Here is a 461,373-nt window from a genome sequence, read left to right as displayed (position 1 = left end):
CCACCTGAATCCAAACAGGCATCAAGGGAGTCGTAGGGTTGATAATTCTGGGTTCGCTCATACCAACTGCTTTGCGGTGGATGGCAAAGGCCACTGTTCGACTTTTTTATAACGGACGCATGGGCCGGAACACTGACGAAACCCACTACCAACGAAAAGAAGAGGGGCAGGATTCTTAAAACGCAAACCATGATGTGTAAATGTCCTCTGGGGTGTAAACTTGCCGTAGGGTGCCAACGTATCATCCCCCGCATCCTGACGCCCCATGGACGATGCTCCACTCCAAGGAAATGACAACGACTAACCAACGGTCGGTGTTACGAATTTGCAGCCCAAAAAGGCTGCGAAGTTTATTCACCAGTAACAGTCGCAGCAAGCTGGCATCAGCCTGAGAACAAAGCGAAGACGTTTGCTTGGCTGCCTAATATCTTTAACGTGAATTGAACGGGAAAGATCGACTATCCATGGCTATTAGCTTTTATGAAAAAGGGGAGCTGACCTCTGGCTTCCACGGCTGGCGAGTTGTTGCCACCATCCGAGGCAAACGCTATCAGAAGTATTTCTCTCTTAAGAGGCCGAACACCCGAATTACTCAAGAACTCTGGTACCAATATCAAGAGACCAGGGCCAAGTACTATGAGGCCCGTTACATGGCCCGCTCCGCAGCACTTCAATATTTGGATTTCATTGGGAAAGACCATCCCACAACCCTCCCCTGTCGCGGTGTTGGCTTCCAGGGCATCACGCTTGGCATCGGAAGTGGGAAAAGTGCTGCACAAGAAACCTGCTATTTCTCCGTAAACAAACGAGGCGCTGCCACCAAATTCTACATTGATGAGCGGGCATCTCTTTCTCAGGCATGGGAGCAGGCCGTAAAACATTGGGGAGAAGCGTTCGATATCCGACCCAAAGACATCGCTAAAAAGCTCGAACAGGTTCCCAGTCCTGATCAGTTCAAATCGCTTCGCAAACAACTGAACGATCACGAGGGCTGCGACTATCAAGCCAGCGTCCTCCATCACGTCTACGCCGAACAGCGAAGCCAGCTGGAAAAACATAGGGCTAAGAAAACCACTAGAGGAAAGCTCAACGAGGACGATCTTCTGGCAATGTACGCGAACCTGGAACGCCAGGTGTCAGAGTTCCAGAATTAGATCTATTCAGTGTCGTGGCCGAAGGACCGGCCCAGCGCGTCCGGTTTAGACGACAAAACCCTGACCATCGGCTGTCGTCCTTCCATGACGCCAACAACTCTGCCATCTCCAATGAAAGCCACTACAATGTAGACACCGGAGCCAAGCCGTTTGTAAGGTTCAAGAATCATCGTTCGCCAAGCTTCGATATCCAATAGAACCGACTTTAACCCCGGAACTAATCGTAGAATCCTTCGATCTGCCACGCCGAGCCAATGATAAAGCTCAATACCATCTTCTGTAACGATGCCTACGGTTTGCATTGAAGCAAACGCTTGAAGGGTGGCATATGCCATATTATGTCGGCGACGAAACTCCATCCCCAGCCCGCTAATCCCCGTGCGCCCAGAGTGGCAAACCAGTATGGTCAGATGGCAAATACCGTAACTTTTCCAAAAACAATGCGGACGGCAACCGATGCTAATGGAGAGTGATGGAATGCCTCCGACTCAATATTGTATAGGCAAGGCTATGTTGGCTTCGGCTGTTGGTACACTCTGATAGTACTGTATATACTACTGTATAAACAGTCCTTCGGTGGAGTGCAACATGAAAAAAGCTGACCTTAGTGCCCTCGAAAAGGCCTTGGCCCACCTCCCGGTTGATCTCAAACAACACCTTGCCCATCAGCTTCTTGGGCAGATCAACGCTCAGTCTCACACTTTGCTTGAAGCGGCCAGATCTCACCGCCGATGCCCTCGTTGTGGATATGAGCACGTCGTCAAATGGGGGCGTTCCAGTGGGTTGCAGCGATATCGATGCCAGAGCCTGACTTGTCACAAGACCTTTAATGCCGTCACAGGAACATCACTGGCCAGGCTGCATCACCGCAACAAGTGGTTTGATTACCTGAGATGTATGCGAGACAGCCTGACCCTGCGGGTATCGGCAGTTCGAGTAGGCATTGATTTAAAGACAGCTTTTAGGTGGCGTCACCGTTTTCTAACAGCCAGTGCAAATGCCAACGCGAATGCCCTCTCCGGCATTGTCGAAGTGGATGAAACCTTTTTTGCCGAGTCCTGCAAAGGCAAGCGCAACATCACGCATCGCAGTTCCAGGAAGCGTGGCGGGCAAAGTAACAGGAAGCATAAAGCGGATAAAATCCCGGTACTTATTGCACGGGATCGCAACGGTAACATCAGCGATCTGGTAGATCCTGCATTAAACAAACCGACGGTTCATGCTTTTCTGACGCCGATTATCAATCCTGACTCGATTCTATGTTCAGATGGCCACAGCTGGTATAAAACCTTTTCCAGAGAGCACGGCATTGCCCACCACCGACTGGTTACACTCGATAATCAGCGAGTGATCGGGAAGGAATACCACATACAGAACGTCAACAGTTATATGAGTCGATTGAAGGGCTGGATGGCGCGGTTTCATGGGGTTGGAACGGCATATCTGCCAAGCTATCTGGCATGGCGGAGGCTATTTGAGCGCGCTCAGCCCTCCGAAGAGGCCTGGCTCCGAATTGCGATCGGCGCAAACCAACAGCCAATGCCAACATAGCGATATGCAAACAGTATTCTGCTGTGCCTGATTCAATAGGTCAAGATTGGGTCGATCAAAGGGGAAAAATTGTGACAAGCGCGGGTGGTGCCAAGTCTCTCCCTGGCGCGTCACACCACTTGGCAGGTGTCGCGTTTGCCTGGCATCCGTGCCGGCGTTGAGTCCCGGTCGTCCTGACCAACTGACTCGGCCCCAACCCTATCATTGTCAATGCAGGATTCGTGTGAGATATACCTTAGAGCTGCGTAGGATCCTGAATTGGGCGTGGCGGCGACTGTCTGACCAGGGATGAGGAGGATTAACAATCAACCCGTTTCGCAAGATAGGCTCTACCGACCTTCCTTGTATCGAGTCTAATCTACCGACATACTCCTGAAGTCGTTAAGTGCGAAAGACTCAGAAACAACATTTAAACAATGGATCAGCCAACTGGTCATGCCGCTATAGCGTGGTCGGAAATTGACACAACAAATTATCCTGTAGGTCGCAAAGCGGACATTCAGATTGGAAGATCACCCTCGATGCTTAGCGGCCGGTTTGGAGGTCCGTTAGGGGCAGGGCCGAAATTTTCCAATTCTGGACGGATCTGAAACGGGGTCAGGGTCAGAATTCAAGAGCTGGCGGGCCAAAAACCTCGACGAGTGGCCGGTTTATAACCGTCCCCAGTAACGCGGTAGAACTCCATATTTGCACAGTGGCGATGTCACAATTCCGTGACGGCGAAACGTTTGTCGATTGCTGAAAAGTACTAAGAAGTGCGGGAGCAGATCCGGCTTTGATGGCTCTACATACTTCAATCAACAGTTATCCGGAAACGGCCGGTGAGATCACTCATCAAGTGCGCTTTCTGCTTCAAACCCAAACTTATCTCTCGGCTACCAGCCACATGTTGGCTGACTGTCGCCGCATGGGCATCAAGCGCCACAAACCGCTCACCCACACGTTCAATTGCCTCACGTTGCAGCGAGAGCGCCTCATTAATTGTGACACTCCGCCCCTCCAGATCCGAAAACCAGTGGTTCATCGAGACAAGATGACCTTTAAGATCGTCAAGAGTCTGCCGGTTATCATCACCGGCCTCCATCATTTCAGCTATCAAGTATTCAACACCCTGCACGCCCTTAACCAGATCAGCTACCCATTGCCGTGTTTCATGAGTGGAATCGGCAGTGCGTTTCGAAAGTGTTCGAACCTCATCAGCAACAACGGCAAACCCGCGTCCATATTCGCCCGCCCTTGCTGCCTCGATTGCTGCATTAAGGGCCAGCAAATTCGTTTGCTCAGCTATGTCAGCAATTACCCCGATCACCTTCTCGATTTTCGAGGCCGATTCCGTCAGCTCTTGTATCGCCCCGGAGACCCGACCAATGACCTCTACAGTGCGCTCTACCGCCGTATCACTTTTTATTAAGCTGGACTGAATGTCCGAATTTGCCGTCACGGCCGCCTGAACAGCTTCAGTGGATTCACGAGTCGATGCCTCAATGGTGGAAGCCTGATCTGCCATCGCCTTCATTGAGTCTGTCACATCTTGAATCTGATGCTGTGTCGTTTGAGATGCTGACTCCAGTTCTCCCGCCTGGATACCGAGGCGATCAGATCCCTCGTTGATACTTTTTGAAGCTTCCCTTATTTCTTTGATGAACCCTTCAAACCGACCGACCAGCCGAATCAGAGCTGCAGCAACTCCTGCGACTTCGTCAGACCCGGCCAGACCCGGCGGATTGGCCAAATCCGAACACTCATCCATTCTCTGGATATCCCGCTCGATCCGCTGCAGCCTCACAATGACTGTTTGCCTCAGCCAGAGCGTCATCAGAACAATGACCGCCAAAAAGGCAACAGATCCGATAATCAGCGAAACCTGTTGGCGGTCGAGATACCCCAGTAGCTCATCAGATTCCTCAGCGATATGAGTGCGACTTCCCTCCTTGCGATCGTTGATGCTCTCAAGCAATGGCGACAGAGCAGCAAATAGTGAAAAGTCCACCGTTTTACCTGCCTGATAGTAACTCTTCTCCTCGATTCCTTCCGCGAGTTCTTCTAGGTATACAACCACCGCTTCGTGGATACTTTGGTTATCTTTTGCCCAGGCACTCAGCTGTGCACTTCGCTGAATCGCGCTCCACTTAGCAGGAATAGACTCTGCAAGTGACTCGTATTCTTCGTTGATCTCACCCCACAGCAGTAACTGACCTTTGATTTTGAAAGAAAGGTCCTGCACAAGCCGCAGGTCCTGCTCCAGATCATCCAGTAACCAGGCTTCATGCATGCGATTCTGGATCAAATCTTTTGCGGCGTTTTCCGCCTTTCCAATAATTGACCAGGACAACAATGCAAGTGCCAAGAGCGCAAGGACCGAAAAAAATGAAAAGAACAGGATTCTACTTCGAACGGTTTTGAGCATGACGCCACCACATATTAATGATGGCTATAAGGCTGCAGATCGATTGTGACATTCTTGTTACTTGAGCCACATAACACTCTGATTTAATAAATTAATTTACAAAAAATAACATCGATTAGCACACGACTTCAGCATCACTGAAATATTTCGGTAATGTTTAGCGAGGAGTATGTGAATTGCATGAAGATACTTGGCACAACCGGATATGAGCCATTCGAATCAGTAGGTTTGGGATCTGCGACGGAGCGACAAAATTTGGTTTCCCGAAGCCGCACTCACATCCAGGAGTGACCTAATGCAGGACTGCCTCAGTCAAGAACTGAATCGCTTGTTGTTGACAGAAGACATTACGACACTTCTACAACCAATCGTAAACATTAATAGAAAATGTGTGTTTGGTTTTGAGGCACTGAGCCGCGGACCTTCGGACAGCCCCTTGCACACGGCCCCAATGCTGTTTGAAACAGCAGAACGCTGCGGCCAGACGCTAGAACTGGAAACGCTCTGTCTTCGCACCGCTGCACGCCATTGGTCCGGTCATGGCACTCCGCTGAAACTTTTCGTCAATATCAGTCCGGCCAAACTGATGCCTCCAGAATTCAACCCGACGCAACTGCAGGAGCTTTTGTTGGCGAACGGGCTGAAGGCATCAGACATCGTTATCGAACTCTCTGAACGCTACCCCACTGCCGATCCTTCAGAGCTTTTGAAGACACTGGTATGGCTGAAAGCAGAGGGCTTTCTCATTGCTATCGACGATCTTGGAAGTGGATATTCCGGATTAAAACTATGGTCCGAGCTGAAGCCGGACTTTGTGAAAATTGACCGGCACTTCATCCGTGATATTCAGGACGACCTCATCAAGCGCGAGTTTCTGCGGTCCGTTGTAGATTTGGCAGACCGATTGGGCTGCAAATTAATCGCAGAAGGGGTCGAAACGGAAGCAGAATTCCGGGTTGTCTCGGAGCTTGGCATTGCACTGGTTCAAGGTTTCCTTTTCGGTCGACCAAAACCGATAGCTACAGCCTACCTCGACTCGCTGAACGATCATGCGGCCCTTGCGTCCAAGCCACCCCGGAGAGAAAAGGAAATAGCAGGGCTCTTGTGTCGGTACATCGAACCCGTCACTTCGGAATCGACACTGCGAGATGCATGGGAGCGGCTCCAGAGTGAGCCTGACGTGTTCGCTTTGCCGGTGGTGGATAACGGCAGGCCGCTTGGCCTGATCCATAAGTGGAGGATTATGGAAACTTTCAGCACGCCTTACGGCCGGTCGCTTTATGAGCGGCTCCCAGTTTCCAATAGACACAGTGCAGATGCATTGGTTGTGGATTACGAGGTGCCACTAAACGAAGTGAGCGAAAGGCTGATTAATGACGATGCGCACTATCTCAAACAGCATTTCATTGTTGTCAAGAATGGAAAGTACGCCGGCCTGGGAGCCACGCGCTCGCTGCTCAAACACATCACCGAACAAAAGATCGAAAACGCACGCTACTCAAATCCACTGACCTTCCTGCCAGGCAATGTTCCCATACAACAGACTTTGGTTGCCCGAACGGAAGAAATGCGCGCCTTTTCACTAATTTATTTCGATATCAACATGTTCAAACCTTTGAACGATGTCCTCGGCTACCGGGTTGGTGACCAGGTAATAGTTTTGCTGGCTGAGCTTTTGAAAGAGGTATTCCATGCCAGTGATGACTTTGTCGGGCACATAGGTGGGGACGATTTTGTCGTCATCAGCTCTTCGTCCTCAGCTAATTATAATGCTGGTACCGTACAGTCACTATTCGCCGAACGAAGCCGGCGCTTTTACAGCGATTGCATACTGAAAAGCGGGTTTATTGAATCCGAAGACCGAAACGGCCAGCCCTGCCGTTTTCCACTGGTATCTCTGTCAGCGGGCACTGTAGAGGTAGGCCCCGACGAGAAGGTGACGGCCGATCAAATTTCAGAACTCGCCAGCTTCGCCAAGACAAGGGCCAAAGCCTCACCGAACTTCCGTTTTGTGGTTTTTTCAAGGGCCCGATCCGGTGAGCGATCGAAAGGATCGCAAGACTCAGATGGGTCGTGTGTGTCATGCGTATTGGGGGAAGTGCAGAATTAAGCGTAAACAAACCCTACCAACGCCGTCGCCGGTTTTCTCGGGAATTCAAAGCTCAGATTGTTGCCCAGTGCCAGGAACCCGGTGCTTCGGTTTCCCGGATCTCATTGGATAACGGTCTCTACGCCAACATGGTCCGGCGCTGGATGAAGGACGCGCAGCAAGCGGATAAAACACCAGCAACGCCAGGATTTGTTCCGGTTAATCTGCCTGTGGCAACTGCTTTATCGGGCAACCCATCGGTCTCGGACAAGCGTAGTACCATCCGCATCGAGTTGTTCACTGCGCCTGGCGTACTTGTGACGCTTGAGGATGGCTACTTCGTGGGTCAGCTTCTCGATGATGGCGTTGCTGCGCACCAACTCTCGCTCCTTCAGGCCCAAGACTTGATCCTTGGCGTCCAGAGAGTCCATCAGTTCCGTCGCCAGGGCACGGAGCTGATCGGCAGAGAGTTGGTTGATGTCGGGGCGCTGAGTCACGCCCCCTAGTATGCCAAGTCCCTGTGCGGCAAGCGATTCGCGGTTCTGGCTATAGCGGTACTGCGGCACTTGTGGTTACAGGATGGAGATGACGCCTTCCGCGCCAATGCGCTGCCAGGGCAGGCCCTGAACCCGCGCTGATAGCTGTTCCTCGGTCAAGCGCAGCTGGTCACCGCGCCAGGTTTCACCCCAGTGGAATTTGCCCCGGTTCAGCCGGCGGGCACACAGCCAGATACCCAGACCATCGTGGATCAGCACCTTCATCCGGTTGCCCAGTTTGTTGGCGAACAGGTAGGCGCAATGGGGTCTGGCTGAACCGAACACCTGAATAACCCGGGCCAGGGCCTTGTCGGGCCCCGCCCGCATATCCAGCGGCTCAGTAGCCAGCCAGATCTCGTCGATGCGAATCATCCCAGTAGATCCCGCAACAGGGCAGCACATTGATGCGCCTGCTCCGCAGGCCACTCAACCACAACCGCACCGCCGGTGCGGGGAATCTCGATGCGGATGGTGTTACGTTTATGGTTGGCCCGCGCTGAGGTTGCCGCTGGCAGATTAACAGGTACGAACCCAGGTGTTGTCGCTGGTGCTTTAGATCTTCGCCGTGCTTCGCTGATCCAGCGCCGGACCATGTTGGCGTTGAGACCGTTATCCAGGGAAATTCGGGAAACGGAGACGCCGGGCTCCAGGCACTGCGCGACAATTCCAGCTTTGAATTCCCGGGAAAACCGGCGACGGCGCTAGTAGGGTTTGGTTACGCTTAAGTCGTTCATGTTAAGTGATGAGATGGACGCCTCCCCTCCCGAATCGGCGTCAATTGCGCCAGACTTGAGTGTGTGAAGTCCAAGTCGAAGGATAAAGGAGGCGTCCACCATGGATATTAAGATTCTTGGGATTGATCTGGCAAAGAATGTCTTTCAGCTCTGCGCACTTAGTCCGCATGGCAAGGTGCTGTTCAACCGAGCGGTGAAGCGACCCCGGCTGCTCGACGAGATGCGGCAATTGCCGCCAACCCTCATCGCGATGGAGGTCTGTGGCGGTGCTCACTACTGGGGGCGGCTGTTCCAGGCCCTCGGGCATCAGGTCAGGCTGATCCCGCCGCAGCACGTGAAGCCCTTCGTCCGGGTGAACAAGAATGACGCCGGCGATGCGCTGGCGATCTGTGAAGCGGCGACCCGCCCCGGGATCCATTTTGTTCCTGTAAAGCCCCTGGCTCAGCAGGATCTGATGCTGCTGCATACGGAGCGCCAGCGCTATGTCCAGCAACGCACCGCCATCGGTAACCAGATCCGCGGGCTGGCCAGTGAGTATGGTGTCATTTTTCCGATTGGCCTGAGCGCTTTGCGTTCCGCCTTGCCCGGCGCCCTGGAAGACGCCGAGAATGGATTATCCCCTGTCGCGCGCCAGTGCCTCGCCAGGCTCTATGACGAACTCAAGCATTGGGACCATCTAATTCGTCAAGTGACCCGGGAGCTCAATGCCTTGGCAAGACAACAGCCGGCCTGGCTAGCACTGCAGGCGATCCCAGGTGTGGGTCCGCTGGTCGCCTCGGCCTTGATTGGGCGCATCGGCAACGGACACCAATTCCGCACCGGGCGCCAGTGCGAGGCCTGGATTGGCTTGGTACCGCGACAGCGTAGTAGCGGTGGGCACCAGCAGCTCTTGGGAATCACCAAGAATGGCGACCGCTACCTCCGCACCCAGCTTATCCACGGAGCGCGAGCGATCACTACCGGTTGCGGCCGTTGGGGCTGGGATCACCCATTGGCACGCTGGGTCAACCAGCTCCGGGAACGGCGCGGCTTTAACAAGGCTGTCGTGGCACTGGCAAACAAACTGGCCAGACTGGCTTGGGCGGTCTTGTCCAAAGGAGAGGCGTTCGATATGAGAAAGGCGTTTGCAACACCCTGAAATGCAGTGCTCACCCTGTGAGTTTGCAGTACCCGATGAAGCAACCGGTCATCCGTCCTTGCCAGAACCTGAAAGTGGACAAGCGTTGACTCAAACCGCTTAAGTGTCTAGGTGACAAGGCACGGAACTCATCGAGGCGCGGCGGCTAAAGCCGCCATCAAGACGCCGGATATATGTCCGCGAACCACCGCTTCATCACAAGCTACCCGTTGACTACGGGGAGACGTCCATAAATGTCCACTAGAAAATAAGTGGACACTATCCTGACGGCGGCAGCGCCTGGCTCAAGATGGGATTACCGGCCGCTTAGTACGCCAGGAAAAGCTGGCAAAAGATAGTGGGTGAAAGTCCCGCACGGGGTAAGGCCTAGCCAGCTGCCCCGGCCCCGAGTCATGCGCACCCGATCGCGAGGTCGCGTGTGAAGTGTTGACAGGGGAAACCATGGGCTCGGTATTGAGCTGCGAAACCCAATTCTGGAGAGCGGATGTTGTTAAGCGAAACAGAACGCAACAATCATCTCAGCGCGATGGCAAGCTGTGGTGGCACTCCACGCAGTCGTAGACCCGGTGCACGTGGCGACGTCTTTTGTACGGAACCTGGGAGGTCTCACCCACCCCGGCATAGCCGAGGCGACTTACCGAAGGGTAACACCGCAGGATGAGTATGAACGTGGGTGAGAAGTCGGATCCGGTCGTAGTACCTGAGAAGATCTCGAGCAACGGTGCGAAGGTACCTGCGGAGAGATTGGAGGAAAGGACCGGACCCAAGGGAAACGGTCAGCGAGCCGCCGCAGTCTGGACTCAGAGCCAGGTCGCTGCGTCGCCCGGTTTGCTGACCGTGCGCCAGGCGGCGCAACGGAAGAAAGAAACTCGCTTCTCTGCGTTGCTACATCATGTTGATATTCCGCTGTTACACCAAAGCTACTTTGCGCTCAAGCGCAGATCGGCCGCTGGTATAGACGGAGTGACATGGGAATCGTATGGGAGCGAGCTAGACGCGAGGTTAGAGAATCTCAACCGCCGTATCCACAAGGGGAGCTACCGAGCCAGACCCGCAAGGCGGGTTTACATTCCGAAGGCGGATGGTTCGACAAGGCCTCTTGGCATCCAGTGCCTGGAAGACAAAATTGTTCAACAGGCAGTGGTGTTCGTCCTGAATGCGATCTACGAGCCGGACTTTATGGGGTTCTCCTATGGTTTTCGGCCGGGTCGAGGACAACACGACGCACTGGATGCGGTACAGGCGGGACTTTATAGGAAGAAGATCAACTGGGTCCTGGACGCAGACATCCGTAAATTCTTCGACAGCATGTCGCATGAATGGATGATGCGATTCCTGGAGCACCGCATCGCGGACAAGCGCAATAGAGGGTTGGCAGACAAACGTGAAAAATAGCCCAAAAACACTCTCAACCTATTGAACTACTGGTTTTTTGGTCACCCAACCCCAGAGTTCATGCCATTCTGGCCGATAAGCGGAACTTGGCCTTGTTGTCAGCCCCGCAGACTCTACTAAACTGGGGACTGACCATAGCGAATGCGGATTGCTTGGAAGACGCCGCGCCGAAGACCCGGCTGGTGTCGAGTGAAGATGCTACGGCGTTGTGGAGCGCTTGGCGCCAGCTTTTTTAAGCCGGTTGCCGGTCACGCAGCAAGGGTGTCCACCAGGGCGACAATACGCTGAAGGCCTCCTGTCTCTGAAGAAGTGAGGAGTTACCTGTCTCACTGGAAGGAGAGGTTCCTTAGCTGGCCTCGGAATCCGCGTGATGTTGCATATTGATCTGGTGCAAACCTGGCTAATGTGTAACTGACGCTTGTCTATATGATTAGCTTGCGATTTACTGTTACTGAATCATCAATAGCAGGACAGTGACATGGCCCCGCACTCCCCTCGAGATCAGTTTCCTCTCACCAATGCCCGGTTAGCAAGGCGCCGGCCCAGTGAGCGTGATCGGCGCGCCAGGCTGCTTTATCTTACCAATGCCGGTGAGCGCTTTATGAGCGGGCGAATGTGTTGCGGGACGAGATGCTGAAAGGCCTCGAAGATGAGGACCTGGAAGTCGCCCTGCGTGTTTTTGAGCAGGTTATGGAAAACGCGACCAGGAGGTGAAGCATGCTACCTAAGGATATCGTTGTCTTTCTTGAAGAGGCTCGACCCTATGACCGACGACTGGCGATCGCCGCTGACATCGCCGCGTGCTGGAATGCCTGTCTGATAGCGGTGTTTGTGGCAACGCCACTGAGAGCGACGCCTCATGCGCACGCTGTGGCCGGCTCTGCCATGCGCGCCTTGCTCGAACAGCATCGCGTGCGTGTTCGGGACGCAGAGGCTCAGGTCAGGGAGCGCTTTGAGGCAATGGTTCGCGCAAGGGGCATTAGCGCAGAGTGGCGCTTGTCCGAGAGCGAGTTAGCGGAGGAATTAATGCTACACGCGCGCTATGCAGGGCTGGCGTTGGTCCCTCCCTTCGAAAGCTCCCCCGAACCTTCCATGACGGTCAGGATGGCCGAGCATGTTATCTTCGGCTCGGGACGCCCGACTATACTCATTCCTGACGACTGGGCGGCCGGACGGATTGGACGACGTGTCGTTGTCGGCTGGAACGCTAGCCGGGAGGCAACACGAGCGGTCGGCGATGCATTACCCTTTCTGGCCCAGGCCGAAGCAGTGAAGGTGGTTTGTGTCTGCGATGAACCGGATGGCGAGCTAGAGTGTAGAGAGGATTTCGGCGCGGACCTATGTCGCCACCTCGCGCGATATGGCGTACAGGTAACACTGGAACAAGTCGACGGTGGTAAGGTCGGCCCGATGCTACTCGAACAGGCGCGGGCGTTCAATGCCGACATGCTGGTGATGGGCGCCTATGGCCATACGCGGCTCACCCGACTGGTGCTCGGTAGCGCTACTCGAACAGTACTCTGTCAAGCGTCAATCCCTGTGCTGGTGTCGCGTTGACCATAAACGAACGCGCTGGCGGGCTATTGACGGAGCCCTTCGGATGCGCGATGACTGGAGGGCTTGATCGTGGCGGGCAATTGGCTCAGGCAGCCAGGACCCAGTGGCCCAGCTCCAGAGACCCTGACTGGTTCAGTTATCGTGGTCAGAACCGGTAGTTGATCAGTGCGCCACCGAAGGCCTGAGTGGCGCTGCCAATGTCCTCCACAATAGGGCTGTCTTTGGCATCGCCGGTGAGGTAGGTCATACCGACAATGCCGGTCAGCGACCATGAAGGGCTCATCCGACATCTGATTGAACTGACTCGAAGCAAGCCACTGGCTCGGGCGGTCAGGGCTACTTGTGTCAACGCCAGGGCCAGCATATTCGCTGCCCGCCCGGGACCCGATTTACCCCGCCAAGCACCCGCAAGTGCGCCTCGAGACCACAAAACAAGAGGTCGAGTCCGCGCATCGTCCGCTTCCCCGAGCCACGTCGTCAGGCGATGGCCCAGCCGGCGTCATCCATTGCCGCCCTGGCGGCCTCGGCTCCCGATAGCTCTCCCCTCCACCGGGAGGCGTCGAGGCGTCGTCCCGTCACCCCGTCCGACGCGTCCGAGGCAAGCCAGAGAAGCGGCGGGACAATGATCGCGGGATCGAGCAAGCCGGTTCGCACCTCTTGCGGGAGACCGTCCGGGATCATGCCTGTCGCCGTCGCGCCGCCGGGGAGAAGACCGTTCACCGTGACCCCGGTGCCGTCTAAGTCCTGCGCCCAGATGATCGTCTCGGATTCCAGCGCCGCCTTGGATGGGCCGTAGGGCGAGAAGCCGCGCCGCCGCATGGTGGCGTGATTCATCGTGATATTGACGATGCGTCCGCGACCGGCGGCGATCATCAGCTGGGCTGCCGCCCGCGCCATCAGGAACGGCCCGTTCACGTTCGTGTCGATCACCATGCGCCAGACGTCCGGGTCGGTCTCCCAGAACCGGGTCGGCTCGGTCAGGAAGCGATCGCTGACATACTTCATCCCGCGACCGGCGTTGTTCACAAGCATGTCGAGCCGCCCGAAGCGGTCACGCGCCATTGCGACGACGCGGGCGCAGTCTTCTTCGCGCGTGACATCGGCGAGTATCGGAACAACCCGGTCGTTCCCGACGTCGCGGGCCACGGCCTCGATTTCGGTCGCCTGGCGCGATGCAGTCGTGATGACCCGCGCCCCCGCCGCCACGAGGTCCAGCACCATCGCGCGGCCCAACCCGCGGCCACCGCCGGTGACGATCGCGACCTGGCCCTCGAGTCGCTCGCCGCTCATCGGTTCAGCGCCTGCATCTGGGGTGCGGCATAGCGCGCGCCTGCGGCCGCGCCGGACGGCAGAATGCTGTCGATCCGGGCAAGATCCTCGGCCGTGATCCGCAGGTCGAGCGCCCCCACATTCTCCTCCAGTCGGCTGCGCTTCTTGGTGCCGGGGATGGGCACGATGTCCTCGCCCTGCGCTAGCAGCCAAGCCAGCGCGAGCTGGGACGGCATGCAGCCCTTCTCCTGCGCCATCGCCTCGATCTCCTGCACCAGATCGAGGTTCTTCTGGAAGTTCTCGCCCTGGAAGCGCGGCGAGCTGCGGCGGTAGTCGTCCTCGGCGAGATCCTCAATGCGGCGGATCTGCCCGGTGAGGAAGCCGCGTCCGAGCGGGCTGTAGGGGACATAGCCGATGCCCAGCTCGCGTACCGTCGGCAGGATCTCGTCCTCCGGCTCGCGGCTCCAGAGCGAATATTCGGTCTGGAGCGCGGTGATCGGGTGGACGGCGTGCGCGCGCCGGATGGTTTCCGGCGCGGCCTCCGACAGGCCGAGGTAGCGGACCTTGCCGGCCTTGACGAGCTCGGCCATGGCGCCCACCGTTTCCTCGATCGGCGTGTTCGGGTCCACCCGGTGCTGGTAATAGAGATCGATATGGTCCACCCCGAGCCGCTTCAGCGATGCATCGCAAGCCTGGCGCACATATTCCGCGTCGCCGCGAATGCCGAGAAATTCGCCGTTCTTGCCGCGGACGTTCCCGAACTTGGTCGCCAGCACGACCTTGTCGCGGCGGTCGGCGATTGCCTTGCCGATCAGAACTTCGTTGGTGAATGGGCCATACATGTCGGCGGTATCGAGGAATGTGACGCCAAGATCAAGCGCGCGGTGGATGGTCGCGACCGCCTCGGCCTCGTCGCGACCGCTATAGAATTCCGACATTCCCATGCAGCCTAGGCCGAGGGCAGAAACCTCGAGCCCCTGCGAACCGAGCTTGCGCGTCTGCATCTGTGTCTCCTTTTCCTTTGTGTGTCGCGTACAATGACCGCTTGGCCAAAGATGTTCCTCTGCCGGGGCACGCTTATCAGACAGCGATTTGCGCCGGGCATGACGCCATTCTAACCCCCGTGGCGGCCTCGCTTTCAAGGGCTTTCTCCTCGGCCTAACCGGCGAAGACCTTGATGAAGGCCCTGCGACATATTCCTTGACAACTACCGGTCCGCGACGGCCACCAGCAGGCTGCATGGCGCGTGGGCGAGCAGCGAAGCACCGACGGAGCCGTGCCACCACCGGGCCAGCGCGCTCTGTTCGCGGTGACCGACCACGACCAGATCCGCGCCGACCTCGTGCGCCATTCGACCGATCTCCTCGGCGGGGTTGCCCGCGGCGAGGCGCGTGTCGACGGAAAGCCCCGCCCGCCGCAGCGATTCCGCGCCCTCCGTCAGCACCCGGCGCACTTCCTGATATTCTCGCTCCGGCAGGTCTGAGGGGGCCGCCGCTTCAGCGAGCGCGACACCCAGTTCATGGGCGACGACGGCGAGGAGATAGACACGAGCCTGGCAAAGCGAAGCCAGCTCGGCCCCCTGATCCAGCGCCTCACGGCCTTGCCGGCTGCCGTCATAGGCCAGGAGGATCGTCCGGTACATCGTGGTGCTCCTTTGTGTGATCGGGATGGATCGCCTTTCCCGGTCCTCTGCTCTAGACAGTGCAGCCTTCGGGTGCTACATCCCTCGCTATTTGATACATAGCTATCTATTGATTATAGTACAGCTACCTAATGATGCAGGCAATGAGATGACGAAGCCCCTCGACGATAAAGAACAATTCGGCCTTCGCCTCGGGCTGGTCGCCCGGCTGTGGCGCGCCGAAATCGACCGGCGGCTGGCCACCTTTGGCCTCACCGAGTCCCGCTGGTTGACCCTGTTACATCTCTCTCGCCTGCCCCAGGCGGCAACCCAGCGTGAATTGGCCGAGGCGGTCGGGGTGCGGGGGCCGACCCTGGTACGCACGCTGGACCGGCTGGAAGCCGAGGGGCTGATCGAACGCCGGACAGAAGCTAGCGACCGCCGCACCAAATCGGTTCACCTGCGCGCGGAGGCCGCCCCTGTTCTGGAACGCATCGAAGCAACCGCAGCGGCGGTGCGCGCGCAAATCTTCTCCGACCTATCCCAAGCCGAGGTAACGACTTGCCTGAAGGTCTTGGAGCAGATCGCCGGCAAGCTGGGCGGCACGCCAAGGGCGATGCGGCTTGCGGACGAAGACCGATGAGGGGTAGGCCGTGGACCAGCATGTGACCCATCTCGAACGCCAGGGCGACGATCCGGAAACCGATCTGCGCACAGTCCCCGACAAGGAGACGGAGGCTGGGTCAGAGGCGGTTTCACCTCCTGTCCGCACCCGGCCATGGCGACGGTATGGCGCGATTCTGGCGGCGCTGATCGTTCTCGGAGGAGGCGGCTGGTGGTTGTATCAGCAGTTCACCCATGTCTTTGTGACGGACGCCCGTGTCGCCGCGGACATTGTTGCCATGAGCAGCCGGGTTCCCGGTTGGGTGACGGCGCTCGAAGTGACCGAGGGGGATGCCGCGCAGAGAGGCAGGGTTTTGATGCGGATCGACGACCGGGAAAGCCGCCTCCGCGTCGAGGAGCTTGCCGCGCAACTCGCCGGGATTGCCCGCCGCCGCGAGGAAATCGAAGCGCGCATCGCTCTCACCGACCGTCAGACGCAAAGTCGTATTACCGCCAAACAGGCAGCGGTGAGGGCTGCGGAGGCCGCGTTGGCAGGAGCGACGGCGCAACGCGATCTTGCCAGGCAGGACAATGACCGGGCGGAGAAGCTGGCGCCGAGCGGCGCCATCAACCGTGCGCGCCTGGACCAGACGCGGGCGGCGCTGGAGACGGCAAAACAACAGGCGTTCAGTGCCCAGGCGGACTTGGAAAATGCCCGCGCCGCCCTTGCCGAGGCTGAAGCCGCGCGCGGGGAAGTCACGGTGCTCCACACCCAGCTCGCCGAACTCGGCCCGGAGGAACAGCGGCTGCATGCACAAAAGTCCCGGGCGGCGCTCGACCTCGAAGACCGCACCCTCGTCATGCCATTCGACGGCGTTGTGGACCGGGTCTTCGTGGACAAGGGCGAATACGTCACCCCCGGCCAGCGTTTGCTAATGGTGCATGACCCGCAGCGGGTGCGCGTCGAGGCGAACGTCAAAGAGACCGACATCCGATTCTTCCGGCCGGGAAAGACCGTGACGATCACTGTCGATGCCCTGCCAGGTCGGCGCTTCGAGGGCACGGTCACGCGCGTCGGGCAGGCCGCCACCAGCGAGTTCGCCCTGCTGCCCAACCCCAACCCGAGCGGCAATTTCACCAAGATCACCCAGCGCCTGCCAGTGCGCATCGCGGTGCAGCAGGACGGCGGCGAACTCAAGCCGGGTATGATGGTGGAGCTGGAGGCGAGAGCCGATGACTAGCGCGCCCCGGCCGGACAGTATCGAGGGGCTATTCGCCCGCTTCGGCCCGTCCTATCGCTGGCTGGTCACGGCGACGGTCATGATGGGCACGATCGCCACTATCCTGACCGCCACCATCGTCAATGTAGCCCTGCCGGATATCATGGGCGCTTTCGGCATGGGCCAGGACAAGGCGCAACTTCTCTCCACCGGCTTCCTCGCCGCAATGACCGGGACCATGCTGCTGAATGCCTGGATGGTCGAGACCCTCGGCCAGCGCGCGACCTTTATGCTGGCGCTAACAGTCTTTATCGCCGCCTCCGCCATGGGCGGGCTCGCCCCCGCCGAGGGCGTGCTGATCCTGGCCCGCGTCCTGCAAGGCGGCGCGGCCGGCATCCTCCAGCCGCTCGCCATGCAGACGATCTTCCTGGTCTTCCCGCCGGAGAAACGCGGGTCGGCCATGGGAATTTACGGCATTGGTGTGGTGCTGGCCCCGGCGCTCGGCCCTACGCTGGGCGGCATCATGGTCGACAGCTTTAGTTGGCGGTATGTGTTCTTCATGGCCGTGCCGTTCTGCCTCATCGGCCTGTTCCTGGCCACGATCTTCATGCCGGGGCGCGCAGCCTCCGGTCCGCCGCACCGGTTTGACTGGATCGGCTTCGGACTGATGACCGTGTTCCTCGTGACCTTGCTCAACGGCCTGTCGAATGGACAACGTGACGGATGGTTCTCCGATTCCATCCTGCGCGACTTCGCCGTCGCCCTTGTCTCGGGCATAGGCTTCATCGTCTGGGAGCTGCGCACACCCGCGCCCATGCTCAATCTCAAGCTCTTCACGAACCGGGTCTATGCCGGCGCGTCCGTGGTGGCCTTCATTTTCGGGGCGGGAATCTACGGTTCGACCTTCTTGATTCCGCTGTTCGTGCAGACGATCCAGGGCTACACGCCGACGCGCTCGGGCCTGCTGCTGATGCCGGCGGGTCTGATTCTGGCCCTGGTCTTCCCCATTGCGGGGCGGCTGACCGACAAGACGCCCGCCTATGCCACGGTCATGGTCGGTCTGGCGGTCTTCGCATTGTCATCGTTCCTGATGACCGGCGTGGATACCAATACCTCGTTCTGGCTGTTCGCCTGGTGGATCATGCTGGGGCGTATCGGCCTTGGTTTCATTATGCCGAGCCTGAACGCCGGCGCCCTCAAGGCGCTACCCATGACGCTACTCGGTCAGGGCTCCGGCGCAATCAACTTCGTGCGCCAACTCGGCGGGGCGTTTGGCGTCAACCTTCTTTCCATCGCTCTGGAACGGCGGTCTCAGCTCTACGTAGACAGCTTCACGGCCGCGCAGCATGCAGGCAACAGCGCGACGGCCGATATGCTGCGCGAAGTAACCGGCTTGCTTGCACAGGCTGGCGTGCCGGAAGCGATACGCCAGGCCGGGGCGATGAACTATCTTGGCCGCGTGATCTACAGCCAGGGCAACATGCTGGGGTACCGGGACAGCTTCTTTATCGTCGGCGCGATCTTCCTGGCCGCCCTTGTTCCGGCGCTGATGATGCGCCGGAGGTCCACGCCTCCGGCGCTGCAGGCAAGTGAGGCCATGCGTCACCCGCCATCGTCGCAGAACGCGATCCAGCAGAGTCGGTGACGCACGTGTCTAGGGCCACCTCACGAGACGGAAAATATCGCACGCTAAGCCTCTCGCGGCGTTCGGAGCGGCCACACCGGGCAATGACAGCCGGGAAGCGCTAGAGGGGTATGACCAGTGGCGGGAGGAAAGGGCCGCTTGAACTATATAGATGCCTAATGTTTATACTATAAGGCGTTTTAGCCCGATTCTGGCCAACCAACCATGAGATACGCCCATGAAAATCGTTAAAGTTCAGGACATCATTGGTACCGAGCGTGAAGTCAGCGACAAGCAGTGGACCAGCCGCCGTCTGCTGCTCAAGAAGGACGGAATGGGATTTTCCTTCCACGAAACCATCATCAAGGCAGGCTCCGAGCACACTTTCTGGTACAAGCACCACCTGGAAGCCGTTTACTGCGTTGCCGGTAACGGGCGCATCAAGGACCTCGCCACGGGTGAAGTTCACGAGATTACCGACGGTACCCTCTACGCCCTGGACAACCATGACAAGCACACTCTGTACGGTGGTACCGAGGACATGCGCCTGATCTGCGCCTTCAACCCGCCGGTGACCGGCCAGGAAGTCCATGACGAGGACGGCGCCTACCTGGCGGACACCAGCGATAACTGATCCGCCCTGATAGGGCGGCTGATCTGACCGCTGGCACACCGCCAGCGCGCCTGCTGCCGGTGGCGGTGTTGCTTTGGCTGGCACGCCCTTATCAGCGAGCCCCGATCTTGGTGGCGCCACCACTGGCACGTTTGTCCGGCCTGCGCCTGGGCACTGGTACATAATGAGATGGGCTATGACCACAGCATGGCTGCGGCTAGCATGTGAAGGCGCTAACGGAAGCACACAAGTACGTTAAACAGAGTTTCCACAGAGGTAGCCACCACCGCAATAGAGGAGGGGGTCCATACACGTCCAATAATTTCACATTGTGACATGGGCCCGTGCAAGCTTCTGTAAAGCGCGTTTTCAAAAATGAAGGGATCTCAACGGCGGAAGTAACCACCTGGAGATTAGTGGCAGACGATCAATAAGCCATTGGTTTACCGAGCGAACTAACCAAAGCGCTCAGTGCGTCTCTTCAAACTGACTTTCCGCTGTAGATCAGGGGCGTGGTTGTTGTATCGGGGCTTTCTTAACCTGCAATTTATGAACGCATTTCATCTCTGCGGCCAAAAGCGGGATATGATGACTTCAGGCTTTTTAGTGAGGTCAAAATGTACACTTTATTATGATCGGGTTGATCATCGGAGCAAATCCCTTGCTCCGACATACTGGTGTCCATCTTGCAATACTACAGCGAAAACTCCGTCAGTGATGACGTTGATATAACTCCCCACGTCACCGGCGAAACTTCAGAGTGTTTGGGGCGGCTGCTCATTGGTGACGATGAGCCGCGGTTGCTTAACAGTTTATGCTCGATATTGCGTGACAAGGGGTTCGAGGTTGACGGTGCCGAGGATGGCGACGCCGTCTGCCAGCGATTACGAGAGAATGCCTATGATCTGGTTTTGTTGGATATCCGCATGCCTGGAAAGAGCGGTTTAGAGATCATGGCCTGGTTGAAAGAAACGGGCGTTGACGCTCCGGTCATCATTATCAGCGGGCATTCCGACTATCGCATCGTCAGGCAAGCATTCAAGCTGGGTGCCTGCGATTATCTAAGAAAGCCCTACGATGTAGATGAATTAATTCGGGCTGTCGGCGGCACGGTTTTGGAACGAAGGCAGGCCCGTTCTAAGGCGACTACGGGTTGGTCTAACCCCCTAACGGGCGAGTTTTGCAAGCACACACTTGATCATCTTCCGGATCTGGTTTTTTCACTGGATGAGCGCAAGTGCATCAACTATCTGAATCATCACTCCGAGAGCCTCTTGGGATTATCGGCGGAGGAGCTGATTGGCCAACCGTTTTCTCAGCTCGTTCATGAGGGTGACATCGCTAAGCTTCCACTGTTATTTGGTAAGAACGAGGTGGGAGAGTCAGTAACCCAAGAGATCAAGCTTAAAACATACCATGGAGGGATCGGTTACCTGGACTGTGACATTACAGTTGTCTCTCCGCTTAAGGCTAACACCGCGCTAACTTATGCAAAGCCCCCTCCAGCGAGGCCCCCTTTTTTGGGCATTGTGCGGGACATCACGGAGCACAAACGGACATTGGCATTGATGGAGTTTCGTGCCTCTCACGATACACTGACCGGCCTGCCAAATACGAGCCTGTTTATGGACCGGCTTACCTTGGCTGTCAGTCAGGCGAGCCGAAATGCGCAGAAGCTTGCCGTGCTTTTTATCGACCTGAACGATTTCAAAGCGGTAAATGATACATACGGGCATGGGGTTGGCGATCAGCTGTTGCAAAAAGTCGCCGCCGGTCTGACACATTGTCTGCGAGAGGGGGATACCCTTGCCCGCTATGGTGGTGATGAATTTACGGTCCTGTTGCCCTCTCTTAACGAAAAAAAGGACGCCGCAACGGTCGCACGCAAACTTCTGAACTCACTCGAAACCCCTTTTCAGCTTGAGGGCACCGACCTTTGTGTCTCTATCGGAACCAGCATCGGGATTGCAATGTACCCTGAAGACGGGGCTGGGGCGGAAACGCTGGTAGAGCGGGCAGACATGGCCATGTATGCCGTGAAACAGAGGAAAAAAAACGACTTTTATTTTTACAGCTAGGCATGATGGACGACGAAAGACCGGGCAACACGTCGCCCTAAACCCGTCATCCAAACCACTCGGGCTCCCCCAATGAAAAACACCTGAGACGTGAGCCACAATAGCCTTTAAAACATAGTCTGGAGGAATTTCAAGAAACGGGACATCTTAATTTTGTGTCGGGATCACGAGTGATCTGCCCCTTTTCGTCAACAGGCCGTGTCTTTTCGAATGCATTAAGATGTCAATGGCCATTTATTTTGACCCACCTTTGGCCAATAAAATTGACCCACCTTTCATAGTCTAGCTTGTAGATTTCTGCTTCGGTCGATAGCTTTCCCCTCCCAGTATAAAGATGTGTGAATGGTGGATAACCCGGTCAATGATCGGCACCACCACGTTGTCGTCGTGGAAGAACTCGCCCCAACTGGTGAAGTCCTTGTTGGTGGTCAGGATGATGGACCGGTATTCGTAAAGGCTGTTGATCAGCTGGAACAGCCAGAAACAAATGATGACCGCGGCCTGCCACCAATCGTTTTCATACGAATGTAAACCCTTAAGTCTGAGGAAATGGAAATAGTCGTATCAGAGCACCGATACAGCTATTTGAAGCCAGTATCATCCTCAAGATGGAGGATCAATCAGCTGACCAATTGTGCCCATAGGTAAGTAGAGAGACTGTAGCTCTCCGAATTGCCTTCCCATTGGCAGGAAACCGTAACGCCTAAAAAAGCGGTCACTTTCCTGGGTAAGCGGATCCGTTACTACCGCTATTCCCATGCCACTGTACTGAACAATCCGGTACGCCTCTTCCAGAGCTTCAAGAAGAATCGTTTCACCGAGTCGGCGCTCTGAGCTGTGTAGCCTGCTATCAACACCTAACCACGCCAGCTTGATCACTGGAATGGGATAGGCAGGATACCGACTACGAGTCTCCTGATCTGGTAGCTCGTCACGCACCACGGTGGCGCTGGTCAGGGTGAAATAACCCAGAACCGGAGCCGGCAACACACTGGCGGGCTCATCGTCCACCAACACCCAGGTACGATTAATTTTCTTGGCCATCTGATTGCGTGCTTCGCGCCAAAGGAACTCATTTACCCGTTCCAGTCCACAATCAAACGATTTCCTGTCATGGGACTTCTTATCTAATGGTTCCAACCTCAAGGTCACCGTTTTCTATCCTTTTGTTACGGCGACGTTTCGCGCTCAGCAAAGCCTCGTTCGGCGCTGGAGCTGCCTCGCAGGCTGCTACAAAAGCATCAAACGACTGACTATTCAGCCGATACACTTCGGCTTCCTCGATCACGCGAGCCGACTTCTCTCGGATGGCTTGAATGACAAACTCCGACAGACTGTGACTCCCGGTCAGAGCTGAAGCGCGCGCCGCCAATTCTTTGATCGCTGGATCAATTCTTAAATCCAGCCGCGCGCTTGTCTTTGACATGCGGTATCCCTCTTTCAACGGGCCGGCCAATCGACCAAACCCTCTGTTTTAGTGTTTTCCGTTTTTACTGTTTTACTGGCTGGCAACTTAAAATGTCATACCGTACGGCAAATCACCGTACCTAAACTATCGGCTAATCAAAACCGGATGTCAATTGGAAGCTCGACCAAGCTTCACTCAAACCTTATTGCTCAATGACGTTGCAAAAACAGTTGTTTTCGCAACACTCAGAAAAAAGCCGGTTAAGTTGCCGGAAATTCACTATCAGATGTTGCGAAACCCTATTGCACAACATAGAAGCAAAAACCATGTTGCTAAAGGTGGACCAGCCCCAGAGGCTATGCCCGAGTCAGTACAACTGACCAGAATCCAGAACTTCAGGTTGAGGGTCTTGGGTATTGAGCGTTAACAGAAACGGCTTCGCCACTGGGTTACTCCAGAACTTGTTTTGCCCATTTGAGCTTTCCGCTGAACGTCGCCAGTAATTTCGCTTGCCCCTTGAGCGTCAGTTCACTGAAAGCTCTCACAAACGCTTGCTTTTCACGAGCCGCATGGCTCGCTCCGGCGTGCTCAAGCGCAACTCATAATTTTGCGGCGAACGTTTTTTTCATCAATGGACCGCCCCGTACAACTTGGCCGGGTCCTGAATCTTGTTTTGAGCCTTGGTGAAGATCTGCCCAAGCATTCCGGTCTGCCTGCCCAATTCACGCAATAGCTCAACATACAACACTTCGAGCTCAGCCCCCTTCTTACGGGTGAGCGACTGCCAGCTGTACTACTCCGGGACCGCCACATCGCGACTGTAGGGCGGCTTGCTGTACTCATCCGCCATTTTCAGGAAAATCAGGTAGCTAAGTGGCTCCAGGTAGTCCCCCTAGCCCACGCCATCGTCTCGGAGAGTTGTACAGAAACTCCCTAAGGCTGCCGGTCAAACCAAAACGAAAGTAGCCATCAGGGCTGTAGGTACTCAGGCCAGACCGGACACTTTCGCTCGGGGAAATACCAAACATGTCTTCGGTCCAGTCTTCACTGCTGTATGTCAGGCTTGGTCCGAAGGAAGCGGACCATTTCTCACTGAGTTGATCGCGCCATTGCGCCTTGAACGCCAATTGATAACCATTTACGTCGCCGGTAAAGGGTGTCTGTGCGGTGGCGCTGTAGGACCAGGCATTATCAGCGCAGGCAATGCGTAGACCGGCAATGGCGCCGCCATCAACCTTTTCCAGTAATTGAAGATCATTATCATTGTCACGCCCTGCTGTATAGCCAATGAAGGGTGAGACCCGCCAATTGCTTTGGCGAATAGCATTCCAGCCCATCGCGAACGTTAAATTAAAATAGAAACGATCGCCATAGCTCAGCCTCAGTATCGGCAAGGCCCGGGTTTCGTAGTCATCACTGCCCAGGTAATCAGAAGCATAGAGCGCACCGGCCCAGAGACTGGTTTCCCATTCTTCGCCTGCCACGCTTGGCGCTGCAACAGCCAGCAAATACAATGCAGCGATCAGTGGGCATGCGCTTCTGCGTTTTACAATATATTCATGCTCTCCTCCCCCGGTAGCCGCACCAGAGCGGCGCGGCTACCCGTGATATCAATTGGCGACATCATTCTCCCGGCTTTACCGGATCCCGGTACCCCGCCATCATCTTCATCATCCAGCCAGGGTACTCCTCGGGCAGGCGGCTGACTCCATCCAGGGCTACCAGTTCATCGTCGGACAAGCGGATTTGGGCCGCGCGGATATTGTCCCTGAGCTGCTCGGGCCGCTTGGCGCCAACGATGATGCTGGTCACAGGCTTCTGGTGTAGCAGCCATGACAGGGCAATCTGTGCCACATTGACCGGTTCGCCGTCGATCTGCTTGCCATCGGCAACCTCCCGCATAACCTTGATGACTTCGCTGCCCCGCTCGCGGTTGACGGGCGGAAAGTCAAACTTGGCGCGCCGGTTTTCTTCGGAAACGTCCGGCCCCTCGTATTTACCGGACAGGTAACCCCCGGCCAGTGGGCTCCACACCATCAGACCGACGTTCTCAGATTCCAGCATCGGAATAATATCCCGCTCCAGGTCGCGACCTACGAGGGTGTAGTAGGCTTGCATGGATATGATCGGGCACAGGTTGCGGGCCCGGGTGATGCCGATGGCTTTCATCACTTGCCAGGCGGCCCAGTTGGACAGGCCCACGTAACGCACATGGCCTTGCTGCACCAGGGTGTTCAGTGCCTCCAGGGTTTCCTCGATCGGCGTGGCCGGGTCAAAACCGTGGATCTGGTACAGGTCAATATAATCCGTTTGCAGGCGCGCCAGGCTCGCCTTGCATTCGCTCATTATATGGCCGCGGGAAGCACCACGGGCATTGGGGCCAGCCCCCATAGGGCCAAGCACCTTGGTCGCCAGCACCACATCTTCGCGGCGAACGCCGAGATTCTTCAGGGACTGGCCGACGATGCGCTCACTGGCGCCGAAACCATAGATGTTGGCGGTATCGATAAAGTTGATCCCCGCCTCCAGGGCGATCTTCACGAGTTCGTCGGCCTGTTCCTGCTGCAACTGGCCGATCAGGCCCCAGATGTCCTCATCGCCGCCGAAGGTCATGGTGCCCAGGCACAGTTCGGATACGAACAGTCCCGAGTTGCCCAGCGACTTATAGTCTGGACGATTGTCTCCATCGAACAGTGGTAAACTCTCAGTTGCCATGTTGCACCTCATCATGCTTTTCGGTTGGTGTTCCAGAATTCACTGTAAATACTGCCGGTTTCGGTTTGTTTGCACTCGCTTGTGTTACTGGGTGAAGATGGCCTTGTAGAAACGCATGGTGCCATCCCAGGAACGGCTGGCAGCCTCTTCGTCATAACCAACCGGCATACCAAACTTTTCGGCGATCTTGTCGGCGCCCGGGTTGGTGAATGAGTGCAGCACGCCGGGGAAGCTCACCAGTGTAAGGTCGACTTCGGCATCCTGCATCTCCTTGACCAGGCCCGCGACCTGATCCGAGGGGACCAGCTTGTCGGCACCGCCGGTGTACACCTGGATCCTGGCTTTCACGGACCCGGGTTCAGCCGTGAGGGGGCTGCCGAGCGCGCCGTGGAAGCTGACAACGCCGTCCAGATCGACGCCCATGCGCGCCATGTTGAGAACGACGGCACCGCCAAAGCAGTAACCCTGTGCAGCAATGCGGGACGCATCAACACTTTCGTGGTTCTTCAGGATGTCCATCGCCTTCATGAAGCGCGCCTTGACCTGGCTCATGTCCCGGGTGGCTTCCTGCATGAACTTCTGGGCGGTATCGGGATGGTCGGCTTGTTTGCCAGAGCCATACATATCCAGCGCAAACGCCGTATAGCCGGCTGAAGCAAGCCGTTCTGCCTGATTCCGGGCAAATTCATTGTGCCCCCACCATTCATGGACCACCAGAACGCCCGGACGCTTTTGCCCGAATTCATCATCCCAGGCCATGTAGCCGGTGAAGGTCTCGTCGCCGACTTGATACCCGATGGTTCTGGTTTGCGTTTCTGCCAGTACCTGCGTACTTGCAACAGTGAGTGACAGCGTGGCTGCTGCCAGTGCTGTTTTCAGGGTGCTCATCATCTGTTTGCTCCTTTTCGCTCGTTATGAGTCAATTTGCGTAGCGATTATGTACGGGTAGACATCGACCAAAGCTCACAGGAAATGTCGCCGGGTGAGCGAACACGAATTTAATCGCTCGCTCAAAGCGCGATTCCTGTCCCGTCGTTACTGGCAGCGGGCGCGCAGCAGTCGCGTTGCGGCATCAAACACGGCGAGGTCTTCTTCGGTGCGCGCGGCAAGGTGGGCCCCTTCCAGCATCGCCAGGGTCGCCTGCGCTTCATCGGCGGGACCCAGGATGGCCGAGACGGATCCATCCCTTTGTCCCAGTTCAAACGTTGCCGTAATCCACTGCAGAACCATTGCGCGAACGGCGCCGACTCTGGCAATGACGGTGTCGGACAGGCTTTCGCGGCAGGTCGAAAAGGCAACGCACAGACACACGGTCTGGCCATCATGCAACGCCCCGCGGTACAGGGCAATGAGTGCCTTGAGGCGCGCGCCGGCGCTGGCATGGGCTGCGTCTATCTCGGTCAGACCCTGCTGCAGACTGGTCTGATAGCGCTCGATCAAGGCTTCGGAGAGCTTCGCCTTGGTGGGGAAATGATAATGGATCGAGGCCTTTCGAATGCCGATGGCCTCGGCCAGATCCGCGTAGCTGAACCCGTCAAAGCCCCGTGACCGGACGGTGTGCTCGGCAAGATCCATCAGGGCTGTTCTGGTATCACGGTTCATGGTTATTCACCTGTCTGCCTTTTCAATCCCGCTATTGCCGGGCTTATACCCTCGGCGCCCCGGCAAATCGCAGGTGCCCCGTTTTCATCCAGATCTTGGCGCCGTCGTCCCCGGCCGTCACGGACAACCTGTGTCCTTCAGGGAGGCGCAGCCAGTCATGCCTGGCCAGCACCTCGCCATTCCTGATAGCCGAACCTTCGACCACCAGCAGTTCGATTCCGCCGGGCGCCTCAGAGGTCAGTGTCGCCCCCGCATCGAGCTGGCTGTAGGTCACGATCTCACGATCGTCCTCATGCAGCTTTGCGGTGGCAACGCCGCCCACTGGGGCGCCCAGCTCGGCCTCCATATTCTTGCTGAACTGGGTGCGGTCGGCCAGGTCGAACTGCCACAGTTTCACAAATATCGTGCAGCCCGTTTCAGAGCCCGGAATATGTGACGTGGTTGGGGGGTTGCGCACGTAGGTGCCAGCAGGGAAGTCACCGTGCTCGTCCTGGAACACGCCATCGAGTACGATGAATTCTTCTCCACCGGTATGGGTATGCGCCGAGAAATGACTGCCCGGCGCATAACGCACGATGGTCGTGGCGCGGGCAACTTCGTCCCCGATCCGGTCCAGCATGCGCCGCTCCACCCCTTTCATGGGCGAGGGCTGCCATTCAATCTGGTCGGAATGCATAACCACCGGTTTGGAGAAATCTGCATTGATCTCCATGTTATTCCTCCCTTTTGTGCCCTTCATGTTTTCAGCGCTTACATTAAATCCGAAGGTTTCGGATTACCCGGCAATTGAAGGACGGGCTGCGACTTTTGCGCGCCAGGCCTGGAGATTGGTCAGGGACTCGGGAATGTCCACCTTCGCGAAATCCGCAAACCCCAGGCCGGCAAAGGCGGTGATGTCTGCGACCGAGAAGCTGTCGCCTGCGAGAAACTCGTTGTCCGCCAGAACGCTGTCAAGATAGGCCATGGTTGCGCTGGCAATTTCTTTCTGTTTATTACCCCATTCAGCACACTGCCAGGTTTCCAGATCCGGACCAAGCCCGGGGGTCGCGTGATGGAAATAGGCACCCACGGCATTCATCAGACCGTTTTCTGCCCGCAGATTCATCATTGCGATACGGGCACGCTCCGCTGGGGTTGTACCCATAAGGGACGGACCATCAAAGACGCCGTCGATATATTCGGTGATGGCATTGCACTGGGCGATGCAGGTGCCGTCGTCAAGTTCCAGCATGGGCACGGTGGCATCCGGGTTTTTCGTCTTGAACGCCTCGGAACGGTGCTCGCCGCCCATGACATCGACCGGGACGAATTCCACCTGGTTTGTTGCGCCTTTTTCTGCCAGAGCGATGCGAACGCGGAGCGGGTTCGGAAAGCCTTCGATATCGTAGATTTTCATTGATTACCTCTGTTGGTCATTAAGCATACGACACTTAATTTACCTATCAGTAGGTAGGTTTGCAAGAGGCAAATTGACGAGCCTGCTTTGTTTTGAGCCGTTGACAAGACATTCCAAACGGTGAGAACGGTCCAGGCCCTCCTTGCAGTAACACCGACGGGGGTTGCTCTGACATAGCCAGCGTTTCATTCAGGCCCGGATGAAGCTCGAGCCTACTCCTTTGGTTTTATTTGGTTTTATTTTGTTTTATGACCTCGGACTTGAGATTTCAGTTGCTTCAGAAGGTCTTTGGAGCTCTCATAATACAGAGTGTAGAACTGATCGAGATCAGTCAGCTTGGCAAGCGTTTGTTCATTGGTAATGGTTGCCTTGGCTTCGGCAATCACCTCCTTTCTGGCCTCGAGCCGTTTTATCTGCCCTTCCACCAAGGCAGCATAAGGATGGGGACGAATTGCGAAAAAATCCTGGCGCTCACCCGGCATTGTTCGACGTTCAACAATACCGAGCCTTTCAAGAAAGCACGTATTCGTACTGACGCTCGCCTTACTGACGCGCAACGTATCCACAAGCTGCGATGAGCTGACGGGACCATCCGACACGATAAGTGTCGCCCAAAGTTGCCCAGCGATGCGGGAAAAGCCTTCAGATTGAGCCTGAAGACCGAGGCGCTCAATAAAACGCCTGTCTGAATCAGTCAGTGTTTGCATAATCAGAAGATTGTAGCGAACTCTGCCAACCCCCGCCCAGAGCTCGATACAAATTAACCGTTGACTGCAATTGATCACGCCGCGTTTCCACGAGATCAAGTTCGGTTGTAAACAGGCTTCGTTCAGCGTCCAGCACCTCCAGGTAACTGGACGCGCCCCCCTCAAATCGCAATCGCGCAAGTTTAGTTGTGCTTCGCAGTGCTGCTACCTGCCGGGCCTGCGCTTCCAAGCGATCTTCGGTACCACGCACCCCGGCCATAGCGTCGAGCACCTCCCGAAACGCCACTTGAATGGCCTGACGATACGCAATCAGGGCCTGGCGTTGACGCGCCTCCGCCTGATTGACCAGTGCCTCGGATCGCCCGAAGTCCAGCAACGGGCCGACTAACGAGCCGCCCAACTGCCAAGTGGATGCGGAGCCCTGGAACAAGTCGCCACCGGAGGCACTTCGCAGGCCCAGCAGCCCCTCAAACGAAATCCTGGGCAGGAACGCCGCCCGGGCAACACCGATTTCGGCATTGGTCGCTATCAATTCCTGTTCAGCTGCAGCAATATCAGGTCGCCGGACCACGAGGTCCGCGGGCCGTCCGGCAGGGATTCTGGCCGGAACATTCATCTCATCAATGGTATCTGCTACGGAAATATCACTCCGTACAATCTGTTGTGGATCTCGCCCCAGAAGCACTGCCAAGGCGTTTCTCTGAAGGGTGTGCTGCTGGCGAAGCCTCGGAAGTTCGGATTCAGCGGCTGCAAGCTCGGCTTCAGCCTGCCGCAGGATCAATTCGTTAACTTCGCCTCCTTCGGACCGGGCCCGTTGCAGGGCGACCGATTCGCGGCGGGATGACACGGTGCGTTCCGCGATGTCGATCTGACGATCAAGCGCACGCAAATTGAAGTAACCATTGGCCACCTCACCAATCACGGCTAGTCGGACGGCCTCGCGATTCGCTGCACTGGCCAGAAGCCGTGCCCGGGCTGCTTCGCTGGCATTCGCAAGTCGCCCCCAAAGATCCAGCTCGTACGATAGCACCCCACCGACCTGGATATCGTTAAAGGGTTGACCACCACCAGCACTGTTGACAACCTCCTCACTCGGCCCCTGGCGCACCGCAGAGCCCTCTACCTCCAGAAGCGGATATTGTTCCGCCTGCTGGCCGGTAAGGAGCGCCCGCGCCTCGGCGACCCGGGCAGCAGCAAGTTGCAGGTCGCTGTTGGCACCAAGCGCCTCTTCAACAAGGGTGACAAGCGCCGGATCGCCAAAGCCACGCCACCAATCCAGGGGGAGTTTCTCGTCCGCCGAAAGTCGTGCGGAAGACCAGTTTTCCGGCACCGACGGCTCGGGTTTCTCAACAGTCGGCGCGAGTGAGCAGCCACCAAGTGACAAAGCAATCACAGTGGCCAGCAATACCTTAACGATCATCAGCCACACCTCCGTCTGCACGTCCGGGAGCGGCCGCAGCCGAGGCATCCTGGTCTCTGGAGCCACTCAGAAAATCCGTGATACGGCGGACGACCACATAGAACAGTGGAATAAAGAACGTCGCCAGTATCGTTGCCGAAATCATGCCGCCGAGAACCGCCGTTCCTATCGCAATACGGGTGGTTGCACCGGCTCCACTGGCGAAAGCAAGCGGCAACACACCCATGCCGAAAGCAACCGATGTCATCAGAATCGGCCTCAAGCGCACTCGCGCCGCTTCCTTGGTTGCCTCAATCAGCTTCATTCCCTGCTCCTCGAGTGTTCGGGCGAACTCCACCAGAAGTATAGCGTTGCGCGCAGTCACACCAACGGTGGTCAGAATGCCAACCTGGAAGAAGACGTCGTTAGGAAGCCCGCGAACCATCGCTGCAAGTACCGCCCCGAGTACGCCCAATGGCACCGCCAGCATCACGGAAATGGGTATCGTCCAACTTTCGTAGAGCGCGGCGAGCGCCAGAAACACCACCAGTGCCGACAGCGCGTAAAGCAGGGATGCCTGGGCACCGGCCTGGCGCTCCTGATAGGACAGGCCGCTCCAGGCTCCGGCCACACCGTCCGGGAGTTGAGCGATCAAACGTTCGACCTCCGCCATGGCCTCACCGGTACTGTACCCCGGTGCCGGCTCACCCTGAATCTGGCGGGACGGAACACCGTTGAAACGCTCAAGGCGCGGTGAGCCATACTCCCAGCGTCCGTTCGTCACTTCGCTCAACGGGGTCATCTCTCCGTTACCGGCTCGCAGATACCACGCCTCAAAATCCTCAGGCAGCATCCGGAAAGGGGCATCACCCTGAACATAGACTCGCTTGACCCGCCCCTCATGGAGAAAATCGTTAACGTATTGCGAGCCCCAGGTCACCGACAGAAGTCGACTGATCTCGGACAACTCTATGCCAAGGGCCTGTGCCTTTTCGTGATCAATGTCCACTTTGTAGCGGGGATTGTCCGCCAAACCGTTGGGGCGCACACTCGTCAGCACGGGGCTTTCGGCCGCCAACTGCAACAATTGACCTTGCGCTGCCATGAGCGCTTCATGCCCGATGGCACCCCGATCCTGTAAACGCAACTCAAAGCCCAGGGCCCGCCCCAATGCCGGTATCGGTGGCAGGTTGAAAGCAAAAGCCCGCCCATCACGCACCAGCCCGGCAAGCGCCCGGTTCGCCCGCTGAATGATGGCGCCGGCGCTTTGCGTCTCGGGATCGCGCTCACTCCATGGCTTGAGATTGACGAACGCCAGTCCCGCGTTCTGCGCCCGGCCAGCGAAGCTGAAACCAGCGATTGTGAAGAGGCCCTGCACCTCATCCTGCTCCATAAAGTAATCTTCGATAACCTCAATGGTATCGATTGTGCGCTGCTGGGTCGCACCGGCGGGCAACTGATACTGCACCACGGCAAATCCCTGGTCCTCCGCGGGCAGGAACCCGCCGGGCAACCGCACAAAGAGAACGGCCACCAGGACGACGATGCCCAGGAACGCCAATGTGTAGAGCCAGGCGTGGCGCGCCGTATGGCCAACCAGCCGGACATAGCCCCGGGTCAGCCGCCCCAGGCCTGCTTCAAACCAGCCGAACAGCTTTTGCAGCAAGGTTCTTTCGTGCGTGGGCTTGAGTATCCGACCACACAGCATGGGGCTCAGAATCAGAGCCACCAGCACCGAAAGCACCATGGCACCGGCAATACTCAAAGAAAACTGTCGATAGATTGCCCCCGTGGAGCCCGGAAAGAAGGCCATCGGAATAAAAACAGCAGACAGCACCACACCGATGCCAATCAGCGCGCTGGCAATCTGCCCCATGGACTTACGCGTCGCCTCCATCGGGCCCAGGCCGTCCTCATGCATCACCCGCTCGACGTTCTCCACCACCACGATGGCGTCATCCACCAGAAGGCCGATCGCCAATACGAGACCGAAGAGAGTGAGCATGTTGATGGAAAAGCCGAAGGCCGCCATGATCGCAAAGGTGCCCAGCAGCACCACCGGGATTGCGATCGCTGGTATCAGGGTAGCCCGCCAACTCTGGAGAAATACGAGCATGACCAGGACCACCAGGGCGATTGCCTCAATGATGGTTGTGACCACCGCGTCGATGGAGGCCTCCACGAAAGGGGCCGTCTGGTAGGGATACCGAATTTCCACCCCTTCGGGAAAATAGGGCTCGAGCTCCTGGAGCCGCGCTTTAACAGCCTCTGTGACCGCAAGCGAGTTGGCACCCGGCGCCAGATTGATGCCAAGTCCGGCAGCCGGTTCGCCATCGTAGAAAGTGTCAATCTGGACTGCACCGCCGCCCAGCTCAACGCGGGCAACATCACCCAGGCGCACCCGGGACCCGTCGGGCATACTCTTGAGCAGGATGTTGCGGAACTCTTCGGTTGAGGTGAGCAAGGTCTGGGCGGTGACCGTGGCATTGAGCTGCTGGCCCTCGACCGCGGGCAGCCCGCCGAGCTGGCCGGCGGTGACCTGGGCGTTTTGCGCCTCGATGGCGGCGCTCACGTCGGCGACGGTCAGGCCGTAATTGGTCAACGCCGAAGGGTCCAGCCAAATCCGCATCGCATATTCAGAGCCGAAAACCTGCACGCTGCCGATACCTGTTACCCGTCCAATGGGTTCGGCTAACTCGGAGCTGATAAAATCGGCGATATCCAGCTTGCTGAGGCGACCGTCGGTAGAGACGAATGCCATTACCATCAGAAAGCTGGTGCTGGATTTCTCAACGCTGATCCCCTGCTGGCGCACCACTTCCGGGAGTCGCGGCTCCGCCAGTTTGAGCTTGTTCTGCACCTGGACCTGGGCAATGTCCGGATCGGTGCCCGCCGCAAAGGTGAGAGTAACCGTAGCGTGGCCTGAGGAATCCGCTGTCGACCCCATATAAAGCAGATTGTCGAGGCCGGTCATCTCTTGTTCAATGACCTGAACCACCGTATTGGACACTGTGTCCGCCGAGGCACCAGGATAATCGGCCTGAATTTCCACCGCCGGCGGCGCCACCGACGGGTATCGCTGGACCGGCAAAACGAAGATCGCCATGATACCCGCCAGCATGGCGACAATGGCCAGAACCCAGGAAAAAACGGGCCTGGAAATAAAGAAATTAATCATTGCGCGGTGCCCTCGTCGTCGGAGGCGTTCTTCTTCGGATTATTCGTGCCACTGGCTTGCTGGTTTTGGGGGGGATGTAATGGAATATCTGCGGCAACCGGCTTCACCTTGGCTCCAGGCCGAACCTTTTGCAGACCGGAGACGATGAGGCGATCCCCCGGTTCCAGCCCCTTTTCCACCAGCCAGAAAGCGCCAATGGCCCGCTCTGCCTCTAACTGGCGGGCGACAACTTCACCCTCCGGGTTGACCAGCAACGCGGTGGCCTCTCCTTGCGGGTTACGGCTCACGCCCTGCTGCGGCGCCAGAATGGCGTTCTCCCGAATTCCCTCACTCAGACGAACGCGCGCATACATACCTGGCAGGAGATCTTCGTCCGGATTGGGAAAAACGGCTCTCACCGTGACGGAACTCGTGCTTTGGTTGACGGTAACATCCGTAACGTCAACGCGACCTCTGTGGGGATAGACGGTACCGTCTTCGCGCAACAAAACAGTCTCGGCTTCATTTGGGCCGGCCTCAGAAGCAGCGCCCTCCTTCAGAGACGACCGAATTCGAGCCAGTTTTTCGACCGGTAGCTGAATATCGACATACATGGGATCAAGCTGCACCACGCGCGCCAGGATCTGGGGTTGATTGGCGGTCACCAGCGCACCCTCCGTGTACAGTGTCGGGCCAATGCGCCCTGCGATGGGAGCCTTGACCTCGGTATACTCCAGTTCGATACCCGCCGTTTCGACCATAGCCTGGGATCGGGAGACATTCGCCCGGGCTGTCTCCAATGCCGATAACGCTTCATCACGTTGACGCTTGCTGACCGCGTTCTTCTCAAACAAGTCTGACGTACGTGCCCACTCCCGCTGCGCCTGTCGCAATTCGGCCTGTGCGCGCTCCAGTTCTGCCTGGGCCCGTTGATGGGCAGCACGGTATCGGTTGGGGTCGATCTGGTAGAGGACCTCACCTGCTTTGACCTGGGCGCCTTGTTCAAACAAGCGCTCCTGCAAAATGCCCGTGACTTGCGGCCTCACCTCCGAGATACGGTAAGCGGCGGTTCTGCCCGGCAGTTCCATTGAAAGATTCACACGCTGCGACTGCATCTCAACAACTCCTACTTCCGGAGGCGGCGGTGCAGACTTCTCAGCCTTTGCCTGACCGGGGGAATTGTCGCAACCAGCCAGCAACAAAGCCGCCATCCACATTGGCAACATGCGGACCCCGAATAGACGCGCCATCAAACTCTTCTCTGTTTCCATATAGCTAACCTCTGAATGGGCCAAAGACTCAAAAACCGCTCGATCCATGCCTTTATTTATAACCAGGTAGACAGAACGATCGATCCAAACTGATCGACGCCGTCCTTTTCCTCGAATTCTTCGCTACGCCATAGGTAGGTGTAGGCGATCTGCCAGCGATCCCAGGTCAATGCCGCACCCACCTGGGCGTCGCCAACCCATTCGCGGCTATCAACCGAGTGGCTGCCCTCGAAACTGTTGCCGTCGAGCAGCAGGTTGTGCGCCATATAGCGCCCTTCAACGGCAGCGAAGACGTACCAGCTAAAGCCCTGATCCCGCCGAAAAGAGGATTGCCCGCCTTGTGCAGGAGCGACTGACGGAATGCCGAAACTACGATCAAGCCCCTCCCCCAAACGAAACCCAAGGCCGCCGGAAGCGTAGGTATACAGGTTGCCGAGCGCAAACCCGGCAGACGGCCCATATTCAATGGTCAGCCCAGAAAAGTTTTGCTTCATAAGCCAGGCACGTTCATAACCGAAATTGATGACTGGCTCGTTATCAAGCTGGTTATCCCAACCCTTCGGCTTGTCTGCCGCAATCAGTTCATGGAAATTTCGTTGGACTACTTCAGCACCAGAAGCCGGTCCTACGATGCCCACGTCGATATGCAGGCTGTCTGCCAAACGCAAACCACCGTGCTCCCTTTCGCTTAGTAGCGAAATCCCGCCAAACAAAAGGCCGGCATAGGGACGGTCATCTTTAATAAGCGCTTCAACCTTTATATCTTCCGGCGTATACATCTGTTGACCTAGCCGATATGTTGCGCCGGCAAGACTACTGCCAGACCAGCCCGGAATGACGTCCGCAAGACGGCGGGTCCAATGTCGATCAGGGGGCTCAAAGGCCCAGATCACCTCTGCGCCGTTGGTATATTGACCATCGCCGCCGGCGGAAAACGCATCATTTTCTACTTTCAGGGACAGCAGGCCTTCAGCGGAAGCTGATGTCACAAGAGAACCCAGCAACAGACCTGAGCACCAATTCCGATAACGCTTTCTGCAACATCCAGATTTCACTGAAGGTTCCTCTGCCAAAGCTGGGTTGAACCGGATGCAAAAGAACTTGCTCCAGGATGCTGACATACCTTCCGCTACGGCGACTTTTGGTCGCCGGCCAGAAATGATGAGACGGCTGCCCGCACAACTTGTTCAATCTGTTCAGTATAAACTGAACGTAACACAATTAATGATTGACAGCTAGCCGTGATGGAACTGTCCTGTCCCGGTGGAATATGCGGAACGCTCCCGTTCTAATCTTGTCGCTCGCGCCTGAAAAATGTCTCGGGTTCAGGAATTTTTGAGGTTGACGGAATTTTCCATAACCCGCTCAAAAACACGCAGGGCGACTTCCAGGTCGTTATTTTCAATGCCTTTCAGCATCTTCTCTCGCAAGACATTCGCCCGCTCATTCAGTTCGCTCATAAAGCGCTCACCGGCATTGGTAAGGTACAGCAGCCTGACGCGGCGATCACGCTTACAGTGCCGGCGTTCAATCAGACCCTGCTCCTCGAGGCTGTCAAGCAGGCGGACCAATGTCGGATTCTCGATGGTCATCAAATGGGCTAACTCTCGCTGGGTCAATCCTCCACCACCACGCTGCAGGCAGACCATGGTGAACCAGCGAGCTTGGGTAACCCCCAGGTCTTTCAGGCGCTCATCCAACAACTTACGCCAGCACCTTGCTACCCGGGCATTGGTGAATGGAAACTGATCTCGAGGGGTTTGTGGGTCCATGTCACTGTCCTGCTATTGATGATTCAGTAACAGTAAATCGTAAGCTAATCATATAGACAAGCGTCGGTTACACATTAGCCAGGTTTGCGCCAGATCAATATGCAACATCACGCGGATTCCGAGGCCAGCTAAGGAACTTCTCCTTCCAGTGAGACAGGTAACTCCTCACTTTTTCAGAGACAGGAGGCCTTCAGCGCATTGTCGCCCTGGTGGACACCCTTGCTGCCGTGACCGGCAACCGGCTTAAAAAAGCTGGCGCCGAGCGCTCCACAACGCTGTAACATCTTCACTCGAAACCAGCCCGGTCTTCGGCACGACGTCTTCCAGGCAATCCGCATTCGCTATGGTCAGTCCCCAGTCTAGTAGAGTCTGCGGGGTCGACAACAAGGCCAAGTTCCGCTTATCGCCCAGAATGGCATGAACTCGGGGGTTGGGTGACCAAAAAACCAGTAGTTCAATAGGTTGAGAGTGTTTTTGGGCTATTTTTCACGTTTGTCTGCCAACCCTCTGACAGCGGTAAAAGGGAAATTACAACAATCTTCAATACTGCACTTATCTAGGGTTTTGATTCCTCATGGATGCGAAATGGTTGAATTTGAGGAGCTGGGTCGCTCAGGCATGACCTGAATCATCATCAGTGGGGGCGCCCTCTGACTCCTCTTCCATCACTTCAGCAACGAGTTCTTCGGCTACAGGATCTGTCTCACCATCGTTCTCTCGAATTACTATATACCAGCCAAGAATCAACCCGACGACATTATCCCCTGGGCCTTCTTCTAGGTGTTCTAAAAGAAGTCCCTCACTGCTTTCACAGATCTGCTTGACCACGTTCCAGTCGAATTCGATCTTGCCTGTCTCAAGGCGTTTGAGCCCGAGATCTGCGAAAGATAGATGATCCGGAATGACCACACGCGCCTTACGTTGCTCCATTGAAGAGCTCCTTGTTTATTCGGATGCTCAAACCTTAATCGTCCGTAGCTTATCGATCAAATTCATGTATCGCTTCCCAAAGACGAACTCCGAGCCATCGAGCCAGGCGTTCTCAATCTCCGATAAGCGCCCTCCTGCCGGCGGAGGTCAAAGGCTGGCGTTGCGTGAATACTTCGCGCCTTGATTTGTCGCTCAAAACAGCGTTCAGCTGGTAAACAACGCCGGCTGATTTCGGATCGCCGTCCGAGTAAAAGAATGAGATCAGCTGGAGAGCATGAATGTCCGACAGCGGGATTCCCCCATTGTGACGAGATTGGCTCGATTCCTTCCCGAACTGCCCTGATTTGCGATCGAACACCGGCCGGCTTGCCGAGCGATAAAGAACGTAGACAATTGTGAGGTACCCGGGAATCAGGATGAACAGTGCGATAAACGCAAACTTGCGCCAGGTGTCGACGACCAGAATCATCGGCAGGGTAATCAGAACAAGCATCACAGCCATCAGGATCTTCAGCGAGGATGGCAATGCAAATGTCAGAGCAAGTGGCCCGAGGGAAACGAGCCTCCGGCGTAGAAGCACGCTTTGCGTGTCCAGCGGAGACCATGAGACCTTGCTGGCAAAGTGGTCCGCATACTGACTTGTATCAACGGGCCCAGGATTAAAGCGATGTTTCATTCGAGCCCGAAACTCAGCCCACCCCAGAAATTTCAGCACAGTTTTCTTCATGGCTTTGATTGCGACCAACGATGTTGATTACCGAGTGATGTTGCGTTAACCAGGGCATTCAGGATCCGTAGCAAGACGAAATAAAGCAACATCCAGGGAGCCGACAACAGAAGCATCAGTGGCCACAGGTTGCTAGCCAGAAGGAATGCGATGATTGTGTACGCGGTGATGAGGGCGCCTATGACCGCTGAAACGACTGCAGGGGACTTCCAATGACCGCGAAGAACTCTCAAGGTGACGAACTGGAGAATGACGTAGGCGGCAAAAGCCAGGAACAGCAGTTCAATCTTCAACGGCACTCCTGATCTTTCTGCCGACGTCTATCCAGTCTAGGAGAGACTCATGAGTTTCATCCAGCTGAGTTGGGTGGATGCTCACCGATCCGTAGCCACCATCAGGAGTGATTGCGTAGGCCGCCACTCTATATGCCTCTATCCCTGACGATAGAACGGCAATCACATCCGAATTAGATTCCGCAACAATGGCACAGTGACCTGTGTACCCGGCGGGCAGGTAACTGGTTGCCACCTCGCCGCCAATTTGATCTGCGACCTGTGCGATCACGATTCCACTAATTTGGGTCTTCAAAGTCAGGGTCTGCCTTTAAGTGGGCCAGTCAAATCACCAGCTATTTCTGTTTGAAAATAACTGCTGGAATTCTACTGTTAGGGACAATGCCCGGCGGAAAACAAAAGGTCATGCCTACCTGACCGTTTGAACCTTATTAATCGGTCCTGAGCCGATAGGATGGTGAAAATTTATTCCGGACCTTTTGTTATGCCCAAACTCTCGCAAGTAGCTGTCTTCGCGGCTCTTGGCGTTCTCTCGCTGAGCCACGCTCACCACTTTTCAGAGATTAAAGCGCTCAAACAAGGGCAATCTCAGGTCAAGCAGACGCTTACAAGCAATGAAGTCGTGTCCATCGTGGATCAGAGGTTGGGCCTTGCCGAACAAAGGCTGGCAAAGAACGCTTTTCAAGCTCTCATCGGAGAATATGAATTGGCCTCCCCTCAAACACCTGAAGACCGGCTCGTATACGGCAACCTGAACGCTCGCCTCACCATGCAGGAATTTAGCGATATTGAGTGCCCGTTTTGCCGCAAAATGCATAGTGGATTGAAGTCGGTCGTTGATAACTCCCGCGGCGTCGTCAACTGGGAATTCAAGCATTTCCCTTTAAGCGGTCATAACCCGGCGGCCGCCATGCAAGCCAAAGCCGTCGAGTGCGTGCGAGAGTCCTATGGCAACCAGGTTGCCTGGGCTGCCCTTGACCAATTTTTCGAGAAAACTCGAAGCAATGGTCAGGGGGTGGGTGATCTGCCGACGTTTGCCAGATCGATGGGCTTGAGTGGCAAAGCGATGGAGCTCTGCCTGGATTCAGAGGCCCACGAAGACCGAATCTCCGGGGATTATCGTGAGGGATCCAAGCTAGGTATTAGCGGAACACCCGCTCTGAGAATTCTTGATCACAAAACCGGTCGTGATTACCTCATCTGGCAAGCCCCCGATACAGTAGACGCCTGATAGCGTTACACTAAACGCAAATCTACAGGTGTTGGTAATGAGCGGAAAGCGCTACTCCGAAGAATTCAAAATCGAAGCGGTCAAACAAGTTACTGAGCGTGGCTACAAAGTGACTGATGTGTGTCGGAGGTTGGGGATTACCTCAGCCAGTCTGCACAAATGGATCAAGCTCTACGGTGATGCTGGCAGCCAACATCAACAAATTAGCGAACAGCAGGAAGAGCTGCGCAGGCTCAGAGCGGAACTGCGCCGGGTCAGCGAGGAGCGCGACATACTAAAAAAGGCCGCAGCGTTCTTTGCCAAGGAGTCCAAGTAAAGTATCGCTTCATCAGGACTCACCAGAGTGAATTTCGAGTCCGTGTCATGTGCCGGGTTCTGGGCGTCCATTTCAGTGGCTTCTATGCCTGGCTGCATAAACCGGAAAGCCCTCGCGCCAAGGCCAACCGTCGCTTGGTGGGGCTGATCAAACAGGCTTGGCTCGAAAGTGGTGGCGTGTACGGTTACCGAAATATCACCCTTGATCTTAAAGACCTCGGCGAGAGATGCAGTAAGAATCGGGTGTACCGATTAATGAAGGCCGAAGGTATCCGTGCTCAGCGCGGCTACAAGCGCCACAAAGGCTACTACGGCGGAGAGCCAGCGCATGTTGCGCCCAATCATCTGGATCGCGACTTTGCGGCTCAGAAGCTGCGTATTCCAGACCAAGGTTGCCACTGATTCCAGACGAAGCCTGCCACCCATTCCACGCGAAAGCTGCCACTGATTCCACGGCAAAGCTGCCACCCTGGCAGGCTGCCTGATTTCCCCATCAAAACGTCCGGCGCGGGATAACTAACGGTACTCTGCTCCTTTTCATCCGGAGAGGGCCAGATGCCAGCGATGAGGTTATCCATGCGTAAAATCAAAGAAGTCCTTCGCCTCAAGTGGGAGCGAGGGCTGAGTAACCGGCAGGTTGCCGCAGCCTGCGGCATCAGTCGCCCCACTGTGAGCGAGTATCTGCGGCGTGCTGCTGAGGCGGAGCTTGGCTGGCCGCTGCCAGAGGATCTGAGTGAAGCCCAGCTGGAGCAACGGCTGTTCCCGCCACCACCGGATCTGCCGGCACAGGCCCGAGGCATTCCGGATTGGAAGCGAATCCACGATGAACTCCGGGGCAAGAACGTCACCCTGTTCCTGCTCTGGCAGGAGTACCGGGAAGCCAATCCGGATGGCTACCAGTACAGCTGGTTCTGCGAGCACTACCGGGCCTGGCAGGGCAAGCTGGATCTGGTGATGCGTCAGGACCACCGAGCCGGTGAAAAGCTGTTCGTGGACTATGCTGGGCACACGGTGCCCGTCATTGATCGCACCACCGGTGAGATCCATGAGGCGCAAGTCTTTGTGGCGGTGATGGGTGCGTCCAATTACACCTACGCCGAGGCCACCTGGAGCCAGACCCTGCCGGACTGGATCGGCTCTCACATCCGAGCCTTCGAGTTCCTGGGCGGCGTGCCGGAACTGGTGGTTCCGGATAACCTCCGTTCCGGCGTCAGCAAGGCCCATCGCTACGAGCCGGATCTCAATCCGTATATGGTCTCCTCCCCGTTTGCAAGGTCTCAGCACTCAATGTCAGGGACAGGTTTGCGCCCGTATATCCGGCCTGTTTGATGAGGCGGCTTTGTCGCCTCTGGCCTTGATGGAAGATCCGCGCCTGCCGTCCTTATCGACCTAACGGCCTCTGGGGCCCTTGGATTAGTCAGGTTTTCGGCAGGCCGGTCTGACCTGTTATGCCATCGATTGCTGTGACCCTCGCAACCTGCGGGAAGGGTAACCGCTTTACTTTCCGACGTCGCGTCGGTGATTTAGCTCAGTCAATCCCTGACTTATTCATACCGCCAGCCGTTGCTCCGATGGCTGGTAGTGCTCGCCTCGGGCGATAATCACCCAGGCAATGCGAACCAACTTGTTGGCCAATGCGACGGTTGCCTTGTTGAACCCTCGCTCTGCCTTGAGTCGCTGGATCCATCGGCTGAGGCGGTCCATTTTCCCGTCCGCACGGGCAACCACCGCTCTCGCCCCGTGAACCAGTTGGGCGCGTACGTACGGGTCGCCTCGCTTGCTGATTCCCAGTAAGACGTCTTTGCCCCCGGTGCTGTTCTGACGGGGGATCAGGCCCAGCGCTGCGCCAGCGTCTCGGCCTCGCCGGAATTGGCGGCCATCACCCATCCAGCCCTTCAGCAGACTGGCGACGACTTCACCAACGCCCGGTATCGCTTGCAGGCGCCGACAGGTCTCATCCTGTCTCGATCTCTGCTTTACTTGTTGGTCGTACCAGGCCAGTTCCTGCTCTACTTCCAGAAAACGCTGATACTGGCGGTGCAACAACTGCCGGGCCCGCTCGCTCAACCCGTTGTCAGCGTCTTCCAGTGCCAGTGGCAGCTCCCGGCGCAGCGCCGCTATTCCCTGGGGCATGATCACACCGTACTCGGCCAGCAACCCTCGAAGCTGATTGCTGATTCGTACCCGATCCTTGCTCACGCCCTGGCGCAGCTTGTGCAGCATCTGATCATCCTGCTGCTCGACCTCTTTGATCGGCACCGGGCGAATTCGCCCATGTTCACTGGCCTCCGCAATGGCCCGAGCATCGTTGTAATCGTTTTTCTGACCTCGAAGATAGCCCTTCACATGTTGAGGCGGTAACAACTCAACCTGATGCCCTAACGCTCGTATCTGGCGAGCCCAATAGTGCGAGCTCCCACACGCCTCAAGAGCGACTGTGCAAGGCTCCAAACGCACCAGCTGCTCCAGCAACTGCTTGCGGCGAACTTTGCGCTTCCACCCGCTGTGACCTTTAGGGCCCAGCCCAAAAAGGACAAACGTGTTCTTTGCGAGATCAATGCCAACCGTTGTAACCTTACTCATGGTCTCCTCCCACTCGTTTCTGATAGGAAAATTCTCCTTCCCTATCCTGGCGCATTGCGACGCCGATTAGGAGGGGAGGAGACCATCTCATCGACCTATCAGGATATGGCTAGCCATTATGGCGTGGCCGTTGTCCCCACACGGGTTCGCAAGCCCCGTGACAAGGCCAAGGTGGAAGGTGGCGTATTGATCGTTGAGCGCTGGATCCTGGCGGCCCTGCGCCATCGTCAGCACTTCTCCCTGGGGCAGCTCAACGCCACCATCCGTGAGCTGTTGGAGAAGCTCAATAGCCGCCCCTTCCGCAAGTTGCCCGGGTGCCGGCTTGATCACTTCAAACAGCTGGACCAGCCGGTTCTACAACCGCTACCCGCCGAGCCGTATGTCTACGCCGAGTGGAAAAAAGCCCGGGTACACATCGACTACCACGTGGCCATCGATGGGCACTACTACTCGGTGCCCTACACCCTGATCAAGAAAGAGGTGGAGGTCCGGATCACCCACAACACCATCGAATGCTTCCACCGGGGCAACCGGATCGCCAGCCACCGGCGTTCGGATCAGAAGGGTCGGCATAGCACCATCGCCGCTCACATGCCGGAGTCCCATCGCCAAGCCGGCGAGTGGACCCCAGAGCGACTGACCGCCTGGGCAGCCAAGACTGGACCGGCAACTGAAAAGCTTATCCGTACCGCGCTGGGGGCAAGAAAGCATCCGCAACAGGCCTATCGGTCCTGTCTGGGCATTCTCCGGCTGGGCCAGAGCTACGGCGAGGCACGATTAGAACGTGCCTGCCAACGCGCCCTGATGCTGGGCAGTTGCCGATACAAGAGCATCGAATCCATCCTCAAGCACCGCCTGGATGAGCAGCCCCTGGAAGAGCAACAAGAACTGGCCTTACCCGACACACACGACAACATCCGTGGCCCCGCCTACTACCACTGAAGGAACCTGACATGCTGAAACATCCCACGCTGGATAAGCTCCACGCCCTCAAACTGACCGGCATGGCCGCCGCCCTGGCGGATCAATCGGCCACCCCCGACATTACCGACCTGAGCTTCGAGGAGCGCCTTGGCCTGCTGGTCGACCGGGAAATGACGGAACGGGACAACCGACGCATGAGCAGCCGCCTGCGCCGGGCCAAGCTGCGACACGCCGCCATCCTCGAAGACATTGATTACCGGAACTCACGGGGCCTGGATAAAGGGCTTGTCCAGAGTCTGGCCAGCTGCCAGTGGGTGAAGGAACACCTGAACGTGCTCATCACCGGCCCGACTGGCGTCGGGAAAACCTGGTTGGCCTGTGCTCTGGCACACAAGGCCTGCCGGGAGGGTTACACCGCCCAGTACGTCCGCCTGACCCGGCTGCTACGAGAGCTGACCATCGCCAAGGGCGATGGCCAATACTCAAAGCTCCTGACCAGCCTGGCCAAGGTCGACGTGCTGATCCTGGATGACTGGGGGCTGATGAAGCTGAGCGCGGAGAACCGGCGGGACTTGCTGGAGGTGCTGGAAGACCGACATGGCCGGCGCTCCACCATCGCCACTAGCCAATTACCCATCGAGGAATGGCACGGCATCATCGGTGACGCCACTCTGGCAGATGCCATCCTGGACCGGCTCGTACACAACGCCTACAAGATCAATCTGCGGGGCGAATCCATGCGAAAACAGCAGGCAAAGTTGACGGGCACTGAGACTTCGGAGTAAGAAGAGAAACCCCGCGTCGCTACGCTCCGATGGGTGGCAGCCTTGCTCCGGTCCGGGTGGCAGGCTTCACGTGGAATGGGTGGCAACCTTCAGCGGTTTACGCACAGAAGCCGAATGAGCGATGGGTGACTGACATTACCTACATTCGTACCCACGAGGGATTTTTGTATCTCGCCACCGTTCTAGACCTGTTCTCCCGGCAAATTGTGGGCTGGTCCATGAAGCCGCGTATGTCGACGGATCTAGTAATGGACGCCTTGCTCATGGCCTCCTGGAGGCGCAGACCGAAACACGAGGTTCTGATTCATTCAGATCAAGGTTCTCAGTACACCAGCCGTGAATGGAGAGACTTCCTGAAGGACCACCGTTTGAAGCCCAGTATGAGCCGTCGTGGAAACTGTCACGACAATGCGGTTGCTGAGAGCTTCTTCTCGCTGCTCAAGAGTGAGCGAGTGAAGCGGAAAATCTACAAGGATCGTGAAACCGCCCGGCAAGATATCTTCGATTACATCGAGATGTTTTATAACCCGATTCGCCGTCACGGCAATAATGGTGGATTGTCACCGGTGGACTTCGAAAAGCAGTATTTCACGAAGCTGTCAGGTGTCTAGGATATCGGGGGCTTGCCAATCAAAGGCTATAAAACGCCAGAGCAGCTGGCCCAAGCCCTTCAGCAGATTCTTGGGAGCTGATGTGGCAATTTACTTTATTGTCGGCCAAGGCCCCCTATGAGCCGGACATTCTCACCCCTGTTGCCCACCTTACGCTGACTGTCCTGGACGCAGATCGGAATCGTGTTTTTGAGATGCCGGCACCCGAACCCGGATGGTCACAATGGATGCTGGAATCTGTGACAGCGCATCTCACTTTGCCTGAGTTGGATGCTTTTCTCGGTGAAGAGTGGGTGGGGTCTACAGAGATCTAATAAAGCTCGTGCCTGCCTTTTGGCCATGGGCACGCTAAGCCCATTAGATTTTCCATAACCTCAGATTATGCGCAGCGGTACCGTTCGCCAAATTCAGCCAGTGGCAGTCTTCCCAACGGAATCAGTGGCAACCTTGGTCTGGAATACGCAGAAAGGAACTGATATTCCAAGACTGCAGTTGTGCTGCCGGCTCAGCAGGATTCGAACGGAGTTTCATCAGTCTGTCCGGAGGCGAAACTCAACTAGCACCTTCTTTGGGCTTCCAGATTTGATAGATAGTTTTACGGCGATCGAACGCTTCCGGTCCGCCTTCCATGATTCGGATTATCTTAGTCTGACAATCCTTGGAGTCGACACTACCCGTCACTACATCGAAGGCGTCGTCCTCAACGCTGCAGGCTGTCACAGTCTCGGCATCACCGAGTACCGGAAAATTGGCGTTGTGTGTGGCAAAGATGAATTGCTGCCTTGGTTTTATTGTGCGCAACAACTTTACGACTTCCTCATAGACAGTTTGGCTATCGAGGTCATCCTCTGGCTGATCTATAAGGAGAAGGTCATTGTCGTTTTGGCTGAGCAGGAACAGCATCATCGCAGAAGCTCGCTGTCCTAATGAATGCGATCTCAGTGGCTTCTCGTTATATGTAACTTCATAACTGTTCGGAATTTGGAATGATAAAAGAGAAAGCGCATTATCCGTAAATATTTCGGAAAACGTTTCCGCCTTGCTCCGCGCCTTTTTTGCAGCCTCAGAGAGATCTGAAGTGGACCCCGAAATTTGGACAGGTGCCTAAGCTCTGATTCATCATCTCCACAAGGAGGAGAATCATGAGCAAGAAACGCAAGCAATACAGCGCATCATTCAAATCCAAAGTCGCCCTGGCCGCCCTCAAGGGTGACCAGACCACATCTGAAATTGCTGCCCGGTTTCAGATCCATCCGACCATGGTCAGCACCTGGAAACGCGAGCTGCTGGAGAATGCCCCGGACCTCTTCGAAGGCAAAAAAAGGTCCGGCAATCAGTCCAACGAGCCCAGTTCTGACGAGCTTTACCGCGAGATCGGTCGACTGACGGTGGAACGCGATTTTTTGTCGCGCAAGCTCGATCAGTAAGCCGTCAACGCCGGTTGGCGATGATCGAGCATGGCCATCCCCAAGTCAGCATTGTGCGCCAGTGCGAGCTGCTCAAACTGAGCCGCTCGTCGGTGTACTACGTCCCTCGTGAACAGTGTCAGGAGGATCTGGATCTGATGTACCTGATTGACCAGCAGCATTTGGAAACGCCGTACTATGGCTCTCGTAAGATGCGTGTCCACCTGGAACGTAAAGGCCACCGGATAAACCGCAAGCGGGTTCAGCGCCTGATGCGCACCATGGGCATTCAGGCGGTGTATCCACGCCCCAGAACCAGCATTCCGGGCGACGGGCACAAGGTGTATCCGTACCTGCTCAAAGGGCTGAAAATCGACCGCGCCAACCAGGTGTGGGCAACAGATATCAGCTATATTCCGCTGGCTCGGGGCTTCATGTACCTGGTCGCCATCATCGACTGGTACAGCCGCAAAGTGTTGTCCTGGCGGGTCTCCAATACCATGGACACAGACTTCTGTATTGATGCCCTGGAGGAGGCCTTACAGCGCCATGGAACGCCGGAGATCTTCAACACCGATCAGGGTGTCCAGTTCACCAGTGAGGCCTTCACAAGCGCTCTCAAAGAGCATGGCATCCGGATCAGCATGGACGGCAAGGGCTGCTACCATGACAACATCTTCGTGGAACGGCTCTGGCGCAGCGTCAAACACGAGTGCGTCTACCTCACAGCCTTCGAGGATGGACACCACTTAAAGCAGGCGCTCCACCGGTACTTCCGGCATTACAATCAGACCCGGTACCATCAGACCCTTGATTACCAAACACCGGATGAGGTGTACTACCAACAACCCATGACCCTGGCAGCTTGAACCGGGAATAAAACTGGATCAGAGCTTAACCGCACCTTCAAGCTGTCCAACTGATGGGGTCCACCTCAATCTGTGTAAATTGCACCGAAGTCATTATATTCAGCTGCCAGCCCAGCAAAGGATTCCTTTCGGATGTTGCTGCCCCGGAATGTATCTTCCATCATCTTCTGAAAAGCGGTTTTATCGCCTTTGAAGTCACTGGCGATTTGAAGTGACGGCTGAGCCGAGTTGATTTTATCGAGTTCGGCGGCTATGAATTTAAATTCTGCGTGCCACGCCCCGTTGAGGTTGGCTATGGCCCGAAGTACGGCATCAAGCTTTGACGAGTGCTTTTCGGTTTTCTTCTCGAGCTCAGTTACTAAGGTCTTGAGTTCGGTCTTCCTTTCTGTGAGTTTTATATAATCGTCTGGCTGTATAGATGTAACACCGTTACTTTCGAGAGCCTTCACGAGTTCGCGTTCTATCTCAGCAAACTCTTCCTTGAGGCTATCCTTAGTTGTTTCAAGCTCGTTACGTAGCGCACCAAGATCAGTCGTCACGGTCATGATGGACGTTATCACTGTCTTTGCGCCGGTAATCGTTTCTTTTAGCTTTTCTAGCTGGGCGGTGTATTTCTCGAATAGTGACACATTGAACTTTGATTGGTGCGGCCCGATCTCTTCGAACCTTTCTTCGGCATCACTGACAACGCTTTCGAGGTTGTCCTTCCATTCAGCGACCGCTTCGTCCACGGTCTCACAAAATGCCAGGTCATTGCTGAACTCGACCTGCTTTTCTAGCTTGGCTTTTACGCCATGCTTGTCGAATTGCTCAAGACGGAACGTGACATTCTTTAGCTCGCCTTCAACCGAGGCTAGTTGATCAGCATCGCTGTGCAGCGATATGAGAGCCCCGACAGCCTGTTCAAGTTCGCCCCTCTTCTCTTCAATCGTTTTTCGGTAAGGTTGAAGCCCGTCACCAAGGAGCTTTTCGACAAGATCTCGACCAAACTCCTTGCCGGCAGCGGCGAGATCCTTTTGCCCGAAATAGAGCGGCCTGTTGATGACAGTTTCGCGAATCGAAACACCGGGCTGTAACTTGCCGGCGACATATACGTCTGGCGCGTGGCCGTAAATGCGCTGGACTTCGTAGCGAGTGCCATGACGATCGGTTGCTTCAACCACAACCTTGCCCCCACTCTTGAGCACGTAGGGGATCAGCCCGTCCTTATATTCTCTGTCCTGCGCCTTGTCTCCAAACTCTACATTGAGAGCATAGCGAAGGCACTCCAGTACCGAGGACTTGCCGCTACCTTGAATTCCGATGAGACAGTTCAGGTGCGGAGAGAACGTGACCCGTTTTCCATCGAACAAACCACCCTCGAAACGAATAGCGTCTACGTGAGAGTGTTTTACATCTGGTGCTTTGTTTTGGCTCGTTCGGAAGGGGTAGTCGGTCAGGGCGTATCGGACAGCATCGAAATTGAAGTCGCCGATCTGCAGAAAGCTCTCTTTTCCCCTCCCCACTTCATCCAGGACCTTAGGGTCACTTCCTTCAAGTTCTGCTGGGTAGTTAGAGCCCCACCACTGTTGCACCTTCCTCCGGCATTTCTTGTCAGGTTTGTCATGCGTGCGCACCTTTTGGAAGCCGAGACAGTATTTCTGGATCAGTGGATCATCGGCCAGCTCCTGCATGCGCCCGCCGTCGATCTCATTCCACAACCCGCTCGGCGCTTCAACGTGTGCAAAAATGATGAAGAAATCCTTGTTGTACTGCTCTAACTTGTTCAGCGTGGCAAGCAGGTTGTCGTTGGAACGTCCATTTTCCTGTTCGTACTGGTCAGGGGTCTTACCTGTAAAGGCGACATTAAGAAACTGGTTGATGTAATCGTTCCCATCCTTAAGCCAGTCGTCGGAAAAGACGACGAGCGTATGCACGCCGTTAGCACCGTCATTGACCGACAGCTCCACACCGGGAAGCAGTCCAATGCCGCGCTTTCGCGCGGCATTGCGCAAGGCTTTGAATTCGCCCATATCGAACTTGTTGTGATTGGTAATGACGCCAAGCCCGACACCGGCCGTTTCGAGTCTGTCTATGTACTCGCCGACGAATGCGTTATCGTCACCGTCGTACCTGAACTCCTTATCGGCCTTCGTGTGAAGGTGAAAATCACCTCGCACCCAGACGCTTCCGTGTTCAAACGGATTACTCTTTGACATGTTGTTCTCCGGACTGCGCTGTTGCTTCGAGTTCTCCTTATCAGTAGAGCAAAGAATCGACCTCATGCATCAATCGATGAGTTTCCATCAATGCTGCAATAATGCTTTGATAGTGACGTATGTCATTGAAGGAGAGCTCCATCCCGTGCCTATCTTTGAGCCATTTCTGCGCAGGTTGATAACCTCCTATATGGAATTCCCAAGCTATTAAAGGAACGTTCTCGAAATACTGGCTGTCGTTAATCCAAACCCTCCCTGTCTCACTATTGGTTTGTTCATAACCACGACTTGTCTTCGTCATTTTCCGTGTAACACGGTTATCGCCTTCAACTGGATAGGTCGAATTTGTCTCATCAAGTAGGGCGGAATCTAGCAGGTGAAGATCTCTCAAGCGGCCACCTAAATCTACTAGTGGCCAGAACGTTGAGGTGGACCCCATCAGTTGGACAGCTTGAAGGTGCGGTTAAGCTCTGATCCAGTTTTATTCCCGGTTCAAGCTGCCAGGGTCATGGGTTGTTGGTAGTACACCTCATCCGGTGTTTGGTAATCAAGGGTCTGATGGTACCGGGTCTGATTGTAATGCCGGAAGTACCGGTGGAGCGCCTGCTTTAAGTGGTGTCCATCCTCGAAGGCTGTGAGGTAGACGCACTCGTGTTTGACGCTGCGCCAGAGCCGTTCCACGAAGATGTTGTCATGGTAGCAGCCCTTGCCGTCCATGCTGATCCGGATGCCATGCTCTTTGAGAGCGCTTGTGAAGGCCTCACTGGTGAACTGGACACCCTGATCGGTGTTGAAGATCTCCGGCGTTCCATGGCGCTGTAAGGCCTCCTCCAGGGCATCAATACAGAAGTCTGTGTCCATGGTATTGGAGACCCGCCAGGACAACACTTTGCGGCTGTACCAGTCGATGATGGCGACCAGGTACATGAAGCCCCGAGCCAGCGGAATATAGCTGATATCTGTTGCCCACACCTGGTTGGCGCGGTCGATTTTCAGCCCTTTGAGCAGGTACGGATACACCTTGTGCCCGTCGCCCGGAATGCTGGTTCTGGGGCGTGGATACACCGCCTGAATGCCCATGGTGCGCATCAGGCGCTGAACCCGCTTGCGGTTTATCCGGTGGCCTTTACGTTCCAGGTGGACACGCATCTTACGAGAGCCATAGTACGGCGTTTCCAAATGCTGCTGGTCAATCAGGTACATCAGATCCAGATCCTCCTGACACTGTTCACGAGGGACGTAGTACACCGACGAGCGGCTCAGTTTGAGCAGCTCGCACTGGCGCACAATGCTGACTTGGGGATGGCCATGCTCGATCATCGCCAACCGGCGTTGACGGCTTACTGATCGAGCTTGCGCGACAAAAAATCGCGTTCCACCGTCAGTCGACCGATCTCGCGGTAAAGCTCGTCAGAACTGGGCTCGTTGGACTGATTGCCGGACCTTTTTTTGCCTTCGAAGAGGTCCGGGGCATTCTCCAGCAGCTCGCGTTTCCAGGTGCTGACCATGGTCGGATGGATCTGAAACCGGGCAGCAATTTCAGATGTGGTCTGGTCACCCTTGAGGGCGGCCAGGGCGACTTTGGATTTGAATGATGCGCTGTATTGCTTGCGTTTCTTGCTCATGATTCTCCTCCTTGTGGAGATGATGAATCAGAGCTTAGGCACCTGTCCAAATTTCGGGGTCCACTTCACGTATCTGGGTTTGGGTACGGGACTTTCGGATAATCTGTTTTCAGAAATTCATAGAAATTAGTTCTATAGGTTGGACTGTGAAGCACCGCGTAAACGTAATCAAAAACATCAAGCGCTGAGAATGAACTGCTCCTGGAGTACTCACCATCGCCAACAAAGGTTAGGCTGAGCCTGGATTCAAACTCTCTCACATGCTCCTCAACTAAGTTAGGGATTCGCCCCGCTCCTTCGCCCGGATACAAATAGAGCGGGGCAATGTTATTAACTTCTTTATTGGAGAGAGAGTGATGCTGAATTAAGCGATCGAACACAAAAACATCCGTAAATGGACGCCTTTGCTCGATATTCCTATTAAAACTGAGACCAAGATTTGGTCCAGCCAGAAAGTGACGCATTACCTCACTGCGAGGCATACAGTGAAAGCCTTTTGAGCGACCTGTGTAATAGGTAAACCTAAAATCAAAAGGTCGGTAACTAATGGGAACAATACAACTATCTCTGCTGCCAGAATCGTGCAAATCCCTCCGAGCTAAATGAACTTTCCAATCACGAACATCATCTCCAAGATTAAACTCATTCCGAGCGGTTTCGTCGTCAATTGAAAGGAATCTATCTACAGTATTTCTCACCTGGGCTGCCGACATGTGGATGGAAAAATTGTCTCTCGCGGTAGCAATTCCAACTGAGCGTACTCGGAAGAGATCTCTAACTGAAAAACCGTCATTATATTCTGTAGTTGCCCCCGCTAAACCGGACACCACCTCATTCGTTTGATGCCAGTTCTGCCCGATATTCCCAGGGCGATTTCATTTTCAGCCCCTTGTGCGGGTGGCTTCGGTTATAGTCCTCGATCCATCCCGGCAGCCTGGCCATCACCGTGGCGGCATCAGGGAGATCGTTCAGGTACACATAGTCCCGCTTAAACGTCTTCACGAAGGCCTCCGCCATGCCGTTACTCTGAGGGCTTCTCACCGGTGTGGTACACACCACAAAGCCCAGAGAGGACGCGAAGGTCCGCGTTTCTTTGGCAATGTAGCAGCTGCCATTGTCTGTCAGCCACTCCAGCGGATGAGGCACCCTCTCTGACTGGCCGAACCGGTATTCCAGGCTTTCCAGCAGTAGGTCCTGAATCATCTCACCGGTGATGCCACCAGTGGTCGCTACATAGCGCATCAGCTCGCGATCACAGCAGTCCAGGCTGAAGGCTACACGGACAACCTCCTTGTTCCAGCAGCGGATCTCAAAGCCATCCGAGCACCAGCGAAGGTCCGGCTTCAACGTAATAACCTGGCCATTGTGGCAGCGCTCTTGAGGTCGCCCTGTATACCGGGGTAACAGCAGCCCATCCTGCTTCATCAGTCGGTACACGCGCTTGTGGTTTACTCGCTCATCGTTGGCTGCGAGCAACCGATTCAGTCGAGCCGTGATCCTTCGATAGCCATTGGCCGCACGGGCCTCGCACAGCTCGCGGATAAACGGTAAATGCCGGTCATCGTCCTGTTTGCTGTATCTCGGGCTTCGGCCTTTCTGGCGACCATGAAGGCGATCCAGAAGATTGGAGCGCGACACCTTCAGCACTTCCGCAACCCGCTTCAGAGGGTATCGTCCGGTGGCAGCAACGGCATGCGCGAGATCAACTTTTTTGACTGAGCCACCTCCAGGGCTTCCCGGAGTATTTCAGCTTCCATCGTCTTGCGGCCCAACATCCGCTCCAGCTCCCGAACCTTCTTGTTCAGGGCTTTCACCTCGGATGCGCTTACAACCTCATCACCGGATTCAATCGCGGACATGCCACCGTCTTTCATCAGCTTCTTCCAACGGAACAACAGACTTGCTGATATACCATGACGCCGGGCGACAAGCGATACCGACATGCCTGGCTGCTCACACTCTGCAACCATGAATGCTTTCTCCTGCGCGGAATACCGGCGACGGCGCTGCACTCCGGTTATGACTTCGATTCTCTCCACCTTGGACACTCCTTTGCACTAGGTCTATGCCTAGGCCTTTGCTTCTACCAAGGTGTCCGGTTTAAATGGGGGCTACTACATATTCTGCTTGCGCATCGAGATTCCTTGGAATCATATAGAATTGAGGCGCAACCATTGTTAGCTCTTGAAAAGGAACGCTGGAAAAATTCGTGTTCGAAAGATAATCATATTTAGCGTTCCGGCTCCCGAATAAATCGTGATGAAAAACTTTCCCCAACTCTTTTTCTGACTTCTCCCCGGTCTTGATCAATATATTTATGCTGACACCCTGCTCTATATCAAAGACGTTCTCATCCTTTGATCCATCTGGAGCAACTTCTTTTTTCTTCGCATTACCGTGGAGATCAATCGTATAAATTTCGTCATAGGTTTTAAGAAGGTTCCAGCGCATCCCGCGGAAAGTAGGGTTGTCAAGAAACCCGTGCGGGTTGATAAAAGCAACAATCCCCTCACCATTTCGTTCGACAAAATGCTGAGCGAATCGCATAAACTTCACATAATCGTCATTAATCCACTTTGAGTTACGCTCTTGAAGCGGAATCTCTCCCCCAGGCTCTTTCTTGTAATCTTCCATCAACTGCATGATCCAGTCTCCCTTATTCCGGCTTTCTCCTGAGTATGGAGGATTCCCGAGGATCACCATGACGGGTGTATCTTTTTTCACCGCATTGGCTTCACGTGATTCATTGCTTAGCCATTGCGCGAAGAGCGAGTGCGTGTCTGGATGGTGTTCCTCCAAGGAATTGGTAAGGAAAACCCTCAAGCGTTGTTGTGGGTTCTTAGGCTTAAAACCGGTTTCTCCAAGTAGCATGTCGAGCTTTAGATGGGCCATAGCGTAACTGGCCATCAAGATCTCAAACCCATTCAGCCTGGGAACCAGATCATTCTCAACATAGCTCGACCATATTCCCTGGTTCTTTGCGAAATACTGTGTGTAGATAGAACGAACCACTTCAGAGATAAACGTTCCTGTACCTGTGGCCGGATCAAGCAATTGGACCCTATGAATATCTTTCTTATAGCGCCTGTAACCAGTGCTAGTTCGCTTATCACGAACCTGTGACTCTACTTCTATCGAGGTTTTCGAGTTATCAGCCAGACCGTTCGGCAAATTGAATCGTTGCTTCAGAACCTCATCAACCGCTTGGACAATAAAGCCCACAACCGGCTCCGGTGTGTACCAAACGCCTCGGGATTTTCTGAGCGCCGGATCGTACTTTGCCAAGAACGTCTCGTAAAAATGGACAATTGGATCATTCTGAGCAGTCGTTTTACCAAACCCATCTAGAATCTTGCGCACATCCGAATGGCGAAAAACCTCCGCCAAGTTATCAACTGTTGAGCGGATTCGGTCGTCGATGTTGTAACCGGCAACCGACTGAAAGAGATTTCGCAGCAAGGGGTTACTGTGGGGGATCAGTTGCGCCGCCTCATTACGGTCAAAAGTTTCCAGAGTCGGGTCATGGTAGCGTGCTGCAAACAGCCCATAAGCCAGTGTTTGGGCATATAGGTCCGCGAACTGCTTCGGCTGAAGATCATGAATCAGCATATCCTGAAAAGTTTCGAACTGACTCGTCAGCTCTGTTATTACCTCGTCCTTCAAGTCGCGGAGCAGCGCGCCCTCAAGAATTGTCTCCAACAGCCGAGCTTTACCTGCCATAAGTTCAGCCAGTTTGATCGGAGATTTGACCGTTTGTGCAATGAATGTCGCGAAATGCTCAAGCCACCGCTCCAACAAGGGGAAATTTTCTGGTATCGCCTTAACGCCGTTGGGACCGAGCTCTCCAATACTGATCTCTTGAACCTTTTCGCCGTGCTGAAAAAACTGAAAGGTCAGATAGTCAGTGATAATAAGATTATCAAGCGCCTTTCTGTACCGAGAAAATTGTTCCGCATAAGCCTTGGAATCTAAATCCTTCCCTACATCTTTTGCCTCAATATAACCAAGGGGTAAACCTTTTCGGGTTATAACGAAATCTGGGCTCCCGCAATCAGTGACATTTACGGGCTCATTAGTCACGTCGACGTCCGGCAGTATTTGGCGCAGCAGCTGTTCAAAGTCTGAACGATAAGCGTGCTCGCGTGAGATGTTCGAAGCAACCCGGTTTTTCACTGAGGCGATGTATTCGTCGAGTGTCATTAATAATCCGTTTTTTGGTTGGCTTTTCTGAATAATGTCCAGATTTCTTAATTGAGCAATTAGCTTTGTAATCAAACGGCCTTCTGAAATCGTGGATTCAACCAATAACCGCAGCACCGCTCATTTATAGTGCCCCGGAATATTCACCCCAGAACACCTCTGCCGGTGTCCGGTAACCCAGCCGTTTCCTGGGTCGGTTATTCAGCTGCTCAACCACTCGATTGATATGAGTTTGGGACAGCTTGGCGAAGTTCGTCCCTTTCGGGTAGTACTGGCGTAGCAAACCATTCGTGTTCTCATTGGTGCCTCGCTGACCCGAGCAATACGGATCACAAAAATAGGCGTCCAAGTTCAGCGCTTTGGCCATGTGTTCATGCTCTGAAAACTCACTGCCGTTATCCAAGGTCAAAGTTTGAGCCGCGCCCCGAATCGGCTGCAGAAGACGAATCACGGTTCGCGCTGTCTGTTTGGCCGTGAACTCGCGTAGACGACCTGCAAGCAAGTAGCCGCTCCGACGCTCAACCAGAGTTACTACACCAGATTGCTTGTGGCCCTGAAGAACTGTGTCGCCTTCCCAGTGCCCCAGCGCGCCGCGGCTTTCAACTTCTTCCGGGCGATGTTCAATGCCCGTGCGATTGGGTATTTTGCCTAAGCCTGCATCCTTGGCATTGCGCCTACGACCGCGGCTGTTTCTGTGCCGGCAATAGCGCCAGAGATTGCCGCCGCTGAGCCGGTCACGATGGATCAGATCATAGATCCACTGGTGACTGACACGAACCGGCGTCTTCATGCGATTCATGAAGCCGGCGATCTGTTCAGGGCTCCAGTGTTGCTTTAATCGTGTGCTGACCCACTCTGTCAGCCACTGCAATCTTTTGTGCCATTTAAAGGCTCGGCTGCGCCTGGCGTTCGACTGTTGCTGCGCGTGCTCGGGGTCATAGCCCGAGGTGCTGTTTCGCCTTAACTCACGGCTAACGGTGCTGCTGTGGCAACCGATTATTCCGGCGATCTGTCGTTGGCTTTTGCCGGTCACACGCAAGGCCGAAATCTGATATCGTTGTGTCTGGGTCAGTTGTCGGTACTTCATCACTGCTTCACTTTGGTCGGTAAAGTCCGTGAGGGTACCGGCAACGGCCCTCCCATCTCTACCTGGTTACACCAAAGTGCTGCAGTTATTATCTGAATTCACGATTCCCACCCTAACTAGAGCTAGGCCAGGCCGTCGCATTGGATTTCCATAGGCACTGTCTGATTGCTTGCCGTTCCAATGGGATTTCCACGAACACGAAGGGATGCCATAAACCGTTCAAGCCAATAAACGTGCTTGCTGGTGTAGCTCTCCCTCTCCTTTTTTTTAAGAATATTAGCCCTTTTCGTGTCGGTTAAGTGAAACGTTCAGAGTAGTTCTGGCAACGCCAAAGTGTTCAGCGACCTCTTTTTTGGTGATGTTTGGGTCTAACAGCATGGCTGACGCTTTCTTCACATCGTCATCTGACATGGACGGTTTACGACCACCTTTTCGCCCCCGAGCCCGGGCGGCCTGTAATCCAGCCATTGTCCGTTCCCGAATCAGGTCATGCTCAAATTCAGCAAGCGCCCCAAAAATATGGAATACGAGCCGGCCACCGGAACTGGTGGTGTCAATGGATTCCGTCAGTGACTTGAAGCCAATTTCCCGATCATGGAGATCCTGGACGATCTCAACCAGGTCTTTCAGTGACCGAGCCAGCCGGTCGAGTTTCCATACGACTAGAACATCGTCCTTACGCAGCATACGCAGACACTGTGAAAGCTCAGGTCGCTCTCGACGCATGCCGGTAAACTTTTCCTGGAAAACCTGGTCGCACCCGGCTTTCTCCAAAGCATCCACTTGGAGCTCTGCGTTCTGATCCTGAGTGCTGACACGTGCATAACCTATGATCATCAAACGTACCTTATCTGTTCATAGATTCTTGTACGTGATTATTGGACGCGAAACAAGGCAAAAACCCTTGTTTTCGGCAAGCACTCCGAAGCGTCCAGAAAACGACCGTTTCCTTGCTATCACGAAGTGCATGCTTGATTTGGATGTATTCACGATTTAGAGGAGTTTAGCACCGCTGAAGCGTGGTCCCCGTAACGGCCGGAAAATGCAATGCACTCGGCGCTTCAGCTTTCATTGGCCAACCGCCAAGAGATAAAGGGATTGAATGGGGCCACCTTCGCTGGAGATACAAGGGAGGGTTGTTGTTTCCGGCCGTGTCCGGCTCTATACTGTTATCATATGAAATTTTGGAGGCTATCAAATGATAACTATTGAGTCCGGCGGAAAAGATAAATCCCGCAGCCAAGTCAAGAGGGTGTTTAAGCCTCAGCTTGAAAAGCGGACGCTTAGCGATGATGAGGCACGCGCCCAAAAAGAGCTGGTTGTGAAGATCATCTTTAACAGAAATTCTACTTACCGAAAGGGAAATTCGGATATCGTTCATTCCATCACGGAAGGGTTTCCTGCGGCCGCAGTATCTCGGCTCGTTGAGTACCTCAACATCCGTCAGAATGAGATGCTAAAGCTTCTGCACATTACATCAGCAACTTTCAGTCGGCGCAGGAAAGACGGTAAGCTCGAGTCTGTCGAGTCGGATCGGGTCTATCGGTATACGCGTTTGGCTGCATTAGCAACGGATATGTTTCATGGGGATGGAGAGGCAGCCCGGCACTGGCTCAAGAGTCCTGCTTACGCCTTCAAAGGTGAAACGCCGCTGGAACATGCTCAAACTGAATATGGTGCTCGTGAGGTGGAGAATCTGATCGGACGGATTCGACATGGAATTCCTTCATGAGTGATTTGAAATTATTCAGGATATGCGACCCCCAATACGCCGAGACTCCTGATCAGATGCTTTCTGGAGAGGGCGCTTTTCGATATGGGGGGCGCTGGAATACTCCTGGGAGTCGAGTTGTCTATTTAGCGGAATCCCTGTCGCTGGCTGCCTATGAGTTGCTTGTGCATGTTCCTGACCAAGTTATTGCACCCTACAAACGGATCCAGGTTGAGGTTCCAGAGAAGCTAATCATGACGCTGGATGATTCTGTGCTTCCAGATGATTGGCAGGAACCCGGCCACCCTGACTTGGTAGCGATCGGTGATGACTGGATTGCCAGCGAACAGTCTCTGGGCCTGTCAGTACCTAGCGCCCTAATTCCTGGAGAACGAAACGTAATGCTGCTTCGGGATCACCCCGATTTTGACAAAGTGCGGGCTGGCGAGATTGAAGATTTTCGTTATGACGCTCGGCTTACGGGAATTGTGAAAAAGCGCTTATCGTCGATTGTCGATGATGAAGAAAACGACTGAGCTCAGCCATCCAAGTCAGCTTTTACGTACTCCTGAAGACTGTGTCAGATTCTCAAGAAGTTTGAAACTGGAAACCGGCGACTTTGAGCCCTTGATGGATACTGCCACCATCGTTATCCGACCATCCCATCTGGCTCTCAACCATCAAGGAGAATCGCTAGCGTTAGCTTCGGGTGCATCTCCTACTCGCCGAATTTCCTGAGATCCCCAGATCAGGACACAGGGCTTGCCCCAACGATCCCACACAGCAATAGCAGGGTCTACCGATTCTGCAGCAAGTGCCCTCGCCTTTTGTTCAGCCTCATGCAGTGACGCAAATCCGTGCTGATCCGTCCTATCAGCCGTAAAATAACCACAGTAAAATTCTGATTCTTTCATCTGCTACCTGCCTTGGTATTGCCGCCTCAGTTCACTAGGCGGCTTGCACTCCTGCTGTACTGGTCAATCAATTTCCTGTACTGATCGACCGTGTCAGAGTCTAAGCCAATCGCCCCACCACGCTCTGCCAACTCTTGAGCTGCAGCAACCAGAGCGCCATCCAGCTTGTCTTCATAACGGGTGTCTTTTAGATTTACATCAATGGCGGCCTGCAGGACCTTCAGTCCGTCCTGTAGGGTTTGCTGGGAGTTTGAAAGCCAGAAGCCGATCCGATATCGACAAGGTGCGAAACCAATTTCAGCACAGCGGTTAAAAGCGTCCATCGTGTCCTGGGCCAGCTGTTTGAGACCACTAGCCTCAATAGTTGGTGCCATAGGAATGGCAACCTCTGGCCCGCGAACCAGATGGTTCAGCAGATTGGTTTCGGCCACGAAGTAATCAGCAGGCCAGTATCCTTTGTCCGACGCCAATTTCATGAGATCGAAGGCGGCTTGCTCCCGGTTGGGAATATCCGCCTCGGCGAAAAGCAAGAGAAGAGCATTGTTAACCAGGACATCGACACTCATGTCTCCGCTGGTCAGCCGGTTGACCCAGTGATTCGGTCCGTAATGAACAATGAAAGGGATACCAACCTCTTCCTGAAAATGCGGTGACGTTGGCGTCGTGTGGTCCATGCCGATTGCCAGCAGCAGCGTTTGCAGGCGCTCTTCGCTGGTGTCCAGGTTGTGCCCGAAAATTTCGGAGACCCGGTCAAAGGTAACCTCTGGAAACGGCTTTCCAGAGGGAGCGTCAGTAGAGGCCCAGACCGGTGCAGCGGTCATCATGGCACCCACCAGACAGAGAGATCCGACTAACCGCTTCATTCCACGTGCTCCCGGTCCCTCACCTCATCGATCTGCCAACTGTCGATATCGGTTGAGTAGCGAAGCTCGATGGTGCGTGCAATTGTCGGAACGTAATCGACACAGGTATTGGTCACGAGGTAATGCAATTCAGATTGCCGGGACTGGGAGCCATAGGTTTTGGCGTCCTCGAACGTGAGGCTCTCGCACTTTGCATTCATTCGCTCGAGTTCGAGAACGCGATGCTGCTCAATGGCTGTACCCTGGCCGGTTGTCTGGGCCAATTGGGCGACCAATTCGCTCAGAAAGCGGCGGTATTTTCGACTGTAGAAGACATTCAAGTCTCGACCAGACAAGCCGACAGCAGCCTTTTCGTAATAGATTTCAACTAATTCTCGGGCGTTTGCTTCCGTTGCCAAACGCAAAGATTTTCGGTCGTACTCAGGGGGCTCGGCAAGCGCCAATGTGCTCAGGCTAGCCCAAAGCAGCAACAGGGTCAGTGTTTTCATCGCTAATCTCCAAAGTAGCCTTTGCGGTCCATTTTGAGCTTCCGCCAGATCGGCAAAATCTTCTGCACCAGCTCATCGCGATTTCGAATAGCTCGAATTCGAATGATCGGTTGATCCGCATCTTTTGTTTCAAGAACCAGCGTGGACAGACCGAACAACCCCATGAGCCCTGCTGGCGGACTCTTAATGTCTGACACCTCTGACATTTCGCAGAACAATTCCTGGCGGAAGATTGAGGTGATGCCCTTTGCTTCTTTGATCTTGTTGCGGGTGATAACGGTCCGCTCACACTTCACCGTGAGATAAGACATGAGAACATTCAGGACGCCAACGATGAGAAGCCCGTAGATTGAATACCGGACGACTTGATCGATCAGTGGTGTGTATTGCTCTTTCAGCCCTGCATTCCATAACACCAGGCCAACGCCGGCCGCCGCGAAAACGAGGCCCCAAAAGATAAAGCCACCAAGATTTACTATCTGCGATGGACTGCCCTCCCAAACAACTTCTTCGTTGTCGTAAGAGACGGGGGTGCTGGCGTCCAAAGGATCCGTTTTCGGATTTGCTTCAGCCTCGATTTTATTGGTCTCGCTCATGATTTCGTCCTATGCAGCTCGAACATGTTCCAGGCAAGCCAGTGCCGTCGAAATCGAAGCAGTTGCCGGAACGTCGGACTGGTGTTTGCTGAGCTTGTGGTGGAGGTGGTCTGATGAGCCCAGAACGAGGTGAACCACTGGTCTAAGTCCGGCGGAGGCCAAAAGCCAATTGTCTGGCTGATGGTCCACAACGATCAGAACATCCTGCGGGCGTGATTCGGTGATCACGCTTCCCAATATGGTTTCCGGGTCTCTTGCCAGGTCCAGATTGTTCAAAACAAGGACCGGGCATTCTGAGGGTATCTGAATCACGTTCTGCCGCCTGCACTCAATCAGACAAAACGTAGAAAAGTGTTCGAGCAAATGGAATATACGACGGTCGATGGCCGCGTCGGCAGAATGGAATTCGGTAACTCGCATGACGTTCATTGTTACCGCCCTCACCTTAAGGCCTGCTCAAACGCACCAAGCAACAGCATGAAGCTGATCGACATGCCCAGTGCAGTTATCGCTCGACTGATGCTGCGATAAACCCGCTCCTTTCCCTTGTAGAGCCCCGTCACAGAGAGTCCGATTTCTACACAGGCAAAGAGAATTCCCATTTTGGCGGAGATGAAGAGCAGCAGTGGAAACGTCATGCTGACGGGGTCACCCATCTGAATGATGACAAACATCGCAATCGCAGCAGCCACGACGACGAGGATCGGGTATGACCGGGGCGAGCGAAGCCAGCGAGAAAACATCTTTTACAACCCAGACGCGATTTTCGGACGTGACCACACTTTGATGGGCGGGTGATCAGCTTTCCTGTCTGCCAAAACCCCATCAAACATCGCCACCAGCCGAATCACTGAGATCCCCTCTTTTACTGCGAGAGCGATAATTCGGAAATAAGCCGCAGTGGCGGATTCGGCCGTTGCCTCAAACTGGTATTTGGTCCGGTTTTCCGTGTACACGTCGGCATTGAAAAATTGCCCATCACAAAGCCGGCCGCCGAAATTCGCGTGAACGATATTGGTCAAAAGGTCACCCCATTAGAAGAAAAGTGAAGCGAAGAGAACCAGCGCTGCGCCGGTGATGACCACATTGATCTGCCGATCCTGAGACAGAAGCTGGTCACGCTGTTGGCCGTCTATCTTCCCAGACTGAAAGAGCCGGTTAACGACCCATCGGATTAACGGTGTGGTGATGAACATGAAGGCGCCCTCCTGAGCTTCTGGCCAGTTTATTGAGGGCACTCGGCGAATTGGGGATCAAAAGGTCAGCGGAGTGTGACCTTTTAAAATTCGGGTCTCGGGTAGTCCCCGGCAGCCAGAGCCTGCTCAACAAGCGCGATCTGAAATACCAGGTGTGCCGCTGTATTGAGATTCTTCGTGTCATCCAACCACGACTGGAGTGTTCCAGCTTCCTGCTGCTTGAAGACTTCAAAGCTGTCAGCGCTCGCAACTGCGGGATTGATGTTGCTGTAGGGCAGGAAATTGGCAAAAGAATGCTGCCGGGCCAGTCTAAGGATCACTCTGCGTGCTCTACCCAGGATCTTGCGATCATTCCGGTACAAAACACCCACCGGTGTGCGCAGAGCCAACCAGATAGCAATATCCGCCAGCAAGAATCGCCCTGACAGTGAGTAGTGAACGAGGATGATTGAGACCGCTGCCAACCCGATTTGATCCGCGATGCCGGCCGCCTCGAATCGAAAGCTCAGTACAACTAGAAGAAGCACTGACAAGACCCAGATGACCAGTGACGCTCCAGCCGCGATCAGGCGAGCCGGTGTGCTGGACAGACCCTGAAAAGTAACTGTCTTGAGCAGCTCTGATGTAAAACCCATTTCCGTGATGTCCCTGTTTGTGTGTTGCTTTTACTTTCTCACGGAATTTTTCACGGGCAAGGTAGCTAGCAGGAAGAAAAAAACCCGCCGAAGCGGGTTTTGAGGGTCTAATTCGATTTTCGACAGTCTTGTTGATCCGCCAGGCGACAAATCTCTTGCCACTGAAGTCGGCGCTGATAGATCACAAAGCCGGTACCGACTGTGCCTACCAGGGTAAGGACGATTCCAAACATGAGAAAAACTGACATGGCATTGCCCATCATTGTTTACCTCTTGTCATTGGAGCGGAACGCTTACTGACAGTCAAGTTCAGGCGCTGACTGCGCAGCACCAGAAGATCCTGGATCAGCTCATGCCCTGCGAGATCGCGAGCCATCTCCACTTCTAACATTAGAATGATGGCGAGCAACCACGTCACCAGAACCATGGCGATTGCGTCAAAACTGGTAAGTTCCAGTCCATCAGCAAAGGTTTGGAACAGGTGTCCGGCCATTAAAGCGGAGGCGGCGTAGGTCATCGTTTTCAGACTGCCCACCAACCTGGTGCTTCGCCGGTAGCGCATTTTCTGAATGATCAGATCCTGCGTCCGTAGTTTGTTGAGTTTCTGGTACAGCAATTTCATACGTATGTTCTCTCCAGGCAAGACCTCGCTCAGAGAAAATAAGCCAGACCCCGGAGAGGGTTGGCTTGCTCTCCGAGGTCGGCATTTTGTGGTTTAAGCAGTCTGTCGTGGACGGTCCCTCAAGACGTTTCCGATCTGGCCAAAACCAGAGGGGTCACGCATCAACTGGTCCGCCCAGTCCACACCTTTTGAATCCGATTCGAGCATCGGAATTGATGGCAATATCAACTGAACATCCAGGCCCAGAAGGCTGAGCTTCTCGGCCAGCGTGTTTGCAGCGACTTCACCCGCTTGGTTACGGTCTTTGTCGACGAAAATCAGAACCTTTTCTACCCATTCGGGTGGCAGAAAGGATTGCATCATGGTCGTCGACAGCGTTGGCCACACTGGCAGCTGCGTCATAAGGGTTACCGCAAGAGCTGTCTCCAGTCCTTCTGCGACACCCATAACGGTTCCTTTCACCGGATTCACGCGAATCTGGCGACCCCGGCTTTCTCTGTTGACCGCGGGGGTAAGTTTTCGCGACTTGTTCTTGCTGTCGGAAAACTCCACCTTTAGGCCACTTTTGGTAATGAACGTCCGATGAATCGAGACTGGTTCACCCGCGTTATTGCGGACCAGACCAAGAATCGCGCCGTACTGGCCCAGCGTTTTACCGTCGGCACCAACGTAGTTGAGCGACGGATGGAACCGCAGGTCATCGGCGAGCATGGCCGCTGTTCTTAGCCTTCTGCGTTCGAAATAGGCTCTCGCCGGATACGATCGCAGGTCGTTCAGTGGCAGAGCATCCCCCCAGATCTGGTTAAGCCAAAGTCGAAGCTTTGAATCGTCCTGGATCTGAGTCTTGGGCGTCCTGATGGGTTTGGTGTCCACGATCCTTCCGCCCAAAAAGGCTTCAAGTTCGTCGTAGGTCTTGGTGAATGACCAATCGTTCACCCACATCAGCATATCGATGCCTTCAGGGATCACTCGCCAAGCCTGTTTGACGCCGCCACCGGTGGTGTTGGCGTCACGAAACAGCCGGAAGCCATCGGTACCACCGTCAATGGGACAAGGCACGTTTTTGCCAAGCTTATTGACCGCAGTTTCGAGGGCTGGCGCCAGTGCAAGAAAAGCACTGAGCCAACGTCCTTCCATGCGACGTTTCAGAGCAGTTGAGTTTCGTTTTTCCATGGTTCTCCTCCAGACAGTGAACTTTTCAAGGGACACTGCCGAGCAGTGAGTAAGAAAGGGCCGGAGCCCTTTCAGTCATCAGTGAAGCGTCAGAACGACTCTTTTGTATTGCACCCAGGTATTCCCGAACTGCTGGAAAAACAATTCGGTGGTTTTCCGGGGCTCATAGATCGTCATGAGTCGGATTGGCTTGCCGGCCCGAGTGGTCAGGCCGCGCTCAATCGAGAGTTGAGGTTGTTGAGACATGGTGCGTTTCCTTTTGAGTATTGAGGGAACACACCATCCCCAAGGGACAGAGTGTGTCCCTCAGAGGGTTGAGGTCTTTTATCAGCCGAGCATCTTCTTGCGGTAATACCGCAACCACTCGACCATTGTTTCCGGATCCACGCCCCACTCCCTGCAGCAAGCTGCGAAAGAGAAGGGCATTTCCCGGTTTTCGGACAGAATCCACTCCCAGGCTTCGTCACACGGTTTGCGAACACCACCGTGCTGACGGATGCCAAAGGCGCTTTTTACTGACTCGATTAGAAGCCGTTCACGAATATCCGCGAAGGCTGATTCGGGGATCTCCTGTTGTGGGCCCGAAGGCTCACAGAAGTCCGGTTTCCGAGAGGTTTCCATGTGTCCTCCTTGCGAAGAACACACCAACCCAACGGGAAGATGTGTTCCCGCCTGGGCTGTTGGAAGATTGTGGAGTCAGGGATCGAGATCGAGGACGTTGCCGGCGATGCGAAACAAAGCTGATTGCAGCTCCCTCACATCGTTGATGACTGTCCAATTCCCGAAATACGACTTCACAGCGTTTGAACCTATACCAATGGCATAGGTGTCGATCTGGTGTTTCATCAGATCTAGCAGGTAATTGACTGCATGACCGTTGTTCGGAGAACCGTCGGTAATCACAATCAGGACCTGACGTGGTTTATGACTGGCACTGAGTTCCCGTGCCGCGTAGAGCATTGCCTCAGCCAGAGGTGTGCCACCGCCGGAACTGACCAGGAAGCGCCCAAGATTGGGTCTCACCGGCTGTCCACGATGGATCATTGGACTGACATTTCCCCCACAACCCGGAAACATCGATACTGCGATGTCACATTTCGGGATGGTGGAAATAGCCAGCGCCAACGACACAGTGGCCTGATTGGCAATATCCTGTCTTTGGCTCATGGAACCACTCGTATCGAGCAGTACATGAACCGAGGTTTCCGGCCTCTTGTGTTCGTCTCGCTGGATGAACACTCGAGTGTCGCCCGCAGCCAAACGGCTTAGACGACGACCATCAACGCGGCGCCCGCGGTCATGCAACCACTGGCGCTGTCGGGATTCAGCCTGTAAAAGTCCCAGCAATCGGCTACGAATGCTTGAAGACGTCAAAATGCCCGCCTGCAGTTCACTCGTATCACCGTTACCATTCCTCATGTCCTGGCCCACACCGGTATCAATCTCAAAAGATTTACCTGATTGGTCTTCCCGGGCCTGTGAACACAAATCTTCTTTTAGCTGTTGACCGGGATTGGTCGGCATATCCTGCTCCGACATAACCCGTTCATAGGTGCCTCCTGCGCCGGCGTCACTGGAATCATCCGAAGACGAGTCCGATTCTGCCTGGTCACCCGCTGAGTCTTGATCAGACATAAATTGCTCACCGGAAGCATCCGATGGGCCATCCGTCTGATCAGCGGCTTCAGGAGAGGAATCTCCCTGAGTGTCGCCATTCTCAGATGAGGAATTTTCTGAGTTGGAGTTCGGGTCCGAAGAATCCCCCTGGCCGTCGGGTGACGGATCAGGCGGCTGTGACGAATCACTATCCGGGCCGGACTTTCGCTCCTGCTCTTCCTCTTTCTCGGCATCCTTTAACGCTTTCAAAATGGCCCGGGCCACCTTTAGAGCGTCATCACTGGTTGTCATGGACAACATGTATTTCGCCAGCAGCCCGTCCAAACGGACGAAGAAGCCTCTGGGAAACATCTGCTCCAAGACCTTCAAAGACTCTGGAATCAGCGGTTGGTAGACCTGCCGATCCAGAAACTCCCCATACAACCGGTGGTAGAGGTAACGAAACAGTTGAGATGCCTCGCTTTCTGCCGTGGTCGGTACGGGTGTCCAGCCTCGCTCATGGATGTAATTCTCCATGGCTTCCAGCGTGAACTGAGTCCCGGGAAAGGCGTGCTGGATAGCACGCTCAATCCGGATGTCCTCAATCAGGTTGGTCATACTCTTTTCGATCTCAGACCGGCACTTTTTTAAGGTGTCGAAACTGGATTCGCGAATATGAGCTGCTTCGTGAGAGAGATAGCCAAACAGCACATCTTTCATCTCACTCATATTGTCTAGCATGGGCAGCACAATGGTTTTGCCATCCGTCATGGCGTCTGAGCCCGAAAGCACGACGCGCACACCAAATTGCTCACCATAAGCCGCTGCCACGATTGGTAATGCCCGCTCGAGAGCGGATTGTCTTTGGTTCATAGTTCCGCTCCTAAAAGTAGGCGCCCATTGCTGATGCAGTGGTTGGACGGGTTGAGGAATGTGAAGCCTGGGACTGGGCGTTTCCGCTCTGGAGCCCGGCGATCAGTTTTGTCACCGAGAATTCTCCAGACACGATTCGCTCTAACTTTTTATCGTCAGAACACATCGTGAGGAACGTCAGTACCCTGCCGAACACGGGATGATCCTGGTCGATTCGTTCCGCCGGGATGGAGCTACGCAGCGCACGGAATTCGCCAAGAACCCTGAGAATCCGGCCGTTGCCGAAACTCAGTGTGTCCAGCTTGGTCAGCAATGGGTCGAGTTGTTTGCAAAGCGTCTTTCCGCCGATGGCGCGTTTCCGCTCCAGAAGACGATCAGACATCTCACGGCAGCTCAGTCCGACTTCGTGCAGGATTTGATCGGCAATTTCCGCCTCATCCGGTTCGAAGCCTTCCAGGGGCTGCATTTTGTAGAGCTTAAATTCGAACTTGAACGCGCTCGCCACGGTTTCACGGTCAGGAACCTGATCCCGCATGATGTGAGCGTATTCTTCGTTCTCCGCGATCCAGTCTTCCTTGTTGCGGTCAAAATCGTTGAGAAATTGCTGCAACGCGGATTCAAAGCCGGCCTTCACGGTTTCGAGTTTGGCGACAACGTCATCAATCGCTTCATCGCGTACAGCGAATCCGCCCATGAAACGTGTTCCTTCAGCCAGACATGCCCTTTCTGCCGATTTGCGCTTACTGAGCAACGGATCGAGAGCTTTGGGAGGAAAGATCTTCTTTCGCCCCAAATCCAGCAGTTTCTGTGGTGGCAACTTGCCGTCTATGCCCAATCGAATATCACTGTCGCGAGAGGCTTTTTTCTCACCGCTCCAGCACCGCATTTTCAGATGGACAAGGGTGGTCCCATGGATGAATTCCATGTGTTATCTCCTTAGCAATTATGAGAAGAGGGTGTACCGCCGGAGGCCGGCGGTGAGTTGTGGTTCAGAGAACCGAGGTCGAGGAAAGACTCAGAAAAAGGCGGCCTTTGTGTTTGACTCAATTACCGTCAAATCAATCGGTGCCTCAATTGCGCCCAGTGCGATGGCGTATTTCCTGAAGTCAGCAGTGGGACAGCTCTGACGCATGTCCGAAAACTCCTTGGACGTACCGTAAAGCTCTGCGAGCTCATCGAAACTGTCCGTCAGAAGAGTGTTGTCGTCGTCCACAATTTCTATGGGTGCAAATGAGAGCGAGGCTGAGGGGCCTTGCTCGGTCAGATGCCGACGAAGAGCAAACAGCAACAGAATTGCCAACGGACCTTCGGAAAGTTCCGCGCCACCGCTATGACTGCCACCTAAAAGGCTTTTAAACACCGGCAGTGATGCCAATGTGGTTGCCTCATCACGGAATTGCTCCGTGAACGTGTTGAGTACAGACGCCAAGAAGCCGGCGATCTGCGTTTCGGGAACCTGAGTCGAGATCCGAAACCAAAATTGGTTTGGAATGCTGCTCTCTGGATCACCTCTTGCTACCACCATATTGGTGTTGCGATCGATAGTTAGTCCTGAACAGCGCTCATAGCCTTTGCGAATTTTCGCATCGTGGAGGCGTGTCCAGTCTGACTTCTCCGTGGGTCTGAACGTCATGACCTTGCCGCGTCGCCCATACCAGACATCGTGACCACCATTGGCGTTCGGTTTTGGGTCAACCGCCCAAATCTTATCGGACGTTTCATCCGCATAGTGAAGGACTTTGATATCAAGGTTCATGCTCAAGCTCCTTTGGACCAGGAGGTACCAAAGATGTCCTGTGCGATGCGCTCGATTGCAATCCGTTGCTCCGGTTCCGCTTTAGCCAGGAAAGCTTGGTTCAGCGAATAGGACAGAGCATTTGGTGCATTTCGGAAGGCCAGTGCCAATTTTGCCCAGCGACACAATGTGCGCGTGGACATGGTGATGGTCAGCGGCGTCGCTGTTTCCTCACCCCCGATGAACAGCTTCCGAATCTGATTCGCAACGCGAACCATCTTCTTACGCAGCTCTTCGGGAAGGTCTGGTGCCTTCTTTTCAAGGATTATTAGTTCAACGTCCTCGGTTGGATAGTCCACGTGCACCATCCGGAATCGGTCAAGGAAGGCGATATCAAGCTGGTTTACACCCTGATACAGGCCGGTACTGTCGCCAGAACCAACGCTGTTGCCGTTCACAATGAACCGAAAGTTTTGATGAGCGTGAATCACTTCGCCTCCGTTTGTCGCAATGACCAACGGGTGTCCTTCGAGGACATCATGCAAAGCGGCAAGCTGACCGGGATCAGCTCGATCGACCTCGTTCAAAATGAACAGGTGACCATCACGCATGGCAACAGAAAGGGGTCCGTAAACGAACTCCATCGTGCCGTTAACCAATTTCCAGGTGCCTACCAGATCGTCGAACTCCATACGCGAGTGCGCGGTGAAGCTCTGCGTCGGCCAGTTAAGACGTGACGCAACTTGGTAAGGCAAGGTCGTCTTCCCTGCCCCGTAGTGGCCAGAGAAGTAGAGCCCATCGTCGTCGGGATCATCCAGAAAGTTCAGGATGTCCCGCAGAGTCTCCCGGCGGAAAACGTAGGAATCGTTTCGTTTGGGAATGTAGGGATTGGTGGAATCGGCGAAACCGGCTGTGATTACTTCAGCTGGAACGTCGAGGTTGAAGGTGTTGCGAATGGGCAGTGCCTTGTCGCGAACGGTCATAGAAAGCTCCTTTTCAGTGAGAGTTCACTTATTCCAGAGCGGCATCACACACCAGAAGGTGATGATGGCCTTCTGGCAAGTGAGATTTTTTGAGAGAGGAATTACAGCCGTGGCTGACGTGTCCGTTTCAAATTCCGGTGTGGACACTTATTTTGTCGTGCAAGCACGATCAAAATGCTCAAGGGATTACCCGGTGTAGTAACCGCCTTCCATAACACCCTGGTTGGCAGGGCCCTAGAGAAGGCAGACACGAAAAATGGAACTGTTCCGAGGATAAAATCCCCGGAACAGCCATTGCTGGTTTAGAAGTAAGCCGCTTTGACTGGCGTAATCACCTCACCCATGTCGCGGTTGACCAGTTCATCCTCAGAACGAGTGAACCGGACTTCCTCGCGAGAGGGCTTGCGGTAATTCTCGAGCTCGGTGCTCAAATCCAGGTCAGGAAAGTTATCCTGAAGGTATTTGAGGTAGTCGACAGATCCCGACTTCTCGAAGCGAGTGACCTTAACGCCGCCGACATCAGCATGGCGAAAAGGCCCCATCAGGTTGATCAAGGCCTTTTGGACATCTTTCTGGTCTTTTTCAAGAGCCTTAAGCTTGTCCTTCAGAGACTTGATCTGTTCCTGTTGCATTCGCCAGGCTTCCGCATGAGCTTCCCACTTGAATTTTTCCGTTCCGCTTTCCGGGATGAACCAGTCGCGATCAGGATCCAATTCAGGGGGTTGCTCAGTCTGGACCAGTTGCCAAAAGTGCTTGGCAGCCTCGATGATTTGGTTTTCCCGTTCGGGGGTTAACCGAATCTCGAAATCCTGGTCCGCACCATCTTCCCGGTAGAAAATGAGTCGTCCGATGCTCTGACCGGCCACAGTCAACTGAGCCTGAACCTGAGCCTCATACAGTTTGAAGGCCGTGGACTCGACTCCGTTTGCCTCAAGGTCATCCCAAACAGTTTTGGAAGGCGCCTTGAATTCGTAGGGTTGGTCCTGTGTGTCCACACCATCAAACGAGGCGCGCAGCACATCCCATTTGGCACACTCACCGCACATCGGAAGCAGAAACTCACCGTAGCGGGATTCGGCCAACTGACGTGCTTTATCCTCGAGGGCGACGCCTCGTTGGATGTTCGGGTTGCCTGAAAGGTCTGGCGGGTTAATCCGTCCGATCTTTTCAGCCCAAAGTTGCCAGGGGGTTTTATAGGGGCTCAGTCCGAGGATCACCGGAATGTCTGTTGCGGTGATCCCCAGGGCTCGCCATTTCAGCCATTCTTCAGAGCGTTGGTTCAGGTCAACTACAGTCATTTTCGGCATTACGAATCTCCATAAGAGGGGTAATGCCGCCCAAGGGGTGCATTACCCCATTGGGTTGAGAGAGTGAGTGTTTAGGCTGTCTGGCTCATGGCCGGAAAGTCTTTGATGTACTGTTCGCAGAGTTCTGCAAACATCCTCGCGTAGCTTTCGCATGGAAAGTCAGCGACCGGGAATTCCGGATATTGAAATTGAACACCGGGCCGGAGGTGGCCGATGACCGAATAGAAGTTCGGGCGGGTGTCGTTGCGCTGAGGTTCCGAGTGAGACAGATAAACGGCTTTGACTCGGAAGGAGTCGTAGTCGCGGATCTTCTCCAGGCTATCGAAGTAGAACATCGTCATCTTTGGTTGAGTTTGAGCGTTCATGATTATTCCTCTTGAGTAGAGATGAGAGGCATGAACACCCGTGTTGGGGTCCATGCCCCAAGTGGGTTTAGATTTTATTGATTTACCGCTGAGGACGGGACGGGTTGGGCTTTTGCCTTGTCCAATTCGTCCAGAGCGTAGGCCAGCTCAGAGGGATCTTTGATCCTCTCCACCATGACCTCTTTGCACGCTTCAAAAGCGTTTTGGTTTTTTGCCCGGTCCACCAGATTCTTCACGGTGTTGAGCAATTGGGCCGAGAGTTCTTCTCTTGGCGGTGGTGCAGGAAGCGCCGAAGGCGTAACCGGCTTGTGCTGGTTTGCCAGGATCGCCAAGCCTTCTCCGTTCTCCTCGTTGAGGATCCTGAGTGCCTGTGCCATGCGAGGGTTCGAGATTGGCCACCACTTGCTGGCTCGCTTCACGATGCTTTTCAACATCATCTGTTCAGCCCAGTCGACCCAGGGTCCAAAACCTTTTTTGAAGGCTTCAGAAACGTCCCGAATCTTGTCCATGTCAGCTTTCGACATGGCTTCGACGAGAACACCCCCGGAAGGTAGCTCTGCGATGCAGTAACCACCCCGAATGGAGCCACGATCCGTTGAGAAGGGATCACAGACGTGATCTGGCTTCTCGGCGGGGCCTTTGTAGGAAAACTGGTCTTTCTCGTACACCAGTTCAGCCTTAGCCCAACGAATCGCACCGGTTTCCACGCCAATCGCAATCAATCCCCGATACGAAATATCGAGCATGACCTTGGCGTCTTCATTGCGGCGTAGACGACGAGGGACCAGAAACGCTAAGCCCTGGTTGGGATTGAGCGTCAGTCCGACCGCGGCGACGTTGTACATCGCAAGCCGAAGTGATGAGAGGTTCTTCTTTGCCACATCTAGCAGATAGGAGTTGTTCATCAACTGCTGGGTGGCAAAGATCTGCTCCTGCTTGAAATCCAAACTGGAGCTGTTGAACTTATCTTTTGAGGATTCAATGATCTGATGCCATTGAGCGGGTTGTACTGCCTGAGGTGCCTGATTCATAAAAAGGTCCTTGCGCGTCAAGAATTCCGGGCGATAATTCCCGGAGAGGTGAGAGAGATGCAGACCAACCATTACATCGTCGATGACGAGGGCAATTTCAGGTTCACATCGGTGGGTCTTGAGGAAGAAGGACCGCTGCTGGCCAGAGCCGGCATTGATCCCACATCTATCAAGACGTATGAGGCATATATCCAGGCCAGGAAGACCGCAGGGCCTTACTTTATGGATTACCTCAGAGACGAAACTGACCGCATGCTGGAAGGTAAGCCGGACACCGTAGAGTGGCAGGCCATCAGATCCATAGCGTTTGGGTCAGACGAAGAGCAGAAAGCTCTGATTGAGAAGATGAAGCGGAAACGGTCGTTTAAGGCTGTTTAGCTTCTTTGCGGGCGTTGATTTCCTCAATGATGCGGCTGCGAAGCCACTTCAAAGATTTGATCTGTTCCCGATCGGTGAGAAGCACCAGCATTTCCTGAGAATTGCGAAGGTGCGCTTGAAGTTGTTCGTTACTTGCCGTTTCCAGCCAGTAGTAAACCTCTTTCCTTGAGAACCCCATAATGTCGTCTCCATGGAGAAGATGGGGCTCTCCCGTCAGGGGTAGAAGCCCCATTCGGGTTAAAGGTTAAAAAGCCGGTTACTAGAACGGGTAGTCGTCGTCAAAGCCATAGGCTTCAACTGGCGGCTGTTCCAGATGCCCAGGCTGACTCGGTGAAGCATGAGCCTGATGTTGGGGCTGTGGCGTGGGAGCGGCCTGCTGCGAACCATTTTTGGAAAAATACTTCGGCAGCTTGCGCGGGAAATCATTGACCACGATTTCTGTGGTGTAACGATCTTCGCCGCTCTGGGTTTGCCATTTCCTGGTTCTCAACTCGCCCTCAAGGAACAAGAGATCACCAGGTTCAACGTTCATGCCGATGTGCTCAGCAGTCTTGTTGAAACTGACGCAACGGTGCCATTCAGTGTTCTCTTTCCATTCGCCAGTTTCCCTGTCCTTGAGAGACTTGGTTGTTGCGATTGAATAAGAAACCACCTGCATGCCGTTTGGGGTGGAGCGAACATCTTTTTGACCGAGACGGCCAATGAGCTGTGCTTTGTTGAGCATGATTATTCCCTCTTGAGCTTAGGTTGAGAGTATTCAATCTCGACAGGCGCACGCTTGCCGGATTGAAGGAGGTGCTGATTTCTCATGTGCTGAAGTTCTGCAGGAGAATCGATGATTGACCGAATGGTCATTTGCTCGGGTTCAGGCTTGTAGAATCGATGGAAAACCCAGCGAATCGCGAAGACCATTCCTCGAAGCAAAGCTTTCGTATACAGCGTCAAACGACGTTCACACGCTGCGAGAAAACGGTCTCCAGTTTCGAAACCGAGGTCGACCAGGAAAAGCAGAATCCTGCCACCGAACATCAGGACCAGGATTGCAGATAGACCCAAAACGAGTTCCATCAAGCACTCCTTTTCTCAGGTGAGAAGACGTACCCGAACTCGGTGTCATAAACCCAAGTCAGATCCTGTCTCAGAGAGGCATTAAAGTGCGGCAGTAGCAGCACATTGCCGGCCTCAGAAGTGGCAACAACAAAACGTCCTTTGTCCGCCTTTTCGATTGCCTGTTGGATGATTTCATCAACGTGGTTGACGAAATGAGAGAGATGCCTGTTGGCATCGTGTTCACTTCGATTCATGTGAGTGATTCCTTTGGAGTGTTAAGCCAATTGCCGTAGCAACCGCGTCCGTTTCATGGCTAGGTGAGGACGCTGATCAAGTGCCGAGTTCAGTTGAACTGCAGCAACAAGATTCGAGGAATCACAGAAAAAGCATTCAAGTCTGGATCCGGATACGGGTCCAGGCCGCAATGCTCGTGAGGGAGTTGGGAAAGACAGACGCACGAAACCAAGCAGTTGAGTATCAACTGAGGATCATGCGGTCTGTCGGGGATGTGTTCGTAGAAACGAACAGAGTTAAGGCCGTAGGCCTAGAGGTTTTTCTCTTCGCGTTCGACTTCAGCAATCAATAGCTGCTCGTTCTTCGAGTCGATGTGGGCCGCTATCAAAACGCTGCTTACTACGACAGCTGCAAAGCACGTCATAAAAATAAGCATGGAAAGCTCCATAATTAACGTCTCCTTGTGAATGTTGGTGGATTTTTATCCGCTATTCAAGTCTTTCAGACCTGTTGGGCGGGTGATCCAGTCGCATTCGGATTCGCTCTACGGATTGCTTGTAGTGAGCAATTTTGCCAGCGCAAATGATATTCAGGCTCACAATAACTGTCGTGAGAACGAGATAGATTGCCAGTCGAAGGAGGTCGCCGTTAATCAGCAACTCCCAAAGAGCGACAGATGTTGGTGCCATCGAACTTGCGTTGACACTTAACATTGCTGCCCTCCATCGTGCATGAAGTTCAGAATTTCGAATGAAGAGTTTTTCTTTTGCAGTAAACATAATTTTCTCCGGTTTAGTGTTAAGCCAAATCGCCGTGGCGATCGCATCCGTTTCGTGGCTAGATTGAGGATGCTTATCAGGTGCCGTTGTTCAGAGAACAAACAGCAACAAGATCCGGAGAAACCAAAAGGCGGTCTGCCCTGCCCTGAGAAACTCACAGGCACGGCAAAACACCCTCAGGAAAGGGGTGGGACTATCAAAGAGGTCTGTTTAATCTGCTTTTGGGTAAAGGTGCGCGGAGGTGCGCGATCTGGAGAGATGGGTCCCGACGAGGCGGTGTGCCGAATGACCCGGTGAGGCACTATTTGAAAATTACACCAGCCTTGTGCGAGGTACAAGGCAAAATATTGTCTCGACGCTCACAATTCTTGCATTTCTGCGAAACGCAGGCTGAGGTCGCAAAGCGGACATTCCAGTAAAGCGGTCAATGCAAACGGAATTGCCTTCACTTTGAGGCTATGAGAGATAGGTCGTGCTTTATAAGTCCGAGCAGAGGCTTAAAGTATCTGGTGGGTCCGGGTAAGCCCAATCATAGGCCAGGAGTGTCTACTGCACCGGGGTAAGTCCAATCACCGTTTCAAACCGTCTATTGAAACGGGGCAGGCCCCCTCAGTACGAGAAGGTCACAACACGGTACTCTTTAAACATCATGAGCTGCCCGTTATCGTTGGATAGGCAGACTCTGGATTCCCAAAGAAAACATTCAAACTTACGTCTTACCAGTCATTGTAATAGGTCGTGCCACCGATCGACCGGCTGGTGCTGGAGCTACCATCATCGTAATTGTGGTAGGTGGTGTTGCCGATTGACCGGGAGTTGCCGGAAACGCCGTTGTCGAAGTTGTGGTAGGTGGTGTTGCCGATTGATCGGGAGTTTCCGGAAACGCCGTTGTTTAAGTTGTGGTAGGTGGTGTTCCCGATGGAGCGAGACGAACCGCTCGTGCCATCGTTGAAGTTGTGATAGGTCGTCCCGCCAATCGTGCGTGATGTCCCGGAGGTCCCATCCGAGCAGTTGTGGTAAGTGGTGCCACCGATATTCCGGGAATTACAGTTCGCATTCGCTATTAGGGAGGTGCTAAACAGCAGCACGGCAAAAGCGCTGAACAAGGTCATCTTGACTTTCATGCGGACTCTCCAATCCAGTATTCGAATCTGATTTCGATAATTGAGTTATTATTTCCTCTTCCAACCTAGCATGTGCGCTACTCAAACGAAACTTGGAGCCGAAAGGTGAACTAGCCGTGTCCGATGCTTGCGGTCGCAAAGCGGACATTCCGGGAGAACGATTAACGCCAATATTCAGCAGCGGCCTTTGCGCAGCGAAGCGGAGAGAAGGCCGTCCGGTGGAGGCCCTTCAGGGCCGTAACAAACTGGAATGAATGGTTGGGGCTGCAACAGTGAAGGCAGAACCTGATCATTGCTTTACCAGCAGCGCCACTATAGACACAATGACCCCAACGTATGAAATCCCGGCCCCAATAAGCAACGACAACCTGTCTATTCCCTGCTTGGCGATCTCCTCCAGAAAAGCCCGGTCAAAAATAAAGATGTGGCTAAAAGCGAGCGCGGATAGTGTAGCGAGGGCCAGGCTAGCCCATGGCGTCCAACTGTAAGCCGCGAAGAGAATCCCTGCCAAGATGGCATTAACAACAATATTCCCTACCATTCAGCTATCTCCCGTGAACGCTCATCCTCAGTGGCCCTAGACATGATGTTTTGACCTGCCCGCCCTCAACGATCGTGGGTTATTGTTGAGGGCGGGCAGGTCAAAACATCATGTCTAGGAGTCTGCGCGGCAGGAGCCACCTTCTGGCATAATACGTAAAAATTCTTCAGCACCGGAGAATCCGATGGGAACCACCTTCCGCCCCTATTCACCTGATCAGGAACTGCTTCTTCCCCCGAGCCTGAACGAGTGGCTGCCCGAAGGGCATCTGGCCTATTTCATCAGTGACGTGGTCGAGGAACTGGATCTGAGTGCCTTCTACGCCCGGTATGAAGGGAGCGGTCGGCGCAACTCGCCTTTCGATCCGCGGATGATGTTGAAGGTGTTGATCTATGCGTACGCGACCGGCGTGTTTTCATCACGAAAGATCGCCCGGAAGTTGGAAGAAGATGTCGCCCTTCGGGTCCTGGCGGCTGGCAATTTCCCCAGACACCGCACTATCTGCGATTTTCGCAAGCAACACCTGGCTGCGTTCAAGGCCGTATTTATTCAGGTGGTCCGGATCGCCCAGGAAGCGGAATTGGTTACTCTCGGTACGCTGGCGATTGATGGCACCAAGGTCCGGGCCAACGCCAGTAAGCACAAGGCCATGAGCTATGACCGCATGCGGGAGGAAGAAGCCCGTCTGTCAAAAGAGGTTGATGAGCTTTGTGGCCAGGCTCGCCGTGTGGATGAATCGGAAGACCAACAGTTTGGCCCGGATCAGCGGGGCGACGAGTTACCCGAAGAGCTTCAGCACCGTCAGGGGCGGCTGGACAAGATCCGGGCAGCGAAGGAGAAACTGGAAGCGGATCAAAAAACGCAAGATGAGGCCAAAGGCCGGCATCCAGACGATGATCGCCGCTCACCCAAGGGTGGCCGGAACTTCAAGAGAGATTATGGAGTTCCGGAGGACAAGGCTCAGAGTAACTTTACCGACCCCCAAAGCCGGATCATGAAAACGAATGATGGGTTCCAGCAATGCTATAACGGCCAACTGGCCGTGGATGGCGAGTTCCAGATCATCGTGGGCAACCGCCAGGGTAACAACCCCAGTGATAACGGCTGTCTGGTGCCGCTGCTGGGCGAGGTAAAAGAAACTCTGGGAAGTTACCCGGGCCAATGTCTGGCTGATGCGGGTTATCGCAAAGAGGAAGACTTGCAGGCATTGGAGACAAAAGGCATAGATGGCTACGTCTCGCTGCGCCGGGAAGGCAAAAAAACCGGAGATATAAACGCGAGCCGGTACCCGGCGACGGCCCGCATGGAGGAGAAGCTTACCACGGCGGAGGGGCGAGCAGTCTACGCTCAGCGCAAGCACATGGTTGAGGCGGTGAATGGCTGGATCAAGAATGTCCTGGGCTTCCGGCAGTTCGGCTTGCGGGGCCTTCAGGCGGTGCAGGGTGAATGGGATCTTGTCTGTCTGTCGCTCAATCTCAGGCGCATGAGTTCACTGATGAGGCTGGCATAAGTCGCTGAGGCAGCCTTTGGCTCACGGTAGGTACAGCTGGGGCCCTGCGATGCCCCTTTTAACCGGTTAACTGGCTGGATCGAAAGCGATGATGGAGCCGATCCGATATCGCGAACACTCCTTCCGGCCAGACAATGATCCGGTCTGGCGGAAACGAGGGCTCAAAACGTTTCTGCCGCGCAGACTCCTAGGTTTTCGTAATCCAGCCCGTAGCGCTTCAGCCCACCCACTTTGAAGTTCTCAAGGATGATATCCGACTCTGCCGCGAGCTCACGTATCAGGCGCTGACCCTCCGGCGTCGAAATATCGACCGCCAGCGATTTCTTGTTACGGTTGGCTGACAGATAGTACGCAGATAAATCCGTTTCGCCATCTCGACCCTTAAGATAGGGAGGCCCCATGTCCGTGTGTCATCTCCGCCGCCAGGCCTCTCAATCTTGATAACTTCAGCCCCGAGACCACCGAGAACCTGGCCAGCCCATGGGCCAGCCAACACACGGGAAAGATCCAGAACTCGAATATGCGAAAGTGAACCCGTCATGGCTCTCTCCTTAAACGGTACATGCTTGGAGACCGGTCTGGGTACGCCCCTGGCAATCCCGTAACAGCTCGCGGGACGACCACCCTCATGCTGCAGCGCCTGAAAATGCCGGCCAAAAAGCCCCGCCACGGGCTCTGTAGTATCAAGTTTCTCTGCGAGTCACCCCGGTGAATGTTCCGCATTGCGGATCAGGTGCTTGGCAATTACCAGTTGTTGGATCTGCGACGTTCCCTCATATAGGCGGAACAACCTGACATCTCTGAAAAAACGCTCAACGCAGTACTCGCTGATGTAACCAGCGCCACCGTGGACCTGAACTGCCCGGTCCGCAACACGCCCTACCATTTCTGTACAGAACAGCTTGCAGCTCGAGGCATTCATCGACACCGCCTCACCTGCATCGAAGGATTTAGCAGCCGCTTCAACCATGCACTTTCCGGCATAGTACTCAGCCTGGCTATCTGCCAGCATTGCCTGCACCAACTGAAAATTGGCAATTTCTGTTCCAAACTGTTTCCGGCCAGAGGCATATGAAACGCTCTCATCAATGAGTCGCTTGGCCGTACCCACGCTTAACGCACTGATATGCAAGCGCCCCCGATCAAGAACTTTCATGGCTGTTTTGAAACCCTGCCCTTCCTTTCCTCCAATCAAAGCATTTGCGGGTACGCGCACATCCTCGAAGATAACATCACAGGTATGAGCGCCTTTCTGCCCCATTTTCTGATCAGGTTTTCCAAGCGATATGCCCGGTAGTTTCGCATCGACCAGGAATGCCGACACACCGCGCGCACCTTCTTCACGGGTGCCGGTGCGAGCCATCACTGTGAAGATCCCCGCCCTGGGTGCATTGGTGATGTATCGTTTAGTTCCATTAATGATGAAATCATCACCATCTCTCCGGGCGCTTGTTCTCACTGACCCGGCATCTGATCCTGCGTCAGGCTCGGTCAATGCAAATGAGCCGATCAGTTCGCCGGTGGCAAGCTTGGGTAGATATTTTTCCTTCTGTTCCGGTGTACCGTCCATAACTATACCTTGCGAACCAATGCCAACATTGGTTCCAAACATTGAACGAAAAACCGGTGAGGTGTAGCCCATTTCCTGAATAATTGCGACTTCCTCTGACATGCTCAGACCCAGACCACCGAACTCGGAAGGTATCGAAATTCCGAAAAGCCCCATCTCTTTCATTTCGGCGATGACGTCTTCCGGAATCTGGTCTTCCTCCGCCACTTGCATTTCCAGGGGAATCAGGCGATCACGGACGTACCGACGCACACTTTCGACAAACTGGTTCAGCGTTTCTTCATCAAGTGCCATTGTGGCCTCCTTGTTCGAAAATAGGATGATGGTCAGACCCTCGAGTAGCTGACCTGAGTTATTCCGGACGCCGTGCTTCCCGTTATTGCTCCTGGGTCCCGACAGATCGATACCAGCGAACACCCTTGGCATCTGTCATAAAATGCACTTCGTTACGTTCAATGAGATAATTCAAGCAAGCGAGGGCCTCTCCGGTTGCCAAGTTGAAAACCATAAAGTCCTCTTCCGATATGTCACGACCAAACAGCACTGCGAATACGTCAATCACTCTCTTTGGCTCCCTTCCAAGATCCGCCCGCAAATTCGTGACGGCCCTTTCCTGGTCTGCAATCAGGGTTTCAATCCGATCATGCAATCCCGTAAAACACTGTTGATGAGCTGGTAGCACCAGCACATCATCGGGAATTTCAGCTTTCAGCTTACGAAGTGAGGCCAGCCAGTCAGCCATCGGGTTTGCAGTCGGCTCCAGGGGTGTCACTGAGACATTGGACGAAATGCCGGGCAACACCTGATCACCGGAGATCAGTAATTTGCTCTCTTCGCAGTACAGGCAGGCGTGCTCGGGAGAGTGCCCGTTACCAACAACAACCCGCCATCGGTGTCCACCGATAACATGGTGCTGCCCTTCCTCCAGCCGTTGGTAGCTGCGAGGCAACCGTGAAATCCGTCTGCCATAGTTGCGATAATGATCGTAGTATCCGTCGATGGCCGAATCAGGCCAGCCAACAGCGCGGTGAAAGGCAATGAAGTCCTCGGGTACGGTTTCGTCGTGGGACTGAGCCACCATTACCCGGCAGGTCAGATACTCCATACGAGTCATCCAGAACTCTTCTGCGTCCCGCTCCAGCAACCAGCCGGCCATACCCACATGATCCGGATGCAGATGGGTCACAAACACCCGCCGGACCGGCTTGCGCTCCGGCAGAGACTCCAATAGAGACTTCCAGGCGGCCTCAGCCGGGGGTGTACACATACCGGTGTCAACCACGGAAAAGCCGTCCTCGTCACGGATCAGCCAGACATTAATATGGTTCAGTTTTCCAGGCAGGGGAATACGGGACCAGTACACGTTATGCGCTACCTCAACCAACTCGGCAGCTTCTGGTACTCTATCTGCGGTCTTGGGATTCATGTCGGCATCAGGCACGATTTGCTCCCTCCATTCGGGCTTCTTCCTGCAACTGTCGCCACATGATCTTACCGGTGCCGGACTTCGGCAACTCATCGATAATCGAAACGGCTGTCGGCACCTTATAAGCCGCCATATGCTTTTTGCACCATTCGATAATGTCGTCCTCGGTGAGGTTTTCCGGTGCAGTGGGCTTCAGTACAACCATCGCCTTGGCCGTTTCGCCCCGTTTCGGATCTGGCACTGCAATGACGCAGGCTTCGTGAATCTCCGGGTGACCATACATGATACTTTCCACTTCTGCCGGCCAGACCTTGAATCCGGAGGCATTAATCATCCGCTTGAGCCGGTCGACCATGAAGAAGTAGCCCTCCTCATCCATGTATCCCAGGTCGCCAGTACGAAGGAAGCGTTTACCATCGCGTTCCAGAATACTCTTGGCGGTTGCTTGCGCATTGTTCCAGTATTCCAGCATTACCTGAGGGCCATGCAGGATGATTTCTCCAGTTTCGCCTTGGGGCAGATCCTCAAACGTGGCAGGGTCAACGATACGTGCATCTACACCAAAGCTGGCAATGCCCAGGCATTGCCGTTTGCCGCGCTCAATGGGGTTACCAAGAATGAAAGCGGCGGTTTCGGTCAGTCCGTAGGCTTCGTTGTATACGATGTTAAACTCCTCTGCCAGCTTGCGAGAGATGGCTTCAGGCATTGCAGCACCACCCCCCATCAGTTTACTGAGACTGGAGACGTCATGGTTGGCCAGATCCGGATTCGAGAAAAAATCGACAATCATCGACGGCGGAGCACTCCACAGGCTGACATGGTGACGCTCAATCAGCTTCACCGCCACATCCCGATCCCACCGCTGCATCAGCACTGAGGTTGCACCGTTGAAGATAGGCCCATTCATTCCACCTTGCATGCCCAAAAAATGGAACAGCGGGGCAATGGCCAGTGCCGAGAATGCCGGCGAGCCACCGCGCCAGACAGCCGAAGCCGCAACTGCTGCCATCACGGTGCTGTGGGAATGAACACAGCCCTTCGGATGTCCCGTGGTACCGGAGGTATAGCCAATAATAGCTAGGTCATCGTGCTCTCCGGTAAAAGCAGAAGGCGCCAGTTCGCGACTAAGCACGTCTCGCCAAAGGATAACGCCGGGGTCGGTATGTTCCTGCCTAGGTTCTGTTACAGCAGACGGAACGGCGAGGTCAGTCGCCGCTGTCAGGTAATCAGAATAGGCATGAACAATTACGTGATCTAGATCGCCCGAAGCCAATAGAGGTTGCGCATTGCCGTACAATTCCTGAGACACCAGAGCCGTGCGGGCACCACTGTCGGAGACACAGTATTTAAGCTCCTCGGACAGGTTCATCGGGTTGATGGGAACCACCACTCCCTGAGCACGAAGAATCGCGTAGTAACCGATGACGTACTGGGGAGAGTTCTGCGAATACAGAGCGACACGGTCACCGGGACAAACACCACATTCCAACTGCAGATACCCCGCCAGTGCCCTAACCTGCTGACGCAATTCGGAATAACTGAGCACCGAGTCATAGAATACTACCGCCGGCTTGTCCGGGTATCGGGTTGCCGCCACCTCCAGGTTGTAGTAGAGGCTCGTTTTGGGTAGTTCAAGTGTTCGTGGCAAACCCTTGGGCCAATAGGTGTTCCGTCCTGCTTTCATGTTTTCTCCTGGCTCTGCGGCTAAGATGTTGCTGAAACTGTTCTTGCTATGAACCTCCCGAAATTCTGGCGAGCAGTCTAACTGGCACGCTCAAGAATAGTTCTGGCCATAGCAATCACTGGAGCATCCACCATCTGGCCCTCCACCTTGAAAGCAGCACCACCTGACCTCGCCGCCTCCATGACTTTACGCGCCCAGGCCACCTGATCAGGATCCGGGGAAAAACCAGCCTGCACCTGTGGAATCTGTTTTGGATGAATGCAAAGCATGCCTGCAAAACCCATATTACGGGCCCGGCGGGCACGACTTAGTACCGCATCCTCGTCATCAAAAACAGGAAACACGGTATCAATAGGAGCCAGTAAACCAGCTGCTCGGGAGCTCACCAGAAGCTGATAGCGACACTGGTCCATGACCGTCTCCGCCCCTCCCGTATTGCCTTCAATGCCGAGGTCATCACTGAGGTCCAGGCCACCGTAGCTCAGTCTCTCAACTCCGGGCACCGAGGCAATTTCGTTAAGGGCAACCAGACCACGAGCTGATTCAATTAGCGGAATGACGGTCTTGCCAGAATTAGCCACAGCCTGGACGTCCTCCGCGGACTCGGCTTTCGACAACATGATGCCAACCACCTTTGAATGACGGGCACATAGCGCCATGTCCGCCTCAAATTCAGCAGTACCCCGGGCATTAATGCGCACGTAGATCGACTCACCATGATGGTCTGCCAAGAATGCATCCAATGCATCACGGGCAGGGTTCTTGGCATCCGCTGGCACCGCATCCTCTAGATCCACAATTACCGCTCCGGCACCGCTAGCAATCGCCTTGGGAATCCGCTCAGGCCGAGAGGCCGGCACGAAGAGCATGGTTTTCAAATCTTTACCTGTCATGGTCAGAATCCTGTTCTCTGAGTTGCGCCGGCGTTAGATCACACCTGCGCTTTTTAACTGATCAATCTTGTCCCGGCTGTAGCCAAGCTGTTCAAGAATTAGAGAGCTATGTTCGCCGAGGTATGGAACCGCCGAGACGGCTTCCGGAAACCATAGCCCGGGTGCCTTTAGTGCCGGCACTGGCCCGACAGGCGTCGCCACTTCCAGCCAGCGGTCACGGGCCGCCAGTTGAGGATGCTGCCACACCTGTGACATGTCGTTAACCGACGCATTGGCGATACCCGCCTCATCCAGGCGGGTTAGCACCTCATCCAGAGTCATCTCAGAAAAAATCGTACCGATAAGCGCGCCGAGCTGGTCCCTGTTCGCTGACCGACGGGCGTTATCAGAAAAACGCGCATCTCCCGCCAGCTCCGAACGCTCAAGAACTCTCTCACAAAAAACTCGCCATTCGCGGTCGTTCTGCAACCCAAGCATCACGGTTTTACCATCCCCGACGGGAAACGGTCCGTACGGATAGATCGTAGAGTGAGAAGCTCCTGCCCTCGGTGGTGGCTGCGCCCCATCAAAGCTGTAATACATCGGGTAGCCCATCCACTCCACCAGACTTTCGAGCAGAGAGACGTCAATATGGCTGCCCTCACCAGTTCGACCACGCAGCAACAGCGCCGACAGAATGGCATTGCTGGCGTACATTCCAGCAGCAATGTCCGCAACTGAACAGCCAGCCTTTGCCATACCACCGGTCCCGGGTGTTCCCGTCACCGACAGAAAACCGCTTTCACTTTGGATCAGCAGGTCATAAGCCTTCTTGTTCCTGTACGGCCCACCCTCGCCATAGCCGGACACATCACAGACAATTAGGCTCGTGTACTGTGCACTCAGCTCACTGAACGACAGCCCCATACGGGCCGTAGCGCCGGGCGCCAGGTTCTGCACGAACACGTCCGCATCCGCCAGCAATTGATGCAGAATTTCCTGCCCCTCGGCAGTTTTCAAATTTAACGCCAGGCTTTCCTTGGAGCGGTTAACCCATACAAAGTGGGAGGACAATCCTTTAACTCTGGTATCGTAGTCCCGGGCAAAGTCTCCGGTTCCAAGACGCTCAACCTTGACAACCCTCGCCCCCTGCTCCGCTAGTTGCCGGGTACACAGGGGCGCGGCAATCGCCTGCTCCAACGAAATCACTGTAACCCCCTCCAGGGGGAGGGGGGCTTTATTTGCTGCCACAAAAACGTTCTCGCAGTTATTGAGAGTTAAAACGACCGAGGTAATTCAAGAAGATGCTCTGCCACATAGGATAAAATGAGGTTGGTGGAAATCGGCGCCACCTGATACAGACGGGTTTCACGGAACTTACGCTCTACGTCATATTCATTGGCAAAGCCAAACCCGCCGTGGGTCTGCAAGCACACGTTAGCCGCTTCCCAGGATGACTCAGCCGCCAGGTACTTGGCCATGTTGGCACTGGCGCCAGCATTGCGACCGGTGTCATATTCTTCACAGGCGCGCCAGCGCATCAGGTCAGCTGCTTCCACATTGATGTGCGCCTTGGCAATGGGAAACTGGATACCTTGGTTCTTTCCAATCGGACGGCCAAACACTTCCCGTTCACTGGCATATTTGCGAGCCTTGTCGATAAACCAGCGGCCATCACCTATACACTCGGCCGCAATCAGTGCCCGCTCGGCATTCAGTCCGTCAAGAATATAGCGAAATCCCTTGCCTTCCTCGCCAATGAGGTTCTCGGCAGGAATCTCAAGGTTGTCGAAGAACAGTTCATTGGTTTCATGGTTCACCATGTTGGCGATGGGTTGAACGATCAGGCCATTGCCAATGGCATCGTGCAAATCAACGATGAAGATCGACATACCCTCGGATTTGCGCTTGACCTCTGCCAACGGAGTGGTCCGGGCCAGCAGGATCATCAGGTCTGAATGCTGGACCCGGGAAATCCAGACTTTCTGGCCGTTGACCACATACTTGTCGCCCTGACGCACCGCAGTGGTCTTGATCTTGGTGGTATCGGTTCCGGTGGTTGGCTCGGTCACCGCCATGGATTGCAAACGTAATTCACCTGCCGCGATTCTCGGCAGATATTTCTGCTTCTGTTCCTCACTGCCATGGCGCAGTAGGGTAAACATGTTGTACATCTGGCCATGCACAGTTCCGGAGTTACCGCCCGCAAGGTTGACCTCTTCCAGTATCACCGAGGCTTCCGATACGCCGAGACCTGAACCACCATATTCCTCCGGAATCATCGCCGCCAGCCAACCGGCACGGGTCATGGCTTCAACGAACTCCTCCGGGAAGGCCTTACGTTCGTCTACGCCGCGCCAGTAGGCGGCATCAAACTCCGCACATAAACCACGTACGCCTTCTCGGATATCCTCGTACTTTTCCAGGGATGGACTGGTCATCTATTTCTTCTCCTCAAATTGAAGTTCTGCTTCGTGAGCGGGGCCATCTTCATTGGCGGCCCAGAGCAATGCTGTACCATCCCCATCAATCCTACCTTCAACACGGAAGGGCTTATTGACGGTCAGCGGTCGTAAGCCTCGATACGACAGGCGCACCGGTTTCAGGTCTGGATTGGCATCAACGAACGCCTGCACCATCAGGGTAGCAATCAGTGGGCCTTGGACCACAAGGTCCGGATATCCCTCTTCCTTTGTGGTGTAGGGGTGGTCGTAATGAATGCGGTGGCCGTTGAACGTGACAGCAGAATACCGGAACAGCAACAGGGGGGACGGTGTCACCGACTGACTCCACTGGGGCTCCGACACCGGTTTATCGAGGGACAGACGCGGAGCTGACGGCGCCCTGTAAACAATGTCCTGCTCTTCGCTCAGGCACAGTTCACCGTTCTGGTGATACTCATGCGCCACGGTAACAAACAGCAACTTACCAGAACGTCCATTTTTTTCGTTCACTGCCTCGATACGCGACTGACGTTCCGCTGATTGACCGATTGCCAGCGGCTGGTGGAAGTTAACCCGCCCCCCCGCCCACATCCGGGTGTTGCCTTCGGATTTCGGCAAAAAACCGCCCGGCGCAATGTGGCCGTCCTGCCCGGTGGCGGCCGGCGGTACCGGAATCTGGAAAAACGCCCAGTGCCATAATGCCGCAAGAGCATCACCTTCCTGGGGGAAAGGGCGGTCCAGCATCGCCGCAATACGGCAGGCATGGGAAGGATCGAGGCGATCCTCGCAGGATTCCTGCTTACCGATCCAGTCTTCGGGGGAGCTTAACATCATGCATCCTCTATCAATCTTTATTCTGGGTTTTGAATAATGGTAAGAATGCCAACATACGACGCAGGAGAGAATTCGTTTTTCCACAAGGGTGCGTTTGGTTTCCATGAACACCCCGGTGGTTTAGACTGAGCGTCCCTTTGTTAGCCTGCTGACTATCTGAACCATGCACTTTGATATCCCTGACCTGCGCCTGTTTATCCATGTCGCCGAAGCCAACAGCCTGACCGGTGGCGCCCGCCGTGCCAGTCTTTCCACTGCGGCGGCCAGCATGCGGATCAAGTCGCTGGAAGGGCAACTCGGCAGCCGGCTGTTCTACCGTGACAGCCAGGGCGTGGAACTGACGCCCGCAGGCCATGACCTACTGGTCCATGCCCGTGCCATCATGCGCCAGGTGGATTATATCAAGGATGAGTTTTCCCAGTATGCAGAGGGGAAATCAGGCCATCTGCGCATCTTCGCCAACACCACGGCGGTGAGCGACTTCATGCCCGACGTGCTGGCACGTTTTCTGGTCAACCGCCCGGGAGTGACCATTGACCTGCAGGAACGGCTGACCCACGACATCATTCGCGGGGTGGTGGACGGCTCGACCGACCTTGGCGTGGTCGCCGGCCCGGTTAACGCGAATAAAAAGCTCGATATCATTCCGTTCAGTGTCGACCGACTGGTGGTGGTCGCCCCGAAAGGCCACGAGCTGGCCACACGCCAGACCCTCTCCTTCCGGGAAACCCTGGAATACCCCCATATCGGTTTGCGGGAAGGCAGCACCCTGTTCAATTTCCTCAAGGACCAGGCCAGCGAAACCGGCTCGATCCTGCAGATGCGGATCCAGGTGTTCGGCTTCGAGTCGGCCTGCCGGATGGTCAGCCGCGGTGTCGGAATCGGCATCCTGCCCCGCTCCATTGCCCGCCGCTATGCCGATTTTCTCGACATCGTCACCATCGACCTGGAAGACGACTGGGCCGAACGGGAGCGCAGCCTGATCGTCCGCGAACTGGATGCCTTGCCCAGGTGTGGTAAGGAGCTGGTAGAGGAAATACGCAGCCTGGCCTCGCTCTCCCTGACCGACTGAGTATGCGAGCCCTCAGGCTCGCTCAAAAATGGCCGCCACGCCCTGGCCACCACCGACACACATGGTCTCTAGGCCATAACGGCTTCCGCGACGCTGCATCTCGTGCAGCAGGCTGGTCATGATGCGCACTCCGGTGGCACCAATCGGGTGGCCGAGGGAAATCCCTGATCCGTTGACATTGAGACGGTCAAGGTCATCCCAACCCCACTCTTTCAGGATCGCAAGCACCTGACAGGCGAAGGCTTCGTTTACCTCAACCAGATCCATGTCCCCGGAGCCGAGCCCGGTCTTACGGAACAGTTTCTCAACTGCGGGCACCGGACCAATTCCCATGGTTGCCGGATGGCACCCCATCGCACTCCAGCCTACCATGAAGGCCATCGGCTCCAGGTTCAACTCGGCCAGTTTGTCCTCAGCAACAATAAGACAGGCAGCAGCGGCATCGCTTTGCTGGCTGGCGTTTCCCGCGGTAACGGTACCGCCCTTTATCAGCGGGCGCAGCGCTGCCCGTGAATCCATGGTGGTTTCAGGCCGGATACCTTCATCGCGGCTGAACACGATTGGATCACCTTTGCGCTGCGGAATACTGACCGCTCCAATCTCTTCATCAAAACCGCCTTCATCCCAGGCAGCGGCCGCACGCTGATGACTGCGAACCGAATATTCTTCAGCCGCCTCGCGGGAAATGCCATACTTGGTGGCCAGGTTCTCGGCGGTTTCGATCATTCCGGAAATGTAGCCGAATCGGTCTTTCAGTTGCGACCGCTCCCGACCACGATCCAGCCGGTCGTGCATGGTGAAGGACCCTGCCCGCTTGCCCCAACGCACATCCGTCGAGTAATACTCGATATTGCTCATGCTTTCAACACCACCGGCCAGCACAACGTCACCGGCGCCGGACTCGATCATCATCACACCATTGATGATCGCCTGAAGCCCGCCACCGCAACGACGGTGCAGCTGCATACCAGGCACATGCTCCGGCAACCCTGCCTGCAACGCCGCCCAACGACCAACACACGGCACCTCACTGTTGGCATAAGACTGGGCAACCACCACATCTTCAATGATGGCGGGATCCACGCCGGAGCGCTTGATGGTTTCATTGACGACCGCAGCAATCAGATCTTCAACGGAAACCGGCCGCAGGCTTTTCCCGAATGCCCCAACCCCGGTACGTACCGGTGCCACAATGGCAGCGCGTCTTTTTTGCATGTTCGCCCCTCTACACTACGCCAGCCGCACTGGACAAGCAGACTGTTTGATTCATCCCTCATAGTCTTCGATCAGACCCCGGGCTAGAATTCGAATCTGTTGAAGACACCTTTAAGCAGTACGGTGATTCACCCTGACCTCACTGCACCGCCGCATTCTCCCCTGGCTCACTATCTACGCATCACCCCTTACTCGTCCCCCTTCCTCACCCACCTGGTTAACACTCACTGAACCCCCCTTTAACCACTTCGAGATACCCAAACCACAAGGAGTTGTTCAATCTATGAGAGTTCGCTCGGGCGTTCCGGACCCACCGATTCGGCTCGCCACACTGACAAAACCAACAAGAACGGCGGTGGTTACAAGTTCATGAAATACCTAGAAACCCTGATAAACAAGATCAACAAGATAGTCACATTTCTCGGCGGGCTCGCCATAGCGTTCATGATGATTCATATCAGCCTGGACATCCTGGCCCGGTTTCTGTTCAACACCCCACTACCCGGCACCATCACCATCGTTGCCCACTACTACATGCTCATCGCGATCTTCCTGCCTCTGGCCTACGCCGAGCAGACCAACTCGTCGATCGCGGTGGAGATCCTGACTACAAAATTTTCCCACAAGACACAGCATCGCTTGAACGGCTGGACCTACCTTCTGATCAGTGCAACTGCGTTTGTAATGACCAGCGAGGCCTTCAAGGTGGCCATCAAAAATTACCACTCGAACACCTCGGTCATGCAGGGGGACTACACCATCATTACATGGCCCAGCTACTTTATTCTCTGTGCGGGGACGTTCCTCCTGGGCAGCTACTGTCTGCTTCGCTTCCTGTCGTTCCTGACCCGCTCCGAACGGGCTGTGGTAGCGGAGGCGGCCCATGTCTGACATTGCCATTGGTTTTACCGGTCTGTTCTCGCTGTTCTCACTGATTGCCTTGAGAGTCCCCATCGGAATCGCCCTGATCATGGTGTCATTCGCCGGGATCTGGGCGGTGATTGGCGTCGAAGTCGCCCTGTCCTCCCTGGGCATCATCCCCTACAACTTCGCGGCCAACTGGACCCTGAGTTCGGTTCCATTGTTTCTGTTTCTGGGCTTCATCTGTTATCACACCCAGCTGACCCAAGGCATGTTCAAGGCTGCGCGAGTCTGGTTGGCAGGGGTTCCCGGCGGGCTGGCGATCGCTTCAATTTTCGGATCGGCAGGTTTTGCCGCAGTATCCGGATCGTCAATCGCCTGTTCGGCCGCCATGGGTCGCATCGCGGTCCCAGAGATGATGCGCTACAAATACGATCCCGGCCTCGCCACCGGTACTGTAGCGGTAGCCGGCACAATCGGTGCGCTGATTCCACCGTCGATCATCATGATTCTCTATGGTGTAATCGCGCAGACGTCAGTCTCCCAGCTGTTTCTAGGCGGCATTGCTGCCGGCCTGATTACCATGGCGGGTTACGTTCTTGTGGTCTGGATCCGGGTCAAGCTGAACCCAGACCTTGCCCACGACGTGAAGGAAAAGATTCCGACCCAGGAGAAAATCCGATCTTTGCAGGACACCTGGCCGATTTTTCTCATCATGTCCGGCATCTTCGGCGGGCTCTTTGCGGGCATCTTCACCCCTAACGAAGCGGGGGCCGTAGGCGCCTCTCTGGCCTGTATTGTGGCACTGGTGAAAGGCCAGATGACCTGGAGCGCTTTCAAGTCTTCTGTTCTCGAGACTCTGGTGACCACCAGTGCGTTACTGATCATTGCGGTTGGCGCAAGCATGCTGACGCGGTTTCTGGTGTTCTCCGGGGCCGGCGACTATATCTCCGAGCTGATTCTGTCGTTCAACGCCAGCGATCTGCTCATCATTCTGGGCCTCGTCCTGATCTACCTGGCGCTCGGTATGTTTCTGGAACCGATCGGAGCCATGCTGCTCACTCTTCCCATCATTCTGCCGGTGATCGAAAGCACCCAATACAGCCTGATTTGGTTTGGGGTGATTCTCACCAAACTACTGGAGGTCGGCATGATTACACCGCCGGTTGGGATGAATGTCTTTGTCATCAAAAGCGTGGTTGGTAATCTGGTCACCACCTCAGCAATCTTCAAAGGTATTCTCTGGTTTCTGGCGATGGACCTGCTCATTGTGCTGCTCCTGATCGCGGTACCAGACATCATCATGTACCTGCCGAACTTGGTAGGTGGACGCTAAAACAACAACAGGAGATTTCATGAGCATTCCCGAACCGGTAGCAAAGCTGATCCGTCATCAGGCGTATGTGAATGGTCAGTGGGTTGACTCCCGAAGCGGAAAAACCTTTCCGGTCTTCAATCCCGCCACGAATGAACGGATCACTCAGGTGCCCGATCAAGGCCAGGAAGATACCAGAGAAGCCATTAGTGCCGCCCACACTGCATTTCCGGCCTGGAAGAGCCTCACGCCCAAGGAGCGCAGCGCTATCCTCAAGCGCTGGGCCATGTTGGTAAACGACAATCTGGAAAGCCTCGCCACCATATTGACCATGGAGCAGGGCAAGGCATTTGCGGAAGCGCGTGGCGAAGTTGCCTCGTCCGTTGCTTATATCGAATGGTTTGCCAACGAAGCCATGCGGGTAACCGGCGAAACCCTGCCCCGCAGTGCCAATGGCAACTTCGAATACATGCAAAAATTGCCGATTGGCGTGGTAGCGGCCATTACTCCCTGGAATTTCCCCAACTCGATGATTGCCCGCAAGGTCGCTCCGGCTCTTGCTGCCGGGTGCACCGTGGTAATCAAACCCGCTGAAGATACCCCACTGTCGGCACTGGCGCTGACTCAGCTGGCGACCGACGCAGGAGTTCCCGCAGGCGTCATCAATGTCATCACTGCCAGCAGCGGGGCCGAGGTAGGCCTTGAGCTCAGCAAAAACCCGACCGTCAAAAAGCTGTCCTTCACCGGGTCCACCGCAGTCGGCAAAATTCTGCTTGAACAATGTGCCAGCACGGTGAAGAAACTCAGCCTCGAGCTGGGCGGTAACGCACCGTTCATTGTGTTTGAAGATGCCGATCTCGATGCCGCTGTGCAGGGTGCGATTTCCATCAAGTTCTACAACAGTGGCCAGACCTGCGTTTGCGCCAACAGACTACTTATCCAGAATGGCATTCATGATGAATTCCTGAAAAAGTACAACGAGGCAATCGCCACCAAACTCGTTCAAGGTCACGGGCTTCAGGAGAATGTCAGCCATGGACCCCTGATCAATGAAAAAGCCATCACCAAGATCCAGAATCTGGTCGACTCAACCGTCAGCGAGGGGGCAACGGTCTATCGTGGCGGGAACAAGTTGCCACACCTCGGACCGAACTTTTTCGAGTTCACCGTGTTGACCAATGTTGAAAAGGACATGGAGATTTTCCGTTCTGAAATCTTCGGGCCCATTGCCGCAGTGTACAAATTTGCCACTGAAGAAGAAGCGGTCGCACTTGCCAACGATACACCTTACGGTTTGGCCAGCTACCTTTATACCAAGGATACCGGTCGTATTTTCAGGGTTTCCGAAGCTCTCGAATACGGCATGGTTGGTGTCAACACCCCGCGTTTTGTATCAGAAACGGTACCCTTTGGCGGAGTGAAAGAGTCGGGGATTGGGCGCGAGGGATCGTCCCACGGAATCGATGAGTTCCTCGAAATGCACTACGTCTGCATCAAAACCTGATAATCCGGCCAACACAGCCGGTCACGAGACGGTGGGGGCGAATGCCCCCCCGTTTCTATTCATCCGTTCTTCAGAATTATGCGGCCGGGGACCCTGCCTGCCGACAGGTCTTCAACTGCCGATTCCGCTTGCTCAAGTGGCCTGATTTCAACAGGGATGTTAACCAGATCGTGTTTGTTGGCGAATTCCACCAACTCCTTCATTTCACCAAGTGTTCCGGTGTAAGAGCCGATAATCGAAATGGCCTTGGTAACCAGGAATGGGATGGGATAGCGAATTTCACCACCATGCAGGCCAACGGCTACAAACTTGCCACCCTTTCTCAGAACACCCAGACCAAACTCCATGGTCTGATCGTTACCGACAAAATCCAGTACGGCAATGCAGTTCCCTTTACCGGCCTCGGTCACAACCTCCACGATCTTCTCATCCCGTGGATCGAATGCGGATTTTGCGCCTGAGCTCTTGGCAATCTCGCGTTTTTCCTCCGATACATCAACCGCTATCACATTCTCAATACCTGACAACACCAAAGTTTTGATCGCCAGTTGCCCAAGTCCGCCACAACCAATAACCACAACGAACTCCTCGTTATGGACCGGCTGTATTTTCTTGATGGCCGAAAACGTGGTCAATCCGGAGCATGCGAGCAAAGATGCGTTGGCCGGATTCAAACTGCCAAGACTTTCAAGATATCTCTGGTGCGGAACAAGAATGCATTCGGAATATCCACCCGGTTTAAAAACACCCAGTGATCCGGGCTTTGTACAAAGGTTCTCCTCACCACGCTGACATACCGAACATTCCCCACAGCCGATCCATGGATATATCAACTTTTGCTGACCCACTGAAACTTCTTTAACTTCCTCGCCCATGGAAACGACTGTACCCACTACTTCATGTCCCAAGGTAACTGGAAGCTTTATTCCCCGCTCACCAAGATCAAGCTTTCTTCCTTGGCCGAGGCCGTAATACCCTTCATGAACATGAACATCACTGTGACAAACGCCACAAAAGTCAACTTTAAGTAAAACTTCGCTTCCTGTCGGGATTGGCATATCGTAATTGACTGGAGTGAACTTTCCTCCAAACTCGGAAAACTCATAGCGAACATAGTTACCATTCAGCTGAAAATGCTTCGACATTGCAATCACTCCTGCTTTTTTGAGTTATCGTAATTTAAAAAGTCAAAACCAAAACCTTTTATACTATCAATTACTTTGACAATTAAAGGCTACTGAATATACTGTTTATGCGCAACAGAAATAATAATTCTTAACACATAAAACCAAAGAACAACAGAGCATAGGAAATTGTTATGGATTCCAGAAAACTTTTATATACCACAGCATTGGGAATTGTACTTTCCACAGCTGCTATTACCAGTTCGGTGCAAGCAGACACTCTCAGATTTGCCGTTGGTTTTCCATCTGGCGCCCCGATTGAAGCTGCCAAGAAATATGCTGAAGCAGTGAAGAAAAATACCAATAATGAGCACTCAGTTAAAATTTACGAGTTATCACTTCTAAATCACAGCGAAATGTCTTCTGGAATTAGTCAGGGAATGGCTGATCTTGGTTATCTACTTACAGCCTATTCGCCCTCAGATTACCCGCATTCAAATCTTGGGGCGGATATGTCTATGCAAACAGCGCTGCAGAATGAAGTGCTTGGAAAAGAGGGTTACGCTTATTCCGGCGCCATGCTTGAATATATAATGCTCAACTGTCCAGAGTGTCAAAACGAATTTGCATCGAACAATCAGGTCTATACATCGGTTGTATCTACTCCCGCCTATGTAATGTTCTGCAACGAACCTGTTAACACAGTTGAGGAAATAAACGGGAAACGTTTGCGGATATCGGGAGCCTCATGGGCTCGCTGGGCCAAAAACTTTGGAGGATCACCGGTCGCACTTCCGGTCACCGAAGTTTATGAAGCTCTCGAGCAAGGTGTGGTGGATTGCACCTTCCTTTCACCCACGGAATTAACCAACTTCAATCTTATTGATGTTGTCAAGAATATAACCACCGACGTACCCGGTGGATTATATGCCGCGGGTGGAGCAGCAACCCTTAATCGTGACACCTGGAATCGTTTCAATAACGAGGAGAAAGAGGGGCTGCTAAAGGCCGGTTCAGTTATGGCTGCCTATGTTACCTTCCTCTATCAGCAACAAGCTTATAGCGACATGGAAAAAGCTGAGAAGAAAGGTATCAACATTCTGAAGGCGGAAGGCGATCTTCTTGAAAAATCTAGAGAATTCATCAAATCAGACCTGGAATTCATCCCGAAATTCTATGCTGATGAATACAAAATCGATGGATCGAGAACCCGGGAACTGGCTGCCAACATGTCGAAGTTGATTGAAAAATGGAACAGACTGGTAGGAGATATCGAGACAGCAGATCAACTGGCTAAACTGTATTGGAATGAAGTTTATTCCAAACTTGATCCTGCTACTTACGGTAGATAACAAACAAATAAAAGCGGGCCTCTCAAGGCCCGCTTTTATTTAAACTTCGAGTTACCGTGGTCTTTATTCTGGCAAATACCAATCTATTCTTCTGAACCACTCCGAATCACCAATAATTTTTCCGGATTCCTATTCTTTACCCGCAGCTGTGGAGAAAGCCATGCAATACCGCCGCCTCGGAACAACCGGCATGAAAGTCTCCCGCCTTTGTCTGGGCACCATGACCTATGGCTCGCCCAAATGGCGCCAGTGGGTACTGGACGAGCAGGCCAGTCGCCCCTTCATCAAACAGTCACTGAACTCGGGAATAAACTTCTTTGATACCGCCAACATGTATTCGATCGGTGAATCCGAGCGGGTGGTGGGCAAGGCTTTGCTGGATTACGCGCCACGGGAAGACGTGGTCATTGCCACCAAAGTATTTAATCCCACGGGAGATGCACCGAACAACCGGGGCCTGTCCAGAAAACACATCATGGACGCTATCGACAGCTCATTGCGGCGTCTCGGCACCGATCACGTCGACCTTTACCAGATTCACCGCTGGGACTACCACACACCCATCGAGGAAACCATGGAAGCGCTCCACGATGTGGTGAAGGCTGGCAAAGTGCGTTACATAGGCGCATCTTCGATGTTTGCCTGGCAATTCGCCAAAGCCCAGTTCACGGCAGAAAAGCACGGCTGGACTCGCTTTGTAACCATGCAGCCGATGTACAACCTGATCTACCGGGAAGAAGAGCGGGAAATGATTCCACAGTGTGCTGACCAGGGCATTGGCGTGATTCCGTGGAGTCCGCTGGCCCGGGGTATCCTGGCCGGAAAAACCGTACAGGGGGAAGCCGGCGAGACAGCACGGGCGCGCACCGATGAAAATACCCGGAAATGGCGCCTCGGCAGCGATATCGACCAACCTGTTATCGCCGCCCTGAAGGAAGTGGCCGACAATCGTGGTACGTCTATGGCCCGTATTGCTCTGGCGTGGGTGCTCTCCAACCCTGTGGTCACCGCTCCTATCATCGGCGCCAGTAAACCCGGTCATATTGAGGAAGCACTGGCTGCACTGGAGCTGGAACTGAGCGAGAACGAAAAAGCGACTCTGGAGGCACACTATGTGCCCCACCAAGTAGCGGGTCACGCCTGAAATAATGGAAAATGGCGGGGAGCTCTGCTTTCCGTCATCTGGATTTTAGAACGGCAGTGTGAAAATTGCGCACACCACACTACAGACGACCAGTACCACTAGCGAAAGCTTCAGGCTCCAACCATAGGAGGCGGTGGCAGCACTATACCCCGTGCATCGTTCCAACAATATCGCGTTAGCGGAATATGGCGTACCTGCGATAGTAATTCCCCACCCCGCCACCATGCCCAACCCGAGCCCGAGCAGACCGTATTCCGGCCAGATCGGGCCAAGAATGCTACCCGACAGGGTGCCTGAGATAATCGGGTTAACTCCGACGGTGCCACCGGCAAAGAACAACCAGGGCACCACCATGGCGACCACCGGATAGGCCCAGACAGGCAAGCTGAACCCCATGCCCAGCCAATTCAATGCCAAGGTGCCAATAATACCGCCAAGAAACGACGACCCCCCCATAATGACCAACTCGTTATTCATCATAGCCAGTGATGGCATGTTCAAGACCCCGTCATGGAGGCGGCGGTATACCAACCCGATGACAACCGCCGTCAGGCAGCTCAGGGTCACTGCCTGGGAGTAGAGCAAACCGCCAACCACACTCAAGGTGAATGCACCCATACAAATCAATGCAACAACACCAATAAAGCGCAGCCAGGGCAGCACAGCTTCCCCGTCTTCATCTGCACTGATTGCCAACTCTTCACGTGGTGGCTCGTCTTCCCGCGACAAGGCACCGACAAAGAGGTAGAACAAAGCAAACGGCAGACCCAGTGCAATCAATTTCCAGCTCGACAGGGCCGGCAGGAAAGTCACCGTCAGAACCACAGCGACGGACAGCGGCGAGGCCATAGGCGAGGCCCCGAACCCCCGGACGACCGCCCTCGCCGCATTACGCGCCATCGGGCTGTCTCCCTGGTCCTTGACCTGCACGCCAATCATGGTGGCGATAACCCCCACCGACCCGAAATTAAGCGGCACAGCGAGCAACGCGGTGCCTGAAGTCATGCCAACGTAGCGATAAAGCGATTTGCCGGCAAACAGGCTGCGTGAAATCAGCTTCAAGTCGTTAGACTGCCCCAATACCGCCGATAACAGCATCACGGTAATAATCAGCGCCCCGATTCTAGCCATGTTGCCAGCGGCTTTCGGCACTGAAGAAGGCTCTACTATCAACCCGACAAAGGTCAGAACCACTATCAGGATCAGGATCGCACGGCCCACTGTACGCAAGTTGCCCCAGCCCAGCACAATGGCCAAGCAGGCTAGCACAGTGGCGAGGTAGGTATGACCGGGGACAACGTTCGCAATACCAGCGAAGAGCGCCAGATAGGTAAGCACCGAGCGAGTCCCGGATAAACAGTCCGGTCTCGAGAAAGCGTTAATCATATCCCATTCGCCTATAGTCGAAACGTCTCCGACATGTCTTGGAATGGGCTTCGCTGCATCATGAGGTCAACGGAGGCAATAACCGGGCCCCAGTCACCGCCTGGACCTCTTCAAAGGTGTTGGACCCGAACAACTCGATTATCTGCAGCCCCTCCGGAGTCACATCAAGTACAGCGAGATCCGTAAAAATCCGGCTGACAACCCCTGTGCCCGTCAAGGGAAAAGTGCAGCGCTGCAGTATTTTAGGGTCGTTGTCCCGAGTGCTATGACGCATTATGACGAAGAGCCTTTTCGCCCCCACCGCAAGGTCCATGGCGCCGCCGACTGCCGGCGGAAACTTGTCTTCATTGGTGGCCCAATTGGCCAGATCGCCGTTTTCAGCAACCTGAAATGCGCCCAGCACTGCGATGTCCAAGTGGCCTCCCCGCATCATTGCAAAGGACTCAGCATTGTCGAAATAACAACCGCCTGGCAATAAAGTGACGTATTGCTTGCCAGCATTAATCAGGTTGGTATTTTCTTCCCCAGGTTTCGGTGCCGGGCCAACACCCAGAATGCCATTTTCACTGTGGTAGATAACCTGTTTGTCACCTGCGACAAAATTCGCAACACGCGTCGGCATACCGATACCAAGGTTCACGTATGAGCCATCCGGAATATCTTCCGCGACGCGGCGGGCCAGATCTTCAGAACTAAGCCGAAACATGCATTGCCTCCTGTGACACCACCCGATCAATATAAATTCCCGGAGTGACAACCCGTTCCGGGTCAAGCTCGCCTAGCTGACCAATATGATTCACTTCGGCTATTGATAAAGTCGCCGCCATCGCCATCATCGGATTGAAATTTCGGCCAGCGGTGTCATAAATCAAATTGCCCCACGGATCAGCCGCCTCGGCCTTGATCAGTGCAAAGTCCGCATTCAGCGGCATCTCCAACACATAGCCTTTGCCGTCGATGACCCTCGTTTCCTTGCCCTCCGCCAGTTTGGTGCCATAGCCGGTGGGTGTTAGAAATCCTCCAATCCCGGCACCTGCTATGCGGATACGCTCGCTCAGGGTACCCTGCGGCACCAGCTCAAGTTCAACAGCCCCCTCCTCAAAGCGCTTTTCAAACCAGATGGAACCCGCAGAACGCGGGAAGGAACAGACTATTTTTTTAACCAGGCCATCGCGCAGCAGGCTCGCAATTCCTTCTTCTCCGACTCCGGCATTATTGGAGATAATCGTCAGATCCCCTGCACCCTGCTGCCGAAGTGCTTCAATCAGCCCGAGCGGAATACCAGAGCTTCCGAACCCGCCGATCATAACGCTTGCTCCATGCGGAATATCTCCTACGGAATCCCGCAAAGAAGCAACTCGCTTATCAATCATCCTCAATCATCCTTTCACGGCTTTCAGCCTCAGTTTCTGTAAACAGGAGCTTTAGAAGCTCCGAGAAAAAGCTTCCCAAAATAGATTACCGCGACTAAAACGAAACCAAGGACTTCGGTGAGTATGTCTGGATAAATCATCAGGCCACCCGCAAAAAGCGCCAGAACTCTCAGAGGCCATCCAATGATACCGATCCTGTATAGGTAGCCTTCCATCGAAGACGCAATTAACCAGATCGCCGCGATCGCAGTGCCGGCCGACAACAAAATTCGCTCAATATCGCCTTGCAGTATCAGGGAAGGATTCACAACGAACAGGAACGGCAGAATGAACAGAATGCCACCCAGCCGCATGGCATAGATCCCGGTTTTGGTTGCATTGGAACCTGCTACGCCGGCAGCCGTTATCGCGGCGAGGGACACTGGTGGAGTGATATACGACAGCATGCCCCAGTAAAGAATGAACAGATGGCTGGCAATCGGGTTAAGGCCCGCGTTGACCAGCGCCGGTGCCAGCAGGATTGACAGGAAGATATAACAGGCACTGACAGTCATTCCCATACCCAGAATAAAGCTGGTAATAGCACCGGCAATCAACATCAGCGGTATACTGCCATCAGCGTAAAGCAGCAGCTCCCGCGAGAATGCGCCAGCTACTCCAGTGTAGGAAAGCCCGCCAACAACCAGCCCGATACCCGACAAAATCGCCACGAGATTGGAGACATTGGTCGTCAAATCCGTAATAAAGGCCCTAGCACGGGCCCAGTTCAAGCGGTAGCTACGTTTGAACAAGGCTACGCCCAGTAAAACCAGCGAGGCATAGTAAGGCGCATAAGCCTCAAGACGCATCACCAGAAGCATATAAATTAGCATGAACAAGGCCAGCAGGTATGGCCAGCCATCCTTCAGCGTTTCCTTAAGAGAAGGAATCTCGGAGTCCGGTAAGCCCTTCAGACCCCTGCGCGCGGCATAGTTATCAACCTGGAACAATAACGCCAGATAAAACAGCAAAGCCGGGAGGAAAGCCGCGATCATAATTTCCGCATAGGGCACCCCAAGAAACGACGCCATGATAAAGGCAACAGCACCCATCACCGGCGGCATAAGCGTTCCACCGGTGGATGCACACGCCTCCACCGCACCGGCATAATACGCGGGGTAACCAGTTTTTTTCATAGTCGGAATCGTAATGGGACCGGTGGTGAGGATATTGGAAATAACGCTGCCGGAAAGACTACCCAGAATACCACTGGACAGCACCGACACCTTGGCCGGACCACCGCGACTACGACCCATCAGGGCGGTCGCAAATTTCATAAAAAAGTCACCGCCGCCGGTAATTGTGAGCGCGGCGCCAAAAACCACAAAGCCAATAACCAGCTGCGCAACTACCTGCATGGGAATCCCGATAATACTTTCCACGCCAATGACGTGTGCACGAAGAAGCTCCGGCAGCTCATATTGATTGCCCCAAAGAAATCCGGGCATACTGTCTGCATATAATGGATAGCTGCCAAAAAACAAAGACACTGCCAGCAATGGCCAGCCGCCACAACGGCGTACACCTTCAAGCACCAGCACCAGCAAAACACCCGAAAATATCGTGGCCTCTGACGGCGCAAAATACTCCCAACCCATGTTGATCATCGTCAGGCCGTGATAGCCCAGATAGCCACACGAGGCCAGTGCTGAAGCAGCAAGGACCCAGTCATACCAAGAGATTCGGTCACGGGCACCAGACCAGGCCGGAAAGCACAAAAAAGCTGCGGCCAGAAATATCCCGATAAGATAATACAGATAGGAGTTTCCCAACGGTTGGAAACCCAGAAGTTTGAGATTAAAGGTCTGATTGATTGCCATGAGCAGCCCCAGGGTACCGAGGGCCATGACTATCCAGTAGCCAATTCCACGCAGACGTCCTTTGTCAGAGCTCTGGAGTTCAGGATTAGTGGTCGGGGTGTCAGCACCCGGCGCAGATGTCATGTTGGAAAGTGCTCCGGAATTAGAGTCTTGGGCGGCAGCGCCCGTAGGCACCGCCACCCGATTCGTGTCAGCTAGTCAAACAATCAGAGTGACCCAAGTGCTTGCTGGCGATGCTTTTCCCAGATTTCGGCAAACTCTTCGTCGCTCTTGCCCTCGCCTTCGGCAACGGCCTCAGGCCAGGCTTCCAGCAACGCATTCAAGCGTGCGGTACGGGCGTCGTTCCAGGCCTGATGCTCGTCGGTCCAAATGCCTTTTTCCTTGAGATATCGAATTGCGCCTTCGTGGAAAGGCACGTCAATAGCCGGCACGCCAGATTGAGTGATTTCCCAACGGGGCATTGCAGCAGTAGCATCCTTGTACATCGGATAAGTCTGATCCACTGCTTTGAGCATGTTATACGCGGTGTCGGCATCCATTTCTGCTTTTACAGCCATTACCGGATAACGATAGGCCATGATATCAACGGGGTTTTCTTCACTGATGCCAGCACCAATGGTTTCCTCGAAGGGTGCAAAGAACGGGGCTACCTCATTCACTTTCTTCCAGGATTCGGTGTTGTCGGGATCCATGTTCAACCAGCGAATACCGCGAGGAGACTCTGCCAGCTCATAGACATGGCTCGGCGTAGTGGTCGTGCAAGATGCATCAGCCTCGCCTCTGGCCAATGAACTCATCGCACTGGCATACGTAGGAAAAACCACCGCTTCCAGATCATCCTCAGTCAGACCAGCGAATGCCAGGAAGGCGTTACATTTGACGTTGATGGACGGGTTGCCCGCCACGTAGGCAAACCGCTTGCCCTTGAGATCTTCCAACGTCTCGATCCCGGCATCCTTGGCTGTAAAAATACCAATGGAGGAAGGACGTCCCGCAAGCGCACGCAGATTCTGCGGCCCCCACTGGCGGGTCGAGAAGTCATAAACACCCTCTGCGGCAAAGAAGGTTTCGGTGGCCAGGAAACCAACAGTCGCCCTGTCACTGAGCAAAGGCTGCAGACGACCAATAGCAGAACCGGAGGGCTGGATACGGATACGGGTGCCGAATTCCTTGCCGAATGCGTCGGCGATGGCCGAGGCTTCGGCATAACCAGCGGAGCCAACGTCATAAGAGGACCAGGTCATGGTATCTGGCAGGTTGGGCTCTTTGTCCTGGGCAGCAGTATTGGTGGCCCCAATAATCAGGGCAGCAGAACAGACCGTAGCAGTCAGTGGCCGCATGAACTTTGAACAGTGGATGGTCATAGGATTCTCCCGAGGTTTTTGTTTTCTTTAATCAGGCCTGCCAATACGAACATGTATTGACTGACCCACTGCGATGAAAATACATGCAGCTCGCAAAAACTACCCCCTCTCTGCGACTTGGTCAATGAATCTTCCATTCCCCAGCAAACCGTTATTTTATCGACCCCATACCAAATTTATATAGCTTACCTTCAGGGCCGCATCTGGCCGTGTGCGATAGCCCCGCGCCGACGGCCGAACGCGACGGCAAAACCGACTCGTTAATACATTAATGAAGGAAGGAAAAGCGAGATCTCCGGGAAGAACATCAGCAATGCCAGCACGACAGCTTCCGCTGCCAAAAACCATAAGGTCCCCCGAACAATTGTCCCGAATGGAACCGAGTCCCCGACGCCGGCACTGACGACGAACAGATTGAGACCTATTGGCGGAGTAAGCAGGCCTATTTCTATAAATTTGACGACTAGCACGCCAAACCAGATGACATTGATATCAAAGGCGATGACGAACGGTGCCAAAACCGGAAGAGTTACCAGCATCAGCCCAATTGGATCAAGAAACATGCCCAGAACGATATAAAAAACGGTCACTATAATCAGGAAAATCCATAACGCCACCGCATAGTCTTCAACCCAGATACCAATATTCATCGGTATCTGGCTCAGCGTCAGCATCCTACTGAACAGCACTGCGCCAATGGCAATCAGGAAAATCGAGGCGGTGCTCTTCACGGTCTCGGAGACCGCCAGCCTGAGCCCTCCCCAGCTAAAGCTCCTTTGGAGCACGGCTGCCACAATGGCAATAAAGGCGCCGAAGGCACCTGCTTCGGTGGCCGTAACGGTGCCGGTATACAAGCCACCCACCACACCGGCCACAATAACCGGCAGTGGCCATGACTTTACCAACAGTATCCATTTCTCGGAACGGGTAATGCGGTCACTGGTCACCGGGGCCAGCCCGGGATTCATCTTTACCCGCACGATGATTAACAGCGAGTATGCCACCATCGTTAACAACCCCGGAATAATACCGGCCATCAGCAGCTGGCCCACCGATGCTTCCATGAACACGGCATAAAGCACGAACGGAATGCTGGGCGGAATAAACGCGCCGAGTGTACCCGATGCCGCTACCACACCGGTAGCCAGCCCAGGGTCATACTTTGCCCTGAGCATCTCCGGCACTGCGAGTCTCGACATTGCCCCAGCCATTGCCACGCTTGAGCCACTGGCAGCTGCGAAGCCCGCGCTGGAGACGTTGGTGGCAATCGCCAGCCCTCCGGGTAAAAAACTCAGCCAGGCCTTTCCTGCGTCAAACAGGGTTCGGGTCAGGCCTGTGTGAAAGGCTATTGCGCCCATCAGGATAAACATGGGAATGGCCGTCAGCGACCAGTGCGCAATGAACTGAAAGGTCGTCGACCCCATAAGCGCGAACGCTGCATCCATGCCACGTAAGGCAAAAATACCGGTAAAGGCTGTCATGCCCAGCGACACCCCAATAGGGATTCGCAGGGAGAGCAGGACCAGAAGCAGACCAATACATGTCAGGCCGATCTGTATATTGCTCATTGCCCTGCCCCCCGAGGCTCGTCAAGTCGACTACCCCACACCAGGCGGAACAGGTACAGAACAGAAACCACTGAAAGCATAATCCCCGCGACGGCAATCCATCGTGAGGGCCATACCGGCAGTTCCAGGAAAATCGCATCGACGGTTTCGCTACGGGTCCAGCTCTTCACAGCCTGCCTATAGAGACCGCAGGCAAATATTGCGAAATACACAGCCATCACCGCCAGGCCAAACAACTCGACAGCGAGGCGCACCCTGCCCTTCAGAAACTGTGCTAATACATCCACCCGGATATGGCCGTCTTCCGTAGTGCACGCAAAGATACCCATAAAGACCGCAGCGACCATATAATAGTAGGTAACTACCTCCATGGTGCCTGGAATATGCATGCCAAAGCCCACCCGCAATAACACCTCGGCGGTTACATGCAACATCATGAGGACGATAAGCACCCCTACCACCAGTGCCGTCCCATCACTGAATTGCTTTAAATACCTGCCCACGACACACCTCTTATTTTGTTGTTATGACGACTTTTCCGATTGATCGACGACCAATTACGCAGTCAATAGCCGCCCCAAAATCAGTCAGCGCATACACTTCCGGCTGCTTGATAGTGAGATTGTTGTCATCGGCTTCTTTGAATAGCCAGGCCATCATCTCTTTAATCTGAAGGGCAAACTCGTACCTTCGGTCACGCTTACCCCAGCCGATATATTCCGAAAAGTTCACCCCGAACAGGCTAATGTTTTTCACCAACAGCAGATTGACCGGAACTGAGGGGATATCGCCACTGGCAAAACCAAGAGAGAGCATGCTGCCCTCGATAGCAGTGCAGCGGATCAGCTGTTCAAACAGCTCACCGCCCACCGGATCGAAAACCAGATCCGCTCCCTTGCCCCCGGTGAGCGACTTCACGCTATCGATAAAATTGTCCGTCGAGTAATCAATAGCGTGCGTGGCGCCGGCTGCCAGTGCCGCCTCAAGTTTTGGCTGGGAACTTGCGGCGGCAATAACTGTTGCGCCCCTGAGGCGGGCAACCTGCACTGCCGCTAAACCAAGCGCACCAGCCGCCCCGGTCACCAGTACAGTCTTGCCGGGAGCCACCCCTCCCCGAGCCAACGCCGTTGCGGCGGTGCCAAACGACAAGGGGATCGCGACTGCTTGCACTAACGGCACCCCCTCAGGAACCCGATAGACTGTTGCCGGATCAACGACCACTTCCTCGCCGAAGGCACCGGAATCGAGTATCGCGGCTACGGGATCACCGGGCTGAAACTCCGACACCTCCTCACCACATTCCAGAACGTAGCCGGAAACCTCGGTGCCCGGGATGAACGGCAAGGCCATCTTGCGCTGGTATTTTCCTGCCACCATGAGCGATATGGCATAGCTGACACTGGCGAAGTGAACCTCAATCCGCACACAACCCGGTCTCAATTCGGGAGCGGCAACGTCCTCGAGTCTGAGATCCTTGTAAGAAGAAAATTTTTCACAGATTACTGCACGCATCGTAGAGTTCACCTTGCCTTCTCCCTTCCATTAAACTCCCTGAACTATCGGGCCTGCATGCAAACTTCCGACATCAGAAAGGTGTCAATTTCGCTTTGCCCGTATCCCGCTTCCCGCAGTAATTCACAGGTATGCTGGCCCAGATCCGGTGCCGGGCTGAGGTCTTCAGCCTTAAGGTCGGCGCCAGGGAACCGAGGCATGGGGATATTGCCGAACGCGCCGTGGGTCAACATCGGCATCAGATCAAGAAAACGCACCTGGGGATCCTGCTGTAATTCCTGGTAGCTATTCAGTGGCCCGCAAAGCACACCCGCCTCGTTCAGGCGCTCAATCCAGTCAGCGCGGGTTCGTTGCACAAATACCTCTGCCAGCATTCTGTGAACTTCCTCGGCGTTGATCTGGCGCGATTCGTTTTCGGCAAATCGAGGATCAGTAGCCCACTGAGGGCGCTCAACCGCCTGAGCGAGCGCAACAAACATTTCGTTGCGCAGGCACACCACCGAGATCATGCCGTCGCTGGTGGCAAAATTTCCCGACGGTACCGTGACATGTTTATTTCTGACACCACCTTGCAGATGGGACTCAATCAGTGGCATGGCCTGGAAAGCAGAGGCAGAGCCCAGCAATGAAAGATCCAGATGGCGCCCCTGGCCCGTCGCTCGCTGCTCATGAATTGCCGTAGAGAGGGCAAAGCCGGCATACAGCCCGGCGATCATATCCACGGCCAGCATACCCACTCGCTTCGGGACTCCGTCGTCGGTCTCATTCATCACCGCCATACCGGTGGAACCTTGCAAGATGCTGTCGGAGCCTGGGCGCTTGGCGTGGGGCCCGGCACTGCCGAAGCCGGAGATAGAGCCAAGAATGATGCCCGGGCGCACCGACTCCAAATCCGGATAGCTCATATCCATCTTGGCCAGTACACCGGGACGAAAGCTCTCAAGCACAACGTCGGAACCACGTGCCAATTGCTTGAGAATGGCTTTTCCTTCAGGTTTTCTGGCATCGAGGCAAATAGCCCGCTTGCCCCAGTTTGCCGATACACTGAGCGAACTATGCCCTTCGCGGGCAACGCCCATCACCCTACCCCAGTCTCCCTGAGGTGGCTCTACCTTCAGCACTTCCGCCCCCATCATCACCAGCATTTGGGCGGCGTAAGGTCCCGCCAGGCCCTGGCTCATATCCAATACACGCACCCCGTCAAAGGGCTTGAATTGCGTTAATCGCTCGCTCATTGATAAAACCATCCTGAAAAAATGGAAACGCCGGCCCTGGCGGGCCGGCATTCTTTCGACATTAAAACGCCTTGTCGTAGATTTCCGTCTTTAGAAGGTCTGCATACTCAGCCTCGGACAGGGATTTGCCTGCCAGCAGCTCTTCCCACTTTTCCAGGTTTCTGGTGAAGCTCTCCACGATTTGCTCCGCATTTTCGACTCCGCGACCTGTAGCGGTCTCTGCCGCCCGCTCCAGCTGGGACTGCATGAATTCTTCGCGTTGCCGTTTCATCTCACCGGATACTTCGACAAAGTTAACGCCTTCTTCTTTAGCCAGTTCCTTAACTTCGTTCTCCTCATCCTGATAGGCGTAAATAGTGCGGGCGAGACCAATCGAGGCGGCGTCGACAAGGGCCTGTTTTTCTTGGTCACTCATCTCCTGCCAGACAGATTCCCGGATGTTCAACAGTGAACCACCAAGAAACGCGCCCATGGGCAATTCAACCACACTGTTTGCCACTTCGATCAGGGACAGAGACTTGAGCCAGCTGGTCGCACCGATAACACAATCCAGCTGGCTGCGCTCCATGGCCTCGTAGGATTCACTGTTGGGTATATTTACCGGTACGCCACCGATACCGGATACCCATTTGCCGATTTCCTCACCGGCTACTCGCATTCTTTTGCCTTCAGGTTCGAATCCGGAGGCAAATTCGTCCTTGCACATGGCCTGATAAGGTGGCGTTGCGTAACTGGCGAGGAACCGCACGTTATTGTTTTCGTACTCTTCCAGACACTGTGGGCAGCCGTTCAGGATAGTGTCCACAGATGCCGCTGTCGCCACCAAGGAGTCTTGGTTCCAGAAAGACAGGTCGCTGATGGTGGTATTGGCGGGCACCGAAGTCGGGAAATAAACGGTGACCAGGAAGCCACCGTCAATCATTCCGTCGGTGACAGCGGACAGCATGCCTTTACCCGATGCAGCGGCCCCGGAAGGGAAAAATTTGAAATCGACGCTACCGTCAGATCGCTTACGGGCTTCGTCGATAAAGGTCGTGATCCCCTCACTGGTTGGGTGCTGCGGCGGCAGATAGCTCGCAAACGTCAGGTCACGAGCAGCGACGCCGGATGATATGGACAGGCCGGCGAGCAGCGCACAACCAGTTGCGGCAGGAAACAATCGGGATCTGTTGTTGTTAGGCATGTATAAGTCTCCGAATAGCTGGGTTGCACACAGGACGATGATAATTTATTGTTCGCTATGCGCACTTTTTGTTCTTTGTGAGAACGCGATTAAGATAAGTGCAATTTTTGAACAATGTCAAAGGATCTTTCCAGGTATAGAAAAAATGACTAACAGTCTTCAGAGTGATGACAACGCCGTAGTGACATCCTTTGCCCGTGGGCTTGACGTGATTCGGGCCTTTGGTGAAGGAGCTTCACGACTGACGCTTTCGGAGGTGGCAAGACGTTCGGAAATCTCCCGCGCAAGCGCCCGCAGACTTCTGCACACGCTGACGGCAATGGGTTATGCCAACTCCAACGGCAAACACTTTTGGCTCACGCCCAAGATTCTGGATCTGGGCTTTTCCTATCTCTCATCCATGGAGATATGGTCGTTCGCCCAGGGGCACATGGAAGAACTGGTACAGAAGGTGCAGGAGTCCTGTTCAATCGCAGTCCTTCAGGATTATGACATCTACTATGTAATGCGGGTGCCGACCCGTAAGCTACTCAAGAGCACTCTGAATGTGGGTAGCAGGTTACCCGCTCACGTGGTTTCCTTGGGGCGAATTCAACTGGCGGATCTGCCACCGGAAGAGCTTGATTATTATTTGGACACCCAGGAAATCATTGGCTATACACGATTTACCATTACCGACAAGGAAGAACTAAAACGGGTGATATTGAACGACGGCGCCAAAGGCTGGTCCATCGTTGACCGTGAACTCGAGGAAGGTATGTGCGGTATTTCTGTCCCCATCCGGAATCGAAACTACAAGGCCATTGCTGCTATCAACCTGACGATGCCTCCGAGTAAAGCCGCAGAACCAGGGGTGTTGGAGTATCTGCTGGAAGAGCTCCAGAAGACCGCCAGCAGAATCAATAGAGACCTCAGAACCACAGAGCCGCTGGGCACAAACTGAGCGTCTTAGACCGCTGATCGCACCGGCTATAAGAGCCATTCCTAAACGGCATGGCTTTTATAGAAAATATGCTTTTCTCCACTGACCTTAATCTTGTTAACGTGTCAATCTGAACAATCCATCTGATAATTCCGGGAATTCCATGACTACGCCAACGATGACACTGGTCGACGCCATCACAACACGCCGCTCAGTGAGAGGATTTCTTCCCGACCCAGTGAGCCACGATATTCTGACGTCGATTTTTGAGCTCGCCAGGACCTCGCCGTCCAACTGTAACACTCAGCCCTGGAAGGCGTTTGTGGCTTCTGGTGAAACGAAGGAAACCCTTCGTCGGAAGTTTTTGGAGCGTCATCGGGATGGCACCCCCGGCAACCCCGATTTCAGCTACGTTGCCCGTTTCGAAGGTGAATACCGCACCCGCCAGGTCGATTGCGCAGTTGCCTTGTACAACGAAATGGGTATCGCAAGGGATGATAAGGAGGGTCGGTTACGGGCCGTGAGACGGAACTTCGAGTTCTTTGACGCCCCCCACATAGTGTTTCTTGGTATGGATCGCCAGTTTGGTTCGACCATCGCCCTTGACGTAGGCATCTATGCCCAGACCCTGATGCTTTCAATGCAGGCGTTCGGGATCAGTTCTTGTGCCATGGGCAGCATGCGCGCCTACCCTGACCTGGTACGCGATGCGTTCGGCCTGGGTGACCAGACAGGCATCCTGCTGGGCATCAGCTTTGGATATGAGGACCCTGAAGTAGACGCGAACCGGACCCGGACGACACGGGAACTGCTGGAAAATACTGTCGCTTTTCGCGATTAATCCGGCAGGGGACCGTGAGTATCATCGCGCTGAGTCGCCCTCAGACTACCCACATGACCCTGGTGAGCCAGAATCTGGCAACGGTGTGCCTGGTCACCATCTCAGCGTGCGCGATCGCCAGGGAACTCTCTCCGAATCACTGGTCCAGCCCAGTAGCCGGCATCGCATTACTGTTGTTTGTGGTCCTGCAGTGGTCCCGCATCAGCCTGACCTATCGAATATTTGCCATTCTCGCCCCGACTCTCGCGATCAGCCTTTGGCTGGCGGATTTGATTGATGGCGCGACCGTGGGCGCGGGTCTCGATCGCGCGGCCTTTTTTACGTTCTTCCTGACCGCACTGGCCGTATTACGTGAATCAGCCAAGTCATCTTCCCTGGTTCGTCGCTGTGGCAAGGTGCTGGTCAACCAACCTCCAGGGCGTCGTTACCTGCTGATGTCCTTCGGGTCACACCTGTTCAGCGTGATGCTGAACATTGGTGCTCTCAATGTGCTGGGCACCATGATTCGTCGTGCGATACGGCCGTCATCCGATCCGGAAACCCAGAGGATCGGGGGCATTCGTCAACGGCGCATGCTGACAGCCACCCTCCGTGGGTTTTGCGGCGTTCCCCTATGGGCGCCAACGTCGGTCACCATGTTGCTGGTTTTGTCTGGCATTCCAGATCTAACCTGGGAGCAATACGCACCGCTGGGGCTCCTCTGGACCTTGTTGTTCATCCTGTGGGGAGCCATCCTTGACCGCTTTTCCTACCCCAAACCGAAGACCAACCGGGTCAGTGGCGGCGGCCTGGTCCAATTGATCCCTCTCGTGTTCCTGGTGGCGCTAATTCCCGGCCTGGCCTATGTGCTGGCACGGCTCACCGGCCTGCAGCTGTTCTCAGCTCTGCTGATGTGCGCGCCGGTCATCGGCATCATCTGGATCTGGGTCCAGTACCGGGGGCAGCGAACCAGGGTGAAGGGCGGGCTACTTCTGCGTCGGATCCGCCGCTCCTTCCCTGAAACCTTCACCAACCAGCGCAATGAGGTGGTTCTGTTCACCTCGTCCGGTTTTATCGGCGTGATTCTGATTCCGTTGATCGACCCACAGGCGGCTAGCGATTTCCTTATTCAGGCAAACATCAGCAACGCCACCCTGATGGTATGCATATCCCTGATCATGCTGACGTTTTCGTTCATCGGTATCAACGCAATCATTACCGTTACGCTGATGCTCGGGGCACTCCAGCAGATCCCCGATCTGGATATCTCACCCCTGGTGCAAGCCTCCGTAATCGCCATCACCTGGGCTATTTTTGCGGGGGCATCACCGTTTACCGCGTCACTGCGTTTTATTTCGAGCTTCTCGGGTGTCTCGCCATTGCGGTTTGGCATCGAATGGAATGGATGGTTCAGCACCAGTGCGCTGCTCATCATGTACATCACCCTCTACGCATTACTTTAACCTAGCGTAAACACAACCTTCAGGAGTACCTCCCATGGGCCTTCCAGACAACATCAAAGATCATCTGACACTGCCGGTCCTCTGCTCACCCATGTTCATCATCTCCAATCCCAAAATGGTGATCGAACAATGCAAGAGTGGCGTGATTGGCTCCTTCCCGGCTTTGAACGCACGCCCGGCGGAAAAACTGGACGAGTGGTTAACAGAAATTGGCGAGGAGCTGGCCGCGTACAAGGCCTCCAATCCCAATGCCAAAGTGGCGCCCTTCGCAGTCAACCAGATTGCTCATCCCACCAATGACCGCCTGGAGCACGATACGCGGGTATGCGTGAAGCACAGAGTGCCCATTATTATCACCAGCCTCCAGGCCAACCCGATGGTCATTGAGGCGGTTCACAGTTACGGCGGCCTGGTTTTCCACGATGTCACCAATATCCGCCACGCCAAAAAGGCCCTGAGCATGGGTGTGGATGGCCTGATTCTGGTGACAGCCGGGGCCGGCGGGCATGCCGGCACCCTCAGCCCGTTTGCCCTGCTTTCGGAAATCCGTTCTTTCTTCGATGGCCCGGTAATACTGGGCGGCGCCATCACCAAGGGCAATCACGTACTCAGCGCCGAAGTCATGGGAGCGGACATGGCCTACATGGGCACGCGTTTCATCGCGACCGAAGAAGCCAATGCCGAGCAGTCCTACAAGGACATGATCCTGCAATCGTCGGCGTCCGATATTGTCTACACCAACCTCTTTACCGGGGTGCATGGCAACTACCTTCGCGGCAGCATAGAGAAAGCGGGGCTGGACCCGGAAAACCTGCCCACATCGGACAAAAGCAAGATGAGCTTTGGCGGAGGCAGTAGCAAGAGCAAGGCCTGGAAGGATATCTGGGGCGCGGGCCAGGGCGTTGGTGGGATCACCCAGCTCACGTCGGTGGCGGACACCGTGACCAGATTGCATGATGAATACGTATCGGCCAAAGCGCGGGTGGCCGGGTAAGAGTAATCCGACACCCAAAATAAAAAAGAAGGGGGCCATCCACTGGCCCCCTTCTTTTTTATACTGCTTTAAACTCAAAACTTAGGACCGGGTGAAGTTGCCCTCACGGCGTTCCGTGACCGCCGCCATTCCCTCTTTATGATCGTCGGTTCTGGCCAGCCAGACCTGCTCGGCAAACTCGTGCTCCAGCCGGCTCCTGAGTTCCTCCACCATGCCGTGCCGAAGCGTCGCCCTGGTGGATTCGACCGCAAGTGGAGCACATTGGGCAATTTCCGTAGCCAGGGCAATGGCCTGCTCCCGCACCTGATCGGCAGGCACCAGCTGGTCCGCCAGGCCAAACTCCAGCGCCTCTTCGCCCTTGATGCGACACCCAGTCAACAGCATCAGGTTGGCCCGCTGCTGACCAATCAGTCTGGGCAACATCAGGCTGATACCAAAGCCCGGATGAATACCGAGTTTGACGAAGTTGGCAGCGAACCGTGTCTCCGGACAAACCACGCGAAAATCAGGCACTAGGGAAAGCCCAAGGCCACCACCGATCGCGGCGCCGTGAATGGCTCCGACCACCGGCTTTGCACAGGAATACAGACGCGCGGCGGCCTTATACAGGGTAATCGCACTGTTGTCCGATTCCGCCTCGAACAGGTCACTTCCGTTGGAGGAAAAGTCGGCGCCGGCGCAAAACGCCTTCCCCTGGGCGGCCAACACGATCGCACGACAGCGGTGATCCTGTTCCAGAGACTCAAAGCATTCGGCAATATGCTCTATGAGACGGACATCAAAGAAGTTCAGAGGCGGCCGGCGAATTTCTACCACGGCGACATGGTCATGCCACTCGATCGCCACATCATCAAACGGTTTCATGAATTCTCCCTGTTGCTACTAACGGGACACAATATCCCAGACCTGTCGCGTCCCAGCATCGACCTTGCATAGCTCGCCCGCAACATTCATGCCCAGGCGTTCAGACCAGTAGAATTCCGATCCGTATTCCTCGCGCCAGCACCAGATACGTCGGCTGAATTGCTGTAGCGGGTACTCAAAACTGAACCCCATGGCGCCGTGGGACTGATGCGCTAGCCGGGCCACTGTCGCGGCGCCTTCCGAGGTCACCACCTTGGCGGTCGCCACTGGCACAAAAACCGCCTGGTCGCCACTGAATGGTTCGGGATGTTTCGACAGCGCCCGGATGGCCTGTTCCACCGCCGCGATGGACAGGGCGCTTTCACCGACAATGTCCGCCACCTTGTGCTGGATTGCCTGAAATTTGCCCAAGGGGCGCCCAAACTGCTTCCGCTCTTTGACATAACCGACAGTCAAATCGGTTATTTTCTCGAAGGCACCGACAATCTGACAGGCTCTCACAAGGGCACAGAATTGCCGGAGGCCATCTTCGTTCATGCCATCCACCACCGGCGACAGCTTAACGGGAACCACACCCTCTAGGTTGACCCTGGCCCGGGGTTCGCCTGCCAGGCTCTCTTGTGGTTCGATGTTCAGGTTGTCCATGGCAAACGTTGCCACCCTAATCCGCTCCCCATCAACAACCGGCACGACCAGGAGTGGTTCGTTCACAACACCCGACGCATGGCTGATCACACCGTGGACTGCCCCGTTATCCACGGTCGGCAACGGGCCGCCATCGAACACCAGCGCCGCCCAGATGTCCGCAACTTCTAGCCCGCTTTTGGCCAGCACCAGGTTGGCCACCATGGTCTCTACGAGAGGTACCGGCGTGGCATAACGGGCGGCCAGACGGATCAGGTGAAACCCCAGGGCAAGGGAACCGCCCACTCCACCTGCCTCCTCGGACACCCAGGCCAGCGGAAGACCGGCGGAGATCACGGTATCGCTCAACGCCCCGGGGAATTGACCGGTTTCCGACCGGTTAACCACCTCGGCGCCACAATGATCAGAGAACAGCCGGTTGGCTGTATCGAGAATAAGCTGATCTGTTTCTTCCATATTGCATCCCCTGATGAATTCCGCGCCAGTCGGCATCTACCAGACGTGGCTTACCTCAGCCCCATACCTCTGGCGACAATGCCTTTGAGAACCTCATTGGTACCCCCGCGAAGCGTGAACGACGGTTGCCTCAAAAGGCTGTCGGACAGCAAGTTCTGCAATTCGTCCCCGGCATCCGGTTTCATCTGGATAGGCCAGAACTCACGCAAACGTTCAATGACATCCTGCTCCAGACGCGTTCCCAGATCCTTCACCAGGGCGGCCTCCACATCTGGTGACTGTCCCTGGCCAAGTAACGCCGCCACGCCCAACGACATGGCGCGCAACCCACGAATACGTGCCAGAATGCTGCCAACGACTACGGCCTGCCGCTTCTCCATCGATGCTGCCCCCCGCTGAATAGCCTTTTCCAGGGCAATAAAAGTACTCAGAAAACGTTCTGGGCCTGAACGTTCCAGGGCAAGTTCACTGGTGATCTGCTTCCAGCCTTCGCCCACCGCTCCAAGCACGGCATCGTCGGCAACAAACACTTTTTCAAAATGACTTTCATTGAAGTGCTCCACGCCGCTCATGTCACGGATACCCCGAACGGTGACCCCCGGCGAATCCAGCGGCACCAGAAACTGGGTCAGGCCGTCGTGGCGTTTCCGGTCGTCCCGCTCTCCGGTGCGTGCCAATACCGTCATGTACTGGCAGTGGTGGGCGCCGGAAGACCACAGCTTGGTGCCGGTAATTTCCCAGCCGCCCTCGACACGATGCGCACGCGTCCGCACCGAAGCGAGATCCGAACCCGATTCCGGCTCGCTGAGCCCCAGAGCGATGAAACATTCGCCGGCTGCAATACGAGGGAGAATAGTACGTTTCATCTCTTCCGTGCTCGTTGCCAGGATCAGCGGACCGCTCTGGCGATCGGCGATCCAGTGCGCATGTACAGGTGCACCTGCAACCAGCAGTTCCTCTGTGATGACGTAGCGATGCAGGGCACTGAGCTCCCGGCCGCCGTACTGTTTTGGCCACGTCACACCAATCCAGCCGCGCTGCCCCAGTTTGCGGCTGAATGCGGGATCGATACCGGCGCACCAGCAATCTGTCGTGGGGCGAAAGCTGCCATTGCGAATTTCGTCCTGCAGGAACGAACGGACGTCTTTACGGAGTTGATCGACACTGTCATCAATCTCGGGGGCGGGAAAATTAAAACGGATACTATCCATAATCACCACAACCTCAAAATATCACTCATTACCGTCGGAAATCATCTTCCTGAGCTCTGACTTAAGAATCTTGTTAACTGCCGATACCGGAAGCGGCTGCTCCATGAAGGTCACCCCCGTGGGGCACTTGTAATGGGCGATGCGCTCCCTGCAGTAACGGATAATATCGTCCTTACTTACCACCGCATCATCGGCCAGCCTTACCACGGCATGAACAGATTCGCCCCACTTTTTATGAGGCACACCAATAACCGCAGACTCTTTAATGTCAGGATGGCGCGATAGAATATTTTCAATTTCTATTGGATAGACATTTTCCCCGCCACTGACAATCATGTCTTTGATCCGTCCCACCAGGAACAGGTAGCCATCCTCGTCCAGGTAGCCGCTGTCCCCGGTGTAATACCAGCCATCCTGAAGCACTGCGGAGGTTAATTCCGGCGCGCGCCAGTAGCCCTTCATGATGCTTGCGCCCTTTACGGCAATTTCACCCACCTCACCGACACCCAACACTTGACGCTCTACGTTGACGATACGGACCTGGTTATGGAAGACCGCCCGCCCAACCGATTCGAGCCGTGGTAAACGGGCCGCCTCGAGAGAGTGATCCTCACCATCCAGCACCGTCACCACGGGGGACGCTTCTGTCATTCCGTATGACTGAGCAAAGGAGACTGTCGGCAAAAGTTTCAGCGCTCGCTCCATTAACGCCACCGGAATGGGCGATGCGCCATAGGTGATCATCCGCAGACTGGACAAATCAAACTCGGCAAATCGAGGGTGATCAAACATCAACTGCAGCATGGTTGGCACCACCTGCATGGTATTGATGAGATGACTTTCCACGGTCCGCATGGTGTCCAGCACATCAAACCTGGAAAGAATCACCGTGTGGGTGCCCATCATGGTGGCGGTATAGACCCGTGAACCGGCAGCGGTGTGGAACATGGGCCCCGCCAGCAAATGGGTTTCTCTCTCGATCAGCCGGTAAAATGGGATACCGCCAAGCGCATTGGTGAACAGGTTGATATGTGTCAGCATGACACCTTTGGAGCGTCCCGTTGTGCCGCCTGTGTAGAAAATAATCAGGGTATCATCGTTGCCGCTGGGCTGAAGCTCCGTTTCTACAGCACTCAACAACAGTTCCTCATGACTCAGGAAACCCTCCGGTACAGCTCCCTCCCCCGAATACACCAGAGTCTCCAGCCTGGGACATGCCCGGCTGATCGCCCCGGCGTGCTCAACGTGATGGCTGTCGACCAGCAACACCGTTGGTTCGGCATCCTCGACACACTCAATCATTTCGCCCTCGGACAGGCGGAAGTTTACCGGCACCGCAACAGCTCCTGCCATCGGTGCAGCGAAGAAGAGTTCAAAGCACCAGTGGGAGTTGTAGCCAAGGTAGGCTACCCGAGCCCCCGGTCCCACTCCCTGGTTCGCCAATGCCCGGGCCAGACGCTGGCAGCGCTCATACGTCTCAATCCAGGTGTACGAATATCCCTCGTAAGTCACCGAAGGACTATCGGGCCAGCGGCCCGCTGCCTTCTCCAGCAGGTTCACCACCGACACTGCATACGCACTCTCAGCTAACATCAATCCAGTTCCTTGCAGCCATTGAAAACGAACCCCTGACCTTTGTTACCCTTCATCATCCCATGCTGTGTGGAATCAGCAGGGAGATAATGGGGAACGAAACCAGCAGCGCCAGCACAATAAGATCCGCCACCAAGAACTTCATAACACCGAAGAAGATCGTGTGTACCTTGATCTCTTTCGTCACCACACTATTAATGACGAAGACATTCATGCCGAGGGGCGGCGTCACCAATCCAATTTCCAACAGCTTGACCACCACAACGCCAAACCAGATCAGATCCATACCCATGCCTTCCACCAGTGGAATCACAAAGGGCAGGGTCAGCAGCATGGTGCCGATGGAATCCAGGAACATGCCCAACACCACATAGAGCAACACAATGCTAAAAAGCACCATCCAGTTTTCCAGCCCGAGGCTAGCAACGAAGTCTACGAAGGCCCCCGTCACGCCGGTAAGGGATACAAAGGAAACGAATATCTTGGCGCCAATGGCGATGAAGAACAGGGATGCGGACTGGAACGCCGTCTCCTTCATGGAGCTCAGGAAATCCTCCCAGGTCAGGCGGCGGGACAGAACCCCAAATGTCAGCGCAAACACCAGGCAGATAGCGGCGGCCTCGGTGGCAGTGAAGAAACCGCCATAGATACCACCGATGATGATCGTCATCAGCATCAGCGCCGGCCAGCCCTTGATCGCGGCTTTCAGCCGGTCACGACCGGTAAAGTTCAGGTCTTTCGGAGCCGGGGCATCGCCCGGCTTCAGCATGGCCCAGATAACGACCACAATAATAAAGCCGGTAATCGTCAGAATGCCTGGCAAAACGCCTGCCAGAAACAGCTTGTTTACCGACTGCTCCGTAAACATGCCATACAGAATAAACAGGACACTCGGAGGAATCAGGGACCCCAGCGTGCCCCCCATGGCAACGGTGGAGGTCGCAAGCTGCTTGTTGTACCCAAAACGCAGCATTTCAGGCACACAGATACGCCCCATGGAGGATGCACAGGCCAGGCTGGAACCCGTGATCGCGGAGAACCCCCCGCAACCGAACAATGACGCGATCGCCAACCCACCCGGCATTTTTGCCAGCCACACCCGAACCGCCTCGTAGATGTCTGTGGTAATACGGGAATGATAGGCAATGTGCCCGGCCGCAATGAACAGCGGGATCATGCTCAGCGAATAGGAATGGATAAAATCAAAGGCATTGGACTCGATCAATGCCATGGCAGGGCGCAGACCGCGCTCAAACATGAACTCGCCACCCGGCCGCCACGCGTAGGCCAGCAGCGAGCACACCGACGCCACGCCAACCAGCACGTAGGCGATGGGTACCCGCAGAATCATCAACACCAGCGCGGCCCCAAAGCCCCAACTGCCAATAACGGACGGTTCCATTAGTGCTCGGCCTCATCTGCGGTTTCCGGCTGTTTGCGATTGATGACGCCCAGGGCCTCCAGGCCGTCATGGAGAGCCAGATCAATCAGCCGTACAAAAAACAGGAAATAACCCAGAAAGAACAGGGTGTGCCCCGGCCACTTGGGCAGCTCCAGTAGGCCAAAAAAATAGGAGCCGGACTCGAAAGCATCAACCACGGAAATAAACGCCGCGAAGGTAATCGGTGTCACCGCAATCAAACCCACAAACACGGTCAACACATTTAACAGCTGCTGTACCTTTGGCCCCAACAACTGGGTGAAGATTTCCACGGCAATAAAACCACGATCAGCGGCCACGAATGCCAGCGGTAATACGAGTGCACCAATCATCAGTTCGCCGACAATCACGACCTCATCCGGTATTCCGGAAGAAGCAAATGTCCGTAACAGAACGCTGCTGGCTATGACGACGCATAGACCTAGAATACACACCACAGCGATCAGCAAAAACACGTTCTCCAGCCAGGCCAGAGTGCCCCTTGCACACCTCATCACTCCCAGGGGAGCAGTCGATGAGCCTTCAGACTGCAGTCGTTCCGAACGCTCGGTGACGACCATATGCACCTCCATAAGAACCCGTCCGAACCCGGACGAGTCCCGATTACTGAAAAGTTGTTTATTGTTGTCAAATCAGTGTAGGTTACCCAGGATCTGCCGATGGCTTTGCCACCGGCCGTGGGCCTCACGACTTCAGTCAATCAGCTCCGGTTCCACGGGTAACCGTTTTCGTCCAGCTCCGCCTGATACTTGGTTAACAGGGACTGATACTCGTCCCAGATGGCCTGGCCATTTAGACCGGCCCTATTCATATCCGCAATCCATGCATTAATGTATTTTTCTGATTCGTCAAACAGTTCAGCGCGACTTTCGTCCGACCATTCAATAACTTCGACCTCATTACCCAGTTCACCAGTAGGCAGCTTTTCGATCACTTTCTGGTTGTCAGCAATCACCCTTTCGGCAAAGGAATCGACCATTTCGGAGCCCACCTGTCGCAAAAGTTTCTGCTGCTCACTTGTCAGGTCATCCCAGGCCCATTTGTTCATAACCATGGCGAAACCGGCGATCTGGCCCCAGTTAGTGAGTGCCACGCTGGTAGTAACCTCCGGGGTCTTGAATGCCCGCATGGCGTATAGGTAGCCACCAGAACAGTCCACCAGCCCGGTATCCAGGGCCTGATACACTTCGGAGTAGCTGAGGTTCACGATGTTTGCGCCAGCGTCGTCGAGAACATTGGCATAGATGGAGGTGGCCCGAATTCTCTTACCGGCAAAATCCTCCAGCTTCTCGATTCGCACGCCACCCCCACATTCGAACTCTATCGCGCTGGTAGTGTAGTTAGTGATGTATACTACTCCGGCCTCTTCAAACTCGTGCTGCAACTGCTCGTTGGTAGTCATCAGCTCATACATGGCCCGCATACCAACCCAGGAATCGGCCTGCGGCACCGGAATATCACCAACACTCAGAGCCCGCATTTTCTGTGGCTCATAGGCGGCCAGCACCGACCCCATATCGGCGGCTCCAGAACTGACGCCACCGAGAATCGCTCTATACTTTAGCAGCGCACCACTCCAGTGAATGTCCAGCTTCATGTTGCCACCGGACTGCGCCTCCAGTTGATCTGCAAAAAACTGAATTGCCTCTGCCCGAGCCCCGCGGTTTGGAATTGATGCGGCGAAACGAAATGTAGTCTCTGCCATTGCATGACCTAATGTAGCAAGCGAGAGTACGGAGCCAAGAGCCCAAAATTTCAACGTTTTTTTGGCAGTCATTGCTTTTAACCTCTTGTTATTCAAAGTACGGCGTGGTTGCCCACACCTCTCTCAATGGTCCATCCAAAGCCAAACAGCTTGAAGTCGAACGTGCTCTCTAAATGTCAGCTCTGCCAAGGGTAGCCATTAACCTCGAATTCGGACTGATACTGCTCGAGCAGTCCGATGTACCTGTCCCAGATCCGCTGTCCATCCATTCCACGACGATTTGCGTCCTGAATCCAGCTATCACGGAACGGGAGCGTGGCTTCGAGAATCTTCTGGCGCTCTTCGGGCGCCATCCGGATTACCGGAACCACCTTGCCAAAACCTCCGTTCGCAAGGGTTTTGGCCACCTCCTCTGCATGCCCGATCGTCAGACGGGCAAAGTGATCAATCATTTTTGATCCGGCTTGCAGCATAATGGCCTGCTGCTCGTCATTTAAATCGGACCATGCAAACTTGTTGATCACAATGGCAAAACCAAGCAGCTGCCCCCAGTCGACCCGGGTCACTGTCTCTACCACTTCATAAGTCTTGTAGGCTTCCATGCCGTAAAAGTAACTGGCCAGGCAGTCGACCAGGCCGGTATCCAGTGCCTGATAAACTTCACCATAAGTTATGCTAACAGTGTGAGCACCCAGTTCCGTCAGCACTTTGGCATAGGTGCCGGTGGCCCGAATACGCTTGCCCTTGATATCATCAACGGTGCGAATCTGATTATCCTCGGTGCACTCGAACTGGACGCCGGTTGTACTGAAGTTGCTGAGATAGACGAGCGACTGATCGGCGAGGGACTGTTGAAGTTGGGACGCTGAGGTCATCAAGTCGTACATGGCCCGCATACCAACCCAGGGATCAGCGTATTCAAGTGGAATATCGCCAATAGCCAGCGCCTTGAGCTCCTGAGGCTCCAATAGAGAAAGCACAGAGCCAAGATCGGCACTACCCGCAGAGACACCATTCATGACACTACTCCACTTGAGCAGCGCACCACCCCAATGGATATCAACCTTGATGTCGCCACCTGACAGGCGCTCAACTTCATCTGCATAAAACTGCACGGCTGCAGCGCGGGTACCGCGGTTAGGCCCTGGTTCTGCGTAACGCAGCACAACCTCAGCGGAGGCCTGGGCAGCCCCGGCCATCGCCAGGACAAACCCGAAGGTCAGCGACTTGAATTTTGTTATCATGATGTTGTTCCTCGTATGGGGTTTTGTTTTTGTTGGATGTGGCGGATGACACGCATCCACTTCACAGGATCAAGCTACCACCGCAAAGCAATATCAACAACGTCCCATATTTTATAAATTCCATGCCAGACAGGCATGACTTGACGGACGTCAATCTACGGGAACACCCTCCTCATTTTCGCCTCCCAGGACATAGCGAAAGGTGCCTTGGCCTGTCGCGATCAGAAGCTCTCCGCAAGTAATTCTTCCTTGGACGAAAAATATCTTCCTGCCGCGGCTGACCATCTCAGCTTCGATCCGCACCACCCCTGCTTGCAATGGATTCATGAAATGGGTGTTAAGCGATATCGTAATGCAACGCCTGACGTTGCCGGGCACCGAGCAGTATGTTCCGCAAAGCCCTGCGGCACTATCCAGCAAGGACACAAATACCCCACCGTGAACAAAACCATTACGATTGAGATGACGTTCAGTCATCTCTGCGGTAATGACAGCACGACCAGGCTCCCAGTCAGTTACGGAAAACCCTAGAACTTCCCGAAAACCGCTCATATTTGAATCTTCAAACTGTAAGTTTGCGTCACTCATATTACTCTCACAATCTGTTGGCCATGAATGATGTCGCTACGGTTATCCTTTTTGTAAAATCCGGATTGCAAGATCACCAGGAATGGGACTCAACGCTATCACTATGCCTGCATTGGCGCAGTTATAATTTATCTATATTTTCCATGCCGATCGGATATGCCAAAAGTCAGATTAAAGAGCAATTCCGGGTTACTTTTAAATACCGATAGATCAGTCGACAAATCGCCAAAAGACAATAACATCTGGAGTAATCATGGCCGATACAATACATGAGATAAACAACAACATTCTGACCATTACCTTGAATAGACCTGACCGCCTCAATGCGATGAGCAACGAGATGCGCACGGAGTTACTCCGGCTGCTTACAAAACAGGAGTCAGACCTGAATGTTCGCACCATTGTAATCCGCGCCAACGGCCGAGGATTCTGCAGCGGCGCCGATGTCCAGCCGGATGAAATCCTCACCCGGCGCACAACCATTGGTGACCAGGTGGAAAACGGAATCAATCAGATCATCAGGCGGCTGACCAGCCTGCCGGTGCCGGTCATAGCTGCCGTCAATGGCCCTGCTGCAGGCGCGGGCGTAAGCCTTGCCCTGGCCTCTGATCTTATGCTGGTGAACCGGGATGCAGCATTTCATATTTCCTTTGCCCGTATTGGCGCAGTCATGGACGGCGGCAACTCCTGGTTTATGACCCGCGCCCTCGGCCCACGACGTACAGCCGCGCTCGCACTGACCGGCGGTACCTTCGGGGCAGAGCAGGCACTTGCCTGGGGGCTGGCCCACAAAGTAGTGGACAATGATCAGCTCTGGATGGCAGCCGAGGAATTGGCCTGCGAACTGGCGTCCGGACCAACCACCGCTCTCGGCCTGATCAAGAAAGAAGTGGCGATGGCCGCGACACTGGATCTCTCCTCCGCACTTAGCCTGGAGGCCGAATGCCAGCAAATGGCCTTCAACACCGAGGATTTCGCCGAAGCAATCGATGCTCGTCATCGCAGGAGGCGGCCGGCATTCCGCGGATACTGAGCCCCGGAAAGCCCAGGAGGCCGTATGCATGCCAGCAGTATGGCAACCTCAGATCTTCCGGCCAGCCTGCTGCCAATACTTGTCACGCAGGCGACGCTTAAAAATCTTGCCCGAATCTTCCCGTGGCAGGTCTGATCCAATCTCGATGGTTTTTGGCACCTTGAAACCCGCGAGATGCTCACGGAGATAGGCTTTAACTTTGTCTACACAGATATCATTAGCGCCTTCCGCCTCAACCACCGCCATCACCGATTCGCCAAACTCTTCATCGGGAATCCCGAAGACCGCACAATCCTTGATACCCGGGTAGTTGTGCAACACCGACTCGATTTCCGCCGGATAGATGTTCACACCTCCGGAGATCACCATATCCTTGACCCGGTCTGCAATGAACAAAAAACCATCCTCATCCAGATAGCCCATGTCGCCCGAGGTGATGAAGCCATCCCGGTCAATTTCCGCCCTGGCTTCCGGTTTGCCGTGATAGGTGAAATCCAGCAACGGGAACCGGGAGTAGATTTCCCCGACGGTGTTAGGAGGCAGGCAGTTGCCCTGTTCATCCAGTATGCGGAGTTCCGCCTCCGGGACCGTCTTGCCCACGCTGCCCGGTTTCGCCAGCGCCTGCTCGGAATTGCAAGCAACCACCGCGCTGGATTCGGTAGAGCCATAGAACTCGTTGATCACCGGCCCGAACCATTCGATCATCTTGCGCTTCACATCCGCCGGACAGGGCGCCGCCGCGTGAATAATGAACTCCAGTGACGACAGGTCATACCGGTTGCGCACCGTTTCAGGCAGTTTCAGCATGCGAATGAACATGATGGGGACCATAATGCCCGCCGTCAGCTTGTAGTCCTCAATGAGCCGCAGTACTCCCTCGGCATCAAAGCGGGGGGCGATCACCAACAGATCACTGATCTTGGAAGCCTGCATGCTGTAGCCGTTCGGGGCGCTGTGATAGAGCGGACCGGGCACCATGCAGCGAGCCCCGGGCGCGCAGCCGTAGACCCTGGAGCGAAAATCACGCATCTGTGCCGCGCCTTCCTGATCCAGGGTAACGCGGCGCACACCCTTGGGATGTCCGGTTGTGCCCGAGGTATACAACATGGATGACGGTCCCGCCTGCGCCGGTTCCGCGATAGGCTCCTCGGCAGCCAGCCAGGTCTGCCAGTTGGTCTGTCCCTCCGGTACGGCGCAGGCGTCCGGATCCAGATCAAACGCCGCCCGGATGTCCTCCGGTGTTTCCACCACCAGGCACTGGACATCGCCAGGGATGGCCTGATGAATCCGGCGCCACAGGTCGGCATGGATCACCATGACCCTGGCACCGCAATCCTTGAGGATATATTCCAGCTCTTCCCCGGCCAGATGCCAGTTGATAGGAACGCCATAGGCCCCTACATAATTCGCCGCATGGTTGGCCGTCAGGAACGGAATATCATTGCGCATGAAGATGCCGACACAATCGCCCGGCTGCACGCCCATACGCTTGAAACCGTTGGCGGCCTGACGGATGTTGTGCTGGAATTCTTCATGGGTCAGGTGCCTGCTGCCACAGACAATGCCTTTGAACGACGCCTTATCGATTGTTGTATTTGTCACTGCGTGTCTCCTGTGAACTTCCTCGCTCCCCTTACCCGGCTCAGCGCCCGGTAAACTTCGGGGGTCTCTTTTCGTTGAATGCCCTGACACCCTCGACCCAGTCCTCGGCCATGGCGCTGTCACCGAAGGTTTCGGCCTCCGACTGCAGCTGTTCTTCCAGGGAGTTGTCCGACGACTCAAGGATCAGCTTTTTGATGTTGTCGTAGGCCTTGGTGGGCCCGCTGGCCAGTCGTTCTGCCAGAGTCCGGGTTTCGGATTGCAGCTCTTCAGTTGCCACCACCCGGTTGATCAGCCCCATGTCCAGAGCCTGCCCGGCGGTATACCGATCCCCGAGCAGTGCGATTTCCATCGCTCTCTTGGTGCCGACCAGGCGCGGCAGATAATAGGAGGCGCCACCGTCCGGGCTGCTGGCAATGTGGGAATAAGCCAGGGTGAAAAACGCGTCCTCGGCCGCGACCACGAGATCACAGCACAGCGCCAGGCTGACCCCAGCGCCGGCCGCCGCCCCGCGAACGCTGGCAATGATGGGTTTGCGCAGGCGCCGCATGGTGTACATGATCGTGTTGAGACCGTGGATGCGATTCACAAAGGTCAGTCGACGCTGTTGCGGTGTGAGCTCGGTGAACTCCATGAACGACTTCACATCGCCACCGGCCAGGAAGTGTTCACCCGCCCCCCGGAGAACCACACAACGGACATTGTCGTCCGCTTCCAGAGTCTGGAGCGTCTCAAGCAGTTTCTGCCGCATCTCGATCGAAAGCGCATTGCGGGCTTCCGGACGATTCATGGTCAGATAGGCAACGTTGTTTTCTACTTCGTAGAGTAAATGGGTCATTCTGTTATCGTCCTCCTGAACAGGCCTTGCCGGTGCGACGGATCGTCAACCACACGCCGACTGCGCCCGCATCTCGTCAAGTTGTTCAGCGCTATACCCCACTTCGGCCAGTACCGCATCGGTATCGGCGCCGTAAGGCCGGGCTTCATGCCGGACAGAAGGCTCCGTGCGACTGAACCTGGGTGCGGGTGCCGGCTGTTTGATACCGCCTACATCCACATAGGTCTGACGAGCCAGGTTGTGGGGGTGTTTCTGGGCTTCCTTCAGATCGAGGACCGGTGCAAAGCAGATATCGGTCCCTTCCATCAACTCACACCACTCATCCCGGGTTTTCTGCAGGAACACGTCCGCAATGGCCTGCTTGAGCTCGGGCCAGCGGGATCGGTCCATCTGTTGCCCGAAACGCTCGCGCGGCAGGTTGGCCACCTCAAGCAGCTGATTGTAGAACTGGGGTTCGATGGAGCCGATCGAGATGTATTTACCGTCGCGGGTTTCATAGGTGTCGTAGAAGTGGGCGCCGCCATCAAGCCGATTGGTGCCCCGCTCCAGGGAATGGCGCCCCATCTCATAGGCCGTGTTGAACATCGACATCAGTACGGCGGAACCATCGGTCATGGCGGCGTCGATGACCTGGCCCTTGCCTGATGTCCGTGCTTCAAGTATCCCCGACACGATGCCCAGAGCGAGGAACATGCCGCCACCACCAAAGTCGCCGACCAGATTCAGCGGCGGCACCGGCTTCTCTCCCGGACGGCCTATAGCATGAAGCGCCCCGGTAAGAGAGATATAGTTGATATCATGCCCGGCGGCCTGCGACATCGGGCCATACTGCCCCCATCCCGTCATGCGCCCGTAGATCAGTTTCGGGTTACGCTCAAGGCACTGCTCGGGGCCGATACCCAGTTTCTCGACCACCCCGGGGCGGAATCCTTCAAACAGGGCATCGGCACTTTCCACCAGCTTCAACAGGGCCTCGACACCGGCCTCGCTCTTGAGGTTGAGGGAAATGGATCGTTTGCCCCTGCGACTGCAGTCCAGTGCGGGCTTCTCTGCCTGAGCACCAATGCGCTCCACGCTGATCACTTCTGCGCCCAGGTCCGCCAGCACCATGCCGCAGAACGGCCCGGGGCCGATACCGGCCAACTCAATAATACGGACGCCATGTAGCGGTCCCATACCATGCCTCCCACGCCATCCCGCGGCAACCGTGCCGGCGAATGGTATTATTATGTTTAGTCAGCCCCGGCCACGACCTTCTGGTCAAACAGCCTGGCGATCTCTGGTGTGGACAGGCCGAGGGTGTCGGCAAGGATTTCCTCGGTATGCTCACCCAGTTTCGGAGCCCGCCGCACCGGCTCCCGTTCCAGTGAGGTGAAATTCAGCGGGTGATCCGGCATCAGATACTTCCCGATGCCAGGCTGCTTCACCATCTGGAACAAGGGATTGTCCGTCGAACAGTCAATATCCGACTCCACAGTTTCCTTGATGGTCTGGTACTTACCCCAGCACGCACCGGCATTGTCTAGTTCATTTGCCACCTGGCTGAATGGACGCTGCGCGAACCAGGGCTGGAATATCTCGGTAATCTGCTCCCGCCCCTGATAGCGGTCCCCTTCCTTGCGGAAATCGAGCCCCATGCGGGTTTGCAGTTCGTTGATTTCATTCGCGGTGCCGGTAACCTCAACCAGCGCCCGCCACTGGTTCGGGCTCACCCCGACCACCATCACCCGTTCGCCATCCTGGCAGGCAAAATCGTGACCATAGGTACCGTAGAGATCGTTGCCGATAGCGTCACGCTCGGTGCCGTTAATCATCGCTTCGGCGATATAACCGAGGTTACCCAGCGTTGCCAGGGCAACGTCCGCCAGGGCGATTGTCACCAACTGCCCCTCTCCGGTTTTCAGCCGATGACGTTCAGCCGTCAACAATCCCAGTGCAATCTGCTGTCCGGTGATCACATCCCAGGCCGGCAATGGATTGTTCAGCGGCGGAATCGACTTGCTCCGGCCCACACCGGTGATCGATGGAAAGCCCACCTTGCAGTTGACGGTATAGTCCAGTGCTCCTTTACCATGACGGTCGCCCTTCAGGTTCAGGTAGATCAGATCATCCCGATAAGCCTTCAGGCGGTCATAGGACAACCACCCCTTGGCCGGGAAGTTGGTCAGGAACATGCCGGCATCGTCACCGGGAGCGGTAATCAGCCGGGTCAGCAGTTCCTGGCCCTCCGGGCGCCGGAAGTCCACGGCAATGGAACGCTTGCCCTTGTTCAGGCTGTGCCAGTAAAGACTTTTCTGATCAGCGGTCACCGGCCAGCGGTTGTAATCAATGCCGCCGCCAATCGGGTCGAAGCGGATAACATCGGCCCCCAGTTGTGCCAATGTCATCCCACCCGATGGGGCCGCAACGAACGCGCTGCCTTCAACAACGCGGAATCCTGAAAGTATGCTCTGCATCAGCTGACCTCGGCATAGCCATTGTTGATCACCACCACATCGCGCTCGACAACACGACAGCGGAAGGCCACCTCATCACCATTGCGCCAGATTTCCGTGCGAATGGTCTCACCGGGATAGACCGGTGATGAAAAGCGCAGACGGATGCGATGGAACCTGGCCGGATCGTAATCGCACAAGGTCTTGAGAATGGCGTGTGTTGCTACACCGAAGGTACACAGGCCATGGAGTATGGGCGCCTTGAATCCGGCAGCCCTGGCCACTTCCGGTGAAGCGTGCAAGGGATTAAAGTCGCCGGACAAGCGATAGATCAGTGCAGCCTGGGCAAGCGTCGGCAGCTCACACATCTGGTCTGGCGCTCGCTCGGGAATCGGGTCCGGCTTGGGAGACGCAACCGCCGGGCCGCCAAAACCGCCATCGCCACGGGCCAGGGTCGTGCTGACCAGCGTGCAAAGGTCCTCTCCGGTGGCACTGTCACGCACCGTACGTTCGGAAATGATCAACGCGCCCTTGCCTTCACCCTTATCGATAATGTCGGTGATTTTGGTGGTTGCCTCAACCTGCCCGGAGGCGGGCAACGGCCTGTGCATGATCATTTCCTGACCCGCATGAAGAATCTTGACCCAGTCAATCCCGGTATCCGATTCCTTCGCCCAAAAGCCAGGATACGCCAGCACGTTTGCCAGGCTGGGCAGTGCCCTCAGGCCATCTTCGTAGACAAATTGGAGACAGTCTTCATCGAGTGGGTCGATACCCATGCCGACGCCCAGGGCATAGAGAATGGTGTCTTTCTCAGTGTAGGTGTGTTCGAGGCGCTCGAACTTGCGATTCATCAGCTTATCGTAATCGATGGCCACAATGGCGCTCCTTTGTTGTTACGTCCGTACCGAAGTATCCTTCCGGCCCCAGGGGCCGGAAGGATACTTCGGTGTCATGCAGGAATCAGAACGGATCCCAGCTGAATACATCAGCGGAACGGCTCAATGGATAGAAATCGGCTTCAAAGGCCGGCAGCACACGATCCAGAACGGTTTCCGGCGTCCACCCCTCGGAGGTGTGTGCGGAACGGAATGGGCGCGGCTGACTGAACAGGAAGATCTCGTTGTTGCGAACACCAAAGATCTGGCCCGTAACGTTCTTCGCCTGGTCGCTGCACAGGGACACTGCCAGGGTGGCAATCTTGTCCGGGGTCATTTGCTGAATCTTGGCCACCCGGGCTTTCTGCTCTTCGCTGTCGGTCGGGATACTGCCGATCAGACGGCTCCAGGCGAAGGGCGCGATGCAGTTGGAGGTCACACCAAAACGCTGCATGTCCAGCGCCATGGACTTGGACAGACCAACAACGCCCATCTTGGCAGCGGCATAGTTAGCCTGGCCGAAGTTACCGATCAGACCGGAGGTGGAGGTCATATTGACGAAGGTTCCACTACCCTGCTCACGGAAGATCGGCGCGGCTGCACGACTGACGTTGAAAGTACCCTTCAGGTGCACGGCCAGGACCGCATCGAAGTCTTCCTCGGTCATCTTGTGGAAGATCACATCGCGGAGGTTACCGGCGTTGTTGATCACCCCGTCGATGCGACCAAACGTATCAATGGCGGACTGGATGATCTTCTGACCACCTTCCCATTCGGTCACGCTGTCAAAGTTGGCAACCGCATCACCCCCAGCCGCCTTGATTTCGTCGACCACTTCCTGGGCCGGTGTGGCATCGTTACCGGAACCATCGGCGCTGCCGCCGATGTCGTTAACCACAACCTTCGCCCCGCTCTGCGCCAACATCAGCGATGTTGCACGCCCGATACCACGGCCCGCGCCGGTGACGACGATGACTTTTCCTTCAAGAAGTTTACTGTTGCTCATGACACCCTCCTACAGGTCTCTTGTTTGATTCATCAATGTTGTTCAATACAATTTGCCGGCGCTCAGGCGTTACCCACCAGGTTTCTCGCAATAACTTTCAGGGCCAGGGTTTCCTCCGCGCCCTCGAAAATCGACAGCACCCGGGCATCGACGAAATAGCGGCTGACGGCCGATTCTTCCGCGTACCCCATGCCACCGTGAATCTGCATGGCTTCCCGGGTTACCCATTCCGCAGCACGGCAGGTGAACAGCTTCACCAGGCTGGCCTCCATCTGGCCCGCCCCTTCATCCATCATCCGCGCTACCGAATAACTGAACTGGCGGGAGGCGGTAAGCGTGGCCATCATTCGCCCCAGTTTTACGCGGGTCAGTTGGTAGTCCCCCACCGCACTGCCAAACACCTTACGCTCCCGGGAGTATCCCAGCGCCTTTTCGAATGCGGCTTGCATGACCCCCGTAGCCCGGGCGGCGGTCTGGATGCGACCGCCAGCGAAACCGGCCATAGTGAAATAGAAGCCCTTGCCCCGGCCCGCTTCCTCACCAATCAGGTGGTCCGCTGGCACGAAGTAGTCCTCGAAGAACACATCGTAGGAATGCATGCCGCGGTAGCCGAGCGTGGCAATGGCTTTGCCGGAAATGGTGCCACCACCGGGCTGGCGATGGTCAAAGCGGTGGCCTGGTGTTGCCGGCTTCTCCACCAGGAACAGACTCAGCCCCTTGTGCCCCAATGCCGGGTCGGGCTCGGTGCGAGCCATGGTGACCAGCAGGCTGGCTTTGCCGGCGAAGGTGCACCAGGTCTTGCTACCATTGAGAACCCAGCCGCCCTCGACCGGCGTCGCTTTCAGACCCAGCGAGGCTACATCGGAGCCGTAGTTGGGCTCGGTAATGGCAATGGCGCACAGTGTTTCGCCGGAGGCAATACGGGGCAGCCAGGTTTCCTGCTGAGCCTGAGTGCCGCCCTGAAGCAGGGCCTTGGCGGCGATCTCCGGGCGGGTAATGAGGGAACCGGCGCCCCCCAGGGAAGCTTTGGACAACTCCTCCGTCACCACGATCATGCCGAGGCTGTCGTCCCGATCGTCCGGCTGCAGGCCGCCAAAACGCTCCGGAATACTGATTCCGAAACACCCCAGTTCAGCCGCCTGCTGAAGGATTTCGTCCGGAATATCCAAGTCTTCCCGATGGATTTGCTCGGCCAGGGGGGCCACCACGTCCGCACCGAAGCGTGCGAACATGTCCCGCACCATTTCTTTGTCTTCATTGAGCAGGGTCGGCAAGCGGGTGCTGCCACGCTCGCTGACCGTGGCGCCGACCGAGGCCAGGAACTCACCACTGCCGTACACGGAGCGCAGTTCACGGATGTCGCTGTCAGCGTAGAGCCCCGACAACTCCGCGATGTCCAGCCCCATATCGCCGGCACGGGCGATCAATCGCTGGATCACCGAACTGACCGCTTCGGAGGAAAACGCCAGCGCCGTACTGGCGGCAAGCTCGTCTTCAGTCACCGCGTCCGCTGCATAGCGGCATACGGCGTCGGAAGCGGCAAGCTCGGCGGCACAGAAAGCCAGCTCGTAGCAGCTCAACTGGTGCTTATCCAGCAGATCGGAATCCAGCTTGCCGTTCACCATGGAAAACGACTGGAGATTCTTCAGGGCCTGCTGAACATTCACTCGGACCTGACTGACACAGCGTCCCGCCTGCTCCAGAGCTGCGACCTGTTCACTGACACTCATCACGACACCTTCCCGAATCTGGTTGTTTAAGGGGCGTACCACTGTGGCCGGACGCCCGGCCACACACTGACCCGCCTTATTCGTAGCGACCTATAATGGAAATGCTGCAAATGTTCTGGTGAGGAAAACCACCCAGGTTATGGTTCAAGGCAAGCCGGGGATCCTTGAGCTGGCGCGCTCCAGCCCGCCCCTGAAACTGCAGGTAGTTCTCATAGATCATTCGCATGCCCGATGCGCCGATGGGGTGACCGAAGCATTTCAGGCCACCGTCAATCTGGCACGGAATCCGACCGTCGGCATCGAAGTCACCGTTAAGGACATCCCGAACCGCCTGTCCCTCATCGGACAATTGCAGATCTTCCATGGTAACCAGTTCGGTGATGGAGAAGCAGTCATGCACTTCGGTCATGCTGATTTCTTCCCGGGGCTTCGTGATACCTGCCTCATCGTAGGCGCGCTGGGCAGCAATGCGCGTGGTCTTGATGTGCGAACCGTCCCAGGTTTTGAAACCGGCTTCCTCGCCATTGGACACCGCCAATTGCAGGGCCTTGACCGACACCAGATCTGCCTTGCCCAGGCGTTTGGCAATCTCCGGCGTGGTCACGATGGCACAGGCGGCACCGTCACTGACGCCACAGCAATCGAACAGACCGATGGGCTCGGCAATATATGGCGCATTAATGGCCTGCTCTTCGGTGATCTCGCGCTGCAGGTGAGCCTTCGGGTTCTTGGCGCCATTGGCATGACTTTTCACGGAAACATGAGCCATGGCGCGCTTCAGGTCAGCCTTGTCGACACCGTGCTTGGCGCGGTAACCGCTGGCCAGTTGGGCGAATGCCCCTGGTGCGGACAGGTTCGGCCAATACATGTCATTCTCAACACCGCGAGTGCGCTGTGGCAGGCCGCCGTAACCCACGTCCTTGAGCTTCTCGACACCCAGTGCCAGCGCAATGTCGCAGGCTCCGGAAGCGACCGCATAAACCGCACCACGAAAGGCTTCGGTACCGGTCGCGCACATATTCTCCACTTTAGTAGCGGGGATATTCGGCAACCGCAGGGCTATCGACAGCGGCATGGCGCTGGAGCCAACGTTGAATGCATCAATACCGGCGCCAAACCAGGCCATCTGGATCTGGGTTTTATCGATGCCCGCATCTGCCAGACCTTCCTCAAATGCCTCAACCATCAGATCCGCAGGGCTTGCGTCCCAGCGCTCACCGAACTTGCTGCAGCCCATCCCGAGGATCGCTACTTTATCTTTGATTCCACTAGCCATTGTCATTCACCTGTCTTAGCTGCGTAAGTTATTGCTGGACCGGAGTGGCTTTCCAGAAGTACTTCCGGAAGCCCCGCTGGTTATCGAACTGACGGATACGGAAGTGCATCGACACCGGCACGCCGGTATCGATCGAGCCCGGCTCTACTTCGGTAAAGTCCATCATCAGACGGCCACCGCCCTCGAACTCAACCAGGCCGAAATACGCAGGTGGGTTCCAGTCAAAGGTCAGACGGTCAGCGGTCCAGGTCTTGACGCGGCCCTGTACGGCAGACATTGGATAATCGTCCTGACTGTCCAGTTCGCCGCACTCGGGGTTAACGCAATAATTTTCTTTTGGGATCTGAATGGTGCCGCAGCTACGACATTGGCCGCCCACGAAGCCGGTCAACAAATCCTTTCGGCGATACATGGCAGCGAGGTAACTTTGCTTGTCCATCTCACCACGCTTGCCAACCTCGCGCTCAACCAGGTTGTTGAAGCTCAGGAAACGGTTGTAGTTGGCGTCTTCACGTCGACGCGCCAGGGCGCCAGCAAAGCCGATTTTCGGCTGTCTGTCTTTGATCTTGTCGGTGGCACGGAACAGAACCGCGTCGGTGCCCTGACCAAACCCGGTCACCAGGATCAGATCACCTGCGGTCGCTTTTTCCAGCGCGGCGGCCAGTAACAGGATGGGGTGAGCCACACCGGATACACCCACGCTACCGATGTGGTTGTCCACCAGAGCCTCGGCAGGGATCCCCATCTCTTTTGAAACTGCCGCCGGTGTTCTGGCCTGATCCGATGCCAACACAAAGTGAGCAATGTCGACAGCTTTTACACCCGCCTTTTCGAGCAAGCGGGAAACAGCCTTGGGTACGCTCTTCATGTAACCTTCATCACGAATCCAGCGTTCTTCCCATTCATAATCGAGGGTCGAGTCCTCACCGCGGTAATGGTCGACGAAGTCAGTCACATAGGTTTCGCTGCCCAGGTATTCGGCAATAACTTCCTCAGCACCAACACCGAGTGCCGCGGCGCCATCACCCCAGAGCATTTCGGCACGCGAACCGCATTTGCTGCGCCGGTGCTCGGACGCCACCAACAGTGCGTTGCCGCTAACGCTGGCACCAGACTCCAGCATGGAGATCAAGGCCGATGTTCCCGCTCTCTGGGAGGCGGCAACATCCATCGTACGAAGCTGATCACCCAGATTCAGGGCCTGACTCACAACCACCGAGTTCTGGCGATCCAGGAACGGCAGTGTGGTAGACGCCAGGTACAGCGTATTGACGGATCCGGCATCGAGGACCGACAGGCAGTCCTGCCCAGCCTCGACAGCCATGGTGATGGTGTCCTCATCCCAGTTACAGACGCTGCGCTCACCCTTGGCAAGGCCGCGGAGACTGGGGTCAAACCAGTCGTTGGCATCAGCGATCGCCGCCTTGGACAAGCGGGTTCTGGGAATGTAGGCACCGTAGGCGGTTATACCAAACATGTGAATTCCTTCCTTTAGTTGTGCAATCTCAACAATCGTTAGTGGTGATTAAGAGCTCTGTGCGCCGTTAAAGCGAGCGCCCGATAACCAGCTTCATGATCTCGGAGGTGCCGCCATAGATCCGACGCACGCGGGCATCCACATACATGCGGGAAATAGGGTATTCGCGCATGTAGCCGTAGCCACCGAACAACTGCAGGCATTTATCGACGACCACCCCTTCGTTCTCGGTCGTCCAGAGCTTCGCCATGGCACCCTCTTCCGGGGTCAACACACCCTCATCACACTTCTTGATGCACTGATCGAGGTAGGCCCAGCCCACTTCCAGATTGGTTTTCATATCGGCAAGCGTGAACTGGGTGTTCTGGAACTCGAAAATCGCCTTTCCGAACGCTTTGCGCTCCTTGACATAATCCCTAGTGATGTCGAAAGCGCGCTGGGCCTCGGCCTGCGCACGACAGGCAATGGTGATTCGCTCGCGGGGCAACTCCCGCATCATGATTCTGAACCCCTCACCTTCCTCGCCGACCAGGTTGCTGATGGGAACACGCACATCCTGGAAGAACATTTCAGAGGTATCGGCCGCCTTCTGACCGATCTTGTCTAGGTTGCGACCGCGGGAGAAACCGGCGCGGTCGGTTTCGACGATAATCAGACTGATGCCACGGCCACCGGCACTGGGGTCCGTGGTACAGGCCACCAGGACAAAGTCACAGTTCTGACCGTTGGTGATGAAGGTCTTCTGGCCGTTGATAACGTATTCGTCGCCGTCCCTGACGGCCGTGGTACGGAGGTTCTTCAGGTCACTGCCGACGCCGGGTTCGGTCATGCCGATGGCGGCAATCTTTTCAGCGGTTACCATCTTTGGCAGCCAGTACTTTTTCTGCTCTTCGGTACCGGCGCTCAGCAGGTAGTAGGCAACAATGTCGGCCTGAACGGAGAAGCCGACACTGGCACCGCCAATGGCGTAGCCGGTTTCTTCGGAGAGCACCATGTTGTAGAGGAAGTCCGCCCCCGGACCGCCGTACTCCTCCGGCACACCGCAACACAGAAAGCCATTCTCCGCAGCTTTCTCCCAAAGACTGCGCGGCACCACGCTTTCCTCTTCCCATTGCTCGATATTGGGTTCGAGCTCGGCACGGAAAAAGCGGCGGACATTATCACGAAACAGCTCATGGTCACTGTTGTAGATTGACCGGTTCTGCATATTGTTATCCCCTTGAAGCGACAGAAAACCCTTGATTTGAGTAACCGTATCAGCAAGGCAAAACTACAGCAATTATATACTTTTTATATGTGCTATATTTTTTCAGCATATTATTATTAAAGAACAGACACCAAGACTAATGCATAAGTGTGGTATAGAATGCGAATAACAGATACTTAATTGTTATAGAAGAGGGATGGCATGCCTTTCAATCTGAACATCGACCTGCGCCAGCTGAACACCTTTCTGACGGTCGCCGACACCGGCAGTTTCAGTCGCGCATCCGAAAAGCTGTTTGTGGCGCAACCCGCACTGAGCCGACAGATCCGAATGCTGGAGGAAGCCCTGAACGTCGAGGTGTTTGTCCGACACGGCCGGGGGGTGGTGTTGACCGCAGCTGGCGAACTTCTTTATGAACGGGCCCACACACTGCTGCAGAGCCTGGAGCGCACCCAGGCCGATGTGACCGCCGTTGCTGGCGAGGTGACCGGCCAGGTGACATTGGGGCTCCTGCCTACCGTAGCCCATACATTCTCCGGAGCCACGATCGAGGAATATCGCAAACGCTTTCCTCAGGTCACCCTCTCGGTGAAATCCGCAATGAGCGGCACGCTACAACAGATGGTATTGCAACACCGGCTGAATCTTGCCATAACCTACAGCCACCACGGCAGCCAGAAAAATCTGCGCTACCGGCCATTGATCGAAGAGCGCTTTTACCTGATCTCGCCCCCCGGCACCAAGGTCTCCAAGCTCTCCGAGATTACCCTGGATGAAGTAATGGATCTGCCGCTCGTACTGCCGGAAGAAAAACATGGTTTGCGTGTACGAATGGAAAAAGAGGCGGCGGAGCGCAATAAAAGTCTGAACCTGGCACTGGAAGTCAGCGCCTGGCCGATGCTGACGGACATGGTAAGGCGGGGACTGGGTTACACCATCCTTTCATCAGCAGCGGTCCACGACATGGCCTCAAGATCCGAAGTCGTCGCCATCCCCATCACCTCTCCGGAGATCAGCAGAACCCTGGCGATTGTCACTCCGATGGACCTTCCCTCTTCCGTGGCCACCCTCAAGCTGGCGGAGATCATCATGCAGCAAGTGGCGATACAGGTGCAGGCCGGAATCTGGAATGGAAAATTGTTATTCGATCCAAAGGAGATTGGCGACACCCGTAAAAACCAAATATTGCATGAGGATGCATAGAAAAACCGGATAGATAGGGTCTGCCAATGTCGGAATCAGTAGCCAGCCATATAAACGGGGCATAGGTATTATCGAATATAGATAATTGTTGGAGTACATATCTACTGTTACTTTTCAGGCGCTACCTGACGTACAAGGATAATTTCATGAAGTCGTCAGTCAGGGTACGCCTGTGTAGATTTTCGATATTCCAACAATAATTTTGGAGATAACCCCCTATGCCCAATAATAAATTATTCACAGCCATCAAACTGACTACAGCCGCCATCGCACTGGGTGTCGCTGGACAGTCGGCCGCTATCGGATTTACCGCCGGCGATGCAACCGTTGATATTTATGGCTATGCACGACTCAACGCCTCCTACGATATTGATGAAGATATCAGTCGCTCCACCGGCACCCGCTCAGGCGACTTCAGTAAAGTGAACACCGGCGCAGCAGAAGACAATGAAGCTTCCGGTTATTTCGGTGCCGATGCTGTTCAATCAAGGCTCGGTGTTCGCACGACGCTCCCGAATGATGTAAAAATTACCATTGAAGGTGACTTTCGGACCAGCACCAGCACCGTCCGTCTTCGCCACGCTTTTGGTCAGTACAAAAACTGGCTTATGGGGCAGACTTGGTCAAACTACACTGCGTTCACTGGCGCCACCTCTGTCCTAGAATTCGACGGAGTAGCAGGCAACGCAGGCTTATACAGCCGAACTACTCAAGTACGTTAAACCACTGGCGGTTTGTCACTGGCTGCTGAAGATTCCAAAGCCAGCATCACTGATGGTAGTGCCTCAGTAGAGACCAAACAAAGCATCCCTACCTTTACTGCACGCTATACCGGAGAGTCAGGGCCGGTTGCGTTTTCCACAGCGGCACTTGTCCAGCAAGTTGGTTATGACACCGGCACCAAAGACGATGCGGCATTGGGCTTTGCTGTCTTCGGTTCGGCCAAGTTCAACGTAACCGATACGGTCAGCATTCAGGGCAACGTCAACTATACCGACGGCGCCAACGGCTACCTGTGGCGCTCAGGCACCAACTACTATGGTGAAGATGCCTATGTGGACGCCAACGGCGACGTAGAAACCATTACCGGCTACAGCGCTAACCTGGGCACCAGCATCAAGGCCGGCCCGGGTGCATTCAACATTGTTTATGGTTTCACCACTATGGATTGGGACGACGCTGTCGATGATGGCCTGGCCGTGGGTGACAAACACGAAACCAACACCAACGCTTTCGTTAACTACCAGTGGAGCCCAGTGAAAAGCGTAAATCTCGGCGTTCAGTATGGCTACTTCGAGGTGGAGAAAGTAAACGGTGACGATGGCGATGCAAGCCGAGTGATGTTCGCGGCCCAGTACAATTTCTGAGTCAGTCACTGAAAGGGAAAACACCCGGGCCCGACAGGCCCGGGTATTGTAGGGCTATACGGTTACCGGACCTCTCCGACTGACCCTCCGCAACCCGAACTCCCCTTGGCTTTACCTGACTCCGATTTATACCGTCAAGCGCAATGGCCGACTGCTTGCGTCTGCATCCGCACGGGATTTCACCTGACTTCTTGGAACCGAAACCGGCACCTGAAAACTGGAGAATTGGATGAAAGTTCTAGTCACCGTAAAACGAGTAATCGACTACAACGTAAAGGTGCGCGTCAAGCCGGACAACACCGGTGTTGATCTCGCCAACGTCAAGATGGCAATGAACCCGTTCTGCGAAATCGCTGTTGAAGAAGCGGTTCGCCTGAAAGAGAAGGGTGTTGCCAGTGAAATCGTGGTGGTGTCCATTGGCCCGAAAGCCTGTCAGGAGCAGCTCCGTACGGCTCTTGCATTGGGTGCGGACCGGGGCATCCATGTCGAAACCGACGAGGAGGTTCAGTCTCTCGAAGCGGCCAAGCTGCTGAAGGCTGTTGTTGAGAAAGAAGAGCCAAAGCTGGTCATTCTTGGCAAGCAGTCCATCGATTCCGATAACAACCAGACTGGCCAGATGCTGGCCGCGCTGACCGGCATGGGTCAGGGCACCTTCGCTTCCGAAGTGGTTGTGGAAGGCGACAAGGTTAACGTAACCCGTGAGGTAGATGGTGGTCTGATGACCCTTTCCCTGAACCTCCCTGCGGTTGTCACCACCGACCTGCGTCTGAACGAGCCGCGCTACGCTTCTCTGCCGAACATCATGAAGGCCAAGAAGAAGCCGCTGGACAACATGAGCCCGGCCGATCTGGGTGTCGACATCGCTCCGCGCCTTTCCACCCTGAAGGTTGAAGCGCCTGCTTCCCGTCAGGCGGGTGTGAAAGTGGCCGACGTTGCCGAGCTGGTCGATAAACTGAAGAATGAAGCGAAGGTGATCTAAATGAGCATCCTTGTAATTGCTGAACATGACAACAGCAGCCTGAAACAGGCTACCCTGAATGTTGTAGCGGCTGCCAAGGCCATCGGCGGAGACATCGACGTACTGGTTGCCGGTGAGAACTGTGGTGCGGTAGCTGAAGCAGCTGCCAAGGCCGAAGGCGTTAACAAGGTACTGGTTGCCGACAACGCCGCTTATGGTCACTTCCTGGCCGAAAACCTGGATGAGCTGGTTGCCGAAGTAGGCAAGGGCTACAGCCACATCCTGGCTGCTGCTGGCACCGTGGGCAAAGACTTTATGCCACGTGTTGCTGCACTGCTGGACGTTGCCCAGGTTTCCGACATCATGCGTGTGGAGTCCGAAGACACCTTCGTTCGTCCGATCTACGCTGGTAACGCCATTGCCACTGTAAAATCCAGTGACAGCATCAAGGTTGTTACTGTTCGTCCGACCGCGTTCGACCCGGTTGCTGGTGAAGGTGGCTCCGCTGCTGTTGAACAGCTAGACGTTGTAAAAGACGCTGGCCTGTCCCAGTTTGTAAGCGAAGAGCTGGCCAAGTCTGACCGTCCTGACCTGGCAAGCGCCGGTATCGTTGTTTCCGGTGGTCGCGGCATGCAGAGCGGCGACAACTTCAAGATGCTTGAGCAGGTTGCCGATCTGATGGGTGCCGCTGTTGGCGCATCCCGTGCTGCTGTTGACGCTGGTTTCGTACCGAACGACATGCAGGTTGGCCAGACCGGTAAGATTGTTGCTCCACAGCTGTACATCGCCGTGGGCATTTCCGGTGCCATCCAGCATCTGGCTGGTATGTCTGATTCCAAGGTGATCGTTGCGATCAACAAGGATGAAGAAGCGCCGATCTTCCAGGTTGCTGATTACGGCCTCGTTGCGGATCTCTTCGAAGCTGTACCCGAGTTAGAGACTGAACTCCGAAACGCGGTGTAGATACTCAGGGGGTTTTTGCGTCGTTGTTGTACCCCTCTTTTGCCCCCGCCATGGGGGCCTTTTTGGTGCGCCCGACACGGGCGCACTCCTGGAGGTGCAAGTCCTCCCGTGAGCTGGCCACAGCGAACGAAGTGAAGCGCAACTGCGGAAGGGTGACCGACCGTGGGGAGGAAGCGTGGAGCGTAAACCGTGAGCCGATGAACAAGAATCGGATATGAGGCACTGCCAAGCAGGGCGAGCGGGCCAAAAGCCGCGAAGCTCTTGTGGCCAAGGCGAAGTGGTGTAAATCCGGCGGTTGTGCGGCGAAGGAGTGTGTTCTTACCCGGGGAGATCTCGCCTCATGCCTGAAAGGGCGACGTGGCAACACGGAGCGAGAAGTCAGCAGAGGCCATAGTAACCGCTAACACAGGGCGAAGGGCCGAACGAGAAGGAGCGTCAAACGCCTTGTCGATGAGCACTGTACGGCATCAGATGCCCGCGCCAGCGGGGCGGATCGCGCAACGGACAGGTGAAGCCTTGCCGAAGGCGATGAGCGATGAAGCAGGACTCCCGCGACAAGAACCGGAAGGCGCAGGGCGAAGCCTGCTTGAGCAGGCGTTCGCACGAGAGAATATGCAGCGGGCATGGAAGCGCGTGAAGGCCAACAAGGGAGCGGCAGGTGTGGACGGGTTGGACATTGCCCAAACCGCGGAACACCTGCGATGGGCGTGGCCTGAGCTTCGCCAGCACCTGCTGAGCGGCGCCTACCAACCACAGCCCGTCCGTCGGGTAGGCATCCCGAAGCCGGACGGCAGTGAGCGGGAACTGGGCATCCCCACCGTCACTGATCGTCTGATTCAACAGGCACTGTTGCAAGTGCTGCAACCTCTGATTGATCCCACCTTCAGCGAGCACAGCTACGGCTTCCGCCCGGGCCGTCGGGCCCACGACGCCGTGTTGGCTGCGCAGCGTTACGCCCAACAGGGCCGCCATATCGTGGTGGACGTCGACCTGTCGAAGTTCTTCGACCGGGTCAACCACGACATCCTGATCGACCGCCTGAAGAAACGCATAAACGACCCCGGCGTTATCCGGCTGGTTCGTGCGTACCTGAACGCGGGCATCATGGACGGTGGTGTGGTCATGGATCGGCACGAGGGCACGCCGCAAGGCGGGCCATTGTCGCCGTTGTTGGCCAACGTTCTGCTGGACGAGGTGGATAAAGTGCTGGAACGCCGGGGGCACTGCTTCGCCCGTTACGCCGATGACTGCAACGTCTACGTTCGCAGCCACAAGGCGGGAGAACGGGTCATGCAGTTACTCCGCCGCTGTTATGGAAAGTTGCGTCTGGTGATTAACGAAGCCAAGAGCGCGGTGACCAGCGTGTTCGGGCGCAAGTTCCTCGGCTATGCCCTGTGGCAAGGGAGGAACGCTGAGGTTCGACGCGCGGTATCCACCAGGGCGTTACAGGCGTTCAAGCTCCGGATCCGGCAACTGACCCGGGGATCAGGGGGTCGCAGTATTGAACAGGTGGTAGAGCAACTCCGCCGATACCTGCTCGGCTGGAAAGGGTACTTCAGGCTGGCGCAAACGCCACGCATCTGGCGATCACTGGATGAGTGGATACGTCGTCGTCTGAGAATGCTCCACCTCCGGCAGTGGCGGCGGGGTAAGACGATCTACCGGGAGCTGGTCCGGTTGGGTGCCAGTTCCTGGGTGGCTGAATCTGTGGCGGCTCTGAGTCGCCGCTGGTGGCACAACAGTCGCTCTGCCATCCACAATGTCCTGACGATTGCCTACTTCGACCGGTTGGGAGTGCCGAGACTCTCGTGAACCCTCAACGTCTCGAACCGCCCGGTGCGGACCCGCATGCCGGGTGGTGTGGGAGGGGTGGAGCCTCATGGCTCCCCCCTATCCCGATTTTTTATATCCTGAGGAAACAATTATGGAACGCGAATCGATGGAATTTGATGTTCTGATCGTCGGCGGCGGCCCGGCGGGCCTGTCGGCAGCGTGCCGTGTCATGCAGTTGGCACAGGAAGCTGGCGAGGAACTCACCGTATGCGTGGTAGAAAAAGGGTCTGAGATCGGCGCTCACATTCTGGCCGGTACCGTATTCGAGCCCACTGCCCTCAACGAACTCTTCCCCGACTGGAAAGATAAAGGCGCTCCGCTCAACACGCCGGTTACCCGTGACGACATTTTCCTGCTGAAGAACCAGGAAAACGCCACCAGGATTCCCAATGCGTTTGTGCCCAAGAACATGCACAACCATGGCAACTACATTATCAGCCTGGGTAACCTCTGCCGCTGGCTCGCCGAACAGGCTGAGCAACTGGGCGTTGAAGTCTACCCCGGCTTTGCCGCCGCCGAGACCATTGTTGAGGATGGCCAGGTAAAAGGCATTATCACCGGCGATATGGGCGTTGCCCGCGACGGTTCCGAATCTGCGGGGTCGACAACAAGGCTAAGTTCCGCTTATCGCCCAGAATGGCATGAACTCGGGGGTTGGGTGACCAAAAAACCAGTAGTTCAATAGGTTGAGAGTGTTTTTGGGCTATTTTTCTCGTTTGTCTGCCAACCCTCAAAGTCCGACAGCGGGACTTTCCCTTTCTGACGGGATTGGCACGAACCCTTCCAGAACTGCCCTGATTTGCGATCGAACACAGGCCGGCTTGCCGAGCGATAAAGAACGTAGCCAATTGTGAGGTAGCCGGGAATCAAGAGGAACGGTGTGATAAACGCAAACTTGCCCCAGGTGTCGACGATAAGAATCATCGGCAGGGTGATCAGAACAGGCAGCAGGGCCATCAGGATCTCCAGCGAGGATGGCAATGAGAATGTCAGAGCAAGTGGCCCCAGGGAAACGAGCCTTCGCCGTAGAAGCACGCTTTGTGGTCATTCTGACAATTTTCGAATGTTCGCTTTTGTTTAAGAGCTAGATATCACACTTCGCCCAAATACCATCGTATCCCAGCTATGCGCGGCCAAATTAAGATTACAAAGCACGGCCATGTTATGGAGGGTTCTTTGAAAGCCCTTTGACCTCCCCCACCCGTTGACTCACTAAAAACGACGGGCAATTGCGTTTGACTGGATCGACTCACCATTTTCACCTCAATGTGCTTCTAACCTCACAGAGCATCTCCCCGTGAGCTGGGGCCCCAAAAGTCAGATACGATTGAGAAGCAGCAACCTCGGATACGCATGTGGCCCTATTCGACGCCCCAAGAAGTGTAGATTTTGAATGGATGGGTCCTGTGACCTGCGCCGAGATAAAATGATGAAACACGGGAAACTCTGGCTGAGCCGGAGTGCTACATAGGGATCTTTTAAGCAGATCACTACCTACCCCCTGCAAATCCGGCTTTAACCAGGGGCTAATTTCCCGGTTACGGGTTGGCAGATAACGGGTAAGCTGACACCCGAAAACAAGTCCCCTTACTAAGAAACTCTACACTAAGAAATTCTGAACAAATAAGTTAATCACTAACGGGCAACCAGGTTGTGTACAGTCTCGCCAAAAATGTCAGAATGATCTTTACGGAATTCACGTCGTTGCAAAATCAGGCGGAGGTGCAGACCAAATGACCATAGAAACCGGAGTTTTGACCGCCATGACCATCGGCATCGTCGGCGCAGCCATCCTCACCGGCTGGTGTCTCTACTCAAGATATCGGGAAAATCAAAACACCAAGTAAGCCCCACAGAGAAACTTCTTCTCATGGAACCAACCCAACGTATTTAGATGTGTTCTGCTCATAGTTGAACGGCGCCAGCGGATATACAACGGCTGCCCCAGCGTGGGAACCACTCCAGCATCCAGAGTGCTCCAATCCCAGCATATTTGGCTTTCCGACTGAGTGATACTGTATGTATGCGCGGTAGTCTTTCGCGACCTGAGAGGTTCGCTCCAGGCCAGCGAGCATTTTATCTATTTTGTAGGTCGTATCCTGTGGTGGAACATTGCCACTGCAGCGCATTGCGGCCACTTTCCCAGCTCTGGCATCGTAAGTGAGGACAGCCAGGTCTGGTCCAAACCCATTTTTTTGAATCAATTGCTCGCCGATTTGTTCCGCAGCTTGGTAGTAAAGCGCCGCCCTCCAGTACCTGCGATTCCATAGGGAGAACGTACCCTGTAGCGCATAAACCATCAGAGTGACCTTCGATGCGTGCTTTCTCGAAACATACATTAAATTGGAGTAGATGTGGTCATGATCAAGCCACTGAATATACAGCTGCTCCGGATCTTTTGATGGTGGCAACCGGAATTCATAATCATCGAAAATCGTATCGACCCGCTCATCCAGCGCCATTGCAACAAGCAGTCTGGCCGTAGCGTTTCCGTCATTTGCAGCACGGTCCATGATGTCCCGTGCTCGAGTCTTGTCAAAGTCCCATCCCGACGCTGGGAAAGATATCGCCAACAGCATTGCACCCATGAAGCCCAAAACACTCTTTGTCATACCAATACCCTCTTATTGCCACTCTGAAAATCCCATTTCGCTATCTCGCCGAGGTCTATTTGAGGTACCTCGACAGGAACTGCTTTAACATCTCATTTGCATCCGAATCATCTGCTGGATCGTCGTCTAGCAAATAGCAATCATGTTCGCAGACGTGATTTCCATACAGGCTGAGCTCAGCTTTTACACCACGCCGCATGATCTCTATCACCTCAGCTTCGTTTGCTGCCTCAAACGGAATTTTCACTGTGAAACGTTGCCCACAGTAAACTGCCGATGCGCCTTGCTCGACAGAGCCGCATTGCAGGTCGGATTTTCGTTTATCAAGTTCGGCGTCACCGCCGACGACATTACCCTTCGTCAGCGATATCTCTCCTCTGGTTGCCTGTGATTGCTGGTAGCCCGTCTGCGCGGAATCCTCGGTCATTGGTTGAGCGGATACCAACAGGGCGTTTTTATAGAGAATGAAGTTCGAGACGTTCCTGCCAACTGATAGGCGCACCGGTAGAGGGTGAGCGAGATCGTATCGCAGGCTTTTATCCACTCGGCGACTGGAAGAAAAATCAACGGCAGCAGTACCATTGAAAACTTTCAGAGGTCCTTCCGGTATTACCTGGTTGCCCTGAGGAGCAAGCGTGTGGACCAGCCGATAATATGTGTCCCACCAGGACTGATTCACGATGATATCCACATAAATACTGCCTTTGATCTGGTGAACGTCGACAGCCGAAACATCATAGGATCGGAGTACGATGGCATACCCCGCGTTCAGTTGATGACGCGGACCGATCAGAAACTCATCCAAGAGGCGACGATACTCGCCGACAAACTGCTGAGCCTGATCCCAACTCCGCACATCCTCAATTCGCTGATCCCACGTTTTTATCTCCTCCGGTACGATTCCGGCAATATCCTTTTCAGCCAGAGTCACCTGCAGACGCACGTGCACCCCATCAAAGATTTCACGTTCTTCTAAAAGGTCGTAGCTGTGGACCCGGCCACTGGTAACAGCTGTGGCCATTGAATGAAACTGGTCGTCATTCATTGTCGTCACGGAAAAAACCTGACTACCTAACGTCTCGACCAAGGCCTTACTCAAGGCCGCATCAATAGCGGAGTCCCGATCCGACCCTGTAGCACCCACGGTGACAACGGTGTTCGCAACGGCGAAAACCGGCAGGATGAGAGCAGCTGCCACGCTGATCAGAAATCTCAGCATCACATTCATGAATCAGCCCCCTTTTACCCAGCCGAGGAGGAAGCTCTCAGCAACTGCCTCGTCGCCTTCCCACCAAACTCGTTCAGCAACAACTTCCGACCGCACGAATCCTGTAGCGCTGGAGTGACTCATGTTGACTTGTTGACCGGACTGCACCGCAACGGCCCTTATGGACGCGCCTTTCAAACGATTAACGAGAGAAACTCTTCCCGTATGCCGAGCCTTGCGTCGCGCTTTGTATTCCGCAGAAATTCCCAGTTCGTTTGATCCGCGCAGGGCGGACGCTTGCTCCTGAACAACCGCGTAACGGTAACCGTTGACTCCATTGCGTCTAGACAGCCCTGCCAACCGGTAAGCCTCAATCTTCCGAAGAACCTCTGCCCTGTGCGCGCGAGCCACTTCATCACGCGCAGCCTCAACAGACTCGATCGGAAGGCTCAAACGAAAATACCCGTTCACAGCATTGCCGGAGGGGTGAGCAACAAACTCTGAATCACCGCCCTGAAAGAAACCCTGCGAGGCACTGTCGGTATAGCGTTCCCCCGACACTGAATATTGGGCGATGCCGTCTTCATCTGTCTGTGTGGATTCCACAAGCTTCTGACTAGTAATCACCACGCCGCCCACAGCCAATAGAAACTGTGCCTGGGCATCACTTCGTGCCCGGGTCTTTGCTTGCGCGACCGAGTCTCCCTGCCCGATTCCCACAAACACCATCCGCTTGCCACCAGGCTCCCGAAATTGAGTTTGTGAGGTCCACGATGGAAGCTCAGCGGACTTCAGGACCGGTGTATCGTTTGCGCTGGCCAAACCAGAGGCCATAAAGAGAAGACTGATCGTGATGAGAAGAACACCTCTGTTCATCATTCGTCCTCCTCGAACCGACGCATATCTTCCAATTCACCGGCACTTCCAACATGAAGCGAATTCATGGGCATGGCGGCCTGGACGAATGCGTTGAAAAAGGTTTTGCCGGTTCGGCTATCCAACCATTGCTCAAATCGAGAATTCTCTACTGTCATTGAGTTCACGGCGTGAAGAGAAAGTTGGTGCGTAATCCGGTTCAGCTCCTGCACCGGGTCTTGTACCCCACTCTGCGTATTAGCTCCGCTTTCAATTCGCTGGACCTTGTCCTCGACCTGGCTCGAAAAATAGTTAGCGATCTGGCGGCGTGCATCATCCATGGCAGCATCTCGTGCGCCTTTTTGCGTGCTGTGCCGATTACTCATCCCGACCACACGGACAGCCTGGTCTGCTGAATCCTGTCTTGCGGCCGGCATCAGTGTCCACGCTGGGCGAGCGCTCTCTCCGTCAGATGTCCAGATAAGCTTGTCGGCGACCACGGGAGGCTCGTAGGTAGTAGTGCAGGCGGTCATAAAAATGACCAGAGAGAGTGTCGCTGAGAGAGGAATAGTCAGTTTGAAATTTACCATTTTGCACCTGTGTCGCAATTGAGGGATCAGCTTCTATTTTCCTCATGAATTGCGATCTGCAACCCGGTAACTTTCAAACTGACAAAGAACTACTCATGTGTATTGGGTGGTCGGGGAGGTTCGCCGGCTCTGCCCATAATTTCCCATAAAAGTCGGATAGCGCTGTCATAATCTCTGGCCGTCGTCGGCGCGAAATCGTGAGCTCTATAAAACTCATGAATCTGCCTTCGGCCAATTTGTTCTGGCGCCCTGCCGCACCACTTAACAAACCGTTCTACACGTTGGAGCTGGCGTTTCCTTGCAACTTTCCCTCCTCGACGGGCATGCTGATGCAGCTTATAAAAGAGTTCTTGATTCATGGCCTGCCTCCAATATAAGAACTCACAACGTCAGTCCTGCCGTGTCCCAGTTCGACTGCAATCACTTTTCGCGCCGCCATGTCGTCCGCTTTCGATGCCTTGCCGCCATTAAGCGGCGGAAGTTCACCGGTAAGATTCTCGTAGCGATCGCATGCGTATCCAGCTCGAAGGTCGTGTAACCCGGTCATCCCATGGGTCTGGAGAATCTCCCGAATATCTCTCAAGTCTCCCTCATAGAACTGGGCCCAAGTTTGATCCTCTGGCACTAAAGAGCGAGCCTCACCTTGAATGAGAGAGGCAAGCTCCAGTGACGCCAACTGTTGTTCGTTATTGATCGGCACTTCCCGTTTTCGACCACCCTTGGTGCCGTGAACGATCGTGACTTTTTTACTTTTCTTCGCTTCCATAAAAGCGGCTTTTGCGTCGATCAGGCTGCTTTCTTTCGATCGCAAACCAAGGTCTCGGGCCAGACTCGTGATCGCGCGTCCTCGTTCACTCATGGCCGCCATTGCCCTGTCGACCAGACCACGGTCTGTCGATGCAGGGGTGTTTTCACGCACGTGGCAGCGCTGAGGTATTTTGCAGGTGTTGGTCGGGCTCACAGACCTCCAACTACCTCTTGTGGCCGCTTGCATAACGGTATTCACGGCAGATACAAGGTTCTGGGCATAGGCTGCAGACAAGTGACCTGCCTCAACCTGGCGAGCTAACGTCTGGCCATAGTCAGTGACAAGACCAACTGTAATTTCCTCAAGTCTTCTCAGCCCCTTGTCTTTAGCGAACTGAGAGAAACGGTTAAATCGATCCGCAATGGTGGCTGCCGTCGAAAAACTGGCATTGCCGTCGGCCACCTCCCGATTCATGGCAAAGCGCCCGGCTTTGGCCATGTCTCGAGTTTTCAAACCAAAATTGTTTCCTCTCATAACTGTTTCCCTGGCTGTTAAGTGATGCGCAGTGCTTCAGGTGCACGCAAACCCTCTGAGAGAAGACGCTTTCAAGGCCGGTGCGTCACGCCTGAATTCTGGTAAGCGGTGCTCTCCATTGCGGAATCGAGTGCTGTGGCGAGGTAAGTCGCGCGCGGTACCGACCCAGTCGTGATAGGACATTGGGTGGTACAGCCCCGGCGTAGGCATTTAGCCCCGCGCTCCAGGTGGCGCGGCTCGAGCAATGGAGAGGGTGGTTAAAACTGAGAAAATTTGGCCTGAAGCCACGTTTTCGTCCAGTTTCGTCCAACGTAGTTGGCGGCTAACCCCGCGCGTAGCGCGGCCTAGCATTACATCGCTCTAAACTGTCTCTGTGTGAAATGATTTTTTAAAAAAACAGTAGAGCTAGTGACAATGCCTCAGTGGCGGCCTTATAAATCAGCCAGAACTATTCCACGTACGGGCAAGTCGAGTCTAAAAATAAACGTCGAGGTTGGTTTGCAACAGCATTGCGACAAAACGCATGCATGCGGCAAAAAAACCGAACGGTAATTCTCCGAAGGGGTTATCAACTCCCTACTGAGAGGCTGAAACCGGGAGGTCCGGTACAGCGGTCTGAAGATGACCCATTGGTGTGAGTCTTTGCGGTACTGCCGATTGGCAGGCGGCTTACCATCTAGTTCGAAGGCATGGCCGCGGCTGATCAAGGCCCAGCTAGCTCTATTCCGCTATGCGTCGCGGACAGACGTGTTTATTGATTCTCAGATAATCGGAGCAACTTCGCAAGTCCTGAAAATGGCGGGGTGCCGCTGTTCTTTTCGGTCTAAACCAAATAAGGCCAGGCTAAGTACGCCAGTGAACCTGTGGGTTCACTGGCGGTATCCTGCTCATCAACTGCGCTGATCATGATTAATGCTGTGAACCTACAGGTTCACTCACGGTACACTCATCAATACATCCGAGTGACCTGCTTTTTGAACCAGTGAACCCACAGGTACACCAGCGGTACACCGTCTAAAAATCAGCTTCATGGTTATGAATCGGGAATGTACCCACAGGTTCACGAGCGGTTCACACGAAATAGGACCTTTACTTAATATCGCTCAAGGCTTCGTCAGACAGGGACTACAATCGGCACCAGGGGGAGGTATTTCGGCATCATGCAAATGCTATTTTCCGCTACGCCGTTTGAAGCAGTTTTTGCAATCGCTCAATTTCCTCTTGTAGTTCCTGCTTGGTCAGAGACTCGGTGTCTTTCGCATAATCGCCTGCATCAAGATCAAACCAATCATCATTAGCAATCAGAGCCTTGGCAACTTTCCTCTGCCCGGGTCTTTCTTCCCTGTTTCGCTCCATGATCTTTGCTCTGAACGTCTCTTTGCCACCAGGCTCTCCGTGATTGATGAAAACGATTGTCCCCTCCTGCCTGCCCTTATAGCCACCAAGTTCGAAAATGTTGTCTAAAAGTTTTTGCTGATCACCATGGCCCGAATAATGAGACGATAAATCGACAACTTCCGCACCTTGCTCAGAGCCTTCCAAGAGGGCCCGCCCGGCAGAACTCCTGGCCTGAAAGCCCGTCAATATAATTGTATTTCTCGGATCATCCCGGAGTATTTGCAGGTACTCGGACGACGGGCCTTGATCACACATTCCGGAACTCGCCAAGATCACATCATATTTCTCAAGATGTTGCCCGAACGATTCCGCTGCCTTCCCTTTTTTTGGGCCGACCGACGAGATCGTAATCGGGCCATACGATACTGTGCGACCATGGTTAAGTGAGGTGTATAACGCTGCAATTTCTGAGGCAGACCACCGAGCCCTGCCCGCCAGCTCCTTATTCAGATACTGATACTTGCCGTTGCCCAAAACCTTTACCAGCTGCTCTCCATATACTCCATTCAATCTGTTGCTGAGAGGGCTATGACATAAAATTCTCAGCTGTTTGCCACCTGCGAGCCTTCGTCTCAAGTTATTATCATCGTTACCGACCACGGTTCGGATGTCGGCAATCAGCTCCTGCATTCGGTGAAAAGCAAAGGTTGGAATCAGTACTTTTCCCCCTTTCTCTGTCACTGTACGAAGTATCGTATCCGAGAGCAGCGATGTGCGGGTCTTCCAGCATTTAGATCCCCGCAATCTATCCCCGTAGGTCGCTTCAGTAACAATGTATTCGGCATTCGGGTATGGCGAGTGATCCGGCTTGAGAAGCGGTAAATATGGGTTCTCGTCGGTTTGACATCCTAGATCGCCAGAGAAATGAATACTGGCAAAGTCCTCAGGTTTATCGCCTGTCGATTTGGCCCACGATACCGAGATCGAACACCCTCCGAGCACATGGGAGCCTCGATTAAACGTCGCAATAAGGTCGTCGCCGAGGGTTAACTTCCGGCCCCAACTGAACTGACCGTCATCAATCGTATGCCAATGGATACTGTCCACATCATCCTGGGAATATAACCCCGATATTTTTGCTGCATCAGCCAACAGTTCCTTGGCGACATCCCGCGTCGCCTGAGTGCAATAAACCCATCCCTTAAAGCCTTCGGCGACCAATTTGGGTATCAAGCCACAGTGGTCGAGATGGGCATGAGTCAGGAGCACATATTGAATCTCAGATGGATCAAATGGGAATGGCTTACGATTAGACCACTCAACATGGTGAGGCCCTCCCTGGTATATGCCGCAATCAACTAAAAATTGAGTATCTGATCCTGTATGCCAGAGCCAACTACAGGAACCGGTAACACCTCGGATTGCCCCGATGAATTTAATTTTCAGCATGACTTACCCCCTCTCAGAGAATTTCGGCGCCTGGGATATAGCCACCTGCGAGGGCTATATTCTCTTTAATGGACGTTTCAGGAAGCTCCTCCATGCCCAACCAATCTCTGAGATCGTTCAAGTGTTCGATAACGTGCCTACCCGAGATTTTCGGTATTAGTATTGTTCGTTCAGCGAGATGCAAGTCATTGGCAATAAATGGTCCGTGATCGGTGCCTAGCTCTATGACTAGGGCGTAGTTACAGTCCTGATTCAGAAACAACTCCACCCGATAGGTCGTCCAGTAATCAAGGTTCCAATTAACCCCCTTTACACTGCTGGGAACCTCCAGATTTCTTTGCCGCTCAAAGGTTGGGGATAAAACCTGGTGAGGATGTTTAAGCGGGATCCGGAAAACACCGGCTTCCGTGAATGGCTGACCAATCTTGGGGGAGTTAAATCGACCTTGCTCTTGCCATACACTATCTCCGGTAATAACAAATTCCTTATTTTCAACGAAAGCTTTACGTCTGGGAGGCTTCGCCAATGAAATTGGTTCCTTGAGGCCAGCGGCCCGATAGTGCTTTTCGTCCTGCAAGGAGAGAAAAGCGGCACCAAGGGCAGCAAGATCCAGCCCGTTAATGTCTTGGAATGCTAGACCATATTTGTCTGCGTGATCTTTTAATCCATGATCACTGGGGGGTTCCGGCCGCCCGATCGGAAAGGCAAGTTCAGCAACCTGATCGATATCGTAAAATGTTGATGCTCTGAAATAGTCTTGAAGGTGTTTAGCAGAAGCCTTCTCCCTACAGAGCCGTTGATGTCCAATGCGAATCGCCTCCAGCCATTCCGTGAACTCTGGGCTCAAGAGAAACTGCTCAACCTTTTCGAGCGTCTGGCTTGCTTGCCGTGGGGTCAGAACGGGCGGTATTCCTGAGAAGTCTTCCCGATCAGGCTTAATGATATGACCAGCTAATTCTTGGAGGAAGCCTGGGGCCGTGAGTGCAACCAAAATGGTTTCCAGGTGTCGTTTTCGGGAGATTTCCTGCTCACACTGGAGAAAATCGGAGATGGACTCAGAGGTTTCGGCCTCCACATATCGGCCTCGTTTACCTCTTGGCTGGCCATATCTTTTGATCAGCTTCTCCCGCTTGTCACCACCGAGTTTCCATTCTCCGCTGAGGCCTTCAGAAATCCTAGCTGGTGCAACTCCCAATTCAGTTGCCAGACGCCCCTTTGTCAGGCGGGTTGTCGAATCCAGTGCATGCCGCAGTAGCTGTTCGGTCTCAGTGGCCGTATATCGAACTTGCGATGTCATTTTGTGCTCCTTTCCGTTGCTCGTTTCAGTATTAGCAACTCTATCAGGAGCGAATTACGTTTTTTTCGTAATTTCGCGGAATTTTTTCCACAACGCGCCAATGTTGATGAAGAGTGGCAGCGTGACCACATTCGAACACTCTGCCGGGTTGCAAAACGAGGCGCAAAAACTGTCGTTTTGTTGCGAACAAGCGGATTTTTTATCGGATATCTTAGTTATGTAGGGCTCAGGGCCCTTCAACCATAAAGTGTTACTTTCCTTAGTAATCCGAGAAAGGATCAAGCAATGACCGATTCAATCGATGAAATCCAAAAAAAGCACCCGCCGACCGAGCAGGAAATCAAGGAAAACCCGGGAGTTTCCTTCATGGCGCTAGTAATCTGGACTGCGCTCCGCAAGTGGGACTTTGAAAACTTCATCACTCCCCGAAGCGTTCGGAAAAACCTTGGCCTTACGCCCAAAGTGCAGAAGGAGGCTTTTGAGGAACTTTCTCAGGCTGGGCTTTTGGTTCATCACCGGGTCCAGGTCTATGACAACCGGGTTGAGAACTGGGTGATGGTTTTCGACAAGCCGCTCGATCGCCTCTAATGTGAATAGCTAACCAGAGAAGAGGGCTGAATGCCGCCGATATTGACTGTCACGCGGCATCACCCCTCAATCCCATCTCAGATCTTCCCCTCAGTGCGTATCAGCATACCGAGCGCCCTAAATTTCTCAATTTTTCACTCGGGGCTATTTCAATATTCTAATGGCATGGGTATCCACTCGCAGCTCGGCAAACCGAACCTCTGCGAACATTTAGGATTTTGAAAATGCGGATTCCAATTCCTCAAAAAAGATTTTTGAAGCCATGTTCTGGCTCATTAGACGCCACGTTGATTTTGCCAAAGTAGCGGGACTGCCAGTGAGGAAACTCCTTTTCAAAATATTTCGAAACGTATTTCGAATCCACTTCCTTGATACTCACCATGAAATCCAACTTTTTATAAAAGTGCTCTATTTTGGAGATTTTTTGCCACTCCTCCGTCGGCAAACTTTTATGAAGATTGCTCCATGAGGGCACTTCGACCTCAGCCAAGGCTTTTCTCAGAGCTCGCCCGGCATCGTTACGGATTTGAATAAAGTCAGGTGACGTGTACTCCTGAATCAGATCCAATGCCCTGTTTTTCCTCTCACGATTGGTCTCATGAATTACAATCAGCGCAGCAGATAGTCCAGCACCAATTGCCGCACCCAGCAAGGCCGCACCGACATTTCCAGTCAACGCCCCAAGGATGGCACTGAAAACGCTGGTGATAGTTACAGCTTCCATAGTAAATACCTGATATACACACCGATTTAGAAGATTTCGCTTATTGCTATTCTTTGGGTTGTCGACTCAATGTCGCCATCACTTGTCGTCGCTTTCGCCTGAGAACCATTCACTCATCGGTCCGTAGCCAAAAATGAAAGCCAACTTGCGAGCCCTGGTAACACTCACATAGACCAAAGCCCTTTCCTCGTTCTCCCGCTGCCGCTGCGTTACCGCGTCCGCAGCTGAGTTGAGAACATAATCCAATGGCACAAGCCCCTTATTCGCTGAAGCCAGGAACACAGCATCAAACTCGAGACCTTTCACGCGGTGCATGGTTGCAAGATTCAGAGTGCCTTCCGGCGTAGCAACATAGCGGCCATCCAATACCTGACAAATCTGTTGCCGGCTTTCCAACGCGCTTCTCAGTTCATTCACTTCCTTTCGGGTGCGGGCAATCACGCAGCAGGCTTCGGGGGCAAGATCGTTGTCTCGAATGGCTGCCAATATAGTGTCGGCCTGCGCCGGCATTGAATCAAAGCACCGAATGTCTGGTGACGGGCCGTGCATCAGGGAGTGGTAGAAAGACTGCGTGTCTTCGCCGCCGTCGAGATCATCCACGGTCACGCCTTCCAGAATGCTGACCGCCAGCTTCCTGGTTTCATCTGTGGTCCGGTAGTTAACCTTCAGACGGGCGCTACGACCACGAATATCAATGCCGCACTGGCCCAACACGACTTTGTTCTTGCCATAAATTCTCTGATGGCCGTCACCAACAATGAACAGGTCATTAGGGCCTGGTGGTACAAGAGCTCGAATCAGCATGAAGGCCTGGGTGCCCATATCCTGAGCCTCATCCACAATGACTGCCGCCAGATCAGGGCGCAGCTCCGGTTTGCCATTAATCAGCATACGGGCATCGCGGTAGGCATCATCCGTCTCTTTCAGGTAGTTACTGGCCAAAAGATGACGATAGCGCTCGAATACCGGCCAGATTTCCACCCGTTGCTGGCGATTCAACCGTGTACCACGACCAATCCGCGAAGCCTTCTTATATTCATCTACGCTGCGCACTGATTGGGGCTGGACCAACCTCGCCCATTCTTCCTGGAAAAATGCCATACCCAGATCAATACTGGCGGGCTTCTCTGAGTAAGCCTCTTCCCATAGTTTCTTCTCTTCCCGGCTATCCAATAACAAACCGTAGTCGTAGCCCTGCTTTTTCAGGAAGTTCATCACCCAGGCATCAAGATTCTGCACCTCGATACGAGCCAGCGCCTCCTGGCTACAGATCTTGTTCAGGTTCTGCTGGATGTCAGCCGCCAGGTTCTTGGTGAAGGTCGTGAACAGTATCTTCCCATCGCTTTCTTCCAAATGGTTGGCAAGCCATTTAGCCCGATGCATAGCCACTACGGTTTTACCGGTACCCGCACCGCCAAGCACGCGAACCGGGCCGTTTTTCTTGCCCTCTGCCAGTCGGCGCTGGGCCGGGTGCAGGAACACCCGCCACTTCTCAATCGACTGGTTCAGCACCTCCTGCAGAGCTTGCTCGTTTTCGGCCACCGTAAAGACAGCCTGCGATTCGGGGCGTGTCAGCGCTGCTGTGAAGTTTTCAGTATCCACCGTCTCCGGGGCCGCCGGAACCACTTCGTTATAGGCTTCCTCATAACTGGCACCGGCCATTATCATGAACAGGCCGTCGTGAACGTCTTTCGGAATCTTCTCTTCAGTCAGCGCGGTTTCCAGGTCCGCCTCAATTTTCATAGTACGAACCAGGGGCAACGCCTCTTCTGGAACGCCCAGCTGCAACAGTTGCCGATCCCTGATGGCATCAAACAAGCCGGGCCGTGATGTCCCTCGCGGTTCTTCCCCTGCCGGCTCAAGAACACTCTCTTCAACCGTAAATACCTGAACGCTGCCAGTGTTTGGGTTGATCTCGATCTTACGCTTCTCTGCCCATTTATAAGCTGGTTCGTGGTGGTCCACATAGAGCATTAGATACAGATCTTCCTTCTCCGCCGCCGCCAGAATAATCCGTACATCCTGATTTGCCCGGATAGAGCGGACCTTATTGTCCTTGAAAGCGGGCAGCTTCTCGTAGTTGAGGCTGGTATGGTTGCGATCCTGCTGAAATAACATGACCGCTTTATTGGCCTGACTTTGCTCCTTCGGTGTCAACTTGAGGAGGCTTTCAAAATACTTGTCAGAAAACGCAACACTCGCCATCTCAGGCTCCTGATTCCAATTCATTCAAGGCATCAACCAACTCGTCCACCGAGGAGCAGATACGCCACCCATCCGCTTCAAGATAAGGCCTGGCAGCCACCTGGTCGTCCATATCATCCATCAACAAAGCCACTTTTGCGCTGGCAAACAACAGTTCGGCTTCGCCTACCACTTCGTCCAGTTCACCCGCAGTTACGGGCTCTGCAACCAACACCTCCGCCGGCCAGGCCACATCTTGCTCTTCAAACCTTTCCCGCAACTCATCCTCGAGCTGGTCAAACCAGGGCGGAACCTGGTCTGGCTTAACGTCGGGCTTCCCATATTGGCCCGTGTTTTTCGTCCAGAGCAGACCCGCCGCAATACCGCTGTTTTTCGAGTCTGGGGTCCACGCGTAGAACGCGGGCAGGAACTGCAGGAAGTTCACAGCTGTCCAGAACCGTTGCCATTGGTAACGGGCCTGGTCTTCACTGCCTTTTTGCAGGGTGTAGCTAGCAGAGATCAGAGCCTTGCCCAGATCAAAGGTTTTGAGTAATTCCGGTCCGGCCAGCAGGCTCAGGGTAATCTTCGCTGCGGCGTTGTCATCGGTTAGCTCAACCGATCCTGCCAATGCAGTAGGATGAGGCGCCAGGTCAGTGAAGCTTGCTGGCAGGCCGTTCAAGCTATCTAACACGGTAGTTTTAACGTCGGCGTCTGCCAAAGACCGGGCCGGCAGACATTGCAGCATGAAAAACAGCGCCTGCTGCTGCAGCAACGCATTATCCTGCTCGGTCAAGAAGTGCATCAGCAAGTCAAAGGTGGTTTTATTGAGGTGCTGAGCGGTGTTATTCAATCCAGCCACCTTGGAGAGACCCGCAATGGCCTGATGATTCTGTTCCGCAGAGGTCATGCCGAGCGGTAAGGGCACATCCATGGCCTTGTCGCCCATAACCTTGTTGACGTCGTACCAATTCAGCGCCCAAACCACAAAGCCGGCACGCATCAGAGCCTGGCGCTTGAGCAAGTCTTCGCTGGCTTTCTCGCCATGAAACTTATAGCCATCGAGGAAAACCGCCACAGGCAGCAAACCTTTACGTGCCGGCCAAAGCACAAAATCCGGTTTGCTGGCAAACTGCACGCCTTCCGCCATACCCAGATTCACCTGCGGTTCGATCTCATAGGCGAGATCGCCAATGGTCAGCCGGTAACCGCTTTTACCCCGGATAATGTCCTTGCCGACTCGCACCTTGTGGTTGCCCACACAGTCTTCACCAGAGAACCGTGCCAGCGCCTCCGGGAAGCGCGCTTCAAGCTCACTGTCTATCCAGGGGTTACCACCCAGCGCGCTCAAACCTTGTTTGTCTTGCACCCACTGATGGTTACCGTCGACAATATCTTTAAGCATTTCCAGCGCCAGCTCCTTACTGGTGCTTTCCATGCCATAGGCATTGCGATACTCCAACAGGCAGCGATAACAACCGTCCATAGTGTTGTCGTAACAGTCACAGGCATCCATTACGTCGTAGGCCATGCGGAACACCGACTGCATGTTCTCCGCCCGGCTCAGCAGCTCATGCAGGTAGCCGGTACCACCAGGCACGGAGTCGTACACCACAATAAAGTGCCTACGCTCATCGGTCTCGCCCACTGGCTCGCTCTGATAGGCTACCCGCAAGTGGTCTACCTTGCCGCCAAACCGTCTTTTCAAGCCCAGCTGCAAGGCCGCTACAAACGAATTCACCTGCTCTTCAGTACCGCCCGTAGACAGCCTCGGCAGCAGAATCCGCAGAGCTTCAGACGAAAACTGGCGGTACAGGTACAGGCAATTCTCCAGGCCCGTGTCTTCTTTGCCGTTCGACAGTTTCTTTGGGCCACGGGCGTAACTGCATGATTTGAGGTGAGCAGCCTCTTTCTTGCCATTGGCTGCAGCTTTGGATTGCACCGAGCCACACTCCCGGCAGATAGGGAAACCAGCTCGCTGGATGTGCTCTCCGGCCACATCGAAGTACATCTCCTCCCCTTCGCGGCGGCCAAAGTTCACTTCCAGAAACTTGGCGGAGCGGATGAACTCGAAGCCGAAGGGCTTTTCGTTATCGTCCAGCACCCAGGTAATCGGTACATCGGAAGGTTTGAAGTCAATCAGCATCTGCTTGTTGAAGAATACAGGCTCCCGGTCATCGGAGCGGTCGTCCAGAATCGCATCCCTGGCGTTGGTGAACGCGTAGACCTGCGTCATCTTCAGCATTTTGGTACGGGCGCTTTCATCGCCCCATTGGTTCGTATGGCAGCGAGGGCAGGTTTTATCGCTGAAGCCCGAAGTGGGGTCATCGGCGGGCGCGGAATAATGGCACCGGGGGCAAAATCGCCAGTCCTGAATGTTGCGGCCCTTCGAGGTTTCCACCCGGGTTATCTTCACTTTGCGGTTGCCTGCGTAGAACACCGACTCCGGTGCCAACTCCGTCAGCGCAGCCTGAGCGGGGCGCTGGTATTCGTATTCCCGCTTTACGAATTCATGCTCTGCGCCATCGCCTCCCGCACCTTTCTCAGAGCGGAAGATTACCGAATGCAGGGTCGCTCCTTCTTCCGGGAAGGCGTAGTTAGGCAGCAGCCCTTCGTCGGTAAAGAAATTCAGGGTTTCACGCTTATTCAGGCGAACGCGCATCCCACGGTAGCCCGCGGCTTCGCGCTCCAACTCCAGAATTTCAGCCTGGGTGTGTTCGTCCTGAGGTTGCTTGCGCAGTTTATCCAGCTGCTTGTCCAGGTCTTTGATGGTGATGGCCATGCGGTTGCGTTCATCGGCCACCAGCTTGAGCCGGCCGATGAGATACAGCTCCAACCGGTCCTCATCGTATTGCGGCCCACCAAACAAATATTGCCGCAGCAGCTCCAGATCTTCCCCACTTAGTTCAGTGGCCACATGGCTACTGAATCCGTCCCATATTTGCTGCATATTCTGTTTCAGGAAATTCAGCATGGTGTAGGGGAATCGATCTTCCTGGGCCTTTTCTACTGCATCCAATACCGGCTGCATGGTATGGGGCACCTGATTGTCCCCCTTTGCCCAACGGGTCCAGCAGTCCATGGAGTAAGCCAGCAACTGGCGTCGCAGCACATGGCGGGCCTTCAGGAACACCGCCGGCGGCTCAACCGGCGTATCCAGCATCCGGCCTGGATCGGCGTAAAACACCAGATCGTGTGGGCGACCATTGGCCACCGTCAAGACGAAGGAATTGCCATCCCGGCGCCCCCCCGGCCCACGCGCTGCAGGTAATTCGCCTGGGCCGGCGGTACGGAACACAGCAAAACGCTGGAAAGATCACCAATATCGATACCCATTTCCAGCGTAGGCGTTGCCGACAGTAGATTGTATTCCCAGGGCTTCTCACCCTTGATAAAGCTGTTCTCTACGCGAACCCGCTCGCTGGCCGCCAGCAAACCCGTATGTTCATGGGCGATTACCCGATGTATTTCACCATGGCGGTACAGGTTGCCATACAGGGTGTTACGCACAGGAACGACATTCTCATACAGCAGCTCGGGACCAGCGGCACTGATCATCGGCAACCCCAGCCAGTTGCGGGCCTTGTCGGCGGACACGTGCACAGGACGGTAGCCTTCGCACTCCACGGCCCGAACGTCGGTGACAATGGTCAACAGCTCTGGGTTCAGCGCCCAGAGTTTAACGCCACGTTCATTGGTTTCGGCCTGCACCATGCCCACATCCGCCAGCGCATCAAGAGCGGCAGCGAGAACCTGCTCCATTTGCTTGCGGTCCACGAGGGTGTCCGGGTTCAGGCAGATGAGCCAGTTTTCGTACCAGGACTTCGAGGCATTATTATGACTCAGCGGCTCATAGCCTTCAGCCTTGGCCGCAGCAGGGTACCGAGGCCGCGGGGAAGACGGGCCCAATGGCGGGGCGTAATCCAGAAATTTGAGCAGGTAGCTCTTGCCGGATTTGTCGCGGTAATACGCCAGGTCCTTCAGTCCGAACGCGCCCAGATTCACCAGATGCTGAACCAGCCCGGTCATCAGGCCCGCAGCCGCCTCGCTATCAATGCGATAGCCCAGCGTGTTGTCTACCGTTTCCCGCCAGGCCAGCGCTGCACGGGCAACCGACTCTGCCGGCCAGTCCAACGCCGCAATGCCCAGACGATTCAGTGAACGCCCAACCTGAGCTCGCCAGCCCAGGTCTTCCAGTGTCTGCCACAACATCCGCCCGCGAATCAGCTTGAGCATCCTGGCCGCATCGCGAACCTCGCCAGTCGTTTCGAAATACTCGAAATCCGCAGTGAAGCGCTTGTCCGGCGGCATGAATTCACGCAGGTAACGGGGCAACCCAAGACGACCCGATCCATCTCCCTGATTCAGCCAATACCGCTCAAACAGATCAGGTAACTGCAACAACGGTAACGGCTCGGACTGATTTTCCAGTAACTGGGTGAGCGCCATACGCACATTATTCTGCCAGGTACGGGCGGCAAAGAAACCCGCGCGATGGGTAGCATCCTGAACCGAATCACTGAAGGTCAGCAGCTTGCGGTCATCATTGTCGCGGCTGCTGAACAACTGGTGAATGGCCACGGCACTCAAGCTGGCTGCGCGGGCACCGAACACCACCAAAGCGGATTTGGCGGCACAGTAGGGACAATCGTGCTCATGGATATTCTTATTGGTATTGTCCCGTTTGACCTCCTTCAACTGATGAGGTTTGCTCACCCGCACCAACGCTTCATTGCCCGCCTGGCAGCCCTTACAGGGGCCTGTATAATCCGCGGCGGCCGTGCGGCCACATTCACGACACAGCCGGAAATTATCCAGGTGCATCCCCGCTGGCGAAACACCCTCGCCCTGCTGCCAAGGCAATAAGAGTGCGGTTTCCTCGTGGTTACCAAAAAACGCGCTGTAGATACTCTGAAGTTCGGTTTCCACCACCTGGTCAGAAACGTGGCTCATTTCCATGCGAGTTAACCAGGCGGTGCCATGGCACTCCCGGCACTGCACCAGCGGCAAACGCACCTGCCGTTGGTCCTTCGGTGGTTTGTCGTCCCCAAAAGCCAACAGCGGGGGCAGAACGTCTGCGCGACCGTTTTCAGGCGCTTCGTCCGTCACAAGGTTTTGCGGTTGCGGCTCCCGCAAGGTGCCTACAATCCGCCGTAGCTCCCGGGACCAAAGCTGCAAACGCAACTGCACAAACGGCCGCCCTAATTCGTCTCGGGCATGGGAAAGCAGCGCTAACAACGCAATCAATGCCTGCTCTGGCTGGCGCTGAAACTTCGGTGGTATCTGGAACGCCAGCTTATCCACCAGTTCCCGAAAGCGCGGCGTACCCTGCCCCAGTTTGAGCTGACGCAGCAGGTTTGCCAGCTGACCATGCTGCTTGAGATCCTTGCCCAGCTGAATCCGTCCTTCTTTGGCATCCAGCGGTATTTCAGGTTCTTTACTGAAATACAGGTCGTAGGCCTTCAGAAGATAGGCCTGCAGCCCCTCATTCAGGGCAAGCGAGAGATGCTCAGGCCCCACTTCTTTGTTCAGCCCGAGAAACGCCAGGTTATCGAGAAACTCTGAATCATTTTGCCGCTGCTCGGCAATGACCGAGTCCCGGCGAAACGGGCTGGAAAAGATGTCGGACGCATAGCTCAGCAAACCCGTAATACTGTCATCGCCACCGAGGGTGGCAGAAGTTCCCACGCACACCAACTGCTCCGGCGTCATCTCAAACCGGGCCCGCAACCGTCGAATCAGCAGCGACAGATCCGTACCCTGGGCGCCATCAAAGGTATGCAGCTCGTCCACCACCAGATACCGAAGGGTATCCGGCCCGTTGTAGGCCCACAGCTTCTGGTCCTGCGGGCGCATGAGCAGGTAATCGAGCATTTTATAGTTGGTGAGCAACACATCCGGTGGGTTGTTGCGCAGGGTTTCCTTGTCAGTAATGACCTGATCCGGGCCCATGGCCTTGGTGCCCTGGCCATCTCCGCCAACGAACAACCCCACCCGAAGCCCTTTCAGCGCAGGCTGGCGATAAATTTCTTTGGCGAAACGCTTCGCCTGGTCTGTGGCCAGCGCATTCATGGGATAAATCACAATGGCCTTGATACCGGCGCCTGCCTCTCGGTGGCAGTGATCCAGAACCGGGTACATGAAACACTCGGTTTTACCCGAACCGGTGCCCGTGGCCACCAAAGTATTCGCAGCCCGCCGATCAGACGCTAATCGTTGCCAGGACTGCTCTTGATGGGCAAAAGGCGGATGCTCGGTTTCAAACCCCTTGAAGAAATCCCGGCCAGCTTTGCCGCGCATAAAGGGCAAGCCCACTGAAACGTAGGGCCCTTTGAGGAATGCTTCCCCGTCCTGCTGTTCTTCTACCAGACGACGGAATTCCCCTTTAAACGGGTCGGTTTCCGTTTCATAGCCGGTGACAATGAACTCGCGCAGGGCGGCCGATACTTCGCTGGCCAACAAGCCGGGGATCATGGGCTTTCCTTATGTCATTGTTTTTGGTTATCAGGAAATTGTTTGGTGGGTAGAATCAAGCGGGGCATCCGCAGCCTCTCGCATTGGCTCATTAGGTATTCACGCCAATAAGGCCAAACATGGTAGCTCGCATTCTGAAGTGCAAAGGCGTCAATCGCATCCTGCTCCAGGCGTTCATCCATTAAGTATTCGGCTACATAATCTGCTTCAACGAAAGCCCTGATCTGGGGTGCATCCTTTCCAACTTCCGATTCACTAATCCAGCGAACACCGAAACCCAGCACGATACGCAGGAGATACCGGTCGGGTTTGTCCGTTTCTAGAATCTCCGAGCGCCGGGCTAGATGCATTGTCTGAACTTTCAAACCTTCAAGGGCATGGGCAGCTTTAGGATTGAACTCCTCACCGTGGCGAGCCTCAGAAGCAACAAGATAAACATCCGAGATGGCAAGGTGATTTATGGCCCGCTGCAATTTTTCATCTGTCATCAGCCATACCTCTCTTCACCAGAAATAAGGTGTGACGTGGCAGCATGATATTCATCGTTGGCGCCATCCGATGCTTCCGGGATCTCGATTGTCTGCCATTCGATGTTCTCTGTCCCCCTCACCACGGACAATGAAGGAACCCCTTTTGGTACCTCTTGGCCTGACAACTTGCAAAGATGACGAAACGCTTCAGGAAGAGCGTCCACCACCCTTAGCAACTTATCCATAGCTGCAGACTGAGTAATGTCATCAGATTCATACTTTGAAAACGCCGTCGGGCCGCCGCCAAATACCAGGGCTGCCTCAGACTGTTTCAACTGCAGGCGTTCCCGCAATGCCCGCACTTCCGCTCCGGTTAAAAGGCCATCAACCTGCTTTCGGAAGGCAATCATTAGCCGCTTGTTTTTCAGAGATAAAGCGGCATCAGCTTGCTCGCTGCCGCAGACATTACATTCCTCGTAAAAGAAACGGACAGAACCGTTAACCCCTTTGTACTCAGTTTCATTACGCCCTTCCCTGATGGTCAGTACGCCCTCTTCACAGATCGGGCAAACCTTGTTTTCCATATAAACATCCTCAGCTGCTGGTATGGCAAGAAACTACCAACAAGAGCTTCCCGCTCTTGTTCAAAGCAAACTTTACATAGTACTGAATATCAAGCGATTTGAAGGCAGCCTCAATCCACTCTGCCTGAGTGACTGTGTACGCATCACACGCAGCCCATGGGCCGCCTGGTTTTTGCTGACACCACTGTGAATTCAAAAACCTCCCGCTACGGAGCGCATTCCTAATCAGCTTAATTACACCGTCATGGTCGAGCTCAAGATTCTGGACATCTTTCTGACAGTCATTGGTCCACAGAGTTATCGCTCCAATGCTGCGCCTGTCCAGTAAATCGAGAACTTCGTCGGGAGGATAAAGGGGTTCCTTCCCGATGATCCCACCGTTTTCCCTGGTTGGCGTCCCAGTGAAACGGCTGACAACTTTATCATTTACCATAATGGTAAGTCCATTTCCCAAAATTTCAATTTTTTGAGTTAGGCAGCGTGCTATCCAGTGCGACTTCCAGCAACTTCGGCAACTCAACTACTTCCTCAAGAGAAAACAGTCGCCAACCCTTAGCAGCCAACATCGCCCGCTGTGGCGCGCGTTCCGAAGAGACCCAAACAGCAACCCGCTGATCATCCCAGACAAACTCAAACTCCCCGGCTACCTCTCCGCTGTCCATCTGAATTTCAGCTCCACACTCCGGCACGGGCAGATCACTCTTAATAATGTGATTAACCACAGGGATGGCAGTGTCCTCCACCTGCTGCGCCCATTCAGGAAGACCGTAATGAAGATCACCAAGGACCTTGCGGGCTGCGTAGACACGGAAGCTTTCGGCGTCATCGAATACCTGGAAGCCAGCATTCGTGGCCAACTTGAACAAACCCATTTCCTCATTGAGAATCAGAGCAACTGGATCTGACAGACCTTCCTGCAAACCCTCTGGCCAAGCCAAGTCGAGGAAAGCTTTCAGTTCTCCAGTGTCTGAATCTCTTAGCTCGAATTCTTTTTCGCCCGCCGGCAAGCCCCGCTCGCTGACCCATTCATTAACGTCATCCAGCTGTTTTTCCTCCTCCGCATCGGCGATGCCACCCGGTGCAGACTCGCCTTGCTCTATCGCCTCATAGGCGACTGAACTGTCATCCGAAGGCAGGTTATACAAGGTGTCGAGGAATGCATTTGCCGCCGCAGCCAGCAAAGCCTGACGCTGACGAAGAAACTCCGGGTAGTTTTCTGGCTTCCACAATTCAGGGTCCTGTGGAATCCACTGACTGGCAAGAGCCCCGGGATGCTGGCTCTCGACCTCGGAAAAATACTCATGGGGCGGGCGGTTACTGATCTGCAGGTTGCTGTTTTTGGTCAGGAAACAAAAGTTACCCAAAGCGTTAATGGCTTTCTTGTTGTCGTGGCCACTCTTCTTTAGGAAATCCCGCGGGAAGATATGATGCACCTCCAAAGATGTGTTCTTACCAAGAAGTCCCTTCTTGAGCGGTAGGCCGGAACCCCAGTCCTGAGCTTCGCCAACACGAGTCAACATGTAGAGAATGGAGTAGAACCGGTTACCGCGGCTCCAGCCCGTGAAGTGCTCCGGTCTGATCCGCAGGTTACCCCGCCAAAGCTGCAACTCACGAATAAGTGCATCAAGCCCTGCCTCTGGTCCCACATCCAGCAGAATATTGAGATCTCGGGAAAGCACACTCTCGGTGGAGCCGGAATAACGGCCCCAGATCGCCGTTTGCACATACCAGAACAAGATCTTGTTCTGGGTTTCGTGGTCTTGGGCGGCACCACCGGCCTCGTCCAGAAATCGGGCCAGAATGGGTATGGCAAAATGTCCGGTCAGGACCTGCTGGTGGTCCAGCCCCAGTCGAGCACCAATCAGATCCAGGATGGTATTGATATGATTGATGGAGCGCTGCAGCGCACTGTTGAATGTAGAGGCATCCAGCTCGTGAAGAGCCGAAAAGCGCGCATCGCCAGTAGCAATTGTTGTTACACTTCGCAGCAACCAATCCAGCGTGAAACCGAAGCCTGAATCATTCCAGTGATCCAGCGCTTTGCGCATGCGAGAACGGGCGTCTGGCTCTACCGAGCAAATGCGGGCCAGCGCCAAGTCACCCTTTGAGAGCTTCCGGCCACCACTATTCACTCGGTTGAAGATATCCACCACCACATCTAACGTCATTTCTGGTCCAGACACATCTTCAATGTGGACATCTATCTCACGAACATCACGCAACCGGTTTAATCGATTGCCGCAGTGAGTCGTGCGCTTGAAATCCTGAGTGCACTCCTGAATTTCCTCAAGAATGTTATCCACGCCCTCCTTCATAAGCCGAGTGACATCTACCCAAAGGGGGTTGCCCTGCATTTTGGAGGCCATATAAAACGAGAACTCTTCGGTTTCTACATGAAAGTACAACCCCCTGAACGCGTTAGCATCTCCATCAAAAAAAGCGGGAGGTTGTCCTTTAATGATGCCGTATAGCGAAGTCATCCTCTGCTGACCATCCAACAACATTTTTACCTGCTGGCCGGATGCGAGCGCACTTGTTCCCCTCCCCTGTGCCTGGGAGGAATCCGTAATCCACGCAAGCAGGCTGCCCACCGGGTAGCGCTTATATAAAGAGCGAACCAAGCCACGCACCTGATCCCGATTCCAAACGTAGCCGCGCTGGAACTCTGGCAATGCTATTTGGCCAATTTCAATCTGATCCAGGAGCGTGGAGATCTTCATGCCTTTCCTTACTTAAAGTTACTTTGAAAGTGATTGATCGTTCGCTTTTAGTTAAAACACCTATCGCACTACTTATGCGTCACGATCACGTAATTATCGATGCAACATCTCGCTTGAAATCGGCTCTTGCACCCAACCGGACAAGATCCAGGCTTTTATTCCGTTCGCCAATTTGTAACAGGCTCGAAACAGGGCTGTCTGCGCTCTTGGTTAGACAATCAACGTGACCCAAAACAATTACCGCGTCTCTGGCCCGTGAGAGAGCGACATTTAATCGGTGCTTATCGAGTAAGAATTGCACCCTCCCAGAGCTCCTGGTCATCATCAGTATGACGATATTTGCCTCGCCACCCTGAACGGCATCAACCGTCGTTACTTCAAGATCCAGTTCATAACCGCTGCGATCAATCTCATCCTTAACAGCTTTCCGCTGTGCTTCATAAGGACAAACGACAAGGATACTAAGACTCTTGAACTTGCCTGTTTTTGACATTCTGGCGAGTAGCGTATGAACGGCAGCTCGCTCAGTCCGATTCTCGATCGACTGAGAGACATTACTTTTGCGGTGCCGATAATTCGAAACTTTGCTGAAATCGACAAAAGTCATTCGGCGACGAGTGAGGTCCCATCCTTCATCGCTCCTGGCAGAATCAAGGTGGCCGTCATAGAACATTTCACTGACAACATCACCAATGTCTTTGTGCATCCGAAACTGTGTCGTTAGCATCCCTTTTCCATCGGCGGGAAGCTGTTCAAAAATCTCATGGAACATATTTCGGCGCAGCAGTTCCTCGACCTCAGTCATTGACAAGCGATAACCGATATCTAAATCCAGAACATCTGTCGTGACAGTTGGCGGAAGCTGATTATGGTCGCCAACCAACACAACTTTTTTAGCAACCGAAGCAGGAATCAAAAGCTCAGCACCAAACGCTTTGCCAGCTTCATCGATGATTGCAATGTCAAAGGTGCGACGCCATAAACCATAGTCCGCTCGCGCCATGCCCGTGCAGGTCGCAGCGTGAAGATGCTTGGATCCCAAAAGCCATTTAGCAGCAGACTCTCGGCCTTCACGAGTTGTTAATAGTTTTTCCCATCTTTGCAAAGAAACATCGGCTTGACTCTGGTTGCCCCGCTCAGGGTCCAATACCGACAACAAACGCTCATGCCAAACTGGCTCCAGATCAGTTCCCTGGACTTTCTCATTGTTACCATATCGAACAACCTCGTCTCGTAGCTTAGGAATCTGTTCCAAAAGGTCAGAGACGAGTTTGGTCACCGCAACGTGGGTCGGGGCAGTGATTAGGATGCTAGGGGTCTGCGCGGCAGAAGTATTTTGAGCAAGTGACCCCGCCGCGTCGAATCACAGTTCGGCCCGAGAACGTATCCACAATATCCAGCCGAATAGAGTCTCGATTCTCTCTATTCAGTCAGTCAAGACGGTTATCAGCGAATGCGTTATCGTAGTCCGATCACTCAGTACGCCCAAGGATCCCTCGGACCCTCTATTTCAGCCTCATCAGTGAACTCATCCGCCTGAGATTAAGCGACAGACAGACCAGATCCCATTCACCCTGCACGGCGTGAAGGCCCCGCAGACTGAACTGTCGGAAGCCCAGAACATGCTTGATCCAGCCGTTGACCGCCTCAACCAGATGCTTGCGCTGAGCGTAAACCGATCGCCCGGTTGCCGTGGCCAGCTTCCCGGCCATCCGGGCGCTGGCCGGATAACGGCTCGCGTCTATCTCTGAACTCTTCTTGCCCTCCCGGCGCAGCGAGACATAGCCGTCGATGCTTTTGTCTTCCAGGGTCTGTAGATCTTCTTCTTTACGGTAACCCGCGTCAGCCAGACACTGATCCGGATAGGTTTCCAGAGTGTCTTTTGCCTGATCCAGCAGTGGTATCAGACAGCCATTGTCACTGGGATTATTGCCCAGGTGGTTGGCGACAATCAGCTGGAATTCACCATCCACGGCCAACTGGCCGTTGTAGCATTGCTGGAACCCGTCCGCCGTTTTCATAATCCGGCTTTGCGGATCGGTAAAATTGCTCTGATCCTTGTCATCCGGAACCCCATAATCCCGCTTGAAGTTCGGGCCCCCGCGAGGTGAGCGCCGATCATCGTCCGGGGACCGACCCCGGGCCTTGTCCCGCTCTTTCTGGTCTGCTTCCAATTTCTCTTTGGCGGCACGAATCTTGTCCAGCCGCGCCTGCCGGTACTGAAGCTCTTCAGGCAGTTCATCACCCCGGTTATCCGGGCCGAACTGTCGGTCTTCCGACTGGTCTGTCTGACGCGCCTGACGACAAAGTGCATCGATCTCTTTCGATAAACGATCGTCTTCCTCGCCCATGCGGCCATAGCTCATGGCCTTGTGCTTGCTGGCATTAGCCCGAACCTTGGTGCCATCAATCGCCAGTGTTCCCAGCGTGATCAGCTCCGCTTCCCGGGCAATCCGGACCACCTGAATAAACACGGCCTTGAAGGCAACCAAATGGTGTTTGCGGAAATCACAGATCGTGCGATGCCTGGGGAAGTTGCCTGCCGCCAGAACCCGGAAGGCCACGTCTTCTTCCAGCTTCCGGGCGATCTTGCGTGAAGAGAAAACGCCGGTGGCGTAGGCGTAGATCAGAACCTTCAGCATCATTCGTGGATCGAAGGGCGAGTTGCGTCGGCCGTTGCCTTCGTAGCGGGCATAAAACGCGCTTAAATCCAGCTCCTCGACGACATCACTGACAAAATAGGCCAGATGCCCCTCAGGCAGCCACTCGTTCAGGCTCGGGGGAAGAAGCAGTTCCTGGCCAGGCGAATACGGGCGGAAAGTGGTTCCCATCAGTCATCCTGTTGCTGAAGAATTTTGATCTATTGTGCCAGAATGTAGCTTCTGCCGCGCAGACTCCTAGCCCGGATTTCTCATGAAGAAGGTAGCATGAGGAAGGAAGAAGCGGCTTAAAGTGTTAGAATTCAAGTTCCTACACAAAAACCCACACTAAAAGCCGCTATCCAAAATGGTACCTCAAAAACTGACCTTCTCGCCACTCTCCCGCCGCCAGATTGAAGCCGATTTCTCCGGAGGCCATATCACCTCGGATGCCGGTGTGTTGTTACTGCGCGAAGTCGATAAACAACACCGGCTAACCCAGCGACTGGCCGAGACGCTGACCGACCAGCGGGATGCCCGCATGATTCGTCATGGGCTCAACACCATGATCCGGCAGCGCGTCTACGGCGTGGCCAGCGGCTACGAAGATCTGAATGATCATGAAGCGCTTCGCTTTGATCAGGCACTACAAACCGCCACGGGGAATGCCTCGACTCTGGCCGGCAAGTCCACGCTTTGTCGAATGGAGCAGGCGATGGATCGGCAAACCATTGTCAAAGCGCATGAGTTGCTCTGGCACCACTTTATCGAGCAGCATGAGAAGCCGCCCAAGGAAATCGTGCTGGATTTTGACGGCACCGATATTCCGGTGCACGGCGACCAGCCGGGTAAGTTCTTTAACCGGTATTACGACCATCACTGCTACTTCCCGCTTTACGTCTTCTGCGGTAGGCACTTGCTGGTGAGCTATCTGCGCACCAGCAATCGAGGTGATGCCCGGCACAGCTGGGCCATTCTGGCGCTGCTGGTGCGATTTATTCGCGAGTATTGGCCACAGACCCGGATCGTGTTCCGGGGCGACTCCCACTTCAGCAAGCCCCGACTGCTGGCCTGGTGCGATCGCAACCAGGTGGATTACATCGTAGGCATGGCCCGCAACCAGCGGCTGGAGGCGCTTGCCGCCCCAGCCATGGACAAAGTCCGGACCTACTACGAGGCTCATGGCCATAAGCTCGCCAGCACCTTCCGCTTCCGCTACAAAGCCCGAAGCTGGCATAAGCCACGCTGGGTGGTTGCGCGCCTGGAATATGGCCCTCAAGGCCCGAACCCCCGGTTCGTTATCAGCTCCCGCTACGATGACGGATTCAAGCTCTACTACGAACAGTATTGCGCACGGGGTGATATGGAGAACCGGATCAAGGATCAACAACTGGATCTGTTTGCCGGTCGCACCTCCAGCACACACTGGTGGACCAACCAGTGGCGGCTGATCTTATCCGGCTTCGCCTACACCCTGTTCGAGCGTTTGCGGGTGCATCTGAAAAACACGCCCTTCGAACGTATGAGTGCCGGCACCTTGCGCTTGAAGCTGATCAAGGTTGGCGCAGTCATCATCCGCAACACCCGCCGAATACGGGTGTTGATGAGTGATAGCTATCCACACAAGAACGATCTCTCAGCACTGGTTCAGCGCTTGGTGCCCCAGTAGATAATCGGGCTCCCCCGGCCCGATACCAATGGGGGAAAGGGGGAGTTGTGCCTGAATGCCGGAAACTGGCTAAATAATCGCCAACTTCGACCATGACCACTCGGATCTGGCACTACCAGGCTTGGTCTGCGAAGGTTGTTGGAGCACTATGAGAAATCCGGGCTAGGCCAACCTTGACTATTATCCGCCGAAAAAAGCGAAGCCAACCACTTGACCAATAGCGTGGTTTTACCGGTACCTGGGGGCCCCCAAACACAGACAACAGGCTCGTCTGAATCCAGCAAATTCTCGACACTCGAGCGGTCTAGGTTGCTATTCGGAACCGGATCTCCAGAAAGACCAAGTAAAGTTGTGTGCACTTTTGGCGAGACAAATTTACCCAGAATGGCATTTTCAAGCGCTTTGCTCAGTGTCTGTTGCTGAGAGCCCTCTCCGACTCGTTCAATCCGGGTTAGGCCGAAGGGGTTAATCTCCCGAAAACCTTCCTGATAATGGGCCTCAAGCTCCAACCTACAAATGCCATTCTCCCGATCGACCCAGCTCGCATGCTTTATATTTCGAACCTCAGAGTGTCCGACAGCGCGAATCCGTGTTTTACCTTCATTTGAGATTGCCTCATCCAGCCAGCTTGGGCGACTCATCGCTGTAATCATGCCAACCACAACATGACCTCTTTTTTGCGACTCCCCAGGCAAAAATCCACAAGATCCTTCCAATTGAATATGCTCTTGCTGGTCCTGATAGATCAGCGAGAGCTTGCGGAGCCTCAAAGCGGATTGGCGCTGATGCGTATTCCGGCGAACGTGACCGGTCATTCCGGGGATCGTGACCGATTTGCACACGGCCATCACGCTGGAGTCGATTTTGTACTCTGAGCGGTCACGATGGGTCAACAGATTCCGTCTTTTGTGTTTTTGCTTTTCGCAGTGATTCCCCCTTCAGATTGAGCCGGTGAGCGCCGTGCAGGAGCCGGTCCAGGATGGCGTCGGCGAGCGTGGCGGAGCCGATGTAATCGTGCCAATGCTCCGTGGGTAACTGGCTGGCAATGAGAGTTGAACCCCTGCCGTGCCGGTCTTCGATCACTTCCATCAGGTCCTGTCGCTGTTGCGCGGTTACCTTCTGCATGCCCCAGTCATCCAGGATCAGCAGGTCGGTTTTTAGCAACTGGTTCATCAGCCGGGCATAGCTGCCATCGCCATGGGCGATGCGTAGTTGTTCGAACAGACGCGGTACCCGCAGGTAGCGAACTGAGAGGCCTTGCCGGCAGGCCTGGTTGCCCAGGGCGCATGCCAGCCAGGTCTTACCGCACCCGGTGGGCCCGGTGATGCACAGGTTCAGGGATTGGCGGATCCAGTCACAGCTGGCCAGTCCGGCCATGCGGGAGCGCTCCAGCCCTCTCGGGTGATGGTAGTCGATATCTTCAATGCAGGCCGGCACACGCAACCGGGCGGCCTTGAGCAGCCGCTCCAGTCGCCGGTTTTCGCGGTGCAGCACTTCGCGATCTACCAGCAGGGCAAGACGCTCCTCGAACGCCAGGTCGTGGGTGTCAGGCTGCGCCCGCTGTTGTTCCAGGGCATCGCACATGCCGGTCAGCTTGAGCTGGCGCAGGGTGTCGAGAGTGTTTTGAGTCAACATCAGTGTCTCCGGGATCAGTGGTAGTAGTGGGGGCCACGAACGTTGGTGTGAACGGGCAGATCGGCCAGTTCCGGTTCTTCCTCGGTCAGTGTCAGGGGAAGCTGATCCAGGCCCTGCTTCAGGATCGAGGTGATGCTCTGGTAGCTGGCCGAGTTGATGGACAGCGCCCGGGCACAGGCTTGCTCCAGCCGGTCACGGCTGTAACGTCGACTCAGGTTCAACAGCCCCAGGCAGGCCCGGTAGCCATGTTCGGGATGGGGGCGATCCTTGAGCTGTCGCTGCACCACGTCGAGCGTGGCGGGGCCGATGTCCGCGGCCCAGTTCAGGAACCGTCCGGGAGACCAGTTCTGATGGGCCTGGTGGGATTTGGGCATGTGCTCGGTCAGGGTGACGAAGCGGCTCTTGCCGTGGCGGGGATGCAACGCCACCCGCTGGCCCTTGTGCATGACTTCCACGGCGGTGTCGGTCACCCGTACATCCAGCTTCACGCCCACGAGAGCGTGAGGCACGCTGTACAGCCGTTTGTCGATCTCAATGTGGTAGTCGATGCCCGGTCGTGCCTTACGCCACTCGGCATAAACGTAGGGCGTTGCCGGCAGTGGCTTCAGTGCGGGTCGGTCCAGCGTTTCGAACAGACTCTGGCGGCTCTCGGAACGCCCCTGGAACCGGCGCTGGTTCAGCGCCGGTAGCAGTCCGGCGATGGCTGCGTTCAGCTCGGCCAGTGAGAAGAACGTTCGGTGCCGCAACCGGGCCAGGATCCAGCGTTCAACCAGCAGCACAGCGGCTTCGGCCTTCGCTTTGTCCTTGGGCTTGTAGGGGCGTGCCGGTAAGACTGCCGTCTGGTAATGGGCGGCCAGTTCCGCATAGGTCTCGTTGATCTGGGGCGTGTATCGGTCTGCCTTGGTGACCGCTGCCTTGAGATTGTCCGGAACCAGCAGTTCCGGCACGCCACCGTAGAACGCCAGCATGCGCTGATGGGAGGCGACCCAGTCCGGGAGGCTCTGGCTCCAGGTGGCCTCGGCGAAGGTATAGCTGGACGCACCCAGCACGGCCACAAAGACCTGGGCCTTGCGCATCTCGCCAGTGCTGCGGTCCACCACCGGCACGGTGGGGCCGCAGTAATCGATAAAGATCTTTTCACCGGCCCGGTGGACCTGACGCATGCTGCGTCGCTGCCGGCCGCGCCAGAGCCGGTAGTGATGGCAGAACTGGCTGTACCGGCGAGCCTTGTCGCCGTGGCGCTCTACGTACTCAGCCCAGAGCAGTTGCAGGGTCACGCCCTTGGTCTTCAGTTCCTGATGGACCTGGAAGTAGTCGGGCTCGGCAAAGCGTTCGCGCGGCGTCTTGGCCGGGAACAGCTGGGCCTCTAACCGTGCTTCATCCGTGCCTTCCGGCAACGGCCAGGTGATGCCCTGCGCGGTGGCCAGGCTGACGTACTTGCCGACCACGCCCTTGGAGAGCCCGCAGGCACGGGCAATGCGTTCGTGGCTCAGGCCCGCTTCGTACTTGAGGCGCAAGACCTCGATGATTTGTCGCATGGAAATCCTCGCTGCCGGCATCTGCCCTTCCTCGTGATGAAAAAGGAAGGGGTATGCCGGATAAAGTTGAAGAATTCCAGCGTGTTGGCAGGGATTCCGGAGGAACGTGACCGGTGATTCCGGCATCGTGACCGGCGATTCCGGAAAACTACCCGAAATCGGTCACGATAAAACGGAATGAGCGGTCACGATCGCCCGGAACAGGCGGTCACGTTCAAACGGAATGGGCGGTCACGATGGGCCGGAATATGCAGCTGAAGCAGCATTTGCTTCTGACTGCTTAATTCAGCGTGTAGGGCCTCTACAAATGGATAAAACATTGACCGATCAATATTGGCTTCGTCCTCGGAGCCAAAAGCAAAAGCACACAGTCCAGCATGAAAACGAACGGAAACAGGCGGACCAGCAGCGCCGTGTAGAACATGGTCCAAAACAAATGCTTGCTCCGACGAGTTGGCCGTAGTAACTAACGTCACATTGTCGATAGAAAAGCCAACCTGACTTGAACCGATAAGGTGTACCCTCCAGGGAGAGTTCTGTGAGGACTCATCAATTTTTTGATAGGCTGAAACTAAATCGGGTAATTTGCTTTCCGGAACCGACAGCAGAATTGGTGACCAGAACTCGCGGCTTCCTCCAATTCTCGCCGTTAATCTGACGGGTAAAGGGGTTTGCCGGTCCAGTCGAGTAATATGTTCAAGCATCCATACGCTTGGGTACACATCAACGGAGCATTCGGGCGTCAGCCGACTGTGGTCCTGAGCCCTCGCCTCCAGAATTAAACGAGCTCCTAGATAATCCAGATAAATCCCTTCCCGCTCTCGGCTAACAACTCTGGCGGTCATAGGGGCACCGCCGTCCGTAAGATTAGCCTCTAAAAGTGCTGCACCGATTACTGACACTTTCGCAGAACGCTTCTTATGGTCAACGCCGAACAGCATTGCGCGTCCGTTAAGCTCTTCCGACCAGTCTTCCACCACCAGACGATAGCCATGAAGCGCGTCGGGAACCTCCCCTTCAAAATGAACCAGCCCGCCCTCACGAGGAAAATCATTAGGCAATTGAAGTTCAGCAGGAGTAGGAATCGCACCACATCTACCATTCACGACATCTGCCAGGATTCCCTTCACCAAGCCAAGGTGAGCCCTTTCTGCATCAACTCGGCTAAGCGCAAGCTCTAGCTCAAGGACAACCTGGTTAAAAGCATCGCTCTCTCGGCTCCCCAAACGCTTAGCCATTACCGCCCGAGCCTTCGCATGGCTTGCAATTAATTCAGTAGCAACGCAATTCCGTGTTTCTAGCTCTTGAACTACCAGAGCTTCCAAGTCCTTCACGTAGCTGACAAGCAATTCATGGCGTTCTTTTGCATCAGCTTCATAAAGTGCCTCGAGCTGCTCCTCCAAGGCCTTGATTTGCGCCTGAACGGCTTCAGTTCGCTGGCCATTCCACCAACTGACGCCCGTCGCAGTGAGGCTTATACCCGCTATTACGAAGAGGTGAATCACGAATATTGGCCGTTACTGCTTAAGTTTCACGAGGTTATCCGAAATAATTTGAAGCTCTTGTCGCAACTGCGCCTTTTCTTCCTTTGAGCAATTCGAGTTCCTTAACTCCTCCATAGTAGCGTCAAAGAGCTTCAGAATCGGATCCATCAAAGCTCGTGACTGAGCCAGCTCCTCAACTCTAATCTGATTACTCTCTCTGGCTGCTTGAAGATTCACTTCAGCCCGATTGACCTCGATTTCCGCTTGAGTAACACGCCCCTGCCACTCTACGAGTGTTGCTTTAAGCTGGTTGTGGGATTTTATGACCTCGAAAACACCCTTTACGGCTTCAATTGCTTCTTTCGCAACCTGAAGCCGGGCAACCTCCGTTTTGGCTCCTGCCTCAATACCCGCTCTCTCGGTTTTTAATTTCTCAATCTGTTTAGCCTCTGAACTTGCCGAGGCGCTACTCTTAGAAACACGCGACAGCAATTCTTCAGATAATTTTAGTTTCTGGTCCGGCATGGCGTTAACCTCTATGCATTGGTTTCATTGTAGTTTTGGAGCGCATGTTTTAGTTCTGCCCAGACATCCTCAAGCTCAATCAGTTGTTCATCAAAAGCTTCAATATCCGGAAGGTCAGAGCTACGTATTTCATGAAGCTCATACCAGGCGGTTCGATAGGCCGAATGGCACGTTAGAACCAGCTTCCCGAGTCTTTCCTGCAATTGAGAACGCTGAGCCAATTCTTTTCTTGCCAGATCTATCTGCTCGGAAAGCTGCTCGCGCTCTAACTCAAGTCTCCTTTCCTCCTGGGGAATGAATTGAATAAGACCATCACGATGAGCCTTGGCTTCTCTCAATTTCAAATAGGAATTCACAGCGTCAGCGACTGAAACCGCTGCCTCCAGCAGCATGAGCGCAGGATTGGCCTTCGCCGCAGCTTTGCCCATGCCCTTCTTAAAACCATACTTGCTAGCCAAAACCGCAGTGTTTGCCAACAGTGTAAGCGCTTGTTTCGGAACACGAGTCGTCATCTCTAAAACACCCTCACAACACACCATGAATCAGGTGTGAGCTCCAGAATAGATCTGTCAGCATCAGAATCTGTGGCCGTTCCTACATTGGGCAACGCCGGAAAACGATCCCCCCGCCGATCTCTTACACGCACCTTACTCTCCGGCGTTAAACACCAGAGCGTCTCGGTAAAAGGTTCGAAAAAAAACCGCTTCCTGAGACGAATCCTTTCGACTTTCTTTTACAAGCAGGCAACGCACCATAAGAAAGTTCTGGCACCATTCACTTCCCTTAGCAGGCCTATAGGGTCGATCAGAAAATGGTCGGAATGCCCTCCAAAGCCCAGCGAGAAGCCAATACTCTGGGGTTTCAATTACCGCGTCTTTCCTGATTCTTGTCCCATCTCGGCGTAAAAACACGCGAAGTCGACTGTCTTCCTGCAGTTGGGCAAGCCCTTCTCGTTTTTCTTCAGGTACCAACTTCTTCAGCAATGATTCAGGAATGGCTTCATCTGTTGCCTTCGCGAAGGTTTCTTCATCAGGCTTATGAAACACAGGTGACGGCCAATCCCGGGGATATCGCTCTTGCTTTTTATGCTCATCGACCGAAATAAGCCTCCTAGCCGGGTGCGCGGCACTGACGAACAGTCCACGGATCGGGTCTTCATTCAGCTCACGAGAGAGCTCGATGGCCTCCACGATGTCCCTTCCTTTCTTGGTCGCCGCCCAGTTCTCAGCCAGGGAATTAGCAGCAAGGAGATCGTGGATATTGTTTAGCGTAGTTACGTCCAACCCCGTAGTTGTCGCAATAGCCTTTCTGTCCTTTCCAGCGACGAGTTCTTCCAAAACGAATCTTGATACTGCATCACAACTACGAGGTGTTTTGGCCACGGCCCAAACCTTGAATGGCATACCGCTGAATGCGACCGGTACAGAGGGTGATTCAGGCTCTGGAATGCACGCACGAATGCTTGCGATTCCTCTTGCCCGTCTTTTCCGCTTATCCGTTAGCCAACCGTCGGGCATCTCAATCCGAGTTATTTCGGCCTCGATCTCTTCCCCTATAGAGATTTCCTCAGAAGGATGATCGACCCAATGCCAAGCAAGTTCGGAGATTGGAATCCATGCTTGGAAGTCCATAACGTCGACAAGTACCCCGCGGTCCTCAAGTTGAACCACGCGTCCCGTAATCAGATCGCCTTCTTCCAATTTCGCCAGGGCTTTCCTAGCTTTGGCTTCCCCGACTGCCCTTATGCTGGCTTTCCAACCCCGGTCATCCTTGTTGAGCAATACAAATTCCGCAGTTTGGCCCTCGCTTAAAACATTCGCTGGATCAGAAACGAAAACGTCTGACATTTCTCCAGGAAAAACAACGGCCGTCAGATCACCTGATGCAACTTTGGCAAACTTTTCCCGAACAATTTGGATGTTGCCTGATAAAACGTCGCCAGGGCTATATGAAGCGCTTCTAGAGGAGGAACTCGACCTTTGATGAGATTTCTTCACCGGCGAGCGTGCTTTGTTCTCTTCACCCAGAAGGGCTGAAAAAAGGTCCAAGAGGAAACTCACAGAGCTTGCCCCTCTAAAATCTCCCAAGCCACCCGATAATCCTCCTCCCGGTCCGACCGGAAAAATGGCGCCTTGTACTCCACCGTCCGCTCCGTTGGTCCGCCGGGTAGAGTGTCGTCCATGTAGGTTTTGTAGACGCTGCCTTCCTGCAGGTGCTGGATATCTTCCCAGCCGAGGGCAATGCCATCTTCTTTTCTTTCGGGTGTGTCTATGCCGTAGAAGGTGCCTTCGTTGAGTTCCTTCTTGTTGGCTTTTCTTGGCAGGCCTACGCCTACCAGGCCTTTGCTGGGGGTGAAGACGATGCGGCCGGTTTGGTCGTAGAAGGTTTCGGCTTCGTACTGGCGCATGACGGGGAACTGTACGCGGTAGATGGTGAGCAGTTCTTCCAGCGTGAGGCCGAGGGCCTGGGCGACGAGGACATCTATTTCCACCAGGGCCTGGCGGCGGGCGCCGTCGGTGCGCAGGGCGTTGTTGCGTTGCCACTCGGGAGTGAGGTTGGCGAAGAAGTCCTGGGGCAGCGCGGCGATGGGTTTGCGGGTGGCCCAGTGTTGTTGGCGGAAGCTGTCTTGCCAGTTGGATTGCCAGAGGTCGGCGTAGTGGCTGGTCACAGAATGAAGCGCTAACACCCGACAGGCAATCGAAGGCAACAACTCCACTAAAGGCAGTGCTGCCCACGTCGCCATCAAATTGCTACGTCCTGTGGATTTAATATAGAAATCACCAAGGATCGAGATTGTCATTGCGGCCTGGCGAAGCAACAACTGCTGAGATTTGAAAGTGGTCGATTGGACACCATGGATATGTGCAGCCCCCGGCATTACGATCATGGGAATCATCGTGCGCTCGCCGGACTGAGACAGCATTCCACGATAAGCCAACCGATAATACTCCGTCACCAACCGCGCCCGATGCTTGCCCTCTTCCACCCAAGGCACGCGCGGGGTACGGTCCCGGTAAGTGTCAGGGTCACAGGCGGGGACGTAGTTGGTGCGCGGCAGATAGTTGTCCGGCAGAGTCTGCAGATCAAGGATGTCGTAGTGGCTGTTCTGGGTGCATTCTGCCCGTGGGGTTTTATAGAAAGGGCTGCCGACGAAGAAATGTGGGCCAGAAAGTATCCATTGGTCCGGGTTTTCGGGGAAACGGGTTTCCCGCTTAATGGTGCCGTCTTTCTGGGCGTTTGTTTCGTGCCACATTTCCAGTGACAGATACTGCTCTTTTAGATCGCCCAGCCGCCGGGGCTGGGCGGCAAATTTTTCCAGCACGTTGGTGAGCTGCCGGGCATGCAGGGCTGGCAGGCGGGCTTCCAGGGCATCGGTGCCGGCTTCGTCGTAGAGCTGGGCGAACAGGGCCAGTTCGTGTTGGCCGATTTCGATAATTCGGTCGCGGTGGCCGTTGGTGTTCCAGACGGTTTTGATGGCCCCGCTGGCTGACTCCACTTCTTCCTTGATGCCCGGCACACGCCCCTGTCCTTCATGGGCAAAACAGATATCCACAGTTTGCGGAATAAACAGGTTGGCGATGTGCCTGAATTCTGGTTCAGACCGCTGCGGGCCATACACGTTAATACTGTAGATTGTGGCGTGATGCACTTCGGCGAACAGCCCCACTTCATTGTGGAACTGGAAGTGCTGGCGCAAACGCGGATACACCTCCCGCCGAAATCCCCCACCCTTCGGATCATCATAAATCCCTTCCGGATGCAAAAAGCCACTCACGCCCTGCCCGTTCACATTGACCCAGGCCCGAGGCAGGAAGCACTTGTACAGGTTGGTCTGCACGCCCTTCAGCTGCGGGTAGTTCTGGGTGGCATTCAAGAATGCCTGCGAGCCTTCCGCTTCCGCCAGCTCGGCAAACCAGGCCTGCTGCAGTTGGGGGCTCCGTTCGAAGGCGGCTTCGCGCTCGTCAGTCAGTTGCTTGGCGCTGAGTTTGTGCAGCACAAAGGCCGGGTTGTGGTCGCCGAGGATGCCGCCTTCCTGCCATTCCACTTTGCGCCAGGGCGGGTTACCCAAAGTAATGTCAAAGCCGCCGCGCTTGGCAAAGATGTCGGCGAAGGCCAGTTCCCAGTGGAAGAAGCGGTACTGCTCACCCAGTTGGTTGGCGATGGCCAGGGTGTTGAAAAACGGATTTTTGAACAGTTTTTCCAGGTTGAGCTCGCCGCGTTGGTTGCTGACTTCCCGGAGCGCAACGGTCTCTTCACGCAAACTAAGCTGTTCGTCATCACCCCCGAACATGTCCGCCTGTGGTTTCGCAAACGGATTGCTGTTCTCGGCTTGGTCAGGTTCTGCGCTGGATTCATAGGTACTTGCCTCCAACAGGCTTTCCTGCTCTGGAGCAAAATCAAAGGTCCCAGCGCTATTCAGGATGGTGTTCAGGTCGAACAACCATTTCTGGCGGTCTGGCAGTTCATCCACTTTGTCCAGGGGCCAGAACCAGAGGGCGCACCAGTAGTCCATGGCCAGTTTCAGGCGGCGGTAGGGAGAGGCGATGCGGGCGTTGGTGTTGAAGATGCCGTGGGCCCGCAGGTTGTCTTTTTCCCGGGTGGTGGTGTGGTGTTCTTCCACCTGTTCCTGGCCCCACAGGGGGTAGGTGTCTTCGGTGCGCTGGCGGTGTTGTTCCAGCATCTGGGTGTGTTCGCGCGACAGGCGGTCTACGGCCTCGCTCAGGCTTTGCAGGGTTTTGATTTCCTGCTCGTCCAGCGGGGCGCAGAAGTCTTTTTTCCAGTCTTTGATCTTTTTGAAGGCATCCGGCCGCAACTGTTTGGCGACTTTGTCGTTGTAGCCGGCCATACCTGGGTCGGGTAACAAGAAGTGATAGATCTCGTTGTCGCTGCGACCACCCTCGCCTGCCGGGTTCAGTAGGATTTCCGGGTTCAGTCTGCGCGGCGCGTTGTTGTACCAGTAGCCTTCTTTGGCCTGTTTCTTCAGGGCGATCTTGGGGTACACCTCGCGGCGGGCGCCGATCAAGCTGTTGCCGGTGAACAACTGGTAGCCGAACCAGGGTACGTTGTGGCCGCCGCTCAGGGCGTTCAACCACAGGGAGACTTCCGCCAGTTCCACAGCAATGGGGTTGAGGTCTACCCCGTAAACATTGTGGTCAGCGATGTGCATTTTTACCCGCTGGAGTTCGCGCTGGTAATCCTCGTGGGGGATGCGCTGGCCCAGTTCCTGTTGTTTGCGGGTGAGGTAGGCTTCCGCCAGCTGGTTGACGGCTTCGTTGAGGAAGGCCGCGCTGCCCATCGCGGGTTCGCACACGGTCAGTTTGAGGATATCGTCGGCGGTTACGTCGTCCGTCAGGCGTTCTTTGAGGGTGTATTTCACCAGGCTTTTGGTGAGCACTTCCGGGGTGTAGTAACTGGCGGATTTTTCCCGGTCCCGCCCCGCCATGCGGTAGATGAACTTGCCTTTGGGGTGCACGCGCAGGCTGAGTTTGCTGTCGATTTTGTCGTAAACGCGCTCTTTGTCGTCGAATTCGTTCAATTGGCTTTGGGTGACGAAGTAGCCGGTGTCCAGTTCGTCCGGGTTGATGTTCTGGCCTTTGGGGGCCACTTCGTACAGGTCTTCGGTGGCGAAGAAGCCGCGGTAGCTGAGCAGGGCTTCGTATACTGCGCCCAGCTGGTTGATGCCAAGCTGGGTATAGCTCACGCGGCCCCGGCGCTTTCTGCCGCTTGTGGGGCGAGTAAGCGACATGCTCTGGATCACCTGCTGCAGGGTTTCATTGCTGAAGGCCACGCGGTTGAGCAGCGGGGTTTTGGACGGGTCGAACAGGTGGCTGTCCAGGCCTTGCAGGGTGAAGGCATTGGCGTTGCTTTCGTGAAGATCGTCTTTCTGCCGGCTGACCTGCTTGCCTTTGTAGATCAGGCTGAACATACGTTGCAGGCTTTGATGGAAATACTCGCCTCGGCGACTTTCTTCAGTGGTCAGGCGTACGCTTTCCAGGTCACGTAGGCTGTCCAGGCTATAACCCATGCGCCAGGTTTCGTCTTCAGCCGGCAGATAGCCGAGTTCAGGGCGCGCTTCTATGTAGAACAGGAAGAGTATGCGGTACATGTAGCGCAGACACTCTTTAGAAAGCTGGTCCGCATCCAGAGCATTCTGCCCGCTGTAGATGCCTTCCTTGCGATCGCGGGCCTGTACTACCAGTTGTTCGGCTGCTTCGTTGCCCAGTAATTCGATGGCTTTCCGCAGGGCATATTTAAGATCATCCGATACCGCAAAGGCATGCTTGTGGCTGTTCTCATCCAGGCTGTCGAGGCGGCATTGGCCTACTTCGGGAGCCAAGCTTTCCCGATGTAAAAGAACGGCAGTGGCCTTGAGGGTTTTATCGTCGCGGCGGCCGAGAATCTCTTCCCAGTCAAAGCGGAGCATGCGGTTCTGCGACCACTTATACCGGTCGATCAGAATGCCCTGTCGGTCGGATAGTAATAGCACCCATCGCGGCGGGTTGTCCTGCCGGAAAATTGCTTCGTTAAGGATGCTGTACCAGTCGGTGTTTTTCAATTTGTCGTGGTGCGGGCCCGGGCCGAAGAACTGGTTGCTGTGCAGTTTTAGAGAGAGCGGGTCTTCGCCCTCGTTGTTTGAATCCAGCGCACCCAGTACCCAGAGCTGGTCGCCTAGAGCTGAGAGAACCGGCAGTTCCGTGTTGGGTGCCACCTCACGATTGTCTGGCTGATAGGGAATACCCAGTACCGAGGTAAGATCTTTGAAGAAATCGCGCTGCAGGCGAATTCGTTCTGCTGCACTGCGCTCGGTTTTGAGTTTGTGGCGCAGGGCGAAGTAGCTCTGGTTGAGATTCCTCAGGGCACGGTGAGGCGTGGTGTAATCGCGCCCCTCTTCTTTTGCCGATTCTTCACGAGCCTCCCAATCTTTGATGGTGTCGGCAAAGTCGCCCTGGAAGACTTCTGCCAGGTAATGGGCGCTGAAGAATTCGTTTTCGTTGGTCAGTCCAATGAACGTGGCGGCGGTATCCTGAACGGCCATCTGGTAATGCTCCTTTGCCCTACCCGGGCGTTTAGTGGTCTTCCCGGGTAAACACGGCGATAATCTGTATGAACGGTACCGGCTCGATGGTGAGGGTGTCGTGCACCCAGGTTTCGTATTCGTTAAAAACCCTTTCGATTCGGCTCAGGCGCTCTTCTTTTTTGGCGGCCTTGAAATGCTCAGCCTGGCCGGAGCTATCGAGCTGAAGATTTAACTGCTGGACCTGCCGTCCTTTCAGGGCTTCCAATTCCTGGAGCTGCTGCGCCAGTTCAGACTGTTTCGCCGCCGTGTATTCCTGCTGGTGTTCCTGCATTTCAGCCTTCGCAGCCGCTATCACCGGGGTACGCAGAGCCTCCAGCTCTGATAGATCAATAGGCCGAGCGCGGTTGGGCAGCTTGGTGTTCAGCTGAAGTTGCTGCAGCCACTCCTCGCCCTTCTGCACCTCAACCACTGAACCGCTCCTGCAACGGATGGCGAACCATTGCCAGATAACCGGATGCGCCTTTCGGTTAGGAATAAGCCCGCTAACAAGAAAAACAGCCTCATCTGGTTGAAGGGTGCCATTTACCTGGGGTGAGTCTGGCAATGCCAGTACCGGCGCGCTGTGGCGAGCCACCTGTGCCAGCAATTTGTCTTCCAGCCATTGAATGGCCGGATGCTGGGGCCATAGATAATGCAGTTTGGGCCAGGCGTTCTCATCCTGCCGGCTACGGCGGATTTCCTCTTCAAATCGACTTTTATCTGCCGTTAGCACCAGGCTGCCGTTTTCCGGGCTGATTTCCGATGGCAGGTAGCGGAAGCGATAGTTCAGATCATCCGGCGGTGTCAGCGTTAGGGTTTGCTTCTCGTTATTGGCCGTGAAGTTCACCTGCTTCCGGTCGCGGTTGATTGCTTCCAACGCCTGGCGGGCAAATTCGTAATCACTAGGGAACAGGCTGTAGCGTTCCGCGGTGTGCTGCTCGGCCTCTTCTTCTGTCTTGGGTTGTGCCGCCTCAGGGTTGAGGAATAGGGCCAGAAGGTCATCGCCTTCGTTGCTGTCGTCCGGCTGATATTGTTCATCAAATGCTTCTGCTTCGGTACCGCTAGCCATGGCATCTGCCGTTAGACCTTCTTCAGCTTCCGGATCATGGACTTTCATGAATGTAGCGGGATCACCAATGTTCTTGTAGGCCTGTTCATCCTTCTCTTTCAGGATTTCCAGAATCCGTTGATCGCCCTTCACCGTGGGATTGTCGCTGCGGTTGATCAGGTAGGTGATGATGGGCGTCTCTGTCTGGCCGTAACGATCAACCCGTCCGTTGCGCTGCTGGAACACCATAAGCGACCAAGGTAAATCAAAGTGCACCAGTCGGTGCGACAGGTAATGCAGGTTGATACCTTCGCTTGCGACATCAGAGCAAAGCAGTACCCGCAGTTTGCTTTCCTGTTTACCGAAGGCTTCGACGATTTCCTGCTGCTCGATATCGCTCATGCCGCCGTGCAGGATCTGCAGGGCGTCGTCTTTCAGCTTCAGATCGCCCATCATCTGGCTCTGCAGCCAGTTCAGGGTTTCAATGCGCTCGCTGAAGATGACCAGGCGGTCGTCGGTATCGGCTTTCTTCCAGCCAAAGTCTTTGCTGTTCAGCAGCTTCAGCAATTCCTGGTATTTGTTGAAGTGAGCCGCATCAACATTGCGGAGAGCCAGACATAGGCTTTGCAGGGACTCGATTTCCTGTTGTTCGTCCTCGCTGGTTTCCTCTTTATTTTCCAGCTTTTTAATACGCTGCTCGACGGATACCTGGGCGGCTGCCGGCGAGCTGAAGATGGACTTCTGCAGACCTATGCGAACCAGTTGACCATTGCGCTCGGCGTTGTGTTCGCCCCGATAAGTAAAGGGGACATCCAGCAAAGCCTGGTAAGCGGCCTCCTCTTCCGGTGAGGCATCAAGGTAGATGTCGTTCACGACCCGCTCTTTGAATTCCTGCTGCACCTGATCACGGATGTCTTTCTTGAACCGGCGTATGACCAGGCCTTTGTCGCGGAAGTCTTCTTTGGCGTAGTCGTCCGGATCGGAAATGGCTGTGGGGTCGAGCATGTTCATCAAGCTGGCGAAGCTTCGTGCCTTGCCGTCGTGGGGCGTTGCGGAGAGCATGATCAAAGTATCCGAACGCCCCGCCAGCAGTTGTGCCAGTTTTGCACGCTGAGAACTGCTACCGCGTTCGGCCACGTTATGGGCTTCATCGATAACGATGATATCCCAGTAGGCCTGCTCCAGATGACGGCGGTATTCGTTGTCCTGCTTGAGCGTGTCGATGGAGATGATCGACTTGTCGTAGTAGTAAAACGGGTTGTGGTTGCCAGGGATGTTGTTGCGCACACGCTGGAGGCCGGCAGAGTCCAGCCGCGTGAGTGGGATGGTAAAGCGGTTCCACATCTCCTTCTGGAACTGGGTCATCATGCTTTTGAGGGTCAGCACAAGAATGCGCTTTCCCCTGCCCCGGCGCATAAGCTCGGTCATCAGGATGCCAGCTTCAAGGGTTTTACCGAGGCCCACCGCGTCCGCAATCAGGATTCGCTGACGATTCTGCTTGAGCGCCTGGAGAGCTGGATCTAACTGGTAAGGAACCGGATCCATGGCAGCCTTGTGGCCAAGGTGGATACGCTGGTCCGCAGGGGTAATCTGGCGTAACTGGGTTTCGATAAACAGACGGCTTTTTTCAAAACCTGGGGTCAGGTCTTGCTCAAAGCTGGTTTCTGCAGGGTTCAAAACACGGATCGCGTCTTCGGCTTCTTCGAGCCGGGTAAGGAAGCGAGCGCTTTTTCCATTCACCAGTTCCGAAAGGCCGTCTACGGTGAGTACATAACCGCCATCGTCGCTCGGGTCTGCCCGGCGGACGATCCATTCGCAATCCCGGATAACTACGCGCGCCCCTGGAGCGTATAGTGCTTGCATGCCGAATCCCTGAACCTGAAGCGACGTTTAATCGGAAAAGGGATGCTAACCAAATGGGCCGACATCCAATGTCGCTTATGAAAAATAATGGTCTAGTAGTGCGTAGGATGATGCGTCAGATTGGTGCGAAGGGAAAGGGTTAGTTTGTAACTTTTGGCAGCTTAGTTTCTGATTTTTTTATGTATTTGAGGAAGTGAACTAATTCAGATATTCAGGCTCAAATCTAAACATTTTCGAGCTTAATACCAAGAGACACGGCGTCCAACTGTGACTCTGACCATATCTCCGCATAATCCTCACCAAATGCAACAATGACTCCGACACTATTGTTCAAGTCGGCGTAAACTGAGTTGGTTTGAGGAAGATGAAAATCTTGGTCAGCATCAATAAGGTAAGCGTAACCTAGGAATAGGCTCATAAAGCGCCGAGCTTGCAGGTTTTCCTTCGGTAAACGCCAAATTTTTGGAAGCAGTTGATCCCACCAGCGTACTGAATAAAGTGAGAGAGCACGCCAGTCCGCTGATGCGGTAATCATTATCGGGCCAGAGAACAACGTCGCCAGCGAAGGCGAACAGGACATTATTTCTTGACGCGCTATTCGGAATCCCTGCCCGCTTCCTACTTTATCTAATTCGATGCGGAAGGCGCTGCCGACTGTGGCCCGGACCGCTGACTCTTGCGAATTTCTCAAATGCTGCTCCCTCAAATTGTTTTTTTTGTCAGGCTGACACGTTATGGAGGGGCGTGGTAGGCGCCCCATCAAGCGTTCTAGAAATTGAATAACTACCAAAATCTTCTGGCAAACGGGGCGTCGGGTTAGAATCTGAACTCCGGCCCAACAGAGAACACATTAATATCAGTCTCGCCCAGTTCGTCTTCGTCACCAACGTTCAACAACAGGTCCCAGTCGGCCCGCAGGCGGATTCCCTCGGCAACTTCATAGCTCATGCCAAGACCGGTCCTGAATGCCACGCCGGTATCATCGTCGCTTACGGAAATAGTCTGAAATCCGTTGCTCGCTGCAGCCTCGTAATTCAAGTGCCACAGCATAAGGCCTGCTTTGGTGAATACCTTGAATGGACCTGTTTCAGGCATGCCCAGTTGAAGCGTTGTATCAACGAAATGCCCATTTACCGCAGCTGCCACTCCAACACCGTTGATAACACCGGAGGCTTCAACATCGTCGATGTAGCGATAGCCGAACTCGAGGTTCGCAAAGCCATTCAGTTCAGTACCACCGTAAAACCGAACGGCCAGCGCGCTGTCGTCACACGATGATGATCCTTCACAGAAGTCATCTACAGTGGCCTGGCCTGCGGAAATACCATAATAACCGGGCCGTGCCTCGGCAGCATAAACTGGTGTATTAGCCATTACGGCAAAGGAGACCATTAGGGCAATTCTAGTCAATTTCATTTCGACATCCTTTTTTTATAGAACAATGCAAGGCGAGCGAACAACCCGCCCATTTTCCCTTACTAATACTGAACAAAGAGAGCGACAGCTAAGGTCGCAGACTCAAAAAAGATTCCAAGTTAAGAGCAAACTCATCCTATTCTGTGTGTGCGAGATAATCCCGTCTCCAGGGTGCAGGAGATTTCTTCTCGCAACGGAAGTGCAGACATATCGGGGCTCGAGAGTGAAGAATGCCCATGGCGCCGGAGGAAATGTAAAGATCGAGGTGGAAGTCATCTGGTCATTCAAGGGGCTTCTCCACCAGCTTGCCGTCGGAAGCCCGGTGCAGAACCAATTGTCGAACACCCTCCCCATCCTGAGCTTTTCCGATCAGGTAGACATTCGGTTCGCGGGATATAAGGCCCAAAGGGTGCACAACAATATTGTGCCGGTTCGGGCCAGTGACACTACCTTACTCAAAACGAAGCGCGAGTTGATATCTTCGATTACATTGAGCGGTACCATAATTCCAGAATGCGACGCAGAGTTGCCGCTCAAGATCAGAAGCTGTCCACTGTTTTAAAACCGTCCGTGGAAAAGGGCTAGAACCCATCGGTGCTCCCTGCCACCAGGGAAGCTTCCAGCTCTTCGATTAGTTGAAGATCAGGCTTTCCGCCGTATGATATAGGCCCTAAACTCAGTGGCGATCGCAAAAAAGAGGGTTTATGAGCGCAAATCCACCATCAAATTCAGACATAGAAACTGACGTTCTCCTGTACTTCAGGCGGAACGGGTCAAAATCCAAGATCACCCTGGATCTCGTTGATCAGTTTTTCCAAGGAATCAGCGCTGAACTCCACTCTCCAAGCACACAGGCGTTTATTAATTTAGCCCGGATTCCCAATGAACGGGAAATCTATGGGCTCCTGGTCAAAGCTCTCACTCGATTGGGCGGAGATGACGATATCGGTCATATTGCCACTGAAATCCAAGTGAACCGAATAATGGGCAAGTCAGAATCTGATCGTTCTACTGGGCGCGTCGACCTACTAGTGACGTTCCGAAAAACGATGTTCCTGATGGAAGTTAAGGTCGTCCGAGCATCGATCCATTCAAAAGAAACAGAAAGCGGATCTCGTTCAAAAGTAGAAAAGGCGTGGCAGGAGGCCGTAGAACAGCTTCGTTCGATAGCCGGCGACGAAATTGCCCAGTATCATCAGCGGCCGGTTGTTAAACTCCCATTATTGGTTTGTATCTACTACGATGGCAAACGCGTACAGAACACAGTTAAACCATTGTGCAAGACCGCGAAGGGCATTGTTCAAACCTTGGAATGCAATCAGCCCGTGCCCGCCTGCTTCGAGTGGAACTCTAAATTTCAGGCTCCCGTTGAAACATATCGGCGACACAGCGACTCAATGAATAAGAAAAATACCGTCTTCCTCCATGGCTTCTCGTTGTTTGCCGCTGTCGTAGACTGAAGCCGTGCCGAGCAAAAGTTTCCTCTGGCTTTCTAAACTTGGTTCATCTTCTTGCACTGCGCCAGAACTCCATACTCTTATCACTGACCTTGCCCACGCTTTTGCCCAACTCTATAACGGCCGACTGAAGTCCCAGTGCTAACGAAGGCTGGGAGCAGTGCTGCAGGCTGCGAATAATTCTGGTGATTCGTAAATGGTTATGTCCCGCGGGTTTCAGCCAGATGTGAGTTTTCATGTTCAAATCTGGCAAGGGCAGAATTTCGTCCCCTCTTCGGTGAAGTCCATAGAATGTCAACATTCGATCCAGTGCTCTTATCTGTTGATTTCGCAAATGCTTGTCGGTTCGAAAGCACGCTTTATCTTCTCCGGTAAGCACAGGTACCTGTGCGTTGTACCGGCTGGGCTCGGGGATTGGGAAAAGCCACTGCAGGTAATCATGCGTGTGCTCCAACCAAAAATCATCGAGCGAAAGAATGTCTTCGATTGTTCTGCCCGCATGGTCCGTTCCATCTCCGCGGAAGAACTTGATAAGAGCACTCTCCTCCGGCTCAGGCTTGCCAATAATTCCGACAATCTGGTCATACGACCATATCTCTGCGCTGGTAGAGTCGAACACGACCATACAGAGCTCAAGCCGATCTCCTTTTGGTAAGAGACGAGCCGTTACTGGCTGGGAAAGCTTTAATTCATCTGACTTCCCTAAAGGATGCAGATTGCCCAGCATTTTCCGCTGTATCCATCGGCCCTCAGGCTCCTTATTTGGCAGCGCTTCAAGCTGCTCTCGCACTCTTTCTCCACGATCATGCCCATAGATAGCAGCGGCCGGACACTCCGGCAACGCGGTTGCCATAATGTCGTCAGACATCATTGTCATGAGCTCCGGTGAAAGTTCACGGATCGACTGACGACTAAGGACAAGCTGCCCTTCTTCATCTAATTGAGCCTCCGGAATCGGATAAACACAGCCAATCTTCCAGGACATAATGCGCTTTGCCATAAAACTCTCTCGTCTCAATTACTGGATAAACCCCATGGATCGCCCCGCCCCACTTTCAGTTTGCTCTTCCTGCTCTTGTGCAAGCGTTAACAACAATTTCTCGGTTCGAGGTCTGAATCCTCTTAACTCCAAGCTCTCGACCGCAGCCCGAATAATGCCGGGTGTTAAATAGTCCAGGTGATCAAGTTGGCTTCTTTTGACTGTGCGAGCGAAGTCTTTGTCGACCACGCATTCCACCAAAATGTCCCTAACCTGTTCGACATTGAGATAGCCAAACTCCACTTTCATCTGAAGCCGACGTAGTATCGCTTTATCGAAGCTGTTGAATCGATTAGATGTCGCCAAAAAGACTCCGTCAAATCTCTCTAGGCGAACCATAAACTCATTAACGGCGCTGATCTCCCAGCTACGTTGAGCGGTATTTCGGCTATAGAGGAAAGTATCCGCTTCGTCCAGCAATAGAACTGCACCGGTGCGTTCCGCTTTATCGAAGATCTCAGCAATGTTCTTTTCTGTCTGTCCCACGTACATGCCCAGCAAATCACTGCCGGATTGCAGCATGAAGGGCTTCTCCAGGCGCTTAGCTAGTGTCTTCGCATAAGCGGTTTTACCGGCGCCGGGAGGGCCATAAAGGCAGATTCTTGCGCCCCCCTCCTCAAGGATGAAGCGTTCCAGATTCCAGAGTGTCGGTTTGGTGTTTATCCACTCAGTTCGGAACTCCGGGAAGCCTTTTCTTTTTGGTTTGGGCAGCACGCGACCCGGCTTTCTCTCTCCCATCACTTCCAGCCGCTGACTTACCATGGCCTCAAGTCTCTGTTGGTTGCGGACGATCTGGCATGTTGGCAAATACCGACCCACCTGGGCCAGATTGGTCGCCAGAGCTGGAGTCATCCACGGCTTACGTGCTGCCTCCAATACCCAGGCAGGAGTTACCGGTAGTTCGGAGAGTGTCTGCTTAAGCTTTTCAGCTTGACGATCACTGCCGGTGCCCTCGATCTCAACGATGAAGTCGAACCTCCTCAGAAAAGCCGGATCAACGGCGCTGATGTTGTTGCTGATCCAGATCACTGGGGCTTGATTCTCCTCCAACATCTGGTTAAACCAACCTTTGGCGAGCTGGTCCGATTTGCGGAAGGCATCTTCCATTTCATCGAACAATAGAACGGCACCGAGACGGTCTTCCAGGAACATCTGCGCCATTTTGGCGGCATCCAAACGAACACGGCCAGTCATGGCACCCGAGTGACTGTCTTTGGTGGGTACTTCGTATAACGGCGCTCCCAGTTTTGCCGCCATAGCCCTGGCCAATTGAGTTTTGCCGGTTCCGGGCTTTCCGTAGAGCAGAATGTTTTTGCCACGGGACTTCTTATTTAGAGCATCCTGGAGGTAATCCAGCATCAACTGAAGATCGGGAACACCCTGAAAGTCCGCAATGGAATGCAGCGCCTCAGGCCCCGGCGGGCAGATGTGTTTGAACAACCTCTGTTCGATGTCTTCTGTCGCGCCTGCCTCCAATTGCTCGGAGGTGGCTACTACAAGCTGACTCAGAAGCGGTCCGGCCTCTACCAGATCCCAGATGTCGCTGTTCTGGTTTGGCTCCTCCAGCAGGCGGATCTGGCATAACATGGCATCCTGATCCATTGCCGTCGCAATGGTTCTGGTAGACTCTCGCATCGCCCTGGCCAGGGCGCTCACGGAATTTCCGTATTCGTTGATCTCCAGTTCCCGCATCACGTCTTTGGCGTTGGGATGTTTGAGCAGAAGGATGGCAAAGATCAACAATTTGACCTCAACCATATTGGGTTTCAGCAACTTAATCAGGTTGGCCAGCAAGGGCTCAAAGGACAGTTCCGGCACCCCCTTCAGGCTTCGAGTAAGCTGTTTCTCACGCTTGCGGACAGCATCCAGAAACATCGAAGTATTTGCCTCGGTGTCATTGGAGGCCTTCAACTTCAAGCCCAGGAAGGTTTCCGGTTCCTCTTTTCGGAAGATCCAAGTTTCTTTCTTGTATCCTGTAATCAGAAATAGCCGGCAGAGGTAGATCTGCAGCAGCTTCAGGTCGTCTTTAGAAGGGGATGACAGATAATCGGGCTCGCGGGCTTCATTGATCAGTTCTTTCCATAACAGCATGATGGGCCTCCAAAAGATCTACGTCTATTCTGAAGGCCGAAGGCGACAAACTGTGTCGCCAATAATATCGGGTGCCCAACGCGCTTAGAATTCCACACTGGATTCAATGGGTTACGAAATCATGCGGGCAAGGCCACGTTTAAGCGTGGATGCTATCTCCCTCCTCAGCCATTCAGGCTCCAGAATATCGCAATGAATGGACTGTGCAGTCAGCCACCACCGCAAATCCTGGGTGTCGCCCACCGTGACGGCGATCTCGAACGTTGAGTCATCAATCTCGTTGGTGATCTGATCAAAACCCAGTGGCGATTCGATGAGATGATTCAAGGCAGGTTTATCACATCGCAACTTCAGGTACACCGGTTCATTGGACTTGAGAATGCCCATGGCGCCAGAACGGATGTACAAATCCAGATCGAAATCTTCTGGGCGGTCTGAAGCTACTTCCACGAGTTCACCCGTGGTCGCCCTGTGGAGAACCAATTGACGTGTGCCTTCCCTGCCCTCGATGGTGCCAATCAGATAGACGTTAGGTTCCCGGAAGATCAGTCCGAAGGGATGTACTACGATCTCCTCCGGCTCGGCCCATTTACGAGCCTGGTAGGTTAGCTTGCACTTATACTCGCGCAACAAGGCTTCAGTAACAGTTTCCAGAACATCCGCATCAATGGCCGGCCGCTCACCACCCAGTCCACGGCTTATGACACGCACCCGGTTTGGCCATTGGCCAAGAGGGTTCCTTTCCCGGAGCAAGGTGCGATGGGCTTCATCGAAATGGGGCTTCAGGTGAGACAGCGCCCGTGGCGGTAACATGGGAGAAAGGTAAGCCCTTGCTAGTTCAAAAGTTAACGCGGCGGGCAGGTCAAGCGCCGGGATGATGTCCATGGTGGCGTTTCGGTCAAAAGACCATCTGTAAGGGCGAGAATCCTCATCCACCATCAAAGGAAAGTCCGCGCTGAGCTTTTCCAGGTCCCGCTGTATTGAGCGCATCGTCACCTTAAATCCATGGTCCTCAAGACGCTCCGCCAGTTCGCTGGTGGTTATGACCTTAGGGAAACGAGGCACCATTCTGAGCATGGTGAGATAGCGAACAGCGGTGTTAGACATTGGCGGATCCTTGCCTGACTGTATGGGGCTCTCTGAGTTCTTATCACGCAGAACTTTACAGCACCTTAACCAAACGCTTCCAGTACCTGATTGATAGCAGTCCCTGCTATCTGCGCAAAACGACGGTATTTTCATGCGGTCGTTTTGCACTTGCTCCTCCCGAAAAAAACGTAAAGTGATCTCAATGTCTGATCAGAAGTGCTTCTGAAACAGCACGCTTTAAAGGATTAGATGCGTTCAAACCAGCAAGTTCGGGAGATTGCCATGCGTCCGGTATCGATTGAGGATTTTATTAAGGTCGTTTTTGAATACGACAGCACGCCACCTGCCCCATCAACGATTCGTCGGCTTTGTGCTGCGAAAGACGAGTTCGGACTGGCAGTTATCCCGGGTGCCTTTAAATTGGGGAAAGCCTGGAAAATCGACCTCGACGGGTATTTTCGGGAGATGGAGCGTCGGGTGTCCGGATCCGACGCTGCAGAAGACGCCTTTATCCATGAATTGGCAAATAAACTAGCTTCCTAAAATGGCACCAAGATACCGCTCTGAAAAACACTCATCGCTGCACAGGTACCCTGGCCTCTATCAGAGCGAGGACGGTGTCTACTTCGTTATCCATCCGATTACCAAAAAACGTGGCACCCTGGACACCAAGGACAGGAATCAAGCGATCCGACTGTGGTCAATGCTTAACCACAGATGGGAGGCCGAAGTCCAAGAACGGAAAACCAACGCCCTGGCTGAAAAGTTGGATAGCCTCTCGATACCAGCAAGCAAGGGGGATCACATCCTTCTCCAAGACTACCTCAAGAAATGGAGAACGGAGGTCCTCGGTCATCAAATAAAGGGCAAGAGCATAGTTTGGTCGGAGTGCCGAGTCCTATCCCTACGGGGACCAAATAAAGGCGCCCCTATCGCCAAACCAACCCGAGTTGATTACGCGAGTGATGCCCGGCAATTGGAGCAGAGCGACGACGCAAAATTCCCGCTTTCTGATCCGCAAATCCTTCGCAAGATTCGCAAACTGCTTTCCCCATGGCTACCGATGCCGACCCATTACAACGGCCTCAAGAACACATTGAACCGGGTGTTTCTCCACGCGGTTCAGGAAGGTCTCATTGACCGAAATCCGATGATTGATATCCGTAAAGCCGCCGAAGAAAAACGCCAAGTTCTCATCCCTGACGAGGCCTACCGGAAGATCACTGAACACCTGTGCGTCCATCGTCATAACAAGCGAGATATGGACGGCACGTGGCGTGCGAAGATCTGCGATCTCATCTACATGATGAGTCAGCAGCCAATTGACGTTTTCAATTTGAAGGAAAGCCAAGGTGAGCTCTATGACAAGCCAATCGATCGTGGGGACTATTTCGCCTACGGCGTGATCCGGTTTGCACGCCACAAAACCAAAATCGGCATCGAACTCGAGATGAACGAGGATCTCGCAGATCTGTGGAAGTGGTTTGTCGAGTTCAAGCGGAAGGAGGCAGTCATAAGCGAGTACCTCCTAGTCTATCCGCGCTACTTCGACAAACGCTCAAGAGCCCAACAAGTAAAACACAGAACGATGCAGGCCGCGTGGCGAGATGCCTGCAAGAAAGCGGGCTATGGCGGCATGTACCACCTCAGAGACCTCCGCAAGAAGGGACTAACCGAAGAATTCCTGAGCCAAGGAGAAAACGACAAAGGCGGGCATGAAACGCAAGCAATGCGGAATCATTACCGGTTGATAAAGCCACCGAAGCGAGCAAGGACGACTATTAGATTCGAGCGGGTGCAAAAGACCAAATAACCCCAGGCACACACCGGTCCCCATTAATGCCATTAAGAAAATAACGGAGGCTTATACAAGGGAATCAAACACGCATAGTGATAGGGAGCCTCTGAAATATCGGAAGCACGCCTACATAATTTTATTTTCCGGCTCTTCCGATCAACCAGAAGGCTCAAAAGCAATCAAATATTCGACCTAAGGACTAAAAATTTATGATTGTAAAACCTGGTTTAAAGACTTTTCTTGAGTACGAAACGCCATTCTACTTGGCCTCGAAGGGGTCAACTATCGCGGTATCTCTCCAATTGAATGGGGGTTATCCTGGAAAAATCTCGGAGCCATTTGCGATTAAAGACGACGATTCTTCCCCTCCCACCGGCTCTGATGATGACGGTGAGAAGATGATTTTGAATATCGGGCGTTATTTGCAGACCGTAGAATTGGAGGTTATCAAAAAGTAGACCCGAGACCTTCTCGGTGACACCAAACTTACAGGAACTGACCTGAGGGAAGTAATTCGCGATACAGTAAAGAGCGTGGAACTCGAATTCGATAATCCGAGCGAGCCAAGTCAAGTCATCCCGGACGAGCCTATCAATGGAGACCCTGAGTTTTTGATTTATGCAACGGATGATGATCTCGCAAAATTCGCATACTTGGTATCTGAGCGTTGCATCCCTTATATGCATTCCTGGGATGCATACGAATATCTTCTCCTGTTACGCAAAAAAGCGTTGAAGAAAGCTGGGGCAAGACTGTGACTGAGCTTAATTCATACTTTTGTGCGTATTCCAGACCAAGGTTGCCACTGATTCCAGACGAAGCCTGCCACCCATTCCACGCGAAAGCTGCCACTGATTCCACGGCAAAGCTGCCACCCTGGCAGGCTGCCTGATTTCCCCATCAAAACGTCCGGCGCGGGATAACTAACGGTACTCTGCTCCTTTTCATCCGGAGAGGGCCAGATGCCAGCGATGAGGTTATCCATGCGTAAAATCAAAGAAGTCCTTCGCCTCAAGTGGGAGCGAGGGCTGAGTAACCGGCAGGTTGCCGCAGCCTGCGGCATCAGTCGCCCCACTGTGAGCGAGTATCTGCGGCGTGCTGCTGAGGCGGAGCTTGGCTGGCCGCTGCCAGAGGATCTGAGTGAAGCCCAGCTGGAGCAACGGCTGTTCCCGCCACCACCGGATCTGCCGGCACAGGCCCGAGGCATTCCGGATTGGAAGCGAATCCACGATGAACTCCGGGGCAAGAACGTCACCCTGTTCCTGCTCTGGCAGGAGTACCGGGAAGCCAATCCGGATGGCTACCAGTACAGCTGGTTCTGCGAGCACTACCGGGCCTGGCAGGGCAAGCTGGATCTGGTGATGCGTCAGGACCACCGAGCCGGTGAAAAGCTGTTCGTGGACTATGCTGGGCACACGGTGCCCGTCATTGATCGCACCACCGGTGAGATCCATGAGGCGCAAGTCTTTGTGGCGGTGATGGGTGCGTCCAATTACACCTACGCCGAGGCCACCTGGAGCCAGACCCTGCCGGACTGGATCGGCTCTCACATCCGAGCCTTCGAGTTCCTGGGCGGCGTGCCGGAACTGGTGGTTCCGGATAACCTCCGTTCCGGCGTCAGCAAGGCCCATCGCTACGAGCCGGATCTCAATCCGACCTATCAGGATATGGCTAGCCATTATGGCGTGGCCGTTGTCCCCACACGGGTTCGCAAGCCCCGTGACAAGGCCAAGGTGGAAGGTGGCGTATTGATCGTTGAGCGCTGGATCCTGGCGGCCCTGCGCCATCGTCAGCACTTCTCCCTGGGGCAGCTCAACGCCACCATCCGTGAGCTGTTGGAGAAGCTCAATAGCCGCCCCTTCCGCAAGTTGCCCGGGTGCCGGCTTGATCACTTCAAACAGCTGGACCAGCCGGTTCTACAACCGCTACCCGCCGAGCCGTATGTCTACGCCGAGTGGAAAAAAGCCCGGGTACACATCGACTACCACGTGGCCATCGATGGGCACTACTACTCGGTGCCCTACACCCTGATCAAGAAAGAGGTGGAGGTCCGGATCACCCACAACACCATCGAATGCTTCCACCGGGGCAACCGGATCGCCAGCCACCGGCGTTCGGATCAGAAGGGTCGGCATAGCACCATCGCCGCTCACATGCCGGAGTCCCATCGCCAAGCCGGCGAGTGGACCCCAGAGCGACTGACCGCCTGGGCAGCCAAGACTGGACCGGCAACTGAAAAGCTTATCCGTACCGCGCTGGGGGCAAGAAAGCATCCGCAACAGGCCTATCGGTCCTGTCTGGGCATTCTCCGGCTGGGCCAGAGCTACGGCGAGGCACGATTAGAACGTGCCTGCCAACGCGCCCTGATGCTGGGCAGTTGCCGATACAAGAGCATCGAATCCATCCTCAAGCACCGCCTGGATGAGCAGCCCCTGGAAGAGCAACAAGAACTGGCCTTACCCGACACACACGACAACATCCGTGGCCCCGCCTACTACCACTGAAGGAACCTGACATGCTGAAACATCCCACGCTGGATAAGCTCCACGCCCTCAAACTGACCGGCATGGCCGCCGCCCTGGCGGATCAATCGGCCACCCCCGACATTACCGACCTGAGCTTCGAGGAGCGCCTTGGCCTGCTGGTCGACCGGGAAATGACGGAACGGGACAACCGACGCATGAGCAGCCGCCTGCGCCGGGCCAAGCTGCGACACGCCGCCATCCTCGAAGACATTGATTACCGGAACTCACGGGGCCTGGATAAAGGGCTTGTCCAGAGTCTGGCCAGCTGCCAGTGGGTGAAGGAACACCTGAACGTGCTCATCACCGGCCCGACTGGCGTCGGGAAAACCTGGTTGGCCTGTGCTCTGGCACACAAGGCCTGCCGGGAGGGTTACACCGCCCAGTACGTCCGCCTGACCCGGCTGCTACGAGAGCTGACCATCGCCAAGGGCGATGGCCAATACTCAAAGCTCCTGACCAGCCTGGCCAAGGTCGACGTGCTGATCCTGGATGACTGGGGGCTGATGAAGCTGAGCGCGGAGAACCGGCGGGACTTGCTGGAGGTGCTGGAAGACCGACATGGCCGGCGCTCCACCATCGCCACTAGCCAATTACCCATCGAGGAATGGCACGGCATCATCGGTGACGCCACTCTGGCAGATGCCATCCTGGACCGGCTCGTACACAACGCCTACAAGATCAATCTGCGGGGCGAATCCATGCGAAAACAGCAGGCAAAGTTGACGGGCACTGAGACTTCGGAGTAAGAAGAGAAACCCCGCGTCGCTACGCTCCGATGGGTGGCAGCCTTGCTCCGGTCCGGGTGGCAGGCTTCACGTGGAATGGGTGGCAACCTTCAGCGGTTTACGCACTTTTGAAGGCCATTAACCTACCCTGAAGCCTCGACCGACCACGGCGAGGCTTTTTATTACCAGCTGCTAATCACATTTTTTGAAACCCTAGTCTGGCAAAACCGGCCACATTATGGCGACATACGTCGGGCGTTCCGGCCGAGCGATCAGTTGGCTCATAGACGGGCAAACCATGGTGCAAACGGGGCCAAAGCATATGCTCAGTTAATCAATCACTGCCTAAAGGCAGCTCGCTAACGCGGATAATATTTTGGGTTTAATTTGGATATTTTTTGGGTGAGAAAATCAATTAAATTGGGGTGAGGTAATTTATTGATTTTAAAGGGTAAAATTGGAGGCGCGGGTCGGAATCGAACCGGCGTACACGGAGTTGCAGTCCGCTGCATAACCACTCTGCCACCGCGCCGGAAAAGATCGAAGGGATCGGATCTTTGTGCTCTCAGGTGGGCAATGAGAGACTTGAAATTGGAGCGGGAAACGAGATTCGAACTCGCGACCCCAACCTTGGCAAGGTTGTGCTCTACCAACTGAGCTATTCCCGCTCTTTGTTTCCGGGGCATTGCCTCGTCAACGGCTGCGTATTCTACGGATTACCGTTCGGGCGTCAATAGTTTTTTATCAAGTTTTTGTTTTACTGGAGATTGTGGGCAAAGTTTGGCCAATTGCGCGGCAGCATGAAAACATGCACCTTCGTCACTGGCAGAGATCCCCCGCACTCTTTAAGCTAGGGATTGGCAGGCAACATCACTCAGGGATTCGACAGAACGTGCCCAGTCCTGATTCATCCGAGCAGACCGATCCACAACAACCGACGTCCAACCCCGGATCCGTCAGCGTTGAAGCCGGCACTCTGAGTGTGAACGGCGACTGGCTGTTGAGCCATTACCGGTCTCTGGCGTCCCTGGCGTCATCCATGTCCCCCAGGGATATGAATAAACTGTCGATCGACCTCTCGGGGCTGACGCGAATTGATACCGCCGGAGCCTCACAACTGGCCACCCTGATCGGCCCGGAGCGTTTGCTCGAAGCCGCTACGGCCGATAGCGAATTGCCCCGGGAAACATCCGCCCTGATCGCTGCTGTTTGCGAGGCCATGAAAAATCAGCCCGAGGCGGATCGGCGGGCGCCCTCCCTCGTTTGGAGCTTTGTGACCGGAACCGGCCAGAAGGTGGAAAGCATCTTCCGGCTGCTGTGGATCCTTGTGGGCTTTATTGGCCAGACCCTCGGCACCCTGGCCTGGAACCTTCCCCGGCCCTGGCGCTGGCGGATGACGCCCTTTGTGGCTGCGGTTCATGACACCGGCCTGAATGCCCTGCCCATCGTGGCACTGCTGACGTTTCTGGTGGGCGCTGTGGTGGCTTTTCTGGGTGCAACCGTGCTGGACGATTTCGGCGCCACCATTTACACGGTAAACCTGGTGGCGTTTTCCTTCCTGCGGGAATTCGGGGTGCTGCTGGCCGCAATCCTTCTGGCCGGCCGAACCGCCAGCGCGTTTACCGCCCACATTGGCGCCATGAAGGTTAACGAGGAGCTGGATGCTATCCGCACCCTGGGCCTGAACCCCATTGAACTGCTTGTGCTGCCCCGGGTGATGGCCATGATGGTGAGCCTGCCCATTCTCACCTTTGTGGGCATGATCTCGGGTATGGTGGGCGGCGCCATGGTCTGCGCGCTGGTGCTGGATATAACGCCGACGCAGTTCATGGCCATCGTTGAGCGGGACATTGCCCTTCAGCATTTCGTTGTGGGCATTGTAAAGGCGCCTATCTTTGCCTTCCTGATTGCCGTAATTGGCTGTCTGGAAGGCTTCAAGGTGGCGGGCAGTGCCCAATCGGTAGGTGAGCACACCACCTCCAGCGTGGTTCAGTCGATCTTCATGGTGATTCTGCTGGATTCCATTGCTGCACTATTCTTTATGGAAATGGGCTGGTGATCATGGCAGATATGGCAGCGTCTCCAAATCCTCAAACAAGCAATGAGCCGGTCATTGAGGTGCGGGACCTGTGCAACCGCTTTGGCGATCACATTGTGCACGAGGACCTCGACCTGGATCTCCTGCGAGGTGAAATTTTGGGCGTGGTCGGAGGTTCCGGTACGGGCAAGACGGTACTTTTGCGCAGCATCGTTGGCCTGAATACGCCAGCTTCTGGCCATATCCGGGTGTTTGGCGAGGATCTTATCCAGCTTTCGGCACGGGCGCGTTCGCGCATAGAGCAACGCTTCGGGGTTCTGTTCCAGGGTGGCGCCCTGTTTACGTCCCTGAACCTGCAGGAGAATATCGCCGTTCCGCTGGTCGAACACGCGGGCCTGAAGCGGTCTGAGGCCGAACAGCTGGCCCGGATGAAGCTGGCGCTGACCGGTTTACCACCTGACGCAGCGGTTCGTTACCCGTCCGAACTCTCCGGCGGTATGGTGAAGCGGGCGAGCCTGGCCCGGGCCCTGGCACTCGATCCGGAGATCCTGTTTCTGGATGAGCCCACGGCGGGCCTGGACCCCATTGGGGCAGCGGCATTCGACCGGCTGATTGTGACGCTCCGGGATGCCCTGGGGCTGACTGTGTTTCTGGTCACCCATGATCTGGACACCCTCTACTCAACCTGCGACCGGGTTGCGGTACTGTCACAGCGCAAGGTGCTGGTAGCTGATACGCTGGAAGCCGTTGCCGCCACGGAAGATGAGTGGATTCAGGACTACTTTAACGGCCCCCGGGGCCGGGCAGCGAGCTACGCATTCAGGGACCATTCGAACAAACGGAATCAGGAGCAGTAACCATGGAGCCAAGGGCCCACCACCTGATCATTGGCCTGTTTACCATCCTGGCCTTTGCGGCCGCGCTGATCTTTTCCCTGTGGCTGGCGAAATCCTCTGCCGATCGGGAATGGGGCTACTATGAAATCGTCTTCGACCATGCCGTTGGTGGCCTGTCCGAGGGTAACCCTGTGCTTTACAGCGGCGTTCAGATTGGTGATGTGGTAGAGCTGACCCTGGATCCGGACAACCCCGGCCACGTGCGGGTGCTGGTCCGGGTGGATCAGTCGGTTCCCATTCGTGAGAACACCAAGGCCGGCCTGGTGCTCGCCAACATCACCGGCAGCATGAGCGTCCAGTTCAGTGGTGGAAGCCCGGACAAACCCGCGTTGAAAGGTGACGAGGACAACCCGCCGGTAATCATTGCCGAGCCCTCGGCGTTCACCAGCCTGCTTTCCAACGGCGAGCAACTCCTGGCCAAAGCCGACCAGCTGCTTACCAGCGCGACGGCGCTGTTATCGGCTGACAACATCGACAACGCATCGGCCATCCTGGAAAACACACGGGAAGCCACAGACGCCCTGCTCGACCGCCGGGACCAGCTGATCGCCCTGCTGGAACAATTCGATGCCGCCGCCATTCGCGCCGAAGAAGCTGCGATCAAAGTCTCCAACGTTTCGGATAACGCCAACGAACTGCTGCAAAACGATGGCCAGCGGGTTCTGCAATCCATGGACCAAGCGCTCGCGGTAATGACCACCACCATGGAGCGAATTGATGAGTTGACCCGAAACAACCAGGGGGCGATGGATGCCGGACTGCAGGGTATGGGAGAGTTGGCGCCCGCGCTACGGGAGCTTCGGGCAACCCTGCGCAGCCTGAATCAGTTTACGCACCGGCTGGAGCAGGATCCCACGGGCACTCTGTTCGGCAATGAAACCATGAAGGAGATGGCACAGTGACATTGAGGTCAATCAGAAACCTGACGCTTCTCCTCGGTGCTGCACTCGCCAGTGGGTGCACGGTGTTTCCGAACCCGGAGCCACCGAGGGTTATGGACCTGGCAGTGGTCCAGGCGGCTCCAACGGCGGAGCAACCGGTTCAGGCATCCCTTCGCGTTGATACACCCTACGCCTCAGAGCCTTTTAACGGATCGCTGATTCTGGCCAAACCCACGCATCAGGAGTTCCGGGCCTACGAGGGAACCCGCTGGCGGGATTCGGCACCGGTGGTGGTTCGGGATATGCTGGTCAGCAGCCTTCGTCAGAGTGGCGCCTACGCGAATGTTATTACGGATACCAATCCGGCACAGGCTGAGTTGACCCTGGTCACCGAACTCTCGGCATTTCATTCGGAAACCCCGGAATCCGGTCCGCAGGTGGTTATCGAGCTGCACCTGCAGATGATTCACAACCGCTCGCGGGCCAGGCTGTGCACTCGCTCTGTGCGGGTTGTGGCACCGGCATCAGGCACATCGGTTGACCAGATTGTTGAGGCCTTCGGAACCGCTGGCAGCAATCTGGCCGCCAGGGTGATTGAATGGGCTACGACGTGTGACTATCCGTCTGACCTGAGGCCTTCTCCGGGAATAGATCCGCCCAAGCAGCCTTGAGGTAGAGGCCCATGGACCAGAGGGTGAGAATCGCGGCGATATAGAGCAACGCCAGGGCGACATTGGCCCAGAGTACACCGGGAGGAAACGCCAGAAGGCCGACAATAGCGGCCATTTGCGCGGTGGTCTTGATCTTGCCGATGTACGAAACCGCCACGCTGGCGCGGCTGCCGATTTCCGCCATCCACTCCCGCAAGGCGGAAATGACTATCTCACGGCCGATGATAACGGTGGCCGGAATCGTCAGCAGAATCGCCGAGTGCTCCTCGATCAGCACAGCCAGTGCAACGGCTACCATGAGTTTGTCCGCGACCGGGTCCAGGAACGCGCCGAACGGGGTGCTCTGGTCGAGTTTGCGGGCCAGATAACCGTCCAGCCAGTCGGTGGCCGCCGCCAATCCGAAAATGGCCGCGCTCACGAGGTAGCTCCACCCCACCGGAAGATAGAAAATCACCACGAACACCGGAATCATGATGATGCGGGAGAGGGTGAGGATGTTTGGTAAATTCATGCTGTCCTTACTCGTCGTGCAATGCTGCGTATATGGTTTCGGCCAGTGATTTGCTGATGCCCGGAACCTTGGTCATCTCGTCGACCCCGGCCTTGCGGAGTTCCTGTATCCCGCCAAAGTATCGAATCAGGTCGCGGCGCTTCTTCGGTCCCACGCCCTCAATGCCTTCCAGTGTAGACTGCCGGCGCTTTTTATCACGGCGCGCCCGGTGCCCGGTTATCGCAAACCGGTGGGACTCGTCCCGGATATGCTGGATCAGGTGCAACGCGGGCGAATCGGCCGGCACCCGGAAGACATCCCCAGTCATGGCGTCTATCAGTTGCTCCATGCCTGCACGACGGGTTACGCCTTTGGCGACGCCGATCAGCGGGATGTCCGAAATCTCAAGCTCGTCAAATACTTCCCGGGCAATGTTCAGCTGTCCTTTACCACCGTCGATGAAGACCAGATCCGGCCGCTTGCCCTCACCGGCCACCATCCGCTTGTAACGGCGGGAGAGCACCTGGCGCATAGCGGCGTAATCATCGCCGGCCGTCACCCCCTCGATATTGTACAGGCGGTAATCACTCTTCAGGGGGCCATTCTCATCGAAAACCACACAGGATGCGACGGTATTTTCCCCGTGGCTGTGGCTGATATCGAAACACTCCATGCGTGACGGCGTCTCCGACAGCTCCAGAAGATCCCTCAGGGCCAGCAGGCGCCGGTATACGGTCTCCTTGCTCGCCAGGTGAGTGAGCAGGGTCTGGCGGGCGTTGGTCATGGCCAGTTCCAGCCACCGGCGGCGTTCACCGCGAACATTGCCCCGAATCCGGGTTTCCCGGTTTGCGGACTCGCTGAGAGCCTGGGCCAACAATTCCTGGCCTTCCACTTCAACCGGCACCAGGATATCCCGCGGAATCTCCCGTCGGGTGTTGCCGCCGAAATAATACTGCCCGAGGAAGGCGCTGAGCAGTTCACCCTCGGTCTGCTCGATGGAGTAACGAGGGAAATAGTCCTTGGTACCGAGCACACGGCCACCGCGCACGATGATCACCACGATGCAGACGATACCCGCATCCTGGGCAATGGCAATGACATCCGCCTCGCCGCCCTCTCCTTCGATTGATTGCTGCTCCTGCACGTGGCGCAGGTGGTTGATCTGGTCCCGGTAGGCTGCCGCTTTTTCAAACTCAAGATTCTTCGAGGCGGCCTCCATGGCGTTCATCAGATCGTGGAGAATCGCAGGGTTCTTGCCCTCCAGAAACATGGTGGCGTGGCGGATGTCCTGCTGGTACTCCTCGGGCGTGATGTATTCAACACACGGTGCCGTGCAACGGTTTATCTGGTACTGCAGGCAAGGCCTTGTGCGATTCCTGAAAAAGCTTTCACTACAGTTTCTTATGCGGAAAATCTTCTGTAATACATTAAGACTTTCCTTGACCGCTCCCGAGCTGGGAAACGGCCCGAACCAGGTGCCGCCACCCTTTTTAGTGCGCCCACGGCGAAACGTCAGCGAGGGGTAATCGCTGTGCGACGACAAATAGATATAGGGATAGGACTTATCGTCACGGAGCAGGATGTTGTAGGGCGGCCGTAACGATTTGATCAGGTTCTGTTCGAGCAGCAGCGCCTCGGTTTCACTGCCGGTAATCGTCACCTCGATAGAGGCAATCTTGCCAACCAGGGCTTCGGTCTTGGGCGCCAGACCGGTCTTGCGGAAGTAGCTGCCAACCCGTTTTTTAAGGTTGCGGGCCTTGCCCACGTAAAGAACCGAGCCACCCTCGTCGTACATTCGGTAGACGCCGGGCCGCTCGGTCAACTGTTTCAGGAAGCTCTTGCTGTCAAACTCCCCGATGTGGGTGCTCTCAGGGTCAGACCTTGTCGGCATCAAGCAACCCGAGCCGCACTGCCATCAGGGCCAATTCGACATCACTGGAAATTTCCAGTTTCTCGAAGATCCGGTAGCGGTAGCTGTTCACGGTTTTAGGGCTCAGGCACAGCTTGTCCGAAATGTCCTGCACCTTCTGGCAATCCACCACCATCATCGCGATCTGCATTTCCCGCTCGGAAAGCCGGTCGAACAGCGAGAGCTCGCCATCCTCGTCCCGATCGCCGCCGCCCAGTTGTTTCAGGGCCATCTTCTGGGCAATTTCCGGGCTGATATAGCGCTGGCCGGTGTGAGCCATACGAATGGCGCGGACCATCTCTTTGATATCCGCACCCTTGGTGATGTAGGCGGTGGCACCGCTTTGCATGACGCGCGTCGGATAGGGGTCGTCCGCGCAGGCGGTTACCACGATCACGCGAATGGAATCATCAATGCGGAGTATGCGACGGGTCGCCTCAAGGCCCCCGATGCCTGGCATGCGGATATCCATGAGCACGATGTCCGGCCGCTCCTGGCGGACGAAATCGATGGCATCCTCTCCGGATGGCGCCTGCCCGATGACTTCAATGTCCGGGTTGTCAGCCAGCATCCGGGTAATACCGGACCTCACCAGCTCATGGTCATCTACAACCAGTACCCTGATCAAAATTCACCTCGCACACGGCTTTCGGAAAACAGCGCGATTGTAACGTTTAGTTCCTGCCCCGGGTAGGTGCAAACACAAATACCGTGACACACCTGACGCCTAAGCCGGCACACCCAGCCCGGCAGTGTTTTCCACGGGATCGAACCAGACCACCAGATCGCCCCGGCGCACCGCAGACATGACCCTGCTCTGCTCACCCATGGGGTTTTCGGTGTCGTTCAGTCCGTGGTATCGGGTGCAGTACTCTTCCACCAGGCCCTGGAGCTGGTCTTCGGTCAGCAATTCGGTGTCGACAACGAATTTTTCCTGTCTGGGGTCTTGCTCGGGCTGGTTTTCGGCGCTGTCGGTCATACTACCTCCTTAGACGCCACCATGTTACGAGTTATGGTGGCGAGGTAGAAGCCCGGAGAGGGGATCCGGGCAAACAATCCTTGATCAGGCTGGCTCTGCGGCCGTTCGGAAACGGGCGATCAATTGCCGCATTGAGACTGACTCCTGCCTGAGCGCTTCGCTGATGGTCCGGGTTTGCTCGACGGTTTCAATGAGGAAATCGGCGCTTTCGTCCAGCGCTGTGGAACGGCGGCCTACCCGACCGATCTCGTCCCGTTGAAACGCAACCGCAGAGCTGATCTCGGCGCTGTGGTTCTCAAGATCCACGAACTGGCCCTGCAGGGATTGAAGGTGTCCCTTGAGGGCAGCCAGATGCTCTCGGTTGCTGCTGCCGGCATCGCGCATTTCCTCCAAAAGCGCATCGACGCTGCTTACGCCGGATACAAGGTCCTGCACCCACTGGGATATATCCCGGGTAGAGTCAGAGGTGCGACGGGACAGGGTCCGAACCTCATCGGCTACCACGGCAAATCCACGACCGTGCTCCCCTGCTCGAGCCGCTTCGATCGCAGCGTTCAGTGCCAGCAAGTTGGTCTGCTCGGCAATATCGGCAATCACTCCGATGACCTGCTCAATCTTGCCCGTGGATTCGTTAAGGGCATGAATGGATCCGGAAACTCGCGAAATGACATCCACCGTATGTTCCGCAGCGCCCTCGCTGGTGGTGAGTCGATGCTGGACTTCTTCGTTGGCCGCCACCGCAGATTTCACGGTGTTGGCCGACTCATCTGTGGCTCGTTCAATGGCCGAGGCCTGATCGGCAATGGCGGCCATGGACTGGCTGACGTCGTGGATCTGCGACCGAGTCTTCTCCGATGCTGCCTGCAGGGATTCCGCACCATTATCCAGGGCGCCGGAACGCTCATCCAGACCACCGGCAGCCGACCGGATGTCTGCGATGAAATGCTCGAACCGGGAAACCAACCCACCCAGTGCATTGGCAACACCGGCTACTTCGTCCCGCCCTTTCAGGACTGGCACGCGTGTAAGATCGGCGTTCTTTTCCATGGCAACCAGATCGTTTTGCATACCCTGCAAGCGCAGAATAACCGACTGCCTCAGCCACCAGGTCATGGCGATAACAATAAGCAGAAAGGAGACGGAACCGGCAATCACAAAGGTCTGCTGGCCAGCCAGAAACGACAGCAACTCGTCGGCGCCGTCAGATACAGACGTCCTGCTTTGAAACTGTCGACCAGCAATCGCTTCGAGCATCGGCTCCATGGCCGGGAACAGATCGAAATCCACGACCTGCCCGACACGGTAATAGCTTTTCTCTGCAATGCCCTCTTTCATCCGGGCGATAAGCGCCAATACCCGCTCGAAATCCTCACGATGTGCATCTGCCCACTCGCTCAACCCCGGATCCGTTTCCAGACTCTGCCAATGTGCCGGCAAAGCGGTCTCCAAACGGCTGAACTCGGTCTCGATTTCATCCCACAGCAGAAGCTGGGCCTTGATCTTGTACGCAAGATCCTGGAGGTGCCGATGGTCCTGTTCGAGATCCGCCAGTAGCCAGGCTTCGTTGAGGTTGGTCTGGATGAGGGTTTTGGAGGCGTCTTCCGCTTTCAGGATGATGCTCCAGGACAGAGTGGAAAGTCCTGCAACGGCAAAGACCGAGAGAAAGGCGAAAAAAAGGATGCGGGTTCTTACTGTGCCGAACATGACAACTCCAACAGCGGGCTATGCCGCGGATGGTATGCCGATTTTGTGACACTTTTATTGCACTTTCAGCGTCAGCTTTTCATCGCTCGCCCTCGTTAATGGTGTTAACCACTTCAAAAAATTCCACCGATTCTCTATGATCGCCGCTTTCTGACCGTTTGGATGCTAATGAACCAGTCCGTCTTCAGACTCACGCTGCCCATCTTGTTCGGCTATCTACCGCTGGGCATGGCCTTTGGTGTGCTGTTCTCAACCCAGCTCGAGTATGCCTGGTGGGCGGCGCCGTTGATGGGAATCGTGATTTACGCCGGAGCCGGCCAGATACTGGCCGTCAGCCTTCTGGCCGTTAACGCGGGCCTGCTGGAAGTATTCATTGCGATGTTTGTTCTGAACGCCCGCCATCTGTTTTACGGGCTTTCATTGCTGGGCCAGTTCAAGGGCGCTGGCTGGCGAAAACTCTATCTGATTTTCGGTTTGACCGATGAAACTTATTCCCTGCTCACCAGCCGCCCACGAGGAAGCGACCGGGCCCACGAACAGGAGGTCGATTTCCGAATTACCGGCTTTAACCAGTGTTACTGGGTGGCGGGGTGCGCAATTGGTGCATTGCTTGGCGACAATGTCGCCTTTGACAGCACCGGCATCGAGTTCGCGCTGGTGGCTCTGTTCATTGTTCTGACTCTGGAGCAATTCAAAGCCCTGGGAGAGGGTTTCCCGATCTGGCTCGGAGCAGCGGCCGCGGGCGTGGCCATGCTGATTTTGCCACCGGCACATCAGTTGATCGGTGCCATTGCGCTGGTCACTGCCGTCCTGCTGTTCGAATACCGGAAGCATCGCGGGCAGGCACCGGGCGAGGAGAGCAGCCATGGGTGAATCCGGCTATCTGGCGGCATTCATTGCGGTGGCGGCAGTCGCGACTTTTGCCACGCGGGTGATTCCCTTTCTGTTTTTCGAGAGGCACACGGAGCATCCGCTGGTGCGCCATCTGGGGCGCTACCTTCCTGCGGCCGTGATGGCGTTGCTGGCCACCGTATTTCTGCAGCGCTCGGCGGATTGGTCCGGCTCATGGATGGGGTTCGAAGCCCTGCTTCCCGGCGTCCTCGTGGTGATTATTCACCTCTGGCGCCGCAATGCCCTGCTCTCTATCGCCGCAGGAACCATCAGCTACATGGCCATCCAGCAAGCCGGGCTTTGATCCGGCTTTAATTACATCCGTGTTTCAAGGTTGGCGACCAGCCGTGAATCCTGAAGGGCAGCGGTGCGGTGTTTGACCACGCCTTTGTATTCCCGGCTTTCGATCATGGCCATGAAGGCATCGATTGAGGGATACCTGACCAGAAGCACCTGATCCCAGGATTCATCCGGGGGCGCAATCAGCGATCCAACACTGCGGCCAGACCAGATGACTTCTGCGCCGACCGATTTTACGCAGGCGGCAGCCTCTTCCATATAGAGCTTGTAGGCTTCGCGCCCGCTTCGCTCCGGCGCCTCTTCCTTGTAATTGGCCCGATCACGGAAGCGCAGCAGATTCAGCATGACAACGGGCTGGTCTTTCGGGGTATCCGCCAGGACTTTTTGCAGCTGTTCGGGGGTGGGATTAACGGCGTCCATCCTTATCCTCTTCTTCTCTTGTTTCCGGGGCCTACTATAGCCCAGGCCCGAGGCGAGCGTGCAAGCGATTTTATTACCTTTCATCCAGATTGCTCTTTTTACTCTGCCAGTTCGTAGGGCTACAGTGAAGGAGACGCGAAACTCATAAACGAGAGGACGTTATGGCTACCCTCACGATTAACGGCGAGCGCTACGAGCTCGACGTGCCCGACAACATGCCCCTGCTCTGGGTAATCCGCGACGTTGTCGGCCTCAAAGGAACCAAGTTCGGATGCGGGATGTCCCAGTGCGGCGCCTGCACAGTTCACCTGAACGGAACGGCAATCCGCTCCTGCGTCACACCGGTCTCTGCGGCCAGTGGCGAGATCACCACCATTGAAGCCATGGCCGACGACCCGGTTGGTAGCAAAGTTCAGCAGGCGTGGCTCGATCTTGGGGTGGCCCAGTGCGGATACTGCCAGGGTGGCCAGATCATGAACGCCACAGCGCTGCTCAAAAGAACACCGAATCCTGAAACCGGGGAGATTGTGGATGCCATGGCAGGGAATCTCTGCCGTTGTGGCACCTACAACCGCATTCTGGCGGCGATCGAACGGGCTTCCGGCAAGGAGGGTGAAGCATGAGCGCCGATGACAACTTGATGATAGCCAACGTGAGCCGCAGGCGCTTCCTGATGGGCCTGGCGGGTGGCTCTGCCCTGGTGCTTGCAGCCCGTTGGGATGTGGCCCTGGCTGGCAATGAAAAGGCTCAATTCGGTGCCGGAGCCATGCCCGGCGGCTGGGTGGACGACCCGAACGTGTTCATACATATCGATGCTGATGGCCTGGTTACCATTGTGAACAACCGCTCCGAAATGGGTCAGGGCATCCGGACCAGCCTGGTGATGGTCGGTGCCGACGAGCTTGGCGCAGACTGGGATCAGGTAAGGGTCGAGCAGGCGGAAGGCGATCACGACAAATACGGCAACCAGAACACTGACGGTTCCCGCAGCATGCGCCACTGGTACCAGCCCATGCGCCGAGCCGCAGCGGCGGCCAGGCAAATGCTGGAGCAGGCGGCCGCCAATGAGTGGGGCGTGCCGGTTAGTGAGGTGCATGCTGGCGTACACACCATCGTTAACACGCCTTCCGGCAAGGAACTCGGCTTTGGGGAACTCGCAGCCAAGGCTCGGGAACTCGACGTTCCCGGGCGCAATGCACTGGTGCTCAAGCGTGACGACGAGCTGCGGTTTGTTGGCAAGGAAACCGGCCTCATTAACGGCGAGCTGAAGTCCGCTCATCCGAAAGCCATCGACGGTGAGGATATTGTCACCGGTAAGGCGGTGTATGGTGCTGATGTTCCGTTCGAGGATCTGCTCTATGCGGTGATCGCCCGTCCACCGGTTTACGGGGCTACAGTTGGCGATTTCGATGACACCGAGGCACTCAAGGTGCCCGGTGTTGAGAAAGTACTCCAGGTTGAGGGCACCGGCCAACCGGCAGGTTTCAGCCCGCTCGGCGGTATTGCCGTGGTGGCATCGAATACCTGGGCCGCCATGGAGGGTCGCAAGGCTCTGAAGATCGACTGGAATCTGGAGCCTGCCGGAGATAACGCAAGCTATACGTCGGCCACTTACAGGGAATCCCTTGAGAAATCGGCGCAGCAACCTGGCAAGGTCGTCCGTCAGCATGGCGATCTGGACACAGCTCTGGAAAACGCCGACAAACGCGTTTCCGCCACCTACTACATGCCCCACATGGCCCAGGCTCCCATGGAGCCCCCGGTGGCGACCGTGCGGATCAAGGACGGCAAGGCTGAGGTGTGGGCGCCCGTCCAGAATCCGCAGGCGACACGCGATACCGTGGCCGGGCGACTGGGCCTGGATGCGAAGAACGTGACCGTTCACGTTACCCTGCTTGGCGGTGGCTTTGGTCGCAAGTCCAAACCGGATTTTGCCATTGAAGCGGCCAGTATCGCCGAGGCCTTCAAAGGTCGGCCGGTCCGGCTGCAGTGGTCACGGGAAGATGATATTCACCACGCCTACTATCACGCCGTGTCTGTGGATTATCTCGAAGCGGGACTGGACAACAACGGGCAGGCCACCGGCTGGCTGCACCGGACCCTCTCTCCCAGTATTGGCTCGCTGTTTGCGCCCGACCCGAAACACAAGGGCGAATTCGAACTGGGCATGGGTTTCAACACCATGCCGTTCTCGGTGCCGGCCCTGAGGCTGGAGAATCCACCTGCGCCCGCCCATGTGCGAATCGGCTGGTTCCGCTCGGTCTACAACCTGCCCCATGCCTGGGCGATCCAGAGCTTTGCCCATGAGATGGCTGTAGCGGCCGGCAAAGACCATAGGGATTACGTTCTCGACCTGCTCGGCCCGGACAGGGAGATTCATAACCTGACGGTAGGCGATGGCTGGAACTATGGCGAAGACCCGGATCTCCACCCCATCGACATCGGCCGCATGCGCAAAGTCATCGAACGGGCGACCAGTGAAGCCGGCTGGGGTAAATCCCCCGGCAAAAATCGCGGGCTAGGCTTGGCGTTTCACCACAGCTTTGTGTCCTACACCGCGATTGTGTTTGATGTGGAAGTGGATGATCAGGGTGAGCTTATCATTCACCGCGCAGACATCGCTTTCGATTGCGGCCCGCAGGCCAACCCTGAGCGGATTCGTTCCCAGTTGGAGGGCGCTATCGTGATGGGCATTGGCATCGCCCTGCAAAGCGAGGTGACCTTCGAGGACGGCGTGGCGCAACAGGGCAACTTCGACAAGTTCCTGATACCCCGCATGCCGGATGCGCCCAAAACGCTTCGAGTCCATCTGGTGGACAACCCGGACGAAGCCATGGGCGGCGTGGGTGAACCGGGCCTTCCCCCGGTGGCGCCGGCATTGTGCAATGCGATCTATGCCGCAACCGGCAAACGCATCCGTCGGCTGCCCGTTGGCGACCAACTGAAAGCCTGAAAGTGATCAGGGCCCCTCGGGGCCCTGTTTTTTTTACGGCACTCCCCCTCTCCGCCCCATACCTTCGTGGTATTCCCATAGCATCCTAGCTTTCTCCCCGCTTATAATTCAGGTGAACCCAGTCACTCTCCTCGACCCGACGGCCACTCTTGATGAACCTGATCGATCTGTTCCTGCAAACCATGGAAACGACACTGCCCGTGTTTGCCATGGTCTTTATCGGCCTGGGACTTCGCCGGATCGGCTGGATCGATAACGCGTTTGTGAATACTGCTTCGGCGCTGGTGTTCAAGGCCACCCTACCGACCCTGGTATTCTTGAGCATCATCCGGGCCGATCTGGATACCGCGTTCAATCCCGGCCTTTTGGTCTTCTACCTGGTCGCGACTCTGGGGAGTTTCGCCATCACCTGGCTCTGGGCCCGCTGGCGTGTGGTTCGGGAGGATCGTGGCGTTTACGTGCAGGGCGCGTTTCGGGGTAACTGCGGTATCGTCGGCCTGGCGCTCGCCGCCAATCTCTACGGAGACTTCGGCCTGTCGGCAGGTGGCATCCTGCTTGGCCTGGTGATCATCTCCTACAACATACTTTCGGTGATCGTGCTGGTGGCCTACCAACCGGGGCAAACAACGGACTGGACGAAGATCTTCCACGACATCATCCGCAACCCGCTCATCCTGGCAGTCTTCGTGGCGATTCCCTTCGCTGCCCTGGATATCTCACTGCCGGGCTGGGTCATGACCAGCGGTGATTACTTTGCCTCACTCACGCTGCCCCTGGCGCTGCTTTGCATCGGCGCCACCGTATCCCTGAGCGCCATCCGGAGTGACAGCAAAACGGCCTTGGGTTCCAGCCTGTTCAAGATGGTGATACTGCCGGCGCTTTGCACCGCCGCAGCGTGGCTGGCCGGTTTTCGGGGTTCGGAGCTGGGCCTGATGTTCCTGTTCTTCGCCAGCCCGACGGCGGCCGCCAGTTTCGTGATGGTGAAGGCGCTGGGCGGTAATGACCGGTTGGCGGCCAATATCATCGCCCTGACGACCCTTCTGGCAAGCATCACTGTCACTCTGGGAGTCTTCGTGCTTCGCAGTACCGGCCTGATCTAGGCCCTGCCCCGGCCTATTGCTTCAATCGCGGCAAAACCCGCCTGGCAACCCTCCAGGTAACCACCTCCAAACAGGTTCAAGTGGTTCAGGTAATGAACTACTCCCCCCACGTTCATGAAAAATATTTGTATGTTGCTTCCAAAGATGTTGCCATTATGGGCTCACCCTCTGTTCGACTATTTTTGTATGCATAGATTTCGATCTGAGAAGCATGATTGCTCGCTATTCACCAAGGACGACTTGAGTCTCGTCCTCCTTCCTTGTTTTTTTAGCCACATGCTTTGTCGACGGAAAACGGTCTTAAGCGTCGTTAGCAAGGCTGATGAATCGGGCTTCTTGTCGACGAGTCTGACGGAACTTACCGTCGACGCCACCACTGTCGATATTATTATTTACAGGATCTTTTCCTTTCTACAATGGGTCGATAATTACGGGAAAGGTAGCAAGCATATTTCGATAGACACGCATCACAACTTGCCCACCGAAATTATCAATTCATACCTCAATGATTACCTTCTTCTTGAGCGTAGAACGAGCGAAATAGCTATCAATCAGCACTTGATGGCGCTGAATGCCTATTATAACTATCTGACAAGCATTGGATTGACCAATTTGAAGCGTCTTTACATTCGGCCTGATTTGAAGCCGCTTGCTCGTGGAAATGTTAAAAGACGAAACGTTGTTAAGTATTTGACCCCTGAGCTGAGATCACTTTTATACAGGAATGCAGGGAGCATCCGAGACGATCTTTTGCTGCGGACAGCCGGTGAGATGGGTTTGAGAGCAAAAGAGAATCTTGGTTTTCTCCTGAATCAGTGACTTTGCAGGCCAGTATACTCCGCAAAGCGCCATCGGCGCTAACGGGAGCCATCACTTGGTCAAAAGCAGGTTGATAATGCCGGAACGTGCAGTCTGACGTCGATCAGCGGCCAAATTTGGGCGCGTTTTGATCAACTTCTGGTCGTCAGGCAATAGCGGGTTGCCCCGGGCTGGTTTTCCGGGTGGCTTTAAGGTAGCGGCTGTTGTCGGACTTGCTTAACCGGAGGCGGCAAGGCTTCCATAGAGGTCGCGGTAAACGGCAAAGCCCGGACAGTGCCGACCAAAGCGCAGAATCCACTGCCGGCCGCTGTGCACCAGGCGGCAGGCCATGGTCATCAGTTCCTGCATCACCGTTCTCAGGCGGCGGCGCTTGGCCGGATGGCGCACTGGCGCATCTGGGGCGGTCAGTCTCAGGCCCATCCAGCGCAGCACGTTGTAACCCATGGTGGCGAAGGCCATGACCAGGTTGTTGGTGTCGAACTTGCCGGAGGGCAGGCGCTCCAGGTCCAGGTCGGTCTTGAACTCGCTGTGAAATTGTTCACTGGTGGCATGGTCGCTGTACAGCGCCATGATGTGTTGCTCACTGGCCACGTCAGCGGGCAAGGAGGTAATCCAGCCTTCGATGCTAACTTCTGGCTCCAGGTACAGCTGACCGGAGGCATCGCTGGTGCGAACGGTGACCTTGACGATGCGACGCAGGCCGGGTTCATCGGGAAGGTCTTCTGACAGAACCGCTTCCATCTTGCCGTCGCGGTCCAGCGACCAGACTTCCTTGGCCTGGGCCTTGTTTGCCCAAGCCAAGGGATCCTGCTTGCGAGGGTTCCACTTGATCAGGAAGTCGATCTGGTCCTGCTCGCGCAGGAAGTCGCGATTGTCACGGGCATCGTGTGCACTGTCCAGACGCAGCAGGATGGGCTTGTCCGTCAGTGACCGGGCCCGGGGCAAAACCCGTTTGAGGGTATCCAGAAAACCGTTATTGGCGTGCTGGCTGCCAGGGCGTAGCTCGCAACCCAGGCACCAGCCTTCCTGGCCCAGATACGCGGCAATGGGTGCATAGCCGTCGTAACCCTTGTAGGTGTAGCTGACACCCTCTTTATGGGTCTGGCTGTTGTCCATGGGAAAGACATCCATATCCAGGGCAACATGGCCCATCGCCAGTGGTGACACCGGCGCTTCGACGGACTGAAGAAATTCAACGCTGGCATCCTCCAGCAATGGCGTCAGGGCTTGGGCATCTTCATCAAATCGCTGGCGCAAACGGGCTGAAGATGGCGACTGCTTGATGCCCATCGCCGATTTGAAGAACGGATCTGTTCGTACCGGCTCGGCCGCCTCGAAATCGCTCTTGCCCAGCGTGATCAGGCCCAGGTAGGTGCGGATCAGCTCAATGTTCGGAATACCGTGCCGCTTGACGACTGTGCGAGCGGTTTTGATCAGCGACGTGTGCCGGTTCAGGCAGTGGCCCACCAGGGCCAGTCCGCCGTGGGGTGTATAGACTTCGGTTCGGGATTGCTGGAGAGTGAAAGTACGCATGAGCTAAATGCACTGACTGGGTGAATGGATGTCAGGTGCTATTATATCGCCCAAGGCTTTGTTATTGCAGGCTTTGGATACAGTTTCAGCCGGTTGAACTCACGGATTCAGGTTTCTGATAAACGATTTTCAGATTGCAGATCAGAAGTATGATGGCCTAAAAAACACTCTTTCGCAAAATGAAAGTAGAAAACGAGAAGGAAGAGTTTGCGTATTACCTTCAAGGAAAATATAGCAAAAGCAAGCGACATTCGGGCGGCGAGTCAAGATGGGTGTACTTTCATCGAGCACTTCTAGAACGGTTCGAAGATTACTATATTAAAGAAAGACCAAAATGCCCGACAAATACGTTCTTCGTAAACACTTCTCCAACCCAAAAAGGCACTCCAATTTCAAAGTCCAGGCCCTCCAAAGCATTCAAAAATGCTCGCGATGCGGTGATGAGGAAACAGCGAGATGGGCAACTACCTTTCGAAGGTCAGCTTCTCGAAAAAAACCACACACATCATATCCTTCGGCATAGTTTTGGAACTGACAAGTTCTACGAATACGCTCAGAAAAACGGTATCTTGTTTGATGACGTATCACCGACCTCACAGCCATATTTAACTGTCGCTGCCCTTCTGGGACACAGCGCGAGTCATCGTTCCGCACCGACAACAACGGCCAGCTACATCAGAAGCTGCCACATAAAAGAAAGGTTCGAGCATGGACAGCAATAACGATAGCGCTTTAAAGACGCATGAACGTCTCCAAGATGAGTTGCTCGACCAGCAGAGCAACATGCTCAAAGAACACCACGGCAAACAAGTTGTACAGCCAATACATTATAAATTCGGAAGTTATCTGATAGCTGTTCCTGGTGCCGGAAGCCTAGCAGCTATTAGGATTGACCTTCCAAAGGAATCAACAAGAAAAAAGCAGGTCATTTTCTTCGCAATGCACCATGCGGCGCACGAGTTCTTCTTCACTGATAAACACCCTTACCACAAAAAAACTAATTTTCTTTATTTCGGTAGAAAGTTCTTAGATTATATTTCTGATTTAGACAACATAGACGAAATAACCGTAAACTTGCTCAAATTATTCGAGACACATAGGGTAAAAGTCGACAAAGTCAAAACGCAATCTTCTGGCCTAGCATTTATTAAAAACTGCATCCAACTGGCTCTGTCTAAGCCTGAGTTTTATCGCAACCTTTCAAATATAGAGCAGAGCTACCTGGCTGGGCTAACAAAGGTAAAAGCCGCTGCACGCGATGAATCGACGCAAAAAACCTTAACAGCGTGGTTCGGTGAGCATGGATGGCTAAGACGCGAAGACGTGGGAATAGGACATGAGCTCTATTCAAGAGTTGCATCTCCCAGAATACTGATTCAGTCTTTCCGGATAATGGTAGCATCTAGCCTTATAGGCCTGCAATCTGCCAAAAACGTTCTATTGGATTTATTGCAGGACGCTAATATTACGAGTTCCGATCTTGAGCTTTTTCAACCGAGTGAAGACTTTTCTTCTAAAGCCGAATACAGTAGTTATAATAGTAAGGTTTTGGTTAATCTACTTCAAAAGTTAAAGATTTTCCACGATAAACATATTGAAAAAAAGCATTGAAAATAAACAAGCAATTCTCATTTTAATTAGGTCATTGGTCTCCGATCCTGTTCAGAAATATATCGAAGAGGCATTCTTCTCGCAAGGTCATCTTAATCATTCGTACCGGCAAAGACGGATATGGAGGTCGCCAGACTTTTTTGGAGAGCCACTTTTTTCCATCTCATTTTTGTCAGAGCTCATCGATTATGGCGAGAGCTCAAAAAAAGCCAATATTCCAGTGCCAGTATGCTTTACCGAAAATTTATTTTTTAAGTTTTTGATGGCAGATCAGACCGTTCCTAGAAACGACATAAATAAACTCACTGGCCGTGATTTTAGATTTTTAAAAAATCGTAGGGGTAAGGTTACTCATATAGATTTTGAGTATTTTAAGTCACGTTCGAGGAAACGCCATGAGACCAGAATTATTGATACCAAAACACAGATAGGTCAAGCACTTCTTTCTTTTCTCGATGACCGAATTACTCATCATTCTATCGATAAGCCTTTGGTTCGTTCCGATTTCAATACAAAAATTGAACATAACTTTGGACCAAATACACCCCCGGTTTATGGAATTGTAACTTGCATTGAGGTCTTTCACGCAGAAATATCGGACAGAATGTATCGTGAAAAGGCATCCAATGTTTTCCCTAAAGCAATAATAAAGATGGTGAATCAAGGCAAGGTATACAGACCAAACATACATAAAAAAAGAGAAATTTTCTTATTGGAAGTTGAAACTCCTTTAACAGGTTCTCTATTTTCGATTTCTGCAATAAAGAACTCTTCAATTCACTCTAAGTCCGCCAACTTCGATCCTTCTCAGTTAATAAACTTTAATTCGCATAGCAATTCTATCGAAAGAAAATTTTATCTGTCACCAGAGAACGAAGAATGGTTGAACAACTGCGGCCTGGTGACGCGAATGGTGATGTTAGATTTGGCCAAGAATCTTTTCAGTTTTTCTAAAGCCAAAGATCAGAAATTTAATCATCAGTTTCAATTACTGACGGAATTCGTAGAAACCAATTCTATGGATACGTCCGTGCGAATTCAGGTGATTGACGAAAAAGATGCTGGGAAGGCTGACCGCTTAGGCTTGTGTCGCCCGGTAGGCCTAAGTTCTGCCCCCACAGATGCAATTTTTATCGTCGATGCTAAGGAAACAGTAATGAAGCTTCTGCATTACCTTGGCGAGGCAAAGAAGAATTATACTTTGGTTGGAAAAAACAACCCTGACTATTTACTTTACACGATGCTACCCACAATTGAATGGATCGAAAACCTATTTGATTTAGGGCGATTTTCACCTCAATCCGTTGATGATGGAGAGCGTCTATTTAATCTTTATGGCGAGTCTTTGCCTCCTTTATTTCTGGCGCAAACAGGGTGAAAAGTCGATGTTAGTCCTAGAGAACGAATCGGATCAATTTGCATTATTTACTTCGTACTATGGGGAACGTCTAAAAAATTTCCCTAAGCCGGAACCCTTTGCCTTCACGAACCCGATATGGTCCTTTGTCTCTGAAGGCAGTAAAGGTTACGTGCGAACCTATGATTTCATTAGTCTCAACGAGATCTTTGTAAAGTCTAACGGCCATTGGGATTTAGTATTCCAGGGCTACCGACTGTCTGTGTCTACGGAGGTTCTCGCAAAGGCTTTATTCATTGATATGCTAGAATCAAAAGGCAAAACATTTGGTGCTTTGAACGAAACTTTTCAAATTATTGCGCTGACCTTTTGCTACCTTTCGGAAAGCGGTCTGAAAATTATCCGGAACGATAATCTCGCTGACTATTTCTCTTACATTCTTACCCATGACCTAGACGAAGGTTTCGCGAAAAAAAGACAGACGATACCCAGTTGGTCCTCGCGATTATCGCACATTTCCTTTACAAAGCTATCAGCTAATCTTCGAAACCTGGGTTGCGGGGATGTTTTAGAGAGCTGTCAACTGGCTGTGTACCAGAAGTCGTTAAATGATACCACTCTTGCATTACTTGACATGACCCTGTCCGATTACATCAAAGGCAAGAGCTTCAATTATCTTGGCCTTGATATCGGAAAACACTACATTGATCACTGCTCCAATGTCTTTGAAAGTAGATTTCAGGTCGCCTATGCCTTCCGTAAGACGAAAAAAGGTATTGAAACAGATGGGCACGAAATACTAGGTCTGAAAACTGATTTAACGACGTATGCCGGCAAAGTCCTGATGGGAAGAAGTATAATGTCGGACGTCGACATGGCATTCGACAAATGGTCGGAAGAGAACAAAACGCTCATAGAGGATTTTGTTTGTGGAACGTTTAGAAAGAATTTTAATGCAATTTCCTTCCAGTTACAGGCATTTAAGCAAGAAACATTTGAGAGTATTTGTGAGCTCGCGAAACTTCCTGCTCGGTTTGATACATTCGAATTTTTAAGAGCTTTCATGGTTTCGGAATATATTGGTGCTACTTCTAAATCGAGCCGAGCACTTTTTCTGGAATATGTTGCATGTTTGCAGCGTTGTGACTTTAATTACCAGCTTGACTTCGACAGTTTCGAGGCGATTTGTCATCAGGCGGTCCGTAAGTTGAGTAGATCTTTAAGAAATTCTAAGCGGGAAATTCTGAGATTTTTGCGCGAGGAATACGCTAACCACACAAAGGCGAGGTCTTATAGCGAATCCGTGTCGCCAGACGAGTTAACATCTAACGTTGGTATAGATTACGTCAAGTATTATTGTAACTGTGTTGAGGCTGGAGGTATCACGTTGACCCTCGGCTTAACCGGCTGGAGGAAAAGCGAATTTGGATTTCCCCTCAACGCTTTCAAATTGGAAGCCAATCACGATGTAGTCGACAACTACTTTACGCCATGGCGGGTTTACGTGAATTGGACATCGAGGAAAGGGAGCAAGACCACGCCCCTTAAACGAGAGGTTACCCTCCAAACCTTCATCATTGCCAACTTATTGAACAAACTGAACAGTGATGACCCCAGCAAGCCAGCGCTTTATCTGCCCAAGACCACTCGGAACGTGTCGCGCTCTGAAGCTTATTTAGATGGACGGGTAACGCTCCTATGGGCCGACTTCTGTCAGAACTACGAAGCTTTCACTCAGCTTGACGCTTTGGAACAGCTTAAAAATGCGAGTACACAAACAGAGGTAGTTAAATCAGGTTTAAAACGCCTTGAAGCTTTGTACGATCTAGATTCCAGTGAAACGAAACAGCTTCTTAAAATCAGGGATGATGTTAGAGATTCTGCCGCGGTTTGGCGGTTGGTTGATAACCAACCGCTAGCTAAAATACTGCAAAAGTATCGCGATGGTGAACTTGAAGATAACTTTAGAAGGGTATTGGAACAGACGCTGAGTGAGGATTCTCTGGAGTTTGTCAAGGGTTGTTCCGGCGAAGTCCATCGGTCAAAAACAAAGCGGCTGCGCAGTGAGATTTTGGCCGGTATTAGTTATCCAACACCTCACGCATTTCGGCACATTTGGGCTGAGGCTGTCTTGAGACGGTATCGCGGTGACGTCGGTAAGTTTATAAGGGCCAACTTTAAACATTTGGATGAGCGCTTCTTCATGGCATATCTGCGAGACAAGGAGACCAACGCCGTCTATCAGGTGGCCAAACGGACTGTAATTAACAGTATCGTCCGCCAGGAGTTAAGAGCTCTGTCAGACCGAAACAGAGACTTTGCCGGTCAATTTGAAAGATATTTGTCCAAAGCTGTTTCGCTTACAAAGGTCGTTTCCCCAGACGACTACGAGAAGCTTGCGCATAGAATTGCTAGCGACAAAGTTGCTGATCTCAAGGCAAATCCTTGGTCTACGTGCTTTTTAAGATTTGGCACCGAGAAATTTGCTAAGTGTTCCCAAAACGGTACTCCACAGCGGCATAACGCCAGTCCGGAGCTGTGTTTGGGATGTATTAACGCCGACATCGCTAGCGGCAATTTCAACGGAATTGTCGTCTATACAAAATATGATATTGATGTTTGTCGAAATCCGAATCTGCCTTTTTTTATAAAAGAGCCACACATTCAGACGGTTAAACTTGCTTTAAAGAGAGTTGAGGATTTGAGGCGGAACAGTAACAACAAAAAATACGATGAATTTATTGACTATCTCATTGAGTCTTTAGAGATGGCTGCAAAAGAATGTGAGGTTTTGTAACGTGCCTACTGATTATTTTGAAAATTTTCTCGATAAGAATGAAGTCAGCGAAGAGAGTCAGTTTCCCAGTTGGGTTACACCGAAAAACAGCTCTTTGAAGGCTTTTAATGCCTTGATTGGGCTGGAAAAGCAAAAGAAAGAGTACATCAGGCGACATTCTCGAAAATCCCATTTTTCCAAGAAGTCTGATTATCTCATCCAAAAGAGCGAGCTTGGTCGTGCCATTGGAGTCGCTCCTCAGCCGCTGTTCAATAGCGTCTCCTATTCGTCAGATCTTACGGAATACCTTGAGCAGATCAATCAGAAATTGAACGCCGCCAAAGAGAGGAGGCTGGCGCATGTTGATAAAGGCCTTCAGAAGCAGAATAAAGAATACTTAGTTAGACTTCTCCAGTCAGAGAGAAAGGCTTCCCAGAATCAGCTGAACGGCACCGTGGAGGCGGTGTATCAAAGAACTATAGAAAACCTATCCCTCGATGTTCTTCGTATGCTGAGGTTAAGGGATTGAGATGGCAAATGGTCAACAGAAAGCCCTAAGGAATTCAAGCGCTTTTGACATTTGGTCGGCGACACAGAACGATGAAGACTTTAGGCAAATTGTTCATCGCGGCCAACTTAACCGTGGTGAAATTGCCAAAGCTATTGGCATCGGAAAAAGTGCTTTGCGCCAAAATCCAGCGATTAAAGAATCACTGGAGAGATTGGAGCAAGAACTGCGAGATCGGGGAGTCCTGCCCTCACTCACGAAAAGTGCACAGGCCCAGCCAAGCGAACCGAAGCGTTATGATGCGGGGGCTAATAATCGTGCCGCTGAGTCGAAGCGCCTATCCACACTCGAACAGGAAAACGTAGAACTCAAAGCCCGAGTGGCAACATTGGAGGCTCAACTCAAACGTTATGCAGAGCTGTCCGAGGTCCTTTACGAATTTGGGGTAGCACCCCAATGAATCAGGACTTCTTTCGAGTCACCAGTTGCCAGCACCACAGCTTCAAATACACGATTTTCTCAGGCGTACCCCTCACCGCCGACAGCTATCGCGTAAACAGCGGTAAATACATTGTCACTGTCAAATGCGAGAGCGATTCGCTGCCTATTCAGCCCTCAATCGGGCAACAATGGCGCGTTCGCGGTTTGCGACAGCTTAAGACAATTCAATCCGGCGATTACGAACTGCAGCAGCATCTCTATCAAGCACCTCAAAGGATGGAGTGTACGCTTCCTGAAACTGGAGAGGCGCTGATTCGTTTCATCGCCAGTGAAAGAGATTTTTCCGGTATCGGCGAGTCAAAAGCTAGGGAGCTATGGGAGGCCCTTGGCAGCGCGCTTCATAAAATCCTGGCGTCGGACGTCCCCTGCCACCGAAAGCGGCTCCGGGAGCTACTTAGCGAAGTCTCCGTTAACGCTCTCTATGCGGGTTATGCCAAGTACCGCAACCTCGCTCACGCCAACTGGATGGCCTCTATCGGCATCCCTTTAAGCATTCAGCACCGCATGCTGAAGTATCACGACGAAAGAACGGTAGAATTGATCAGAACGAACCCTTATGCCTTATTGGGGTTCGGCATGCAGTTCAAGGATATCGACAAGATAGCGAGCGGCCTCGGATTCTCGATAGCTGATCCGGTGCGTTTATCAGCCAGCGTAGAACATGCCATACGTAAACAGGTTGAGTCGGGCCATACATACTCTACCCATCAGACACTCAAGCCGATGGTCACAAAGCTGCTGGGAGATTCGGCGCTGGTCTCCAAGGCCTTTGGCAATGGGTACCAGAACGCCCAGTTCATGCTGCACCCAGAGTTAGGGACCTATCATCCAACGGCGCAGTACATTATGGAGTCGGTCGTAGCCAATCGACTCATGGCTCTGGCGGCAACACCAGATGTAGATGAAGCGGTCTTCGAGGCTCTGACCAGTGCGGTTTTGGAGCTTCCGTACGACCTAACAGACCGGCAATTAGAAGCGGTGGAGTCCAGTCTTACCCATGCCATATCCTGCATTACCGGTAGTGCTGGTACGGGCAAAACCACCGTACTCAGGACAGTCCTCAAAGCCTATGAGTCGCTAGGCTATGAAATCCATGCCGTCGCGTTGTCAGGCCGGGCAGCCATGCGGCTGCACGAAAGCATCGGGTTCTTCACCATGACGATTGCTCGTTTGCTGAGAGAAGAGCCGATCTCGCCCTCACTGGATCAGCCAAAACATCTCTTGATCATCGATGAAGCCAGCATGATCGACTTGCCGACGATGTATCAGATCGTCACACATCTGCACCCGTCAGTACGCATCATCTTCACCGGCGACCCGAATCAGTTGCCGCCGATTGGCTGCGGCAAGGTGCTCTCTGATTTGGTTGAGTCAGACGAAGTCGCCACCGTAGAATTGAACATCGTCAAGCGTCAGGAAGACTCAACGGGCATACCGGAATACTCCGCAACAATCAATCGAGGTGAGGTGCCTCCATCGCTATCTGTCGGGGCGATTGCTTTTCATGAAGCGCCTCCGGATCAATTGGTGGAAAAATGTAAGAGTCTCTACGCAGATTCGCCCCGCAACACTCAAATCATCGGGGCCACTAAGGCCCTCATCAGCAAGTTGAACGTCGAGTGTCAAAAGCTGATCAATCCAGATGGAGAACGGCTGCAATTCAGGTTGCACGGGGAGGACTACTTCGTAGATTTAAGATTGGGCGACCCGATTTTGTTCACCAAGAACAACTACAACATCGGCATCCAAAACGGCGCCCTTGGCATCTTATCCTCAACTAAACGGGGCTATGAGGATGAGCAGGAAACGTTTGGTGTCGTCACTCTGGATACCGGTGAAGCCATTCCGATCAACGAAGAAGTGCTCGGCTGTATGGAGCTTGGTTACGCCATCACCCTTCACAAGGCCCAAGGAAGCCAATTCCCGAGAATCATCGTGGCTATCAAGATGGGGAGAATCTCTGACCGCGCCTGGCTCTACACAGCAGTCACTCGTGCCGAAGCCGAAATACATATCGTTGGTCAAGCCAAAGAATTTGCAGCTATCGTTAAATCGGAGAGCAACAACAATCGGCGAGCCAGCTTTTTAAGGCTGTTGCTGGAAAGTAGGAAAAGGGACTCGGGGTTTGGCTGATGCCAGCACAAGATGCCCCCCTCATCGCCGTTGGAGGTGATCGGGACCTGTCCCTGTTCCGCTACTTGACCTTAATCGATCATTGCTGGACTTCAAATAACTTGGGTGAATCGCGAAGCGCGAGAAAAGGTCAAGCCGCTCTTGACCACAAAAATAGCTAATTCACCACGCCGGTATTTGAAGACCAGCAATCTGCTCAGGAAACCAAAGAGTAGCTTCTAAAGCTGATTAAAGTCCGCTATCAGATCTTTTGGCGAGCACTCAAGCAGCCGAGCGAACACATAAATTTTTTCGAGTGTAATGTTGACCTCCCCTCTCTCGATCTTGCCAACATAGCTTCTATCTATCTCAGCATCATGCGCTAAGCGCTCTTGGGAGAATCCTTTTGATTTTCGAATTGCTCGAAGATTCCGCCCGAAAGCCTCACAAACAAGAGAACCCATTTCTTACCCTCATAAAGAGTAAGACTATGGTTCCTTGAGGCATATGGAGCCACGGCATATACTACCCATTTGCAAAGTCGACCCGATCGACCGTCGCACCAAATTAGGACTCTCCAATGAACGAAATGAAGCAAATTCGCGTCGATCACATTTTGCTTTCGCTCATGAAGCAACTGGCAAACAGCCCCTTTTCAACGACTTCAATTCGCGATCTTTACGTAGCTCAGATCTCCCCCTCAGAGGTTCCTGATCGAAATTCGATTCGTAAATACATCTATAAAGAATTGCTCCGTCTAAAGTCTGCGGGTGTTATAGAAAGGCACGAAGGTGAGACAGGAAGAGGCTGCAAATTCATCTACCGAGGTGTGCCTTCCGGAATTTCTTTGAAAAACAAACGCTCCCCTTCTGCTCAAACAACGCGGAAAAACGAGCCCTTAATGGATCCGGCGACACTGAAAGGGTTGAAAGAGGAGCTTTCGAAGCGAAAGGTTGAATTAATGACAAGTATTGGCGAGGCGGAAGAATACCAGCGCCTCTACAATCAATTTCCAGCTCTTCAGCACGCGGTCAGGACCCAATACTTCGAGTCTCGCGACCGAAGCACAAAGCTCCTGGGTCAGCTGCGTGCTGTGGAAACAATACTGGCAGATATCGGATGTAATTCATGATCCCACTCCGCGAATGGCAGGTTGAATGCATTGAAAGAGCTCTGGTCGTCTATCAGAACCAGTCCCACTTTCTCTGCCACGCGACACCTGGCGCCGGCAAAACGGTGATGGTGGCGTCGGTTGCCAAGGCACTTTTCCAGCTAGATGAAATCGATTTTGTAATTTGCTTTTCGCCATCTCGCGCTGTTGCTAACGGTGTTGCAGCCACATTCCGCCAAACTCTTGGACGGAGCTTTAATGGCCAGATAGGGGCGGCGGGCGGATCTTACACCTACCAATCCATGGACACTCTGCCAGAAGAACTATGGGAGGTATTGCGCGAACATCGCGTCCTGGTGGTGCTCGATGAAATTCATCACTGTTCAGGACTCGTTTGGGAGAACTCCCCGATTGGCAATCGCTGGGGACGAATAATTTTGGAAAAGATCCAAGGGAGAGCACGCTACACCATGGCGCTCTCAGGCACTCCGTGGCGAACTGACGACAGCCCAATCGTTCTGTCTCAGTACACGACATATAATGGACAGATATCCTGTGATTACGAGTACGGTCTGCGACAAGCTGTTCTGGATGGCGTATGCCGGGCACCGAAGATCGTTCTTACAGACAATCGCGAGATAAACCTAAAGTCTGCCGAGTTCGGGTGTAAAACGTTCGCCAGTATCAGCGAGTCTCTCAAAAGTGAGCACATCACCTATCAGGATTTCTTATTCAGAGATGAAATCATTGACCAGGTTCTCTCTAAGGCTTCAGAGAAATTGACTAGCATACGCGATCATACGCCTTCCGCAGGAGGGCTTGTTGTCGCAGCATCTGTGGCACACGCTGAACAAATAGCAGGACGCCTTGCGATGGCCGGAGAGCATCCAGTCATCGTTACCTATCAAACGCCTGAGGCACAGCGCATTATATCCGATTTCAAGACGGCGTCTGATCGTTGGATGATCTCGGTTGGAATGATCAGCGAAGGTACCGACATTCCGAGACTTCAGGTTTGCTGCCACCTCAGTCGAATCCGAACGGAACTGCATTTTCGGCAGGTTCTCGGCCGGATTCTCAGGCGACAGCCAGAGGATCCGGCAGATACAAGTGCTTGGCTTTACGTGCTGGCTGAACCAAACTTAGCGGAATTTGCTCGCAGTATCGGAGAAGATCTTCCGGGAGACAGGGTTGTTTCATTCGCCCTGGATTCGGAGACTCTGGGCACTCAGAAATCGAAAGCAATGAAATCTTACCAAGACGATAACTTTGCCCTCACATTAGATCTGGGTGAGCAAGCGTCAGTTGAAGATCCTGATCAAGTTAGCAAAATCCAAAATGAGGAGGAAGTGGATCTCCGTATTAGCAATCAGTACTGGAATGAAGTTCTCGCCCTTTTTGCTACTGGCACCTAAGTTTCTTGGGAGTGCCAAGGGCCAGAATCAGGCACAGCGGACCAGATATCCGGTAGAACAAGATCTGCCAAAGTGATTATCGGACAACGCGGTCATTTGAGAATGGTGCAGGTTTATGTGTGAAAGAAAAGCTGAAATGCACGATATTTCACCGGTAACGGTACAGCAGATGGCCGAGACGGTGTTTGAGTCTGGAGAGATCGCTCTGAAATGGTTAGAACGCCCGGTCAATGCGCTAGGAGGATATACCCCCAGCGAGCTCCTCAGAACAACTAAAGGATGCAGGCGGGTTTGTCAGGTTCTCGCCAAAATCGAAGCAGGCGACTTCAGCTGAGGCATCTCTAACTCCTCAACTTTCAGATAGCGGCAAACTTTATGTCCGAAGGTAACCCGTTTTACAATCTCGCGGGGTTAATTACTCAATGTGACCCCGATTCACCCATGCCCCCGGAGTTGCCCTAGTTCTAAAGAACTGGAATGGAGTTTTCGAGGTATAGGATGCCATCCGAAGGGGATAAATTTTTCGACTCTGCGGAGAGGAGATTGGTGCTGATAGGGCGCAGCGCGGATGTTCGCTTTTGTTTAGCTGTCGCTTGGAATGCGGAAAGTCGTTGAGCGGATATTCTGATCCAAGCCGGAAAGGCTTCTTTCCAAAACCGCGCAAAAACATGCGTAAGAAGGAAGTCAAAAACGAGGTCTGAGGATAATAGACCATGTCATGCAGTCACAATCCTGTCCTTGCCCAGACGTTTAGCTTTGTAGAGGGCATCGTCAGCGCGTTTGAGAGTGTCTTCATAGGAACGATCTTCAGAGCTTATGTTGGCGGCACCCAAGCTGATTGTTGCAGCAATATCGCCCACTGAAAAATCCATCAAAGCCTGCCGCAAGTCCTGCTGCAATCGCTCTGCAAACTTTAATGCGCGATCTGGCGCGGTGTTGGGTAGGCAAACTACAAACTCATCCCCTCCGAAACGACAAGCGATGTCGGTTTTTCGAAGTTCTGACCGACAGGTATTAGCCACTGCAAGGAGAACTTCATCCCCTACATGGTGCCCCTTGGAGTCATTGATCTTTTTTAGGTTATCCACGTCAAATATCAAAACTGTAGTCGGCACGGCATGACGCGTGAACGTTTCAAAATGCAACGCAAGGTCGTGCTCCAGTTTCCGCCGGTTGAAAAGTCCCGTTAGCTGATCTGTGTCACTTAGCTCCCGCAGTCTGATTTCAAGTTCGTGTCGCTCTGAAATATTACTTGCGACCCAAAGCACCAAAGGCTCTCCATCTACCTGAAAATCTAAAGCCTGAATGCGGCCTTCAAACCAGATGGGGTCTTCCGGCCCTTCATCCGGCAAGCCCCTAACATCCCTGTTGCTTAACTCGTACTCTTCAACCAATAACTTACACGATTCAAGCGCACGGCCTATCTGTTCAAGAAACCACTCAGCTTTGTCGGGTTTGACCAAGTCTGAAATATACTTCCCGATTAGCCCGGTGCCATCGTGGTAATACCGTGCATCACGACCGCCAAACACCGCTATATATTTACCGCTGCGTGACAAGATAAAGGCGGGGTCTGGTAGGGCTTCCAGAACTGCTCTCATTTGTTGAAGATCGATCATGGCAAGCATCTTTAAGGTGTCGCGAGAGAATACATATTATGCGCAATGAAGGCGCATCTGAAAAGAAGTACACAAGCACCGCGAAGAGCTGCAACTGTAAACAGCGGTGGTTTCGTTGCGGTCGCAAAGCGAACGTTCAGACGCACCTTATTGCCACCGCTTTCCTAGCCTTCCACCCCGTTCGGAACACGCTTGGGAGTTACCCCCGGCGGATGACACGCCGAGTGATGCCAGAGAACGTGTTTCAGGACGGCGGTGTGTTTGAGAGCGCCTCGAAAAATTTTGAAGTGGTAAAAGAAAAGGGCCGCTTCGGTTATTATCATGCAAAGGATCAAGCAAAAGGGCTTAAATAAAATGTAAACGGAACCCGAGCAAAGTTACTTTTAATACAGGTTCCAAATGCCGCTTTGCAAAGCAGACTGGACTTAGATAATGTGCCAAGCACCTGTTGATGTTAACGAGGAACGGCGTGGGTCCGAATACGGTCCAGTTTTCAACCGGCAACACTATTCTGGTAGTGATCGCACTGGCACTACTGATGACCTTTCGTGTCGTCTGGGCTTCCGATCAAAGCGCGCACGAGTCTTCAAAGAGCCTTTCCCTTAAAGAATTTGTTGCGAGTCACGGTCATAGCCACCCGTCTTCTCTCAATCATCTCCATGTTTCCACTCCCGAAATATCGGACCAAGACCATCTGCTGCTTCACGCGCTTGGCGCCGTTGAAAAGCACTTGCCTATCAATCTGGCGGCTGTCCCGTCCTCACTTCGGCAAGATAAGCCAAAACTAGAGAAAGTGCCTGCTCCTCTGCCGGAGCAGACGTATGCACTATATAGGCCTCCGAAAGCCTGAACAACTGACTGAGCATTGGCGCGTTTGCGTCTTTCTTTACATTTCAGTTGATATTTCGGAGATCACCGAATGAATCCCATTCCGTTTCTGAGCCCCTCAGGCGCAGGTTTAGGCGTGCGATGGCTGTCCCTTTTTATGACAGCGCTCGTGTGCTTGATGTTCTCTCCCCTGCTGTTTGCTCATGGTGTTGAAGAAGGCGACGCCACGTTCATAGAGCAGGCCAGTGGGGCACAATTGCTGCCCTTTATCTATCTGGGGGCCAAACACATGGTCACCGGTTATGACCACCTGCTGTTCCTGGCAGGTGTCATCTTCTTTCTTTACCGCATGAAAGACGTCGGTATCTACGTCACGCTTTTTGCGGTTGGACACAGTGTCACGCTTCTTTACGGCGTGCTCAGTGAGACCAACGTCAATGCTTATATGGTGGATGCCATCATCGGCTTTTCCGTGGTCTACAAGGCTCTGGATAACCTTGGTGCGTTTCGCCGTTGGTTTGGATTTCAGCCCAATACCAAGGCTGCTGTTCTGATTTTCGGATTTTTCCATGGGTTCGGCCTTGCCACTAAGCTTCAGGATTTCACGCTTGCAGAGGATGGCCTGGTGGCGAACATTCTGGCGTTTAATGTGGGAGTTGAAATTGGTCAGTTGATGGCGCTGGGTCTCATCCTGATTGCAATGAACTTCTGGCGCAGGACGGATGTTTTTCCCCGGCAGGCACTTGCAGCCAACGTTCTGTTGATGAGCGCCGGTTTTATGCTGATGGGTTATCAGTTGACCGGCCTATACACCGTTTCCTGAGGAGTTAGACCATGCAAGACATTTCCAATATGAGTCGTGAGGGACTTCCCTCCTCGAAAAGCCTGTTCAAGGCGACCGGAGTGGCTGCCGTCATCGGCGGCGTGGTTCTGGTCACAACCATCCTCCCGGCCGAATATGGCATCGATCCCACGGGACTCGGCAAGATGATGGGCCTTACTGTTCTCAGTCAGGCCAACGCCGCAGAGTCCGCGCAACCTGAGGCATCACCAGCCTCGTCGGGTAACCTGCTGGCATTGCCGGCTGGTCCGGTCTGGAAAACGTCAGAAGGATTGAGTTCGGATTCCACGACCGTAACCTTGGGACCCAACGAGGGTCTGGAAGTCAAAGCCACAATGGCTGAGGGCGATCGAATGGTCTTTAACTGGACCACGGAGGGAGGTCCGGTGAACTTCGACATGCACGGTGAACGGTTCAATGACGGCGACAATTTCACCAGCTACTGGCAGGGGCGCGACCAGCCTTCTGCCAGCGGCGCATTTGAGGCACCGTTTGACGGCACCCACGGATGGTACTGGGAAAACCGCGGAGAAGGCGCGGTCACCGTTGTTCTTAACACCAGCGGGTTTTACAACGACATCGTCAAGAAGTAATTCAATCATTCTCACTTAGGAGTTATCTCATGAAAAATATGATCCACGTATTTGCAGCTGTTATTGCTTTGTCCGTTTCAGGCCATGCTTTCGCAGGAGCAGGCCATAGCCATGGCGTTTCTGAGCCTGTGTCGAAAGCACAAGCGACTGAGCGAGCCGCTGCCGTTAAAAAGCAACTCGTTGACTCCGAGCAGGTTGCGTCTACCTGGACGAAGGTTTCCGAAGGCACGGCAGAACAGCGGTCTACGTCAGCCGGTAAACTATGGGTAGTCCAATTTTCGAATCCGGACGCTGCCAATGAAGACAAGGCAAACCTGTTTGTCTTCATGGATGAGTATGGTAACCCGATCGGTGCCAACCACTCGGGCAAGATGTAAAGCTGGAGATAGAACAAAGGCCCGCTGACCGCTTGGTTGCGGGTCTTTAGCCAGGAAAACCATGTTTGAGATTCTGAAGAACCGCACCTACCGTCACCTGTTTTTAGCCCAGGTCGTCGCCCTGCTGGGAACTGGCCTGGCAACGGTTGCCCTTAGCCTTCTGGCGTTTGACCTGGCCGGAGACGAGGCCGGACAGGTCCTTGGCACCGCCATGGCTATCAAGATGGTCGCTTATGTCTTGATAGCTCCCCTGGCATCAGCTCTGGCGGAGAACATACCCCGTCGTGCTCTGCTGGTCTCTCTGGATGTGATTCGAGCGACGACAGCGCTGGCTTTGCCTTTCGTCACCGAAGTGTGGGAAGTGTACGTGCTAATCGCGGTCCTTCAGTCCGCATCGGCGGCCTTTACACCAACCTTCCAGTCTACGATTCCGGAGACTCTCCCAGACGAAGACGATTACACCAAGGCGCTGTCGCTTTCCCGATTGGCTTACGATCTGGAAAACCTCATCAGCCCTGCGCTCGCAGCGTTGATTCTGCTTGCCACCAGCTGGCAGGCATTGTTTTCGGGCACGGTAATTGGCTTTATCGCATCAGCCTTGCTCGTGGTGTCCGTTGCTTTGCCCTCCGGGGCCAAATCGGAAAAACGTCGCGGCGTTTATGATCGCGCAAGGGCCGGATTCAGAATTTTCATGGCAACTCCTCGCCTGCGCGGGGTAATGTCGCTGAACCTGGTTGTCAGTCTTGCGGGAGCCATGGTGATCGTGAATACGGTTGTGCTGGTGCAGGGACAATTCGGCCTTACCGACCAGCATACGGCTATGGCTTTTGCCGCGTTTGGTGGCGGTTCTATGTTGGCAGCATTGGCGTTACCAGCTCTACTGAAGCGCTGGCAGGACCGGCAAGTTATGCTCACGGGAGGCGGGATTCTTGTGTTCGGCTTGGTTCTCGCGCTACCGGTGGAATCTCTGGAATGGCTATTACCCGTGTGGGCATGGTTAGGCGTTGGTTTTTCCACCGTTCAAACGCCCATCGGCAGGGTCCTTACACGATCGTCGCATGCCGAAGACAGGCCAGCTCTGTTCGCAGCCCAGTTCTCTTTATCCCATGCCGGATGGCTGGTCGCGTATCCATTAGCTGGCTGGCTCGGGTCTACTGCGGGAATGACCATCACTCTATTGATCCTTCTGGGGCTTGCTCTCGGCGGGCTGATCCTTGCCGTGAAGTTATGGCCATCTGTTGATCCGTCAGAACGCTCGCACCACCACGACGATCTTCCAAGTGACCATCCTCATATCGCAAGTGATTCCAACTCCAGTGTCCACAGTCACAACTACGTCATTGATAGCTTGCATCCCAAATGGCCAGATTGAGTTTTGCAGTTACCGCTTAGAAAACTTCAATGGCCGCCACCTCTGGAATGGGGGGGGATGCAGGGGCGTTTCTTGGGCAACTCGGGGGAATCAAATCCAGAAATTTGGGATGCTGCGAACGTTCGCTTTTGTTTAGGTGTCGCCGAGGATGCGGGACGGTCGCAAAGCGAACATTCAGCTTGGAAGATAGCGCCAGCCTAACGGGCCGATTCGTGGAATTGCACTGGAACACTCTGGTCCAGTTGACGGACTTTTTGAACTCGGAGCATCCCTTTCGCACCATCAAGCGGCAGTTAAGTTATGCCAAAGTCCGCGATCGCAGCCTGTCGAAGAACACCAACCTGTTCTACCTGTTCGCGGCGCTCAGCAACATGCGGAGTGACAGGTTCGCCGTTTTTAAGCCATTTTATGCGTCCTTCACCGCAGTAGTTCTTGTACTCTTCCGCCACGTCGGGGCGGCGGCTGCTTCGAATGCTTCTTTGGTCTTCGTGACACGCGCATGGCCCTGTTCTTCATGGAGCATCCATTGGTCGTCGCCGTAGATAATAGGCAGGTCCATGAAGGTCTTAACCCTCCATTAACCACCTCCTAGATAGTCTGTATCCCGTCGTTTACCGCAGATTTGACCGCGCCCGAATGGACTTTACCTATGTATCGCTTGCCCTGCTCGAAAGTAGTGCTGACTGCTTTATGCTGCCTGGTTATTGCAGGCTGCAGTTCGTTGTCCACGAGAACGGACTATCTCGCTCAGGCCGATTCCGAGCGTCAGAACGTCGTCTCCAAGTTTGAGATGGAGGTTGGTCTCGAAACAGCCTACCTGAATGAGCTGGTCAACAGCCATGACCTGGACGCGCTTATTGTCGAAGCGCGCGCGGCCAATCCTGATTTCCAGCAAACACGGCTTTCACTCCAAATTCTCCGTGCTCAATACCGAGCGACTCAGGCGGATCAACTCCCCGACGTCGAGGCTGGATTCGTCGCGAATAACACTGACGGTCTAGATACTGCCTACACCGGCACCGTCAGCATCAGCTGGGAGCTGGATTTGTGGTCGAAGATTTCTGATGAGGCGTCGGCTGCCGCCAGTGACGTTGCTGAACAGCTGGCTCTCTACCAAGCTGCGCGGGATACGCTCGCAGCCGAGGTCATGCAGGGCTGGTTGAAACTGGTGAATCTGAATCGCTCCGTTGCCATCGAAAAGCAACGCGCGGAGCTATTGGAAAAAAACGAACAGTGGATTCTTCAGCGTTACCGCTCGGGACTGGGTGACCTTGAAGATCTGGACAGCGCCCAAAGCTCTGCGGCCAGTGCCAGGGCGACATTGATTGCAGTTCAGGAATCCCTGCAGCAACAGCAAAGGGCGTTGAACCTGTTGCTCGGGCGAAGCCAGGCTAGCACGGTCATTTCCGCCGACTATCCGCAGGTTCTTTTACCCCTGTCCGACCTTGCAGAGCAAACATTGCAGCGTCGCCCGGACCTTAAAGCGGCCTATATGGCTATCAGGGCAAATGATTTTCGAACGTCCGTTGCCTACAAGGACATGCTGCCATCCATCAACCTGGAAACAGCGCTTAGCGAAACAGGCACATCGCCCAGTGACGCCCTATTGCGCAACCCGGTGTGGTCATTGCTCGGTCAGCTACCGCGTTGTGCCCTGGATCGACGAATTGATGGCAACGCATCCAGGTTTGAATCTCAGAGTTCAGATTACTGACACCAACGTGGACTTTTACCGGGATTCGGTCGACATGGCGCTTCGCTACGGCGCGCCCAGTGACACCAACCTGTATGGCTTCAAAATTTGCGATGTGCCGCGCCTGCTTTGCGCATCTCCTGATTACCTTTCGCGTCATGGTCGCCCCATTCATCCTGATGACCTTGAGAACCACAACGGACTGTTCTATCAGTTGCAGGACATCCCATTTGACCTCTGGACGTTCAAACGGGGAGACGAGGAATATCGAGTCAAAATGACGGGCGATCGCGCCTCAAACGATGGCGATCTGGTTCGCCGGTGGTGCGTCGCTGGTCGCGGTCTTGCGATAAAATCGTGTCTTGATATGTCGGATGATCTGCTTGCAGGCCGTGTCACCACAATCATGCCGGACTATGCGCCGCCGGTATCCGAGCTGTGGCTGATTTGTCCTACCCGACAGTCAATAACGCCGGCAATGAGGTTGTTGAGGGATGACCTGCGTGCAAAAGTAGGCGAACTGATGAATGCAATGATTGCCGGAGGCTTTTTTCCTCCGGATCGCTTGTCCGGAGGAAAAAAAGACGCCTGAAAAACAGCGGGTGCGTTATTGATGATAAGAAATTCTCATTAACGTGCAGTACACCACTGGCAGCACCACTAACGTCAATACCGTTGCAACACCCAAACCGAACACGATAACCACCGCCATGCTCGCGAAGAAGGCATCGCTGAACAGAGGAATCATTCCCAACATGGTGGTTACGGCCGCCATAAGCACAGGTCGTACCCGGCTTACCGCGGCCTCAACCACCGCAGTGAATGCATCATCCTGCTGTTCTAACTGAATATTGATCTCCTCAACCAGCACAATGGCATTCTTCAGTACCATACCGATCAGACTCAGAGTCCCGAGCAGCGCCATGAATGTAAAAGGCGCGCCGAGCAATACCAGTCCACCAATGATTCCAATCATCATGAGAGGAACAATCATCCAGATAGACAGAGCCTGTCGGAAGCTACCGAACAACAGCATCGAAATAATGAACATCCCCAGCAGTCCAAGAGGCAGCGAGGAGAAAAGCGAAGTCTGAGCTTCGGATGAGGTCTCGTACTCTCCACCCCACTCAATCGAATAGCCGTGGGGAAGCTCCAGCGCGTCGACCTGCGGGCGGATCCTCTCCAGCACACTCGCCGCCGTCTCCCCCGACAAAGGCATGGGTTCGGCATAAACCGCCAACATCCGCTCCCTGTTTCTGCGTTTTATCAACGGATCCCGCAGTTCCGTATTGATGGCATTGATGACGTTGCCCGCGCTGACATAGCGGCCCTGCTCTTCACTCCAGACATTGATCGAGGTAAGGTTTTCGATGTCAAAACGCTGCTCCTCTCTTGACCGCATAATGATCGGAATGAGGTCGCTCCCCTCACGGTACACTCCAACCTGCTGCCCCTGATTATTCAGCAACAACGCCTGGTGCAGTGATTCGCGAGATACGCCAAGGCGCCGGGCCTGTTCTTCGAGGAACTCCGGTACGATCACGGCTTCCCGATTACCCCAGGACAAGCGCACGCTGTCGGCCAGAGGTTCATTTTCAAAAATTGCCTGCACGCGCACACCGATTTTCCGGAGTTCTTCGGGATCTTCTCCAAAGATACGAGCTTCAAGACTGGCTTTGGCTGAGGGCCCCACCTGCAAAGCCTGCACTTTGTAATGCACGTTCGGGAAGTCTGTACGCAGTTGCTCAATGACTTCCTCCATACGGGCCTCTCTCGACGCCTTATCCCGGGTCTCTACGATCAATTGGCCAAAACTGGCGTATCGCTGCTCCGGTGAATACGTCAACGTAAAACGCTGGGCTCCGCCACCGGTGACACTGGTCACCTGAACGACCTGGTCCATGTCATTCACGCGCGATTCCAGCCGCTTTACGGTCTCTTCGGTTTGCAAGATGTCGGCGCCCTCGGGCAACCAAAGGTCAACAAAGAAGAGTGGCGTTGTGGCATTCGGGAAGAAAGCATTCTTAACCTGTCCCGAGAACGATAGAACCCCAGCCAGAAGCGCGATCGCAAGTGTTAATGTCACGAAGCGATAATGAATCGCGTAGGTCAGCAGGCGGCGGAAGACGACGAAAACAATTCCCTTATAGGGGTCGTTATCGGATGACTGCCCGACACTCTCGAGCTTGTCGGGATAGAACATATCAAAGAAAAAACGGGGTCAGAGTGAGTGCCGTCAGCCAGCTCAGGAAAAGCGAGTAGCACAGAACCCAGAACAGGGAGCCAATGAATTCTCCGGTGGTGTCTGGTGAAAGGCCGATAGGAGCAAAGGCCGTAATGGCAATCACGGTAGCGCCGAGCAGCGGGTACCGGTTCTGCGAGACCACTTCTTTGGCTGCCTGCCTTTTGGACTTGCCCTTGGAAAGGCCAATCATCATGCCCTCGGTGACGACGATGGCATTATCGACCAGCATCCCCAGCGCAATGATCAGCGCACCCAATGAAATCTTCTGGAGCTGAATACCGTGTATTGCCATAAGCACGAATGTACCCATGATGGTAATCAGCAGGATCAGCCCCATGAGCAGGCCACTTCGCAGCCCCATGAACAGCAAAAGCACAATAATGACAATGCCCACCGCCTGAGCAAGGTTCATGAGAAAAGCAGATACTGCCTCCTCGACTACTTCAGGCTGGTTATACACTGTGTTCAGTGTCATGCCGATGGGTTGCTGTTTTTCCAGGCGTTTCAAAGCCTCATTGAGACTCTCACCTACATCAACAACGTTGGTGCCCTCTGCAAATGACACGCCGATGGTCAAAGCAGGCAATCCGTCAGAGTGGTAAAGCAAGGCGGGTGAGTCATTGGTCACCCTGCGAACTTCGGCCAGATCGCTGAGCCGGATAATACCCGAATCAGCGCTTCCAACTGCCAGTTGCTCAAGTGCCTGAACGGAATCAAGCTGACCGGTTGGCTGAACGGATAACGACAGCCCTTCACTGCGCAGGTGGCCAGCGTTGCCCACCGTATTCTGCGCATTCAGAAGGCTTGCCAGGTATTCTGGCGAGATGCCAAGAGCACGCATACGGTCACGGTCCAGTGACACGATCATCTGCTCGTCGACACGACCACCGATACTGACTTTTGCGACGCCCTCCAACAATCGCAGTTCTCGCTGAATGAGATCCGCATGGTCACCAAGATCTTTCAGCGAGTAGCCGTCACCACGCAACGTGAGCAGCAGGCCGAAGACATCGCCAAAGTCATCGTTCACGATGGACGTGTTCACGCCTGGTGGCAGACCAGGCTGGGCATCATTAATCTTTCGCCGAAGGATATCCCAATACTGGTCTAACTCCCCTTCTCTGACCGTCTTCTTGAGTTGGACAGTAATCTGCGACAAGCCGTCCGAGTTCACCGAAGTAATGTCATCGATGCCCGGCATCTGCTGGATCGCTTTTTCCAGAGGCAGCGTAACCTCCTCCTCGACTTCAAGAGGCGTTGCTCCGGGATATTGGGTGGTCACCAAGGCGGAACGTAACGTGAACTCCGGGAATTCAAGCTGGCCAAGACCCAGAAACGCGAACATGCCCCCAACCCCAAGCAACAGCGTGACCATCCAGCTGATGGACTTCCGATCAAGAAAATAATCGACCATCTCAGAGCCCGCCCTCTTTTTCCCAGGGACGGACCGAACGATCCCTGTTCATCCGGTGAGCGCCGGCAACCACGATTCTGTCGCCCGGGCTGAGCTCTCCCCGAACAAGCACGCCATCGTTCATTTTCTTACCCGGCTCGACATCCACCGGCTCGACGCTGCCCGTGTTATCGCCATTCTCACCATCGGCAGCAGCCACGTATCGCCAAACCACGCTAGTGCCGGGTTCTGCGTCAGGTGTTACAAGCGCCGCGGTTGGTATCAGCCACGACGGGGCGCTCTCTCCAGCCAATGTGCCGTAATCAAGCAGAACGGTCGCGCTCATCCCCGAAAGCACTGTGATGTCCTCGGGTTCAGGGAGCGTTACGGTAACCTCATAACTGAGCGACCCCTGAGAGGCATTGCTGTCATGCTCTTTGTAGCTCGCGGCGTAGCGTTTATCGGGAAGCTCGGGAAACTGTACCCACGCGATAGTGTTGCCATTGGCGCGAACGTTCCTGGATCTCTGTGGTTGAAGGCGGCGGACCTGTTGTTCAGGCATCTGGAACGAGACGTCGATAGAGCCGGGCCGTTGCAGTTCGGCAATGGCCTGCTGCGCTGATACAACCTGAAAGACATCCACCGGCACCCGTGAAATGACGCCATCAAATGGCGCTTTGAGAACGGTATAGGAAAGTTGGTCCTCCGCGCTGGCCAGTTGCGCTCTGGCAGAGAGGTACTCGGCCTCGGCCTCATCGAAACGGGCCTGACTGATGGCCTGGCGCTCCAACGATATTCGCATTCGCTCGAAGGTGGCCTGTGCCAGATTGAAATTTGACCGGGCGTTTTCCAGGCGGGTTCTTGCGTCCCGATCGTCCAGGCGGGCAACGACCTCCCCTTTTTCCACAGTGTCGCCTGCTTTAACGGCCAGCTCCGTCAGCTCTCCTCCCACTCTGAAAGAGAGTTCTGAATGGTCAGACGCCGAGACTCTGCCCGGATACTGATTGAGCGTGCCTGACTGCGCCTGCTCCAGCGTCATGAGCTTTACCGGGTAGACAGTTTGCTGTGTCAGAGGGGGCGCCTCCGCCGAACATCCCATCACCAGGAGGCTCGAAAGCATTGCAAGCGCTTGTAGGCCTCTCAAGGGCATGGCGGTACTGACCATCTTGAATTTCATAACGCGTCACTCTCCAGAAAAAATTAGGTATTCCGACGATCGGCAACCGCATCCCAAGCCATATTAAACGCTAATTCGATATGCTCATCGGTACCTTCGAACGACCCTTGCAGGCATCGTTGAACGAGGTGGTAAATCGGGCGGAACATAAACGTTTCGAGAAGTGGAAAAGGTACCGGTTTGATCAGCCCGGATTGCTTTCCCTGATCAACTGCATTCAAAAGATTTGCGGCTCGGCTTTCGTTTCGTGCCTGGATCTCGGGAGTCATCCAAGCAGAATGCGTGAACGTCTCGTGGTAGCGGAATAGTTCCGGACGCTCAAGGCCGATCCGGAACAGTGTGTGCCACTGGCGTCGCAGTCCTTCACGCAGATCTTTCCCGCGAGAAAAACTGTCCAGCGCCGCATCAATGACCTGATCGCTGACGTAATAAAATGTCGCCAATAAAAGCTGTTCTTTATCTTCGTAATAGATGTACAGCGTGGCTGGTGACAAACCCGCAGCCTTGGCTATCTTGCCAACCGAGGTTGCTGAAAAACCGTGATCTGCTACTTCCCTCACGGTAGCTTCCAGGAAGGCTATTCGTTTCGAGTCGTCTCTTTGCCGCATTTGTCTGCTCAACGCTTCAAATTGGTCGGCCTAAAATAAATGAACGTTCACTTATTTTCAAACCGAAAATATAGGCGTATACCGAAGTAGGTGCCCTACTGAATTCCTGGACAGAATGGCCATTGGGGGCTCCATCAGGCATCTGTCTCCAAACCTGGACTGTAGTTTTCATGTCGTCACGAAGTCTCTTGAGCTCCTTTAACTCCTGATCCAGTCTGCAAAGGCGGTCTGTGAATAGCTCCTTCAGGTCGCTGCCAGCCAAGCCACCCTCCGTCCCATGACTTAGAATGACTTTGACTTCACGCAGGTTGAATCCCAGCTTGTTTGCCACGCGAACAAACCGTAAGCGCCACAGGTCTTCCGAATTATACAAGTTGTAGCCATTTCGGGGATCTTTTCGTGGCCGAAGTAACCCTTCACGGTTATAGAAACGAACGGTGTCCGGAGAGACATCCGCCAAGTTTGCAATTTCATTGACTTTCATCGTGCCCACATCGCTCGCATGAAACAGATCCCGATATATCAGAGGAGAAAACGCCAGCATGACCACTCTGAAACTCTCTCAATTTGTTATTGCATAAATGAAGTCGACCTTTATCCGCCCGTCGCCACCTTTACGTTATTGATCGGTTGGCTTTTCGACCAAGCGACTAACCCAAGGCCTCCAAGGATCATCGGCAAGGTCAACAACTGCCCCATGGTCACCCAGTCAAGGGCAATGAACCCCAGTTGCGGGTCGGGGAGGCGAACAAACTCGACCGCAAAACGGAAAATTCCGTAGAGCAACAGGAACAGGCCGGACGTTGCGCCCATCCGACGAGGGTGGCGTGAGAACCACCACAGCACCACAAACAGCACAACACCTTCCAGGGCAAACTCGTACAATGACGACGGGTGACGTGGCGCCGACCCCATATTCGGGAACACCATGGCCCAGGGCACGTCGCTGACCCGCCCCGGGAGCTCGTGGTTGATAAAGTTGCCAAGGCGCCCCGCCCCCAGGCCAATTGGCACCAGTGGCGCTATAAAATCCGTGAGTTGGAAAAAACGCAGGTTCTGCTTGCGGGCGAAGACCAAGGCTGCAATCAGGACGCCGGTCAAACCGCCGTGAAAACTCATGCCCCCTTCCCAGACCTTGAACAGCCAAAGCGGATTGTCTGCCAGCTTGTCAAAACCGTAGAAGAGCGCATAACCGACGCGGCCACCGAGAATGACGCCCATCGCGCAGTAGAAAATCAATGTTTCAACAGCGTCTGCGTTCAACCCGAGTCGATGAGCCCGACGACGCCCCAGCCACCAGGCCGCGAGAAAACCGACAAGGTACATCAGGCCGTACCAATGGATTTTCAGTGGGCCCAGTGCAATGGCTACCGGGTCGATTTGAGGATACTGAAGCATAAGCTTCCCTGATTTCGTGTGTGAACGTGCGTTAGGGTTTCAATCAGTAACACGTTCCGCTCCATTGGCTGTCTCCTCCAATCGTTGCCTGGCAACAGCGATACCTTTACGAATGACCTCTGCGGAGGCGGAATCCTCGAAGCCAGCCAACGCTCGGCGCCAGTAACCGATCGCCTGTTCATAGCGGCCATCGTCGAAAGCCTCAACCCCCAGCATGCCCAACACTGTCGGCTGACGCGGATCCTTATCGAGTGTTTCATCTACCAGCGCCTGAACTTCATAGGTCAGGCTGCCTCCGGCCACATAGAATTTCAACTGAGCCAGTTGGGCCAGAAGATCGGCTCGGCGGCCTTCCAGTTCGATCAATCGCTCCAGGGCGCGAATCGACCGATCTGGCTGACCGACCTTCTGGTACAGCGGAAACAACAAAGCCCAGACCTTGGGATTATCCGGCTGACTCTCGGCCTGCTCTTCGAGCCGGACAATCAGGTTCTCCGGTGAGGCACCGGGAGAGTTAAGAACCTCCTGCACCACGGCATACAGAGCCAGATCGCCATTGGCGCCCACCCATCGATAGCCGGTTACGGTGGCGGCAATCAATGCCGTTATCACCAGAGGGATTACAAAACGTCCTGCCAGCGGGTTCCTGAGAGGCACGCGACGACGGGCCTCGGTGTCCTCCAGAAGATTGCGTTCAAGCTCGTGACGGCTTTCTTCAAAGCGTGCGACGTCAACCTCGCCGCGATCGCGGGCGCTTTCCAGTGCTGAAAGCCGGCGCTCATAGACGGCGAGGTTTTGCGCCTCCGCATGATCATCGGCCTCAAATCGCTGCTGCCAGTCATGGATCGCCCTTGCTCTCCGCAACGGTAGACTCAGGAACCACAGCGCAAGCAGCAGCAGTGTGCCGATACTTAACCAGAGCATAGTCATTCCGATCCCTCACGGTGACGATGAATCAGGGAAGACAGGCGGGTACGCTCCTCCTCGGAGAGCGGCCGCACTCGCCGGTGCCTGCGCGCCCGGACAAACGCAATCACAACCAGGGCGCCTCCTGCTACCAGCGCTGCCGGCAACGCCCAAAGCAGCCACGTTCGCCCGTCAAGGCGCGGATTGTAAAGAACGAACTCGCCAAAACGATTAGCCATGAAATCAAGAATTTCCTTATCCGCACGCCCATCACGAAGCATCATTGCTACCCGCTCCCGCATGTCCGCCGCCACCGGCGAATCGGAACTGTCGATGGCTTGAGCATCACATTTAGGGCACCGCAACGACGCCGTAAGGTCGCGATAACGCTCCGCCATCACCGGATCCTCGAAATGACGCGCATCGATTGCCGTGTCCGCCACCGACTGGAACGAAGCCAGCAAAAACACGATGACCACACAGCAACGGCTCTTTCGGTTTAGCGCCATTTCTCTACCTCCGCCATGACTTCATCCACCTGGGCGGGCGTTATGTACCCGACGTGCTTGTATCGAACGATACCGTTTGCGTCGACCAGAAAGGTTTCGGGCACGCCATACACGCCAAGCTCGAAACCCAGGTCGCCGGCAGGATCGAAGATGTTGACCTCGAAAGGTTTTCCAAACTCTTCAAGAAATTGTCGCCCCAGGTCACGTGTGTCTTTGTAGTTGATGCCCACCATCTGAATGCCGCGTTCGGAGAGCGCCAGTAGCTGGGGCATTTCCTCCTTGCAGGTCGGGCACCAGGACGCCCAGACATTGACCAGAGACATCTGCCCGCGAAGCAGGGATTCATCCACCTCGGTATCAGGGTCCTCCAACGTTGGGAGCGTGAACGCGGGAAACGCCTGACCTATCAGGGCCGACTCGCGAGCACTCGGGTCCAACGAAAGCCCCGGTACAAAAAGAAGGCCAGGCCAAGAAACACCACAAACGGAAGCATCAGCAACAGGCGGCGCATCATGCGCGAACCTCGCGCGCCGGCCTCACCGATTCCCGGTCAGCGGCGGCGGCACGGCGGCGACGGTAGCGACGGTCTGCCACGGCCAGCACGCCCCCGGAGGCCATCAGCAGCGCACCCAGCCAAAGCCAGCGTACGAAGGGCTTGACCTGTAGGCGCATTGCCCAGCTGCCGTCGTCCAGTTCCTCCCCCATGGCCACGTAAAGGTCCCGCAACAGGCCGGGGTCGAGTGCGACATCGGTCATCGGCTGCCCTCGGGCAATATACAGGCGCTTTTCTGGGTACAAGGTGGTGACAATCCGGCCTTCACGGGCAACCTCGATGGCCGCCGTGTCAGCAAGGAAGTTGGGTCCCCGACGCTCGCCCAGTTCGGTCAGAGTAAAATCGTACCCGCCCAGATCTACCTGCTCACCGATATCAAGCCGCACATTACGCTCCATGGCGTAGTTCGACACCATCACCACGCCCACGATGGTGACGGCCAGGCCCACGTGGCCGACCACCATGCCCCAGTATGAAGGGGTCAACTTACGCAATCCGGCCAGCGCAGAGGACGCATTGCGGACTTTATCAAACAGGTCGCGCACCAACGCCAGTACTATCCACAGGGCCGCCACCATCCCCAGCGCCACGGCGACATTCCACTGGCCGTTGTAAAGAAACGGTATCGATACCGCAATCGCCAGTGCGGCCAGACCCGCCCCCAGTAGTCGCCGGAACAGCTCGCGACCGGGCATCTGCTTCCAGCGTGCGACCGGCCCCAGCCCCATAAAGGCACAAAGCATGACGGTCAGTGGCACGAACAGGCTATTAAAGTAAGGCGCGCCGATACTGATTTTGCCCAGCCCGAGTGCATCCAGGATCAAGGGGTACAGCGTGCCCATCAGGACCGTGATCGTCATGATGACCAGCAAAATATTGTTGATCAGTAACAGTGCATCCCGGGAAAGCCAGCTAAAGCCCGCATTGGCGCTCATTCGCGGCGCCCGTAGCGCAAAGATCAACAGCGAGACGCCGACCGTTATTCCCAGCAACGCCAGAATGAAGAGCCCCGTGACGGATCATTGGCAAAGGCATGAACTGAGGTCAGTACCCCTGAACGCACCAGGAAGGTGCCCAGTAACGAGAGTGAGAACGTGAAAATCGCCAGCAGTGCCGTCCAGCTCTTGAACGTGCCGCGTTTTTCCGTGACCGCCAGTGAATGTATCAGCGCTGTCCCGCTCAGCCAGGGCAGGAGCGATGCATTTTCCACCGGGTCCCAGAACCACCAGCCTCCCCAACCCAGTTCATAGTAGGCCCACCAGCTACCCAGAGCGATGCCGAGGGTCAGAAAGGCCCAGGCAATGTTGGTCCACGGCCGAACCCAGCGCGTCCAGGCCGCATCCAGACGCCCTTCGATCAGCGCAGCGATGGCAAAAGCAAAGACCACTGAAAAACCCACATAGCCCATGTAAAGCATCGGCGGATGGATGATCAGGCCAACATCCTGCAACAACGGATTCAGATCGGCACCGTCGGCGGGCATGCCCGGCAACAGGCGATCAAAGGGGCTGGACGTAACGACGATGAAAAGCAGGAACCCTGCGCTGACGACACCCAGAACTCCCAGAACCCGTGCCAGCATATCCCGTGGCAACTGGCGGGAAAACAGACTGACGGCAAAGCCCCATCCACTGAGAATCAGACTCCATAACAGCACCGAGCCTTCATGAGAGCCCCAGACGGCGGTGAACTTGTAGTACCAGGGCAACATCGAATTCGAATTACGGGCCACATAATCCACACTGAAATCATCCAGAAGAAAACTGGCGGTCAGGCTGGCATAAGAAACCAGTAGAAAGGCAAACTGCCCCCATGCCATGGGCTCTGCAAATGCCATCCACAACGGGCGCCGGGTGGCGGCTCCCAGCAAGGGCACGGTCGCCTGAAGCAGCGACAGGCAAAGTGCAATCAATAACGCGAAGAGACCAACTTCAGGGATTGTCAGGGTAAGCATTGCGGGGCCGTGTTCGGTTAGGGGTTCCTCAGGTATTGCTTCGTCAGCCAGCCGCGCGGCTGGCTGACGAATACCCTGTTACTTCTGACCAGGTTGGCGGGTAACGCGCAGGTACGGTGTCTGCTCATCCCATCCGTCGGGGAAGCGCTCTTTGGCCTCTTCGTTGGAGAGCGACGGAACGATGATCACATCCTCGCCATTCTTCCAGTCCACCGGCGTGGCCACTTTGTGGTTGTCGGTCAGCTGGAGCGAATCAATGACGCGCAGGATCTCGTCCAGATTGCGCCCGGTACTGGGCGGATACGTTAGCATCAGACGGATTTTCTTCGCGGAATCGATAATAAATACCGTTCGAACAGTCACCTTTGGGTCGGCTTTTGGATGGATCATTCCGTACAGGTCGGCAACTACCTGATCCTTGTCTGCCAGCAGGGGAAAATTGAGCCCCGTGCCCTGGGTTTTCTCGATATCCTTCACCCAGTCGTTATGGGAGTCGAGCGGGTCGACGGAGACCCCGATCAGCTTCACACCGCGACTGGCGAACTCGTCCTTACGCTTGGCGAAGGCACCGAGCTCTGTGGTACAGACGGGGGTGTAGTCGGCGGGGTGTGAAAACAGCACGGCCCAGTCGTCTCCCAGCCACTCATGAAACTGAATGTTTCCCTCGGTGGATGCCACGGTGAAATCGGGAGCAATTTCTCCAAGTTGCAATGTCATCGTTTCATTCTCCTTTGCTTTGGCGGTCGTTCTTGGTTCGTCAGCACAGACGATATCCTTAAAGTCAACTTTAAGGTCAAGGCCTTTATCGGGCCGGAAATAGCCAGCAAGCCATACGGCAAGAGTTTCCTGGCAACGATGGACATTATTTAACCCTTAAGCGCCAGGATGCGCCTGGCACCGTTGAGTACGATAATCCCCGCGATGCTGCCGATGATCAGGTCCGGATAATTGGAGCCAGTCCATGCGACCAGGGCGCCAGCGGTAATGACCCCCAGATTGATGACCACATCGTTGGCTGAGAATATCCAGCTCGCCTTCATGTGGGCACCGCCCTCCCGATGTTTGGATATCAGCAGCAGACAGGTGGTATTGGCGATCAATGCGATGAACGCAATCCCCATCATTACCAGCGACTCCGGCTCACTGCCGAAGACAAAGCGCCTCACCACCTCTGCAAGTACGCCCACAGCCAGTATCAGTTGGAGTACGCCCGCGAGATGCGCCGCACGCACCTGCATTTTCACGCTGTGCCCCACCGCATACAGGGCGAGCCCATACACGGCCGCGTCGGCAAAATTGTCCAGGGATTCTGCAATCAAACCGGTGGAGTGCGCGATCAGGCCGGCCGTCATTTCCACCACAAACAGGACAGCATTGATACCGAGCAACCAACGCAGGGTGCCCGACTCCTGCTCGGCCGAGATAGCCGTACCCCCGAGCGCCTTGATTGATTCAGGGTCGGCAGCGGCCGTTTCCTGAAGCGAAGCTCCCAGCCCGAGGGTCGCCAGCTTCGCGGTGATAGGCTCAGCCTCGCCATCGTGCACAACCTTCAACCGCCGATCAGACAGGTCGAAGGACAGCCCGCGAATGTCTTCAAAACCATTCAGGGCCAGTCGAATCATCCGTTCCTCCGAAGGACAATCCATCTTCGGTACGGTATACACACTGATCCAGTTGCCGGACGCTTCAGAGGCCTCCGACCCGGCGTTACCCTCGGCGGACGATGCGTCGCAGCCACAGGCGTCTTCACAGGATTTACTCATGATACGGCTCCACTTGAGTATTGTCGGATTATGATTTAAAACCATATAGCCACTATAAGGTCAATAGAGCAGATACCATTTGTTGAGGAGACACCCGATGCGCATTGGTCAGTTGGCGCGGTCCGTAGGGGTTGACACCCAGACCATCCGTTTCTATGAGCGAGAGGGCTTGTTACCACCGCCGGATCGTCAGGACAACGGCTACCGTATTTACACCGAACGGCATGTTGAGCGACTGGCCTTTATCCGGCGCTGCAGAATACTCGAGCTGTCACTCGCTGAAATTCACGAGTTACAGCGTTATCAGGGCGCGCCCCATCAGCCTTGCAGGGTCATCAACACCTTGCTTGATGATCACCTCGCTCATGTACGGTCTCGGATAACCGATCTGCAGGTACTGGAGAAACAACTCACGTCGTTGAGAGCGAGTTGCAACGATGATCGGGACATTGGAGCCTGTGGGGTTCTCGAAGGGCTCAGTGAAGAAAGCATACAGCAGTAGCCTGAGGCATTTATGCCAAGTATTGGGGTAACCAGTGTGGGCGAATCAATATACTTGCGCAGATGTTGAAAATCCGCTTCCTGGCAGATCTTTTCGACAACACGGAGCCTGAGTAGCCGGCAGATGGAGCAAGCACCTCATCATCTCCTGTTTCGTTGAAAAGGCTGCATCAACTGTTGCCAGTAGTTCGTTGGGTAATTCGGCTCTGAAGCAATACCGAGATCTTTAGCGCCGATCGTTCGCTCGGAATCGAAGTAAGCCGTGCCTAAAAAGCGATCAGTCAAGGTTGTAAAAAGCCCGAAGTTCACATCACCCTCTTTTGCCGTATTCAAATGATGGAAACGATGCACGGAGTTGATTGCGAGAACCTTTTTCAGCGGTCCGGTAAAATACGCTACATTCGAGTGTTGCAGTAGCAACTGAAATACGACTGCAACCACCAACAACATCAGGACATTCTGTGGTACTCCTATAATGAGTAATGGTGTCGTCCCAGCAACTGTTTCTATAAATTGATGCAGTGGATGTTTCATGAGCCCATTAAAGCCGTACAACCGTTTTACGCTGTGATGAACGGCATGTAGGCGCCACAGCAACCGGAGGCGATGACTGGCAAAATGCGCCAGGGTGATACCAATATCAGAAATGAGGATTGCCAACAGCAACTGGAAAAGCAGTGGCCAACTGGAAGGCCAGATCGGTGCCAAAACGAGCAATCCTGCAATTAATGGGAGTACAGCTATGCCAATAACATTAAGCGACTCGTTCATGAGTGCATGGAGCACATCGCGCCGCTGATCCCGTTGAGGCTCATTAAACGCCCGATCATAGGGGATAAGTCTTTCAGTGGCGAAAGAAATCCCTATAAACACCAGGATCAACAACCCCAGCCAACCGGCGTTGAAGTCTTCGGCAACGAGATAGACAGCAACACCATTACCCACGAGCAAAAACAACGGCAAATACAAAAGCCTAACCAACCACATTACGTTACGGATCATTCCAACAGCCCTCGCTAACTAGAGCGTTCAGCATCTCATGGATGCACGCAGCCGAATTGAACGAAAGAGCTGATTATTCGGATAAAAGCCGTTGAATAACCGTTGGGGAAACGCCAAATGCCTCAGTAACAGACCTGCAGAAATGGGCTTGATCAGAAAATCCCGAAGCAATTGCTGCATCAGTGAGTGACATCTCGCGCGATAACTCAAACCCGGTTAATAGCTTTAACCACTTTCTATAGCTGCGCAAAGGTAAACCGGTACATTCGGTAAACCAGTGGGAAAAATGGCTTGGAGACAGGCAAACCATTTTTGCCAACTCGGCTCGTGAGACTGATCGCCCCCCCGATGCTTCGGCATTCAATGCTTCTAAAACGTCGCTCAACCTACTCTTTGGACCAGATGGCTTACTACCCCGGTATTGTCGCTCGAAAGCTTTCAGTGCAATTAACAGATTTTCGGTGCCAGTAAAGCGAGACAAGCACTCCGTAATGAAATCCTCATCGAGTGCCCGGATGGATCGCTTCGACGGATTTTTGATGTAAGGCAGTAGAACATTGCAGACATCAAGGTTTGGATCGATGTAAATACACAGTACCCTGGACAGTTTTAATTGATGAGTAACTCCAGCTGGTATCCATAACCCCCTTCCCTCGCATCGTGTTTCACCGGACATGACTTCAACGCTTGCGTCTAAACCGATCACGATTTGATGAGCCCAATGCCTGTGGGGCTTATTGTCTCCCGACTCTCCATGGAAGGCACCCATGCCTGGCTTTATCGCTACGGAGCCAAGCCATGGGTTCAATAAAGTCTTTGTTTTGGTCATTGCCTCATCTCTGCAAAGACAGACTTTCAGTCGGAGTGACCCTCGGTCAGTTCCAAGCCTCGTCAATGGTGCGGGTCATCAAATCCACCATGGCCGGACTGTCCCATTCCGCGGCACCGACCAGGCGGCCAATTTCGCGACCGTCATGATCAATCAGCAGCGTTGTAGGAACACCTTCTATGCCTAGCGTTGAGGTCGCCATTGTCGACGGATCAATATACTGGCGAAGATGTTGGATGCCGGTTTTCCGGTAGAATTTTTCAACAACGCTGATGCCTGCGTGGTCAACGGACAGCGCAACCACTTCAAAATGCTCGCCGCCCAGTTGAGCCTGAAGTGAGTCCAGCGTCGGCATTTCCTCTGCTGACGCGCTTGCGTTCCTGAGCCTTCATGTCATCACGCGCCCGGGTCAGATCGCGCATGGCTTCCTGTTCGTTATCAGGCACCCAGACCGGCGTCAGGTCGCCCCTGCGAGCCAGGCGCGCCAGCTTCAGAGCATCGCGCCGACCGGTCTTGATTCGCTCCCCGGGCGCCTTCGGAATACGCGAGGGCGCCACCACCTGAGCATCATGGCCGCTGGCGAGCAATTGACGATACAGGCCGTAACCACAGGGACCGGCCTCATAGACAAACTGCAACAGGCCGCCGGATCGACAGCAGAAGCGGCGGTGTGAAATGAAACGGATTCAGCGTTAAACTCTGTCATGACTTGCCCTCCTCAATGTGGCTCTGTCTAAGGGTTGTTTACCCACTCCCCAACGATAACCCACGAACGTTGAGGGTGGGCAGGTCAAAACATCATGTCTAAGAGGGATCTTAGCCTCTTCTTAAGATCCCTCTTCTTACTCAGGTAGGTTTCAGCGATCTAAATCACAGGTGTCCTCCATCTTCCACAGGTATTGTCCAATACACGCCTTGGCCGGTCACAGTGTTTTCCGCCTGTCGAAGCGCCTCCAGTACGACACTTACATCCGCGTCATCAAGCAGGATATCCACCCGCACCCGCGGTGTGTAACCAACCACTTTATCACGTGCCGAGAGAAACGGATCGCGTTCCACCTGAGCCCCGTGCCCTTCCACATGGCTGAACGTAAAGCCGGATACCTCGCTCAGGGTTCGCAGTTGATCGCCCAATTCCTGCTGGGTATTGGCATGCACAATAAGCGTCAGAATCTTCACGCGTGGTCCTCCGTTGTGGGCTGAGCGAGGCGTCGCTGCGCCCGCCCTTCTATCCAGGCATATAAGGTAGGAAGCAGCACCAGTGTGAGCAGCGTCGACGTGAACAGTCCGCCGATCACCACGACCGCCAGCGGGCGCTGCAACTCTGAGCCCGGCCCGGTCGCCGTCAATAGCGGCACCAGACCCAGGCTGGCGATTAATGCGGTCATGAGCACCGGTCGCAACCTGCGCTCGGCGCCTTCCTGCACAGCCTGGAGCAGAGTTCTCCCGGCTTCACGCAACTGGTTGAAGTAAGTCACCATCACCACTCCGTTGAGCACCGCCACACCGAACAGGGTGATGAACCCCACGGAGGCCGGCACTGACAGGTACAGCCCTGACAGATACAGGCTGACGACGCCGCCGATCATGGCGAACGGAATGTTGAGGATGATCAAACCGGCCTGGCGCAGGGATCGGAACGTGATGAACAGCATCACGAAGATCAGCGCGATGGCAATCGGCACCACCAACGCCAGACGGGCCGCAGCGCGCTGCTGGTTCTCGAACTGCCCACCATAGGTGACGTAGTAACCTGTCGGCAATTGCACCTCACGTTCCAGGGTGGCACGAACCTCTTCTACGAACCCCACCATATCACGACCTTCGACGTTGGCCTGCACCACTACCTGGCGCTTGGCCGACTCCCGGGTGATCCCAACCGGCCCATCGACTTCTCGGATTGCGGCCACGCTGTCGAGGCGAATCTTTTCCCCAGCGGGCGTTTCCACTCTTAGCGCCGCGATATCGTTCGGCGACGTGCGCGCCTGTTCCGGATAACGCAACAACACACCAACGCGTCGGTTGTCTTCGATTACCTCAGTGACAACCCGGCCGCCGACGGCAATTTCCACAAGCTGGTTGATATCCTCGATATTAATGCCGAATCGGGCAATGGCCTGGGGATCAATCTCAACCTGCAGATAGGTTTGGCCTGACAACGGAGCGCGAAAGACATCGACCGCCCCGGGAATGTTATTGATGAGCATTTCGATCTGTTTGGACTTTTCCTTCAGTACCTTCAGATCATCGCCGTACAACTTGATGGCCATCGCGGCCCGCACGCCGGTCAACATCTCGGAGACCCGCATGTCGATGGGCTGAGTGAAGGCGTAGTCGATGCCGACGAAGCGATCGAGTTTCTCGCGCAACCGCTCCTGAAACTCCTCCAGACTCACCGTCCACTGGTCCCTTGGTTTGGTGATGAGAAAATTATCGGTTTGATACAAACCCATGGGGTCCATACGCAGCTCGTCGGCGCCGGTGCGGGACACCACGCCGGTGACCTCCGGCAGCTCCATCATGGCCTTTTGATAGGGCTCGTCAAGCGCCAGGGAACGCTCCAGCGAGATGCTGGGCAGCTTTTCGATGATGACCACCGTGGTACCTTCGTCCATGACCGGCATGAACTCCTTCCCAATCAGGGGAAACAGCAGGGCGGCGCCGAGCAGTAGCATCAATGCGCCGCCCACGGCCGTCTTGAGGTGGCGCAGCGCCCAGCGCATGACCGGCACATAGCCGTGCTTCAACAACTTCAACACCCGGCTGTCTTCCTCAGCGCCACCCCGCATCAACAGGCTGGCCATCACCGGAATGACCGTCAGCGACAGGAGCAGCGAGCCGATAAGGGCGAAAGCGATAGTCACCGCCAGCGGCGTAAACATTTTGCCTTCTAGGCCGGACAGGCTGAACAAGGGCAGAAATACCACAATGATGATCAGCACGGCAGAGATCACTGGCGTAGCCACCTCTAGCGTCGCGCGGTAGATCAGATGCAGACGATCAACCCCCTTGGGCGCCTGGCTGAGTCGCGCATGAGTGTTCTCGACCACCACCACCGCAGCATCCACCAGGATACCGATGGCAATCGCCAGCCCGCCGAGAGACATGAGATTGGCGCTGACACCAAACAGACGCATCATCACGAAAGTGAACAGCACCGACAACGGCAAAATTAGCGCCACGGTCAGGGCGGCGCGTAAATTGCCGAGCATGACTATCAACACCAACAGCACCAGGACCACAGCCTCGCCAAGCGCTTTTTCCACCGTCCACACCGCCTGGCTGACCAACTCGGAGCGATCATAGAACGGCACAATACGTACACCTTCGGGTAACGTCGCCTTGAGCGCCTCGAGCTCATGCTTGACGCCTTCGACCATGGTCCGGCTGTTGGCGCCCCGGCGCAGCAGCGCCAGGCCGGTCACCACCTCGCCCTCGCCATCGGCGGTGACCGCGCCGTAGCGGGTCATGGAGTTGATGCGGACCGTGGCCACATCAGTGACGTGCACCGGGACGCCATTACGGCTGGCCACGGTGATGCTGCGGATATCCTCCATATCCAGTAGTTGCCCCACGGTACGCACCAACAGCACCTCGTCGTTACGGTTGATGCGGTCCCCGCCGGCATTGCGGTTATTGGCTTTCAGTGCGCGTTCCAAGTCATCAATTGCCAGGCCGTGGGCCAACAGCGCCTCGGGATCGGCAACGACTTCGAACACCTTGACTTCGCCGCCCAGGGAATTGACGTCGGCTACGCCCTCCACGGTGCGTAGGCGCGGACGGATCACCCAGTCCTGGATACTACGCAGTTCCCGGTTGCTGTAGCCCTCGCCCTCAACCCGATACATGTATCCCTCGCTCAACGGCGTGGTGATGGGCCCCAATCCGCCCTCCACCCCGGCGGGCAGTTCGCCCCAGACCTGATTGAGGCGTTCGGCCACCTGCTGGCGTGCCCAGTAGATGTCGGTGCCGTCCTCGAAGTCGATAGTGATGGAACTCAACGCGTATTTGGTGGTGGAGCGCAGCACGGTCTGACGCGGCAGGCCCTGCATCTCCCTTTCAATCGGAAAGGTAATGCGGCTTTCCACCTCGGTGGGCGACAGGCCCGGTGCCTTGACGATCACCAATACCTGGGGCGAGGCGATATCGGGGAAGGCATCGATGGGAAGCGTGCGAAACGCCCATACCCCACCGACAATCAGTGCAGCGGCCAACAGCAGTATCATTAGCCGCTGGATCAGGGAAAAACGAATCAATGAAGCGATCATGGCTTACTCACCCCCCTGGTACTGCCAGTGGGATTTGAGCTCGGCCACGCCGCCGCTAACGATCTCGGAATTCGCCTCAATGCCGCCGCGCACCGCAATCCAGCCTTCCGACTCCAGCCCGATCTCGATCGGCGTTGGCGCATAGCGCCGTGGGCCCAGCACCTTGAACAGGTAGGCCTGCTCACCCACCCGGAACACGGCGCTGGCGGGCACCATGAGTCCTCGATAGGCCACACCGGTCAGGGTCACGGTGGCGTACATGCCGGGTCGCAACTGGCCGTCCGGGTTATCGACCACGATGCGTCCGCCCAGGGTTTGACTTTGCCGGTCCACCTCAGCCGCAAGCGATTGCAGGCGGCCACGGTATTCACGCCCGGGACTGGCCTGTACCTGGACCGTGGCCTCCGCACCCGGTTTGATCTCAGATAAGTTGGCGACAGGGATGCGTACCTCGGCCCACAGGCTGGACAGGTCGTCCACGTGAAAGGCGGTCTGCCCAGCGGTTATCAACTGACCTGACTCGATCTCGACCCCGGTGACCATCCCATCGATAGGACTGGTCAACTCGAACTCCGCCAGGCGGTCCGGTTTCTGCGCCAGGGCCTGTATCTGCCGATCAGACAGGCCGGCAAGCGACAACAAGCGACGCCGCGCATCCAGCGTGGCGCGGGCGCTCTTGTATTCACTGTCCACTTTGAGCCAACGGCTTTCGGCGACGATGCCGTCTTTCCACAAGCCTTCGATACGGGCGCGCTCGGCGCGCGCCAGTTCGAAGCGGGCCAACGTTTCCAGATAGTCGGCCTGCGCCTGGCCCAGGCTGTTGCTGCGCAGGCGGGCCAGCACCTGCCCCTTGCGCACTGCCTCGTTCTCCACCGCCAGCAGTTCGGTCACCATGCCGTCCACGACAGGGGTGACACGATTGCTCTTGCGCCGGTCGGCAGTGAGGGTGCCGGTCAGTTTCAGACGCGGCTTGAGCTCGCGGGTAGTTACGGTGGTGGTCGTAAGCCCGGCGCTGGTCAACTGCTCCTGGGTCAGCTCCAGTTCAGCGGCCGGCGCCAGCGCCGGAATCAGCAGGAAAAACAGTGTGGCTAGTAGCTTATTCATTGTCAGTATCCTGTTCAGTGAGGACAAGGGCACGACCAGCCGCCAGGCGCAAATCTGCAGCCTCCAGCCAGGCCTTTTGCAGCAGCTCCAAATAGCGTTCATGGGCGTCAAAATAGGTGTTGTTGGCATCGATTACCGAGAGAATTTCCACCTCACCGTTGGCGTATGCCTTGCGCGTCAGTTCGAATACTTTTTGCGCAGGCTGGAAAACTCGCGCGCGGTAATGCTCACCCTGCTTAATGAGCTGATTCAGATTCAAAAAACTCCGCTGCAAGCGACTATCCAAATCCCGTTCCAGCGCCTGTAGCTCCGACTGGCCCTCAATTACTTGTGACCGGACTTCTCCAATGCGACCGCTGTTTCGGTCCCAGAGAGGTATGGTGATACCCAGGCCGATTCCAGTGACATCCTGACGGCGTCCGTTTAGTAAATCCTGCTCACGAAACACCCGCAGGCTGATATCTGGCAAACGCTCAGCACGGGCCAAGTCCACACCTGATCGCGCTGCCTCGACTCGGTGTTTCGCGGCGAGCAGCGCCGGATGATTCGCCAGACCAGCCTGCAACTGCTCCAGCCCGTGGACGGGGCCAAACGGTTGAAGGGAAGTCAATCGAGGTGTCGTCTCTCCGGGTAGCTCCAAGTAGACGCGAAATCTGCTGAGCGCTTCATTGTATGCGCCTTCTGCACTATTTAATTCCTGTTGCGCGGCTTCCCGGATCAGATCCATGCGCAAGCGCTCCAGGTCAGAAAGCTCACCGGCCTGAGCGCGTCGGCGCCCGGTGTTCTGCAGGTCATCGGCAAGTTGCAAGCGTTCCTCCGCCAGGCGAAGGCGCTCCCAAGCCAACTGCAAGCTGTGATAGCGCTGCGCTACCTGGGTTTCCAGACGAATCTTTTGATAGCTCTGTTCGGCCCGGGCAGCGTCCAGTCCCGCCCCGGCAACCGCCTTCTGGTACCCGATACGACCACTCAGTGGCAGCGGCTGGCTGATCGCAAACTGGGTGAAATCAGTACCTCCGGTGCCCGCGTCCTTGCCAATACTGTCGTCGGCACGCAATTCGATCTGCGGGTTCGGCCACACACCGGCCTGTTGCAGAGCACCCCGGCGGGCATTGACAGTCGCCTGCGCACCACGAATTTCCGGCGCAATCTCAACCGCACGCCGGATACTGTCTTCCAGTGTCCATATACCCTGCGATTGACCCATGACCGATACCGACGCAGTACAAGACAGCAGGAACCACAGCACCACCGCTCGCCGATTTTTTCGGCGCGCCAAGAAAAAAACATTGAACATTATCCACTCCTAAGCGCTGCGTCGGTGATACGACACGCGCGCAAAAGCATCCAAGATAAAAAGCCATGCGGCATTGCTAATGCACAGACCAATACTAAGTCTCTGCAGGCAAAACCATCTAAAGGGAAGTCTCAGATTCTCAGAGAGGGGGCGCGCGCAGAGGCGGCCTTAGACTGAAAGGGGAAGAAAGAAACCTTGTATGGCGATAGAGGCGCCACAATACCTGAGAGCAAAATCGTCTCGGCAGAAGTAGAATCACTGCCGCAAACAGGGCGAGGACCATCGACCCAAGCGGCAGTTTTTTCAGGGCTCCTTGTTGAGACAGGTCGATGTGACCCACTTCGTCAGGATGTTTCTTGCCCGAAGCACCGTAGTCGACGTGGCTTTGATCCTGATGCACATGTTCCGACGTGGTCGGCTCATGATCGTAGGTATGCATATGCAATCGCGCGCCTTGGATGAAGACCAGGGCGACAGCCAAATACGTTACCCAGAAAATTTTCTTGAGCGTGGTTAATTGCGATCGATGCATAGGATCGGATAATACCCATTCTCCCAATGCCAGGCAACAGATTAGTCTCCAGTTTCAATCTTCTACCCCGGATTTCTCATAAAGAGGTAAAAGGAAGCGGCTGAACGAGCGGTTATTCCAATCCAGCGGAATCAATTCAATAAATTCTTTATCATGGTCATTGCCTCTGCAAAGACAGACTTTCAATATATATGACTTGACCTTGAATTAATCGCCTGGCCAAAGCTGAATCGCCCGAGCCAACTTTAAGGTCAAGGCGTTTGTTGCAGACGTCCAGTCGGACTGACCATCGGTCAGTCTGGAACCCCGTCAATGGTACGGGTTATCAAATCCGCTATGGCCGGGCTGTCCCATTCCGCGGCACCGACCAGGCGGCCAATTTCGCGACCGTTGTGATCAATCAGCAGCGTTGTAGGAACACCTTCTATGCCCAGTGTTGAGGTCGCCATTGTCGACGGATCAATATACTGGCGAAGATGTTGGATGCCGGTTTTCCGGTAGAATTTTTCAACAACGCTGATGCCTGAGTGGTCAACGGACAGCGCAACCACTTCAAAATGCTCGCCGCCCAGTTGAGCCTGAAGTGAGTCCAGCGTCGGCATTTCCTCACGGCAGGGTGCGCACCAGGTCGCCCAGATATTGAGCAAAATCACCTTGCCCTGAAAGTCAGCCAGTGTCAGCGGTCTGCCGTTTTCGTCTTCAAAAGCCAGCTCGGGCAGAGTGCGAGGGGACTCCCAGATCAGGAACCCCTGGGGCCCCACGGACTTCGGAACCTTCCCTGCAGCCATAACTGGAGCGGCTATGGAAATAGCAAGCGCGAAAAGGACTACGGCGATTCCCCGGGCGGCGGATATGCGCTGGTGACTCATTGGACATTACTCCTGATTACAGTGGTCGGTTTGTTGCCGGCATGGTGCCCCACGCGTTACTCACTCTGTAACAGCTCTTCAATTCGCCCGTGCAGTCGGCCCCAGAACCCATCATCGGCTGCCGCGTTGGGGCCTTTGGCAATGGCCGTCAGGTAGGTCACCAGGTGTTCAGGCTTGAATTTCAATCCATGGAACCGGGCCCGCATCTGCCCTTCCGGGTCAATCACGTGGGTTACCACACCATGGACCTGTACACCCTCACCCGTATCCCTGAACTGAACGCCGTAGGCTTTAGCAAGTTCTGGTGTCAGTTCAGGTGGTTCCATCCTGGCTCGGTAGAGGAATTGCCAGTTGCGGGGATTCAGATCGAAATTCTCGCCGTAGGCACGCATGTTTCTCCGGGTGCCTGCAACATCTTCCCGGTCCGTGGCAATGGTGATGAACACCACCTCTTCACTCAGCCCTTCTTCTTCAACCCCGGTTTGCAACTGCCGGATCAGGTTCATATGCAAAGGGCAGGCCTCGGTACAGCGCGTGTAGAGAAAGTTAAGCACAACGGTTTTGCCGTTTAAGTCGGCAAGGGCAAGGGTATTGCCATCAACGCCTGTAAGATCAAATTCAGGGGCCGGCTGATCCACAAACTGGGCATACCGCTCTTTCTCGTTCAACGAGGCCTCCACATCTTCCATGGAATGGGCCATGGCATTGGTGCTGACCTGGGCAACCATGGCAATCAGCAATTCTGAATACACTGTTCACAGTCATTCTCCATTTGAGTTGTTTTCCGAAGGGAGTCCCGGTTTATTGTGGCTTGATATCGTCCAGATTCAGCGCAACGGGCAGGTCAGCTGGTGCCAGGCAAACGCCCTCGTCACTGCAGGCCTGTACCCGTACCGTCATGTCTAGCTTGCCTGCCTCTTTCAGCGCGGCGGTCTGTTTTTCATCTGGCAGCAGCCGGATGCTCGCACCGTCGTCGTACACCTCCAGGGCGGTGTCACCCAGCACAATGTCACTGACCCGGCCGCGCGGGTACTCCGTCGGAATATCGAGCGACTGGCCGCCAGCCGAAGACTTGGCGACGGTGGGGATCAGAAACTCCATGGAGGCTGGATTCGCATTCACGTGCCAGCCCGGTTCAATGTCCAGTGTCAGAACGATTTCACCGGTCTCCCCTATCAGGGCTTTGCCGCCTTCCGCAAGATTGAGGCGGACCTTATCGGAAGAATCTGCCAACCCCGTGCGGGCAACTGGCGCCTGGGGGTCGGAACTGGCTTGTTCAGGCTGGGCTGAGCCAGGGGCCTTTCCGGAATTGGTACCGATCAACATGAACGCCGCGATCGCGATCAGAAAAACCGCTATGCCGGTCAGCAATACTTTGGCTTGGGTTGTCATGGTTCATCTCCAGTATCTAGGGTTGTGAATTCTCGGTGCGGTTGATCGCCTCGACCAGGCTGTCGGTATCAAAGAGCCCAGTGAAACGGGCGACAACGGTGCCGTCAGCGTCAAAAATCGCCGCAAAAGGCAAAGCTTGCCCACCCGTCGCGGTTAACAATGCGTCTTTTTCGGGATCGCTTGCTGTCACATCCACCTGAATCGGCACCATGCCGGCCCGCGCTACGGCTTCAGCCACAGCGGGCTCTTTATACACGGTGCGCTCCAGGACCTTGCAGTTGATGCACCAATCGGCAGTGAACTCCAGCAAATACGGCGTGCCACGGGCTTTTGTGTCCGCCAGGAGTTCTGCGGAGTAGGGCTGCCAGACAAGTTCGTCTTCGCCGCTGCCCAACGGAGATGCGAATACCACTGTCACCGCAAGGGCAAGGCCTGTCGCCGTTGCAGTGATCACGCGAACGGCACCGCTCCCCTGAACGAAACGACGGAGACCCCAGACCAGCACCAGCGCCAGCCAGGCCCACCACAGCCAGGGGTATACCGCTTTGGGCACCAGGCTCGCGCTGAAAAAGACGGCGGCGGCCAGCAATATCAGCGCGAGCACTTCACGAATGGCCAGGGTCCAGGGGCCCGCCTTGGGCAACCGGCTCAGCCACTCGGGCCTGAGCATCAGTACCGCGTAGGGCAACGACAGCCCCAGCCCGATACTGCCGAATATCCCCATGATGACCGGTGTCGGCTGGGTAACGGCAAAGGCCAGAACGCCACCGAGGAATGGTCCTGCGCAGGGCGCGGCCAGAATCGCACTCAACAGCCCGGATACATAGGCTTCAAAGTAACGCCGGCCATGCGCCGAGGCGGCGAATGTCGGGACGGGGATGGGCAGATCGAGCCAGGTAATCACCGCAAACCCGACCATTAACGCAACCAGGACGGCCACGAATAGCGTTGACTGGAACAATGTGCCCCAGTTCCACTGCAGCAGTGCGGTCAGGCCGCCCAGCGTCAGGAAAAAGGTGAGTGTTCCGGCCGTGAATGCCAACGCGGCCAGCACCCGATGGGACCTCTGGCCGCCCGCCTCCCGCAGGATGGTCCGGACCTTGATGGGGATCGCGGGCAGCACGCAGGGCGTCAGGTTCAGCAGTAGACCTGCCATAACCGCCATCATGATCTGGCCGGCAATGAGTAATGAGGGCAGCTGATCCATTACTCAGTGACTCCCAGCATCCTGCCGAGCGCTTCCTGGCTGGGCACACCAGTCTGGCCCCGCCATTGTCCGCTCGTGTCCTTGAACAGCAGCCCTGGCGTCCCGCTGAAACCCGCCTCGGCCATCCACTGACCGTGTTGTTCGAGGGCCTGTTGAAGGTCGGCCGGGATCGGAGTGAGTTCAGAAATGCCGCGGCCGTCACCGCTTTTTCCGAAGTTTTCCTCAAACACCTGGAGCGCCGCGGCTCGATCCTCTGCGTTCATGATTGCTGCAGAAAGCCCCAGGCTGGACGGTTTGAGAAACCCAACCATGACCCAGTGCAACCTGACTTTCCCCTCCGCAACCCAATCCCTGGTTTGCTGCCAGAATTTGTGGCAAAAAATGCAGTTGGGATCCGCGAAGATATAGACCTCAGGGGCATCTTTACCGCCCTCGCTCACCAGATGGGGGTCCCGGGAGAGCTGCTCGGCAACCGACGCATACGTCGGCTTCGGTATATAACGAGCGGAATATTCGCTGGTCAGATCGTTGCCATCACTCTCCAGAAGTGCGCCGGAAAAAGTGAGGTCACCGAGACCATAGAGGATTCCGGTTTTCCCGTCGCCGGTCTTTACAACATAGCCGGTCACGCCCTCGGCTGGCGTGGAGAAGCGTTCAGTCACCGTAAAACCGATTCTCTCCTGCAGTGCCTTGATTCCCGGGTCCATTGGTGGTGACGCCGAGGCCAAGGCAGCGAATAAACTCAAAAAAAGTGCCATCGAAAGCTTATGGCAGAGCACGGTCATGCCGCGCACCGGGTATTCCAGATAGAATGACATCACAGATACGTTCCCGTTTTCATGTATTCATCAGTCGATAAAATCACCAGCAAAGCTGCCTACGTGGTGGTCTACCGCGCAAGGCCAAACGACAGGCACTCGAAGCGAAAGCCTCTGGTAATCAAAGGTTCAGGAGACTGTTGATTACTTGGGAGGAAAAGGGTCTGGGCCAGAAAGTACACGGCCGGAATGAGAAGAATAGCCTTTCGGGCAGGGGGAAGATAACAGCACTACCGAGTCTCTAATTGCAGATTTCCCGACATGGGACGTTGAACACGGGCTACTGCAGCTGCCCTCGGCATTGAGCCCGGCGCAGTCATGCATCACCTGGGTGTCTGGCAACATGACACAAGCCTCGGCCATGGGTTCCGCTTCAAAAGAGGTCGCGGCAACTCCCTGTGCAACGGGGAGAAGAGCCACGAGCAGTAGTACTGCCAGTCCCATAAGCCGTGTGGTCATCGCACTGATATCCTGATTACAGAACAGCTAAAACATCTTCCGCGTGGGAAGATAGTCGCCCACTTTAACCTACATTGGCGGAAGTGCAAACAGACACGCTCCATCACCGTATCCGCCAATTCGGCTACCAGAGTAAGATGTTGGCGGCGCACATAAGTTCCTCAGAAGCTTGGGTGTGGGGACTATCCGGGGATAAAACATCCGCTCTCCCTCGAGCCCTCAGTCGAGTGAAAATCATGTTCTTTCACGTTGATCGTTCCCCCCCACTGCCCCCTCATGCAATGATGCAATCAATGGGCAGGTAATATTGTACGGATGGGCATGGCACTGCTCAACCATCTCGCCCAGTACCTTCTCGATTCTCCCCAGTTGGTCGATTTTCTCACGCACGTCCCGCAACTTGTGCTCGGCCAGAGCGCTGGCCTCCTGGCAGTGAGCGCCATCTTCAAGTTGTAGCAGGTCACTGATTTCGACAAGACTGAAGCCCAGCTGCTGAGCCGTTTTCACGAACATTAACCGCTCGATATCAGCTGGACCATAGCGCCTAATACCACCTGGAGGACGTTCCGGCTCCGGTACTAGACGTCGCCGCTGGTAATAGCGGATTGTCTCGACATGGACGTTGGCAGCCTTAGCCAGGCCACCGATGGTCAATGAATTCGCTTTATCCGGCATACCCCTTGACTCCGTAGCTGACTACGGAAGTAATCTTATCTCATCGAATGAAACCATGAAAGGTGTCAGCGTTATGCCGAATTCCAAATCGGGGCGTGTCCCCTTGGCTGCGGGAGGTATTGCGGGCCTTTTGGCTTCGGCCTGCTGTCTCGGACCGCTGGTACTTGTCGCGCTGGGTGTCTCCGGTGCCTGGATGGGCAACCTCACGGCTCTTGAACCTTACCGCCCGATTTTCATCGGCGTTGCATTGGTGGCCATGTTCTTCGCCTGGCGTCGAATCTTCCGGCCAGTGGAACAGTGTCAACCCGGTGAAGTGTGTGCCGTACCACGGGTGCGAACGACTTATAAGGTGATCTTTTGGGCAGTAACGGCACTGATACTGGTCGCCCTGTTGTTTCCCTATGCCCTTCCTCTGTTTTATTGAAAGGAGATTGTCCCATGAAAATGCGCTTTGCCATGACGTTGCTTTTCGCCCTGCTCAGCATGCCCTCGTGGGCCGCCATGCAGACAGTGACGCTTTCAGTTCCGGGGATGACCTGTTCCGCATGCCCCATTACCATCAAGCTGGCCTTGAACAAGGTGGACGGTGTTTCACAAGTCGACGTGAGCTATCCGGATCGAGAAGCCGTGATTACCTTTGACGACACACGAACATCGGTGGAAGCCTTAACCCAGGCAACGGGCGATGTCGGCTATCCCTCCACCCTGAAATCCCTGGAAACGGACAGTAAGTGAGTTGTGATAAAGGACTCCAAGCGCCCTCTGTTACACGCGACTCGGCGCCTGCCGTGACAATGCCCCAGTAATTCAAGGAACTCGGAATGAATAGTGACAAAAACCTGCATATCGCTGTGATTGGTAGCGGCGGCGCAGCCATGGCGGCTGCCCTGAAGGCCGCGGAGCGCGGCGCCCGCATCACCCTGATCGAGCGCGGCATTATTGGTGGTACCTGCGTGAATACCGGCTGCGTGCCGTCGAAAATCATGAGTCGTGCCGCGCATATCGCGCATCTGCGCACGGAGAGCCCATTTGACGGGGGCGTCAGCGCCCAGATACCGAAGGTGGACCGGGCGAACCTGCTTCAGCAACAGCAGACGCGTGTCGAGGAACTGCGCGACGCCAAGTACGAAGGGATTCTGCGCGACCAGACGGCAATCACGGTCCTGAACGGTGAAGCCCGGTTTGTCGATGCCAATAACCTGGTGGTCCAGTTGAACGAGGGCGGCGAGCAGAACGTCCATTTCGATCGCGCCTTTATTGGCACTGGCGCCCGTCCCGCAGAGCCGTCGATACCGGGGCTGGCTGAGACGCCCTACCTGACCTCCACTAGTGCGTTGGTATTGGACACAGTGCCCGAACGGCTGATCGTGATCGGCGCTGGTTTCGTTGCCCTGGAGCTAGCTCAGGCCTTCGCCAGGCTGGGCAGCGAAGTCACTGTATTGGCCCGCAGCCGATTTCTGTCCAGTGAAGACCCGGCCATCGGTGAAGCCATGGAGGCAGCGTTCAAGCGAGACGGAATTGAGGTGCTCAAACAGACCCGGGCCAGCCGTGTGGACTATAGCGACAATGAATTCATCGTCGACACCCATTCGGACACTCTCTCCGGCACTCTGCGAGCGGATCAACTGCTGGTGGCGACCGGCAGGACACCCAATACCGACACCCTTAACCTGGCGGGCATCGGTGTGGAAACCTCCCGTGGCGCGATTCAGGTGGATGGGCAACTGCAAACCACGGTCCCCGCTGTCTATGCCGCCGGTGACTGCACCGATCAGCCGCAGTTTGTCTACGTCGCCGCTACCGGGGGCAGCCGGGCTGCGGTCAACATGACGGGAGGCGAGGCCACCCTGGATCTCAGCGCCATGCCGGGGGTGATGTTTACCGACCCTCAGGTCGCCACAGTTGGCCTGACAGAGGCCGAAGCGCTCAAGCAGGGCTACAGTGTGGACACCCGTCTGCTGGATCTGGAAAACGTGCCGCGAGCGCTGGTGAATTTCGACACCCATGGCTTTATTAAGATGGTGGCCGAGCGCGATTCGGGACGCTTGCTGGGGGTGCAGGCGGTAGCCGGGGAAGCCGGTGAACTGATCCAGACGGCAGTCATTGCACTTCGGTCACGGATGACCGTGCAGGACATCGGCGATGAACTGTTTCCTTATCTGACCATGGTGGAAGGCCTCAAGCTCTGCGCGCAAACCTTCACCAAAGATGTGAAACAGCTGTCCTGCTGTGCGGGATGAGTATTTGCCAAGGCGCCTTCAACCCAACCTCTATTATGCAAGTTCGGACGCTTTCTGGTGCCTTAGGCGAGCCATGAGCAGCTTGGCAACAATCGGTAACAGGGTAATGCCACTGACCAGGATCAGAAGCCCGGTCACCACCCCGGACTCAGATGCCATGAGCAAGCCACCAAACGCTGTGATCAAATACGCTGTCGGAATAACACCGGCCAGAGTTGCGACCACGAATCGCCAGAACGCGATCGGTGTCAGGCCGGCTGCATAGCTGACGGCATCGAAGGAGATAAAGGGCACCAATCGCGACGCAAAAATGACAAGCATCAACCCGCCCTGGGAGCGGTCCTTGCCCAGCCAATTCAATACCGGACGTACCCGCCTCCAGCGATGGATAACGTCGTACCCCAAGGATCGAGCAATGGCGAAAGCGATCAGTGCGCCGGCCTCAGCACCGATAACTACGATGACTGTTCCCCATAGCGATCCATAGGCCGCACCGGCAACCATGGCGATCGGGGCGCTGGGGATCGGGCTCAGGACAATGGCCGTGATCATCAGGCCAATGATACCCACCGGCCCCCAATACCCCAGTTGGTCAATCCATTCCGACAAGGCCGCCTTGTTGGTCACGGTGGTCAATGCTCCGGTCTCCAGCATGACCCAATAGATCGCAGCCAGTGCAACCAGCAAGAGCAGAACCCCGACTACTTTTGCTTTTGCGTTCGGTCTAACTCCCATACTTGCCATGGGTACCCGATGAAATTCATGCTTCAGGGTGGTAGTCATAATCTCCTCTGGCGTTCTTACTCGCGCGTCCAGAATCGTCCCTGTTTTTCGAAAACAGGTACTTGCCGAGGGCTGCGACGCCAAGTACCGAGTTATGGTGATTTCTGGTGTATGGAAGCAGGCTGAAGGGGTGGCGTATCCTGTTGGTTGATCTCCGCCAAGATCACAACCAACAGAGGAATGATACGCCATGCCCAAGTCTAACCTGCATGCTCTTTCACAACCAGAGGTAGCCAGCAACGACCCGTTGCACGAGTTGATCCGGCAGGGTGCCCGGGATCTGATCGCACAGGCCGTTGAGACGGAGCTGGAGAGCCTGTTGAAGCAGTACGCGGACGTCAAGACGCCGGATGGCCGCCGTGCTGTGGTGCGCAATGGGCACCTTCCCAAACGCGCTGTTCAGACAGGCGTCAGCGACGTAGAAGTCCAGGTTCCCAAGGTCCGGGACCGCAGTGGCTCTGGCATTCGCTTCAACAGCCACCTGCTGCCACCCTACCTGAAGCGCGCCCGGAGCCTGGAGGAACTGATTCCCTGGCTCTACCTGCGAGGTGTTTCCTCCGGTGATTTCCAGGAGGCCCTGAGTGCGCTGGTTGGTGAACAAGCCAATGGCCTGTCGGCCAACACAGTGTCTCGGCTCAAGGCGAAGTGGCTTGATGAGCACAAGGACTGGCAGCGACGAGACCTGAGCCAGAAGCGTTACGTCTACTGGTGGGCGGACGGCGTGTACAGCAACGTCCGCCTGGATGACCGGCTCTGCCTGCTGGTGATCATTGGCGTGACCGAGCACGGCCACAAGGAGCTGGTTGCGGTCGAGGACGGCCACCGGGAGTCCGAAGCCAGCTGGCGAGAGCTGCTCACGGACATACGGGAAAGAGGCCTGGAGCCTTCGCCCAAGCTAGCTGTTGGCGACGGCGCACTGGGCTTCTGGAAGGCCCTGAGCAAGGTGTTTTCCGTGAACACAAGGATTACTGAGGTCAGCCCCATGAAAACGATGGTTTACCGCCTGAATTCTGGCGTTTCCAGGCTTTTCCTGTTCGCGTTGGTTGCCGTCATGCCGGCCCTGGTTCAAGCCGAGTCTGCGAATGATGCCCAAGCAGTGAAAGCGCTGGCGACTGACTCCTCCGGCGCCCTGCTGGTGCTTCGGGATAGCGGCCTGCTTGTTCTTGATGATAAGACTGCCGCCGACATCCCGCTGCCACCGTCCGATTCCGGCGCTCAACCCCGTTCCATGGCAAAGGGCGCGGACGAACGCCTGTACCTGGCAGGGCCAGGCCTTGGCATCTGGCGCTATGAGTATGCTAGCGAGCGCTGGCATTCCCTCAATGACACCCTGCCGGATCTCGGAATCACCGCCATTGCCGCCCACGCCACCCAACCGGAAACGCTCTACGCCTATCTTGGTGAAGGTGGCATGTTCCGATCCAGGGACGGCGGTGGCGAATGGGTGAAGGTTGACGGTGGACCCCGGGAGCCGGTGCAGGCGTTCCTGCACTCGGATATGCCCGGCAGCATGGAAAGTGGCTGGCTGTTCGCGGGCACCACCCGTGGTGTGGCCCGTTCCATGGACTGTTTTTGCTTCTGGGGCGATGCCGGCGAATTGCGAGGGGCGGTGACGGCCATTGATTACGATCCTTCGGCCCCGGAGAACGTCTACGCCGTAATCGAGGGGCAACTTCACCACAGTTCTGACGGCGGCGAAACCTGGGTTGGCCTTGAAATACCCCAGGCAATCACCGCTCTGACATTCTCACCCAAGGAAGGACTCGTGGTGGGCACGGAAAACGGAGACCTGCTTTCGCGGAACGCCTCTGGCGAATGGGTGCCGGTTCATGAATAAGTGGTTTGTCCCGCTGGTCTTGCTCGTTGCCCCGGCCCTTCTGATGGCCGGTGGCGCGCCACCAAACAGCGACAGCTTGCCGACCGAAGTGGCCAAGGGTCGCCAGATCTACGAGCAATACTGCGCCGCCTGCCACGGATGGCAGGGTGAAGGTGCGGCCAACTGGAACAAACCGGATGAGAAAGGCGAAATGCCCCCGCCACCACACGATGAGACCGGCCACACCTGGCGCCACAGTGATGCCATGCTGTTCAGGATGATTGCCGAGGGATGGCGGCATCCCTTCAACAAAACAGATCGGCTGGCTATGCCAGCATTTGAGGACACCCTCACCGACGAGGAAATTCAGTGGGTGATCGAGTACCTGAGAACACTATGGACAGACGACCAGCGCCGCTATCAACAGAACGAAAGTCAGGACATTAACCAGGCCGAGAGCCCCTCCTGACTTCTCACGGATACCAGACAACACTCCTTTAAATCTCGGTAACTCGAAAATGTCGTTGAAGCAGCACTTCAATAAATGGTCATGGTTATTCGGTATAGCCGGTTTCAGTCTGGTGGTCGCTGCAATTTTCGTGTTGCCGCAGTACCTGAAGCCTGATCTGGATGCCGGTGTCACTTTTTACGCCACCGAGGGATGCGCACCTTTTGAAGGTCAGTGTATCGGGCGAAAGGGCGATCAAACCATCACAGTCGGCTTAGGTAATGAAGCCATCGAATCGATGACAGAGATTCCCATTCGTGTGCGTCTCGATAACATGACAGCAGACTCCCTGATCGTGGATTTCGAAGGGCTTGAAATGTACATGGGCGTGGTCCGCACCCAGCTGCTACCGAATGCCCAGGGTGTTTACCAGGGAACCATTACCCTGCCGGAGTGCGGTACCGGCAAGATGCTATGGCGGTCGAGGGTTATCATCGACAACGACCCTTCCAGTGAAGGTATCAAATTTGATTTCTGGGCAGTTTAACGGACTTACAAAACTTAGGGGACTAAATTCCTGATCTTGCAACCTGGGGAATTGGCGCCGCGTTTGCCATCGGCTGGACACCCTGTATAGGCCCCATACTCGGGGCCATATTGGCGCTCAGCTCCACGCATGCCAATGCTGAGGCGGGCATGCTGTATCTGGCGGCGTATTCGTTGGGGTTGGCTCTTCCTTTTCTCGGAACCGCCCTGTTTATTGAACACTTTCGGCAACGAGTACGCTGGCTCAGTCGCTGGAGTAGACTGCTGAGAGCGCTTGCTGGCTTGGTGCTCGTTGTAATGGGAGTAATGGTGCTCACCGGTCAGATGACACTCTTTGCGTCGTGGATGTTGTCGACGTTTCCGGTTCTCGGAAGGCTTGGTTGAGCTTCCTACAGCCAAACTACAGGGAACGGTCCATGGCTTCATGCTCAAATACTGCGTATAAACAGGTTTCATGAACAAATGGGGCCGCTATTTCGTTAACTAATGGCTTTGCATTGCCGAACCATTGAAGCGGCTCATTGTTCTTCAGGACTGAATTAAAAACCGGTTCGCAGTGGAGGATCTAGAACGTTCGCTTTTGTTTAGAAAGGCAGCGAAATCCTGGTGGTGTGGAATGGACATAGGGTGACTGTAAACCTCTCCCTTTCTTTTGGGCCCCAAGGTTGCCATACCAAACGAACTCGGTCAGCAACCATAAATCTTTCCCCTCTCCAGCGTCACCGACCATTAAAACTTTAGGCTCCGTTTCACGCAGGCACTGCTTGGATACCGATATTTGCGACGGCAGATGTAGGAAATTTCCCAACCGGTTTGCAGCGATATCGACTTACGACCGGCGTTTGAAATACAGATGATGTTTCCGAGTCATTTGATCAGGCGGATCGGGGCTCACCACCGGCAGGGATGCCAGGCAAACGCGACACCTGCCCAGTGGTGTGACGTGCCAGGGAGAGGCCTCGTGTCCACTTCTCTTTTTTCAATCCCTTTCGCCGCACAACCATAATAGGGTCGTCACAAGCGACGGTAATCACTGCAGCTGGCACATAATGAGGTGATGCTGGAGTCCGTTCGGGTCGTGGAAAGAGTTGAGGGCAAAACTTACTGTCAAATTACTTTCAGCGTCAGAACCGCACACGACCGCGCTGGGGCGGTTTGATGGCACCACCGAAGAGCGCTTTCATACCAAGACCACTCACGGACCTCAGCTAGACAGAAAACGGACATTCGGTCAGGGCCTCAAAGCTAAACACAGCCATTTCATCTAGTATGATTGGCGGAGTAAATTGCAGACGCTAGATGATTACGTGGCAGAGATTGCCATGCTCGGCTAAGCTATTTTCTTTCATCTATTTGCAGCGCGATTAATGATTCAAAGTCAGAAATAATGACGCGGTCAAAATTCTGAAATGATGAAAGGCTTAGCCTAATCACTGTTAAAATCTATGGAGGTTGCATTGGACTACGAGGGATTAAAGCTGATAGTTGAGGAGTTGACTGCGGCGAAGCTTGATCTTTTGATGATCAATGCGCTCTGTTTTTTAATCGCGCTATCCTTGATCTACTTATTCTCAAGGGCTAAGAAGTCTGGAGAGCTGCGAGAGATTAATAATAATTTCAATAAAGTTTTGCAACAGCAATCGGTTCTCACAACAGAGACCGAAAATATAAAAAAATCGCTAGAAAAAGACTTGGTTGATTATCAAATAAAGCTCAGCGCTTATCACCAAAAAAGTATCAGCGCAGTTTGTGAAATATATGAAGCAATACTAAGCCTGCGGGAAGCAGCAAAGAATTTAGGGTTTAGCAAAACTGACGAAGATGCGAGAGCATTTATTCGGACTATAGAGCACTTTCGGCGAATCTTTGATTACCAGAAAATCTGGATTTCTAATGAGCTTGAGTGTCATATCGAAAACGTAGCTATTGACATGGAACGAAAGTGCCAAAGTTTTGCAGCAGCAAATACTAGGGAGAAGTATATTCCAAACCTTTCAGAATCCAGGATCGATCAGTTAATTGAAGATCAAGAGGCATTCTACGATTATTTACACAAAGAAGTAAACGCAATATTCGATGAATTGGCTGAGAAGATTTCAGCTAGCGTAGCTCGGTAAAATTTTAACCAGTGGCTCAAGCCGCCGGTTTGCGCTGCCGCTCCAACCGGCGGCTTCGCCCGATATTAGGTTTCAGAATATAGGATTGAGTGAAACTCATGATTGAAAGCATTAAATTTTTATTTGGCGAGAAGCCTGGTTCCAACAATCTTTGCCTAGAAGCTACTCCCATAAACATTTTTGTGGGACCGAACAATTCTGGTAAAAGCTTGCTACTTAAAGAAATTGAACAATTATGCAACAACCCAGAGCCAAATAGAAAAATAATTGATGAGTTCAGAACAAAGCGGTTCTCTAAAGAAGAAATTACTGAGCTACTTCAGTCGAAAGAAACTGAAAAGCCTGAAGGTCATAGACATTTCGATGATCATATTTTTACCCAAAAAATAGATTTATTCAACAGCGATAATAATCATATAAAGCAGGTTAGTCTTCAAGAAATCTTCAACTTTATTGAAGGTAAAAATCAAAATTTTTCTTATTTTGCAGAGAATTTTCTTTCTTTGTACACAATTAGATTAGATGGAAAAACAAGATTTACTCTTACTGAACCAAAGCCCTCAGGTGATCTAACAAAAAACCCAAGAAATCAACTCATGGCTCTATTTCAGGATGATGATGCCAGGAAAGCCATCAGAATGATTACACATGAGGCGCTTGGTAAATATTTCGTAATTGACCCTACAGGAATGACATCACTTAGAATAAAAATGTCTGATGTAGAGCCTAGCCTTATGATAGAGCAAGGGCTTAATGAAGAGTCCCGAAGTTTTCATAGTAATGCTACAGATATTTCTGAAATGAGTGATGGCGTCAAAGCTTTCACAGGTTTAGTTTCCGCAACACTAAGCCAAGATTATAAAGTTCTATTGATTGATGAGCCGGAAGCCTTTCTTCATCCTCCTCTCGCCAGAAAACTCGGGAAAACACTTAGCATTCTCACCAAAGAAAAAGGCAGTAAAGTTTTTGTTTCCACTCATAGTTCTGACTTCGTTATGGGCTGTATCCAGGCTGGCCAGAATGTAAATATTACACGGCTAACCTATAATAAAGGTGTGCCAACAGCTCGAACTCTATCTTCAGAAACAATCTATGAAATGATGCGAAATCCACTCCTACGCTCAACTGGTGTGTTAAGTGCCATGTTTCATGAAAGTGTAATCGTGTCTGAGTCTGATGCTGATAGAGCTTTTTATCAAGAAATAAATGAGCGATTAAATTATTTTACTCATGATGGTTCTGTAGATAGTTTATTCATCAATGCACAAAACAAACAAACAATTGGAAGAATTGTTTCTCCATTAAGAAAAATGGGAATACCGTCTGCTGCGATTGTCGATTTGGACATCATTAAAAAGAGCCATGAATTCAAAGAGCTTTGTAAATCTTGCAACGTACCTCAAGCGCTTATAGAAAGTTGGGGAGTTCTAAGGGGTAGTGTCAACAGACTCCTAGAAGATAATGGGGTAAATTCTAATAAGCAAGGAATCGATGATATACCTGTAGAGCATAGAGGCACATTGACTTCCCTTCTTAACAATCTAAAGGAATATGGAATCTTTGTTGTACCAAGGGGAGCATTAGAGCAATGGTTACCTACGCTTGAAATTGAAAAAAATCGTCACGGTCCAAGTTGGATAATGGATGCTTTCGAAAAAATGGGGGAAAATCCTGAATCCCCTGGTTATATAAAACCCTCTGAAAACGACGTATGGCAATTCATGCGTAGTGTCTCAAATTGGGTAAATGAACCATCGAGATTCGGGCTTTGAAACCTAACAAGTGGCTGTTGTCGGACGTGGACTTGCCCAGATACACATTACAAACCCTAGCCTCAAACGGAGGCCATTGCAGTGGCATTGACCGCCTTACCCGAATGTCCGCGTTGCGACCTAAGCTTTTACTAGGCATGGGAAGCGGCCAAGTTATTGTTTCCATAACAAAATTTGACAGTGTCTGCTTGTTCAGACGATAAGGGACAGACAGCACTTGAAGACGCGAGTGTCCGCTTAACATCATTAACAGCCAAAACATTGTGTCAATTTCTAACCCCACTTCGATGACATTGCCAATATTTGTACGTAATTTAGATCACAATTGGAATCAGTCGATTGCTTGAGGCAAAGAAAATTTGTATCTATAGTTTTTGTATCTAGGCTTGGAGTCATAAAGCCTAACATATAGGCGCCAATCACTCACTCACTCACCAAAACATACAAAATTTAGGGGCGTATAAGTTCCTGTAGAGGTTGTAGACCTCACGCTTCATGTCATAAACCGGTGTTCGTGGGCAACACGCGTCGTAGGCCCGATAGAACGCTTCGCCGAAGCCACCAAACATCTGTGTCATGGCGATATCTGCTTCACGATCACCGCAGTAGACGGCCGGGTCAATCAGCCAGGGGCGGTCAGAGCCATAGAGCACGTTACCATTCCAGAGATCACCATGGAGAAGGCTCGGTTGCTCACAGTGGGCGTTCAGCCAGTCCGTCAGCAAGCCTCCGTGCTGGTCCAATACCTGTTCGAAGCGAGTCCTCTGACTGGCGTCACGAATACGTGAGACCTGGTAGCCAAGGCGGTCGTGGACAAAAAACTCACCCCAGTTGTCGCACCAGCGATTCGGTTGCGGTGCCAGGCCAATGTAATTGTCCCTGCCCCAGCCGTACGCCTCCTGACGCAGGGCATGCATTCTGGCCAGCCCTTCACCAAGCACCTCCCGCGCCCGATCTGAGCCACCGGAAGACCGGATGGCGGTGATTTCGAGTTCGGTTTCGTTCACCCGATAAACGTGCGGCACACCGACGTCAGTCACCCCGGCCTCATCAAGCGCGCTGGCAAGGCGTTCCAATCCCTCCGCCTCGCAGACCAGGGCATCGGCATAACCAGTTGCATTGTGTTTCAGGTGGGTGGAGGCCATCAGCGTTCTCTCTCCTTGAAGTCGTCGTGCCCGAACCGGTAGATTGAAATAAAGCCTGACACGACAGAACGAGCGGGAGCAAACCATGGATACCAAACGCTGGCAACTTCTGATATCCGGCCGGGTACAGGGGGTCTACTATCGCGCCTCCACGGAAAAGAAGGCCTCTTCCCTGGGCTTGACGGGGTTCGCTCGCAATCTGCCCGATGGACGAGTTGAGATTGTGGCCGAAGGCCCGGAGGAACGCCTGGACGAACTCAGAACCTGGTGCGCCGAAGGCCCACCGGATGCGCGTGTGGATGCGGTGGATATTGCGCCGGAATCGCCAACCGGGGAATTCAGCAACTTCAGCGTTCGTTAGGCAATACGCCTCAGCCAGAACGTCATGGGCTTGGCGGTTTCCGCCGCCTGATCCACATCTTTCCATGCATAGGTGGTGGTCAGCTCCGGTACCTTTCGGTAGCCGCGGTTGTGCCAGAATGGGTCCAGCGGCTGGTAATCGGCAGGTCTGAGCGGATGATCTTGAGGCCGCTCGACCGCGCAGAAACAGCAGTGCGTGAAACGGCTCTGTTCCCGGGCATAGCCTTCCCGGTGGTCGAAGAAGGCCACCCCGATGCCCTGCCCCCGGTAATTCGGCAGCAGCACCGACTCACCGAAATAGAAGATCTTGTCTGGCTCATAACCCTGCTCGATGAACGGCCCTTTGAACTCGTCCGTTTCGTGGTCCATCGGGATGCCCGTGGCGGCGCCAACAACCGTTTCGCCATCCAGGGCCAGCACGAAGAGGCTCTCTGGCGAGCGGGCGTAGGTATCGAGGTACTTGCGCTCGTAGTCCATGTCACCGTCGTACAGGTAGGGAAAATGGCGAAACACCTCGATCCTCAGGCGCGCGAGATCATCCAGGTATGGTTTAATCTGGTCACCGCTGAGCCGGCGTATTGAAACCGCCATAAACTACCCCCTGTCGAAAGGTCGGAGCATGCAAAAAGACAAGCCGTTTTCTCAAGCCTGCGAGAATAACAAAGCGCCGATTCTGGAAAAACTTGTCGAGCTTTTCAAACAGCCGGGCACCATTCTGGAAATCGGCACGGGCACTGGCCAGCACGCCGTTCACTTTGCCGCTCACTTACCCCACGTGGTTTGGCAGCCGACCGATCACCCTCAGAACGCCCAGCTTTCCCGGGCGTGGATCGACGACGCGCACCTTACGAATATCAACCCGCCCATTGCCCTGGAGGTATTGAACGGGGATTGGTCCAGCCTGCCCGCCATCGACGGCGCGTTCTCCGCCAATACGGCGCATATCATGGCCTGGGAAGAAGTGCAGGCAATGTTTCGCGGCCTGGCGGAGGCCCTACCCAAGGGCGCAATCTTCTGCCTCTATGGGCCTTTCAGCTATGGCGGTCGGCACACCAGTGAAAACAATGTACGGTTCGACCTGTCGCTGAGAACACAGGCGCCGCAAATGGGAATTCGGGATATGGAGGATCTCGAGGCTCTTGGTGAAGCAACCGGGCTGAAGCTTGAAAAGGATTTCGGGATGCCGGCTAACAATCGGTTGTTGGTTTGGAGAAAATCCTAGCTCGAACCCGGGAGGGTTCTTTCTACCCTGCCAATCGGCCAATAAAAAACCCCAGCATTTCTGCTGGGGTTTTGTATTGGCGGAGAGGGAGGGATTCGAACCCTCGAAACGCTATTAACGTTTACACACTTTCCAGGCGTGCGCCTTCAGCCACTCGGCCACCTCTCCAATAAACTGTTTCAAATCAGCAACGTCGTCGCTCATTTGAGGGCGCAAACTTTAATGGTTTTACGGGCGCTTGGCAACTCCCCCGGGGAAAATCGTCAAAAAAATTCGGGCGAGACGGGTTTTCTCTTTACCGGTTGAGCAGATTCAGGACTATCGTTAGTACAACGCCAAGTATAATCATCCAGTTTGTGGGGAGAGACTATTCATGCTGATGAAAGCCGAGCAATCGACGCTGTTGCTCATCGATGTCCAGGAAAAGCTGATGCCGGCCATTAGCCATGGCGACGAGGTGGTGGACCGCTGCATCGTGCTGGCCACCATTGCCGGACTCATGGAAGTTCCTGTGCTGGGCACCGAGCAGCTGCCGGACAAGCTGGGACATAATGTTGAAGCGGTCCGGGAGCTCTGCAACCAGACCCTGGCCAAGCACCATTTTGATGCCTGCCCCGATGGGCTCGTTGACCAGTTGCCGGAGGGCCGGCAGCACATTGTAATCGGTGGCTGCGAGACCCATGTGTGTATGATGCAAACCGCCCTTAGCCTGCTGGATGCTGGTTACAAGGTATGGGTGGTAGCCGATGCTACCGGCTCACGCAACGAGTTTGACCGGGACGTCGCTCTGGACCGCCTGAACGAGAGCGGCGCCAGGATTGTAACGCTTGAGATGGTGGCGTTTGAATGGATGCGTCATTGCAAACATCCGCAGTTCCGGAACATTCAGGCCCTGATCAAATAGAGGCATCCGGAAGGCTGGCGCCCACGTAACTAGTCACTTCAATTTCAGGTGGTTTCGAGGTTCGCAATGCTCAACATGGACTTTTCCAAAAAAGTCATCATCCGCACCGAAGAACAGGATTGGGTGCCCAGCCCTGCCGGTGGTGTTTTGAGAAAGCCTCTTGCCCGCGAGGAAGCAGAGCGTGGTCATGCGACCAGTGTGGTCAGGTACGAGCCTGGTGCCTCCTTCAACCGGCATGAGCACCCACTGGGCGAAGAAATCCTCGTTCTGGATGGGGTGTTTTCCGACGAGACCGGCGACTACCCGGCCGGCACTTATTTGCGGAACCCGCCAGGCAGTGGACACGCCCCTTTCAGCGAGGAAGGCTGCACGCTGCTGGTCAAGCTGCATCAGTTCGACGAACGCGATGGATCCACAGTGCGCATCGATACGCGCACTGCGCCGTGGCGGCCCGGTATGGGCGGGCTTGAGGTGATGCCGCTGCACGAATTCGAGCACGAGCATGTGGCCCTGGTGAAGTGGCCGGCCAATGAGGTTTTCCAACCCCATCGGCACTTCGGCGGAGAGGAGATATTTGTGCTGTCCGGTGAGTTTTGCGATGAACATGGTCGCTACCCGGCGGGCACCTGGATTCGGAGCCCCCACCTGAGCCAGCATCACCCGTTCGTGGACAAGGAAACAATCATCTGGGTAAAAACCGGCCACCTGCCGATCGAGACGCCATAAAAAAGGGCCCCGAAGGGCCCTGAAATGGTCAAGAGATCGCTGTGTGTTGCCAGTTCTGCCTGCTGAACGCGTCGTTGCTTGCACCGTCAGATGCCGTATTGAAGAGCTCTTCTTCGCCGGCCGGTATTGCAAACACGTGGTACGCCTCAGGGCCAAATGGATCCAGTGCGGTATCGAGGTATTCGAAGCTGTCTGGCACTGGTTCGCCCGAATAAGCGACTCGGAACTGCCGCTCAAGGGTTGGTGTGGTTACGTTCAGGGGCTGCTCCACCCAGAGGTAGACGGCCTTATGGGGCACGATGTATTCGCTGCGCACCACCCTGTAACCCTCTTTGAGCGTGAGCGTGGTCGGCTCTTTGCCCGGTTCCAGACGGAATTTGTGGATGGTCTTCATAGCTACTGCTCCTCTTTGGGTTGCTGCCTTTCACAACTCCATAATGGACAGGAACAGAGTTCGATAAAATAAGCTTTTGTGAGCTTTTAAGATCGATATTTTCGATGCAATCAGGCGTCACGATCACCCGTGTGAGCATCGACAATGGCACGGACGCCCTCATGGGCGGTTTTCCGGCCACGGGTGATGGCGAACAATTCATCCATGACGTCTTCAATTGAGGCAATCTGCTCTACCTCATACTGGCGGCAGACCTCCTCGCGGATTGAGGTTGGAGCAGCGAACACGCCATAGCCCTGGCTGCCAAATACCTTGATCAGTGCGCTGTCATCTACCCGGGCGACAAGTTTCATGCGAACCCCATTCAGGGAAAACCAGTTCATCAGTCGCTCGAAATAGGGTGCATCCGTGGCGTTGGCCAGCAACGGTTGGCCATTCAGGGATTCGGGAAACCCCTTTTTGAGCTTTCTTGCCAACTCTGGTGCAGCGAACAGGCTCATGCTGGATCCCGCCAGAGGGTGTACCGTGAGATTGCCGTCCTCCTGCAACCGTGGCACCCGGTCGGTCAAAACCAGATCCAGCTCCTTGCGTTTCAGGCTGAGCACGAGATCTTCGGTGCGCCCGGTCTGGCATTCAAGCTGGATGGACCGCTCGCCCGCCATCGCCGGCTGAAGCAGGTAGTAGGCAATCAGTTTGTGAATCGACGCGGAGACGCCGGCTCGCAGCGTCAGCGGGCGCTCGGAAGGATCAAGCCGCAGGGTTTCGGCAAGCTCACCGGTGAGGGCGAATATGTCGTCGGCGTAGCCGAGGATCAGCCGGCCGTAGTCTGTGAGGATCAGCTTGCGCCTTTCCCGGGAGAACAGGCGCCCACCCACTGAGGCTTCAAACGTGGCAAGCTGGCCACTGAGGGTCTGCGGCGCCAGTTCCAGAACTTCACTGGCTCGGGCGATCGAACCTTCCCGGCTGATCACCCAGAAATAGTAGAGATGGCGGAGGTTAAGCTGTTCCATTCCTTTGCCCTGCCCCCGGTTCAGGATGGCCGCGGAATCTTGAGGATTTCACCGAAGGTGACGTATTCGCTTCCCCCGAGACGGCCGATCGGATCAATCGCAGCGCCATTGAAGGTCAGGCGATTCTTGTCATCGTAACGGGCTGCATCATCAGATACCCATACCCGGGTGACTTTTCCGAATACCAGTGACTGGGGCCCGGCACCGATTTCCTTGATGTCGTAGAGCTCGCAGGCAAAAGCCACGTGGCAGTCCTTGAGCCGAGGCAGATTCGAGCCTTCGAAATCCACCAGCTCCATATCAAGATTTTTCAGTTCGGATTCGCCATGGGGCAAGGTTCGCGAGGATTCTGTGACCGCCGCGGCGAGATCCCGGTGGGCGATATGAACGACAAAATTCTTTCTCGCTTCAATGTTTACCCGGGTGTCTTTCGAAACGCCCTCCGCCGGTTTTTTACCAACGGAAATCATCAGCAACGGGGGATTGCTGGTGATCGGCGTAAAGAACGAGAATGGCGCCAGATTGTAGTCCCCATCCGGATTTTCACTCAGCACCCAGGCAACTGGCCTCGGAATCACTGTCTGGGTAAGGATGTGGTAGGCATCTTTCGGATCCATATCCTCGAAATCTATAAGCATCACTCTCTCCCGTTAACTGCAGCTTCGGGCGTTCGTTCGCGCAACAGCCACAAAGTCATCAATAACCCGTGAAGTATCAGGAAGGGTACGGCAACCATGACCAGACCGCCCCAGCCCAGCCAGCTCAGAATTGCGCCGGCAGACAGCGCCGCGGTCGCCTGGGAGCCAAAAACCATTATGTCGTTCAGGCCCTGGACGCGGAAGCGTTCGGCATCCCGATACCCCCGGGGCAGCAGCGTTGTGCCACCAACGAACAGGAAATTCCAGCCAACGCCGAGCAACAACAGCGCTGACAGATAGTGGTGGAAGCTGACACCACTCGCGGCAAGGGCAATACAGCCCAGATAGGCCAGCAGGCCCGCTGCCATCATCAGGGGAATGCCTACCACGCGTGTCAGCCAACCGCTGATCAGCGACGGAAGATACATGGCCATTATGTGGAGCTGGATCACCCGCTTGGCATCGTCGAGGTCATGGCCGGCCATTTCGGTCATGCTCAGCGGCGTCGCCGTCATGATGAAACTCATCACCGCATAGCCAATGGCCGCGGCACTCATGGCCGCCCAGATCAAAGGGTTCGCCATAATCTCCCGTAGGGGGCGGCCTCCTCCCGGCCGGGATTCCTGGACGCGCTCGGCCCCTGCCCGGTAACCGATAGCAAGGATCAGCAAAGCCGCACCCTGGACGGCCGCCAGCGCGATCCAGCTGACCAGAAACGGGTATTGCTCCGCCGCGCCGCTACCCAGACCCGCAACTTCCGGCCCGAGCCAGGCTGCGACCAGACCACCCAGCAACACGCGAGCGGCAGCAGAACCCGCCATACCCGGCGCCACGGATTCCATGGCCGCAAACCGATATTGGTGAACCACCGCAAGCCCGGTACCACCGACCACGGCCGCAAGACAAAGAAGGGAAAACAGACCAGTCCAGGACGCCAGGCCTCCCATAAGACCTGCAACAATGCCCATGATGGCACCCAGCAGCATCACGCGCTTGCGCCCAATGCGCTCCATTAACCAGGTTGCCGGTTTGATAGCCAGAACGGTGCCTACGACCACCAGCCCGACGGGAAGTGTTGCGTACTCGGGCGCCGGGGCGAGCATTCTGCCCTGAATGCTGCCTATAAAAACGATAAAAGGCGCTGTGCACATGGCCAGCGCCTGAGCGGCAACCAGGACCCAGACATTGAGGGGCATGGATTATTTTTTCCTGTAGATGATTCCGGGGTGGCACTGAACCATCTCATAGAGATGGGGCAAGCCGTTGAGCGATTCCGAGGCACCAAGAACCAGGTAGCCGCCCGGGTTCAGGGTGGCGTGCATCCGGGTGAGAATGTCCTTTTTCAGGTCCGCCGAAAAATAGATCAGAACGTTCCGGCACATCACAATATCGAACTTGCCCAGCATATAACGCTCAAGCAGGTTCAACTCCTTGAACTCCACCATGCTCTTGATCTGGGGTTTGATCTGCCAGCCACCGTTCAGGGACGGCGTGAAAAACTGCTTCTGGCGCTCTGGCGAGAGCCCCCGACCAATGGCAAGCATTTCATACTCGCCCTTGCGAGCCACATCAAGAACGCTTTTGGAGATATCCGTCGCGGTGATCTTTACATCCCGCAGCTTCCCGGGCCTCGCCCGCCGAAACTCCTCGACGATCATGGCAATCGAATACGGCTCCTGGCCGGTTGAGCAGGCCGCAGACCAGATACGCAAAGGCTGCATCGAGTTGCGCTCTGCGAATTCGGGAAGCAGTTTCTCCTGAAGAATCCGGAAAGGGTGATTGTCACGGAACCACAGGGTTTCATTGGTTGTCATCGCATCGATGACAGTCTCTTTCAGACCGCCCCGCCCGGGGCGCTTAAGGCGCTCGAGCAGTTCACCCAGGGTATTCAGGCTGTTCTCTTCAAGAATCCTGCGCAACCGGCTTTTGACCAGGTACTGTTTATTATCGCCCAGTAAAATCCCACAGGCATCCTGCAGGAACGATTTGAAGGCTTCATATTCCTGTGGCGTTATTTCCGCTTTCATTGGGTCTCTGTTCTGAGTGAATCTTTGAGCGGCTCCATCAACCCTGGTCGATGATTTCCATCACCCGCTCTGCCAGCTCGTCCGGACTGAACTTTGCCATAAAGTCGTCGGCCCCGACCTTCTTTACCATGGCCTGGTTGAACACACCGCTGAGTGAGGTGTGAAGCATAACAAACATATCCGAAAGCGCCGGGTCCTCTTTCACCTTGGTGACGAGGGTGTAGCCATCCATTTCAGGCATCTCCACGTCCGAGATGATCAGGGAGAAGTGATCCTTGGCCCGGGAACCATCCGCAGTGATTTCCTTCAGATGTTCAATAGCCTGCTTGCCGTCGTTTTTCAGCACCACTTCCATGCCAATTGCGGTGAGACACCGCTGTATCTGGCGCCGGGCCACGGATGAATCATCGACCACCAGCACGGGCAGATGCCCCGGTACCCTATCCGCGCTCTTACTCAGAACGGCTTCGGTTACGTCCTCCCCAAGCGGAGAAACTTCTGAAAGAATCTTCTCTACATCAATGATTTCGATAAGCTTATCATCAATTTTCGTGACAGCGGTAAGATAGACATCCTTGCCGGCCCCTTTGGGTGGAGGCAGGATTTCTTCCCAGTTCATGTTCATGATTCGCTCGACACCGCTCACCAGGAAACCCTGCGTTTTGCGATTGTATTCAGTGATGATGACGAAGCTGGTGGAGAGCTCTTCTTGCGGGATACCGGGCAGACCGATTGCCATGCTCAGATCGATAATGGGGATAGTCTCACCCCGGCTATGGGCTACGCCTCGAACAACCGGCCGGCTGTTGGGCAGGGAGAACAGCTTCGGACACTGCAGAACCTCTTTCACCTTGAACACGTTGATCCCGTAGATCTGACGCCCCCTGAGACGGAAAAGAAGCAGCTCTAGGCGGTTCTTTCCGACCATCTGAGTGCGCTGGTTGACACTGTCCAAAACCCCTGCCATTTCGATTCTCCTGGCTTGCCGGAATTACAACGGCATATATCTTGCTGTTCACTGAATAATAGCCTGATCGACGGAAACCCGTCATATCAGGGGTGGGTCAGCCCATTTAACGGCCACTTTTACCGAATCCTTAGCCTGATTCGGGCTTTTCTGCCCTGTTGTTGACAGCATAGGACAAACTGATACGTATGCGCATCACGAATTTCGCCCTACTACTGCTAATGTCTGGCCTGAGCACGCCGCTCCTTGCTGGAACGACAGCTGAACAGATTCAGAAAGCAACCCTGGCGTTTCTGGACAGCTTTGCGTCTGAACAGGCCGAGCATGGCTACACCGTTTCCTTCGAACCCGGTTCCATCGACAGCCGCCTCGCTCTCGCCGAGTGCGAAAAGCCTTTGAGTGTAGAGTTCAGCGGGGATCCATGGAAAAGCACCAGCCCGTCGTTGCAGGTAGCCTGCGAAGGAACCCGCCCATGGCGAATGTTTGTTACCGCTTCAGTCTCTATCCATGGGCCAGCCCTGGTGGCAGCGAGGCCACTCACACGTGGAGAGCGAATAACCGAAGGGCTGCTTGCGAAGCAGTCTGTTGAAATCAATTCATCCAGACGTGGCGTGATTACCGACTCGAAGCAGGCGATTGGCATGGAAGTGCGGCGCGCAGTGAATGCCGGATCGCTCGTTACACCAGACATGCTTTCGGCCCCGAATGCGGTCGAACGAGGCGATCATGTTATCATCACCGCCAAAACCGGTGGATTTTCAGTACGTTCCCGGGGCAAAGCCCTGGCAAGCGCCAGCGTTGGCGAACAGGTTCTGGTTGAGAATCTGCGCTCATCGCGCACGATAAGAGCCAGCGTTGTCGCGCCGGGCCACGTGGAGATTCCGATGTGAGCCGCGTGCGGCAGAGGCTTGCCGGAGCGGCAAGTGAATGCCGCAAAACCGGTCGTAAAAGCAGATGAAAAAAAGTGCTAAAAGTACTAAAGGTTTTCGCGGCGCCGCCGTTAAGAAGACATAAACTCGAGTAAGCGCCGCATTCGTGGCGCGACAGGCAAGCAGGTACAGATATGTCAGTTGACTTAAATGGAATTGGCCCCGGCCAGGTCAACACCCAGAGAACCACGGCCGACAAAAGCTCCGGCGCACAGAATACCCAGCCGGCATCCAACGAACAGGCGAAGACACAGGCCCAGGGGGCCCGTGGTGAGAACGTCAGCCTGAGCAATCAGGCAAAGAATCTGAAGCAGCTCGAACAAAAGCTGGGCGATTATCCGGAAATGGATGACGACCGCATCGAGCAGATCCGTTCCGCCCTCGAAAATGGCACGTACAAGATTGACGCCGAGAAGCTGGCCCAGAAAATGCTTGAGATGGATGAAAGCATTTTCGGGTGAGTAGACCATGGCCGCAATTGATGATTTGAAGACCCTTCTTTCCCAGGATATCAGCCAGCTTGAAACACTGGCTGACGTTCTCGGCAAGGAAAAGACCTGCCTTGCGAATTCCGACCTCCGCCAGCTGGACGCCCTGACCAGAGAGAAGAACGATCTCCTCGGTGCAGTCCGCGAACGCGCCAAACAGAAAATCCGAACGCTCGTACAAATGGGATATCGCCCCGAAAGTGGCGAGCCTTCCCGCTTTATTCGCAGCGCCGGATTCTCGGATCTCTTCGAACTCTGGCAGGAAGCGGACCAGAAGCTGCGAACCTGTCAGACGCTGAACCAGACCAACGGTCGCGTAATCAGCCACTTGCAAAAGCGTTTGTCGAGGCTCACAGATATTTTCCGCGGCGCCACCGGCCAGCAAAAGCTGTACGGTGCACAGGGTCAGCAGACCACGGTATCAAGCAGCACGGTGCTCGCCAGCGCCTGAGCCCGGACGCATGGCTCTGCCGAGCCATGCTTTCCACTTCATCGGGTGTAGATGGTCATCTGGGAGTCGGGATGAAACCGGATGTCGTGAATGCTCACGTTGCCCATTGAAGCTCCCTGGCCTCCCGTAACCCGTATATTGTCCATCCGAATTTCCTCGATGCGCTCAGGGAACGCCAGCATCAGGGCGCCATCTTCTCTTACCCGATAACGTGGCTCCCCTTCACGATAATGCACACCGGAAATGCTGAGATCTGAATCCAGGAAGTTCAGAACCGGCACGAAGATATTGGCGGAAAGCTTGAGACCTTCAATAACATCTGCGGATGCCTCGGAGCCCTGCTCCCCATTTCCTGCGGGGTTCTCCGCCATCTTGCTGACAATACCAATGCGCTGCAGCAAGGTCGGATCGCCCTGACCGGAAATCGCCGCCAGCTCGGCTTCGCTCATGGGGGCAAGATTGCCTCTGTCATAAAGTTCGCCGGCTTCCAGTATTGCCTGTGACGCCTCGGCCGAATTGCTGGCCGCAAAGGTTACCAGGGGCTGGAATGGCAGCGTGACCGCTGTTACCAGGGCGGCAGCGTTGCGATAGCGGGACTGGTGCTTGAGGACACGGTGCAGCTCCTTCTCGCTGATCCAGCCCGCCTGGATAAATACCTCACCCAGGCGCTGTCCCGATTCGCGCTGAAGCCTGAGGCCTTCGTTAACCTGCCCCTCAGACAGATACCCACGATTGATAAGCAATCGCCCGAGGCGTGATTTCTCTTCAAATCCCTGACGGATTCTCACCCAGTGTCTCCTTTTAAACAGTGAAAACCGTACAACCCGGCCCGGCCAGTGTGATCCATGACTTCCGATATCGGGAAGGTTAGCCGATCACACAACAATGTGCGTGGATGCAGTGCCCGTTTTACCATCACCATCTGGTAAGATCTGGCACCTGATAACAGAATTCGCCGAATTGTCGCAGGAAACACACCTGCTAATAACACGGAGAACGGCTGCAAATGACAAACATGGTAAAACCCCTGAAAACTGTGACACCCGTATTGCTTATGGCACTCGCCCTGCTCATGCCGACTGCCGCGGTGCAGGCGCAAACCAATGAGCAACTGGCCAGTGATCCTCTTCCGAAGGTCCGCATGGTGACCAGTGAAGGCGCTATCGAGCTTCAGCTTCGCCCGGATGTTGCGCCCGAAACGGTCGACAATTTCCTGCAGTACGCCGAAGACGGTTTTTTCGACGGCACCATCTTCCATCGGGTTATACCCGGGTTCATGATCCAGGGCGGCGGTTTCACCCGGGATCTCTCCCGCAAGTCCACTCGGGCCCCTATCCGCAATGAAGCGAAAGAGACACTGCCGAACCTTCGTGGAACCATTGCGATGGCTCGCACCAGTGCGCCTGATTCCGCCACGTCCCAGTTCTTTATCAACCTTTCCGACAACGGGTTCCTGAACGCCGGAGTTCGCGGCCCGGGTTATGCGGTTTTTGGCAAGGTGACCGAGGGCATGGGCGTTGTCGATGCCATTGCCCGCAAACAGACCACCCGGAAACAGGGGATGGCCGATGTGCCGGTTGAACCTGTGATCATCGAAACCGTCACCGTGGTCGACCCCGAAGGCTGACACCGTGGACCGTGCTCCCCTGCCGCCCGGAATAGAGCCCGCTGAACTGGCTTGGCACGACGGCGTCCCGGAGTCCATCCGGTTCGGCGATGTCTATTTCAGCCGCGACAATGGTCTCGAGGAAACACGCTACGTTTTCCTGCAACACAACCAGTTGCCCGAACGTTTCGCACAGATTCCCGAAGGCGGCAATTTCGTTATTGCCGAAAACGGCTTTGGAACCGGCCTGAACTTTCTCGCCGCCTGGCAAGCCTGGCAGCGACACGCTCCGGCCCATGCGGCGACGCTGCACTTCGTTTCCGTTGAACGTTTCCCCCTCACCCACGAGGACCTGGCCCGGGCCCTGGCACAGTGGCCCGAACTGGCTGCGCTGGCCGACGAACTGCTTCTGCATTACCCACCCCTGGTGCGTGGGGTACACAGGCTGGTCCTGGCCGGGGGGCAGGTTCGACTGACGCTATTTTTCGGCGACATTAACGACGCCTGGCAATCCCTGGATTTTCAAGCCGACGCCTGGTTTCTGGACGGGTTCGCTCCGTCCCGCAACCCGGATATGTGGCTGGAAAACATCATCAACAAGATCCGTGCACACAGCAGGCCGGGTACAACTCTGGCGACCTTTACCTCCGTTGGCCGGATTCGTCGGGCCTTGATGGGGGCCGGATTCCGGATGGAAAAAACCGCCGGATACGGTCGCAAACGGGATATGCTGAAAGGCGTTCTTGTCGCGGAGAACCCGGCACCCATCAAAACGGCTCCCACGGAACAACAGGAATCGATCGCAATAATCGGCGCAGGTGTTGCCGGCTGCGCACTGGCAAGAAACCTGGCAGACCGGGGCTACCCGGTAACACTGATCGACGCCCATGGCCCGGGTGCAGCGGCGTCCGGCAACGCCCAGGGCGCCCTGTATGTGAAGCTGGGCGTAGAGTTCAACGACCAGACCGAGCTGGCGCTCACAGCACTCTCGTTCGCGCAGCGTTTCTACCACAACTGGCGCGACCAGCACTGGCATCCGACCGGCCTGCTACAGCTGGCCCACAATCCCCAGGAAGCGGACCGGCAGCGGAAATTTCTCCAAAGGAACGACTACCCCCGGAGTATCTTTTACCCGGTGACCCGGGAACAGGCCAGCGCCCTGACAGGCGTGCCCACGGAATCCGGCGGGCTCTGGTTCCCCGGCAGTGGCTGGCTCGAACCCGCAAACCTTTGCAAGGAACTGGCGAACCACCCGCTGATATCCACGCTGTTCCATAGCGAGGTCAACAATCTTCGGCGTTTGGACGGAACATGGAGCATTTTGACGGAAAACAACAGATCGATCACCGCTGACCGGGTGGTCATCTGCTCGGGCCATCTCAGCCCGGAGCTTATCCCGACAAAGGGTCGTTTCCGGCTGAAAGCCATTCGTGGCCAGGTTAGCCACCTGCCAGCCACAGCTCTCAGAGGCCCAACGGCCGTTGTCTGTGGGAACCGGTACCTCAACCCTGCACTGGGCGAGTTTGCCGTAACCGGCGCAACCTTCGATCTACGCGACAACAACCCATCGCCCACCGTGGAAAGTCATAACGAGAACATCGACGAACTCGGCTCGATGCTGCCTGCGGTGTTTTCCGATGAAAGCGATGCGCTTCGCGGCGAGGAACTCAGTGGCCGGGTTGCCTTCCGATGCACCACCCATGACTACCAGCCGGTGGCCGGCCCCGTTTTCGACGGCGAGAGCGGCGATCTCGATAGCCTTTACCTCCTTACTGGCCTTGGCAGCAAAGGACTGACCTACGCACCGCTCCTGGCCGAATATCTGGCTGACTTGCTTACCGGACAACCTCCCTGCCTTCCCGCGAACCTGGCCAAACGCCTTGAAACCCGACGCCTCTATCAGACGAATGTGGTGGTTTCGTAATAAACTCCAGCTGAAGTTTCCGGTCAGACTGCCGATAACCATCGAAATGGTGGCATAGTCACGGAGAGAACCCATGTCCATTTTTGTCAGCGAACCCGGCCGCCCGGTCGGAACCCGGCTACCGGAAACATTCCGGGCAAGGCCCGTGGGTGATGTTACAGAGCTGGCAGAAACCCAGAGCATCAATCCTGGCCGAAGTGAGGCAACGGACGCCGAGTTCCAGCAGGCCGCCAATGCCGGTCGCTACAAAGCGCTGGAGGAATACGGCGCGGCGGCCGCTGGCGAGCGCCGGGAAGACCGTCCGTATCTGCCGGTATCCAGCATCTCGTCTCAAACCCTGTATTCCGTTCCGGCGTCTGCAACGATTTCTGAGGCTTTAACCGTCATGGACGAGCACCAGGTGCACCACCTTGTGATCATGGCGGACAACAACGTTGCCGGCCTTGTCGACCTGCGTTGGCTCCTGGGCTGGCTTCACGAGAATGAAGCCGATGCCATGAGCCAGAGCCTGGTTCACATCGAGTTGCCCGCCTTCCTGACAGCCTCACCCGAAACCGATGCCCACCAGCTTGCCAGACTTATGCTGGCCCACCAGCTCAATGCAGCCCTGGTGGTAGATGCGAAAGGCGCCGCCTCCGGAATTGTGACCAGCACGGACTACCTGCGACTCTACGCCAGCTCAGGCCGCCATCAGGGAACGGTGTAGCCCCCACGTTCCCTAATTCAGAGGCGTCAACAGTTCTCCCTCTGGACTGAAGAGAAGCACATACCAGTTGTTGCCTATTCGGGTTAATGCCGGTATTTCGTCATCCCGGTAGTTTTCCAGATCCAAGATCGCAGAGTCATCCGCTGCAAGCTGGTATCGCCAGTTGTTTCTGAATTCCGACTCTTCATCTTCCGTCTCGGGTTCTGGAACCAGCGATACCCGGGCAGCGATGCCCTGCTCCATTCCGGACACCACACCGCCGCTGGCGAAGTCGCCGTTCGTGGTACCAGCCACAACCATGTCGCCATCAAAATTAGCCAACCCAAGAAATGCCTCGCTGGACTGATCGTCTTCGTCATTCAGGGTGAAGGCCCGACTGACATTCCCGGCGGCTGAATATCCCAGCAGGAACCCGGCCGCACTGGAAAGCGCCTCCCTCTCCAGAACGGGGTCTTCCTCGTCCTGCTCCAGCACAGAATAGGATCCATCACTGGCACCAATCAGCCAGAGCGTGCTACCGGTATACAGTCCGTTGGAAACCGGTTCATCGCCAGTGGTGCCAACCTGTTTGACATCAAGTTCGCTGGTGGCACTGGAGGCGTTAAAGAAGAAGGCATCAATGCCGCCGATAACTGAAGCGCCTTCCACAGATCCCGCGGCCGAACCAAACAACCCGGGGTTCACAGATTCTGTGCTGCCGCCGGCAACACGGTCATCGGCCGCTGAGCCGGCCTGGCGGGTCCAGGCAACCGCAGGCTGCTGCGTGTTGCCGTCCAGTTCGGTATCAATTCGCTGCAGGAAGCTGTCCCTGCCGCCCGATCCCTGCTGCTGATCAAACACACCTTCCGTTTCCCCGGCCAGGATCACGTAGCCGGTGTCACGGTTGATTCCGGCCCAGCGAACCTGATCATCAGCATCCGTTCCGGTCCGGATGGTCCAGGTGGGAACGTATTCGCCACCGTTGGTGGCGGAATCAAACCAGTAAAGCGATGTCACTGAATCCAAGCCGCCCAGACCGGACGTTCCCGCCACAGACTGATCGGTGCTGTAGGCAACGACAAATTCGAACCGGTCTACCTTGGTCCCACCCCCGGTCACCTTCCGCTGCACCACGTTAATGACCGGATCCGGAGCGCTCAGGCTGTCGCTCGCCGAGGATATGTCAACCTGCTGCAACTGAGTGCCTCGTTGGTCAAAAATCCGCACCAGCACCCTGTCGTTATCCTGGGTGTCGTAGCCGGCAACAAATAGCCTGCCGTCATGGCCCATGGAGATGTCTGTGGCCACAAAGCCGTCGCCAGGGTTCAGAGCAAGCGGAGACGTCAGCTCGTTGAGGCTGACCCGGATCAGATTTTCAGCCTCCGCCCGGGCATAATCCTCTCGACCGGCCTGGAAGTTCTCGTTGAGACCCAGCAGGATAAACCGGTCGCTGAAGGCCGGGTTGGCATAGCCGGCCTCCGGTACCCGAATCCGGAAAGGCACTTCATCGGTCCCTTCTGGAAAAATCAGTTCGTCATTCTCAACCCAGTTTCCGTCTTCAAGTCGCTCGATAACGAACTCGGATTCGAGACGTGCGGTGGAGTCTTCGGTGTGGCTCAGCTTCGCAAAAATATCCCGGTCTCTGTCTCCAGAGAGTCTCGCGACGTATTCGCGCACAGCACCTACGTTCAGCGTATCCCTGCCGCCACCGTTTACAGTTTCCAGCGACAGAACCGGCTCGTTGTCCTGAATGGACAAATTGGTAACGACACCACCGTTACCGCTGCCAAGACCGGCCAGACCGGATCGTACTTCTGTCAGTGCCAGGCGAAGGGACTCGACGGGCTCGGCAAAGCTGTCCTCGACCACCTCCAATGGCAGATAACACTCGGTAATACCCGGCTCAAGTGTGATCACGCCGCGCGTATAGAAGCCCTGTTCGTCAAGCTCATAGTCGATATAGCCCAGCTCGCTTTCCCCCGTCTCATCGCGAGGCAATGAACTGTTGCTGCCCAACCCGACAATGTCCGTGCCGAGGATCGCATCTCCCGCATTGGAGGCACTGTGATCGCAGTTCTGGTGTGGAGGCGAGAATCCGACGTCGCAACTGGATGCGTCATAGTCAGACAAAAGCTCAAAAGCTACCGCTACCTGGGTTACCGACGGTTGATCCAGGGTAACCTTGACGAAGACGCGGCGCGTCGGAAGTGTCAGCTCCCTGGTACCGGATACGGAGCCGTCATCGTTGTAGAGATTAATGGTAACGCTGTGCTCACCCTCGGTTTCAAGATCGGGCAAGGTACATTGTTCACGGTTACTGGCAGGGATTTCCGGGCTTTCACCTTCCGTAAACGGCTCTGCATCCAGAGACATGACGTTGTACTTTACATCAATATCGAACGGCTGGGCGCCAGCCATGCGGCCGTCGGTTGTTACCAGATTGATGCCTTCGGTCTTGCCCAGGTCCGCCTCTCCTCGACTACCGCCGGAGAGACCGGGGACACCGCGCATAATGATGCCCTGGCGGGCCTTGTTACTGGTGTCCTCGAGCGCCAGCCAGGACGGCGCATTGGTCAGGGAATAGTCAAGGATATCTTCGCCACCGTAGGCCCCGAAGTTGTAGGAGTATTCAACACCGAGATAGGCAAACACCGGGGGTACGCCAAGGATTGTGGGCTGGTCGGGATCCTTTTCCGTCTTGCACGCAGCGAGCCCCAGTGAAAGCAGGGCCAGAACGGCAAGTTGGCGAACAGGATGAATGCGAGAGTGAAAATCGGCGCCCATGAAAAAATCCGTTTCAATCGTTGTTGTTATGGCAGCGACCGCCCGGATGAAACATGAACACCGGGCGGTTTACACACCGTTACAGAACAACGTCATGGTAGCCAATTTGATACGCAGGGGATCTGCGCGAGTTCTCAGATTCGGTTAGCCCGCGCCCAGGCCGTGCTCTTCCAGCAACGCCACCAGCCCGGCTTCATCAAGAACAGGTATCTCTAACTGTTCAGCCTTGGCCAGCTTGGAACCGGCGGCCTCACCAGCCACCACGCAGGCCGTCTTTTTAGAAACGCTTCCGGCCACCTTGGCTCCAAGGGATTCCAGCTTCTCTTTGGCTTCGTCCCGTGTCATTCCGGAAAGCGTACCGGTCAGCACCCAGGTCTGGCCTTTCAGAGGCTTCTCTCCCTCCCGGACTTCCTCTTCCTGCCACCTCACACCGGCTTCACGCAGGGCATCCAGGGTTTCGCGATTGTGGGTCTGCTCGAAAAAGCTACAGATATGACCCGCAACGATCGGCCCGACATCCGGAACCGTTTGAAGGCTCTCTTCATCCGCTGCAGCAATGGCCTCCAGAGTTCCGAAGTGGCCCGCCAGGGCTTTAGCGGTGGCCTCCCCCACCTCCCGGATGCCAAGGGCATAAAGGAACCGCCAGAGCACGGGGTTTCTGGCCCGATCAATGGCAGCCACCAGATTGGCCGCCGACTTTTCTCCCATTCGCTCAAGTTTCACCAGGTCGTCGGTGGTCAGGCGATACAGATCGGCAACGGTTTCCACCATGCCCTGATCCACCATGATATCTATCCACTTGTCTCCAAGGCCCTCAATATCGAGGGCTTTGCGGGAGGCATAGTGGCGAATGGCTTCCTTTCGCTGCGCGGGGCAGAACAGGCCCCCAGAGCAGCGGGCAACGGCTTCACCTTCGATCTGGATAACATCCGAGTCGCACACCGGGCACTGTCGGGGCAATTCTACTTCCCGGGCGCCTGAGGGGCGTTTTTCGGCCACCACTTTGACTACCTGCGGAATCACATCTCCGGCGCGGCGAATGAACACGGTATCGCCGATATGAACATCCAGTCGGCGAATTTCGTCCATGTTATGGAGGGTGGCGTTGCTCACCGTTACACCGCCCACGAACACGGGTTTTAACCTCGCAACCGGGGTAACCGCGCCAGTACGACCGACCTGGAATTCCACGTCCTCGATAACCGTGAGTTCCTCCTGAGCCGGAAACTTCTGGGCAATCGCCCAACGAGGGGCCCGGGATACAAAACCCAGGGCCTTTTGCTGGTCAAGCCGGTTCACCTTGAAGACGATACCGTCGATTTCGTAGGGGAGTCCGTCCCGTTTGTCCATCAGCTCGCTGTAGGCTTCGAGGCATTCCTCCGCGCCCCTGGCCTTGCGCATCTCGGGATTAATACGGAAACCCCAGCTCTGGACTCTCTTGAGCCCCTCCCACTGGGTATCCGGCAAGAGGCTTTCGTCGGTTACCGCAACGCTGTAGGCGCACATTTCGAGAGGGCGTCTGGCGGTTACCGTCGACTTTTTCTGCCGGAGGCTGCCGGCCGCCGCATTACGGGGATTAACGAAGGTCTTCTCGCCACGCTCCGCCAGGCGGCGATTAAGCTGCTCGAAACCGTCCTTCGGCATGTAGACTTCGCCGCGAACCTCCACCAGATCGGGCACGTCGTCGCCACGGAGCTTCAGCGGCACCGAGGGAATGGTTCGGATATTGGCGGTTATGTCCTCCCCGGAATAGCCATCCCCCCGGGTGGCGGCGGTAGTCAGGGCGCCATTCTCGTAGTGCAGGCTCACCGCCAGCCCGTCCAGCTTGGGTTCACAGACATACTCCACGTCCTCAGTGATACCGAGCCGGTCTTTTACCCGCCGGTCAAAGTCACGAAGTTCGTCCTCACTGAACGCATTGTCCAGCGACAGCATGGGCAGCCTGTGCACTACCTCCTCAAAGCTGGTTTCCGCGGCGCTGCCAACCCGCCGCGTGGGCGACGTGTCCGAAGCCAACTCTGGATAATCGGTTTCCAGGCCCTGCAATTCCCGGAACAGCCGGTCGTATTCCGCATCTGGAACACGCGGGTCATCCAGCACGTAATAGCGGTAGTTATGGTCATCAATCGCCGAACGGAGTTCTTCAACACGCTGAATGATGTCGGGCGTGGCTTTGCTCATGGACTGGCACTCTCGTCTCTCAAAAAAATGCCCGGAACAAACCGGGCATCTGGCCTTCTTTTACCGCCTGGTTTCAGACTCGCTGGGAACGTTGCTTGCGCTCGAACTCCCGAATCCTCTGACGGCAGTGCTCGATTGTTTGAGGGGTCATCACGCTCCGGCGCTCATCCTTAAGCTCGCCGCCAAGGTTACGAACCACGGCCTGGGCTGTCTCAAGCATGAAGTCAAACGCCTGCAGCGCATTGGTGGGCCCGGGCATACTCATGAAGAAACTGATACCGGGCGTGGCCAGGGTCGGCATATCGCCCGGCTTGAACGTGCCGGGTTCCACGGCATTGGCAACACTGAACTGGACCGGGCTGGTGGTATCGGACTCCTCGTGCCGGTGATAAATGTCCATATCACCATGCTCCAGACCACAGGCTTCGAACAACTTCTTCAGGGCCACCCCCTTGAAGTCTTCACCGCTCTTGGCCAGGACATTGATCACAATCACTTCCCGGGCCTCAGGGCGATTCGCACCTGCCAGCGGCTGACCACTGACCGCTCGGGAAGGTTCACGCCGTGCCGTATCTTCCTCTACTTCGGTTGTCACCGTAGGCGGGACTGCTTCCACCTCATCTTCGATGGCCCCCCAACCTGATTCCAGCTCGGTTTCTTCAGGCTCATGACTGGACAACCCGAAATCGGGATCCGACTCAACAGGTTCATCGTGATACCCGGCAGCCGGTTCGCTTTCCGGCTCCGGACGCAGATCCGGTTCTGGCGACTCCCGATGTTCTTCCTTGGCAGCAGCTGTCACCGGGCGGGTCGGTTTGGGTTTCGGAGAACCAAATCGGCTGGGCTTTTCACGCTTTACATAGCCACGCTCTTCGAGTGTGTCGCGGGAGATGGTTCGTGCGCCGCCGTTGGGCAACTCCGGGTTGTACTCGTCATCGAGCGGCGAATCCTCGAGCTCATCGGCGCCCATGCCCGATGAGATTGCCATGGATTCCTTCCGGGCACGCCGCATGCGGCGCACGCCATCAATGACAATGCCGATAATAACCAGGGTACCGATGGCAATTAACCATTCCCTAAGTGACATAGTGCTGCTGTCCTGTTTGCAGATCCCGTAACGTTGCTACTCTAAGAAAAGCCCGTAATGAATACAACGCACACCCGGGCCAGATGGCGTTATTGTCATGGTCGCCTGAATTCTGAACAGCCTCAAGCCTCTGCGAGAGCCGCTGCCTCGTCTACATCGACCGACACCAGGCGCGAACACCCCGGTTCATGCATGGTTACGCCCATCAACTGATCCGCCATCTCCATGGCAATCTTGTTGTGGGTAATGTAGATGAACTGAACCTGCTTGGACATCTCCTTGACCATGTTGGCATAGCGGCCCACGTTGGCATCATCCAGCGGCGCATCCACCTCGTCCAGCATACAGAAGGGTGCCGGGTTGAGCTGGAAAATCGAAAACACCAGTGCGATCGCCGTGAGGGCCTTTTCGCCGCCCGACAGCAGGTGAATGGTGCTGTTCTTCTTGCCCGGCGGCCGCGCCATGATTGCAACGCCGGTTTCCAGAAGATCCTCACCGGTAAGCTCGAGGTAGGCGTTCCCGCCTCCGAACACTTTGGGAAACAGAGCCTGCAGACCACCGTTCACCTGGTCAAAGGTTTCCTTGAAACGCTGCCGGGTTTCCCGGTCTATTTTCCGTATGGCGTTGTCCAGTGTTTCCAGGGCTTCCATCAGGTCTTCATGCTGGGAATCCAGGTAGGTCTTGCGCTCACTCTGAACCTGATATTCCTCAATGGCCGCCAGGTTAATCGCGCCCAGGCGCTGAATTCGGTTGCCGATTCGCTCCAGTTCGTCTGCCCACTCTTTTTCATTCGCACCCTCGGGCAACTGGGCGAGGATATCCTGGAGTTTTACGTCCAGCTCCTTGAGCTGATCGACATGGTTCCCGGAACGGATTTCCAGGGCCTGGGACTCCATTTTCAGTTTTTCGAGTCGGGACCGGACTTCCTGAATGCGATGATCGGTTCCGCTTCTGCCCTGTTCCTTTTCCCGCACTTCCCGATCAATCTCTTCCAGCGCGTCGCGAGCAGCGCCCAGCTTTTCCTCTTCCGCCAATCGCCGGTCCAGCAGCCCTTCGAGCTGCATCTGCAGGTCTTCGATGGGCTCTTCGGCGCTTTCCCGGGACTCCCTCAGAATCTCCAGGCGCTCGTCGATACGCTCCTTCTGCAACTGCATCCGATCAATCGTCTGCCTGAGGCCGTCACGTTGACTGTGCAGGGTCTGCAGCTGGAGCTGCAGCTGATGCGCGTGGTCGCGGTCGTGCCGGGCCTCCTGGCGAAGCCGATCCAGGCTTTCGCGCAAGGTATCGCGCTGCTCCAGCAACCGCTCTTTCTCTTCATCGCTGTCTTCGGTGGAAGCCAGCGCCAGTTGCCAGTCTTCCCGGGCATCCTGAAGACTCTCTTTCTGGCCCTCGAGGTTTTCGGACACGTCCTGGATATCGTCCCGGATTCGCTGCAGACGGGCATCAATCTGCTCGGCACGTGCTCGTAGGCCGCTGACCCTGGACGCCAGGGTGCTCAGTTCACGATCTGCCTCGCTCAGACGGGTCTGGGCCTCATCCCGGGCTGCTTCCGAACGCTCTGCCCGTTCCTGGAGCTCTTCCAGCCGTTCGGTAGCCGCCTCCAGCGACTCCTCCGCCTCGGCCAGTTGCGCGGTCAGTTCCGTCACCTTCTTCTGCCGCTCAATCACACCGACCTGGCCGGCATCAGAGTCCGGCATCAGGACCCACTCCCGGGATATCCAGACGCCCTGGGGTGTCATCAGGCTTTGACCGTCCCGAAGCCCCGATCGCATACCCATGGCGTCAGAGACGGTTTCGACGGTATCGATGCCGCGAAGCAACGAGGCAATTCCCGGCACTCCGGAAACCTTGGCCGCCAACCCGGAACGCTCACTGCCGTCTGTGGCTTCTGCCTCCACCAGCGCCAACCCCTTTGGCGCTTCTTTCATGGCGGATGAGAGCTGATCAATATCGGGAAGGCAGAGACCCTGGGTAAAACGCCCGATAACCTGTTCGACAGCAAACTCCCAGCCATCGGTAATCTGAAGCTGACTGGCCACCCGGGGCATATCGCTGAGGGCGTTCTGTGACAGCCAGGATTGCAGAACATCATCCCCGGCCCCCATCTGCTCATCCAGAAGGGATTGCTGAGACTCCAGGGACGCACGAAGGCTCTGCACCCGTTGGCGTTCTTCAGAGAGCGCCTGCTCGGCATCACGCTGTTGCTGCCGGGCTTCGTAGAGCTCGTCCTGAACGGATGCAATCCGTTCAGCCGCCTCTTCGCGCTTCAGCTCCAGGGTTTCCTGCTGTTCCAGCAGGTCTTCGAGCTCGGCGCGGTCCATCTGACCTTCCAGCAACTCCTGTTCGTCCTGAAGCTTGCGTTGGCGGGCCAGCAGTTGCTCAATGGCATCCTCAAGCGAGCGGATTCTGGACTGGGCCAGCTCTGCCTGGCGCCGCGCGTCCGATGAACGGGCACTGAAGCCTTCCCACTGGTGCTGCCAGTCGCTCATGGCGTCTTCGGCCTGCTGCAACTTCTCACCAGACTCCTCGGAGCGAATTGCCAGCGCTTCCTGCTCCGGCTCCATCATGTCGAGTTCTTCCTGGATTCCCGCAAGCTTGTCCTCATCCTGCTCCAGCTCGCGGGCCAGTTCTCTCTGGTTCGCCATGGCCTGGTCCAGCTCCGCCGCCATTTGCCGGCTGCGTTCACGCTGGTGTTCGAGGCTCTGCTCAATACGGGCGATATCGGCCCCGGCTTCGTAATAGCGTGCCTGCGCCCGGTTGAAATGCTCGGTCCGTTCCTGGTGATTGTCGCGCAGGGATTCCAGGGAGGTCTCCAGCCTGACTCGCTCGGTGAGGTATTTCTCGAGCTCGAGCTCGGTATCCCGGATCTTGCCTCGCCAGGCTTGCAAGTCGTTGTCGAGGGATTGCCAGCGAAGCACCGTCAGTTCGGCTTTTTTCTGGCGCTCTTCCTGCTTGTAGGCCTTGAACTTCTCGGCTGCGGCTGCCTGACGCTCCAGGTGTTGCAGTTGGCGGCCCAGCTCTTCCCTCAAATCGGTCAGACGCTCCAGGTTTTCCTGGGTCCGGCGGATACGGTTCTCCGTCTCCCGGCGCCGCTCCTTGTATTTTGAAATGCCGGCCGCCTCTTCAATATAGATCCGAAGCTCTTCCGGTTTGGCCTCAATCAGCCGCGAGATCATGCCCTGTTCAATGATGGCATAGCTCCGCGGGCCGAGACCGGTGCCGAGGAACAGGTCTGTAATGTCGCGACGCCGGCACTTGGAGCCATTCAGGAAATATTCGGACTGCCCTTCCCGGGAAACGCGGCGGCGAACGGAGATTTCGTTGAATTTCACGAATTCACCGGGCGCGGAACCATCGCTGTTATCAAACACCAGTTCGATAGAGGCCTGTCCCACAGGCTTTCTTGCACTGGAACCATTGAAAATAACGTCTGTCATGGATTCGCCGCGCAGGTACTTGGCGGAGCTCTCGCCCATGACCCAACGCACCGCATCGATGATGTTGGACTTGCCGCACCCATTGGGGCCGACCACGGCCGTCATGTTGGAGGGGAACGGAACCGTGGTGGGATCTACGAACGATTTGAAGCCGGACAGTTTGATGGACTTCAGACGCATATCAGGCGCTCGCTTCCTGCCGGAGGATCGTCAACACCTGCTGCCGCTGGTGCTCCCCAAAGGCCTGAATAACGGCTTGCAGCCGCTCAGTGTCGTCGTTGACGGCGGCATCCGCCAGCTGCCGAAAGAAGGTGGCAGTTTCACCGATTTCTTCCCGGAAGTGTTCCAGCGCCACAAAATAGGTGCGGCTGATGGCCGGTCTGAAATTCTCGAGGGTTTCTTCCAGAAACGGGTTCTCGACCAGGCCGTAGGCGTAACGCATAACCCCGAAACCCGCATCAATAACCTGCTCGGCGGCGTCGGCACTGGTGGCGTTCAGGGCATCAATGACTGCCTGCAATTCACGGACCTGGCCCATGACACCGCCAAGCTCCCTGCCAGACCAGCGCTCAAGTACCTTGCGTCCCAGCATGCAGAGAAGGTCGATATAGATGTCGTAGAGGCTGTTGACGCTTTCTGGCGTCAGGCTGGAGACCACCGCACCCCGCCGGGGGAAAATCTCGATCAGATGGCGGCGCTCCAGAATGAGCAGTGCTTCCCGAACGGAGCCACGGCTGACATTCAGTTCTCCCGACACCTTCAATTCCTGAATGCGTTCGCCGGGCTTGAGATCTCGCGTGATGATTCGTTGCCCCAGATGCTGGGCAATTTGTTCAGACAGACTTTCCGGGGCCTGAAACCTCATAAAGTTGGTCACTCATTCCTGAAGACGGCACGATTTCAAACGCAGAAGTTTACCACAGGGAATCTATAGCCCCACCCCTTGTCTGACATTTTGCACAGCTCAGGAACATCGCGGCAAATCACTGCCGGTTTTTTGACGGCGAATCAGGAACGACAGCCGAAAAATCAGAAACCAAGTGATGTTATCCTCATTACTCGCTGTTTTTGTTCGTTTTTTATGACTGGGCACGGTTTCTGCTTTGCACACGCAAAGCACTGTAAACTTCTGCGACAGAGTGAACCGTAGTGAAAAACATACCGTCGATCCATCAGTCTCCTTCCCAGCCCCAGAAACTGGCTGCGCTGCGTCAGGCACACAAGGACTGGAACAACACGCCGGATGTACTCACCAGGCTAACGCGCCGGCTGTCCACCACCCTGTCGCTGGAACAGCAGCTGGCGATCCTGGCCGAAGAGCTGGTCGCCATTGTTCCTTTCAGTGCGCTCAACTACCGCCACCGGATCGGTAAACAGGATTTCGTCTATGCCACAGGCATGGGGGGCCCACACCGCTGCGAGTACCGGCTGAGCCTTGAAGGTGTCAATTATGGGACCCTGGTACTGCAACGTCGGCAGAGGTTCTCGGAACAGGAGCTGGAAGGCGTAGAGATGGTTCTGAGTGCGGCGATCTGCCCGATTCGCAACGCCTGCCAGTACGTGGCCATTGAACAGGCATCCCTGACAGATTCCCTGACCGGCATACCCAACAAACGCGCCCTGGACGACGCTCTGCAGCGCTCCAGCCTGTTATCAGAGCGCCATGGCGAGCCTTACTCGCTCGTCCTCTGCGATCTGGACCACTTCAAGACGGTGAACGACACTCACGGCCATGTGGTTGGCGACCATCTTCTGCAATTGGCTGCGTGCGAGATCGAGAAGTCGATCCGAACCTCGGATTCAGTCTACCGCTTTGGCGGCGAGGAGTTTGCTATCCTGCTCCCGCATACCTCGGAGCAGGATGCCAGGGATGTAGCAGAGCGCGTTCGCGAAGCGATTGCCGCTATCCGGGTTGATGGCGGAGAGAAGGAGCTGAAGGTCACAACGAGTTGTGGTGTTGCCACCTTCCTGCCCAAGGAGGCGCCTCAGGCCTGGCTGGCAAGGGCGGACGAGGCACTCTATCGTGCCAAACACCAGGGCCGTAACTGCACCCGGGTGTTTGCCACCATTTCGTAACGATCAGCCCCGGGGCGTCTTGCTTCGGGCTCTCTCTGGCCGGGGAGCACGCCCGGCCGGTTTGGCAGGCTTGGTGTCGCTGACCGCCCATTTGTTGCCGGGGGTTTTCTTACCGGACCGGCCAGGGCTTTTCCGCCTCTGGCGGTCGTGGGCCGCTTTCTCATTTGGTGTTTTCTGCGGAATTTCAACCGCTTCGAGACCAACCGTGCGACTCAGGGTGTCTACTGCCCGCTGATCCAGCTCTTCCCATTTTCCTACGGTCAGCCTGCTCGGCAGGAAGATCGGCCCGTAGCGCACGCGCTTCAGCCGACTGACGCGAACACCCTGAGATTCCCACAGACGACGTACTTCCCGATTGCGCCCTTCCAGCAAGGTCACGTGGAACCAGCGATTTATACCGCTACCGCCGGCCGGAGAGATATCGGTGAACTTGGCCATGCCATCTTCCAGGAGAACGCCCTGAAGCAGGCGCTCGATCATCGCATCGTCCACTTCCCCGAAGATCCGTACCGCGTATTCCCGATCAATCTGGTTGGACGGGTGCATCAGGCGATTCGCCAACTCGCCGTCTGTGGTGAAGAGCACCAGACCCGTGGTATTGATATCCAGCCGTCCGATGGAAATCCACCGGTGCTCCTTGAGACGTGGCAAACGATCAAACACCGTCGGCCGCCCCTCAGGATCCTTTCGAGTGGTAACCTCACCCTCCGGCTTGTTATAGATCAGTACCCGGCGCATCACTTCCGCCGCACCGGACACTTCAAGTCGCTTGCCGTCGAGTTCGAAGCGATCCTCAACAGTCGCTTTTTGCCCGGGCGCCACAGGTTGCCCGTTGACCAGCAGGCGGCCGGCTTCCATCCAGCCTTCAATTTCCCGGCGCGAACCGATGCCCGCGCGGGCGAGCAATTTCTGAATACGCTCTGGCCCACCCTGGCTCGCGTTGTCCTTGGCTGGTCTGGCTGGTTTGTTCGGGCGTTCTGCCGCCATGAAATCAATCCTTAGTATCTGACTGACACCCGAATGGCGTCAGTGAAGTGTCTGGCTCGAAGATTCGTCGTCGTTCTCGGCAGTCGTTGATTCGAACTCAATCTCCGCCTGCATGTTCTTTTCAATTTCCCGGCCGATCTCTTCAAGATCGCGGACTTCATTCAGGGGCGGCATCTGATCCAGGCCCGTGAGGTTAAAGTAGTCCAGAAACTGTTTCGTAGTCGCATACATGGCCGGACGGCCGGGAACATCCCGATGCCCAACGACGCGAACCCACTCTCGCTCAAGCAGAGTGCGAATGATATTGCTGCTTACCGTAACACCCCGAATATCCTCGATTTCACCCCGGGTGATGGGCTGCCGGTAGGCGATCAATGCCAGGGTTTCAAGCAACGCCCGGGAATATCGCTGGGGCTTTTCCTCAAACAAACGCCCTACCCAGGGCGCGAATTCTTCGCGTACCTGAATACGGTAGCCGCTGGCAACCTTCTTCAATTCAAAACCGCGCCCTTCGCAGGCCGCTTCCAGAAGTACCATGACATGTTCCATTACCTGGCGTGCGGGGCGCTCCTCTTCACTGAAAAGGTCCCGGAGCTGGTCGAGAGACAAGGGTTTGCCCGCCGCCAGCAGGGCCGCTTCGGCAATCGCCTGTATTCTCAGCAGGTTTTCTTCGTTCATGGTGTCTGATCCGTATTTCCGTGCTTTGAACGTCGGGAGGCCCTAGCTGGCTGCCCTGGCTCGAACATGAATCGGGCCCAGGACCTCGGCCTGGACAACCTCGATCAGCTGCTCTTTGACCAGCTCAAGCGTGGCCAGGAAGGTCACCACGACGCCGAGCCGGCCCTCTTCAATCGTAAACAGGCTTTCGAATGTCACAAAATGATCGTCCTGAAGCACCGACAGGATTGCGGACATGCGCTCCCGGGTCGAAAGCCTTTCCCGTTCAACATGGTGACTGGTAAACAGGTCTGCCCGCTGAAGCACGCCTTGCAGAGCCAGCAGCATTTCCCGCAAGTCTACATCCGGATGGGGCTGACTGGAGGGCATCTTCGGCAGCGCGGCGGAGGCGGCAAAGGTATCGCGTTCCAGGCGTGGTAATTCATCAATGTCCTCGGCTGCCTGCTTGAACCGCTCGTATTGCTGAAGCCGGCGAATCAGTTCTGCCCGGGGATCAACCTCTTCCTCATCGTCGCTTTCCTGTCGAGGCAACAGCATCCTCGATTTGATCTCCGCCAGTGTGGCGGCCATCACCAGGTATTCCGCAGCCAGCTCGAACCGCATGGCCTCCACGGCACCGATGTAATCCATGTATTGCCGGGTAATTTCGCTAACGTCGATGTCCAGAATGTTCATGTTCTGGCGACGGATGAGATACAGCAGAAGATCCAGCGGCCCTTCGAACGCCTCAAGGAAGACGGCAAGGGCGTCCGGTGGAATGTACAAATCCTTGGGAAGATCCACCACCGGCTTGCCGGACACCCGCGCCAGGGGCGACTGCTCCGGTGCAGCGTCCTGGGCTTCGGGCGTGGCCTGATCGGTGGATTCTTCAGTCATAACCTTTCACTCCGGGTCGGCGCACTGGCTGTATGCTCGTGGCACCGACTCCTGCGGATTCAGCGGTAATGAAGCCCCATGGCGGCCCGGACTTCCTCCAGGGTGTCGCGGGCGGCGTCGCGGGCGTGCTCGCGACCTTCCTGGAGAATGGAATGAACCAGATCCGGATTGCCCTCATACTCCCGCGCGCGTTCGTGGAGCGGACGCTGCTCCTCGACAATCGCGTCAATCAACGGCTTCTTGCAATCCAGGCAACCGATACCGGCGCTGCGACAACCGGTCTGCACCCACTCCTGAGTATCAGCATCGGAATAGATCTTGTGCATTCCCCACACCGGGCACTTTTCGGGCTCACCCGCATCGGTGCGCCGGACCCGTTGGGGATCGGTCTGCATGGTGCGAACCTTCTGGGCTACGCTGTCCGGCTCTTCCCGCAGACCGATGTAGTTGTTGTAGGACTTGGACATTTTCTGCCCATCCAGCCCCGGCAACTTGGATTCCGGCGTCAGCAGCGGTTGGGGCTCCGGCAGAATCACCTTGCCGCCACCTTCAATGTAGCCGTAAAGACGCTCACGATCGCCCAGGGAGATATTCTGTTGTTCTTTCAACAGAGCACGGGCCGTTTCCAGGGCGTCCATGTCGCCCTCTTCCTGGTAACGCCTCTTGAGATTGCGATAGAGCTTGGCGTTTTTCTTGCCCATCTTCACGATGGCACCTTCCGCCTGCTCTTCAAACCCTGGCTCGCGACCATAGATGTGGTTGAACCGGCGCGCGATTTCCCGGGTGATTTCAACGTGGGAAACCTGATCTGCACCAACAGGCACTTTTCCTGCCCGGTAAACCAGAATATCTGCACTCTGAAGCAGCGGGTAACCCAGGAACCCGTAAGTCGCCAGATCCTTCTCCCGCAGCTTCTCCTGCTGATCCTTGAACGTCGGCACGCGTTCCAGCCACCCGAGTGGCGTGATCATCGAGAGCAGCAGATGCAGTTCGGCGTGCTCGGGCACCTGCGACTGGATAAACATCGTGGACGAGCCCGGGTTCACACCGGCCGCCAGCCAATCAATGACCATATCCCAGACGCTTTGTTCAATGCCGGAGGGGTCATCGTAGTTGGTGGTGAGCGCGTGCCAGTCCGCCACAAAGAAAAAACATTCGAATTCATGCTGGAGTTTAACCCAGTTTTTCAGCACACCGTGGTAGTGGCCAAGGTGAAGCTTGCCGGTCGGACGCATGCCGGACAAAACCCTTTGCTGGGAATCTACAGAACTCAAAGCACGAACTCCTTATTTGGTATTGGAACCGCCATCATAGTTCAGGCGACCCGGCATTATAAATAAAAAACCCCCGCTCTGCAGGGCAGAAACGGGGGTTTTTACTGAAAGAAGGCCAGCTTACCAGCCAGTGACTTCCTTCAGGGCCTGACCGATCTCGGCCAGACTGCGTACGGTGCGAACACCAGCGTCTTCCAGGGCGGCAAACTTATCGTCTGCTGTACCCTTGCCACCGGAGATGATGGCGCCCGCATGGCCCATGCGCTTGCCCGGAGGCGCAGTAACACCAGCGATGTAGGAAACCACCGGCTTGGAGACGTTCTGCTTGATGTAGGCCGCAGCTTCTTCCTCGGCGGTACCGCCGATCTCGCCAATCATCACAATGGCTTCTGTCTCGGGATCTTTCTCGAGCAGGGCCAGAATGTCGATGAAGTTGGAGCCCGGGATCGGGTCGCCACCGATACCGATACAGGTGGACTGGCCGTAGCCGAAGTCAGTGGTCTGCTTGACCGCTTCGTAAGTCAGGGTGCCTGAACGCGAGACGATGCCAACCTTGCCCTTCTTGTGGATGTGGCCAGGCATGATGCCGATCTTGCACTCGTCCGGAGTGATAACACCCGGGCAGTTCGGACCAATCATGCGAACGCCTTTGCGATCCACGTATTCTTTGGCGTACAGCATATCGATAGTCGGGATACCTTCAGTGATACATACGATCAGCTGAATGCCGGCATCCGCCGCTTCGATGATGGCGTCCTTACAGAACGGCGCAGGTACGTAGATAACGGTCGCCTCTGCGCCGGTTGCTTCAACGGCGTCACGCACGGTGTTGAACACCGGCAGACCCAGATGCTCGGTACCGCCCTTGCCGGGGCTGACGCCACCAACCATCTTGGTGCCGTAGGCAATCGCCTGCTCTGAGTGGAAGGTGCCCTGTGCGCCGGTAAAGCCCTGACAGATAACCTTGGTGTCTTTGTTAATCAGGATGCTCATTATTTACCCCCTGCGGCTTTAACAACTTGCTCTGCCGCATTCGACAGACTGGTAGCGGCAATGATGTTCAGGCCGCTCTCGGCGAGTACCTGAGTACCCTTCTCCGCGTTGTTGCCTTCAAGGCGAACCACAACAGGAACCTTGACGCCGACTTCCTTCACGGCACCGATGATGCCCTCTGCAATCATGTCGCAGCGAACGATACCACCGAAGATGTTGACCAGAACCGCCTTCACGTTGGAGTCAGACAGGATGATCTTGAATGCCTCGGAAACACGCTCCTTGGTTGCACCGCCGCCAACGTCCAGGAAGTTGGCAGGCTGGCCGCCGGACAGCTTGATGATGTCCATGGTACCCATGGCCAGGCCGGCACCGTTGACCATGCAGCCGATGTTGCCTTCCAGGGCCACGTAGTTGAGCTCCCACTTGGCCGCTTCCGCTTCCCGGGAATCTTCCTGGGAGGGATCGTGCATCTCGTGGATCTTTTTCTGGCGGTACAGTGCGTTGCCGTCGACGCCGACTTTGGCGTCCAGGCAGTGCAGATCACCAGCCGGGGTAATAACCAGCGGGTTGATTTCTACCAGTGCCAGATCGCACTCTTCGAACAGCTTGGCCAGACCAACGAAGATCTTGGTGAACTGACCGATCTGCTTGCCTTCGAGGCCCAGTTTGAACGCGAGCTCGCGGCCCTGGTACGGCTGAGCGCCAACCAGCGGGTCGATTTCGGCTTTCAGGATCTTCTCGGGCGTTTCTTCGGCAACCTTCTCGATCTCAACACCACCTTCGGTGGAGGCCATGAACACGATGCGGCGAGTGCCACGGTCAACAACCGCGCCCAGGTAAAGCTCCTGGTCGATGTCGGTGAGGGATTCAACCAGGATCTTGCTCACCGGCTGGCCGTTTTCATCTGTCTGGTAGGTTACCAGGTTCTGGCCCAGCCACTTCTCGGCAAACTCACGGATCTCTTCTTTGCTCTTGACCAGCTTTACACCGCCAGCCTTACCACGGCCACCTGCGTGAACCTGGGCTTTCACAACCCATGCATCACCGCCGATTTCACCAGCTGCGTCTACAGCTTCCTTCGGAGTATCACAGGCAATGCCCTTGGATACTGGCAGGCCATATTCAGCGAAAAGCTGTTTGCCCTGATATTCATGCAAATTCATAGTTAATGTCCCGAATTAAAAAATTCCTGGTTTGCGTTACTTCTTCTTGCGGCGGTTGGCGATGTGGATCGCGCCACCACCGACGGCCAGAGCTGCTTCATGCACGGACTCGGACAGAGTCGGATGTGCAAAACAGGTCAGGGCCAGATCTTCGGCGCTGGAACCGAATTCCATGGCGATTACGCCCTGGGCAACGATTTCAGAGGCCTGGGGACCAACTACATGGAAACCGACAATGCGGTCAGTTTTTGCGTCAGCAATGATCTTGACCAGACCGGACGCCGAGTTTGCAGCCATTGCACGACCGTTGGCCGCAAACGGGAAGGTACCTACGTTGTACTCTTCACCTTCTGCCTTCATCTGCTCTTCGGTTTTGCCAACCCAGGCAACTTCCGGGAAGGTGTAGACAACGTTCGGGATGCAGTCGTAGTTCACCTGAGGCTTGTGCCCGGCAATACGCTCCGCAACCATGATGCCTTCTTCAGACGCCTTGTGGGCCAGCATGGGTCCACGAACCACGTCACCGATCGCCCAGACACCCGGGGCTTCGGTTTTACAGTTGTCATCAACAAAGATGAAGCCGCGCTCATCCATCTGGACGCCGGAATCTTCCGACAACAGGTTGTCGGTGTAGGGTCGACGACCAACAGCCACGATCAGCTTGTCGAACTTGGCTTCGTGCTTGCCCTTGGAATCTTCATAGTTCACGTTCACCAGCTTGCGCTTCACTTCCGCGCCAGTCATACGCGCACCCATGACGATGTTCAGTCCCTGCTTCTGGAACTGTTTCAGGGCATCTTTTGCTACCTGCTGGTCAACGGCCGGCAGGAAGGTGTCCTGGGCTTCCAGAACGGTGACTTCCGCGCCCAGGCGGGCCCAGACACTGCCGAGTTCCAGGCCGATAACGCCGGCACCAATCACACCCAGGCGCTTCGGCACCTCGGTGAACTCGAGGGCACCCTCGGAATCCACGATGTATTCGCCGTCGAAGGGTGCGGGCGGAATCTGGATCGGCTTGGAACCGGTGGCCAGAATGATGTTTTCGGCTTCGTAGGTCTTCGACTTGCCGTCCTTGTCGGTTACTTCCACCTTACGGTTGGCCAGCAATTTGCCGTGGCCATGGATGGAAGTCACGCCGTTGGACTTGAACAGGCCTGCGATACCGCCGGTCAGCTGCTTAACGATGCCGCTCTTGCGCTCCATCATCTTGCCGATGTCCATTTTGACATCCTTGGCGATGATGCCCTGCATCTCGAAATCGTGGCTGGATTCCTCAAACTTGTGGGAAATCTCCAGCAGCGCCTTGGAGGGGATGCAACCAACGTTCAGGCAGGTACCACCGAGCACCTGTGCCTTGCCGTCTTCTGAAGTCCAGGACTCGACACACGCGGTCTTGAGACCCAGCTGTGCCGCTTTGATGGCAGCTACGTAGCCCCCGGGGCCTGCACCAATGACAATGACGTCGTACTTATCAGACATACTTTTATCCCGTTTCCGATTCGTTAAATGTCGGCTCAGACGTCCAGCAGAATACGTGCCGGGTCTTCAAGCATTTCCTTGATGGCAACGAGGAACTGCACCGCTTCCTTACCATCAATCATTCTGTGATCGTAAGAAAGCGCCAGGTACATCATCGGCTGAATTTCCACCTTGCCGTTCACGGCCATCGGACGCTCCTGGATCTTGTGCATGCCCAGGATGGCTGTCTGCGGCGGATTCAGGATCGGTGTGGAAATCAGCGAACCGAAGATACCGCCGTTGGTAATTGTGAAGGTACCACCGGTCATGTCTTCAATGGCCAGTTTGCCTTCTTTCGCCTTGGTGCCGTACTCGACGATCTTCTTCTCGATGTCGGCCAGACCCATGGCGTCGGAATCACGCAGAACAGGAACCACCAAGCCGCGATCGGTGGAAACCGCCACGCCGATGTCCTGGTAACCGTGATACACCATGTCGTTACCGTCGATGGACGCGTTCACCGCCGGGAAGCGCTTCAGGGCTTCGGTGGCAGCCTTGGTAAAGAACGACATGAAGCCAAGCTTGATACCGTGACGCTTCACAAAGCTGTCCTGGTACTGCTTGCGCATCTCCATGATCGGCCCCATGTTCACCTCGTTAAAGGTGGTCAGCATGGCTGCGCTCTGCTGGGCATTAACCAGTCGCTTGGCGATGCTCGCACGCAGGCGGGTCATCGGTACGCGCTTCTCGGGACGTTCGCCCTGGCTGACGTTGACTTCCGGCATACCAGCCGCAGGCTGAGGTGCGGCAGCACCACCGGAGGACTTGGCACTGTCTACGTGGTTCTGAACGTCTTCCTTGGTTACGCGGCCATCTTTGCCGGTACCCTTGATGCTGTTCGGATCGACGTTATTTTCCTCAGCCAGCTTTCGGGCCGCCGGGCTCAGGATGGCTTCGCCGGAAGATGCCTCGCTCTTGGCTTCTTCCTTCGGAGCCTCTTCCTTACTTTCTTCTTTCTTACCCTCGGCAGGCTTGGATTCGCCCTTGGCGCCTTCCTTGAACTTGCCGACTACCTCACCACTTTCAACGGTATCGCCTTCGTTCTTGATGATTTCCTCAATCACGCCGTCAGCAGGCGCAACAACCTCAAGAACAACCTTGTCGGTCTCGATATCGACAATCAGCTCGTCACGGGAGCAGGCTTCACCCGGCTGTTTGTGCCAGGTCGCGACAGTACCTTCCGCGACCGACTCCGGGAAAACGGGGGCTTTAATCTCAGTTGACATTACAGATCCTTAGTTCGGTAGCTCGTCAAATTTCAAACGCGTCGTTAACCAGTTTCTTCTGCTCTTCAATGTGGACCGACATATGGCCACAGGCAGGAGCAGCCGAAGCGTCACGACCGGCATACTGAAGGTACAGCTTGGGGTTCAGGCGGTGCAGCGCATTACGCATGTGATGCTGGCTGCAGTACCAGGCACCCTGGTTCATCGGCTCTTCCTGACACCAGACGACGTGCTTGAGCTTGGAGTACTCGCTCAAGAGCTCGTCAAGATCGTCTCCGGGGAAAGGATACAGCTGTTCGATCCGGACAATGGCCACGTCATCACGCTCGTCCGACTTCTTCTTTTCAAGCAGATCGAAATACACCTTGCCTGAGCACAGGATCAGACGGGTGACCTTCTTCGGATCGGACGGTTCTTTCTCGGGCAGCACCGTCTTGAAAGTACCGCTGGTCAGATCATCAAGATCAGACGTCGCTTCCTTGTGCCGCAGCAGGCTCTTGGGCGTAATGGCTACCAACGGCTTGCGCAACGGGCGTTTTACCTGGCGCCGCAGCATATGGAATACCTGGGAAGGCGTGGTGGGCACGCAAACCTGGATATTATGCTCTGCACTCAGTTGCAGGAAACGCTCAAGGCGCGCCGAACTGTGCTCCGGCCCCTGCCCTTCGTAACCATGGGGCAGCAAAAGGGTCAGACCACAAAGGCGTCCCCACTTGTGCTCACCGCTGGTCAGGAACTGATCGATTACAACCTGAGCACCATTGGCAAAATCGCCGAACTGCGCTTCCCAGACCACAAGGCCATCAGGCGCGGTAGTGGCGTAGCCGTACTCGAAAGCCATTACGGCTTCTTCCGACAGCAGCGAGTCGTAGATTTCGAACTTGGGCTGATCTTCCGACAATTCCGCCAGAGCAATATGGGTCGAGCCATCTTTCTGGTTGTGAAGGACGGCATGGCGGTGAGAGAACGTGCCACGGCCAATATCCTGCCCCGTAAGGCGGATTGGGTGACCCTCGTCCAACAGCGTCGCATACGCCATGACTTCACCGTAGCCCCAGTTGATAGGCAGGGCGCCGGCGGTCATTTTTTCGCGGTCGGAAACAATCTTGGAGACCTGACGCTGGATACTGAAACCTTCAGGGACCGAGGTCAGTTTCTTGCCCAGCTTCTGGATCGTCTTCAGCGCAACGCTGGACTTGCACTTGGCTGTCCACTCGTGGCCGAGGTAAGGAGTCCAGTCAACGTAGAGCTCTTTGTTGGGCTCTTTGACCAGGGATTTGACCACGTGCTCGCCATTATCCAGGGCGTCACGGTAGTCGTTCTCCATCTGCTTGGCTTCTTCCTCGGTGATAACACCGGCTTCCACCAATTGATCCACGTACAGGTTGCGGGTGGTCTTCAGCTTGCGGATTTTCTCGTACATGACCGGCTGGGTTGCTGCCGGCTCGTCCGCTTCGTTGTGACCACGACGACGATAGCAGACCAGATCGATCACCACGTCGTTCTTGAATTCGTTGCGATAATCCATCGCCATCTGTGTCACGAACATGACCGCTTCAGGGTCATCCGCATTCACATGCAGAATCGGCGCCTGGATCATCTTGGCAACGTCGGTACAGTATTCCGTGGATCGCGCATCTTCCTGCTTGCTGGTGGTAAAACCAACCTGGTTGTTGATCACGATATGAATGGTGCCACCAACGCCGAAGCCGCGGGTCTGGGACATCTGGAAGGTTTCCATCACCACGCCCTGGCCGGCAAATGCTGCGTCGCCGTGCATGATAATCGGAACGACCTTGGTGCCCTCATTGTCGTTACGGCGGGTTTGACGAGCCCGGACAGAGCCCTCAACAACCGGAGAAACGATTTCAAGGTGTGACGGGTTAAACGCCATTGCCAGGTGAACTTCGCCACCCGGCGTCATCACGTTGGATGAGAAGCCCTGATGGTACTTCACATCACCGGAGCCAGAATCTGCGAGCTTCTTGCCCTCGAATTCGTCGAAAAGCTCACGCGGATTTTTGCCCAGGGTGTTTACCAGAACGTTGAGGCGGCCACGGTGAGCCATACCCAGGACGATTTCCTTGGCACCATAGGAGCCGGCACGCTGAATCAGCTCGTCAAGACATGGGATCAGACTCTCGCCACCCTCAAGGCCGAACCGCTTTACGCCGGGGTAGCGGGACCCCAGGTACTTCTCGAGGCCTTCGGCGGCCGTCAGGCGCTCAAGGATATGCTTACGGGTGTTATCTTCGTATGCCGGGCGTGAACGAACCGGCTCCATGCGCTGCTGGAACCAACGCTTGATGCGAGTATCCACCACGTGCATGTATTCGGCACCGATGCTTTCGCAATAGGTCTGGCGCAGGCCATCGACAATGTCTCCGAGCTTCATGGTCTCGGAGCCAAGGTTCAGGGAGCCGGTCTGGAATTCGAGATCCCTGTCAGAGTCGGATAGCTCATGAAATTCGGGATCGAGGTCTTCGACCCGGGGACGCTGCCATACACCGAGCGGGTCCAGCTTCGCTTCCTGATGACCGCGGAAGCGATAGGCGTTAATCAGCTGGAGAACACGAATCTGCTTTTTGTCCGCATCAGACGTGGCGCTTGCGGGAACGCCGCCGCTGGCAAGAAAGCGCTGATTGCGGGAAATGTGTTCAAACTGTTCGCGGATGGAAGAGTGGACAATGTCACGGCCCTTGTAGCCATCGACACTGGGAAGCTTGTCGAAATAGCTGCGCCACTCTTCGGGAACGGCGTTGGGGTCTGTCAGGTAGGTTTCAAAAAGCTGTTCAACATAGGCGAGATTTCCACCCTGGAGGTGGGAAGTCTGCCATAACTGCTCCATTATGCTTTCGTGCATCTTGAATAGCTCACCTTGGGCTGGTGCGGGGAGCCCGATATGGTCGGCCAGGGGTATTTCTCAGTCAATACGGGTTTTTACGGGATCGACTTTGGCCACCACACCCGACATGGATGTTTTCCATTCCCCGGTGGTTTTTATACTCAGCAAAACAGGGAGAAAACTTTATAAGTTCCCGCCACGGCTTGCGTAGTGTGCACCCGGGTAAGACCTTTGACTATAAGCCTTTGGTTGAAGGCCCCGCAAACTTGCGAGGCCTTCCGGGTACTAACCTGATCAGAACAGTATAGCGTCTGTCGCAAATCCTGCTGCTTAAGTAGCCCTTTGCAGCAGAAGATTCCGAATGTGGCCGATAGCCCTTGTGGGGTTCAGGCCTTTCGGGCAGACACTTACACAGTTCATGATGCCCCTGCAACGGAATACGCTGAACGGGTCATCAAGGTTGGCAAGTCGCTCTTCCTGGGCTGTATCCCGGCTGTCAGCCAGGAAACGGTAGGCCTGAAGCAGGCCGGCAGGACCGATAAACTTGTCAGGGTTCCACCAGAACGACGGGCAGGACGTGGAGCAGCAGGCACAGAGAATACACTCGTACAGGCCGTCCAGCTTCTGGCGGTCTTCCGGAGACTGCAGCCGCTCGATCGCAGGCGCAGGCTTGTCGTTAATCAGGTACGGCATGACCTTTTCGTACTGCTTATAGAAAAGACTCATATCTACAACCAGATCACGAATGACCGGCAGGCCCGGCAGCGGGCGCAGAACCAGCTTATCGCCCTTCACCACCTGGGAAACAGGCGTGATACAGGCCAGCCCGTTCTTGCCGTTCATGTTCATGCCGTCGGAGCCACAAACGCCCTCCCGACAGGAACGGCGATAGGCCATTGAAGGATCCCGCTCCTTGACCAGGTTCAGCACGTCAAGAACCATAAGATCCTTGCCTTCCGGAATTTCGACATCCACGTCCTGCATATAAGGCGCGTTGTCGGTCTCCGGGTTATAACGATAAAGGCTTACTAACATTTTCGGAATCCCCCTTAGTAAGTCCGGACCTTCGGCTCGAACTTGTCCACCGTCTTCGGTGCAAAGTTCACATCACGCTTGCCCACACGCTTTTCCAGCGGGAAGTACATGGAGTGCTTGAGCCAATTCTCGTCATCACGCTCGGTGAAATCGTTCCTGGCGTGGGCACCACGGCTTTCCTTACGCTCGAACGCGGAAATCGCTGTGGACAGGGCAACCTCATAAAGGTTGTCCAGTTCGAGCGCCTCGATACGAGCAGTGTTAAAGGCGTTGCTGGTATCAGCCAGCTTGGTGTTGCGAACGCGCTCACCAATGGCTTCCAACTTCTTGAGACCCTCTTCCATGCTCTTGCCGTCACGGAATACACCGAAGTACAGCTGCATACAGTTCTGGAGATCTTTCCGAACTTCCGCAACACTCTCGCCTTCGGAGGCGTTGTTCAGGCGGTCAAGCCGCGCCATCGCGCGTTTGATGTCGTCTTCGCTGGCACCGTCCACTTCAAAGCCGCCACGAAGCTGCTCCTCGATGTGCAGACCCGCTGCGCGACCGAAGACCACCAGATCCAGCAGAGAGTTACCACCCAGACGGTTGGCACCGTGTACCGATACACAGGCTGCTTCACCACAGGCGAACAGCCCGGGGATCGGCTTGTCCTTGCCATTTTCGTCCTGGGTCAGCGCCTGGCCACCAACGTTGGTCGGAATACCGCCCATCATGTAGTGACAGGTCGGAACAACCGGGATCGGCTCTTTCACGGGATCAACGTGCGCAAAGGTGCGGGACAGCTCACAGATGCCCGGCAAACGCAGGTTCAGGGTTTCTTCGCCCAGATGATCAAGCTTCAGCAGCACGTGATCCTTGTCGGGACCACAGCCACGACCTTCCAGGATCTCGATAACCATGGCGCGGGCAACAACGTCCCGGCCTGCCAGGTCTTTCGCGTTCGGCGCATAGCGCTCCATGAAACGCTCGCCCTCGGCGTTGATCAGATAGCCACCCTCGCCCCGGCAACCTTCGGTTACCAGCGTGCCAGCACCGTAGATGCCGGTCGGATGGAACTGCCACATTTCCATGTCCTGCATCGGGAAACCGGCGCGCAGCGCCATGCCGATACCATCGCCCGTATTGATCAGGGCGTTTGTTGTGGAGGCGTAGATACGACCCGCGCCACCGGTAGCCAGAACGGTTGCCTTGGACTTGATGTAAGCAACTTCGCCGGTCTCGACTTCGATGGCGACCACACCAACGACTTCGTCCTTGCTGTTCTTGACGAGATCAACCGCGTACCACTCGTTCAGGAACGTTGTGCCGCCCTTGATGTTGGCCTGATACAGGGTATGCAGAAGCGCGTGACCGGTACGGTCGGCAGCTGCACAGGTACGAGCTGCCTGAGTCGGGTTATCCGGGCCCTTGGACTGGCCACCGAAAGGACGCTGATAGATACGACCCTGCTCGGTACGGGAGAAAGGAAGACCCATGTGCTCAAGCTCGAACACCGCCTGAGGGCCTACAGAACACATGTACTCGACGGCATCCTGGTCGGCAATGTAGTCCGAGCCTTTTACCGTGTCATACATGTGCCAGCGCCAGTCGTCGTTCGGATCAGCACTGGCAATAGCACAGGTAATACCGCCCTGCGCAGAGACCGTATGAGACCGCGTGGGGAAAACCTTGGTGATACACGCGGTATTGACGCCGGATTCGGTCAGCTGAAGCGCGGCACGCATGCCGGAGCCGCCGCCACCGATAACAATTGCGTCAAAGGACATGGTCTTGATATTAGCCATCGATTAAAGCCCCCAAATAATTTGAATACCCCAGACGACGTACACAAAAACACCGAGGATAACCACTGCCTGGGCCAGCAACCGTTGTCCAGCGGATTTCATGTAATCCGTTGTAACTGTCCACAACCCGACCCATGCATGCCCCGCAATCGACAACAAAGCCAGAAGCGTGAATATCTTCACCCATGCCTGATCGAACAGAGCAGACCAGGTTTGGTAGTCGACGTCGGTGGAGATGAAAAAGCCGAGTAAAAACAGCGTGTACAGGGCTAATACGTAGGCCGAAACGCGCTGGATGATCCAATCCTGAATTCCGTTACGACCGATATTCGTGACACTGTTCATGCCCATACCCAAACTCCTGCCAAAAGGATGAGAATGACGGAAACCGCAACCGTGATCTTTGATGCCAGGCGGCCGCTTTCCAGCTCTTCACCAATGCCCATGTCCATGAACAGGTGCTTGATGCCTGCAACCAGGTGGTACAACAGAGCAGACAAGATGCCCCAGGTAATCAGCTTGGCAAGGAAGCTGTCCAGCAGTTCACTTACGCGACTGAAGCCCTCTTCCCCGGACAGGGAAAGCTGGAGCCCGTAAAGCATGAACGCAACAGCAACAAACAGGATGATGCCGCTGATGCGGTGCAATATGGACGTAATGGCTGGCAGCGGAAAATGAAACTTGCCGAGATCGAGATTTACTGGTCGTTTGCTATTCACAGCGCTCTCACACTCTCTCTTAGTTCCGCGGGACCGGAAAACCGGGTGCGGATGGTTGGTATGTAAGGATCGGCATGCCGCTACGAAACCGGCATACGATTGGCTTGGAAGAGAAGAAACCTTTTCCACAACCGCCTGTCTAGAAAGCTGCCATAAAAGGTTTATCCCCGATTCCGGGCTAGGGATTATAAGGAGTACCCTAACCAATTACAAACGTGCAACGTCGCTCAGGCCGCGTATTTCAGGGGGTTAAGCCAGCTATAAGGAGGATTGACAAATCCTTTTCCTGCCCGAATCCGTTGTCATTCGGGATATCCCTGATTTACAGCCAATGTCAAATTATGGGTTTTCCCGACTCTTCCATTGACAAAAAAAGCCAACGCCCTATATTTTGCCGCCAGTTTTGCGATAATACGCGCCTTCTAGCGCATCTATAACTGTAGATAAAGCTGTCAAAGCTGATAAATAGGAGAGCACCATGACCGACAGGAAAGCCACGCTCTCGGTGGGGGACAAGTCCATTGAGCTACCGGTTTATTCAGGCACCGTCGGCCCTGACGTTATCGACGTACGAGGCCTAGTCCAGGAAGGCGTTTTCACATACGATCCCGGATTCGTATCCACAGCAGCCTGCGAATCGGCCATTACCTACATCGACGGAGCAAACGGCGTTCTCCTGCACCGCGGCTACCCGATTGAGCAACTGGCCGAACATTCTGACTACCTTGAAGTCTGCTACCTCCTCCTTCACGGCGAACTCCCGAGCGCCGAGGAAAACCAGAAGTTCCACGACACCATCAAAAACCACACCATGCTCCACGACCAGATGCGGAACTTCTTCCAGGGTTTCCGTCGTGATGCACACCCGATGGCGATCATGTGTGGTGTAGTCGGCGCTCTGTCCGCCTTCTACCACGGCGAGATGGACGTTGCCAGCCAGGAGCAGCGGGAAATTACCGCGCATCGCCTGATTGCAAAGATGCCGACCATTGCCGCCTGGTGTTACAAGTACGCCATTGGCCAACCTTTCATTTATCCGCGTAACGACCTCTCGTACTCCGAGAACTTCCTGCAGATGATGTTTGGCGTTCCTTGCGAGGAGTACAAGCCGAACCCGATCCTGGCCAAGGCCATGGACAAGATTTTCATCCTGCACGCGGATCATGAACAGAACGCCTCAACGTCTACGGTGCGCCTGGCCGGCTCTACCGGCGCCAACCCCTACGCCTGCATTGCCTCCGGCATCGCGGCTCTGTGGGGACCCGCTCACGGCGGCGCCAACGAAGCGGTTCTGGACATGCTGGCCGAGATCGGCGATGAATCCAACATCGAGAAATTCATTGCCAAGGCCAAGGACAAAGACGATCCGTTCCGCCTGATGGGCTTCGGCCACCGGGTATACAAGAACTTCGACCCGCGCGCCAAAGTAATGGCTGAAACTGCCCACGAAGTGCTGACCGAGCTGGGCCTGGAAAACGACCCGCTGCTGAAGATCGCCCAGCGTCTCGAGAAGATCGCGCTGGAAGACGAATACTTCGTCAAGCGCAAGCTCTACCCCAACGTGGATTTCTATTCCGGCCTGATCCTCAAGGCAATCGGAATCCCGACGTCGATGTTCACCGTTATCTTCGCTCTGTCGCGTACCATTGGCTGGTTCTCGCACTGGAACGAAATGGTAAGCGGCGACTATCGCATCGGCCGTCCGCGTCAGCTCTACACCGGCTCGGATTCCCGGGATTATCCGGCCAAATAAGTCTGACTTGCCGGGTAAAACACGTAAAGGCCGCTGATTCAGCGGCCTTTTTTATTGCGTGCTGCCCTGCCCTTATGTGCTAAGTTAACCCGATAAAAACATAAGAGGAGAAAGCGATGACTAAAGCAGCATTTATCGGCCTGGGCGTCATGGGTTACCCGATGGCCGGCCACCTGGCGAAGGCGGGGCTCGACGTCAGGGTCTGGAACCGGACCAATGCCAAAGCCGAGCAGTGGGCAAGCGAATACTCGGGAACCAGCTGCACCACCATTGCTGAGGCCGTGAGGGGCGCGGATATTGTTTTGACCTGTGTTGGGGCCGATACCGATCTTATGGCCGTTTACGAGGGTGATGAAGGTATTCTCGCCAATGCCTCTGAAGGCGCTGTGCTGGTCGATCACACTACGGCTTCTGCCGGCATTGCCGAGTATCTCGCTGAAGCTGCCAGCAAAAACAACATGGGATTTGTAGACGCGCCTGTATCCGGCGGCCAGCAAGGCGCTGAAAACGGCAAACTGACCATCATGTGCGGCGGCTCGGAACAGGACTATGCGAAAGCCGAGCCGGTTATGGAGCACTATGCGCGGGCACTCAATCGAATGGGCCCGGCTGGCAGTGGCCAGAAAACCAAGATGGTGAACCAGATCGCGATTGCCGGTCTCGTCCAGGGGCTTTCAGAGGCCCTGCACTTTGCCGAGCAGGCTGAACTGGATGTGGCGAAAGTGGTGGACGTGATTTCAAAAGGCGCAGCCCAATCCTGGCAAATGGAAAACCGCTCGGGAACCATGATTGCAGGAGAGTTCGAACACGGTTTCGCCGTTGACTGGATGCGCAAGGACCTCGGGATTTGCCTTGAGGAGGCGAGAAAAGTGAATGCGTCTCTGCCGGTGACCGCACTGGTCGATCAATTCTATGCGGATGTCCAGTCGATGGGCGGTAAACGATGGGACACCTCATCTCTCATACAGAGACTGAGGAAATTACGCTAAGGTATTGAATCCGGGGTCGTTTGACGGCAATCAGCCCACGACCCCGGAAACCAGCAGACGTTACTTTTTCTTGTCCTGTGGTTGCCACTTACCGTTCACATACCACGCGGACCAGCCCGTCGCCTTGCCATCCTTTTCAGACATGACGTACTGCTCCTTGCTCTTACGGCTGTAGCGAATCACCGTCGGATTACCCTCGGGGTCACGCTCGGGCGCATCCATCAGGTAATCGTACTTCGGATCAATCTCCTTGCGGTGCGGTTTAATCTCCATCACCAGCGGTGGCCGCGTTTCCCGGTTTTTCGGGAATTTGCTGGCAGCCAGGAATAAACCGGACGCACCGTCCCTGAGAACGTAAGTATCATCGACTTTCTGACATTGGAGCTCGGGCATTGGCACCGGGTCCATTTTGGGCGGAGCGGGCTCGCCATTTTTCAGCAACTTGCGGGTATTCTTGCACTCGGCATTGGTGCATCCGAAATACTTGCCAAAACGCCCGGTTTTAAGCTGCATCTCGGAGCCACACTTATCGCACTCAAGAGTCGGCCCATCGTAGCCCTTGATTCGGAACGTGCCCTTTTCAACTTCATATCCGGAGCAGTCGGGATTGTTACCGCAGACATGCAGCTTGCGGGTTTCGTCCACCAGATAGCTGTTCATGGCGGTGCCACATTTCGGGCAGCGGCGCTTTTTACGCAGCAGGCGGGTTTCGCCCTCACCCTCTACATCATCATCAGCACTGACCACTTCATCGCCGGAAACCAGATTAATGGTGGTCTTGCAACGCTCCTTCGGCGGCAGAGAATACCCCGAACAGCCCAGGAAGACGCCGGTACTGGCCACACGAATCTGCATATTACGGCCGCAGCTCGGGCACGGAATGTCCGTTTCAGTGGGCGTGTTGGCGCGCATGCCACCGTCTTCCGCACTCTCGGCCTTTTCCAGTTGCTGCCGGAACCGGCCGTAAAAATCATTCAGAACTTTTTTCCACTCGACATCGCCTTCGGCAATCTCGTCAAGCTCATCTTCCATCTTCGCGGTGAAGTCGAAGTCCATCAGGTTCGGGAAAGATTCCGAAAGGCGCTCGGTAACAATCTCACCCATCTTTTCGGCGTAGAAACGACGATTCTGCAGCCTTACATAGCCACGATCCTGAATCGTGGAAATAATCGAGGCATAGGTCGAAGGCCGCCCGATCCCCTGTTTTTCAAGCTCTTTAACCAGGCTCGCCTCGGTGTACCTGGGCGCGGGTTTGGTAAAGTGCTGGGTCGGATCAAGCTTTTTAAGATCCAGAACTTCGTCTACCTGTATATCCGGGAGCGCGATGTCTTCGTCTTTTTTGGCAGCCTGGGGGGCGGCCTTAAGAAAACCTTCGAACTTGATGATACGGCCCCGGGTACGCAGCTCGTAATCGCCGTTAGCGACCACGATGGACGTGCTCAGGAACTCGGCATCGGACATCTGGCAGGCAATGAACTGGCGCCAGATCAGGTCGTAAAGCTTCTCGGCATCCTTCTCGAGACCGCTGATATCGGCCGGACGGCGACTCACTTCGGTCGGTCGAATGGCCTCGTGGGCTTCCTGGGCGCCCTCTTTACTTCCGTAAACCCGGGGTTTCTCGGGCAGGTACTTGTCGCCAAACTGTTTCTCGATAAAGCTTCGGCAACTGGCAATCGCATCCTGGCTCAGGTTGGTGGAGTCAGTACGCATGTAAGTAATAAAGCCCGCCTCATAGAGACGCTGGGCAAGCATCATGGTTTTCTTGACACTGAACCCCATGCGGTTGCTCGCCGCCTGCTGCAGCGTGGAGGTAATGAACGGGGCTGACGGACGCGAGCGTGTCGGCTTGTCTTCTCGCTTGGAGACCTTGAAGGTGCCGGCCTTGAGGCGGCTGACGTGCTCGGTGCTCTGCTGCTCGTTGACTGGCCGGTAAGGCTTGTCATCGTGGCGCGTAACTTCGAAGCGCACCGGTTGCTCGGCCTTGGCCGATGCGAGGTCGGCATGCAGTTGCCAGAATTCTTCCGGGACAAATTTCCGGATCTCCCGCTCCCGCTCCACAATCAACCGAACAGCGACTGACTGCACACGACCGGCAGACAGGCCACGGGCAATCTTTGCCCACAGCAGCGGCGACACCATATAGCCCACAACCCGGTCGAGGAAGCGCCGGGCCTGCTGGGCATTCACCCGGTTGTTGTCGAGATTCCCGGGGTCCTTGAAGGCTTCCTGAATTGCGCGCTTTGTGATTTCGTTAAACACCACCCGCCGGTATTTCTCCGGCTCGCCGCCAATGGTTTCCTGCAGGTGCCAGGCAATGGCCTCCCCTTCACGGTCCAAATCCGTCGCCAGATAGATGTGGTCTGCGGATTTGGCCAGGCGCTTCAGTTCACTGACAACCTTCTCTTTGCCGGGAAGGATCTCGTAACGGGCGCTCCAGTTCTGGTCGGGATCGACACCCATGCGGGCCACCAGTTGCTCCCGGGCCTTGCGCTTTTTGTGCACAGCCTTTTCTTCCGGGCTCATCTTTCGGGTGGCGGCGGCCTGTCTGGCGCGCTCCTTCGGATCCGACTGGGATCCACTGCCACTGACGGGAAGATCACGAATGTGCCCGACGCTCGATTTGACGATGAAGTCAGAGCCCAGGTACTTGTTGATGGTCTTCGCTTTCGCTGGTGACTCGACAATTACGAGACTTTTACCCATATCGGAGATCTGTATCCTTGGCGATAAATCGGTCAATAAATCAGCAAACCGTAAACTCGCTGTAAAATCAGTCGGCTAGAAAACACATTCGCCGCTATTTTGTATAGGCTCACTGTTTTACAGGGTCAAGAATAGCAAGACAACCCATTCTTTGGTTTCAATCCTGCTTTTTTTCACATTCGGGAACCCTGTTGGGCCCGCCTGCTGAAACAGAAAGGCCCGGCATTTGCCGGGCCTTCTGAAACCGCGAAATGCAATCCGGTTACTGGATTACAGACGCTCCCAGACCGTTGCAATGCCCTGGCCCAGACCGATACACATGGTGGAAACACCAAGCTTACCGCCTTTGGCCTGCATTACATTCAGCAGGGTTGTAGAGATACGTGCACCAGAGCAGCCCAGCGGATGGCCCAGGGCAATCGCGCCGCCGTTCAGGTTCACTTTTTCTTCCATAACGCCCAGAAGTTTCAGGTCCTTCAGGACAGGCAGGGACTGGCCGGCGAAAGCCTCGTTCAGTTCCCAGAAGTCGATATCCTCGACTTTCAGGCCTGCGCGCTTCAGGGCTTTCTTAGTGGCCGGCACCGGGCCGTAACCCATGATCGCGGGATCACAGCCGGCAACGGCCATGCTGCGGACCTTGGCAATCGGCTTGAGACCAAGTGCCTCTGCACGCTCTGCAGACATCAGCACCATCGCTGCCGCACCGTCGGTCAGCTGGGAAGACGTACCGGCTGTTACGGTACCGTTCTTCGGATCGAACGCCGGCTTGAGCTGGCTCAGGGACTCGGCCGTGGTCTCGGGACGAATGGTCTCGTCTTCCTCGATCAGCACCTTGAAGCCGTTCTCGTCGTGACCTTCAATGGGCACGATTTCGTTCTTGAAACGGCCTTCTACGGTCGCTTCATGGGCCAGACGGTGGGACCGAGCGCCGAACTCGTCCTGCTGCTCACGGGTAATCCCGTGCATCTTGGCCAGCATTTCCGCGGTCAGGCCCATCATGTTGGACGCTTTTGCGGAGTACTTGGACGCAGCCGGGTTGTGGTCGAAGCCTTCGGTCATGGGTACGTGCCCCATGTGCTCAACACCACCCACGAAGAACACATCACCGTTGCCGGTCATGATGGCCTGGGCTGCAGTGTGAATCGCGCTCATGGCAGAGCCACACAGGCGGTTCACGGTCTGAGCGGCAGACTCGTGGGGAATGCGGGTCAGCAGGGAAATCTGACGCGCCACGTTGAAGCCCTGCTCCTTGGTCTGGTTTACACAGCCCCAGATAACATCTTCAACTTCTTTCGGGTCGAGCTTCGGGTTGCGCTCAAACAGTGCTTCGATCAGATTGGCGGACAGGGTCTCTGCACGCACGTTCCGGAAACAACCGTTTTTGGCACGACCCATCGGAGTCCGCACGCAATCGACGACGACAACGTCTCTCGGATTAAGGCTCATAGATCTTTCTCCGTTCGGAAATCTCGTTCAGGGTTAGCCAAAGAACTTTTTGCCAGTCTTGGCCATTTCACGCAGCTTCTCGGTCGGGTGATAAAGAGGACCAAGGTCTGCAAACTTGTCTGCCAGTTCGACGAACTTGTCTACACCCATATCGTCGATATAGCGCAGGGCACCACCACGGAACGGCGGGAAGCCGATACCGAAAATCAGGCCCATATCAGCATCTGCCGGATCTTCGACAATGCCGTCTTCCAGGCAGCGAACGGTTTCCAGGCAAAGAGGAATCATCATACGGGCGATGATGTCTTCTTCGCTGAACTCGTTCTTACCCTGAACAACAGGCTCGAGCAGCTTGTAGGTCTCTTCGTCGACAACCTTCTTCTGCTTGCCCTTGCGGTCCAGTTCATACTTGTAGAAGCCCTTGTCGTTCTTCTGTCCGTAACGGTTGTTATCGAACATTACGTCAATGGCGGTTGTACCTTCGTGCTTCATCCGATCCGGGAAGCCGTCTGCCATTACTTCGCCAGCGTGCTTGCCGGTATCCATGCCGACCACGTCCAGCAGGTACGCAGGACCCATGGGCCAGCCGAACTTTTCCATAACCTTGTCAACGTGCTGGAAGTCAGCACCGTCACGTACCAGGCCGATAAAGCCGCCGAAGTACGGGAACAGAACACGGTTGACCAGGAAGCCCGGGCAATCGTTTACAACGATCGGGGTCTTGCCCATGGCCTTGGCGTAGGCCACCGTGGTTGCAATGGCGCGATCACTGGTCTTCTCGCCACGGATTACCTCAACCAGCGGCATCATGTGCACCGGGTTGAAGAAGTGCATGCCGCAGAAGTTTTCCGGACGCTTCAGGTTCTTGGCCAGCAGGTCGATGGAAATCGTCGAGGTGTTGGAGGTCAGGATGGTGTCCTCGCGAACCGCATCTTCGGTTTCACGCAGAACCGCATCTTTCACCTTCGGGTTTTCAACAACCGCTTCAACCACCAGGTCTACATTCTTGAAGTCGCCATAGTTCAGGGTCGGCGTGATGCTGTTGAGCACGTCGGCCATCTGATCCGGCTTCATCTTTCCTTTTTCAACACGCTTGGACAGAAGCTTCTTGGCTTCTTTCAGACCCAGGGCGATGCCGTCCTGGTTGATGTCCTTCATGATGATCGGCGTGCCTTTCAGGGCAGACTGGAAGGCAACACCACCACCCATGATACCGGCACCGAGAACGGCAGCCAGGTTCACGTCGTTAGCTTCTTTTTCCCAGGCCTTGGCCTTCTTCTTCAATTCCTGATCGTTCAGGAACAGGCCAACCAGGCAGGCCGCCACATTGGTCTTGGCCATCTTGGCGAAGCCTTTGGCTTCGACTTCGATTGCCTTGTCGCGGGTCATGCCGGCATGCTTCTGCATGACCTTGATGGCCTCGACAGGAGCCGGGTAGTTCTTGCCAGCCTTGCCGGCAACAAACGCCTTGGAAATCTCGAATGCCATCATGCTTTCCATGGCATTGAGCTTGATCTTGCCCTTCTTCTCTTCACGACGGGCTTCGTGGTCCAGCTTTCCTTCGTTGCACTGGTTAATAATGGCAACAGCAGCATCGACCAGCTTGTCGGACTCGAGCACGGCATCGACAGCGCCGACTTTCAGAGCGACATCAGCACGGTTCTCGGTACCACCGCTGATCCACTCGACGGCATTGTCCACGCCGACCAGACGGGACAGACGCACGGTACCGCCAAAGCCCGGGAAGATGCCAAGCTTCACTTCCGGAAGACCAACCTTGGCCTTCTTGTCCATCACGCGGTAGTCGGTTGCAAGACACATTTCGAAACCGCCACCCAGCGCCATACCGTTGATCGCGGTAACGGTGGGGAACGGCAGATCTTCAACAGCGTTGAAGACTTCGTTGGCCTTGAGGTTGTTGGCTACCAGATCCTCTTCCGAGCCTGCAAAAAGCTCGGTGAATTCGGTAATGTCGGCACCAACAATGAAGCTGTCCTTGGAGCTGGTGACTACCAGACCCTTCAGGTTCTTCTGCGCTTTCAGTGCGTCAGTCGCGGCGCGGAGCTCTTCAATAGTAAGACGGTTGAACTTGTTTACTGACTCGCCCTGCAAGTCGAAGTTCAACTGAGCGATCCCGCCTTCGATCTCTTTAACCGTGATGGCTTTACCTTCGTAAATCATCAACTGATCTCCAGTCTGTGTTTGGAACTGCTTCCAACCGGGCGGTACTTTTGATTTACCGGCGCGGCTGTTTGTGCAGCGAGATTTCGGTCACTGCCCGATCATCCGATCCAAAAATTCATACAGTCGTTTGAATCGTGAGGGCACACGATGAAAAAAAACGGCGCATTTGTCAATTTGTTTCTTTCGGGAGGGCTGCAAAAGTCCCCGAAATACCGGGGGCAGCCGAAGGTAAGTAGAGCGGAATTGTTATGTTTCAGTGAACTGCAAGCCACTTCTCAGGAAAAACCGGAACATCGTCACGCAAATTTAATAGTTATTTACATTTACCGGCATCAACGCCGCCAAAACAGCTTGATTGGCTGACGCAGTTACTTTACCTTCGATCTACGACTTTGGTCCACAATAATAAAACCGCATTACGGAGACCCATCCGATGAAAGACGCTACCCTGCGGATACGCTTCCTTGTAACCGCACTTATTCTGTTCACACTGACTTCCATGGGTGTCCGCGCCCAGGACAGCGCCGATGGATTTCTCTCCGACCTTCATAATTTCCGGGTCAGCAACTACATGGCTCTGGATGCCTACTACCGCTTCAGTAGCACCGGTGACACCGACACCCTCAACGAGATTGTGCAGGGCATCAATTCAGCCAACGATGCCATGAACTCCATAGCGGGTAGCGATTCCGGAGTCCTCTCTGCCGAGGAGGTTGAAGGGCTTAATCAGGAGTTCGACAAGTTCAAGAACCTGATGCGTGACAACATCAACGATGTACGCAATACCGGCTATCCGGACCTGCGTCTGGTCTCCGACATGGCCAACCAGGCGCTGACCATGAACGACAAAGCTACGGAGCTGTACCGGGTAGCCCAGGAAAGCTCCCAAACGGAGACCAACCCCAGGGTTGAGGCCGCGCGTTCGGCTGCCGTAAAAATGGCACAGATGATGGCCAAGTACTCCGTGAGGACCAACTCGTCCGTCGCCCAGACCTTCCAGGGCTCTTCTACTGAAACACCACTCGACGAGCAGGCCCGGGAACTGGATGAGCTGCTGGCATCTGTCATTCAGGGCGACGGAACGGCGGAACTGAAAGCAGCGCTGAACGACATCTCTTCCAAGTGGCAGTTTATTCGCGGCTCCTACATTAACTACAACGAGAACAACGTGGGATTTGTAATCGATCGCTACTCCAAGGGAATCCTGAAAGGACTGGCCACCACCATCGAGCTGCTCCAGGGTAATGCCTGATACCTCTTCTCTCCTTTTCTGGCGGGTCTAATTGCCCGCCAGAAAAGCGCTTTTCCGCCTTCATTATTGATACCGGTCAGTTTCCCGCTACACTTTCCCGACCGGATTTAAGGTACTATCCTCAGAACAATACCCCGTGTGCGAAGGAGCGATACGATGTCCGCCTATAAAAAGATGCTTGTTGCCATTGACCTTACCGAAGAAGCCCCGCAGGTGCTGAACAAGGCAAAAGCCATTAGTGAAGCCCACGGCGCCGAGCTGATGCTGGTCCACGTGGTTGAGCCTGTCGGATATGCCTATGGCGGCGATATCCCGATGGACCTGACGGAACTGCAGGACCAGCTCGACAAAGCGGCCCGTGAACAGCTCGGAACCTACGGCGATCAGTACGGCGTAGCAAAGAACAATCAGGTAGTAACGGTCGGGCGTCCGGAATCTGAAATTCACAGGCTCGCCAAGGAACAGGAGGTGGATCTGGTGATTGTGGGCAGTCACGGACGAAAGGGTTTCCAGCTGTTGCTGGGCTCAACCGCCAACGGGGTCCTGCATGGAACCGAATGCGATGTTCTGGCCGTTCGAATTCATTAACGGTTTCTGAACTGCAGGCCCGGGGCCGGACCCGGGCCGCACTGAGGGGAAGCGGCTATCAGGCGCCCTCCCCGCCCATTTTCGATTCCAGTTTGCGCAGCTGACTCTCCAGCGAGAAACTGACACTTGAGGCCATTGAAAAGAAGTTCAGTAGCGCCTTCAGATTGCTATCCCCCTTGCAGACCGAGTGAATGCGCTGCCACAGGGCCTGATTGACCAGCTGCAACCTCTGATTCCTCTCCACAAGTCCTTTCAGGTCCCAATCCGGCGTCTGGTGATTCCGTTTCGCGAAATATTGCTGCAACAGATAGTGAGACACACTGCGCATAATGAATTCATCGGTATTTGCAAACGGCAGGTGATGAACAGCCATCGGCTTGAGTTCTGACAGCACCGGGCACCCGCTGGTCGCCATCTTCAGTCCGAGCAGCGAACGGAGCGCCTCCTCCAGCGCGGTCTGCTTCAGATAGCTTCGGCGGTCGTCCGTTACCTTCACCCCAACCTTCTGATAGGCATCTTCATCCCGGAAGGCTTCGACAACGGGCAATATCTCCGTTGCTGCCGGACAGTGGGGCGATTCCGCAGTGTTCAGGGGGCAGTTGCTGCACTGGCAGTGCTCCAGCTTCGTCCATGAGGGTAACGGCCCCGAAGGTTGGGAGGGTTTATCCGTAACCTTGAATTCGACGGAACGACCGTCCTGAAATCTGAAATCGTAATGTACATTCATTGGTTTGCCTGTTCTTCCAGCTCCATCCACCGCTCGATGACCTGCTCCAGACGGTTTTCCTTTTCCGTCAATGCTTCCAGAGTGGCCGAGACTTCATCCGGTGGGCCTGAATAAAAATCAGCCTGGGAAATTCTTTCCTGCAGGCCGGCGACTTCCTGCTCGAGTGCCTCAATCTGCCCCGGCAACTGCTCAAGCTCGAGTTTGAGTTTGTAGCTCAGCTTAGCGGGTTTGCTTTTCTCAGACTGCGTTCCCGCTTTTGTGCCATCCGCGACTTTCTGTGATTCGACCTTGCCAGTATCAACAGAGGTTTTACTGGATTTATCCTGCTTGTCCGGTCGATTACCGGTGGCTTCTGACGGGAAACAGCCGCCCTGTCGACGCCAATCGGTGTAGCCACCCACGAACTCCCGCACTTTGCCCGATCCATCCAGGAAAACCGTTTCGGTGATCACATTATCAAGAAACTCACGGTCGTGACTGATCACGATCACGGTGCCGGCAAATTCCGCCAGCTGTTCTTCCAGCAATTCCAGCGTTTCCACATCCAGATCGTTGGTTGGCTCATCGAGCACCAGAATATTGGCGGGCTTGCTGAACAGTTTCGCCAGTAGCAGCCGGGCACGCTCACCACCGGAAAAGACGCTGACCGGAGATCTGGCGCGCTCCGGGGTAAACAGGAATTCCTGCAAATAGCCGAGCACATGCTTGCTCTGGCCATTAATGTCGATGAACTCCCGGCCCTCGGACAGGTTATCCAGTGCGTTCCGTGTCAGATCCAGCTCGCCTCGCAGCTGGTCGAAGTAAGCAACCTGCAGATTGGTTCCCAGACGAACAGAACCCTCGGTTGGTTCCAGGTCTCCCAATAAAAGCCGAACAAGGGTGGTCTTGCCCGTGCCGTTCTCGCCAACGAGCCCGATCTTGTCCCCGCGAAGGATGGTAAGATTCATATCTCTTATTACCGGGGTGCCATCCGGATAGGCAAAGCCCGCGTCCCTGGTTTCAACCACCAGCTTGCCAGACCGCGCCGCGTCCTCCACTGCAAAGCTGGCGGTTCCACCCCGCACCCTGCGCTGCCGGTGCTCCTCACGCATGGCTTTCAGGGCCCGAACACGCCCCATATTACGAGTCCTGCGAGCCTTGATGCCCTGCCGAATCCAGGCCTCTTCCTGCTTGAGGCGCTTGTCAAACAGGGCGTTTTGCCGTTCTTCTTCCTCCAGCGCTTTTTCCTTGAGGTCCAGGTAGCGGTCGTAGGTGGCAGCGAAGCTCACCAGCTTCCCGCGGTCCAGCTCTACAATCCTGGTCGCCATCCGCCGGATAAACGCCCGATCATGGCTGACAAACAACATGGCGCCGCGAAATTGGCCCAGGGCCTCTTCCAGCCAGGCGATTGCCGGAACATCCAGGTGGTTCGTGGGCTCGTCCAGCAACAGTATGTCCGGATCGGCAACCAGCGCCTTGGCCAGCAAAACCCGGCGCTGCCAACCGCCGGACAGAGTATTCAGCGTCTGGTCCGGATCAACGCCGTACTGACCGAGAATGGTGGTGACTTTCTGGTCAAGGCGCCATCCGTCCAGAGCCTCCAGGCGCTCCTGAACCTTCATCAGCCGGTCGAGACTCGCCTCATCGGCCTGCTGGGACAGCTGATGAAATTCAGCGAGCAACTGGCCCGTTTCCGGAAAGGCACCGGCGACAACTTCATAGGCGGTACGGGTATCTTCCGAGGGCAGGTTCTGCGGAAGCACCGCCAGCACGGCCCCGTCATCGAGACGAACAACGCCACCGTCGGGTATCACTTCCCCACTGACAATCTTGAGCAGGGTCGATTTTCCCTCGCCGTTTCGTCCCAGCAAACACACGCGCTCGCCGGCATCGATAACCAATGAGGCCTGATCCAGCAGCGGGTGCATTCCATAAGCCAGGGAAACTGAGTCCAGCGTTAACAGTGGCACGTTTGGTTCTACTCCGATTGGTTGGCAGTAACGGGATCACCCACCCGAATAATGCCCGGTGATTCATGAATGGCGTTCTGGCCGAAGATGACGCCCTCCTGGGTTCTGCGATAGCCGGAGAGCGTCCTCAGGGGCTGCAGGGCAGCATCCTTCTGGCCCGTGGAAGGATCCACGGTGGTCATTACACAGCGCGAACAGGGCTTTACGATGCTGAGATGGTTGTCGCCAACGCTCAGGCTCTGCCACATATCTTCATCCCAGGCCCCTGCCCCCTCAACCACAATGTTGGGGCGGAATCTGCGCATCTCCACGGGCGCCTCAAGCCGGGTATTCAGCTCTGCCAGGGAGGCGGTATTGGTCACCAGAAAGGGGAACCCGTCGGCGAAACCCACCCGGCGGTAGTCGTTGACCCGGCCTGCATCAACGCGGCGAAAAGAGCTGTCCGGCATAAAAACCAGGCGAACAGGCTTACCGCAGAAACGGCTCAGGGCAGCATTCGCCTCGGGCAACCCCGCCAGGGCCTTGACCCAGTCTCTCCAGACCAGAACCCGAACCTCTTCATCTGAGACACTCAGGACAAACTCGCCCTCATCGGGAATGCTGATCGCGACCCGGTCACCTTCCAGACGGGTTCCGACACGGGCAAGTTCCGGGTGCTCCCTCTGGGTAACAAACCGGCGGTCGTCATCCACGATCATCCATCGACGATCCCCAACCGGCCCGAAATCATCGGTATTAAAACTGGTCACTTCAATTCCAGACAGGGATTTGACGGGGTACACGAACAGCGAATGGACCTTCATGGCGGGCAGCCTCCCAAAGAATCAGGATACGCAACAGGCTGCTGAGTATACCTGACCACACACCCTGGCGCCGAGTTTGGAGATGCCCGAAAACGAAAAAACCCGGACCTTTTCAGGACCGGGTTTTCTGAATCTGGAGCGGGAAACGAGATTCGAACTCGCGACCCCAACCTTGGCAAGGTTGTGCTCTACCAACTGAGCTATTCCCGCAATGCTGATCGGCTGTTACCGACAACGGAGGCGTATTCTACGGATCCCGACGAAGCCGTCAACCACTTTTTTGCAGGTTTTTTCCAGCCAGTGTCTTGTTGTCACATTTCAGGAAACCGGAACTGTGCAGCCACTCCTGGTCTGGGTAGTACTTGAACACCAACTGCCCGCCTTTCAGGTTGTCCACCACACGCTTGACGATCTGGTTATCCACCGCCGGGCAACCATGACTGCGGCCTATACGTCCGTACTTGCTGACCCAGTCCTCATTCACATAATCGGCGCCATGAATAACGATGGCCCGCTGTCTGGCGAGATCGTTGATGCCCGGTTCCAGACCATCCAGTCTGAGTGAATATCCATGCCGACCGTAATAGGATTCCCGGGCCTGAAAAAGCCCGATACTGGACTGGTGGCTGCCCTCAGTATTGGAGAAGGCGGTGGATTCGAAATTCCCCGAATTCTTGCCGTGCGCAACCAGGTCCCGAAGCAGCAACTCCCCCTTTTCAAGGTCAAAGATCCACAGCCGTTCCTGGCTGGACGGCAGGGAGAAATCGATAACCGCGAGCCGCTCGGGCATCTCTACACCATTCGAGACAGCGCAGCGAGACGCACTGATGGCTGTCTTGAGAACTTCGGCATCAAGCTTTGGAGCGACTGTGCGCAGGCGGTCGACAAGCTGATCATCCAGCGAATCGCCAAGTGATGAGAGAGGAAGCGCTGCGCATACAGCCAGAAGTAAGCCGGCGGGCAAAAAACGCCGCATCTTTTGCATTATACGTCCCCGATAAAATGATTGCGGGTGGTAACCAAACGCCGCCACCCGGTCGAAAGTAAGTGTTGCGCATTTTATCAGGGAATTTTGCTAACCCCGTCAGAATGTACGTTTTTCATACAAAACTTTAAGAAACCACCGCGTACCTTTCTACCTTACTGGCCAAATCGGCGGCCGCCCTCAAGGTAAGCCTCTTCGTCTGCGGTCGATATCCTTCCCAGTGCCTTGTTTCGATGGGGAAAGCGACCGAACTGCTGAATAATGGCCCGGTGATCGCGGGCAGACTGAAGAAAGCTGCCCATAAAATCGGCGAGAATTCCCTGGGTCGAGCGCGCAAGCTGTTCGTAACATTCCACAGAGACGTCCTGATCGTCCCTGAGCTCGGAATGCTGCAGTGGCATGTAGAGGAAAGCCCTGTGGACCGGCGCAAGCATCATATCCTGCCCCTTCTGCATGGCTTCCCGACAGAGTTTCCGGGCCTGACGGTCCTGATCAAACGCCATGGCACTGCCGCGGAAGATGTTCCGGGAAAACTGATCCAGCAGGATGATTTCGGCGAGTGTCCCACCGGCCTCACGGCGCCAGTGGTCCAGACCCTGCTCAGACGCGAAAAGCACCATGGACAGGAAACGCCGGCGAATCTCCTGATCGAACTTGCGGTCTGACCGGAACCATTTGTTCCGATGGTCGCTGTCTGGCAACCCATTTTCGTCAAGTTCACCAAACCAGAAATCCAGAATCTCTTTCCAATCGAACATTCAGCGTCACCCTGTTACTTTAGAGACTGCCGGCCCTGACAATGGGCGGCACCCCGGATTTACGACAGGCCCTATCAAATTGACTACTCCAGGAGCGACAATGACGAGTCCCCGCATTATTCTGTTGGCACATGGAAGCAGTGACAAGCGCTGGTGTGAAACCTTTGAAAAGCTCGCCGAGCCAACCCTCAAGTCCGTGGACAACGCCCGGGTTGCCTACATGGAACTGGCGGAACCATCCATGGACACCGTCATCAGTGAAGCTGTTGCGGAAGGCGCCAGTGATTTTACGATCATCCCCCTGTTCCTGGCAGCCGGACGTCACTTGCGCAAGGACGTTCCCGCGATGATCGAAGAACTCGAAAAGGCACATGGCGCAACCATCAGCCTTGCGCCACCGATTGGAGAAAACCCTTTGCTGGGGCAGGCGATCCGGGATGTTGTTATGCTTCAACTGGAACAGACGCCAGCCTGAGCCGGGTATTTTGGAAACCGATCCGGCGGGTAGCGCGCAACAGGAGCAACAATTATGTCGAAAAGGATTCTGATTACCGGTGGTACCGGATTTATCGGCCATGTTCTGTGCCGTGAATTGCTGGCACGAAACTATGAACTCACAGTGTTCAGCCGGCAACCGGCAGAAGCGGTCAAGTCCAGTTGCGGTCGGGTCGAAGCAATTCGCGACCTGCAGCAGCTTCGCTCCCACCCTGGATACGATGCTGTAATCAACCTCGCAGGTGAAGGCATCGCCGACAAACGGTGGTCTGAAGCCCGCAAGCAGGAACTGCGGGACAGCCGGATAGGTGTAACCGAAACGCTGGTGGAGGTTATTCGCAGTTGGGAACGGGCACCGGAGGTGCTGGTCTCAGGGTCAGCTGTTGGCTTTTATGGGGATCAGGGGGCTACAACCGTAACCGAAGATACCAGCCCCAACGATGAATTTACCCATCGCCTTTGCCGCGACTGGGAAAACGCCGCCAAACCCCTCGCCGACGATGGCGTGAGGGTGTGCTTCTCCCGAACCGGTGTGGTGGCAGGCCCTGACGGAGGGTTCCTTGAACGGATGATTCTACCCTTCAAGCTGGGACTTGGCGGGCGTCTGGGAAGCGGCAAGCAGTTCATGCCCTGGGTACACCGCGACGACGTCGTTGGCGCCCTTATCTGGATGATGGAAAACCCGAGCGCCTCAGGCCCGTTCAATGTGGTGAGCCCTAACCCGGCAACCAACGCAGAGTTCACCCGAAGCCTGGGTAAGGTTTTGCACCGTCCCACGCTTTTTCCGGCGCCAGCGCCGGTACTCAAGATTGCGCTGGGAGAAATGGCGCGGCTTCTTCTGACTGGCCAGAAGGCGGTTCCGGAAAAGCTGATCAACCAGGGTTTCCAGTTCCGGTATCCCGATCTGGAGCCGGCACTGGCTCAATCCATTGCTCCCGGAGCATCCCGGTGACTTTTTTCAAAAAAGACGTTGACAGGGTTTCGAAGCTTTCTTAATATACGCGCCACCTCGACGAGGCAAGGTGTTGAAAACGTTGCGTCCCCTTCGTCTAGTGGCCTAGGACTCCGCCCTTTCACGGCGGCAACAGGGGTTCGAACCCCCTAGGGGACGCCAATTTTTCCGCGTTGAAATGTCAGGGAAACCGAAGTTTCCCAATGACATTGTCAGACCGGCTTTTGGCCTTGCTTCCCTTCTTTTCTGTCCTGGTGTCCGTGCTCCTTCTGATCTTTCATCACGAAGATGCCAACACCCACGAAAAAGCCAACCATCAGCAGTACAGTAGCAATACCCGCGATTACAACGGCGTCCATATACATGCTGTTTCCCCTTCCGGCAATTAACTTGATTAAACTCAGGTTACGCCCGGGCTGCCCGCAAGGTATTGATCCAGGTCAACGTATTTGTCAGACCAGCTGTACGCATAAATACTGAACCACAACACATTTCCTTCGATTTTTCCTGCATTTGCAAGGCATTTGAAAGAAACTGCTGCTATAGTCGGAAACAAAGGAAGTGTCCGATCTCCTAACCGGTCTGGGTGGCTGAAGTTCAAGACATGCCAAAACTGTCGACGCGTCTTCAACGTTTTCGCACAGGCTCGCCCCTGTCTTTCAGGCTGCTGGCCTGGATTCTTCTGTTCAGCTCCGCCTTTACACTGGTAGCCTCCGCGCTCCAGATCTACTCCGATTATCGAAAAGACCTCTCACAAATAGACAACCGCATGCAGGTGGTTGAAGCCGGCTATGCATCCAGTCTGGCCCGCAGTCTGTGGGCCCTGGACCAGAAACTGCTGCAAACCCAGATGGAAGGCATACTCAGTTTGCCCGATGTGGTTCATCTGCGGCTGAGGATCGAACCCGATTCCGAGCTGGTTATGGGAGAAATCCCGCGGGACGCCAAAACCACCTCCCACAGTTTCAATCTCGTTCATCAGGGCGATGAAATGTTCAAACTGGGTGAGCTGACGGTGACCGCAGACCTGGACCGGGTCTACGATGAGCTCAAGCGGAAGGTGGGGGTCATTCTCCTGACCCAGTTCCTGAAGACGTTCTTTGTATCGATCCTCATTATCTGGATATTCCAGCATTTCGTGGCACGCCATCTGACTACCATGGCGAATTACGCCCGGGACTTTTCGCTGAAAACCACCTCGAAGCCACTAACACTGGATAGGCCCAACACACCATCCAACCGGAACGACGAATTGGGTCGCGTCACGGACGCCATTAACCAGATGCGCGAGCGACTGAACGCGGATATGGAGCGCCAGCAAAAAGATGCGGCGGAAATCCGGAAGTTTTCCAAAGCCATTGAACAAAGCCCCTCCTCGGTCCTGATCTGCGACCGGCAGTGGCGCATCGAATTTGCCAACCAGAAATTTACCCAGTTAACCGGCTACGAGGCTGCTTCGATCATTGGCAAACACCCTGGCGCACTTGGGGACAATGATATTGAAAACCGTGAAAGCCGACACCTGTGGCAATCCATCCGCCTGCAGGTGCAGCGCGTCGGGGTCTGGCAGGGTGAAGTGAACAGCGTGCGCCGTAATGGTGAACGCTTCTGGGAGCAACTGATTGCCACCCCTATCAAGGACGAATCCGGCGGCACCACCGGTTACCTCATCCTGGGTGAAGACATCAGCATCCGCAAACGCTATGAACAGCAGCTCCTGCGCCAGGCCAACTACGACATCCTGACCGGGCTGCCCAACCGGATGCTGGCCCTGGACCGTCTGAAACTGGCACTGGCCCAGGCACGTCGGGAAAGTACCCTCGTGGGCGTGATGTTCCTCGATCTCGACAACTTCAAGCACATTAACGACACCCTTGGCCACGATGCCGGCGATAACCTGCTGATCGAGGCGGCCCGTCGAATTTCAAGTTGCCTTCGCGGTACCAGCACCGTTGCCCGCCTGGGTGGCGATGAGTTCCTCGTGATCCTGCCAGGCCTGACTGGCCCCGAGGCTTCCTCGCAGGTCGCAGAGCGTATCCTGAAGACCTTCTCGCCACCGTACATTCTGAATGGGCAGGAGGTGTTCGTAACCACGAGTATCGGCATCGCCATTTTCCCGACGGACTCCGACAACAGCGGTACGCTCCTGCAGCACGCTGATGCCGCCATGTACCAGGCCAAACACAAGGGCAAGAGCTCGTTTGCCCATTTCGCGCCGGAAATGACCGAAGTCTCCCATGAACGCCTGAAGATGGAATCCAGCATGCGCAGGGCTCTGGAGCTGAAGGAATTCGAACTGTATTTCCAGCCAATCGTGAATACCGATTCCGGCACCCTTTGCTCGGTGGAGGCGCTGCTGCGCTGGAACAACCCGGCCATGGGCATGGTGATGCCCGATCGGTTTATTCCCCTGGCCGAGGAAACCGGCCTGATAACACCCATCGGAGAGTGGGTTCTTGAAGAGGCTTGTCGGGCCGCCGTGGGATGGAGGCAGGCCATCGGAAAAGACATCGGTATTTCCGTGAACGTGTCCCCACGCCAGTTCCGGGATCCCGGGTTTACCGAGGCCGTGATGCACGCCCTCTCTACCAGCGGTCTGGCACCGGAACAGCTGGAACTTGAAATTACCGAACGACTGATTCTGGACAACTCCATTGAAACCGCCGAAATCCTGCGCCAACTCGACAAAGCCGGGATCCGGCTGTCAGTAGACGATTTTGGTACCGGCTACTCGGCCCTCAGCTATCTGAAGAGCTACCCGTTTGATACCCTGAAGATCGATAAATCGTTTGTTCAGGATGTCATGAAGGAACCTGAAGATGCTTCACTGGTGCGGGCCATTATCAACATGGCCCACAGCCTGGGCCTGCGGGTGATCGCTGAAGGCGTGGAAGAAGAGGCTCAGACCCACTTCCTGAAAAAGGAAGGTTGCGACTTCTCTCAGGGTTACTTCTACAGCCGCCCCCTGCCGGCACCGGATTTTGAAGCCTGGCTGGCCAGCAATCATCGGGTATAGATCGAAAACCGTTGGAACCTGACTCCCATGGAAGACACCGTACTTGTCGTGAACTGCGGCAGCTCATCCCTGAAACTCGCCTTATTCGATGACCAACACAGAAAGCTGGCATCCGCTCTCGCTGAGCGTCTCGGTCAAAACGACGCATTTGCTCGCGTTGAAGGCCAGGAAGGAACCATTCCTCTGGACCCGGGCGCCAACCATGATCAGGCGCTGACTGCACTGGTTACAGCATTCCGGGATCAGGGGCTGATGGCGTCCGCCCCGACGGCCGTTGGTCACCGGGTGGTTCATGGTGGCGAGACTTTCCGTGAAGCTGTACTGCTTGATGACGATGTCATCAATGCTATTGAGGACTGCGCTGGTCTTGCACCACTGCACAATCCGGTCAATCTGTCCGGTATTCGAGCAACCCTGGCCCAGTTTCCCGGGGCGCCCCAGACTGCCGTTTTCGACACCGCCTTTCACCAGACCCTGCCCAAAAGGGCATTCCTCTATGCGCTACCAGAGGCCTGGTATCGCGATTGGGGCGTCCGCCGTTATGGGTTCCACGGCACCAGTCATGCCTTCATGGCCGCCGAAACTGCCCGTTTGTTGGGAAAAACACCGGCAACCACCTCGGTCATCTCGGCGCACCTGGGCAATGGATGCAGCATTACGGCCATCCGGGACGGCATCAGTGTCGATACCAGCATGGGCCTTACGCCACTGGAGGGACTGGTAATGGGAACCCGCAGTGGGGATGTCGACCCTGGCCTGTTCGACTTTCTAAGCGGCAAAGGCTTCGCCGCCGATGAGGTTCACCGGATCCTGAACCAGGAAAGTGGCCTTCTCGGCCTGTCCGGCCAGACCAATGACATGCGCTCGCTCTGTGAACTCGCGGATCATGGCCATGAGCCATCACAAACCGCCATTGATGTTTTCTGCTTCCGGCTCGCCCGTTACATTGGGGCCATGATGGCGTCCCTTAGCCACCTCGACGCGCTGGTTTTCACTGGCGGCATTGGGGAAAACAGTGCCCGGATCAGAGCCGAAACCATCAACCATCTCAAGCTCATGGGGTTTGAGCTCAGTCCGGACCTCAACAACCATCATGGCGAGTTCAGCGACGGGCGGATCGAAAGCCCCGACTCCAGGTTTCCCGTGTTGGTGATCCCCACCAACGAGGAACTGGTTATTGCACGGGAAGCATCCCGGCTTGCCGGCTCGGTCGCCCCGGCCTGACCCACGCGCATCATCAGGAATACCACCATGGCAAAGAGTCTCTTTTTTGCACCGACATCCATAGATTCAGGGCTCACGTCAGTTTGCCTGGGTCTGCTGCGCGCCCTGGAGCGAGTGGGCGTGAGTGTCGGCTTTTACAAACCTTTCTGCCAGACCGTCCACCGGGCGGAGTCCAGGCACAATGCCGGCCAGGACTCCTCCGTGGCGTTCGTGCGCGCCAGCAGCCATCTGAATCCACCAGATCCGATTGCCCTGAGGGAAGCCCAGCAACTGCTCAACAGGGGCAAATCGGATTACCTGCTGGAGACGGTGGTCGGCGAATACCAGAAGGTTGCCCGGGACGTGGACGTGGTGATCATCGAGGGCCTGGTGCCGGACCGCAGCGAAGCCTATATTGCCAGGCTGAACGTGGAGGTCGCCCGCAACCTGGGCTCCGAGGTTATCCTTGTGAGTACCCCAAAGAACCTGAGCGCCCAGCAAGTGGATGAAGAGATGGACTTCTCATCGCGCCTGTTTGCCAATCCAAGCGACCCGAATGTCATAGGCGTCATACTGAACAAGGTGGGAGAACCCGAGCAGGCGGGGCTTGAGCCCCGATCCAGCAGCAACCACCCTGCCCCGAGCGTCATCGATTACCAGACCCAGTGTAAGGTCTTCAGCGATGGCCGTTTTCGGCTGATTGCCGAGATCCCCTGGCAGCCAGAGCTGCTTGCACCGCGAGTCTCCGACATCGCGAGGGAACTGGGGTTACCGGTTCTCAATGAGGGCCAGATGCACGCGAGGCGGGTCCAGAAGGTGTCGTTGTGTGCCCGAAGCATTCGGAATATGACCGAGACTCTGAGACCCGGCACCTTGCTGGTGACACCGGGCGATCGGGAGGACATTGTGGTGACCACGGCCGTTGCCGCGCTGAACGGAGTGCCGCTGGCCGGCCTGATGCTTACCGGCGGCCTGATGCCGGATCAGCGTGTGATTGATCTCTGCCACCGGGCGCTGGAAACGGGTCTGCCGGTACTGGGCTCGGATGCCAATACCTATGAGACGGCGCACATGCTGGCCAACCTCTCGTCCGCCATTCCCATTGATGACCCCAAGCGGATCGAAAAAGCGATGGAGGCAGTCGCCACCCGCATAGACACGGACTGGTTGCAGCAGCATCTCAAGGTCGCGCGACAGGGTCGGCTTTCTCCGCCGGCGTTCCGATACCAGCTTTCAGAACGTGCCCGGGCTGCCAACAAGCGCATCGTCCTGCCGGAGGGCAGCGAACCACGAACCGTACAGGCAGCCATCATCTGTCATCAGCGCAAGCTGGCACGGTGTGCCCTGATAGGTAATGCGCAGGAGATACGGCGGGTTGCGGATTCCCAGGACCTGGAACTGCCGGAGGATATCGAGATCATTGATCCTTCGGAGGTGCGTCAACGCTATGTCGGCCCGATGGTGGACCTGCGCAAGCACAAGGGCCTGACATCGGACATGGCCGAGGCCATGCTCGAGGACAATGTTGTCCTCGGCACCATGATGGTGGCTCTGGATGAAGCAGATGGCCTGGTGTCGGGGGCCGTTCACACAACGGCCAATACCGTGCGCCCCGCTCTTCAGCTGATCAAGACCCATGACCATGCGAAAGTGGTCTCTTCCGTGTTCTTCATGCTACTGCCGCAACAGGTGGTGGTGTATGGAGACTGTGCCATCAATCCGGACCCGAACGCCGAGGAACTGGCCGACATCGCCATCCAGAGTGCGGAGTCTGCGGAAGCCTTTGGTATCGAGCCGCTGGTCGCCATGATCAGTTACAGCACCGGAGAGTCCGGCAGCGGCCAGGATGTCGAGAAAGTCAGGGAGGCGACGAGGATCGCTCGCGAGCGCAGGCCGGATCTGCTGATAGACGGACCACTCCAATACGATGCAGCGGCCATCGAAAGCGTCGCAAGAAGCAAGGCGCCGGACAGCAAAGTTGCAGGCAAGGCAACGGTCTTCGTATTCCCGGATCTGAACACCGGCAATACCACTTACAAGGCGGTTCAGCGAAGTGCCAATGTGGTCAGTGTCGGGCCAATGCTTCAGGGCTTGCGGAAGCCGGTGAACGACCTTTCACGTGGGGCTCTGGTGGAGGATATCGTGTTTACGGTTGCGTTAACCGCTGTGCAGGCCAAGCAGGTGGAAAGTGCGGGGCCGGACCATGAATAAGTCCTGAGCCCGGCCACTCACTCAGCGCTTGAGGCTCTTCTGACGCTGTTTTTTCGGACGACGGCCTTTCTTCTCGTCGTTGTCCTTCTTGACCTTCTGACGCGGAGTCAGCCGATCCACTTTGCCGGCAAACGGATTTTCACCCGATTTGAACTCGAAGCGGATTGGTGAACCCGTTACCTTCAGAACCTTACGGAAGGTATTCTCAAGATATCGTTTGTATGCGCCAGGCAGGGAATCCACTTGGTTACCGTGAACCACAATCACAGGGGGGTTGGAACCGCCCTGGTGCGCGTAACGCAGCTTGATCCTGCGACCGTGCACCATGGGTGGCTGATGCTGGGCAATAGCATCCTGCAGAATCGCAGTCAGGCGGTTGGTTGGCCATTTCGCCATCGCGGACTCATAGCAGGCTTGCACCGACTCATACATCACGCCGACGCCGGAGCCGTGAAGCGCCGAGATATAGTGCTTATCAGCGTAATCCAGAAAGTCGAGGCGACGCTGAACCTGTTCTTTCACCCGGGCGCGGTCTTCCGGGTCCATGCCGTCCCACTTGTTGACGGCAATGACTAGCGAGCGGCCGGCATCCAACACAAACCCGATCAGGTGAAGATCCTGATCAACCAGACCTTCCCGGGCATCAATAACCAGGATAACCACGTGGGCGTCATCGATCGCCTGCAGCGTTTTTATGATGGAGAACTTCTCCACCACTTCGCTGACATTCTTTCTTCGACGGACACCGGCGGTATCAATCAACGTGTATTGGCTGCCCTGGCGCTCGTAGGGTATATAAACGCTGTCCCTGGTAGTGCCAGGCATGTCATAAACCACCACACGGTCCTCACCGAGCATGCGGTTGACCAGTGTGGACTTGCCCACGTTCGGCCTGCCTACCACGCCAATGCGGATGCCGGGGTAGCGATCTGCACGGTCCTCTTCTTCCCGCTCCTCTTCAGAGGGCAGCAGGATTTCAAGCATGGAGCGGATTCCGCGGTTGTGGGAGGCTGCGATCAGGAACGTGGATTCAAAGCCAAGGCTGTAGAAATCCGACGCGGCGATGTCCGGATCTTGTCCATCGGTCTTGTTCACGACCAGATGCGCCTGCTTGCCCGAGCGGCGCAGACTGTCTGCAATCAGCTCATCGCCTGCAGTAAGGCCGGCCCTGCCGTCCACCAGGAATAGCACGATGTCCGCTTCTTCTACCGCCTGCATTGACTGGCGGGCCATTTCAAGATCAAGGCCCCGCTCGTCACCGGTAAGACCACCGGTGTCTATGACGATGAAGCGCTGCCCCTCGTAGCTGCCCTCACCGTATTTGCGGTCACGGGTAAGCCCCGGAAAGTCCGCAACCAGGGCATCCCTGGAACGGGTCATCTGATTAAATAATGTCGATTTGCCGACGTTAGGGCGTCCGACAAGGGCAATAACTGGGGTCATAATGGGGGATCAATCCTGCGGCTTAACCTGGAATACGGCCATCTTTCCGCTGTTGCCAAAAACCAGCAGGTTACCATTGGCGAGGCGCTGTGCCGGTACGCGGATACCCTCATCGTCGAACTCCAGCTGGCCAACCAGCTTGCCATCCTCACGGTCAATGACATGCAGGTAGCCTTCAAAATCGCCGACCACCAGATAGTCTTCATAAACTATTGGCTGGGTCAGCTGCCGCCAGGCCAGACGATCCTGGGTCCAGACTTCCCGACGATCAGAGCCTCTCAGAGCAACAATGTCGCCATTGGCCGAGGCCAGATAGATCTCGCCGCCACCAATCATCGGGGAATAGAGGCTGGATGCCTTCCGGCTCCAGATCTCCTGCCCGGTACGAATATCAACGAGGGCAAGTTTGCCCTGGTAGCCAACCACCATGACGGCGGTCTCAATGACCAGGGGCTGCCCCGTCACGTCAACCAGCCTTTCAAGCTCGGTGCGCCCCTGAGGCTGGCCCACTTCATACTGCCACATGGGTTGCCCCGAGGCTGCCGCCAGAGCGATCAATTTGCCACTGGCAAAGGAGGCAATGACAACGTCTCCACCGACCAGCGGCGCCGCAGCAGCCCTCATGGACAGAACCGGAACCGTGCCGTCGTACTGCCAGAGTTTCTCACCATCGGTGGCACTGAATCCCAACACCTTGCCGTCCGTCGTATGGGCCACCACCAGGGAGCCGTTGGACTGGGGCGACGACAGTACTTCGGTGGGCAGCGACTGGCGCCACAGCTCGGAGCCGTCCTCACGGGATAGCGCCACCAGATCGGCGTTCTCGGTGGTCAGATAGAGGTTCTGCCCATCGCCACCGAGGCCCGAGAAGATGCGCTCTTCAAATTCAGATTCCCAGACAACCTTGCCGGAATCCGAGGCCACGGCGTAAATCTCACCATTCGCCGATGCGGCGTAGATCAGATCCCCGGTATTCAGAGGTGCCAGGTAGAGAAAATCACCATCATGACCGTCGCCCACGGACATGCTCCAGACTCTCTTGAATTCGGCAGACGCCTCAATCTCGGGAACCGGAACAGGTTGTTCGAAAGTATCCGTGGTGCTACACCCGGAAAGTGCCGCCAGCATTGCCAGCGCCATCAGCAGTCCGCGTTTTGAGATCCTGTCGCGGATAACCGGCATCAGGCATCCTCCCCGACACCGAGGTCTGCCAGTTTCAGTTCCAGAATACCGCTACGACCCTGCTGGCTCTGCTCACGGGCAGCAAGATAGGCCTCACGTGCGCCCTCCCGGTCGCCCTGCGCCAACAGGATGTCGCCACGGAGCTCGGAGTACATGGCATCAAACGCATCGGCATTACCGGCGCCGTCGATGGTGGCCAGAGCATCTTCGTACTGGCCTGAGGAAAACTGGGCGCGAGCCAGACGATTACGGACCACAAGCGCCAGTGCCTCATGCTCTCCGGTTTTTTCCAATGCCCACTTCAGGGAATCAATGGCGGCTTCGGCGTTGCCCTCCTGCATCAACTGCTGACGGGCGAGGATCAGGTTACCGTAGACCGCATAGGCGCTATCCGTGTAGTCCTCCCGCAGGGTCTGCGCGACGAAAGCGACGGTCTCGCCGCTGGTTTCATCGGCCTGGTCACTAAAGGCATTGAGGAGGTTGGCAAACTGGTTGGCTGCCTCGGTGCGTTGCTGCGCCTGATGGTTCTGCCAAGCCTGCCAGCCGAACACAATGGCCAGGGCTGCACCAATGCCGATCAGCAGAGAACTGCCGTTTTTCTTCCACCAGTCCTTGATCGCCTGGACCTGTTCTTCTTCGGTGCGCAACTCTGCCATGGGGACTCCTGTTGTCGAATTTTTGCTTTTGTATCAGTAAATTTGGTCAGATTCAGTTGGCCAGCGCCGCTGCCAGAGTGTCCGCAAGCTTGTCCTGGGCGATCTCCGCCTGCGGCTCGTCGGCTCGCAAGGGTTTAAGCCCGGCGGTGCCGTTGGCCACTTCGTTCTCGCCCAGAATCACCGCGTACCTGGCACCACTGCGGTCTGCCTTTTTCATCTGGCTTTTGAAACTGCCACCGCCACAATGGGAAACAATCACACGCTCTGGCAGGGCTGCCCGGAGCTGTTCAGCCAGAACGAGCGCAGGCGCCAATGCGCCCTCGCCCATCGCCGTTACGTAGACATCGGCATTGCTGTTTACGTGCTCAGGAACCAGTTCCAGCGTTTCCAGCAGCAGGATAAGGCGCTCAAGGCCCATTGCAAAGCCCACTGCAAAGGTCGGCTTGCCACCCAGCTGTTCCACCAGGCCATCGTATCGACCACCTGCACACACCGTACCCTGGGCGCCGAGGCTGTCGGTAATCCACTCGAACACCGTCTTGCCGTAGTAATCGAGGCCCCGCACCAGCGCTGGATTCACTGAATAATTCACCCCTGCAGCCTCAAGAAGCGCCTTCAGGCGCTCGAAGTGCTCGCGGGATTCTTCGTCGAGATAGTCGTCAAGGCTGGGCGCGTTTTCGAGGATTTTCCGCGTGGAAGGATCCTTGCTATCCAGAATGCGCAGGGGGTTCGATTCGAGGCGACGCTGGCTATCGGCATCCAGGTCTGCCTTGAACTGACCGAGGTAATCCACGAGGGCGGACCGGTAAACCCGACGGGACTCCGACGTTCCGATGGAATTGATCTCAAGCCGGGTATGCTCGGCAAGCCCAAGCTCTTTCCAGAGCCTTGCCGTCAAGATGAGCAGTTCGGCATCAATGTCCGGACCGTTCATGCCAAAACATTCCACGCCAATCTGATGAAACTGGCGATAGCGGCCTTTTTGCGGACGTTCGTGCCGGAACATCGGGCCGGTGTACCAGAGACGGCGGGTCTGATTGAACAGAAGACCGTGCTCTTCGGCGGCCCGAACACAACCGGCGGTGCCCTCCGGGCGGAGGGTCAGACTGTCACCGTTGCGGTCTTCAAAGGTGTACATTTCCTTTTCGACGATGTCGGTCACTTCACCAATCGAACGCTTGAACAGATCGGTCTGTTCCACAATCGGCATGCGGATTTCCTGGTAGCCATACTGGGCCAGTACTCTGCGAACCGTGGATTCCACAAACTGCCAAACCGGCGTCTGCTCCGGCAGGATATCGTTCATCCCGCGAATTGCCTGAATCTTTGCCAATGTTAACCCTTAACTTTTTCTGGATGGTTATGCCGGGAACTGGAAACAATCAGTTGTCTGACCGGGCAATAATCGAATCTTCCTGTTCCTTGCGCCGTGCCACTTCCTCGCGAATCAGGCGCTCCAGATCATCCGTCAATGTCGCGTTGTCCAGCTTCTGGTTCGGCTTTCCCGCCATGTAGAAGAGGTTCTTGGGGCTCCCGCCGGTAAGTCCGAGATCCGCCACTTTCGCCTCACCCGGACCGTTTACGATGCACCCGATGATCGCCACATCCAGAGAATCGTTTACATCCTCCAGACGAGCTTCCAGATCATTCATGGTCTGGATGACATCGAAATTCTGCCGGGAACAGCTGGGACAGGCGATGAAGTTTATACCGCGACTGCGCAGGCGCAGGCTCTTCAGTATATCGAAGCCCACCTTGATTTCCTGCACGGGGTCCGCTGCAAGCGATACCCGGATGGTGTCACCGATGCCGTCCATCAACAGCATGCCAAGGCCAATGGAGGACTTCACGGTTCCGGATCTCAAACCACCGGCCTCGGTGATGCCAAGGTGCAGGGGCTGCTCAATCTGCTGGGCAATCTTACGGTAGGCATCGACCGTCATAAACACTTCCGACGCTTTCAGGCTAACCTTGAAATCCTGGAAGTCATGACGATCCAGGATATCGATGTGGCGCATGGCGGACTCCACCAGCGCGTCTGCCGTCGGCTCGCCATATTTGCGCTGGAGAGACTTCTCCAGCGAACCGGCGTTCACACCAATGCGAATGGGAATGTTGCCGTCCCGGGCCGCACTGATCACGGCACTGACGCGGTCATCGCGGCCGATATTGCCAGGATTGATCCGGAGACAGTCAACACCCAGTTCTGCTACCCGAAGAGCGATTTTGTAATCGAAGTGGATGTCGGCAACCAACGGCAGGGAAACCTGCTCCCGAATCTTCCCGAACGCCTCAGCGGCGTCCATGGACGGAACGGAAACACGCACTATGTCCGCACCTGCCTCCTGCAATGCCTTGATCTGGCCAACGGTGGCCTCTACGTCACAGGTTTCGGTGTTGGTCATGCTCTGCACCGCAATCGGCGCGTCACCACCCACAGGAACATTGCCCACCATGATCTGGCGGGATTTGCGTCTGATAATCGGGGAATCCTGTTTCATGTCTTACTGACCGATATGGAAAATTTGATCAAATTTCAGATTGTCAGGGTGAATTCTGACCGGTTGTTAACAACCCGGTAGCCACCGATATCCACTGGCTCGCCCTGGAAACGGATGGACTCAACCGCATCGACTGCGCCAATCACAACCCTCAAGGGCGTCGGCCCCTCGATATCAATCAGATCCCCGTTACGCTGGAGCGAATTCACCAGGCGGTTACCGGCTGCGTCACTGATCTGCACCCAACAATCGTCACTGAAGCGAATCTGGAGTCGACCGTTGTCCGAAGCATCCGACAGCCCATTCGGGTCTTCCAGAACCGGCTCGGGGGTCTGGACGACCGCAGGAATCTGATCGGTAACAGGCTCGGTTGCATCAGCCGCGCCATCGTCCGTAGCCAGTGTGTTTTCAGGCAACTGATTTTCACCAACGTCAGTTTCAGGCGCTTGAGCCTCAGTTTCTGTTTCAGACTGCTGCACGGTAGGCGCCTCCGCCTCCATAACTGCCGATTCCGACTCTTCAGCACTGGCAACAAGCACAGGTTCGGAGCGCTCTGGCTCGGCCAACGCAGCCGATTCCTCGGCTTCAGCAGGAGCAGGCTCCTCCGGCACTGATTCCGGTTCTGTCGTCGGCTCGGAAGGCGCCGGGCCCTGTGAAGGAGCCAGAAAGGTGAAAGCAAGGTATCCGGCAATGCCCAGCACCACCAGGAAAAACAGAGCCTTGGCAAGCTGACGTTTACGACGTCTGCGACGTTCGATGTCTACCAGCGGATTGGCTTCCTGCTCCTGTTCCCGCTGTTGCCGAATGGGTTCCAGTTCCTGGTCGAGGTCGGCAATCACTGCATCTGCGTCCAGCCCAACCTGTTTTGCATAAGCCCTGACATACCCTTTCAGAAAGAGTTCACTGTCAATCTGGCTGTAATCTCCCGACTCGATCGCCTGGATTACCGAAGGACGCAAATGCTGCGCTGCTGCGACATCACCGGTACTCAGACCGGTTTTCTCCCGTGCCTTTTGAAGCTGCCGCCCTACGGGCTCCTTCATAGCTGGCTGTGAGTTTTCTTCAGTTGCCATTAGAAATCAGCACCTTATATTGTTGGTATTCGACTGACTCCGGAAATTTGTTTCTGAGTTGAAGCGCAAGGCTCGCCTCCTGGTTTTCATCACTGTAGAAGCGGGCAATGCGGATTCCGGTAAGAAGGCTCTCCGGTGAGTGGACCAGACGCTGATTTCGCTGCATCAATGAAATCAGTCGCGAGTAATAGCGTGCCGCGTCGTCGTAGTCGCCAGTCTCTACGGACACCCGGGAGAGCGCCAGCAGGGAACGTGCATCGCCTCGTGTCAGCTCCACTGCGCGGCGATAGGATGTGGCCGCAGCTTCCAGTTCTCCGAGGCGCTCCTGGGTCATGCCCAGGTTAAAGAAAACCGAGCCGCGATCCTGATAACCGGTATCCCGGGACGCAGCACGGAATTGATCCCGCGCGTCTTCCATCCGGTTCTGGCCGAACAGGAAAGCTCCGTAATAAACCCGCGCCCGTGTGTACCCTGGATCCTCGGAAATAGCCTGTTTGAAATTACGCTCAGCCAGTTCTGGCTCACCCTCGGCGTTATAGACAAGCCCCATCGCAGCCCTGGCGCCCGGGTCATCTGAATCCAGTTTCAATGCCCTGTCGAGGTGATGGCGTGCACGTTCAAGATTGCCCTGCCCAATATAGGCCGTGGCAAGTTTCACATAGTTATCGAGCGCTTCCTGCTGATCTGCTTCCCGTGAAAACCGACTGTCGGTAGTGGTAACGCAACCTGTAACCAGCAGGGTCAGCAACAGGGTGGCCAACACGAATGAACGTCGGTTTGCTGGTGGTGTTATCACGGGTGTCCCCTTCCTCGATTGGGCTGCAAGACGTATCTGGTTCAGGGATTCACCTGCTGAACCTGAATATACCGCTGACTCCGCCGGGTTCTGTCCTCGACCCGCCCGACCAGTTGCCCACAGGCGGCGTCAATGTCATCGCCCCGCGTGGTTCTGATGGTGGTGATGTAGCCAGCTTCGTTAAGAACGTTCTGGAACCGCCGCGTGGCATTCATACTCGGTCTCCGGAAATCGCTCTCCGGAAACGGATTGAAGGGAATCAGGTTGATCTTGCACGGAAGATCCCGCAACAGCACCGCCAGTTCCCGGGCGTGCTCGGGCTGATCGTTCATCCCCTCGATAACGGTGTACTCGATTGTAGCCTTACGCTTGTCTGGCAAACGGGCGAAATACCGCTTGGTGGCCGCAAGCAGCTCTGAGATCGGGTACTTTTTATTCAACGGAACCAGTTTGTTACGCAGTTCATCATTCGGGGCATGCAGGGAAATGGCCAGTGAAACATCGGTAACTTCCGACAGGCGATCCAGCGCGGGCACCACGCCAGAGGTACTGAGGGTCACCCGGCGCTTGGAGATCCCGTACGCCAGATCCTCCATCATGAGGTTCATGGCGTCCACGACATTGTCAAAATTGAGCAGGGGCTCGCCCATGCCCATCATGACCACGTTGGTAATCGGCCGATCGGGGCCCGGCTCAAACGGCATGAAGGCCTTGCGCGCAACCCACACCTGGCCAATGACTTCCGCCGCAGTCAGATTACGGTTAAAGCCCCGCTTGCCGGTGGAGCAGAAGGTGCAGTCCAGGCTGCAACCAATCTGTGAGGAAACGCAGAGTGTGCCGCGTTCGCCATCGGGAATCAGTACCGTCTCCACGCTGTTGCCGTTATCCATGCGCATCACCCACTTGCGGGTGCCGTCTTTGGAGGTTTCGTCGTACACCACCTCAGGACCACGGATCTCGGCAACCTGCTTCAGCTTTTCCCGAAGCGCCTTGCTCATATTGGTCATTTGATCGAAGTCATCGGCGCCACGCTGATGGATCCACTGCAAAACCTGAGTGGCACGGAAACGCTTCTCTCCCAGGGACTCGAAGAAGGCCTCGAGCTTTGCTTTTGGCATTCCCAGGAGATTGGTTTTTTCAGCGGCCGCTGTCATTTCATAACCTCGATCAGATAATCAATTCGGAGGCGACCGGATGATCGCCCCCGATCAACGCAATCAACCCCTCGGGCAGATCTCGTTGTCATTGAAGAAGTAAGCGATTTCGCGCTCGGCAGAAGCCGCGGAATCAGAGCCGTGAACGGCGTTTGCGTCGATGGACGATGCGAAATCAGCGCGGATAGTGCCCGCCTCGGCTTCTTTCGGGTTGGTCGCGCCCATCAGGTCACGGTTTTTAAGGATCGCGCCTTCACCTTCCAGAACCTGCACAACCACCGGACCGGAGGTCATGAATGCAACCAGGTCGTTAAAGAACGGACGCTCTTTGTGCTCTGCGTAAAAGCCTTCTGCCTGCTCCTGGGTGAGGTGCATCATCTTGGCAGCAACGATGTTCAGCCCAGCTTTCTCGAAGCGGCTGTAAATTTCGCCGATCACGTTCTTTGCTACCGCGTCGGGCTTGATAATCGAGAGCGTGCGCTCAGTTGCCATGGTATTTCTCCAGTTTGTGGATGGTTAAAATTCTGGCCTGCGATTATACGCAGTCCGGGGCAAACTTCCTACCGCACTGCGCGGAGGCGACTAACAACATCAACTATTTGCGCGCTGGCAAACGCCACTTCCTCGTTCGTGGTGTAGCGGCCGATGGAAAAGCGCAGCGCACGATGGGCCTGCTGTTCACTCAACCCGATGCCACGAAGCACATATGAGGGCTCTACCGTGGCTGAAGCGCAGGCCGAACCGGAGGATACCGCCAGATCCCGAAGGCCGAGCATGAGGGACTCCGCATCGACGCCTTCAAAGGAAAGATTCATTATGCCCGGGACGCGCCGGGATTCACTGCCGTTGAGAGTGACACCCTCGAGAGGCCGGAGCCCCGAAAGAAACGCCTCCCGCAGGGCTTCCAGCTTCTCCACTTCCTGTTCAAGCGCGGACTGGGCGATCTCGAACGCCTTTCCCATTCCGACAATCTGATGGGTGGGGAGCGTTCCGGAGCGCATTCCTCGCTCATGGCCACCACCATGAATCTGCGCCTCAATACGAACATCTGGCGACCGCCTGACGTACAGGGCGCCGACGCCCTTCGGGCCATAAACCTTGTGGCCGGAAAGCGCCAGCAGATCCACCGGCATGGAGCCAACATCAATTGCCATCTTGCCGGCGGCCTGGGCGGCGTCTACGTGAAAAAGAATGCCTCTCTGGCGCAATTCGGCACCAATGGCGGCAATATCATTGATTGTTCCAAGCTCGTTGTTCACCAACATCAGGCTGACGAGCACGGTATTTTCCTTGAGCGCGTCCAACACCTGATCAAAACCGATGGTTCCGTCGGCTGCCGGCTCCAGCCAGGTGACTTCAGTACCCTGATGCTCCAGCCACTTGCAGGTATCAACAACCGCTTTGTGCTCGATCCTGGAGGTAACGATATGAGCGCCCTGCCGGCCGGCAACCGCCCCTTTGATGGCGAGGTTGTCTGATTCCGTTGCCCCCGAGGTCCAGACAATCTCCCGCGGATCAGCGTGAACGAGACTGGCGACCTTCTTGCGTGCAGCTTCCACTGCGGCTTCTGCCTGCCAACCATAGGCGTGGGTGCGGGATGCCGGATTACCGAATACACCATCCAGCGTGAGGTATTTCATCATTTCATCAGCAACGGCTGGATCAACGGGCGTGGTGGCCGCGTAGTCCATATAAACGGGCTTTTTCATGGATTCCGGAAACTTGTTGGTGTCAGGCCGGCGCCTGATCGGACAGGCGTTCGGTATTGATGGTTTCAGAGCCACTGTCGGACTGGCGGCGATTTTGCCGGTCCGCAACCTGGCGAATTTCATGCTTCCTCATCAGATCTCCGAGACTGATCTCGCTGAGAAACTGATGAATCTGATCACTGAGATCAGACCAGAGGTGGTGGGTCAGACATTTCTCGCCATTCTGGCAATCGCCTTTGTTGCCGCACCGGGTGGTATCCAGCGATTCGCTGACGGCATCAACAACTTCGGCAATGTAGAGATCAGCCGCAGGACGACTGAGCCTGTATCCACCACCGGGACCGCGAATACTGACAACCAGTTTCTGGCGGCGGAGACGGGAGAAAAGCTGCTCCAGGTAGGACAGTGAGATTTCCTGACGCGCCGATATATCGGCCAGACTCACCGGCCCCTGGTCTCCATGCAGAGCCAGATCCAGCATTGCCGTAACGGCATAGCGGCCTTTGGTGGTCAACTTCATAGCGTCAGCCCCATGGCGGGATTGAATCTCAAAAATGCAGAACAGAGTATGAATTGACCAACCATTTCAGTCAAGTATTCAGCGCCGCACCTCTTCGTCGTCTCGCACGCAATCGAAATCCTCCTCGTGGAGCGGTGGCAGTTCGCCATTCTGGTATTCACTGTTCACCTTGCGCAACGCCTTGCACATATTCTCTATGCGGTCATCCACGGCATGCATGTGATCAAGCAACGAGCGCATGGCCCGTGCGACGGGGTCCGGCATTTCTTCTGTAACGCCGTATGCATCGAAGCCCATTCGCTCTTCCATCTCCTTGCGGCGGGCATCGTCTTCGCCCTGGCGTTTGACAATAACGCGGCCAGGGATACCTACAACGGTTGCTCCCTCTGGCACTGCCTTGGTAACCACCGAGTTTGAACCAATCTTGGCACCCTCGCCTACTTCAAAAGGCCCCAGAATCTTGGCGCCGGCACCAACCACCACACTGTTGCCAATCGTGGGATGCCGCTTACCCTTGTTCCAGCTGGTTCCGCCCAGCGTAACGCCCTGATAGAGGGTTACGTCGTCGCCAATCACCGTAGTCTCACCAATAACAACACCCATGCCGTGGTCGATGAAGAAGCGACGACCAATGGTTGCACCCGGATGAATCTCAATGCCGGTAAGCCAACGGGCGATCGTCGAAATGGTCCTCGCAAGCCATTTCAATCCCAAACTCCACAACCAATGGGAAAACCGATGGAAAAGCAGTGCGTGCAAACCGGGATAGTTGGTGAGCACTTCAAAGGTATTCCTGGCGGCGGGGTCCCGATGGAACACGCTGTTAATGTCTTCCCGCAAACGCTCAAACATGGCCATTGTCCTGTTCCGTCGCCGCAGTATCGGCCTCGGTTGATTTGCTGTTGTTCCGCGTGCCCGACGCTTTCTGCACAGCGGTGAGGATGCCCCGGAGGATATTGATCTCCATCTGATCAAGTCTGGCTCGCTGGAACAGCCGCCGCAAGCGCGTCATAAGCTGCCTGGGGTTCTCCCGCCGATGGAAATCAACATCGATAAGCACCTGCTCAAGATGCCCGAAGAAGCCCTCAACATCGTGGACTTTCGCCGGCGGCACATCCCATCCTTCGTCCCCGGGCCGGGTCATCGACTTTAAGTATGGGCTTCCCTCACCGCCTTCAAGGCTTCGGAGGTAATACATCCGCAATTCATAGCACATGACCTGCACCGCCATGGCCAGGTTGAGAGAGCTGTAATCGGGATTGGAGGGAATATGAATATGATAATGACAACGCTGCAGCTCATCGTTGCTGAGACCATGGTTCTCCCTGCCGAACACCATGGCCACCGGGCCACTGCCGGCGTGCTCTGCGGCCGCGGCCGCAGCCTCGGGCGGGGCGCACACCGGCCAGGGGACTTTTCTGCCCCGGGCACTGGTACCCATTACCAGAACGCAGTCGGCAAGCGCCTCATCGAGCGAAGACACCACGTGGGCGCTATCAAGCACATCTGAAGCCCCCGCCGCACGGGCGTATGAAGCCTCGTCCGGAAACGAAGACGGGTTGACCAGCCACAGGTTGCCGAGCCCCATATTTTTCATGGCACGGGCGACTGCGCCGATATTGCCTGAATGGGATGTCTCAACCAGAACGATCCGGATCTGATCCTGGAATGTTTCCGTCCCTTCCTGTGGAAGTGCGCTTTTATGCATTGTTAGCAGGCCCAAGGTTATTGATCAGGGCGGCAATGATAGCAGAAAGCAAAGGCACCCTGCCCCTCCGGAGTACCCGTAACCTCTGGTTATTCGTGCTATTGCTGAGTCAAAAAACATACAAGCGGGGTGATCTTTTGCTATGATACCCGGCCTTCACACACCCGGATAATGAACACTCAGATGCAACCAGCTATTAAAATGGCCCTGCGCGTCGCGCGTCAGGGGTCTGATTATCTGAAAGCCCATTTCGAGCGCCAGGAACCTACCGGCAAGGACGACTCAGAACGCCGTCGTCAGCTGGAACGGGTTGAGCAATCTATTTATGACAATTTTGCCGAACAGCTCGAAAAAGCCTACAAGGACCACAGCATCGCGCCCCTGAACGAAGCGGATGCCGGAACCAGCGAAAAGAGCTGGCATATTTTCCCTGTCCTGGGCCGTGAAAATTTCCTGCGGGGCATTCCGGAGTTCGCTCTGGCCCTGTCCCAGAAAAAGAATAACCGAACTGAAAACCTGCTGCTGGTTAACCCCGTTACCGGCGAGGAATACTCGGCCAGCCGAGGCCATGGTGCGGCGCTCAACAGCCGCCGCGTGCGCGCTTCGGAAATCAAGCTTCCGGAGAAAGCCGCCATCGCTACCAACCTGCTGGACCAGGCTCGAAAGAGCGAGGATCCGATGCTCTGGGGCGAAATGGCCGCTGTACTGGCCAGGGATTCCGGTATGTTCCGTACCTCCGGCTGCGTGGTGCTGGATATCGCCCGTGTGTCCGCCGGATTGATGGACGCAGCCATCATCTTCCGTCCGGAAGCAGCCGAGCTGGATCTTGGCGTCACTCTGGCCATGGAATCCGGTGCCCTGACCGGTGATTTCTCGGGCAATCCGTCCACCGGGAACGCCCGCCAGCTGGTGGTTGCAAACCCGAAGCTGTTCCGCGAAGTGCTCAAGGTCCTGCATCCGTTCCGGGGCCGTCTGCCCCGCTGAACTCCCGGGCTCTCTGAGACACAAAAAAACCGCCACATTGTGTGGCGGTTTTTTTATGCCCGGAAATCGGGGAACAACTACGATTACATCCGGTTCAGCCACTCCGGCGGCTGCTCTTCTTCTTCGGCATTTTCCGCGCCTTCTTTTGCCGGCACGATCAGGTCATCTCGAGACACGCCCATCACCATCAGCAGATTCGCAGACACGTATATGGAAGAGTAGGTACCGACGACCACACCAATAATCAGAGCCAGGGCGAAGTTGTTGATTGCCTCACCACCCAGGAAATACAACGCAAAAAGCACGACAAGCGTTGTCCCGGATGTATTGATGGTGCGTGCAATGGTCTGATGAATGGATTCGTTGATGATATCCCAGGGCTCACCCACACGCATTTTGCGGAAGTTCTCCCGGATGCGGTCAGCAACAACGATGGTATCGTTCAAAGAATAACCAATGACCGCAAGCAACGCAGCCAGAACGGTAAGATCGAAGGTCCACTGGAATAACGCAAATACACCCAGAACGATAATGACGTCGTGAGCCAGAGGCACCACCGAGGCAATACCGAATTTGAACTGGAAGCGCATACCCACGTAAATCAGCACCACTGCAAGGGCAATCAGCAATCCGAGGCCACTGTCCTCCTTGAGCTCCTCACCAACCTGGGAACCGACAAACTCGGAGCTTACCAATTCCAGCTCCGCGCCCCCCTCCTCGAGGGTTCGGGTAACTTCAGGTGCCAGCTGATCATTGTCAGCTTCAGCCATGCGCACCAATACCGTGGTGTCAGCCCCGAAGTTCTGAACAGAAAACTGTTCGTAGCCGGCAGCCGTCAGCCTGGAGCGGATTTCATCCAGTTCCGGAGCCTCTGCATATTCAAATTCAACAGAGGTGCCGCCGGTGAAATCCATACCCAGGTTCAAGCCACGGATGGCCAACAGCGCGATAGACACAACGATCAGCGAGATGGAAATTACGGAAGCAATCTTCCGCAAACCCATAAAATCAAACGGTTGCTTTTGATCTTCAGACATTGGCGAGCTTTCCTCCGATCGACAGCTTCTCGACCCTGCGGCCGCCGTAAATAATGTTAACGATGCTCCGGCTGACCATCAGGCCAGAGAACATCGACGTCAGAATCCCGATGCAGAGTGTCACCGCAAACCCTTTCACGGGGCCGGAACCCATTGCGAAAAGAATCACGGCAACCAGCAATGTGGTGATGTTTGCATCAAAGATGGAAACAAAGGCTCGGGAATAACCGGAGTTGATGGCCGTCTGGGGCGGCACGCCCGATTTCAGCTCTTCCTTTATCCTCTCAAAGATAAGCACGTTGGCATCCACCGCCATACCGACGGTCAGAACGATACCGGCGATGCCTGGCAGGGTCAGTGTCGCCGAGAGGATCGACATGCACGCAACGAGCAGCATCAGGTTCAGTGTCAGCGCAATGTTCGCTACCACGCCAAATCCGCGGTAGTAGACAAGCATGTAGAGCAGCACCAGCCCGAAGCCAAGCGCAACGGACATCATGCCGGCGTCTATATTTTTCTGGCCGAGGCTCGGACCAATGGTCCTCTCCTGAACAAAATACATCGGGGCGGCAAGTGCACCGGCGCGCAAGAGCAGCGCCAGTTCTGCGGCTTCCGGAATGGAATCAAGCCCGGTGATCCGGAAACTGCTGCCCAGAGCGGATTGCACTGTGGCAAGGCTGATTATGCCTTTCTCCACAACGCGGTTCTCCACCTCCTGAGGCTCGCCGTCTACCATTCTGGTTTCGGTTTCCGTGCGGTACTCGATGAACAGCACGGCCATCCTGCGGCCAATAGCATTGCGGGTGGCCCGGTTCATCAGGTCGCCACCGACGGAATCCATGGTGATATTGACCTGGGGTTGGCCGTTTTCGTCAAACGCCTGCTGGGCATTGGCCACGTTGTTACCGGTCGCGATCACCTCCTGCTCGAGGCGCGCGGTGCGCTGTGGCTGATCCCGGAAACCAAACTCCTCGGTCTCGCTGCTGGGGGCGTCCTGGCGGGCCTCCATGCGGAACTCAAGGTTCGCGGTTGCACCAAGTACGCGCTTGGCCTGTGCGGTGTCCTGTACGCCAGGCAACTCAACAATAATCCGGTCGGCACCCTGTTGTTGAACGAGGGGCTCAGCAACACCGAGCTCATTCACCCGGTTACGGATCGTTGTGAGGTTCTGCTCCAGAGCATAGTCCTGAATCGCAGTGACCTCAGCCTCGGAGAGCGTCAGGACGAGGAGGAATTCATCACCCTCGGTCTGCTCATCGAGAAGGAATTCGTTGTACTGGTCATGCACCATGTTGAACGCTTCGGTGCGGGAGGCTTCATCACGAAAGCTGAGAACGATCTCGCGGTTATCCTGAACATCTCCGCCACGATAGCGGATCCGCTCTTCCCGCAACTCCCGCTTGATCTGGCCAGACATGGCATCCAGACGCTGGCTGACTGCGGTTTCCATGTCGACTTCCAACAGGAAGTGGACACCGCCACGAAGGTCCAGACCCAGCTTCATCGGGCCGGCACCCAGGCTCTTCAGCCAACCGGGCGTGGAGGCGGCCATATTCAGTGCAACCAGGTATTCGTTTCCAAGAGCAGCCTGCACCAGGGGACGGGCCTGCAATTGGTCTTCAGAGTTGGTGAGACGGATCAGAGCATCCCGATCCTGAAGAGTACTGCTTTTCACCTCGATGCCCCGGCTTTCCAGCACACCAACGGCCCTGTCGAGCACACCGGCATTCACCGCGGTGCTACTGCGGGCGCCGGTAATCTGGATGGCGTAGTCGTCGGGGAAGAGGTTGGGCAAAGCGTAGATAAACCCGATCACGAGCGCGACCAGGATAACCAGGTTTTTCCAAAGCGGATACTTGTTCAGCATGGGATCCCTTGTAGCCGGCCTAGCGGCCAGACTTGGTGTTTCAGCCAGGAAGATTCAAACCGGCCACCAGGGATGGCCGGCTAAATGGCCCCCGCTCAGATGTCCTTGAGCGTGCCCTTCGGCAGCGCCGCAGCAACGGCTACTTTCTGGACCTTGATCTCTACGTTGTCAGCAACTTCCACAACGATGAAATCGTCAGTCACCTTGGTAATTTTGCCGGCAACACCACCAGAGGTCACAACTTCATCACCTTTATTCAGGCCGGACATCAGAGCCTTGTGCTCTTTCGCACGCTTGGACTGCGGGCGCCAGATCAGGAAGTAGAAAATCAGGATGAAGCCGGCGAAAAAGATCACCTGGCCCATAACACCCATTCCCTGAGCAGCCGGGTCCTGCGCCATGGCAAGAGCAGGCATCAGAGCCAAAAGGCCGGCAACGAGCATTTTAATAGCTTTCATTGAATATCTCCGTTGGTTTAGCGAATAGATCAAACATTGCCCAGGGGCGGAACGGTCTCTCCGCGCAGAGCATAGAAGTCGGTTACAAAGTCCGACAATGTACCTGCTTCAATGGCCCCACGCAATCCAGCCATCAGGTTCTGGTAGAACCGGAGGTTGTGGATGGTATTCAGTTGTGAGCCAAGCATTTCTCCACATTTATCCAGATGATGGAGATAACTTCTCGAAAAATTCTTACAGGTATAACAGTCGCAGCGATCGTCCAGCGGCGCGGTGTCATGACGGTGCCGGGCATTGCGGATTTTTACGATCCCGGTTGACGTAAATAGATAGCCATTCCTGGCATTGCGGGTAGGCATTACACAGTCGAACATGTCGACACCGCGACGTACCGCCTCGACGAGATCTTCCGGCCGGCCCACGCCCATCAGGTACCGCGGCTTGTCTTCCGGCATTTTCGGCGGCAAGTGGTCGAGAATCCGGATCATGTCTTCCTTGGGCTCGCCAACCGACAGACCGCCAATGGCGTAGCCATCGAAGCCGATCTCTGTAAGCCCTTCCAGAGAGCGGTCCCTCAGGCCTTCGTACATACCGCCCTGAACGATGCCGAACAACGCCGCAGGATTCCCCTCGTGGGCATCTTTGCTCCGTTGCGCCCATCGCAGCGACAGTTCCATGGAATCTTTTGCCTGACGCTCGGTGGCCGGATAAGGCGTACACTCGTCAAATATCATAACGATGTCCGACCCGAGATCCCGCTGCACCTGGATCGCAATCTCCGGTGACAGCTCCACCGGCGAACCATCTACCGGAGAACGGAAGGTAACCCCGTCCTCGGTGATCTTGCGCATCTCACCCAGACTGAACACCTGGAAACCGCCGGAGTCGGTCAGGATAGGCCCATGCCATTGTGTGAAATCGTGAAGGTCGCCATGGGCCTTGACCACCTCAGTACCGGGCCGAAGCATCAGGTGAAAGGTGTTCCCCAGAATGATTTCAGCACCGATTTCGTGGATATCGCGGGGCAGCATACCCTTGACCGTGCCGTAAGTGCCGACAGGCATGAACGCGGGGGTCTCAACGGTTCCGCGGGGAAACGTCAGCCGGCCACGGCGGGCGCGCCCATCCTCGCCCAGTTTTTCGAACGACATGAAACAGGTTTGTGTCACAAAGCCTCCCCGGCATTATCGTTACCGGCTTCATTGGATTCCACGGTCGCCCCGAGCAACATGCCCCGGCTGGGTTCCTGACCGTTGATAAACATGGCGTCACCGTAACTGAAAAAGCGGTAGCGTTCCTTTACCGCTTCCCGGTAGGCCGACATGACGTTGTCATAGCCGGCAAACGCGCTGACCAACATGATCAGGGTGGATTCCGGCAAATGGAAGTTGGTGATCAGGGCATCCACGGTCTGAAACCGGTAACCCGGGTAAATGAAGATGTCGGTCTCGCCCGTGAACGCCCTCAGGCGACCACCACGGCTGGCCGACTCAAGGGAACGAACCGACGTGGTACCTACGGCAACCACACGCCCTCCCCTTGCACGGGTTCGTTCGATGGCGTCGACGGCATCCTGGGGAACGTTCACCACCTCACTGTGCATGGTGTGATCCTCGATTTTATCGACCCGTACCGGCTGGAATGTGCCGGCACCGACGTGCAGGGTCACAAAGGCACTTTCAATGCCGCAGGCGGCCAGTTTCTCCAGCAAGCCCTCATCGAAATGCAGACCCGCCGTGGGGGCGGCTACGGCGCCTGCTTCCCGGGCGTAAACGGTCTGGTAGCGTTCCCGATCGGTGGATTCGTCCGGACGGTCCACATAGGGCGGCAGTGGCATGTGGCCAATCCGCTCGAGCACCTCAAGCACTGGCTCCTCAGACTCACAGACGAGATGAAACAGCGCTTCGTCCCGCCCCGCCATTCTCAAAGAAGTGCCATCCTCAAGGATAACCTTCTGCCCCTGTTTCAATGCTTTTGAGGCTCGAACATGGGCGATGATGTCATGTTCTCCGGTTACCCGCTCAACCAGAACTTCTACCTGCCCACCGGTCTCCTTCTTGCCAAAAAGGCGCGCAGGGATCACCCGGGTGTTGTTAAACACCAGCAAGTCGCCGGGTTGAAGCAGCTCAGGGAGTTCACTGAATATTCGGTGGTCAAGCTTGCCAGAGAGGCCGTCGAGACAAAGCAGCCTGGACGCGCTGCGATCCTTGAGTGGATAGCGGGCGATCAATTCGTCCGGCAGGTCAAAATGAAAATCGGAGACATTCATGGAATGGACTGTTAACGACGCCGAAGAAAAGAAGATGGTAGCGGCGGGCGGACTCGAACCGCCACGGGTTTTACCCCAACGGATTTTGAATCCGTCGTGTCTACCAATTTCACCACGCCGCCATCGGAGAGTGTTGGGGATTATACTGAGCTAAATCGCGAAAGCAATAAGCCAGCGGACACAACTGCCCGCCGGCTCAGAGTTTTACAATCGATCGAACAGTGACAGCTGCGAAACCTGGGCAAACGACTGCTGGGCCGCCTGCAACACGAAGCTCTGGAAACTCAGGGTGCTGATGGCCTCTGCGTAGTCCACATCCTGCAGCTGGGACCGTATTTCATTGCTGTAGACCGACGAATCCTCCAGGAATGACTTGGTCGATTCCACCGCGTTCATCCGGCCTCCCAACTCCGTCTGCTTGAGGATAATGCTTTCCTGGGCGTTATCGAGGTTGATCAGGGAATTAGCAATCAGGTCGTCGTACTGGGCCTGCCCATCCGGACTGCTCTTGTCGATGTTGTTCAAACCGGAAATCAGGTTCTCAATGGTGCCGAACACCGACTGTTTTTCGTTGATCTTCAGCGTAAACACGTCACCGGCGCCAGGGACCGCGTCTGTGATGGTCGCCTCAACACCAGCAACCGTAAAAGGCTCCCCACTTTCGTAGACAACCGGGTCAACCGGCAAGGCAATGCCCTGACTATCAAACGCCCGCAATTCGGGAGGATTCCCACCCCCCAGATCAATAACCTCGACTGTAATATCGTCAGGAAATGAGCCCGAGTAAGCGGCAGCAAGATCCGCCTCGTTAACCAGTTTGACGCCTGAAATAGAAGCGCCCGGCGTGCTCACCGTGCTGTGTTCGCCGGTGATGGCCGCAGGAACTCTTACGAAAATGTCCTTGCCGTTATCGCTGATCGGAACGGTGACACCATCATCAATTTCGAGGACTCGCTGGCCCTCGTCGCCCTGGTAAATCCAACTGCCTGAGGGATCCTGCTCAAAGGCCTTTACCGAGCCCTGGAATCCACTAAAGATGTATTCGCCGGAGGCATCACGGGTATTGGCAATATTGGCGAGCTGCCCCAGGCGTTCCTCCAGCTCCGAAGAAATCGACCGCCGGTCGTTGGCCGACAATGACCCATTACCCGCCTGAACCGTCAGCTCCCGGATCCGCTGAATCACATCGATCGAACTTGAAAGAGCATTTTCTTCCTGTTTCAGACGGTTGTCCGCCAGGTCGACGTTGCGCTGATAGGTTTCAACCCGCGAAAGCTCCTGATCCAGCTTCAGAATGCGCGCCGCAGCGACCGGATCGTCGGAAGGTTTGTTTACCCTCTGGCCAGTCGAGATCTGTTGCTGGGTGTTATTCAGGCTGGTATTGAGCTCCTGGAGCCGATTAATACCGCCTGAAAAAATCTGCTGTGATGAAATTCTGATCATGTCACATCACCTCAACCGTTACCGGAAACTCTGTAACAGGGTATTGAACAAATCCTGGGCTACCGACATTACCTGGGCCGAGGCATTATAGGCGGCCTGATACTGGATCAGGCGCCCGGCTTCCTCATCCAGGTTAACGCCGGATACAGATTCCCGCTGATTGGTCGACTGCTCCAGAAGGGTTTTGCCGGCATCCACATCCAATTGGCTCTGGCGTGTTTTAACACCGATATCCTCAACAAGCCCCGCATAGCCTTCGGAAAAGTTCTGGCTACCACCATTCAGCGTGTTGGCCGTGCCAAGCGCCGCCAGCAGTTCCGCATTCCTGTTGTCCGAAACACCGTTGGAGTTGTAATTGATCTCGAAGGTGTCACCGTCAGCCGGCTGGCCCGTTATCTTGAACTGAAAACCCTGGTACTCGGCACCATCCGCCGGATTGTCGCTGAACAGCTCATTGGCAACGCCCGGCGTGTAGGGCCGGTTTGCCGGACCTATCGGGTTTCCACCGCCGTCCGTAACCGTGAACACCAGGCCGGTTCCCGGATCGTCGAATGTTACGGTAATTGGCCCGTTCGCCAGTTGCCCGGTCGATTGGAACGCGGGCAACAGGGAGTTGGTGAACGGGTTCCTGACGTTAAGCATGGTGCCCTGATCAATCTTGCCGGTTCCGATATTGTCATCGCCGGTGGTAGCACGAACCGGACTTGCGAAAGCCAGATCCTCCTCCCGATTGACCACCAGCCCAATGCTCTCCGCCGCATTCCGGCTTGGTTGAATCAGATATTTGTCTCCGGCATTGAACGTGCCGCCCTCCACCCGGATGTTGAAACCGGGCATGGAAATCTCAGACTGGGGCGGATCGGGCAACCGGCCCTGATTGACGGTTCTTCCAGTACCCTGATCAATCAACTCGTAGCTTCGCCCATCGCCACTGAACTGGAGAGTCCAGCGGCCTGCCGGAAGCGCCGAACTGTCGGTTATCTCGACGGCCAACTGTCCGTTGGTCGAGGGCGCGTTATTTCCGTTGGGGACCACGCGGCTCCGTTGCGCCTCGAGCGAATTGATATCTGTGAAGAACAGCCCACCGAGTTCGCCCTCCAGATCCATCCCGATTTCATGCTGGTGATTCATGGTGTCGGAGAGGGCAATGGCAATCCTGCCAAGCTCATCGAATGCCGGTTTCAGACCTTCGGTATCGAAACGCAGGAGGCCACCCAGCTTGCCGCCGGTGATCTGTTCATCAATATTGAGGAGGCGTCCACCGTTGCTCAGTGTGAACTCCAGACGTGTCGGATCTTCGGCATTTTCCCGGGTGCCGAGGGTCGAAGCGTTACTGCCAACCACCAGGGACAAACCGTTCGACAGAGACACGTTAACCTGGCTACCGTCTGCCGGGCTGACTTTTATGCTAATAAGCTCCGACAGCTGCCGCAGTTTCTCATCCCGCTTATCCAGCAACTCATTGGGCATCCTGCCCTGGGCGATGCCCGGGGACTCGGATATCGCCAGGTTCAGCTCTGCGATGCTCCTGATCAGGGTATTGCCGTCCTTTACACCCTGCTGCATCTGAGTCTTGATGGACTCCCGCTGCTGGATGAACTCCTGGTTCAGCGCCTGGAACCGGTTAACGACCTGCTGGGCCTCGCTCAGCACCAGTTGGCGCTGAGGCAAAGATGTCGGATCCTCGGCGGCGTTCTGGAGGCTGGCAAAAAAGTTGTTCAGGGCTGTGTTCAGACCAGTGGATTCACCACCGAGCAGGTTATCAAGCCGGGAAAGCTCTGAATTGAGGGCTTCCTGTTCGCCATAAAGAGTGCTGTCTTCCCGCACCTGCTGAACCAGGTATTCATTGGCAAGGCGGCGGATATCGGCAACATTCACGCCACTACCGATGGTCCCGGCTCCGGTGCGCTGCCCTTCCTGGGTTTCAAACAGGACTTCCTGTCTGCTGTAGCCAGGTGTGTTGGCATTTGTGATGTTGTTACCCGTGGTATTCAGTGCCGCCTGATTACTGAGGATGCCGGTCAGACCAATGCCTATCAACCCTGCCATAACGTTTACTCCTTCATCCCGTCACTACCCATGGACAGCGTCATCAGTGAATCACGGCTCATGATCTGGCGGATTTTACTGCCATAGTTCGGGTCGGTTGCGTAGCCGGCTTCCTGGAGTTTCTCCGCAAACACTTCAGGCCTGTCCGCCGCCGACAGCACGTCCCGGTAACGGGGGTTGGATTCGAGGAACGAAACATAGTCCCGGAAGCTGGATTCATAATCCTGGTAGGCCCGGAAACTGGCCTGCTCTTTCATGGGCAGACCCTCGCGGTATTCTGTGGTGGTGAGGGAAACGGCATTACCCTTCCACCGGCTATCCGCTTTGATACCAAAGAGGTTAAAGCTTGGCTCGCCCTGCTCCCCCCGGATCATATGCCGGCCCCAGCCGGTTTCCAGGGCCGCCTGGGCCACCATCAGTTTTGGGTCGATGCCGGTATCCCGGCTGATTCGCTCCGCTACCGGAAGCAAGGCACTCACGAAATGCTCCGGCGAATCGAACCGGTCCGGCAATTCGGACACGTTTTTTTCCGGGGCCGCAGTAAACCCTTGCGCCACCAAAGCGACTTTCTGAACCTGCCCGGGCAAGCTTGCCGAAAGCGCCGGCATACGCCGGTCATAATCCGCGAGGGAAGCCTTGTGGCCAGCCAGCTTATCGCCTTCACTGTCCAGGCCAGGAATTTGTTGGCTCAGTTGCCGGACCAGCGCCTCGGCGAGACCGGTTCCCTGCCCGCCGGCCATGGTCAGACTCACCTGGTTATCAAACATATCGCGATACAGATCCGACTGATTGCTTTTCAGGAAATTACCTTCGGAAAGCACGTCACCGGCCTTGCGCATGGACTTCAGCATCTCAGAAAGGAACAGGCTCTCGAACTGGCGTGCCACCTCTTCCAGCGCCGCCCTCTTGTCCGTCCGGGCCTGCGTTTTCAGCGCGTTCAGCCCGCTGAAATCGGTATATACCCGGGCCTGCTGAAGCGAATAGTCCTGCATCATGCCGCCTAGATAACAATCAGCTCGGCACGCAGCGCACCAGCCTGTTTAAGAGCTTCAAGTACCGCCATAACGTCCCCCGGAGCGGCACCCACCTGGTTCACCGCCTGAACAATCTCGTTCAGCGTGACAGCCGGACCAAACCTGAACATCCTGGCAGGCTCCTCGGTGATTGCAATCTGGGTATCGGGCTCAAGGGCTGTGTCGCCGCCGGCAAACGGATTAGGCTGTACCACCGCGGGATTTTCCTGAATGGTCACCGTCAGGTTGCCGTGGGTTACCGCTGCCGGGCTGACTTTGACATTCTGGCCGACCACGATGGTTCCGGTCCGGCTGTTGATCACCACTTTGGCGGCATCCTGGGCCGGGTCGACTTCAATGTTTTCAAGTATCGAAAGAAAGCTTACCCGCTGGGACGGATCCCGCGGCGCACGCACGGAAACCGAGGTGGCATCGTGGGCATAGGCCATGTCCGGGCCCAGACGATCATTCACCGCCTCAACCACCCGGCGAGCAGTCGTGAAATCCGGTCGCAGGAGATGAACGGTAATGGTGTCGCCCTCCGTAAACGGCGACAAGACCTCACGCTCGATGGTGGCGCCATTCGGGATACGGCCAACGCTGGGAATATTCACGGTAATCCTGGAACCATCCAACCCCTGGGCACCGAAGCCGCCAACCACCAGGCTGCCCTGGGCCACGGCATAAACCTTGTTGTCAGCGCCCTTCAGCGGAGTCATCAGCAAAGTGCCGCCGCGCAGGCTGTCTGCATTGCCAATGGAGGAAACCGTAATATCTATCTCCTGCCCGGCCTTGGCAAACGGTGGCAATGTGGCACTCACGGTTACCGCTGCAATATTGGTGAGTTTCGGGTTAACGCCCTCAGGCAAGGTAATACCGAACTGGTTCATCATGTTCCGGAAGGTCTGATTGGTGAACGGTGCCTTGTCGCCGGTTCCGTCAAGACCAACCACGAGTCCGTAGCCCACCAACTGGTTGTTCCTTACCCCTTTGATCCGGGACAGGTCCTTCAGCCGGTCCGCCATCACCGGTGCCGCACCCACCGTCAGGGCAAGTATCCAGACAAGAAAACGCCGCACGCTCATAGCAGCCACCACTCACTGTTAAAGAAACGGGCAAGCCAGCCCATCTGGTTGGCCTGGTCGAAGTCACCGGTACCGCCATAGGCGATACGGGCATCGGCAATACGGTTTGAGGCAACGGAATTGTCCGGCTGGATATCCCGGGGGCGAACCAGTCCGGTCAGACGGATGTACTCTTCACCATTGGTCAGCGACAGCCACTTTTCGCCCCGGATCCGCAACACGCCATTGGGCAGCACTTCAGTGACCGAGACGGTGATGCTGCCAGCAAGGCTGTTGCTCTGATCCGCGTCGGCCCTGGTTTTAAAATCGCGCTCATTGTTCAGTGACGTGCCGATCCCGAAGTTGCTCTTGCCCAGAATGTTTGGCTCCGGCAACTTGATTTCGTTATCCTTGATGATACGGGTGTCAGCATTCTTGCTGGCACGGGTGGACTCCTGGAGGGTCACTGTCAGTACATCACCCACGTTGAGCGCGACGGTATCCCCGTAAAAGTTATAGTTTCGGGAGACCTGGTAAATCGAACCAGACGCCCTGTCCCTCTGCATCATGGCCTGAGGGCGCACCGGTGCAAACTCGGGGTCATCCGGAATCGCCCGGGGCCGGCTCATGGCCGTGCAACCCTGTAGTAGGATCAGTACCACTAAGGTCGCCAGGGTACTGGCGCCCCGGTTTGTCCGGCTGGATGTCATCGGATTCACGACCTCACCTCTGGCGGCATTAGCCAATGTTGTTGGTAATGAACTGCAGCATCTGATCCGCTGTGGAAACCACTTTCGAGTTCATCTCGTAGGCGCGCTGGGTGGTAATCATGTTCACCAGTTCTTCCACGACCTCCACGTTGGAGGCCTCCAGGGAACCCTGTTCAATGGTGCCAAGCCCGAGCAGACCCGCCTGCCCCTCTATGGGGTTCCCGCTGGAAATGGTTTCCTTGAACAGGTTGTTTCCGATGGCCTGCAACCCCTGGGGATTGATGAAATCCACCAGGGTGATCTGGCCAACGTTCACCGGCGCTGCCTGGTCGTCCGTTATCGCCGTGACCGTGCCGTCGGTGCCAATGGTGATATTGGTGGCGTTATTGGGAACATTGATGGCCGGCTCCAGAAGGTACCCGTCCGGATTGACCACATCGCCGTTGACGTTCAGCTGGAACTGACCGTCCCGGGTGTAGGCAATCTGGCCATCCGGCAGCAGAATCTGCAGAAACCCCCGGCCGTTAATGGCCATGTCCAGCGGCTGCTCGGTAATCTGAAGGTTGCCCTGGGAGAACTGCTTGACCGTGCCCACAACCCGGACACCCGTACCCAGTTGCAGTCCGGAGGGCAGTTCGGAGTTCTGGGTGCTCAGGCCACCGGGTTGCCGGTTGATCTGGTACAGGAGGTCCTGGAAGACCGCCTTGTCCCGTTTGAAGCCGGTGGTGTTGACGTTGGCCAGGTTGTTGGAAATGGTGGACATGTTGATGTCCTGTGCGCTCAAACCGGTCTTGCTGACCCAAAGTGCTGGATTCATGCTGCTTACTCCATACCGGGGGGGGCAATCAGGCGGCCAGTTTTTGCCGCTTCAGGCCCGCCAGGCCACTGTGTTCGGTCGTTACTTAAAGGTTCTGCAACAGCCGTGCCGTTGCTTCGGAATTCTCGTTAGCGGTGGTCATTACCTTCACCTGCATTTCGTATTGCCGGGAAAGCTGCAGATTGGAAATCATCTCTTCCACCGCATTCACGTTGGAGCTCTCAAGAAACCCCGAGACCACTCTGAGGTTTGCATCCGGGGGCTCAGGACCATCGATTGCCTGGTCCGGTTTGCGGCGCACATGTCCGTCGAGGCCCTTCTCCAGAGCATCCGGTGGCGGGTTGACCAGCTTCATACGATCCACCTCAACCAACTGATTCGGCGGGCCGCCAACAGGAATAACAGAAATCGTGCCATCAGCGCCGATTTGCACGTTGTCGAAAGGCGGCAGTGCAACCGGTCCACCATTACCAAGCACAAGCTCACCAGTGCCCAGGCGCACCAGACCATTCACATCGATCTGAAGACTACCGCTGCGGGTAAACACCTCTTCGCCCTGATCATTCTGGATGGCAAGCCACCCTTCACCTTCAACCGCCACATCCAGTTTGCGGCCGGTATCGATAAGGGCGCCTGCGGAAAGGTCTGTGCCGGGTCGTTCTGTCATGGCATAGGCCCGGGTGGGATGGAATTCCCCAAAGACAGGCATGCTACGTGCCTGGGAGAAGTCCTTCTTGAAGCCGGTGGTGCTGACATTCGCCAGATTGTTGGCATGGGCTTGCTGGGCCAGCATGTTCTGCTTGGCGCCAGACATACCGATGTAGAGGGCTTTGTCCATGGGAAAACTCCTGCCGGAATTTTGACTGTTTCCAGTCTTGAAGCAGGAGTCATGCCACGTTCGCAAGTTCGCGAAATTAACGGAGGTTGATGATGGTCTGGGTGACCGCATTGGAGGTTTCGATGGTTTTGGCGTTGGCCTGGTAGTTACGCTGGGCAATGATCAGGTTCACCAGTTCAGCAGACAGATCCACGTTGGATTCCTCGACAGAGCTTGACGCAATGGAACCGAGGGTACCGGTGTCCGGTGCGCCGATGACAGGCTGGCCTGATTCAAAGGTTTCGACCCAGGAAGTATCCCCCACCGGAGACAGGCCATCGGTGTTGCTGAATGTGGCGAGCGCCACCTGACCAAGCGCATTGGATTGTCCGTTGGTGTACCGGGCGAATATGACACCAGCATCCGACACATCGAGGCCCGACAGGCGACCCGTGGTATAACCATTCTGCTGCTGGTCATTAACACCGAATGCCGCGCCGTATTGGGTGGCCTCGCTCAGATCCAGAACGAACGCGGAGCTGGTGGGCGGCTCCGGAATCGGGCTCACGACCGAGGCGGGGTCTGCAGGAGGGCCATCCGCCCCATTAGGGGCGCCACTTGGATCCTTGGGAACCCAGTCAGTCACGACAATCTCACCATTGGAATCACCATTGATGGAAGCCAGCTCGCCGTCCTGGTTGAATATGACGGTATAGGGAGTCTGATCCGTGCCCCCGACCGGCTCACCGTCTACCTGAAGATAAACAGACCACTGACTCTGGCCAACACCATTCCCGGGCGACGGCTCTTTGACATAGAACTGGGTCATCTCATGGGCGTTACCCAGGCTGTCGTAGATGGTGGTTGATGTGGCGTGGTTGTAGGTGCGCTGGTCAATGGGGTTAAAAGCGTTAATGCGCGTGGGTTGCGTATTGTTGTAGGTCGCCACAAACTGAGACCCCACGACATCAGAGGTCACAGTATCCACACTGCGATTTGTGCTTACCGCGATCTCTCCAACGGTGTTCTCAATCGGGTTCGTACTACTACCGTCTCCCCACTGAACGTCAAGCGGTTCACCCGAACTGTCCCTGACCACAAGATTGCCGCTATCCACATTGGCTGAGATGGAGTTATTACCGAAGCTGGAAATAACATTCGCCAGCTCATCGAGTGTCGTCACAGCGCTTACATTCAGGGGCTGACCATTGATCGAGAACTCCAGGCTACCAGACGCAATGGTATTGTTAAGAGTATCGCCGGTCGAGGCGCCATTGGCCGTCGAGTTTATTTCAGCTGTTGTGATACCGGACGCACTCACGCCGGAGGCTGCGGAGATAGCATCGGCAATCTGGCCCGCGGAGTTTATCGGGCTGGGAATAAGAACAGTCTCATCGGCTGAGCCGTCGGAATAGGAAAAAGTAAGCGTTTCACCTGCTGCAAAGTCGCCGGTCTGCAGAGAAAGGTCTCTCACTCTGCGCTCCAGCAAGGATTCACGGGAATCCAGATTCACATCGGTCTGCAGGTTCGTGGTCCTGCGCGGAGCCAGGTTGGCAGTCTCAATCTGCAGGTCTCCACGCACGCCAGACAAATTGCCATCACCATCAGCGGTATAACCCTGCACCTTCATGCCCTGGTTGTTGACCACAAAGCCGTCCTTGTCTACTCCAAACTGGCCGGCCCGGGAGTAGCGCACTTCGCCGCCATTGTTCAGAATAAAGAAGCCATCACCGTCAATTGCCATATCCAGGCCGTTATCAGTGAAGCTGATATTGCCCTGTCCGAAGGACTGTTTCACACCCTGAACCCGGACACCGTCCCCGATCGGGTTGGTGCCTGCGCTCAGGAAGCCACTGGCATAAAGATCGCCGAACTGGGCCTTGCTGCCTTTGAACCCCACGGTGCTGGCGTTGGCAATATTGTTACCGGTGACGTCCAGATCCACCGATGCCGCGCGAAGACCACTCAAACCCGTATTAAATCCCATGGCTCACCTCTTGGTGTTTCACCGGTATCAGTTAATTTGTTTTACATCAGACAGGGCGATGGAGCCCATGCCTGCGAGATTCAGGGTAATGGAGCCGCCCTGACCCAGGGACACGCTGTCAACATTGGCACTTACCATCGTACCCAACTGCTGCGGTCCATCCGGGTAGGAAGCATCGGCTACAATCCGGTAGGAGCCCGGCGGCAAGGGATTGCCGTTGCCGTCCTGGCCATCCCAGCGGAATGAGGTCACACCCGCCGGACTACTACCCATATCAATCTGTCGTACCAGCTCACCATTCTGTCCCTGGATCGAAAGCCGGAGCCCACCGGTCGAGGCCGGCAATTCAATAGTGCCGCTGATCTCACCATCCGCACCCAGAATCCCGATCTGGGAAGGGGCAAGCACGGTTTTGCCGACCATGGCAGAGGCCTGCAGCGCCTGGCTGGAACGGAACTGACCCACCACATCCTCAACCGTACCGGAAAGGTTCTGCATTTCCTCCAGCGAGCTGAACTGGGCCAGTTGGGAGATGAATTCACCGTTGTCCTGGGGTTCCAGCGGGTTCTGGTTCTTCAGCTGGGCCAGCATCAGTTCCATGAACTCGTTCCGACCCAACTCGCTGGTGCCCTGGCCGCCATTCTGTTGCTTCAGCTGGTACTGGCTCAGAACATCCGACGCGTCTGTTGCATTTACTGCAGTCATGTTGTGCTCCTCACCCTGTTACTGCTGACCGAGAGTCAGAATGCGCTGCATCATGGACTTGGCTGTGTTCATGACATCCACATTCATCTGGAAACTTCTGGACGACGACATCATGTCCGCCATCTCTTCAACCACATTCACATTGGGGTAGTAGACGTAGCCGTCCTCGTTGGCCGCCGGGTGATGGGGCTCGTAGCGCATCTGCAGCTCCGCATCACTTTCGACAATACCGTCAACCCTCACGCCGGCGCCCGGCCCCTCATCGGCAGCCATGGGCAAGCCTCCCTGCCCGGGATTCATCAGAGACTGCTGAATCGCCGAGAAAACCGGCTTCCTGGCGCGATAGGTTTCCCCCGTGCTGGAACTTGCCGTTTCTGCATTGGCAATGTTGGACGCGGTTGTATTCAGCCGCAGTGATTGCGCGGTCATGCCGGAACCGGCGATGTCAAAAATGCTGCCCAGTGACATGAAAATTCTCCTTCGCTAATCCTGTGACTGCGGCTTATTCGCCCTTGAGGGCTTTGGTCAAACCGCTGAACTTGCTGTTCAAAAACTGGAAGCTGGCCTGGAAATCCATGGCGTTGCGCATAAACCGGGTCTGCTCCTGCTGGGCGTCTACCGTATTGCCGTCAACCGACGGCTGATGGGGAACCCGATACATCAAATCGCTTTCCGACGCCGATGGCGAGGTATCCATGTGCGCGTCATGGGTTTTGGCCATCTGGAATCCGCTGACCTGCTCCTGGGCCTTCTGCATCATGGCCTGGAAATCCAGATCCCGCGCCTTGAAACCCGGGGTGTCGGCGTTTGCCAGGTTGTTTGCCAGAACTTCGGCACGTTTAACCCGCGCTTCAACCGCGTGTTGATGAATGCCCAGAGCCGAATCAAACGTAATTGCCATGTTGCCTCCCGAAAACTGCACTGGTATGCCGAGCTGTTTTTGCCGGCTGTGCTCTTTGACAGGACTAAAGCAAGCTGAATGCCAGATTTATGGTCAGGTGTTAATTTGTCAGGAAACCCAGTGTTGGCAGGCCCTGCAGAGAATCCGAGTAGCGGTTACGGGAAAGGAGAAAGGAAAAGGGCAAGAAAAAGCGGCAAGCTGCTTCCCCCGGCAGAAGCCGGGGGTATTCAACAAGGTCTCAGGGCCAATGACTCACAAACTCGTCCACCGCCGGTCTGGGCACAGACGGCTTGGATGCCGAGACCGTACCGGTGTAGAGAAAGCCAACAATCTGTTCATGCTCTTCCAGGCCCAACCCCTGGTGAACCGAGGAGTGGTAGGCAACGCCGCCTGTTCTCCACATCACGCCGAAACCGGCATCCTGAAGGGCAAGCTCAACAAAACTCATGCCGGCAGCTGCCGACATGACCTGCTCGATTTCCGGTACTTTGGGATGCGTCCTCGGCGACGCGATACCAACTATGACCATGGGTGCGCGAAGGGGGGCACGCCGGAGCTTCTCGATTTCTTTCTCATCGCTGTTATTGGCACAGGTGGACGCAAACAGCTCTCCCAGGGCTTCAAGGCCTTTACCCTCGATCACCAGATAGCGCCAGGGCCTGAGCAGTGCATGGTCCGGTGCACGCGCCGCGCAGGAAAAGGCCCTTTCGAGGGTTGTCGAATCCGGCGCGGGTGATTCCAGCCTCGGTTCAGAGGAGCGGTTCAGGAGGAAATCGGTAACTGCGGTCATATCTGCTCGCTGTTTAAAGACTGTTGAAATATAGGTACGAACACAATTCATGGCTGTGAATTGTGGGTTCTACGTAATGCTGTTAACCTTTAGTCGTAGTCGGGTCTACCAACAATTATAAATGACGCGGTCGTACAACGTTGAGTGGCAACACAATGAGCAACCAGCAAACCTTCAATAACTTTTCCGAATTTTATCCGTACTACCTCGAAGAGCACAGCGACGTCACCTGTCGCCGTTTGCATTTCGCTGGAAGTCTCCTGGTCCTGATAGTCGCCGTATGGGCTCTGGCTTCGGGCAAGCTGTTGTGGCTTCTGGCCTTGCCGGTCATAGGCTATGGCTTTGCGTGGGTTGGTCATTTCAAGTTTGAAAAAAATCGCCCCGCTACCTTCAAATATCCACTGTACAGCCTTATGGGTGACTGGGTCATGTTCCGCGACATGCTCATTGGCAGGATCCGTTTCTGAAATGATGAGTGCCCCGGCAGACCTGCGTAATGCCAGTAGCTCAGCTGGCAGAGCCCTCTCGTCCGAGGCGGCGGGCAACCCGATCGCCATTCCCCCGATGCCCGATTACAATGGCCGGGTACTGGCATACACCTCAACCGCCGCCATTATCGTAACCGGCGTTCTCCAGGGCGCCTTTCCGCAATGGCTTCTCTGGCTGGTTGCCGGGGCCCTCACCTGGCCCCACATCGCCCATGCCCTGACTCGCCGCACTTTCCTCAGGAATTCGCCACGCATCCGTCAGAAAATGCTGATATTTGATTGCGTGGTTGGTGGCGCTTTCATTGGTTGCATCGGGCTGATCGTCATCCCCTCCCTCGCCGTTGCACTGATGCTGATGTTCAGTTGCCTGATTGTTGGTGGTATCCGTCAGTGGGTCCTGGGCACCGGCTTCATGGCGGCCTCCATTGCGGGGGCGGTTGCGATCGTCGGCCCGGCAGACGGACCACACTCGCCCCTGCTGACCAGCATCGTGTCGATTTTATCCACCGGGCTTTATATTTGCGTTACGGCTTACTATTCCCACCAGCAGGCACGGGCGTTGATGCTGGCAAAGACCCAGATCCAGAACCAGCGGGAGCAGTCCATCGCGCTTTCACACAAACTGTCCAAATATCTCTCGCCTCAAGTCTGGCAGTCGATCTTCACCGGTGAGCGGGACGTGAGACTGGAAACCCAGCGCAAGAAACTGGCGGTGTTTTTCTCTGACATCAAAGGCTTCACCGAATTGTCTGAGGAAATGGAACCCGAAGCACTGACCGAACTGCTGAATCACTACTTCAATGAAATGTCGGAAGTTGCTCTCAAGTATGGCGGCACCATCGACAAGTTCGTTGGTGATTCCATCATGGTGTTCTTTGGCGATCCAACCAGCCGTGGCCAGAGGGAGGACGCATTTGCCTGTGTCTCCATGGCCATCGAGATGCGCAAGCATATGAAAATCATGCGGCAGAAATGGCGCAGCCAGGGCATCAAGACCCCGCTGGAAATCCGCATGGGAATAAGCACCGGTTATACAACGGTTGGTAACTTTGGCGCCGAGAACCGGATGGATTACACGATTATCGGCAAGGAAGTAAACCTGGCCAGCCGGCTTGAGTCCCTGGCGGAGCCGGGCGAAATCCTCGTTTCCTACGAAACCTTCGCGCTGATCAAGGACAAGATCATGTGCAGAGACAAGGGCGAGATTACCGTGAAGGGCTTTGTCAAGCCGGTGCCAATTTACGAAGTGGTCGACTTCCGGCGCGACATGGGGCCCAACCGAAGCTTCCTGGAACACGAACATAGCGGCTTCGCCATGTATCTCGATTCGGACAAGATCACCGAGAAAGAGCGGCAGGCCATCCTGACCGCTCTGGAAGATGCTGCAGATCGCCTGCGGCGGGAAGAGGATGTTTCCTGAGGCGCTTCCCTGCGCTCAAACAGAATCCTGCTACTGACGTATCAACCTTGGGCCGGCATCCCCGCCGGTTTCCGTGCTTCGCCACGGATTTATATCCAGCCCGCCCCGCCGTGTATACCGGGCAACCACGGTAAGCGACTCCGGGTTGCACCGCCCCATCAGATCGGTAAACACGGTTTCCACGCAATGCTCGTGGAAATCCTGTTTCTGCCGGAAGCTCACCACGTAACGCAACAAACCGCCCCGATCGATTTTCGGTCCGGTGTAGCTTATGAGGAGTGTCGCCCAGTCAGGCTGACCGGTTACCGGGCAGTTGCTCTTCAGCAGATGGGAGCAGAGCCGTTCTGTCACCACCTCCCCACTCGCTGAAAGCGCCTCAGGCGCGTATTCAAAAACCACTTCGCTGACCGGCTCGTCATCAATGAGCTCGAAGCCCTCCGGCCGGCCAATCGCTTCACCGGATTCGTCGACGCTCAACAGATTCACCTGAACAGCACCGCCGCAGGCGCTGGAAAGATCCTGGGTAATCACCTCCGCGACCTGCTCCCGAGAAGAGTAGACCGCCTGGTTCAACGAGTTCAGGTACAGCTTGAGCGATTTGGACTCAATGATTGCGGGCGAGGCCGCCGGAAAAACAATCTCCGCCCAGGCCACTTCCGGCACGCCGCTTGGACGCAGCCAGGAGATTTCCCAGGCCTGCCACAGATCCTCGCCAAACCAAGGCCAACGGCCATCCTCCAGACCAATGCGGCGGCGATTTTCCTCTCTCGCCACCGGGAAAAGCAGCCCAGGATCGTAGCTGTCCGGGTAGTCGCTTGTCTTGCCAAGCGGAGCGTCGTTAAGTGCCATAGTGGTTCCTGAAATCAGTGGCGAATGCCTTTACCACGCTCCAGCATTCTGAGAGCGATGAATGCCAGTACGGAGATGAAAACCAGAATCATACCAAGAGAAACAAACGGATTAACGTCTGACACGCCCAGAATGCCGTACCGGAAGCCGTTGACCATGTAGAGGATAGGGTTGGCCATGGATACGCCCTGCCAGAACCCCGGCAGTAAATCGATGCTGTAGAACACGCCGCCCAGATACGTCAACGGCGTCAATACGAACGTGGGCACAATGGAGATGTCATCAAACTTGGTCGCCAACATGGCGTTGATAAAGCCACCCAGGGCAAACAGTGCCGAAGTCAGAAATACCGTCAGAACCATCATGGGCAAGTTGTGGATGGACAGGCGGGTAAACGCCAGTGACAACAGCGTGACAATCAACCCGATGCCGAGGCCTCGCGCCATGCCACCTGTCACATAGCCGGCCAGGATCACCCAGTTCGGCACCGGCGACACCAGAAGCTCCTCGATGCTGCGCTGGAACTTCATGGAGAAAAACGAAGACACCACATTGGCGTAGGAACTAGTGATCACCGACATCATGATCAGCCCCGGCACAATGAAAGACATGTACTCGAAGCCGCCCATCTCCCCGATACGGGAGCCGATGAGGTTGCCGAAAATAATGAAATACAGGGTCATGGTGACCGCGGGCGGCAACAGGGTTTGCGCCCAGATGCGGGTAAACCGGCGTATCTCCCGGACAACGATGGTACTGAAGGCGGTAAAGAGCGCTTGTGGCGTCATGCGGCACCCTCCACGGTTTGAGTTGACTCCGCAGCGTTCTCTTCGACCATGCGAATAAACAGTTCCTCCAGCCGGTTGGCCTTGGTCCTCATGCTGACCACTTTGATGCCCAACCGTTCAAGCTCCACGAACACCTGGTTGAGCCCCTGCCCTTTCTGCACTTCCACCTCGAGAGCACCTTCTCCGTCCAATCGAGTCGGGAAACCATTCAGTTCAGGCGCGGCATCAAGGGTCTTCTCGGTGTCCAGAACAAAGGTTTCCAGGCTTAGTTGCTGCAGCAGGGCCTTTTTGCTGGTGTTTTTCAGAATCTTGCCGTGATCGATAATGGCAATATTGCGGCAAAGGGCTTCCGCTTCCTCCAGATAATGGGTCGTCAGGATAATGGTGGTGCCCTGACGATTCATTTCTTCCAGAAAGGTCCACATGGACCGACGAAGTTCAATATCTACGCCGGCAGTCGGCTCGTCCAGGATCAACAGTTTGGGCTCATGAACCAGGGCCCGGGCAATCATCAGACGACGCTTCATACCTCCGGAGAGCATGCGTGCCGGGGTGTCCCGCTTCTCCCAGAGTCCGAGCTTTTTCAGATACTTTTCAGCCGACGCCGAGGCCTGTTTAAGAGGAATTCCGTAGTAGCCGGCCTGGGTGGTGACAATGTCGAAGACCTTTTCGAACTGGTTGAAGTTGAACTCCTGCGGCACAACACCAAGGTTCAACTTGGCATCCGAGAGATGGGTGTCGGTGTCATATCCGAACACCCGCACCTTTCCGGCTGTTTTGTTAACCAGGGAGCAAACAATACCCAGGGTGGTCGATTTGCCTGCCCCATTGGGCCCCAGCAAGGCAAAGAAGTCCCCCTCGGCGACGTGCAGATCAATCCCCTTGAGAGCCTTGAAGCCGTCACCATAGGTTTTGGTGAGGCCCTCAATTTCCAGTGCATTGGTCATAACTCATCCCGATTCGGTGAAAAACGGCAAAGAACGGCCCTCGCCGCCAGCCAGAATTTAGATTGCTATTTATTGTGACAAAGTCGCTGATTTCAAGGCCCTTATCGGCCGGAGGCATGCCCGGACCAATAACGGAAACTGCGACAGGAATCCCGATATGAGGCAAATCACGCCCCTATAATGCGGTTACAACAATTTACAAAAGAGGCTGCTGCACCCCGGGTGCAGGCGCGCTGAAACGAAGGGAATGTACGTTCAACCATGAGATCCGTTCACCGCACCCGACTTACGTTCACCCTGCTGGGCACACTTGCTCTCTCCGGCTGTCTGGATGACGGCGGAGGCTCCGGCGACGACAGGAGCACCGGCCGAGTCAATTTCAATGGTTTTAACGGTCTTTCCTATCAGACTGCCAGTCAGTCCGGCACCACCAACGCAGCGGGAGAATTCCGCTACTACCCCGGCGAAACCCTCACGTTCAGGGTTGGAGACCTGCCGCTGGTTAGCGATGTACCGGCCAGGCAATACGTAACCCTGCTCGAATTTTTCGAGACCACCCGCACAGGGCTGCAAACGCCAATGGTGGATGATGAGGGATTGAGCACCCACACGCTGACTGAGCAAAACGTTCTGGAGAATACAACGCTGATGAACCTGTCCCGGTTCCTGATGCTCCTGAACTGGAGCCAGAATGTCGCTGAGGGCGACGGTATCGATATCCGCGACCGGGTTATTACGCAGTTGAACGCGGCCCTTCCGGGCCTGACAGCGCCGATTGATTTCAGTGTCAGCGAATCCGAATTCACGGCCAACAACCCGATGTCCCCCGCCAACCAGCTGCTTGCCGCGATCTGTTTTTACCCCGAGGACGATGAACTCTGTGAAGAGCCGCCAACCCAGGAGGAAATCGACAACGCACCGCCACGACCGGAGAATGATGAAGATCGCGATCCTGACATTGAATACAGTGAAGACCTGCAGGCCAAAAAGGACCGAATCGAAAACGCCGTGCGAACCATGGAAGACATCGATTCGGAGGATGCCCAGACCTATCTCACCCGGGAACTCAAGGCGATCAGTACAACCGTCGCAAACCGATATTTCCTGGATGAAGACGTTGCCAGTCATCCGGCCACTGATACAGCTTTGAAGCAGGTTGCGGTTCGGAAAATCTGGGGCGGACTTTCCCTGGCGGAGCTGGAGGCCATCAGCACACGCCCGCAGGATATCCAGATAAATTCAGCCGACTGGCAGAGCGGAGAGGTTGAGTATTTTGTCGCTGGTCCCTCCGGCGGTGAGTCCGAGCTGCTGCTCAGCTTCCGTCCGGAGGATACCTATCGGTGGGTTCGCAAACAGCTGCGAGTGCTTATCCGCTGATCAGGCGCGAGAGGCTCCAGCGTGATTCCACGCCGGTCACGTCGTAATAGGAAGGATCGAGGCCTTCCGTACCGTGCGGCAGACAATCGCGAACCCGCACGGTTTCTGGCGCTTCCTTGCCTTCGTTATATCTGGCCAGATCAATAATTTTGGCTGTTTTCAACGGCCTTGAGGCAGCATCGGTCATTACCATTACCCGCGGCCACAAACGGCGCTCAGGGGAATGGGAAACCACAATACCGCGCTGACCATCGGTCAGCTCGACCAGACTCCCGGTGGGATAGATACCGATCGCCTGGATGAAATTCTCGACCAGGTCCTCCTGGAACTCGATATTGCGCATCTCATAGAGCAGCGTGACCGCTTTTGCCGGTGTCATCGGCTCGGCATGAGACCGGGGCGCTATCAACGATTCGAAAAATTCCGCGATACCGGCAACCTTGGCCAGCAATGGAATCCGATCGCCGCGGACACCCTCCGGAAAGCCGGAACCGTTATGACGTTCCCGATGCCCCTGAACCACACTCAGCACGGCACGGGAGAGCCCGCCGTTTTCAAGCATCCTGACTCCACGGCCAACGTAACTCCGGTAGGTCAGATACTCCTCTGAGCTTAACTGGCCTTCCCGCGCCAGCAACTCGGCAGGCAGCGTGGTCTTGCCCACCTGGGACAGCAGGCAACCCAGGCCCAAATGGTTCAGCAGCCCCTCGTTCAACCCGAGATGGCGTCCACACACCAGGGCCCAGACAGAGGTATTCAATGCATGCCGGTACAGGTAGCTATCGTGGGCACGGGTGCGACTGAGCCACAATAGAGCGTCTGGCTGGCGAACAACGCTACTCACCATTTTGCTGGTGATCGCAGCGATCGGCCGGAGATCGGGCACGCCATCGGCACGAAGTGTCTCGAAAAGCTGATCCAGCGCGCCTTCCATATCGTCAAGCAGGCGCTTTGAGGTTTTCATTTCCTTCTTGAGACTGGTAACGGTTTCATACGTCACTGGCTCGCGAATACTCAGGGGCGGCAACTGGAGTTGCTCCCGCCCACCCCTGCGCTTGCCTTGCAATGTTCCGAAAGCCGGCTTGCTTCCGCCTTTTACCTCTTTGGATTCCCTTGCTTCCGCCACATCGACCAGAACCCATTTGCAGTGGGATACCAGTGCACGAATGTCATCCTGGGACCGGATATGGAAACCCTGAATCGGAAAGGGGGTCTGATGCCATGGCCTGTCCAGATCAGACACGAACATGCCCACTTCCAGATCATGAACTGCGACTTTTTTCTGTTGGACACCCACGGGCCACCTCACACAACAAACTTTTCGATAGCTACCATTCTGACCGAACCGCCGGAAGACACAATTACAATATCGTATCGCCAGGTAACCCAAACGCGACAAAACGTAACGCTAATGTTCAACAGGAAACAAAATGTAGCAACGTGATGGGAGTCACATATCAACGTCAGAAAGTGTCACTCTGCGTCACATACCGATTCATCAAATTCAGGCAATCGGGACCGCATTGAACCCCGCGGCGCCTTCCGGATATAAACCGTGTACGGAACTGATGATGCTCGCAGATAGTCAAGGTTCAGGGCGTCATCACCCTCACCCTCTGCCAAGACGGCAGGGGTACAGGACACCAGCAACTCCAGTTTCCCTTCTATTTCTGCAATACGGGCATCCGGATCCGCCGGATTGATGGACATGCAGCGGGTTGAGCCGCTTGCCGGCTGCCCCGTCTGCGCCACCAGATCCCGGCCCGCTTCGCCACAGGCACGAATACCCTCGCCGCAGGCACTCGCCTCTTCGTCATCGCGGAGGCGCCAGACACGGTCGCTGCACTGGGTTTCCAGCTTCACGGGCGTGGCTTTATCGCCGGCAAACCACCAACCAGGATACTCCGCGCTTTGCCAGGACAGCCGCACGTGTCTTGGCTCACCGGATGAATTCTCAGCCGGAAACATCGCAAAATGTGAGTAATAGCTCGCACAGCCCGATACGGAAACCAGGACAAGGCTTGCAATAATTGGCTTGTAAGCTCTGGAAAAGACTGAAAAGATCATCTGGCTGTTGCATCCCTGACAGCGGTTGGTTGAACACTGCCATTATCCACGGCAGGGGCATTCAATCCGTCTATCAGTCACCATTTTGATCAAACTGGAGGCCGTACCCGTCGTTGGTTTTGCGCACGACCACCATTTCAAGTATCGGTGCTGGAACAGGTAGCCCCTGCACCTGCACGGTAACTGTGTCGCCGAGGTTTGGCGCAAATGGCTCAGTGTCCACAACGATGAAAACACCGCCGTCGGAGATATCGCGGGTCGAGAATATGAACTCGCCGAGCTCCTCGTGAACCACCTTTACTTTCGCACTCATTGCCGTGCGTATGTGCTCTCTTCGATCGTTCCCATCCATTTGAGGATTCCACTACTTTTTGCATAGTTTTTAAAGTCTTCCGAAGCATAACACCATTTTCAGAAAAATATGCCAACGGAGAGATTGACTCTGGAGTCAATGGAAATGAGAATGGTTGGCGTTTTTAAAAACTTGCCGATCCTGGCAAAGCAAATTAATACCGGAAACACCCGAAAGGATGGGAATATGCGAATGAAACTGGCTGCTACCGCAGCAATCGCCCTCTCTGCCATGCCCATGGCCGCCTCCGCAGATGGCGAGGTCAATATCTACTCATACCGTCAGGCATATCTGCTCGAACCCCTGCTGAACGCTTTTGAACAGGAAACCGGCATCCAGAGCAACGTGGTCTTTGCCAAACAGGGTCTGGCCGAGCGACTGGAGCGCGAGGGTCGCAACAGCCCGGCAGATTTGGTGATGACCGTTGATATTTCCCGCCTCAACGAGCTGGTAGAACGTGATCTCGTTCAGAACGTCGACAACGAGACTCTGGAAGAGAACATTCCGGAAAACCTGCGCCATCCCGAGGGCAAGTGGTTTGCCCTGACCGCCCGCGGGCGCCTGATCTTCGTTTCCAAGGACCGCGTGGAAGAAGGTGAGATCACCACCTACGAACAACTGGCAGACGACAAGTGGAACAACCGTATCTGTACTCGCAGCGGCAAGCACCCCTACAACATCGCCCTGTTCTCCTCCATGATCGCACACCATGGTGAAGCCGAAACCGAGAAGTGGCTGGAAGGCCTGAAAGACAATCTGGCCCGCAAACCCCAGGGTGGCGACCGCGACCAGATCAAGGCTATTGCCGAGGGCGTATGCGACGTCTCCATTGGTAACAGCTACTACTATGGCAATATGCTGCAGGATGAGAACCAGCGGCCGATTGCCGAACAGGTACGGCTTGTATTTCCGAACGCCGAAGGCCGGGGCACTCACGTAAATATCAGTGGTATTTCACTGACCAAGAGCGCGCCTAACCGCGAGAACGCCATCAAACTGATGGAATTCCTGTCTTCACCGAAAGCCCAGCGTATCTACGCTGAGGCAAACACGGAATACCCGGCAAACCCGGAGGTTAAGCCTTCCGGACTGGTTGCCGAGTGGGGTGAGATCAACCCCGACAACCTGTCACTGCAGGAGATTGCAGATAACCGCAATGCCGCAGTCAAACTGGTTGACCGCGTCGATTACGACGGCGAGTAATCGCCAACAGTGAGGGTGGTTTGACCACCCTCACATGCCCTTTGGCGGGCGCTTCCCTCTTCCGGTATGACACCAGTCGTTGCAGGCATCAGGTCAGGTGACTACAATCTGCAGCCTTCAATTGGACAGACTCCACATCCAGGCGCAGGGACACTATGAGCGAGGCCGCAACCAGCGTTAATCCAGGGCTATCCCAGCCCCTGCTGGCTAAGCGTACCTCTCCAAAATGGATGATCAGCGCACTTCTGACCACCGCCATCGTCGCCCTTCCGGTTCTCTCCGTTATTTTTCTGGCGTTTTTTCCCGAAGAGAACATCTGGCCACACCTGATCGAAACCACCCTTCCCCGGTACCTGACAACCACGCTCAAACTGATGATTGGGGTGGGTGCCCTTACCCTGGTTATAGGCCTGGCGTCGGCCTGGGCGGTCACCATGTGCGAGTTTCCGGGTCGCAAATTCTTTGAGTGGGCGATGCTGCTACCATTTGCAGTGCCCGCCTACGTTATTGCCTATGTGTACACAAGCCTCCTGGACTACGCTGGCCCCGTTCAGGGTGCCTTGCGAGACCTGTTCGGCTGGAGCAGTGCCGCAGACTACTGGTTCCCGGAAATTCGCAGCCTCGAAGGCGCCACGCTGATGATCGGGCTGGTCTTGTATCCCTACGTTTACCTTCTGGCCCGCGCCGCCTTTCTGGAACAGTCCCCGTCTCTGTTCGCGGTCAGCCGCAGTCTCGGCCACTCCGCGCTGAGCACGTTCTTCAGGGTGGTTCTGCCCATCGCCCGACCGGCGGTAGCCGTCGGCCTTTCCCTGGTGCTGATGGAAACCCTGAACGATTTTGGTACCGTGGACTTCTTTGCCGTCCAGACCCTGACCGCTGGCCTGTTTGATACCTGGATGAACCTCGGCAACCTCGGCGGGGCAGCTCAAATAGCCACCACAATGCTGATCTTCGTGGTGATCCTGGTTACCCTGGAACGGTATTCCCGCAGACGCCAGCAACAGTTCGCAGCGCGGGACAACCGTGAGCCGATCCAGCGCTTCACCATGTCCTTCCCGCGCCAGATGATTTGCGTAGCGGTTTGCGCCTTACCGGTTCTGTTCGGTTTCGTGATTCCCGGTGCAACCCTCGGGCTCTATGCGTGGGAATACTTCGGTGAAAGCTGGAACCCGGATTTTGTCCGAAACACCTTCAACAGCCTTTTCCTCTCTGGCACGGCAGCCCTCACCACTCTGCTGATTGGTGTCACGCTCGCCTACAGCCGCCGACTGCACAACACCCGCAAGATGCAGGTACTGATGCGCCTTTCCAGCCTGGGCTATGCCATGCCCGGCGCCGTGCTGGCTGTTGGTGTGATTGTGCCCCTGGCAGGTTTTGACAACTGGCTGGATAGCCTGATGCGGGACGTATTCGGAATCAGCACGGGCCTGTTACTGAGTGGCTCGGCCTTCGCCCTGGTGTTTGCCTACACCGTGCGATTCCTTGCCGTTTCGGCCGGTAGCGTGGAGAGTGCGTTGCAGAAGATTACCCCGAGCATGGACATGGCGTCCCGCTCTCTGGGCCACACCCCGGGCAACACCCTGGTCAGGGTTCACTTGCCAATGTTGCGAGGCACATTGGTAACAGCGGCCCTGGTGGTTTTCGTCGATTGCATGAAGGAATTGCCGGCCACCCTGATACTCAGGCCGTTCAACTTCGAGACACTGGCGACCTACGTGTACCAGTTCGCCTCTGACGAGCGCCTGTACCACAGCGCCCTGCCCGCCCTGATTATTGTTCTGGCTGGCATCATTCCGATTATTCTGATGAGCCGCTCAATCTCCAACAGCCGGTCAATTGCCTGACCAGCTCAGAACGTTACCCGGGATTTCACATCCTGAACCACGAACCGCCCCTGGAAAACCGCCACAGGATCCCCCTCAGGCATTGTGTTTGGTTCGCCGCAAAAAACCTCTGCCGTCAGATCCAGCCGACCCTTGCCATGCCGGGCCAGACTCTTGCGAAAACGTTCCGGTACCTCCTCACCGGGCAGGCGGCAGATCACATAGAAATCGGAAGACACGGGCTCGAGGTAGTCGATATTCCCGCTCTGCACCACCACATTGCCCTTTAAGCCAAGATCCCATAGTGCCAATTCAGTCAGGCCCCAGGCCGCAGTAACCGCCGCAGAGTACACGCTGCCTCCGAACCCCGTACCCTGGTGGTTCTTGTTGGGTTCCAGCGGCGCACTGAGCAGCAGCGAATGGCCATCCCAGGAATGCAATTGAATCCCCAACGCCCGGGAAAGGGGAATTTCGTCCTGGATACGCTTCTGGAAAAGGGACAACTGGCTCATAACATCCTCCTGATATTCATCCAGTTTAGGCCCGCTTACTCCTTTTCCCTATGCGACTTACGTCGGTTTTTTCCGGCACAAAAAAGCCCGGCAGAGCCGGGCCATAACATCTTCATTTTGAATCGGGCGTTTTACTGCCAGATAACCGGCTGACGCTGTGCATACCAGTTCTCCACTTGCTCCTGATACGCATCCTCAACCACATTGCGCTTGAGCTTCATGGTCGGCGTGAGGAAGCTGTTCTCGATCGACCACTCGTCGCTCATTACGGTGATAAACGCCAGCTGTTCGTGGGGATCCACGGTCTTGTTCACATCGGCAATCAGCTTCTTGAAGCTCTCTTCGATTTCCTTACGGAAGGCTTCATCCGCCATTTTCGGCCGGGACTCCTCGGCCAGCATCACCAGCGCGTGGGGCTGGGTCTGATTGGCACCGGAGACACACACCATCTCGATGGCATCGTGGGACATCAGACGGTTCTCAATGGGTGCAGGCGCAATATACTTGCCCTTGCTGGTCTTGAAGATTTCCTTGATGCGACCGGTGATCTTGAGCCGGCCCATCTCATCAATTTCACCCTTGTCGCCAGTCTTCAGGAAGCCATCCTCGGTGAAGGTCTCCCGGGTTTTCTCTTCGTCCTTGTAGTAGCCCATCATGGTGGCCGGGCTCTTGATCTGGATCTCTCCCTCCGGGCTGATGCGGGTTTCAACCCCCGGCGCGGACTCACCGACGTAACCGGTTCTTGAGCGCCCTGGCTTGCTCATGTGGGAGTAGGCAAAGTTTTCAGACATGCCATAGCCCTCAAGCAACTCGAGACCAAGGTTGCGGTACCAGTCCAGAACGTCGCTCGCCAGGGGGGCCGAGCCACTGCCTGCCAGCTTGACCTTGTCCAGGCCCAGACCCTTCAGGATTTTCTTCTTGATCAGTTTGTTGACCACCGGAATCTTCAGCAGCCGGTCCAGCTTCTTTTTCGGCAGCTTCTGAAGCACACCGTGCTGGAATTTCACCCACAGGCGCGGTACCGAGAGGAACAGAGTTGGCTGGGCACGCTGCAAATCCTGCACGAAAGTATCCAGAGATTCCGCAAAATACAGATGGAAGCCGGCATACAGCGATGCCAGCTCAACAAAGGTGCGTTCGAATACGTGAGCCAGCGGCAGGTACGACAACATGCGCTCCTCGGAGCTCACGCCGAGTACCTCCATGCCCCCCTCTGCCGCATAGGCCATATTGTAAAAGCTGAGCATGACGCCCTTGGGTTTCCCGGTGCTACCGGAGGTGTAAACGATGGTGGCCAGTTCGTCGGCATCACGCTTAACATTTTCTTCCAGAGGCGGATACTTGGCGACAATATCGTCCCAGGTTTCGAAATCATTGGGAGGGCTCAGCGGGAAGGAGATGCAACGCACGGATTCCGGCACGCCCGGTTTCATCATGTCCCAATCGTCCAGCTTGCCGACAAACACCACCTCGCACTCGGCGTGGTTCAGGATGTAGTTAACGGTGTCGGCATTCAGGGTGGGATACAGCGGAACGGAAATGTGACCGGCCATCCAGATGGCCCAGTCGGTCATGATCCAGTGGGCGCAGTTCTTGGAGATCAGGCCGATGCGGCTCTTCTCAGGGAGGTTCAGCGATTTGAGGTAAGACGCCATGCGCCGCGCCTCATCCACCGCCCGACCCCAGGTGTAGTCGACGGTTTTGCCGTCGCCAATGGGCTGGGTCATGTAAACGGAGTTCGCCTTGGCCTTCTCCCAGTGATAAACCATATCCAGGGGAAGCTTGTTTGTTGTGTCCATGGACCTTCCTTGCAGTTCGTTATTCGAGTTATAGATGACTTATTATTAGACTTTCGTAGGGTATTTCAACATAGTATGAGCGGTCAAAACGTGACACAAGCAAAATAATTTCCAACTGCATCTATTGCAACCCAAACGCCGCCACCGGCAACATCCCCTACCCCTTGAACCCCTTGCCTGTGGTAAACTTCCGCCCCTTCAGATTCGCAACATATCAGTTAACCTACCCGGAGATGGGCATATGGCCAAGACAACCCTGCGCACCCTGTTCGGTGCCACCCTGCTGGCGCTGGCAACACTTGTTCAGGCACAGGAACCCCGCGTTGTAGCCATCACACAGATTGTGGAACACCCGGCACTGGACGCCGTCTACCAGGGCATAAAAGATGAACTCGCCGAGCGCGGCTTCAAAGAGGGCGACAACCTCGAAGTGATGCACGAAAGTGCCCAGGGCAACTCTGCCATTGCTTCCCAGATTGCCCGCAAATTCGTTGGTGAGAGTCCCGACGTGATCGTGGCGATTGCAACGCCTTCCGCGCAAACCGTTGCCGCTGCGGCCCGCAATACACCGGTGATTTTCTCCGCTGTGACCGACCCGCTTGGTGCCAAGCTGGTAAGCAATCTGGAGGCGCCTGGCGCAAACATTACCGGCGTAAGCGACATGCTGCCCATCGACAAACACCTGGACATGCTGCAGCGCGTAATGCCCGATGCCAAACGCATTGGCACGGTGTACAACCCGGGCGAAGCCAATGCCGTTTCCCTGGTGGAACTGCTCGAAGAGCGCCTCGCGGCGCGTGGTCTTGAACTGGTAAAAGGCGCTGCCACCAAAACTTCCGAGGTTCTGGGCGCGGCCCGCTCCCTGGTGGGTAAAGCAGACGCCATCTACCTGACCACAGACAATACCGTGATCAGTGCTGCCGAAGCCGTTATCTCTGTTGGTGAACGCGCCAGTATTCCGGTATTCGCGGCGGACACCGCTACCGTTGAGCGCGGTGCCGTTGCAGCACTCGGGTTTGATTACTACGACCATGGCCGCCAGACCGGCGTGATGGTTGCCCGGGTATTGAATGGCGAGAAACCCGGCGAAATGGCGGTTGAAACCATGGAGAAGCTGGACCTGTTCGTGAACCCGGCCGCCGCAGAGCGCATGGGCATCACCCTGTCAGATGATGTGATCGCAGACGCGAAGAAAGTGATCGACAGCGCCAAGTAATCCCCCTGAACCCAACGGGCGGCCCTCACGAGGGGCTGCCCGTTTTATCATTGGTGATACCCGACCATGCTGAGTAACATCGCTCTTTATGGTGCCATTGAGACCGGACTGATCTACGGCCTGGTCGCCTTCGGCATCTACCTCTCCTTCCGGGTGCTGGATTTCCCGGATCTCACTGTAGATGGCAGCTTTCCCCTCGGTGCTGCCGTTGCCGCCGTACTGATCATTGAAGGCTGGAACCCGTGGCTGGCCACAGGCTGTGCCGTCATGGCCGGCATGGCCGCAGGCGCGGTAACAGCACTGCTGAATGTGAAACTCAACATTCTTAATCTGCTGGCCTCGATCCTGACCATGATTGCGCTCTATTCAGTCAACCTGCGCATCATGGGCCGTCCGAACGTGGCCCTGCTGACCGAAGAAACCGTGCTGACGCCCTGGTACGACCTGGATCTGGCCTACCATCAGGTACCGGTGCTTCTGTTCGTTATTGTGGTCTTTGTTGCCCTTATCCTCCTGTGGCGTTTCATGAAATCCGAAACCGGCCTGGCCATGCGAGCCACTGGCGCCAACGCCAGAATGGCCCGGGCACAGGGCATCGCCACCGGCGCCATGATTGTTCTCGGCGTTGCCGTTTCCAACGGCCTTGTCGGACTTGCCGGTGCGCTCTTCGCCCAGAGCCAGGGTGCAGCCGATGTCACCATGGGCGTAGGGGTGATCGTCATTGGCCTTGCCTCCCTGATTGGCGGTGAAGCCGTGGTGACTCCCTCAACCGTGGTACGCGCGCTCATCGCATGCGTGGTGGGCGCAATCATCTACCGACTGGCCATTGCCTTCGCTCTGAATGCGGATTTCCTGGGACTGCAGGCCCAGGATCTGAACCTGATTACCGCGGTTCTGGTTACCCTGGCCATCGTTTTGCCCGGCGTACGTTCATCCATTGCCGGCAAACTTTCCCGAAACAAGGCCTAAGGAGGCGACATGATCAGTGCAACCGATCTCCGGCTCACCTTTGGCAAAGGCACACCGCTGGAAAACCCCGCGCTCCGGGGCATGAGCCTGACCGTCAACCAGGGCGAGTTTGTTACGGTTATTGGCAGCAACGGCGCCGGCAAATCCACCTTTCTGAATGCCCTCGCCGGCGAAGTGCTGGTAGACAGCGGCCAGATCATCGTGGACAACCTGGACGTCACCAAACTGCCGACCCACAAACGGGCCGGCCGTGTTGCCCGGGTATTCCAGGACCCATTGGCCGGTACCTGCGAGGGCCTCAGCATCGAGGAAAACCTTGCCCTGGCCATCAAACGTGGCCAACGCCGCGGCCTCACCAGCGCCGTAAAGAAGCAGTACATGGAAAAATTCAGGGACAGCCTTTCGTCCCTGAATCTGGGCCTGGAAAAACGTCTTGGCGACAAGATGGGCCTGCTCTCAGGGGGTCAGCGCCAGGCCGTGAGCCTGCTGATGGCGAGCCTCACACCTTCGAGCATCCTGCTGCTGGACGAACACACGGCCGCGCTGGACCCGAAAACCGCTGCATTCGTGCTGGAACTCACCACCAAGATCATCGAAGAGCAGAAGCTCACCGCACTGATGGTAACCCACAGCATGAAGCAGGCACTGGAAGTCGGCAGCCGCACAGTGATGCTACACCAGGGCCAGGTGGTATTCGATATCGCGGGCAAAGACCGCGAAGGTCTGGAGGTGAAGGATCTGCTCGGGCTGTTTGAAAAGCAGCGTGGGCTGGAAGTGGACGACGACAGCCTGTTGCTGGGCTGATAAAAAAACGGGGCCAGACTGGCCCCCGTTTCCCCTCCGGGCCCGCTTGTTTTTGTCACTTTTCGACCGGAATCGCACAATTCGCTATTGACACCACATCCTCACAAAACCACAACATGTAGTGGTTTTGAACCTTTAGCCCCAAACCGCTGTTTTAGAAAAAATTTCCCGGATTCAAGCCGATTTTGATTGATTTTCTTTGCCCCGAAGCGCCTATCAATAGTTGCGTTCTTATTCACAGAACACTATATCCTGTTATACTCGTTTCGGATTCAACCCATATATAGTGGTTAAAAAGAAAACAGGCCCAAGGCCAAACAGACGATTCTCAAGGGGTATGGCGCCGCCGGTATAAGGACTGGCGCCATCAAAAGAAGACATACCGGAAGACAGAGGGTGGAAATGAACGCTAAGGCACAGGCAGTGGTAACGACAATCCCGATGCAGGAAGCCTCGATCGACATCTGGCACAGCAAATATCAGCTGAAGACCAAGACCGGCGAGCCCGTAGACAAGGACATCAACGCAACCTACGAACGTGTTGCCAAAGCCCTTGCCGAGGTGGAAAACAAATCCGTACGCACCCAGCACATGAAGAACTTCATCTGGGCCCTGCAGAACGGCGCCATTCCCGCCGGCCGGATTACCTCCAATGCTGGTGCTGAAGCACACAAGCCGGCAACCTCCACCATTAACTGCACCGTTTCCGGCACCGTTCAGGACTCCATGAACGACATCCTGGAAAAGAACCACGAAGCCGGCCTTACCCTCAAGGCAGGTTGTGGTATCGGTTATGAGTTCTCCACCCTGCGCCCGAAAGGCGCGTACGTGGCCGGTGCCGGGGCAACCACCTCCGGCCCGCTATCGTTCATGGATATCTTCGATCGCATGTGCTTTACCGTGTCCTCCGCCGGTGGCCGCCGTGGCGCCCAGATGGCCACTTTCGATGTGCACCACCCGGACGTGATCGACTTCATCCAGGCCAAGCGTGAAGACGGCCGCCTGCGTCAGTTCAACCTCTCGCTGCTTATCACCGAAGACTTCATTGAAGCCGTGCGCAACGGTGACGACTGGCACCTCTCCTTCCCTGTTACCCAGAAGGAAGTGGAAGACGAGAAGCTGGACCTGAGCGACGAGAGCCAGTTCGTATACCGTGATTTCCCGGAGCAGAAAGGCTACGTGGTGAACGGTGAAGGCAAGGTTGCCTGCCGCATCTACCGCACCCTGAAAGCCCAGTTCATCTGGGACACCATCATGACCAGCACTTACGACTACGCCGAGCCGGGATTCATCCTGATCGACAAGGTCAACCAGATGAACAACAACTGGTTCTGCGAAGACATCCGCGCCACCAACCCCTGCGGTGAGCAGCCCCTGCCCCCGTATGGCAGCTGCCTGCTGGGCTCGGTGAACCTGACCATGTTCGTGGACTACCCGTTCACCGACAAGGCCAGCTTCAACTACGAGAAGTACCGCAAGGTGGTGGGTATCTTCACCCGCATGCTGGACAACGTGGTAGAGATCAACGGCCTGCCGCTGGCCGAGCAGCGCCACGAAATCACCTACAAGCGCCGCCACGGCATGGGCATCCTGGGCCTGGGTTCCACCCTCGCCATGCTGCGCATGCCTTATGGTTCTGCAGAATCCGTACAGTTCACCGAAGAAGTTGTGCGTGAAATGGCCGTGGAAGGCTGGCGCCAGTCCCTCGCCCTGGCCGAGGAAAAAGGCGTTGCTCCGATTATGGACGACGAGTTTGAAATTACTCCGAAAATGCTCACCAGGTGCCCGCAGCTGTCTGAAGACGGCTACAAACTGGGCGACAAGGTGAAAGGCCGCATCCTGCACGCCAAGTACAGCAAGTACATGCAGCAGATTGCCAATGTGGAGCCGAAGCTGGTGGAAGAACTGGCCGAGAAAGGTGGCCGCTTTACCCACCACACCTCCATCGCGCCGACCGGCACCATCAGCCTGTCTCTGGCCAATAACGCCAGTAACGGCATCGAGCCGAGCTTCTCGCACCACTATGCGCGTAACATCATCCGCGAAGGCCGCAAGACGAAAGAGAAGGTAGACGTATTTTCCTTCGAGCTGCTCGCATATCGTCATATGGTGAACCCGGGCGCCATGCCGTTCTCCGATGACGAGGACAAGAAGCTGCCGGCCTACTTCACCACCTCCGACGACGTAACACCGTCGCAGCACGTGGACATCCAGGCCGCCGCCCAGAAGTGGGTAGATTCCTCGATTTCCAAAACCGCGAACGTTCCGACAGACTTCGCCTACCAGGACTTCAAGGACATTTACCTCTACGCCTACGACATGGGCCTGAAGGGTTGCACCACTTTCCGCTTCAACCCGGAAGCCTTCCAGGGCGTACTGGTTAAGGAAAAAGACCTCGAGAACACATTGTACGAGTTCACCCTGGACGATGGCAGCAAGGTCACCCTCAAGGGCAACGAGCAGGTAGAGTACGACGGCGAAATCCACAACGCCGCCAACCTGTTTGACGCGCTTAAAGAAGGCACCTACGGCAAGTACTGATCCGGGAACCGACACAGGAAAACGAACATGACAGTTAAAATCAGCAACAAAATCGTCGGCTACCGCGTAAAGAAGGCCGACCCCGAAGCTACTGAACACCAGGGACCGGTGCACGCAGAAACCAAGCCCGTTCAGATGAACGAATACATCGAACGGCCGGACTTCCTGCTGGGCACCACCTACAAGATCAAGCCGCCGGTGGCTGAGCACGCGATGTACATCACCATCAACGACATCCTGCTCAACGAAGGCACCGATCACGAAAGCCGGCAGCCGTACGAAGTGTTCATCAACTCCAAGTCGATGGAACACTTCCAGTGGGTTATCGCCCTCACCCGCGTTATCTCTGCGGTATTCCGCAAGGGTGGCGACGTAACCTTCCTGGTGGAAGAGCTTCGCAGCGTGTACGACCCCAACGGCGGCTACTTCAAGAAAGGCGGCGTATTCATGCCTTCCCTGGTCGCTGAAATCGGCGCCGTGATTGAGAAGCACCTGAAGGCCATCGGCCTGCTGGAAAGCGAGGAAATGAGCGAAACCACCAAGCGCATCCTCGCTGAAAAGCGCGCCGAGTTCGAAGCCAGCCACAGCACGGCCACGAACGACGAAAAAGCCGACGACTACCCACCCAACGCCACCATGTGCGGCAAGTGCAGCACCAAGGCGGTGATTGTGATGGACGGGTGTGCCACTTGCCTCTCTTGCGGCGACAGCAAGTGCGGTTGAGGTGATTGACTGCAATGAGTGACGGAAGGCCTGGAGTGAAAGCTTCGGGCCTTTTTATTTGGTGGGCTGGAAAAGTGATCGGTTTGATCGAAAAGTCGGTGATACCAGGAAACCGGTCGTGGTGATCGTTTTTATCGAAGCTCTGAGAAAGGTTTGGACTTCAGGGCATTGAATCTGAAGCACTTTTGGTTAGAGTCGGAAGTGGTCAGAGCGGATATTTGGTCGGGGAATATGATCATCGCGACCACTATACAAATGTTATGGCTACAAGGAAGTCGAGTGAAAACGAAAGTTTATCTATCCATTTTTGCCAGCCTCATACTGGCAGTCCTTGTCAGCGCACTCGGCGAATCTTTTGGCGAGGCACTGGCAGAGCACGTAAGCAAAGAGACTGCTGAATTGGCATTGGATGGCAGGTCAATATCAGATCTTTCCCGAGAAGAAGCCAACGCGTTGATGCGCGATTCGGAATTTGGTGACCGCTTGGTCGCAGCTAAGAAAGAGGTAACTGACGAGTACTGGTGGTATTTCGGCGCGAACTTCGCTATCCAAATATTACTAATTCTCGTCATTTGCTTGGTTTGCGGAAAATATGTAATTCATACGGTGACCAAGCATTCGAGGCCATAACCAGGCGGTCAACCGGACACCAAAAGCGTGGCGCTTTTGGTTCCCTCCGCTGCGCTCCGGCGCCGGTTACCATCAGCGTTAAATTTTTTGCCGCACCCTCGTAGACTATGTTGTAATACATTGTAGTAGCCAAACTCGAGGGTATAGTCATGAGCGTCACCACGGTTCGCCTTCAAGCAGAAGTTGAACAGCACCTGGAAGCAATTGCTGGCAGGTTGCACCGGAGCAAAGGTTGGGTAATTAACCAAGCATTATCGGAGTACATAGAAAAGCAGCAGCTGGAGCAAGAGCGCTGGAAACAGACCTTAGAAGCAATGGAGTCCGCTGCACAAGGCAAGGTTGTTGATGCCCGCGAGGTTCACAGCTGGCTTAATAGTTGGGGAACCGACAACGAGCAGGATGCACCGAGGTCAGGTAAGTGAAACTGGTTTACACGGACGAAGCCATTGAAGATTTACAGCGCCTCAGGGAGTTCATTGCAGTCCACAATCCTTCGGCGGCAGCCCGGATCGCCACCGAACTGGTTGGCAAAATCGAATTGCTTCCTGATTTTCCCAAGATGGGCACACCAGTTGAAATGGCACCGGTGCCTGACTCTGTTCGAGATATGGTCTTCGGGAAATATGTCGTTCGATATTCGCTCCATCCCAGTGCCATCATCATTCTCCGGGTATGGCATGGCCTTGAAGGTGAGCGGTAGTAATTTAACCAGGCGCGTCACTCGGATGCCTTTGTCTCCGCTGCGCTGCGACAAAGGCACCGGTGCGCTTCAGCGTTATGACCACAAGGAAGTCGAGTGAAGAAGAAGGTTTATCTGTCCATTTTTGCCAGCCTAATTTTGGCAGTGTTTGTCAGCGCCGCAGGCGGAAGTTATGGGCGAGCACTGACAGAGCACGTTAATAAAGAGGCTATTGAATTAGCGTTAGATGGCAGGTCCATATCAGATCTTTCCCGAGAAGAGGGCAATGCATTGAGGCGCTCTCCGGAATTTTTGGACCGCTTGGTCGCAGCTAAGGAAGAGGTATCTGACCAGTACTGGTGGTATTTCGCCGCGAACCTCCCCATCCAAATTTTACTAATGCTCGTCATTTGCTTGGTTTGCGGAAAATTTGTAATTCATACGGTGACTAAGCATGCGAGGCCATAACCAGGCGGTCAACCGGACGCCAAAAGCGTGGCGCTTTTGGTGCCCTCCGCTAGCGCTCCGGCGCCGGTTACCTCGGCGTTAAGCAGTCAGTCACGTGTAGGTTAGACAAGGAGATGACCATGCCAGCAACTCACGAGATTACATGCATCAACAAGAGTGATCGTCAAAATCCACATGAGCGCATTACTCATATTGGGGGTAAGGCCGGCGGAGAAAATGGGGGTGGGCCTTGGAAGATTACCCAAGAGAAAGCCATAGACGGCATTGAGGCTGGAACTTGGGCCTTCTATGTCACGAAGAACGGCAGCAGAGTAAATGTGGTAGTGGCTACTAGTCGATATGGAAACAAGTATCTGAAGACTGAAGCTGATGGCGAGCAACCAAATAACCTTTTAAGCCTGCCAGAATGTCGCTGAGTCAGATGCTTAACAAATAGTTGTAGTACGTTCAGGGCCTCCGGCCCTGCACCGGACGCCCATTTCGCTGTGCTACATGGGCACCGCTAAACAAGGGCGTTAAGTGTCAAAGGATTGATCGATGAAAGGTGAATGTCTCTGCGGAAACGTGAAGTTCGAAATTGAAGGGGAGATTCGAAACCTCTATCAATGTCATTGTTCGTTGTGCCGCAAAGCCACTGGAGCGGCAGCTAATGCTGCTACGTTTGTGCAGGCCGCTGCTTTTCGCTGGGTGTCGGGCGAGAGTGAGATTAGGTCCTACAACAAGCCCAGCGGTTTCCGAAGCGATTTTTGTTCGGTGTGTGGGAGTCCGGTTCCCAATAGCCTGAGAGACAGCGGAATGGTTTGGGTTCCTGCCGGCTTGCTTGATGAACCAGTCGCTTCGAGGATATCTGTTCATCTCCATACAATGTCTGCTGCCGCTTGGGAGCAAGAGTCTGCCGAGTGTGTTCGACTGGACGGTGGGCCTGACAGCCTGGAATCACTTAACAAGTTGTTGTAGTTCGTTCCGGCCTACGGCCTCCACCGGACGCCCCTGTCGGGGCGCCGCTAAACAAAAGCGTTATGTGGTGCCAACCATGCTAAAATTGCCGGTTTTGAACAATGTTTAATCACGGATAGCCAGGACGCTACTTATCACAGAAAGGAACTCTCACCATGAGCAATCTGATTGCCGCCTGCGTCGGCGATATGCACGTTTGCCCGATCAAAGGGCACGGCTCTTCCCCCATCATGCCAAACGGCTCCAGCATCCTTGTTGAAGGTAAACCTATCGCTCGCGTTGGTGATGTCACCGGCTGTGGTGCGGTTATTACTCAAGGCTACCCGTTGGCGTTAGCCGATGGTATGCCGGTGGCATACCTTGGCAGCCCCACCAGTCATGGTGGTTCCATTGTCAGCGGTAATCCACGAGTGATTTTGGGTGTCGCCACGAATACGGCACCGGTTGTGGACTTCGCCATGGCTGGTGCGCTGGATGACAAAGGCCAGCTTACCCCTGCCGCCAAAGAGTTGCTGGACAAAGATCCGCAGGAGTTTGTGCGCAAAGCTGCGCAGAAAGGCGCGTTGATTGACGAAGGTGTTTCTGACGAATCGCCAGAGGATTCGCCCGAAGAAGAGAACCGTCCTAAGGTCCGGGTGGAGGCTGGCATCTTTTTCGATGGCACCGGCAACAACCGCGATAACACACAGACGTACCAGCGACAGATGGACGATTGTCTTACGGCCAATGCGGCTGGGGCCATCTCCGAGGACGAGTGCAGTGCCGAACTGTCGCAGGTGATGGAAGGCAGTTACCTCAGTGCGGAAACCAATGTCTCCAAGCTGGAGCGAATGTATCAGCAGGGTCAATTCCAGAGTGAGGAATGGAAGGAAGCTCACCGCATCTCGACCTACGTTTCCGGTGTTGGCACCAAGTCCGGCGAATCGGATGATGGTCCCAGCATGGGGCTTGGACTTGGTGAGCAAGGCATACTCAAGAAAATTGACCAAGGCAGCGAGGCGCTGGCGGCTGATATCATCCGTTTTGTGAGTGACCCCATCGACGAACTCGTGCTTGACGTTTTCGGCTTCAGCCGTGGCGCGGCTACGGCCCGCCATTTCATCAGCCGGGAAGTTCAGGATGAAGGCGGTGCGCTGGCCGCCGCGTTTAAACAGCAGGGCATACCCTGGGCGAAGAAGATCACCGTTCGCTTTGTAGGTCTTTTCGATACCGTTGCGGGGATTGCCGATCTCGGCAATTTGGACTTCTCTGCACACGATGCAGAAACCGGACGCATCAACGTCAACCTGCGGCCGGAGGATGCTGAACGGGTGGTTCAGTTTGCCGCGCGGGATGAGCGCCGGCACAACTTCTCACTGAACAGCCTGCGAGGTGAATCCGGCGATTTGCCGGAGCACTTCAGCGAATGGGTGCTTCCGGGTGTTCACTCTGATATTGGCGGCGGTTACCCGGATCGCTTTCGAGAACGGGTTGAAGCTCGTCCGCCCTTGGTTGTCAAAGGAAAGGATCGCCGCAATCCCGAAGCCAGTTTTGAATTCTCCCGCATGTTGCAGGAACGTGCGCTGATCAAACACGAGGGTTGGATCGGGCCACTGAACCCACTCGCCACACTTGAAATTGAACAGGAACGCCCACCCGGTTTGCGTGGTGGCGACATTACGCTTCGCCTTTGGCTGGACCGCGAGGTTCTTAGTGAGTACTCCCGTATTCCGCTGTATCTGATGCACAAATTGGCGGTGGATGCTGGTGTGCCATTCGATCCTATACCTACGGAAAGCCCTCAGCTGGTTTTGCCGCCGGAACTAATGACTATCGCCAGAAATCTCGCGGCCCACGTCTGGCATGGCAGCCCGCTATTGATGACTCCGGAATCTAACGCGCTACTGAAACAGCGATATATTCATCATTCCGATCACTATCTGCAGCTTGGCCCGTTGTACCCTTTCAAGCCCGGCAAGTATGGCCGTCGAACTGTCCATCCGAATAAAGGGCAATGGAGTGAGGGGCAATACCATGAGTGTTAAAACGCTTGCCATTAGCTTCTGTGTTCTGGTGCTACTGGGGTGTTCGGATCAGAGCAAATCGGAAGGACCAGCGTATGGCCCAGACCCTACTTACCGAAGTATCTCCGTTGTCGTACCTCAGCACTACGATGCGTGGGTTGAGACCTTTATCCTGGAATCGGTATCGGGGGAAATCGGTTGGCGGGCACCTATCGGGATAATCACCTGCTGTTGGAAACATCCGTCGGGCAAAAACGCGGAGTGGCAGGCAATGCCGGGGCTTGTGCTCATCAAGTGGTTCTCGTTTGCTGAGCAGCAATCTTACCGGGCGTTGATCCAGCTTGAGAATGCCCGCGAGATTGAGGAGAAAATGAAAGAAATCGCTCCGATTGAACGCTACGGTAAAACCTTTGACATGCCTCTCAACGACCTGACGTTTGGTCTGGCGCCGGGCGGCACGGTGGTTGTCTGGATCATGAACGGCGCGGAAAATGCGATTGAGGTGGGGCGTTACGAGGCCTCAGAAATAGAAACACACCCAGAGCATTACCGTGAAATCACTGAACGCTATAATCGTGACAGTCGAGATTATATTGAGAAGCACGGTATACCGATTGATGGCTGGTAATTGTCCGTCATCGGTTGAGGTTGGGAGTAAGTCACCACATAACCAAGCGCGTCAACGGGACCGCTTTGTTCCGCTGCCGCTCCACAAATCGGCCCGTTACGCCAGCGTTATCTGCATTAGGTGTTCTATGGAGATCAGTTTGGACGAGAAAGTAAAGCGGTGGGTAGAGAAAGAAGGGTACCCATTAGAATTTTCAACTGCCCACAAGTTTAAGAAAAGAAGGTTCTCCGTTGAGCAGAGTTATTTTGCAAAAGATGAAAATGGCAAAGCCCGAGAGGTTGATGTTCTAGCAACTGCCAATGTTCCAATCGGCCGCTCTTTTCTCCGAATTAAGCATGTAGTTGAATGCAAATGGAGTAAAGACAAACCTTGGGTGTTATTTAAAGACGAAAAACGTTTTGCCACTTCCGCTTTGGCAGCTCAGCTTATCTCTTCATCGGCTGGCCAAGCGATAGCTTGGGCCGCCGCTGGCAATGAGGAATTTAAAGAGCTGGGCATGTTTAAGGGGGAGGGATTTTCTTTTTCAGGGCGACAAGCCTTTTCAAAAGGTAATGACCTTTTTTACCAAGCTGTTCAGGGGGTTGTATCCAACTGCCTAAATATTACTAGGTTTTATGACGAGTACGAATTTGCGCCAGAAGATCATATGCTGGCAGTCATCACTCTTCCATTAATTGTGATTGAGGGAGGTCTTCACGAAGCTACATATGCTCCTGAAAGCGACGAATTACAACTGAATAGTATTAATCATGCTCGATTGCGCTGGAAAGGAAATGAAAGGCGGCAATTGAATACGGTAATTGACGTAGTAACATCAGATTACCTTGATACTTTCCTTGATACTTTCCTTGATACCCGTGAAAAAGAGTTAGAGGTTCTCGTTAGTTGCTTCGGAGAAGCCTTACAGCAACTGATTAAGTGTTTCCAAGAAAAAACTGAGAAATATTTAGTAGTTAGAGAAGGTGCTAGGGGTATTTCTGGTAGGCCAAACTTATTACGGAAGCTTAGCAAGCTATCAACACCTAACAAAAAGCTGCAAACGGACGCATCTGACGATGCGCCGTTCAGCTAGGCGTTATACCCAAGGATTAAGCAATGAGTTCGTACGGAACGTTGATCTTCTTCTGTGGGAAGATGGGAGCCGGCAAAAGCACCCTGTCTGGCAAAATCGCTCGTGAGCGGGGAGCCGTGCTTATTTCAGAGGATGAATGGCTGGCCGCTCTGTTCCCCGGCGAGATCAATGATTTCAATGATTACATTCGTTACTCATCTCGGCTCAAGCCAGTGCTGAAATCACACGTCGAGCAAGTGCTCTTGGCTGGCACCTCTGTGGTCCTGGACTTTCCTGGCAACACCCGCAAGCAAAGAGCCTGGTTCAAGGATATCTACTCGCAACACGGCATACCTCATGAGCTGTACTATTTGTCGGTAGACGATGAAGTTTGTTTAAAACAGCTGAAACAGCGACAGAAAGAACAACCTGAACGAGCACAGTTCGACACGGAGGAGGTCTTTAGAATGGTGACGGGTTACTTTGAACCGCCTGAAGAGTCGGAGGCATTCAACCTCCAGATTGTTACGGGCTAGTCCGCATAACGAGTGACTGCTGCAGGATCCAACTGCGTCGGCGCTCCGTTTCTATCCAGACAGACCTGGAAATGCCAGCGTGGCGGCTCTGGTTTGAGCCGCCACGCCATTACCCGCTCCTCTCAATCAATCAGACCCATTTTGGCCATCTGGAATGGGAGGAACTTCCTTTCGTTAACCAAAGTCACAACATCGAGCTCATTAATGAGGCTGGGGTTCAAATACCTGTAAGTCCACCGATAATCGAACCCGTTTTCTGCCGCCTCATAGCGATCCAACAAGATACGGACATGCCCAATGCCGGCCATACGGATCGCCATGTAACAGAGAGCGCAAGGCTCTCCTGAAGCAATCAACGTCGCCCCTTTCAAAGAGACGCTATTTTCATTCCGTGAAGCGTCCCTTATCGCCTGTATTTCTGCGTGTGCGGTACAATCCAGATGGTCGGCAACCTGATTTACCCCCTTGCCGACAACGTCTCCATCTTGATTGACGATCACAGCGGAAAACGGCAAACCACCGGCTTTTACATTGCTAATAGCCAGATCAATGGCGCTTTCGCCACAGGTTGCCAGACGCTCTTCATCAATTCGGTCACGCATCGGTGACCTCATTTCTTGACGATAACGCCGGGGCTGAAAGGCTCAGCTCTGAAGCAAGGCTCTCGGCTCGAGCTTTGGCGTTGGCGACTGACACGCGGTGCCGCTCGTCGCCAAATTCCTGATATTCAGCGGTGACTTCGTAAATGGTGTCCACCCCGAGGTATTTGCTCAACGTTCTGAGGTGCGGCACCAGGTGGCCAGACTCTTCTCTTATTCCGCCTTTTTCAAAGCCAAACTCTCCGCTGGAGGTCACGATGATCAATGTCTTACCGGAGAGCAGAGGCTGCAGCGGGAAGTCCCCTCGTTCGAGATCGAAATCAAACGTTTTGCCGATACGTACGATCTGATCGAACCAGGCTTTTAGCTGAGCCGGCATACCGTAGTTGTACATGGGTGAGGAGATCACAATAACGTCGGCTGCTGAGACCTCAGCGATAAGTGTATCAGAGAGTGCCAGTGTCTCCTGCTGCGCCGGGGTCCTATCTTGCTCCGGGGTAAACACCGCGCCAATCCAATCCTGAGTGATGAAAGCGGGTGGGTTCACGCCAACATCACGATAGATATATTCATCCTCAGGCCGGTTCTGTTTCCAGGTATCAATGAATCGGCGGGCGACATTTTTCGAGATGGAATCGTGATCCGGGTTCGGGTTTGTCGCGGCTCTGACGCTTGAATCAATGTGTAATAGTGTGCTCATGTTCATTTCCTTGGCTGATTGATGACAGGAGCTAGTTTGTGGCGCTGGATGGACTTGCACAAACGGAAAAATTACACTTGCAGATGAATTAAACTCATCCAAACGTTCATGAACTCGTGATTGACCTGGAGATTCACATTGCAGGTGTCATTACAGGCGCTGAAAGCCTTTGAGTCGGCTGCCCGCCGGGGTAGTTTCAAGTTGGCGGCAGAAGAACTTTCGCTGACGCCGACAGCCATCTCACACCATATTGGCAACCTGGAAAACCGATTGAATGTGAGCCTGTTTCATCGGCAAGGAAGACGGATATCCTTGACGGGAACGGGTATCCGATTAGCCAAAGCGACCTCGGAAGGGTTTCGGAAAATCGACAGCGCTTTGGAAGAGGTGGTGAAGGCAGGCAATACAGTCAGGGTGACGACGACATCATCCTTGGCAGCGATGGTGCTGATCCCTTCCCAGCACGATTTCGAACAAGCCAACCCCGAGATTTCTGTGGAAATATCGACCGGCGAGTCGGTCGACAGCCAAACCTACATCATTCCCATTCGATTCGGGGATGTCTCAGTTGCTGAGCCTTCTGATGTCATTCGATTTGAGTCATTCAATGTATTTGGTGCCTATGGAATGACGCCTCCCTCCTGGGAAAATGCCCCTTTAACCCTTTTTACCACGGAGTGGAAAAACCAAGCGTTACCGGCCCCTCCCCTCGCCGATTGGTTAGAAAAAAATGGACTGCAGGGGGCAAATATCCAACTCAAAACGTTTGATCAGGAGCTTTTCGGGATCCAACAGGCTATGGCAGGCAACGGGCTGGTGTTCTGCTCTACAACGCTCGTCGAACGGCTGTTGAAGGCCAACGTTCTGCAGCACTTCGACACGCAATCGGTAACATCAGATTTGTGCTATTACGTTCCAGGTAGGGATAGCTTCGAAACGAGGAGTGCGGCCAAATTCCTGAATTGGATCGAAGATATCCTGAACCAGTAATACATACAGTCATTTTCATTTTTCATGGACATCAGCCCAATAAAAACCGGAGAACGCCAATGACCGCCTACGTGATCGGCAACATCACCGTAAAAGACCCCGAGAAATGGGCAGAATACCGCAGCCTTGTTCCGGAAACGCTGGTTCCCTGGGATGGGGAGCTGGTGCTTCGGGGTACACGGGCAAAGGTGCTGAGTGGGCAATACCGGCACACCGATACGGTGGTTATCCGCTTTCCCAATGCGGATTCCGCCACCGATTGGCACAATTCCCCTGCCTATCAGGCATTGGTGCCGTTACGCACCCAGGCAGCGGATGTGGATCTGGTGACTTTCGAGGCCGATTAATAACTACTGCCACCACCAGCACCCTGGCGCCTATACTGGACAGCAAACCAACAGAGAAGCGCCATGGAAAACAATTCAACAAGCCTGAGCATGACCGTCCTGATGACGCCGGACAAAGCCAATTTCTCTGGCAATGTGCACGGCGGCACCCTGCTGAAGTACCTGGATGAAGTCGCCTATGCCTGCGCCAGCCGTTACGCCGGGACGTATGTCGTTACTCTGTCCGTCGACCAGGTGATGTTCCTCCAACCCATCCAAATTGGCGAGCTGGTCACCTTTCTGGCCAGCGTGAACTACACCGGCCGTACCTCCATGGAGATCGGCATCAAGGTGGTTACCGAGAACATCCGCGACAAGTTGGTTCGCCATAGCAACAGCTGCTTTTTTACCATGGTGGCGGTTGATGACAACGGTAAAGCCGTCGCCGTGCCGCAGCTGGTTCCACGTACCGATGATCAGATCCGGCGATTTGCCAACGGTAAGGAGCGCCGCGCCATTCGTGCCGAACTGGAGGAACGCTACAGGGAGCTGCATAAAAAATGAGTCCGGCGCAAATAACTGAAGCAGATCTATTTTTTCGAATTTGAACGTGACTTGGTCGCAGTAGATTTACTCGCTCTCGCAATGATCATTTGCTAACGTGCAAAGCGTCCAGGAGGACGTGATCTCTCAGTAAACAAAAGGAATTGGATCATGGATCACAGTGACCGTGAGTATGTCTCCGCTGCCATCAACTTTTTCTGGGGCGATGGCACGGCCTCACCTGAATCCGTCAATGAACGATCCGCTGAGGTCGTCTATACCGCAGTAACCGAGTCGCAATCGTGCTCAGCTTCCATGGACCTGGTTCCCAGACCGAGCGGCGGCAAGCCAGGAATCTCCTATATCGTGAAACAAGTGGCTGGCATCGGTAAAAACATCGCTTCCGGTAACAGTCAGACTTATTACATTTGCAAGCTGCAAGTCAGCCAGAATTTCCGCTCTGAAATCCACATGGCACTAAAGGGAATTTGAGATGTTCAAGATTGGATTGATCGCTGTTGCTTTAAGTTTGTCCGTTGCTGTTCATGCCGGTAACCGAATCGAGCTTTTGTACTCGGACTTGAGATTCAGCATTCCGGCAGGTTTCGCCGCTGTTGGCGATATTGGCGACAGCCAGAACATGTTGATCTTCCGATACGGCGACGAGCTAGGTAAACGATTCCTGGCATTCGCAGACATGACCCACGATGAAACGTTGGAATACGGCTGCCCAGCGGCCACTTTCTTCGAGGCTGTTTTCTTTGAGACAGCTGCAGCCGATTGTGACCAGACGTTGATCGGGGCCGTGCACGAGAATTTTGTCAGCGGCAGAGATGTCGCCACCTGGACGCAGGATTCCTATTCACTCGCCTACTCCGACCACGGGAACAAAGCCTTCCTCTTTGTGATCGGCAAAGATGCAAAGCTGCTAAAGATTGACTCCGATTTTCTTGATGGCGAATCCCTCAAGCGCATCGCTGAAGACATTTAATTCCAGCAACAAATAAATCAAGGAAGATTATGAGACTATCCCCCCTCCCCCTCGTCGTTCTCTGCCTGTTTATGGGCTTCACCTTCTGGGTGATGGCCGGCGCCGAGCAATCGCTCCTCGCATTCGGCGCCCAGTTGATGTCGAGCCCCGATACCGCACAGGTTGTTATCGATCTCTACATTCTCGCGGTATTGGCTTGCATCTGGATGTACCAGGATGCCAAACGTCGAGGCAAAGGATTGGGTTACCTGGTTCCGTTTTTCGTTCTGACAGCAGTGTTTGTCTCCGCAGGGCCCTTGCTGTATCTGGTTCTTCGAGGTGGGCGCGAGACTGAAGCCGGTAGGCTTTAACCGTTCGCATCAGCCAAATCAGCGTCGGCCATCTTTGAGCACCCGAGCTACAATGCTAACGTTGAGTGGTTTCAGTCAGCCAGACTTCGGAGGGCCCCATGGCAGGCGGATGGTCTCGTGATGGTGCGGTTCAGGAACAGATCGACGCAAGCGTTGAGGATGAAATCCAGCGCGCACGCAGCCAGTTGGCCAAAGGCGAAAGTGCCGAGGAATGTGATGAGTGCGGAGCACCAATTCCAGAGGCCCGGCGCAAGGCCATTCCCGGTGTTCGTTTGTGCATTGACTGCCAGTCGGCCCATGAAAAGGAGCGCAGCCAGTCTGGCGGCATCAATCGCAGAGGCAGCAAGGACAGCCAGCTGCGATAGAGACGGCCCACAAAGTAGCCTGGGCGGCGGTTAAAGAGGAATATCGCAAGGAGGGCGACAGGTGGGTCAAAGGCAAATCCCAAGAATGAATCGCCATAGCACACCCTCCCGGACTAGCGTTTGAATATGGACATTTCAATCGAACCGGGGCGGGCTGATCATCTTGATGGCATTCACGCTCTGGTCCTCGAATGGGGTTACACAGCCAGCAGGCTCCGAACGAAAGCATGGCTCGAGGCAATCGCTAACTCTCCCGACCATCAGCTTTTCGTCGCCCTTTCCGGGGGTTCGGTCGTCGGATGGATAGCAGTGGAAAAGCGCCTGTTCCTCAGCGAGCTGTTTGTCGCGGAAATTACAGGCCTGGTTGTAGGCTCCCGGGCACGGAGGGCTGGTATCGGCCAGCTATTGGTCCAGTCTGCTGAAGACTGGTCCAGCTCTATGGGACTCCCGCGGGTGGTGGTACGCTCTAATGTAACGCGCCTGGAGTCTCATGGCTTTTATCCGGCGGTTGGTTATACGCAATCCAAAACAACGCATGTCTACACCAAAGACCTCAAGCAGCCCGGATCGGAGCCCTGAACGCCCCGGCCTGAAAAACGGCGCTCTCCCAGCAAAGGAAACTGCATGAAAATCTATGGCGATACCCAATCCGGGAACTGCTACAAGGTTCAGCTCGTTTGCCAACTGCTGAACATCGACCACCAGTGGATTGATGTCGACATTCTGGCGGGCGACACAAAATCCGATGATTTTTTGAAAAAGAACCCGAATGGCAAGATTCCTCTGCTGGAGCTGGATAGTGGCGAGACGCTGTCAGAGTCCAACGCCATCATCAACTACCTCGCGTTCGGCTCTGATCTGTACCCGAATGACCGCCTCGCTCAGGCCCGCGTTCTGCAATGGCAGTTCTTCGAACAATACAGCCATGAGCCGTTTATCGCCGTTGCGCGCTTCATCAACAAGTACCTGGGACTGCCGGCAGACAAAGCCGACGAGTATGCCGCCAAGCAAACCGGCGGGCACAAGGCCTTGCAGGTGATGGAGCAACAACTGGCAGAGACGCCATTCCTGGCGGGTGAGAAGGTCACTACTGCAGATATCTCACTCTATGCATACACCCACGTCGCGGATGAGGGTGGTTTTGAGCTGGAAGCCTACCCTGCGATTCGCGCATGGCTGGATCGGGTTGCGGCATTACCGAATTTCAGGCCTATGGTTTAGAAGTGCGCGGTAATTACTCTCCTATCCCCATGTAAATCGTAAAGACTGGTTCACAAAGCGTCATAAATACGGCTTTTTATCGGTACAAAGGAAAATCCCCGTGCCTGAACTGAAAACCATCGGTCTGTTTCTCGTTACCGCGCTGGCTGAAATCGTTGGCTGCTACCTACCCTATCTCTGGCTTCGCGAGGGAAAGAGCATCTGGCTTCTGGTACCCGGGGCCCTGAGCCTGGCGGCATTTGCCTGGTTACTTTCCCTGCATCCTACTGCCGCCGGTCGGGTTTATGCGGCCTACGGCGGTGTGTATATCTTTATGGCCATTCTCTGGCTTTGGGCTATTGATGGTATCCGGCCAACCGTTTGGGATCTGGTGGGATCCGGCGTAGCACTGCTCGGCATGGCGATCATCATGTTTGCGCCTAGAGGCGCATAAATCTGCATCGCGTACCCGATAATCACCACAGATCTGCTTAAGCCGTGACCTCCTCTCGGCGCGCTGACGTACAGTAGTCATATGATCGACGTTCCACTTACCAAAACGAAGACGCTAGCGCCTCCTTACACTATGCAACGCTTTTCATATTGGCTTTTCGCACTGCTGCTCCTGGTGACCCCGCCAAGCCACTCAGAGACGGCCGACTGGCAAACAGAGGTGTCCAGAGAGGCTGCAAACCTTGAGCGCCTTCACTCCTTGATTGTTGTCCATGAGGGCCAGGAAGTTCTGGCATTGGATTTGAAGAGTGCCGGGCTCGACACGCCAACCAACATCAAATCTCTTTCAAAGACAGTACTCGCCGCGCTGGTGGGTATCGGCATCGAAAAAGGTGTGTTCGAGGGAACCAATCAACCGGTTGTTGAAACGCTCGGTGACCGCATACCCGCCTCCGCCACCGAGGGCGTAGACCGGATAACTCTGGGGCACCTGCTGTCTTTGCAGGCTGGGTTGCAGCGGACATCTGGCCGTTACTATGGCCCCTGGGTGAACAGCGATAACTGGGTGCACCATGTGCTCACCCGGCCGTTCGTGGATGAGCCGGGAGGTCGCATGCTCTACTCCACCGGCAGCAGCCACCTGCTCTCGGCGGCGCTCACCGAAAGCGCCGGGCGCAGCACGCTCGACCTGGCGCGGGAATGGTTGGGCGAGCCACTGAATATAACCATTCCTGCCTGGGGCCGGGACCCCCAGGGGATCTATTTTGGTGGCAATAATATGGCTCTTTCGCCAAGGGACCTGGCAAAAATCGGCGAGCTTTATCGCAATGAAGGCCGCCTTGGTGATCGGCGCCTGTTTCCGGAAAACTGGGTGCGGGAGTCCTGGATTGAACGCGGAAGGTCCGCCTACACAGATGATCCCTATGGCTATGGCTGGTTCCAGCAGCCGCTCGCCGGCGAAATGGGGTATTACGGGCGTGGGTACGGAGGCCAGGTACTGTATGTGATGCCCGCTCGCAAACTGACCGTGGTGATGACCTCTGACCCTACCCCTCCCTCGCCGGGTTCAGCCTTTTTGCGCCGCCAGTTCCAGTTAATTGAGGAGCACATAATTCCTGCCTTGGAAAACTGAAGCGGCCGCCACGCATACGTTTCCTCAACTATACTCACTGGTGGCGAATACCAAGGAGGAAACGAAATGAACAGGATCGCAATTACACTGTTTTCAGCTCTGTTGATCGCGCCAGTAGCAGCGATTGCAGAGAGCATGAAGTCTGAGGCGCCGGCCAACGCTGGCGTGTATTTCGTGCAACCAACTGACGGCGCAACCGTAAACGAAACCTTCAAAGTCGTCTTTGGTCTGCGGAACATGGGCGTAGCACCTGCTGGCGTGGAAAAAGCAGGCACCGGACACCACCACCTGCTGATCGATACCGACGTACCGTCCGATCTGAGCAAATCCCTCCCGGCAACGGATCAAATCAGACACTTTGGTGGCGGGCAAACCGAAACCGAGATCACGCTATCACCGGGTAAACACACGCTGCAGCTTTTGGTCGGTGATCACATGCATGTGCCGCACAACCCGCCAGTGGTTTCCGAGAAGATCACAGTAATGGTGGAGTAACGTTCTACCCTGAACGGAATGGCCAGTGCAGAGTTGCATTTCAGTCAATCCCCTGGGCGTTCGATCATGGTACTGTGAGCGCAAATAATCCGAACGAATCCAGGGGATAGCTGATGCGAAAGAACATTCTGATTACCGGTGCCAGCACCGGTCTCGGGGAAGGCATGGCTCGCGAATGGGCGGCCAAAGGCTGTAATCTGGCGCTCTGTGCGCGCCGGGCAGACAAGCTGGAAGCTCTCCAGCGGGAATTGCAGCAGGCTCATCCGGATATCCGGGTACTCGTCCGAGGCCTTGATGTCTGCGATTACGATCAGGTGTTCGAAGTGTTCCGGGGCTTCCGGGATGAGCTCGGTAGTCTTGATCGGGTGGTGGTTAATGCAGGTATTGGCAGCTCACAGCCCATCGGCCGTGGGCATTTCGCTGCCAACCGCCACACCGCCGAGACCAACTTCATCGCTGCTATTGCCCAGAGTGAGGCAGCCATGGAGATCTTCCGCGAGCAGAACAGCGGTCACCTGGTGTTAATGTCGTCTGTCAGTGGTGTTCGCGGCTTCCGTGGTCCACTGAACGTATACGCTGCCACCAAGGCCGCCGTAGCCTCTTTGGCGGAAGGTCTGCAGCTCGATACCAAGGGTAAGCCGATCAACGTCAGCAACATTATGCCCGGCTACATTCTCACGGATATTAACCGGGACACTAAAAGCGCGCCCTTCCGTGTGGATCTGGAAACCGGTGTAAAGGCCCTGGTGAAAGCCATCGAATCGGAGAAGCGCCGGGCCTACGTGCCCTGGTGGCCATGGACGCCGCTAAGCTATGTATTAAAAGCCCTGCCTTTTGAAGTCTTCTCCAGAGCCATGTGATCAATCGACAAGGTGAATGGACATGTCCGCTTTCAATCCTGCTTATGTCCTTGTGCTACTCGCTTTAAGCTGCCCGAACGCGTGGGGGAGCACCCACGGCTCTGCCCCGCTGAGCGCAGAGGAATCGGACCCTCAAGCACTACAGTGGATGACCGGTTTCCCGCCGCCCGACGACAAGCTGATCGCCCACCCCCAAAGCAATTACTTCAGCTTCCCTAAACTCCGCTGGACTGTCTGTCATATCCGGGAACTGCTGCCGACCACTAGGATCAGCCGCGGCATCGGTGCACCCGATCCACTGCCGTACGCACTGGATAATGGGATCAACGACATTTCGTTCATGCCGATGGGTAGCGACACCCAAATGAACTGGCGCGAGTCTTTGGCTGCGAACTACACCGACGGGTTGCTGATTCTTCACAAAGGCAAGATCGTATACGAATATTACAACGGCTGCCTGAGCGAGACCGGCAAACACGCTGCTATGTCGATGACCAAGTCCCTGACCGGCCTACTGGCTGAAGTTCTGGTGGCCGAAGGCAAACTGGACGATGAAGCAACTGTGGACAGCCTTGTGCCTGAGCTGAAAAACAGTGCTTTTGGTAGTGCCACCGTGCGGCAAGTTATGGATATGACCACCGCGCTGGATTACAGCGAAGACTACGCCGATCCTGAGGCTGACATCTGGCAATACTCTGCGGCAGCCAGCCCCTTGCCAAAGCCTTCTGATTACAGTGGACCGGAGGGTTATTTCGAGTACCTGCAAACCGTTGAGCAAAACGGCGACCACGGCGATGCGTTCGGCTATCGGACTGTCAATTCTGATGCCCTCGGTTGGATAATCGCCCGGGTAAGCGGTAAGAGCGTGGCGAATCTACTTTCTGAACGTCTCTGGAACCCCCTTGGCACCGAACAGGATGCCTACATGACGATCGATGCCAAAGGCACGCCTTTCGCGGGTGGTGGACTGAGCGCAGGGCTCAGGGATCTTGGCAGGATAGGCCTGTTGATGCTGAACAAAGGCAAGTACAAGAATCGGCAACTGTTCCCTGAATCTGTGGTGAATGCAATCCAGGCCGGCGGCGACAAAAAGGCCTTTGCCAAGGCTGGCTACACCACCCTTCCCGGCGGAAGCTATCGCAGCATGTGGTGGATCTTCAACAACGCCAATGGCGCTTATGCCGCTCGAGGCGTTCACGGGCAAACCATCTACATTGACCCCACCGCCAACATGGTTCTGGTACGCTTCGCATCGTTTCCCAATGCCAGTAACAGCAAGATCGACCCAACCTCTCTGCCACTATATCAAGCCGTCGCAGACTACCTAATGAACAGGGATTGAGGAACGCTTGACCACAATGGAATACGCTCAATGATCAAATCCTTTGCCCTGGCAGCGTTGATTGCTGTTCTGCTGGGGTTCCTTGGCTTTCAATACTACATCACCTCCGTGCCGGATCTGGCAGAGCCCATTACCGTGGAGGAAACCCGATTCATCGAGCAGGACCAATCCCTCCTGTTAACGCTACGGGGTGGCGAGGGCCGCCAGTTTACCGTAGGCCTGCGCGGAGACATCGCCAACGATCCGGAACAAACCGCCTTGTTCTTTATCAGCAATCCAGATCTGGTGCCCTATGTGTACTGGCCGGGTCTTCGGAGCAACGACGAAAAACGGGTACTGGAGCTGCTGGAAGATATGGTTGAAAAACAAAAGCAGGAGGAAGCGGTCAGGCAGATTTATGAGGTGCTGAAGAACCGGAACTGAAGCCGCCGGATTCTGGGCGGGCTGGAAAAATGGCTGGGAAAGCGGGTCCAAGAACTCCCCCAGCCAGCACCACGGTTGTGGCGACTTTCTAGCGCACTTTTGAGAGGAACTTCTGGGTGAGCGGGTTCTGCGGATCGGTTATTACCTGCCTGGCTTCCCCGATCTCTGCAATAACGCCTTCATGGAAATACGCGACGCGATCAGAAACATCCCGTGCGAAGCCCATTTCATGGGTCACGCAGATCATGGTCATCCCCTCTTCCGCCAACAGGCGCAGTGTGTCCAGAACCTCGCCGACCAGCTCCGGATCGAGCGCAGAGGTTACCTCATCAAGCAGCATATAATCGGGCTTCATGGCCAGGGCACGGGCAATCGCCAGGCGTTGCTGCTGGCCGCCGGACATTTTCGTGGGATAGACGTCGAACTTGTCACCCAGGCCGACGTGCTCCAACTCTTTCTTGGCAATTTCAATTGCCTCTTCCTTGCTCATTTTCTTGACGATTCTGGGCGCCAGTGCGGCGTTCTCCAGCACAGTCATATGAGGAAAGGAATTCCATTGCTGAAAGACCATGCCCAGTTTCTGGCGCAGCTTGTCCTTATTGGTCTCCTTGGCATGGACATCCACATCATCAACGAGGATCTTGCCCTTGTTGATGGGCTCAATGGCATTGATGCAATACAGGAGAGTCGACTTGCCACTGCCGGAGCCCCCGATAACGCTCACGACCTCGCCTTTCTTTACATCCAGGCTTACGCCTTTCAGTACTTCAAGATCGCCGAAGGATTTATGGACATTCTGTACGCTGATCATATTGCCATTTTCCTCTCAACATACCGGCCGTAGTGGGACAGCGGGTACGAAATAATGAAGTAAAAGATACCAACACCGATCAGAATCTCGAGCGGTTGCTGGGTTCTTGAAATCAGTTGCTCCGACGTGCGCAGCAATTCCATGTAACCGATGACCGAGACCAGGGCCGAGTCCTTGATGACACTGAGTGCAACACCCAGCCACGAGGGGAACACAGCACGCAAACCAATCGGCAACCGAATGTGGTAGATGGTTTGCCATTTGGTCATGCCCAGTGAGCGCGCTGCCGTCTGCATTGAGGGACTGACACTCTCAAAGCCACTGCGGAAAACCTCGCTCATGAAGGCCATGGTATACAGCGAGAGCACAATGGAGCCCGCAACAAACGGCGCCAGTGGATTTCCCATCGCACCGACAAAAGTCGAGAACAGAATAAGCTGGATGATCAGGGGAACACTTCTCAGCACGTCGAGCACGCTACCGAAAAGGACGTTGACGGCCTTGTTGCTCTCGGCACGGAGAAAGCCGACGATCAATCCCAGAATAGTGCCCACCACGATGGCGACAACGGAGATGATGATGGTATTCCAGACACCGGTCAGGATCAGACCGCTATCGCTCCAGGACAGGGGTGTGAATAAAGAATTCATCAGATTTCCCCCTTGAAAAGTCTACGAGCAAGCAGTGATGACCAGAACAACACGAGTTTGGTGATCACGAAGTACATCACGGCCGCCACAATGAAGAACTCCAGCGTTCTGAACGACAGTGACTGCAGACGCTGAGTCGTGCCAGAAAGCTCGCTCATACCCACCAGAATGCCCAGAGAGCTCATCAGGATGGACCAGACAAACTGGTTGGTCATCGGGTGATAGATGCGTCTCAGCATCTGCGGAAGGATGATGTATCGATACGTCTGGATACTGGTCATGCCCAGCGACTTGGAAGCGCTGTACTGGGTGCTCGGGATCGACTGGAAACCACCCCGGAACGTCTCCGTCAGGTAGCCCGCGTTGATAAAGACCAGTGCGCTCAGTACCGCCACGTAGGGACTGAGGTGGATACCGAATGCTCCAAGGCCAAAATAGGCCATGTAGATCTGGAACAGGGCCGGCGTATTCCGGGCGATCTCGACCCAGACCGTAGCAACCTGGCTGAAGAACTTCGTGTTATTCATTTTGGCGATCGCCAACAGTATTGCGATCACAACGCCCAGAAGCATCGCCAGAACGGATACGTGTAGGGTAACGAAGGCACCGTTCAGCAGCTGGGGCATGTTCTGGAACACAACGTTCCAGTGAAATTCGTAGTCCATACCTTGGCCATTTTATGAATGGTAGGAAACTCGACCACGGCCCTTTAACCAGGGCTGTGATCAGAATTTTGGGTCAGGACACCGTTAGGTGAGAGCCCGACCCGGGAACCAATGCAATGACGGCCGCCTGTTTGGCGGCCGTCGGTTCGGCGCTTACTTGTTGTCCCGGAGGGACTTGATCAGATCGGCCGGCGCATCGGTACCGAAGTGCTTGTTGTAAGCTTCGTTCATGTTGCCGTCGCGAATCTGGCGTACCAGGAACAGGTTCAGGTAGTTGATCCAGGCAACCTCATCACGCTTGGCGATGATGCCCACAACGTCGTCGTAGTTGGGAACGTAGGGCCCCGCTTCAAAGTCTGCGAACTCTTCGCTACGCAGTTTGGTCGCGATGTTGGTGTTGGTAGAGATGATTGCGTCGACCTTGCCCTGGTAAAGACCCAGGTAGGCATCGTTCTCGGATTTGAAGGAGGTGTAGTTGTCCTTGCCCCAGCCCTGCTGCTCGGCATAAGCGAGGTATTCGGTTTCGTAGGTGGTGCCGAGCGCCGCACCGACTTTCAGATCCTTCAGGTCGTCGAAGGATTCAATGTTCTTGTCCTCGTTGGCGATAACCTGGAATTTGAAGACGAAGTACGGGTAGGTGAAGCCAACGGTCTTGGCGCGCTCCAGTGTATCGGAGGTAGAACCGATAACCACATCAGTCTTGCCGGACACCAGGGAGGGAATCCGCTCGCCCCAGGTTAGGTTGAGAACATTGACGTCTACGCCGAGCGCCTCGCCCAGGTCGTTACAGTAATCGACGTCGAAGCCTGCAGGCTCGTTGTTCTCGTCAAAATATCCCATTGGTGGGAAATCCAGAACCACGCCACAGTTCAAAGTGCCACGTTGAATCACGGTGTCCAGCTGATCGGCTGTCGCGCTTACGGAGGTTACCGCAGCACAAGCGAATACAAGCGGTGCTAGTTTGCGAATCATAGTTATTCTCTCTTTTTCTTTCGTGGGCGAAAAGTGTGTGTCCGTTATGCCTACACAATAGGAGTTATGTGCAAAAAGCATACGTAAAAATACTACCGTAGATTATTTAGTGAAAATTTTTGAAATTTGCCATTTGGTAGGCAATTTTCCTTAATTTCCTCAATATAACCGGATTTTTTGAGCCTGCAACTCGTGATAGCGGCCAAAAAACGAACAAACAGTCATTTTTCATATTCTTAGGTCTATGATTTAACTGATGTTTACACCTCCTTAATCAAAAAGACGAATTTATTACTATAGCAGGCCATTTTAACGGTCTCTGAGCAACACCGCGGGGTTTAACCGCATTGCCCTGAGCGTGGGCAGGAGTCCACCCAGCAGCGCCAGCGAACTGACACCTCCGGCAACCAGTGTCCCAATCCACCATAAATCGCCTGCCGGCAGCTTCAAGGCCAGGTCAGCTACAGGTAAAGCAATTAGCGCACCAAGCGCTGTCGCGAAAACCGTTGCCAGAAAGGTCAGCAAACCGGTTTCCAGCAGCATGGATTGGCGGATCGCTCCGTGACGGGCGCCAAGGCAGTGCAACAGGTTGGCCTCGTAAAGCTGCCGCCTGCGGCTGACACTGACCACGCTGGAAAGCACAAGCAGGCTGGCGAGAAGACTGACCGATGCCACAGCCGCCAGGCCCGCGGCTGCCTTGTTCAGCAGATCGCCTGCGGTTTCCAGCCAGTCAGCGGTGCGCAGCGTGATTACATTGGGGATGGTCTGTGCCAGCCATTGCTGGGATTCCCTGGCCGCCTCATCGCTTTGGTAGACCGCACCAACGTAAAGGCTGATCAAGTCGTCCAGTGCGCCTTGCTGCAATATGCCCTCGAACCAGAATCGGGTCTGCAGCCCTTTTTGCCGGTAAATTGCACGGATTTCGACGTCGATGCTCTTATCCTGTGCAGTAAAGGTGAGCTGGTCGCCCACCCCCAGTCCAAGCTGGTAAGCCTCCCGATCCTCCATGGCCATGTAAGCGGGCTCCCCCTCGGGGGCCGGCGATTCCCACCAGTTGCCCTCCACCAGTTCCAGTGCTTCGGGGTTTCCCGAGAGATAACTCAGTTTGTATTCATCTCCCATGGCTTCTCGCCGAGCTTCGGCGTTATCGGCGAGAACCTCCGCAATCGGCTTCTGGTTAATAGTGTCCAGACGGGATCGGACCATCGGGAGCAACTCGACGCGGCTGGAAGCATCCAACGCTTCCAGGCCGTTTTGCAGCGGTTCCATCTGGTCCGGGAACACTTCATAGAGGATTAGCGCCGGAGACTGTTCCGGTATGGTGGTTTCAAGCGCCCTCAGGAGCGTGGTAACCATCAACGTGCAGGCCACCACAAGCGTCAGTGCGGTACCCAGTGACAGCAGGGTTGCCCGGAGCGGCGAATCCGGCCGGTGCAGATTGGCCAGGGCCAACCGCCGGGCAAACCTGCGGTCGGCAAAACCGCCGTTTTCCAGGGCTTTGGCTCCACGGCGCAACCCCTTGATCAAACCTTCCAGGAGGCCCCAAAGCAGCGTAACCGCCAGCAGGAACAGAAAGCCCAGATGAGGCGATGGGAGCCAGAACAGAGTAGCGCCGATGTAAACGGCCAGCAGCAGATAGCTGGCGATCCGCCAGCTGCGAGGCTCGTTTGGAGCCGCCTCGACCTGTCCCCGGAAAAGCCCGGCCGGCGCAGCAGCCAGGGCTCGAGCGAGTGCCGGCAGTGCAAACACGTAAGCAGTCAGAACAGCGAACAGCCAGCTCAGCAGCAAGGGAACCAACCACAAGGACAACCAACCGACGGCCCCATCGGGCCCCGCCAGAGCAAAGGCATCGCCCGCCAGGCTGATCGCCAGGGCGGAAAGCCCCAGCCCGATACTACCGCCAATAAGCCCTGCAAGGCTGCCCAATACACCAATCTGCAGGAGGTATATGCCGACAAGCGGTTTGCGACGCAGGCCAAGTGTTTGCAAGGTGGCAATTGTGCCCAGCTTTTCATCGAGGTAGGCGTGGATGCTGTTGGCAACGCCGAGGCCACCGATGAATAATGTAGTGAAAGCGATAAGGATGAGTGCTGTGGCAATCTGGTCCAGACGCTCGGAAATCCGTTCGCTGCGCTCGGCAAACGTAGTGATTTCCCATCGCGCATCCGGGAATGCCTGCTCGAATTCCTCAAGCCAGGTGTCGAGATTCTGTTCGGTTTGTACCCGGTATTCGTAATCCACGCGGCTACCCGGGCGAATCAAACCGGTTGCCTCCACGGCCTGCTCGGAAATCATGATCGGCAGACCTCGCCAATTGGCGTTCAGGCTCCGATCCGGTTGCTTCTCGATAAGGCCGCTGATTCGAAAGGTGGCGGCGCCAATCTCAATCTGGTCACCCACCGACTGGCCCAGGCGTTCGGCCAGCAAAGGATCGATGATAGCCCCCCACTGCCCTTCCTTCTGGTCTGTAAGCGCCCCCAGAGATTCATCCGGCGTTAGCTCCAGCTCGCCGTAGAGGGGATAGAGAGCATCCGGAACCAGTATCTCCGCCCGGAAGAAGCCGTCGCCGCCGCTTCCGCTGACGATGGTATCGAATTCCCGAACCAGTGAAATTTTGCCGGTAGCCCGAATCCATTCGAGCGCATCATCGGGCAGCGGCTCGCTGGTATCCAGCTCCACATCGCCACCGAGCAGAGCGCGGGTATCCGCCAGCAAGCTTTGCTCGATCACCCGGTAGAGGCTGGCTGTCGCAGCCACAAGGGTAACGCCGAGAATCAGGCAGGCCAGGAAAATCTTCAATGCAGAGATACGTGACCGCAGGTCGGTGATCGCGAATCGGAGCATCCAGAGCGGGTTTGTGGAGCGTTCAGGAGGCATAGAGACGCCCACCGTCCATCCGGACCCTGTGCTGACAACGCTCGGCAACGCGCTCGTCGTGAGTCACCAGTACCAGCGTGGATTTGCTGTCCTTGTGCAAGTCGAACAGCAGAGAGAGCACTTTCTCACCGGTTTCGTGGTCCAGATTGCCTGTGGGCTCATCCCCCAACAACAGGCTTGGCTGATGAACCAGAGCCCGCGCGATCGCAACCCGTTGCTGTTCGCCGCCAGAGAGCTGCCCCGGGTAGTGCTGCAGCCGATGGCTGAGACCAACGGCCTCCAACATGGCGAGAGCTCGTTCCCGCGGCCTGGCCTCGCCGGCAATCTCAAGCGGCAGACTCACGTTTCCCAGGGCCGTGAGGCCAGGCAGCAGGTGAAAGGACTGGAAAATAATGCCAAGGTGCTCACTTCGCCAGTCGGCCAGAGCATTGGCGTCCATGTCGCCCAGACGTTGATCGCCGACCAGAATTTCTCCACTGGTCGGTCGCTGCAGGCCGGAGAGCAACAAAAGCAGGGACGTTTTCCCGCTGCCAGAGGGGCCTGTGATTGCCAGTGTTTCTCCCGGGGGCACCATGAGGGAGGCATTTTTGAGTACAGCAACCTTGCCGGACTCTGTGGGGTACTCGAGAAAAATGTCGGTCATTTCAACACTGGTGGACACTGGCGCTCCTCTGGTTTGATGAATTTCCTGCTCTGTTGCGTACTGGCAAATGATCGGCATCCGCATAAAGTTTAGAGTACGAACCCTTTTTAAGAGTGGCGCACTCACGTTTTTTGGCGCCTCCATGGAAAAACAGGAGTCCTGACCATGACCGGACCGCTCGATGGCATCCGCATTATCGATCTGACAGCCATGATTTCCGGGCCTCTCGCGACCATGATACTGGCAGATCAGGGTGCCGAGGTTATCAAGATCGAGAATCCGGCGGGTGGCGACTTTACGCGCTCCGCGGCCAATCGGCAGGGCGATATGTCGGCGCTGTACCTCAACAACAACCGCAACAAGAAATCAGTGGCACTGAACCTGAAAGAAAAGGCGGGACGCGACGCGCTGCTTCGACTGGTAGCGTCGGCCGATGTCTTTGTGCAGAACTTCCGGCCGGGCGTCATTGAGCGGATGGGGCTTGGCGAAGAGCAGCTGCGCAAGGTGGCCCCGAATCTCGTGATGGTATCAATCAGTGGCTTCGGTGACACCGGCCCCTATTCCCAGCGACCGGTATACGACCCGCTGATTCAGGGCCTCTCCGGATTGGCCACCGTGCAGGCGGGCGCCGACGAACTGCGTCCGCAACTGGTGAGGACCATTTTGCCCGACAAGCTCACCGGTGTAACCGCAGCCCAGGCGATTACCGCGGCCCTGTTTGCCCGGGAACGCACCGGGGAAAGCCAGCATGTCCGGCTGTCCATGCTGGACGCGATCATCGCGTTTCTCTGGAGCTCCGATATGGGCAGCCAGACCTTTGTTCACAGTGAGGTGCCACAGCAGGAGGCTGCAAGCCTTCAGGATCTCATCTATGAGACCACAACCGGCTACATCACCATTGCGGTTCAGAGCGATCGAGAGTGGCAAGCCCTTATTCGTGCTGTGGACCGCCCGGAGTGGGCGGAGGATCCAAGGTTCCAGACTGCCCGGCTGCGCCAGGAAAATATTGATGCGAGGCTGGAGCTGATCCAGTCGGTTATCAAAACCGATACGGCCGAACACTGGCTGGCAAGGCTTGAAGCTGAACAAGTCCCCTGTGCCCCGGTGTTGACCCGCACCCAGGTGCTCGACCATCCCCAGGTATTGGCCAACGATCTGCTCTCCCACTACGACCACCCCCAGGCCGGCCAACTCCGCCAGGCCAGGGCGCCGTCGCGATTCTCGGCCGCACCGGAGCAGCACTGGCAGGGAGCTCCGCGCCTTGGCGAGCAAACCGGCGAACTGCTGGCAGAGTGCGGGTATTCCGCCGAAGAAATCCAGGCGATGTGTGATTCAGGCATCGCCGCCGCGCCTGCCAAATAACACTCTGACGCCGCAAATCCACTGCAGCCGGACGATCCAATGCCCGTACCCGTGGTTCACCATCCAGACTACAGCTTCCCGTTCCCGGCAAAGCATCGGTTTCCCATGGAAAAATTCGGACTCCTTGCCGATTACGCCCGCTCGAGAGGGCTTCTCACTCAAGCCAATAGCTTTCGCCCTGCCCCATGCCGGCAGGCGTGGCTGACCCGTACCCACTGCCCGGATTACCTCGCCCGTTTCGCCGGCGATCAACTCTCGGCACGCGAGAAACGGCAGATGAATCTGCCCTGGAGCAAGGGCCTTGTCCGACGCACTTTCCTGGCTCCTTCCGGAACGGTTCTGACGGCGCAGTTGGCCCTTCAGCATGGCATTGCCTGTCACCTGGCCGGTGGTACCCATCATGCCCATTACGATTACGCCGCCGGCTTCTGCATCCTCAACGATCTGGCGATCGCCGCCAATGTGCTGTTGCAGCAGGAGGGCATTGAACGTGTGCTTATCTTCGATGTGGATGTGCACCAGGGTGACGGTACCGCTGCATTGTTGGCGAATGAGCCGAATGCCTTTACCTGCTCGATTCACTGTGAGCGCAACTACCCGTTCGAAAAAAAGATGAGCGATCTCGATGTCGCCTTACCGGATGGCCTCGAAGACGGGGCCTATCTTGAGGTTGTCAGCGAAACGCTGCACAAAGCACTTGCGTTATCCCGGCCGGATATCGTGCTCTATGACGCGGGCGTGGATGTATTCAGGAATGATCCCCTCGGCCGGCTGAACATTTCCGAACAGGGAATTTTTGAGCGGGACTTTCAGGTGCTCAGTGAATTGAAACGTCGGGACATTCCGGTAGCGACGGTGATTGGCGGCGGCTACGATGACGACCGGGTGAAACTGGCCAAGCGGCACGGGATTGTTGTGGAAGCCGCCAGCCAGGTGTTTTCAACCAGCTAACAGTGTCGCTCGTGTTCAAAGCGGGCTCAGTCCTCATCACTGAAAGCAGACCGATGGAATTCCGCTGCCTCCTCGGCCTCCGGCACGCCGATCTCATGAACTTCCGGCACCTCTCCTCCGGCCAGCACTTCGAGCACGGCGTGCACCCCCTTGGACAGCGAACTCAGGCTGTAGCCACCCTCCAGAACCAGCGCTAACCGTCCCTCACAGTGTTTGTCGGCAATCGCCTGAACAATGCCTGTGATTACTTTGAAGCCATCGTAGGTGAGGTTCAGGGCCATGTCGTTTCTGTGCGGATCAAAGCCGGCAGAGACCAGCACCAGATCCGGCTTGAAGTAATCCGCCGCCGGCATCAGGATCTCCCGGAACACTTTCTCAAAGGCAACGTCGCCAGCCGTTTCCGGCAGTGGCACGTTGATAGTGTAGCCCTCCCCCAGTCCATCACCGATCTCTTCCAGGTGACCGGATCCGGGATAGAATGGCGCCGCGCAGTGGGTATCGAAAAACAGGACATCGGGGTCTGCCCAGAAAATGTCCTGGGTACCGTTGCCATGATGGGCATCCCAATCGATGATCAGAATCTTCTCACAGCCGAGTTTGGCCTGGGCATGGGCCGCAGCAATGGCCACATTATTGAGCAGGCAGAATCCCCGTGCCCGAACCGGTTCCGCATGATGGCCGGGCGGGCGGATCAGGGCAAACGCGCTGTCACACTCCCCTTTCACAACGCTTTCAACGGCGGCAATGGCGTTGCCGGCCGCAGCCGTGGCGGCTTTGATGCTGTCGGGTGACACCGCCGTCGTATCTTTATCAAGCCACGCCCGTTTGCCGTCCAGTGAGAAGATGTGGTCAAGGTAGGAGGTGGTGTGTACCCGTGCCAGCTGATCGTAGGTTGCGGCAGCCGCACCCGATTTGAATTGAATACCCGCCACCGGGTTTTCATCCAGATACTCCTTGATGGCGCTGATCCGCCCAGGGTGCTCCGGATAGCTCCATTTGAAATCCAAGCCCTGAAGAATGGATCGCACACGCTTTTCCACCCGGCTGGGCATGAACGGAAGATCCACCTCGGGGTTATGCCCGAGCATGATCTCATCGTAAAACACATTCACACTGCGATCGCCGATCATGGCCTGTTTCCTTTTCTTATCCTTGTGATTCCGCCAGCGCCTGCTTAACCACCGAGGTGAATGCCGCCGCGCGAACCCCGGTCGGTTTGAAACCCAGCTTGGTCCAGGCAGCCTTGGCTTCCTTGTTTGAAGCAGAGTATTCGAGGATCAGCTCCGAGGCATGATGCTCCTCCGCGAAAGTCACAAGATCCCGCAACAGTGCCTTCAGGATACCAAGCCCCCGGAAGTCCGGCTCTACCCAGATATCATCAATAACGCCAGACTTGAATTCTGCCGCTTCCGACTGCTCCCAGATGCCCTGGCTTCTCCAGATATAAACATAACCCATACCCACGAGCCCGGCGCTTTTGCTTTCAGCCACAACGAGTCGTCTGTTGGGATCGTCCAGGGCGGAGTGCAGGGTTCGCAGAAGCCGTTTGTACTCGCTTTCCTTCAAGTCATGGGGAGGCGCACCCGAAACATGCAGCGCCAGTTTGGCGAGGAAGCCCACCATCTCGGGCAGATCCTCTTCCCAGGCCTCTCTGATCACAAATCCACGCTTCGCTTGATTTACCGCCACTTGCAACTCCCGTTCGACCTTCGCCAAAAGCATGCCAGCCCAATCCCGGAATGATCTGCATTTTCGGGGCGTATACATTTGCGCTACTCTCCAAAGCGTAGTCGCTGGTTGATCGAGCTACAAAAGCGGCAACCCCTACACGGTTCTTTTACTCATTCCTGCCCGGGGTAAGTTTCGATGAGAAAACTCCTGTTGATTCTGGGGATTTCGGTGATCGTTGCATTGTTGTCGACGGTCACATCCCGGCCCATGCTGATTGAAGAGCGGCTGATCCAGATTCAGGCGGAAGATACTCTCCGGGAATTCCCCGGGATAGAGACAGAGCCACTGGAAGTGCAGGCAGCATTGCTGGATATGGCAGACGACGAACTTCTGCTGCTGAAGGCCCGGGCAGCGTATTTGCGATACCCGGCAATGACACGCGAGGTATTTCCCCTATATGGTCCCGAACCGGAATTCCGGGAAGTTCTTCGGCTCTATGGCGAAAACATTCTTCCGCCGATTCACTATTTCCTGAGCAAACCTGTTGGCTCTATCGAGCTGATGAACGATCTGGCGAACAAATATCAGGCGGCCGTGGAGTTCTTTACCGGAGGCGAAGACACCGGTAACAGTACCGCCGGCCAACAAAGCACGTCCCGAAAGGAGAAGCTGACTCCGGAAGAGCGCGGGTGGTACGCCGTGCGCTTTATTCAGGAAGAAGGGCACGATTTTCTGGGCCAGTTCGTATTAAACGAGCAGGGCGACGTCATCTGGGTTCGAACCGAACGGGTGCTGGAGAACATCAACCAGTTCTTCGCAAGTGGTATACGCAACCTTGAGATTCAGCACCGCACCGGTGACGACGTGACCGCCTCTGATATCGGCTGGGCGTCGGTGGATGTTCTGGTTTTTGCCAGCGCGTTGAAGGTACTTCGGGTAGGACGGGCTGTCGCTGTTTCATCCAGAGGCGCTGCCAGGGGTACCCGGTCCGCAGCACTGGCCGCTCGCCTCACGACTAGCGGGCGCATGCTGATGACGACCGCCCGCTACGCAAAATGGCCCGCCGTGATTGGCGTGGGGTATCTGGTGGTCACACACCCCGGTATCATCAATGACGTCCTGGCAGAGGTAGCGGAAGTAATGGGCTACCCGGTAAAGCTGGTGCAGTTTCTCGGGTGGATGCTGATACTACTGCCGGTGTTGTACATCGGCAGTTGGGTATTCCGGTTGATTGTGCGCCCTGCCCTCGGGTTGCTCGGAACCCTCATTATTGGCCTGTCGCACATTGGCCGGAAAAAATCACTTAACACACTGGACTGATTCAGAGACCGCTATGTCCTTTTCCCGCATCTACGAACAGGCCGTTCTTCAGAAAGGCGGCGAGAGCGAGGTTCTCGCAAGGCTGCCGAGAGTGGCGGCACCCGGCGAGCTTGAGGCTCTTGGTGACGATCGATACCTTTCGGAAATCACCCGGTGCATCTTCAAGGCCGGTTTCGTCTGGCGGGTGATCGAAAACAAATGGCCGAAGTTTGAAGAGGCGTTCGAAGGTTTTGTACCGCTTTACTGGCAGCAGGTTCCTCCCGAAGTGCTTGAGCGTTTGGCGGGCGACGAACGCATCGTCAGGAACGCTCAGAAAATTCAGACCGTTCCCGAAAATGCGCGGATGATTGTCGATGCCTCCCGGGAACACGGCAGCTTTGGCAAGTTCCTCGCCGATTGGCCCAGCAGTGACCAGGCCGGCCTGCTGATGTGGCTTAAACGCAACGGAGCGAGGCTCGGTGGCAACAGCGCCCAGTACTTTTTGCGGCGAGTGGGTTGGGACGGCTTTATCCTTTCACGGGATGTTATTGCCGCGCTGCATAGGGAAGAGGTTTTGGATGCCTCACCCACCAGCAAGAAAGGGCTGATGCAGGCGCAGGAAGCGTTTAATCTCTGGCATGAGGAGAGTGGCCTGCCCTACAGCCACCTCTCGAGAATCCTCTCGTTTACTATCGACTGATCTTGTCACGCGATTTCATTACCTCTTGTTTATTTAATGATAATTGTTATCATTCGCCTCCGCATTAACAACGAAGGCGTATTTTTGTATGATAGTCATTCGCTCCCGACGCTGCAGCTCTGCAGCACTGGTTTCACTCCTCGGCGCAAGCTCTCTGGCCATGGCGCAATCGCAAACCAACGACGCGACCACACTCGAAGCTCTCGATGTGGTTTCTGATGCGATTACCGCTCCGGACTATATGCCTCTGGAAAAAACGCCGGCCGTTGGAAAACTGAACGTTCCGGTTGAAGAGCAACCCTATTCGGTCTCAATCGTCGATCGCAGCTTCATCGAAGATTCCGGCGCCAAGAACATCCAGGACGCCCTGCTCTACACCCCAGGGGTTAACGCGGGCAACTTCGGTTTTGACACCCGAATCGATTCCGCAAAAGTGCGTGGAGTAGACGCCGGCCGCTACCTGGATGGCTTGCGTCAGATCTACGGTTCCTACAACACCGTCCGCACCAATGTGTACGCCCTTGAGAGCATCGAAGTGCTCAAGGGCCCCTCCTCCATGCTTTATGGCCAGAGCGATCTGGGCGGCATCATCAATGGGGTATCCAAGCTCCCGGAAGAGGAACAGGGCGGCGAGATCTGGGCCCAGTACGGCACGTTTAATCGTAAGCAGCTGGCCGTGGATGTAACCGGCCCCGTCAACGAGAGCGGTGATTTGCTGTACCGTTTTATCGCACTGGGACGCGATAGTGACACCCAGGTGGATTATGTGGAAGACGATGGCTACGTGCTCGCCCCTTCCCTGACCTGGCGCGCAACCGATGACACAAGCGTTACCCTGCTCCTCAACCGCCAGGAGAACAAAGGCCAGGTATCCGCTCAGTTCCTGCCACAGGCCGGCACCCTGGAGCCAGGATCGCAAGGGTTTATCGGCTCTGAGCGATTCGTTGGGGAGCCAGGATGGGATCGTTATGATCGGGAGAAGACCGAAGCTACCCTGTTTGTTGATCATCAACTGAATACCAACTGGGCGCTTTCCGCCACTGCTCGCTACAGCCGCTCCAGTACCGAAAACCGCGAACACTGGATAACCATTCCAAGCGTTCCCGACGCCAATGGCGAAGTGCCGCGTACCATTTACACGGCAGATGCTGAAACCCGCATTTTCAACATGGACGCTCGCCTTGAGGGTGATGTTGAGCTGGGCATGACCCGCCATCGTCTGATTATCGGCGCCGACCGCCAGGACGCGCTCTGGAAACAGGACAATTACTTTTACGGTTATGGCCTGGGTGGCACCTTCGATGTATATGATCCACAGTACGGCAACCTGAACGACGGTGCCATCAATCCGACCGACCGGCCGGACAACGAGATTGAGCAAATCGGCCTCTACATTGCCGATCACATCGAGATCGGCAATGTCGTCGTGTCGGCCGGCCTTCGCCACGACTGGGCCGAGAACCGCCGCCTGGCCGTCTCCGGATCAGATACCGTCAGCGACGAGGAGGCCACCACTGGTCGGGCGGGCTTGATGTACCGATTCGAAAACGGGATCTCCCCATACATCAGCTACGCTGAAGCCTTCAGCATGAACCTCGGTACCGATGGCACCGCCGCGGCCAACACACTGGAACCCACCACCGGCGACCAACAGGAAGCGGGCGTGAAGTACGTGTCCCAGGACCAGTCCCTTGGCATTACTGCAGCCTACTTCGATATTACCCAGGAGAACCGGATCAGCGACGGCAGCACCCCCGGAGGTGTTGAGCAGACCGGCGCGGTGATCGACGGCTGGGAGCTGCAGGTGAACAAGCGGTGGCAGCGTTTCGAAACCCAACTGGCCTACACCGATCTGAATGCCAGGGATGACGCCTCTGGCAACCGGCTCCCCTATGTGGCCGAGCGTCAGGCTTCCTGGTGGAACCAGCTCTACATCGCCAACAACTGGCGGGTCGGTGCCGGGGTGCGCTACGTGGGTGACAACGTTGGCTCAGGAGGCGGGCCCGTCGTTCCTTCCGTTACCCTCTACGACGCCATGATTGGCTACACCTGGCAGAACTGGGACTTCACCGTAGATGCCAAAAACCTGGCCGATGACGAGTACATCACCTGGTGCCGCTCCGAAGGCGCAGACTGCGGCTACGGCGAGCGGCGCACTGTGAATGCAAACGCCAAATATCGTTTCTAAAGCTTCATCCTGACGTCTCTGGTCGCCGCAGCCTGAAAACCGCTGCGGCGATCAGCTCTTCTTTTTTTTCTTCTTTTGGGCCTTCTCGTACAACTCGCGCAATGCTTTGGGATTCTTTCCTTTACCCGAGCCGTGAGACTCCAGGATACGCGTCCAGATCGCCTGCTTCTGGTCAGGAGAGAGCTGCTTCCACTCCTTTTTTTCTTGCCTGGTTCGGCCACAGGCTTTACAGATGGCCCTCTTGTTAAACTCGCAGACGTCAATGCAGGGCTTCTTGGTGACGGGCTCCATGGACTCTGGCTTCCCCTTTTGCAAAATAAGTGGCTTAGTCCAAGGCTGAGGGCTGCAGCCCCCGGATACAAGGCGTTGGGCCCGTGGAAAACCGAGACGACAGGCTAATACGGTATATACGCTTCCTCATCACCCACGACTTTCTCGAACCGCCCTGCCCGCCAGTCTTCTCTGGCTGTACCTATACGGGCCTTGCTAGAAGAGACGAAGTTCCACTCGATAAAACGCTTGCCCAGCGGCTCACCGCCAATCACGGCAATCCGGGTATCCTCTGTGGCGGTAATGGCAACACCGGGCTGTCGGGAAAAGATCGTCATGCTGTGGGTAGGCAGCTCAGAGCCATGGGCTCGCAGGGCGCCACTGGCAACGTAGACGGCGCGCTCAGGCGCCTGGGGTAATGCCAGGGTCTGACCGGTTTTAAGGGTGGCTTCAAGGTACAGGGTTTCGCTGAACTTGAGCACCGGCGAAGTGACTCCGTAAGCACTGCCGATCATGACTCGAACCGGCACGCCGTCTATCTCAACCGCGGGGATGTCATCCTCTGGATAGTGGTGAAACGCTGGCGCAGTTTCTTCGTGCTCTTGCGGCAGGGCCAGCCAGAGCTGGAGCCCATGCAAGCGGTGATCCGTTGCGGTGATCTCAGGACGCTCCCGCTCGGAATGGGCGATACCGCTGCCGGCCACCATAAGATTGATATCTCCGGGCCGGATTGGCTGGTAGCTGCCAACGGAATCCCGATGCAGTATCTCGCCCTCAAACAGGTAGGTAACAGTGGCAATACCAATATGGGGATGCGGCAGTACGTTGAGACCCTGGCCAGCCGGAAATTCCGCCGGGCCCATTTCGTCAAAGAATACCCAGGGGCCTACCATTTTCCGCTTCGCGGTTGGCAACAGCCGACGTACGGAGAAGCCGCCCAGATTGGCAACCCGGGGGCTCAAAATGGTTTCGATGGCGCTGCACGGCGCATCGGCCGAATCACAGTTCTGTTCAACAGTATTCATCAGATTGCTCATGCATCGCTCCCGTTTTGCCCCGACTCTGTCACCCGGTTTCCTGAATCTATTATAGAAGCCGGAATCTTTCTCCGGGCACCGATATTCATCCTGGCCATTCCGCAACCGCTATAGTTACCGTAAGCAATTCAAGCAATCGCAACAGTCTGGGGCCTTGAGTGTTTCCATCACTGACTACCGGCATCATAGCTTTTGCCATCGCATCCGTCGTTATTGTGACAGCCGGCAGCCGACTTGCGCGGGTCGCCGATGAACTGGCTGATCGCACAGGTCTGGGCGAGGCGTTGTTCGGCATCTTTCTGCTGGCCGGGGTAACCTCACTGCCCGACTTCGCCGCCACGCTGAGCGCGGCCATGGATTCAAGGCCGGATCTGGCCATGAGCAATGTCATGGGCAGCATGGCTGCGAACCTGGTGTTTCTGGGCATTGCAGACATCATGTACCGGAAGGCCAACCTGGAGCACGCAGCTGCATCTTCCACCAACCTGATGCTGGCCGCGTTGTTGATCGTTCTGCTGGCTTTGCCGCTACTGGCAATTGCGAGTCCACCAGTTTCCCTCTGGGGAATACACCCAATCACACCCGTGATTACCGCAGCGTATTTGTTCGGGCTTCACCTGGTTCGCACAACAGACAGTAAACCCATGTGGTTTCCCCGACTGACCCGCCAGACCGTTCCCGACAAGCCTGGTCATTATCTTCGCGGCGGTCTTGCCCAGGCCTGGGTCACTTTCATTATTCTGGCTGCAATTACAGGCATAGCTGGATGGGTACTGATGGAAGGGGCCAAAGTGATCAGTGACGAAACGGGCCTGTCCGATACCCTGATTGGCGGCCTGTTTACCGCGCTCGCTACCTCCTCACCCGAGCTGGTCACCACCATTGCTGCCATCCGCAGGAACGCGCTGACCCTGGCGGTAAGCAATATATTCGGCACCAACTGTTTTAATATGCTGGTGATCGCTTCAGCCGATGTGGGCTACCCTGGCGGTTCCATCTATCACGACATTACCCCGATACAGATGACCTGGGGGCTTGTCAGCATACTGATGACAGCCACGTTGTTAATGGGAATGGTCCGGCGCCAACGCTATGGAATTGGCAAGATCGGGTTTGAAAGCGCCCTGATGCTCTCGGTCTATGCAGTGGCGCTGATTATCGTGACAATTAGCGGATAATAAGGAGATTACCCATGAAAACGATTGGCCTTCTCGGCGGCATGAGCTGGGAATCCACCCAAACCTACTACCGACTCCTCAACGAGGGGGTCAAAGGCCGACTGGGCGGGCTGCATTCGGCGAAGCTGGTGCTCTTCAGCGTGGATTTCGCCGAGATCGAAGCGCTTCAACACAAAGGTGATTGGCCCGCTACTGCCGACATTCTTTCCGACGCCGCCTTGTCATTGCAGAGGGCCGGCGCGGATTTCCTGGTGATCGGCACCAACACTATGCACAAGGTTGCTCCTGAAATTGAACAGGCGATCGAGATCCCGTTGCTACACATAGCAGATGCCACAGCTCAGGTGCTGAAGAATGATGGAATCAACCGGGTAGGCCTGCTGGGCACGCGATTTACCATGGAACAGGCGTTCTACAGGGACCGACTGGAGGCCGCCGGTATCGACGTTCTCACGCCGGATGAAATCCAGCGGGACGAGGTGCATCGTGTTATCTACGAGGAGCTTTGCCTGGGAGAGATCAAGCCGGACTCGCGCGACATCTACCTCGATATTGTCAGCTCGCTTTCCGAGCGCGGCGCGCAGGCGGTGATCCTGGGCTGCACCGAGATCGGCTTGCTGATCAAGCAGGCGGATACCGGGGTTCCCCTCTACGACACCACGGAGATTCACGCAGCTCAGGCCGTCGAGCTGGCGTTACATCATCCGTAGAAGACCGACCAAGACGAACGCCTGCAAAAACTGGATAATGGCCGCCATTAAAAACCATGGCGCGCCAAATTCTCCGATCCAGGACTCTCTGCAATGGAAATCAACGTCAACTTTCTCGAGAACCTCAGACTTGAAGCCAAGTTTGACGATTTCACCGTCGTAACGGACCAGCCGATTCGCTATAAGGGCGACGGCTCGGCGCCCAGCCCGTTCGACTACTTCCTGGCCTCCTCTGCCCTGTGTGCAGCCTACTTTGTCCGGGTCTACTGCCTGGCCCGGGACATTCCCACCGAGAATATCCGCCTGTCCCAGAACAACATCGTGGACCCGGAAAACCGCTACAACCAGATCTTCAAGATCTCCGTGGAACTGCCCGAGGACATTTCGGAGAAAGACCGCCAGGGCATCCTGCGCTCGATCGACCGCTGCACCGTGAAAAAAGTGGTCCAGACCGGCCCGACCTTCGAGATTGAAACCGTCGAAAACCTGGACGCGGACGCCCAGGCACTGCTGATGACCCAGCCGGAAGGCGGCACCCAGACCTTTATCGAAGGCAAGGACCTGCCCCTTGAACAGACCATTGCCAACATGACTGGCATTCTCGAAGAGCTGGGCATGAAGATCGAGATTGCCTCCTGGCGCAACATTGTGCCTCACGTGTGGTCCCTGCACATTCGCGATGCCGCCTCACCCATGTGCTTCACCAATGGCAAGGGTGCCACCAAGGAAAGCGCCCTTTGCTCTGCCCTGGGCGAATTCATCGAGCGGCTCAGCTGCAACTTTTTCTACAACGATCAGTTCTTTGGTGAGGACATCGCCAACAGCGACTTCGTCCACTACCCGAACGAAAAGTGGTTCAAGCCGGGCCCCAACGACGAGCTGCCGGAAGGCATTCTGGATGACCACTGCCTCGCCATCTACAACCCGGACGGCGAGCTTGGCGGCTCCAATCTGATTGATACCAACTCCGGCAGAGCCGACCGGGGCATTGTCTCCCTGCCCTACGTGCGAAAATCGGATGGCGAGGTGGTGTATTTCCCCTCCAACCTGATTGAGAACCTGTTTCTCAGCAACGGCATGAGTGCGGGCAATACCCTGAACGAAGCACAGGTTCAGTGTCTGTCGGAGATTTTCGAACGGGCGGTAAAGAAGCAGATTATCGAAGAGGAGATTGCACTTCCGGACGTGCCCCGGGAGGTACTGGAAAAATACCCGAACATCCTGGAAGGCATTGAAGCCCTGGAAGCCCAGGGTTTCCCGACTCTGGTAAAGGACGCCTCCCTCGGCGGCCAGTTCCCGGTAATGTGCGTTACCCTGATGAACCCGCGAACGGGCGGCGTGTTCGCCTCTTTCGGCGCTCACCCGAGCTTTGAAGTGGCCCTTGAGCGAAGCCTGACGGAACTCCTGCAGGGCCGCAGCTTCGAGGGCCTCAATGATGTGCCGGCGCCCACCTTCAACAGCCTGGCAGTGACCGAGCCAAACAACTTTGTGGAGCACTTCATCGACTCTACCGGCGTTGTTTCCTGGCGGTTTTTCAGCGCCAGGTCCGATTATGATTTCGTTGAATGGGATTTTTCCGGCACCAACGCCGAGGAAGCCGAGTGTCTGTTCGGTATCCTCGAGGAACTGGGCAAGCAAGTGTATGTCGCCGTTTACGAGGAACTGGGCGCGCCGGTCTGCCGAATCCTGGTTCCAGGCTATTCCGAGGTGTATCCGGTGGAAGACCTGATCATGGACAACACCAACATGGCTTTGGACTATCGGGAAGACATCCTCAACCTGCACCGCCTGGACGATGAGCAACTGGCCGATCTGGTGGAACGCCTGGAAGCCAGCCAGCTGGACAACTACATGACGATCATCACCCTGATCGGCGTGGAGTTCGATGAAAACACCATCTGGGGCCAACTCACGATCCTTGAGTTGAAGATCCTGATCTGCCTTGCCCTGCAGTGGCATGAAGAAGCCCTGGAATTCGTCGACATGTTCCTTCAGTTCAACGACAACACCGTTGAGCGCGGTCTGTTCTACCGAGCCATGTATGCGGTTCTCGAAGTCACCCTTGACGACGAAATGGAGCTGGACGACTACATCACCAACTTCACCCGCATGTTCGGCGAGGAAACCATGGAAGCTGTTGTTGGCTCAGTGGATGGCAGCGTTCGTTTCCACGGCCTGGAAGCCACGAACATGCAACTGGATGGGCTGGAGAAGCATCAGCGGTTGATCGAGAGCTACCGGAAGCTGCACGCGGCGCGTGCAGCCAGGGCGGGCCTGCAGCCGTAATCGGACGCCGAGCGAGCCGCGCCGCATTGGCGGCGCGGTCAGTCCTGATCCACACTTGATCATTACAAGTAGCCTATTTGCGTTTAATGCCCGTACACCCTTGTACATTTGTGGCATGCGCCAAACAAGGAGCCTTGCAATGAGCAATCCGGTGATCGCTGATAACAAGCCCAAGAAAGTCAGCCTGAAAAAAGGCGAGGAATACGCCTTCTGCGTTTGTGGCCGTTCCAACAACCAGCCGTTCTGCGACGGTTCCCACGGAGATACGGGGTTCAAGCCCAAGGTCTTCAAGGCCGAAAAAGACGAAGAGGCGGTTCTGTGCCAGTGTAAACAGACCGGAAGCGCGCCTTATTGTGACGGCACTCACCAGCAGTTCAGCGATGACCAGGTTGGCAAGGAGGCGCCGGAGTCAGACGATGATGGCGACGAGGAATCCGGTGATGCGCCGAAGGCCAAATCCACCAAAGAAGAACCCACCGTTGAATTTATTCATCAGTTGGCCCGTGAGGGGCTGAGCAGTATGGGCCACCATGGTCCGATAACTGCCATGGGCGTGCCCCGCCACACCCTGCCCCACTGGGACGACCTCCAACTGATGGTGGCGCAGATGGCCAGTAAGCCGCTGGCAGACGACGCCGACGTCTCGACCGAACTGGTAATCGGGCCTGAAGCCCGCAAGCCACTGACACTGAGCATGCCGCTATTCGTTTCCGACATGAGCTTCGGCGCGTTGTCGGAGGAGGCCAAGATTGCCCTCGCTCGTGGCGCCGAGCTAGCCGGCACCGGCATCTGCTCTGGCGAGGGCGGCATGCTGCCCGAGGAGCAACAGGAAAATTCCCGATACTTCTACGAGCTGGCCAGCGCCAAGTTCGGTTACAAGGAAGAATTGCTCAAGAAAGTGCAGGCGTTTCACTTCAAGGGTGGCCAGGGCGCCAAGACCGGCACCGGTGGCCATTTGCCGGGCAACAAGAACACCGGCAAGATCTCAGAGGTGCGCAATATTCCTGAGGGCGAACCGGCCAACTCCCCACCCACTTTCGACGATTTGCGCTCAGTTGAGGATTTCCAGCGCTTCGCCAGCCATGTTCGGGAAGTGACCGGAGGTATTCCCGTCGGCTTCAAGCTGAGCGCCAATCACATCGAGCGGGATGTGCAATTCGCCCTGGATGCCGGCGCCGACTACATCATTCTCGACGGCCGTGGCGGCGGCACCGGCGCTGCACCCGAGATCTTCCGTGATCACATCAGTGTGCCCACCATTCCTGCCCTGGCGCGTGCGCGGCGCTATCTGGATGACCGCGGCGCAAGCGGACGGGTCACATTGATCGTTACCGGTGGCCTGCGGGTCCCTATCGATTTTGTGAAGGCCATGGCGCTGGGCGCTGACGGTATTGCCGTTGCCAACAGTGCCATGCAGTCCATCGGCTGTGTTGCAGCCCGTATCTGTAACACCAACAATTGCCCGGCAGGCATTGCGACCCAGAACAAGGACCTGCGCCAACGGTTGAACGTCGACCAGTCTGCCAAACAGCTGCGGAACTTCCTTGAGGCCTCTGTCTCACTGATGCAGGTGATGGCACGAGCCTGTGGCCACGACAGCCTGAGCAAACTGAACATAGATGACCTGTCCACCTGGCATCGGGAGATGGCCCTGCTCAGCGGCGTTCGCTACGCCGGTGTGCTTGATCCTTCTGCCTGAGGTGCTTCTTCGCTGGCCGCCAGGACTCGAACCCGTTCGAAGTCCTCCTCGGTGAACACACCGTTCACCCCGGAAATGGCGGCCAGCTTCATGCCATGCTTCAGCCCCAGCTTGTAAATCTCCCGCACTTTTTCCCACTCGATATTCCGCCCGAGAGTGAAGTTCTCGAAACGCGCTTCCAGAGCAAGCACGATGGTTTCCGCCAGGCAGGCATAGGCAATGCCTTTCGGAAGCCCGATGTCTTTCATATGCACTTCACCCGGTAGCTGAATCTCGCCAGATTCGATCACCAGCACATCCGGCCGCTTGGCGACATCCTCCGCCGGGATATCCAGTGGGCGGGCGACGTCGGTTATGACGCAGCCCGGCTTCACTTTCATGATATCCAGGATACGTTTGCCGGCCCCGGAGGTGGCGGTCACGATCATGTCCATGTCGGCCAGATCGCGTTCGGCAGAGCCGGCAACATGTACGATGGCACCCGGCGTTTCCTGTTCGATGCTTTCCTTGAGAGCCAGCAGTTTGGCCGGCTCCGGTGCCGCCAGATAAATCTCGTCCACTGCCTTGGCCAGCAATCTGGCGCAGACAGACCCGATAGCACCCGTAGCGCCCACCACCATGGCCTTGCCGGCCGCTTTGCCACTGGGCCCAATACTCACCCGCCCTATTTTCTTCATGGCGTCATGGGCCGCCCACAGGGCACCGGATGCGCTGTAGCTGTTGCCGGTCGTGATCGGCAGCGGCGCCCGCTTGGCCACCGTTATACCGGCATCACCCACGACCTTGGTAAACGCACCCAGGCCCATGATCTGGGCGCCGAGTTTCTTGGCCAGTTTGGCCGCCTGCAGCAACCGGGCGTAGGTAAATTCCGGCCCGTGGGCCATGATTTCCCGAGGGGTGCCACCAACGGTAATGAGCCAGCCCTCCACCTCATCGCCATTGGGTGACCGGATTCCGGATACCTTGGAGTAGATGAACGGTGGCGAATACGCGATGGCCTTTTCCACCAGATTCATCACCACAGGCGGCGATACGTTGGCAACCCAGTCCAGGGGCGGTGTTTTGGTGAGGTATTGCTGCGACAGGGGATGAATGACAAACGCAAACCGGTTAACCCGGCGATAACCGTTCGGGTAAAGGATTCGCGGCTCAATCTCCAGGCTCTGAATAACATCCAGATAGTCATCGGGGCCCAACTGGTCCGGCGTCCTGGAAAGCGCCGCACTGATCATCGCCTCCATCACATTCACGCCAACGGGGCGGCCCTCCAACCAGGGACTGTAATCCACTACCATGGCAACCTTGCGCGAACGCATCCAGTCCATGGCCGCGTCCGTTACCCGCGAGGTAATCACGGTTTTTCCATCCAGCTCTTTCGCCGTGAAGTTCTCCAGGTCGCCTATCGAAGCCACGATGACATGAGCCTCGGAGACCGCGTGATGGAGCGAACCTTTCACCAGGTTCTCACCCAAGCGATACAGCGGTGTTCGGAGAATGGTTTCAACCGCTTTCACCGCCGCAGGCCTGAACATGATGGGTGCAGTAAGCGAGGTATAGGTTTCCAGCTGTTTCAGGGAAGTCAGCAGCCTGGGCACTCCGAAATCCGTGTAAGGATCGGCAAAGAAGAGATTCTCGGTATGTTCGGAAAGGGCCCTGGCAATCCGGTAACCGGCCTGCCCATTCAAGAAGAGCACCCGGGCATTGTCGAAGAAATGCCCGAGCTCAGACTGGGTATGACGCACAGCCCATTCCTGCAGGATAGCCCGCAACCCGGCACCGGTGGTTACCGGCTTATCCGGCACACAGGCCTCAAGGCGGGCAGTATCCGGGTGTTCAAGCTGCTCCCGGCCCACCTCGTAATGATCGTGTACCATGCTCAGACCGATGGCATCTGCCTGCGGATGCACGGACTCCAGAACCGCCTCGGCCCGGGAAAGATCGCCGTCCGTACCGATCCGGATAATCCGGAAAGGCTGCCCAAGAAACGACGTCTCGATATCATAATCGTACTCACCAGATCCCTGGCTGACACTGACAACGGTTTTCATATTCAGGTCTTCCCGTTTTCCTGTTGTTATCATTTACAGCCTAATTCAGGAGATCGGTTTCTGCCTTAGCGCAGATCAAATTCCAGACCGCTATTCAACGTCTACAATAGAGTGGCGGGCCGAACGACCATCAGACTTTCAAGGATCAACCAGGAGCTCACCATGACCATTCAGGAAGAACTCAACTCTACCGTCCGGGAACTGGTTCAGCCCGGCAAGGGAATTCTCGCCGCTGATGAAAGCCACCCGACCATTGCCAAGCGTTTCAAGGCCGTTGGCGTGGAGTCGAGCGAAGATATGCGCCGGGAGTACCGAAGCCTTATTTTCTCGGCTTCCGGGCTCGGAGAATTCATCAGCGGGGTCATTCTGTTTGAAGAGACTCTCGGCCAGCAGAGCCTGGATAATGTTCCCATGCCAAAGCTGCTGGCCAGCAAAGGAATTGTGCCGGGCATCAAGGTAGACAAGGGCAAAGGCCCTCTTGTGAATGCCCCCGGTGATGAAATCACCTTTGGCCTGGATGGTCTGGAGGACCGCCTGGAAATCTACAAAAACCAGGGGGCCCGGTTCGCCAAGTGGCGGGATGTGTTCCATATATCGGACACCCTGCCCTCACGGCAGGCGATCGAGGCGAATGCCGAGGTTCTCGCCCGCTATGCGGCGATCTGCCAGTCCCTGGGTATCGTGCCGATCGTTGAGCCGGAAGTACTGATTGATGGCAACCATTCCATCGAGCGCTGCGCGGAAGTCAGCGAGGCGGTGATTCGGGAGGTGTTCCACGCCCTTTACCGACACAAGGTGGCACTGGAATACATGATCCTCAAACCCAGCATGGTGACGCCGGGCAAGGAAAGCCCGAAGGCATCCCCGGAAGCCGTGGCGACAGCGACTCTCGATGTTTTTCGCAGGGCGGTACCGGCTGCGGTACCCGGCATTTTCTTCCTCTCGGGCGGCCAGACACCGGAAGAAGCCACTCTCAATCTGAACGCCATGAACAGCATGGGCGCGCAGCCCTGGGAGTTGAGCTTCTCTTACGGACGGGCTTTGCAGGAACCGGCACAGAAGGCCTGGGCCGGCAATCTGGACAATGGTCCGGAGGCTCAGGCAGCAATGCTGAAGCGGGCCCGCCTGAACGGTGCCGCTCGCGCGGGCCATTACCGACCGGAGATGGAAGACTGACCGGCAACAGCCCTGCGTGCCCCAGTTCCCTTAGTTGCAGCCGGAGACGCAGCTCGCCATGCCATTGAACGCCATGGTGCGGCCACTGAGGGGCACATGAACCGGCACTGTCACTGAATCCCGGAACAGAGCCGTGCGCGTTCCTTCCTGCACCATGCCACCGGAGGTCGCAGGTTCGTTGGCGTGGGAGGCGATAACCGCCTTCGGTTGCACGAGGTCATTGATTACGTAGGCGGCCTGTTTCGGTCCGGTGGTGAACGTATCACCGATGTTCATCACCACAAGCCCCGCACCGTAGTGATCCTTCACGACCAGCCTTTGCTCGGCAGTAATGCCAGTGTCACCGGACAGGTAGACCACCAGGCCGTTGGAGAACCTGAGCACGTAGCCCGTGGGTGGTCCGACACTGGCGCCAACACCCGCGGCAGCCAGATACTCTGCCAGTGGCCCGGTGAGGAACGAAGGCGATACGCCATTGCTGTGCACAGCCGGCACGGTCGTAATTGCCACGCCGCCAACCTCACGCTCGCCACCGAACCGAACCAACAGCGAGTTTGCAGGATCACCGCCGGCATCTTTCAGCTTGGCAGCAAAGAAGGCGGGCATTTCGCTACCCGTAACAATTTTTGAACCGTGTTTTACCGCAATATCAACAGTATTGGATTGTGGCAATGTTGAAACGCCGGTGTCCGGAGATCCGCACGTGCCCTGATTGGTCTTGCTGATACGCTGATCACCCACATGGTCCCCATGCATGTGGGAAACCAGAACAACATCAATTTTGCCCAGTCGGGGATCATCCGGACCGGCGACCGTTCTGCCGGCGTCATAGAGAATTCGGGTGCCATTAGGATCTTCAAAGACCAGCGCCCGGTCCCGGCCACAGAACTCTCCATCGTGGCTACCCAGGGGTGTGACTTTCACCACGTGGTCGTCGGCGGCAGCCGGCATAGCGGCGCCGAATAGCATACAGACAGACACTCCGGCAAAGGCCATCGTGTTGCGCAAACCTGCTCTGAACATGTTGTTCGTCCTCCCACTCGTTTTTTATTGGTACCGGTATTGATACGAACGACAAGCCCTTTGATACCAGTTTAGGCGGCGGGAAGGTCAACGCGTGGGGATTGAATGGGTGCGCTTGAATGAGAATCAGGCAGCGCGGGAGCCCGTCAGGATAACCCGCTGTTCCAGGCATGCCATCATGGGCGCCACCTGACGGATTTTCCGGGCCTCGGGCCAGAGCGTCTCTGCCTCGGCGAAACCCTGGCGGAGAAAGTTAAGCCATTGTTTGATACGACCGGTCACATAGCGGTCCTCAAGCCAGCCCTGCAGAACCGTAGCGTACTCACGAACCAGGGCGACAGCTTCCGGCCAGGTCATATCCGGCACCGTTTCGCCCTGCTGGCTGGCCTTGATCTGCCGGGCTAGGTCTGGCCGGGCGATCAGGCCACGCCCAATCATCACGTCATCGCAGCCGGACACCTCACGGCAACGCCAGTAGTCCGCGACACTCCAGATTTCGCCATTGGCAATTATGTGGGTTTTGACAGCCTCCCGGGCCCGGGCGATTTCCTCCCAATAGGCCGGCGGCTTATATCCGTCTACTTTACTCCGGGCATGAATGACAATCTCCGCCGCGCCCGCCGCTTCCAACGCCTGGGCACAAGCCACACCCATGGATCGGTCGTCATACCCCAGCCGCATCTTGGCTGTGACCGGCACATGCGCTGGTACAGCCTGACGGACAGCGGCGACGATGTCATGCATGAGCTCCGGCTCGCGCATCAACACACAGCCACCCTTGTGCTTGTTGACCGTTTTGGCCGGGCAACCAAAGTTGATATCCACCTGGGTGGCACCGAGTTCTGCCGCACGCACGCCGTGGCGCGCCATCTGGTGAGGGTCTGAACCCAGCAGCTGAACGGCAACGGGGGTGCCCACTTGAGTGAGCGACCGGTTGTACAATTCGGGGGCGTATTTGTAGAACACTCTCGGTGGCAGCATGCCATGGGTGACACGAACGAATTCCGTTACGCAACGGTCGATGCCGCCTACCCCGGTCAGGGTTTCACGGATGGGTGCGTCAACCAGCCCTTCCATTGGGGCGAGAATGATGCGCATGAGTGCTCCAGCAATTACAGGGTCTGTTCGAGGTGAGACTGATCAAAAATCAGACGGAGCGGATTGTAAGGAATTTGGCGGGAAGTTGATAGACGGACACCCCGAAACCGGGGTGTCCAATCGCTTGCTTACAGGTCTTATTCGACGTCGAACCGGTCGGCGTTCATGACCTTGGTCCAGGCTGCAACGAAGTCTTTCACGAACTTCTCTTCGTTGTCGTCCTGGGCATACACTTCTGCGTAGGCACGCAGGATCGAGTTGGAACCGAACACGAGATCAACACGGGTCGCAGTGAACTTGGTATTGCCACTGTTGCGATCCACGATGTTGTACGAGTTCTTGCCAGTCGGCTCCCAACGATTCGACATATCGGTCAGATTGACGAAGAAATCATTGGTCAACTGGCCAACGCGATCGGTGAATACACCGTGCTTGGTGCCGCCGTAGTTGGTACCGAGCACCCGCATGCCACCCAGCAGGACGGTCATTTCAGGCGCTGTCAGTCCCATCAGCTGGGCACGATCCAGAAGCATTTCTTCCGGCTTGACCACGTAGTCCTTCTTCTGCCAGTTGCGGAAGCCATCAGCCAGCGGCTCCATCGGATCGAAGGATTCGGCATCCGTCATCTCGTCGGTAGCGTCACCACGACCCTTCAGGAAGGGAACGTGAACCTCGTGGCCGGCTGCTTTGGCTGCCATCTCGATGCCAAGGTTACCGCCAAGCACGATCACGTCAGCAACGCTGGCGCCAGTGTCAGTCGAAATCTGCTCGTAAACCTTCAGCACCTTATCCAGACGATCGGGCTCGTTACCCTCCCAGTCCTTCTGGGGCGCCAGGCGAATCCGCGCACCGTTTGCACCACCACGCATGTCTGAGCCGCGGAAAGTACGGGCACTGTCCCACGCGGTGCAGATCAGCTCGTTCAGGCTCAAACCGGCCCCGGCAATCTTCTGCTTGACCACTTCCTCAATATAATTGGTCTCGCCCTGGGGAACAGGATCCTGCCAAATCAGATCTTCATCAGGTACACCCGGTCCGATGTAGCGGGACTTGGGCCCCATGTCGCGGTGGGTCAGCTTGAACCAGGCACGGGCGAAGCAGTCTTTGAAGTACTCGGGATCTGCCATGAACTTCTCGCAGATTGCGCGGTACTTCGGATCTACCTTCATTGCCATGTCGGCATCGGTCATCATCGGCTTGCGACGGACGGACGGATCAGTCGGATCAACCGGCATGTGCTCTTCTTTGATGTCGATCGGCTCCCACTGGTTCGCACCAGCCGGGCTCTTGGTCAGCTGCCACTCGTAGCCAAACAGCAGATCAAAGTAGCCCATGTCGAACTTGGTCGGATTCGAGGTCCAGGCACCTTCGATGCCAGAGGTAACCGCGTTGGTCGCCTTGCCGTCGAGGTTCGGGTTCATCCAGCCAAAGCCCTGGGTTTCAACGTCAGCCCCTTCCGGCTCCGGGCCGAGGGCATCGGCGTCGCCATTACCGTGAGCCTTGCCCACCGTATGGCCGCCAGCGGTCAGCGCTGCGGTTTCTTCATCGTTCATCGCCATGCGGGCGAAGGTCGTTCTCACCTGCTCCGCGGTCTTCTGCGGATCCGGCACACCGTTCACGCCCTCAGGATTCACATAAATCAGGCCCATCTGCACTGCAGCGAGCGGGTTCTCCATGGTGTCGGGCTTGTCGACGTCTTCATACCGGCTGTCAGACGGCGCCAACCACTCTTTTTCCGCACCCCAGTAGATGTCTTTTTCCGGATGCCAGATGTCCTCGCGGCCATAAGAGAAACCGAAGGTCTTCAGGCCAAACGACTCATAGGCAACATTACCGGCCAGGATAAACAGGTCGGCCCAGCTCACCTTGTTGCCGTATTTTTTCTTAAGCGGCCACAGAAGGCGGCGTGCCTTGTCGAGGTTGCCGTTGTCGGGCCAGGAGTTCAGCGGAGCGAACCGCTGGTTACCGGTGCCGGCACCACCACGACCGTCGGCCAGGCGATAGGTTCCAGCGGCGTGCCACGCCAGTCGAATCATCAGGCCGCCGTAATGCCCCCAATCGGCAGGCCACCATTCCTGACTGTTGGTCATCAGCTCGTGCATGTCTTTTTCGAGGGCTTCGTGATCAAGCTTTTTCACTTCTTCCCGGTAGTCGAAGTCTTCACCGAGAGGATTGGTTTTGCGGTCGTGCTGATGAAGGATGTCGAGATTGAGGTTCTCAGGCCACCAGCCAGCTACGTCGGCTTTTTCCTGAGTGTTTGAACCGTGCATTACGGGACACTTTCCGCCCGCACTGTTGTTGTCTGTCATTTTTCTCTCCTCATTGGGTTGGCAAAACGACACTGCTTTGATTCAGGCACTTCTAACTATAGGACACACCCAATAATCTGCTCTGAGTATTTCTTATGTCCCGGATAGCGTGCGCCTATAGGATTTCCCGCAATATTTGCGGGTTCTCTGCCTTACTGGGCACAAGCGTAATCACTTGAATATCTCGCCAGAATGTCTAAAAAGTCCGGCCATGCGATTGAACGACTGAGTGACATTACATTGGACATGGATCTGCTCCTGCCTAACGAGAACAGCTCCACCGTAGCGCGGGACCGATGGCTCAATACAATTAATTAAAAATAAATTTGTGAGAGTTTTTATTTATGGATGGAGCGCTGGTCGGTCAGAGCCGCTCAATGGATGAAAACTTGCCGGCGTCGTCAAAGACGATGCGGAAACTGCCGCGAATGCCATCGCGAAGGTAAAAACGGGAGAGGATACGGGCCGGGAATCGGACAGAGCGTCCGTCCCGGGCCGTGGTGTGAACATCTGTGGCAACGCCCTGATAGAGCTTGATCCACTCATCAGGGCTGATGCTGATATCCACAATAATCTGCTGCATCGGCGATCAGTTCGCCAGTTCAAGCAGCAGGCGGTTCAGACGGGTGACATAGGCACCGGGGTCCGGGAGTTGCTCTCCGCTGGCCAGGGTGGCCTGGTCCAGGATAACCGCTGAGAGCTCATTGAACCGCTCTTCGCCCTTCTCGCTTTCGAGTCGCTGGACCAGCGGATGATCAACATTGATCTCGAAGATCGGTTTGCTGTCCGGTACTTTCTGGCCGGCAGCTTCCATGATCTTCTTCATCTGGGCGCCCATATCGAAATCGCCTACCACCAGACAGGCCGGTGAATCGGTCAGGCGGTTGGTTACACGCACCTCCTGCACCCTGTCGCTCAGGGCATTCTTGATGCGCTCCAGAAGGTCCTTGTGCTCTTCAGCCGCCTCTTCCTTGTGCTTCTTGTCTTCCTCGGTCTCGACCTCGCCCAGGTCCAGGTCGCCACGGGCAACATCCTGCAACTGCTTGCCGTCGTATTCGCTGAGGTAACCCATCATCCACTCGTCGATGCGATCTGTAAGGATCAGCACCTCAATGCCCTTTTTGCGGAAGACTTCCAGATGCGGGCTGCTCTTGGCGGCTGTGAAGTTGTCGGCGGTGATGTAGTAAAGCTTTTTCTGCCCTTCCTTCATCCGGCCGATGTAATCATCCAGCGACACGTTCTGTGCGCTTTCACCGGTGTGAGTGGAGGCGAAGCGCAGCAGGCCGGCAATTTTCTCGCGGTTGCTGAAATCTTCCGCCGGGCCTTCTTTCAAGACCGTGCCGAACTCGCCCCAGAACTTCTGATACTGCTCGGAATCCTTCTTGGCCAGCTTGGACAGCATATCGAGGACCCGCTTGGTGAGCGCGGTGCGGATACTTTCCACGGTGCTGTCGTTCTGCAGGATCTCACGTGACACGTTGAGGGACAGATCGTTGGAATCGATCACGCCCTTGGCAAAGCGAAGGTAAAGCGGCAGGAACTGCTCGGCGTCGTCCATGATGAACACGCGTTGCACGTACAGTTTCAGGCCACGGGGCGCTTCACGGTTGTACAGATCAAACGGTGCACGGGCCGGGATATACAGCAGGCTGGTGTAATCCAGCTTGCCTTCCACCTTGTTGTGGGACCAGGTGAGCGGGTCTTCAAAATCGTGGGCGATGTGCTTGTAGAACTCTTTGTACTCCTCGTCCTTGATCTCGGTACGGGGGAGTGTCCAGAGCGCTGTCGCATCGTTAACGGTTTCGTACTCGTCCTTCTTCTCACCTTCGTCGGATTCGGCCTTCATGACAACCGGGAAGGAAATATGATCCGAGTACTTCTTCACCAGACTGCGCAGCTTCCAGCCGTTGGCGAATTCCTTGGCGTCTGCCTTCAGATGCAGGACGATCTGGGTGCCGCGGTTATTCAGATTGACCTGCTCGATGGAAAACTCGCCGTCACCCTTGGACTCCCAATGCACACCTTCTTCTGAAGGCGCACCCGCGCGGCGGGTAAATACATCAACCTTGTCGGCAACAATAAACGCCGAATAGAACCCAACACCGAACTGACCGATCAGCTTGCTGTCCTTCTTCTCATCGCCGGACAACTGCTGGAGGAATTCAGCCGTACCGGAACGGGCAATGGTGCCAAGATTCTGGATAACATCGTCACGGGTCATACCGATACCGTTGTCGGTGAGCGTGACGGTATTCGCCTCTTCGTCAAAATCCAGGCGAATCTTCAGCTCAGGATCGCTTTCATACAGGCTGTCGTCCTTCAGCGCTGCGAAACGCAGTTTGTCTTCGGCATCTGAAGCGTTGGAAATCAGCTCACGAAGGAAGATTTCCTTGTTGGAATACAACGAGTGAATCATCAGGTGAAGCAGTTGCTTCACCTCGGTCTGGAATCCAAGCGTTTCTTTATTGGCTTCAACCGTCATGGCGTTTTAGTCTCCTGAAACGAATAAACAGGCACGGCGTTGTGCCCGAGTTACCTCATAGTTTTGAGAGTGAGCGCGGAGGCCGTTCCGAAACCGTGCGGAGCCATGGATGGCGGAGCCGAGCGTACATGGACGTATTCACAGCGTGTTTCGGAACGGCCTCCGTGCTCGCTCCTGCACAAAAATCTCAGTCTGAGCAAAAAGTGGGGGCACACCGGGGCATTTCAAGCCCCGGAGTATAGGCAAGATCAGTCTTCGAGGAGGAAGTGCGCCCTGGCAGTCGCAATGGGTTGCGAGCGGGATTTCTGCCAGGCGCTGACCATCACGTTGGCAACGCGGTTGCCCTGGCGGGTCAGGCGGCATTCGGCGTAGGTCTCGCGATTGAGACCGGCCCTGAGGTAATCCAGGGAAAAGTCGACGATACGGGGCATGCGCAGACTTTCCTGGGACATGATCAGGTAGATGTTGGCAGACATCTCCATGAAGCCACCGATCACGCCACCGTGGATGGCCGGCAGGATGGGATTACCCAGGTTGGAGTCTTTGCAGGGCAGACGGAAAATCAGGTCGTCTCCAAACTGCTCACACTGAAGACCAATCCAGGTGGCATAGGGAATGCTGCTGAGCATGCGGCTGAAGTCACCGGTCTCCTGGGTGTAACGCAGGATTTCAGGATCGGTCATTCTTCACCTCCGGTAATCAGGTCCCGGTAATGTTTCGGGCTGGCATCCTTCCCGATACGCATGAAGGTGGCCACGCAGTTGGCAATGGTTTCACCGCCTTCCTGGTACGCCTCACAGCGGGTAAAAATGATGTTCCGGGTTACCCGGTAGGTTTCAGCCCGGGCATAAACCGGCTTGCGGGGCTGGGCCGGGCGCATGTAGTCCACGCGCAGGTCCAGCGTCGGGCAGAGCTCAAAATCTTCCAGGGCACAGAGGATCACGCACCCTGATGTGGTATCCATCAGTGTGGTGATGGCCCCACCGTGAATCACCCCGGTGTCCGGGTTACCGATAATGCGGTCACTGTAGGGCAGGCACAGTGTCAGGCTGCCTTTTGTGGCCTCGGTAACCGACAGACCAAGCTCGTTGGCCTGGTTGAGGGTGGCTATAAAACGGCTAACCCGTTTCCGTCGGATATCATCGTTCATTCAGATTCAACCTGTGGATCAGCTTTTAGGTTTTGGGCTGTTTTCCGCCTTGCCGGGCAGCGGCTCCTCGAAGACCTTCCCCGCCCTCAATGCTTCCAGTGCCGTCGAACAGAACTCGCGTCGATAGAGAACGACAACAACCAGAGTGGACGCCGCCATGAAGACAATCGGGTGAATAAACCAGCCTACCACGGCAAGTGCGTAATAGTAGGACCGCAGCCCAAGGTTAAAGGCATCGCCGGCAAGATTGCAGATGTTGCCGGCACTTCGTGCAAACGCCTCCCTGCCAGCGGGGCTGGTTTTGGTGTCGTCTGGCGGAGGGGCACTGCCCACCATCACCGACACAAAGTTGTACATCCGCATGGACCAGGTGAATTTGAAAAAGGCGTAGATAAAGACCACCAACAGCACCACCATGCGAAGTTCCCAGATTTCCCGGGTCGGCAATGTGGCGAAGGGCATGGTACTGAATACTTCCATGACTTCCTGGGTGTAGCCGAGAGCGGTGATAATACCCGCGAGAATCAGCAGGCAGCTGGAGGCGAAAAACGCACCGTTGCGCTCCAGGTTTCCGACCACAGACGCATCGGCAATCCGGTTTTCCCGCCGCAACATGACGCGCATCCAGTCCTCCCGGTAAAGGTCGAGGGTGTTGGACAGGCAGGGACGGTCCGCGGCACGGCGTTTCGAGTATTCGGTATAACCCAGCCAGCAGACGAGGAACCAGAGCAAAGCGATCAGTTCGAGTAAATTACTCATGGGTTGCCTTGGGTGCGAAGTTGGTGAAACAGAGCGGGAACAGACGCTTATGATACGCCAAGGGCCTGCTCGTCACCACCGCCGGGCAGGTTGCGGTAATCCACTGATGGCCGATCATGTGCTATAAACTGCCCATTCAGGAAGCGGGCAACTGTTTTGAACGAACCCGACATCGCATCATCCAAAAGGGAGCTTACTGTGAACCTGTCTGCCATCAAAAACAGCCTGGTAGCCATTGCGCTGGCACTGACACTCAGCGGCTGCTCGGTCAATCCGGTTACCGGGGAAAATCAGCTTTCGCTGATCGGTGAAAGCCAGGAGCTCGCCATGGGCGCCGAGCAGTACGTGCCCACCCAGCAAACCCAGGGCGGTCGGTTTTATGTGGATCCGGAGCTGACGCTCTATGTAAGCGAGGTTGGCCAGAAAATGGCCAGGGTCAGCGACAGACCGGACCTGCCCTACGAATTCGTGGTTCTGAACAGCAGTGTACCCAATGCCTGGGCCCTTCCCGGAGGCAAGATCGCCATTAACCGTGGCCTGCTGACAGAGCTTGACGACGAGGCTCAGCTTGCCTCGGTTCTGGGGCACGAGATTGTTCATGCGGCAGCCCGGCACAGTGTTCAGCGCATGCAGCAGGGAATGCTGATCAGCGCCGGCGTTGCCGGACTTGGTTTTGCCCTGTCGGACAACGAATGGGCCGGTCTGATCATGGGTGGTGCTGCCCTTGGGGCGCAACTTGCGCTGGCGCAATACAGCCAGGGCGATGAACTCGAATCCGACCACTACGGCATTCTCTACATGAAAGAAGCCGGCTATGACCCACAGGCGGCGGTGGAGCTTCAGGAGCTGTTCCTGAAACTATCCGAAGGGCGTCAGTCCAGTTTCATTGATGGCCTGTTCGCAACCCACCCGCCCTCAGCGAAACGCGTGCAGGAGAACCGGGAACTGGTGCAGAAGGTTGGCGCGGGTGGCTACCGCGGTGAGGACGTCTATGAACGCAAGATGGCCAAACTCCGCTCGCTGCAACCGGCTTACGATGCCCATGACAAGGCCATGGAGCTGGCCTCCAAAGGCGAGATGAAGCCCGCGCTGGACAAGATCAACGAAGCCATCCGTTTGCTGCCACGGGAAGCCATGTTCTATGCCCTTCGCGGCCGCATTTATCAGGACCAGAAGGAAACAGAGAAGGCCGCGGCCGACTTTGAAAAGGCGGTGGAGCTCTACCCCGAGATGTTCAAGTATCGCCTTTACAATGGCCTGAATGCTCTGAGGCTCAACAATCTGGACAAGGCCAGGGAGAATCTGACCAAAGCCAATGAAACCGTCCCCACTTCCATTGCCTTCCTTCGACTGGGCGATGTTGCGGTAAAACAGAATAACCGGAATGAAGCCATTGCCTATTACAGCAAGGCCGCCGAAGCCGGTGGGGACGTAGCTGAAGAGGCCAAACGTAAACTGGCGGCACTCACGCAATAATTGCCGCCGGAATCGTAGACTTTAGAAGGCCGGTGTCCCGAGGGATTCCGGCCTTTTTATTGCCCGGGATCAAGATTGCCGGTCTGACGCACATCTTCTGTCATCGCCTCCATTGACTTTTAGAGCAATAACTCTAAAAATCAGATGACATCAACAACGATTGGATGACGGACATGCTAGCGAAACGTATCCAGCCCATGGTCTTCCAGGCGCGCCGACTGTACGTGGAACTGATGTTCCAGGTGATGGGGCGAGCCCTGCAGGCTGTGAGCGAGGTGGACGAGAAGGTTCAGAACGAAGCCCGGGCACTACCTGACGGTTTCCTGTTTGAGATGATGGTGATGCCGGATGGCTCAAAGCTGATCGTCGAGCATACCGGCCAGGGGCGTTTCCGTTACCACGGTGACAAGGCCCCACGGCCGATCGACCTGTCGATTCAGTTCAAGCACATCGCCCACGCTTTCCTGGTGCTGTCTTTCCAGGAAAAAACATCAGTGGCTTTCGCCAATGACCGCATGCTGGTGGATGGCGACATCAGCTATGCCGTGCGGATGACGCGGGTACTGAACCGGCTTGAGTCCTTCATCCTGCCGAAAATGGTCGCCGAGCGCGCCGTGAAGGAATACCCGGCCGACCTCCACCTGCCGGAAAAGCTGATCAGCGCCGCGCGCATTTACCTGAAAGTTGCCACCAATTTCGTTGAGACAGTGAGAGCGTGATGACCAATAAATACTATGAGTTCTTCTGCCCGGTAAAAGTCATTGCCGGCAAGGCCGCCCTTGAACACATCCCTTACGAGCTGACCGGAATGGCTGCCAAACGGCCAATGATCGTAACCGACAAGGGCGTGCGGGCTGCGGGCCTCCTGGAACCCGTGATCGCAGCTTGCGAGGAAAGCGGGCTGGAAATAACCACCATCTATGATGACGTTCCGCCTGACTCCTCGACCACGGTGGTACGCGATATCGCCGGCATCTATCGTCAGGAAAAGTGCGACTCCATCATCGCCGTGGGCGGCGGTTCGGCGATCGATACCGGCAAGGCCGTCAACATCCTGGTTTCCGAGGGTGGTGACGATATCGCCAAGTACAGCGGTGCCGGTGTGCTCAAGCATCCGCTCAAGCCCTTCTTCGTGGTGCCGACAACAGCCGGGACCGGTTCGGAAGTTACATCGGTTGCGGTCATCACCGATGAAGCCAAGGGCGTCAAGCTGCCCTTCACGTCGTCGTTCCTGCTGCCAAACGCGGCCATCATTGACCCGCGCATGACCCTCACCCTGCCGCCGCACATTACTGCCGCCACAGCCATGGACGCCATGACCCACGCAACCGAAGCGTTCACCTGCATGGCGAAAAACCCATTGAGTGACGCCTACGCGACCGCGGCTATCAAGAAAATCAGCCAGTCACTCCTTCAGGTCATGGACAACCCGAAAGACAGCGACGGACGACTGGAGCTGGCGCAAGCCTCGACCATGGCCGGCATCGCCTTCTCCAACTCCATGGTGGGTCTGGTGCATGCCCTGGGGCACGCCACCGGCGCCGTCTGCCACCTGCCCCACGGCCTCTGCATGAGTCTTTACCTGCCCTACGCCCTGGAGTACAACCTTGAAACCATCCGGGAACCCCTGGGTGAACTTTTACTGTATCTCGAGGGCCCCAAAGTCTTTGCAGCAACACCGGCAAGCCGACGGGCAGAGGCCAGTATTTCCGCGATCCGGAAGTTGCGGGATGCTTTGTACAAGCGCTGCCAGCTGCCCCGGACACTCAAGGAAACCGGTAAGGTAACCGAGGCACAGCTGGACCACATCGCTGAAATGGCGTTGGATGATGGTTCCATAATGTTTAATCCGAAGGAAGTAACGCTGGAGGATGCCCGCTCGGTTCTGCGCCGCGCCTGGGCGTGACTGTTTCGCCGGGGGCCCTGCCTGGCCCCCGGCGTTTGCCTTGTGTGAAGATAGACTTCACATCATTGAAATTGATCAAGCAAGAGAGGAGAATTAGCCAATTCTGGCAGGGATGATAGCCGGGTTCATTATCCACCTACAGTACTGTTCCGTAGAGAGCCCCACCACATGCAAAACCGATATCCCCGCCCTGTTAATGCCACTCTTGGCGTCCTTCTTCTTGTACTGACTGCACTTTCCTCGCCAGTTTTTGCCTCACAGGATGCCTCTGGCGAACAAAAGGTTTTCCGCTTCAATATTTCCCCCAATGGTTACCCACCCTATCTCATCGGTGACCAGAGCCAACCATCAGGAATCATGTGGGATGTGGTGTCCGAGGTAGCCCAGAGGCTTGGATACCGGGTAATCGCTGAGCAAATCCCCCGTAAACGTGTAGATCAGATGCTGCTTGATGGATACATCGATGCCACACCAAGGGCTCAAGAGTGGGCGGACGACCCGGAGAAATTCCTGTTTACCGATGCGATAGTCGACATCGAGGAAGTGTTTTTTGTACCAGCACAATCCAGCTTTTACTACGAGAGCCCGGACGATCTGATCTCCAAAACCATTGTCACCCACCTCGGCTACCGTTATCCGCTGCTTGAGCCCTACTTCGAGGAAGGTCGGATTCGCCGCTTTGATGTTGCCAGAGACAAGGACATGTTCACCTTTGTACTGCACGGTGACCGTTTCGACGCCGCGGTCGCCGACCGGCTCGTCGGAAAGTGGATTCTCAGAAACGAGGGTCTGCGGCAGCATTTCGACATCAGCAGCGAAGGCATCAGCAATTACGGGTTCCGACTGATGCTGCGTAAAGACTGGCAGCCCTTTGCCAGCCAGTTCAACGAAGAACTGGCGAAGATGAAGGCGAATGGCGAGCTGGATGCCATTCTCGCCAACTACCGCTGAAGCCGCCCGGTGCTACTCAAGGCGTCGCAACAACAGCATCGGCGATACACTCAACACCGGCCGTAGCTGCCAGCGGCCGAACAGGGCAAGAACAACGGCGCTTACGATTGGAATCGGCAGCACCACGTGCCAGTGCCACTGGAACGTGCCCTCGAACATCCTGAATTGAAGCGCCCAGACTGCCGCTTCGGCGGCAACCACTCCAAGCACACCCGCAAAACCACCCAGCAACGCAAATTCGAGCATGGTGCTGCGAACCAGCAACCTCTGGCGCCCGCCAAGTGTTCGCAGCAGCGCGCCTTCCCGCTGTCGATCCTGAAGCGTCGCACTGACGACTGCAGCCATCACCACCAGCGCGGCGGCAAGGATCAACGCCAGAATGGCTTCAATCGCCTGGGTTACCTGACGGACGATCTCCTGGATCCGCTCGATCACATGATCAATTTCCAGAACGGAAACCGTCGGGAACTGCCGGGAAAATTCGTTCAGGGCATCTTTCTTGTCCTTGGGCAGGTAAAAACTGGTAATCCAGGTCGCGGGCATCTCGGTGAGCCCGCCCTCCGGCGGGAACGCCATGTAGAAATTGGGCTTCATGCTGTCCCACTGGACCGTCCGAATACTGGTGACGGCTTCTGTCACCTTTTCCGAGCCAATGGTGAACGTCAGTTCGTCGCCCAGTGACAGTCCCAGCTTTCCGGCCAGCTCCGCTTCCACCGAGACACCTTCCTTCTGGTTTTCACCAAACCAGGCGCCCTCGACTATCTCGTTGTCGTCCGGCAAGGCCGACATCCAGGTCAGGTTCAGTTCACGGTTGAGAGCATTAACATTCTCATCCTTGCTGACCGTTTCCTTGACTGGCTGACCATTGAGTTCGGTCAAGCGTCCTCGAACCATCGGGTAAAGTTTGTCCAGTGGCTGGCCACGCTCCTGCCAGAACGAATCGACGTCCTCGACCGCTTCCGGTGCAATATTGATCAGGAAATGATTGGGCGCGTCATCCGGCAACTGGGCCTGCCAGTCTGTCAACAAAGAGGTACGCACCAATATCAGCGTGGCCGCCAGCATCAACGTCATCGCAAATACGGCAATCTGGGAAAGACTGGCCCGGCGATGCCGGTACAGCCCCACCAGGGCCAAACGCCAGGCGTTACCACCGCCGCGAACCTTGCGCAGTGTTGCAACCAACAGCCAACCCACCAGGCCAAGTGCCCCGAGCAGCAACGCAAGCCCCCCCAGAAGGGAAACCACCAGGGCAAGTTCGCCCGCATACATCCACACAAGCCCGAAAACCGCCACAATGGCAATTATCATATCCGGCAGGGCCTCGCGCCCGGTTTCACCGGGCTGGCTGCGCAGTACACGCATCGCCGGAACATTGCGAAGCCTGCGAACGGGAGGATAGGCAAACGCAAACAGAGAGACCAGTGCCGTCAGCAAGGCGGGCACCAATGCAGACGGATCGAGCTGAAATTCCACCGGGCGCTCAAGCACCTGGCTCAGCATGTGAATCAGCAACCAGTACAGCGGCATCGCGACCAGCAGTCCGCCCACGATCCCGGTGACACCCCAGAGCGCGAGGCGCTTGAGGTACAGACCGCCAATACCCGCACCGCTGAGCCCCAGCGTTTTCAGAAGTGCCACGGTATCGCGCTGGGAAAGGGCATACTGACGACTCGCCACAGCCACGGCCACGGCGGCAAGCAGGACTGCAAGACTGCCACCCAACAGCAGGAATCGCTCGGCTCGCTCGAGTGAGCGCGAGAAGGTCTCGCCATCCCGGACACCCGCCCATTCATGACTGGGTTCGAGTCTGGGTTCCAACCATTGGTAGTACGATTCCAGCGCAGCTTCATCACCGGCAAACAGGTAGACGTATTCAACCCGGCTGCCCTCCTGGATGACCCCGGTGGCGGCCACATCATCCACATGCATCATCACGCGGGGGGCCAGTGCCGACAGCCGGAAACCGCCGTCCGGCTCCCGGATGAGCAGGCCGGACACGGTAAGATTCAGATTACCAACTTCAAGCGACTCGCCGACTTCGAGATCCAGCAGCCTGAGCAAGCGCGGGTTGATCCAGACCTCTCCTGGCCCGGGCCCCTGATTTACCAGCTCCCGGGTACCTGTCGGGTTCCGCTGGATTTCGATATCGCCACGAAGCGGATATTCATTGCTCACGGCCTTGACTGACACCAGCTGGAAATTCTCGTCACCGAACACCATGGTGGAGAATTCCACCATTCGACCGGTTTTCAGGCCCTGATCGGCGGCTTCCTGAAGCCAGGCGTCCGGAATCGGTCGGCCATTCTCTGCCTCAAGCTGGCGATCCGCTGCCAGGAACGAGCTGGCTGAAGAAACCAGGGTGCGTTGAAGCTGACTGGCAAACAGGGCAATGGTGGCGACAGTGGCAACGGCGATGATGAGAGCGGCCAGAACGACGCGAACATCCCGTTCCCGCCAGTCCCGGCGAACCGACATGAGTTTTTTTGCAGCAGCCATCAGTGCGCCATCTCCTGGGCTGCTTCCGGTTCGCTCAGAACGCCGGCTTCAATATGGAACTGCCGATTGCAGCGAGCCGCCAGGTGTTCATCGTGGGTTACCATCACCAGCGTTGTGCCCTGCTCCCGGTTCAACGCCATCAAGAGATCAGACACTGCCTGACCGGTGCGGTTATCCAGGTTACCCGTCGGCTCGTCAGCGAACAGGATCAGCGGCTCAGACGCAAATGCCCGCGCGATGGCAACCCGCTGCTGCTCACCACCGGAGAGCTGTCTGGGTGTGTGGGTCAGCCGTTCGCCAAGCCCAACCCGTTCCAGTAGCTCACGGGCCCTCTTCTCCGGCGACGCCATGCCGGCAAGTTCCAGCGGCAACATAACGTTCTCGAGCGCGGTTAGCGCCGGCAAAAGCTGGAAAGACTGGAATACAAAACCAACCCGGTGTGCGCGGAGTTTTGCCCGCTCATCCTCGCTGAGCTTGCTGATCACCGAGCCGTCCAGCTCCACCGTCCCCTCGCTGGGCGTATCAAGACCCGCCAGCAAACCCAACAGGGTGGTTTTACCAGAACCGGAGCGCCCGACAATGGCTACGGATTCTCCCCGATTGATTTCGAGAGTGACCCCTTGCAAGATCGTGAGCGTATCGGTTTCAACACTGACGCGGTGGGTCAGGTTATCTACCCGTAACATTGGGCTCTGGCTATCCGGGTTAACATTGGTCATCTGATTCACGGAATCTCCCGATCCTGGGTCTCGAAAACGGCTTAAAGGTGTATTGGTTGTCTATGCATACGGCATTGGTGTACGTCAGATCAATTCTTTTTCTCGTGTTTGCCGTGCTGGCGCTGCCGGCAGTGGCCAGTCAAAACACGCTGCTCATCGTAGGTGACAGCCTCAGTGCGGCCTATGGAGTGCCCTCCGAAACTGCCTGGGTGCAGTTGCTGAGAAACCGGCTCGAGAGCAAAGGGTTGAGCGACTGGGAAGTGGTCAATGCCAGCATCAGCGGAGAAACCACGGATGGCGGTGCCCGCCGGCTGCCTGATCTCCTTGAGGAGAACGAGCCCGACGTCGTGGTCATTGAATTGGGTGGCAATGATGGCCTTCGCGGCTTCCCCCCCAACGTAATCGAATCCAATCTCGCCTCCATGATCGAAAAGGTGCAGACCTCGGGTGCTCGCGCCGTACTGGTGGGCATGCAGATACCGCCCAACTACGGACAGCGCTACACAGAGATGTTTGCCGAAATCTATCCGAAGCTGTCTGACCGATACGACACCGCGTTGGTTCCCTTTTTCCTCGACGGCATCTACAACCAGGCCGGGTTGATGCAGGACGACGGGATTCACCCGACCGAGGAAGCCCAGGGCAAACTGCTGGAGAATGTCTGGCCGGTGCTCAAACCGATCCTGCAATAAAGATGGTTCAGGTCAATCCCTGGAGGAATGCCAGCGCACGGCGCTCTGACCAATAAAAGCCATCTTTCGAATGCTCGACAAACCCGACGTGGCCGCCCCAACGAGGAGCTTCGAGGCGCACATGAGCGCCCAGCTCCCGCCGGGATTCCGGAAAACAGCGCGCCGACAGAAATGGGTCGTCAGCGGCATTCACCATCAGCGCCGGCACGCGGATATCTCGCATTCGCCCCAATGCTGAACACTGGGCCCAGTAATCCCGGGCATTGCGGAAACCGTGCAGAGGCGCGGTGTAGCGGTCATCAAACTCATGAAAGCTGCGAATGGCATCAAACCCCGAAATATCAATCAGGTCCGGAAACCTCTCCGCCTTTTCCTCCATTTTTACCTTCAGATCCCGGAGAAAGCGCTGCATGTAGATCTTCCTGCTGGGCAACGCCAGCATATCTGCGCTGCCGGCCAGGTCGCAGGGAACCGAATAGGCAACGGCTCCGCAGATCCGGCTATCAACACGCTCGCCCTGTTCGCCCAGATAAAGCAGCGTCAAATTGCCCCCCATGCTGAACCCGGAAAGAAACAGGGTGTCGTAAGCACCTGACAACCCGTGGTTGACCACCAGGCCGAGATCCTCGGTGGCGCCGCTGTGATAGAACCTCGGTTGCCGATTCATAACCCCGCCGCAAGAGCGGAAGTTCCAGGCAAGAACATCCCAGCCTTCCCGAAGCAGGGCGCGAGTTAAACCGAGCACGTAGGGCCGCCTGCTGTGACCTTCCAGACCGTGAGACACGATGGCCAGTCGATCGCTACCCTGCCGGTACCAGTCCAGGTGCAGTTCGTCGTCATCCGGTGTGGCGATCACTTCCGGCTCCGGTTCCACCATCGGGACTTTGCGAAACAGTGTGGGCCAGACAGACTGAACGTGACCGTTGCGCAACCACGGCGGGGGCCGGTAGTGAAGAGTCCTGCTTTCGTACAATTTTTAGCCTTTCATATCAGGGGGTTGACCCCGTAAACCAAAGCGCTTAATATGCGCGCCACTTGATGCTGTTCCCCGATAGCTCAGTTGGTAGAGCAACGGACTGTTAATCCGTTTGTCGCTGGTTCGAGCCCAGCTCGGGGAGCCACTTATTCCGAAATGCCGCTGATTCTTCTGAACCAGCGGCATTTTTCGTTTACGGCCTCAGAAAATCTGCTCGCGCTGCATGAATTCGGTCAGCACCCGGAACAACGTGAACCCATCCTCGGTGCCAATCAGCTCCCGAATGGAATGCATACCGAACTGGGGCACGCCAATATCCAGCGTGGTTACACCCAGGTTCCCCGCCGTCAGGGGCCCAATGGTGCTGCCACAGCCCATATCGCTCCGAACCACAAAGGTCTGGTGAGGCAACCCCAGCTCGTCACTGATGTGCCGGTAAACTGCTGCCGATCGACTGTTGGTGGCGTACCGCTGGTTATGGTTGACCTTGATCACCGGCCCCTGATTGAGAATCGGGCCATGATTCTCATCATGTTTATCCATGTAATTCGGATGAATGCCATGGGCATTGTCCGCCGACACCATCATTGAGTTGGCAATAGCACGAGCCTTGCCAGCGCCGACCCAGCGGTCCAGAACCGCTGTCAGGAACGGCCCTTGTGCACCTTCGGCAGACATACTGCCAACTTCCTCGTGATCGTTGCAGACCAGCAACGCGGCTTCGTCCCCGGAGGTTTTCAGCAGCGACTGGAGGCCAATATAACAACTCAGAAGGTTGTCCAGGCGAGCCGAGGCGATGAAATCATCACGCAATCCGACAAACGAGGCTTCACGGGCATCGTAGAAACTGAGCTCGTACCCCAGGACCTTGCGGACAGTGAGCCCGGTCTCCGACTTGACCTGCTGGGACAGCAGATCCACGAAGCTGGTGGTATCGCTCTCAGGAACCTGCATCAGAACCGGTGGCAGATCGGTCTGTGGGTTAACCGTGCGATTGCTGTTGGCTTCTCTATCAAGATGGATTGCCAGGCTCGGAATGAATGCCACAGGCTTACGGAAATCCACCAGGGTGTCCCGTACCTTGCCGTCTTCATCCAGCACCGTCACCCGACCGGCCAGGGAAAGATCCCGGTCAAACCAGGGATTCAGCAGCACACCACCGTAAACTTCGACACCCAACTGGAAGAAGCCCTTGCGGCGGAGCTCAGGGTTCGGCTTGACCTTCAGGCAGGGGCTGTCGGTATGAGCACCCACCATGCGGATTCCCGAGGTGGTGACATCTTTGTTGCCAGCTCGGAAGGCGACAATTGAGGAGCCGTTACGGACAACGTAATAGCCCTGGTTGCTCACCAGCGACCAGTCTTCCCGCTCATCCAGCTCCTGAAACCCGGCCGCACTCAGCCGTTGTTTCATGGTGTCGACCGCATGCCAGGGTGTGGGGGAAGTGTTCAGAAACTTCAATAAATCTTTGTTAAATTCAGCGTGTTCCATGATGTCCCTGATTAAAAGATAATTGCGCCAACAGTATGGCATGAAGCCGTAAAGCCTCATACTGCGTCAACGGACATTCCCTATAACCGGGTCACAAATCAACCATCACCGGGAGCCCAACGTGCCAGCACCGAGATTTCTCGACATTGAATACTGCCAGACCGACGATGCGCTGTTTCCCACCGCCATGGCCTGGTCGCTGGAAGACGGCCGAATGAAAACCGTGGTTATCGCCCCTTCCGACGACTGGCTCCCGGAAGATGGTGACCTGGGTGATGTCGACCTTCTCTACCTTGAAGAACAGGGCGTGCCCCTGATCGAGCTGGTCCGGGAACTGCACCAGGATCTGCCCGACCAGACCGTCTTCGTGGACGGCCTCGATCCGGACGAGATTCTGGTAGACCTCATTTTCACGGCCGTGGCACAGGAGGCCCCGTTCGAAATCGCACCCATCAGTGAGCTGATCACAGGCCTGGACAGCGAAACCCTGGAAGACCGCCGCCGCCAGCTCCTGTTCGAGGAAAGCCTGGAACCCCAGTTGCCTGAAAATGGCGTCTACGCACTGCTGCTGATGGCGCGGGAAGAGGGCCTGTTCGACGAGGATTGAGAAACAGCAGGAATTGACAGGGGGAAGTGTGACACGGGTCGACGTAACAAACGGTTACACGAGGCAGAATCAGCCCGTATTCGCCCATGTCAGGAAGCCCGATAACAATGAACAAGGTTGTGCGAACGCCCCTCGTCTGTCCGCTTGTCCCTGCCCTGCTCCTCGCATCCCAGGCCGCCCTGGCCCAGGAAACGCCAAGGGCCGACAAACACTACATCGGGCTGCTGGCAACCACCTACAACCACCGCACCATCGGTGAAAACACCAAGGAAACCGCCTGGGGCACAGGCGGAACACTGGTGGTGGGTGGCCACATAACCGATCTGTTTCACGCCGAGCTGCGGGCCGGTGGCGGCTTCAAAGACGCCGAGGTACCGGACAGTGACCTGACGCTGAGCGTTGACTACTACGCCAGCTGGTACATGGGCCTGCACTACCCGATCACCGACTATGCAAACCTCTACGGCCAGTTCGGCTTTTCCTATATCCACGGCGAAGGCGAGATCAGCGATCCCGCAAATGATCGCAACAACCCCTACCTGGATCTCGAAGGCGAGTTCCCGGACAGCGGCTTCTCCATCAGCTGGATTGCTGGGCTTGATTTCGAAGTGATGGACGATACGTTTCTGGTCTTCGAAGGCGGAAAGCTTTTCGAAGACACAGGAACGGATGCGAACACCTTCCAGTTTTCCGGCGGACTGCGCTACGAGTTCTGAGAAACAGCTGACTCAGGCGTTCGCAAAGGCGGGATTGGCTGCCTCTCATGGAATGTGTGAAGCCATGGATGGCTTCACTCAAGCGCACATGGATGTGCTCGTAGCGGTTCCATGAGAGGCAGCCAATCCTGCCGGTACTCCCGTAAATTCAGGCCTTGTGGCGAATATGCCAGCACCGGTGAATGCGGGCGTTGCGTTGAAAATCCTTGTCCAGGGTATCCCGCGTCACTTCAGCAACCTCGAACTCGCTTTCCAGTGTCTCGTCCAGCTTGAAGCGTCGGAAATTGTTGGAAAAGATCAGCAACCCATCGGAACTCAACCTTGCCATGGCCTGCCTGACCAGCGTGGGATGATCCTTCTGGATATCCAGAACGCCGGCCATACGGGCAGAGTTGCTAAAGGTCGGCGGATCCATGAAAATCAGGTCAAACCGTTGGTCCGCCGTTTTCCGGTCTGCCAGCCAGGCCAGGCAGTCTGCCTGCTCTACCCGATGCTTCTTGGGGTCGGCTCCGTTCAGTGCAAGGTTCTCCTCGGCCCAGCCGACATACGTCTTTGACATATCCAGACTGAGCGAGCGGCTGGCGCCTCCAACAACAGCGTGAACAGTGGCCGCGCCGGTATAACAGAACAGGTTCAGGAATCGCTGGTTTGCCGAGTGCTGCTGAATCCAGTGCCGCACCGGCCGATGATCCAGAAACAGACCCGTGTCCAGATAATCCTTGAGGTTCACCTTCAACACGCAGCCGTGTTCGTGAACCCTGAAAAACTCGCCACTGACTGCCTGCTTCTCGTACTGATTGGTGCCGGTTTGCCGCTGGCGCTGCTTGCACACCATATCCTCCGGCTCCACTCTCAGTGCTTCGGGAATGACTGCAAGGGCCTCCGCCAGGCGTTCTCGAGCAGCACGCTCATCCACCGATTTCGGGGCCGCATACTCCTGCACGTGCACCCGCCCCTCATAGATATCGATCGCCAACGCAAACTCCGGCATATCGGCATCGTAGAGGCGGTAGCAACCAATGCCCTGCTTTCTTGCCCACTGCCCAATTGTCTTCACGTTCTTCTTGAGGCGATTGCGCAACATGGCCGCGCGTTCCTCATTGGCAATCCGAGGGGTGACCTCACCGGGAATATCCGGGGTCCTCGGTGTCATGGCGCTCACTTCATTTATCTCGAACAGCAGCAACTGGGCGGGCAGCTTGCCGTTGAAAAGCCGGTATTGCTTGTAACTTCTCAATCCGATGGACTTGCCGAATTCCGGGGCTCCGGTAAATACACCGAGGCGCCAGCCTGGAACGCAGCGTTTAACCGCGTCGCCCAGTGCCTGGTACAAGCCGCCCAACTCCCTGCGCTCACTCAACCGCTCACCGTACGGGGGATTGGTGAGGACCAGCCCCCGATCAGACCAGTCGCCTTCCAGTTCCAGGGCATCGACTGCGCGAGCCTCAACGTGCACAACATTCTCCAGACCTGCCCTCTGGATGTTTTTCCAGGCGGTCCCGATGACCCGGCTATCCTGGTCAAAGCCCGCCATTCTCGGGATCCGCCCTTGCTTGCCCTCGTGGGCGCGACGCTCCGCCTCCTGGCGCAGCGATAACCAGAGCTCCGGCTGATGGCCCGGCCACTTCTCGAAACCGAACCGTTCCTGCTTGCGGCCGGGCGCCATATCCAGCGCCATCATGGCAGCTTCAACCACAAGGGTGCCTGAACCGCACATCGGGTCCACGAAATCGCCGCCGGCGGCGGCAATCTCCGGCCAGCCCGCTCGCATCAGCAATGCCGCGGCCAGGTTTTCCTTCAGGGGTGCCAGGCCCTGATCCGTACGATAGCCGCGCATGTGCAGACTGTGCCCGCTCAGATCAATGCCCAGGGACAAGCGGCCACGATTGAGTCGCGCGGAGACAATGACATCCGGGTTCTTGGCATCCACTGAAGGCCGCGGTCCGCCATTGGCCTGAAACCGGTCCACAATGCCGTCCTTGACCCTTTGAGCGCCATATTGCGTATTGCGGATGGCCTCGTTCTGACCGAGGAACGTAACGCGGAAACTGCCATGCACAGGAATGTGCTGCTGCCAGTCCATGTGAACAACGCCATCATAGAGCTGATCGCCGCTGTTGGCGTCCACTTCATCAATGTGAAGGATCACCCGGTTGGCGAGACGCGACCATAGACAGGCGCGATAACCACCCTCCAGAGAACCCTCCACCCAGACCCCGGCCGGGGCATTGCGTACGGTATCCAGACCAAAGGTGCTGAGCTCGTCCGCCAGTAGGTATTCCACCCCCTTCGGGCAGGTTACGAAAAATACAGATTTGGACAAGTTCAACTCCTGGTTGCTGGACGGCTTGAGGTAAGTTTCCGGAATAAAGGCTATTCCGAAAATCGCAGTAAAATTTTTAGTTCATATAACTATAAAAAAAGCGTCACATAGATGAAATAATTAGTGTACATCGGCTAAAGGTTCGACTTACCTTGTAAGTGACGCGTCGTTCCGGAAGGGTGCAAACCTTCCGTTAACAGGATCCTGACTGCTCTGGCTTGAGCTGACAATAGTGGGTTATCCCGGAGCGGATAACACTGGTCGCAGCCACTGCAGATGTGTACACGCTTGTTCTGTTAATCCATCAGTGAGGAACGGCATGAAAAGACAGAAAAGAGACATGTACGCTCGTGCATTCAAGCGGGGTTATCTCGCTGGCGTGTCCGGAAAATCCAAAGACAGCTGCCCGATTGAACAGGCGGAAGTTCGCCAGGAATGGCTGAACGGGTGGCGAGAAGGCCGCACAGATCAATGGGAGGGCATGACCGGCGTATCCGGCATCCATAAACTGGCTAACGTTACGACAGCGTGACGCCTCAACTAACCCCGATTCTTAATCTGATCTTTTTACATACAATTTGACGCAGTACTCAGAGCAACCCAAACGGGGCCTCCCGCCCCGTACCATGCGATGAAGCGCCACGGGGTTCATTCCCCGCTCGGGCCCGCTAAGCGGGCCCACCTTCGTTATGGGGCGCGGTAAATCACTTGACCTGCCGGATAGCCTCAACAGCCTCTTTAATAAGTTCAGGCCCCCGGTAAATAAAACCGGTGTAGATCTGGACCAGCTTGGCACCGGCCCGGACTTTCTCGGCTGCACTTTCACCGTCCATAATGCCGCCGACACCAATAATCGGTAGTGATTCCCCCAGTTCCGCGTAAAGCTCCCGGATGACCCTGAGAGAAGCCTCCCGCACCGGTGCGCCGCTGAGGCCACCAGCCTCATCGGCATGGGCATGACCTGCCACGGCATCCCGACTGATCGTTGTATTGGTGGCAATCACGCCATCAAGGCCCGTCTCACGCAGGGCGGATGCCACGAACCGGATACCGTCATCGTCCATGTCCGGGGCGATCTTCACAGCCACAGGCACGTACCGGCCATGCTCCTTCTCACACTGGAGCTGTTCGTCCTTGATGGCCTCCAGCAGGCCCTTCAGAGAGTCTCCAAACTGCAAATCCCGAAGACCGGGCGTGTTGGGCGAGGACACATTCACCGTTATGTAATCGGCCCGACTGTAAACTGCCGATATCCCCTTCCGGTAATCGGACTCGGACTGCTCGTTGGGCGTGTCCTTGTTCTTGCCAACATTGATTCCAAGCACGCCCTTGTAGCGGCGCTGATCCACACGGGCCAGCAAGTGGTCCAGCCCCTGGTTGTTGAAACCCATCCGGTTAATGATGGCCTGATGCTCCTGCAGCCGAAACATCCGTGGTTTGGGATTGCCGGGCTGCGCCAGAGGCGTCACGGTACCAACTTCAATAAAACCGAAGCCCAGGGCGCCAAGCGCATCGAGGTGATCGGCGTTCTTATCCAGACCTGCGGCAAGCCCGACGGGGTTCGGAAAATCCAGCCCCATAACATTCACTGGCAATGAATCTATCTTTGGTGAAAAAGCGCTCAAAACGCCTAATCGGTGCGCAAGATCGAGACCATTCAATGCAACATTGTGAGCTTGCTCCGCTGGAAGACGGAAAAGCAGATTGCGGATAACGCCGTACATCTGAAAAAACTCCCCTGATCCAAGTGGGCGGAGTATACCGGAAGTTTTCCACAGCATCCCGGGATAGAACCAAATCAGCTGTAAATGACTGTATCATGGCACTCTCATGACCTTTTCCACGGAATCTGTGGATAAACCTGTTGAAAATCGCGGGGCAACGGTTGCCATCCCTTGATAACTGCGCCAATCTACAAATTGATTATTTTTTGACCAGTTATTTTTATGTTTATTTTCAATAGGTTATATATTTTTCTCATGGCTGTCGACAAATACTAAACAAAATGTTACCCAGTCATCGTTCTGCAATGATGTGCATAAATCACTTGAAATCCCCTCTTTTAGCCACCCCTGCCAAAGCCCTTGAGAATAACGTTATACTGGCACCTGTCTTCTGATCTGGAGTGCATCAATGCAAGAGCCGATTTCCCCCGCCCAACAGCACCGGGAAAACCTCGCGGGCGAAATGAAGGCGGCCTCGCGCGTGACCATTATCGGAATGATTCTCGATGCCGTACTCGGGGTCATAAAAGTCATTGGTGGTGCTCTTTTTAACTCCCAGGCCCTGCTGGTGGATGGCATTCACTCCTTTACGGATGTTGCCTCTGATCTGGTTGTTCTTGGCGTCATGAAGGTATCCCGCCAGGAGCCGGATGACGACCATCCTTACGGCCATCAGCGAATCGAAACCTTCGGCACTCTGGTTCTGGGCAGCATCCTGATTGCCGTTGGCGCCGCCCTGGCCTGGGAAAATACCCTACGCCTGATAGAGGGTGGCGTGGATACTGTGCCTGGCTGGCCAGTTCTGGTGGCAGCTGCAGCGTCTGTTGCGGGCAAGGAATGGATTTTCCGATACACACGCCACGTCGGCCTGAGGATCCGCTCGGATCTGATTATCGCCAACGCCTGGCACAGCCGAACCGATGCGTTCTCCTCAGTCGTGGTTCTGGTGTCCACGGCCGGCGCCATGCTCGGCATGGTCTGGCTTGATGTGTTCGCGGCGGTGGTGATCGCAGGCATCATTATCCACATTGGCTGGAAGTTTACCTGGGACAGCGTCAAGGAACTCGTGGATACCGGCCTCTCCCAGGAGGACACGGAGATGCTCAAGAGTATCGCCCGGGACACGGACGGAGTGCGCAACGTGCATGAGCTTCGCAGCCGTCGTATGGGGCACGACATTCTGCTGGATATTCACCTGGTGGTTCGTCCGGAAATCAGCGTATCGGAAGGGCATCAGATCGGCATGCAGGTTGTCTCGGGAATGCGGGATGCCCTGGACAACATCCGGGACATCAACTTCCACATCGACGCCGAAAACGACGAAGATCAGCCGCTGACCTCCGAGCGCCTGCCCTCCCGTGAAGACATCCGGGCCATCCTGGCCCGACACCTGGGAGAGTTGCCGCAACACAGCCGGCTCCGGCTGCACTATCTGAAAAACAAGGTGCATCTGGAGCTGTTCCTGGACAGCCCCGAGGGTGAAACCGTCTTCTCATCCTCAAACATCAGGGAAGAGCTCGGTGATTACCCCTGGTTTGGGAGTGTCCGGGTATGGGTGGCCGGCCCCTGAAAGCCGCCGGCCATATAACCTAGCGACGCCTGTTCTCTTCCATCCTTGAAAGAAATTCCTGCATGATCAGGGTGTAGAGCTCGCCCCCCAGGAAGCGGTCTTCCACGCCCGCATCAATGCTCGGGTTGTCGTTGACTTCGATGACGGCAACCCGGTTGCCTGACTGTTTGATATCCACACCGTACAGCCCGTTGCCGATCAGTCTGGTGGCATTCAGGGCCGCCTGAATGACATTCCTTGGCACCTCATACGTGGGCATGGTCTCAAAGCCACCGCTCTCACTCTCGGATTCGCTGTGCTGATAGATCTGCCAGTGGCCTTTCACCATCATGTACTTGCAGGCGTAGATGGCCCGCCCACCGAGCACACCAATACGCCAGTCGTAATCGGTGTAAAGGTATTCCTGAGCCAGCACCAGGGCGGACTGCTTGAACAGGTCTCTCAGCCCGGCACGGAGGGTCTTCTCGTCTTCGGCCTTGGTTACGCCTCGGGAAAACGCACCATCCGGGATCTTGATAACTACCGGAAAACCCAGCTCACTGATGACCTGCTCGACAGCGTTCTTCTGATCTTTCGACAGGATGAGTGTCTTGGGCGTGGGAACCTTGTTGTTCTTCAGGAGATCTGCAAGGAACACCTTGTTGGTGCACTTGAGGATCGACACCGGATCATCAATGACCACCATGCCCTCAGCGGCCGCCTTGCGGGCAAACCGGTAGGTGTGATGATCAATGGCAGTGGTCTCACGAATGAACAACCCATCGTATTCCGGCAGGCGCATATAATCCCGCCGGGTAATCTGCTCAACGTTGATACCCAGCTTGCGACCGGCTTTCTCGAAACGCTTCAGGGCAACCTTGTCACTCGGCGGCATCTCCTCATCGGGATTGACCAGCACCGCCAGATCATAGCGGTAACGGCGTCGGGTCCGTGGCTTACGCCAGACCATGCTGCTGAAACGATCCAGGGCCGCCGCGAACACGTCCTGCTCCTGCTCGCCCAGATCCGCCGGAGCCGCCGGCTTCATGGACTCGATCTGCCACTGCTTGCGGCGCTTGAAAACAATTTCAAGAATCGGACAAGGGAACCGCTCGAACAGCGCCCGGGCGACCGGCTTCAGATCCGGGTGCTCGGCCTGGCCAAAGTAGGTCCGAATGCGCACTTCATGGGTGGCCGCGCGCTCATCACTGGCAGGGTCAATAGCGGAACCCGCTGCTTCCAGCCAGTTGATGACGCTTTCATCAAGCTCTTCCAGCTCAAGTGAAAACAGTCCTTTGCGGCCGAGATCATTGAGCGTCATCACCGAGGGTACGACATGGTGACCACGGGCTTCCGCCAGGAGTGAACAATAATACCCCTTGCTCAGGTAACGGGCGCTCTGACACAGGTTGATGACCCTCACCCGGCTGGCGGGCGGAGCTGAGAACTGGAGGTACTGATCAAACGTCAGCACGTCCTCACTGGGGTAATAAGGCGCCCAGTCTTTGGCGCGGTCCACTACGATAAGCAATCGGGACATTGAAGGCATTCCTCCCTGAAAGGTCTTGCCTGTAGTAATTGAGGCCACAATACGCCGGTCACAATCGCTGCACAATCGGCGCATAATGCGTGCTTTTACGCATCCTTGTGGTCTTTGCGTTACCCTGACTCTCACACATAATAGCGGAGTACGGGAAGCCCAACAGCATGCCCTCCTCGCGTTTTTCAAGGCCGTCTCTCAATGCCTGATTTCCAGCTCCGACAAGCCTCCAGCAAGGATCTCGACGCCCTGGTCTTGCTCGAAAACCGGTGCTTCGCCGAAGACCGGCTTTCCAGGCGTAGCTTCCGCCGCTTTCTGGAGATGCCCAGAGACCGCTTGATTGTGGCCGAGGCCGATGGCGAGCTGGTGGGCTACTGCCTGATTCTGATGAGCGCTGCCACCCGGCTCGCCCGAATCTACTCCATTGCGGTGTCTCCGGCTGTGCGTGGCCAGGGCGTGGGCGAAAAACTGGTACGGGAAGCAGAATCTGAGGCGGTGGACGCTGGCCGTATCATCATGCGCCTGGAAGTCCGCGAGGATAACAGAGGCGCCATCAACCTCTACAAGCGCCTGGGCTATCGCCAGTTCGGCACCTACCGGGACTATTACGAAGACCACGGAGACGCCCTTCGCTTCGAGCGACGGATTCTGTTCTACGAGCCTTCAAGAGAATTTCCGGCCGTTCCCTACTATCCGCAGACCACGGATTTCTCCTGCGGGCCGGCGGCGCTGATCATGGCGATGGCCGCTCTGGATGAACAGCAACCACTCACAACCCTGGAAGAACTCAGGCTTTGGCGGGAAGCGACCACCATATTTATGCTCGCCGGCCACGGCGGCTGCGGCCCACATGGACTGGCGCTCGCAGCGTGGAATCGGGGTTTTGAAGCCAGCGCCTGGATCAGCATGGAAGGAGCCCTTTTCAAGGACACCGTCAGAAGCGAGGACAAGAAGCGGGTACTGGAGCTGGTACACGAGGGCTTTTTACACGACATCGGCAAGACAGGCATTCAGCTACACCATGACCCGCTGACCCTTGAAGCGATGGAAGAAGCCCTTCACGAAGGCAGAATTCCGGTCATCCTGATCAGCACCTGGCAACTGAATCGCAGCCGCGTTCCCCATTGGGTCACCGTCTGCGCGATTGACGACCAGTTCGTGTACCTGCACGACCCGGAAATTGA

Annotated in this window: 426 protein-coding genes, 7 tRNA genes and 13 pseudogenes (1 of these 446 running past the window's edge); 170 read left to right on the top strand and 276 right to left on the bottom strand. The window is 55.5% G+C overall.

Annotation, left to right across the window (positions count from 1 at the left end):
- The first annotated feature begins 464 nt into the window (after positions 1 to 464).
- The gene (locus ACP86_RS20080) at positions 465 to 1,154 is read left to right on the top strand and encodes a hypothetical protein (RefSeq protein WP_053115232.1); all 690 of its coding nucleotides are present in this window, start codon (positions 465 to 467) and stop codon (positions 1,152 to 1,154) included.
- A 2-nt stretch (positions 1,155 to 1,156) separates the two neighbouring features.
- Here the strand turns inward: ACP86_RS20080 and ACP86_RS20075 are convergent, their stop codons facing one another.
- Positions 1,157 to 1,513 (bottom strand): hypothetical protein, encoded by a 357-nt coding sequence (locus tag ACP86_RS20075; RefSeq protein WP_227507767.1) that lies wholly within the window; start codon positions 1,511 to 1,513, stop codon positions 1,157 to 1,159.
- Positions 1,514 to 1,742: 229 nt separating this feature from the next.
- Here ACP86_RS20075 and ACP86_RS20070 point away from each other — a divergent pair, with 229 nt between their 5' ends.
- Positions 1,743 to 2,705 (top strand): IS1595 family transposase, encoded by a 963-nt coding sequence (locus ACP86_RS20070; RefSeq protein WP_041336099.1) that lies wholly within the window; start codon positions 1,743 to 1,745, stop codon positions 2,703 to 2,705.
- A gap of 793 nt (positions 2,706 to 3,498) precedes the next feature.
- On the opposite strand, the gene ACP86_RS20065 is transcribed toward ACP86_RS20070, so the two are convergent.
- Positions 3,499 to 5,112: a methyl-accepting chemotaxis protein gene (locus ACP86_RS20065; RefSeq protein ID WP_053115229.1), complete on the bottom strand. Its 1,614-nt coding sequence runs from the start codon at positions 5,110 to 5,112 to the stop codon at positions 3,499 to 3,501.
- Between the two features lie 295 nt (positions 5,113 to 5,407).
- Here ACP86_RS20065 and ACP86_RS20060 point away from each other — a divergent pair, with 295 nt between their 5' ends.
- Both ACP86_RS20060 and tnpA (ACP86_RS23755) read left to right on the top strand, forming a co-directional pair.
- Entirely contained in the window at positions 5,408 to 7,222 is a 1,815-nt protein-coding gene (locus tag ACP86_RS20060; RefSeq protein WP_075267739.1) for a phosphodiesterase, read from the top strand.
- The gene (gene tnpA, locus ACP86_RS23755) at positions 7,195 to 7,707 is read left to right on the top strand and encodes an IS66-like element accessory protein TnpA (protein WP_082220599.1); all 513 of its coding nucleotides are present in this window, start codon (positions 7,195 to 7,197) and stop codon (positions 7,705 to 7,707) included. The genes ACP86_RS20060 and tnpA (ACP86_RS23755) overlap by 28 nt, the downstream gene beginning before the upstream one ends.
- A gap of 66 nt (positions 7,708 to 7,773) precedes the next feature.
- On the opposite strand, the gene tnpB is transcribed toward tnpA (ACP86_RS23755), so the two are convergent.
- Positions 7,774 to 8,109: an IS66 family insertion sequence element accessory protein TnpB gene (gene tnpB / locus ACP86_RS20050; RefSeq protein ID WP_053115228.1), complete on the bottom strand. Its 336-nt coding sequence runs from the start codon at positions 8,107 to 8,109 to the stop codon at positions 7,774 to 7,776.
- A pseudogene (gene tnpA / locus ACP86_RS23750) lies at positions 8,106 to 8,426 on the bottom strand (IS66-like element accessory protein TnpA); the annotation flags it as partial. The gene tnpB and the pseudogene tnpA (ACP86_RS23750), both read right to left, overlap by 4 nt.
- Positions 8,427 to 8,571: 145 nt before the next feature.
- Between tnpA (ACP86_RS23750) and ACP86_RS20045 the strand changes: the two are divergent.
- From ACP86_RS20045 to ACP86_RS20035, 3 genes are all read left to right on the top strand, one after another.
- Complete coding sequence (locus ACP86_RS20045) at positions 8,572 to 9,609, top strand: IS110 family transposase (RefSeq protein WP_053115227.1); 1,038 nt, start codon at positions 8,572 to 8,574, stop codon at positions 9,607 to 9,609.
- 657 nt (positions 9,610 to 10,266) lie between these two features.
- Positions 10,267 to 11,004, top strand: coding sequence for a reverse transcriptase domain-containing protein (locus ACP86_RS20040; protein WP_200905079.1), 738 nt, complete (start codon positions 10,267 to 10,269; stop codon positions 11,002 to 11,004).
- Positions 11,005 to 11,721: 717 nt separating this feature from the next.
- Complete coding sequence (locus tag ACP86_RS20035) at positions 11,722 to 12,561, top strand: universal stress protein (protein WP_053115225.1); 840 nt, start codon at positions 11,722 to 11,724, stop codon at positions 12,559 to 12,561.
- Between the two features lie 145 nt (positions 12,562 to 12,706).
- Here ACP86_RS20035 and ACP86_RS23560 read toward each other — a convergent pair whose 3' ends face one another.
- The 4 genes from ACP86_RS23560 to ACP86_RS20015 all read right to left on the bottom strand — a co-directional run bounded on the left by ACP86_RS23560 (position 12,707) and on the right by ACP86_RS20015 (position 15,472).
- Positions 12,707 to 12,925: a MipA/OmpV family protein gene (locus ACP86_RS23560; protein ID WP_053115224.1), complete on the bottom strand. Its 219-nt coding sequence runs from the start codon at positions 12,923 to 12,925 to the stop codon at positions 12,707 to 12,709.
- Positions 12,926 to 13,038: 113 nt separating this feature from the next.
- Positions 13,039 to 13,851 carry an SDR family NAD(P)-dependent oxidoreductase gene (locus tag ACP86_RS20025; RefSeq protein ID WP_053115223.1) on the bottom strand — a complete coding sequence of 271 codons (813 nt, stop codon included), beginning with the start codon at positions 13,849 to 13,851 and terminating at the stop codon, positions 13,039 to 13,041.
- Complete coding sequence (locus ACP86_RS20020; RefSeq protein WP_053115222.1) at positions 13,848 to 14,834, bottom strand: aldo/keto reductase; 987 nt, start codon at positions 14,832 to 14,834, stop codon at positions 13,848 to 13,850. The genes ACP86_RS20025 and ACP86_RS20020 overlap by 4 nt, the downstream gene beginning before the upstream one ends.
- Before the next feature lie 203 nt (positions 14,835 to 15,037).
- Complete coding sequence (locus tag ACP86_RS20015; RefSeq protein ID WP_053115221.1) at positions 15,038 to 15,472, bottom strand: universal stress protein; 435 nt, start codon at positions 15,470 to 15,472, stop codon at positions 15,038 to 15,040.
- Between the two features lie 148 nt (positions 15,473 to 15,620).
- Between ACP86_RS20015 and slyA the strand changes: the two genes are divergently transcribed.
- The 5 genes from slyA to ACP86_RS19990 all read left to right on the top strand — a co-directional run bounded on the left by slyA (position 15,621) and on the right by ACP86_RS19990 (position 21,589).
- Entirely contained in the window at positions 15,621 to 16,094 is a 474-nt protein-coding gene (gene slyA / locus ACP86_RS20010; RefSeq protein ID WP_053115220.1) for a transcriptional regulator SlyA, read from the top strand.
- A gap of 10 nt (positions 16,095 to 16,104) precedes the next feature.
- Complete coding sequence (locus ACP86_RS20005) at positions 16,105 to 17,295, top strand: HlyD family secretion protein (protein WP_053115219.1); 1,191 nt, start codon at positions 16,105 to 16,107, stop codon at positions 17,293 to 17,295.
- Complete coding sequence (locus tag ACP86_RS20000; RefSeq protein WP_053115218.1) at positions 17,288 to 18,919, top strand: DHA2 family efflux MFS transporter permease subunit; 1,632 nt, start codon at positions 17,288 to 17,290, stop codon at positions 18,917 to 18,919. The genes ACP86_RS20005 and ACP86_RS20000 overlap by 8 nt, the downstream gene beginning before the upstream one ends.
- Before the next feature lie 217 nt (positions 18,920 to 19,136).
- Complete coding sequence (locus tag ACP86_RS19995) at positions 19,137 to 19,532, top strand: ectoine synthase (RefSeq protein WP_053115217.1); 396 nt, start codon at positions 19,137 to 19,139, stop codon at positions 19,530 to 19,532.
- Positions 19,533 to 20,197: 665 nt separating this feature from the next.
- Positions 20,198 to 21,589, top strand: a complete 1,392-nt coding sequence (locus ACP86_RS19990; protein ID WP_141201823.1) for a diguanylate cyclase domain-containing protein — start codon at positions 20,198 to 20,200, stop codon at positions 21,587 to 21,589.
- A 282-nt stretch (positions 21,590 to 21,871) separates the two neighbouring features.
- Here the strand turns inward: ACP86_RS19990 and ACP86_RS22320 are convergent, their stop codons facing one another.
- The 18 genes from ACP86_RS22320 to ACP86_RS19900 form a co-directional block, all read right to left on the bottom strand.
- A complete protein-coding gene (locus ACP86_RS22320) occupies positions 21,872 to 22,021 on the bottom strand; it encodes an ATP-binding protein (protein WP_286854697.1) in 150 nt (49 codons plus the stop codon).
- A gap of 171 nt (positions 22,022 to 22,192) precedes the next feature.
- Positions 22,193 to 22,633 (bottom strand): hypothetical protein, encoded by a 441-nt coding sequence (locus ACP86_RS19980; RefSeq protein ID WP_053115214.1) that lies wholly within the window; start codon positions 22,631 to 22,633, stop codon positions 22,193 to 22,195.
- Between the two features lie 79 nt (positions 22,634 to 22,712).
- Positions 22,713 to 23,015: a DUF1778 domain-containing protein gene (locus ACP86_RS19975; protein ID WP_041336904.1), complete on the bottom strand. Its 303-nt coding sequence runs from the start codon at positions 23,013 to 23,015 to the stop codon at positions 22,713 to 22,715.
- 851 nt (positions 23,016 to 23,866) lie between these two features.
- Positions 23,867 to 24,481: a MipA/OmpV family protein gene (locus tag ACP86_RS19970; protein WP_158499472.1), complete on the bottom strand. Its 615-nt coding sequence runs from the start codon at positions 24,479 to 24,481 to the stop codon at positions 23,867 to 23,869.
- Positions 24,482 to 24,620: 139 nt separating this feature from the next.
- The gene (locus ACP86_RS19965; protein WP_053115212.1) at positions 24,621 to 25,712 is read right to left on the bottom strand and encodes an aldo/keto reductase; all 1,092 of its coding nucleotides are present in this window, start codon (positions 25,710 to 25,712) and stop codon (positions 24,621 to 24,623) included.
- Positions 25,713 to 25,796: 84 nt separating this feature from the next.
- Positions 25,797 to 26,603 (bottom strand): dienelactone hydrolase family protein, encoded by an 807-nt coding sequence (locus tag ACP86_RS19960; RefSeq protein WP_053115211.1) that lies wholly within the window; start codon positions 26,601 to 26,603, stop codon positions 25,797 to 25,799.
- A 144-nt stretch (positions 26,604 to 26,747) separates the two neighbouring features.
- Complete coding sequence (locus ACP86_RS19955; protein ID WP_008170337.1) at positions 26,748 to 27,314, bottom strand: TetR/AcrR family transcriptional regulator; 567 nt, start codon at positions 27,312 to 27,314, stop codon at positions 26,748 to 26,750.
- A 43-nt stretch (positions 27,315 to 27,357) separates the two neighbouring features.
- Entirely contained in the window at positions 27,358 to 28,026 is a 669-nt protein-coding gene (locus tag ACP86_RS19950; RefSeq protein ID WP_053115210.1) for a cupin domain-containing protein, read from the bottom strand.
- A 63-nt stretch (positions 28,027 to 28,089) separates the two neighbouring features.
- Positions 28,090 to 28,710 (bottom strand): glutathione S-transferase family protein, encoded by a 621-nt coding sequence (locus ACP86_RS19945; RefSeq protein ID WP_041654905.1) that lies wholly within the window; start codon positions 28,708 to 28,710, stop codon positions 28,090 to 28,092.
- A gap of 236 nt (positions 28,711 to 28,946) precedes the next feature.
- Entirely contained in the window at positions 28,947 to 29,417 is a 471-nt protein-coding gene (locus tag ACP86_RS19940; protein ID WP_053115209.1) for a GbsR/MarR family transcriptional regulator, read from the bottom strand.
- Positions 29,401 to 30,837, bottom strand: a complete 1,437-nt coding sequence (locus tag ACP86_RS19935; protein WP_053115582.1) for an efflux transporter outer membrane subunit — start codon at positions 30,835 to 30,837, stop codon at positions 29,401 to 29,403. Before ACP86_RS19935 ends, ACP86_RS19940 begins: the two co-directional genes overlap by 17 nt.
- Positions 30,827 to 33,994, bottom strand: a complete 3,168-nt coding sequence (locus ACP86_RS19930) for an efflux RND transporter permease subunit (protein ID WP_053115208.1) — start codon at positions 33,992 to 33,994, stop codon at positions 30,827 to 30,829. The genes ACP86_RS19935 and ACP86_RS19930 overlap by 11 nt, the downstream gene beginning before the upstream one ends.
- Positions 33,991 to 35,184 carry an efflux RND transporter periplasmic adaptor subunit gene (locus ACP86_RS19925; RefSeq protein WP_264752611.1) on the bottom strand — a complete coding sequence of 398 codons (1,194 nt, stop codon included), beginning with the start codon at positions 35,182 to 35,184 and terminating at the stop codon, positions 33,991 to 33,993. The genes ACP86_RS19930 and ACP86_RS19925 overlap by 4 nt, the downstream gene beginning before the upstream one ends.
- 116 nt (positions 35,185 to 35,300) lie before the next feature.
- Entirely contained in the window at positions 35,301 to 36,365 is a 1,065-nt protein-coding gene (locus ACP86_RS19920; RefSeq protein ID WP_227507765.1) for a lipid A deacylase LpxR family protein, read from the bottom strand.
- A 204-nt stretch (positions 36,366 to 36,569) separates the two neighbouring features.
- Entirely contained in the window at positions 36,570 to 37,016 is a 447-nt protein-coding gene (locus ACP86_RS19915) for a MarR family transcriptional regulator (RefSeq protein ID WP_041335715.1), read from the bottom strand.
- A 612-nt stretch (positions 37,017 to 37,628) separates the two neighbouring features.
- Positions 37,629 to 37,946, bottom strand: a complete 318-nt coding sequence (locus ACP86_RS19910) for a hypothetical protein (protein WP_052479578.1) — start codon at positions 37,944 to 37,946, stop codon at positions 37,629 to 37,631.
- Between the two features lie 112 nt (positions 37,947 to 38,058).
- Positions 38,059 to 38,673, bottom strand: a complete 615-nt coding sequence (locus ACP86_RS22785; RefSeq protein WP_075196044.1) for a hypothetical protein — start codon at positions 38,671 to 38,673, stop codon at positions 38,059 to 38,061.
- Positions 38,670 to 38,966, bottom strand: coding sequence for a hypothetical protein (locus tag ACP86_RS19900; RefSeq protein ID WP_041335718.1), 297 nt, complete (start codon positions 38,964 to 38,966; stop codon positions 38,670 to 38,672). The genes ACP86_RS22785 and ACP86_RS19900 overlap by 4 nt, the downstream gene beginning before the upstream one ends.
- A gap of 454 nt (positions 38,967 to 39,420) precedes the next feature.
- Between ACP86_RS19900 and ACP86_RS19890 the strand changes: the two genes are divergently transcribed.
- The 3 genes and pseudogenes from ACP86_RS19890 to istA (ACP86_RS19875) form a co-directional block, all read left to right on the top strand.
- Complete coding sequence (locus ACP86_RS19890) at positions 39,421 to 40,197, top strand: DsbA family protein (RefSeq protein ID WP_227507764.1); 777 nt, start codon at positions 39,421 to 39,423, stop codon at positions 40,195 to 40,197.
- A 37-nt stretch (positions 40,198 to 40,234) separates the two neighbouring features.
- A pseudogene (locus ACP86_RS23335) lies at positions 40,235 to 40,872 on the top strand (IS3 family transposase); the annotation flags it as partial.
- 195 nt (positions 40,873 to 41,067) lie between these two features.
- Positions 41,068 to 41,760 (top strand): annotated as a pseudogene (gene istA, locus ACP86_RS19875) (IS21-like element ISSpu5 family transposase); the annotation flags it as partial.
- A 300-nt stretch (positions 41,761 to 42,060) separates the two neighbouring features.
- On the opposite strand, the gene ACP86_RS19870 reads toward istA (ACP86_RS19875), so the two are convergent.
- Complete coding sequence (locus ACP86_RS19870; protein ID WP_053115202.1) at positions 42,061 to 43,095, bottom strand: IS110 family transposase; 1,035 nt, start codon at positions 43,093 to 43,095, stop codon at positions 42,061 to 42,063.
- 75 nt (positions 43,096 to 43,170) lie between these two features.
- Here ACP86_RS19870 and ACP86_RS19865 point away from each other — a divergent pair.
- The 5 genes and pseudogenes from ACP86_RS19865 to ACP86_RS19835 all read left to right on the top strand — a co-directional run.
- Positions 43,171 to 44,037: pseudogene (locus ACP86_RS19865) on the top strand (Mu transposase domain-containing protein); the annotation flags it as partial.
- Positions 44,038 to 44,048: 11 nt separating this feature from the next.
- Entirely contained in the window at positions 44,049 to 44,804 is a 756-nt protein-coding gene (gene istB, locus ACP86_RS19860; protein ID WP_008170042.1) for an IS21-like element ISSpu5 family helper ATPase IstB, read from the top strand.
- Positions 44,805 to 44,911: 107 nt separating this feature from the next.
- Positions 44,912 to 45,415, top strand: a pseudogene (locus ACP86_RS19855) (IS3 family transposase); the annotation flags it as partial.
- A gap of 438 nt (positions 45,416 to 45,853) precedes the next feature.
- Complete coding sequence (locus ACP86_RS22885) at positions 45,854 to 46,342, top strand: hypothetical protein (RefSeq protein ID WP_158499471.1); 489 nt, start codon at positions 45,854 to 45,856, stop codon at positions 46,340 to 46,342.
- A 215-nt stretch (positions 46,343 to 46,557) separates the two neighbouring features.
- A protein-coding gene (locus tag ACP86_RS19835; protein WP_413771717.1) for an IS3 family transposase occupies positions 46,558 to 47,690 on the top strand; the annotation gives its coding sequence in 2 pieces (ribosomal slippage) (positions 46,558 to 46,840 and positions 46,840 to 47,690; 1,134 coding nt in all).
- Between the two features lie 65 nt (positions 47,691 to 47,755).
- Here the strand turns inward: ACP86_RS19835 and ACP86_RS19830 are convergent.
- The 8 genes from ACP86_RS19830 to ACP86_RS19790 form a co-directional block, all read right to left on the bottom strand.
- Positions 47,756 to 49,888, bottom strand: a complete 2,133-nt coding sequence (locus tag ACP86_RS19830) for a TrlF family AAA-like ATPase (RefSeq protein WP_200905077.1) — start codon at positions 49,886 to 49,888, stop codon at positions 47,756 to 47,758.
- A 40-nt stretch (positions 49,889 to 49,928) separates the two neighbouring features.
- Positions 49,929 to 50,327, bottom strand: a complete 399-nt coding sequence (locus tag ACP86_RS19825; protein WP_158499470.1) for a type ISP restriction/modification enzyme — start codon at positions 50,325 to 50,327, stop codon at positions 49,929 to 49,931.
- A gap of 53 nt (positions 50,328 to 50,380) precedes the next feature.
- A protein-coding gene (locus ACP86_RS19820) for an IS3 family transposase (protein WP_144422721.1) occupies positions 50,381 to 51,513 on the bottom strand; the annotation gives its coding sequence in 2 pieces (ribosomal slippage) (positions 50,381 to 51,243 and positions 51,243 to 51,513; 1,134 coding nt in all).
- A gap of 65 nt (positions 51,514 to 51,578) precedes the next feature.
- Complete coding sequence (locus ACP86_RS22780; protein ID WP_141201868.1) at positions 51,579 to 52,340, bottom strand: type ISP restriction/modification enzyme; 762 nt, start codon at positions 52,338 to 52,340, stop codon at positions 51,579 to 51,581.
- 4 nt (positions 52,341 to 52,344) lie between these two features.
- Positions 52,345 to 53,552 (bottom strand): IS3-like element ISMaq2 family transposase gene (locus ACP86_RS19810; RefSeq protein ID WP_094182537.1). Its coding sequence is split into 2 segments (ribosomal slippage): positions 52,345 to 53,225 and positions 53,225 to 53,552, totalling 1,209 coding nucleotides; the frame shifts between segments, so codons are not numbered across the junction.
- 61 nt (positions 53,553 to 53,613) lie between these two features.
- Positions 53,614 to 55,818 carry a DNA methyltransferase gene (locus tag ACP86_RS19800; RefSeq protein ID WP_141201869.1) on the bottom strand — a complete coding sequence of 735 codons (2,205 nt, stop codon included), beginning with the start codon at positions 55,816 to 55,818 and terminating at the stop codon, positions 53,614 to 53,616.
- A gap of 19 nt (positions 55,819 to 55,837) precedes the next feature.
- A complete protein-coding gene (locus tag ACP86_RS19795) occupies positions 55,838 to 56,800 on the bottom strand; it encodes an IS30 family transposase (RefSeq protein ID WP_075267727.1) in 963 nt (320 codons plus the stop codon).
- A 276-nt stretch (positions 56,801 to 57,076) separates the two neighbouring features.
- Complete coding sequence (locus ACP86_RS19790) at positions 57,077 to 57,637, bottom strand: recombinase family protein (RefSeq protein WP_053115195.1); 561 nt, start codon at positions 57,635 to 57,637, stop codon at positions 57,077 to 57,079.
- Positions 57,638 to 57,998: 361 nt separating this feature from the next.
- Between ACP86_RS19790 and ACP86_RS19785 the strand changes: the two genes are divergently transcribed.
- A complete protein-coding gene (locus ACP86_RS19785) occupies positions 57,999 to 58,532 on the top strand; it encodes an antitoxin Xre/MbcA/ParS toxin-binding domain-containing protein (protein ID WP_052479581.1) in 534 nt (177 codons plus the stop codon).
- Positions 58,529 to 59,047, top strand: a complete 519-nt coding sequence (locus ACP86_RS19780) for an RES family NAD+ phosphorylase (RefSeq protein ID WP_052479582.1) — start codon at positions 58,529 to 58,531, stop codon at positions 59,045 to 59,047. Before ACP86_RS19785 ends, ACP86_RS19780 begins: the two co-directional genes overlap by 4 nt.
- Positions 59,048 to 59,451: 404 nt before the next feature.
- Here ACP86_RS19780 and ACP86_RS19775 read toward each other — a convergent pair whose 3' ends face one another.
- From ACP86_RS19775 to ACP86_RS19695, 19 genes are all read right to left on the bottom strand, one after another.
- Positions 59,452 to 60,249 carry a hypothetical protein gene (locus ACP86_RS19775; protein WP_227507763.1) on the bottom strand — a complete coding sequence of 266 codons (798 nt, stop codon included), beginning with the start codon at positions 60,247 to 60,249 and terminating at the stop codon, positions 59,452 to 59,454.
- Positions 60,250 to 60,284: 35 nt separating this feature from the next.
- Positions 60,285 to 60,776: a hypothetical protein gene (locus ACP86_RS19770; RefSeq protein WP_041335736.1), complete on the bottom strand. Its 492-nt coding sequence runs from the start codon at positions 60,774 to 60,776 to the stop codon at positions 60,285 to 60,287.
- Between the two features lie 2 nt (positions 60,777 to 60,778).
- On the bottom strand, positions 60,779 to 61,372 hold the full coding sequence (locus ACP86_RS19765) for a hypothetical protein (protein ID WP_053115194.1): 594 nt from the start codon (positions 61,370 to 61,372) through the stop codon (positions 60,779 to 60,781).
- Between the two features lie 9 nt (positions 61,373 to 61,381).
- Positions 61,382 to 61,801: a hypothetical protein gene (locus tag ACP86_RS19760; RefSeq protein ID WP_041335738.1), complete on the bottom strand. Its 420-nt coding sequence runs from the start codon at positions 61,799 to 61,801 to the stop codon at positions 61,382 to 61,384.
- A gap of 11 nt (positions 61,802 to 61,812) precedes the next feature.
- Positions 61,813 to 62,115, bottom strand: coding sequence for a hypothetical protein (locus ACP86_RS19755; protein ID WP_041335742.1), 303 nt, complete (start codon positions 62,113 to 62,115; stop codon positions 61,813 to 61,815).
- A gap of 3 nt (positions 62,116 to 62,118) precedes the next feature.
- Complete coding sequence (locus ACP86_RS19750; protein WP_041335744.1) at positions 62,119 to 62,394, bottom strand: hypothetical protein; 276 nt, start codon at positions 62,392 to 62,394, stop codon at positions 62,119 to 62,121.
- 12 nt (positions 62,395 to 62,406) lie between these two features.
- Positions 62,407 to 62,568, bottom strand: a complete 162-nt coding sequence (locus ACP86_RS23030; RefSeq protein ID WP_164732159.1) for a hypothetical protein — start codon at positions 62,566 to 62,568, stop codon at positions 62,407 to 62,409.
- A gap of 83 nt (positions 62,569 to 62,651) precedes the next feature.
- A complete protein-coding gene (locus tag ACP86_RS19745) occupies positions 62,652 to 63,203 on the bottom strand; it encodes a hypothetical protein (RefSeq protein ID WP_041335747.1) in 552 nt (183 codons plus the stop codon).
- Between the two features lie 259 nt (positions 63,204 to 63,462).
- Positions 63,463 to 63,825, bottom strand: coding sequence for a hypothetical protein (locus tag ACP86_RS19740; protein ID WP_053115193.1), 363 nt, complete (start codon positions 63,823 to 63,825; stop codon positions 63,463 to 63,465).
- A 93-nt stretch (positions 63,826 to 63,918) separates the two neighbouring features.
- Positions 63,919 to 64,998 (bottom strand): toprim domain-containing protein, encoded by a 1,080-nt coding sequence (locus ACP86_RS19735; protein ID WP_053115192.1) that lies wholly within the window; start codon positions 64,996 to 64,998, stop codon positions 63,919 to 63,921.
- A gap of 78 nt (positions 64,999 to 65,076) precedes the next feature.
- Positions 65,077 to 65,244: a hypothetical protein gene (locus ACP86_RS22880; protein ID WP_158499469.1), complete on the bottom strand. Its 168-nt coding sequence runs from the start codon at positions 65,242 to 65,244 to the stop codon at positions 65,077 to 65,079.
- Positions 65,245 to 65,325: 81 nt separating this feature from the next.
- Positions 65,326 to 65,619 carry a hypothetical protein gene (locus ACP86_RS19730; protein ID WP_053115191.1) on the bottom strand — a complete coding sequence of 98 codons (294 nt, stop codon included), beginning with the start codon at positions 65,617 to 65,619 and terminating at the stop codon, positions 65,326 to 65,328.
- Between the two features lie 75 nt (positions 65,620 to 65,694).
- Positions 65,695 to 67,425, bottom strand: a complete 1,731-nt coding sequence (locus ACP86_RS19725) for a vWA domain-containing protein (protein ID WP_227507762.1) — start codon at positions 67,423 to 67,425, stop codon at positions 65,695 to 65,697.
- Positions 67,426 to 67,477: 52 nt separating this feature from the next.
- Entirely contained in the window at positions 67,478 to 68,392 is a 915-nt protein-coding gene (locus ACP86_RS19720) for a DUF3150 domain-containing protein (protein ID WP_053115189.1), read from the bottom strand.
- Positions 68,393 to 68,482: 90 nt separating this feature from the next.
- A complete protein-coding gene (locus ACP86_RS19715; protein ID WP_053115188.1) occupies positions 68,483 to 69,223 on the bottom strand; it encodes a hypothetical protein in 741 nt (246 codons plus the stop codon).
- A gap of 2 nt (positions 69,224 to 69,225) precedes the next feature.
- A complete protein-coding gene (locus ACP86_RS19710; RefSeq protein WP_053115187.1) occupies positions 69,226 to 70,185 on the bottom strand; it encodes an AAA family ATPase in 960 nt (319 codons plus the stop codon).
- A gap of 302 nt (positions 70,186 to 70,487) precedes the next feature.
- Positions 70,488 to 71,492 carry a YqaJ viral recombinase family protein gene (locus tag ACP86_RS19705; protein WP_053115186.1) on the bottom strand — a complete coding sequence of 335 codons (1,005 nt, stop codon included), beginning with the start codon at positions 71,490 to 71,492 and terminating at the stop codon, positions 70,488 to 70,490.
- A gap of 71 nt (positions 71,493 to 71,563) precedes the next feature.
- A complete protein-coding gene (locus ACP86_RS19700) occupies positions 71,564 to 71,857 on the bottom strand; it encodes a hypothetical protein (protein WP_227507761.1) in 294 nt (97 codons plus the stop codon).
- A gap of 74 nt (positions 71,858 to 71,931) precedes the next feature.
- A complete protein-coding gene (locus ACP86_RS19695) occupies positions 71,932 to 72,888 on the bottom strand; it encodes a recombinase RecT (protein ID WP_053115185.1) in 957 nt (318 codons plus the stop codon).
- Between the two features lie 57 nt (positions 72,889 to 72,945).
- Between ACP86_RS19695 and ACP86_RS19690 the strand changes: the two genes are divergently transcribed.
- A complete protein-coding gene (locus tag ACP86_RS19690) occupies positions 72,946 to 73,266 on the top strand; it encodes a hypothetical protein (protein ID WP_053115184.1) in 321 nt (106 codons plus the stop codon).
- On the opposite strand, the gene ACP86_RS19685 is transcribed toward ACP86_RS19690, so the two are convergent.
- The 7 genes from ACP86_RS19685 to ACP86_RS19655 all read right to left on the bottom strand — a co-directional run bounded on the left by ACP86_RS19685 (position 73,253) and on the right by ACP86_RS19655 (position 76,994).
- On the bottom strand, positions 73,253 to 73,444 hold the full coding sequence (locus ACP86_RS19685) for a hypothetical protein (protein WP_225316927.1): 192 nt from the start codon (positions 73,442 to 73,444) through the stop codon (positions 73,253 to 73,255). The genes ACP86_RS19690 and ACP86_RS19685 overlap by 14 nt on opposite strands.
- A gap of 81 nt (positions 73,445 to 73,525) precedes the next feature.
- Positions 73,526 to 73,990 (bottom strand): single-stranded DNA-binding protein, encoded by a 465-nt coding sequence (locus ACP86_RS19680; protein ID WP_075267723.1) that lies wholly within the window; start codon positions 73,988 to 73,990, stop codon positions 73,526 to 73,528.
- A gap of 2 nt (positions 73,991 to 73,992) precedes the next feature.
- Positions 73,993 to 74,334: a hypothetical protein gene (locus tag ACP86_RS19675; protein ID WP_053115182.1), complete on the bottom strand. Its 342-nt coding sequence runs from the start codon at positions 74,332 to 74,334 to the stop codon at positions 73,993 to 73,995.
- Complete coding sequence (locus ACP86_RS19670; protein ID WP_053115181.1) at positions 74,334 to 74,570, bottom strand: hypothetical protein; 237 nt, start codon at positions 74,568 to 74,570, stop codon at positions 74,334 to 74,336. The genes ACP86_RS19675 and ACP86_RS19670 overlap by 1 nt, the downstream gene beginning before the upstream one ends.
- Before the next feature lie 290 nt (positions 74,571 to 74,860).
- Positions 74,861 to 74,998 carry a hypothetical protein gene (locus ACP86_RS22875; RefSeq protein ID WP_157807853.1) on the bottom strand — a complete coding sequence of 46 codons (138 nt, stop codon included), beginning with the start codon at positions 74,996 to 74,998 and terminating at the stop codon, positions 74,861 to 74,863.
- 1,047 nt (positions 74,999 to 76,045) lie between these two features.
- Positions 76,046 to 76,453: a hypothetical protein gene (locus ACP86_RS19660; protein ID WP_053115180.1), complete on the bottom strand. Its 408-nt coding sequence runs from the start codon at positions 76,451 to 76,453 to the stop codon at positions 76,046 to 76,048.
- A 289-nt stretch (positions 76,454 to 76,742) separates the two neighbouring features.
- Positions 76,743 to 76,994, bottom strand: a complete 252-nt coding sequence (locus tag ACP86_RS19655) for a hypothetical protein (protein ID WP_053115179.1) — start codon at positions 76,992 to 76,994, stop codon at positions 76,743 to 76,745.
- A gap of 184 nt (positions 76,995 to 77,178) precedes the next feature.
- Here ACP86_RS19655 and ACP86_RS19650 point away from each other — a divergent pair, with 184 nt between their 5' ends.
- Positions 77,179 to 78,504, top strand: a complete 1,326-nt coding sequence (locus ACP86_RS19650; protein WP_053113971.1) for an IS1182 family transposase — start codon at positions 77,179 to 77,181, stop codon at positions 78,502 to 78,504.
- A 188-nt stretch (positions 78,505 to 78,692) separates the two neighbouring features.
- Here the strand turns inward: ACP86_RS19650 and ACP86_RS22300 are convergent.
- From ACP86_RS22300 to ACP86_RS19610, 8 genes and pseudogenes are all read right to left on the bottom strand, one after another.
- Positions 78,693 to 79,045 (bottom strand): annotated as a pseudogene (locus ACP86_RS22300) (CoA transferase); the annotation flags it as partial.
- A 159-nt stretch (positions 79,046 to 79,204) separates the two neighbouring features.
- Positions 79,205 to 80,368, bottom strand: a complete 1,164-nt coding sequence (locus ACP86_RS19640) for an acyl-CoA dehydrogenase family protein (protein WP_053115177.1) — start codon at positions 80,366 to 80,368, stop codon at positions 79,205 to 79,207.
- Between the two features lie 82 nt (positions 80,369 to 80,450).
- Positions 80,451 to 81,515, bottom strand: a complete 1,065-nt coding sequence (locus tag ACP86_RS19635; RefSeq protein ID WP_158499468.1) for an MBL fold metallo-hydrolase — start codon at positions 81,513 to 81,515, stop codon at positions 80,451 to 80,453.
- The gene (locus ACP86_RS19630) at positions 81,508 to 83,184 is read right to left on the bottom strand and encodes a long-chain-fatty-acid--CoA ligase (RefSeq protein WP_053115176.1); all 1,677 of its coding nucleotides are present in this window, start codon (positions 83,182 to 83,184) and stop codon (positions 81,508 to 81,510) included. Before ACP86_RS19630 ends, ACP86_RS19635 begins: the two co-directional genes overlap by 8 nt.
- Before the next feature lie 77 nt (positions 83,185 to 83,261).
- Complete coding sequence (locus ACP86_RS19625) at positions 83,262 to 84,077, bottom strand: HpcH/HpaI aldolase/citrate lyase family protein (protein ID WP_053115175.1); 816 nt, start codon at positions 84,075 to 84,077, stop codon at positions 83,262 to 83,264.
- A gap of 33 nt (positions 84,078 to 84,110) precedes the next feature.
- The gene (locus ACP86_RS19620; RefSeq protein ID WP_053115174.1) at positions 84,111 to 85,307 is read right to left on the bottom strand and encodes a CaiB/BaiF CoA transferase family protein; all 1,197 of its coding nucleotides are present in this window, start codon (positions 85,305 to 85,307) and stop codon (positions 84,111 to 84,113) included.
- 26 nt (positions 85,308 to 85,333) lie between these two features.
- A complete protein-coding gene (locus ACP86_RS19615) occupies positions 85,334 to 86,497 on the bottom strand; it encodes an acyl-CoA dehydrogenase family protein (RefSeq protein ID WP_053115173.1) in 1,164 nt (387 codons plus the stop codon).
- Positions 86,498 to 87,334 (bottom strand): MaoC family dehydratase N-terminal domain-containing protein, encoded by an 837-nt coding sequence (locus ACP86_RS19610; protein ID WP_053115172.1) that lies wholly within the window; start codon positions 87,332 to 87,334, stop codon positions 86,498 to 86,500. It abuts the gene before it with no gap.
- Positions 87,335 to 87,497: 163 nt separating this feature from the next.
- Here ACP86_RS19610 and ACP86_RS19605 point away from each other — a divergent pair, with 163 nt between their 5' ends.
- The gene (locus ACP86_RS19605) at positions 87,498 to 88,406 is read left to right on the top strand and encodes a LysR family transcriptional regulator (RefSeq protein ID WP_053115171.1); all 909 of its coding nucleotides are present in this window, start codon (positions 87,498 to 87,500) and stop codon (positions 88,404 to 88,406) included.
- Positions 88,407 to 88,418: 12 nt separating this feature from the next.
- Here the strand turns inward: ACP86_RS19605 and ACP86_RS19600 are convergent, their stop codons facing one another.
- Positions 88,419 to 89,621, bottom strand: coding sequence for an acetyl-CoA C-acetyltransferase (locus tag ACP86_RS19600; RefSeq protein WP_053115170.1), 1,203 nt, complete (start codon positions 89,619 to 89,621; stop codon positions 88,419 to 88,421).
- Positions 89,622 to 89,990: 369 nt separating this feature from the next.
- Here ACP86_RS19600 and ACP86_RS19595 point away from each other — a divergent pair, with 369 nt between their 5' ends.
- From ACP86_RS19595 to ACP86_RS19585, 3 genes are read left to right on the top strand one after another with little or no spacing between them, the layout of a single operon-like run.
- Entirely contained in the window at positions 89,991 to 90,512 is a 522-nt protein-coding gene (locus tag ACP86_RS19595; protein ID WP_053115169.1) for a TRAP transporter small permease, read from the top strand.
- The gene (locus ACP86_RS19590) at positions 90,505 to 91,818 is read left to right on the top strand and encodes a TRAP transporter large permease (RefSeq protein WP_053115168.1); all 1,314 of its coding nucleotides are present in this window, start codon (positions 90,505 to 90,507) and stop codon (positions 91,816 to 91,818) included. Before ACP86_RS19595 ends, ACP86_RS19590 begins: the two co-directional genes overlap by 8 nt.
- 19 nt (positions 91,819 to 91,837) lie before the next feature.
- A complete protein-coding gene (locus tag ACP86_RS19585) occupies positions 91,838 to 93,301 on the top strand; it encodes an NAD-dependent succinate-semialdehyde dehydrogenase (protein ID WP_053115167.1) in 1,464 nt (487 codons plus the stop codon).
- 59 nt (positions 93,302 to 93,360) lie between these two features.
- On the opposite strand, the gene ACP86_RS22295 is transcribed toward ACP86_RS19585, so the two are convergent.
- Complete coding sequence (locus ACP86_RS22295) at positions 93,361 to 94,446, bottom strand: alcohol dehydrogenase (protein WP_082220593.1); 1,086 nt, start codon at positions 94,444 to 94,446, stop codon at positions 93,361 to 93,363.
- 173 nt (positions 94,447 to 94,619) lie between these two features.
- Between ACP86_RS22295 and ACP86_RS19570 the strand changes: the two genes are divergently transcribed.
- Together ACP86_RS19570 and ACP86_RS19565 are read left to right on the top strand one after the other, a co-directional pair.
- On the top strand, positions 94,620 to 95,777 hold the full coding sequence (locus ACP86_RS19570; RefSeq protein ID WP_075267719.1) for a C4-dicarboxylate TRAP transporter substrate-binding protein: 1,158 nt from the start codon (positions 94,620 to 94,622) through the stop codon (positions 95,775 to 95,777).
- Between the two features lie 160 nt (positions 95,778 to 95,937).
- Positions 95,938 to 96,921 carry an aldo/keto reductase gene (locus ACP86_RS19565; protein WP_053115163.1) on the top strand — a complete coding sequence of 328 codons (984 nt, stop codon included), beginning with the start codon at positions 95,938 to 95,940 and terminating at the stop codon, positions 96,919 to 96,921.
- A gap of 45 nt (positions 96,922 to 96,966) precedes the next feature.
- Here the strand turns inward: ACP86_RS19565 and ACP86_RS19560 are convergent, their stop codons facing one another.
- From ACP86_RS19560 to ACP86_RS19515, 10 genes are all read right to left on the bottom strand, one after another.
- Positions 96,967 to 98,307 (bottom strand): hypothetical protein, encoded by a 1,341-nt coding sequence (locus tag ACP86_RS19560; RefSeq protein ID WP_053115162.1) that lies wholly within the window; start codon positions 98,305 to 98,307, stop codon positions 96,967 to 96,969.
- Positions 98,308 to 98,365: 58 nt separating this feature from the next.
- On the bottom strand, positions 98,366 to 99,013 hold the full coding sequence (locus ACP86_RS19555) for a 3-oxoacid CoA-transferase subunit B (protein WP_053115161.1): 648 nt from the start codon (positions 99,011 to 99,013) through the stop codon (positions 98,366 to 98,368).
- Positions 99,000 to 99,680, bottom strand: a complete 681-nt coding sequence (locus tag ACP86_RS19550) for a 3-oxoacid CoA-transferase subunit A (protein WP_053115160.1) — start codon at positions 99,678 to 99,680, stop codon at positions 99,000 to 99,002. The genes ACP86_RS19555 and ACP86_RS19550 overlap by 14 nt, the downstream gene beginning before the upstream one ends.
- Before the next feature lie 29 nt (positions 99,681 to 99,709).
- Entirely contained in the window at positions 99,710 to 101,662 is a 1,953-nt protein-coding gene (locus tag ACP86_RS19545; protein WP_053115159.1) for a TRAP transporter permease, read from the bottom strand.
- A gap of 83 nt (positions 101,663 to 101,745) precedes the next feature.
- Complete coding sequence (locus ACP86_RS19540; RefSeq protein ID WP_053115158.1) at positions 101,746 to 102,903, bottom strand: TAXI family TRAP transporter solute-binding subunit; 1,158 nt, start codon at positions 102,901 to 102,903, stop codon at positions 101,746 to 101,748.
- A gap of 260 nt (positions 102,904 to 103,163) precedes the next feature.
- Positions 103,164 to 104,471 (bottom strand): TRAP transporter large permease, encoded by a 1,308-nt coding sequence (locus tag ACP86_RS19535; protein ID WP_053115157.1) that lies wholly within the window; start codon positions 104,469 to 104,471, stop codon positions 103,164 to 103,166.
- Entirely contained in the window at positions 104,468 to 104,974 is a 507-nt protein-coding gene (locus ACP86_RS19530) for a TRAP transporter small permease (protein ID WP_053115156.1), read from the bottom strand. Before ACP86_RS19530 ends, ACP86_RS19535 begins: the two co-directional genes overlap by 4 nt.
- Positions 104,975 to 104,984: 10 nt before the next feature.
- Entirely contained in the window at positions 104,985 to 105,983 is a 999-nt protein-coding gene (locus ACP86_RS19525) for an NADPH:quinone oxidoreductase family protein (protein WP_053115155.1), read from the bottom strand.
- Positions 105,984 to 106,027: 44 nt separating this feature from the next.
- Positions 106,028 to 107,218, bottom strand: a complete 1,191-nt coding sequence (locus ACP86_RS19520; protein ID WP_075267808.1) for a CaiB/BaiF CoA transferase family protein — start codon at positions 107,216 to 107,218, stop codon at positions 106,028 to 106,030.
- A 61-nt stretch (positions 107,219 to 107,279) separates the two neighbouring features.
- On the bottom strand, positions 107,280 to 108,401 hold the full coding sequence (locus tag ACP86_RS19515; protein WP_053115153.1) for a C4-dicarboxylate TRAP transporter substrate-binding protein: 1,122 nt from the start codon (positions 108,399 to 108,401) through the stop codon (positions 107,280 to 107,282).
- A gap of 145 nt (positions 108,402 to 108,546) precedes the next feature.
- Between ACP86_RS19515 and ACP86_RS19510 the strand changes: the two genes are divergently transcribed.
- The 4 genes from ACP86_RS19510 to ACP86_RS19495 all read left to right on the top strand — a co-directional run bounded on the left by ACP86_RS19510 (position 108,547) and on the right by ACP86_RS19495 (position 112,600).
- A complete protein-coding gene (locus tag ACP86_RS19510) occupies positions 108,547 to 109,344 on the top strand; it encodes an IclR family transcriptional regulator C-terminal domain-containing protein (RefSeq protein ID WP_053115152.1) in 798 nt (265 codons plus the stop codon).
- Between the two features lie 142 nt (positions 109,345 to 109,486).
- On the top strand, positions 109,487 to 110,164 hold the full coding sequence (locus ACP86_RS19505; protein WP_053115151.1) for a nitroreductase: 678 nt from the start codon (positions 109,487 to 109,489) through the stop codon (positions 110,162 to 110,164).
- 14 nt (positions 110,165 to 110,178) lie between these two features.
- Positions 110,179 to 111,606: a hypothetical protein gene (locus ACP86_RS19500; protein WP_053115150.1), complete on the top strand. Its 1,428-nt coding sequence runs from the start codon at positions 110,179 to 110,181 to the stop codon at positions 111,604 to 111,606.
- A 34-nt stretch (positions 111,607 to 111,640) separates the two neighbouring features.
- Positions 111,641 to 112,600 (top strand): NAD(P)H-dependent flavin oxidoreductase, encoded by a 960-nt coding sequence (locus ACP86_RS19495; RefSeq protein ID WP_053115149.1) that lies wholly within the window; start codon positions 111,641 to 111,643, stop codon positions 112,598 to 112,600.
- Positions 112,601 to 112,681: 81 nt separating this feature from the next.
- On the opposite strand, the gene ACP86_RS19490 is transcribed toward ACP86_RS19495, so the two are convergent.
- The 9 genes from ACP86_RS19490 to ACP86_RS19450 all read right to left on the bottom strand — a co-directional run bounded on the left by ACP86_RS19490 (position 112,682) and on the right by ACP86_RS19450 (position 122,347).
- A complete protein-coding gene (locus ACP86_RS19490) occupies positions 112,682 to 113,464 on the bottom strand; it encodes an enoyl-CoA hydratase/isomerase family protein (protein ID WP_053115148.1) in 783 nt (260 codons plus the stop codon).
- Between the two features lie 18 nt (positions 113,465 to 113,482).
- Entirely contained in the window at positions 113,483 to 114,565 is a 1,083-nt protein-coding gene (locus ACP86_RS19485) for an acyl-CoA dehydrogenase family protein (RefSeq protein WP_053115147.1), read from the bottom strand.
- A 50-nt stretch (positions 114,566 to 114,615) separates the two neighbouring features.
- Positions 114,616 to 115,776, bottom strand: coding sequence for an acyl-CoA dehydrogenase family protein (locus ACP86_RS19480; protein ID WP_053115146.1), 1,161 nt, complete (start codon positions 115,774 to 115,776; stop codon positions 114,616 to 114,618).
- A gap of 21 nt (positions 115,777 to 115,797) precedes the next feature.
- Entirely contained in the window at positions 115,798 to 117,369 is a 1,572-nt protein-coding gene (locus tag ACP86_RS19475) for a class I adenylate-forming enzyme family protein (RefSeq protein ID WP_053115145.1), read from the bottom strand.
- A 55-nt stretch (positions 117,370 to 117,424) separates the two neighbouring features.
- Positions 117,425 to 118,771 carry a TRAP transporter large permease gene (locus ACP86_RS19470; RefSeq protein ID WP_053115144.1) on the bottom strand — a complete coding sequence of 449 codons (1,347 nt, stop codon included), beginning with the start codon at positions 118,769 to 118,771 and terminating at the stop codon, positions 117,425 to 117,427.
- The gene (locus tag ACP86_RS19465; RefSeq protein WP_082220590.1) at positions 118,771 to 119,382 is read right to left on the bottom strand and encodes a TRAP transporter small permease; all 612 of its coding nucleotides are present in this window, start codon (positions 119,380 to 119,382) and stop codon (positions 118,771 to 118,773) included. The genes ACP86_RS19470 and ACP86_RS19465 overlap by 1 nt, the downstream gene beginning before the upstream one ends.
- 128 nt (positions 119,383 to 119,510) lie before the next feature.
- On the bottom strand, positions 119,511 to 120,515 hold the full coding sequence (locus ACP86_RS19460) for a C4-dicarboxylate TRAP transporter substrate-binding protein (protein WP_158499467.1): 1,005 nt from the start codon (positions 120,513 to 120,515) through the stop codon (positions 119,511 to 119,513).
- 176 nt (positions 120,516 to 120,691) lie between these two features.
- Entirely contained in the window at positions 120,692 to 121,759 is a 1,068-nt protein-coding gene (locus ACP86_RS19455) for a C4-dicarboxylate TRAP transporter substrate-binding protein (RefSeq protein ID WP_082220589.1), read from the bottom strand.
- Positions 121,760 to 121,909: 150 nt separating this feature from the next.
- On the bottom strand, positions 121,910 to 122,347 hold the full coding sequence (locus tag ACP86_RS19450; RefSeq protein ID WP_053115141.1) for a PaaI family thioesterase: 438 nt from the start codon (positions 122,345 to 122,347) through the stop codon (positions 121,910 to 121,912).
- A 253-nt stretch (positions 122,348 to 122,600) separates the two neighbouring features.
- Between ACP86_RS19450 and ACP86_RS19445 the strand changes: the two genes are divergently transcribed.
- On the top strand, positions 122,601 to 123,380 hold the full coding sequence (locus tag ACP86_RS19445; protein WP_053115140.1) for an enoyl-CoA hydratase/isomerase family protein: 780 nt from the start codon (positions 122,601 to 122,603) through the stop codon (positions 123,378 to 123,380).
- A gap of 48 nt (positions 123,381 to 123,428) precedes the next feature.
- Here ACP86_RS19445 and ACP86_RS19440 read toward each other — a convergent pair whose 3' ends face one another.
- The 10 genes from ACP86_RS19440 to ACP86_RS19395 form a co-directional block, all read right to left on the bottom strand.
- A complete protein-coding gene (locus ACP86_RS19440) occupies positions 123,429 to 124,982 on the bottom strand; it encodes an acyl-CoA synthetase (protein WP_200905076.1) in 1,554 nt (517 codons plus the stop codon).
- A 40-nt stretch (positions 124,983 to 125,022) separates the two neighbouring features.
- Positions 125,023 to 125,817, bottom strand: coding sequence for an enoyl-CoA hydratase/isomerase family protein (locus tag ACP86_RS19435; protein WP_053115139.1), 795 nt, complete (start codon positions 125,815 to 125,817; stop codon positions 125,023 to 125,025).
- A gap of 45 nt (positions 125,818 to 125,862) precedes the next feature.
- Positions 125,863 to 126,993, bottom strand: coding sequence for a CaiB/BaiF CoA transferase family protein (locus ACP86_RS19430; protein WP_053115138.1), 1,131 nt, complete (start codon positions 126,991 to 126,993; stop codon positions 125,863 to 125,865).
- Between the two features lie 56 nt (positions 126,994 to 127,049).
- Complete coding sequence (locus ACP86_RS19425) at positions 127,050 to 128,273, bottom strand: CoA transferase (RefSeq protein WP_053115137.1); 1,224 nt, start codon at positions 128,271 to 128,273, stop codon at positions 127,050 to 127,052.
- Positions 128,273 to 129,130 (bottom strand): MaoC/PaaZ C-terminal domain-containing protein, encoded by an 858-nt coding sequence (locus tag ACP86_RS19420; protein WP_053115136.1) that lies wholly within the window; start codon positions 129,128 to 129,130, stop codon positions 128,273 to 128,275. The genes ACP86_RS19425 and ACP86_RS19420 overlap by 1 nt, the downstream gene beginning before the upstream one ends.
- A gap of 85 nt (positions 129,131 to 129,215) precedes the next feature.
- Complete coding sequence (locus ACP86_RS19415; RefSeq protein ID WP_053115135.1) at positions 129,216 to 130,136, bottom strand: SDR family NAD(P)-dependent oxidoreductase; 921 nt, start codon at positions 130,134 to 130,136, stop codon at positions 129,216 to 129,218.
- A gap of 62 nt (positions 130,137 to 130,198) precedes the next feature.
- Complete coding sequence (locus tag ACP86_RS19410) at positions 130,199 to 131,866, bottom strand: acyl-CoA dehydrogenase family protein (protein WP_053115134.1); 1,668 nt, start codon at positions 131,864 to 131,866, stop codon at positions 130,199 to 130,201.
- Positions 131,867 to 131,942: 76 nt separating this feature from the next.
- Positions 131,943 to 133,142: an acetyl-CoA acetyltransferase gene (locus tag ACP86_RS19405; protein WP_053115133.1), complete on the bottom strand. Its 1,200-nt coding sequence runs from the start codon at positions 133,140 to 133,142 to the stop codon at positions 131,943 to 131,945.
- 28 nt (positions 133,143 to 133,170) lie between these two features.
- Positions 133,171 to 134,619 (bottom strand): 3-oxoacyl-[acyl-carrier-protein] synthase III C-terminal domain-containing protein, encoded by a 1,449-nt coding sequence (locus tag ACP86_RS19400; protein ID WP_053115132.1) that lies wholly within the window; start codon positions 134,617 to 134,619, stop codon positions 133,171 to 133,173.
- Positions 134,620 to 134,686: 67 nt separating this feature from the next.
- Positions 134,687 to 135,826, bottom strand: a complete 1,140-nt coding sequence (locus tag ACP86_RS19395) for an acyl-CoA dehydrogenase family protein (protein ID WP_053115131.1) — start codon at positions 135,824 to 135,826, stop codon at positions 134,687 to 134,689.
- A 201-nt stretch (positions 135,827 to 136,027) separates the two neighbouring features.
- Here ACP86_RS19395 and ACP86_RS19390 point away from each other — a divergent pair, with 201 nt between their 5' ends.
- The 7 genes and pseudogenes from ACP86_RS19390 to ACP86_RS19365 form a co-directional block, all read left to right on the top strand.
- Positions 136,028 to 137,029 (top strand): LysR family transcriptional regulator, encoded by a 1,002-nt coding sequence (locus ACP86_RS19390; RefSeq protein WP_053115130.1) that lies wholly within the window; start codon positions 136,028 to 136,030, stop codon positions 137,027 to 137,029.
- Positions 137,030 to 137,247: 218 nt separating this feature from the next.
- Positions 137,248 to 137,751 carry a DcaP family trimeric outer membrane transporter gene (locus ACP86_RS23625; RefSeq protein WP_227507760.1) on the top strand — a complete coding sequence of 168 codons (504 nt, stop codon included), beginning with the start codon at positions 137,248 to 137,250 and terminating at the stop codon, positions 137,749 to 137,751.
- Positions 137,752 to 137,763: 12 nt separating this feature from the next.
- Complete coding sequence (locus tag ACP86_RS23620; RefSeq protein WP_227507759.1) at positions 137,764 to 138,396, top strand: hypothetical protein; 633 nt, start codon at positions 137,764 to 137,766, stop codon at positions 138,394 to 138,396.
- A 229-nt stretch (positions 138,397 to 138,625) separates the two neighbouring features.
- Entirely contained in the window at positions 138,626 to 139,375 is a 750-nt protein-coding gene (locus ACP86_RS19380) for an electron transfer flavoprotein subunit beta/FixA family protein (protein ID WP_053115129.1), read from the top strand.
- Positions 139,376 to 140,317, top strand: coding sequence for an electron transfer flavoprotein subunit alpha/FixB family protein (locus ACP86_RS19375; protein WP_053115128.1), 942 nt, complete (start codon positions 139,376 to 139,378; stop codon positions 140,315 to 140,317).
- 444 nt (positions 140,318 to 140,761) lie between these two features.
- Positions 140,762 to 142,129, top strand: coding sequence for a group II intron reverse transcriptase/maturase (gene ltrA, locus ACP86_RS19370; protein WP_053115127.1), 1,368 nt, complete (start codon positions 140,762 to 140,764; stop codon positions 142,127 to 142,129).
- Between the two features lie 112 nt (positions 142,130 to 142,241).
- A pseudogene (locus tag ACP86_RS19365) lies at positions 142,242 to 142,760 on the top strand (FAD-binding protein); the annotation flags it as partial.
- Between the two features lie 68 nt (positions 142,761 to 142,828).
- Here the strand turns inward: ACP86_RS19365 and ACP86_RS19360 are convergent.
- From ACP86_RS19360 to ACP86_RS19325, 8 genes are all read right to left on the bottom strand, one after another.
- Positions 142,829 to 143,107 carry a hypothetical protein gene (locus ACP86_RS19360; protein WP_053115125.1) on the bottom strand — a complete coding sequence of 93 codons (279 nt, stop codon included), beginning with the start codon at positions 143,105 to 143,107 and terminating at the stop codon, positions 142,829 to 142,831.
- Between the two features lie 911 nt (positions 143,108 to 144,018).
- A complete protein-coding gene (locus tag ACP86_RS19355) occupies positions 144,019 to 144,762 on the bottom strand; it encodes a hypothetical protein (protein WP_053115124.1) in 744 nt (247 codons plus the stop codon).
- Positions 144,763 to 144,817: 55 nt separating this feature from the next.
- Positions 144,818 to 145,990 (bottom strand): hypothetical protein, encoded by a 1,173-nt coding sequence (locus tag ACP86_RS19350; protein WP_053115123.1) that lies wholly within the window; start codon positions 145,988 to 145,990, stop codon positions 144,818 to 144,820.
- Between the two features lie 3 nt (positions 145,991 to 145,993).
- Positions 145,994 to 146,848 carry a hypothetical protein gene (locus ACP86_RS19345; RefSeq protein WP_053115122.1) on the bottom strand — a complete coding sequence of 285 codons (855 nt, stop codon included), beginning with the start codon at positions 146,846 to 146,848 and terminating at the stop codon, positions 145,994 to 145,996.
- Positions 146,845 to 147,414: a hypothetical protein gene (locus ACP86_RS19340; protein WP_053115121.1), complete on the bottom strand. Its 570-nt coding sequence runs from the start codon at positions 147,412 to 147,414 to the stop codon at positions 146,845 to 146,847. The genes ACP86_RS19345 and ACP86_RS19340 overlap by 4 nt, the downstream gene beginning before the upstream one ends.
- Before the next feature lie 355 nt (positions 147,415 to 147,769).
- Positions 147,770 to 148,696 (bottom strand): integrase domain-containing protein, encoded by a 927-nt coding sequence (locus ACP86_RS19335; protein ID WP_053115120.1) that lies wholly within the window; start codon positions 148,694 to 148,696, stop codon positions 147,770 to 147,772.
- Positions 148,697 to 149,875: 1,179 nt separating this feature from the next.
- On the bottom strand, positions 149,876 to 151,483 hold the full coding sequence (locus ACP86_RS19330) for an MBL fold metallo-hydrolase (RefSeq protein WP_053115119.1): 1,608 nt from the start codon (positions 151,481 to 151,483) through the stop codon (positions 149,876 to 149,878).
- A 13-nt stretch (positions 151,484 to 151,496) separates the two neighbouring features.
- The gene (locus ACP86_RS19325) at positions 151,497 to 152,780 is read right to left on the bottom strand and encodes a hypothetical protein (RefSeq protein WP_053115118.1); all 1,284 of its coding nucleotides are present in this window, start codon (positions 152,778 to 152,780) and stop codon (positions 151,497 to 151,499) included.
- Between the two features lie 285 nt (positions 152,781 to 153,065).
- Between ACP86_RS19325 and ACP86_RS19320 the strand changes: the two genes are divergently transcribed.
- Complete coding sequence (locus ACP86_RS19320; RefSeq protein WP_053115117.1) at positions 153,066 to 153,368, top strand: hypothetical protein; 303 nt, start codon at positions 153,066 to 153,068, stop codon at positions 153,366 to 153,368.
- Between the two features lie 241 nt (positions 153,369 to 153,609).
- Here the strand turns inward: ACP86_RS19320 and ACP86_RS19315 are convergent, their stop codons facing one another.
- The 9 genes from ACP86_RS19315 to ACP86_RS19270 all read right to left on the bottom strand — a co-directional run bounded on the left by ACP86_RS19315 (position 153,610) and on the right by ACP86_RS19270 (position 169,352).
- Entirely contained in the window at positions 153,610 to 154,092 is a 483-nt protein-coding gene (locus tag ACP86_RS19315) for a hypothetical protein (protein WP_053115116.1), read from the bottom strand.
- 78 nt (positions 154,093 to 154,170) lie between these two features.
- Entirely contained in the window at positions 154,171 to 156,297 is a 2,127-nt protein-coding gene (locus tag ACP86_RS19310) for a UvrD-helicase domain-containing protein (RefSeq protein ID WP_053115115.1), read from the bottom strand.
- A gap of 1 nt (position 156,298) precedes the next feature.
- Positions 156,299 to 159,487, bottom strand: a complete 3,189-nt coding sequence (locus tag ACP86_RS19305; RefSeq protein WP_053115114.1) for a DUF1998 domain-containing protein — start codon at positions 159,485 to 159,487, stop codon at positions 156,299 to 156,301.
- 2 nt (positions 159,488 to 159,489) lie between these two features.
- The gene (locus ACP86_RS19300; protein WP_053115113.1) at positions 159,490 to 162,747 is read right to left on the bottom strand and encodes a DEAD/DEAH box helicase; all 3,258 of its coding nucleotides are present in this window, start codon (positions 162,745 to 162,747) and stop codon (positions 159,490 to 159,492) included.
- A 14-nt stretch (positions 162,748 to 162,761) separates the two neighbouring features.
- Complete coding sequence (locus ACP86_RS19295; RefSeq protein WP_053115112.1) at positions 162,762 to 163,235, bottom strand: hypothetical protein; 474 nt, start codon at positions 163,233 to 163,235, stop codon at positions 162,762 to 162,764.
- Positions 163,235 to 163,801 (bottom strand): type II toxin-antitoxin system MqsA family antitoxin, encoded by a 567-nt coding sequence (locus ACP86_RS19290; RefSeq protein WP_053115111.1) that lies wholly within the window; start codon positions 163,799 to 163,801, stop codon positions 163,235 to 163,237. The genes ACP86_RS19295 and ACP86_RS19290 overlap by 1 nt, the downstream gene beginning before the upstream one ends.
- A 458-nt stretch (positions 163,802 to 164,259) precedes the next feature.
- The gene (locus tag ACP86_RS19280; RefSeq protein ID WP_053115110.1) at positions 164,260 to 166,521 is read right to left on the bottom strand and encodes a DUF262 domain-containing protein; all 2,262 of its coding nucleotides are present in this window, start codon (positions 166,519 to 166,521) and stop codon (positions 164,260 to 164,262) included.
- 85 nt (positions 166,522 to 166,606) lie between these two features.
- Positions 166,607 to 167,800, bottom strand: a complete 1,194-nt coding sequence (locus ACP86_RS19275; RefSeq protein ID WP_053115109.1) for a DEAD/DEAH box helicase — start codon at positions 167,798 to 167,800, stop codon at positions 166,607 to 166,609.
- A gap of 226 nt (positions 167,801 to 168,026) precedes the next feature.
- Positions 168,027 to 169,352 (bottom strand): IS1182 family transposase, encoded by a 1,326-nt coding sequence (locus ACP86_RS19270; RefSeq protein WP_053112091.1) that lies wholly within the window; start codon positions 169,350 to 169,352, stop codon positions 168,027 to 168,029.
- A gap of 175 nt (positions 169,353 to 169,527) precedes the next feature.
- On the opposite strand from ACP86_RS19270, the gene ACP86_RS19265 reads away from it, so the two are divergent.
- Positions 169,528 to 170,829 carry an IS1380 family transposase gene (locus ACP86_RS19265; RefSeq protein ID WP_041336316.1) on the top strand — a complete coding sequence of 434 codons (1,302 nt, stop codon included), beginning with the start codon at positions 169,528 to 169,530 and terminating at the stop codon, positions 170,827 to 170,829.
- 146 nt (positions 170,830 to 170,975) lie between these two features.
- On the opposite strand, the gene ACP86_RS19260 is transcribed toward ACP86_RS19265, so the two are convergent.
- The 11 genes from ACP86_RS19260 to ACP86_RS19210 form a co-directional block, all read right to left on the bottom strand.
- Complete coding sequence (locus ACP86_RS19260; RefSeq protein ID WP_053115108.1) at positions 170,976 to 171,722, bottom strand: hypothetical protein; 747 nt, start codon at positions 171,720 to 171,722, stop codon at positions 170,976 to 170,978.
- Positions 171,709 to 172,464 carry an IS21-like element helper ATPase IstB gene (gene istB / locus ACP86_RS19255; RefSeq protein ID WP_011784510.1) on the bottom strand — a complete coding sequence of 252 codons (756 nt, stop codon included), beginning with the start codon at positions 172,462 to 172,464 and terminating at the stop codon, positions 171,709 to 171,711. The genes ACP86_RS19260 and istB (ACP86_RS19255) overlap by 14 nt, the downstream gene beginning before the upstream one ends.
- A gap of 14 nt (positions 172,465 to 172,478) precedes the next feature.
- Positions 172,479 to 174,023, bottom strand: a complete 1,545-nt coding sequence (gene istA, locus ACP86_RS19250) for an IS21 family transposase (protein WP_318256802.1) — start codon at positions 174,021 to 174,023, stop codon at positions 172,479 to 172,481.
- A 164-nt stretch (positions 174,024 to 174,187) separates the two neighbouring features.
- The gene (locus tag ACP86_RS19245; protein WP_053115107.1) at positions 174,188 to 175,507 is read right to left on the bottom strand and encodes a hypothetical protein; all 1,320 of its coding nucleotides are present in this window, start codon (positions 175,505 to 175,507) and stop codon (positions 174,188 to 174,190) included.
- A 12-nt stretch (positions 175,508 to 175,519) separates the two neighbouring features.
- On the bottom strand, positions 175,520 to 176,011 hold the full coding sequence (locus ACP86_RS19240) for a hypothetical protein (RefSeq protein ID WP_053115106.1): 492 nt from the start codon (positions 176,009 to 176,011) through the stop codon (positions 175,520 to 175,522).
- A gap of 11 nt (positions 176,012 to 176,022) precedes the next feature.
- Complete coding sequence (locus ACP86_RS19235; RefSeq protein ID WP_094182504.1) at positions 176,023 to 176,523, bottom strand: hypothetical protein; 501 nt, start codon at positions 176,521 to 176,523, stop codon at positions 176,023 to 176,025.
- Positions 176,524 to 176,658: 135 nt separating this feature from the next.
- Positions 176,659 to 178,071: a S1 RNA-binding domain-containing protein gene (locus ACP86_RS19230; protein WP_144422727.1), complete on the bottom strand. Its 1,413-nt coding sequence runs from the start codon at positions 178,069 to 178,071 to the stop codon at positions 176,659 to 176,661.
- Positions 178,068 to 183,047 (bottom strand): class I SAM-dependent DNA methyltransferase, encoded by a 4,980-nt coding sequence (locus ACP86_RS19225; protein WP_053115103.1) that lies wholly within the window; start codon positions 183,045 to 183,047, stop codon positions 178,068 to 178,070. Before ACP86_RS19225 ends, ACP86_RS19230 begins: the two co-directional genes overlap by 4 nt.
- A 31-nt stretch (positions 183,048 to 183,078) precedes the next feature.
- Complete coding sequence (locus tag ACP86_RS19220; protein WP_053115102.1) at positions 183,079 to 185,979, bottom strand: DEAD/DEAH box helicase; 2,901 nt, start codon at positions 185,977 to 185,979, stop codon at positions 183,079 to 183,081.
- 223 nt (positions 185,980 to 186,202) lie between these two features.
- Positions 186,203 to 186,670 (bottom strand): hypothetical protein, encoded by a 468-nt coding sequence (locus ACP86_RS19215; protein ID WP_141201831.1) that lies wholly within the window; start codon positions 186,668 to 186,670, stop codon positions 186,203 to 186,205.
- Between the two features lie 125 nt (positions 186,671 to 186,795).
- Positions 186,796 to 187,395 carry an outer membrane beta-barrel protein gene (locus tag ACP86_RS19210; RefSeq protein WP_082220587.1) on the bottom strand — a complete coding sequence of 200 codons (600 nt, stop codon included), beginning with the start codon at positions 187,393 to 187,395 and terminating at the stop codon, positions 186,796 to 186,798.
- Between the two features lie 447 nt (positions 187,396 to 187,842).
- Between ACP86_RS19210 and ACP86_RS23320 the strand changes: the two are divergent.
- Positions 187,843 to 187,980, top strand: a pseudogene (locus ACP86_RS23320) (IS3 family transposase); the annotation flags it as partial.
- 119 nt (positions 187,981 to 188,099) lie between these two features.
- Positions 188,100 to 188,855, top strand: coding sequence for a PD-(D/E)XK nuclease domain-containing protein (locus ACP86_RS19200; protein ID WP_053115098.1), 756 nt, complete (start codon positions 188,100 to 188,102; stop codon positions 188,853 to 188,855).
- A gap of 43 nt (positions 188,856 to 188,898) precedes the next feature.
- Here the strand turns inward: ACP86_RS19200 and ACP86_RS23025 are convergent, their stop codons facing one another.
- From ACP86_RS23025 to ACP86_RS19185, 3 genes are all read right to left on the bottom strand, one after another.
- Complete coding sequence (locus ACP86_RS23025; protein ID WP_200905075.1) at positions 188,899 to 189,852, bottom strand: opioid growth factor receptor-related protein; 954 nt, start codon at positions 189,850 to 189,852, stop codon at positions 188,899 to 188,901.
- A gap of 18 nt (positions 189,853 to 189,870) precedes the next feature.
- A complete protein-coding gene (locus tag ACP86_RS19190) occupies positions 189,871 to 191,982 on the bottom strand; it encodes an AAA family ATPase (RefSeq protein ID WP_053115097.1) in 2,112 nt (703 codons plus the stop codon).
- A 111-nt stretch (positions 191,983 to 192,093) separates the two neighbouring features.
- A complete protein-coding gene (locus tag ACP86_RS19185) occupies positions 192,094 to 193,089 on the bottom strand; it encodes a helix-turn-helix transcriptional regulator (RefSeq protein ID WP_053115096.1) in 996 nt (331 codons plus the stop codon).
- Between the two features lie 264 nt (positions 193,090 to 193,353).
- Here ACP86_RS19185 and ACP86_RS19180 point away from each other — a divergent pair, with 264 nt between their 5' ends.
- The 6 genes from ACP86_RS19180 (at position 193,354) to istB (ACP86_RS19160) (ending at position 198,140) form a co-directional block, all read left to right on the top strand.
- A complete protein-coding gene (locus ACP86_RS19180; RefSeq protein WP_141201830.1) occupies positions 193,354 to 193,614 on the top strand; it encodes a hypothetical protein in 261 nt (86 codons plus the stop codon).
- A 1-nt stretch (position 193,615) separates the two neighbouring features.
- The gene (locus ACP86_RS19175) at positions 193,616 to 194,884 is read left to right on the top strand and encodes a hypothetical protein (protein WP_227507758.1); all 1,269 of its coding nucleotides are present in this window, start codon (positions 193,616 to 193,618) and stop codon (positions 194,882 to 194,884) included.
- Between the two features lie 194 nt (positions 194,885 to 195,078).
- A complete protein-coding gene (locus ACP86_RS22775) occupies positions 195,079 to 195,327 on the top strand; it encodes a hypothetical protein (RefSeq protein WP_141201829.1) in 249 nt (82 codons plus the stop codon).
- Positions 195,328 to 195,402: 75 nt separating this feature from the next.
- A complete protein-coding gene (locus ACP86_RS22770) occupies positions 195,403 to 195,627 on the top strand; it encodes a hypothetical protein (RefSeq protein WP_141201828.1) in 225 nt (74 codons plus the stop codon).
- Between the two features lie 204 nt (positions 195,628 to 195,831).
- Positions 195,832 to 197,373 carry an IS21-like element ISSpu5 family transposase gene (gene istA, locus ACP86_RS19165; RefSeq protein ID WP_053114397.1) on the top strand — a complete coding sequence of 514 codons (1,542 nt, stop codon included), beginning with the start codon at positions 195,832 to 195,834 and terminating at the stop codon, positions 197,371 to 197,373.
- Positions 197,374 to 197,384: 11 nt separating this feature from the next.
- On the top strand, positions 197,385 to 198,140 hold the full coding sequence (istB, locus tag ACP86_RS19160; protein ID WP_008170042.1) for an IS21-like element ISSpu5 family helper ATPase IstB: 756 nt from the start codon (positions 197,385 to 197,387) through the stop codon (positions 198,138 to 198,140).
- A gap of 437 nt (positions 198,141 to 198,577) precedes the next feature.
- On the opposite strand, the gene ACP86_RS19155 is transcribed toward istB (ACP86_RS19160), so the two are convergent.
- Both ACP86_RS19155 and ACP86_RS19150 read right to left on the bottom strand, forming a co-directional pair.
- Positions 198,578 to 198,651 (bottom strand) — tRNA-Cys (locus ACP86_RS19155).
- Between the two features lie 60 nt (positions 198,652 to 198,711).
- Positions 198,712 to 198,787 (bottom strand) — tRNA-Gly (locus ACP86_RS19150).
- A gap of 224 nt (positions 198,788 to 199,011) precedes the next feature.
- On the opposite strand from ACP86_RS19150, the gene ACP86_RS19145 reads away from it, so the two are divergent.
- Genes ACP86_RS19145 through ACP86_RS19130 form a run of 4 tightly spaced genes read left to right on the top strand, consistent with a single transcriptional unit; the run spans position 199,012 to position 202,605 of the window.
- Positions 199,012 to 200,178: an MlaE family ABC transporter permease gene (locus ACP86_RS19145; RefSeq protein WP_053115093.1), complete on the top strand. Its 1,167-nt coding sequence runs from the start codon at positions 199,012 to 199,014 to the stop codon at positions 200,176 to 200,178.
- Between the two features lie 2 nt (positions 200,179 to 200,180).
- A complete protein-coding gene (locus ACP86_RS19140) occupies positions 200,181 to 201,014 on the top strand; it encodes an ABC transporter ATP-binding protein (protein ID WP_227507910.1) in 834 nt (277 codons plus the stop codon).
- Between the two features lie 2 nt (positions 201,015 to 201,016).
- Positions 201,017 to 201,955 carry an MlaD family protein gene (locus tag ACP86_RS19135; protein WP_053115091.1) on the top strand — a complete coding sequence of 313 codons (939 nt, stop codon included), beginning with the start codon at positions 201,017 to 201,019 and terminating at the stop codon, positions 201,953 to 201,955.
- Positions 201,952 to 202,605: an ABC-type transport auxiliary lipoprotein family protein gene (locus tag ACP86_RS19130; RefSeq protein WP_141201851.1), complete on the top strand. Its 654-nt coding sequence runs from the start codon at positions 201,952 to 201,954 to the stop codon at positions 202,603 to 202,605. Before ACP86_RS19135 ends, ACP86_RS19130 begins: the two co-directional genes overlap by 4 nt.
- Here the strand turns inward: ACP86_RS19130 and pgsA are convergent.
- From pgsA to ACP86_RS19105, 5 genes are all read right to left on the bottom strand, one after another.
- Positions 202,538 to 203,116, bottom strand: a complete 579-nt coding sequence (pgsA, locus tag ACP86_RS19125; RefSeq protein ID WP_053115089.1) for a CDP-diacylglycerol--glycerol-3-phosphate 3-phosphatidyltransferase — start codon at positions 203,114 to 203,116, stop codon at positions 202,538 to 202,540. The genes ACP86_RS19130 and pgsA overlap by 68 nt on opposite strands.
- A 7-nt stretch (positions 203,117 to 203,123) precedes the next feature.
- Complete coding sequence (uvrC, locus tag ACP86_RS19120; RefSeq protein ID WP_053115088.1) at positions 203,124 to 204,986, bottom strand: excinuclease ABC subunit UvrC; 1,863 nt, start codon at positions 204,984 to 204,986, stop codon at positions 203,124 to 203,126.
- Complete coding sequence (gene uvrY, locus ACP86_RS19115) at positions 204,970 to 205,632, bottom strand: UvrY/SirA/GacA family response regulator transcription factor (RefSeq protein ID WP_008174467.1); 663 nt, start codon at positions 205,630 to 205,632, stop codon at positions 204,970 to 204,972. The genes uvrC and uvrY overlap by 17 nt, the downstream gene beginning before the upstream one ends.
- A 99-nt stretch (positions 205,633 to 205,731) precedes the next feature.
- A complete protein-coding gene (locus ACP86_RS19110) occupies positions 205,732 to 205,983 on the bottom strand; it encodes a hypothetical protein (RefSeq protein WP_008174466.1) in 252 nt (83 codons plus the stop codon).
- An 84-nt stretch (positions 205,984 to 206,067) separates the two neighbouring features.
- Positions 206,068 to 207,687, bottom strand: coding sequence for a methyl-accepting chemotaxis protein (locus ACP86_RS19105; protein WP_053115087.1), 1,620 nt, complete (start codon positions 207,685 to 207,687; stop codon positions 206,068 to 206,070).
- Between the two features lie 168 nt (positions 207,688 to 207,855).
- On the opposite strand from ACP86_RS19105, the gene ACP86_RS19100 reads away from it, so the two are divergent.
- Both ACP86_RS19100 and ACP86_RS19095 read left to right on the top strand, forming a co-directional pair.
- Complete coding sequence (locus ACP86_RS19100) at positions 207,856 to 208,560, top strand: AzlC family ABC transporter permease (RefSeq protein ID WP_053115086.1); 705 nt, start codon at positions 207,856 to 207,858, stop codon at positions 208,558 to 208,560.
- Positions 208,553 to 208,882 carry a branched-chain amino acid transporter permease gene (locus ACP86_RS19095; RefSeq protein WP_053115085.1) on the top strand — a complete coding sequence of 110 codons (330 nt, stop codon included), beginning with the start codon at positions 208,553 to 208,555 and terminating at the stop codon, positions 208,880 to 208,882. The genes ACP86_RS19100 and ACP86_RS19095 overlap by 8 nt, the downstream gene beginning before the upstream one ends.
- A gap of 11 nt (positions 208,883 to 208,893) precedes the next feature.
- Here ACP86_RS19095 and ACP86_RS19090 read toward each other — a convergent pair whose 3' ends face one another.
- Positions 208,894 to 209,298, bottom strand: a complete 405-nt coding sequence (locus ACP86_RS19090; protein WP_014576954.1) for a DUF1330 domain-containing protein — start codon at positions 209,296 to 209,298, stop codon at positions 208,894 to 208,896.
- 161 nt (positions 209,299 to 209,459) lie between these two features.
- On the opposite strand from ACP86_RS19090, the gene ACP86_RS19085 reads away from it, so the two are divergent.
- From ACP86_RS19085 to ACP86_RS19070, 4 genes are all read left to right on the top strand, one after another.
- Positions 209,460 to 209,921, top strand: coding sequence for a (2Fe-2S)-binding protein (locus tag ACP86_RS19085; protein WP_008174459.1), 462 nt, complete (start codon positions 209,460 to 209,462; stop codon positions 209,919 to 209,921).
- Positions 209,918 to 212,251: a xanthine dehydrogenase family protein molybdopterin-binding subunit gene (locus tag ACP86_RS19080; RefSeq protein WP_053115084.1), complete on the top strand. Its 2,334-nt coding sequence runs from the start codon at positions 209,918 to 209,920 to the stop codon at positions 212,249 to 212,251. The genes ACP86_RS19085 and ACP86_RS19080 overlap by 4 nt, the downstream gene beginning before the upstream one ends.
- A gap of 152 nt (positions 212,252 to 212,403) precedes the next feature.
- Positions 212,404 to 213,351 (top strand): AEC family transporter, encoded by a 948-nt coding sequence (locus ACP86_RS19075; protein ID WP_053115083.1) that lies wholly within the window; start codon positions 212,404 to 212,406, stop codon positions 213,349 to 213,351.
- A gap of 336 nt (positions 213,352 to 213,687) precedes the next feature.
- Positions 213,688 to 214,170, top strand: coding sequence for a hypothetical protein (locus ACP86_RS19070; RefSeq protein WP_141201850.1), 483 nt, complete (start codon positions 213,688 to 213,690; stop codon positions 214,168 to 214,170).
- Positions 214,171 to 214,386: 216 nt separating this feature from the next.
- Here ACP86_RS19070 and ACP86_RS19065 read toward each other — a convergent pair whose 3' ends face one another.
- Complete coding sequence (locus ACP86_RS19065) at positions 214,387 to 215,703, bottom strand: IS1380 family transposase (protein ID WP_053113071.1); 1,317 nt, start codon at positions 215,701 to 215,703, stop codon at positions 214,387 to 214,389.
- 179 nt (positions 215,704 to 215,882) lie between these two features.
- Here ACP86_RS19065 and ACP86_RS22760 point away from each other — a divergent pair, with 179 nt between their 5' ends.
- From ACP86_RS22760 to ACP86_RS19035, 7 genes are read left to right on the top strand one after another with little or no spacing between them, the layout of a single operon-like run.
- Positions 215,883 to 216,425 carry a site-specific integrase gene (locus tag ACP86_RS22760; RefSeq protein ID WP_141201856.1) on the top strand — a complete coding sequence of 181 codons (543 nt, stop codon included), beginning with the start codon at positions 215,883 to 215,885 and terminating at the stop codon, positions 216,423 to 216,425.
- Positions 216,412 to 217,314: a hypothetical protein gene (locus ACP86_RS19060; protein ID WP_053115081.1), complete on the top strand. Its 903-nt coding sequence runs from the start codon at positions 216,412 to 216,414 to the stop codon at positions 217,312 to 217,314. The genes ACP86_RS22760 and ACP86_RS19060 overlap by 14 nt, the downstream gene beginning before the upstream one ends.
- The gene (locus tag ACP86_RS22755) at positions 217,298 to 218,692 is read left to right on the top strand and encodes a hypothetical protein (RefSeq protein ID WP_144422726.1); all 1,395 of its coding nucleotides are present in this window, start codon (positions 217,298 to 217,300) and stop codon (positions 218,690 to 218,692) included. The genes ACP86_RS19060 and ACP86_RS22755 overlap by 17 nt, the downstream gene beginning before the upstream one ends.
- A gap of 7 nt (positions 218,693 to 218,699) precedes the next feature.
- Positions 218,700 to 221,468, top strand: a complete 2,769-nt coding sequence (locus ACP86_RS19050; protein WP_053115079.1) for a hypothetical protein — start codon at positions 218,700 to 218,702, stop codon at positions 221,466 to 221,468.
- A 1-nt stretch (position 221,469) separates the two neighbouring features.
- On the top strand, positions 221,470 to 221,976 hold the full coding sequence (locus tag ACP86_RS19045; RefSeq protein WP_053115078.1) for a hypothetical protein: 507 nt from the start codon (positions 221,470 to 221,472) through the stop codon (positions 221,974 to 221,976).
- Between the two features lies 1 nt (position 221,977).
- Positions 221,978 to 222,415 carry a VPA1267 family protein gene (locus ACP86_RS19040; protein ID WP_053115077.1) on the top strand — a complete coding sequence of 146 codons (438 nt, stop codon included), beginning with the start codon at positions 221,978 to 221,980 and terminating at the stop codon, positions 222,413 to 222,415.
- Positions 222,412 to 224,589, top strand: a complete 2,178-nt coding sequence (locus ACP86_RS19035) for an ATP-dependent DNA helicase (RefSeq protein WP_053115076.1) — start codon at positions 222,412 to 222,414, stop codon at positions 224,587 to 224,589. The genes ACP86_RS19040 and ACP86_RS19035 overlap by 4 nt, the downstream gene beginning before the upstream one ends.
- 218 nt (positions 224,590 to 224,807) lie before the next feature.
- On the opposite strand, the gene ACP86_RS19030 is transcribed toward ACP86_RS19035, so the two are convergent.
- Positions 224,808 to 225,032 (bottom strand): helix-turn-helix domain-containing protein, encoded by a 225-nt coding sequence (locus tag ACP86_RS19030; RefSeq protein ID WP_053115075.1) that lies wholly within the window; start codon positions 225,030 to 225,032, stop codon positions 224,808 to 224,810.
- A gap of 116 nt (positions 225,033 to 225,148) precedes the next feature.
- Here ACP86_RS19030 and ACP86_RS19025 point away from each other — a divergent pair, with 116 nt between their 5' ends.
- From ACP86_RS19025 to ACP86_RS19015, 3 genes are all read left to right on the top strand, one after another.
- Positions 225,149 to 225,700 carry a hypothetical protein gene (locus tag ACP86_RS19025; protein ID WP_053115074.1) on the top strand — a complete coding sequence of 184 codons (552 nt, stop codon included), beginning with the start codon at positions 225,149 to 225,151 and terminating at the stop codon, positions 225,698 to 225,700.
- On the top strand, positions 225,697 to 227,094 hold the full coding sequence (locus ACP86_RS19020; protein ID WP_053115073.1) for a DEAD/DEAH box helicase: 1,398 nt from the start codon (positions 225,697 to 225,699) through the stop codon (positions 227,092 to 227,094). The genes ACP86_RS19025 and ACP86_RS19020 overlap by 4 nt, the downstream gene beginning before the upstream one ends.
- 115 nt (positions 227,095 to 227,209) lie before the next feature.
- Positions 227,210 to 227,428 carry an MbcA/ParS/Xre antitoxin family protein gene (locus ACP86_RS19015; protein ID WP_082220585.1) on the top strand — a complete coding sequence of 73 codons (219 nt, stop codon included), beginning with the start codon at positions 227,210 to 227,212 and terminating at the stop codon, positions 227,426 to 227,428.
- Positions 227,429 to 227,810: 382 nt separating this feature from the next.
- On the opposite strand, the gene ACP86_RS19010 is transcribed toward ACP86_RS19015, so the two are convergent.
- Positions 227,811 to 228,713: a GGDEF domain-containing protein gene (locus ACP86_RS19010; RefSeq protein ID WP_053115071.1), complete on the bottom strand. Its 903-nt coding sequence runs from the start codon at positions 228,711 to 228,713 to the stop codon at positions 227,811 to 227,813.
- A gap of 38 nt (positions 228,714 to 228,751) precedes the next feature.
- Here ACP86_RS19010 and ACP86_RS22750 point away from each other — a divergent pair, with 38 nt between their 5' ends.
- The 8 genes and pseudogenes from ACP86_RS22750 to ACP86_RS18980 all read left to right on the top strand — a co-directional run bounded on the left by ACP86_RS22750 (position 228,752) and on the right by ACP86_RS18980 (position 235,009).
- The gene (locus tag ACP86_RS22750; protein WP_141201855.1) at positions 228,752 to 229,066 is read left to right on the top strand and encodes a hypothetical protein; all 315 of its coding nucleotides are present in this window, start codon (positions 228,752 to 228,754) and stop codon (positions 229,064 to 229,066) included.
- Positions 229,067 to 229,632: 566 nt separating this feature from the next.
- Entirely contained in the window at positions 229,633 to 230,364 is a 732-nt protein-coding gene (locus tag ACP86_RS19005; protein WP_053115070.1) for a HupE/UreJ family protein, read from the top strand.
- 11 nt (positions 230,365 to 230,375) lie between these two features.
- Positions 230,376 to 230,975, top strand: a complete 600-nt coding sequence (locus ACP86_RS19000; protein WP_053115069.1) for a hypothetical protein — start codon at positions 230,376 to 230,378, stop codon at positions 230,973 to 230,975.
- Between the two features lie 29 nt (positions 230,976 to 231,004).
- Complete coding sequence (locus ACP86_RS18995) at positions 231,005 to 231,352, top strand: DUF6488 family protein (RefSeq protein ID WP_053115068.1); 348 nt, start codon at positions 231,005 to 231,007, stop codon at positions 231,350 to 231,352.
- A gap of 61 nt (positions 231,353 to 231,413) precedes the next feature.
- Complete coding sequence (locus ACP86_RS18990) at positions 231,414 to 232,724, top strand: MFS transporter (RefSeq protein ID WP_053115067.1); 1,311 nt, start codon at positions 231,414 to 231,416, stop codon at positions 232,722 to 232,724.
- A gap of 263 nt (positions 232,725 to 232,987) precedes the next feature.
- Positions 232,988 to 233,098, top strand: a pseudogene (locus ACP86_RS23745) (IS5/IS1182 family transposase); the annotation flags it as partial.
- A gap of 347 nt (positions 233,099 to 233,445) precedes the next feature.
- Positions 233,446 to 234,438 (top strand): TolC family protein, encoded by a 993-nt coding sequence (locus ACP86_RS18985; RefSeq protein WP_049756875.1) that lies wholly within the window; start codon positions 233,446 to 233,448, stop codon positions 234,436 to 234,438.
- The gene (locus tag ACP86_RS18980) at positions 234,395 to 235,009 is read left to right on the top strand and encodes a substrate binding domain-containing protein (RefSeq protein WP_227716182.1); all 615 of its coding nucleotides are present in this window, start codon (positions 234,395 to 234,397) and stop codon (positions 235,007 to 235,009) included. Before ACP86_RS18985 ends, ACP86_RS18980 begins: the two co-directional genes overlap by 44 nt.
- Positions 235,010 to 235,024: 15 nt before the next feature.
- Here ACP86_RS18980 and ACP86_RS23550 read toward each other — a convergent pair whose 3' ends face one another.
- The 12 genes and pseudogenes from ACP86_RS23550 to ACP86_RS18925 all read right to left on the bottom strand — a co-directional run bounded on the left by ACP86_RS23550 (position 235,025) and on the right by ACP86_RS18925 (position 246,923).
- Positions 235,025 to 236,620 (bottom strand): efflux RND transporter permease subunit, encoded by a 1,596-nt coding sequence (locus ACP86_RS23550; protein ID WP_264752477.1) that lies wholly within the window; start codon positions 236,618 to 236,620, stop codon positions 235,025 to 235,027.
- Between the two features lies 1 nt (position 236,621).
- Positions 236,622 to 238,076 carry an efflux RND transporter permease subunit gene (locus tag ACP86_RS23545; protein ID WP_264752476.1) on the bottom strand — a complete coding sequence of 485 codons (1,455 nt, stop codon included), beginning with the start codon at positions 238,074 to 238,076 and terminating at the stop codon, positions 236,622 to 236,624.
- Between the two features lies 1 nt (position 238,077).
- Entirely contained in the window at positions 238,078 to 239,232 is a 1,155-nt protein-coding gene (locus ACP86_RS18970; RefSeq protein ID WP_008172291.1) for an efflux RND transporter periplasmic adaptor subunit, read from the bottom strand.
- Positions 239,233 to 239,255: 23 nt separating this feature from the next.
- Positions 239,256 to 239,792, bottom strand: a complete 537-nt coding sequence (locus ACP86_RS18965) for a TetR/AcrR family transcriptional regulator (RefSeq protein ID WP_014420756.1) — start codon at positions 239,790 to 239,792, stop codon at positions 239,256 to 239,258.
- 64 nt (positions 239,793 to 239,856) lie between these two features.
- Positions 239,857 to 240,384 (bottom strand): MerR family transcriptional regulator, encoded by a 528-nt coding sequence (locus tag ACP86_RS18960; protein WP_053115066.1) that lies wholly within the window; start codon positions 240,382 to 240,384, stop codon positions 239,857 to 239,859.
- Positions 240,385 to 240,434: 50 nt separating this feature from the next.
- On the bottom strand, positions 240,435 to 241,238 hold the full coding sequence (gene lgt, locus ACP86_RS18955; protein WP_053115065.1) for a prolipoprotein diacylglyceryl transferase: 804 nt from the start codon (positions 241,236 to 241,238) through the stop codon (positions 240,435 to 240,437).
- A gap of 39 nt (positions 241,239 to 241,277) precedes the next feature.
- The gene (ccmI, locus tag ACP86_RS18950) at positions 241,278 to 242,162 is read right to left on the bottom strand and encodes a c-type cytochrome biogenesis protein CcmI (RefSeq protein WP_227507756.1); all 885 of its coding nucleotides are present in this window, start codon (positions 242,160 to 242,162) and stop codon (positions 241,278 to 241,280) included.
- Positions 242,163 to 242,164: 2 nt separating this feature from the next.
- Positions 242,165 to 242,653, bottom strand: coding sequence for a cytochrome c-type biogenesis protein (locus tag ACP86_RS18945; protein WP_053115063.1), 489 nt, complete (start codon positions 242,651 to 242,653; stop codon positions 242,165 to 242,167).
- Entirely contained in the window at positions 242,644 to 243,090 is a 447-nt protein-coding gene (locus ACP86_RS18940) for a DsbE family thiol:disulfide interchange protein (protein ID WP_200905074.1), read from the bottom strand. Before ACP86_RS18940 ends, ACP86_RS18945 begins: the two co-directional genes overlap by 10 nt.
- A 73-nt stretch (positions 243,091 to 243,163) precedes the next feature.
- A pseudogene (locus tag ACP86_RS18935) lies at positions 243,164 to 245,160 on the bottom strand (heme lyase CcmF/NrfE family subunit).
- Positions 245,161 to 245,238: 78 nt separating this feature from the next.
- On the bottom strand, positions 245,239 to 245,877 hold the full coding sequence (locus tag ACP86_RS18930; RefSeq protein ID WP_053115062.1) for a peroxiredoxin: 639 nt from the start codon (positions 245,875 to 245,877) through the stop codon (positions 245,239 to 245,241).
- A gap of 149 nt (positions 245,878 to 246,026) precedes the next feature.
- Positions 246,027 to 246,923 (bottom strand): cation transporter, encoded by an 897-nt coding sequence (locus ACP86_RS18925; RefSeq protein WP_053115061.1) that lies wholly within the window; start codon positions 246,921 to 246,923, stop codon positions 246,027 to 246,029.
- Positions 246,924 to 247,020: 97 nt separating this feature from the next.
- On the opposite strand from ACP86_RS18925, the gene cadR reads away from it, so the two are divergent.
- A complete protein-coding gene (gene cadR, locus ACP86_RS18920; protein ID WP_053115060.1) occupies positions 247,021 to 247,425 on the top strand; it encodes a Cd(II)/Pb(II)-responsive transcriptional regulator in 405 nt (134 codons plus the stop codon).
- Between the two features lie 140 nt (positions 247,426 to 247,565).
- On the opposite strand, the gene ACP86_RS18915 is transcribed toward cadR, so the two are convergent.
- The 15 genes and pseudogenes from ACP86_RS18915 to merR all read right to left on the bottom strand — a co-directional run bounded on the left by ACP86_RS18915 (position 247,566) and on the right by merR (position 261,873).
- Positions 247,566 to 248,426, bottom strand: a complete 861-nt coding sequence (locus ACP86_RS18915; protein ID WP_053115059.1) for a sterol desaturase family protein — start codon at positions 248,424 to 248,426, stop codon at positions 247,566 to 247,568.
- 73 nt (positions 248,427 to 248,499) lie between these two features.
- Entirely contained in the window at positions 248,500 to 249,255 is a 756-nt protein-coding gene (locus ACP86_RS22275) for a helix-turn-helix domain-containing protein (protein ID WP_075267711.1), read from the bottom strand.
- 46 nt (positions 249,256 to 249,301) lie between these two features.
- The gene (locus ACP86_RS18910) at positions 249,302 to 249,610 is read right to left on the bottom strand and encodes a TlpA family protein disulfide reductase (RefSeq protein ID WP_227507755.1); all 309 of its coding nucleotides are present in this window, start codon (positions 249,608 to 249,610) and stop codon (positions 249,302 to 249,304) included.
- 31 nt (positions 249,611 to 249,641) lie between these two features.
- Positions 249,642 to 249,893: pseudogene (locus ACP86_RS18905) on the bottom strand (IS110 family transposase); the annotation flags it as partial.
- 232 nt (positions 249,894 to 250,125) lie between these two features.
- Entirely contained in the window at positions 250,126 to 250,434 is a 309-nt protein-coding gene (locus tag ACP86_RS18900; RefSeq protein ID WP_053115057.1) for a DUF3240 family protein, read from the bottom strand.
- Entirely contained in the window at positions 250,431 to 253,523 is a 3,093-nt protein-coding gene (locus ACP86_RS18895) for an efflux RND transporter permease subunit (RefSeq protein ID WP_053115056.1), read from the bottom strand. Before ACP86_RS18895 ends, ACP86_RS18900 begins: the two co-directional genes overlap by 4 nt.
- Positions 253,524 to 253,526: 3 nt before the next feature.
- Entirely contained in the window at positions 253,527 to 254,627 is a 1,101-nt protein-coding gene (locus tag ACP86_RS18890; RefSeq protein WP_053115055.1) for an efflux RND transporter periplasmic adaptor subunit, read from the bottom strand.
- A complete protein-coding gene (locus ACP86_RS18885; RefSeq protein WP_053115054.1) occupies positions 254,620 to 255,921 on the bottom strand; it encodes a TolC family protein in 1,302 nt (433 codons plus the stop codon). The genes ACP86_RS18890 and ACP86_RS18885 overlap by 8 nt, the downstream gene beginning before the upstream one ends.
- A 139-nt stretch (positions 255,922 to 256,060) precedes the next feature.
- Positions 256,061 to 256,453 carry a hypothetical protein gene (locus ACP86_RS22740; protein ID WP_139216080.1) on the bottom strand — a complete coding sequence of 131 codons (393 nt, stop codon included), beginning with the start codon at positions 256,451 to 256,453 and terminating at the stop codon, positions 256,061 to 256,063.
- A gap of 293 nt (positions 256,454 to 256,746) precedes the next feature.
- Positions 256,747 to 257,322, bottom strand: coding sequence for a TlpA family protein disulfide reductase (locus tag ACP86_RS18875; protein WP_053115052.1), 576 nt, complete (start codon positions 257,320 to 257,322; stop codon positions 256,747 to 256,749).
- A 56-nt stretch (positions 257,323 to 257,378) separates the two neighbouring features.
- Positions 257,379 to 258,074, bottom strand: a complete 696-nt coding sequence (locus tag ACP86_RS18870; protein ID WP_011784891.1) for an SCO family protein — start codon at positions 258,072 to 258,074, stop codon at positions 257,379 to 257,381.
- Between the two features lie 49 nt (positions 258,075 to 258,123).
- Positions 258,124 to 258,714, bottom strand: coding sequence for a protein-disulfide reductase DsbD domain-containing protein (locus ACP86_RS18865; protein ID WP_011784890.1), 591 nt, complete (start codon positions 258,712 to 258,714; stop codon positions 258,124 to 258,126).
- 16 nt (positions 258,715 to 258,730) lie between these two features.
- Positions 258,731 to 259,921, bottom strand: coding sequence for a protein-disulfide reductase DsbD family protein (locus ACP86_RS18860; RefSeq protein WP_011784889.1), 1,191 nt, complete (start codon positions 259,919 to 259,921; stop codon positions 258,731 to 258,733).
- A complete protein-coding gene (dsbG, locus tag ACP86_RS18855) occupies positions 259,921 to 260,739 on the bottom strand; it encodes a thiol:disulfide interchange protein DsbG (protein ID WP_011784888.1) in 819 nt (272 codons plus the stop codon). Before dsbG ends, ACP86_RS18860 begins: the two co-directional genes overlap by 1 nt.
- Before the next feature lie 693 nt (positions 260,740 to 261,432).
- Complete coding sequence (gene merR / locus ACP86_RS18850) at positions 261,433 to 261,873, bottom strand: Hg(II)-responsive transcriptional regulator (RefSeq protein WP_011784886.1); 441 nt, start codon at positions 261,871 to 261,873, stop codon at positions 261,433 to 261,435.
- A 73-nt stretch (positions 261,874 to 261,946) separates the two neighbouring features.
- Here merR and merT point away from each other — a divergent pair, with 73 nt between their 5' ends.
- The 3 genes from merT (at position 261,947) to merA (ending at position 264,113) form a co-directional block, all read left to right on the top strand.
- The gene (merT, locus tag ACP86_RS18845) at positions 261,947 to 262,297 is read left to right on the top strand and encodes a mercuric ion transporter MerT (protein WP_011784885.1); all 351 of its coding nucleotides are present in this window, start codon (positions 261,947 to 261,949) and stop codon (positions 262,295 to 262,297) included.
- A 14-nt stretch (positions 262,298 to 262,311) separates the two neighbouring features.
- A complete protein-coding gene (gene merP / locus ACP86_RS18840) occupies positions 262,312 to 262,608 on the top strand; it encodes a mercury resistance system periplasmic binding protein MerP (protein ID WP_011784884.1) in 297 nt (98 codons plus the stop codon).
- A gap of 86 nt (positions 262,609 to 262,694) precedes the next feature.
- Entirely contained in the window at positions 262,695 to 264,113 is a 1,419-nt protein-coding gene (gene merA, locus ACP86_RS18835) for a mercury(II) reductase (protein ID WP_053115051.1), read from the top strand.
- Positions 264,114 to 264,146: 33 nt separating this feature from the next.
- On the opposite strand, the gene ACP86_RS18830 is transcribed toward merA, so the two are convergent.
- Positions 264,147 to 264,896: a TVP38/TMEM64 family protein gene (locus ACP86_RS18830; protein WP_053115050.1), complete on the bottom strand. Its 750-nt coding sequence runs from the start codon at positions 264,894 to 264,896 to the stop codon at positions 264,147 to 264,149.
- 190 nt (positions 264,897 to 265,086) lie between these two features.
- Here ACP86_RS18830 and ACP86_RS22735 point away from each other — a divergent pair.
- From ACP86_RS22735 to ACP86_RS18795, 6 genes and pseudogenes are all read left to right on the top strand, one after another.
- Positions 265,087 to 265,845: pseudogene (locus ACP86_RS22735) on the top strand (IS256 family transposase); the annotation flags it as partial.
- An 880-nt stretch (positions 265,846 to 266,725) separates the two neighbouring features.
- Positions 266,726 to 267,181, top strand: coding sequence for a c-type cytochrome (locus ACP86_RS18815; protein WP_011784882.1), 456 nt, complete (start codon positions 266,726 to 266,728; stop codon positions 267,179 to 267,181).
- 49 nt (positions 267,182 to 267,230) lie between these two features.
- A complete protein-coding gene (locus tag ACP86_RS18810) occupies positions 267,231 to 267,707 on the top strand; it encodes a hypothetical protein (protein WP_011784881.1) in 477 nt (158 codons plus the stop codon).
- 26 nt (positions 267,708 to 267,733) lie between these two features.
- Positions 267,734 to 268,090 (top strand): cytochrome c biogenesis CcdA family protein, encoded by a 357-nt coding sequence (locus tag ACP86_RS18805; RefSeq protein ID WP_227507908.1) that lies wholly within the window; start codon positions 267,734 to 267,736, stop codon positions 268,088 to 268,090.
- A gap of 1,073 nt (positions 268,091 to 269,163) precedes the next feature.
- Positions 269,164 to 269,823 carry a hypothetical protein gene (locus tag ACP86_RS18800; RefSeq protein WP_139216053.1) on the top strand — a complete coding sequence of 220 codons (660 nt, stop codon included), beginning with the start codon at positions 269,164 to 269,166 and terminating at the stop codon, positions 269,821 to 269,823.
- Between the two features lie 98 nt (positions 269,824 to 269,921).
- Positions 269,922 to 271,595, top strand: coding sequence for an ATP-dependent nuclease (locus ACP86_RS18795; RefSeq protein ID WP_053115048.1), 1,674 nt, complete (start codon positions 269,922 to 269,924; stop codon positions 271,593 to 271,595).
- Positions 271,596 to 272,026: 431 nt separating this feature from the next.
- Here the strand turns inward: ACP86_RS18795 and ACP86_RS18790 are convergent, their stop codons facing one another.
- Positions 272,027 to 272,740, bottom strand: a complete 714-nt coding sequence (locus ACP86_RS18790) for a fructosamine kinase family protein (RefSeq protein WP_053115047.1) — start codon at positions 272,738 to 272,740, stop codon at positions 272,027 to 272,029.
- Between the two features lie 85 nt (positions 272,741 to 272,825).
- On the opposite strand from ACP86_RS18790, the gene ACP86_RS18785 reads away from it, so the two are divergent.
- A complete protein-coding gene (locus ACP86_RS18785; RefSeq protein ID WP_053115046.1) occupies positions 272,826 to 273,101 on the top strand; it encodes an acylphosphatase in 276 nt (91 codons plus the stop codon).
- Here ACP86_RS18785 and ACP86_RS18780 read toward each other — a convergent pair.
- Positions 273,098 to 273,691, bottom strand: a complete 594-nt coding sequence (locus ACP86_RS18780; protein WP_053115045.1) for a GNAT family N-acetyltransferase — start codon at positions 273,689 to 273,691, stop codon at positions 273,098 to 273,100. The genes ACP86_RS18785 and ACP86_RS18780 overlap by 4 nt on opposite strands.
- A gap of 28 nt (positions 273,692 to 273,719) precedes the next feature.
- Between ACP86_RS18780 and ACP86_RS18775 the strand changes: the two genes are divergently transcribed.
- Positions 273,720 to 274,322: a DUF938 domain-containing protein gene (locus ACP86_RS18775; protein ID WP_053115044.1), complete on the top strand. Its 603-nt coding sequence runs from the start codon at positions 273,720 to 273,722 to the stop codon at positions 274,320 to 274,322.
- 77 nt (positions 274,323 to 274,399) lie between these two features.
- Here the strand turns inward: ACP86_RS18775 and ACP86_RS18770 are convergent.
- Positions 274,400 to 274,490 (bottom strand) — tRNA-Ser (locus ACP86_RS18770).
- A gap of 205 nt (positions 274,491 to 274,695) precedes the next feature.
- Between ACP86_RS18770 and ACP86_RS18765 the strand changes: the two genes are divergently transcribed.
- The gene (locus ACP86_RS18765; protein ID WP_008174446.1) at positions 274,696 to 275,226 is read left to right on the top strand and encodes an isochorismatase family protein; all 531 of its coding nucleotides are present in this window, start codon (positions 274,696 to 274,698) and stop codon (positions 275,224 to 275,226) included.
- Positions 275,227 to 275,292: 66 nt separating this feature from the next.
- Positions 275,293 to 275,952 (top strand): cupin domain-containing protein, encoded by a 660-nt coding sequence (locus ACP86_RS18760; RefSeq protein WP_053115043.1) that lies wholly within the window; start codon positions 275,293 to 275,295, stop codon positions 275,950 to 275,952.
- A 28-nt stretch (positions 275,953 to 275,980) separates the two neighbouring features.
- Here ACP86_RS18760 and ACP86_RS18755 read toward each other — a convergent pair whose 3' ends face one another.
- The 6 genes from ACP86_RS18755 to ACP86_RS18730 all read right to left on the bottom strand — a co-directional run bounded on the left by ACP86_RS18755 (position 275,981) and on the right by ACP86_RS18730 (position 280,988).
- Positions 275,981 to 276,346 carry a hypothetical protein gene (locus ACP86_RS18755; protein WP_014576948.1) on the bottom strand — a complete coding sequence of 122 codons (366 nt, stop codon included), beginning with the start codon at positions 276,344 to 276,346 and terminating at the stop codon, positions 275,981 to 275,983.
- 110 nt (positions 276,347 to 276,456) lie between these two features.
- A complete protein-coding gene (locus ACP86_RS18750) occupies positions 276,457 to 277,356 on the bottom strand; it encodes a LysR family transcriptional regulator (RefSeq protein WP_014576947.1) in 900 nt (299 codons plus the stop codon).
- Positions 277,357 to 277,376: 20 nt separating this feature from the next.
- The gene (locus ACP86_RS18745; RefSeq protein WP_053115042.1) at positions 277,377 to 277,994 is read right to left on the bottom strand and encodes a flavin reductase family protein; all 618 of its coding nucleotides are present in this window, start codon (positions 277,992 to 277,994) and stop codon (positions 277,377 to 277,379) included.
- Complete coding sequence (locus ACP86_RS18740; protein ID WP_053115041.1) at positions 277,994 to 279,190, bottom strand: MFS transporter; 1,197 nt, start codon at positions 279,188 to 279,190, stop codon at positions 277,994 to 277,996. The genes ACP86_RS18745 and ACP86_RS18740 overlap by 1 nt, the downstream gene beginning before the upstream one ends.
- Positions 279,191 to 279,193: 3 nt before the next feature.
- Complete coding sequence (locus tag ACP86_RS18735) at positions 279,194 to 280,021, bottom strand: CheR family methyltransferase (protein ID WP_008174436.1); 828 nt, start codon at positions 280,019 to 280,021, stop codon at positions 279,194 to 279,196.
- Positions 280,022 to 280,058: 37 nt separating this feature from the next.
- On the bottom strand, positions 280,059 to 280,988 hold the full coding sequence (locus ACP86_RS18730) for a chemotaxis protein CheV (protein ID WP_008174434.1): 930 nt from the start codon (positions 280,986 to 280,988) through the stop codon (positions 280,059 to 280,061).
- 188 nt (positions 280,989 to 281,176) lie between these two features.
- On the opposite strand from ACP86_RS18730, the gene flgA reads away from it, so the two are divergent.
- From flgA to ACP86_RS18715, 3 genes are all read left to right on the top strand, one after another.
- Complete coding sequence (gene flgA, locus ACP86_RS18725) at positions 281,177 to 281,878, top strand: flagellar basal body P-ring formation chaperone FlgA (RefSeq protein ID WP_008174432.1); 702 nt, start codon at positions 281,177 to 281,179, stop codon at positions 281,876 to 281,878.
- Between the two features lie 173 nt (positions 281,879 to 282,051).
- A complete protein-coding gene (gene flgM, locus ACP86_RS18720; RefSeq protein WP_008174429.1) occupies positions 282,052 to 282,378 on the top strand; it encodes a flagellar biosynthesis anti-sigma factor FlgM in 327 nt (108 codons plus the stop codon).
- A gap of 7 nt (positions 282,379 to 282,385) precedes the next feature.
- A complete protein-coding gene (locus ACP86_RS18715; protein WP_008174427.1) occupies positions 282,386 to 282,856 on the top strand; it encodes a flagella synthesis protein FlgN in 471 nt (156 codons plus the stop codon).
- 38 nt (positions 282,857 to 282,894) lie between these two features.
- Here ACP86_RS18715 and ACP86_RS18710 read toward each other — a convergent pair whose 3' ends face one another.
- The gene (locus tag ACP86_RS18710; protein WP_053115040.1) at positions 282,895 to 283,644 is read right to left on the bottom strand and encodes a hypothetical protein; all 750 of its coding nucleotides are present in this window, start codon (positions 283,642 to 283,644) and stop codon (positions 282,895 to 282,897) included.
- Positions 283,645 to 283,871: 227 nt separating this feature from the next.
- Here ACP86_RS18710 and ACP86_RS18705 point away from each other — a divergent pair, with 227 nt between their 5' ends.
- From ACP86_RS18705 to ACP86_RS18695, 3 genes are all read left to right on the top strand, one after another.
- Positions 283,872 to 284,483: a peptidylprolyl isomerase gene (locus ACP86_RS18705; RefSeq protein ID WP_413540230.1), complete on the top strand. Its 612-nt coding sequence runs from the start codon at positions 283,872 to 283,874 to the stop codon at positions 284,481 to 284,483.
- 4 nt (positions 284,484 to 284,487) lie between these two features.
- On the top strand, positions 284,488 to 286,386 hold the full coding sequence (mnmC, locus tag ACP86_RS18700; RefSeq protein ID WP_053115039.1) for a bifunctional tRNA (5-methylaminomethyl-2-thiouridine)(34)-methyltransferase MnmD/FAD-dependent 5-carboxymethylaminomethyl-2-thiouridine(34) oxidoreductase MnmC: 1,899 nt from the start codon (positions 284,488 to 284,490) through the stop codon (positions 286,384 to 286,386).
- Positions 286,387 to 286,459: 73 nt separating this feature from the next.
- On the top strand, positions 286,460 to 287,092 hold the full coding sequence (locus ACP86_RS18695; RefSeq protein ID WP_008174418.1) for a CBS domain-containing protein: 633 nt from the start codon (positions 286,460 to 286,462) through the stop codon (positions 287,090 to 287,092).
- A gap of 12 nt (positions 287,093 to 287,104) precedes the next feature.
- Here ACP86_RS18695 and ACP86_RS18690 read toward each other — a convergent pair whose 3' ends face one another.
- The 5 genes from ACP86_RS18690 to ACP86_RS18670 form a co-directional block, all read right to left on the bottom strand.
- Entirely contained in the window at positions 287,105 to 289,855 is a 2,751-nt protein-coding gene (locus tag ACP86_RS18690) for a hypothetical protein (RefSeq protein ID WP_053115038.1), read from the bottom strand.
- Positions 289,856 to 289,999: 144 nt separating this feature from the next.
- Positions 290,000 to 292,036, bottom strand: coding sequence for an NAD-dependent DNA ligase LigA (gene ligA, locus ACP86_RS18685; protein ID WP_053115037.1), 2,037 nt, complete (start codon positions 292,034 to 292,036; stop codon positions 290,000 to 290,002).
- Between the two features lie 73 nt (positions 292,037 to 292,109).
- A complete protein-coding gene (gene zipA / locus ACP86_RS18680) occupies positions 292,110 to 293,123 on the bottom strand; it encodes a cell division protein ZipA (RefSeq protein WP_053115036.1) in 1,014 nt (337 codons plus the stop codon).
- A gap of 122 nt (positions 293,124 to 293,245) precedes the next feature.
- Entirely contained in the window at positions 293,246 to 296,740 is a 3,495-nt protein-coding gene (gene smc, locus ACP86_RS18675; RefSeq protein WP_053115035.1) for a chromosome segregation protein SMC, read from the bottom strand.
- A 1-nt stretch (position 296,741) separates the two neighbouring features.
- A complete protein-coding gene (locus ACP86_RS18670) occupies positions 296,742 to 297,425 on the bottom strand; it encodes a GntR family transcriptional regulator (protein ID WP_008174408.1) in 684 nt (227 codons plus the stop codon).
- A gap of 284 nt (positions 297,426 to 297,709) precedes the next feature.
- On the opposite strand from ACP86_RS18670, the gene ACP86_RS18665 reads away from it, so the two are divergent.
- Positions 297,710 to 298,636, top strand: coding sequence for a GGDEF domain-containing protein (locus ACP86_RS18665; protein WP_014576931.1), 927 nt, complete (start codon positions 297,710 to 297,712; stop codon positions 298,634 to 298,636).
- Between the two features lie 3 nt (positions 298,637 to 298,639).
- Here the strand turns inward: ACP86_RS18665 and rluB are convergent, their stop codons facing one another.
- The 13 genes from rluB to sdhC form a co-directional block, all read right to left on the bottom strand.
- Complete coding sequence (gene rluB / locus ACP86_RS18660) at positions 298,640 to 299,623, bottom strand: 23S rRNA pseudouridine(2605) synthase RluB (RefSeq protein ID WP_008174404.1); 984 nt, start codon at positions 299,621 to 299,623, stop codon at positions 298,640 to 298,642.
- A gap of 39 nt (positions 299,624 to 299,662) precedes the next feature.
- Complete coding sequence (gene scpB, locus ACP86_RS18655) at positions 299,663 to 300,301, bottom strand: SMC-Scp complex subunit ScpB (protein WP_053115034.1); 639 nt, start codon at positions 300,299 to 300,301, stop codon at positions 299,663 to 299,665.
- Positions 300,302 to 300,343: 42 nt separating this feature from the next.
- Positions 300,344 to 301,177 (bottom strand): segregation and condensation protein A, encoded by an 834-nt coding sequence (locus ACP86_RS18650; RefSeq protein ID WP_008174399.1) that lies wholly within the window; start codon positions 301,175 to 301,177, stop codon positions 300,344 to 300,346.
- A 59-nt stretch (positions 301,178 to 301,236) separates the two neighbouring features.
- On the bottom strand, positions 301,237 to 302,451 hold the full coding sequence (locus ACP86_RS18645) for a tryptophan--tRNA ligase (RefSeq protein ID WP_075267709.1): 1,215 nt from the start codon (positions 302,449 to 302,451) through the stop codon (positions 301,237 to 301,239).
- A gap of 120 nt (positions 302,452 to 302,571) precedes the next feature.
- Positions 302,572 to 303,444: a succinate--CoA ligase subunit alpha gene (sucD, locus tag ACP86_RS18640; protein ID WP_008174394.1), complete on the bottom strand. Its 873-nt coding sequence runs from the start codon at positions 303,442 to 303,444 to the stop codon at positions 302,572 to 302,574.
- Positions 303,444 to 304,610: an ADP-forming succinate--CoA ligase subunit beta gene (gene sucC, locus ACP86_RS18635; protein ID WP_008174392.1), complete on the bottom strand. Its 1,167-nt coding sequence runs from the start codon at positions 304,608 to 304,610 to the stop codon at positions 303,444 to 303,446. Before sucC ends, sucD begins: the two co-directional genes overlap by 1 nt.
- A 36-nt stretch (positions 304,611 to 304,646) precedes the next feature.
- Complete coding sequence (gene lpdA / locus ACP86_RS18630; protein ID WP_008174390.1) at positions 304,647 to 306,089, bottom strand: dihydrolipoyl dehydrogenase; 1,443 nt, start codon at positions 306,087 to 306,089, stop codon at positions 304,647 to 304,649.
- Positions 306,090 to 306,124: 35 nt separating this feature from the next.
- Complete coding sequence (gene odhB / locus ACP86_RS18625) at positions 306,125 to 307,354, bottom strand: 2-oxoglutarate dehydrogenase complex dihydrolipoyllysine-residue succinyltransferase (protein WP_014576927.1); 1,230 nt, start codon at positions 307,352 to 307,354, stop codon at positions 306,125 to 306,127.
- Between the two features lie 25 nt (positions 307,355 to 307,379).
- Positions 307,380 to 310,217: a 2-oxoglutarate dehydrogenase E1 component gene (locus tag ACP86_RS18620; RefSeq protein WP_008174385.1), complete on the bottom strand. Its 2,838-nt coding sequence runs from the start codon at positions 310,215 to 310,217 to the stop codon at positions 307,380 to 307,382.
- A gap of 312 nt (positions 310,218 to 310,529) precedes the next feature.
- Entirely contained in the window at positions 310,530 to 311,234 is a 705-nt protein-coding gene (locus ACP86_RS18615) for a succinate dehydrogenase iron-sulfur subunit (RefSeq protein ID WP_008174383.1), read from the bottom strand.
- Between the two features lie 14 nt (positions 311,235 to 311,248).
- Positions 311,249 to 313,021 carry a succinate dehydrogenase flavoprotein subunit gene (gene sdhA / locus ACP86_RS18610; protein WP_008174382.1) on the bottom strand — a complete coding sequence of 591 codons (1,773 nt, stop codon included), beginning with the start codon at positions 313,019 to 313,021 and terminating at the stop codon, positions 311,249 to 311,251.
- A 3-nt stretch (positions 313,022 to 313,024) separates the two neighbouring features.
- Positions 313,025 to 313,372, bottom strand: coding sequence for a succinate dehydrogenase, hydrophobic membrane anchor protein (sdhD, locus tag ACP86_RS18605; RefSeq protein ID WP_014576925.1), 348 nt, complete (start codon positions 313,370 to 313,372; stop codon positions 313,025 to 313,027).
- Positions 313,363 to 313,740, bottom strand: a complete 378-nt coding sequence (gene sdhC / locus ACP86_RS18600; protein ID WP_014576924.1) for a succinate dehydrogenase, cytochrome b556 subunit — start codon at positions 313,738 to 313,740, stop codon at positions 313,363 to 313,365. Before sdhC ends, sdhD begins: the two co-directional genes overlap by 10 nt.
- Positions 313,741 to 314,218: 478 nt before the next feature.
- On the opposite strand from sdhC, the gene gltA reads away from it, so the two are divergent.
- Both gltA and ACP86_RS18590 read left to right on the top strand, forming a co-directional pair.
- Positions 314,219 to 315,493: a citrate synthase gene (gltA, locus tag ACP86_RS18595; RefSeq protein ID WP_008174375.1), complete on the top strand. Its 1,275-nt coding sequence runs from the start codon at positions 314,219 to 314,221 to the stop codon at positions 315,491 to 315,493.
- A gap of 116 nt (positions 315,494 to 315,609) precedes the next feature.
- Positions 315,610 to 316,482, top strand: a complete 873-nt coding sequence (locus tag ACP86_RS18590) for an NAD(P)-dependent oxidoreductase (protein WP_053115033.1) — start codon at positions 315,610 to 315,612, stop codon at positions 316,480 to 316,482.
- 60 nt (positions 316,483 to 316,542) lie between these two features.
- On the opposite strand, the gene topA is transcribed toward ACP86_RS18590, so the two are convergent.
- The 3 genes from topA to fadB form a co-directional block, all read right to left on the bottom strand.
- Positions 316,543 to 319,185 carry a type I DNA topoisomerase gene (topA, locus tag ACP86_RS18585; protein ID WP_053115032.1) on the bottom strand — a complete coding sequence of 881 codons (2,643 nt, stop codon included), beginning with the start codon at positions 319,183 to 319,185 and terminating at the stop codon, positions 316,543 to 316,545.
- 270 nt (positions 319,186 to 319,455) lie between these two features.
- Positions 319,456 to 320,631 (bottom strand): acetyl-CoA C-acyltransferase FadA, encoded by a 1,176-nt coding sequence (fadA, locus tag ACP86_RS18580; protein WP_008174369.1) that lies wholly within the window; start codon positions 320,629 to 320,631, stop codon positions 319,456 to 319,458.
- 33 nt (positions 320,632 to 320,664) lie between these two features.
- A complete protein-coding gene (gene fadB, locus ACP86_RS18575) occupies positions 320,665 to 322,812 on the bottom strand; it encodes a fatty acid oxidation complex subunit alpha FadB (protein ID WP_008174367.1) in 2,148 nt (715 codons plus the stop codon).
- A 436-nt stretch (positions 322,813 to 323,248) separates the two neighbouring features.
- On the opposite strand from fadB, the gene ACP86_RS18570 reads away from it, so the two are divergent.
- The gene (locus ACP86_RS18570) at positions 323,249 to 324,067 is read left to right on the top strand and encodes a hypothetical protein (RefSeq protein WP_053115031.1); all 819 of its coding nucleotides are present in this window, start codon (positions 323,249 to 323,251) and stop codon (positions 324,065 to 324,067) included.
- 156 nt (positions 324,068 to 324,223) lie between these two features.
- Positions 324,224 to 324,655, top strand: coding sequence for a universal stress protein (locus ACP86_RS18565; protein ID WP_053115030.1), 432 nt, complete (start codon positions 324,224 to 324,226; stop codon positions 324,653 to 324,655).
- Between the two features lie 58 nt (positions 324,656 to 324,713).
- On the opposite strand, the gene ACP86_RS18560 is transcribed toward ACP86_RS18565, so the two are convergent.
- From ACP86_RS18560 to ACP86_RS18535, 6 genes are all read right to left on the bottom strand, one after another.
- Complete coding sequence (locus ACP86_RS18560; RefSeq protein ID WP_053115029.1) at positions 324,714 to 325,382, bottom strand: DUF6901 family protein; 669 nt, start codon at positions 325,380 to 325,382, stop codon at positions 324,714 to 324,716.
- Positions 325,379 to 327,331: an ATP-binding cassette domain-containing protein gene (locus tag ACP86_RS18555; protein WP_053115028.1), complete on the bottom strand. Its 1,953-nt coding sequence runs from the start codon at positions 327,329 to 327,331 to the stop codon at positions 325,379 to 325,381. The genes ACP86_RS18560 and ACP86_RS18555 overlap by 4 nt, the downstream gene beginning before the upstream one ends.
- Positions 327,332 to 327,339: 8 nt before the next feature.
- Positions 327,340 to 328,134, bottom strand: a complete 795-nt coding sequence (locus ACP86_RS18550) for an MOSC domain-containing protein (RefSeq protein ID WP_053115027.1) — start codon at positions 328,132 to 328,134, stop codon at positions 327,340 to 327,342.
- A gap of 134 nt (positions 328,135 to 328,268) precedes the next feature.
- Positions 328,269 to 328,344 (bottom strand) — tRNA-Gly (locus tag ACP86_RS18545).
- A 58-nt stretch (positions 328,345 to 328,402) separates the two neighbouring features.
- A complete protein-coding gene (locus ACP86_RS18540; protein ID WP_053115026.1) occupies positions 328,403 to 329,119 on the bottom strand; it encodes a murein L,D-transpeptidase catalytic domain family protein in 717 nt (238 codons plus the stop codon).
- 155 nt (positions 329,120 to 329,274) lie between these two features.
- A complete protein-coding gene (locus tag ACP86_RS18535; RefSeq protein ID WP_053115025.1) occupies positions 329,275 to 329,877 on the bottom strand; it encodes a DUF924 family protein in 603 nt (200 codons plus the stop codon).
- Between the two features lie 100 nt (positions 329,878 to 329,977).
- On the opposite strand from ACP86_RS18535, the gene ACP86_RS18530 reads away from it, so the two are divergent.
- The 3 genes from ACP86_RS18530 (at position 329,978) to ACP86_RS18520 (ending at position 331,486) form a co-directional block, all read left to right on the top strand.
- Positions 329,978 to 330,352, top strand: coding sequence for a sirohydrochlorin chelatase (locus ACP86_RS18530; protein WP_053115024.1), 375 nt, complete (start codon positions 329,978 to 329,980; stop codon positions 330,350 to 330,352).
- 54 nt (positions 330,353 to 330,406) lie between these two features.
- Positions 330,407 to 331,324, top strand: coding sequence for a TIGR01777 family oxidoreductase (locus ACP86_RS18525; RefSeq protein ID WP_053115023.1), 918 nt, complete (start codon positions 330,407 to 330,409; stop codon positions 331,322 to 331,324).
- 86 nt (positions 331,325 to 331,410) lie between these two features.
- Positions 331,411 to 331,486: transfer RNA gene (locus tag ACP86_RS18520), tRNA-Glu, on the top strand.
- A gap of 50 nt (positions 331,487 to 331,536) precedes the next feature.
- On the opposite strand, the gene ccoM is transcribed toward ACP86_RS18520, so the two are convergent.
- On the bottom strand, positions 331,537 to 331,683 hold the full coding sequence (gene ccoM, locus ACP86_RS23740) for a cytochrome c oxidase subunit CcoM (RefSeq protein ID WP_162490508.1): 147 nt from the start codon (positions 331,681 to 331,683) through the stop codon (positions 331,537 to 331,539).
- 245 nt (positions 331,684 to 331,928) lie between these two features.
- Between ccoM and ACP86_RS18515 the strand changes: the two genes are divergently transcribed.
- The 3 genes from ACP86_RS18515 to pta are packed head-to-tail and all read left to right on the top strand — an operon-like array spanning position 331,929 to position 337,754.
- Positions 331,929 to 334,340 (top strand): EAL domain-containing protein, encoded by a 2,412-nt coding sequence (locus tag ACP86_RS18515; RefSeq protein WP_053115570.1) that lies wholly within the window; start codon positions 331,929 to 331,931, stop codon positions 334,338 to 334,340.
- Between the two features lie 27 nt (positions 334,341 to 334,367).
- The gene (locus tag ACP86_RS18510; RefSeq protein ID WP_053115022.1) at positions 334,368 to 335,564 is read left to right on the top strand and encodes an acetate/propionate family kinase; all 1,197 of its coding nucleotides are present in this window, start codon (positions 334,368 to 334,370) and stop codon (positions 335,562 to 335,564) included.
- Positions 335,565 to 335,591: 27 nt separating this feature from the next.
- Positions 335,592 to 337,754, top strand: coding sequence for a phosphate acetyltransferase (gene pta / locus ACP86_RS18505; RefSeq protein ID WP_053115021.1), 2,163 nt, complete (start codon positions 335,592 to 335,594; stop codon positions 337,752 to 337,754).
- A gap of 21 nt (positions 337,755 to 337,775) precedes the next feature.
- Here pta and der read toward each other — a convergent pair whose 3' ends face one another.
- The 13 genes from der to trmJ form a co-directional block, all read right to left on the bottom strand.
- Positions 337,776 to 339,197, bottom strand: coding sequence for a ribosome biogenesis GTPase Der (der, locus tag ACP86_RS18500; protein WP_053115020.1), 1,422 nt, complete (start codon positions 339,195 to 339,197; stop codon positions 337,776 to 337,778).
- A gap of 9 nt (positions 339,198 to 339,206) precedes the next feature.
- Positions 339,207 to 340,379, bottom strand: a complete 1,173-nt coding sequence (bamB, locus tag ACP86_RS18495; protein WP_053115019.1) for an outer membrane protein assembly factor BamB — start codon at positions 340,377 to 340,379, stop codon at positions 339,207 to 339,209.
- Positions 340,379 to 341,035, bottom strand: a complete 657-nt coding sequence (locus ACP86_RS18490) for a YfgM family protein (protein WP_053115018.1) — start codon at positions 341,033 to 341,035, stop codon at positions 340,379 to 340,381. Before ACP86_RS18490 ends, bamB begins: the two co-directional genes overlap by 1 nt.
- A 52-nt stretch (positions 341,036 to 341,087) precedes the next feature.
- A complete protein-coding gene (gene hisS / locus ACP86_RS18485) occupies positions 341,088 to 342,368 on the bottom strand; it encodes a histidine--tRNA ligase (protein WP_075267707.1) in 1,281 nt (426 codons plus the stop codon).
- Positions 342,369 to 342,417: 49 nt separating this feature from the next.
- A complete protein-coding gene (gene ispG / locus ACP86_RS18480; protein ID WP_008174332.1) occupies positions 342,418 to 343,536 on the bottom strand; it encodes a flavodoxin-dependent (E)-4-hydroxy-3-methylbut-2-enyl-diphosphate synthase in 1,119 nt (372 codons plus the stop codon).
- Between the two features lie 35 nt (positions 343,537 to 343,571).
- Positions 343,572 to 344,609 carry a RodZ domain-containing protein gene (locus tag ACP86_RS18475; RefSeq protein ID WP_008174331.1) on the bottom strand — a complete coding sequence of 346 codons (1,038 nt, stop codon included), beginning with the start codon at positions 344,607 to 344,609 and terminating at the stop codon, positions 343,572 to 343,574.
- On the bottom strand, positions 344,599 to 345,372 hold the full coding sequence (gene pilW, locus ACP86_RS18470) for a type IV pilus biogenesis/stability protein PilW (protein WP_008174329.1): 774 nt from the start codon (positions 345,370 to 345,372) through the stop codon (positions 344,599 to 344,601). Before pilW ends, ACP86_RS18475 begins: the two co-directional genes overlap by 11 nt.
- Positions 345,373 to 345,446: 74 nt before the next feature.
- Positions 345,447 to 346,559, bottom strand: coding sequence for a 23S rRNA (adenine(2503)-C(2))-methyltransferase RlmN (gene rlmN / locus ACP86_RS18465; protein WP_008174327.1), 1,113 nt, complete (start codon positions 346,557 to 346,559; stop codon positions 345,447 to 345,449).
- 63 nt (positions 346,560 to 346,622) lie between these two features.
- A complete protein-coding gene (gene ndk, locus ACP86_RS18460; RefSeq protein ID WP_008174325.1) occupies positions 346,623 to 347,051 on the bottom strand; it encodes a nucleoside-diphosphate kinase in 429 nt (142 codons plus the stop codon).
- Positions 347,052 to 347,119: 68 nt separating this feature from the next.
- Positions 347,120 to 348,268 carry an IscS subfamily cysteine desulfurase gene (locus tag ACP86_RS18455; protein ID WP_008174323.1) on the bottom strand — a complete coding sequence of 383 codons (1,149 nt, stop codon included), beginning with the start codon at positions 348,266 to 348,268 and terminating at the stop codon, positions 347,120 to 347,122.
- A 22-nt stretch (positions 348,269 to 348,290) separates the two neighbouring features.
- Positions 348,291 to 348,788: a Fe-S cluster assembly transcriptional regulator IscR gene (gene iscR, locus ACP86_RS18450; protein WP_008174321.1), complete on the bottom strand. Its 498-nt coding sequence runs from the start codon at positions 348,786 to 348,788 to the stop codon at positions 348,291 to 348,293.
- A 78-nt stretch (positions 348,789 to 348,866) separates the two neighbouring features.
- Positions 348,867 to 349,640, bottom strand: coding sequence for a serine O-acetyltransferase (gene cysE, locus ACP86_RS18445; RefSeq protein ID WP_053115569.1), 774 nt, complete (start codon positions 349,638 to 349,640; stop codon positions 348,867 to 348,869).
- Positions 349,633 to 350,496: a tRNA (cytosine(32)/uridine(32)-2'-O)-methyltransferase TrmJ gene (gene trmJ, locus ACP86_RS18440; protein WP_075267705.1), complete on the bottom strand. Its 864-nt coding sequence runs from the start codon at positions 350,494 to 350,496 to the stop codon at positions 349,633 to 349,635. Before trmJ ends, cysE begins: the two co-directional genes overlap by 8 nt.
- Before the next feature lie 183 nt (positions 350,497 to 350,679).
- On the opposite strand from trmJ, the gene ACP86_RS18435 reads away from it, so the two are divergent.
- The gene (locus tag ACP86_RS18435; RefSeq protein WP_053115017.1) at positions 350,680 to 351,480 is read left to right on the top strand and encodes an inositol monophosphatase family protein; all 801 of its coding nucleotides are present in this window, start codon (positions 350,680 to 350,682) and stop codon (positions 351,478 to 351,480) included.
- An 83-nt stretch (positions 351,481 to 351,563) separates the two neighbouring features.
- Here ACP86_RS18435 and secF read toward each other — a convergent pair whose 3' ends face one another.
- The 18 genes from secF to ACP86_RS18345 form a co-directional block, all read right to left on the bottom strand.
- Positions 351,564 to 352,517: a protein translocase subunit SecF gene (gene secF / locus ACP86_RS18430; protein WP_053115016.1), complete on the bottom strand. Its 954-nt coding sequence runs from the start codon at positions 352,515 to 352,517 to the stop codon at positions 351,564 to 351,566.
- Entirely contained in the window at positions 352,510 to 354,384 is a 1,875-nt protein-coding gene (secD, locus tag ACP86_RS18425; RefSeq protein ID WP_053115015.1) for a protein translocase subunit SecD, read from the bottom strand. The genes secF and secD overlap by 8 nt, the downstream gene beginning before the upstream one ends.
- Before the next feature lie 95 nt (positions 354,385 to 354,479).
- Positions 354,480 to 354,842, bottom strand: coding sequence for a preprotein translocase subunit YajC (gene yajC / locus ACP86_RS18420; RefSeq protein WP_053115014.1), 363 nt, complete (start codon positions 354,840 to 354,842; stop codon positions 354,480 to 354,482).
- A 29-nt stretch (positions 354,843 to 354,871) separates the two neighbouring features.
- Positions 354,872 to 355,993, bottom strand: a complete 1,122-nt coding sequence (gene tgt, locus ACP86_RS18415) for a tRNA guanosine(34) transglycosylase Tgt (protein ID WP_053115568.1) — start codon at positions 355,991 to 355,993, stop codon at positions 354,872 to 354,874.
- 14 nt (positions 355,994 to 356,007) lie between these two features.
- Positions 356,008 to 357,111, bottom strand: coding sequence for a tRNA preQ1(34) S-adenosylmethionine ribosyltransferase-isomerase QueA (gene queA, locus ACP86_RS18410; RefSeq protein ID WP_053115013.1), 1,104 nt, complete (start codon positions 357,109 to 357,111; stop codon positions 356,008 to 356,010).
- A 35-nt stretch (positions 357,112 to 357,146) separates the two neighbouring features.
- Positions 357,147 to 357,233: transfer RNA gene (locus tag ACP86_RS18405), tRNA-Leu, on the bottom strand.
- 82 nt (positions 357,234 to 357,315) lie between these two features.
- On the bottom strand, positions 357,316 to 358,554 hold the full coding sequence (gene flgL / locus ACP86_RS18400) for a flagellar hook-associated protein FlgL (protein WP_053115012.1): 1,239 nt from the start codon (positions 358,552 to 358,554) through the stop codon (positions 357,316 to 357,318).
- Positions 358,555 to 358,572: 18 nt separating this feature from the next.
- Positions 358,573 to 360,603 (bottom strand): flagellar hook-associated protein FlgK, encoded by a 2,031-nt coding sequence (gene flgK, locus ACP86_RS18395; RefSeq protein WP_053115011.1) that lies wholly within the window; start codon positions 360,601 to 360,603, stop codon positions 358,573 to 358,575.
- A 5-nt stretch (positions 360,604 to 360,608) separates the two neighbouring features.
- Positions 360,609 to 361,595, bottom strand: a complete 987-nt coding sequence (flgJ, locus tag ACP86_RS18390; RefSeq protein ID WP_053115010.1) for a flagellar assembly peptidoglycan hydrolase FlgJ — start codon at positions 361,593 to 361,595, stop codon at positions 360,609 to 360,611.
- Between the two features lie 8 nt (positions 361,596 to 361,603).
- Positions 361,604 to 362,701, bottom strand: coding sequence for a flagellar basal body P-ring protein FlgI (locus tag ACP86_RS18385; RefSeq protein WP_053115009.1), 1,098 nt, complete (start codon positions 362,699 to 362,701; stop codon positions 361,604 to 361,606).
- Positions 362,698 to 363,390 (bottom strand): flagellar basal body L-ring protein FlgH, encoded by a 693-nt coding sequence (gene flgH / locus ACP86_RS18380; RefSeq protein ID WP_011784617.1) that lies wholly within the window; start codon positions 363,388 to 363,390, stop codon positions 362,698 to 362,700. The genes ACP86_RS18385 and flgH overlap by 4 nt, the downstream gene beginning before the upstream one ends.
- A gap of 28 nt (positions 363,391 to 363,418) precedes the next feature.
- Positions 363,419 to 364,207 carry a flagellar basal-body rod protein FlgG gene (gene flgG, locus ACP86_RS18375; protein ID WP_011784616.1) on the bottom strand — a complete coding sequence of 263 codons (789 nt, stop codon included), beginning with the start codon at positions 364,205 to 364,207 and terminating at the stop codon, positions 363,419 to 363,421.
- 85 nt (positions 364,208 to 364,292) lie between these two features.
- A complete protein-coding gene (locus tag ACP86_RS18370) occupies positions 364,293 to 365,045 on the bottom strand; it encodes a flagellar basal body rod protein FlgF (protein ID WP_053115008.1) in 753 nt (250 codons plus the stop codon).
- Between the two features lie 76 nt (positions 365,046 to 365,121).
- Positions 365,122 to 367,011: a flagellar hook protein FlgE gene (locus tag ACP86_RS18365; RefSeq protein ID WP_053115007.1), complete on the bottom strand. Its 1,890-nt coding sequence runs from the start codon at positions 367,009 to 367,011 to the stop codon at positions 365,122 to 365,124.
- Between the two features lie 27 nt (positions 367,012 to 367,038).
- Positions 367,039 to 367,716 carry a flagellar hook assembly protein FlgD gene (locus ACP86_RS18360; RefSeq protein WP_053115006.1) on the bottom strand — a complete coding sequence of 226 codons (678 nt, stop codon included), beginning with the start codon at positions 367,714 to 367,716 and terminating at the stop codon, positions 367,039 to 367,041.
- 18 nt (positions 367,717 to 367,734) lie between these two features.
- Positions 367,735 to 368,184 carry a flagellar basal body rod protein FlgC gene (flgC, locus tag ACP86_RS18355; protein WP_053115005.1) on the bottom strand — a complete coding sequence of 150 codons (450 nt, stop codon included), beginning with the start codon at positions 368,182 to 368,184 and terminating at the stop codon, positions 367,735 to 367,737.
- Positions 368,185 to 368,218: 34 nt separating this feature from the next.
- Positions 368,219 to 368,617: a flagellar basal body rod protein FlgB gene (gene flgB / locus ACP86_RS18350; RefSeq protein WP_041645182.1), complete on the bottom strand. Its 399-nt coding sequence runs from the start codon at positions 368,615 to 368,617 to the stop codon at positions 368,219 to 368,221.
- Between the two features lie 238 nt (positions 368,618 to 368,855).
- Positions 368,856 to 369,407: a nitroreductase family protein gene (locus ACP86_RS18345; protein ID WP_014576882.1), complete on the bottom strand. Its 552-nt coding sequence runs from the start codon at positions 369,405 to 369,407 to the stop codon at positions 368,856 to 368,858.
- Positions 369,408 to 369,562: 155 nt separating this feature from the next.
- On the opposite strand from ACP86_RS18345, the gene ACP86_RS18340 reads away from it, so the two are divergent.
- Complete coding sequence (locus ACP86_RS18340) at positions 369,563 to 369,874, top strand: Mpo1-like protein (RefSeq protein ID WP_053115004.1); 312 nt, start codon at positions 369,563 to 369,565, stop codon at positions 369,872 to 369,874.
- Between the two features lies 1 nt (position 369,875).
- Complete coding sequence (locus ACP86_RS18335; RefSeq protein WP_053115003.1) at positions 369,876 to 371,315, top strand: adenylate/guanylate cyclase domain-containing protein; 1,440 nt, start codon at positions 369,876 to 369,878, stop codon at positions 371,313 to 371,315.
- Positions 371,316 to 371,345: 30 nt separating this feature from the next.
- On the opposite strand, the gene queF is transcribed toward ACP86_RS18335, so the two are convergent.
- From queF to ACP86_RS18320, 3 genes are read right to left on the bottom strand one after another with little or no spacing between them, the layout of a single operon-like run.
- Positions 371,346 to 372,164, bottom strand: a complete 819-nt coding sequence (queF, locus tag ACP86_RS18330; RefSeq protein ID WP_053115002.1) for an NADPH-dependent 7-cyano-7-deazaguanine reductase QueF — start codon at positions 372,162 to 372,164, stop codon at positions 371,346 to 371,348.
- A 14-nt stretch (positions 372,165 to 372,178) separates the two neighbouring features.
- Entirely contained in the window at positions 372,179 to 372,952 is a 774-nt protein-coding gene (locus ACP86_RS18325) for an ABC transporter permease (protein ID WP_053115001.1), read from the bottom strand.
- Entirely contained in the window at positions 372,949 to 373,899 is a 951-nt protein-coding gene (locus tag ACP86_RS18320) for an ABC transporter ATP-binding protein (RefSeq protein WP_014576877.1), read from the bottom strand. Before ACP86_RS18320 ends, ACP86_RS18325 begins: the two co-directional genes overlap by 4 nt.
- Positions 373,900 to 374,160: 261 nt before the next feature.
- On the opposite strand from ACP86_RS18320, the gene ACP86_RS18315 reads away from it, so the two are divergent.
- Positions 374,161 to 375,276 (top strand): hypothetical protein, encoded by a 1,116-nt coding sequence (locus ACP86_RS18315; RefSeq protein ID WP_053115000.1) that lies wholly within the window; start codon positions 374,161 to 374,163, stop codon positions 375,274 to 375,276.
- On the opposite strand, the gene ACP86_RS18310 is transcribed toward ACP86_RS18315, so the two are convergent.
- The 3 genes from ACP86_RS18310 to ACP86_RS18300 form a co-directional block, all read right to left on the bottom strand.
- On the bottom strand, positions 375,266 to 376,573 hold the full coding sequence (locus tag ACP86_RS18310; protein ID WP_053114999.1) for an HD-GYP domain-containing protein: 1,308 nt from the start codon (positions 376,571 to 376,573) through the stop codon (positions 375,266 to 375,268). The two genes, ACP86_RS18315 and ACP86_RS18310, sit on opposite strands and share 11 nt — an antisense overlap.
- Positions 376,574 to 376,749: 176 nt before the next feature.
- Entirely contained in the window at positions 376,750 to 377,205 is a 456-nt protein-coding gene (locus ACP86_RS18305) for a hypothetical protein (protein WP_227507753.1), read from the bottom strand.
- A 211-nt stretch (positions 377,206 to 377,416) separates the two neighbouring features.
- On the bottom strand, positions 377,417 to 377,695 hold the full coding sequence (locus ACP86_RS18300; RefSeq protein ID WP_008174275.1) for a PilZ domain-containing protein: 279 nt from the start codon (positions 377,693 to 377,695) through the stop codon (positions 377,417 to 377,419).
- Positions 377,696 to 377,881: 186 nt separating this feature from the next.
- Between ACP86_RS18300 and ACP86_RS18295 the strand changes: the two genes are divergently transcribed.
- Both ACP86_RS18295 and ACP86_RS18290 read left to right on the top strand, forming a co-directional pair.
- Positions 377,882 to 378,898, top strand: a complete 1,017-nt coding sequence (locus ACP86_RS18295; protein ID WP_053115567.1) for a Fe(3+) ABC transporter substrate-binding protein — start codon at positions 377,882 to 377,884, stop codon at positions 378,896 to 378,898.
- Between the two features lie 155 nt (positions 378,899 to 379,053).
- A complete protein-coding gene (locus ACP86_RS18290; RefSeq protein ID WP_008174273.1) occupies positions 379,054 to 380,742 on the top strand; it encodes an ABC transporter permease in 1,689 nt (562 codons plus the stop codon).
- Positions 380,743 to 380,747: 5 nt separating this feature from the next.
- On the opposite strand, the gene ACP86_RS18285 is transcribed toward ACP86_RS18290, so the two are convergent.
- A complete protein-coding gene (locus ACP86_RS18285; RefSeq protein WP_008174272.1) occupies positions 380,748 to 381,233 on the bottom strand; it encodes a thioesterase domain-containing protein in 486 nt (161 codons plus the stop codon).
- 131 nt (positions 381,234 to 381,364) lie between these two features.
- Positions 381,365 to 383,032 carry an AMP-binding protein gene (locus ACP86_RS18280; protein WP_053114997.1) on the bottom strand — a complete coding sequence of 556 codons (1,668 nt, stop codon included), beginning with the start codon at positions 383,030 to 383,032 and terminating at the stop codon, positions 381,365 to 381,367.
- Between the two features lie 241 nt (positions 383,033 to 383,273).
- On the opposite strand from ACP86_RS18280, the gene ACP86_RS18275 reads away from it, so the two are divergent.
- The 16 genes and pseudogenes from ACP86_RS18275 (at position 383,274) to ACP86_RS18205 (ending at position 396,237) form a co-directional block, all read left to right on the top strand.
- Positions 383,274 to 384,248 carry an ABC transporter substrate-binding protein gene (locus ACP86_RS18275; RefSeq protein ID WP_008174270.1) on the top strand — a complete coding sequence of 325 codons (975 nt, stop codon included), beginning with the start codon at positions 383,274 to 383,276 and terminating at the stop codon, positions 384,246 to 384,248.
- A 66-nt stretch (positions 384,249 to 384,314) separates the two neighbouring features.
- The gene (locus tag ACP86_RS18270) at positions 384,315 to 385,217 is read left to right on the top strand and encodes an ABC transporter permease (protein WP_053114996.1); all 903 of its coding nucleotides are present in this window, start codon (positions 384,315 to 384,317) and stop codon (positions 385,215 to 385,217) included.
- Positions 385,218 to 385,226: 9 nt separating this feature from the next.
- Positions 385,227 to 386,021 carry an ABC transporter ATP-binding protein gene (locus ACP86_RS18265; protein ID WP_053114995.1) on the top strand — a complete coding sequence of 265 codons (795 nt, stop codon included), beginning with the start codon at positions 385,227 to 385,229 and terminating at the stop codon, positions 386,019 to 386,021.
- Between the two features lie 402 nt (positions 386,022 to 386,423).
- Positions 386,424 to 388,562: an adenosylcobalamin-dependent ribonucleoside-diphosphate reductase gene (locus ACP86_RS18260; protein WP_053115566.1), complete on the top strand. Its 2,139-nt coding sequence runs from the start codon at positions 386,424 to 386,426 to the stop codon at positions 388,560 to 388,562.
- Between the two features lie 27 nt (positions 388,563 to 388,589).
- The gene (locus ACP86_RS18255) at positions 388,590 to 389,285 is read left to right on the top strand and encodes an NrdJb (protein WP_053114994.1); all 696 of its coding nucleotides are present in this window, start codon (positions 388,590 to 388,592) and stop codon (positions 389,283 to 389,285) included.
- 279 nt (positions 389,286 to 389,564) lie between these two features.
- Positions 389,565 to 389,915, top strand: a complete 351-nt coding sequence (locus ACP86_RS18250) for a hypothetical protein (protein WP_141201879.1) — start codon at positions 389,565 to 389,567, stop codon at positions 389,913 to 389,915.
- Positions 389,916 to 390,064: 149 nt separating this feature from the next.
- Complete coding sequence (locus ACP86_RS18245) at positions 390,065 to 390,337, top strand: CopG family ribbon-helix-helix protein (protein ID WP_022989998.1); 273 nt, start codon at positions 390,065 to 390,067, stop codon at positions 390,335 to 390,337.
- Positions 390,334 to 390,615, top strand: a complete 282-nt coding sequence (locus tag ACP86_RS18240; protein ID WP_023012028.1) for a type II toxin-antitoxin system RelE/ParE family toxin — start codon at positions 390,334 to 390,336, stop codon at positions 390,613 to 390,615. The genes ACP86_RS18245 and ACP86_RS18240 overlap by 4 nt, the downstream gene beginning before the upstream one ends.
- A gap of 96 nt (positions 390,616 to 390,711) precedes the next feature.
- Positions 390,712 to 391,062, top strand: a complete 351-nt coding sequence (locus tag ACP86_RS18235; protein WP_053114992.1) for a hypothetical protein — start codon at positions 390,712 to 390,714, stop codon at positions 391,060 to 391,062.
- Positions 391,063 to 391,181: 119 nt separating this feature from the next.
- Complete coding sequence (locus tag ACP86_RS18230) at positions 391,182 to 391,478, top strand: DUF3892 domain-containing protein (protein WP_082220582.1); 297 nt, start codon at positions 391,182 to 391,184, stop codon at positions 391,476 to 391,478.
- 121 nt (positions 391,479 to 391,599) lie between these two features.
- Positions 391,600 to 392,019 carry a GFA family protein gene (locus ACP86_RS23735; RefSeq protein ID WP_053114990.1) on the top strand — a complete coding sequence of 140 codons (420 nt, stop codon included), beginning with the start codon at positions 391,600 to 391,602 and terminating at the stop codon, positions 392,017 to 392,019.
- Positions 392,020 to 392,162: 143 nt separating this feature from the next.
- Positions 392,163 to 392,321: pseudogene (locus ACP86_RS23540) on the top strand (PAAR domain-containing protein); the annotation flags it as partial.
- Between the two features lie 42 nt (positions 392,322 to 392,363).
- Positions 392,364 to 394,043 carry a phospholipase effector Tle1 domain-containing protein gene (locus ACP86_RS18220; RefSeq protein ID WP_318256801.1) on the top strand — a complete coding sequence of 560 codons (1,680 nt, stop codon included), beginning with the start codon at positions 392,364 to 392,366 and terminating at the stop codon, positions 394,041 to 394,043.
- Positions 394,033 to 394,650 (top strand): DUF2931 family protein, encoded by a 618-nt coding sequence (locus ACP86_RS22265; RefSeq protein ID WP_075267703.1) that lies wholly within the window; start codon positions 394,033 to 394,035, stop codon positions 394,648 to 394,650. Before ACP86_RS18220 ends, ACP86_RS22265 begins: the two co-directional genes overlap by 11 nt.
- Positions 394,651 to 394,789: 139 nt before the next feature.
- The gene (locus ACP86_RS18210) at positions 394,790 to 395,722 is read left to right on the top strand and encodes a hypothetical protein (RefSeq protein WP_141201878.1); all 933 of its coding nucleotides are present in this window, start codon (positions 394,790 to 394,792) and stop codon (positions 395,720 to 395,722) included.
- 23 nt (positions 395,723 to 395,745) lie between these two features.
- Complete coding sequence (locus tag ACP86_RS18205) at positions 395,746 to 396,237, top strand: AAA family ATPase (protein ID WP_008169492.1); 492 nt, start codon at positions 395,746 to 395,748, stop codon at positions 396,235 to 396,237.
- A 122-nt stretch (positions 396,238 to 396,359) separates the two neighbouring features.
- On the opposite strand, the gene ACP86_RS18200 is transcribed toward ACP86_RS18205, so the two are convergent.
- Positions 396,360 to 396,839 (bottom strand): nucleoside deaminase, encoded by a 480-nt coding sequence (locus ACP86_RS18200; RefSeq protein WP_008169494.1) that lies wholly within the window; start codon positions 396,837 to 396,839, stop codon positions 396,360 to 396,362.
- Complete coding sequence (locus ACP86_RS18195) at positions 396,832 to 397,638, bottom strand: FMN-dependent NADH-azoreductase (RefSeq protein WP_254775473.1); 807 nt, start codon at positions 397,636 to 397,638, stop codon at positions 396,832 to 396,834. The genes ACP86_RS18200 and ACP86_RS18195 overlap by 8 nt, the downstream gene beginning before the upstream one ends.
- A 42-nt stretch (positions 397,639 to 397,680) precedes the next feature.
- On the opposite strand from ACP86_RS18195, the gene ACP86_RS18190 reads away from it, so the two are divergent.
- The 16 genes from ACP86_RS18190 to ACP86_RS18120 all read left to right on the top strand — a co-directional run bounded on the left by ACP86_RS18190 (position 397,681) and on the right by ACP86_RS18120 (position 407,006).
- Positions 397,681 to 398,526: a LysR family transcriptional regulator gene (locus ACP86_RS18190; protein WP_264752607.1), complete on the top strand. Its 846-nt coding sequence runs from the start codon at positions 397,681 to 397,683 to the stop codon at positions 398,524 to 398,526.
- Positions 398,527 to 398,585: 59 nt separating this feature from the next.
- Positions 398,586 to 398,873: a DUF1330 domain-containing protein gene (locus tag ACP86_RS18185; RefSeq protein WP_053114986.1), complete on the top strand. Its 288-nt coding sequence runs from the start codon at positions 398,586 to 398,588 to the stop codon at positions 398,871 to 398,873.
- 63 nt (positions 398,874 to 398,936) lie between these two features.
- Positions 398,937 to 399,416, top strand: a complete 480-nt coding sequence (locus ACP86_RS18180) for an acyl-CoA thioesterase (protein WP_008169502.1) — start codon at positions 398,937 to 398,939, stop codon at positions 399,414 to 399,416.
- Positions 399,417 to 399,566: 150 nt separating this feature from the next.
- Complete coding sequence (locus tag ACP86_RS18175; protein WP_014576852.1) at positions 399,567 to 399,887, top strand: hypothetical protein; 321 nt, start codon at positions 399,567 to 399,569, stop codon at positions 399,885 to 399,887.
- 1 nt (position 399,888) lies between these two features.
- Entirely contained in the window at positions 399,889 to 400,386 is a 498-nt protein-coding gene (locus tag ACP86_RS18170) for a hypothetical protein (protein ID WP_053114985.1), read from the top strand.
- A 29-nt stretch (positions 400,387 to 400,415) separates the two neighbouring features.
- On the top strand, positions 400,416 to 400,736 hold the full coding sequence (locus tag ACP86_RS18165; RefSeq protein ID WP_008169507.1) for a DUF2834 domain-containing protein: 321 nt from the start codon (positions 400,416 to 400,418) through the stop codon (positions 400,734 to 400,736).
- A 98-nt stretch (positions 400,737 to 400,834) separates the two neighbouring features.
- Positions 400,835 to 401,101, top strand: a complete 267-nt coding sequence (locus ACP86_RS18160) for a DksA/TraR family C4-type zinc finger protein (RefSeq protein ID WP_008169508.1) — start codon at positions 400,835 to 400,837, stop codon at positions 401,099 to 401,101.
- A complete protein-coding gene (locus ACP86_RS22260) occupies positions 401,098 to 401,190 on the top strand; it encodes a ChaB family protein (RefSeq protein WP_075267801.1) in 93 nt (30 codons plus the stop codon). Before ACP86_RS18160 ends, ACP86_RS22260 begins: the two co-directional genes overlap by 4 nt.
- 37 nt (positions 401,191 to 401,227) lie before the next feature.
- Entirely contained in the window at positions 401,228 to 401,680 is a 453-nt protein-coding gene (locus ACP86_RS18155) for a GNAT family N-acetyltransferase (protein ID WP_008169509.1), read from the top strand.
- A gap of 45 nt (positions 401,681 to 401,725) precedes the next feature.
- Entirely contained in the window at positions 401,726 to 402,322 is a 597-nt protein-coding gene (locus ACP86_RS18150) for a glutathione S-transferase family protein (protein ID WP_008169510.1), read from the top strand.
- Positions 402,323 to 402,422: 100 nt separating this feature from the next.
- The gene (locus ACP86_RS18145; protein ID WP_008169514.1) at positions 402,423 to 402,755 is read left to right on the top strand and encodes a YnfA family protein; all 333 of its coding nucleotides are present in this window, start codon (positions 402,423 to 402,425) and stop codon (positions 402,753 to 402,755) included.
- Between the two features lie 219 nt (positions 402,756 to 402,974).
- Positions 402,975 to 403,886: a serine hydrolase domain-containing protein gene (locus ACP86_RS18140; protein ID WP_227507751.1), complete on the top strand. Its 912-nt coding sequence runs from the start codon at positions 402,975 to 402,977 to the stop codon at positions 403,884 to 403,886.
- A 75-nt stretch (positions 403,887 to 403,961) separates the two neighbouring features.
- Entirely contained in the window at positions 403,962 to 404,381 is a 420-nt protein-coding gene (locus tag ACP86_RS18135) for a DUF4399 domain-containing protein (RefSeq protein ID WP_405420962.1), read from the top strand.
- 113 nt (positions 404,382 to 404,494) lie between these two features.
- A complete protein-coding gene (locus ACP86_RS18130) occupies positions 404,495 to 405,241 on the top strand; it encodes an SDR family oxidoreductase (RefSeq protein WP_008169520.1) in 747 nt (248 codons plus the stop codon).
- Positions 405,242 to 405,263: 22 nt separating this feature from the next.
- A complete protein-coding gene (locus ACP86_RS18125; RefSeq protein ID WP_039881762.1) occupies positions 405,264 to 406,583 on the top strand; it encodes a serine hydrolase domain-containing protein in 1,320 nt (439 codons plus the stop codon).
- Between the two features lie 30 nt (positions 406,584 to 406,613).
- Positions 406,614 to 407,006, top strand: coding sequence for a hypothetical protein (locus ACP86_RS18120; protein ID WP_008169524.1), 393 nt, complete (start codon positions 406,614 to 406,616; stop codon positions 407,004 to 407,006).
- An 88-nt stretch (positions 407,007 to 407,094) separates the two neighbouring features.
- Here the strand turns inward: ACP86_RS18120 and ACP86_RS18115 are convergent, their stop codons facing one another.
- From ACP86_RS18115 to ACP86_RS18090, 6 genes are all read right to left on the bottom strand, one after another.
- The gene (locus tag ACP86_RS18115) at positions 407,095 to 407,817 is read right to left on the bottom strand and encodes an amino acid ABC transporter ATP-binding protein (RefSeq protein WP_014576841.1); all 723 of its coding nucleotides are present in this window, start codon (positions 407,815 to 407,817) and stop codon (positions 407,095 to 407,097) included.
- Positions 407,814 to 408,467, bottom strand: coding sequence for an amino acid ABC transporter permease (locus ACP86_RS18110; protein WP_008169529.1), 654 nt, complete (start codon positions 408,465 to 408,467; stop codon positions 407,814 to 407,816). The genes ACP86_RS18115 and ACP86_RS18110 overlap by 4 nt, the downstream gene beginning before the upstream one ends.
- Positions 408,467 to 409,132, bottom strand: a complete 666-nt coding sequence (locus ACP86_RS18105) for an amino acid ABC transporter permease (RefSeq protein WP_053114983.1) — start codon at positions 409,130 to 409,132, stop codon at positions 408,467 to 408,469. Before ACP86_RS18105 ends, ACP86_RS18110 begins: the two co-directional genes overlap by 1 nt.
- A 153-nt stretch (positions 409,133 to 409,285) precedes the next feature.
- Positions 409,286 to 410,104: a transporter substrate-binding domain-containing protein gene (locus tag ACP86_RS18100; protein WP_053114982.1), complete on the bottom strand. Its 819-nt coding sequence runs from the start codon at positions 410,102 to 410,104 to the stop codon at positions 409,286 to 409,288.
- 309 nt (positions 410,105 to 410,413) lie between these two features.
- Positions 410,414 to 412,981 carry an ABC transporter permease gene (locus ACP86_RS18095; protein WP_053114981.1) on the bottom strand — a complete coding sequence of 856 codons (2,568 nt, stop codon included), beginning with the start codon at positions 412,979 to 412,981 and terminating at the stop codon, positions 410,414 to 410,416.
- Positions 412,971 to 413,624, bottom strand: coding sequence for an ABC transporter ATP-binding protein (locus tag ACP86_RS18090; RefSeq protein ID WP_206076561.1), 654 nt, complete (start codon positions 413,622 to 413,624; stop codon positions 412,971 to 412,973). Before ACP86_RS18090 ends, ACP86_RS18095 begins: the two co-directional genes overlap by 11 nt.
- Before the next feature lie 165 nt (positions 413,625 to 413,789).
- Between ACP86_RS18090 and ACP86_RS18085 the strand changes: the two genes are divergently transcribed.
- Positions 413,790 to 414,986 (top strand): CaiB/BaiF CoA transferase family protein, encoded by a 1,197-nt coding sequence (locus tag ACP86_RS18085; protein WP_053114979.1) that lies wholly within the window; start codon positions 413,790 to 413,792, stop codon positions 414,984 to 414,986.
- Positions 414,987 to 415,025: 39 nt separating this feature from the next.
- Entirely contained in the window at positions 415,026 to 415,937 is a 912-nt protein-coding gene (locus ACP86_RS18080; RefSeq protein WP_053114978.1) for a histone deacetylase, read from the top strand.
- 26 nt (positions 415,938 to 415,963) lie between these two features.
- On the opposite strand, the gene ACP86_RS18075 is transcribed toward ACP86_RS18080, so the two are convergent.
- Together ACP86_RS18075 and ACP86_RS18070 are read right to left on the bottom strand one after the other, a co-directional pair.
- Positions 415,964 to 417,067, bottom strand: a complete 1,104-nt coding sequence (locus ACP86_RS18075) for a histone deacetylase (protein WP_053114977.1) — start codon at positions 417,065 to 417,067, stop codon at positions 415,964 to 415,966.
- A gap of 16 nt (positions 417,068 to 417,083) precedes the next feature.
- The gene (locus ACP86_RS18070) at positions 417,084 to 417,626 is read right to left on the bottom strand and encodes a GNAT family N-acetyltransferase (RefSeq protein WP_227507750.1); all 543 of its coding nucleotides are present in this window, start codon (positions 417,624 to 417,626) and stop codon (positions 417,084 to 417,086) included.
- Positions 417,627 to 417,803: 177 nt separating this feature from the next.
- Here ACP86_RS18070 and ACP86_RS18065 point away from each other — a divergent pair, with 177 nt between their 5' ends.
- The 3 genes from ACP86_RS18065 to ACP86_RS18055 all read left to right on the top strand — a co-directional run bounded on the left by ACP86_RS18065 (position 417,804) and on the right by ACP86_RS18055 (position 421,795).
- On the top strand, positions 417,804 to 418,928 hold the full coding sequence (locus ACP86_RS18065; protein WP_053114975.1) for a hypothetical protein: 1,125 nt from the start codon (positions 417,804 to 417,806) through the stop codon (positions 418,926 to 418,928).
- 13 nt (positions 418,929 to 418,941) lie between these two features.
- The gene (locus tag ACP86_RS18060) at positions 418,942 to 419,607 is read left to right on the top strand and encodes a DNA-3-methyladenine glycosylase I (RefSeq protein ID WP_053114974.1); all 666 of its coding nucleotides are present in this window, start codon (positions 418,942 to 418,944) and stop codon (positions 419,605 to 419,607) included.
- Between the two features lie 88 nt (positions 419,608 to 419,695).
- Positions 419,696 to 421,795: a TonB-dependent siderophore receptor gene (locus ACP86_RS18055; protein ID WP_053114973.1), complete on the top strand. Its 2,100-nt coding sequence runs from the start codon at positions 419,696 to 419,698 to the stop codon at positions 421,793 to 421,795.
- 51 nt (positions 421,796 to 421,846) lie between these two features.
- Here the strand turns inward: ACP86_RS18055 and ACP86_RS18050 are convergent, their stop codons facing one another.
- Both ACP86_RS18050 and ACP86_RS18045 read right to left on the bottom strand, forming a co-directional pair.
- Positions 421,847 to 422,086, bottom strand: a complete 240-nt coding sequence (locus ACP86_RS18050) for a DUF1289 domain-containing protein (protein WP_053114972.1) — start codon at positions 422,084 to 422,086, stop codon at positions 421,847 to 421,849.
- A 104-nt stretch (positions 422,087 to 422,190) separates the two neighbouring features.
- Complete coding sequence (locus tag ACP86_RS18045) at positions 422,191 to 423,102, bottom strand: pirin family protein (protein WP_053114971.1); 912 nt, start codon at positions 423,100 to 423,102, stop codon at positions 422,191 to 422,193.
- Between the two features lie 158 nt (positions 423,103 to 423,260).
- On the opposite strand from ACP86_RS18045, the gene ACP86_RS18040 reads away from it, so the two are divergent.
- From ACP86_RS18040 to ACP86_RS18025, 4 genes are all read left to right on the top strand, one after another.
- Positions 423,261 to 424,280, top strand: a complete 1,020-nt coding sequence (locus tag ACP86_RS18040; RefSeq protein ID WP_008171986.1) for a sodium:calcium antiporter — start codon at positions 423,261 to 423,263, stop codon at positions 424,278 to 424,280.
- 14 nt (positions 424,281 to 424,294) lie between these two features.
- Positions 424,295 to 424,990, top strand: coding sequence for an aspartate/glutamate racemase family protein (locus ACP86_RS18035; RefSeq protein ID WP_008171988.1), 696 nt, complete (start codon positions 424,295 to 424,297; stop codon positions 424,988 to 424,990).
- Positions 424,991 to 425,083: 93 nt separating this feature from the next.
- A complete protein-coding gene (locus ACP86_RS18030; protein WP_053114970.1) occupies positions 425,084 to 427,276 on the top strand; it encodes an OsmC domain/YcaO domain-containing protein in 2,193 nt (730 codons plus the stop codon).
- A gap of 139 nt (positions 427,277 to 427,415) precedes the next feature.
- A complete protein-coding gene (locus ACP86_RS18025) occupies positions 427,416 to 428,975 on the top strand; it encodes a glutamate synthase-related protein (protein ID WP_053114969.1) in 1,560 nt (519 codons plus the stop codon).
- Here the strand turns inward: ACP86_RS18025 and ACP86_RS18020 are convergent.
- A complete protein-coding gene (locus ACP86_RS18020; RefSeq protein ID WP_041645166.1) occupies positions 428,945 to 431,023 on the bottom strand; it encodes a dehydrogenase in 2,079 nt (692 codons plus the stop codon). The two genes, ACP86_RS18025 and ACP86_RS18020, sit on opposite strands and share 31 nt — an antisense overlap.
- A gap of 162 nt (positions 431,024 to 431,185) precedes the next feature.
- Here ACP86_RS18020 and ACP86_RS18015 point away from each other — a divergent pair, with 162 nt between their 5' ends.
- A complete protein-coding gene (locus ACP86_RS18015) occupies positions 431,186 to 432,199 on the top strand; it encodes a class I fructose-bisphosphate aldolase (protein WP_008171996.1) in 1,014 nt (337 codons plus the stop codon).
- 30 nt (positions 432,200 to 432,229) lie between these two features.
- Here ACP86_RS18015 and ACP86_RS18010 read toward each other — a convergent pair whose 3' ends face one another.
- From ACP86_RS18010 to ACP86_RS23535, 9 genes are all read right to left on the bottom strand, one after another.
- Entirely contained in the window at positions 432,230 to 433,222 is a 993-nt protein-coding gene (locus tag ACP86_RS18010) for an MBL fold metallo-hydrolase (protein WP_141201835.1), read from the bottom strand.
- 126 nt (positions 433,223 to 433,348) lie between these two features.
- Complete coding sequence (locus tag ACP86_RS18005; RefSeq protein WP_053114968.1) at positions 433,349 to 434,320, bottom strand: tRNA dihydrouridine synthase; 972 nt, start codon at positions 434,318 to 434,320, stop codon at positions 433,349 to 433,351.
- Positions 434,321 to 434,457: 137 nt separating this feature from the next.
- On the bottom strand, positions 434,458 to 436,629 hold the full coding sequence (gene katG / locus ACP86_RS18000; protein WP_053114967.1) for a catalase/peroxidase HPI: 2,172 nt from the start codon (positions 436,627 to 436,629) through the stop codon (positions 434,458 to 434,460).
- Between the two features lie 364 nt (positions 436,630 to 436,993).
- Positions 436,994 to 437,212, bottom strand: coding sequence for a DUF2835 domain-containing protein (locus ACP86_RS17995; protein WP_008172004.1), 219 nt, complete (start codon positions 437,210 to 437,212; stop codon positions 436,994 to 436,996).
- A 6-nt stretch (positions 437,213 to 437,218) separates the two neighbouring features.
- Positions 437,219 to 439,111 carry a molecular chaperone HtpG gene (gene htpG / locus ACP86_RS17990; RefSeq protein WP_053114966.1) on the bottom strand — a complete coding sequence of 631 codons (1,893 nt, stop codon included), beginning with the start codon at positions 439,109 to 439,111 and terminating at the stop codon, positions 437,219 to 437,221.
- 248 nt (positions 439,112 to 439,359) lie between these two features.
- Complete coding sequence (locus ACP86_RS17985; RefSeq protein ID WP_008172009.1) at positions 439,360 to 439,794, bottom strand: PaaI family thioesterase; 435 nt, start codon at positions 439,792 to 439,794, stop codon at positions 439,360 to 439,362.
- Complete coding sequence (locus tag ACP86_RS17980; protein ID WP_014576817.1) at positions 439,791 to 440,261, bottom strand: PaaI family thioesterase; 471 nt, start codon at positions 440,259 to 440,261, stop codon at positions 439,791 to 439,793. The genes ACP86_RS17985 and ACP86_RS17980 overlap by 4 nt, the downstream gene beginning before the upstream one ends.
- An 18-nt stretch (positions 440,262 to 440,279) precedes the next feature.
- Positions 440,280 to 441,020 (bottom strand): DUF599 domain-containing protein, encoded by a 741-nt coding sequence (locus tag ACP86_RS17975; RefSeq protein ID WP_053114965.1) that lies wholly within the window; start codon positions 441,018 to 441,020, stop codon positions 440,280 to 440,282.
- A 47-nt stretch (positions 441,021 to 441,067) separates the two neighbouring features.
- A complete protein-coding gene (locus ACP86_RS23535) occupies positions 441,068 to 441,193 on the bottom strand; it encodes a hypothetical protein (protein WP_008172013.1) in 126 nt (41 codons plus the stop codon).
- A 25-nt stretch (positions 441,194 to 441,218) separates the two neighbouring features.
- Here ACP86_RS23535 and ACP86_RS17970 point away from each other — a divergent pair, with 25 nt between their 5' ends.
- The 4 genes from ACP86_RS17970 to ACP86_RS17955 all read left to right on the top strand — a co-directional run bounded on the left by ACP86_RS17970 (position 441,219) and on the right by ACP86_RS17955 (position 445,353).
- On the top strand, positions 441,219 to 442,496 hold the full coding sequence (locus ACP86_RS17970) for a M48 family metalloprotease (protein WP_008172015.1): 1,278 nt from the start codon (positions 441,219 to 441,221) through the stop codon (positions 442,494 to 442,496).
- A 173-nt stretch (positions 442,497 to 442,669) separates the two neighbouring features.
- Complete coding sequence (locus ACP86_RS17965) at positions 442,670 to 443,215, top strand: hypothetical protein (protein ID WP_008172020.1); 546 nt, start codon at positions 442,670 to 442,672, stop codon at positions 443,213 to 443,215.
- On the top strand, positions 443,215 to 444,402 hold the full coding sequence (locus ACP86_RS17960) for an iron-containing alcohol dehydrogenase (RefSeq protein ID WP_053114964.1): 1,188 nt from the start codon (positions 443,215 to 443,217) through the stop codon (positions 444,400 to 444,402). The genes ACP86_RS17965 and ACP86_RS17960 overlap by 1 nt, the downstream gene beginning before the upstream one ends.
- A gap of 168 nt (positions 444,403 to 444,570) precedes the next feature.
- The gene (locus tag ACP86_RS17955) at positions 444,571 to 445,353 is read left to right on the top strand and encodes a substrate-binding periplasmic protein (protein ID WP_053114963.1); all 783 of its coding nucleotides are present in this window, start codon (positions 444,571 to 444,573) and stop codon (positions 445,351 to 445,353) included.
- A gap of 12 nt (positions 445,354 to 445,365) precedes the next feature.
- Here the strand turns inward: ACP86_RS17955 and ACP86_RS17950 are convergent, their stop codons facing one another.
- Complete coding sequence (locus ACP86_RS17950) at positions 445,366 to 447,852, bottom strand: ABC transporter permease (RefSeq protein WP_053114962.1); 2,487 nt, start codon at positions 447,850 to 447,852, stop codon at positions 445,366 to 445,368.
- Positions 447,852 to 448,571, bottom strand: coding sequence for an ABC transporter ATP-binding protein (locus tag ACP86_RS17945; protein WP_008172027.1), 720 nt, complete (start codon positions 448,569 to 448,571; stop codon positions 447,852 to 447,854). Before ACP86_RS17945 ends, ACP86_RS17950 begins: the two co-directional genes overlap by 1 nt.
- A 62-nt stretch (positions 448,572 to 448,633) precedes the next feature.
- Between ACP86_RS17945 and ACP86_RS17940 the strand changes: the two genes are divergently transcribed.
- Entirely contained in the window at positions 448,634 to 449,263 is a 630-nt protein-coding gene (locus ACP86_RS17940) for an arylesterase (protein ID WP_008172029.1), read from the top strand.
- A gap of 7 nt (positions 449,264 to 449,270) precedes the next feature.
- Here ACP86_RS17940 and ACP86_RS17935 read toward each other — a convergent pair whose 3' ends face one another.
- Positions 449,271 to 450,140, bottom strand: a complete 870-nt coding sequence (locus ACP86_RS17935) for a YheT family hydrolase (protein ID WP_227507749.1) — start codon at positions 450,138 to 450,140, stop codon at positions 449,271 to 449,273.
- Positions 450,141 to 450,308: 168 nt separating this feature from the next.
- Between ACP86_RS17935 and ACP86_RS17930 the strand changes: the two genes are divergently transcribed.
- Positions 450,309 to 450,384, top strand: a tRNA-Asn gene (locus ACP86_RS17930).
- 56 nt (positions 450,385 to 450,440) lie between these two features.
- On the opposite strand, the gene ACP86_RS17925 is transcribed toward ACP86_RS17930, so the two are convergent.
- Positions 450,441 to 451,730, bottom strand: coding sequence for a M18 family aminopeptidase (locus ACP86_RS17925; RefSeq protein WP_008172033.1), 1,290 nt, complete (start codon positions 451,728 to 451,730; stop codon positions 450,441 to 450,443).
- Positions 451,731 to 451,851: 121 nt separating this feature from the next.
- Between ACP86_RS17925 and ACP86_RS17920 the strand changes: the two genes are divergently transcribed.
- Both ACP86_RS17920 and ACP86_RS17915 read left to right on the top strand, forming a co-directional pair.
- Positions 451,852 to 452,337 carry a hypothetical protein gene (locus tag ACP86_RS17920; protein ID WP_008172035.1) on the top strand — a complete coding sequence of 162 codons (486 nt, stop codon included), beginning with the start codon at positions 451,852 to 451,854 and terminating at the stop codon, positions 452,335 to 452,337.
- A gap of 107 nt (positions 452,338 to 452,444) precedes the next feature.
- A complete protein-coding gene (locus tag ACP86_RS17915) occupies positions 452,445 to 453,053 on the top strand; it encodes an outer membrane beta-barrel protein (protein WP_053114960.1) in 609 nt (202 codons plus the stop codon).
- A gap of 148 nt (positions 453,054 to 453,201) precedes the next feature.
- Here the strand turns inward: ACP86_RS17915 and rlmKL are convergent, their stop codons facing one another.
- Positions 453,202 to 455,376 (bottom strand): bifunctional 23S rRNA (guanine(2069)-N(7))-methyltransferase RlmK/23S rRNA (guanine(2445)-N(2))-methyltransferase RlmL, encoded by a 2,175-nt coding sequence (gene rlmKL / locus ACP86_RS17910; RefSeq protein ID WP_053114959.1) that lies wholly within the window; start codon positions 455,374 to 455,376, stop codon positions 453,202 to 453,204.
- 319 nt (positions 455,377 to 455,695) lie between these two features.
- Here rlmKL and rmf point away from each other — a divergent pair, with 319 nt between their 5' ends.
- Positions 455,696 to 455,908 (top strand): ribosome modulation factor, encoded by a 213-nt coding sequence (gene rmf / locus ACP86_RS17905; RefSeq protein ID WP_008172042.1) that lies wholly within the window; start codon positions 455,696 to 455,698, stop codon positions 455,906 to 455,908.
- 172 nt (positions 455,909 to 456,080) lie between these two features.
- On the opposite strand, the gene ACP86_RS17900 is transcribed toward rmf, so the two are convergent.
- On the bottom strand, positions 456,081 to 457,100 hold the full coding sequence (locus ACP86_RS17900) for a quinone-dependent dihydroorotate dehydrogenase (protein WP_053114958.1): 1,020 nt from the start codon (positions 457,098 to 457,100) through the stop codon (positions 456,081 to 456,083).
- A gap of 409 nt (positions 457,101 to 457,509) precedes the next feature.
- On the opposite strand from ACP86_RS17900, the gene ACP86_RS17895 reads away from it, so the two are divergent.
- The gene (locus tag ACP86_RS17895; protein ID WP_053114957.1) at positions 457,510 to 458,670 is read left to right on the top strand and encodes a cation diffusion facilitator family transporter; all 1,161 of its coding nucleotides are present in this window, start codon (positions 457,510 to 457,512) and stop codon (positions 458,668 to 458,670) included.
- 19 nt (positions 458,671 to 458,689) lie between these two features.
- Here ACP86_RS17895 and ACP86_RS17890 read toward each other — a convergent pair whose 3' ends face one another.
- The gene (locus ACP86_RS17890) at positions 458,690 to 460,189 is read right to left on the bottom strand and encodes a RimK family protein (protein WP_053114956.1); all 1,500 of its coding nucleotides are present in this window, start codon (positions 460,187 to 460,189) and stop codon (positions 458,690 to 458,692) included.
- A 201-nt stretch (positions 460,190 to 460,390) separates the two neighbouring features.
- Between ACP86_RS17890 and rimI the strand changes: the two genes are divergently transcribed.
- Positions 460,391 to 461,373 carry the 5' portion of a ribosomal protein S18-alanine N-acetyltransferase gene (gene rimI / locus ACP86_RS17885; protein WP_053114955.1) on the top strand. 136 nt of this gene lie beyond the right edge of the window, so only the first 983 of its 1,119 coding nucleotides appear in the window; it begins with the start codon at positions 460,391 to 460,393; the stop codon falls past the right edge of the window.

Origin of the sequence: Marinobacter sp. CP1 (assembly GCF_001266795.1) — a bacterium.
GTDB lineage: Bacteria > Pseudomonadota > Gammaproteobacteria > Pseudomonadales > Oleiphilaceae > Marinobacter > Marinobacter flavimaris.
This window is presented reverse-complemented; position numbering and strand designations above follow the sequence as displayed.

Coding starts and splice junctions, on each gene's coding strand:
- ACP86_RS19180 (WP_141201830.1), top strand. CDS start 193,354: ATGCGTCCGGTATCGATTGAGGATTTTATTAAGGTCGTTTTTGAATAC.
- ACP86_RS18260 (WP_053115566.1), top strand. CDS start 386,424: ATGAACGCTAAGGCACAGGCAGTGGTAACGACAATCCCGATGCAGGAA.
- ACP86_RS18130 (WP_008169520.1), top strand. CDS start 404,495: ATGCGAAAGAACATTCTGATTACCGGTGCCAGCACCGGTCTCGGGGAA.
- ACP86_RS20015 (WP_053115221.1), bottom strand. CDS start 15,472: ATGTACCGGACGATCCTCCTGGCCTATGACGGCAGCCGGCAAGGCCGT.
- ACP86_RS19830 (WP_200905077.1), bottom strand. CDS start 49,888: ATGTCAAAGAGTAATCCGTTTGAACACGGAAGCGTCTGGGTGCGAGGT.
- ACP86_RS18980 (WP_227716182.1), top strand. CDS start 234,395: ATGGCAACGCATCCAGGTTTGAATCTCAGAGTTCAGATTACTGACACC.
- ACP86_RS19730 (WP_053115191.1), bottom strand. CDS start 65,619: ATGGAAACCTCTCGGAAACCGGACTTCTGTGAGCCTTCGGGCCCACAA.
- ACP86_RS18285 (WP_008174272.1), bottom strand. CDS start 381,233: ATGAGCCAGTTGTCCCTTTTCCAGAAGCGTATCCAGGACGAAATTCCC.
- flgH (WP_011784617.1), bottom strand. CDS start 363,390: ATGACATCCAGCCGGACAAACCGGGGCGCCAGTACCCTGGCGACCTTA.
- ACP86_RS19780 (WP_052479582.1), top strand. CDS start 58,529: ATGAGTGATTTGAAATTATTCAGGATATGCGACCCCCAATACGCCGAG.
- ACP86_RS19010 (WP_053115071.1), bottom strand. CDS start 228,713: ATGATCGATCTTCAACAAATGAGAGCAGTTCTGGAAGCCCTACCAGAC.
- ACP86_RS19505 (WP_053115151.1), top strand. CDS start 109,487: ATGACTACGCCAACGATGACACTGGTCGACGCCATCACAACACGCCGC.
- ACP86_RS18795 (WP_053115048.1), top strand. CDS start 269,922: ATGATTGAAAGCATTAAATTTTTATTTGGCGAGAAGCCTGGTTCCAAC.
- ACP86_RS19340 (WP_053115121.1), bottom strand. CDS start 147,414: ATGGTAAATTTCAAACTGACTATTCCTCTCTCAGCGACACTCTCTCTG.
- ACP86_RS20080 (WP_053115232.1), top strand. CDS start 465: ATGGCTATTAGCTTTTATGAAAAAGGGGAGCTGACCTCTGGCTTCCAC.
- ACP86_RS18100 (WP_053114982.1), bottom strand. CDS start 410,104: ATGATTCGCAAACTAGCACCGCTTGTATTCGCTTGTGCTGCGGTAACC.
- ACP86_RS18370 (WP_053115008.1), bottom strand. CDS start 365,045: ATGGACAAAGCCCTCTACATCGGTATGTCTGGCGCCAAGCAGAACATG.
- ACP86_RS19610 (WP_053115172.1), bottom strand. CDS start 87,334: ATGATGTTAAGCTCCCCCGAAGACTGGATCGGTAAGCAGGAATCCTGC.
- ACP86_RS19975 (WP_041336904.1), bottom strand. CDS start 23,015: ATGTCAAAGACAAGCGCGCGGCTGGATTTAAGAATTGATCCAGCGATC.
- ACP86_RS18315 (WP_053115000.1), top strand. CDS start 374,161: ATGAGATCCGTTCACCGCACCCGACTTACGTTCACCCTGCTGGGCACA.
- ACP86_RS18705 (WP_413540230.1), top strand. CDS start 283,872: ATGGTAAAACCCCTGAAAACTGTGACACCCGTATTGCTTATGGCACTC.
- ACP86_RS19720 (WP_053115189.1), bottom strand. CDS start 68,392: ATGGAATTCATCCATGGGACCACCCTTGTCCATCTGAAAATGCGGTGC.
- sucC (WP_008174392.1), bottom strand. CDS start 304,610: ATGAATTTGCATGAATATCAGGGCAAACAGCTTTTCGCTGAATATGGC.
- ACP86_RS19715 (WP_053115188.1), bottom strand. CDS start 69,223: ATGAACCTTGATATCAAAGTCCTTCACTATGCGGATGAAACGTCCGAT.
- ACP86_RS19100 (WP_053115086.1), top strand. CDS start 207,856: ATGAACCAGTCCGTCTTCAGACTCACGCTGCCCATCTTGTTCGGCTAT.
- istB (WP_011784510.1), bottom strand. CDS start 172,464: ATGTTGACTCAAAACACTCTCGACACCCTGCGCCAGCTCAAGCTGACC.
- ACP86_RS18075 (WP_053114977.1), bottom strand. CDS start 417,067: ATGATCGGCGATCGCAGTGTGAATGTGTTTTACGATGAGATCATGCTC.
- rlmN (WP_008174327.1), bottom strand. CDS start 346,559: ATGACAGCGGCCGCTGAAAAAACCAATCTCCTGGGAATGCCAAAAGCA.
- ACP86_RS17915 (WP_053114960.1), top strand. CDS start 452,445: ATGAACAAGGTTGTGCGAACGCCCCTCGTCTGTCCGCTTGTCCCTGCC.
- ACP86_RS19760 (WP_041335738.1), bottom strand. CDS start 61,801: ATGAACGTCATGCGAGTTACCGAATTCCATTCTGCCGACGCGGCCATC.
- ACP86_RS19685 (WP_225316927.1), bottom strand. CDS start 73,444: ATGGGGTTCTCAAGGAAAGAGGTTTACTACTGGCTGGAAACGGCAAGT.
- ACP86_RS18875 (WP_053115052.1), bottom strand. CDS start 257,322: ATGAGTCACCAGCGCATATCCGCCGCCCGGGGAATCGCCGTAGTCCTT.
- ACP86_RS18275 (WP_008174270.1), top strand. CDS start 383,274: ATGGCCAAGACAACCCTGCGCACCCTGTTCGGTGCCACCCTGCTGGCG.
- ACP86_RS23545 (WP_264752476.1), bottom strand. CDS start 238,076: ATGGTCGATTATTTTCTTGATCGGAAGTCCATCAGCTGGATGGTCACG.
- ACP86_RS17985 (WP_008172009.1), bottom strand. CDS start 439,794: ATGACCGATCCTGAAATCCTGCGTTACACCCAGGAGACCGGTGACTTC.
- ACP86_RS19415 (WP_053115135.1), bottom strand. CDS start 130,136: ATGAGCAACAGTAAACTTCTTGAAGGAAAAGTCATCGTCGTCACCGGC.
- ACP86_RS18325 (WP_053115001.1), bottom strand. CDS start 372,952: ATGACGCCACAAGCGCTCTTTACCGCCTTCAGTACCATCGTTGTCCGG.
- ACP86_RS19490 (WP_053115148.1), bottom strand. CDS start 113,464: ATGAAACCGTTTGATGATGTGGCGATCGAGTGGCATGACCATGTCGCC.
- ACP86_RS18930 (WP_053115062.1), bottom strand. CDS start 245,877: ATGACATTGCAACTTGGAGAAATTGCTCCCGATTTCACCGTGGCATCC.
- ACP86_RS18755 (WP_014576948.1), bottom strand. CDS start 276,346: ATGAAGACCATCCACAAATTCCGTCTGGAACCGGGCAAAGAGCCGACC.
- ACP86_RS19410 (WP_053115134.1), bottom strand. CDS start 131,866: ATGAGTGTCAGTGAACAGGTCGCAGCTCTGGAGCAGGCGGGACGCTGT.
- ACP86_RS19920 (WP_227507765.1), bottom strand. CDS start 36,365: ATGTCAGCATCCTGGAGCAAGTTCTTTTGCATCCGGTTCAACCCAGCT.
- ACP86_RS18815 (WP_011784882.1), top strand. CDS start 266,726: ATGAATAAGTGGTTTGTCCCGCTGGTCTTGCTCGTTGCCCCGGCCCTT.
- ACP86_RS19470 (WP_053115144.1), bottom strand. CDS start 118,771: ATGGAACCGTCCGTTATTGGCAGTTGGGGCTTTGGGGCCGCGCTGGTG.
- ACP86_RS19200 (WP_053115098.1), top strand. CDS start 188,100: ATGAGCGCAAATCCACCATCAAATTCAGACATAGAAACTGACGTTCTC.
- ACP86_RS22785 (WP_075196044.1), bottom strand. CDS start 38,673: ATGAAGAAAACTGTGCTGAAATTTCTGGGGTGGGCTGAGTTTCGGGCT.
- ACP86_RS18205 (WP_008169492.1), top strand. CDS start 395,746: ATGAGTTCGTACGGAACGTTGATCTTCTTCTGTGGGAAGATGGGAGCC.
- ACP86_RS19535 (WP_053115157.1), bottom strand. CDS start 104,471: ATGAGCAATATACAGATCGGCCTGACATGTATTGGTCTGCTTCTGGTC.
- ACP86_RS19680 (WP_075267723.1), bottom strand. CDS start 73,990: ATGCTCAACAAAGCACAGCTCATTGGCCGTCTCGGTCAAAAAGATGTT.
- ACP86_RS22740 (WP_139216080.1), bottom strand. CDS start 256,453: ATGCATCGATCGCAATTAACCACGCTCAAGAAAATTTTCTGGGTAACG.
- ACP86_RS19745 (WP_041335747.1), bottom strand. CDS start 63,203: ATGGGTTTTACATCAGAGCTGCTCAAGACAGTTACTTTTCAGGGTCTG.
- ACP86_RS17900 (WP_053114958.1), bottom strand. CDS start 457,100: ATGTACGGCGTTATCCGCAATCTGCTTTTCCGTCTTCCAGCGGAGCAA.
- ACP86_RS18050 (WP_053114972.1), bottom strand. CDS start 422,086: ATGGAGCCCGTCACCAAGAAGCCCTGCATTGACGTCTGCGAGTTTAAC.
- ACP86_RS19735 (WP_053115192.1), bottom strand. CDS start 64,998: ATGGAAAAACGAAACTCAACTGCTCTGAAACGTCGCATGGAAGGACGT.
- ACP86_RS18065 (WP_053114975.1), top strand. CDS start 417,804: ATGAGAAAACTCCTGTTGATTCTGGGGATTTCGGTGATCGTTGCATTG.
- ACP86_RS18255 (WP_053114994.1), top strand. CDS start 388,590: ATGACAGTTAAAATCAGCAACAAAATCGTCGGCTACCGCGTAAAGAAG.
- ACP86_RS19350 (WP_053115123.1), bottom strand. CDS start 145,990: ATGAATGTGATGCTGAGATTTCTGATCAGCGTGGCAGCTGCTCTCATC.
- ACP86_RS18860 (WP_011784889.1), bottom strand. CDS start 259,921: ATGGATCAGCTGCCCTCATTACTCATTGCCGGCCAGATCATGATGGCG.
- ACP86_RS18055 (WP_053114973.1), top strand. CDS start 419,696: ATGATAGTCATTCGCTCCCGACGCTGCAGCTCTGCAGCACTGGTTTCA.
- ACP86_RS19235 (WP_094182504.1), bottom strand. CDS start 176,523: ATGACGACTCGTGTTCCGAAACAAGCGCTTACACTGTTGGCAAACACT.
- merT (WP_011784885.1), top strand. CDS start 261,947: ATGCCGAATTCCAAATCGGGGCGTGTCCCCTTGGCTGCGGGAGGTATT.
- ACP86_RS19295 (WP_053115112.1), bottom strand. CDS start 163,235: ATGACAGATGAAAAATTGCAGCGGGCCATAAATCACCTTGCCATCTCG.
- ACP86_RS19955 (WP_008170337.1), bottom strand. CDS start 27,314: ATGAACCGTGATACCAGAACAGCCCTGATGGATCTTGCCGAGCACACC.
- ACP86_RS19220 (WP_053115102.1), bottom strand. CDS start 185,979: ATGCAAGCACTATACGCTCCAGGGGCGCGCGTAGTTATCCGGGATTGC.
- ACP86_RS20040 (WP_200905079.1), top strand. CDS start 10,267: ATGAGTATGAACGTGGGTGAGAAGTCGGATCCGGTCGTAGTACCTGAG.
- ACP86_RS18175 (WP_014576852.1), top strand. CDS start 399,567: ATGGATCACAGTGACCGTGAGTATGTCTCCGCTGCCATCAACTTTTTC.
- ACP86_RS19325 (WP_053115118.1), bottom strand. CDS start 152,780: ATGACATCGCAAGTTCGATATACGGCCACTGAGACCGAACAGCTACTG.
- ACP86_RS18540 (WP_053115026.1), bottom strand. CDS start 329,119: ATGCAAAAGATGCGGCGTTTTTTGCCCGCCGGCTTACTTCTGGCTGTA.
- ACP86_RS18015 (WP_008171996.1), top strand. CDS start 431,186: ATGACCATTCAGGAAGAACTCAACTCTACCGTCCGGGAACTGGTTCAG.
- ACP86_RS19455 (WP_082220589.1), bottom strand. CDS start 121,759: ATGATAACAAAATTCAAGTCGCTGACCTTCGGGTTTGTCCTGGCGATG.
- ACP86_RS18045 (WP_053114971.1), bottom strand. CDS start 423,102: ATGAGCAATCTGATGAATACTGTTGAACAGAACTGTGATTCGGCCGAT.
- ACP86_RS19375 (WP_053115128.1), top strand. CDS start 139,376: ATGAGCATCCTTGTAATTGCTGAACATGACAACAGCAGCCTGAAACAG.
- ACP86_RS19425 (WP_053115137.1), bottom strand. CDS start 128,273: ATGCAGAGCATACTTTCAGGATTCCGCGTTGTTGAAGGCAGCGCGTTC.
- bamB (WP_053115019.1), bottom strand. CDS start 340,379: ATGCCGGTTATCCGCGACAGGATCTCAAAACGCGGACTGCTGATGGCG.
- ACP86_RS19240 (WP_053115106.1), bottom strand. CDS start 176,011: ATGCCGGACCAGAAACTAAAATTATCTGAAGAATTGCTGTCGCGTGTT.
- ACP86_RS19480 (WP_053115146.1), bottom strand. CDS start 115,776: ATGGATAGTATCCGTTTTAATTTTCCCGCCCCCGAGATTGATGACAGT.
- ACP86_RS18320 (WP_014576877.1), bottom strand. CDS start 373,899: ATGACCAATGCACTGGAAATTGAGGGCCTCACCAAAACCTATGGTGAC.
- merA (WP_053115051.1), top strand. CDS start 262,695: ATGAATAGTGACAAAAACCTGCATATCGCTGTGATTGGTAGCGGCGGC.
- ACP86_RS19705 (WP_053115186.1), bottom strand. CDS start 71,492: ATGCCGAAAATGACTGTAGTTGACCTGAACCAACGCTCTGAAGAATGG.
- ACP86_RS19825 (WP_158499470.1), bottom strand. CDS start 50,327: ATGGGGTCCACCTCAACGTTCTGGCCACTAGTAGATTTAGGTGGCCGC.
- ACP86_RS19330 (WP_053115119.1), bottom strand. CDS start 151,483: ATGCTGAAAATTAAATTCATCGGGGCAATCCGAGGTGTTACCGGTTCC.
- zipA (WP_053115036.1), bottom strand. CDS start 293,123: ATGTCACTTAGGGAATGGTTAATTGCCATCGGTACCCTGGTTATTATC.
- ACP86_RS20000 (WP_053115218.1), top strand. CDS start 17,288: ATGACTAGCGCGCCCCGGCCGGACAGTATCGAGGGGCTATTCGCCCGC.
- flgJ (WP_053115010.1), bottom strand. CDS start 361,595: ATGCAGGACTATTCGCTTCAGCAGGCCCGGGTATATACCGATTTCAGC.
- ACP86_RS18080 (WP_053114978.1), top strand. CDS start 415,026: ATGCCCGTACCCGTGGTTCACCATCCAGACTACAGCTTCCCGTTCCCG.
- ACP86_RS19510 (WP_053115152.1), top strand. CDS start 108,547: ATGACTAACAGTCTTCAGAGTGATGACAACGCCGTAGTGACATCCTTT.
- ACP86_RS18090 (WP_206076561.1), bottom strand. CDS start 413,624: ATGACCGACATTTTTCTCGAGTACCCCACAGAGTCCGGCAAGGTTGCT.
- ACP86_RS22760 (WP_141201856.1), top strand. CDS start 215,883: ATGAAAGTAGAAAACGAGAAGGAAGAGTTTGCGTATTACCTTCAAGGA.
- ACP86_RS18535 (WP_053115025.1), bottom strand. CDS start 329,877: ATGTTCGATTGGAAAGAGATTCTGGATTTCTGGTTTGGTGAACTTGAC.
- ACP86_RS19360 (WP_053115125.1), bottom strand. CDS start 143,107: ATGGCCCTGCTGCCTGTTCTGATCACCCTGCCGATGATTCTTATCGTC.
- flgK (WP_053115011.1), bottom strand. CDS start 360,603: ATGGCAGGGTTGATAGGCATTGGTCTGACCGGCATCCTCAGTAATCAG.
- ACP86_RS18715 (WP_008174427.1), top strand. CDS start 282,386: ATGGCCGCAATTGATGATTTGAAGACCCTTCTTTCCCAGGATATCAGC.
- scpB (WP_053115034.1), bottom strand. CDS start 300,301: ATGAACGAAGAAAACCTGCTGAGAATACAGGCGATTGCCGAAGCGGCC.
- ACP86_RS19465 (WP_082220590.1), bottom strand. CDS start 119,382: ATGGAGGTGCATATGGTCGTCACCGAGCGTTCGGAACGACTGCAGTCT.
- flgB (WP_041645182.1), bottom strand. CDS start 368,617: ATGGCAATTACGTTTGATTCGGCTCTGGGCATTCATCAACACGCGGTT.
- ACP86_RS20025 (WP_053115223.1), bottom strand. CDS start 13,851: ATGAGCGGCGAGCGACTCGAGGGCCAGGTCGCGATCGTCACCGGCGGT.
- ACP86_RS19030 (WP_053115075.1), bottom strand. CDS start 225,032: ATGGGTTCTCTTGTTTGTGAGGCTTTCGGGCGGAATCTTCGAGCAATT.
- ACP86_RS19910 (WP_052479578.1), bottom strand. CDS start 37,946: ATGGAGCAACGTAAGGCGCGTGTGGTCATTCCGGATCATCTATCTTTC.
- ACP86_RS19695 (WP_053115185.1), bottom strand. CDS start 72,888: ATGAATCAGGCACCTCAGGCAGTACAACCCGCTCAATGGCATCAGATC.
- ACP86_RS19775 (WP_227507763.1), bottom strand. CDS start 60,249: ATGATGACCGCTGCACCGGTCTGGGCCTCTACTGACGCTCCCTCTGGA.
- istB (WP_008170042.1), top strand. CDS start 197,385: ATGCTGAAACATCCCACGCTGGATAAGCTCCACGCCCTCAAACTGACC.
- ccmI (WP_227507756.1), bottom strand. CDS start 242,162: ATGCTCTGGTTAAGTATCGGCACACTGCTGCTGCTTGCGCTGTGGTTC.
- ACP86_RS18550 (WP_053115027.1), bottom strand. CDS start 328,134: ATGAAGGTCCATTCGCTGTTCGTGTACCCCGTCAAATCCCTGTCTGGA.
- ACP86_RS19890 (WP_227507764.1), top strand. CDS start 39,421: ATGGTGAAAATTTATTCCGGACCTTTTGTTATGCCCAAACTCTCGCAA.
- ACP86_RS18915 (WP_053115059.1), bottom strand. CDS start 248,426: ATGATCCGTAACGTAATGTGGTTGGTTAGGCTTTTGTATTTGCCGTTG.
- ACP86_RS19700 (WP_227507761.1), bottom strand. CDS start 71,857: ATGAACGCTCAAACTCAACCAAAGATGACGATGTTCTACTTCGATAGC.
- ACP86_RS18925 (WP_053115061.1), bottom strand. CDS start 246,923: ATGAGTAAATCCTGTGAAGACGCCTGTGGCTGCGACGCATCGTCCGCC.
- ACP86_RS19485 (WP_053115147.1), bottom strand. CDS start 114,565: ATGGAAGAAACAGATCAGCTTATTCTCGATACAGCCAACCGGCTGTTC.
- ACP86_RS19545 (WP_053115159.1), bottom strand. CDS start 101,662: ATGACATCTGCGCCGGGTGCTGACACCCCGACCACTAATCCTGAACTC.
- ACP86_RS19925 (WP_264752611.1), bottom strand. CDS start 35,184: ATGGCGGCTTTGTTGCTGGCTGGTTGCGACAATTCCCCCGGTCAGGCA.
- ACP86_RS19450 (WP_053115141.1), bottom strand. CDS start 122,347: ATGAGTGACGCAAACTTACAGTTTGAAGATTCAAATATGAGCGGTTTT.
- ACP86_RS22265 (WP_075267703.1), top strand. CDS start 394,033: ATGAGTGTTAAAACGCTTGCCATTAGCTTCTGTGTTCTGGTGCTACTG.
- ACP86_RS18280 (WP_053114997.1), bottom strand. CDS start 383,032: ATGGACACAACAAACAAGCTTCCCCTGGATATGGTTTATCACTGGGAG.
- ACP86_RS19605 (WP_053115171.1), top strand. CDS start 87,498: ATGCACTTTGATATCCCTGACCTGCGCCTGTTTATCCATGTCGCCGAA.
- slyA (WP_053115220.1), top strand. CDS start 15,621: ATGACGAAGCCCCTCGACGATAAAGAACAATTCGGCCTTCGCCTCGGG.
- ACP86_RS18165 (WP_008169507.1), top strand. CDS start 400,416: ATGAGACTATCCCCCCTCCCCCTCGTCGTTCTCTGCCTGTTTATGGGC.
- ACP86_RS19570 (WP_075267719.1), top strand. CDS start 94,620: ATGGATTCCAGAAAACTTTTATATACCACAGCATTGGGAATTGTACTT.
- ACP86_RS22875 (WP_157807853.1), bottom strand. CDS start 74,998: ATGGAGCTTTCCATGCTTATTTTTATGACGTGCTTTGCAGCTGTCGTA.
- ACP86_RS19785 (WP_052479581.1), top strand. CDS start 57,999: ATGATAACTATTGAGTCCGGCGGAAAAGATAAATCCCGCAGCCAAGTC.
- ACP86_RS17940 (WP_008172029.1), top strand. CDS start 448,634: ATGCATACGGCATTGGTGTACGTCAGATCAATTCTTTTTCTCGTGTTT.
- ACP86_RS18180 (WP_008169502.1), top strand. CDS start 398,937: ATGGAAAACAATTCAACAAGCCTGAGCATGACCGTCCTGATGACGCCG.
- ACP86_RS18560 (WP_053115029.1), bottom strand. CDS start 325,382: ATGAATGTACATTACGATTTCAGATTTCAGGACGGTCGTTCCGTCGAA.
- ACP86_RS19025 (WP_053115074.1), top strand. CDS start 225,149: ATGAACGAAATGAAGCAAATTCGCGTCGATCACATTTTGCTTTCGCTC.
- queA (WP_053115013.1), bottom strand. CDS start 357,111: ATGAATGTCTCCGATTTTCATTTTGACCTGCCGGACGAATTGATCGCC.
- ACP86_RS19225 (WP_053115103.1), bottom strand. CDS start 183,047: ATGGCCGTTCAGGATACCGCCGCCACGTTCATTGGACTGACCAACGAA.
- ACP86_RS19050 (WP_053115079.1), top strand. CDS start 218,700: ATGTTAGTCCTAGAGAACGAATCGGATCAATTTGCATTATTTACTTCG.
- trmJ (WP_075267705.1), bottom strand. CDS start 350,496: ATGCATAAAAGCGCACTTCCACAGGAAGGGACGGAAACATTCCAGGAT.
- sdhA (WP_008174382.1), bottom strand. CDS start 313,021: ATGGCTAATATCAAGACCATGTCCTTTGACGCAATTGTTATCGGTGGC.
- ACP86_RS19475 (WP_053115145.1), bottom strand. CDS start 117,369: ATGTTAGCTGAGAGTGCGTATGCAGTGTCGGTGGTGAACCTGCTGGAG.
- merP (WP_011784884.1), top strand. CDS start 262,312: ATGAAAATGCGCTTTGCCATGACGTTGCTTTTCGCCCTGCTCAGCATG.
- ACP86_RS19110 (WP_008174466.1), bottom strand. CDS start 205,983: ATGACCGACAGCGCCGAAAACCAGCCCGAGCAAGACCCCAGACAGGAA.
- ACP86_RS23030 (WP_164732159.1), bottom strand. CDS start 62,568: ATGTTCATCACCACACCGTTAATCCGATGGGTCGTTAACCGGCTCTTT.
- ACP86_RS19950 (WP_053115210.1), bottom strand. CDS start 28,026: ATGGAGATCAATGCAGATTTCTCCAAACCGGTGGTTATGCATTCCGAC.
- ACP86_RS17980 (WP_014576817.1), bottom strand. CDS start 440,261: ATGAACGATGATATCCGACGGAAACGGGTTAGCCGTTTTATAGCCACC.
- topA (WP_053115032.1), bottom strand. CDS start 319,185: ATGGGTAAAAGTCTCGTAATTGTCGAGTCACCAGCGAAAGCGAAGACC.
- ACP86_RS19675 (WP_053115182.1), bottom strand. CDS start 74,334: ATGGAACTCGTTTTGGGTCTATCTGCAATCCTGGTCCTGATGTTCGGT.
- ACP86_RS19770 (WP_041335736.1), bottom strand. CDS start 60,776: ATGAAAACACTGACCCTGTTGCTGCTTTGGGCTAGCCTGAGCACATTG.
- ACP86_RS18085 (WP_053114979.1), top strand. CDS start 413,790: ATGACCGGACCGCTCGATGGCATCCGCATTATCGATCTGACAGCCATG.
- ACP86_RS19075 (WP_053115083.1), top strand. CDS start 212,404: ATGAACCTGATCGATCTGTTCCTGCAAACCATGGAAACGACACTGCCC.
- ACP86_RS19390 (WP_053115130.1), top strand. CDS start 136,028: ATGCCTTTCAATCTGAACATCGACCTGCGCCAGCTGAACACCTTTCTG.
- ACP86_RS20020 (WP_053115222.1), bottom strand. CDS start 14,834: ATGCAGACGCGCAAGCTCGGTTCGCAGGGGCTCGAGGTTTCTGCCCTC.
- rluB (WP_008174404.1), bottom strand. CDS start 299,623: ATGGCGGCAGAACGCCCGAACAAACCAGCCAGACCAGCCAAGGACAAC.
- ACP86_RS17890 (WP_053114956.1), bottom strand. CDS start 460,189: ATGTCCCGATTGCTTATCGTAGTGGACCGCGCCAAAGACTGGGCGCCT.
- ACP86_RS18570 (WP_053115031.1), top strand. CDS start 323,249: ATGAAAGACGCTACCCTGCGGATACGCTTCCTTGTAACCGCACTTATT.
- ACP86_RS18510 (WP_053115022.1), top strand. CDS start 334,368: ATGGAAGACACCGTACTTGTCGTGAACTGCGGCAGCTCATCCCTGAAA.
- ACP86_RS17975 (WP_053114965.1), bottom strand. CDS start 441,020: ATGAGTAATTTACTCGAACTGATCGCTTTGCTCTGGTTCCTCGTCTGC.
- ACP86_RS19405 (WP_053115133.1), bottom strand. CDS start 133,142: ATGGCTAGTGGAATCAAAGATAAAGTAGCGATCCTCGGGATGGGCTGC.
- lpdA (WP_008174390.1), bottom strand. CDS start 306,089: ATGTCTGATAAGTACGACGTCATTGTCATTGGTGCAGGCCCCGGGGGC.
- ACP86_RS18765 (WP_008174446.1), top strand. CDS start 274,696: ATGCTGATGAAAGCCGAGCAATCGACGCTGTTGCTCATCGATGTCCAG.
- ACP86_RS18125 (WP_039881762.1), top strand. CDS start 405,264: ATGTCCGCTTTCAATCCTGCTTATGTCCTTGTGCTACTCGCTTTAAGC.
- ACP86_RS19670 (WP_053115181.1), bottom strand. CDS start 74,570: ATGAATCGAAGTGAACACGATGCCAACAGGCATCTCTCTCATTTCGTC.
- ACP86_RS19765 (WP_053115194.1), bottom strand. CDS start 61,372: ATGAGCGAGACCAATAAAATCGAGGCTGAAGCAAATCCGAAAACGGAT.
- ACP86_RS18780 (WP_053115045.1), bottom strand. CDS start 273,691: ATGGCGGTTTCAATACGCCGGCTCAGCGGTGACCAGATTAAACCATAC.
- sucD (WP_008174394.1), bottom strand. CDS start 303,444: ATGAGCATCCTGATTAACAAAGACACCAAGGTTATCTGTCAGGGCTTT.
- ACP86_RS19135 (WP_053115091.1), top strand. CDS start 201,017: ATGGAGCCAAGGGCCCACCACCTGATCATTGGCCTGTTTACCATCCTG.
- ACP86_RS17925 (WP_008172033.1), bottom strand. CDS start 451,730: ATGGAACACGCTGAATTTAACAAAGATTTATTGAAGTTTCTGAACACT.
- ACP86_RS18650 (WP_008174399.1), bottom strand. CDS start 301,177: ATGACTGAAGAATCCACCGATCAGGCCACGCCCGAAGCCCAGGACGCT.
- ACP86_RS18360 (WP_053115006.1), bottom strand. CDS start 367,716: ATGACTGCAGTAAATGCAACAGACGCGTCGGATGTTCTGAGCCAGTAC.
- ACP86_RS19690 (WP_053115184.1), top strand. CDS start 72,946: ATGCAGACCAACCATTACATCGTCGATGACGAGGGCAATTTCAGGTTC.
- ACP86_RS18760 (WP_053115043.1), top strand. CDS start 275,293: ATGCTCAACATGGACTTTTCCAAAAAAGTCATCATCCGCACCGAAGAA.
- ACP86_RS19555 (WP_053115161.1), bottom strand. CDS start 99,013: ATGTTTCGGCTTAGTTCTGAAGATCTGGCCCGCCGCGTCGCGGAAGAT.
- ACP86_RS17950 (WP_053114962.1), bottom strand. CDS start 447,852: ATGGCTGCTGCAAAAAAACTCATGTCGGTTCGCCGGGACTGGCGGGAA.
- ACP86_RS19595 (WP_053115169.1), top strand. CDS start 89,991: ATGAAATACCTAGAAACCCTGATAAACAAGATCAACAAGATAGTCACA.
- ccoM (WP_162490508.1), bottom strand. CDS start 331,683: ATGGACGCCGTTGTAATCGCGGGTATTGCTACTGTACTGCTGATGGTT.
- ACP86_RS23025 (WP_200905075.1), bottom strand. CDS start 189,852: ATGGCAAAGCGCATTATGTCCTGGAAGATTGGCTGTGTTTATCCGATT.
- ACP86_RS18620 (WP_008174385.1), bottom strand. CDS start 310,217: ATGCACGAAAGCATAATGGAGCAGTTATGGCAGACTTCCCACCTCCAG.
- ACP86_RS17960 (WP_053114964.1), top strand. CDS start 443,215: ATGACCAATAAATACTATGAGTTCTTCTGCCCGGTAAAAGTCATTGCC.
- ACP86_RS23735 (WP_053114990.1), top strand. CDS start 391,600: ATGAAAGGTGAATGTCTCTGCGGAAACGTGAAGTTCGAAATTGAAGGG.
- ACP86_RS18895 (WP_053115056.1), bottom strand. CDS start 253,523: ATGATCGCTTCATTGATTCGTTTTTCCCTGATCCAGCGGCTAATGATA.
- ACP86_RS18730 (WP_008174434.1), bottom strand. CDS start 280,988: ATGGCAGGGGTTTTGGACAGTGTCAACCAGCGCACTCAGATGGTCGGA.
- iscR (WP_008174321.1), bottom strand. CDS start 348,788: ATGAAGTTGACCACCAAAGGCCGCTATGCCGTTACGGCAATGCTGGAT.
- ACP86_RS20075 (WP_227507767.1), bottom strand. CDS start 1,513: ATGGAGTTTCGTCGCCGACATAATATGGCATATGCCACCCTTCAAGCG.
- ACP86_RS19460 (WP_158499467.1), bottom strand. CDS start 120,515: ATGGCAGAGACTACATTTCGTTTCGCCGCATCAATTCCAAACCGCGGG.
- ACP86_RS18830 (WP_053115050.1), bottom strand. CDS start 264,896: ATGACTACCACCCTGAAGCATGAATTTCATCGGGTACCCATGGCAAGT.
- ACP86_RS18245 (WP_022989998.1), top strand. CDS start 390,065: ATGAGCGTCACCACGGTTCGCCTTCAAGCAGAAGTTGAACAGCACCTG.
- istA (WP_318256802.1), bottom strand. CDS start 174,023: ATGCCGGCAGCGAGGATTTCCATGCGACAAATCATCGAGGTCTTGCGC.
- ACP86_RS19560 (WP_053115162.1), bottom strand. CDS start 98,307: ATGATTAACGCTTTCTCGAGACCGGACTGTTTATCCGGGACTCGCTCG.
- ACP86_RS17965 (WP_008172020.1), top strand. CDS start 442,670: ATGCTAGCGAAACGTATCCAGCCCATGGTCTTCCAGGCGCGCCGACTG.
- ACP86_RS18785 (WP_053115046.1), top strand. CDS start 272,826: ATGGATACCAAACGCTGGCAACTTCTGATATCCGGCCGGGTACAGGGG.
- ACP86_RS18270 (WP_053114996.1), top strand. CDS start 384,315: ATGCTGAGTAACATCGCTCTTTATGGTGCCATTGAGACCGGACTGATC.
- cadR (WP_053115060.1), top strand. CDS start 247,021: ATGCGCATTGGTCAGTTGGCGCGGTCCGTAGGGGTTGACACCCAGACC.
- ACP86_RS17895 (WP_053114957.1), top strand. CDS start 457,510: ATGCAAGAGCCGATTTCCCCCGCCCAACAGCACCGGGAAAACCTCGCG.
- ACP86_RS19550 (WP_053115160.1), bottom strand. CDS start 99,680: ATGATTGATAAGCGAGTTGCTTCTTTGCGGGATTCCGTAGGAGATATT.
- ispG (WP_008174332.1), bottom strand. CDS start 343,536: ATGAAACAGGATTCCCCGATTATCAGACGCAAATCCCGCCAGATCATG.
- ACP86_RS19085 (WP_008174459.1), top strand. CDS start 209,460: ATGGCTACCCTCACGATTAACGGCGAGCGCTACGAGCTCGACGTGCCC.
- ACP86_RS18345 (WP_014576882.1), bottom strand. CDS start 369,407: ATGACCGCAGTTACCGATTTCCTCCTGAACCGCTCCTCTGAACCGAGG.
- ACP86_RS18335 (WP_053115003.1), top strand. CDS start 369,876: ATGATGAGTGCCCCGGCAGACCTGCGTAATGCCAGTAGCTCAGCTGGC.
- ACP86_RS19140 (WP_227507910.1), top strand. CDS start 200,181: ATGGCAGATATGGCAGCGTCTCCAAATCCTCAAACAAGCAATGAGCCG.
- ACP86_RS18115 (WP_014576841.1), bottom strand. CDS start 407,817: ATGATCAGCGTACAGAATGTCCATAAATCCTTCGGCGATCTTGAAGTA.
- ACP86_RS20065 (WP_053115229.1), bottom strand. CDS start 5,112: ATGCTCAAAACCGTTCGAAGTAGAATCCTGTTCTTTTCATTTTTTTCG.
- ACP86_RS19290 (WP_053115111.1), bottom strand. CDS start 163,801: ATGGAAAACAAGGTTTGCCCGATCTGTGAAGAGGGCGTACTGACCATC.
- ACP86_RS18455 (WP_008174323.1), bottom strand. CDS start 348,268: ATGAAAAAGCCCGTTTATATGGACTACGCGGCCACCACGCCCGTTGAT.
- istB (WP_008170042.1), top strand. CDS start 44,049: ATGCTGAAACATCCCACGCTGGATAAGCTCCACGCCCTCAAACTGACC.
- ACP86_RS19995 (WP_053115217.1), top strand. CDS start 19,137: ATGAAAATCGTTAAAGTTCAGGACATCATTGGTACCGAGCGTGAAGTC.
- ACP86_RS19355 (WP_053115124.1), bottom strand. CDS start 144,762: ATGACAAAGAGTGTTTTGGGCTTCATGGGTGCAATGCTGTTGGCGATA.
- ACP86_RS18220 (WP_318256801.1), top strand. CDS start 392,364: ATGCCGGTGGCATACCTTGGCAGCCCCACCAGTCATGGTGGTTCCATT.
- ACP86_RS18565 (WP_053115030.1), top strand. CDS start 324,224: ATGTCCGCCTATAAAAAGATGCTTGTTGCCATTGACCTTACCGAAGAA.
- ACP86_RS18960 (WP_053115066.1), bottom strand. CDS start 240,384: ATGCTGGCGTTTTCTCCTCTGATATATCGGGATCTGTTTCATGCGAGC.
- dsbG (WP_011784888.1), bottom strand. CDS start 260,739: ATGTCATTCTATCTGGAATACCCGGTGCGCGGCATGACCGTGCTCTGC.
- ACP86_RS19660 (WP_053115180.1), bottom strand. CDS start 76,453: ATGAAAGTCAAGATGACCTTGTTCAGCGCTTTTGCCGTGCTGCTGTTT.
- ACP86_RS18810 (WP_011784881.1), top strand. CDS start 267,231: ATGTCGTTGAAGCAGCACTTCAATAAATGGTCATGGTTATTCGGTATA.
- ACP86_RS18515 (WP_053115570.1), top strand. CDS start 331,929: ATGCCAAAACTGTCGACGCGTCTTCAACGTTTTCGCACAGGCTCGCCC.
- secF (WP_053115016.1), bottom strand. CDS start 352,517: ATGTCTGAAGATCAAAAGCAACCGTTTGATTTTATGGGTTTGCGGAAG.
- ACP86_RS18170 (WP_053114985.1), top strand. CDS start 399,889: ATGTTCAAGATTGGATTGATCGCTGTTGCTTTAAGTTTGTCCGTTGCT.
- fadA (WP_008174369.1), bottom strand. CDS start 320,631: ATGAGCCTTAATCCGAGAGACGTTGTCGTCGTCGATTGCGTGCGGACT.
- ACP86_RS19965 (WP_053115212.1), bottom strand. CDS start 25,712: ATGGCAACTGAGAGTTTACCACTGTTCGATGGAGACAATCGTCCAGAC.
- ACP86_RS19040 (WP_053115077.1), top strand. CDS start 221,978: ATGGCAAATGGTCAACAGAAAGCCCTAAGGAATTCAAGCGCTTTTGAC.
- ACP86_RS19380 (WP_053115129.1), top strand. CDS start 138,626: ATGAAAGTTCTAGTCACCGTAAAACGAGTAATCGACTACAACGTAAAG.
- ACP86_RS18995 (WP_053115068.1), top strand. CDS start 231,005: ATGAAAAATATGATCCACGTATTTGCAGCTGTTATTGCTTTGTCCGTT.
- ACP86_RS19520 (WP_075267808.1), bottom strand. CDS start 107,218: ATGAGCGAGCGATTAACGCAATTCAAGCCCTTTGACGGGGTGCGTGTA.
- ACP86_RS19640 (WP_053115177.1), bottom strand. CDS start 80,368: ATGGCACTTGATGAAGAAACGCTGAACCAGTTTGTCGAAAGTGTGCGT.
- ACP86_RS20060 (WP_075267739.1), top strand. CDS start 5,408: ATGCAGGACTGCCTCAGTCAAGAACTGAATCGCTTGTTGTTGACAGAA.
- ACP86_RS18750 (WP_014576947.1), bottom strand. CDS start 277,356: ATGGAACAGCTTAACCTCCGCCATCTCTACTATTTCTGGGTGATCAGC.
- ACP86_RS22275 (WP_075267711.1), bottom strand. CDS start 249,255: ATGACCAAAACAAAGACTTTATTGAACCCATGGCTTGGCTCCGTAGCG.
- queF (WP_053115002.1), bottom strand. CDS start 372,164: ATGGCACTTAACGACGCTCCGCTTGGCAAGACAAGCGACTACCCGGAC.
- ACP86_RS18790 (WP_053115047.1), bottom strand. CDS start 272,740: ATGGCCTCCACCCACCTGAAACACAATGCAACTGGTTATGCCGATGCC.
- ACP86_RS19005 (WP_053115070.1), top strand. CDS start 229,633: ATGAATCCCATTCCGTTTCTGAGCCCCTCAGGCGCAGGTTTAGGCGTG.
- ACP86_RS18775 (WP_053115044.1), top strand. CDS start 273,720: ATGCAAAAAGACAAGCCGTTTTCTCAAGCCTGCGAGAATAACAAAGCG.
- ACP86_RS18745 (WP_053115042.1), bottom strand. CDS start 277,994: ATGCTTATAGATTTCGAGGATATGGATCCGAAAGATGCCTACCACATC.
- ACP86_RS18290 (WP_008174273.1), top strand. CDS start 379,054: ATGAGCGAGGCCGCAACCAGCGTTAATCCAGGGCTATCCCAGCCCCTG.
- pta (WP_053115021.1), top strand. CDS start 335,592: ATGGCAAAGAGTCTCTTTTTTGCACCGACATCCATAGATTCAGGGCTC.
- ACP86_RS18490 (WP_053115018.1), bottom strand. CDS start 341,035: ATGGCAGAGTTGCGCACCGAAGAAGAACAGGTCCAGGCGATCAAGGAC.
- ACP86_RS22880 (WP_158499469.1), bottom strand. CDS start 65,244: ATGTCTCAACAACCTCAACTCTCGATTGAGCGCGGCCTGACCACTCGG.
- ACP86_RS19210 (WP_082220587.1), bottom strand. CDS start 187,395: ATGAAATTGACTAGAATTGCCCTAATGGTCTCCTTTGCCGTAATGGCT.
- ACP86_RS18735 (WP_008174436.1), bottom strand. CDS start 280,021: ATGAAAGCGGAAATAACGCCACAGGAATATGAAGCCTTCAAATCGTTC.
- ACP86_RS18120 (WP_008169524.1), top strand. CDS start 406,614: ATGATCAAATCCTTTGCCCTGGCAGCGTTGATTGCTGTTCTGCTGGGG.
- ACP86_RS19960 (WP_053115211.1), bottom strand. CDS start 26,603: ATGATGAGCACCCTGAAAACAGCACTGGCAGCAGCCACGCTGTCACTC.
- ACP86_RS19300 (WP_053115113.1), bottom strand. CDS start 162,747: ATGATCCCCGGCTTGTTGGCCAGCGAAGTATCGGCCGCCCTGCGCGAG.
- ACP86_RS19935 (WP_053115582.1), bottom strand. CDS start 30,837: ATGATCGTTAAGGTATTGCTGGCCACTGTGATTGCTTTGTCACTTGGT.
- ACP86_RS19615 (WP_053115173.1), bottom strand. CDS start 86,497: ATGACCAGTCCATCCCTGGAAAAGTACGAGGATATCCGAGAAGGCGTA.
- ACP86_RS19270 (WP_053112091.1), bottom strand. CDS start 169,352: ATGGGAACCACTTTCCGCCCGTATTCGCCTGGCCAGGAACTGCTTCTT.
- ACP86_RS19000 (WP_053115069.1), top strand. CDS start 230,376: ATGCAAGACATTTCCAATATGAGTCGTGAGGGACTTCCCTCCTCGAAA.
- smc (WP_053115035.1), bottom strand. CDS start 296,740: ATGCGTCTGAAGTCCATCAAACTGTCCGGCTTCAAATCGTTCGTAGAT.
- rmf (WP_008172042.1), top strand. CDS start 455,696: ATGAAAAGACAGAAAAGAGACATGTACGCTCGTGCATTCAAGCGGGGT.
- ACP86_RS18110 (WP_008169529.1), bottom strand. CDS start 408,467: ATGAATTCTTTATTCACACCCCTGTCCTGGAGCGATAGCGGTCTGATC.
- ACP86_RS19105 (WP_053115087.1), bottom strand. CDS start 207,687: ATGTTCGGCACAGTAAGAACCCGCATCCTTTTTTTCGCCTTTCTCTCG.
- ACP86_RS19940 (WP_053115209.1), bottom strand. CDS start 29,417: ATGCAAACACTGACTGATTCAGACAGGCGTTTTATTGAGCGCCTCGGT.
- katG (WP_053114967.1), bottom strand. CDS start 436,629: ATGACAGACAACAACAGTGCGGGCGGAAAGTGTCCCGTAATGCACGGT.
- ACP86_RS19525 (WP_053115155.1), bottom strand. CDS start 105,983: ATGCGTGCAGTAATCTGTGAAAAATTTTCTTCTTACAAGGATCTCAGA.
- ACP86_RS18590 (WP_053115033.1), top strand. CDS start 315,610: ATGACTAAAGCAGCATTTATCGGCCTGGGCGTCATGGGTTACCCGATG.
- ndk (WP_008174325.1), bottom strand. CDS start 347,051: ATGGCAACTGAGCGCACGCTCTCGATTATCAAGCCCGACGCGGTAGCA.
- ACP86_RS19740 (WP_053115193.1), bottom strand. CDS start 63,825: ATGAAATTGCTGTACCAGAAACTCAACAAACTACGGACGCAGGATCTG.
- ACP86_RS19930 (WP_053115208.1), bottom strand. CDS start 33,994: ATGATTAATTTCTTTATTTCCAGGCCCGTTTTTTCCTGGGTTCTGGCC.
- fadB (WP_008174367.1), bottom strand. CDS start 322,812: ATGATTTACGAAGGTAAAGCCATCACGGTTAAAGAGATCGAAGGCGGG.
- ACP86_RS18525 (WP_053115023.1), top strand. CDS start 330,407: ATGTCGAAAAGGATTCTGATTACCGGTGGTACCGGATTTATCGGCCAT.
- ACP86_RS19650 (WP_053113971.1), top strand. CDS start 77,179: ATGGGAACCACCTTCCGCCCCTATTCACCTGATCAGGAACTGCTTCTT.
- flgM (WP_008174429.1), top strand. CDS start 282,052: ATGTCAGTTGACTTAAATGGAATTGGCCCCGGCCAGGTCAACACCCAG.
- ACP86_RS18265 (WP_053114995.1), top strand. CDS start 385,227: ATGATCAGTGCAACCGATCTCCGGCTCACCTTTGGCAAAGGCACACCG.
- ACP86_RS18690 (WP_053115038.1), bottom strand. CDS start 289,855: ATGGGCGCCGATTTTCACTCTCGCATTCATCCTGTTCGCCAACTTGCC.
- yajC (WP_053115014.1), bottom strand. CDS start 354,842: ATGAAAGCTATTAAAATGCTCGTTGCCGGCCTTTTGGCTCTGATGCCT.
- ACP86_RS19035 (WP_053115076.1), top strand. CDS start 222,412: ATGAATCAGGACTTCTTTCGAGTCACCAGTTGCCAGCACCACAGCTTC.
- ACP86_RS19020 (WP_053115073.1), top strand. CDS start 225,697: ATGATCCCACTCCGCGAATGGCAGGTTGAATGCATTGAAAGAGCTCTG.
- ACP86_RS18155 (WP_008169509.1), top strand. CDS start 401,228: ATGGACATTTCAATCGAACCGGGGCGGGCTGATCATCTTGATGGCATT.
- ligA (WP_053115037.1), bottom strand. CDS start 292,036: ATGAGCAAAGCCACGCCCGACATCATTCAGCGTGTTGAAGAACTCCGT.
- cysE (WP_053115569.1), bottom strand. CDS start 349,640: ATGTTTGAGCGTTTGCGGGAAGACATTAACAGCGTGTTCCATCGGGAC.
- ACP86_RS19710 (WP_053115187.1), bottom strand. CDS start 70,185: ATGACCGTTCGCGACAAGGCACTGCCCATTCGCAACACCTTCAACCTC.
- ACP86_RS17995 (WP_008172004.1), bottom strand. CDS start 437,212: ATGCAGCAGATTATTGTGGATATCAGCATCAGCCCTGATGAGTGGATC.
- ACP86_RS19790 (WP_053115195.1), bottom strand. CDS start 57,637: ATGATCATAGGTTATGCACGTGTCAGCACTCAGGATCAGAACGCAGAG.
- ACP86_RS19335 (WP_053115120.1), bottom strand. CDS start 148,696: ATGAGAGGAAACAATTTTGGTTTGAAAACTCGAGACATGGCCAAAGCC.
- ACP86_RS18890 (WP_053115055.1), bottom strand. CDS start 254,627: ATGAATAAGCTACTAGCCACACTGTTTTTCCTGCTGATTCCGGCGCTG.
- ACP86_RS19395 (WP_053115131.1), bottom strand. CDS start 135,826: ATGCAGAACCGGTCAATCTACAACAGTGACCATGAGCTGTTTCGTGAT.
- ACP86_RS19265 (WP_041336316.1), top strand. CDS start 169,528: ATGGTACCTCAAAAACTGACCTTCTCGCCACTCTCCCGCCGCCAGATT.
- ACP86_RS19060 (WP_053115081.1), top strand. CDS start 216,412: ATGGACAGCAATAACGATAGCGCTTTAAAGACGCATGAACGTCTCCAA.
- ACP86_RS18910 (WP_227507755.1), bottom strand. CDS start 249,610: ATGCCGACGCTGGACTCACTTCAGGCTCAACTGGGCGGCGAGCATTTT.
- ACP86_RS19175 (WP_227507758.1), top strand. CDS start 193,616: ATGGCACCAAGATACCGCTCTGAAAAACACTCATCGCTGCACAGGTAC.
- merR (WP_011784886.1), bottom strand. CDS start 261,873: ATGCCGGATAAAGCGAATTCATTGACCATCGGTGGCCTGGCTAAGGCT.
- ACP86_RS18475 (WP_008174331.1), bottom strand. CDS start 344,609: ATGGCAACTGAAGAAAACTCACAGCCAGCTATGAAGGAGCCCGTAGGG.
- ACP86_RS18150 (WP_008169510.1), top strand. CDS start 401,726: ATGAAAATCTATGGCGATACCCAATCCGGGAACTGCTACAAGGTTCAG.
- ACP86_RS19980 (WP_053115214.1), bottom strand. CDS start 22,633: ATGGCCAAGAAAATTAATCGTACCTGGGTGTTGGTGGACGATGAGCCC.
- flgL (WP_053115012.1), bottom strand. CDS start 358,554: ATGATCAGAATTTCATCACAGCAGATTTTTTCAGGCGGTATTAATCGG.
- flgG (WP_011784616.1), bottom strand. CDS start 364,207: ATGAATCCAGCACTTTGGGTCAGCAAGACCGGTTTGAGCGCACAGGAC.
- gltA (WP_008174375.1), top strand. CDS start 314,219: ATGACCGACAGGAAAGCCACGCTCTCGGTGGGGGACAAGTCCATTGAG.
- htpG (WP_053114966.1), bottom strand. CDS start 439,111: ATGACGGTTGAAGCCAATAAAGAAACGCTTGGATTCCAGACCGAGGTG.
- ACP86_RS19945 (WP_041654905.1), bottom strand. CDS start 28,710: ATGAAAATCTACGATATCGAAGGCTTTCCGAACCCGCTCCGCGTTCGC.
- odhB (WP_014576927.1), bottom strand. CDS start 307,354: ATGTCAACTGAGATTAAAGCCCCCGTTTTCCCGGAGTCGGTCGCGGAA.
- ACP86_RS18160 (WP_008169508.1), top strand. CDS start 400,835: ATGGCAGGCGGATGGTCTCGTGATGGTGCGGTTCAGGAACAGATCGAC.
- sdhD (WP_014576925.1), bottom strand. CDS start 313,372: ATGGGCATGAACAGTGTCACGAATATCGGTCGTAACGGAATTCAGGAT.
- ACP86_RS18230 (WP_082220582.1), top strand. CDS start 391,182: ATGCCAGCAACTCACGAGATTACATGCATCAACAAGAGTGATCGTCAA.
- ACP86_RS18185 (WP_053114986.1), top strand. CDS start 398,586: ATGACCGCCTACGTGATCGGCAACATCACCGTAAAAGACCCCGAGAAA.
- ACP86_RS19080 (WP_053115084.1), top strand. CDS start 209,918: ATGAGCGCCGATGACAACTTGATGATAGCCAACGTGAGCCGCAGGCGC.
- ACP86_RS19795 (WP_075267727.1), bottom strand. CDS start 56,800: ATGAAGTACCGACAACTGACCCAGACACAACGATATCAGATTTCGGCC.
- ACP86_RS23550 (WP_264752477.1), bottom strand. CDS start 236,620: ATGTTCTATCCCGACAAGCTCGAGAGTGTCGGGCAGTCATCCGATAAC.
- tnpA (WP_082220599.1), top strand. CDS start 7,195: ATGCGTATTGGGGGAAGTGCAGAATTAAGCGTAAACAAACCCTACCAA.
- flgA (WP_008174432.1), top strand. CDS start 281,177: ATGCGCATCACGAATTTCGCCCTACTACTGCTAATGTCTGGCCTGAGC.
- uvrC (WP_053115088.1), bottom strand. CDS start 204,986: ATGCCGACAAGGTCTGACCCTGAGAGCACCCACATCGGGGAGTTTGAC.
- ACP86_RS18010 (WP_141201835.1), bottom strand. CDS start 433,222: ATGTTCAGAGCAGGTTTGCGCAACACGATGGCCTTTGCCGGAGTGTCT.
- ACP86_RS18865 (WP_011784890.1), bottom strand. CDS start 258,714: ATGACAACCCAAGCCAAAGTATTGCTGACCGGCATAGCGGTTTTTCTG.
- ACP86_RS18385 (WP_053115009.1), bottom strand. CDS start 362,701: ATGAGCGTGCGGCGTTTTCTTGTCTGGATACTTGCCCTGACGGTGGGT.
- ACP86_RS19630 (WP_053115176.1), bottom strand. CDS start 83,184: ATGAAAGCAGGACGGAACACCTATTGGCCCAAGGGTTTGCCACGAACA.
- ACP86_RS19565 (WP_053115163.1), top strand. CDS start 95,938: ATGCAATACCGCCGCCTCGGAACAACCGGCATGAAAGTCTCCCGCCTT.
- ACP86_RS17945 (WP_008172027.1), bottom strand. CDS start 448,571: ATGACCAATGTTAACCCGGATAGCCAGAGCCCAATGTTACGGGTAGAT.
- ACP86_RS18970 (WP_008172291.1), bottom strand. CDS start 239,232: ATGAAATTCAAGATGGTCAGTACCGCCATGCCCTTGAGAGGCCTACAA.
- ACP86_RS18945 (WP_053115063.1), bottom strand. CDS start 242,653: ATGGCGCTAAACCGAAAGAGCCGTTGCTGTGTGGTCATCGTGTTTTTG.
- ACP86_RS19870 (WP_053115202.1), bottom strand. CDS start 43,095: ATGAGTAAGGTTACAACGGTTGGCATTGATCTCGCAAAGAACACGTTT.
- ACP86_RS19090 (WP_014576954.1), bottom strand. CDS start 209,298: ATGGACGCCGTTAATCCCACCCCCGAACAGCTGCAAAAAGTCCTGGCG.
- ACP86_RS18365 (WP_053115007.1), bottom strand. CDS start 367,011: ATGGGATTTAATACGGGTTTGAGTGGTCTTCGCGCGGCATCGGTGGAT.
- ACP86_RS19915 (WP_041335715.1), bottom strand. CDS start 37,016: ATGGACCCACAAACCCCTCGAGATCAGTTTCCATTCACCAATGCCCGG.
- ACP86_RS19445 (WP_053115140.1), top strand. CDS start 122,601: ATGGCCGATACAATACATGAGATAAACAACAACATTCTGACCATTACC.
- tnpB (WP_053115228.1), bottom strand. CDS start 8,109: ATGATTCGCATCGACGAGATCTGGCTGGCTACTGAGCCGCTGGATATG.
- ACP86_RS18435 (WP_053115017.1), top strand. CDS start 350,680: ATGCAACCAGCTATTAAAATGGCCCTGCGCGTCGCGCGTCAGGGGTCT.
- ACP86_RS18095 (WP_053114981.1), bottom strand. CDS start 412,981: ATGCCTCCTGAACGCTCCACAAACCCGCTCTGGATGCTCCGATTCGCG.
- ACP86_RS18885 (WP_053115054.1), bottom strand. CDS start 255,921: ATGTTCAATGTTTTTTTCTTGGCGCGCCGAAAAAATCGGCGAGCGGTG.
- ACP86_RS20035 (WP_053115225.1), top strand. CDS start 11,722: ATGCTACCTAAGGATATCGTTGTCTTTCTTGAAGAGGCTCGACCCTAT.
- ACP86_RS17955 (WP_053114963.1), top strand. CDS start 444,571: ATGCAAAACCGATATCCCCGCCCTGTTAATGCCACTCTTGGCGTCCTT.
- istA (WP_053114397.1), top strand. CDS start 195,832: ATGCCAGCGATGAGGTTATCCATGCGTAAAATCAAAGAAGTCCTTCGC.
- ACP86_RS19585 (WP_053115167.1), top strand. CDS start 91,838: ATGAGCATTCCCGAACCGGTAGCAAAGCTGATCCGTCATCAGGCGTAT.
- ACP86_RS18025 (WP_053114969.1), top strand. CDS start 427,416: ATGAGCAATCCGGTGATCGCTGATAACAAGCCCAAGAAAGTCAGCCTG.
- ACP86_RS19495 (WP_053115149.1), top strand. CDS start 111,641: ATGGGCCTTCCAGACAACATCAAAGATCATCTGACACTGCCGGTCCTC.
- pgsA (WP_053115089.1), bottom strand. CDS start 203,116: ATGAATTTACCAAACATCCTCACCCTCTCCCGCATCATCATGATTCCG.
- ACP86_RS18005 (WP_053114968.1), bottom strand. CDS start 434,320: ATGCGCATCATTCTCGCCCCAATGGAAGGGCTGGTTGACGCACCCATC.
- ACP86_RS20070 (WP_041336099.1), top strand. CDS start 1,743: ATGAAAAAAGCTGACCTTAGTGCCCTCGAAAAGGCCTTGGCCCACCTC.
- ACP86_RS18295 (WP_053115567.1), top strand. CDS start 377,882: ATGCGAATGAAACTGGCTGCTACCGCAGCAATCGCCCTCTCTGCCATG.
- ACP86_RS18300 (WP_008174275.1), bottom strand. CDS start 377,695: ATGGATGGGAACGATCGAAGAGAGCACATACGCACGGCAATGAGTGCG.
- secD (WP_053115015.1), bottom strand. CDS start 354,384: ATGCTGAACAAGTATCCGCTTTGGAAAAACCTGGTTATCCTGGTCGCG.
- ACP86_RS18670 (WP_008174408.1), bottom strand. CDS start 297,425: ATGAGGTTTCAGGCCCCGGAAAGTCTGTCTGAACAAATTGCCCAGCAT.
- ACP86_RS23535 (WP_008172013.1), bottom strand. CDS start 441,193: ATGTCGGGTTCGTTCAAAACAGTTGCCCGCTTCCTGAATGGGCAGTTT.
- ACP86_RS19190 (WP_053115097.1), bottom strand. CDS start 191,982: ATGCTGTTATGGAAAGAACTGATCAATGAAGCCCGCGAGCCCGATTAT.
- ACP86_RS20045 (WP_053115227.1), top strand. CDS start 8,572: ATGGATATTAAGATTCTTGGGATTGATCTGGCAAAGAATGTCTTTCAG.
- ACP86_RS18200 (WP_008169494.1), bottom strand. CDS start 396,839: ATGCGTGACCGAATTGATGAAGAGCGTCTGGCAACCTGTGGCGAAAGC.
- ACP86_RS18740 (WP_053115041.1), bottom strand. CDS start 279,190: ATGCCCCTCAATGTCTGGGTCCTGGTTGCCGCTCAGGCGCTGGCCATG.
- ACP86_RS19280 (WP_053115110.1), bottom strand. CDS start 166,521: ATGAAGATCTCCACGCTCCTGGATCAGATTGAAATTGGCCAAATAGCA.
- ACP86_RS19590 (WP_053115168.1), top strand. CDS start 90,505: ATGTCTGACATTGCCATTGGTTTTACCGGTCTGTTCTCGCTGTTCTCA.
- ACP86_RS19515 (WP_053115153.1), bottom strand. CDS start 108,401: ATGCCTAACAACAACAGATCCCGATTGTTTCCTGCCGCAACTGGTTGT.
- ACP86_RS22775 (WP_141201829.1), top strand. CDS start 195,079: ATGATTGTAAAACCTGGTTTAAAGACTTTTCTTGAGTACGAAACGCCA.
- ACP86_RS19185 (WP_053115096.1), bottom strand. CDS start 193,089: ATGTCTAACACCGCTGTTCGCTATCTCACCATGCTCAGAATGGTGCCT.
- ACP86_RS19400 (WP_053115132.1), bottom strand. CDS start 134,619: ATGTTTGGTATAACCGCCTACGGTGCCTACATTCCCAGAACCCGCTTG.
- ACP86_RS19095 (WP_053115085.1), top strand. CDS start 208,553: ATGGGTGAATCCGGCTATCTGGCGGCATTCATTGCGGTGGCGGCAGTC.
- ACP86_RS19310 (WP_053115115.1), bottom strand. CDS start 156,297: ATGGCGAGTGTTGCGTTTTCTGACAAGTATTTTGAAAGCCTCCTCAAG.
- ACP86_RS18615 (WP_008174383.1), bottom strand. CDS start 311,234: ATGTTAGTAAGCCTTTATCGTTATAACCCGGAGACCGACAACGCGCCT.
- ACP86_RS23560 (WP_053115224.1), bottom strand. CDS start 12,925: ATGCTGGCCCTGGCGTTGACACAAGTAGCCCTGACCGCCCGAGCCAGT.
- ACP86_RS19655 (WP_053115179.1), bottom strand. CDS start 76,994: ATGGTAGGGAATATTGTTGTTAATGCCATCTTGGCAGGGATTCTCTTC.
- der (WP_053115020.1), bottom strand. CDS start 339,197: ATGACCCCAGTTATTGCCCTTGTCGGACGCCCTAACGTCGGCAAATCG.
- ACP86_RS19065 (WP_053113071.1), bottom strand. CDS start 215,703: ATGCGTACTTTCACTCTCCAGCAATCCCGAACCGAAGTCTATACACCC.
- ACP86_RS22750 (WP_141201855.1), top strand. CDS start 228,752: ATGCGCAATGAAGGCGCATCTGAAAAGAAGTACACAAGCACCGCGAAG.
- flgC (WP_053115005.1), bottom strand. CDS start 368,184: ATGTCACTGGGCAGCATTTTTGACATCGCCGGTTCCGGCATGACCGCG.
- ACP86_RS17935 (WP_227507749.1), bottom strand. CDS start 450,140: ATGGTGGAACCGGAGCCGGAAGTGATCGCCACACCGGATGACGACGAA.
- ACP86_RS19540 (WP_053115158.1), bottom strand. CDS start 102,903: ATGACCATCCACTGTTCAAAGTTCATGCGGCCACTGACTGCTACGGTC.
- ACP86_RS19015 (WP_082220585.1), top strand. CDS start 227,210: ATGTGTGAAAGAAAAGCTGAAATGCACGATATTTCACCGGTAACGGTA.
- ACP86_RS19625 (WP_053115175.1), bottom strand. CDS start 84,077: ATGACAGGTAAAGATTTGAAAACCATGCTCTTCGTGCCGGCCTCTCGG.
- ACP86_RS18695 (WP_008174418.1), top strand. CDS start 286,460: ATGTCCATTTTTGTCAGCGAACCCGGCCGCCCGGTCGGAACCCGGCTA.
- tgt (WP_053115568.1), bottom strand. CDS start 355,993: ATGTCGTTCGAAAAACTGGGCGAGGATGGGCGCGCCCGCCGTGGCCGG.
- ACP86_RS19600 (WP_053115170.1), bottom strand. CDS start 89,621: ATGCAAAAAAGACGCGCTGCCATTGTGGCACCGGTACGTACCGGGGTT.
- ACP86_RS18530 (WP_053115024.1), top strand. CDS start 329,978: ATGACGAGTCCCCGCATTATTCTGTTGGCACATGGAAGCAGTGACAAG.
- ACP86_RS19430 (WP_053115138.1), bottom strand. CDS start 126,993: ATGGGACCGCTACATGGCGTCCGTATTATTGAGTTGGCCGGTATCGGC.
- ACP86_RS18340 (WP_053115004.1), top strand. CDS start 369,563: ATGAGCAACCAGCAAACCTTCAATAACTTTTCCGAATTTTATCCGTAC.
- lgt (WP_053115065.1), bottom strand. CDS start 241,238: ATGCTTCAGTATCCTCAAATCGACCCGGTAGCCATTGCACTGGGCCCA.
- ACP86_RS18030 (WP_053114970.1), top strand. CDS start 425,084: ATGGAAATCAACGTCAACTTTCTCGAGAACCTCAGACTTGAAGCCAAG.
- ACP86_RS19315 (WP_053115116.1), bottom strand. CDS start 154,092: ATGGAAGCTGTAACTATCACCAGCGTTTTCAGTGCCATCCTTGGGGCG.
- ACP86_RS18060 (WP_053114974.1), top strand. CDS start 418,942: ATGTCCTTTTCCCGCATCTACGAACAGGCCGTTCTTCAGAAAGGCGGC.
- ACP86_RS18020 (WP_041645166.1), bottom strand. CDS start 431,023: ATGAAAACCGTTGTCAGTGTCAGCCAGGGATCTGGTGAGTACGATTAT.
- ACP86_RS18035 (WP_008171988.1), top strand. CDS start 424,295: ATGAAAACGATTGGCCTTCTCGGCGGCATGAGCTGGGAATCCACCCAA.
- ACP86_RS19435 (WP_053115139.1), bottom strand. CDS start 125,817: ATGACCCATTTACTCTACGAAGTAGAAAACAACGTTGCCTATCTGACC.
- ACP86_RS18990 (WP_053115067.1), top strand. CDS start 231,414: ATGTTTGAGATTCTGAAGAACCGCACCTACCGTCACCTGTTTTTAGCC.
- ACP86_RS22295 (WP_082220593.1), bottom strand. CDS start 94,446: ATGTCGAAGCATTTTCAGCTGAATGGTAACTATGTTCGCTATGAGTTT.
- ACP86_RS18105 (WP_053114983.1), bottom strand. CDS start 409,132: ATGGACTACGAATTTCACTGGAACGTTGTGTTCCAGAACATGCCCCAG.
- ACP86_RS19345 (WP_053115122.1), bottom strand. CDS start 146,848: ATGATGAACAGAGGTGTTCTTCTCATCACGATCAGTCTTCTCTTTATG.
- ACP86_RS19755 (WP_041335742.1), bottom strand. CDS start 62,115: ATGTTTTCTCGCTGGCTTCGCTCGCCCCGGTCATACCCGATCCTCGTC.
- ACP86_RS23625 (WP_227507760.1), top strand. CDS start 137,248: ATGCCCAATAATAAATTATTCACAGCCATCAAACTGACTACAGCCGCC.
- ACP86_RS19320 (WP_053115117.1), top strand. CDS start 153,066: ATGACCGATTCAATCGATGAAATCCAAAAAAAGCACCCGCCGACCGAG.